General features: G+C 54.9%; 398 protein-coding genes and 39 pseudogenes (2 of these 437 cut by a window edge). 172 read left to right on the top strand and 265 right to left on the bottom strand.

What is annotated here, in order from left to right; translation table 11 throughout:
- The 4 genes in view from ACYJL1_RS24465 to ACYJL1_RS24450 are tightly spaced (at most 15 nt apart) and all read right to left on the bottom strand, a layout consistent with a single transcriptional unit that may run on beyond the window.
- A protein-coding gene (locus ACYJL1_RS24465; protein ID WP_460899688.1) for a UDP-glucose dehydrogenase family protein crosses the window boundary here: on the bottom strand, positions 1–922 show its 5' portion. Its footprint begins 506 nt before the window's first position; only the first 922 of its 1,428 coding nucleotides appear in the window; its start codon is at positions 920–922; the stop codon falls past the left edge of the window.
- A gap of 15 nt (positions 923–937) precedes the next feature.
- Positions 938–2,785, bottom strand: coding sequence for a glycosyltransferase family 2 protein (locus ACYJL1_RS24460; protein ID WP_460899687.1), 1,848 nt, complete (start codon positions 2,783–2,785; stop codon positions 938–940).
- Complete coding sequence (gene galE, locus ACYJL1_RS24455; protein ID WP_460899996.1) at positions 2,782–3,768, bottom strand: UDP-glucose 4-epimerase GalE; 987 nt, start codon at positions 3,766–3,768, stop codon at positions 2,782–2,784. The genes ACYJL1_RS24460 and galE overlap by 4 nt, the downstream gene beginning before the upstream one ends.
- Positions 3,768–4,781, bottom strand: a complete 1,014-nt coding sequence (locus ACYJL1_RS24450; protein WP_460899686.1) for a UDP-glucuronic acid decarboxylase family protein — start codon at positions 4,779–4,781, stop codon at positions 3,768–3,770. Before ACYJL1_RS24450 ends, galE begins: the two co-directional genes overlap by 1 nt.
- A 727-nt stretch (positions 4,782–5,508) precedes the next feature.
- Here ACYJL1_RS24450 and ACYJL1_RS24445 point away from each other — a divergent pair.
- Positions 5,509–6,648 (top strand): helix-turn-helix domain-containing protein, encoded by a 1,140-nt coding sequence (locus ACYJL1_RS24445; RefSeq protein ID WP_460899685.1) that lies wholly within the window; start codon positions 5,509–5,511, stop codon positions 6,646–6,648.
- Positions 6,649–6,844: 196 nt separating this feature from the next.
- On the opposite strand, the pseudogene ACYJL1_RS24440 reads toward ACYJL1_RS24445, so the two are convergent.
- Positions 6,845–6,940 (bottom strand): annotated as a pseudogene (locus ACYJL1_RS24440) (hypothetical protein); the annotation flags it as partial.
- 287 nt (positions 6,941–7,227) lie between these two features.
- Between ACYJL1_RS24440 and ACYJL1_RS24435 the strand changes: the two are divergent.
- Positions 7,228–7,593, top strand: coding sequence for a hypothetical protein (locus tag ACYJL1_RS24435; RefSeq protein WP_460899684.1), 366 nt, complete (start codon positions 7,228–7,230; stop codon positions 7,591–7,593).
- A 13-nt stretch (positions 7,594–7,606) separates the two neighbouring features.
- On the opposite strand, the gene ACYJL1_RS24430 is transcribed toward ACYJL1_RS24435, so the two are convergent.
- Entirely contained in the window at positions 7,607–8,596 is a 990-nt protein-coding gene (locus ACYJL1_RS24430) for a substrate-binding domain-containing protein (RefSeq protein WP_460899683.1), read from the bottom strand.
- A 426-nt stretch (positions 8,597–9,022) separates the two neighbouring features.
- On the opposite strand from ACYJL1_RS24430, the gene ACYJL1_RS24425 reads away from it, so the two are divergent.
- The 8 genes from ACYJL1_RS24425 to ACYJL1_RS24390 all read left to right on the top strand — a co-directional run bounded on the left by ACYJL1_RS24425 (position 9,023) and on the right by ACYJL1_RS24390 (position 17,388).
- Positions 9,023–9,796 carry an ATP-binding cassette domain-containing protein gene (locus tag ACYJL1_RS24425; protein WP_460899995.1) on the top strand — a complete coding sequence of 258 codons (774 nt, stop codon included), beginning with the start codon at positions 9,023–9,025 and terminating at the stop codon, positions 9,794–9,796.
- Between the two features lie 33 nt (positions 9,797–9,829).
- Positions 9,830–10,828 carry an ABC transporter permease gene (locus ACYJL1_RS24420; RefSeq protein WP_460899682.1) on the top strand — a complete coding sequence of 333 codons (999 nt, stop codon included), beginning with the start codon at positions 9,830–9,832 and terminating at the stop codon, positions 10,826–10,828.
- Between the two features lie 11 nt (positions 10,829–10,839).
- Positions 10,840–11,736, top strand: a complete 897-nt coding sequence (locus tag ACYJL1_RS24415; protein WP_460899681.1) for an NAD-dependent epimerase/dehydratase family protein — start codon at positions 10,840–10,842, stop codon at positions 11,734–11,736.
- Positions 11,737–12,348: 612 nt separating this feature from the next.
- On the top strand, positions 12,349–13,176 hold the full coding sequence (locus ACYJL1_RS24410; RefSeq protein WP_460899680.1) for a metallophosphoesterase family protein: 828 nt from the start codon (positions 12,349–12,351) through the stop codon (positions 13,174–13,176).
- Complete coding sequence (locus ACYJL1_RS24405; protein WP_460899679.1) at positions 13,173–14,327, top strand: ABC transporter ATP-binding protein; 1,155 nt, start codon at positions 13,173–13,175, stop codon at positions 14,325–14,327. Before ACYJL1_RS24410 ends, ACYJL1_RS24405 begins: the two co-directional genes overlap by 4 nt.
- The gene (locus tag ACYJL1_RS24400) at positions 14,320–15,264 is read left to right on the top strand and encodes a carbohydrate ABC transporter permease (protein WP_460899678.1); all 945 of its coding nucleotides are present in this window, start codon (positions 14,320–14,322) and stop codon (positions 15,262–15,264) included. The genes ACYJL1_RS24405 and ACYJL1_RS24400 overlap by 8 nt, the downstream gene beginning before the upstream one ends.
- Positions 15,261–16,097 carry a carbohydrate ABC transporter permease gene (locus ACYJL1_RS24395; RefSeq protein WP_460899677.1) on the top strand — a complete coding sequence of 279 codons (837 nt, stop codon included), beginning with the start codon at positions 15,261–15,263 and terminating at the stop codon, positions 16,095–16,097. Before ACYJL1_RS24400 ends, ACYJL1_RS24395 begins: the two co-directional genes overlap by 4 nt.
- 25 nt (positions 16,098–16,122) lie before the next feature.
- Positions 16,123–17,388 (top strand): ABC transporter substrate-binding protein, encoded by a 1,266-nt coding sequence (locus ACYJL1_RS24390; protein WP_460899676.1) that lies wholly within the window; start codon positions 16,123–16,125, stop codon positions 17,386–17,388.
- A 362-nt stretch (positions 17,389–17,750) separates the two neighbouring features.
- Here ACYJL1_RS24390 and ACYJL1_RS24385 read toward each other — a convergent pair whose 3' ends face one another.
- The 7 genes from ACYJL1_RS24385 to ACYJL1_RS24355 all read right to left on the bottom strand — a co-directional run bounded on the left by ACYJL1_RS24385 (position 17,751) and on the right by ACYJL1_RS24355 (position 26,251).
- The gene (locus tag ACYJL1_RS24385; RefSeq protein ID WP_460899675.1) at positions 17,751–18,581 is read right to left on the bottom strand and encodes a carbohydrate ABC transporter permease; all 831 of its coding nucleotides are present in this window, start codon (positions 18,579–18,581) and stop codon (positions 17,751–17,753) included.
- The gene (locus ACYJL1_RS24380) at positions 18,578–19,456 is read right to left on the bottom strand and encodes a carbohydrate ABC transporter permease (protein ID WP_460899994.1); all 879 of its coding nucleotides are present in this window, start codon (positions 19,454–19,456) and stop codon (positions 18,578–18,580) included. The genes ACYJL1_RS24385 and ACYJL1_RS24380 overlap by 4 nt, the downstream gene beginning before the upstream one ends.
- A gap of 67 nt (positions 19,457–19,523) precedes the next feature.
- On the bottom strand, positions 19,524–20,792 hold the full coding sequence (locus ACYJL1_RS24375) for an extracellular solute-binding protein (protein WP_460899674.1): 1,269 nt from the start codon (positions 20,790–20,792) through the stop codon (positions 19,524–19,526).
- A gap of 67 nt (positions 20,793–20,859) precedes the next feature.
- Positions 20,860–21,930: an ABC transporter ATP-binding protein gene (locus tag ACYJL1_RS24370; RefSeq protein WP_460899673.1), complete on the bottom strand. Its 1,071-nt coding sequence runs from the start codon at positions 21,928–21,930 to the stop codon at positions 20,860–20,862.
- Positions 21,931–21,939: 9 nt separating this feature from the next.
- Positions 21,940–23,451, bottom strand: a complete 1,512-nt coding sequence (arfA, locus tag ACYJL1_RS24365; RefSeq protein WP_460899672.1) for an arabinosylfuranosidase ArfA — start codon at positions 23,449–23,451, stop codon at positions 21,940–21,942.
- A gap of 142 nt (positions 23,452–23,593) precedes the next feature.
- On the bottom strand, positions 23,594–24,520 hold the full coding sequence (locus ACYJL1_RS24360; protein WP_460899993.1) for an ArsR/SmtB family transcription factor: 927 nt from the start codon (positions 24,518–24,520) through the stop codon (positions 23,594–23,596).
- A gap of 306 nt (positions 24,521–24,826) precedes the next feature.
- Complete coding sequence (locus ACYJL1_RS24355; protein WP_460899671.1) at positions 24,827–26,251, bottom strand: alanine/glycine:cation symporter family protein; 1,425 nt, start codon at positions 26,249–26,251, stop codon at positions 24,827–24,829.
- A 167-nt stretch (positions 26,252–26,418) separates the two neighbouring features.
- On the opposite strand from ACYJL1_RS24355, the gene mctS reads away from it, so the two are divergent.
- The 6 genes from mctS to ACYJL1_RS24325 all read left to right on the top strand — a co-directional run bounded on the left by mctS (position 26,419) and on the right by ACYJL1_RS24325 (position 32,980).
- The gene (gene mctS, locus ACYJL1_RS24350; RefSeq protein WP_460899670.1) at positions 26,419–27,810 is read left to right on the top strand and encodes a two-component system sensor histidine kinase MctS; all 1,392 of its coding nucleotides are present in this window, start codon (positions 26,419–26,421) and stop codon (positions 27,808–27,810) included.
- Positions 27,807–28,463 carry a two-component system response regulator MctR gene (gene mctR, locus ACYJL1_RS24345; RefSeq protein WP_460899669.1) on the top strand — a complete coding sequence of 219 codons (657 nt, stop codon included), beginning with the start codon at positions 27,807–27,809 and terminating at the stop codon, positions 28,461–28,463. Before mctS ends, mctR begins: the two co-directional genes overlap by 4 nt.
- Before the next feature lie 113 nt (positions 28,464–28,576).
- Positions 28,577–29,125: a TRAP transporter small permease subunit gene (locus ACYJL1_RS24340; RefSeq protein ID WP_460899668.1), complete on the top strand. Its 549-nt coding sequence runs from the start codon at positions 28,577–28,579 to the stop codon at positions 29,123–29,125.
- A gap of 14 nt (positions 29,126–29,139) precedes the next feature.
- On the top strand, positions 29,140–30,717 hold the full coding sequence (locus tag ACYJL1_RS24335; RefSeq protein ID WP_460899667.1) for a TRAP transporter large permease: 1,578 nt from the start codon (positions 29,140–29,142) through the stop codon (positions 30,715–30,717).
- Between the two features lie 47 nt (positions 30,718–30,764).
- Entirely contained in the window at positions 30,765–31,880 is a 1,116-nt protein-coding gene (locus ACYJL1_RS24330) for a TRAP transporter substrate-binding protein (protein WP_460899666.1), read from the top strand.
- Between the two features lie 155 nt (positions 31,881–32,035).
- Positions 32,036–32,980: a bile acid:sodium symporter family protein gene (locus ACYJL1_RS24325; protein WP_460899665.1), complete on the top strand. Its 945-nt coding sequence runs from the start codon at positions 32,036–32,038 to the stop codon at positions 32,978–32,980.
- Between the two features lie 191 nt (positions 32,981–33,171).
- Here ACYJL1_RS24325 and ACYJL1_RS24320 read toward each other — a convergent pair whose 3' ends face one another.
- The 6 genes from ACYJL1_RS24320 to ACYJL1_RS24295 all read right to left on the bottom strand — a co-directional run bounded on the left by ACYJL1_RS24320 (position 33,172) and on the right by ACYJL1_RS24295 (position 41,045).
- A complete protein-coding gene (locus tag ACYJL1_RS24320) occupies positions 33,172–35,235 on the bottom strand; it encodes a TRAP transporter permease (protein ID WP_460899992.1) in 2,064 nt (687 codons plus the stop codon).
- 87 nt (positions 35,236–35,322) lie between these two features.
- Positions 35,323–36,312: a TAXI family TRAP transporter solute-binding subunit gene (locus ACYJL1_RS24315; protein WP_460899664.1), complete on the bottom strand. Its 990-nt coding sequence runs from the start codon at positions 36,310–36,312 to the stop codon at positions 35,323–35,325.
- 276 nt (positions 36,313–36,588) lie between these two features.
- Positions 36,589–37,479, bottom strand: coding sequence for a LysR family transcriptional regulator (locus tag ACYJL1_RS24310; RefSeq protein ID WP_460899663.1), 891 nt, complete (start codon positions 37,477–37,479; stop codon positions 36,589–36,591).
- Between the two features lie 277 nt (positions 37,480–37,756).
- Positions 37,757–38,221 carry a nuclear transport factor 2 family protein gene (locus ACYJL1_RS24305; protein ID WP_460899662.1) on the bottom strand — a complete coding sequence of 155 codons (465 nt, stop codon included), beginning with the start codon at positions 38,219–38,221 and terminating at the stop codon, positions 37,757–37,759.
- A gap of 108 nt (positions 38,222–38,329) precedes the next feature.
- Positions 38,330–40,414, bottom strand: coding sequence for a 2Fe-2S iron-sulfur cluster-binding protein (locus tag ACYJL1_RS24300; protein WP_460899661.1), 2,085 nt, complete (start codon positions 40,412–40,414; stop codon positions 38,330–38,332).
- 19 nt (positions 40,415–40,433) lie between these two features.
- Positions 40,434–41,045 (bottom strand): glutathione S-transferase family protein, encoded by a 612-nt coding sequence (locus tag ACYJL1_RS24295; RefSeq protein ID WP_460899660.1) that lies wholly within the window; start codon positions 41,043–41,045, stop codon positions 40,434–40,436.
- 251 nt (positions 41,046–41,296) lie between these two features.
- Here ACYJL1_RS24295 and ACYJL1_RS24290 point away from each other — a divergent pair, with 251 nt between their 5' ends.
- Positions 41,297–41,542 carry a hypothetical protein gene (locus tag ACYJL1_RS24290; RefSeq protein ID WP_460899659.1) on the top strand — a complete coding sequence of 82 codons (246 nt, stop codon included), beginning with the start codon at positions 41,297–41,299 and terminating at the stop codon, positions 41,540–41,542.
- Between the two features lie 390 nt (positions 41,543–41,932).
- Here the strand turns inward: ACYJL1_RS24290 and ACYJL1_RS24285 are convergent.
- Positions 41,933–42,888: pseudogene (locus tag ACYJL1_RS24285) on the bottom strand (IS481 family transposase).
- 97 nt (positions 42,889–42,985) lie between these two features.
- On the opposite strand from ACYJL1_RS24285, the gene ACYJL1_RS24280 reads away from it, so the two are divergent.
- From ACYJL1_RS24280 to ACYJL1_RS24265, 4 genes are all read left to right on the top strand, one after another.
- Entirely contained in the window at positions 42,986–43,432 is a 447-nt protein-coding gene (locus tag ACYJL1_RS24280) for a YqaA family protein (RefSeq protein ID WP_460899658.1), read from the top strand.
- Between the two features lie 4 nt (positions 43,433–43,436).
- Positions 43,437–43,751: a hypothetical protein gene (locus ACYJL1_RS24275; RefSeq protein WP_460899657.1), complete on the top strand. Its 315-nt coding sequence runs from the start codon at positions 43,437–43,439 to the stop codon at positions 43,749–43,751.
- 453 nt (positions 43,752–44,204) lie between these two features.
- Entirely contained in the window at positions 44,205–45,695 is a 1,491-nt protein-coding gene (locus tag ACYJL1_RS24270; protein WP_460899656.1) for a SulP family inorganic anion transporter, read from the top strand.
- Between the two features lie 10 nt (positions 45,696–45,705).
- Positions 45,706–46,560, top strand: a complete 855-nt coding sequence (locus ACYJL1_RS24265) for a universal stress protein (protein WP_460899655.1) — start codon at positions 45,706–45,708, stop codon at positions 46,558–46,560.
- A 195-nt stretch (positions 46,561–46,755) separates the two neighbouring features.
- Here the strand turns inward: ACYJL1_RS24265 and ACYJL1_RS24260 are convergent, their stop codons facing one another.
- From ACYJL1_RS24260 to araD, 6 genes are all read right to left on the bottom strand, one after another.
- Positions 46,756–47,472 carry a slipin family protein gene (locus ACYJL1_RS24260; protein ID WP_460899991.1) on the bottom strand — a complete coding sequence of 239 codons (717 nt, stop codon included), beginning with the start codon at positions 47,470–47,472 and terminating at the stop codon, positions 46,756–46,758.
- 56 nt (positions 47,473–47,528) lie between these two features.
- Positions 47,529–48,869: an NfeD family protein gene (locus tag ACYJL1_RS24255; protein ID WP_460899654.1), complete on the bottom strand. Its 1,341-nt coding sequence runs from the start codon at positions 48,867–48,869 to the stop codon at positions 47,529–47,531.
- Between the two features lie 249 nt (positions 48,870–49,118).
- Positions 49,119–50,189 (bottom strand): SMP-30/gluconolactonase/LRE family protein, encoded by a 1,071-nt coding sequence (locus ACYJL1_RS24250; protein WP_460899653.1) that lies wholly within the window; start codon positions 50,187–50,189, stop codon positions 49,119–49,121.
- A gap of 93 nt (positions 50,190–50,282) precedes the next feature.
- Complete coding sequence (locus ACYJL1_RS24245) at positions 50,283–51,185, bottom strand: dihydrodipicolinate synthase family protein (RefSeq protein WP_460899652.1); 903 nt, start codon at positions 51,183–51,185, stop codon at positions 50,283–50,285.
- 39 nt (positions 51,186–51,224) lie between these two features.
- Positions 51,225–51,935 carry a ribonuclease activity regulator RraA gene (locus ACYJL1_RS24240; protein WP_460899651.1) on the bottom strand — a complete coding sequence of 237 codons (711 nt, stop codon included), beginning with the start codon at positions 51,933–51,935 and terminating at the stop codon, positions 51,225–51,227.
- Between the two features lie 29 nt (positions 51,936–51,964).
- A complete protein-coding gene (gene araD, locus ACYJL1_RS24235) occupies positions 51,965–53,707 on the bottom strand; it encodes an L-arabinonate dehydratase (protein WP_460899650.1) in 1,743 nt (580 codons plus the stop codon).
- A gap of 316 nt (positions 53,708–54,023) precedes the next feature.
- Here araD and ACYJL1_RS24230 point away from each other — a divergent pair, with 316 nt between their 5' ends.
- From ACYJL1_RS24230 to ACYJL1_RS24215, 4 genes are all read left to right on the top strand, one after another.
- Complete coding sequence (locus tag ACYJL1_RS24230) at positions 54,024–55,061, top strand: type 2 periplasmic-binding domain-containing protein (RefSeq protein WP_460899649.1); 1,038 nt, start codon at positions 54,024–54,026, stop codon at positions 55,059–55,061.
- 90 nt (positions 55,062–55,151) lie between these two features.
- Positions 55,152–55,577 (top strand): tripartite tricarboxylate transporter TctB family protein, encoded by a 426-nt coding sequence (locus ACYJL1_RS24225; RefSeq protein WP_460899648.1) that lies wholly within the window; start codon positions 55,152–55,154, stop codon positions 55,575–55,577.
- Between the two features lie 33 nt (positions 55,578–55,610).
- Entirely contained in the window at positions 55,611–57,110 is a 1,500-nt protein-coding gene (locus tag ACYJL1_RS24220; RefSeq protein ID WP_460899647.1) for a tripartite tricarboxylate transporter permease, read from the top strand.
- Between the two features lie 118 nt (positions 57,111–57,228).
- On the top strand, positions 57,229–58,266 hold the full coding sequence (locus ACYJL1_RS24215) for a LacI family DNA-binding transcriptional regulator (RefSeq protein WP_460899646.1): 1,038 nt from the start codon (positions 57,229–57,231) through the stop codon (positions 58,264–58,266).
- Positions 58,267–58,448: 182 nt separating this feature from the next.
- Here the strand turns inward: ACYJL1_RS24215 and ACYJL1_RS24210 are convergent, their stop codons facing one another.
- The 4 genes from ACYJL1_RS24210 to ACYJL1_RS24195 are packed head-to-tail and all read right to left on the bottom strand — an operon-like array spanning position 58,449 to position 62,665.
- Positions 58,449–58,703, bottom strand: coding sequence for a hypothetical protein (locus ACYJL1_RS24210; RefSeq protein WP_460899645.1), 255 nt, complete (start codon positions 58,701–58,703; stop codon positions 58,449–58,451).
- Positions 58,704–58,706: 3 nt separating this feature from the next.
- On the bottom strand, positions 58,707–60,998 hold the full coding sequence (locus ACYJL1_RS24205) for a xanthine dehydrogenase family protein molybdopterin-binding subunit (RefSeq protein WP_460899644.1): 2,292 nt from the start codon (positions 60,996–60,998) through the stop codon (positions 58,707–58,709).
- A gap of 8 nt (positions 60,999–61,006) precedes the next feature.
- Positions 61,007–61,993 carry an FAD binding domain-containing protein gene (locus tag ACYJL1_RS24200; RefSeq protein WP_460899643.1) on the bottom strand — a complete coding sequence of 329 codons (987 nt, stop codon included), beginning with the start codon at positions 61,991–61,993 and terminating at the stop codon, positions 61,007–61,009.
- A 3-nt stretch (positions 61,994–61,996) separates the two neighbouring features.
- Positions 61,997–62,665 (bottom strand): 2Fe-2S iron-sulfur cluster-binding protein, encoded by a 669-nt coding sequence (locus tag ACYJL1_RS24195; RefSeq protein ID WP_460899642.1) that lies wholly within the window; start codon positions 62,663–62,665, stop codon positions 61,997–61,999.
- A 542-nt stretch (positions 62,666–63,207) separates the two neighbouring features.
- Between ACYJL1_RS24195 and ACYJL1_RS24190 the strand changes: the two genes are divergently transcribed.
- Together ACYJL1_RS24190 and ACYJL1_RS24185 are read left to right on the top strand one after the other, a co-directional pair.
- The gene (locus ACYJL1_RS24190; protein ID WP_460899641.1) at positions 63,208–63,927 is read left to right on the top strand and encodes a response regulator; all 720 of its coding nucleotides are present in this window, start codon (positions 63,208–63,210) and stop codon (positions 63,925–63,927) included.
- A complete protein-coding gene (locus ACYJL1_RS24185) occupies positions 63,924–65,369 on the top strand; it encodes a sensor histidine kinase (protein ID WP_460899640.1) in 1,446 nt (481 codons plus the stop codon). Before ACYJL1_RS24190 ends, ACYJL1_RS24185 begins: the two co-directional genes overlap by 4 nt.
- Positions 65,370–66,022: 653 nt before the next feature.
- On the opposite strand, the gene ACYJL1_RS24180 is transcribed toward ACYJL1_RS24185, so the two are convergent.
- The 5 genes and pseudogenes from ACYJL1_RS24180 to ACYJL1_RS24160 form a co-directional block, all read right to left on the bottom strand.
- Entirely contained in the window at positions 66,023–66,658 is a 636-nt protein-coding gene (locus ACYJL1_RS24180) for an ATP-binding cassette domain-containing protein (protein WP_460899990.1), read from the bottom strand.
- Positions 66,659–66,925: 267 nt separating this feature from the next.
- Positions 66,926–67,447: pseudogene (locus tag ACYJL1_RS24175) on the bottom strand (ATP-binding cassette domain-containing protein); the annotation flags it as partial.
- Entirely contained in the window at positions 67,444–68,265 is an 822-nt protein-coding gene (locus ACYJL1_RS24170) for an ABC transporter permease (protein WP_460899639.1), read from the bottom strand. The pseudogene ACYJL1_RS24175 and the gene ACYJL1_RS24170, both read right to left, overlap by 4 nt.
- Positions 68,262–69,200, bottom strand: a complete 939-nt coding sequence (locus ACYJL1_RS24165) for an ABC transporter permease (protein ID WP_460899989.1) — start codon at positions 69,198–69,200, stop codon at positions 68,262–68,264. Before ACYJL1_RS24165 ends, ACYJL1_RS24170 begins: the two co-directional genes overlap by 4 nt.
- 11 nt (positions 69,201–69,211) lie before the next feature.
- Positions 69,212–70,732 carry an ABC transporter substrate-binding protein gene (locus ACYJL1_RS24160; protein WP_460899638.1) on the bottom strand — a complete coding sequence of 507 codons (1,521 nt, stop codon included), beginning with the start codon at positions 70,730–70,732 and terminating at the stop codon, positions 69,212–69,214.
- Between the two features lie 613 nt (positions 70,733–71,345).
- Between ACYJL1_RS24160 and ACYJL1_RS24155 the strand changes: the two genes are divergently transcribed.
- The 3 genes from ACYJL1_RS24155 to ACYJL1_RS24145 are packed head-to-tail and all read left to right on the top strand — an operon-like array spanning position 71,346 to position 75,022.
- Entirely contained in the window at positions 71,346–72,734 is a 1,389-nt protein-coding gene (locus ACYJL1_RS24155; RefSeq protein WP_460899637.1) for a TackOD1 domain-containing metal-binding protein, read from the top strand.
- A complete protein-coding gene (locus ACYJL1_RS24150; protein ID WP_460899636.1) occupies positions 72,704–74,002 on the top strand; it encodes a glycosyltransferase family 2 protein in 1,299 nt (432 codons plus the stop codon). Before ACYJL1_RS24155 ends, ACYJL1_RS24150 begins: the two co-directional genes overlap by 31 nt.
- 9 nt (positions 74,003–74,011) lie before the next feature.
- Positions 74,012–75,022 carry an HlyD family secretion protein gene (locus ACYJL1_RS24145; RefSeq protein ID WP_460899635.1) on the top strand — a complete coding sequence of 337 codons (1,011 nt, stop codon included), beginning with the start codon at positions 74,012–74,014 and terminating at the stop codon, positions 75,020–75,022.
- 403 nt (positions 75,023–75,425) lie between these two features.
- Here the strand turns inward: ACYJL1_RS24145 and ACYJL1_RS24140 are convergent, their stop codons facing one another.
- The 7 genes from ACYJL1_RS24140 to ACYJL1_RS24110 form a co-directional block, all read right to left on the bottom strand.
- Positions 75,426–76,973, bottom strand: coding sequence for an MFS transporter (locus ACYJL1_RS24140; RefSeq protein WP_460899634.1), 1,548 nt, complete (start codon positions 76,971–76,973; stop codon positions 75,426–75,428).
- A 42-nt stretch (positions 76,974–77,015) separates the two neighbouring features.
- Positions 77,016–77,150, bottom strand: coding sequence for a hypothetical protein (locus tag ACYJL1_RS24135; protein ID WP_460899633.1), 135 nt, complete (start codon positions 77,148–77,150; stop codon positions 77,016–77,018).
- Positions 77,151–77,581: 431 nt separating this feature from the next.
- The gene (locus ACYJL1_RS24130) at positions 77,582–78,424 is read right to left on the bottom strand and encodes an aldo/keto reductase (RefSeq protein ID WP_460899632.1); all 843 of its coding nucleotides are present in this window, start codon (positions 78,422–78,424) and stop codon (positions 77,582–77,584) included.
- A gap of 421 nt (positions 78,425–78,845) precedes the next feature.
- Positions 78,846–79,622, bottom strand: coding sequence for an ABC transporter permease (locus tag ACYJL1_RS24125; RefSeq protein ID WP_460899631.1), 777 nt, complete (start codon positions 79,620–79,622; stop codon positions 78,846–78,848).
- On the bottom strand, positions 79,606–80,436 hold the full coding sequence (locus tag ACYJL1_RS24120; protein ID WP_460899630.1) for an ABC transporter ATP-binding protein: 831 nt from the start codon (positions 80,434–80,436) through the stop codon (positions 79,606–79,608). Before ACYJL1_RS24120 ends, ACYJL1_RS24125 begins: the two co-directional genes overlap by 17 nt.
- A gap of 15 nt (positions 80,437–80,451) precedes the next feature.
- On the bottom strand, positions 80,452–81,453 hold the full coding sequence (locus ACYJL1_RS24115) for an ABC transporter substrate-binding protein (protein WP_460899629.1): 1,002 nt from the start codon (positions 81,451–81,453) through the stop codon (positions 80,452–80,454).
- Between the two features lie 56 nt (positions 81,454–81,509).
- Positions 81,510–82,592: a 4-oxalomesaconate tautomerase gene (locus ACYJL1_RS24110; RefSeq protein ID WP_460899628.1), complete on the bottom strand. Its 1,083-nt coding sequence runs from the start codon at positions 82,590–82,592 to the stop codon at positions 81,510–81,512.
- A 108-nt stretch (positions 82,593–82,700) separates the two neighbouring features.
- On the opposite strand from ACYJL1_RS24110, the gene ACYJL1_RS24105 reads away from it, so the two are divergent.
- Complete coding sequence (locus tag ACYJL1_RS24105; RefSeq protein ID WP_460899627.1) at positions 82,701–83,621, top strand: LysR family transcriptional regulator; 921 nt, start codon at positions 82,701–82,703, stop codon at positions 83,619–83,621.
- A 170-nt stretch (positions 83,622–83,791) separates the two neighbouring features.
- Here the strand turns inward: ACYJL1_RS24105 and ACYJL1_RS24100 are convergent.
- Both ACYJL1_RS24100 and ACYJL1_RS24095 read right to left on the bottom strand, forming a co-directional pair.
- Positions 83,792–86,900 (bottom strand): annotated as a pseudogene (locus ACYJL1_RS24100) (efflux RND transporter permease subunit).
- Positions 86,900–88,012 (bottom strand): efflux RND transporter periplasmic adaptor subunit, encoded by a 1,113-nt coding sequence (locus ACYJL1_RS24095; RefSeq protein ID WP_460899626.1) that lies wholly within the window; start codon positions 88,010–88,012, stop codon positions 86,900–86,902. Before ACYJL1_RS24095 ends, ACYJL1_RS24100 begins: the two are co-directional and overlap by 1 nt.
- Before the next feature lie 98 nt (positions 88,013–88,110).
- Here ACYJL1_RS24095 and ACYJL1_RS24090 point away from each other — a divergent pair, with 98 nt between their 5' ends.
- The 4 genes from ACYJL1_RS24090 (at position 88,111) to ACYJL1_RS24075 (ending at position 92,827) form a co-directional block, all read left to right on the top strand.
- Positions 88,111–88,698 carry a TetR/AcrR family transcriptional regulator gene (locus ACYJL1_RS24090; protein ID WP_460899625.1) on the top strand — a complete coding sequence of 196 codons (588 nt, stop codon included), beginning with the start codon at positions 88,111–88,113 and terminating at the stop codon, positions 88,696–88,698.
- A gap of 610 nt (positions 88,699–89,308) precedes the next feature.
- The gene (locus ACYJL1_RS24085) at positions 89,309–90,277 is read left to right on the top strand and encodes a TAXI family TRAP transporter solute-binding subunit (RefSeq protein ID WP_460899624.1); all 969 of its coding nucleotides are present in this window, start codon (positions 89,309–89,311) and stop codon (positions 90,275–90,277) included.
- A gap of 85 nt (positions 90,278–90,362) precedes the next feature.
- Positions 90,363–92,465 (top strand): TRAP transporter permease, encoded by a 2,103-nt coding sequence (locus ACYJL1_RS24080; RefSeq protein ID WP_460899988.1) that lies wholly within the window; start codon positions 90,363–90,365, stop codon positions 92,463–92,465.
- Entirely contained in the window at positions 92,462–92,827 is a 366-nt protein-coding gene (locus ACYJL1_RS24075; protein WP_460899623.1) for a DUF1850 domain-containing protein, read from the top strand. The genes ACYJL1_RS24080 and ACYJL1_RS24075 overlap by 4 nt, the downstream gene beginning before the upstream one ends.
- Positions 92,828–93,168: 341 nt before the next feature.
- Here ACYJL1_RS24075 and ACYJL1_RS24070 read toward each other — a convergent pair whose 3' ends face one another.
- The 14 genes from ACYJL1_RS24070 to ACYJL1_RS24005 all read right to left on the bottom strand — a co-directional run bounded on the left by ACYJL1_RS24070 (position 93,169) and on the right by ACYJL1_RS24005 (position 106,443).
- Positions 93,169–94,392 carry a cytochrome b/b6 domain-containing protein gene (locus ACYJL1_RS24070; RefSeq protein WP_460899622.1) on the bottom strand — a complete coding sequence of 408 codons (1,224 nt, stop codon included), beginning with the start codon at positions 94,390–94,392 and terminating at the stop codon, positions 93,169–93,171.
- A 70-nt stretch (positions 94,393–94,462) separates the two neighbouring features.
- Positions 94,463–95,071, bottom strand: coding sequence for a YceI family protein (locus ACYJL1_RS24065; RefSeq protein ID WP_460899621.1), 609 nt, complete (start codon positions 95,069–95,071; stop codon positions 94,463–94,465).
- A gap of 317 nt (positions 95,072–95,388) precedes the next feature.
- Entirely contained in the window at positions 95,389–95,979 is a 591-nt protein-coding gene (locus ACYJL1_RS24060) for a hypothetical protein (protein WP_460899620.1), read from the bottom strand.
- 20 nt (positions 95,980–95,999) lie between these two features.
- Entirely contained in the window at positions 96,000–97,166 is a 1,167-nt protein-coding gene (locus tag ACYJL1_RS24055; protein ID WP_460899619.1) for an MFS transporter, read from the bottom strand.
- Positions 97,163–98,515 (bottom strand): HdeD family acid-resistance protein, encoded by a 1,353-nt coding sequence (locus tag ACYJL1_RS24050; RefSeq protein WP_460899618.1) that lies wholly within the window; start codon positions 98,513–98,515, stop codon positions 97,163–97,165. The genes ACYJL1_RS24055 and ACYJL1_RS24050 overlap by 4 nt, the downstream gene beginning before the upstream one ends.
- A 37-nt stretch (positions 98,516–98,552) precedes the next feature.
- Entirely contained in the window at positions 98,553–99,773 is a 1,221-nt protein-coding gene (locus ACYJL1_RS24045) for a transporter substrate-binding domain-containing protein (RefSeq protein WP_460899617.1), read from the bottom strand.
- Between the two features lie 61 nt (positions 99,774–99,834).
- The gene (locus ACYJL1_RS24040; RefSeq protein ID WP_460899616.1) at positions 99,835–100,125 is read right to left on the bottom strand and encodes a hypothetical protein; all 291 of its coding nucleotides are present in this window, start codon (positions 100,123–100,125) and stop codon (positions 99,835–99,837) included.
- 59 nt (positions 100,126–100,184) lie between these two features.
- The gene (locus ACYJL1_RS24035; protein ID WP_460899615.1) at positions 100,185–100,784 is read right to left on the bottom strand and encodes a DUF3011 domain-containing protein; all 600 of its coding nucleotides are present in this window, start codon (positions 100,782–100,784) and stop codon (positions 100,185–100,187) included.
- Positions 100,781–101,212, bottom strand: coding sequence for a DUF4087 domain-containing protein (locus tag ACYJL1_RS24030; RefSeq protein ID WP_460899614.1), 432 nt, complete (start codon positions 101,210–101,212; stop codon positions 100,781–100,783). The genes ACYJL1_RS24035 and ACYJL1_RS24030 overlap by 4 nt, the downstream gene beginning before the upstream one ends.
- Before the next feature lie 51 nt (positions 101,213–101,263).
- Positions 101,264–101,665: a lysozyme inhibitor LprI family protein gene (locus ACYJL1_RS24025; RefSeq protein WP_460899613.1), complete on the bottom strand. Its 402-nt coding sequence runs from the start codon at positions 101,663–101,665 to the stop codon at positions 101,264–101,266.
- Between the two features lie 34 nt (positions 101,666–101,699).
- A complete protein-coding gene (locus ACYJL1_RS24020; protein ID WP_460899612.1) occupies positions 101,700–105,146 on the bottom strand; it encodes an autotransporter outer membrane beta-barrel domain-containing protein in 3,447 nt (1,148 codons plus the stop codon).
- A gap of 77 nt (positions 105,147–105,223) precedes the next feature.
- Positions 105,224–105,667 (bottom strand): hypothetical protein, encoded by a 444-nt coding sequence (locus ACYJL1_RS24015; RefSeq protein ID WP_460899611.1) that lies wholly within the window; start codon positions 105,665–105,667, stop codon positions 105,224–105,226.
- 159 nt (positions 105,668–105,826) lie between these two features.
- Positions 105,827–106,174 carry an EF-hand domain-containing protein gene (locus tag ACYJL1_RS24010; RefSeq protein WP_460899610.1) on the bottom strand — a complete coding sequence of 116 codons (348 nt, stop codon included), beginning with the start codon at positions 106,172–106,174 and terminating at the stop codon, positions 105,827–105,829.
- A gap of 23 nt (positions 106,175–106,197) precedes the next feature.
- Complete coding sequence (locus tag ACYJL1_RS24005; protein ID WP_460899609.1) at positions 106,198–106,443, bottom strand: hypothetical protein; 246 nt, start codon at positions 106,441–106,443, stop codon at positions 106,198–106,200.
- Between the two features lie 391 nt (positions 106,444–106,834).
- On the opposite strand from ACYJL1_RS24005, the gene ACYJL1_RS24000 reads away from it, so the two are divergent.
- A complete protein-coding gene (locus ACYJL1_RS24000; protein WP_460899608.1) occupies positions 106,835–107,719 on the top strand; it encodes a helix-turn-helix domain-containing protein in 885 nt (294 codons plus the stop codon).
- A 457-nt stretch (positions 107,720–108,176) separates the two neighbouring features.
- On the opposite strand, the gene ACYJL1_RS23995 is transcribed toward ACYJL1_RS24000, so the two are convergent.
- The 12 genes from ACYJL1_RS23995 to ACYJL1_RS23940 form a co-directional block, all read right to left on the bottom strand.
- Positions 108,177–108,500, bottom strand: a complete 324-nt coding sequence (locus ACYJL1_RS23995; RefSeq protein WP_460899607.1) for an EthD family reductase — start codon at positions 108,498–108,500, stop codon at positions 108,177–108,179.
- A 28-nt stretch (positions 108,501–108,528) separates the two neighbouring features.
- Positions 108,529–109,467 (bottom strand): 2-hydroxyacid dehydrogenase, encoded by a 939-nt coding sequence (locus ACYJL1_RS23990; protein WP_460899606.1) that lies wholly within the window; start codon positions 109,465–109,467, stop codon positions 108,529–108,531.
- Positions 109,468–109,506: 39 nt separating this feature from the next.
- On the bottom strand, positions 109,507–110,220 hold the full coding sequence (locus ACYJL1_RS23985) for an amino acid ABC transporter ATP-binding protein (protein ID WP_460899987.1): 714 nt from the start codon (positions 110,218–110,220) through the stop codon (positions 109,507–109,509).
- An 83-nt stretch (positions 110,221–110,303) separates the two neighbouring features.
- Positions 110,304–111,104, bottom strand: coding sequence for a transporter substrate-binding domain-containing protein (locus ACYJL1_RS23980; protein ID WP_460899605.1), 801 nt, complete (start codon positions 111,102–111,104; stop codon positions 110,304–110,306).
- Between the two features lie 48 nt (positions 111,105–111,152).
- Complete coding sequence (locus tag ACYJL1_RS23975; protein WP_460899604.1) at positions 111,153–111,809, bottom strand: amino acid ABC transporter permease; 657 nt, start codon at positions 111,807–111,809, stop codon at positions 111,153–111,155.
- A gap of 10 nt (positions 111,810–111,819) precedes the next feature.
- Positions 111,820–112,488 (bottom strand): amino acid ABC transporter permease, encoded by a 669-nt coding sequence (locus ACYJL1_RS23970; protein ID WP_460899603.1) that lies wholly within the window; start codon positions 112,486–112,488, stop codon positions 111,820–111,822.
- Between the two features lie 115 nt (positions 112,489–112,603).
- Entirely contained in the window at positions 112,604–113,644 is a 1,041-nt protein-coding gene (locus ACYJL1_RS23965; protein WP_460899602.1) for a LacI family DNA-binding transcriptional regulator, read from the bottom strand.
- 224 nt (positions 113,645–113,868) lie between these two features.
- The gene (locus ACYJL1_RS23960; RefSeq protein ID WP_460899601.1) at positions 113,869–115,491 is read right to left on the bottom strand and encodes an ABC transporter ATP-binding protein; all 1,623 of its coding nucleotides are present in this window, start codon (positions 115,489–115,491) and stop codon (positions 113,869–113,871) included.
- The gene (locus ACYJL1_RS23955) at positions 115,488–116,327 is read right to left on the bottom strand and encodes an ABC transporter permease (RefSeq protein ID WP_460899600.1); all 840 of its coding nucleotides are present in this window, start codon (positions 116,325–116,327) and stop codon (positions 115,488–115,490) included. The genes ACYJL1_RS23960 and ACYJL1_RS23955 overlap by 4 nt, the downstream gene beginning before the upstream one ends.
- Entirely contained in the window at positions 116,324–117,295 is a 972-nt protein-coding gene (locus ACYJL1_RS23950) for an ABC transporter permease (RefSeq protein ID WP_460899599.1), read from the bottom strand. Before ACYJL1_RS23950 ends, ACYJL1_RS23955 begins: the two co-directional genes overlap by 4 nt.
- A gap of 72 nt (positions 117,296–117,367) precedes the next feature.
- Complete coding sequence (locus ACYJL1_RS23945) at positions 117,368–118,933, bottom strand: ABC transporter substrate-binding protein (protein WP_460899598.1); 1,566 nt, start codon at positions 118,931–118,933, stop codon at positions 117,368–117,370.
- Between the two features lie 109 nt (positions 118,934–119,042).
- Positions 119,043–119,699, bottom strand: a complete 657-nt coding sequence (locus ACYJL1_RS23940) for a GntR family transcriptional regulator (protein ID WP_460899597.1) — start codon at positions 119,697–119,699, stop codon at positions 119,043–119,045.
- 156 nt (positions 119,700–119,855) lie between these two features.
- Here ACYJL1_RS23940 and ACYJL1_RS23935 point away from each other — a divergent pair, with 156 nt between their 5' ends.
- From ACYJL1_RS23935 to ACYJL1_RS23915, 5 genes are read left to right on the top strand one after another with little or no spacing between them, the layout of a single operon-like run.
- On the top strand, positions 119,856–120,884 hold the full coding sequence (locus ACYJL1_RS23935) for a histone deacetylase family protein (RefSeq protein WP_460899596.1): 1,029 nt from the start codon (positions 119,856–119,858) through the stop codon (positions 120,882–120,884).
- The gene (locus ACYJL1_RS23930) at positions 120,881–122,443 is read left to right on the top strand and encodes an acetolactate synthase large subunit (RefSeq protein WP_460899595.1); all 1,563 of its coding nucleotides are present in this window, start codon (positions 120,881–120,883) and stop codon (positions 122,441–122,443) included. Before ACYJL1_RS23935 ends, ACYJL1_RS23930 begins: the two co-directional genes overlap by 4 nt.
- A gap of 24 nt (positions 122,444–122,467) precedes the next feature.
- Positions 122,468–123,757, top strand: coding sequence for an ArgE/DapE family deacylase (locus ACYJL1_RS23925; protein WP_460899594.1), 1,290 nt, complete (start codon positions 122,468–122,470; stop codon positions 123,755–123,757).
- Positions 123,757–124,878, top strand: a complete 1,122-nt coding sequence (locus tag ACYJL1_RS23920) for a phosphotransferase (RefSeq protein ID WP_460899593.1) — start codon at positions 123,757–123,759, stop codon at positions 124,876–124,878. The genes ACYJL1_RS23925 and ACYJL1_RS23920 overlap by 1 nt, the downstream gene beginning before the upstream one ends.
- Before the next feature lie 5 nt (positions 124,879–124,883).
- Positions 124,884–126,203, top strand: coding sequence for an aspartate aminotransferase family protein (locus ACYJL1_RS23915; protein ID WP_460899592.1), 1,320 nt, complete (start codon positions 124,884–124,886; stop codon positions 126,201–126,203).
- Between the two features lie 324 nt (positions 126,204–126,527).
- On the opposite strand, the gene ACYJL1_RS23910 is transcribed toward ACYJL1_RS23915, so the two are convergent.
- Positions 126,528–126,965: a hypothetical protein gene (locus ACYJL1_RS23910; protein WP_460899591.1), complete on the bottom strand. Its 438-nt coding sequence runs from the start codon at positions 126,963–126,965 to the stop codon at positions 126,528–126,530.
- Between the two features lie 1,054 nt (positions 126,966–128,019).
- Between ACYJL1_RS23910 and ACYJL1_RS23905 the strand changes: the two genes are divergently transcribed.
- The 4 genes from ACYJL1_RS23905 to ACYJL1_RS23890 all read left to right on the top strand — a co-directional run bounded on the left by ACYJL1_RS23905 (position 128,020) and on the right by ACYJL1_RS23890 (position 131,044).
- Positions 128,020–128,865, top strand: a complete 846-nt coding sequence (locus ACYJL1_RS23905; protein ID WP_460899590.1) for a transporter substrate-binding domain-containing protein — start codon at positions 128,020–128,022, stop codon at positions 128,863–128,865.
- 68 nt (positions 128,866–128,933) lie between these two features.
- On the top strand, positions 128,934–129,596 hold the full coding sequence (locus ACYJL1_RS23900) for an amino acid ABC transporter permease (RefSeq protein ID WP_460899986.1): 663 nt from the start codon (positions 128,934–128,936) through the stop codon (positions 129,594–129,596).
- Positions 129,597–129,600: 4 nt separating this feature from the next.
- Positions 129,601–130,263, top strand: a complete 663-nt coding sequence (locus ACYJL1_RS23895) for an amino acid ABC transporter permease (protein WP_460899589.1) — start codon at positions 129,601–129,603, stop codon at positions 130,261–130,263.
- A gap of 10 nt (positions 130,264–130,273) precedes the next feature.
- Complete coding sequence (locus tag ACYJL1_RS23890; protein WP_460899588.1) at positions 130,274–131,044, top strand: amino acid ABC transporter ATP-binding protein; 771 nt, start codon at positions 130,274–130,276, stop codon at positions 131,042–131,044.
- Positions 131,045–131,222: 178 nt separating this feature from the next.
- On the opposite strand, the gene ACYJL1_RS23885 is transcribed toward ACYJL1_RS23890, so the two are convergent.
- The 7 genes from ACYJL1_RS23885 to ACYJL1_RS23855 form a co-directional block, all read right to left on the bottom strand.
- A complete protein-coding gene (locus tag ACYJL1_RS23885; RefSeq protein WP_460899587.1) occupies positions 131,223–132,161 on the bottom strand; it encodes a hypothetical protein in 939 nt (312 codons plus the stop codon).
- Complete coding sequence (locus tag ACYJL1_RS23880) at positions 132,158–132,892, bottom strand: TSUP family transporter (protein WP_460899586.1); 735 nt, start codon at positions 132,890–132,892, stop codon at positions 132,158–132,160. The genes ACYJL1_RS23885 and ACYJL1_RS23880 overlap by 4 nt, the downstream gene beginning before the upstream one ends.
- 8 nt (positions 132,893–132,900) lie before the next feature.
- Positions 132,901–134,217 carry a TRAP transporter large permease gene (locus tag ACYJL1_RS23875; RefSeq protein WP_460899585.1) on the bottom strand — a complete coding sequence of 439 codons (1,317 nt, stop codon included), beginning with the start codon at positions 134,215–134,217 and terminating at the stop codon, positions 132,901–132,903.
- Between the two features lie 11 nt (positions 134,218–134,228).
- On the bottom strand, positions 134,229–134,768 hold the full coding sequence (locus ACYJL1_RS23870; protein WP_460899584.1) for a TRAP transporter small permease: 540 nt from the start codon (positions 134,766–134,768) through the stop codon (positions 134,229–134,231).
- 64 nt (positions 134,769–134,832) lie between these two features.
- On the bottom strand, positions 134,833–135,807 hold the full coding sequence (locus ACYJL1_RS23865) for a TRAP transporter substrate-binding protein (protein ID WP_460899583.1): 975 nt from the start codon (positions 135,805–135,807) through the stop codon (positions 134,833–134,835).
- A 26-nt stretch (positions 135,808–135,833) separates the two neighbouring features.
- Positions 135,834–137,087, bottom strand: coding sequence for an NAD(P)/FAD-dependent oxidoreductase (locus tag ACYJL1_RS23860; protein WP_460899582.1), 1,254 nt, complete (start codon positions 137,085–137,087; stop codon positions 135,834–135,836).
- Positions 137,087–138,790, bottom strand: coding sequence for a thiamine pyrophosphate-binding protein (locus tag ACYJL1_RS23855; protein ID WP_460899581.1), 1,704 nt, complete (start codon positions 138,788–138,790; stop codon positions 137,087–137,089). Before ACYJL1_RS23855 ends, ACYJL1_RS23860 begins: the two co-directional genes overlap by 1 nt.
- A 124-nt stretch (positions 138,791–138,914) precedes the next feature.
- On the opposite strand from ACYJL1_RS23855, the gene ACYJL1_RS23850 reads away from it, so the two are divergent.
- Both ACYJL1_RS23850 and ACYJL1_RS23845 read left to right on the top strand, forming a co-directional pair.
- Positions 138,915–139,622 carry a GntR family transcriptional regulator gene (locus ACYJL1_RS23850; protein WP_460899580.1) on the top strand — a complete coding sequence of 236 codons (708 nt, stop codon included), beginning with the start codon at positions 138,915–138,917 and terminating at the stop codon, positions 139,620–139,622.
- Positions 139,619–140,338 carry an aspartate/glutamate racemase family protein gene (locus ACYJL1_RS23845; RefSeq protein ID WP_460899579.1) on the top strand — a complete coding sequence of 240 codons (720 nt, stop codon included), beginning with the start codon at positions 139,619–139,621 and terminating at the stop codon, positions 140,336–140,338. Before ACYJL1_RS23850 ends, ACYJL1_RS23845 begins: the two co-directional genes overlap by 4 nt.
- A gap of 273 nt (positions 140,339–140,611) precedes the next feature.
- Here the strand turns inward: ACYJL1_RS23845 and ACYJL1_RS23840 are convergent, their stop codons facing one another.
- From ACYJL1_RS23840 to ACYJL1_RS23805, 8 genes are all read right to left on the bottom strand, one after another.
- Entirely contained in the window at positions 140,612–142,945 is a 2,334-nt protein-coding gene (locus ACYJL1_RS23840; RefSeq protein WP_460899578.1) for a penicillin acylase family protein, read from the bottom strand.
- 21 nt (positions 142,946–142,966) lie between these two features.
- Positions 142,967–144,100, bottom strand: a complete 1,134-nt coding sequence (locus tag ACYJL1_RS23835) for a M20/M25/M40 family metallo-hydrolase (RefSeq protein ID WP_460899577.1) — start codon at positions 144,098–144,100, stop codon at positions 142,967–142,969.
- On the bottom strand, positions 144,097–145,278 hold the full coding sequence (locus tag ACYJL1_RS23830) for a M20 aminoacylase family protein (protein ID WP_460899576.1): 1,182 nt from the start codon (positions 145,276–145,278) through the stop codon (positions 144,097–144,099). The genes ACYJL1_RS23835 and ACYJL1_RS23830 overlap by 4 nt, the downstream gene beginning before the upstream one ends.
- A 59-nt stretch (positions 145,279–145,337) precedes the next feature.
- Complete coding sequence (locus ACYJL1_RS23825; protein WP_460899575.1) at positions 145,338–146,984, bottom strand: ABC transporter ATP-binding protein; 1,647 nt, start codon at positions 146,982–146,984, stop codon at positions 145,338–145,340.
- 1 nt (position 146,985) lies between these two features.
- The gene (locus tag ACYJL1_RS23820; protein WP_460899574.1) at positions 146,986–147,867 is read right to left on the bottom strand and encodes an ABC transporter permease; all 882 of its coding nucleotides are present in this window, start codon (positions 147,865–147,867) and stop codon (positions 146,986–146,988) included.
- Positions 147,867–148,808 (bottom strand): ABC transporter permease, encoded by a 942-nt coding sequence (locus ACYJL1_RS23815; protein ID WP_460899573.1) that lies wholly within the window; start codon positions 148,806–148,808, stop codon positions 147,867–147,869. Before ACYJL1_RS23815 ends, ACYJL1_RS23820 begins: the two co-directional genes overlap by 1 nt.
- A gap of 91 nt (positions 148,809–148,899) precedes the next feature.
- On the bottom strand, positions 148,900–150,507 hold the full coding sequence (locus ACYJL1_RS23810; protein ID WP_460899572.1) for an ABC transporter substrate-binding protein: 1,608 nt from the start codon (positions 150,505–150,507) through the stop codon (positions 148,900–148,902).
- A gap of 34 nt (positions 150,508–150,541) precedes the next feature.
- Positions 150,542–152,035, bottom strand: coding sequence for a M81 family metallopeptidase (locus tag ACYJL1_RS23805; RefSeq protein ID WP_460899571.1), 1,494 nt, complete (start codon positions 152,033–152,035; stop codon positions 150,542–150,544).
- 132 nt (positions 152,036–152,167) lie between these two features.
- Here ACYJL1_RS23805 and ACYJL1_RS23800 point away from each other — a divergent pair, with 132 nt between their 5' ends.
- Positions 152,168–153,040, top strand: a complete 873-nt coding sequence (locus ACYJL1_RS23800) for an IclR family transcriptional regulator (protein ID WP_460899570.1) — start codon at positions 152,168–152,170, stop codon at positions 153,038–153,040.
- A gap of 237 nt (positions 153,041–153,277) precedes the next feature.
- Positions 153,278–154,876, top strand: coding sequence for a BCCT family transporter (locus ACYJL1_RS23795; RefSeq protein WP_460899569.1), 1,599 nt, complete (start codon positions 153,278–153,280; stop codon positions 154,874–154,876).
- A 741-nt stretch (positions 154,877–155,617) separates the two neighbouring features.
- Here the strand turns inward: ACYJL1_RS23795 and ACYJL1_RS23790 are convergent.
- The 9 genes from ACYJL1_RS23790 to ACYJL1_RS23750 form a co-directional block, all read right to left on the bottom strand.
- The gene (locus ACYJL1_RS23790; protein WP_460899568.1) at positions 155,618–156,520 is read right to left on the bottom strand and encodes a PfkB family carbohydrate kinase; all 903 of its coding nucleotides are present in this window, start codon (positions 156,518–156,520) and stop codon (positions 155,618–155,620) included.
- Positions 156,521–156,538: 18 nt separating this feature from the next.
- Entirely contained in the window at positions 156,539–157,189 is a 651-nt protein-coding gene (locus tag ACYJL1_RS23785; protein ID WP_460899567.1) for a TenA family protein, read from the bottom strand.
- A 4-nt stretch (positions 157,190–157,193) separates the two neighbouring features.
- Entirely contained in the window at positions 157,194–158,036 is an 843-nt protein-coding gene (locus ACYJL1_RS23780; protein WP_460899566.1) for a BtpA/SgcQ family protein, read from the bottom strand.
- A gap of 81 nt (positions 158,037–158,117) precedes the next feature.
- Positions 158,118–158,885 (bottom strand): glutamine amidotransferase, encoded by a 768-nt coding sequence (locus tag ACYJL1_RS23775; RefSeq protein ID WP_460899565.1) that lies wholly within the window; start codon positions 158,883–158,885, stop codon positions 158,118–158,120.
- Positions 158,886–158,924: 39 nt separating this feature from the next.
- The gene (locus tag ACYJL1_RS23770) at positions 158,925–159,992 is read right to left on the bottom strand and encodes a phosphotriesterase family protein (RefSeq protein WP_460899564.1); all 1,068 of its coding nucleotides are present in this window, start codon (positions 159,990–159,992) and stop codon (positions 158,925–158,927) included.
- 5 nt (positions 159,993–159,997) lie between these two features.
- A complete protein-coding gene (locus ACYJL1_RS23765; RefSeq protein WP_460899563.1) occupies positions 159,998–160,996 on the bottom strand; it encodes an ABC transporter permease in 999 nt (332 codons plus the stop codon).
- Positions 160,993–161,808, bottom strand: coding sequence for an ATP-binding cassette domain-containing protein (locus ACYJL1_RS23760; protein ID WP_460899562.1), 816 nt, complete (start codon positions 161,806–161,808; stop codon positions 160,993–160,995). The genes ACYJL1_RS23765 and ACYJL1_RS23760 overlap by 4 nt, the downstream gene beginning before the upstream one ends.
- Complete coding sequence (locus ACYJL1_RS23755; protein WP_460899561.1) at positions 161,805–162,755, bottom strand: ABC transporter substrate-binding protein; 951 nt, start codon at positions 162,753–162,755, stop codon at positions 161,805–161,807. The genes ACYJL1_RS23760 and ACYJL1_RS23755 overlap by 4 nt, the downstream gene beginning before the upstream one ends.
- Before the next feature lie 40 nt (positions 162,756–162,795).
- Complete coding sequence (locus ACYJL1_RS23750; RefSeq protein WP_460899560.1) at positions 162,796–163,803, bottom strand: LacI family DNA-binding transcriptional regulator; 1,008 nt, start codon at positions 163,801–163,803, stop codon at positions 162,796–162,798.
- A gap of 189 nt (positions 163,804–163,992) precedes the next feature.
- Here ACYJL1_RS23750 and ACYJL1_RS23745 point away from each other — a divergent pair, with 189 nt between their 5' ends.
- Both ACYJL1_RS23745 and ACYJL1_RS23740 read left to right on the top strand, forming a co-directional pair.
- Positions 163,993–164,298, top strand: a complete 306-nt coding sequence (locus ACYJL1_RS23745; protein ID WP_460899559.1) for a hypothetical protein — start codon at positions 163,993–163,995, stop codon at positions 164,296–164,298.
- A 101-nt stretch (positions 164,299–164,399) separates the two neighbouring features.
- The gene (locus tag ACYJL1_RS23740) at positions 164,400–164,642 is read left to right on the top strand and encodes a type II toxin-antitoxin system prevent-host-death family antitoxin (RefSeq protein WP_460899558.1); all 243 of its coding nucleotides are present in this window, start codon (positions 164,400–164,402) and stop codon (positions 164,640–164,642) included.
- Positions 164,643–165,450: 808 nt separating this feature from the next.
- Here ACYJL1_RS23740 and ACYJL1_RS23735 read toward each other — a convergent pair.
- The 5 genes from ACYJL1_RS23735 to ACYJL1_RS23715 all read right to left on the bottom strand — a co-directional run bounded on the left by ACYJL1_RS23735 (position 165,451) and on the right by ACYJL1_RS23715 (position 170,357).
- Entirely contained in the window at positions 165,451–166,266 is an 816-nt protein-coding gene (locus ACYJL1_RS23735; RefSeq protein ID WP_460899557.1) for a formylmethanofuran dehydrogenase subunit C, read from the bottom strand.
- Positions 166,263–167,171, bottom strand: a complete 909-nt coding sequence (gene fhcD, locus ACYJL1_RS23730; protein WP_460899556.1) for a formylmethanofuran--tetrahydromethanopterin N-formyltransferase — start codon at positions 167,169–167,171, stop codon at positions 166,263–166,265. Before fhcD ends, ACYJL1_RS23735 begins: the two co-directional genes overlap by 4 nt.
- Positions 167,159–168,793, bottom strand: a complete 1,635-nt coding sequence (locus ACYJL1_RS23725) for a formylmethanofuran dehydrogenase subunit A (protein WP_460899555.1) — start codon at positions 168,791–168,793, stop codon at positions 167,159–167,161. The genes fhcD and ACYJL1_RS23725 overlap by 13 nt, the downstream gene beginning before the upstream one ends.
- Positions 168,787–169,875 carry a tungsten formylmethanofuran dehydrogenase gene (locus ACYJL1_RS23720; RefSeq protein WP_460899554.1) on the bottom strand — a complete coding sequence of 363 codons (1,089 nt, stop codon included), beginning with the start codon at positions 169,873–169,875 and terminating at the stop codon, positions 168,787–168,789. The genes ACYJL1_RS23725 and ACYJL1_RS23720 overlap by 7 nt, the downstream gene beginning before the upstream one ends.
- A gap of 83 nt (positions 169,876–169,958) precedes the next feature.
- A complete protein-coding gene (locus tag ACYJL1_RS23715; RefSeq protein WP_460899553.1) occupies positions 169,959–170,357 on the bottom strand; it encodes a 4a-hydroxytetrahydrobiopterin dehydratase in 399 nt (132 codons plus the stop codon).
- 98 nt (positions 170,358–170,455) lie between these two features.
- Here ACYJL1_RS23715 and ACYJL1_RS23710 point away from each other — a divergent pair, with 98 nt between their 5' ends.
- The 7 genes from ACYJL1_RS23710 to fae all read left to right on the top strand — a co-directional run bounded on the left by ACYJL1_RS23710 (position 170,456) and on the right by fae (position 176,861).
- Positions 170,456–171,418 (top strand): beta-ribofuranosylaminobenzene 5'-phosphate synthase family protein, encoded by a 963-nt coding sequence (locus ACYJL1_RS23710; RefSeq protein ID WP_460899552.1) that lies wholly within the window; start codon positions 170,456–170,458, stop codon positions 171,416–171,418.
- A 52-nt stretch (positions 171,419–171,470) separates the two neighbouring features.
- A complete protein-coding gene (locus ACYJL1_RS23705; protein ID WP_460899551.1) occupies positions 171,471–172,367 on the top strand; it encodes an NAD(P)-dependent methylenetetrahydromethanopterin dehydrogenase in 897 nt (298 codons plus the stop codon).
- The gene (locus ACYJL1_RS23700; RefSeq protein ID WP_460899550.1) at positions 172,333–173,466 is read left to right on the top strand and encodes an ATP-grasp domain-containing protein; all 1,134 of its coding nucleotides are present in this window, start codon (positions 172,333–172,335) and stop codon (positions 173,464–173,466) included. Before ACYJL1_RS23705 ends, ACYJL1_RS23700 begins: the two co-directional genes overlap by 35 nt.
- Complete coding sequence (mch, locus tag ACYJL1_RS23695; RefSeq protein WP_460899549.1) at positions 173,463–174,416, top strand: methenyltetrahydromethanopterin cyclohydrolase; 954 nt, start codon at positions 173,463–173,465, stop codon at positions 174,414–174,416. Before ACYJL1_RS23700 ends, mch begins: the two co-directional genes overlap by 4 nt.
- An 11-nt stretch (positions 174,417–174,427) precedes the next feature.
- Positions 174,428–175,342 carry an ATP-grasp domain-containing protein gene (locus tag ACYJL1_RS23690; RefSeq protein WP_460899548.1) on the top strand — a complete coding sequence of 305 codons (915 nt, stop codon included), beginning with the start codon at positions 174,428–174,430 and terminating at the stop codon, positions 175,340–175,342.
- Positions 175,339–176,202, top strand: a complete 864-nt coding sequence (locus ACYJL1_RS23685; RefSeq protein ID WP_460899547.1) for a triphosphoribosyl-dephospho-CoA synthase — start codon at positions 175,339–175,341, stop codon at positions 176,200–176,202. The genes ACYJL1_RS23690 and ACYJL1_RS23685 overlap by 4 nt, the downstream gene beginning before the upstream one ends.
- Before the next feature lie 152 nt (positions 176,203–176,354).
- The gene (gene fae / locus ACYJL1_RS23680) at positions 176,355–176,861 is read left to right on the top strand and encodes a formaldehyde-activating enzyme (RefSeq protein ID WP_115054086.1); all 507 of its coding nucleotides are present in this window, start codon (positions 176,355–176,357) and stop codon (positions 176,859–176,861) included.
- A 137-nt stretch (positions 176,862–176,998) separates the two neighbouring features.
- Here the strand turns inward: fae and ACYJL1_RS23675 are convergent, their stop codons facing one another.
- A complete protein-coding gene (locus tag ACYJL1_RS23675; protein WP_460899546.1) occupies positions 176,999–177,697 on the bottom strand; it encodes a HisA/HisF-related TIM barrel protein in 699 nt (232 codons plus the stop codon).
- Between the two features lie 27 nt (positions 177,698–177,724).
- Here ACYJL1_RS23675 and ACYJL1_RS23670 point away from each other — a divergent pair, with 27 nt between their 5' ends.
- Positions 177,725–178,789 (top strand): hydantoinase/oxoprolinase family protein, encoded by a 1,065-nt coding sequence (locus ACYJL1_RS23670; protein WP_460899545.1) that lies wholly within the window; start codon positions 177,725–177,727, stop codon positions 178,787–178,789.
- Between the two features lie 13 nt (positions 178,790–178,802).
- Here the strand turns inward: ACYJL1_RS23670 and ACYJL1_RS23665 are convergent, their stop codons facing one another.
- From ACYJL1_RS23665 to ACYJL1_RS23645, 5 genes are read right to left on the bottom strand one after another with little or no spacing between them, the layout of a single operon-like run.
- Entirely contained in the window at positions 178,803–179,366 is a 564-nt protein-coding gene (locus ACYJL1_RS23665) for a DUF447 domain-containing protein (RefSeq protein ID WP_460899544.1), read from the bottom strand.
- Positions 179,363–180,763 carry a DUF6513 domain-containing protein gene (locus ACYJL1_RS23660; RefSeq protein ID WP_460899543.1) on the bottom strand — a complete coding sequence of 467 codons (1,401 nt, stop codon included), beginning with the start codon at positions 180,761–180,763 and terminating at the stop codon, positions 179,363–179,365. Before ACYJL1_RS23660 ends, ACYJL1_RS23665 begins: the two co-directional genes overlap by 4 nt.
- Positions 180,756–181,307 carry a flavoprotein gene (locus tag ACYJL1_RS23655; protein ID WP_460899542.1) on the bottom strand — a complete coding sequence of 184 codons (552 nt, stop codon included), beginning with the start codon at positions 181,305–181,307 and terminating at the stop codon, positions 180,756–180,758. The genes ACYJL1_RS23660 and ACYJL1_RS23655 overlap by 8 nt, the downstream gene beginning before the upstream one ends.
- On the bottom strand, positions 181,304–181,939 hold the full coding sequence (locus tag ACYJL1_RS23650; protein WP_460899541.1) for an amino acid kinase family protein: 636 nt from the start codon (positions 181,937–181,939) through the stop codon (positions 181,304–181,306). The genes ACYJL1_RS23655 and ACYJL1_RS23650 overlap by 4 nt, the downstream gene beginning before the upstream one ends.
- On the bottom strand, positions 181,936–183,105 hold the full coding sequence (locus ACYJL1_RS23645) for a (5-formylfuran-3-yl)methyl phosphate synthase (RefSeq protein ID WP_460899540.1): 1,170 nt from the start codon (positions 183,103–183,105) through the stop codon (positions 181,936–181,938). The genes ACYJL1_RS23650 and ACYJL1_RS23645 overlap by 4 nt, the downstream gene beginning before the upstream one ends.
- A 159-nt stretch (positions 183,106–183,264) precedes the next feature.
- Here ACYJL1_RS23645 and ACYJL1_RS23640 point away from each other — a divergent pair, with 159 nt between their 5' ends.
- From ACYJL1_RS23640 to ACYJL1_RS23615, 6 genes are read left to right on the top strand one after another with little or no spacing between them, the layout of a single operon-like run.
- On the top strand, positions 183,265–184,494 hold the full coding sequence (locus ACYJL1_RS23640; RefSeq protein WP_460899985.1) for an ABC transporter substrate-binding protein: 1,230 nt from the start codon (positions 183,265–183,267) through the stop codon (positions 184,492–184,494).
- 29 nt (positions 184,495–184,523) lie between these two features.
- On the top strand, positions 184,524–185,501 hold the full coding sequence (locus ACYJL1_RS23635; RefSeq protein WP_460899539.1) for a YVTN family beta-propeller repeat protein: 978 nt from the start codon (positions 184,524–184,526) through the stop codon (positions 185,499–185,501).
- A gap of 27 nt (positions 185,502–185,528) precedes the next feature.
- A complete protein-coding gene (locus tag ACYJL1_RS23630) occupies positions 185,529–186,023 on the top strand; it encodes a cupredoxin domain-containing protein (protein WP_460899538.1) in 495 nt (164 codons plus the stop codon).
- A 40-nt stretch (positions 186,024–186,063) separates the two neighbouring features.
- A complete protein-coding gene (locus ACYJL1_RS23625) occupies positions 186,064–186,870 on the top strand; it encodes an ABC transporter ATP-binding protein (protein WP_460899537.1) in 807 nt (268 codons plus the stop codon).
- The gene (locus ACYJL1_RS23620) at positions 186,867–187,718 is read left to right on the top strand and encodes an ABC transporter permease (protein WP_460899536.1); all 852 of its coding nucleotides are present in this window, start codon (positions 186,867–186,869) and stop codon (positions 187,716–187,718) included. The genes ACYJL1_RS23625 and ACYJL1_RS23620 overlap by 4 nt, the downstream gene beginning before the upstream one ends.
- Entirely contained in the window at positions 187,715–188,341 is a 627-nt protein-coding gene (locus tag ACYJL1_RS23615) for a hypothetical protein (RefSeq protein ID WP_460899535.1), read from the top strand. The genes ACYJL1_RS23620 and ACYJL1_RS23615 overlap by 4 nt, the downstream gene beginning before the upstream one ends.
- Here the strand turns inward: ACYJL1_RS23615 and pqqE are convergent.
- The 9 genes from pqqE to xoxF5 form a co-directional block, all read right to left on the bottom strand.
- Positions 188,331–189,443, bottom strand: coding sequence for a pyrroloquinoline quinone biosynthesis protein PqqE (gene pqqE / locus ACYJL1_RS23610; protein ID WP_460899534.1), 1,113 nt, complete (start codon positions 189,441–189,443; stop codon positions 188,331–188,333). The two genes, ACYJL1_RS23615 and pqqE, sit on opposite strands and share 11 nt — an antisense overlap.
- On the bottom strand, positions 189,443–189,739 hold the full coding sequence (gene pqqD, locus ACYJL1_RS23605) for a pyrroloquinoline quinone biosynthesis peptide chaperone PqqD (RefSeq protein ID WP_460899533.1): 297 nt from the start codon (positions 189,737–189,739) through the stop codon (positions 189,443–189,445). Before pqqD ends, pqqE begins: the two co-directional genes overlap by 1 nt.
- Positions 189,736–190,491 (bottom strand): pyrroloquinoline-quinone synthase PqqC, encoded by a 756-nt coding sequence (pqqC, locus tag ACYJL1_RS23600; RefSeq protein ID WP_460899532.1) that lies wholly within the window; start codon positions 190,489–190,491, stop codon positions 189,736–189,738. Before pqqC ends, pqqD begins: the two co-directional genes overlap by 4 nt.
- On the bottom strand, positions 190,488–191,423 hold the full coding sequence (gene pqqB / locus ACYJL1_RS23595; RefSeq protein ID WP_460899531.1) for a pyrroloquinoline quinone biosynthesis protein PqqB: 936 nt from the start codon (positions 191,421–191,423) through the stop codon (positions 190,488–190,490). Before pqqB ends, pqqC begins: the two co-directional genes overlap by 4 nt.
- A gap of 95 nt (positions 191,424–191,518) precedes the next feature.
- Positions 191,519–191,614: a pyrroloquinoline quinone precursor peptide PqqA gene (locus ACYJL1_RS23590; protein ID WP_115053909.1), complete on the bottom strand. Its 96-nt coding sequence runs from the start codon at positions 191,612–191,614 to the stop codon at positions 191,519–191,521.
- Between the two features lie 76 nt (positions 191,615–191,690).
- Positions 191,691–192,233 carry a PQQ-dependent catabolism-associated CXXCW motif protein gene (locus ACYJL1_RS23585; protein WP_460899530.1) on the bottom strand — a complete coding sequence of 181 codons (543 nt, stop codon included), beginning with the start codon at positions 192,231–192,233 and terminating at the stop codon, positions 191,691–191,693.
- Between the two features lie 28 nt (positions 192,234–192,261).
- Positions 192,262–193,125: a quinoprotein dehydrogenase-associated putative ABC transporter substrate-binding protein gene (locus ACYJL1_RS23580; protein WP_460899529.1), complete on the bottom strand. Its 864-nt coding sequence runs from the start codon at positions 193,123–193,125 to the stop codon at positions 192,262–192,264.
- A 1-nt stretch (position 193,126) separates the two neighbouring features.
- Complete coding sequence (locus ACYJL1_RS23575) at positions 193,127–193,651, bottom strand: c-type cytochrome, methanol metabolism-related (RefSeq protein WP_460899528.1); 525 nt, start codon at positions 193,649–193,651, stop codon at positions 193,127–193,129.
- A gap of 164 nt (positions 193,652–193,815) precedes the next feature.
- Entirely contained in the window at positions 193,816–195,597 is a 1,782-nt protein-coding gene (gene xoxF5 / locus ACYJL1_RS23570; protein ID WP_460899984.1) for a lanthanide-dependent methanol dehydrogenase XoxF5, read from the bottom strand.
- 494 nt (positions 195,598–196,091) lie between these two features.
- On the opposite strand from xoxF5, the gene ACYJL1_RS23565 reads away from it, so the two are divergent.
- Positions 196,092–196,448, top strand: coding sequence for a hypothetical protein (locus tag ACYJL1_RS23565; RefSeq protein ID WP_460899527.1), 357 nt, complete (start codon positions 196,092–196,094; stop codon positions 196,446–196,448).
- Between the two features lie 10 nt (positions 196,449–196,458).
- On the opposite strand, the gene ACYJL1_RS23560 is transcribed toward ACYJL1_RS23565, so the two are convergent.
- The 5 genes from ACYJL1_RS23560 to ACYJL1_RS23540 all read right to left on the bottom strand — a co-directional run bounded on the left by ACYJL1_RS23560 (position 196,459) and on the right by ACYJL1_RS23540 (position 200,861).
- On the bottom strand, positions 196,459–197,310 hold the full coding sequence (locus ACYJL1_RS23560) for a quinoprotein dehydrogenase-associated SoxYZ-like carrier (RefSeq protein WP_460899526.1): 852 nt from the start codon (positions 197,308–197,310) through the stop codon (positions 196,459–196,461).
- Between the two features lie 88 nt (positions 197,311–197,398).
- Complete coding sequence (locus ACYJL1_RS23555; RefSeq protein WP_460899525.1) at positions 197,399–198,358, bottom strand: quinoprotein relay system zinc metallohydrolase 2; 960 nt, start codon at positions 198,356–198,358, stop codon at positions 197,399–197,401.
- 1 nt (position 198,359) lies between these two features.
- Positions 198,360–199,112, bottom strand: a complete 753-nt coding sequence (locus ACYJL1_RS23550; RefSeq protein WP_460899524.1) for an ABC transporter ATP-binding protein — start codon at positions 199,110–199,112, stop codon at positions 198,360–198,362.
- Complete coding sequence (locus ACYJL1_RS23545) at positions 199,072–199,806, bottom strand: ABC transporter permease (protein ID WP_460899983.1); 735 nt, start codon at positions 199,804–199,806, stop codon at positions 199,072–199,074. Before ACYJL1_RS23545 ends, ACYJL1_RS23550 begins: the two co-directional genes overlap by 41 nt.
- Before the next feature lie 74 nt (positions 199,807–199,880).
- The gene (locus ACYJL1_RS23540) at positions 199,881–200,861 is read right to left on the bottom strand and encodes an ABC transporter substrate-binding protein (RefSeq protein ID WP_460899523.1); all 981 of its coding nucleotides are present in this window, start codon (positions 200,859–200,861) and stop codon (positions 199,881–199,883) included.
- A gap of 599 nt (positions 200,862–201,460) precedes the next feature.
- Between ACYJL1_RS23540 and ACYJL1_RS23535 the strand changes: the two genes are divergently transcribed.
- A complete protein-coding gene (locus ACYJL1_RS23535) occupies positions 201,461–201,847 on the top strand; it encodes a c-type cytochrome (protein WP_460899522.1) in 387 nt (128 codons plus the stop codon).
- An 81-nt stretch (positions 201,848–201,928) separates the two neighbouring features.
- On the opposite strand, the gene ACYJL1_RS23530 is transcribed toward ACYJL1_RS23535, so the two are convergent.
- From ACYJL1_RS23530 to ACYJL1_RS23490, 9 genes are read right to left on the bottom strand one after another with little or no spacing between them, the layout of a single operon-like run.
- Positions 201,929–202,483, bottom strand: a complete 555-nt coding sequence (locus ACYJL1_RS23530) for a thioredoxin family protein (RefSeq protein ID WP_460899521.1) — start codon at positions 202,481–202,483, stop codon at positions 201,929–201,931.
- 12 nt (positions 202,484–202,495) lie between these two features.
- Positions 202,496–203,185 (bottom strand): ribulose-phosphate 3-epimerase, encoded by a 690-nt coding sequence (gene rpe, locus ACYJL1_RS23525; RefSeq protein WP_460899520.1) that lies wholly within the window; start codon positions 203,183–203,185, stop codon positions 202,496–202,498.
- Entirely contained in the window at positions 203,182–204,120 is a 939-nt protein-coding gene (cbbX, locus tag ACYJL1_RS23520; RefSeq protein ID WP_460899519.1) for a CbbX protein, read from the bottom strand. The genes rpe and cbbX overlap by 4 nt, the downstream gene beginning before the upstream one ends.
- Positions 204,113–204,532 (bottom strand): ribulose bisphosphate carboxylase small subunit, encoded by a 420-nt coding sequence (locus tag ACYJL1_RS23515; RefSeq protein ID WP_460899518.1) that lies wholly within the window; start codon positions 204,530–204,532, stop codon positions 204,113–204,115. Before ACYJL1_RS23515 ends, cbbX begins: the two co-directional genes overlap by 8 nt.
- Positions 204,533–204,541: 9 nt before the next feature.
- Entirely contained in the window at positions 204,542–206,002 is a 1,461-nt protein-coding gene (locus ACYJL1_RS23510; RefSeq protein WP_460899517.1) for a form I ribulose bisphosphate carboxylase large subunit, read from the bottom strand.
- 30 nt (positions 206,003–206,032) lie between these two features.
- The gene (fba, locus tag ACYJL1_RS23505) at positions 206,033–207,112 is read right to left on the bottom strand and encodes a class II fructose-bisphosphate aldolase (protein WP_460899516.1); all 1,080 of its coding nucleotides are present in this window, start codon (positions 207,110–207,112) and stop codon (positions 206,033–206,035) included.
- Positions 207,113–207,126: 14 nt separating this feature from the next.
- Positions 207,127–209,139, bottom strand: a complete 2,013-nt coding sequence (gene tkt, locus ACYJL1_RS23500; RefSeq protein WP_460899515.1) for a transketolase — start codon at positions 209,137–209,139, stop codon at positions 207,127–207,129.
- 11 nt (positions 209,140–209,150) lie between these two features.
- On the bottom strand, positions 209,151–210,023 hold the full coding sequence (locus ACYJL1_RS23495) for a phosphoribulokinase (protein ID WP_460899514.1): 873 nt from the start codon (positions 210,021–210,023) through the stop codon (positions 209,151–209,153).
- A 9-nt stretch (positions 210,024–210,032) separates the two neighbouring features.
- On the bottom strand, positions 210,033–211,082 hold the full coding sequence (locus tag ACYJL1_RS23490; protein ID WP_460899982.1) for a class 1 fructose-bisphosphatase: 1,050 nt from the start codon (positions 211,080–211,082) through the stop codon (positions 210,033–210,035).
- Between the two features lie 113 nt (positions 211,083–211,195).
- Here ACYJL1_RS23490 and ACYJL1_RS23485 point away from each other — a divergent pair, with 113 nt between their 5' ends.
- Positions 211,196–212,164: a LysR substrate-binding domain-containing protein gene (locus tag ACYJL1_RS23485; protein WP_460899513.1), complete on the top strand. Its 969-nt coding sequence runs from the start codon at positions 211,196–211,198 to the stop codon at positions 212,162–212,164.
- A gap of 74 nt (positions 212,165–212,238) precedes the next feature.
- Here the strand turns inward: ACYJL1_RS23485 and ACYJL1_RS23480 are convergent, their stop codons facing one another.
- The 8 genes and pseudogenes from ACYJL1_RS23480 to ACYJL1_RS23445 all read right to left on the bottom strand — a co-directional run.
- Positions 212,239–213,897, bottom strand: coding sequence for an ABC transporter ATP-binding protein (locus ACYJL1_RS23480; RefSeq protein WP_460899512.1), 1,659 nt, complete (start codon positions 213,895–213,897; stop codon positions 212,239–212,241).
- Positions 213,894–214,796: an ABC transporter permease gene (locus ACYJL1_RS23475; RefSeq protein WP_460899981.1), complete on the bottom strand. Its 903-nt coding sequence runs from the start codon at positions 214,794–214,796 to the stop codon at positions 213,894–213,896. Before ACYJL1_RS23475 ends, ACYJL1_RS23480 begins: the two co-directional genes overlap by 4 nt.
- A gap of 25 nt (positions 214,797–214,821) precedes the next feature.
- On the bottom strand, positions 214,822–215,736 hold the full coding sequence (locus ACYJL1_RS23470; protein ID WP_460899980.1) for an ABC transporter permease: 915 nt from the start codon (positions 215,734–215,736) through the stop codon (positions 214,822–214,824).
- A 79-nt stretch (positions 215,737–215,815) separates the two neighbouring features.
- Positions 215,816–217,315 (bottom strand): ABC transporter substrate-binding protein, encoded by a 1,500-nt coding sequence (locus tag ACYJL1_RS23465; RefSeq protein ID WP_460899511.1) that lies wholly within the window; start codon positions 217,313–217,315, stop codon positions 215,816–215,818.
- Positions 217,316–217,390: 75 nt separating this feature from the next.
- Complete coding sequence (gene kdgD, locus ACYJL1_RS23460; protein ID WP_460899510.1) at positions 217,391–218,296, bottom strand: 5-dehydro-4-deoxyglucarate dehydratase; 906 nt, start codon at positions 218,294–218,296, stop codon at positions 217,391–217,393.
- A gap of 61 nt (positions 218,297–218,357) precedes the next feature.
- Complete coding sequence (locus ACYJL1_RS23455) at positions 218,358–219,143, bottom strand: FadR/GntR family transcriptional regulator (protein ID WP_460899979.1); 786 nt, start codon at positions 219,141–219,143, stop codon at positions 218,358–218,360.
- 323 nt (positions 219,144–219,466) lie between these two features.
- Entirely contained in the window at positions 219,467–220,042 is a 576-nt protein-coding gene (locus ACYJL1_RS23450; protein ID WP_460899509.1) for an SMI1/KNR4 family protein, read from the bottom strand.
- Positions 220,043–220,108: 66 nt separating this feature from the next.
- Positions 220,109–220,553: pseudogene (locus tag ACYJL1_RS23445) on the bottom strand (LysR family transcriptional regulator); the annotation flags it as partial.
- Positions 220,554–220,706: 153 nt separating this feature from the next.
- Between ACYJL1_RS23445 and ACYJL1_RS23440 the strand changes: the two are divergent.
- Positions 220,707–221,357, top strand: coding sequence for a hydrolase (locus ACYJL1_RS23440; RefSeq protein ID WP_460899508.1), 651 nt, complete (start codon positions 220,707–220,709; stop codon positions 221,355–221,357).
- A gap of 396 nt (positions 221,358–221,753) precedes the next feature.
- On the opposite strand, the gene ACYJL1_RS23435 is transcribed toward ACYJL1_RS23440, so the two are convergent.
- The 4 genes from ACYJL1_RS23435 to ACYJL1_RS23420 form a co-directional block, all read right to left on the bottom strand.
- On the bottom strand, positions 221,754–222,749 hold the full coding sequence (locus tag ACYJL1_RS23435; protein WP_460899507.1) for a GlxA family transcriptional regulator: 996 nt from the start codon (positions 222,747–222,749) through the stop codon (positions 221,754–221,756).
- 233 nt (positions 222,750–222,982) lie between these two features.
- Positions 222,983–223,969 carry a dipeptidase gene (locus ACYJL1_RS23430; RefSeq protein WP_460899506.1) on the bottom strand — a complete coding sequence of 329 codons (987 nt, stop codon included), beginning with the start codon at positions 223,967–223,969 and terminating at the stop codon, positions 222,983–222,985.
- Positions 223,970–224,065: 96 nt separating this feature from the next.
- Positions 224,066–224,602, bottom strand: a complete 537-nt coding sequence (locus ACYJL1_RS23425; RefSeq protein WP_460899505.1) for a DUF5943 domain-containing protein — start codon at positions 224,600–224,602, stop codon at positions 224,066–224,068.
- A gap of 170 nt (positions 224,603–224,772) precedes the next feature.
- On the bottom strand, positions 224,773–226,104 hold the full coding sequence (locus ACYJL1_RS23420) for an MFS transporter (RefSeq protein ID WP_460899504.1): 1,332 nt from the start codon (positions 226,102–226,104) through the stop codon (positions 224,773–224,775).
- A 329-nt stretch (positions 226,105–226,433) separates the two neighbouring features.
- Between ACYJL1_RS23420 and ACYJL1_RS23415 the strand changes: the two genes are divergently transcribed.
- The 6 genes from ACYJL1_RS23415 (at position 226,434) to ACYJL1_RS23390 (ending at position 232,246) form a co-directional block, all read left to right on the top strand.
- Positions 226,434–227,342, top strand: coding sequence for a LysR family transcriptional regulator (locus tag ACYJL1_RS23415; protein WP_460899503.1), 909 nt, complete (start codon positions 226,434–226,436; stop codon positions 227,340–227,342).
- Between the two features lie 456 nt (positions 227,343–227,798).
- Positions 227,799–228,614 carry a cytochrome c oxidase subunit II gene (gene coxB / locus ACYJL1_RS23410; RefSeq protein ID WP_460899502.1) on the top strand — a complete coding sequence of 272 codons (816 nt, stop codon included), beginning with the start codon at positions 227,799–227,801 and terminating at the stop codon, positions 228,612–228,614.
- Positions 228,615–228,660: 46 nt separating this feature from the next.
- Entirely contained in the window at positions 228,661–230,439 is a 1,779-nt protein-coding gene (gene ctaD / locus ACYJL1_RS23405; protein WP_460899501.1) for a cytochrome c oxidase subunit I, read from the top strand.
- A complete protein-coding gene (locus ACYJL1_RS23400) occupies positions 230,436–231,140 on the top strand; it encodes a cytochrome c oxidase subunit 3 (RefSeq protein ID WP_460899500.1) in 705 nt (234 codons plus the stop codon). Before ctaD ends, ACYJL1_RS23400 begins: the two co-directional genes overlap by 4 nt.
- A 10-nt stretch (positions 231,141–231,150) precedes the next feature.
- Positions 231,151–231,876: a heme-copper oxidase subunit III family protein gene (locus tag ACYJL1_RS23395; RefSeq protein ID WP_460899499.1), complete on the top strand. Its 726-nt coding sequence runs from the start codon at positions 231,151–231,153 to the stop codon at positions 231,874–231,876.
- Positions 231,877–231,886: 10 nt separating this feature from the next.
- Positions 231,887–232,246, top strand: coding sequence for a cytochrome C oxidase subunit IV family protein (locus ACYJL1_RS23390; RefSeq protein WP_460899498.1), 360 nt, complete (start codon positions 231,887–231,889; stop codon positions 232,244–232,246).
- A 67-nt stretch (positions 232,247–232,313) separates the two neighbouring features.
- Here the strand turns inward: ACYJL1_RS23390 and ACYJL1_RS23385 are convergent, their stop codons facing one another.
- The 3 genes from ACYJL1_RS23385 to ACYJL1_RS23375 form a co-directional block, all read right to left on the bottom strand.
- Entirely contained in the window at positions 232,314–233,135 is an 822-nt protein-coding gene (locus tag ACYJL1_RS23385) for a DUF2189 domain-containing protein (protein ID WP_460899497.1), read from the bottom strand.
- Between the two features lie 292 nt (positions 233,136–233,427).
- Positions 233,428–233,676, bottom strand: a complete 249-nt coding sequence (locus ACYJL1_RS23380) for a hypothetical protein (protein ID WP_460899496.1) — start codon at positions 233,674–233,676, stop codon at positions 233,428–233,430.
- Positions 233,677–234,268: 592 nt separating this feature from the next.
- Entirely contained in the window at positions 234,269–234,604 is a 336-nt protein-coding gene (locus ACYJL1_RS23375) for a hypothetical protein (protein WP_460899495.1), read from the bottom strand.
- A gap of 452 nt (positions 234,605–235,056) precedes the next feature.
- On the opposite strand from ACYJL1_RS23375, the gene ACYJL1_RS23370 reads away from it, so the two are divergent.
- Positions 235,057–235,440, top strand: coding sequence for a response regulator (locus ACYJL1_RS23370; protein WP_460899494.1), 384 nt, complete (start codon positions 235,057–235,059; stop codon positions 235,438–235,440).
- 95 nt (positions 235,441–235,535) lie between these two features.
- Here the strand turns inward: ACYJL1_RS23370 and ACYJL1_RS23365 are convergent, their stop codons facing one another.
- The 8 genes and pseudogenes from ACYJL1_RS23365 to ACYJL1_RS23330 all read right to left on the bottom strand — a co-directional run.
- Positions 235,536–235,745: a HipA N-terminal domain-containing protein gene (locus ACYJL1_RS23365; protein ID WP_460899493.1), complete on the bottom strand. Its 210-nt coding sequence runs from the start codon at positions 235,743–235,745 to the stop codon at positions 235,536–235,538.
- Complete coding sequence (locus ACYJL1_RS23360; RefSeq protein WP_460899492.1) at positions 235,745–235,999, bottom strand: helix-turn-helix domain-containing protein; 255 nt, start codon at positions 235,997–235,999, stop codon at positions 235,745–235,747. The genes ACYJL1_RS23365 and ACYJL1_RS23360 overlap by 1 nt, the downstream gene beginning before the upstream one ends.
- A gap of 337 nt (positions 236,000–236,336) precedes the next feature.
- Positions 236,337–241,634, bottom strand: a complete 5,298-nt coding sequence (locus ACYJL1_RS23355) for an autotransporter domain-containing protein (protein WP_460899491.1) — start codon at positions 241,632–241,634, stop codon at positions 236,337–236,339.
- Positions 241,635–242,609: 975 nt separating this feature from the next.
- Positions 242,610–243,305, bottom strand: a complete 696-nt coding sequence (locus tag ACYJL1_RS23350) for a response regulator transcription factor (protein ID WP_460899490.1) — start codon at positions 243,303–243,305, stop codon at positions 242,610–242,612.
- Positions 243,302–244,750, bottom strand: a complete 1,449-nt coding sequence (locus ACYJL1_RS23345) for a sensor histidine kinase (RefSeq protein ID WP_460899489.1) — start codon at positions 244,748–244,750, stop codon at positions 243,302–243,304. The genes ACYJL1_RS23350 and ACYJL1_RS23345 overlap by 4 nt, the downstream gene beginning before the upstream one ends.
- Before the next feature lie 134 nt (positions 244,751–244,884).
- Positions 244,885–245,250, bottom strand: coding sequence for a hypothetical protein (locus ACYJL1_RS23340; protein WP_460899488.1), 366 nt, complete (start codon positions 245,248–245,250; stop codon positions 244,885–244,887).
- A 2-nt stretch (positions 245,251–245,252) separates the two neighbouring features.
- Positions 245,253–245,723, bottom strand: a complete 471-nt coding sequence (locus ACYJL1_RS23335) for a hypothetical protein (RefSeq protein WP_460899487.1) — start codon at positions 245,721–245,723, stop codon at positions 245,253–245,255.
- A gap of 397 nt (positions 245,724–246,120) precedes the next feature.
- Positions 246,121–246,375, bottom strand: a pseudogene (locus ACYJL1_RS23330) (HNH endonuclease); the annotation flags it as partial.
- A gap of 70 nt (positions 246,376–246,445) precedes the next feature.
- Between ACYJL1_RS23330 and ACYJL1_RS23325 the strand changes: the two are divergent.
- The 8 genes from ACYJL1_RS23325 to ngg all read left to right on the top strand — a co-directional run bounded on the left by ACYJL1_RS23325 (position 246,446) and on the right by ngg (position 257,448).
- Positions 246,446–247,597, top strand: coding sequence for an osmoprotectant NAGGN system M42 family peptidase (locus tag ACYJL1_RS23325; RefSeq protein WP_460899486.1), 1,152 nt, complete (start codon positions 246,446–246,448; stop codon positions 247,595–247,597).
- Between the two features lie 213 nt (positions 247,598–247,810).
- A complete protein-coding gene (locus ACYJL1_RS23320; protein ID WP_460899485.1) occupies positions 247,811–249,373 on the top strand; it encodes an ABC transporter substrate-binding protein in 1,563 nt (520 codons plus the stop codon).
- Between the two features lie 52 nt (positions 249,374–249,425).
- The gene (locus ACYJL1_RS23315; protein WP_460899484.1) at positions 249,426–250,373 is read left to right on the top strand and encodes an ABC transporter permease; all 948 of its coding nucleotides are present in this window, start codon (positions 249,426–249,428) and stop codon (positions 250,371–250,373) included.
- Positions 250,370–252,175: an ABC transporter permease subunit gene (locus ACYJL1_RS23310; RefSeq protein ID WP_460899483.1), complete on the top strand. Its 1,806-nt coding sequence runs from the start codon at positions 250,370–250,372 to the stop codon at positions 252,173–252,175. Before ACYJL1_RS23315 ends, ACYJL1_RS23310 begins: the two co-directional genes overlap by 4 nt.
- Positions 252,172–252,966 (top strand): ATP-binding cassette domain-containing protein, encoded by a 795-nt coding sequence (locus tag ACYJL1_RS23305; protein WP_460899482.1) that lies wholly within the window; start codon positions 252,172–252,174, stop codon positions 252,964–252,966. Before ACYJL1_RS23310 ends, ACYJL1_RS23305 begins: the two co-directional genes overlap by 4 nt.
- A gap of 5 nt (positions 252,967–252,971) precedes the next feature.
- On the top strand, positions 252,972–253,766 hold the full coding sequence (locus ACYJL1_RS23300; RefSeq protein WP_460899481.1) for a FadR/GntR family transcriptional regulator: 795 nt from the start codon (positions 252,972–252,974) through the stop codon (positions 253,764–253,766).
- Between the two features lie 123 nt (positions 253,767–253,889).
- The gene (locus tag ACYJL1_RS23295; protein WP_460899978.1) at positions 253,890–255,665 is read left to right on the top strand and encodes an N-acetylglutaminylglutamine amidotransferase; all 1,776 of its coding nucleotides are present in this window, start codon (positions 253,890–253,892) and stop codon (positions 255,663–255,665) included.
- Position 255,666: 1 nt separating this feature from the next.
- Entirely contained in the window at positions 255,667–257,448 is a 1,782-nt protein-coding gene (gene ngg / locus ACYJL1_RS23290; protein WP_460899480.1) for an N-acetylglutaminylglutamine synthetase, read from the top strand.
- A gap of 117 nt (positions 257,449–257,565) precedes the next feature.
- On the opposite strand, the gene ACYJL1_RS23285 is transcribed toward ngg, so the two are convergent.
- Positions 257,566–258,474 (bottom strand): hydroxymethylglutaryl-CoA lyase, encoded by a 909-nt coding sequence (locus ACYJL1_RS23285; protein WP_460899479.1) that lies wholly within the window; start codon positions 258,472–258,474, stop codon positions 257,566–257,568.
- Entirely contained in the window at positions 258,467–259,864 is a 1,398-nt protein-coding gene (locus ACYJL1_RS23280) for an aminotransferase-like domain-containing protein (protein WP_460899478.1), read from the bottom strand. The genes ACYJL1_RS23285 and ACYJL1_RS23280 overlap by 8 nt, the downstream gene beginning before the upstream one ends.
- A 132-nt stretch (positions 259,865–259,996) precedes the next feature.
- Here ACYJL1_RS23280 and ACYJL1_RS23275 point away from each other — a divergent pair, with 132 nt between their 5' ends.
- From ACYJL1_RS23275 to ACYJL1_RS23265, 3 genes are read left to right on the top strand one after another with little or no spacing between them, the layout of a single operon-like run.
- On the top strand, positions 259,997–261,289 hold the full coding sequence (locus tag ACYJL1_RS23275; RefSeq protein WP_460899477.1) for a hydroxymethylglutaryl-CoA reductase, degradative: 1,293 nt from the start codon (positions 259,997–259,999) through the stop codon (positions 261,287–261,289).
- A gap of 59 nt (positions 261,290–261,348) precedes the next feature.
- Positions 261,349–261,807: a hypothetical protein gene (locus ACYJL1_RS23270; protein ID WP_460899476.1), complete on the top strand. Its 459-nt coding sequence runs from the start codon at positions 261,349–261,351 to the stop codon at positions 261,805–261,807.
- A 1-nt stretch (position 261,808) separates the two neighbouring features.
- Positions 261,809–263,191 carry a tripartite tricarboxylate transporter permease gene (locus ACYJL1_RS23265; RefSeq protein ID WP_460899475.1) on the top strand — a complete coding sequence of 461 codons (1,383 nt, stop codon included), beginning with the start codon at positions 261,809–261,811 and terminating at the stop codon, positions 263,189–263,191.
- A 209-nt stretch (positions 263,192–263,400) separates the two neighbouring features.
- Here ACYJL1_RS23265 and ACYJL1_RS23260 read toward each other — a convergent pair.
- Together ACYJL1_RS23260 and ACYJL1_RS23255 are read right to left on the bottom strand one after the other, a co-directional pair.
- A pseudogene (locus ACYJL1_RS23260) lies at positions 263,401–263,630 on the bottom strand (type II toxin-antitoxin system ParD family antitoxin).
- A 127-nt stretch (positions 263,631–263,757) separates the two neighbouring features.
- Positions 263,758–264,675, bottom strand: a complete 918-nt coding sequence (locus tag ACYJL1_RS23255; RefSeq protein WP_460899474.1) for a LysR family transcriptional regulator — start codon at positions 264,673–264,675, stop codon at positions 263,758–263,760.
- A 111-nt stretch (positions 264,676–264,786) separates the two neighbouring features.
- Here ACYJL1_RS23255 and ACYJL1_RS23250 point away from each other — a divergent pair, with 111 nt between their 5' ends.
- The 3 genes from ACYJL1_RS23250 to ACYJL1_RS23240 all read left to right on the top strand — a co-directional run bounded on the left by ACYJL1_RS23250 (position 264,787) and on the right by ACYJL1_RS23240 (position 271,255).
- The gene (locus tag ACYJL1_RS23250) at positions 264,787–265,656 is read left to right on the top strand and encodes an aldo/keto reductase family oxidoreductase (RefSeq protein WP_460899473.1); all 870 of its coding nucleotides are present in this window, start codon (positions 264,787–264,789) and stop codon (positions 265,654–265,656) included.
- 740 nt (positions 265,657–266,396) lie between these two features.
- Entirely contained in the window at positions 266,397–269,912 is a 3,516-nt protein-coding gene (locus ACYJL1_RS23245; RefSeq protein WP_460899472.1) for a hypothetical protein, read from the top strand.
- A 422-nt stretch (positions 269,913–270,334) separates the two neighbouring features.
- Positions 270,335–271,255, top strand: a complete 921-nt coding sequence (locus ACYJL1_RS23240; protein ID WP_460899471.1) for a LysR family transcriptional regulator — start codon at positions 270,335–270,337, stop codon at positions 271,253–271,255.
- A 17-nt stretch (positions 271,256–271,272) separates the two neighbouring features.
- Here ACYJL1_RS23240 and ACYJL1_RS23235 read toward each other — a convergent pair whose 3' ends face one another.
- The 3 genes from ACYJL1_RS23235 to ACYJL1_RS23225 form a co-directional block, all read right to left on the bottom strand.
- A complete protein-coding gene (locus tag ACYJL1_RS23235) occupies positions 271,273–272,226 on the bottom strand; it encodes an NmrA/HSCARG family protein (protein ID WP_460899470.1) in 954 nt (317 codons plus the stop codon).
- Positions 272,227–272,389: 163 nt separating this feature from the next.
- Positions 272,390–272,740 carry a hypothetical protein gene (locus ACYJL1_RS23230; protein ID WP_460899469.1) on the bottom strand — a complete coding sequence of 117 codons (351 nt, stop codon included), beginning with the start codon at positions 272,738–272,740 and terminating at the stop codon, positions 272,390–272,392.
- A 37-nt stretch (positions 272,741–272,777) separates the two neighbouring features.
- On the bottom strand, positions 272,778–273,425 hold the full coding sequence (locus ACYJL1_RS23225) for a GntR family transcriptional regulator (RefSeq protein ID WP_460899468.1): 648 nt from the start codon (positions 273,423–273,425) through the stop codon (positions 272,778–272,780).
- Between the two features lie 201 nt (positions 273,426–273,626).
- Here ACYJL1_RS23225 and ACYJL1_RS23220 point away from each other — a divergent pair, with 201 nt between their 5' ends.
- The 8 genes and pseudogenes from ACYJL1_RS23220 to ACYJL1_RS23185 all read left to right on the top strand — a co-directional run.
- Positions 273,627–274,874: an ABC transporter substrate-binding protein gene (locus ACYJL1_RS23220; RefSeq protein ID WP_460899467.1), complete on the top strand. Its 1,248-nt coding sequence runs from the start codon at positions 273,627–273,629 to the stop codon at positions 274,872–274,874.
- A complete protein-coding gene (locus ACYJL1_RS23215) occupies positions 274,796–275,248 on the top strand; it encodes an ABC transporter substrate-binding protein (protein ID WP_460899466.1) in 453 nt (150 codons plus the stop codon). The genes ACYJL1_RS23220 and ACYJL1_RS23215 overlap by 79 nt, the downstream gene beginning before the upstream one ends.
- Positions 275,248–276,195, top strand: a complete 948-nt coding sequence (locus ACYJL1_RS23210; protein WP_460899465.1) for an ABC transporter permease — start codon at positions 275,248–275,250, stop codon at positions 276,193–276,195. Before ACYJL1_RS23215 ends, ACYJL1_RS23210 begins: the two co-directional genes overlap by 1 nt.
- Positions 276,195–277,088 carry an ABC transporter permease gene (locus ACYJL1_RS23205; RefSeq protein ID WP_460899464.1) on the top strand — a complete coding sequence of 298 codons (894 nt, stop codon included), beginning with the start codon at positions 276,195–276,197 and terminating at the stop codon, positions 277,086–277,088. Before ACYJL1_RS23210 ends, ACYJL1_RS23205 begins: the two co-directional genes overlap by 1 nt.
- The gene (locus ACYJL1_RS23200) at positions 277,085–278,032 is read left to right on the top strand and encodes an ABC transporter ATP-binding protein (RefSeq protein WP_460899463.1); all 948 of its coding nucleotides are present in this window, start codon (positions 277,085–277,087) and stop codon (positions 278,030–278,032) included. The genes ACYJL1_RS23205 and ACYJL1_RS23200 overlap by 4 nt, the downstream gene beginning before the upstream one ends.
- A 5-nt stretch (positions 278,033–278,037) precedes the next feature.
- Positions 278,038–279,045 carry an oligopeptide/dipeptide ABC transporter ATP-binding protein gene (locus ACYJL1_RS23195; protein ID WP_460899462.1) on the top strand — a complete coding sequence of 336 codons (1,008 nt, stop codon included), beginning with the start codon at positions 278,038–278,040 and terminating at the stop codon, positions 279,043–279,045.
- Entirely contained in the window at positions 279,032–280,618 is a 1,587-nt protein-coding gene (locus ACYJL1_RS23190; RefSeq protein WP_460899461.1) for a gamma-glutamyltransferase family protein, read from the top strand. The genes ACYJL1_RS23195 and ACYJL1_RS23190 overlap by 14 nt, the downstream gene beginning before the upstream one ends.
- Before the next feature lie 90 nt (positions 280,619–280,708).
- Positions 280,709–281,656: pseudogene (locus ACYJL1_RS23185) on the top strand (bile acid:sodium symporter family protein); the annotation flags it as partial.
- Between the two features lie 265 nt (positions 281,657–281,921).
- On the opposite strand, the gene ACYJL1_RS23180 reads toward ACYJL1_RS23185, so the two are convergent.
- The 4 genes from ACYJL1_RS23180 to ACYJL1_RS23165 form a co-directional block, all read right to left on the bottom strand.
- Positions 281,922–282,272, bottom strand: a complete 351-nt coding sequence (locus tag ACYJL1_RS23180; RefSeq protein ID WP_460899460.1) for a CAP-Gly domain protein — start codon at positions 282,270–282,272, stop codon at positions 281,922–281,924.
- Positions 282,273–282,945: 673 nt separating this feature from the next.
- Entirely contained in the window at positions 282,946–283,530 is a 585-nt protein-coding gene (locus ACYJL1_RS23175; protein WP_460899459.1) for a GNAT family N-acetyltransferase, read from the bottom strand.
- A 393-nt stretch (positions 283,531–283,923) separates the two neighbouring features.
- The gene (locus ACYJL1_RS23170) at positions 283,924–284,526 is read right to left on the bottom strand and encodes a cysteine hydrolase family protein (RefSeq protein WP_460899458.1); all 603 of its coding nucleotides are present in this window, start codon (positions 284,524–284,526) and stop codon (positions 283,924–283,926) included.
- A gap of 39 nt (positions 284,527–284,565) precedes the next feature.
- A complete protein-coding gene (locus ACYJL1_RS23165) occupies positions 284,566–285,423 on the bottom strand; it encodes an SDR family oxidoreductase (RefSeq protein ID WP_460899457.1) in 858 nt (285 codons plus the stop codon).
- Between the two features lie 298 nt (positions 285,424–285,721).
- Between ACYJL1_RS23165 and ACYJL1_RS23160 the strand changes: the two are divergent.
- Positions 285,722–285,927, top strand: a pseudogene (locus tag ACYJL1_RS23160) (CsbD family protein).
- Between the two features lie 65 nt (positions 285,928–285,992).
- Here ACYJL1_RS23160 and ACYJL1_RS23155 read toward each other — a convergent pair.
- Positions 285,993–286,658, bottom strand: a complete 666-nt coding sequence (locus tag ACYJL1_RS23155; RefSeq protein ID WP_460899456.1) for an outer membrane protein — start codon at positions 286,656–286,658, stop codon at positions 285,993–285,995.
- A gap of 743 nt (positions 286,659–287,401) precedes the next feature.
- Here ACYJL1_RS23155 and ACYJL1_RS23150 point away from each other — a divergent pair.
- The gene (locus ACYJL1_RS23150; RefSeq protein WP_460899455.1) at positions 287,402–287,734 is read left to right on the top strand and encodes a hypothetical protein; all 333 of its coding nucleotides are present in this window, start codon (positions 287,402–287,404) and stop codon (positions 287,732–287,734) included.
- A gap of 288 nt (positions 287,735–288,022) precedes the next feature.
- On the opposite strand, the gene ACYJL1_RS23145 is transcribed toward ACYJL1_RS23150, so the two are convergent.
- Positions 288,023–289,348 carry an NAD(P)/FAD-dependent oxidoreductase gene (locus ACYJL1_RS23145; RefSeq protein ID WP_460899454.1) on the bottom strand — a complete coding sequence of 442 codons (1,326 nt, stop codon included), beginning with the start codon at positions 289,346–289,348 and terminating at the stop codon, positions 288,023–288,025.
- A gap of 235 nt (positions 289,349–289,583) precedes the next feature.
- Between ACYJL1_RS23145 and ACYJL1_RS23140 the strand changes: the two genes are divergently transcribed.
- Positions 289,584–290,060: an Lrp/AsnC family transcriptional regulator gene (locus ACYJL1_RS23140; protein ID WP_460899453.1), complete on the top strand. Its 477-nt coding sequence runs from the start codon at positions 289,584–289,586 to the stop codon at positions 290,058–290,060.
- A 74-nt stretch (positions 290,061–290,134) separates the two neighbouring features.
- Here the strand turns inward: ACYJL1_RS23140 and ACYJL1_RS23135 are convergent, their stop codons facing one another.
- The 6 genes from ACYJL1_RS23135 to ACYJL1_RS23110 form a co-directional block, all read right to left on the bottom strand.
- Positions 290,135–291,796, bottom strand: coding sequence for an ABC transporter ATP-binding protein (locus ACYJL1_RS23135; protein WP_460899452.1), 1,662 nt, complete (start codon positions 291,794–291,796; stop codon positions 290,135–290,137).
- Positions 291,796–292,653, bottom strand: a complete 858-nt coding sequence (locus ACYJL1_RS23130) for an ABC transporter permease (protein WP_460899977.1) — start codon at positions 292,651–292,653, stop codon at positions 291,796–291,798. The genes ACYJL1_RS23135 and ACYJL1_RS23130 overlap by 1 nt, the downstream gene beginning before the upstream one ends.
- A gap of 2 nt (positions 292,654–292,655) precedes the next feature.
- Positions 292,656–293,606 (bottom strand): ABC transporter permease, encoded by a 951-nt coding sequence (locus ACYJL1_RS23125; protein ID WP_460899976.1) that lies wholly within the window; start codon positions 293,604–293,606, stop codon positions 292,656–292,658.
- Between the two features lie 77 nt (positions 293,607–293,683).
- Positions 293,684–295,294, bottom strand: coding sequence for an ABC transporter substrate-binding protein (locus ACYJL1_RS23120; RefSeq protein ID WP_460899451.1), 1,611 nt, complete (start codon positions 295,292–295,294; stop codon positions 293,684–293,686).
- Between the two features lie 299 nt (positions 295,295–295,593).
- Positions 295,594–296,970, bottom strand: coding sequence for an aminotransferase class III-fold pyridoxal phosphate-dependent enzyme (locus ACYJL1_RS23115; protein WP_460899450.1), 1,377 nt, complete (start codon positions 296,968–296,970; stop codon positions 295,594–295,596).
- 33 nt (positions 296,971–297,003) lie between these two features.
- Entirely contained in the window at positions 297,004–297,846 is an 843-nt protein-coding gene (locus tag ACYJL1_RS23110; RefSeq protein WP_460899449.1) for a GNAT family N-acetyltransferase, read from the bottom strand.
- A 325-nt stretch (positions 297,847–298,171) separates the two neighbouring features.
- On the opposite strand from ACYJL1_RS23110, the gene ACYJL1_RS23105 reads away from it, so the two are divergent.
- Positions 298,172–298,840 (top strand): haloacid dehalogenase type II, encoded by a 669-nt coding sequence (locus ACYJL1_RS23105; RefSeq protein WP_460899448.1) that lies wholly within the window; start codon positions 298,172–298,174, stop codon positions 298,838–298,840.
- A gap of 12 nt (positions 298,841–298,852) precedes the next feature.
- Complete coding sequence (locus ACYJL1_RS23100) at positions 298,853–300,130, top strand: NAD(P)/FAD-dependent oxidoreductase (RefSeq protein ID WP_460899447.1); 1,278 nt, start codon at positions 298,853–298,855, stop codon at positions 300,128–300,130.
- A 39-nt stretch (positions 300,131–300,169) separates the two neighbouring features.
- On the opposite strand, the gene ACYJL1_RS23095 is transcribed toward ACYJL1_RS23100, so the two are convergent.
- The 6 genes from ACYJL1_RS23095 to argE form a co-directional block, all read right to left on the bottom strand.
- Positions 300,170–301,624 (bottom strand): NAD-dependent succinate-semialdehyde dehydrogenase, encoded by a 1,455-nt coding sequence (locus ACYJL1_RS23095; protein WP_460899446.1) that lies wholly within the window; start codon positions 301,622–301,624, stop codon positions 300,170–300,172.
- 16 nt (positions 301,625–301,640) lie between these two features.
- Positions 301,641–302,684, bottom strand: a complete 1,044-nt coding sequence (locus ACYJL1_RS23090; protein ID WP_460899445.1) for a tartrate dehydrogenase — start codon at positions 302,682–302,684, stop codon at positions 301,641–301,643.
- 14 nt (positions 302,685–302,698) lie between these two features.
- Positions 302,699–304,162 carry an aldehyde dehydrogenase family protein gene (locus ACYJL1_RS23085; protein WP_460899444.1) on the bottom strand — a complete coding sequence of 488 codons (1,464 nt, stop codon included), beginning with the start codon at positions 304,160–304,162 and terminating at the stop codon, positions 302,699–302,701.
- 152 nt (positions 304,163–304,314) lie between these two features.
- Positions 304,315–304,671, bottom strand: coding sequence for a cupin domain-containing protein (locus ACYJL1_RS23080; protein ID WP_460899443.1), 357 nt, complete (start codon positions 304,669–304,671; stop codon positions 304,315–304,317).
- Between the two features lie 17 nt (positions 304,672–304,688).
- Positions 304,689–305,612: a 2-hydroxyacid dehydrogenase gene (locus ACYJL1_RS23075; RefSeq protein WP_460899442.1), complete on the bottom strand. Its 924-nt coding sequence runs from the start codon at positions 305,610–305,612 to the stop codon at positions 304,689–304,691.
- Between the two features lie 24 nt (positions 305,613–305,636).
- The gene (argE, locus tag ACYJL1_RS23070) at positions 305,637–306,761 is read right to left on the bottom strand and encodes an acetylornithine deacetylase (protein WP_460899441.1); all 1,125 of its coding nucleotides are present in this window, start codon (positions 306,759–306,761) and stop codon (positions 305,637–305,639) included.
- 247 nt (positions 306,762–307,008) lie between these two features.
- Between argE and ACYJL1_RS23065 the strand changes: the two genes are divergently transcribed.
- Positions 307,009–307,887, top strand: a complete 879-nt coding sequence (locus tag ACYJL1_RS23065) for a GNAT family N-acetyltransferase (RefSeq protein ID WP_460899440.1) — start codon at positions 307,009–307,011, stop codon at positions 307,885–307,887.
- Between the two features lie 257 nt (positions 307,888–308,144).
- Here ACYJL1_RS23065 and ACYJL1_RS23060 read toward each other — a convergent pair whose 3' ends face one another.
- Positions 308,145–309,074, bottom strand: coding sequence for a LysR family transcriptional regulator (locus ACYJL1_RS23060; RefSeq protein WP_460899975.1), 930 nt, complete (start codon positions 309,072–309,074; stop codon positions 308,145–308,147).
- Between the two features lie 275 nt (positions 309,075–309,349).
- Between ACYJL1_RS23060 and ACYJL1_RS23055 the strand changes: the two genes are divergently transcribed.
- From ACYJL1_RS23055 to ACYJL1_RS23040, 4 genes and pseudogenes are all read left to right on the top strand, one after another.
- Complete coding sequence (locus tag ACYJL1_RS23055; protein ID WP_460899439.1) at positions 309,350–311,278, top strand: alpha/beta hydrolase domain-containing protein; 1,929 nt, start codon at positions 309,350–309,352, stop codon at positions 311,276–311,278.
- Positions 311,279–311,481: 203 nt separating this feature from the next.
- A pseudogene (locus tag ACYJL1_RS23050) lies at positions 311,482–312,165 on the top strand (IS110 family RNA-guided transposase); the annotation flags it as partial.
- Between the two features lie 545 nt (positions 312,166–312,710).
- Positions 312,711–312,935: pseudogene (locus ACYJL1_RS23045) on the top strand (type II toxin-antitoxin system Phd/YefM family antitoxin).
- Positions 312,925–313,161: pseudogene (locus tag ACYJL1_RS23040) on the top strand (type II toxin-antitoxin system RelE family toxin); the annotation flags it as partial. The pseudogenes ACYJL1_RS23045 and ACYJL1_RS23040, both read left to right, overlap by 11 nt.
- A 176-nt stretch (positions 313,162–313,337) precedes the next feature.
- Here ACYJL1_RS23040 and ACYJL1_RS23035 read toward each other — a convergent pair.
- A complete protein-coding gene (locus tag ACYJL1_RS23035; protein WP_460899438.1) occupies positions 313,338–313,997 on the bottom strand; it encodes a GntR family transcriptional regulator in 660 nt (219 codons plus the stop codon).
- Between the two features lie 158 nt (positions 313,998–314,155).
- Here ACYJL1_RS23035 and dctP point away from each other — a divergent pair, with 158 nt between their 5' ends.
- From dctP to ACYJL1_RS22980, 11 genes are all read left to right on the top strand, one after another.
- Positions 314,156–315,136, top strand: coding sequence for a TRAP transporter substrate-binding protein DctP (gene dctP, locus ACYJL1_RS23030; RefSeq protein WP_460899437.1), 981 nt, complete (start codon positions 314,156–314,158; stop codon positions 315,134–315,136).
- Between the two features lie 68 nt (positions 315,137–315,204).
- Positions 315,205–315,753, top strand: coding sequence for a TRAP transporter small permease subunit (locus ACYJL1_RS23025; RefSeq protein ID WP_460899436.1), 549 nt, complete (start codon positions 315,205–315,207; stop codon positions 315,751–315,753).
- Positions 315,753–317,069 carry a TRAP transporter large permease gene (locus ACYJL1_RS23020; RefSeq protein WP_460899435.1) on the top strand — a complete coding sequence of 439 codons (1,317 nt, stop codon included), beginning with the start codon at positions 315,753–315,755 and terminating at the stop codon, positions 317,067–317,069. The genes ACYJL1_RS23025 and ACYJL1_RS23020 overlap by 1 nt, the downstream gene beginning before the upstream one ends.
- A gap of 62 nt (positions 317,070–317,131) precedes the next feature.
- On the top strand, positions 317,132–318,448 hold the full coding sequence (locus ACYJL1_RS23015) for a malonyl-CoA decarboxylase (RefSeq protein WP_460899434.1): 1,317 nt from the start codon (positions 317,132–317,134) through the stop codon (positions 318,446–318,448).
- A complete protein-coding gene (locus tag ACYJL1_RS23010; RefSeq protein ID WP_460899433.1) occupies positions 318,441–319,955 on the top strand; it encodes a malonate--CoA ligase in 1,515 nt (504 codons plus the stop codon). Before ACYJL1_RS23015 ends, ACYJL1_RS23010 begins: the two co-directional genes overlap by 8 nt.
- A gap of 359 nt (positions 319,956–320,314) precedes the next feature.
- The gene (locus ACYJL1_RS23005; RefSeq protein WP_460899432.1) at positions 320,315–321,451 is read left to right on the top strand and encodes a TRAP transporter substrate-binding protein; all 1,137 of its coding nucleotides are present in this window, start codon (positions 320,315–320,317) and stop codon (positions 321,449–321,451) included.
- A 76-nt stretch (positions 321,452–321,527) separates the two neighbouring features.
- Positions 321,528–322,109 carry a TRAP transporter small permease subunit gene (locus ACYJL1_RS23000; RefSeq protein ID WP_460899431.1) on the top strand — a complete coding sequence of 194 codons (582 nt, stop codon included), beginning with the start codon at positions 321,528–321,530 and terminating at the stop codon, positions 322,107–322,109.
- Positions 322,106–323,524, top strand: coding sequence for a TRAP transporter large permease (locus tag ACYJL1_RS22995; protein WP_460899430.1), 1,419 nt, complete (start codon positions 322,106–322,108; stop codon positions 323,522–323,524). Before ACYJL1_RS23000 ends, ACYJL1_RS22995 begins: the two co-directional genes overlap by 4 nt.
- Positions 323,514–324,854: an amidase gene (locus tag ACYJL1_RS22990; protein ID WP_460899429.1), complete on the top strand. Its 1,341-nt coding sequence runs from the start codon at positions 323,514–323,516 to the stop codon at positions 324,852–324,854. Before ACYJL1_RS22995 ends, ACYJL1_RS22990 begins: the two co-directional genes overlap by 11 nt.
- A 12-nt stretch (positions 324,855–324,866) precedes the next feature.
- Positions 324,867–325,031 (top strand): hypothetical protein, encoded by a 165-nt coding sequence (locus ACYJL1_RS22985; RefSeq protein ID WP_460899428.1) that lies wholly within the window; start codon positions 324,867–324,869, stop codon positions 325,029–325,031.
- Between the two features lie 438 nt (positions 325,032–325,469).
- Positions 325,470–326,870, top strand: a complete 1,401-nt coding sequence (locus ACYJL1_RS22980; RefSeq protein ID WP_460899974.1) for a TrkH family potassium uptake protein — start codon at positions 325,470–325,472, stop codon at positions 326,868–326,870.
- A gap of 158 nt (positions 326,871–327,028) precedes the next feature.
- Here the strand turns inward: ACYJL1_RS22980 and ACYJL1_RS22975 are convergent, their stop codons facing one another.
- Both ACYJL1_RS22975 and ACYJL1_RS22970 read right to left on the bottom strand, forming a co-directional pair.
- Positions 327,029–327,700: a potassium channel family protein gene (locus tag ACYJL1_RS22975; RefSeq protein ID WP_460899427.1), complete on the bottom strand. Its 672-nt coding sequence runs from the start codon at positions 327,698–327,700 to the stop codon at positions 327,029–327,031.
- Entirely contained in the window at positions 327,693–329,030 is a 1,338-nt protein-coding gene (locus ACYJL1_RS22970; RefSeq protein ID WP_460899426.1) for a TrkH family potassium uptake protein, read from the bottom strand. Before ACYJL1_RS22970 ends, ACYJL1_RS22975 begins: the two co-directional genes overlap by 8 nt.
- Before the next feature lie 842 nt (positions 329,031–329,872).
- On the opposite strand from ACYJL1_RS22970, the gene ACYJL1_RS22965 reads away from it, so the two are divergent.
- The 4 genes from ACYJL1_RS22965 (at position 329,873) to ACYJL1_RS22950 (ending at position 332,688) form a co-directional block, all read left to right on the top strand.
- Entirely contained in the window at positions 329,873–330,391 is a 519-nt protein-coding gene (locus ACYJL1_RS22965; protein ID WP_460899425.1) for a MarR family winged helix-turn-helix transcriptional regulator, read from the top strand.
- Positions 330,388–330,984 carry a gamma carbonic anhydrase family protein gene (locus ACYJL1_RS22960; protein ID WP_460899424.1) on the top strand — a complete coding sequence of 199 codons (597 nt, stop codon included), beginning with the start codon at positions 330,388–330,390 and terminating at the stop codon, positions 330,982–330,984. Before ACYJL1_RS22965 ends, ACYJL1_RS22960 begins: the two co-directional genes overlap by 4 nt.
- A gap of 143 nt (positions 330,985–331,127) precedes the next feature.
- Positions 331,128–331,616 (top strand): MerR family transcriptional regulator, encoded by a 489-nt coding sequence (locus ACYJL1_RS22955; RefSeq protein ID WP_460899423.1) that lies wholly within the window; start codon positions 331,128–331,130, stop codon positions 331,614–331,616.
- Complete coding sequence (locus ACYJL1_RS22950; protein WP_460899422.1) at positions 331,525–332,688, top strand: MFS transporter; 1,164 nt, start codon at positions 331,525–331,527, stop codon at positions 332,686–332,688. The genes ACYJL1_RS22955 and ACYJL1_RS22950 overlap by 92 nt, the downstream gene beginning before the upstream one ends.
- 139 nt (positions 332,689–332,827) lie before the next feature.
- On the opposite strand, the gene ACYJL1_RS22945 is transcribed toward ACYJL1_RS22950, so the two are convergent.
- Positions 332,828–332,995 carry a hypothetical protein gene (locus tag ACYJL1_RS22945; RefSeq protein ID WP_460900017.1) on the bottom strand — a complete coding sequence of 56 codons (168 nt, stop codon included), beginning with the start codon at positions 332,993–332,995 and terminating at the stop codon, positions 332,828–332,830.
- A 217-nt stretch (positions 332,996–333,212) separates the two neighbouring features.
- On the opposite strand from ACYJL1_RS22945, the gene ACYJL1_RS22940 reads away from it, so the two are divergent.
- From ACYJL1_RS22940 to ACYJL1_RS22915, 6 genes are all read left to right on the top strand, one after another.
- On the top strand, positions 333,213–333,782 hold the full coding sequence (locus ACYJL1_RS22940; protein ID WP_460899421.1) for a hypothetical protein: 570 nt from the start codon (positions 333,213–333,215) through the stop codon (positions 333,780–333,782).
- Positions 333,763–334,311: a transposase gene (locus ACYJL1_RS22935; RefSeq protein ID WP_460899420.1), complete on the top strand. Its 549-nt coding sequence runs from the start codon at positions 333,763–333,765 to the stop codon at positions 334,309–334,311. Before ACYJL1_RS22940 ends, ACYJL1_RS22935 begins: the two co-directional genes overlap by 20 nt.
- Positions 334,312–334,709: 398 nt before the next feature.
- Positions 334,710–335,543 (top strand): alpha/beta fold hydrolase, encoded by an 834-nt coding sequence (locus tag ACYJL1_RS22930; RefSeq protein WP_460899419.1) that lies wholly within the window; start codon positions 334,710–334,712, stop codon positions 335,541–335,543.
- A gap of 139 nt (positions 335,544–335,682) precedes the next feature.
- The gene (locus tag ACYJL1_RS22925) at positions 335,683–336,393 is read left to right on the top strand and encodes a M81 family metallopeptidase (RefSeq protein ID WP_460899418.1); all 711 of its coding nucleotides are present in this window, start codon (positions 335,683–335,685) and stop codon (positions 336,391–336,393) included.
- Positions 336,311–336,499: a hypothetical protein gene (locus ACYJL1_RS22920; protein WP_460899417.1), complete on the top strand. Its 189-nt coding sequence runs from the start codon at positions 336,311–336,313 to the stop codon at positions 336,497–336,499. The genes ACYJL1_RS22925 and ACYJL1_RS22920 overlap by 83 nt, the downstream gene beginning before the upstream one ends.
- Complete coding sequence (locus tag ACYJL1_RS22915; RefSeq protein WP_460899973.1) at positions 336,423–336,983, top strand: MlrC C-terminal domain-containing protein; 561 nt, start codon at positions 336,423–336,425, stop codon at positions 336,981–336,983. The genes ACYJL1_RS22920 and ACYJL1_RS22915 overlap by 77 nt, the downstream gene beginning before the upstream one ends.
- Here the strand turns inward: ACYJL1_RS22915 and ACYJL1_RS22910 are convergent.
- Positions 336,887–338,188: a PQQ-dependent sugar dehydrogenase gene (locus ACYJL1_RS22910; protein WP_460899416.1), complete on the bottom strand. Its 1,302-nt coding sequence runs from the start codon at positions 338,186–338,188 to the stop codon at positions 336,887–336,889. The genes ACYJL1_RS22915 and ACYJL1_RS22910 overlap by 97 nt on opposite strands.
- 460 nt (positions 338,189–338,648) lie before the next feature.
- Between ACYJL1_RS22910 and ACYJL1_RS22905 the strand changes: the two genes are divergently transcribed.
- Positions 338,649–339,131, top strand: a complete 483-nt coding sequence (locus ACYJL1_RS22905) for a LysR family transcriptional regulator (protein ID WP_460899415.1) — start codon at positions 338,649–338,651, stop codon at positions 339,129–339,131.
- On the opposite strand, the gene ACYJL1_RS22900 is transcribed toward ACYJL1_RS22905, so the two are convergent.
- The 3 genes from ACYJL1_RS22900 to kduI are packed head-to-tail and all read right to left on the bottom strand — an operon-like array spanning position 339,077 to position 340,321.
- Entirely contained in the window at positions 339,077–339,406 is a 330-nt protein-coding gene (locus tag ACYJL1_RS22900) for a cupin domain-containing protein (RefSeq protein WP_460899414.1), read from the bottom strand. The genes ACYJL1_RS22905 and ACYJL1_RS22900 overlap by 55 nt on opposite strands.
- Positions 339,399–339,521: a hypothetical protein gene (locus ACYJL1_RS22895; RefSeq protein ID WP_460899413.1), complete on the bottom strand. Its 123-nt coding sequence runs from the start codon at positions 339,519–339,521 to the stop codon at positions 339,399–339,401. The genes ACYJL1_RS22900 and ACYJL1_RS22895 overlap by 8 nt, the downstream gene beginning before the upstream one ends.
- Positions 339,518–340,321, bottom strand: coding sequence for a 5-dehydro-4-deoxy-D-glucuronate isomerase (gene kduI, locus ACYJL1_RS22890; RefSeq protein WP_460899412.1), 804 nt, complete (start codon positions 340,319–340,321; stop codon positions 339,518–339,520). Before kduI ends, ACYJL1_RS22895 begins: the two co-directional genes overlap by 4 nt.
- 473 nt (positions 340,322–340,794) lie before the next feature.
- Here kduI and ACYJL1_RS22885 point away from each other — a divergent pair.
- A pseudogene (locus tag ACYJL1_RS22885) lies at positions 340,795–341,001 on the top strand (antitoxin Xre/MbcA/ParS toxin-binding domain-containing protein); the annotation flags it as partial.
- An 8-nt stretch (positions 341,002–341,009) separates the two neighbouring features.
- Positions 341,010–341,506: pseudogene (locus ACYJL1_RS22880) on the top strand (RES family NAD+ phosphorylase).
- A gap of 162 nt (positions 341,507–341,668) precedes the next feature.
- Here the strand turns inward: ACYJL1_RS22880 and ACYJL1_RS22875 are convergent.
- Entirely contained in the window at positions 341,669–343,417 is a 1,749-nt protein-coding gene (locus ACYJL1_RS22875; RefSeq protein ID WP_460899411.1) for a calcium-binding protein, read from the bottom strand.
- 336 nt (positions 343,418–343,753) lie between these two features.
- Between ACYJL1_RS22875 and ACYJL1_RS22870 the strand changes: the two genes are divergently transcribed.
- Together ACYJL1_RS22870 and ACYJL1_RS22865 are read left to right on the top strand one after the other, a co-directional pair.
- Positions 343,754–343,996: a DUF982 domain-containing protein gene (locus ACYJL1_RS22870; RefSeq protein ID WP_460899410.1), complete on the top strand. Its 243-nt coding sequence runs from the start codon at positions 343,754–343,756 to the stop codon at positions 343,994–343,996.
- 637 nt (positions 343,997–344,633) lie between these two features.
- On the top strand, positions 344,634–346,541 hold the full coding sequence (locus ACYJL1_RS22865) for a calcium-binding protein (protein WP_460899409.1): 1,908 nt from the start codon (positions 344,634–344,636) through the stop codon (positions 346,539–346,541).
- Between the two features lie 544 nt (positions 346,542–347,085).
- On the opposite strand, the gene ACYJL1_RS22860 is transcribed toward ACYJL1_RS22865, so the two are convergent.
- Complete coding sequence (locus ACYJL1_RS22860) at positions 347,086–348,039, bottom strand: alpha/beta fold hydrolase (protein ID WP_460899408.1); 954 nt, start codon at positions 348,037–348,039, stop codon at positions 347,086–347,088.
- Between the two features lie 132 nt (positions 348,040–348,171).
- Between ACYJL1_RS22860 and ACYJL1_RS22855 the strand changes: the two are divergent.
- Positions 348,172–348,615, top strand: a pseudogene (locus ACYJL1_RS22855) (IS66 family transposase); the annotation flags it as partial.
- Positions 348,616–348,884: 269 nt separating this feature from the next.
- Here the strand turns inward: ACYJL1_RS22855 and ACYJL1_RS22850 are convergent.
- The 6 genes and pseudogenes from ACYJL1_RS22850 to ACYJL1_RS22825 form a co-directional block, all read right to left on the bottom strand.
- Positions 348,885–349,897 (bottom strand): annotated as a pseudogene (locus ACYJL1_RS22850) (IS110 family RNA-guided transposase).
- A gap of 371 nt (positions 349,898–350,268) precedes the next feature.
- Positions 350,269–352,266 carry a BCCT family transporter gene (locus ACYJL1_RS22845; protein WP_460899972.1) on the bottom strand — a complete coding sequence of 666 codons (1,998 nt, stop codon included), beginning with the start codon at positions 352,264–352,266 and terminating at the stop codon, positions 350,269–350,271.
- 27 nt (positions 352,267–352,293) lie between these two features.
- A pseudogene (locus ACYJL1_RS22840) lies at positions 352,294–352,452 on the bottom strand (IS110 family transposase); the annotation flags it as partial.
- A gap of 61 nt (positions 352,453–352,513) precedes the next feature.
- Positions 352,514–352,924, bottom strand: a pseudogene (locus tag ACYJL1_RS22835) (AAA family ATPase); the annotation flags it as partial.
- A 60-nt stretch (positions 352,925–352,984) separates the two neighbouring features.
- On the bottom strand, positions 352,985–353,419 hold the full coding sequence (locus ACYJL1_RS22830; protein ID WP_460899407.1) for a hypothetical protein: 435 nt from the start codon (positions 353,417–353,419) through the stop codon (positions 352,985–352,987).
- A 4-nt stretch (positions 353,420–353,423) separates the two neighbouring features.
- Positions 353,424–353,624, bottom strand: a pseudogene (locus ACYJL1_RS22825) (SDR family NAD(P)-dependent oxidoreductase); the annotation flags it as partial.
- A 225-nt stretch (positions 353,625–353,849) separates the two neighbouring features.
- Here ACYJL1_RS22825 and ACYJL1_RS22820 point away from each other — a divergent pair.
- The 5 genes and pseudogenes from ACYJL1_RS22820 (at position 353,850) to ACYJL1_RS22800 (ending at position 358,027) form a co-directional block, all read left to right on the top strand.
- Positions 353,850–354,743 (top strand): LysR family transcriptional regulator, encoded by an 894-nt coding sequence (locus tag ACYJL1_RS22820; protein ID WP_460899406.1) that lies wholly within the window; start codon positions 353,850–353,852, stop codon positions 354,741–354,743.
- A 257-nt stretch (positions 354,744–355,000) separates the two neighbouring features.
- A pseudogene (locus ACYJL1_RS22815) lies at positions 355,001–355,150 on the top strand (IS6 family transposase); the annotation flags it as partial.
- A gap of 534 nt (positions 355,151–355,684) precedes the next feature.
- Positions 355,685–356,944, top strand: a complete 1,260-nt coding sequence (ltrA, locus tag ACYJL1_RS22810) for a group II intron reverse transcriptase/maturase (protein WP_460899357.1) — start codon at positions 355,685–355,687, stop codon at positions 356,942–356,944.
- Positions 356,945–357,006: 62 nt separating this feature from the next.
- Positions 357,007–357,468: pseudogene (locus ACYJL1_RS22805) on the top strand (IS6 family transposase); the annotation flags it as partial.
- 94 nt (positions 357,469–357,562) lie between these two features.
- Complete coding sequence (locus ACYJL1_RS22800) at positions 357,563–358,027, top strand: Lrp/AsnC ligand binding domain-containing protein (protein ID WP_460899405.1); 465 nt, start codon at positions 357,563–357,565, stop codon at positions 358,025–358,027.
- A 60-nt stretch (positions 358,028–358,087) separates the two neighbouring features.
- Here ACYJL1_RS22800 and ACYJL1_RS22795 read toward each other — a convergent pair.
- The 6 genes and pseudogenes from ACYJL1_RS22795 to ACYJL1_RS22770 all read right to left on the bottom strand — a co-directional run.
- Positions 358,088–358,483, bottom strand: a pseudogene (locus tag ACYJL1_RS22795) (M20 peptidase family dipeptidase); the annotation flags it as partial.
- Positions 358,470–358,973: pseudogene (locus ACYJL1_RS22790) on the bottom strand (IS6 family transposase). The pseudogenes ACYJL1_RS22790 and ACYJL1_RS22795, both read right to left, overlap by 14 nt.
- Positions 358,974–359,321: 348 nt before the next feature.
- Entirely contained in the window at positions 359,322–359,618 is a 297-nt protein-coding gene (locus tag ACYJL1_RS22785; protein ID WP_460899404.1) for a helix-turn-helix domain-containing protein, read from the bottom strand.
- Entirely contained in the window at positions 359,615–359,995 is a 381-nt protein-coding gene (locus tag ACYJL1_RS22780; RefSeq protein ID WP_460899403.1) for a type II toxin-antitoxin system RelE/ParE family toxin, read from the bottom strand. The genes ACYJL1_RS22785 and ACYJL1_RS22780 overlap by 4 nt, the downstream gene beginning before the upstream one ends.
- 127 nt (positions 359,996–360,122) lie before the next feature.
- Positions 360,123–360,689, bottom strand: coding sequence for a recombinase family protein (locus ACYJL1_RS22775; protein ID WP_460899402.1), 567 nt, complete (start codon positions 360,687–360,689; stop codon positions 360,123–360,125).
- A gap of 187 nt (positions 360,690–360,876) precedes the next feature.
- Positions 360,877–361,288, bottom strand: a pseudogene (locus tag ACYJL1_RS22770) (VOC family protein).
- A gap of 552 nt (positions 361,289–361,840) precedes the next feature.
- On the opposite strand from ACYJL1_RS22770, the pseudogene ACYJL1_RS22765 reads away from it, so the two are divergent.
- Positions 361,841–361,954 (top strand): annotated as a pseudogene (locus ACYJL1_RS22765) (IS110 family transposase); the annotation flags it as partial.
- Positions 361,955–362,045: 91 nt separating this feature from the next.
- Here the strand turns inward: ACYJL1_RS22765 and ACYJL1_RS22760 are convergent.
- The 9 genes from ACYJL1_RS22760 to ACYJL1_RS22720 all read right to left on the bottom strand — a co-directional run bounded on the left by ACYJL1_RS22760 (position 362,046) and on the right by ACYJL1_RS22720 (position 372,234).
- Positions 362,046–362,831, bottom strand: a complete 786-nt coding sequence (locus ACYJL1_RS22760) for a TniQ family protein (RefSeq protein ID WP_460899401.1) — start codon at positions 362,829–362,831, stop codon at positions 362,046–362,048.
- Positions 362,832–362,856: 25 nt separating this feature from the next.
- Positions 362,857–363,141 carry a hypothetical protein gene (locus ACYJL1_RS22755; RefSeq protein ID WP_460900016.1) on the bottom strand — a complete coding sequence of 95 codons (285 nt, stop codon included), beginning with the start codon at positions 363,139–363,141 and terminating at the stop codon, positions 362,857–362,859.
- A gap of 61 nt (positions 363,142–363,202) precedes the next feature.
- Positions 363,203–364,456 (bottom strand): DNA-binding domain-containing protein, encoded by a 1,254-nt coding sequence (locus ACYJL1_RS22750; protein ID WP_460899400.1) that lies wholly within the window; start codon positions 364,454–364,456, stop codon positions 363,203–363,205.
- A gap of 397 nt (positions 364,457–364,853) precedes the next feature.
- Positions 364,854–366,296, bottom strand: a complete 1,443-nt coding sequence (locus ACYJL1_RS22745) for a M20 family metallopeptidase (RefSeq protein WP_460899399.1) — start codon at positions 366,294–366,296, stop codon at positions 364,854–364,856.
- A 126-nt stretch (positions 366,297–366,422) separates the two neighbouring features.
- Positions 366,423–367,928, bottom strand: coding sequence for an ABC transporter substrate-binding protein (locus ACYJL1_RS22740; protein ID WP_460899398.1), 1,506 nt, complete (start codon positions 367,926–367,928; stop codon positions 366,423–366,425).
- A gap of 64 nt (positions 367,929–367,992) precedes the next feature.
- Positions 367,993–368,853, bottom strand: coding sequence for a serine hydrolase (locus ACYJL1_RS22735; RefSeq protein ID WP_460899397.1), 861 nt, complete (start codon positions 368,851–368,853; stop codon positions 367,993–367,995).
- Positions 368,850–370,478, bottom strand: coding sequence for an ABC transporter ATP-binding protein (locus ACYJL1_RS22730; protein ID WP_460899396.1), 1,629 nt, complete (start codon positions 370,476–370,478; stop codon positions 368,850–368,852). The genes ACYJL1_RS22735 and ACYJL1_RS22730 overlap by 4 nt, the downstream gene beginning before the upstream one ends.
- A complete protein-coding gene (locus ACYJL1_RS22725; RefSeq protein ID WP_460899395.1) occupies positions 370,475–371,293 on the bottom strand; it encodes an ABC transporter permease in 819 nt (272 codons plus the stop codon). The genes ACYJL1_RS22730 and ACYJL1_RS22725 overlap by 4 nt, the downstream gene beginning before the upstream one ends.
- Complete coding sequence (locus ACYJL1_RS22720) at positions 371,290–372,234, bottom strand: ABC transporter permease (protein WP_460899394.1); 945 nt, start codon at positions 372,232–372,234, stop codon at positions 371,290–371,292. Before ACYJL1_RS22720 ends, ACYJL1_RS22725 begins: the two co-directional genes overlap by 4 nt.
- A gap of 136 nt (positions 372,235–372,370) precedes the next feature.
- Here ACYJL1_RS22720 and ACYJL1_RS22715 point away from each other — a divergent pair.
- A pseudogene (locus ACYJL1_RS22715) lies at positions 372,371–373,264 on the top strand (LysR family transcriptional regulator); the annotation flags it as partial.
- A gap of 358 nt (positions 373,265–373,622) precedes the next feature.
- Here ACYJL1_RS22715 and ACYJL1_RS22710 read toward each other — a convergent pair.
- The 6 genes and pseudogenes from ACYJL1_RS22710 to ACYJL1_RS22685 all read right to left on the bottom strand — a co-directional run bounded on the left by ACYJL1_RS22710 (position 373,623) and on the right by ACYJL1_RS22685 (position 379,494).
- A complete protein-coding gene (locus tag ACYJL1_RS22710; protein ID WP_460899971.1) occupies positions 373,623–374,291 on the bottom strand; it encodes a ZinT family metal-binding protein in 669 nt (222 codons plus the stop codon).
- A 1,198-nt stretch (positions 374,292–375,489) separates the two neighbouring features.
- Positions 375,490–376,368, bottom strand: coding sequence for a zinc ABC transporter substrate-binding protein AztC (aztC, locus tag ACYJL1_RS22705; RefSeq protein ID WP_460899970.1), 879 nt, complete (start codon positions 376,366–376,368; stop codon positions 375,490–375,492).
- Between the two features lie 657 nt (positions 376,369–377,025).
- A complete protein-coding gene (gene phnE, locus ACYJL1_RS22700) occupies positions 377,026–377,820 on the bottom strand; it encodes a phosphonate ABC transporter, permease protein PhnE (RefSeq protein ID WP_460899393.1) in 795 nt (264 codons plus the stop codon).
- Positions 377,813–378,562 (bottom strand): annotated as a pseudogene (locus tag ACYJL1_RS22695) (phosphonate ABC transporter ATP-binding protein). The gene phnE and the pseudogene ACYJL1_RS22695 overlap by 8 nt, the downstream one beginning before the upstream one ends.
- A gap of 81 nt (positions 378,563–378,643) precedes the next feature.
- Entirely contained in the window at positions 378,644–379,015 is a 372-nt protein-coding gene (locus ACYJL1_RS22690; protein ID WP_460899392.1) for a type 2 periplasmic-binding domain-containing protein, read from the bottom strand.
- Complete coding sequence (locus tag ACYJL1_RS22685) at positions 379,012–379,494, bottom strand: PhnD/SsuA/transferrin family substrate-binding protein (protein ID WP_460899391.1); 483 nt, start codon at positions 379,492–379,494, stop codon at positions 379,012–379,014. Before ACYJL1_RS22685 ends, ACYJL1_RS22690 begins: the two co-directional genes overlap by 4 nt.
- A 98-nt stretch (positions 379,495–379,592) precedes the next feature.
- On the opposite strand from ACYJL1_RS22685, the gene ACYJL1_RS22680 reads away from it, so the two are divergent.
- The 4 genes and pseudogenes from ACYJL1_RS22680 to ACYJL1_RS22665 form a co-directional block, all read left to right on the top strand.
- Positions 379,593–380,765, top strand: coding sequence for an alpha-D-ribose 1-methylphosphonate 5-triphosphate diphosphatase (locus tag ACYJL1_RS22680; RefSeq protein ID WP_460899390.1), 1,173 nt, complete (start codon positions 379,593–379,595; stop codon positions 380,763–380,765).
- A 6-nt stretch (positions 380,766–380,771) separates the two neighbouring features.
- Positions 380,772–381,557: a phosphonate metabolism transcriptional regulator PhnF gene (gene phnF, locus ACYJL1_RS22675; RefSeq protein ID WP_460899389.1), complete on the top strand. Its 786-nt coding sequence runs from the start codon at positions 380,772–380,774 to the stop codon at positions 381,555–381,557.
- A 589-nt stretch (positions 381,558–382,146) separates the two neighbouring features.
- Positions 382,147–382,401 carry a hypothetical protein gene (locus tag ACYJL1_RS22670; protein ID WP_460899388.1) on the top strand — a complete coding sequence of 85 codons (255 nt, stop codon included), beginning with the start codon at positions 382,147–382,149 and terminating at the stop codon, positions 382,399–382,401.
- A gap of 15 nt (positions 382,402–382,416) precedes the next feature.
- Positions 382,417–382,626 (top strand): annotated as a pseudogene (locus tag ACYJL1_RS22665) (Fic family protein); the annotation flags it as partial.
- 427 nt (positions 382,627–383,053) lie between these two features.
- On the opposite strand, the gene ACYJL1_RS22660 reads toward ACYJL1_RS22665, so the two are convergent.
- A complete protein-coding gene (locus ACYJL1_RS22660) occupies positions 383,054–383,461 on the bottom strand; it encodes a GNAT family N-acetyltransferase (protein ID WP_460899387.1) in 408 nt (135 codons plus the stop codon).
- 371 nt (positions 383,462–383,832) lie between these two features.
- On the opposite strand from ACYJL1_RS22660, the gene ACYJL1_RS22655 reads away from it, so the two are divergent.
- Positions 383,833–384,402 carry a sigma-70 family RNA polymerase sigma factor gene (locus ACYJL1_RS22655; protein ID WP_460899386.1) on the top strand — a complete coding sequence of 190 codons (570 nt, stop codon included), beginning with the start codon at positions 383,833–383,835 and terminating at the stop codon, positions 384,400–384,402.
- On the opposite strand, the gene fhuB is transcribed toward ACYJL1_RS22655, so the two are convergent.
- From fhuB to ACYJL1_RS22625, 6 genes are all read right to left on the bottom strand, one after another.
- Positions 384,337–386,331, bottom strand: coding sequence for a Fe(3+)-hydroxamate ABC transporter permease FhuB (gene fhuB, locus ACYJL1_RS22650; RefSeq protein ID WP_460899385.1), 1,995 nt, complete (start codon positions 386,329–386,331; stop codon positions 384,337–384,339). The genes ACYJL1_RS22655 and fhuB overlap by 66 nt on opposite strands.
- Positions 386,328–387,188: an ABC transporter substrate-binding protein gene (locus ACYJL1_RS22645; RefSeq protein WP_460899384.1), complete on the bottom strand. Its 861-nt coding sequence runs from the start codon at positions 387,186–387,188 to the stop codon at positions 386,328–386,330. The genes fhuB and ACYJL1_RS22645 overlap by 4 nt, the downstream gene beginning before the upstream one ends.
- Positions 387,189–387,233: 45 nt before the next feature.
- The gene (locus tag ACYJL1_RS22640; protein WP_460899383.1) at positions 387,234–389,417 is read right to left on the bottom strand and encodes a TonB-dependent siderophore receptor; all 2,184 of its coding nucleotides are present in this window, start codon (positions 389,415–389,417) and stop codon (positions 387,234–387,236) included.
- Between the two features lie 149 nt (positions 389,418–389,566).
- Positions 389,567–390,751: a PLP-dependent transferase gene (locus tag ACYJL1_RS22635; RefSeq protein WP_460899382.1), complete on the bottom strand. Its 1,185-nt coding sequence runs from the start codon at positions 390,749–390,751 to the stop codon at positions 389,567–389,569.
- Complete coding sequence (locus ACYJL1_RS22630; RefSeq protein WP_460899381.1) at positions 390,748–392,160, bottom strand: MATE family efflux transporter; 1,413 nt, start codon at positions 392,158–392,160, stop codon at positions 390,748–390,750. Before ACYJL1_RS22630 ends, ACYJL1_RS22635 begins: the two co-directional genes overlap by 4 nt.
- The gene (locus ACYJL1_RS22625) at positions 392,157–393,179 is read right to left on the bottom strand and encodes a GNAT family N-acetyltransferase (protein ID WP_460899380.1); all 1,023 of its coding nucleotides are present in this window, start codon (positions 393,177–393,179) and stop codon (positions 392,157–392,159) included. Before ACYJL1_RS22625 ends, ACYJL1_RS22630 begins: the two co-directional genes overlap by 4 nt.
- Before the next feature lie 171 nt (positions 393,180–393,350).
- Between ACYJL1_RS22625 and ACYJL1_RS22620 the strand changes: the two genes are divergently transcribed.
- The 3 genes from ACYJL1_RS22620 (at position 393,351) to ACYJL1_RS22610 (ending at position 398,966) form a co-directional block, all read left to right on the top strand.
- Positions 393,351–393,557 (top strand): MbtH family NRPS accessory protein, encoded by a 207-nt coding sequence (locus ACYJL1_RS22620; protein WP_460899379.1) that lies wholly within the window; start codon positions 393,351–393,353, stop codon positions 393,555–393,557.
- A gap of 79 nt (positions 393,558–393,636) precedes the next feature.
- Positions 393,637–397,593 (top strand): non-ribosomal peptide synthetase, encoded by a 3,957-nt coding sequence (locus ACYJL1_RS22615; protein ID WP_460899969.1) that lies wholly within the window; start codon positions 393,637–393,639, stop codon positions 397,591–397,593.
- 26 nt (positions 397,594–397,619) lie between these two features.
- The gene (locus ACYJL1_RS22610) at positions 397,620–398,966 is read left to right on the top strand and encodes a lysine N(6)-hydroxylase/L-ornithine N(5)-oxygenase family protein (RefSeq protein ID WP_460899378.1); all 1,347 of its coding nucleotides are present in this window, start codon (positions 397,620–397,622) and stop codon (positions 398,964–398,966) included.
- Between the two features lie 3 nt (positions 398,967–398,969).
- Here ACYJL1_RS22610 and ACYJL1_RS22605 read toward each other — a convergent pair whose 3' ends face one another.
- Together ACYJL1_RS22605 and ACYJL1_RS22600 are read right to left on the bottom strand one after the other, a co-directional pair.
- Entirely contained in the window at positions 398,970–399,731 is a 762-nt protein-coding gene (locus tag ACYJL1_RS22605; protein WP_460899377.1) for a 4'-phosphopantetheinyl transferase family protein, read from the bottom strand.
- A gap of 2 nt (positions 399,732–399,733) precedes the next feature.
- Positions 399,734–400,621 (bottom strand): alpha/beta hydrolase, encoded by an 888-nt coding sequence (locus ACYJL1_RS22600; RefSeq protein WP_460899376.1) that lies wholly within the window; start codon positions 400,619–400,621, stop codon positions 399,734–399,736.
- Between the two features lie 593 nt (positions 400,622–401,214).
- Between ACYJL1_RS22600 and ACYJL1_RS22595 the strand changes: the two genes are divergently transcribed.
- Positions 401,215–402,066, top strand: coding sequence for a type IV toxin-antitoxin system AbiEi family antitoxin domain-containing protein (locus ACYJL1_RS22595; RefSeq protein ID WP_460899375.1), 852 nt, complete (start codon positions 401,215–401,217; stop codon positions 402,064–402,066).
- Positions 402,053–402,982: a nucleotidyl transferase AbiEii/AbiGii toxin family protein gene (locus ACYJL1_RS22590; RefSeq protein ID WP_460899374.1), complete on the top strand. Its 930-nt coding sequence runs from the start codon at positions 402,053–402,055 to the stop codon at positions 402,980–402,982. Before ACYJL1_RS22595 ends, ACYJL1_RS22590 begins: the two co-directional genes overlap by 14 nt.
- A gap of 469 nt (positions 402,983–403,451) precedes the next feature.
- On the opposite strand, the gene ACYJL1_RS22585 is transcribed toward ACYJL1_RS22590, so the two are convergent.
- Complete coding sequence (locus tag ACYJL1_RS22585) at positions 403,452–404,747, bottom strand: ImmA/IrrE family metallo-endopeptidase (RefSeq protein WP_460899373.1); 1,296 nt, start codon at positions 404,745–404,747, stop codon at positions 403,452–403,454.
- 657 nt (positions 404,748–405,404) lie between these two features.
- Here ACYJL1_RS22585 and ACYJL1_RS22580 point away from each other — a divergent pair.
- A complete protein-coding gene (locus ACYJL1_RS22580; protein WP_460899372.1) occupies positions 405,405–408,656 on the top strand; it encodes an autotransporter domain-containing protein in 3,252 nt (1,083 codons plus the stop codon).
- Positions 408,657–408,895: 239 nt separating this feature from the next.
- On the opposite strand, the pseudogene ACYJL1_RS22575 reads toward ACYJL1_RS22580, so the two are convergent.
- From ACYJL1_RS22575 to ACYJL1_RS22535, 9 genes and pseudogenes are all read right to left on the bottom strand, one after another.
- Positions 408,896–409,336: pseudogene (locus ACYJL1_RS22575) on the bottom strand (IS6 family transposase); the annotation flags it as partial.
- A gap of 62 nt (positions 409,337–409,398) precedes the next feature.
- Positions 409,399–410,658 carry a group II intron reverse transcriptase/maturase gene (gene ltrA, locus ACYJL1_RS22570; protein WP_460899357.1) on the bottom strand — a complete coding sequence of 420 codons (1,260 nt, stop codon included), beginning with the start codon at positions 410,656–410,658 and terminating at the stop codon, positions 409,399–409,401.
- Positions 410,659–411,192: 534 nt separating this feature from the next.
- Positions 411,193–411,440, bottom strand: a pseudogene (locus tag ACYJL1_RS22565) (IS6 family transposase); the annotation flags it as partial.
- Positions 411,441–411,640: 200 nt separating this feature from the next.
- A complete protein-coding gene (locus ACYJL1_RS22560; protein ID WP_460899371.1) occupies positions 411,641–412,987 on the bottom strand; it encodes a ComEC/Rec2 family competence protein in 1,347 nt (448 codons plus the stop codon).
- Positions 412,969–414,834 (bottom strand): gluzincin family metallopeptidase, encoded by a 1,866-nt coding sequence (locus tag ACYJL1_RS22555; protein WP_460899370.1) that lies wholly within the window; start codon positions 414,832–414,834, stop codon positions 412,969–412,971. The genes ACYJL1_RS22560 and ACYJL1_RS22555 overlap by 19 nt, the downstream gene beginning before the upstream one ends.
- A 10-nt stretch (positions 414,835–414,844) precedes the next feature.
- Positions 414,845–415,576 carry a S1/P1 nuclease gene (locus ACYJL1_RS22550; RefSeq protein ID WP_460899369.1) on the bottom strand — a complete coding sequence of 244 codons (732 nt, stop codon included), beginning with the start codon at positions 415,574–415,576 and terminating at the stop codon, positions 414,845–414,847.
- Between the two features lie 188 nt (positions 415,577–415,764).
- Complete coding sequence (locus ACYJL1_RS22545) at positions 415,765–416,631, bottom strand: phospholipase effector Tle1 domain-containing protein (RefSeq protein WP_460899368.1); 867 nt, start codon at positions 416,629–416,631, stop codon at positions 415,765–415,767.
- Positions 416,632–416,651: 20 nt separating this feature from the next.
- A pseudogene (locus tag ACYJL1_RS22540) lies at positions 416,652–417,015 on the bottom strand (3'-5' exonuclease family protein); the annotation flags it as partial.
- A gap of 15 nt (positions 417,016–417,030) precedes the next feature.
- Positions 417,031–417,513 (bottom strand): annotated as a pseudogene (locus tag ACYJL1_RS22535) (ImmA/IrrE family metallo-endopeptidase).
- 516 nt (positions 417,514–418,029) lie between these two features.
- Between ACYJL1_RS22535 and ACYJL1_RS22530 the strand changes: the two are divergent.
- Positions 418,030–418,563 (top strand): hypothetical protein, encoded by a 534-nt coding sequence (locus ACYJL1_RS22530; protein ID WP_460899367.1) that lies wholly within the window; start codon positions 418,030–418,032, stop codon positions 418,561–418,563.
- Positions 418,564–418,623: 60 nt separating this feature from the next.
- Here the strand turns inward: ACYJL1_RS22530 and ACYJL1_RS22525 are convergent, their stop codons facing one another.
- From ACYJL1_RS22525 to ACYJL1_RS22505, 5 genes are all read right to left on the bottom strand, one after another.
- Positions 418,624–419,139 (bottom strand): AAA family ATPase, encoded by a 516-nt coding sequence (locus ACYJL1_RS22525; protein WP_460899366.1) that lies wholly within the window; start codon positions 419,137–419,139, stop codon positions 418,624–418,626.
- A gap of 202 nt (positions 419,140–419,341) precedes the next feature.
- Positions 419,342–419,635, bottom strand: a complete 294-nt coding sequence (locus tag ACYJL1_RS22520) for a hypothetical protein (RefSeq protein ID WP_460899365.1) — start codon at positions 419,633–419,635, stop codon at positions 419,342–419,344.
- Between the two features lie 179 nt (positions 419,636–419,814).
- The gene (locus tag ACYJL1_RS22515) at positions 419,815–421,368 is read right to left on the bottom strand and encodes a DUF6212 domain-containing protein (RefSeq protein WP_460899364.1); all 1,554 of its coding nucleotides are present in this window, start codon (positions 421,366–421,368) and stop codon (positions 419,815–419,817) included.
- The gene (locus tag ACYJL1_RS22510; protein ID WP_460899363.1) at positions 421,368–423,383 is read right to left on the bottom strand and encodes a glycosyltransferase family 2 protein; all 2,016 of its coding nucleotides are present in this window, start codon (positions 423,381–423,383) and stop codon (positions 421,368–421,370) included. Before ACYJL1_RS22510 ends, ACYJL1_RS22515 begins: the two co-directional genes overlap by 1 nt.
- Positions 423,384–423,423: 40 nt before the next feature.
- Positions 423,424–424,467 (bottom strand): NAD-dependent epimerase/dehydratase family protein, encoded by a 1,044-nt coding sequence (locus ACYJL1_RS22505; protein WP_460899362.1) that lies wholly within the window; start codon positions 424,465–424,467, stop codon positions 423,424–423,426.
- Between the two features lie 811 nt (positions 424,468–425,278).
- Here ACYJL1_RS22505 and ACYJL1_RS22500 point away from each other — a divergent pair.
- Entirely contained in the window at positions 425,279–425,977 is a 699-nt protein-coding gene (locus ACYJL1_RS22500) for an IS6 family transposase (RefSeq protein ID WP_460899361.1), read from the top strand.
- 317 nt (positions 425,978–426,294) lie between these two features.
- On the opposite strand, the pseudogene ACYJL1_RS22495 reads toward ACYJL1_RS22500, so the two are convergent.
- Positions 426,295–426,666: pseudogene (locus ACYJL1_RS22495) on the bottom strand (transposase); the annotation flags it as partial.
- On the opposite strand from ACYJL1_RS22495, the pseudogene ACYJL1_RS22490 reads away from it, so the two are divergent.
- Positions 426,643–427,590, top strand: a pseudogene (locus tag ACYJL1_RS22490) (IS110 family RNA-guided transposase); the annotation flags it as partial. The pseudogenes ACYJL1_RS22495 and ACYJL1_RS22490 sit on opposite strands and share 24 nt — an antisense overlap.
- Before the next feature lie 159 nt (positions 427,591–427,749).
- Here the strand turns inward: ACYJL1_RS22490 and ACYJL1_RS22485 are convergent.
- Positions 427,750–428,202 carry a hypothetical protein gene (locus ACYJL1_RS22485; protein ID WP_460899360.1) on the bottom strand — a complete coding sequence of 151 codons (453 nt, stop codon included), beginning with the start codon at positions 428,200–428,202 and terminating at the stop codon, positions 427,750–427,752.
- Between the two features lie 95 nt (positions 428,203–428,297).
- Positions 428,298–428,480, bottom strand: a complete 183-nt coding sequence (locus tag ACYJL1_RS22480) for a hypothetical protein (protein ID WP_460899359.1) — start codon at positions 428,478–428,480, stop codon at positions 428,298–428,300.
- Positions 428,481–428,673: 193 nt separating this feature from the next.
- Between ACYJL1_RS22480 and ACYJL1_RS22475 the strand changes: the two genes are divergently transcribed.
- Positions 428,674–428,982, top strand: a complete 309-nt coding sequence (locus ACYJL1_RS22475; protein ID WP_460899358.1) for a putative quinol monooxygenase — start codon at positions 428,674–428,676, stop codon at positions 428,980–428,982.
- A 171-nt stretch (positions 428,983–429,153) separates the two neighbouring features.
- Here ACYJL1_RS22475 and ACYJL1_RS22470 read toward each other — a convergent pair.
- The 4 genes and pseudogenes from ACYJL1_RS22470 to ACYJL1_RS22455 form a co-directional block, all read right to left on the bottom strand.
- A pseudogene (locus ACYJL1_RS22470) lies at positions 429,154–429,597 on the bottom strand (IS6 family transposase); the annotation flags it as partial.
- 80 nt (positions 429,598–429,677) lie between these two features.
- Positions 429,678–430,937 carry a group II intron reverse transcriptase/maturase gene (gene ltrA / locus ACYJL1_RS22465; protein WP_460899357.1) on the bottom strand — a complete coding sequence of 420 codons (1,260 nt, stop codon included), beginning with the start codon at positions 430,935–430,937 and terminating at the stop codon, positions 429,678–429,680.
- A 534-nt stretch (positions 430,938–431,471) separates the two neighbouring features.
- Positions 431,472–431,720, bottom strand: a pseudogene (locus tag ACYJL1_RS22460) (IS6 family transposase); the annotation flags it as partial.
- 142 nt (positions 431,721–431,862) lie between these two features.
- Positions 431,863–431,997 carry a hypothetical protein gene (locus ACYJL1_RS22455; protein WP_460899356.1) on the bottom strand — a complete coding sequence of 45 codons (135 nt, stop codon included), beginning with the start codon at positions 431,995–431,997 and terminating at the stop codon, positions 431,863–431,865.
- 457 nt (positions 431,998–432,454) lie between these two features.
- Between ACYJL1_RS22455 and ACYJL1_RS22450 the strand changes: the two genes are divergently transcribed.
- The 4 genes from ACYJL1_RS22450 to ACYJL1_RS22435 all read left to right on the top strand — a co-directional run bounded on the left by ACYJL1_RS22450 (position 432,455) and on the right by ACYJL1_RS22435 (position 435,704).
- Positions 432,455–433,546, top strand: a complete 1,092-nt coding sequence (locus tag ACYJL1_RS22450; RefSeq protein WP_460899355.1) for a preprotein translocase subunit SecY — start codon at positions 432,455–432,457, stop codon at positions 433,544–433,546.
- Positions 433,543–433,911 (top strand): hypothetical protein, encoded by a 369-nt coding sequence (locus ACYJL1_RS22445; protein WP_460899354.1) that lies wholly within the window; start codon positions 433,543–433,545, stop codon positions 433,909–433,911. Before ACYJL1_RS22450 ends, ACYJL1_RS22445 begins: the two co-directional genes overlap by 4 nt.
- Before the next feature lie 92 nt (positions 433,912–434,003).
- Complete coding sequence (locus ACYJL1_RS22440; protein WP_460899353.1) at positions 434,004–435,203, top strand: hypothetical protein; 1,200 nt, start codon at positions 434,004–434,006, stop codon at positions 435,201–435,203.
- Between the two features lie 96 nt (positions 435,204–435,299).
- Positions 435,300–435,704, top strand: a complete 405-nt coding sequence (locus tag ACYJL1_RS22435; RefSeq protein ID WP_460899352.1) for a hypothetical protein — start codon at positions 435,300–435,302, stop codon at positions 435,702–435,704.
- A gap of 68 nt (positions 435,705–435,772) precedes the next feature.
- On the opposite strand, the pseudogene ACYJL1_RS22430 reads toward ACYJL1_RS22435, so the two are convergent.
- The 7 genes and pseudogenes from ACYJL1_RS22430 to ACYJL1_RS22400 all read right to left on the bottom strand — a co-directional run.
- A pseudogene (locus ACYJL1_RS22430) lies at positions 435,773–435,918 on the bottom strand (penicillin-binding transpeptidase domain-containing protein); the annotation flags it as partial.
- Positions 435,919–436,024: 106 nt separating this feature from the next.
- The gene (locus ACYJL1_RS22425; RefSeq protein ID WP_460899351.1) at positions 436,025–436,498 is read right to left on the bottom strand and encodes a DUF930 domain-containing protein; all 474 of its coding nucleotides are present in this window, start codon (positions 436,496–436,498) and stop codon (positions 436,025–436,027) included.
- Between the two features lie 201 nt (positions 436,499–436,699).
- Positions 436,700–437,707, bottom strand: coding sequence for a serine hydrolase domain-containing protein (locus ACYJL1_RS22420; RefSeq protein ID WP_460899350.1), 1,008 nt, complete (start codon positions 437,705–437,707; stop codon positions 436,700–436,702).
- A gap of 67 nt (positions 437,708–437,774) precedes the next feature.
- Positions 437,775–437,888 (bottom strand): annotated as a pseudogene (locus ACYJL1_RS22415) (4-hydroxybenzoate octaprenyltransferase); the annotation flags it as partial.
- Positions 437,889–437,949: 61 nt separating this feature from the next.
- Positions 437,950–438,318: a VOC family protein gene (locus ACYJL1_RS22410; RefSeq protein ID WP_460899349.1), complete on the bottom strand. Its 369-nt coding sequence runs from the start codon at positions 438,316–438,318 to the stop codon at positions 437,950–437,952.
- Between the two features lie 47 nt (positions 438,319–438,365).
- Complete coding sequence (locus ACYJL1_RS22405; RefSeq protein WP_460899348.1) at positions 438,366–439,352, bottom strand: alpha/beta hydrolase family protein; 987 nt, start codon at positions 439,350–439,352, stop codon at positions 438,366–438,368.
- A gap of 745 nt (positions 439,353–440,097) precedes the next feature.
- The gene (locus ACYJL1_RS22400; protein WP_336441617.1) at positions 440,098–440,307 is read right to left on the bottom strand and encodes a cold-shock protein; all 210 of its coding nucleotides are present in this window, start codon (positions 440,305–440,307) and stop codon (positions 440,098–440,100) included.
- A gap of 481 nt (positions 440,308–440,788) precedes the next feature.
- Here ACYJL1_RS22400 and ACYJL1_RS22395 point away from each other — a divergent pair, with 481 nt between their 5' ends.
- The gene (locus ACYJL1_RS22395) at positions 440,789–441,109 is read left to right on the top strand and encodes a DUF2971 domain-containing protein (RefSeq protein ID WP_460899347.1); all 321 of its coding nucleotides are present in this window, start codon (positions 440,789–440,791) and stop codon (positions 441,107–441,109) included.
- Positions 441,110–441,219: 110 nt separating this feature from the next.
- A complete protein-coding gene (locus ACYJL1_RS22390) occupies positions 441,220–441,717 on the top strand; it encodes a hypothetical protein (protein WP_460899346.1) in 498 nt (165 codons plus the stop codon).
- A gap of 679 nt (positions 441,718–442,396) precedes the next feature.
- Here ACYJL1_RS22390 and ACYJL1_RS22385 read toward each other — a convergent pair.
- Positions 442,397–442,894 (bottom strand): hypothetical protein, encoded by a 498-nt coding sequence (locus tag ACYJL1_RS22385; protein WP_460899345.1) that lies wholly within the window; start codon positions 442,892–442,894, stop codon positions 442,397–442,399.
- A 308-nt stretch (positions 442,895–443,202) separates the two neighbouring features.
- Between ACYJL1_RS22385 and ACYJL1_RS22380 the strand changes: the two are divergent.
- Positions 443,203–443,647 (top strand): annotated as a pseudogene (locus ACYJL1_RS22380) (RraA family protein); the annotation flags it as partial.
- A 189-nt stretch (positions 443,648–443,836) separates the two neighbouring features.
- Here the strand turns inward: ACYJL1_RS22380 and ACYJL1_RS22375 are convergent.
- From ACYJL1_RS22375 to ACYJL1_RS22325, 11 genes are all read right to left on the bottom strand, one after another.
- Complete coding sequence (locus ACYJL1_RS22375) at positions 443,837–444,598, bottom strand: SDR family NAD(P)-dependent oxidoreductase (protein ID WP_460899344.1); 762 nt, start codon at positions 444,596–444,598, stop codon at positions 443,837–443,839.
- 27 nt (positions 444,599–444,625) lie between these two features.
- Complete coding sequence (locus ACYJL1_RS22370) at positions 444,626–445,585, bottom strand: carbohydrate kinase family protein (RefSeq protein ID WP_460899343.1); 960 nt, start codon at positions 445,583–445,585, stop codon at positions 444,626–444,628.
- A 20-nt stretch (positions 445,586–445,605) separates the two neighbouring features.
- Entirely contained in the window at positions 445,606–446,592 is a 987-nt protein-coding gene (locus tag ACYJL1_RS22365; RefSeq protein WP_460899342.1) for an ABC transporter permease, read from the bottom strand.
- A gap of 2 nt (positions 446,593–446,594) precedes the next feature.
- Entirely contained in the window at positions 446,595–447,614 is a 1,020-nt protein-coding gene (locus ACYJL1_RS22360; RefSeq protein ID WP_460899341.1) for an ABC transporter permease, read from the bottom strand.
- 2 nt (positions 447,615–447,616) lie between these two features.
- Positions 447,617–449,140, bottom strand: coding sequence for a sugar ABC transporter ATP-binding protein (locus tag ACYJL1_RS22355; RefSeq protein ID WP_460899340.1), 1,524 nt, complete (start codon positions 449,138–449,140; stop codon positions 447,617–447,619).
- A gap of 70 nt (positions 449,141–449,210) precedes the next feature.
- On the bottom strand, positions 449,211–450,224 hold the full coding sequence (locus ACYJL1_RS22350; protein ID WP_460899339.1) for a sugar ABC transporter substrate-binding protein: 1,014 nt from the start codon (positions 450,222–450,224) through the stop codon (positions 449,211–449,213).
- A 96-nt stretch (positions 450,225–450,320) separates the two neighbouring features.
- Complete coding sequence (locus ACYJL1_RS22345) at positions 450,321–450,968, bottom strand: class II aldolase/adducin family protein (RefSeq protein WP_460899338.1); 648 nt, start codon at positions 450,966–450,968, stop codon at positions 450,321–450,323.
- Positions 450,969–450,988: 20 nt separating this feature from the next.
- Entirely contained in the window at positions 450,989–451,762 is a 774-nt protein-coding gene (locus ACYJL1_RS22340; protein WP_460899337.1) for an SDR family NAD(P)-dependent oxidoreductase, read from the bottom strand.
- A 200-nt stretch (positions 451,763–451,962) separates the two neighbouring features.
- Positions 451,963–452,784: a GntR family transcriptional regulator gene (locus ACYJL1_RS22335; protein WP_460899336.1), complete on the bottom strand. Its 822-nt coding sequence runs from the start codon at positions 452,782–452,784 to the stop codon at positions 451,963–451,965.
- A 391-nt stretch (positions 452,785–453,175) separates the two neighbouring features.
- Positions 453,176–453,835, bottom strand: coding sequence for an RraA family protein (locus ACYJL1_RS22330; RefSeq protein ID WP_460899335.1), 660 nt, complete (start codon positions 453,833–453,835; stop codon positions 453,176–453,178).
- Positions 453,828–454,592: a FadR/GntR family transcriptional regulator gene (locus ACYJL1_RS22325; protein WP_460899334.1), complete on the bottom strand. Its 765-nt coding sequence runs from the start codon at positions 454,590–454,592 to the stop codon at positions 453,828–453,830. The genes ACYJL1_RS22330 and ACYJL1_RS22325 overlap by 8 nt, the downstream gene beginning before the upstream one ends.
- A 289-nt stretch (positions 454,593–454,881) precedes the next feature.
- Here ACYJL1_RS22325 and ACYJL1_RS22320 point away from each other — a divergent pair, with 289 nt between their 5' ends.
- The 8 genes from ACYJL1_RS22320 to ACYJL1_RS22285 all read left to right on the top strand — a co-directional run.
- The gene (locus tag ACYJL1_RS22320; protein WP_460899333.1) at positions 454,882–455,694 is read left to right on the top strand and encodes a transporter substrate-binding domain-containing protein; all 813 of its coding nucleotides are present in this window, start codon (positions 454,882–454,884) and stop codon (positions 455,692–455,694) included.
- Between the two features lie 72 nt (positions 455,695–455,766).
- Positions 455,767–456,486, top strand: coding sequence for an amino acid ABC transporter permease (locus ACYJL1_RS22315; protein ID WP_460899332.1), 720 nt, complete (start codon positions 455,767–455,769; stop codon positions 456,484–456,486).
- Positions 456,483–457,139, top strand: coding sequence for an amino acid ABC transporter permease (locus tag ACYJL1_RS22310; RefSeq protein ID WP_460899331.1), 657 nt, complete (start codon positions 456,483–456,485; stop codon positions 457,137–457,139). The genes ACYJL1_RS22315 and ACYJL1_RS22310 overlap by 4 nt, the downstream gene beginning before the upstream one ends.
- Positions 457,120–457,851, top strand: coding sequence for an amino acid ABC transporter ATP-binding protein (locus ACYJL1_RS22305; RefSeq protein ID WP_460899330.1), 732 nt, complete (start codon positions 457,120–457,122; stop codon positions 457,849–457,851). Before ACYJL1_RS22310 ends, ACYJL1_RS22305 begins: the two co-directional genes overlap by 20 nt.
- A gap of 58 nt (positions 457,852–457,909) precedes the next feature.
- Positions 457,910–458,719, top strand: coding sequence for an HpcH/HpaI aldolase family protein (locus tag ACYJL1_RS22300; RefSeq protein ID WP_460899329.1), 810 nt, complete (start codon positions 457,910–457,912; stop codon positions 458,717–458,719).
- 34 nt (positions 458,720–458,753) lie between these two features.
- Entirely contained in the window at positions 458,754–459,572 is an 819-nt protein-coding gene (locus ACYJL1_RS22295; protein WP_460899328.1) for an SDR family oxidoreductase, read from the top strand.
- A 29-nt stretch (positions 459,573–459,601) separates the two neighbouring features.
- Positions 459,602–461,215: an FGGY-family carbohydrate kinase gene (locus ACYJL1_RS22290; protein ID WP_460899327.1), complete on the top strand. Its 1,614-nt coding sequence runs from the start codon at positions 459,602–459,604 to the stop codon at positions 461,213–461,215.
- A gap of 28 nt (positions 461,216–461,243) precedes the next feature.
- A protein-coding gene (locus tag ACYJL1_RS22285; protein WP_460899326.1) for a fucose isomerase crosses the window boundary here: on the top strand, positions 461,244–461,373 show its beginning. It continues 1,466 nt past the right edge of the window; the window shows 130 of its 1,596 coding nt (coding positions 1–130); the start codon lies at positions 461,244–461,246; the stop codon falls past the right edge of the window.

The following is a 461,373-nucleotide window of genomic DNA, read 5'->3' as shown; positions in this document are numbered from 1 at the left end:
GTGCGTCCACGACTTTCAAAGCCATGCGACGTTTGCGGGCTTCATTGGCAGTTACAGTTTCTTCGACGATGCGTACTGCTACGCCGTAATCCTGCGCTGTGCGCAACAGCGCCATCGTATCTTTCGGAAAACACGAACCACCGTAACCTGGACCGGCATTGAGGAAACTCGTTCCAATGCGCTTGTCCAGCCCCATTCCCAGCGCCAGTTCACTGACATTGCTGCCAACCTGTTCGCAAAGATCGGCAAGCTCATTGATGAATGTGATCTTGGTCGCCAAAAACGCGTTGGCCGCATATTTGATCAGTTCGGACGTCCGGCGCTGGGTAACCACGATGGGTGTCATGCGCTCATCGAGTGGCGCACGATAGAGTTCCGTGAGCACCTTACGCCCACGTTCGTCCTCGACACCGATCACGACGCGATCGGGTTCCAGAAAATCGCGGATAGCGACGCCTTCCCGTAGAAATTCAGGGTTTGACGCAACCGAGAATGAGCCCGTTTCGCGGACTGATCCAATGATCTTCTGCACGACATCCCCAGTGCCCACCGGAACTGTGGATTTCACGACCACAACTGTATCGGCGTCAATGAGCGGAGCCAATTCCCGCGCAGCCATATAAACGAACGACAGGTCGGCATCTCCATGTCCAGCGCGCGGCGGCGTTCCAACAGCGATGAACACGACGGATGCCCCTTTCAACGCTTCGGCCAGATTGCACGTAAAGCTCAAACGGCCCGCCGCTGAGTTGCGTTCCACCAACTCATCCAGACCAGGCTCGTAAATCGGCACGATGCCGCGTTCGAGACCGTCTATTTTCTGAGCGTTCTTATCGACGCAAACAACCTCATGACCCCAGGCGGCGAAGCATGTTCCGCTGACCAGTCCAACATAGCCGGTTCCGATGACTGCAATCTTCATGTTCTTGGTTGCCTTTTACCGCTGATTTGAGTTGTTCGGAGTGTTGGTGCGCCAACGTGGGTTGAATATTGTTTTGTGGACATCCCGGCCGCCGACGCCTGCGCCAGCAACTGCGAAGCGATCGTCAAACAGGGAAAAACTTTGGGTTCCCCATGCGAGAGCCTCAATGCCATCGCGGCCCCGTTCGATGGTTGCAAAGCTCGGCAGAGCAGCAAGAGCAAGAATGCTGGCAGCAAGCGCCGGGCGATAAAGCCGCGTGTGGTAGCGAACCGTATTCTCGCGTGCATGCTGGAGAACGATAACGAACAGAAGCAGCGCATAGATCACGGCATTAACGATGGCAAAGACATAAAATCCACGACTGCTGTCACTGGCGTCAGGGATGAACAGAACTGGCAAAATAGACAGAACAGCCAGGAAACCGTAGGGGGCCAGAACACGGAACGGTAGAGGATCCACTTCAGACGCCCCCTTCGGCGTGACGCGGAAATCCACAAATGAGCCCGTTGACCAATCGCGAAGAGCAGCCAGCGTTCCAGCCAGCGCCCATGGCCAGCGTGCGAACAGAAACAGGGTCATTTCGACGCTCAGTATCTTTGCATCATATGAGCGGAACGTGCCAGACGCGCGCCAGCGATAGGCCAGCACGATCAACATGATCGCTTGGGGTAGAAAATGGTTCAAGAAAGCAGGATAGGTGACGGCGACAAAGCTGTCCCCTGCCATCAGCGCAATGATTGGCAAAACGAACATCAACGCCATGAAGAGGGAAAACAGCGGATACCAGAATTGCGAGAACAAGAACTGGAACTTCAGCCGCGGCGGTAAATTGCCAACAAGCTTGGGTGAATACTGGAGCAGGATCATCATCAGACTGCGTGACCATTGAAACTCCTGTGTGATAAGATCGGCAAAGGTGCGCGGTCCGTCGCCATGTGCGATGGCGTCAAGCGCATGCACGCCACGCCAGCCATGTGCGTTCATCATCAGTGTGGTTGAATGGTCCTCCGCCAACTCCGGCCCAAGACCGCCAATTTCTTTCAATGCCGCGGTGCGAACCGCATAGTGTGACCCGATGCAAAGCGGAGCCAAACCATTGTTGTAACCTGCCTGCAATGATCCATGCATACTGGCTTCAGCATAAAGACGTCCGCGCGCTGACCAGCTTTCATGTGCATTGCGATCGCAAATGCTGGGGGCAGACACATAACCCACAGCTTGATCAGCGAAGGGACGAAGCATCTGAAACAGATAGTCCGAATCCGGCACATGGTCTGCATCCAGTTGCACCACAAAATCGTAAAAGTCATAACCATAATGGTCATAGAAGAACGCGAGATTGCCTTCCTTACAACGTGTACGACGCGGCCATGTCTTGCGATGATACTCCTCGCATCCCTTGCGAGTGGAAACGAAAACATTGTGTTTCCTGCACCAGTCGAGAGTCGTTGGGGATGGATCTTCATCGGCAAGCCATGTGTCGTGCGGCACGTCTTGGGCCAGCATTGCGCGCAAAGTCTCGGCCACCACCTCAAAAGGCTCAGACGGCGCCTTTGTCACTACCATGGCAATGCGGCTTTCTGCCGGAAGATTCAACGGGCCGTTCGGACGAAGTGCACGGAAAAACAGAGCTATGAAATAAGCAGGGAGCAATGTCACCCAAGCCAGAATGGAAGTGATCAAAATGGAGCCTGCAACGTTCACATGGTTAGCAGGCTCAAGCCACCAGCGCCAAAAATAGACGAGCGTGGCTACCCACAATGCTGCCCCGAACAGATATTCCACGCGGCGCCAGCCAGAAAAAACCGGAACCATCAGGGGTTCGCCTTGTCTCGGCTCTTTTATTGGCAGGCGCGTGTTCATGTTCGCACCTCAAGCCCAAAGAAGGGAGCAGCCGTTCGAATGATTGTATCGAGATCGGAATAAAGCGCCCGAAAGCCAAGCTTTTCCGCAGCCAGTGCCGGATCAGCGTAAAGTTCCGGAGGATCGCCCGCGCGGCGAGCGCGTGTCTTGATTGGCACGTTACGGCCTGTTAGGCGGCTGATGGCCTCGAGAATTTCTTTAATCGACGTGCCGTGCCCGGTACCCAGATTGACGGCAAGACTGTTACCGCTATTGACAAGATGCTCAACTGCCAGCACATGTGCCCGCGCCAGGTCAGCCACGTGGATGTAGTCGCGAATGCAGGTGCCGTCCGGCGTATCATAATCGGTGCCATAAACTTCCAGAAAGTCGATGGTGCCAGCAGCAGCCATCATGGCCCTTGGAATAAGATGCGTTTCAGGATCATGGGTTTCGCCAATTTCCCCATCAATATCAGCTCCCGATGCATTGAAATAACGCAACGCCACATATCGCAGGTCATAGGCAACCGCATAGTCTGCGAGCATCTGCTCTGCAATCAGCTTGGTGCGGCCATATGGATTTATGGGCCGCTGCGTCTCGGCTTCACTGATCGGCAGTTGATCTGGAACGCCATAGGTTGCACAGCTCGACGAAAAAATGACATTGCGTGTGCCGGCGAGACGGCAAGCTTCCAACAGCGACTGCGTCCCGCAAACATTATTGCGATAATACTTGGCCGGGTGCTCGACAGATTCACCTACATAGGCGGAAGCGGCGAAGTGGATAACCGCAGCCGGATTGTGATTCTCCAGGGCATCGACAAGCCGCTGCGTGTCGAGAATGTCACCTTCAATGAAAGTCCCCCAGCGAACCGAGGCGAGATGTCCCGTCGAAAGATTATCATAAACCACAGGCTCGTAACCCTGCCTGGACAGAAGCTTCGCGGTATGACTGCCAATGAAGCCCGCGCCGCCAACCACGAGTACTGCCTGCCCGCTCATCATGCCACCTCAGCAAGCTCTCCGCTGGGCCTCACCAGTTGGCGTTCAAAATAGGCTATTGTCGACTTCAAGCCCTCCGTCAAAGCTATGGTTGGGGACCAACCGAGCTCCCGCTCTACCAGAGTAATATCGGGCCGACGTTGGCGCGGGTCGTCTACAGGCAGAGGGTGAAAGACGATTTTGGATGATGAACCTGTCATGGCGACGATCTGCTCTGCGAGTTCACGCACAGTAAACTCACCAGGATTGCCGATATTAACAGGCGTGTGAATGGCCCGGGGGCTGTACATCAGCTTGTGAAACCCGTCGATGAGGTCATCAACGTAACAGAAAGACCGCGTCTGCGACCCGTCGCCGTAAATGGTTATGTCTTTACCTCTAAGCGCCTGCGTGATGAAGTTGGACACGACGCGCCCGTCGTCGGGGCGCATGCGTGGTCCATAGGTGTTGAAAATGCGCACGATACGGATGTCGACGCCATGCTGTTTATGGAAATCATAAAAAAGCGTTTCGGCGCAACGCTTGCCTTCATCATAGCAGGAGCGTGGACCGAAAGAATTGACATTGCCCCAATAGTTTTCTGGCTGAGGATGCACATGGGGATCGCCGTAGACCTCCGAAGTCGAAGCCTGGAAAATCCGCGCCTGATAATGTGTGGCAAGTTGCAGAAGATTGAGTGAACCGATTACGTTCGTCTTCATGGTATGGATCGGATCGGCCTGATAGTGAGGCGGCGATGCGGGGCAAGCGAGATTGTAGATCTCGTCCACCGGAAGATCGATAGGATCAATAATATCGTGACGCACATAACTGAATGTGTCAAAGCGCAACAGGTGACGAATGTTTTCCATCCGTCCGGTGGAAAAGTTGTCCACGCAGACAACGGTGCGACCCTCACGCAGTAAAAGATCGCACAAATGAGATCCCAAAAACCCTGCACCGCCGGCAACAAGAACCCGCCCCTTTGAGGCGCGTTCAGAACGCAAGCTAGACGAATTGAAGACAATACCCACAGATCTCTCCCAACATTTGCGTCAATGTTTCAAAGGTAGGAAGCGTGTGAAAACTACTGACAGTGACAGCGGCTTACAGAATTCCTGCTGAAACAAACGTTATAGTTGTAATATCCCGCGGGTTACGGCGACGCGATATCGAGGAATCCGGAAACTATTCAATACGTCCATTTTTGCGGTTCGCCAGACGCTCGTCTGCAAATAAGCTGGCTAACGGATTAGTGCCAGTTGGGCCCGAGTTGAACAGGCATCGAGACTGACGTTGGCCATCGAAGCTAAACTGTCTCTGGACGCGATGGCCTTGCAGAAGACTTTGAACATAGTCCAAGCAGCTTTCTCAGTGGACAGCGTTGAGAGTAATGCAACTGAGGCTATCGCCCCAATAACAATGGGAACGACCGTTCACTGGCAGTTCAGGATCGAACAAGCAATAAGAGAGCACCGTTGATTTATGCAACACAATTCACTGTTCTAAGCGACGGTGAAGTTTTCGATGTTAACGGTCGGATCGGGGTCTTAAAGTAAAGTGCAATTCAAACAAAGCGGCGGTAGGACATGCTATAATTGAATTTTCTGGCTTTTTACATCGCAGTATTCTTGAATTCGTTTACCTTGGTCTGTTGGTGACCGGTTGAGCTTTCATAATTTCACGGGCTTGGCGCAAGGTTATGCGATGTAAAAATGGTTATACTTGTAAGGAACAACTTTTGGACTTGGCTTAGAGGCAATGATGTCGGAAAACAGTGATGACCACCTCAGTCTGGAACCGGGTTCCGTAGATCGAAGGCGCTGGCCACGGGTGTCGCAGGATCCCATCGTTGAGGATGGGGAGAAAACTGCCTTGATTCCTCTGCGCCTTGAAACGGAGACCCTTCCAAAAGGCAAGCAATTCCTTGCCTGGCAGGAACACATGGCAGTATTGTTCGATACGCGTTTGCCGGACGACGTTGATCCCTTGGACGGTTTTGTCGCCCGGCAGACTGTATGGGATTTGGGCGGCATGCTGTTTCTGCAGCAAACTGTTCCGGCTTTCAGGTACGAACGTTCTTCAAGTATGGTCCGGTTCAGTTCTATTGATCATTGGCAAATTACCTTTCTGCGTGCCGGCCGCACGTGGACCGGCACTGATGGTCGTGTCGCGCAAAACGAACCAGGCATGATTGAGATCCGCACACTCGGCCATCCGTTTAGCGGGCGGGCTTTGGCTACGGATTCTGTCAGTTTGATCGTTCCGGTCGACGTATTTGCCGATCGAGCGGGCCTGACGACGGCAAGCAACAACGTCGTTTTGGGTGGACACAGAGCCAAACTGCTAATTGATCATCTCTTGAGCGTAGAAGCCAATCTTGATCAATTCGCACGTGACGACCTTCCGGGTGTTAACGACCGGTTGCGCGAGATGGTGTTCGACGCAATCACACCTCTCGTTGACCGTGGTGGCGGCAACGATCAGATTTCGCAGATCGGACTAATGACCCGTGCGAGACGTTATATATTGGGCAATCTTGCCTCGCCCGATTTGACGCCGGATGCTCTCGGGAGGGAACTGGCAATCTCGAGAACAAAGCTCTACGAACTTTTCGAGATGTCGGGTGGCGTTGCGAACTACATCCGGCGAAGGCGATTGTCTGCAGCACACGCAATGTTGGCGGATCCGTCAGATACCCGCAAGATCGCCGAAGTCGGTCTCGCAATCGGGTTCGATTCGGCAGCGAATTTTAGTCGCGCTTTCACGCAGCAGTTCGGGTATAGTCCGAGCAATATACACAAGCGGGCGTCCGTCGATCATACACGCCCGGTTTTGCAAATGGATAAAAAGCCAGAGATCACATTTGAAAGCCTGTTGCGAACACTTGGTCTCTTTTGACCTTCATCTCGACCCCGTCAATGTCGCGAATAACGGAGAAACTGTTCTAACCGCCCTGTTCCGCTGTCGCCTTGCACCACTGGTGAACAGGAAGCCGTAGCCAGCAATGTCCAGGACATCGCCATTCCGGCCTGGACACCGAAGACGACATCATTACCGCTGCCATAGGCGAACACAAAATGGTCAGCGCCATCATTCACCTCACCACCGACGGCTTCACCCGGATCAGATCATCTCCGGAACTGCCTGTCAGAATGTCGGCACCGTTAGATCCGACAAGCGTATCGTTGTCGGCTCCCCCGTGAGGGCATCGTTGCCGGCACCACCCGTGAGGGCGAACCCGACGAAAGCATCGGTCGAGCCGCTGGCGTCAAATATGTCACCATTATCACCGGTGTTATCATCGCTCGTATAGGTTACACTGGTGAGACCTTACGTCACCAAAAGAACCGGAAACGGTGACCTGGTCGGCATCGCCTATGCTGCCAACGACATTGATCGTGTCAATGTTGCTGAATAATCTTGTATCCAAATAAATTTTCTATTTGATATTATTGAATATATTTCAAAAGTTGAACTATGTCTGCCATTCTATTTACCGATGCGGAAACGTTTCCATTGCGATTCCGACTGGCAGATTCCAGCTTTCTACCGATTATGCTCGAGTGCGACCCCATCAAGGACGGCTTACTTGCCCAACCAGAGAAGGGGTTTGCTGTTCCAGCTGAAGACAGAACACTTGGTAATAGAATCTCAATGGCGTCCAATAAGCTGGCAGTTTGCAGGCGGTCAAAAATGGTGGTTCAAATTTTTATTCACCGAGGGCGCAAGCTCCCGATCCCTAACAAAAACAAACGTCAATCTTATTTTACTGAAGAGCATCTGGGGAAAGTCAAACGGCGGTTCGGAAAAATTCGAACCGCCGTCTGTTTAGTGGAAGGCTAAACTTCAACGCGCATCATTTTTGAATACATGTCGAAACAGTGTCTTTCGTGCATTCATCAAGGCCAGTAAAGACTGGATCTTCAACCGGTTTTCCCTCGATCAGGTCGATCATAACGGAAGGTGCTTTATACCCCATCTCAAACGGGCGCTGGCCAACCAGAGCTGTAACCAAACCTTCACCTGCAATTGCCACTTCGTCTCCTATGGTATCGGCAGCGGAAATGACAAAGTCATTACTGGCTATTCTATCCTTGAGCGGACGGACCAGATCACGATAAGGCTGCGGCGCACCAAACAAGGGCCAGCCGCCTTCGATCGCAAAAGCATCCAGGTCGGGATTGGCTGCGAGGATATCGGTCATGGCCTGAACACCTTTGGCTCCGTCGTCATTGGTGAAAACGGGGCATCCAGCGACTTCCGTCCAACCACCTTGTCCCTTTAATTCTGTAGCACCTTTCTCGCCAGTCAAAGCATCGCGGGTGCCTTGAGCACGGCGTAAAATATTATCGGCACCGGGATTACCTTGGATGAGACAAATTTTTCCGCCATTCGGCTTTGCCTTCTTGATATATTCGCCGATCTTGAATCCCATAAGATAGTTATCAGTGCCGAGATAAGTCTTTCTCAATGCAGAATCTTCTGCAGCAAGATCTGCATCAAGGGTCATAATGGGTATGGTCGGGTTCGCGGTTCGTAGGGTCTGCGCAATAAGCCTGGCATTTGATGGTGAGATTGCCATTGCCACCGTGTCAGACTTTCCAAGCATGTCCTGTACAATTTGCGCTTCGCCGGCTTCATCGGAAGTCGAGGCCGGTCCAGTGTAAAAACACTCGTACTCCGAGCTGGCATTCTCACTGTTCCATTTCTTGCAACCTTGATTGATTGCCTCAAAAAATGGATTGTCCAAACCTTTCACAACGATAACAAGTTGTTTTTTTGCCAAAGCAGGCCCAGCGCTAAGCGCCAGGACGGTTGCGGCGATAAGAAAAAGTGATTTTTTCATTGGTTCCTCCCTTTTTACTCGATTCAATGGTCAATATTGGGTGATGACAAAGTACCACCAGCTGACGTTCGGTCACCCGTGATTACTGGTCATCGACATGCATTCACAAACCATAGTCCGATGTCAGGCACTTATCTGCTGACACATTATCGATATGGTAGAAAATATCCGTACGCTTACTCAACGGATCAGCGCGAGCTCCCACTCGGCCAAGTTGACTGCAAGTCAACAACAGTCTCCTCCAAAGAACAGCTAATATCTGTCTGTGCAAGGCGTCAATCATTATTTATCATATAAAACGACTTATGAATTAGTTAGCTGATTGACGCTTACCTTAGGGTTTGCATAGATGTCTTTGCGACTTGCCTCGGGAGGAGATCAGGTCCAACGATTGCAGCTTGCGGCAACGACCCGCTTCAACTGGGCATCGCGACTTGCAAAAACGGAGGTGGAGCAGTGGCAGTTCTCAAACTTGCAAATATATCAAAACACTTCGGCGCCATTCAAGCGGTCAACGATGTATCGCTGTCTATCGAAGCAGGTGAAGTTGTGGGCTTGATGGGCGACAATGGCGCGGGCAAGTCGACCTTGGTCAAAATGATTGCAGGCAACTTCCGCCCAAATGAGGGCTCCATGACGATGGACGGTGAAGAACTCATTATGAACCGGCCATTAGATGCACGCCGACACGGTATAGAGATCGTTCACCAGGACCTGGCGCTTTGCGACAATCTCACTGCTGCTGCCAATGTATTTCTCGGCAGGGAAATGAGAAAAGGCATTTGGCCTTTTCGGATACTGGATTATTCCAATATGTATCTCCGTGCCGGTCAGATCTTTTCCGAGCTCAAATCGGAAACGAGACCACGGGATTTGGTCAAGCAGATGTCAGGAGGCCAAAGACAGGCCGTTGCCATTGCACGCACCCGGTTATCCGACGCCAAAATTGTATTACTGGATGAACCAACTGCAGCAATTTCGGTTCGACAAGTCGCAGAGGTTTTGAACTTGATCCGACATCTGCGTGATCAGGGGATAGCGGTCGTCCTCATCAGTCATCGCATGCCGGACGTTTTTACCGTTGCCGACCGTGTGATCGTAATGCGCCGCGGCCGAAAAGTTGCTGACAAGAAAATCGGTGCAAGTTCGCCCGAAGAAGTAACAGGACTTATTACCGGAGCAATAGAACAAGCTGCCTGAAGCGTTGATTAAAAAGCTAGGAAACCAGTCACCATGGCGACCACTCTAGACCAGACAATTGAGCGCAAACAAGAAAATTGGCTTTCGGCTCAATTAAGCAGCCAGACCTTTTGGGTCCTCATTGCGGTCGTTCTCGCTTGTCTTTTTCTTTCATTCGCGACCGATTCATTCGCGACGTCAAAAAACCTTTACAACATTACTCGCAATGTCACATTCGTAGCTATTATCGCGCTGGGCATGACGCTTGTCATCATCACGGGCGGTATAGATTTATCCGTAGGCTCTGTACTGTGCCTTTGCAGCATGGTGTTGGGCGTTGTCATGCATGCCGGTTATAGTCTTGAGATAGGCATTATCGCGTCAATCTGCACAGCGCTGATCATTGGCGCGTTTCACGGCGTTTTGATTGCCTATCTGGGCATGCCGCCCTTTGTCGTTACACTCGGAATGTTGTCGATCGCTCGCAGTCTGGCCATGGTCGCTTCAGGAAACACCGTAGTATTCGAGTTCGGACCTGATCAAGCCAAACTCTTGTCTCTCGGCGGCGGGGCATGGTTCTTCGGGATTGCAAATCCAGTTTTGTACATGATTGTTCTGGCATTAATAACAGGGTTCATTTTGCGGTGGACGCGATTTGGCCGTCATATCTATGCTATTGGCGGAAATGAGCATGCCGCTATTTTGACCGGCGTTCCTGTTCGCCCGATCAAGGTCGCAGTTTACATGATTTCGTCCCTATCTGCCGGTATTGCAGGCATCATTCAAACCGGCTGGCTTGGCGCCATAACGACGAATATCGGGACTGGACTGGAATTGCAGGTGATTGCTGCAGCGGTTATTGGAGGCGCAGCTTTGGCGGGAGGCGTTGGAACCGCTTTTGGTGCCTTGGTGGGCGCGGCATTAATCGAAATTATTCGCAACAGTCTTGGTCTGCTTGGTATCAACGCGTTTTGGCAAGGCTGCTTCATAGGCGGCGCAATTCTGATGGCGGTCCTTTTCGACCGGCTGCGTAAATTTAGGCAAAATCAATAAGGAACCAGGGTATGAACCAGCGGATAGTATTCACCGGAGGCACAGGAAAAGCCGGAAAGCATGTTATAAAATATCTTACTGATAACGGCTATGACGTATTGAATATTGATCTTACTCCTCTGGATCAGCCAGGGGTCAATACGTTGATTGCCGATATCACCGATAGCGGCCAGATGTTCAACGCTTTATCCAGTCATTTTGGATTCAATGGCTATGAAACTGGTAGCGGGCCGGCTCCCATTGACGCTGTCGTTCATTTCGCCGCTGTGCCCCGAGTTCTCATAAAGCCGGACAACGAAACGTTTCAAATCAATACCATTGGTACGTATAACGTTATTGAGGCTGCCGTTAAACTTGGCATAAAGAAAGTCATTATAGCCTCCAGTGAGACCACTTATGGCGTATGCTTTGCTGAAGGGGATAAGGATTTCCATTATTTCCCGCTCGACGAAGACTATGATGTTGATCCAATGGACAGCTATGGTCTGTCAAAACTCGTTAACGAGAAGACTGCGCGAGCATTTGCGATGCGGTATGCTGCCGACATCTACGCGCTGCGGATAGGGAACGTTATCGAACCACATGAATATGACCAGTTTCCCGATTTCCTTGCCAACCCCATGTCGCGTAAGCGTAACGCGTGGAGCTATATTGACGCGCGCGATCTTGGTCAGATCGTTGACTTGGCAATCCGTAAACATGGGTTGGGCTTTCAGGTGTTCAATGCCGTAAACGACACGATCACGGCATTGATGCCGACAAATCAATTTCTTGAAAAATATTGCCCGGGCATACCTTTACGGCGCGAGCTGGGTGAGTTTGAAGCCCCTTTGTCAAATCGGAAAACGCGGGAACTTTTGGGTTTCAAGGAGAAATATAATTGGCGTAATCTAGTGCGGCGATCGTGATACAGAAAATACTTTGCACAGCGGCATCAGTTCTTGTGGGCGTGCCAGTATCGCGCAGCGCGACCATAAACCGATGAATTGAACAATCTGAACAATGGTGCCGGCGTTGTTTCTGTCATAGCTAGACTGTTGGGCATTTCGTCTGGCTGAAGCCATCGTAATTTTGCATGGCCTCTAACCACATGCACCCGCAGCTGGCGGCGGTCTTGGTGATCCGGCGCATGGAAAATTGTGATCGTATTTACGTTTTGATCGTCCAGCCTTCATCAATACCATGGGTACGGTTTAATTGCGGCAACCGGAACCGTAATCGGGTTCCTTGCAATCGCGAGAATACCACCTCTGTCGCCATGACCGGAAATACGTGCCGGACCCCTCAAATCCAATATTTGAAATCCTACACCCATTTTTCGAAATTCGGCGGTTGTGCAATCCAGCGACCGCGTTCTGTGATCATCGGCGGCATTCATCGAACTGTCACTGGCCTGAAACGCAGCTGTCACAGACCAAGCCTATGAAGACCCCGTGTCGGACTGGGGTGCACCAACTGCATCTTATTGTCCTTCGCAATTCATTCGCTACTTCAACTTTTGATTTTAAAGAGAAATATCCGTGCGGATCATCCAGATCAGTGATACTCACCTCAGCCCGTCCAAATCGCATTTCAACGCCAACTGGCCGCCATTGGCACAATGGGTAGCAGACCAAAAACCTGATCTGGTTGTTCATACGGGCGATCTGGCTGTTGATGGGGCTGACATTGAAGACGATCTTGTCTTTTCCGCGAAACTGCTGAACGAACTTTCGGTGCCGATCCTTAGTCTTCCCGGAAACCATGATATTGGCCACATGCCCGGAAGCGCGCAGCCCGTCAATGCGACGAGGATTGGCCGCTGGCTTGAGATGATCGGACCGGACCGCTGGATTCATGACCGCGACAATTGGCGGTTGATCGGGCTGAACAGTCTCATCCTGGGTGCTGACAGTCTGGAAGAAAAAGAGCAATTCGATTGGCTTGAAGATGCCCTTGCTGGCGCTGGAGCCCGCCGCATTGCTGTGTTCGCGCACAAGCCGCTCTTCGTCGATGCCCCCGATGAAGGCGAAACCGGCTATTGGAGCGTTCGTCCCGCACCACGCAAAAAAATTCTGGATTTCCTTGTGAGATACGATGTCGCCCTCCATGCCAGCGGGCATTTGCATCGTGGTTGGCAAGGCACACATAACCATACCAGTCTGGTCTGGGCGCCTGCGTCCTCGTTTATTGTCGGAGATATGGAGCGCGACATGCCCGGCGCGCGTATTCTGGGTGCAGTGATCCACACACTCACGGACACCATAGAAAGCGAGATCATCGAGATCGATGCGCTGTCCCGTTTTGTACTCGATGATGTCGTTGAGGAGGTCTATCCGAGGGCAAAGAAAGTGGAGACGACGGCATGAGCGCGTTCGCCCTCAGAAATATCTCCAAATCCTATGGCGCAAATAATATCCTCCATGATGTCAGCATTGAAGCAGAGGACGGCGAATTTATTGCCCTTGTCGGCCCATCCGGCTGCGGCAAGAGTACCTTGCTGCGCATTGCTGCCGGTCTTGATCATTGCGATACCGGAGGTATTTGGATGGGTGACCGCGAGATCACGGCTGATCATCCTGCTGACCGCAATGTGGCAATGGTTTTCCAGTCCTATGCGCTTTATCCGCACCTGACTGCCGCACAGAATATCGCAGTGCCGCTTGTCATGCGCAACCTCTCCCGTCTACAGCGAATGCCGTTTTTTGGTCGTTTCGCCTCCGGCCGGACCAACGTTCAAGCGGCGATCAAACAACAGGTGCTCACAACAGCAACAAGCCTGCAGATTGAACATCTCCTCGACCGCAAGCCCGGGCAAATGTCCGGTGGTCAACGTCAACGTGTCGCCTTGGCCCGTGCACTCGTTCGGCAACCCGGCGTCTTTTTGATGGACGAACCGCTTTCCAATCTTGACGCCAATTTGCGCGTTCACACACGTGCCGAGATTGTCGATCTGCATCGGCGTGCCGGTGTCCCTACGATATACGTCACCCATGACCAGTCCGAAGCATTGAGCATGGCCGACCGTGTTGCGGTCATGCTGGGTGGCAAGGTGCTGCAGTTCGATTCTCCTGCTCGAATCTATGACGACCCACGCCATATCGAAGTCGCAAAATTTGTTGGTAGCCCGCGGATCAATATCATCAACGCCATCACCTGTGAGAACGGTGCCATTTTTGTCGGCGGCAAGGCTATCCTTGACGGCATTTCAAGGCCGGTGGGAACATCAGTGCATGTCGGGATCAGGTCAGAACGTATAAAATTGCGTTCACCCGGCTCAAAGGGCATTGCGGCGACAGTGTCACGGCTGGAGTTTCTCGGCTCCGAGGTACTGGTAACAGCCGACACGACCGGCGTCGATGAAGGCCTCGTCGTTAAGGCCGCGCCTGCCGATGTCGCCCTCCTTGGCGTAGGCTCGCCGGTTATACTGCAGATCAATAAAGATGCATGTCTTGTATTCGGTCAGGATGGATTGCGCGTTCCCTTGCGGACTCAGGCAAGGGTTTCCGTCGATGCGTGATATAGCGACCACTCTTCCGCTTTCAAGTAACCGCTCCGTTGCGAAGCAGGCAGCAATCCGCGCTGCCAAGCGTGAGGAATGGGTGGCATGGCAGCTGGCTGCCCCGGCAATGCTTCTCATTTTTGTTCTCATTCTGCTGCCGACACTTGCTGTTTTTGTTTTCAGCCTGACAAATTACGAACTGGGCTACGACGATTTCCAGTTTATCGGTTTCGACAACTACATCGAGTTATTCCGCGACCGGACGTTCCTGATCTCGCTCAAGAACACGGCAATCTACACGGCAATTGTCACGCCGTTTTCCGTATTCATCGGCCTTGGGGTCGCCCTATTGATTGAAGGGGAAACACGCGGGCGGGCCTTTTTCCGTACAGTCTACTTTCTACCGGTTGCTTCATTGCTAGTCGCCATGGCAACCGTATTTCAGTATCTGCTCCACCCGACAATCGGGCCGGTCAACGCCATCCTTTCCATGATCGGCATTGCAGGACCAAATTGGCTCGGCAGCAGCAGCACGGTGCTTTTCAGCCTGGCAATCATTGGCATCTGGCAATCGGTCGGTTTCAATATGGTGCTGTTCCTTGCGGGTCTGACGGCAATCCCGCGTGAGCTTTACGCGGCAGCAGAAGTTGATGGCGCCAAAGGCAGCTGGGAGCGTTTTCGCCTGGTCACATGGCCGATGCTGGGGCCAACAACGCTGTTCGTCACCACAATCAGTGTGATCAATGCCGTCAAAGTTTTCGAGACCGTCAAAACGCTGACCGAAGGCGGTCCGAACAAGAGCTCCGAGGTTTTGCTCTTTACGATCTATCAGGAGGGGTTTGTCTTTCTGCGTGTAGGCTATGCCTCCGCGATGACTGTCATTTTCCTGGCCTTCCTGATCGTTCTCATGCTCGTCCAATATCGGGTTTTGGACCGGCGGGTGCATTACACATGAAAAACGTCGCTCTGTTCTCCATACGCAATCTGCGTCTCGGCATCCTGTCAGCTGGAGCCCTACTCTTCCTTGCCCCCTATATCTGGATGATTTCAACCGCAGCCAAATCGCGCGAGGAAATCTTCTCATCCTCGCTGACATTGTTGCCGCAAAATTGGGCTTTGTGGGAAAACCTCGCCAAGGCCTTCACGCGAGTGCCTATGGGGCAGCTTCTGCTTAACGGATTGATCGTCTGTGCGCTGATTTTCTTCTTTCAGGTGGTCATTGCGATACCATGCGCCTACGCCATGGCGAAGCTGAGATTCCGCGCGGCCCAGACCATGATGACCCTCGTCATGCTTGGATTGCTCATTCCCATTCATGCAACCGCGTTACCAATCTACGTCGCATTGAATAAGACTGGCATGCTCAACAGCTACTTCGCCCTGTCAGCACCGTTCTTCATATCAGTCTTCGGCATCTTCCTGTTTCTGCAATTCTTCCGCGCCATGCCCGATGACTTGATCGCGGCTGCCCGCCTCGACGGCATGTCGGAACTGGCTATCGTCAACCGCGTGATCGTTCCCAATGCATGGCCCGCAGTGACCGCCTTTGCGATTTTCTCGGTCGTTGCGCACTGGAACGACCTGTTCTGGCCGCTGATCGTGATCACTGGAACCGAACGGGCAACGCCGCCACTTGGTTTGCTGTTCTTCCGTGCCGCAGAGGCCGGTGACGACTACGGCGCGCTGATGGCCGCAACCCTCATCATTACCCTGCCGCTTGTCGCAGCATTTCTGCTGGCACAACGGCGCTTCATCGAAGGCATAACCCTCACCGGCCTCAAAGGCTGACCATTCCCAAGACCAGGAGATAACAATGAGCTTTTTCCGAAAGACGATTGCGGCTGCTGCGATCGCCACTGTGTTCAGCATACCCGCATTCGCAGAGACAACGCTGAATGTGCATTACCCGATGCCGGGTTTTTTCAAGGATGTTATGGATGTTATCTCCAAGAAATTCATGGAGGAAAACCCTGACATCAAGATCAGTTTCGTCAGCCCTTCGGCCACTTACGAAGAAGGTATCCAGACGATCTTGCGTCAGGCGGGCACTGCTGAAATGCCCGATATCACCTTTATCGGCCTCAACCGGCTTCGCATGGTTGCCGAGCGCGGTGTGAACGTCGACATGACGCCGCTGATCGCCAAAGAGACTGACATGGCGGCCCAGGGCTTCAGCGACAACATCCTTCGCCTCGCCCAGGTTGGCAACCAGCAAGTCGGCCTTGCCTTCGCAACGTCCAACCCAATTATGTACTACAACGCCGATCTTATCCGGCAAGCAGGCGGCGATCCGGACCAACCGCCAAAGACCTGGGATGAGGTGATTGCCCTCGGTGCCAAGGTCAAGGCGCTCGGCGATGGCAATGAAGGCATCGACTTCCGCTGGCAGGGCGATGACTGGATGTTCTCCGCATTGCTTTTCGGCGCTGGCGGCACCATGCTTTCTCCCGATGAAAAGAAAGTTGCCTTCAATGGCCCCGAAGGGGTTGCTGCATTTAACCTCGTCAGCCGTCTGGTCAAGGAAGGTGGAATGCCGGTCCTGACAAAACAGGCCGGCGAACAGGCCTTCGTCGCCGGTAAGATTGGCTTTACATTTCAGACCACAGGCGCCTTGCGCAACACGATCAAGAATGTCGGCAGCAAGTTTGATTTGCGCACCGGTCCATTGCCGCTTCTCAATCCCGAAAAAGGACGCCTCCCGACGGGCGGCAATGCGGTGGTAATCCTGACGAAGGATACGGCAAAGCAGGAAGCTGCGTGGAAGTTTGCAAAGTTTGCCGCCGGGCCTTATGGCGCATCGGTAGTCGTTCCGGGAACGGGTTACGTACCCAACAATGAGCTTGCCGCGAAGTCACCCGAATATCTGGCTGATTTCTACAAGCAGAACCCGCTGTTTCAGGCTGGTCTTAACCAGATGAACCTGATGATACCCTGGTATGCGTTTCCGGGATCAAACGGCGTAAAAGTGACCCAAACGATCGTCGATAATCTGTCGCGCATCGTGGAACAGACAGCAACACCTGATGAGGCATTGAGCGACGCCGCAGACGAGGTACAGAAATTGCTACCACGCCACTAAATCGACCGCTCTTGTGAGATCAGCCATTCGATGTGAATAAGCGTAATGGCTGGTCCAATTTTCTTGGGGGATTTCGCACATCTTCCACGCCCGGCAAGCGATCCTGGATGGGCTGCTTGAATTCATCGGGCGCTCATTCCGCGCAAGGGCAAGTGCGGGTCGATGATTACGCTCGGCTTTGCATCATCGGCACTTCATCGGGCTTATTTACTGCACATTCGACAGCACCTGTCCCATGAAAGAGACATTCAATCCCAACTTCCAACACCAAAGTCGGCTATGTACAACCAGTTCAACCGGTCGATCATTGGCAATTCAGCCATCCGGAAGCAACTGGTTGCTGCGGTGCAACTGCGGGGATGTTACCCTTTCACACCAGACGATATCATGACTGCCTCGGTGACTTTCCTTTGAAAGATCAGATACGCTACCGCAACAGGCATCGCTCCGAGTAGCGCAACCGACATCAACCTTGCGTAGAACACGCCAAACGCGTCCTTGACCTGTGTAATACCAACAGGGATCGTCATCATGTTCTCCGTCGTCACTGCAAGAAAGGGCCAAAGAAACTGGTTCCAGGCCATGATAAAGGTGATGATGGCCAGTGCCGTGGTGATACCCCAGTTTAGTGGCAGGTAGATCTTAAACAGGAGTGTGTAGTCGCCACCTCCATCGAGTACCACAGCCTCGCGCATCTCTTTCGGCACGGCGTCGAAAAACTGCTTGTAGACGATGACCACGACCGGAACGATAAGCTGCGGCAGAATGATGCCAGCCCAAGTGTTGATGAGGCCCATGTCATTGATCAGGATAAATTGGGTTACGACCAGGGCCTGTGAAGGTACCATGAAGCTTGCCAGGACCACCCCATAGAGAATACGTCGCCCGGGAAACCGCATCTGAGAAATGGCATAAGCACACATCATGCCAGACAGGATAACCGTTATCGTAATGATGATGGCGGTTCCGATTGAGTTTATATACCAGTTGACGAGATTGGTGTTCCAGAGGATGTCAACATACGAAGACAGATTGATTTCGTCCGGGATAATACCGGCACCATCTGACACGACGCGTTCCTCTGATCGAATCGAGGTTACAAAAGCCCAATAGAGCGGAAAAATCCACAACGCCGCGGCGAGGAAAGTGCAGAGCGTCAATATCCAGCCTTCGATTTTCCTGATCGATTTCATCGACGTCCTCCTGCACGAAGAAGCTGAAACTGCAGAACCGAGAGCATTGCGATGATGACGAATAGCACGAGCGCTATCGTTGAGGCATAGCCGCCGTGATTCAACTGAAAAGCCTCACGGTAAACCATCAGGAGGAGGACATAAGATGAGTTGAATGGCCCACCACTGCTCAGCAAATAGACCTGATCGAAGATTTTCAACTGCAGTATCAGTTGAAGGGTCAACACCAATCCAGTGACTGGCCAGAGGAGTGGCCAAGTGACCTTTGTGAACAACTGCCGTCGCGTGGCGCCGTCGAGTTGTGCGGCTTCATAGTAGTCCTTTGAAATATTGCGCAAACCGGCGATGAACAGCAGGACATTAAATCCGTTCGTCCACCAGATCGTCACGGCAGCGACCGTCGGCATGACCCAATAGGGGTTTTTGAAAACCGGAACGGGCTTTCCAGTGAAAAATTCTATCACCGGCTGCAATACGCCGAACTGGAAGTCTAACATCCATGTCCATATCTGCGTAACGACAGATACCGGCAGTATGTATGGCAGGAAGAAAATCGCCAGCGCCAACGCCTGCAAAGAACCGCGCAGGCGCGTGATCATCAATGCGAAGCCCAGCGCAAGAGCGGTTGTTGGGACGACCGTCAAGAGCACGAAATAACCGTTGTTCTTCAAAGACGTCAGAAACAGCTTGTCAGATAAAAGCCGGATGAAATTATCAAATCCTACCCATTCTCCCGAGCCGATGAGGGGCGCATTGGTGAAACTCAATTGTACGAGCCGAATTGTCGGGTAAAGAAATACCAGCACAAACGTCAGCACGAATGGTGCAACGAGCGAAGCGGCAACGACCATCTCCTTGCGCCGGTTTGTCAGCATAGCCACGTCAGGAACCTCCCCAGAATTATTGGTGGCCGCGTCCCAACACGCGGCCGCCCGTACATCGCTATTGCAGTTTGTCCTGAAGGTCCTGTTTGATCTGTTCTGCAGCCTGCATTGGCTCAGCATAGCCGTGGATGGCCGGGGAGATCACGTTAATAGCTGCATCGTAGGCGGGTGATGCTACCCCCGCGATTGGCGAACGCGGGTCGTAAGAGGCCGTATTTGCCAGTGCGGCATAGGTGGCGTTCGGTTCCATCGTTTTGAAGGCCGCGCCTTCCGCTACGTCCTTATAGGCCGGGATGTGTCCGGCCTCCGCCCAAGCGAGCGAGTTTTTCTCCATCCAGCCGATTACGGTCATGACGGCCTTGCGTTTTTCGGGCGACATCTTGTTGTTGGCCGGGATCGCGAAGGAGTGGGAATCTGCCCATGTGGTCTGGGTTCCCATCAGATTTGGCACCTGAACCGCTCCCCACTTATAACCAAGCGTTCCTTTCTTTTCCAAATCAATCATGGTGGGTACTTCCCATACACCGTTCAATGAAAACGCGGACTTTCCAGAGGTAAACAACGCCACCGATGCTTCATACTCTGCTTGTTCGGGCTGCCAGCCATTGGTAGCCCAAGTGGTCATGACCTCGATTGCTTTGGCGGCTTTTTGAAGGTTGTCACCGGCGAGCACCTCTTTGCCCGTGATCAATTCGCCACCCTGCTGGCGAAGCAAGGTATAAAAGACCCGGAAAGTTCCCCCATCATCGCCGGTTGCATAAGAAACCGGCGCCGATGCGCCTTTTTCCTTCGCCAGAGCCAAAGCCTCCTCAAAGTCCTTGAGGTTATTGATGCCCGTCAGCTTGCCATCGGCGTCGAGAAATTTCGACCCTTCCAGGTATGACTTGTTATAATACAGGACGATGGAGTGGATATCGAATGGGACTGCGTAGAGCTTGCCTTCATCGGAACTCGCAGCCTTTACTGACGCTGAAAACAAGCTGTCCTTCGTAATGCCGGCGTTCTTAAGATCTTCATCTGTAATTTCATCGAGCACCCCCTCTTCCAGACCAAGCGGCATACGTGAAAGGTGATACGTCATTATGTCCGGCCCCTGCCCCACAGCCACGGCTGTGCGAACCTTGGTATAGAAGGGAATGCCCCACTCGAGGGTCGTGCCGGTAATCTTGATGTCGGGATGTTCTTCATTGAAGCGCGTGATCAACGCCTTCATGCGAACACCATCACCACCGCTCAGGAAATCCCACCAAGTGACGTTTTCCTGGGCCATAGCCGGTATCGCCGTAAAGGCAATCGCCGTTGCAGCAAGCAGAGTTCTATATCGCATAAGAATTCCTCCCTCATCTGATGCCACCCTTCTCCCGTTGGTGGCGGTTGAACCTGGTCACGGGCGTTCAGCGTAACCGACGCCCGTCTTGTGCAAAAACAAAGATATCTTCAGCCGATGCTCCAAGTGACATGGTTTGGCCATCGAGGCTTTTACGACGTTCGCGGGTCTCAACAACAATTGGCTGCCCCCCGGCCAAACGCGCATGCACATAAGATACGCCTCCGAGATCCTCCTCCAGTTCGACTGTTGCCAAAATCCCATTCTCGACCGGCATTAAATGTTCTGGCCGAAGCCCAACTCTGACGCTGGTGCCATCGCCAATGTCTCCTGTTACCTTCGCCAGTAATTCCTTTTCAGCTCCGTCCAGGCCGATCCGTAGCAACCCATCTTGCCGTCCAAGAATCCGGCCAGGCAAAAAGTTCATGGCAGGCGAGCCAATGAAGCCGCCGACAAACTGGTTGTCGGGATTATCATAAAGCTCCAATGGCTTACCCGCCTGTTGGATCACGCCACTCTTCAGAACGAAGATGCGATCGGCCAGCGTCATCGCTTCAACCTGATCGTGCGTGACATATATCATCGTGGCGCCGATCTGCTTATGCAGCTTGGCCAGTTCGAGTCGCATTTGCACGCGCAGCTCGGCATCAAGATTGGACAGAGGCTCATCGAAAAGAAACACTTTTGGTTGTCGGACAATGGCTCGGCCAATAGCGACACGCTGGCGCTGACCGCCTGACAATTGGGCAGGCCGTTTTTGCAAATGTTCCTCAAGATGCAGGATGCGGGCCGCCTCATGCACCATTTCATTGACACGAGATTTTGCGGTCTTCTTCAGCCTCAGCGAAAAGGCCATATTTTCGAATACGGTCAGGTGCGGATATAGTGCATAGGACTGGAACACCATCGCAACTTCGCGCTTGGCCGGCTCGACATTCGTGACATCGTGTCCTTCGATAAAGATCGATCCACCAGTCGTTTCTTCGAGTCCGGCAATCATCCGCAGAAGGGTTGACTTGCCACATCCCGAAGGCCCTACAAAAACTGCAAAGTCTCCCGTAGGAATTTCCATGCTTACATCGTGAACGACGCCGACAGTTCCAAAACTCTTTCTGACATTATGCAAACTGATCCCCATCCTGGCACCTCAATTCGTCTTGAGACGAAAGACATGATAGGAAAGCGGTGCAACAGATCCTTTCAAATTGCCGTCTTCAACACCCACGCCCGCGCCATGCTTGGGAATGACGTGATCCGGGCGATCCGGACCATTCGTTTCGTTGAGACCGTAACCTTCCATTGCATGGTGCTCAAACAGCACCGGCTTGGCGAAGCCGGTAAGGCTGCCGCTCAGCTCGGCTTTCTCAGTCAGGTGCCTGTTAACGACGAACAAGGTCAGAACACCCTCGTTGCGGTCGTAAACTGCGGCAACATCGAGATAGGAAACATCATCGGCAACATGGCAATTATAGGTCGGCGCGTCGACCGCTACATTGAGTGCTTCACCGCGTCCGTAAATCGACGCAAACCGATATGGATGATAGATTGTCTGCCTCCAGGCAGGCCCATTCTTCTCGGCGCGAATTGGTGCGATGACATTCACCAATTGTGCAATGCAGGCAATGCGCACGCGGTCAGAGCGACGAATAAACTCATTGAGAAGACCAGCAACGAACAACGCGTCCTCGAAGTTGTAGGTTTCTTCCAGCAATGCAGGCGCTTCCGGCCAATCCCATGTCCGCCAGCGGTGGCTGTCCTCATCGCGGATGTGGTACCAGACATTCCATTCATCAAAACAGATATGCACATCATTCTTGGCGCGCTTTTTGGATTTTACATAATCAATCGTGCCAGCAATGGTCTGTATATATCGGCCGGTTTCTTCGATTTTGCCAAAATAGTTCAGCGTGTCCTTGCTCTTGTTGCCGAAATATTTGTGCAGTGAAATATAGTCGACGTTCTCGTAACATTCTTCCAGCACTTCCCTCTCCCATTCGGGATAGGTCGCCATGCCGTCATTGGAACTACCGCAAACGATCGCCTCGATGTCCCGGTCAAAAGCCTTAAAGGCCTTGGCCGTCTCATTGGCGAGACGACCATACTCCGTCGCGACCTTGTGACCGATTTGCCAGGGACCGTCCATCTCATTGCCAAGGCACCACATCTTGACCTTGTACGGATCATCCTTGCCATGCGAGCGGCGCAGATCACTCCAGGATGTGCCGGATGGGAAGTTGACATATTCGAGAAAATTGCGCGCCTCTTCAAGTCCACGGGAGCCAAGATTGACGGCCAGCATCATTTCAATGCCTGCCATTCCGGCCCAATCGGCGAACTCATTGACGCCGACCTGATTGGTCTCTTTCGAGCGCCAGGCGAGATCCAGACGAACGGGGCGCTGTTCCTTTGGCCCGATACCGTCTTCCCACCGATAGGCTGAAACAAAATTGCCGCCCGGGTAGCGGATAGCTGGGATTTTCAGGTCTTGAACGAACTTTAACACATCCTTGCGGAAACCCTGAGCATCGGCCTGTGGATGCCCCGGTTCATAGATACCGCCATAGATCGCGCGTCCCATGTGTTCAATAAAGGCAGAATAGAGCCGTTCATCAATGTCACTGATCTTAAAATCTCTATGGACGGCTACGCGTGCCTTCATTCTTTGTCGCTCCCTGCAAACCACATAAAACGATACTAATCGTATTTTTGGATATAGTCAGAGCAGTCCACTACAATTGTCAATGGCTAGAATGTGCTGCAGCGCACAAGAAGAGCTGCAATTTTCTACGAAAAATCGCCCACTACTTTGTTTTCAAACGCAAAATAATATCTTGATCATAGTTGCCGAAACCGCGTCCGAAGATGTTGATACCTCCCGGATGACGGCCCTCCGCTTTGACTTCTACCCGCAACCGTATGGATCGGTGTTCATCCAAAGCGAGTTCATCAGTATTTATATCCGAAATCTTATGACCATCGACGAATGTACCTGCAAGGCCCACCGACCAAGTCTTCAACATTCCATATTGAGACCCTTTGAGCTTCCACCAGTCTGGTGTGTAAGTGCCCCGGCGGTCGCCATAATCACCAGGTGAGGTCCAAACGCCGATTTCCGTACCATTGATGGACAGGACAATATCTGACGGCCAATTGGCCAAAGTGCCCGGGACTTCTGAGCTGACTTCCATAACGATTTCAATTGCTTCTATACTGCTTCCCCGGAGTTTTGCATTGTTGGGAAACTGGTATTCAACAAAACCACTGGTAAACCAAAGCAGGCTCGTCTTCATCCGCTCTGGATCCATGAACGTCTCCGGCACATCCAAAAGACCAATAATTCCATGGACGGAACAAATTCCACAAGGACCCGTCACAGCACTATTGGTGTAGAGTCCGAGTGGCATCGAGACTTCAATGAGATCGGACGACAGGGTGGGTCTGGTCGGATTAAACGTTACGACAAGTTCATCATACACCGCAAAACAGATTTTCTGATTTCCCTTGCGCGCCTTTTGCATCTCGGTACGAATCAATCCCGCCTTTTCAAGCACCTGAAGATGCGCCGATACCGAGGACTGCGGTAACCCCGACATCTTTGCGAGGTCATTTACATTCATCCCAGATTGCTTTGACAACTCTTTCAACAACTTGATCCGAGGCAGCGAGGACACTGCCTTGATTGCGACCAAGTCTTTTTCTGGATCTATAACGAGAAAGTTCGAATCCATTTGCATACCGAATGATCCAAGGTTCTCGCTTCATATCGGAATTATCGATTTAAATAAATGAAATTGTGAAAAACTTTTCTGTTTTCTGGCAGTCAACTACGTTTCCAACCTGTTTCTATTGGGACGATTGATTTCCCATGGTGGAAACCGGAACTGAATGAGATGGCGGCGTGATAAACGTTTGCTTCTTACCAAAGCAGACCAGTGGCTGATCAACCCAAGGATGTCCTCACCCATCCTTAGGTTGATGCTGTCGCATTCAAAACCAAAAGGCATTTCACCAAGAACTTAGGTTTTGGCCGAATATCAACGGCCCCTGTCAGACCATATTTCCTGGTCGATCTGCCCTTTGAGTTCAGGATAGTCGGCAATGTGGAACGTGGGGCGCTTCCCTTCACGTTTCTGCTTGAAATAGTCCTTTGTCAGTTTTGCTACGGTTCCCGAGAGCATGAGAATAGCGATGAGATTTATCGTAGCCATCAATCCCATTGACGCATCTGCAGCATTGAAAACCGTTGCTACGCTTTCATACGCGCCCCAAACAACCATAAGCAAAACGATCGTCCGCAATATCATCAGAGGCCTGCGGCTGCCGAGACCGAGAAATGTCATGGCATTTTCCGCGTAAGAATAGTTGCCAATGATGGAGGTGAAGGCAAAAAAGAAAATTGCAACAGCTATGAAGTATACGCCCACCGACCCGACATGCGCGGACATTGCCGCCTGGGTGAGTTGGGTTCCCGTTACACCCGATTCGGGCACCAGTACGCCTGACAGTAAGATCATTACTGCAGTGGCCGTGCATATCAAAATCGTATCGATAAAGACGCCCAACGATTGCACGAACCCTTGTGAGGAAGGATGATGCGGATTTGGCGTGGCAACAGCTGCAATATTGGGAGCCGACCCCATCCCGGCCTCATTGGAAAACAAACCTCGCTTAACGCCGTTTAGCATAGCGGCCATAACACCGCCCGTTACACCACCAGCGGCCTCTGAAAGACCGAATGCGCTGGAGAAAATCATTGAAATGATATTCGGTACTTGGCTGTAATTTACGATAAGAACGAAAATCGCCACAAGCAGATATGCGATGGCCATAAAGGGAACCACGATTTCCGCAACCCTCGCAATCTGCCTGATCCCTCCAAAAATCACGACGCCGGAAATCGCCGCTACAACAAGCCCGGTGGCAATCTTCGGAAATCCAAACGCGCCCTCCATTGCATCGGCAATCGAATTTGCCTGAACTGCGTTGAAGACAAGCCCAAAAGAAAGGATTAGACAGACAGAAAAAATAGCGCCAGCCCAAGGAGCGCTGAGGCCACGCGCTATATAGAAGGCAGGCCCGCCCCGATATTGTCCATCCTCATTGCGAACCTTGTAAAGCTGCGCAAGTGTACTCTCGGCATATGCGGTTGCCAGACCGACAAGTGCGACCATCCACATCCAGAAAATCGCACCAGGGCCTCCAAGATAAAGAGCCACTGCTACGCCTGCCAGATTGCCGGTACCCACCCGAGAGGCAAGACTGACGGTCAAGGCCTGAAAAGGTGTAATTCCGGATTTATCGGTCGAATCAGAAGCGCCAACGACTCGAAACAGTTCCGGAAAGTGGACAAACTGTACGAAACCCAGACGGACAGTGAAGAATAAACCTACCGCAAGCAGGCCGTATATGAGTACATAGCCCCAAAGTATGTTATTGAGAAAATCTATCGCTGCCGTCATACCTGCCCCCGAGATCTGCGGATTTACGTTAATAGGTGGTACGGTTTCCAAGTTGTGGTCTTGATTGTCAAGGGCTTACGAATTGTGACAGTTTGTTACAGTTTTTCAGCACCACAAAAGCATCATGATTTGATCTGGTTCACTGTCTAGACCGGGAGATACTTACCTTGAACTTAAGGCATCAGATTGTAGCACTGGCAATTGTTCCGCTAGTCTTGGCAATATTATCGGTATCGACATTGTTGACGTTGCAATCCACTAACCTTGTACAGAGCAGTATCAACACGTTTGAACGAAATATGCTCGATGCAAAGAAAACAGAACTGCTAAATCTTACCAACCTGGCTCTCTCAGCAATTCAAAATATCTATCAGGCTGCTGGTCCCAATGATGAAAACGCCAAGGAGCAAGTCCGCGCTATTCTCACGGGTCTGGACTACGGCAAGGACGGCTATTTCTTCGTCTATGATTATGATGGAAATAATGTTGTTCATCCGCGCCAATCATTTCGTCCGGGGCACAACTGGCTCAAGCTGGTAGACCCCAATGGAGATCGGGTGATTGCCAATCTGATTGAGAAAGCAAAACAAGGCGGTGGCTTGCACCAATATAAATGGGAGAAGCCTTCTGCCGGAATCATGGCGGACAAGCTTTCATTCGCAGTTGGCCTCGACAAATGGCAGTGGATGGTTGGCACGGGCGTATATCTGGACGATGTTTTTGCCCAAACGGCAGCCGCCAAAGCTGATCTTCGCAAAAATATCGGCAATACGTTTTGGATAGTTGCACTCATTGCCTTGCCGGCAGTGCTTATCGTTTTTGCCACTTGCATGCTTTTGAACCTTCGTGAACGCCGACTGGCGGACAGCAAGCTCAAACAGCTGACCCAGCGGGTAATCAACGCGCAGGAAGAAGAGCGTTCCAGACTCGCTCGAGAACTGCACGATGGCATTTCGCAAAATCTTGTCGGTGTACGTTATGCGATTGATCTGGCAAGCAGGCGGGTCAATAGTCAAAGTCCCGATGCAGCAACTGCAATCAACCGCGGAGCGGAAGCTCTCAATGGTGCCATCAAAGAAGTCCGGAGACTTTCGCACGATTTACGGCCGCGTGTTCTCGACGACCTTGGTCTGACACCAGCCCTTCAGGCGCTGATTCAAAATTTCACTGAGCGGACAGGTATTGAAGCAAATTTCTCGTCAACCGCCTATAAGAACATGCTTAAATCTGATGCGAATACGGCACTCTACCGAGTTGCCCAGGAGGCGCTCAACAATGTCGAGCGTCATGCCAGCGCAACACGTGTTGACATAATCGTTTCCAACAATACTGGACGTGTACAAATGGTCATTTCAGATAATGGAAACGGCTTCAGCCCGACGCCAGGAAAAGATAAGTCACCACGTCTTGGTGGCTTGGGACTACGCAATATGCAAGAGCGAATGGCACATTTTGGCGGCTTGCTTCTTGTCAAAACCGGTTCGACGGGAACAACACTTACTGCCATGTTGCCGAGATCGGCGATGCTGAAACCCGAACCAATGGCTGATGCAGCATGACACGGGCCGACCCCATCAAGGTGCTGCTTGTAGACAATCATCCTCTTGTGCTGGACGGTTTGAAAGCACTGTTGGAAACTTACCCGCACATCGCTGTTGTCGGTGTCGCACGGCTGGCACGTGAGGGTTTGGAGATATCAAAATCTACGCATCCTGCCGTGGTGTTGATGGATATCAACATGCCGCAGATTAACGGCATCGAGGCGATTGAATTGTTCAAAGAACAATTGCCGGAAACGCGAATTTTAATGCTTTCCATGCATGACAGCCGCGAATACATCTCTACGTCGGTCATGCATGGTGCTTCAGGTTATATTTTAAAGGACGTTTCCACTGACGAAATCGTCTCAGCTATTGAAGCTGTAGCCGATGGAAAAACCTACTTCTCATCTGGCGTTGCCGATGCATTGCTCGAACGCAGAACTACGGAAAACACTCTACCTTTAACAACACGCGAACACGATGTTCTCCTGTTGATTGCAGCAGGAAACAGCAATCGCGACATTGCGCTTGCTCTTGGAATTTCGGCCACAACGGTTGAAACTCACCGCAAGAACGTCAAGAAGAAGCTCAACATCGCCTCTACAGCAGGTCTTACGCGTTACGCTATCGAGAACGGGCTGGTCAGCCAGCCGGACCGGGATACCCACTAATGGGTAGACGCCATCATTCTCTCATTCAAACGGCTTGTCCCGAATAAGATCGCGACATACGAGTTCGCCAAGTTGGAATTCGCCGAGGGAGCGTCCAGCTTGGGAGGATACCAATGTCAGTTTTATTGTCCGTGTCGCGCGCAATTGATGCGATCAACACATTCGTTGGAAAGTCAGTCTCGTGGCTGCTTCTTGCGGCAGTTCTGATCAGTGCGATCAACGCGACGACCCGTAAGCTCTTCAATGTCAGCTCAAATGCCTGGCTGGAAGCGCAGTGGTATCTGTTTTCGGCAGTTTTCCTGCTGGCTGCAGGCTATACGCTTCTCAATAACGAACACGTAAAAGTCGATCTGATATACGGGCAACTGAAGCGAAAATCCCAACTCTGGATAGAGATATTGGGAACGCTTTTCTTTTTATTCCCATTTTGCCTCATTACGATCTATCTCTCCTGGCCCGTGGTCCTTTCAAAAATTGCAAGCGGCGAAGTCTCCAACAACACCGGTGGGCTACTTCTGTGGCCGGTCTGGGCGTTGATACCCGCTGGCTTCGGCCTTCTCGCCCTTCAAGGACTTTCCGAGCTCATAAAGCGTATTGCAATCCTCGGCGGTCATATCCCTGACGCCGTGGCACTTGCCGACGCCGAAGCTGCCGTACTCTAATCCGGGACCATATTATGTTTGCCATTATCGCGGAAAACCTCGCGCCGATCATGTTCCTGTCACTGATCGTTGTGCTCCTGCTCGGCTATCCGGTTGCCTTTGCACTCGCCTTCGTCGGCTTTCTCTTTGGCTTTGTCGGAATTGAAATGGGCCTCCTTCCCATCAACCTTTTTGGTGCCATTCCCGATCGCATATTCGGCCAGATGTCCAACGAAACCTTGCTGGCGATTCCGTTCTTCACTTTCATGGGACTTGTGCTGGAGCGAAGCGGTATGGCCGAAGAGTTGCTGGACACTATTGGCCAGCTTTTCGGTCCAGTGCGCGGCGGACTTGCATTTGCTGTCATTTTCGTAGGCGCAATCCTTGCGGCAACGACAGGTGTTGTTGCTGCTTCGGTTATTTCCATGGGCCTTATTTCCCTGCCCATCATGCTTCGTTATGGATATGATCGCAGAGTGGCTGCCGGTGCTATTGCAGCGTCGGGAACATTGGCCCAAATCATTCCGCCAAGCCTTGTGTTGATTATTCTTGCTGACCAGCTCGGCCGCTCTGTTGGCGATATGTACAAGGGAGCGTTGGTGCCTGGACTAATGCTTGTCGCAGCTTATTCTGCATACATCATTGTCCTGTCATTCATTCATCCGACAAGGGTTCCCGCCTTGCCTGCCGAGGCACGAACATTGCGCGGCTGGAAACTGTTGCAGAAAGTTGTCACGTCTCTTGTCCCTCCGCTCGTGCTGATTTTCCTCGTCCTTGGCACCATATTTATCGGCCTTGCAACGCCAACTGAGGGCGGAGCCATGGGAGCGGTGGGTGCATTGGCACTGGCGGCACTCAATCGACGGCTTGACATGCCCATGGTCACGTCTGCGCTTTACGCGACAGCCAAGCTCTCTTCCTTCGTCATCTTCATTTTGCTCGGTGCACGGGTCTTCTCGCTCACTTTCTATGGTGTAAACGGTCATATATGGGTCGAACACCTAATGACGTCAGTGCCCGGTGGAGCTATCGGGTTCCTGATAATCGCCAATCTTCTGGTGTTCTTCCTGGCATTCTTCCTGGATTACTTCGAACTGGCGTTCATTATCATTCCGCTACTGGCACCAGTTGCTGATGCATTGGGCATTGATCTCATTTGGTTCGGTGTAATGCTAGCGATCAATATGCAGACTTCGTTCATGCATCCGCCATTCGGGTTCTCGCTGTTCTATCTGCGATCGGTAGCACCCACGCGGGCCTATAAGGACCGGGTAACAGGAACGACGATTCAGCCGGTGACGTCAGGACAGATTTACTGGGGAGCACTACCCTTCCTCGGCATTCAGTTGACGATGGTCATCCTTGTGATGGTGTTCCCACAACTTGTGACGCACTACAAATCAAATGCAGTAGTAGTTGATCCGGCAAGTATTCATTTGAACGTGCCCATGCCTGGTGCTGGCTCTGCCAATCCGTTCGGAACCCCATCTCAACCATTTGGCGCACCTTCACCTGCATCTGATGCCCAGACACCCTCGCCAGAAGCTCCACCACCACCGGCGTTTGGTTCGCCTACGCCGAGCTTTGGTCAACCAGCCAAAGCTCCGCAGTAGCGGCTAATGCGTTTGTTAAAATTATCTATAATTCCAGGAGGAACACCATGACAAATAAAATTGATCGCAGAAGCTTCTTGACCAAAACGGCGATTGGCGGTGCGGCTACCGCAGCCGGTGCGACCCTTGCCGCTCCGGCAACCGCACAGGAATTACCGACACTTCGCTGGCGTTTGACCTCGGGCTTCCCGAACAATCTCGACACCATCTATGGCGGCGCCGTTGTTATGGCAGAGGCACTGTCAAAGATCACGGAAGGCAAGTTCCAAATTCAGGTCTTTCAGGCAGGCGAACTGGTCCCTGGTGCGCAGGCATTGGACGCCGTCAAGGGAGGCACGGTCGAGATCGCCCATACATGTGGATACTATTTCACAGGCAAGAACCCGGCATTTGCGATCGGCTCGACAATTCCCTTTGGCTTGAACGCAAGACAACAGAACGCCTGGCTCTATCATGGCGGCGGCAATGAACTTTATGATGAGTTTCTTGCAGATTATGGCGTTGTCGGAAAGCCTGGCGGCGGCACCGGAGCTCAAATGGGCGGTTGGTTTCGCAAGGAAATCAACAGCGTCGCAGATCTCAAAGGTATAAAAATGCGTATTGCCGGCGTGGCTGGCGAAGTCATGTCCCGGCTCGGCGTTGTGCCTCAGCAGCTTCCCGGTGGAGATATCTATCCCGCTTTGGAACGTGGCACCATTGATGCCGCCGAATGGGTTGGCCCTTATGATGATGAGCGTCTGGGCTTTTATCAGATCGCCCCCTATTATTACTATCCGGCTTACTGGGAGGGCGGACTGACCATCCATTTCTACATCAATAAGAGCCAGTACGAAGCGCTTCCCGAGCCGTATAAGGTCGCTCTCGACACCGCTTGCAAAGCTGCCAACATCAACATGCAGGCTTTGTATGATGTGAAAAACACTACGGCTATTCGCTCACTTGTAGGCAAGGGTGTTCAGCTTCGTCCCCTTCCGCGCGATGTGATGGATGCTGCCTACAAAGCGACTTTTGAACTTTATGAGGAGTACAACGCCAATAATCCCGCGTGGGCCAAGATCTATCCGGCATGGAAGAAATTCCGCGATGAATCGTTTGAATGGTTCCGTGTGGCTGAATACAGCTATGACAGCTATGTCTATACAGCCCAGGCCTCGGGCAAGTAGAGCTTGGCGGCGGCTGGCAATTCTTGCCAGCTGCCCCTCCACCTTGGCCTGATCCGCTTTTATCATGCCCGAATATCTTGAATTGCGACCTCGAAGTATTGAACTTGACGTGTTTCCGGGTCTAAACGCCATGGCTCAGACCACGGGAGATTAACTTGAAGATTCTTGCAAATTTTTCGGCATTCGTTGGAAAGACGTTTGCGCTGTGGGTGATAGTGTTTGCCATTTTGGGCTTTCTGCTTCCCGACATTTTCAAACAGCTGACACCCTATATCGTTACCCTGCTCGGGATAATCATGTTTGGCATGGGTCTTACTATTTCCCTGGACGATTTCAAGGAAGTGGGCAAGCGTCCTTTCGAGGTCGCTATTGGCGTGTTTTCCCAATTCGTCATTATGCCATTGCTGGCTGTTTTGTTGACCAGAATTATTCCCATGTCCACTGAGGTTGCGGCCGGTGTCATTCTGGTCGGATGTTGTCCTGGTGGCACGTCAAGCAATGTTATGACCTATCTGAGCAAGGGGGACGTTGCACTCAGCGTTGCCTGCACGAGCGTCACAACATTGGCAGCGCCGATCGTCACACCATTTCTCGTTTGGCTTTTCGCCAGCCAGTACCTGCCTGTAGATGCCACAGCAATGTTCATCAGCATTCTGAAAGTTATTCTGTTGCCATTGGCTTTGGGCTTCCTGTTTCAGAAACTTGTACCGGCCATCGTCAAATCAGCGGTGCCTGCATTGCCTCTCGTAAGTGTAGTCGGCATTGTGTTGATCGTGGCGGCCGTCGTTGGTGCGAGCAAGGGCGCCATTGTTCAATCTGGCCTGATGATCTTTGCAGTCGTTGTCCTGCACAACGGCCTTGGTTACCTACTCGGATTTTCTGCCGCCAAAGCCAGCGGGCTTTCCCTGGCAAAACGCAAGGCAATTGCCATTGAGGTTGGCATGCAGAACAGTGGTTTGGGCGCTGCACTCGCCAGCACCTATTTTTCCCCGGTTGCGGCTGTCCCGAGCGCCATTTTTAGCGTATGGCACAATATATCCGGAGCACTTCTGGCCAACTATTTTGCAAGCCGGGAAGAAGACAAAATACAACTCGATTGACTCTGATGCGCATGGGCACCTGCCAGAAGCCTTTCTTGTTTAAACAGAAAGGCAGTTCTGTTTCACGGATGGCGAGACAATCCATGCGGAAGGTGGCGAGGTCGATGGATAAACATCGGTCTTGCTTAACCCTCTGGACCTTTTCCGCAAATCCCCTTCGCCAGAACGGTTCCAGTTAAGCAAGAAAGGCTCTAGATCGAGACTTGCGCCTGCCGTAAACGCCTCGATTCTCTGACATGCCTTGCAATAACGGGGAATATGAGCAGAGCACCGATAAGGGAAGAATACAGCTCAGGAACCACGAGCAGGATAGCTGCAATGATGAGCATTGCTTGCTCCCATGGTTTTGTTCTGACCAGCATGAATCCGGAGAGTGCAGCACCAAGACATGTTATCCCCATCACGCAGCCGATAAAGGCTGTCAAAAAAGCGCTCCAGGTAAAGTTGGCAGTGACCAGCAGCAGGGATGGCGAAAAGACGAATACAAAGGGCACCAATACCTTACCCATACTAAGTCTGAATGCTGTATTCCCCGTCTTGAAGGGGTCTGCTCCTGCCATGCCAGCTGCCGCATAAGCTGCCAGCGCAACGGGTGGTGTAATGTCGGCCAGCACTCCATAGTAGAAGACGAAAAAATGAGCGACAATCGGCTCGACACCCAACAGCCCGAGTGTTGGCGCGGCAATGGTCGCCATTATTATATAATTGGCGGTGGTGGGAATTCCGCATCCCATGAGAATGCAAACAACACCGGTCATGATTAGTGAGAAGAGCAGTGTTAGCGATTGCGGTGCAAACATCATCGTTGGGAGAAATGTTCCAAACCAACTGGCCATTTCGGCAGCTGTTGATGTGACGATGAACGATATTTTGAAACCGACACCGGTCAGGGTCACCACGCCAACGACGATACCAACCGTGGCCGCGGCAGCACCGACGGCAAGCGCATATTTTGCACCATCGCGCAGGCTTTCCAGCACCTCGGCGAACGACATTCTCCTGCGAGGATTGAAAAGACCCACGAGGATACACAGCGTTATACCCCAGAAAGCCGCCAAATAAGGCGTATATCCAGCCAGAAGTATCCCTATGAGAACGATGAGTGGAATAACCGTAGGCCAGTCGCGCTTGAATGCTTCTTTCAAGTCCGGCATTTCGTCAGCACGCATACCGCGCAGTCCTGTGCGCTTCGCCTCGAAATGCACCTGAATGAGCACGCCGAAGAAGTGCATGAATGCGGGTACAATCGCAGCAAGAATGATCGTCGTGTAAGGTAGATTCAGGAATTCGATCATCAGGAACGCCGCAGCGCCCATAATAGGTGGCGTAATCTGCCCACCTGTAGATGAGGCAGACTCCACAGCCGCCGCAAAATGACGTTTATATCCAAGACGTATCATTGCAGGTATCGTCAGCGAACCCACCGTTACGGTGTTCGCGACGGACGAGCCCGAAATCATCCCGAAAAGCGCCGAACCAAAAATCGAAACCTTTGCCGGTCCACCGGCATAGCGCCCGGCAACCCACGCTGCACAATCCAGAAAAAGCTGTCCGAGGCCGATACGTGTTGCGAACACACCAAAGAGTACGAAGTGAAAGACATAAGTGGCGACGACGCCAAGGGCGATGCCGTAAATACCCTGTGTCGTCAGATATAGATGATCGACAAGCTGCGATACCGTTGCTCCCGGATGTACCAGAATACCGGGCATCGAGGGGCCATAGAGCGCATACGTCATAAACAGAAGCGCTATAATTGGCAGCGGCCAGCCGACAGACCGACGCGTGGCCTCAAGGAGAACCACGATAAGCAGAGCTCCGAGGATAACGTCTGTCCGGGTAGGATTGCCTACTCTGAATGCCAAGTCGTCAAGCGGAATCAGTGGAACATGGACAACCGCGACCACCGCACCAATTGCAAGGAGCCAATCCAGTACCGAGATACCGAACGGTCGCCACAATGAGGCACTTGCCGGTTTGTCGTAACCTTTGCGTGAAAAGGGAAAAACCAAGAACACCAGACCAAGAACAAAGGACAGATGGATTCCCCGGTGTACCATTTCGGAAAGAAGGCCAAATCCTGCTGTATAATAGTGGAATAGTGACAGGGCTACCAGAAGACCACCAACGAGCCGAGCCGCGATCGGAGCAAGTGGACGAAACCGGATTTCAGAATCAAACTGTTCTTCGAGTGCTCGCGCTTTAGCCTCGTCCAGTTCCATTGGAGATGCAGGTGGTCCCTCGGCCGATGACATAGGCATCCGTGCTCCGTCGCATTATCTGTTTGCAGGATATGGCCGTACGGCCATATCGCCTTACGTGCGGTAACTGATAAGCTCGTGCTATTTCAGAACACCCGCTTCCTTGTAAAAGCGTTCGGCACCCGGATGAAGGGGAATGCCCAATCCAGTCGTTGCATTCTTCAAGGTTATCAGTTTTCCTTTTGCGTGGCCTGCATCAAGCGATGCGCGCGTAGCGTCATTCCACATTACCTTGGTAATGTTGTAGACGAGTTCCTCTGGCTGCTTTGTGCTTGTTACCCATTGTGCGGCGACAGAGATTGTCGGTGTCTCAGCGACATCCTTATAGACCCCCGCAGGAACAGTGTCTTTTGCAAAGAAGCTATATTCCGACAAGAGCTTGTCCGCTTCCGGCCCACTGATCGGCACGAGCGAAATTCCGCTCGATGTTGCCAGTTCAGATATCGCTCCGGTGGGATATCCGCCAACGAAGAAATAGGCATCCAGTGCGCCATCACGTAGGCGGTCTCCTGCTGGACCAGGTTTCAGGTACTCGGCCTTGATGTCTTTCTCGGTAATTCCATATGCACCCAGCACAATACGCGCGTCCACAATTGTTCCTGATCCAGGCTCGTCCAGTGAAACCCGCTTGCCCTTCAAATCGGCCACCGATTTGATATCCGCACCTTTTCGCGCAACCAGATGGATTGTTTCGGGATAGAGCGTGGCGATCAATCTCAACTCGTCAACCTTGCTCTTGCCTTCATAAAGGCCAGTGCCGCTATGCGCCCAATAGGCAACATCAGACTGGGTAAAGCCCGACTCCATTGCTCCACCCTGGATTGCATTGATGTTTGCAACAGAACCGTTCGATGAAACGGCAGTCGCAACCAATCCGGGGACTCCCTTGTCACCAGCGCCAGAAATAGCATTCGCGATAAGGCCACCAATCGGATAGTATGTGCCAGCTGTCCCGCCGGTGCCAATACGGAAGAAGGCTGGTGTTTGCGCAACCGCCAATGCCGTGGCGAAACACATTAGGCCAACAACAGCTGCTATCCCTAAGGACCATACATTCTTGAAAAGTTTCATTTGGGTTCCCCTTTGCATTTTTGAACGGCAAAGATCGTAATCCCATGTTGGAATGTCAACTGAACTTTTGAGAATCTTTGCAAGTCGAAAAACTCCTTGGATGATTTCTACAGTCTGCTTGCGTTAAAAAGATGTGAACTGGAGCAGTATGAGCAAATACGGCGCCTGCACGGCTCAAGTTTTGTCGGCAATCGTTTGTGAGGCTGCCCACCAACGGTTGCTGCTTTCATAAGCGGCCATTGAAAATCAAGCTGACGACGATCCTGTTGATTTCGCTTAATTCAACAGTCGATTCTCACGAAGCCGTGTCACAGCCAGATCAACGAAAGCTCTCACCTTTGCCGGGGCGTGGCGCCCCTCTGGATGAAGGACGTGAATCGGCAGTGGTGCCTCCTCATGATCAGCGAGTACGATCTGTAGTTTCTCTTCCAGCAACGCAGGGCCGATCTGGTAATGGAGAACGCGGGTGAGACCGGAACCGGCAATTGCAGTTGCTATCGCTGCCTCATTGGTATTGGACTGCAGCCATGTATGAACGGTTACCCGCTGATCATTGGCGAAGCGCCATTCTGGCGATGCCCAAGCGCTGGTCGAAGCGACAATGCGATGATCTTTGAGATCGGCGGGCGTTGACGGAACACCATGTTCCTCGAAGTAAGTCGGGGCTCCACAAACGACGCGCCGCACGGATCCGACTTTTGTTGCGGAAAAACCTGAATCCGGAAGGTGGCCAATCCGAATTGCAACGTCGATACCCTCTTCTATGATGTTGACCGGCCGATCCACAAAAAGAATACGACCGGTGACCCCGGGGTAGCTGTTGAGATATTCGTGTATTACTGGAAGAACATACATTTGGCCGAACAGCACCGATGCTGTGACCGCCAGCGTCCCCGATGGCTTGGCATAGGAGCCCGCCGCTGCGGCCTCCGCCTCTATGATATCGGATAAAATTCGTCGGCAGTCATCCTGATAGCGATTTCCGGACTCGGTGAGCTTTACTGAACGTGTGGTGCGAACAAAGAGCCGTGCACCGATCATGTCCTCCAGAGCGGCCACAGCGCGTGTTACTGCCGGTGGACTCATGTGCAACTGGCGCGCTGACTCAGCAAAACTCTCCGTCTCCGCCACTTTCACAAATATCCGCATTGCCTGCCACCGGTCCACCGCCCACCTCGTCCTTCGATTAATCATGAAGGATCGTGCAAGAACTACAAGGTCGGTACAAGTATGCGAGGTAGCACTTAATCGAAATAACAGGAATGCTCACAGGAAACAATCTCGTCGCGAGCTTGTCACAGACCGGATCGCCGTGCCCTTACCTCCTACTCAAAACGGTGCCTCGTCCCCAGTGAAAGCCATCAGTGCGAGCTCGATGGGCAACCTTGAGCGTTCGTCACGTGCAAGGAGGGGCATGGTGATTTCTTTGGCTGGCATGACTCGGTCAGAAGCCAAAATGGCTGAGGCCAGGGTGATCATCCGGACGTCTTCCAAGCGGCCAGCGGAACTTGCGTTCAGACTCTGCTATGGGATGCTCGTTGATGCTTGCGTGGCGGTGGCGCATCAGACCATCTTCGGCAAAATCCCAGTTCTCGTTTCCATAGGCACGAAACCACTGGCCGCTGTCGTCACGGTATTCATAAGCATAACGCACTGCGATGCGACTGCCGGCGAAAGCCCACAGCTCCTTGATCAGGCGGTAATCAAGCTCATGATTCCACTTGCGATTGAGGAAGGCTTCGGCTTCCGCACGGCCGTTTGCGAACTCCACTCGATTTCGCCACTTCGTGTCGAGCGTATATGCCAGCGCGACCTTGGCGGCATCGCGACTGTTCCAGCCGTCTTCAGCAAGACGAACCTTCTCGATTGCTGTCTGTTCATTAAAAGGGGGAAGTGGTGGACGGGACATTGGATAAACTCCTTGAGTATGTTGGCGAAAGCGAAGAAAGGCGACCGCATTGCTCCGTAAGAGCACCGGAGGCAGCTGGTTGCGCCATCGACAAGTGAAATGCAGCCTTCAAAGTGCGAGCTGTAATCCATTAGCGCCTTCGTTTCCGACAGATGCCGGATAGGCACTGCATATCAGAACCTCGCCTTCGCTTATTGCCGCTTCCGGTGGCGTTTTGTACGCTACGCTTCCTTTGACGAGTTTTGTGACACATGTTCCGCAGCTCCCACTCCGGCAGCTAAATTCGGGAGACAGGCCCCGGGCCTCGGCAAGTTCCAGCAGCGTTCCGCTGTCAGGGAGCCATCGGGCCTCCTTGGCAGATTCAGTAAAAATGACCGGGACGGAAACCGTAGCAGGAACCGCGCTTTCATTTCCTCCATTTTTATCGGCATCAGGTCGCCTGACAATCGATCCAGGCCCGAAACTTTCGGCGAAAATGCGTTTGTCCTGCACATTCAAGGACCGCAAACCGGTGTAGGTATCCTGCATGAACGCAGGCGGCCCGCACAGATAGAAATCGAAATCGTCAAAGGGTAAAACCTTTTTTAGAAGAGCCATATTGATGCGTCCGGGTTCATCGAAGTCAACACCATGGGTTGCCTCGTCCGGGGTGGAAAGGACCTTAACCAAGCGAACTGCTCCGTTGGCTTGGTTCACCAGATCGGCAAGCTCGGCACTAAAGCCCTGCTCCGCCTTCGAGCGGGCGGAATAGATCATCCAGGTTTTGCGTATTCTCTGTTTTCTGAGACCTTCATAAACAATATGTCCAAGCATGGCCAACATAGGTGTGATACCGACACCTGCCGCCAGCAATACGGCTGGCCTTGGCTCGAACGGATCGATGGTAAAACTGCCCGCAGGCGCGCGGGCCTCTATGATGGATCCGACCGTCAATTGGTGCAGGATCCGGGATACGCGGCCATCCTTTTTCACGCTGATCCGATACGTTCCGTCCGAAGGCGCAACTGAAAGGGTATATGTCCTGATAACCGGGGCGCTTTGTCCATCGATGGATATCCGTACAGGAAGATGCTGACCTGCCTTGTACGGGATCACCCCTGCCCCGTCGTCCGGGGACAGATAGATGGACTTTATGAGCGAACTTTCATCGGCGATCCGATCTACTTTAAAAGGCCGCCATGTCTTGGCGAGCTCAGCAGCCTTCAGACGTTCGGCTGTCTGGTCCCAGTCACCTGTCATCGTCGAAAAGGGACTTACGCCGTCCTCTCGGGTGGCCCAGCGCAGCGCCAGTGCTTCGCGTCTCCTGAAGATACGCTCCGGACGGAAATTCCATAATCGCTCAGCTCCCTGAAAAGCGGCAATTTCGGGAGAATCGAGAATTACCTCAGCTCGCCCGCTCATCTGCAAAACTTCGCCTGTGTGGAAGTTCGCGAAAACCAGTCCCGCGCGACCGTTCAAGACAATGTTGCCCAGCGTGTTGAAGAACAGATTGCCATTAAAATCAGGAATCGTAAGTAGACCATCTGGACCGATACGGACGAAACCGGGTTTTCCGCCCCGATGCGATACATCGACTTGGCGATTGCCATCAACCTCTGCATAAGAGGCAACAAAGAATGTATCTGCCTTCAAGATGAGGTCTTTGGCTTCCTCATAGAGCCCGTCGAGCACTTCCACCATAGTATGGAACTCGATCGCTGGATCGCGAACAAACTGATAATCTCGATACTGGATATAGCGGGGGCAATTCCCGAAACTATGCACAACCTGAAGATCGATTTGCGTGTCTGTGCCATTGCTGACGATACCGTTCAGGCGGTTTCGACGTCGCGTATGAAGCTCTATCCCGAGAATGCCAATTGCATCGCCATCATTCATCCCGCGAACCGCTGGATCATTGGGATCGCGAAGAGCAGCGATGTTGAGCGTGTGTTCATCGATGGCCCTCATGAAGCCTAGCCGCCCCGCCAAAAAAGTAGCCCACGGATCACCATTGTCGTCTACGGTACCGACAACCACGAAGGGCAGCTGCGGATAAAAATTCCGGTGCTGCTCGATCAGGCGGGTTCGGACGAACCGCCGCCCGATATCATCCATCTTCTCAAGAACTCCAACGACGTTCTGGAGTTCCTTTTCACCTTGATGCCATGGCGACACCGCCAGCTCATATAAAACTTTCCCTTTGACCGACATGGCTCTCTCCCTGTCCGGATTAGGTCGCCAGGCCGACTGGTGTCTTAGCGAAATCGACGAAGCCGGGAAGTGCTTCAATCCGTTTCAGCCAAGAGCGGACATTCGGATATGCCGCAAGGTCGACATTTCCCTCTGGCGCGCGGGCGGTATAGCTGTAAATGGCGACGTCAGCGAGCGTAGCATGATCGGTAGCCAGCCATTGCCCGGTCGCAAGTTCCTTTTCGAGAACCGTATAAAGAGCGTGCGCGCGTCCGATGACTTCGTCGGCATTGAACTTTGCACCGAAGACAGTGATCAGCCGGGCCGCAGCAGGGCCGAAGGCGAGCTGTCCAGCCGCAACGGAGAGCCAGCGCTGAACCTTGGCCCCACCAACTGCATCTTCCGGAAGCCAGCCGGTCTTGCCAAATTTCCTGGCGACATAAACCAGAATTGCGTTGGAGTCCGAGATCACCGTTTCGCCATCCACAAGGACAGGAACCTGTCCGAAGCTGTTGAGCGCGAGGAATTCCGGCGTTTTGTGTTCACCCCTGGCGAGGTCAACTTCGATCAGTTCGAACTTTTGACCAACCAGAGAAAGAAAAAGCCGGGCACGGTGCGCGTGGCCGGAGAGGGGATGAAAATAAAGCTTCATGGTGATGTCTCCCGTCTTGAGCGGTTCCGTTGCTGGCCGCTTTCGAGGTACAATCTGCACGAACCGATAAATTCAATGAAGACGGTTTTGAGGAAAGGCAGTGTTCCACAAAATGGAGGCAATCGACGTGGTTCGTTTTGATTGCCCGCGGTAACAATGCTCTTAATTCGTTCAGTGGAGAGGCGAATGAAGGGCTCGCTGCAGGACCCTGATAATTTCGGGTTGTGGCGCTGAATTTCTTATAGCAGGCCATGGGCCAGGATCAGGCTGCGCCGTGGCAATACGAAGGGTGGTGTCATGGGAGAGGTGCTCAACCACGCCAACTTTGGAACCTCCAAGGCTTTGTCATCTTGTTCGACAAGGAAAAGAATGTTTCGACTCAACGCCAGCAGATTTTCCAAATTTATAAAGAGCTTATCACGAAATCCGGATGCGGCAGTGCAACCATCACAAATCGTTTTTCCCCCTCACATGAGGCGGTGACCGTCAGCCGCTGAAAAAATATGGAGTTTATCCTATGTGAGCTGGACGTGAAAAATTGAACCTGGCCTTAGGGGCGACCGTTCACGAAAAAGACCATGGATCAACGTTTGGTCCGGCATCATGGAAATCCGGGTTTCATGTCCCATTGGTTCCACGAGGCTGACCTTTTGTCCGAGGTGTTCCTGCACAGTTTGGGGAAGCGGTATTGCCACATTCGACGTTACCAAGCCTTCCGCACTGGCGATCCGATAAAGCCCGCGACAAACTGATTGACGGGCTCGCTTCTGATCAGCCACATTGGCGGGAGGGGACCGTTGCCGAAGGGAAGCGACATTCCCATCCCTTTGTCATCGACCGCCACCACCATGAATGGCCGCATGTGGATTAGAAAAGCCATACCAGCCCTAGCTGTGGAGCCTCAAGAGGTTGTCCCAGTTTAGACTGAGTCGACTGATGGGTGTTTGTGATTTTAGGCTGCCGTGCGGGCGATGCCAATTGTACATATGCGTCCACTGTGGGAGATGGGCTTTGCGGAGCTCTGACGAAGGATAGGCACGTGCATAGGCCCATTCTCGCAAGGCTGTCTGGATGAAGCGTTCGGCCTTGCCGTTGGTTTGGGGCGTATAGGGTTTGGTTCGGATATGCTTGAGACCGAGCGCCTTGCAGGCCTTTGCAAAGTCCTTGGCTTTGTAGCATGAGCCGTTGTCGGTCATGACGCGTGTGACGGTGACGCCGAGTGCTTGTAGTAGGTGACCGCCGCCTTGAGAAAGGCAATGGCGCTGACGGCCTTCTCGTCGGGCAAGATATCTGTGAAGGCGATGCGGGAGGCGTCGTCGATGCAGACGTGAACGTATTCCCAGCCGACACCACGTGAGTTGCTCTGCCCTTTGCGGTCACCGGTGATGCGGTGACCGACCCGTTCGAAACGGCCTAGCCGCTTGATATCGAGATGGATCAGGCCACCTGGCTCACTATACTGGTAGCGCACCACCGGTTCGGCCGGTTCAATGTCCTTCATCCGCGAGAGCTTTGCGCGCCGCAGGATACGGCTGACGGTAGCGGGCGAGACGCCCGTTTCGAGAGCAATGTGCTTGCCAGTCAGGCGCTGGCGGCGAAGCGTGATGATACGCTGCGCCAGCGCCTGATCTGTCTGCTGTGGACTGTTTTGCGGGCGCGACGAGCGATCGATCATCTGGGCACGCCCACCCTGTTCGAAGCGTTTGACCCAGCGCGACACGATCTTGAGCGAAACGGCATAAACGCGGCCGGCTTCTGCCTTGGTCAGCGCACCGCAAAGAACCGCGACAGCCATTTCCTCTCGACGCAACGGGGTCAGTCGGGCATTTTTAGGAATGTTCATTCGGAGCGATCCTGGAAAACTGAGGTGTGGTAACTCCAGTCTCCTAAATCCGCTCCGAATGGACAACCTCCTGAAAGCTCACACCTAGAGCAACATTATGGGTGATGTTGCCGTCTATGTCGGGCTATTTGCAAGTGCCTTGATCGCCGCGACCATCCTGCCCATGCAGTCCGAGGCGCTTCTGGCAGGACTGTTGCTTGACGGAACATATTCCACAGTGATCCTCATCACGGTGGCGAGCGTCGGCAATATCTTGGGATCGGTCAAAAATTGGCTGCTCGGAGTTGCTATCGAACGGTTTCGGAACCGATATTGGTTTCCCGTCAGCGGAAAATCTTTGGACCGTGCTGCTGGATGGTATAACCGATACGGCAAATGGACCTTGTTGCTGAGCTGGATGCCCATTGTCGGCGATCCACTGACGGTCGTTGCGGGCGCGCTGCGGGAACCGTTATGGAGTTTTCTTCTGCTTGTCGCAATTGCAAAGATTGGCCGTTATCTTGCCGTACTTGCCCTGACGACCGGATGGATGGGTTTGTCATGATCCAATGGGTGATCGACTTCCAACGGGAAATCTATCTCGCTTTGCCGAGTACGTCGACGCTTTTGCAGGTGACAGAAGCTTGGCTGCCTATGGAGCCTTTCTCCCAATGGGTATTTTGTTCGGTGCGGTGCATGCCATGACGCCAGGTCACAGCAAGACGATTCATGCAACCTATCTGCCAGGATCATCCGCCAGTATGGACCGGGGACTTCTGACGTCTATCGCGTTGTCGTTCACGCATGTTCACCTTGACGGTGCTGCTTGCGGCACTGTCCCCGCCACTCGTGCCAGTTGCTCGGTAGCCTCCCGCTTTGCTTGAAGACACCAGTTGCGGACTGAGGCGTGCCGCAGGTGAGCATCTCCTTCGCAGCCCTGATGATGTTAGGCGACATTGCCATCAACCAGACAACTCGTCTCTATGCAGTCGAAAATTTAAAGGAGGCATTTTCGCAGCTTTGTGAATCCTATCAATAAAGTTTGGACTCACAAAAAATGTGGCAGAAAGTTGTTGCCACTTAAAAACTCCGGTTGTAAACAGGAATGGTATGTCGCTCAGCGACATTTCTATCCGAGCATTATTGAAGGCTTCCAAACCAATGTGACTCTGCTGTTCCGCACATAGCATATCAAGACGACGACATAGGTCCGTCCGATTTTGTGCAGAGTGCCGAACAGCCCGTTTTGTCACTTTCAACGCTCGAACTTCGCTCACCCAATCTTTTCAAAGCTTTACGCAATTGTCGCGTGAACTCCCCTTTTTCGGAGAATACAGTTGAATACCGATTTGCTTTTCAAGCTAAAGACCGAGTGGTTCGGAAACATCCGCGCCGATATTCTCGCCGGACTAGTCGTCGCTCTTGCCCTCATCCCGGAAGCTATTGCCTTTTCTATCATCGCTGGTGTTGATCCTAAAATAGGCCTTTATGCTTCCTTTTCCATTGCAGTCATCATCGCCTTTGTAGGCGGTCGGCCCGGCATGATTTCAGCGGCAACGGCAGCGACCGCAGTTCTCATGGTCACCCTCGTCAAAGTGCACGGACTGCAATATTTACTCGCCGCTACAGTATTGGCCGGATTGCTTCAAATAGCTGCTGGATTCCTCAAGCTTGGCTATTTGATGAAATTCGTTTCCCGATCGGTGATGACGGGATTCGTCAATGCATTGGCAATTCTTATCTTTATGGCGCAGCTGCCGGAATTGATCAATGTGCCAATGCTCACCTATCTCATGGTTGCAGGTGGTCTTGCAATAATCTATCTCCTGCCGCGCGTCACGAAAGCAGTTCCATCACCATTGATCTGCATCATCGTCCTGACGGCCATATCGCTTGTCTTGAAGCTTGATCTGCGCACTGTCGGTGATATGGGTGAACTTCCCTCAACCCTACCCATATTTCTAATCCCTCAAATCCCGTTCAACCTCGATACGCTGCTGATCATCCTTCCATATTCAGCAGCTGTTGCCGCAGTTGGGTTGCTCGAGTCTCTGATGACAGCATCGATCGTCGATGAGTTGACTGACACCCCGAGTGACAAGAACCGCGAGTGCATCGGACAAGGCATAGCCAATACGGCAACCGGCTTCATCGGTGGTATGGCGGGCTGCGCCATGATTGGCCAATCCATCATCAATGTTAAATCTGGAGGACGTGGCAGGCTGTCCACATTCTGCGCCGGCGTATTCCTTCTCTTCATGATCGTTGTTCTCGGAGACTGGGTAAAATCCATTCCAATGGCCGCATTGGTCGCCATCATGATCATGGTCTCAATCGGAACGTTCAGTTGGGTATCAATCCGGAACCTGCGCGATCATCCAAGATCCTCAAGTATTGTCATGCTGGCAACAGTGATTGTCGTCGTTGGGACGCATAACCTTGCGATGGGTGTATTGGTTGGCGTGCTCTTGTCGGGCATTTTCTTTGCGTGGAAGATTTCCCAGATTTTCCGGGTGACCTCAACATTGTCTGGCGATGGGGCAACGAGAACCTACAAGGTAGAGGGGCAAGTTTTCTTCGCTTCTGTCGACGATTTTACTGCGGCATTCGATTTCAAGGAGGCGCTGGAGAATGTCATCATTGACGTCAACCATGCTCATATCTGGGATATTTCCAGTGTGGCTGCGCTAGATACGGTCGTCTTGAAGTTCCGCCGCGAAGGCGCTGCTGTTCAAATTCTTGGACTTAATCGAGCAAGCGAAACTATTGTCGACAAACTCGCAATCCATGACAAACCGGGTGCGCTCGAACGCCTGATGGGACACTAGGGAGGAAAGAATGACGAAGATACTGGCACTGATTGACGGCTCCATCTATTCCCGCAGCGTTTGTGACAACGCGGCTTGGATTGCTTCCAAAACTGGCGCGGCAATCGAAATCTTACATGTTCTTGGACGACGCGAAACGACCAGCATTCCGCACGATTTAAGCGGGAGTCTCGATGCCGACGTTCGATCAACACTATTAACTGAATTGACGGCACTCGATGAACAAAGGGCCAAACTGGCGCAACAAAGGGGTCGCATCATTCTCGACCAAGCCAAAAACTGGCTGGCGGAAGAGGGTGTAGCCGAGGTCACCACCAAGCTTCGCAACGGAGATTTGGTTGAGACGGTTCAGCAGTTCGAGACTGATGTAGATATGATCGTCATCGGCAAGCGAGGGGAAGGCGCCGATTTCGCCAAGTTGCATCTTGGTTCCAATCTAGAGCGCATTGTCCGGTCCAGCAAGAAGCCCGTATTGGTTGCGGCTCGCGCGTTTCGCCCAATATCGAAAGCCCTTGTGGCATTCGATGGCGGGCAAAGCTCGGCCAAAGCAATATCCTATATGGCCCAGAGCAAAATATTTGATGATGTGAGTATATCATTGTTACAGGTTGGAACGCCGACCGACGCGATGCGCTCCAGCATGGAACATGCGGCTATCTCGATATCCCGGAGAGGAGATCCTGTTCACACCAATTTCGTAGCAGGCCAACCAGAAGAGCTCATTGCCAAGGCCGTGGAGGCTGACCAGATCGATCTGCTGGTCATGGGGGCCTACGGACATTCCCGCATTCGTAACTTCATTATCGGGAGTACGACTGCCGAGATGATCCGGAGTTGCAAAATACCCATTCTGTTGTTCCGCTAGCAGGAAGTTGCCATGACAGACAAAACAGATGATCATGAGTTTACTCCAATGGGTTTACGCGTTATTCCGGCGACACGCCGCCGTGAACTGAGATAGTGAGCCGTGAGGATTGCCGGTTCGCGATCGGAACGTCAGCCCCCTTTCACGTAGCCCAGAGGCCAAGCACTCCATAGGTGAGCCCGGTTGTGAACACCATTATTTGGATTTGGTCGCCGTGGCCTTGAAGAACTCACCAAGCTCGATCGGGAACGGGAACACTATTGTTGAATTTTTCTCGTTGGCAATGACATTCAGTGTGCTCAGGTAACGCAGCTGCATCGCTTCGGGGCGTTGGCTTAGAATTTGAGCTGCCTCCAGCAATTTTTGAGCGGCCTGCTGTTCGCCCTCAGCGTTAATGACCTTGGCCCGCCGCTCGCGTTCGGCCTCAGCCTGCCGGGCGATGGCGCGTATCATGGTTTCGTTGAGATCGACATGTTTGATCTCGACATTTGCCACTTTGATACCCCAGGAGTCGGTCTGCGCATCAAGAATTTCCTGAATGTCGCTGTTGAGCCTATCGCGCTCGGCCAGCATCTCGTCGAGATCGTGCTTGCCAAGGACGGAGCGCAACGTCGTTTGGGCCAACTGGCTGGTTGCCATCATGAAGTCCTCGACCTGGATCGTTGCCCGCTCCGGATCAATAACCCGGAAATAGAGTACCGCGTTGACGCTCACGGAGACATTGTCCTTCGATATCACGTCCTGGCTCGGCACGTCCAAGACCACCGTCCGCAGATCGACTCGCTGCATCTGTTGGATGAAAGGTATGAGGATGATCAGGCCCGGCCCTTTGACGCCGGTGAAGCGACCGAGTGTGAACACTACACCACGCTCATACTCCCGAAGTATCTTTATCGCAGCAGCCAAGAGCATTAGCAGCACGACGATGATAGGAACAAGAATGGTTATAAACACTGGAAAATCCTCCACTAGCTGTTCTCCGGCTGATCGGGTTCGACTTTGAGGATAATACCCTCAATGCCTGCTACACGGACCTGCTGTCCTTTTTTCAGAGGTGTCTCGGATACTGCGGTCCATCGTTCCCCGTGTGCAAGGACATGCCCGCTGCCTCCACGCCAATCCAGGATCTCGCCATAGGCTCTCAACATCTCCTCGCTTCCTGTTACGACAGGACGTTTGTGCGAAGAATAGGCCAGGCGGATTACAATCAATGAGAGCGCCAGACAGCTTAGTGCGACGCCCGCAATGAGCGGCCAGGAAATGCGCAAGCCAGGAACGTCGCTGTCAATCAATATCGTCGCGCCGGCAATTAAAGCGATGGCACCGCCAATGCCAAGAACACCAAACGATGGCACGAACGCTTCAGAAGTCATCAGTGCAAGACCGAGGATAATGAGGCCAACGCCGGCAAAATTTACGGGAAGCACGGCCAATGCGTACAGGCCGATCAAGAGGCAAATCGCACCAATAGTTCCCGGAAAAAACGATCCCGGAGCCATGAACTCGAAGATAAGTCCGTAGACACCGATGATCATCAAGATCAGCGCCACATTCGGGTTTGTGATCACCATCAGCAGCTTTGTGCGCCAGTCCGGCGTGATCTGTTCTACAGTGAGATTCGTGGTATCGAGTGCAATCTCATTTCCTCCCACTCTGACGACGCGGCCATTGGCTTGGGCAAGAAGATCACCCACATCCGTTGCAAGAATATCGATCACATCTTCTTTGAGCGCTTCGCTGGATGACAGGCTTGCTGCCTCGCGCACTGCCTTTTCAGCCCAGTCTACATTCCGGTTGCGCAGTTCAGCAAGCGAACGGATGTAGGCCGCCGCATCATTTATCGCTTTCGCTTCTTGCGGACTGTGCGATGGCGCGGGGGGCATCACATCATCCCCCTCCTTTTTCGTTTTGGCGTCCTGATCTCTGTCTCTACCACCCCCTGGAAGCGGCAACTCGCCGATCTGGATAGGGGTCGCCGCGCCAATATTGGTTCCGGGAGCCATCGCCGCTATGTGACTGGCGTAAAGAATGTAAGTGCCAGCACTGGCGGCGCGCGCGCCGCTTGGACTGACGTAGGCGGCGACGGGCACTGGCGACCCGAGAATACCACGAATGATGTCACGCATTGAAATGTCCAGACCGCCCGGCGTGTCCATTTGCACAATGACAATAGATGCATTGCGTTCTGCTGCCGTGCGCAGACCGCGCAACATATAGTCGGACAAGGCTGGGCCAACGATCCCTTCAACTTGCAGCAGCAGCGCAGTACGTGTGGTTTGCGCCTCGTTTGGTGATACTGGCCAAAACATGCCCAGTAGTATCAGCAAAACGGAAAGGATGGTCCGACAGCCGAAGCAATCTCCGATGAATTTTCTCATCAGGTCCATAATGTAGTTTACATCACAGCGCCTGTTTTTGCCATACCCGCTGCGGTCGCGCACTCTTGCTTGAACGCTTTGGCAAGCCGCAGTACCGACAATCGTGATGAACACCGGTCACCGACCGGTTAGTTTGTCAATGTTGACGAGCCTTGGTGCATTAAGATCATGGTGATTCCGTCAAACTGCGCCTTGTGTCTCGACATATACCGCATAAAGCGAGTGGCTGCTCGCCATATAAAGACGGTTGCCTTTTGGCCCCCCGAAGGTCAGGTTTGCACAGCGCTCCGGCAGGTAGATGAAACCGATCGGCTTACCCTGAGGATTGAAGACCATCACACCGTCGAGGTGCTCGGGCTGGCCTTTCAGCGTAAAGACCCTTCGCCCTCCAACTTCGGCGGGTTCTTCATTGAGAGCGCCATTGCTGCCATAGCCACACCACAGATTGCCGTCGCGGTCCACTTTGAATCCATCGAGCGCGCCGAAATCATCCGCATCCACCAGTTTCGTCTTATTGGATGCAGCGCCATCGGCTGCAATATCATAGCTCCAGATGCTGCGATTGGGTGTGCCCTTCCATTCCACAACGTAGAGCTTATTTTCATCCGGTGCGAAGGCAAGGCCGTTCGGATTGATAAGATCGGTGATGACGGCGGTGAGCTCGCCATCGGCATCGATGCGGTAAACATTGGTTGTCGCCTGCTCGGGCTCGGCGGGCTCACCCTCATAATTGCCGTTAATGCCAAAGAGCGGATCTGTGAACCATATCGTTCCGTCCGACTTGACCACGACGTCGTTTGGCGCATTGAGCCGCTTGCCTTCGAAAGCATCGGCCAGAATCGTGATTGTGCCATCTTTTTCCGTCCGCACGACGCGACGTGTCACCGAATGTTCACAGGTGATCAACCGGCCCTCATTGTCGCGGGTATTGCCATTGGCAAAATTGGCCGGAGAGCGGAACACAGTAAATGTGTTGTTCACCTCATCATATTTCATGATCCGATTGTTGGGAATGTCGGACACAAGAAGGCAGCGCGCTTCCGGAAGATAGACGGGACCTTCTGCCCAGCGCATTCCCGACGCAAGCTGTTCCACCGTGCTTGCATAGATGCGATATTTGGCAAAGCTCGGGTCCAGTATCTCTACTGCAGGATCTGGATAGCGCTGATTTTGCCCCCAAGCCTTACCCGCCGCGACAGCAACGAGCCCAGCGCTCCCTATGGAAAGAATGTTTCGGCGTGTCATTCCCATGGCAATCTCCTCCTCTGTTTGCCAATAAAAACTATATGGCCAATCCGGGCTATTCGGTCCCTGGCCTCTTTTCGGCTGGCTCTCTCAACAGGTTCAGAACCGCGGTAGATTCTGTTCTGTGACAAAAATGTCGAGCCGCTTCTGCTGTGCGGCGGTCAGCGGCCAGGCTGAGGGTGGGCGTGCATGTCCGCAATCGTGCCCAAGGGCCCTCAGCGCGGCTTTCACGCCAGTCACATTCGTACCATTCAGCTCTTCGGCGCGAATATCCTCGAACACCTTCATGCCCGCGATAAGCAATGCCGCCACTGTGTAATCGCCACGCGCAAGCGCCGCGTGAATGGCAACAGACCGCTCCGGCCAGACATTGATAAGGCCGGAGGTAAATCCCCGGGCACCGACGGCATAAAGTGGTGGTGCCCAGGTCTCGGCAAGTCCACCGACCCAGATTATCGACGGATCGGTCGCATTTATTGCCTCCGCTAACTTGAGAACATTGGGGGTCGCCCATTTGACACCGGCAACGCCTTCAATCGCGCAAAGTTCGGCGATTGCTTTCGTTCCGATCGTATCATTTCGCAAATAGAGCATCAAAGGCAGGCCATCGGCGGCGCCAGCGACACGGCGCACATAGTCGATAAAGCCACGCGGTGCAGAGAATGGATCAGGTGGTTGATGTACCATCAATGCATCGGCACCGGCTTCCTTTGATATTCTGCCCAGGCGGCAGGCGTCGTGGACGCTGCGCCCTACCCCGCCTAAAAGAGGTATGCGGCCATTGATATGCTCTGCGGCGGCATGAACCATCCGCTCGGCCTCATCCATGCTCAACCCATAGAATTCGCCGGTATTGCCGTTAGCCACCAATATGTGGACACCGGCAGAGATGGCGCGATCGACGATGGGGGCCTGCAAGGCAGGTGAGATCCGGTCGTCATTGTCATAAGGCGTGACCAGAATGCCGGAAATTCCGGTGAGGGCTTCGGTAAGTTTCGTCATGGCAATTTCCTTGAGCGATCATTCCACTGGTTCGGACGTTCAACGACCGTTGGCGGTACGCCATTTGGCAAAATCTTGCTTGGAGTCTTCTCGCGTTGCAGGATAAAGGCCGATAATGCTGCGCCCCTTGCCCACCTCTTCCATGACAAAGTCCTCATAGGCGGTCATTTCCATCGCCTCATCGGCAAGTTCATCGGCCAGATGCGCCGGCAGGACGATAACGCCCTCATCGTCACCCACGACGATATCTCCGGGAAAGACTGGAACGTCGCCGCAGCCGATCGCAACATTGAGATCGATGGCTTGATGCAAAGTGAGGTTGGTGGGCGCCGACGGGCGCATATGATAGGTGGGGATCGTCATTTCGGCGATCTCTGGACTGTCGCGAAACCCACCGTCGGTTACAACACCGGCGACACCGCGCACCATCAGCCGCGTCACGAGGATGCCACCCGCAGACGCTGCCCGCGCATCCTTGCGGCTATCCATCACCAGGACGGCACCGGCCGGACATTGTTCAACGCCCGCGCGTTGAGGATGCTCGGGATCGCGAAAAACGTCCAACGTGTTGAGGTCTTCACGAGCAGGAATATAACGCAGTGTAAAGGCCGGGCCGACCATGTTGCGCCCCTTTGGCTTTACCGGACGAACGTCCTGGATGAACTGGTTTCTCAGGCCGCGTTTGAAAAGCGCGGTGCAGAGGGTGGCTGTCGAGACGGTCATCAATTTGGCATGTGTGTCGGGATTCATGGGTTCTGTGGTCCTGTTTCTTTGGCGTCTCAATAGATATCCGGTTCGCCTGCGGATGGACCGAAGGCGGCGGTAAGAAAATCGAAGTCGCAGCCCTTGTCGGCCTGTGTGACGTGGCGGGCAAACATCCACCCATATCCGCGCCTGTAAGGGGGTTCGGGAGCAATCCATGCCCCACGGCGCACCTCAAGCTCGGCCTCGTCAACCAGCATATCGAGCCGCCGATTGGGGATGTCGAGCCGCACGATATCGCCGGTTCGCAACAGGCAGAGGGGACCACCAATATGCGATTCAGGCGCAACATGAAGAACACAGGCTCCGTAGGATGTTCCGGACATTCTGGCATCTGATATCCGAAGCATGTCACGATGGCCTTGCTTGATCAGCGCTTTAGGGATCGGCAGCATGCCCCATTCAGGAAAACCCGGACCGCCCAGCGGACCCGCGTTGCGCAGCACCAGGACATGGTCTGGCGTGACATCGAGATTTTCGTCATCGATCGCTTCTTTCATTTCAGGATAGCTGTCAAATACCAGCGCCGGTCCCTCATGATTCTGGAAACGCCGGTCGCAGGCGGCCGGTTTGATTACGGCGCCATCGGGACATAAATTGCCACGCAGCACCGCCAGCGAACCTTCGTGGTAAACCGGATTCGAAAGTGGCCGGATAACGTCGTCATTGAATATCTCGGCTCCTTCCAGAGTTTCGCCAAGTGACTTCCCCGTCACAGTGGTCGCACTCAACTCCAGCCGTTCGGCAAGCTGCGCCATCAAGGCGCGCAACCCGCCGGCATAGTAAAAATCTTCCATGAGATAGCCGGTTCCGGACGGGCGGACATTGGCGATGAGCGGAGTGACACGGCCCAACGCATCCAGATCATCCAGATCAAGAGCCACCTTGCCGCGTCGCGCCATCGCCAGCAGATGCACCACCGCATTGGTCGAACATCCTGTTGCCATTGCGACGATAGCCGCATTGCGGATCGAGGCATCGGTAACGATTTTATCCGGCGTCAGATCCTCCCACACCATCTCCACAATACGGCGCCCACAGGCTGCCGACATGCGGGTATGATTCGAATCGGCAGCCGGGATGGAGGATGCGCCCGGCAGGCAAAGCCCCATCGCTTCGGCGATCGCCGTCATGGTCGAAGCCGTTCCCATGGTCATGCAGGTGCCATAGGAGCGGGCGATCCCGCTTTCGATACCATGCCACTGCTCGTCGGTAATGTTGCCTGCGCGCCGCTCGTCCCAGTATTTCCATGCATCTGAACCCGACCCGAGTACATTGCCGGCATAGTTACCGCGCAACATCGGTCCGGCAGGCAGATAGATCATCGGGACACCGGCCGACAGGGCACCCATTACCAGACCGGGTGTGCTTTTGTCACATCCCCCCATCAAAACGACCCCATCGAGCGGGTGCGAGCGTATCTGCTCCTCGGTCTCCATCGCCAGCATATTGCGATACAACATTGATGTGGGCTTGGTGAAGCTTTCGTCGACAGAGATGATGGGCAACTCGAACGGGATGCCGCCTGCCTGTAACACACCGCGTTTCACATCCTCCGCCCTGTGGCGGAAGTGAGCATGGCATGGGTTGAGCTCCGACCATGTATTGAGAATGCCGATACAAGGTTTGCCCTGCCAGTCGTCGGGTCCCAGCCCCATCTGCATCAGGCGCGACCGATGACCAAAGCTGCGCAAATCATCGGGAGCAAACCAGCGCGCGCTTCGCAGATCACGAGGGTTCTTTCCCTTTGTGTTACTCATTCCGGTTTGCCTCCCTGTTCGCCAATGGAATTTATGTATGCGCATTCATTACAAAGATCAACCCTTCTCAATAAACAGAAGAAAGCGCCACACAACCCCGCTTTCTGTTCACATTTATCCAGGTAAATACCTTGACATCTCATCCCATGGCGTGCAAACAGGTAATGTATGCGCATTCATTTGTAAAAATGTTTTGATATCTCGACAGGCGGAATGTGCATACATGGCCATCGTTTACCGCGAGCCGGGAGGAGCTCGGCCATGTTTGACAACTATGGCCCGGCGGGCCATCAACATTAAAATCCTGGGAGGGAACATGACCCGATTTATCACCAAGCTCGGCCTCGCAGTGGGCCTTGCACTTGTAACGGCCACTGGCGGCTTGGCACAGGAACTACCGAAAAATCTTCGCGTGGTCATCGGTTCGACATCAACTGGCGGCGATACCTATCAGGCAGCATCTTTTGTTGCCAATGCCATATCAAAGCATTTTGGAATAAACGCCAAAGTGGATGCCGTTGGTCCGACCGAGGCGTTCAAAGCCATTGCTCGCGACCGACGCGGCACGACCATCATGATCCATCATGACCAGTCGTATCTCGGACATTTGTATGGTGTTAAAGGCTATGAGGACATATTCGCCAACTACAAGATCGGCCCTACCCTCACCGTCAATCCCGGCAACGCCTATCTCGTGCCGAAGAAGTCCCCTTACCATTCAATGACCGATATCCTTGAAGCTGCCGGCAAGGGAACGCGTATCAGGGTCGCCATCCAGCCAGGCGGTGTATCCGAAATCGGATTTTCAGCACTGAAGAACGCCGCCAGGATAAATCACCCCGGCAGCGAAGCCAATATCGTCCCGGTCAATACAGGATCCCAGGCCGACAAGGACCAGCTTTTGTTCGATGGCCAGGCCGATATAATCAATGGCTCGGTCCAGTCCAACGAGCAATATACGCGCTTGCCCGAGGACGATCAGAAAGCGATGCGCTTCGTCTGGCTGACCGCAGCGCATGAAACCATGGAGCAGGTGAACGAGAAGGGGCTGGGTGAAACCAGTCGTGAGACCCTCATGCAATATGCCACTCCCAAAGCCAGCGTTACGCTGGATGGTGAGAAGGATTTCACCTTCGACAAGGATTTCTTCGTTATCTACAACAGGGATATTGATCCTGCCATCGTCGAGGCAATAGACGCTGGCTTGAAGGAAATCTATGCCGAAGGCGCCATCGAAAGACCAATGACAGACGCATTCTTCGTACCACATTTCCTTCCTTCCAAGGAGGCTGCAGCTTATCTTGAAAAGAAGAAGGATGATTACAAGAAGGTGATCGAAGCGATCCGCCAGTAGCGGCTGCAAACGGCGCCTGCTTGTTGCGGGCGTCGAGCCTTACGCCGTGCCGCTACGGTCGGCCTCACACAATCTTCCGGCAGAACTCTCATGAACCTCACATCCTTTCCCGGCGTTTCCATCAATTTCGAGACATCACATCTGGTTTTTCCGATGCTTGTCTCGATCCTTCTCGCGATCCTACTGGTAGCGATCCTGGCAACACGCTGGCGGACAATATGGGGCGCATTCACAACAGGCCCCTGCTGGCCAGCGGGCATCGATCATCTGCGCTTCTTTGGAACACTCGCATTGACTGTGCTTTATTTCCTGGCGATGCCGGAAATCGGAAATGTCTTTCCCAATGAAGGCTATGGCTTTCTGATCGCATCAATGCCGTTCCTGTTTCTGATATCGTTGCTTTACCTGCATCAGCGTACACGTAGACAGACTGCGATCGCCGCGATCAACGCCGTGATTGCTCCGGCTGTGGTCTGGTACCTGCTTTCAACGGTGTTCAATCTGACCTTGCCCTGAGGGTATTCCCGACAATTGCATTGGAACAACGACATGGATTTCCTTTCGCTGATAACACCGCTGTTCCTGACCTTGATTTTTTCGGGCACGGTCGTCGGGATCATCTTCGGCGCAATTCCCGGCATGACCGCGACAATGGCGGTAGCTGTCTGTCTGCCGCTGACCTATTCGCTCGGGCTGGAAAACGGGCTTGCTTTGCTTCTCGGTCTTTATGTCGGAGGCATTTCCGGTGGCCTTGTACCGGCGATCCTGCTCAATATCCCGGGAACTCCTTCCTCTATCGCAACCACATTTGACGGCTATCCCATGACCCAGCGGGGCGAAGGCGAAGCGGCACTGAAGATCGCGATTTTCGCATCACTGTTCGGTGGATTGTTCAGTCTGGCAGTTCTTTACCTTTTCGCACCAGCTTTGGCAGATTTTGCCATTCAGTTCTCATATGTCGAAAAGTTCCTGATCATATTTCTGGCCCTTACCGTCATGGCAGCGTTGAGCAGCAGTATGCTGATCGGCATCTTCAGCGGCGTGCTTGGCATCCTCATCAGCCTGATCGGCTCTTATGACGTCTCCGTGGGAGGTAATGGCGAGTACCGGCTGATGCTCGATTTCATGGAGCCCTATTTGAGCAGCGGTTTTTCCTTGCTGCCGGTGTTGATCGGTATTTTCGGCCTCTCCAGCATTTTGATTGAAGCCGCGGCAGGCGTGCCCGAAAACGCGAGTGCTGCAAAGGTTGCACTTGGCAAGGGCAAGAAATTCCGCCTGTCCATCTTCCGCGGCGAGTGGAGTAATCTTTTCCGTTCCGCGTCGATCGGAACCTTTGTCGGCCTGCTGCCTGGGGTGGGCGGCAGCGCCGCCTCGATCATGTCCTATAGTCAGGCCAAAACGTTTTCCAAGGACCCGAGAAAGTTTGGCAAGGGCCACCCCGCAGGCATAATTGCATCGGAAACTTCGAATAATGGTCTAACTGGTGGAGCATTGATCCCGCTCCTTTCTCTGGGCATTCCTGGGGACAGCACCACTGCAATCCTGATCGGCGCCTTTACGCTTCAGGGTATCCAGGTCGGCCCGCTCTTTATCAGCGGCAACCTCGAAATCTGGAATTCCATGATCATCGCAATGATTTTTGCCAATATCTGCATGTTCGTGGTCATGTACTTTGCGATCCGTCACATCGCCAAAATTGTCACGGTGCCGAAATACATACTGCTGCCGGTTATCTTGATGATGTGCGTTGTCGGCTCTTACACCATCAATTACGGTATCATGTTCGATGTCTGGACATTGCTGATTTTCGGTCTGTTCGGATATCTGGCTCATCTCATCCGGCTTGAAATCGCGCCATTCATCATCGGTTTCATCCTCGGCCCGTCGGCAGAGATATACTTCGTGAAAAGCCTGGAATCCTTCGGGACGATTTCGATCTTTTTTACCAAAAGCTGGATCGCCGGCGGACTTTGGCTCTTGATTGCAGTCTCCATTGGCCTTTCCATCTGGATGGCCATGGCGGCCGGACGCCATAATGACGAGACATGATACAGCGCCTGTAAATGGATGCCTATTGCGGGCAAGCCGCGGTTCGTGCCAGAAGAATTAGCGAGGTCGGCACAACTTGCATACGACCTTCCCTGCCATGTTTTGGAAGTAGACAATAGTGCGACGACAGCAGCAGCCCGGTGCTCCGGTTACCGGCACCCAAAAAACAAACTCCATCACCATGGAGATGGTTGCGCGGCTTGCCGGGGTTTCACAGGTCAGTGTTTCTCGTGCCCTGAATCATCCAGACAAGGTCGCTCCCGAAACACTGGCCCGTATCCAAAAAGCAATCAGGGCGACGGGATATGTGCCCAATCTAGTAGCGGGCGCGCTTGCATCACGGCGCAGTGGCATCATCGCTGCCCTTATCCCGTCGATCACCAATCTAACCTACAGCAGCTTCCTTCGACCATTCATCGAAGCAACCCGTCTCGCTGGATATCAGGTCATTCTCGCTGAAACGGGCTTTTCCCCGGAAGACGAGCAAACCATGGTTCAAAGTCTGCTCAGTCGGCAGCCCGAAGGCATGTTGTTAACAGGCGTGCACCACTCATCAGAATGCCGCCGCATGTTGCTCGGCAGCGGGCTGCCCGTCGTCGAGGTTTGGGACGAATCCGAAACGCCGATCGACGTTTGCGTCGGCTTTTCCCATTGGGAGGCGGGCCGTGCGGTCGCGCGATATGTGCAGACAAAGGGATATGCAAGGGCTGCTGTGATCACCGCTGGCGATCCGCGAGCGATTCGGCGTAAGGATGCCTTTGCTGCGGAGTGGATGTCTCTCGGTCATCCCGGCCCGCAGGTGGTTCGTTTTGACACCCCGGCATCAATCGCCAATGGACGTGACGGATTAAAGCAACTGCTCGACAACGGATTTTCCAATGGTGCCATATCGTGCAGTTCCGACCTTCTTGCACATGGGGTGCTGATTGAAGCGCAGGCCCGAGGCTTGACAATTCCGGGCGACATCGCGGTCATCGGCTTCAGCGATCAGGAATTTGCTGCCCACACTTTTCCCACGCTTTCGACGATCAGGGTCGACCGCTTATTGCTGGGGTGCCGAGCCGCCGAAGCGTTGCTCGATCGTATCGCCGGCAAGCCCGCGCAGACAAGACGCGTGGATGTCGGCTTCGAAATTGTCGAGCGTGAAAGCGCCTAAAGACACCGATGAAATAGTCAGTTGGCTTGGCGCGGCATACCTGATCAATGAGTGTCCCGAATATTAAGGGGCCTTGTGCGAGAGGAATGACACCCCACCCTCTCAGGTAGCGGTATGCGCTGAATGTATGACGACAAATCCGCTAACGAATGGATTGCGCCACACTTAAAGCGGTATTCTTCTCATCCACTAAATAAGTTCACGTTGTCTATGGTGCAGATACGAACGGCAGCCCGTTTTAATGAGGATTGATTCACTTCGTGATGGGAAGTCACCGCGTGTGCTTCGATTGGATCCGGGCTGTACACCCCTACGATGTCGACCGACACGACCAAGGCAGCACAGAGCCCGATGCTGACCAGATACTTTGGCCCAAGATTGTCTGTCTCCACAATTCGATCGCGGACATATTCAGGATCGCGTTCAACGTTCAGCATACATCAACTCCGGTTTGCTTTGGAGGTCTGAACCGGTAGCCCGGGCAAAATCTTGTCCAAGGTGATGGGGAATTCGCGAACGCGCACTCCGGTTGCATTGAAGATCGCGTTGGCAACTGCCGCGCCCGCGCCGCAAACGCCCAATTCTCCTATGCCCTTGCTTCCAAAGACATTTGCATGTTGATCAGGCTCCTCCAGAAAAACCACATCAAGGTCAGGGATATCCGCATTTACCGGAACATGGTATTCTGCAAGGTCGTGATTGACGAAGTGGCCGTATCTTGGATCGAGAACGCTTTCTTCCATGAGTGCTGCCCCTATTCCCCAAACCATGCCTCCGATGATTTGGGAGCGCGCGGTTTTGGAGTTGAGGATACGACCAGCACCGATGACGCTCAACATACGTCGTACTCGCAACTCGGCGGTATCAATATCCACCGCGATCTCAATGAAATGCGCACCATAGGCATGCTGAGAATAATTGCGGTAGCTGTCACCCGCCGCCTCCACTGCACCCTCCGCATGCAAACCGTCTGGCGCAATACGGCTGATGAGGTCATCCAGCTTTTCAGAACGGTCCCCTATGCTGATTTCTCCGTTAAAAAAGCCAACCCGTTCACTCTTCATGCCAAAAAATGGAGACTCGGATGCCTCTCGCGCTGCTTCCGCTATCTTCTGCTTTAACGCTTCGCACGCATTGTGGACGGCTGAGCCAGCACTTGCCGCTCCCCAAGACCCGCCGGATCCTGCAGTGCGCGGAAACCGGCTATCACCAAGTTGAACATCAATTGCAGAAAGGGGAAGCCCAAGGCTGATGGCGGCAATCTGTGTCAGGATTGTATAGGTGCCAGTGCCGATGTCGGTCATATCAAGCTCGACATTGACCCGCCCGTTCCCGCCGATCCTTACCCTCGCCGCAGACGCGCCAATATAATTAGGTCGGATTGCAGCTGCCATACCGATACCGATTAGCTTGCGTCCATCCTGAACCGTTGCCGGCTTCGACTGTCGTTGGTCCCAGCCAAAGCGGCGCGCGCCTTCTTGCATGCAGGCAACAAGGTTGCGAGTGGAAAAAGGAACGTTGCGTTCGGGATCCAAGGTGGGTTCATTGCGCATACGTAGTTCGATCGGGTCCATACCGATCTCATGTGCCAGCTCGTCTATCGCGCATTCAAATGCCAGCATGCCGGGCGCTTCGCCCGGGGAGCGCATCCACTCTCCACGATTGGTATCCAATCCAACCAAACGATGCCGCGTCATCCGATTGGGAGCCGCATAAAGCGACCTTGCGAACACGGCTGTCTGCTCGCAGAATTCTTCAAAACGAGACGTTGCCGAACACACATCATGGGCAATGCCGGTCAGCTGACCTTCACTGTCGGCACTCAGCCGGACCGCCTGGATCATTTTCGCCCGGTGGCCCGCATTGGCGAACATCTGCTGTCGCGTCAATGCAATTTTCACTGGACGTTGTAGCTCCCTTGCCGCAAGTGCAGCAAGAATTGTGTCCGGATGCACAATCAATTTCGAGCCAAAACCCCCTCCGACAAACGGACTTATTATCCGCACTTTCTCGGCTGGAATCTGCAATGTACCTGCAATGGCCGCGCGGAAGTTCGCAAGGGTTTGTGCGCTTGTATAAATGGTTAGCTCATCGTCGGACCAGACAGCAAGTGTGGCGTGAGGCTCCATTGGATTGTGATGTTCGTACGGCGTCGTATAAAGCGCATCGATTTTGACATCACTGCTGGCGAATGCCGTCTCAAAGTCCCCGACAAGCGAGTCCGTTTGAAAACCGGCATTGGTGTGCTGCGGTGTATAGGCGTCAGCAAGGTGCCTGCTTAGATCGTATGCTCCGCGCTCACCGGCATATTCCACGTTGATGAGTGCGGCAGCACCTCGTGCCGCCTCAAAAGTTTCTGCCAGGACCAGGGCAACAGGCTCGTCATAGTATCGAACCCGATCTGTTGAGAGCACGGGCCGGGGACGTGTAAAGGCTTCGCGCACCGTTGGTGTGACGGCTGGACCAAAAGCAGGTTGTGCCGGCGCGTTGCGGTACGTCATCACGCGCAAGACGCCCGGTGTGGCCTCGGCCCGCACAGTATTTATTGCAGCGATACGGCCTCGCGCGATGCCGGCTCCTAGAATACAACCATAGGCTACTCGATCATCTGCCGCATGCTCATATGCATACACCGCGGCTCCTGTGACCTTGAGGGCGCCGTCGACACGATCAACTGGCTGTCCTATATAAGATTGTCCGTTGATGGCAGAGTTTGTCTTTGAATTGGACATGGACTTTCTTACCCGCGCTCTGAAGCAGCGGCGAGCACGTACTGTATCGTCCGTTTCGCCAATGGAATTTTGAAGTCATTGCCACCACGACCGACGGCATTTGCGAGGGCTGCGTTGGCTGCTCTTTCGAACATTTCTGGAGAAGCTTTTTGCCCGATCAGGATCGTTTCGACCTCTGGTAAACGCCACGGTTTGGCTGCAACGCCACCAAGGGCGATCCGGACTCCTGCAATTGTATCGTCAGATATGTCAACGATGGCAGCAACCGAAACGAGCGCGAAGGCGTAGGATGCGCGGTCACGGACCTTGCGATAGAGCTGCTTACCCGCTTGGGGCGGCGGCAGGACAACGGCAGTGATCATCTCACCGCGTTGTAGCTGCGTCTCGATATTCGGGGTTGAGCCGGGCAAGCGATACAGTTCGCTGATAGGGATACGTCTTGCCGTCCCATCAAGATTAACCGTCTCGACGGTTGCATTTAAAACAGACATGGCAACCGCCATATCGGAAGGATGGACCGCAATACAGGCCTCGCTCGAACCAAGCACCGCGTGCATACGATTGAAGCCGCGAAGGGCCGCACATCCAGATCCAGGTTGGCGCTTGTTGCAGGGCATATTTCGATCGTAGAAATAGTAGCAGCGTGTCCTTTGCAGCAAATTGCCACCTGTGGACGCTTTGTTGCGAATTTGGGCTGACGCGCCCGATAGCAACGCTTGCGCCAGAACCGGGTAATCTGATCTTATTCGCGGGTCAGCTGCAAGAGAACTGTTCCGCACCTGTGCACCTATGCGCAGCCCGCCGTCGGCTGTTGCACCAATTCCATTAAAGGGCAGACGGCTGATATCAACCAGATGCGCCGGGCGTTCGATCTGCAGCTTCATGAGGTCGAGCAAATTCGTGCCGCCACTGATGAATTTGGCTGTAGGAGCAGCCGCAACACCCGCCAATGCGTCTTGCGGCTCCGTTGCCCGTTGATAGGTGAACGGCACCATGTCTCATACCTCACTGGCTGCGTCGCGGATCGCAGCGACAATGTTGGAATAAGCTGAGCAGCGGCAGATATTTCCGCTCATGCGCTCACGTATCTCGGCGTCGGTCAAAGCGATGTTTGCACCGGAAAGCGTTTCGCTGACGTGGCTGGGCCAACCGTCTGCCACCTCCTTCAGCATGCCGACCGCGGAACAAATCTGCCCTGGCGTGCAGTATCCGCACTGAAAACCGTCATGTGCAATGAACGCAGTTTGCATCGGATGGAGGTTGGCGTCTTTTGCCAGCCCCTCGACCGTCGTGATGGTGTCCCCCTCGTGCATTACAGCGAGCGTCAGGCAGGAATTGATCCGCCGGTCATCCACCAGCACGGTGCATGCTCCGCACTGTCCGTGATCGCATCCTTTTTTGGAGCCCGCCAGGCCAAGATGATTGCGCAAAGCATCGAGTAATGTGGTACGGGGATCGAGGCTGACGACATAATTGCGCAGGTTGATATTGAGGGTCACTTCGATCGAATCTACAGCCTTCGCGTTTCCCGCGTCATCACTATCCAAGACTGTTGGCGTTTGTAGGGCTGTTGCTGGCAAACCCGTTGCTAGCAACAGCCCAGCCGCTGCGCCAGATTCCAGAACAGTTCGGCGTGACGGGCCGGCTTTTCGGGACTGCTCATTCATTACTTCCGCTCCTTGGTTGCAAACGATCAAGAGAAATGCACCAGCGGATGACGATCCCACGGGCACGAGGTCCTTGAACCGAGCGTCTGGAACTAATCCATCAACCTGGCCGCTGGTCTGTCTCGGATGGCAATGATTGCTGCGTTTCGGGAATTTTCTCACTCTGAGTACTGGCTGAGTTGAGCTTTTGGCAAGCGAGCGCACTACCGGCTGAGAGGGCAATGCTCATTGTTGCAATGGCTGCGATAAGATATTTGTTCATGACGACCTCGCTATTTGATTAAATCGACGGGATAGTTGTTCATCAACACCGGTCAGCGTAATAGCGTTTTGTCGCAGAGTTGTGCCATTTTAGGATGTAATTGTCGTAAAGTATGGCAACGTAGCGTGATGGGACATTTCGCTACAAATTGGCGGCATCCATGCTTTGGCCACGCAGCCAACCACTGTGACTTGACAAACTTTGATACAATTTTTGGATACCGGAACATTGCCGCGAGTGATATTTCACGGATGTAAATCAGATATCGTGGGACGCCCCAATGCAATCCTCACCCCATATCGCAGTCGTTGACGATCACCGGGATATCCGCGATCTCGTTGGCAAATATCTTTCTCAGCAAGGATACCGCATCAGCGTAGCCGAGAGTGGAACTGCCTTAAGACGCTTACTTGAGCGCAGTTCCCCGGACCTGATCATTCTCGATATAATGATGCCCGGCGAAGACGGCTTGTCGGTCTGCCGCCAGCTGCGCCGCTCAACAGAATTGCCCATTATTTTTCTAACTGCGATGGCCGATGACACGGATCGCATTATCGGACTGGAGCTTGGAGCCGACGACTATCTCGTCAAACCCTTTAATCCGCGCGAGCTGCTTGCGCGGATCAGGGCAGTGTTAAGGAGAGTCAACCGCTTGCCACCCCAGCGTGAGACACTCAAGGCAAAGACCATCAGCTTTGATCGCTGGAATCTGGATGTCGGGCGCCGGGAAATAACTGCAGGCGACGGTGTGGGCGTCCCACTCAGCACCGCGGAATTTCGATTGCTCAAGGCGTTTCTCGAACATCCCGGAATGGTACTTAGCCGCGATCAGTTAATGGATCTGACAGTTGGCCGCAGTGCCGAAGCCTTTGACCGAAGTATTGACAATCAGGTCAGTCGCTTGCGTAAAAAGGTCGAATCCGACCCTAAAAATCCTGCAATAATAAGGACCCACTGGGGTGGTGGATACAGTATTTGTGCACAAGTGGTGAGGATATGAAACGGTGGTGGAAGCGCAGCCTGGCCGCACAGTTCATAGGCTTGATGCTGCTGGCGCTCGCACTTTCCCAGGCACTCAGTTTCGTGGTGTCGTGGGACGAGCGAGGCAAAGCCTTGCAGGCAGCAGCCAAGGCAGAGTTTTTCAGCCGCACGGCTTCCCTTGCGACACTGCTTGAAACCATACCAACAACATTTCGCAAGGATGTCCTGGAGGCGAGCGGCACTGCTTACAGCCGATTCTGGCTATCCACTCAAGATCCTTTGGACGCGGATGCCTGGCGTCGTGAAGCATGGGAAAAATTGTCGAAACCCATGCCGAATATGAATGCCTTAAAGCACAAAGTGCCTGAATCAGCTACTTCAACTATCGCCTCAGATTCGGCGAGACTTGACCTCTCTCCCTTCAGGGCCCTGGCTGTGCAACGTGATTCCTGGGCCATATTGGGCCCGCATATCTGGTCGACACCGCAACAGGCAAAGTTCCTCTATCTCGGCAATTCGAATGGAATGGGACTATCCGTTGGGCTAAGCAATGGGACTTGGCTGAACACTGCGTACGCGAAACCAGTTCCAAATTCCATTTGGAATGTCGAATCCTTGGCAGCCCTCGGTATTACGGCTGCAATTCTGTCATTGATCGGTGTCATCGTGGCCAGGCGGATCGCAAGTCCGATGCGGCGTCTTGCCATGGCCGCGGAAGCTTTGGGCCGCGGTGAAACCGTGCAGCCCCTCCCGGAAGCCGGACCCGACGACATCCGGCAAACAGCTGAAGCCTTTAATCGCATGCAAAGTCGGCTTCATCGTTTTGTCGAGGATCGAACTCGGATGCTCGCAGCCATCGGCCATGATTTGCGAACGCCTCTTACATCGCTTCGTCTGAGGGCAGAGTTTGTTGCAGACCCTGATGTGCAACAAAAAATGCTTGTAACCATAGATGAGATACAAACCATGACCGAAGCGGCCCTCGCCTTTGCCCGAGAGGAAAGCACGGTCGAAAATACACGTGCCATGAACGTCTCCGCACTCATCGAAAGTATTTGCGACGATATGGAAGAGCTCGGCCAGGACGTTACGTTCCTTGAGAGCGAGACAATCGTCTACCGATGCCGGCCTGATGCATTGCGGCGGGCGTTTCGCAATTTAATTGAAAATGCTGTCCGGTACGGGGAAAGAGCGCGCGTCAGTGTCGGGAAACGGCATGACGGTATTGGCATTACTATAGACGATGATGGGCCTGGCATACCTGAAAGCGCCCTCGAAGATGTGTTCGCCCCGTTCTTCCGACTGGAGCAATCCCGCAACCGGGAAACCGGCGGTGTTGGGCTCGGCCTGTCGATAGCTCGGGCAATCATTCATCATCACGGAGGGGAGATTGCTCTTGATAATAGCGGCAGCGGATTAAGGGTGGTTGTTGTGCTTCCGGAGGCACAGCGCATTTCTTGAAACAACGATCCTCAGAAATACGATAGTAACAAGCTGCGATAGATAGCAGCAATGCGATACAGATACTGAAATTCCGCACGGGTAAGTCACATCAATCAAATGTCCTGCCCATGTGAGCGTGAGGCTAAGCATAGTGGCGATGCATGGGTCATCGCAGACCAACGTCTGTCAGAGCAACGGCGATTCCTTTGTCTCTATTTGCCACAGTTCGTCAAAAAAACCGCTGTTCACACCCTCGGCTGACTTAGTGATCTGTTCCAACGCGTCGGGCAATTGATTTTAGTTTTCGAGACTGGGCTGCGTTGGCAGACCACGCTACGGACGGTGTCCGCTGACAGCCTCTGTTGGCCATTCGTCATTAGTTGTGATGATGTTTTCGACGCCGTGTCCCGCCGTGGTGTGGCCGGTCGCACCGTTCTTTCCCGAGGCGTGCTGACCGGCACCTAGGCGCTAGAGAACCAGAAGATGGCTGCACAAGGATGGACGGCAATCCGCTTACGGTTGCGGGCAGCCACTGTTTTTCCCATGCGGGTCGTCCGCCCCGCGTTCCCTATTATTCCCCTCCACCTTATGGGTAGCACAACGGCCGTGGCCTGTTAACTTGAGAAGCCGGCGGTCGGTCGAGGCCAAACCTGGACCTGCCAGGGACAAATTCAAGGGGATTTCCCAGAATCGCCTCCCAGATCGATGAATCGCGCCGAGACCTTTTCGGCAAGTTCGCGGTCATGAGTAACCAGCAAAACAGCAAGCCCGGTTTTCTCGACGAGCTCCTGTAGGAACATGATAACATCTTGTTGGCTGACAGGATCAAGGCGAGACGTCGCCTCGTCGGCAAAGAGGAATGCAGGATCAAGCAGAAGCGCCCGCAAAAGCGCGAAACGTTGCAATTCGCCGCCAGAAATCTGCCCCGGGAGGCGGTCGAGCAACACGTCCTGCAAACGCAGTCTCCTGCACTTCACCTCGATTTCGGACCAGTCTTTGCCATGCAGACCGGCCAGGTCCTTCAAGCCCCGGCGGATCGTCTGATGCGGCGCGAAGGCAGCAGGTGGGTCCTGGTATAGCTTTTGAAAGCGGAGTGCCGACAGCTCCGCGTCTCTGACAACCGCACCTGCATCGGGTTTGGTCAGGCCAAGCAGAATATTGCCGATCGTCGTCTTGCCGCAGTCGCTCGGACCGACGATGGATACGATTTCTCCTGCGGCAATATCAATATCGAAGCCGGAAAACAGCGTCTTGTCGCCATAGCGCTTTTCCAGTCCCTGGGCTGCGACCACGATCTTGCCGGGCATTGGCCCTGTCCGCCGCTCCCATTGCGAAGGCTCGGCGGCAAGAAGTGCTTTGGTATAAGCATGTTCGGGTGCTTCGAACAGCGTTTCGGCGGGGCCGTACTCAACCAACCGGCCATCCAGCATGACCCCGATCGTACCGCCGATCGCCCTGGCAACAGCGACATCATGGGTGATGGTCAGAAGCAATCGCCCCGCCTCCACCTCGTTCTTGAGCCGTGCCGTCACCGAGTCCCTCAGAGCCGCCTCGAGACCCTTCGTCGGCTCGTCGACGATCAACAATTCGCTGTCGGCAGCATGGGCCATGGCGATTGCCAATCGCTGGCCCATGCCACCGGAAATCTGGAATGGATAGAGAGCCCCGGCTGAGCTTAAGGAAACCTCGGTGAGGTTTTGCTTCGTGGCCTCCAAGCTAGCGATAGCCGACTTGCCCTTGACATAGCGATGAACCTCGGAGATCTGCGGCGCCACGCGCATTGTCGGGTCCAGCGCCAGCCATGGCTCCTACGGCAGGAGGCCGATGCTTCGGCCCCAGCGATTTCTTCGCTCAGCAGCCGTTTCCTCAAGGAGATTCAGCCCCTTGAAGATCACGCGCCCCGTGGCGAGCAGCCCCGCCGGAAGATTGCCCATGATCGCCTGCGCGACCAGCGACTTCCCCGACCCGCTTTCACCAAGCAGGGTCAGTGGCCGACCCTTACCGAGCGAGAATGCGACGTTCGAGACGATCGATCCGTCCGGCGCGTGGATCGACAGATCGTAAACCGCTAGATCATTCGTCAGTTCGATGTTCATGCGCTCTCTCCCTGGGCGAGAAGTTGCAGGCCAAGAACGAGGAAAAAGATCAAAGTGGCGGGAAGCAGCACGTGCACCGGCGCCTCGGCGAAATAGGGCAGAAGTTCAACGATCATGCTGCCTAGTTCCGGCGTTGGTGGCTGCAGCCCGACACTGATTGCACTGAGCGTCGAGACCGCGATAATCGCCGTCGCCATTGCGAAAGCTGCAAGGGTCGCAATCATCGGTGCAATGACCGGCACGACATATCGCGTGAGGATATAACGCGAGCCAAAACCCAGCATTCGCGCTGCTTCGATATGCGGCTGGGACAACACCGTTCTCGTGGTCGCCTTCGTGACCCGGTAAAATTCGACCCAGAGTGTCAGGGCCAGGCCAAGGAAGAGTGGACCGTAGTTGCCCGGCGAAAAGGCGAGCAGCAGCAAGACAAGCATGAGGCCGGGCAATGCCAATACAATGGTTGCCATAAATTCGAGTCCACGTTCCGTCCAACCGCCTTTCCAGGCAGCAAGCAGACCAAGCAGGACGCCGGGTATGGCAGCTGCCAGCATGGTGAGGAAGGCCATTCCGAACGACAGGCGTGCACCATGGGCAAGCCGTGCCAGAAGGCTGCGCCCATAATGGTCCGCGCCAAGGAGGTAGTCGCCGCCGATCGGGGCAAGGCTGGCGCCAAAGTCCTGCGCAGCGGGATCGACCGGAATGACCTGCGGTCCAACCATGGCAAAACCGCCGAGCAGGAGCAGGAGGCCGGCGCCTGCCAGACGGGTGGCTCCCATAACGCTCTTTGGCCGCTGGCATGTCTGATCCATGATGGTCATGTCATTTTCCCCATGCGCGGATCAAGCCAATGCGTTATAAGGTCGACAATCGCGGCGATGGCGACGAACATCAGTCCCATTGCCAGCGCCGTGCCCTGCACCATGGGAACGTCCCGCTCTACAATCGCGTGCACCAGGGCGTGACCAATCCCTGGATAGGCAAATAGTGACTCCACCACCACGACCCCCTCGATCAAATAGATCGCCTGCAGGCCGAGATAAGAGACGATAGGAATGGCTGCATTCCTCAACCCGTGTCGCCGTACGACCACCGCCTCCGGCAGCCCCTTGTAGCGAGCGAAGGCGAAGTAAGGCGCCCGCGCCACCGCTGCCACCGCGTTTCGGGTCACCCGGCTCGACATCGCTGCAAGCCCGAGCGCAAGGGTTAGGGCCGGCATGAGGATTTCCCGAGGAGTACCGAAGCCTGCCGGCGGCAACCAGCCGAGCTGCCGGGAAAACACCAACATCAGGATCAAGCCCAGAACGAAAGGTGGAATGGCGCGGAAGGTGACCGCCGCCATAAGTCCGGCGCGGTCCGCGGCGCCGCCGGGCCTTAAACCGCCGAAGACGCCGACGATCGGGCCGATCAGCAGCGACAGCAGTAGCGCCGCCGCAGCCAACCAGACCGAAGCACCAAGCTGGATTTGCAATTCATGTGCTACCGCGCGGCCCGTCACCAGTGAATGGCCGAGGTCGAAGCGCACGAGGCTATCCATCCATTCGATGAACTGCACGGTAATCGGCCGATCGAATCCGAGTTCCAGGCGTATCTTTTGTGCCGCATCGGCGATCCGCGCGTCCGGACCATAACGGCCAGCGGCAATGCGCATGGCAGCATCGCCCGGCAGCACACGCATCAGGATAAAGCACAAGGCTCCAACCACGATGGCGACAATGCCGGCCTGCAAAAGACGCGCCAGAAGAAAGTTCTTCATCGTGATGCCCATCATTCTGCCCAGCGGATAGAAGAGAGGCCGTAGTTCACCTCAAGCGGATCGACCTCGACACCGGAAATACGCTTGCTGGAAACGATGGCCAGTTCCGACCATGTCACGGGGATGCTTGGCAGTTCCTCTTGCAGGATTTCGACGGCACGGTTCTGGAAAGGCGCGCGGATGGCGGGATCGCTTGTTGCGGCCAACTGATCGACGATTGCCTGCATCTCCTTGTTGTCCCAGCCCGTCGAGCCCCAGTCGCTCCCGCCCGGGCCGTAATCCTGCAGCAATGTACCCACTGGATCGGGCACGATCGAATAGAGCCGCGATATCAGGCCCATCTCCAGCGTGCCGTCCTGGTGGCGCGCGGGAATTTCTGAACTGTTGCCGACGGAAACCTTGACCTCAATGCCGACCTGCCGCAGTTGGGCCTGGAGCGCGGTGGCAATTGGCGGCAGCTCTGGCCAGCTGGCATAGGTAAGCAAGGTCACACTAAAGCGTTTTCCATCTTTCTCCAGAACGCCGTCACTACCCGGCACCCAGCCCGCTGCCTGGAGCAATTCCTTTGCCTTCTCGACGTCTCTCACCAGCGGCCGAACATCAGGAGAATTCCAGCCTTTCATTGCGGGCGGGAAAAGCTGTGTTGCAGCAAGATCTGCATTGCGCAAAATGACCTTGGAAGTGCCGATGCGATCAATAGCAGCACTGATAGCCTGCCGCTCCTCGACTTGATCAAAGAAGGGCGACGCGGCGTTGACCTTTAGGAGCCGGGTGCGTGGGATGGTGGCAATCTGCACATCCAGCTTCGGATTGGCTTTCAGCCGGTCGACCGATACGGGAAGCATGGAAAAGACGAGGTCGGCTTCGCCGCTCTCGGACATTAGGGCGCGGGTTTCTCCTTGGCCTACGGCAAGATAATTCACCTCTGAAATGCCGGGAGCGCCGCCCCACCACGCGCCGGAGCCTTCCAGTTCAAGCCGCGCGGGCGGCGTGAGGGTTTTCACCTTATATGGGCCTGTACCAATAATTTTCGTGACCTTGCCGACTGCATCAAAGGATGACGGCGCCAATACAATGGTGCTGAAATGCACGAGATAGGCAGGCAATGGGGAGAACGGCTTGGTTAGCCGCACCTGGATATCTTTGTCTTCGACTTGGATCTCGCTAACAGGCGCCTGCGACAGGACACCAACACCTGCCAGGGCCCGCTGAAGACTGGCAACGGTAGCTTCGGCTGTTACTGGTGTTCCGTCGTGAAAAGCGGCATTGCCGCGCAGCTTGAACGTCCAGACGAGCCCATCCTTCGAAACCGCCCAGCTTTCGGCAAGACCCGGAACAAGCGCCCCCTGCTTGTCGGTCGTAACAAGCGTTTCAGCGACTTGGAGACGGCTGAAGATATAGCCGGTCTGCGCCGGCTCAATACCGGTGATTTCCCACGGACCAGCTACTTTCAGAGCCTCAGCCTGTGCATATGTTGCCGGCAGCGCTATGCCGAGCATCAGTGATAGGAAAAGCGCTTTCGCAATACGCATGGAATTTTTCTCCGTTTTTTAATGTTGCTGCAAAATTCAACCGGGCACATGGCAAGCAAGGCGCCGAAAGCGGGGGCACCCAAACGTCACTGATCGGTCGCAGATGAACGGCGGTGTAATCTTGATAGCCAAGCGTAAAGCGGCTGAATTCCAGACTGGTGTTGCTCATAGCGTCCTCGGGATTTGTCAGAGGACTGCATAAGTAATGTTATTACGTTCGTCAATCAGAAACGTCACGTAATAACATTCAAATACCGGTCGCGCTGTGGCAATCAGGACGGGTTACTGCCCACGCATTCGGCTTCCCTTTGCGGAAACAAATCGTCAGTGGCTTCCAATGATATGCAACCGTCGCATGTTTGGATTGCCAGCAGGAAATACCGGAAGCATCGCACCATGGTCACTCTGCCCGTGATGTAAGGTAACTAGTCATAGCAATCGGCTAAGTATTAGGTACTATAACCGGTCCACAAATATATTAATCTCTACACAAGTTACTTGACACGGATTTTTACCGAGCGTTCTATTCTAATAATAATAAACTTAGAATAAATTCTTCCGTTGAACGAATTTATACTTATCTCCGGCTCGCCAGAGTCCGAAAAGGTGCATCGTGTCAAACAGCAATGTGTCCCTGCTAGAAAATACTGCTCCGCTTGAAAACCGGGCTTTCATAGATCGCCATCCTGTGGTGGACCAATGTCAGTCTGTTTGGCAGCAGTTTGGCTTGCGCACCCCTCAGGCAGCATTCTACCCAGATACGATCATCCCTCATTCCCGTTACCTTCGCGAAGTGTTTTCGGTTGTCGATAATGACGACATCGATGCGATTTTACTAACAAACGAAAGGGAAGCATTCGGATTGGAAAGGTTCCGAAGCGCCAGAGATTTGTTTCTTGTCCCGGTGGTGAATGTTTCGGGTAAGCCAAGCGTAGCGGCTGATGTGGATTTTAGCCTGAAGAATCCCAAGTCATGGTTGGAAACCGCGAGCTGCATAAGAAAATTTCGAGACCGTCGGGGTCGATTATCGAGTAGATTTTTGTCCCCAACCGCTCCAGCCATGCGCATGATGGCTTATTTGTTTGTTTCCGGGGAAGATCTTACCCTGATCAGGCAGCCGAGTTCGCCGTACTATTTTGCATACAAGGGTTTTCCGAATACAAGTTCTGCAACAATGGTTGCCGAAGCCCTTGCCAACAAGGGTTGGCTTGAACGCAGCTTTTTTGACAGGTACCACAAATGTGCTGGATGCCAATCTCATCGATTGACAGTCAGAGAAGAATGTCCCGCTTGCCAATCGCCGCAACTATCAGAAGCGGCTCTGATCCATCACTACAGCTGCGCCCAATTGAGTCCCGAGGCAGACTTCCGTCGTGGAACGACACTTATATGCCCCAAGTGCAGCATGCAATTGCGTCACTACGGTAAGGACTACGACAAGCCGGGACAGGTTCAAGTGTGTACCCAATGCAAGAATACCACTTCCGAGCCCTCTATTGGTTTTTTATGTCAGGACTGCGGGATGCATGTTGGCGGAGACGCCGTTGGCGTATCGGACGTGTTCTCTTATTCCCTGTCCCATCAGGCCACTGCTCTGCTTGCCAATGATGTCGAGGACGTAAATCGATTTCCGATTGCTCAACTTCGTTATCTTCCCGAAGACCTCCAAAGGAAGCTGCTTTCCTTAAACGGAGCGGCGTCCGATTTCATGCTGGCTGAGGTACAATATGGTAGCCGTGAGCAGATAGTTAAAACGCGAGGTGAAGATAACTTCATTTCAATGCGGAAACTACTTGCGGACAATCTACAGGGTGTTCTTGGAGAAGTGGCATCAGTATATTCGTCTCGTGAGCGGGAATATGTCCTCTTTCTCGGACGGGACGAAACCGGTTTCGCGGCTTATTTACAAGAGGCTCTTGACCAAGCCGAAGCTGTTTTGTCCGACAAACTGACCCCCACGTTGCTCGTTTTGTGGGGCACACGCGAGAAAGCACTGTCGTGAACGACCTTGAGTTCGGCCTGTCGTTCTTGCTGGCCCAAACAGGTTCGAGTTTGGTTACCGTCTTCTGGTATACGCTGATATTCGACGTTCCCAGATACGTTGTGCCGTTTGCAATAGCCGCCTTGAGCTTGCGACATCTGGAGAAGCATAACGACGCTCGTTGCAGATCCAAATCACCAAGCGTCAGCATCGTTCTTATTGGCCATAACGAAGCCGATTCAATTGGTGCATGCATCAACTCCTTGATGGAACAGTCTTTTGTTGATTTCGAGATCATTATAGTTAGCGATGGATCAACGGACGGAATGAACAAAGTTGCCAGAGATATGGTCCAAAAAGGCCTGGGTTCTTGTATCCTTACTACGGGGGTTCGGGGAGGCAAGGCGAGCGGGACCAATCTGGCCTGCAAAATAGCCCGTGGCGACATCATTATTAATATCGACTGCGATTGTTCGTTTGACCGCTTTGCAATTGAACGTCTCCTGGAGCCGTTTGCCGACCAACGGATCGGAGCAGCCTGCGGGGACATCGCACCACGCAACGCCGATGTAAGTCTTGTTACACAGTTTCAGGAAATAGAGTATCTGGAGTCTATTTCTGTCGGAAAGCGGTTCAGCGCAGCGGTCGGCCAAGTGACATGTGCATCGGGCGCTTTCAGCGCATTTCGCAGGACCGCTCTCGATGAGGTCAGCGGGCTTGATGTTGGTGGCGGAGAAGACCTCGATGTGACGCTTAGGTTGCGCCGGGCAGGCTGGCACATCGCATATGTCCCAAATGCTGTGTGCTATACAGACGTACCAGCAACCTTTTACGCCTATATCAGGCAGCGACTGCGTTGGGAGCGCGATGCACTATGGATCCGCTTCAGAAAACACCGGCGGTTACTAAATCCGTTTGATCGCAGATTCAGACCGGCGGAAGCGTTTCATCAGTGGGATTTTCTGGCGTTCAGCGTTGCCGGTGCCATCATTTTCCCGATCTATATATCGTGGCTGGCTATCAATTTCGGCGCGCTTGCCATCCCGGTTCTCCTAGCGATGCAAATCGCATTACTGGTTCTGGACGCCTTTATGCTTGCCTTGGCTTGCTGGACGACAGGCCGGGCAGGCTTCTGGCGTAATCTGTTGTTCCTTCCAGGTTACTCCATCTTCATGTCATATGTTATGCGCTCGGTCCGCTTGCTGGCTTATATCGACGAGTGGTTTTTTCGCGGTTCTCATCGCGACAATTATACGCCGGAAAAAGTGCGCCATGAGCGTGCATGGTGAGATAACAAAATGAAACAGATCCGCAAACGCCCTCGCTTAGACAATCTCGACCGACAACAAAGAAAGGGATCCGGACGCCTGAGCAGGTCGATCTATCTTTTGATACTCGCAGTGCTGGTGCTTTCGCTTGCGAACTATCTTGTCGGCGGCATGTTTATCCTGTCAGCGGACGGCATCGTATTGGCACAGCGGTATATCGTATCAGCCGGCTATCCCGCCACCGTCGACAAGGTGTTGGTCAGTGAAGGTGATAGTGTGACCCAAGGAACACCACTCCTCCAGCTCACCTCGTTCGACATGGTAAAGGAGATCGCAGAACTCTCGGTCCGGACAAGTGAGATTGCGGTGCGCGAGGGCGAATTGCAGGGAAAGGCAGCGACAAACAAGGCACTCTTGCCCTTGGCAGAGCGTTCAGCACATGAAAGCAACGCCGCAATCTTGCGTTTGGACCGGGTATCGACGCGAGGTCTTGTTCTTGCAAACCGAAGGGATGAAGCCTTGACGGCCAACTACCGGGCCGCAGAGCGGTATGCTCAACTTCAGGTTGAGATGCAGGTTGCAGCGAACGAACTTCAAGTCGTTAAAGAGTCGCGACAGGTAGCATCCGATGCGGTTCGAAAAATGAAAACAATTTATGGAGATGGCAAGGTAACTGCAGCGATCGCAGGTGTTGTAGGTTCGAAGGTTCCTGTTCCGGGTCAGGTTGTACGCCTGGGCGATGAAATGCTGCAAATCAATGGAGGGAAGGCCTACCTGTTTGCATATTTGCCAGATGAGTATCTTTTCCCCGTAATCCAAGGCATGAAGCTTCAGGTGCATGGCGGCAGCGAGCGCTCAACGGGGACAGTTGAAAAAGTGTTACCGATCGCCGACGCTCTACCAGCGGAGTTTCAAAATTTGCTGCGGCCGCGCGATCGATCTCGACTGATCCGAATTGCACTGCCTGACGATCATCCCTTTGCCGTAACCCAGAAAGTCGCCATTAGAGGATGCGTGTTTGGTTGGTGTTGGGTGCAATAGAACGTTGAAGGATGGGGCTCGAACGCTTCTTGACCAACAAAAAAGAAACCAAATCAGCGTCTACAGTCTCAACTCGATAGCTGAACTCGGTCATCTCCATCACATGAGCATTGGAAGAAACCAGTCTTGGATTGTCTCACCTGAAATTTGCCCATGCCACAGTCCCGACCGGAACAACCCGATGTCATGCTCTGGGACCCGCTAAACGGTGATCACTATAGGATAATTTGAGAGGTTGCGGCGTCCGACAACAACCTCACCTTTTTGCCGGGGTATTGGCCTGTTTGCCTTGGCACGAGAGGCCATCACGAAAACACTGTGAAACCTAGGCGCATCAACGCCCCGCGGCGGTGACTTGCAATGCACCGACGTTTTTTGCCCGAAAGCAACAGGCTGCCGAAATTCAATGTATCGCCACACTGGACTCGCCTATATGCGCAGTTGCATAGACGTTGCGCGCAATCGCCGCCAGCAAAAGCAATGTGACGGTTGCCAGCGCGCAACAGGCGGCGAAGCCGAGTGAGAATCCGGTACGCGCGGTGTCCAGCCAAACTGGTTCACTTGCGCTGCCCAAGATCTTTGCAACCTCTACTGCGCCGGTCAAGGTCGTTGAAACTGCGCGTGCCTGTAGATCGCTAAGGCCAGTCAGGTCCACACCCTCCATAGATGTGCGATAAACGACGGTGCCTATGCTGCCCAGCAGAGCGACCCCAAGCGCGCCACCAAATTCTGCTCCGGTCTCCGAAATGGCCGAGGCGGAACCTGCCCGCTCCGGCGGAGCGGTACCGACAATAAGACCGGTTGTTGTCAAAATGACAGGTACGAAGCCGAGGCCGATCAGCATGCTTGATCCGAGAACCCCAAGCAGGCTCTCCATATAGGCGGCGATTGTCATGGCGGCTGTCCCCACGGCGTTGACCAGCAAGCCCAGCAGAATGGTTTTAACTTGACCAAAGCGATTGATAACGCGGTGGGACTGAAATGACATGAGCGTGAAAACAAGAGCCGAGGGTATGGACCACAGTGCTGCTTCGAGTGGAGAGAGGCCAAGTACGAGTTGGAGGAAGAGATTTTGGAAAAGGAACACACCAAAAACGAAAAAGACGCCTGCAAGATTTACCATCAACGAAGCAGTGAAAGCCGGGATACGGAAGAGCATCAGATCAATCAGGGGATTGTCGAGCTGTTGCTGCCGGCGGACAAACCACACACCCACAAGGATACCCACGGTGATCGGGACCAGTTGAGCAAGTTCAAATCCGTAGGCGGCCATATGTTTGAAACCGTATATGACCGGAAGTACCGTCCCGAGCGATAGGACAACGCTCAGAAGATCGAGTTTTCCTCCGTCATTGTTCTTGTACTCCGGCAGGAAAAATGGTCCCGCGATGAGAAGTGTTGCCATGATCGGGATATTGATCAGGAATACGGAACCCCAATGAAAATACTGCAACAGACCACCACCTATCAGCGGCCCCACAAGCCCGCCCAATGCGAAGGCCGTGCCCCAAATACCAATGGCACGGGTTCGCTCTGCTTCGTTGTGGAATAGATTGACTACAAGAGACAAGGTAGAAGGAGCAATTGTTGCTCCCGCAATACCCAAGAGTGCCCGGGCAATGATCAATTGCGACGAGGTGCTGGAGAATGCAGCCAATGCCGATGCCACACCAAACGCGAATGCGCCTATCAGCAGAACCCTTCTTCTACCGATCCGATCCCCCAACGTACCCATTGTGATCAGAAAGCCTGAGACCATGAAGCCATAAATATCGTTGATCCACAGGAGCTCCGACGCCGATGGATCAAGATCCGCCATGATCGCCGGCATCGCAAGAAATAGCACCGACAGGTCCATAGAGTAAATCAAGCAGGCAATAGACAGTACGCAGAGGCCGATCCACTCACGACGCCCGGCGAGTTGCCCGCTCTTTGGTAAATTCTCATGCATGAATCGCCTCCCAATTCTAAAAGATGGTTGGTTCAGTGAATTCTATTGCGCCCGTTTATGTGATCGGCGAATGCCAGCTTTCGAAAACCCGGCGCGCTGCATCGACAAGGTGATTTGCTCCTGATCGCCAATTGCGGCAAGGACCTCGATCCGCAAATTCAAAAGTATCTTCGGCACGGCCAACCCTCCCTTGAGCCTTTATTCTGCAACAAGGACGGTGGACGCCGCGCCAATCCTACAAATGCCAGATTTTTTTGAGCTATACGATCCCATATTGCAGCGAGGTCGGGACATCCGACTATATCATCTTGCGCAGGACACCCGGTTCAGTCCCATCGTATGTGAAATCGTCGAGGCTCGCTCTCCCGTTAAATGACGACCAGACGCGAGAAGATTTGCTTGCCCGAAGATCGGCGTTCACAGGTAACCATGCCTTCTACCGCGCAAAAAAATGACGCAAGGGCATGACGAAAAGAACGACGCAATTCACGATCGGCGAATTGCTCGCCAACTGCAGGAATTGTCCCCTCACGACGCAAAGTCGCACAACGATCTGCCCCAAAAACCTGAAAATTATGGCTTCTTCCTCGCCCCCAAATCAAACAACATCACAACATTTCCAGCGGAAGCTTGCAGCTGGGACGCTCGAAGGCTCGATTCAATACTTCCAACTGGCTTGGGTTCAACTCAATATTCGCAGCCTCTCTGTTGCTTCTTATGTGGTCTGGGTTGTTCGACTTTGGTATGGCGATGACACCGTCCTGATTCAAAACCCAAGCAAGCGCTACAACCGCAGCTGTTGTCTCTAACTCACGTGCCATGCCGGTTAACGCCGGATGATTGAGTATTCTTCCCTGCTCGATCGGCGAGTAGGCCGTTACGGGAATATTGCGCGAAAGACACCAAGGCATCAGTGCGATCTCCGGGCCACGCCGGGTTAGATTGTAAAGTATCTGATTTACCGAAACGGCCGCACCACCTGCAATCGCTGCTAATTCCTCCAAGTCATCGACGTCAAAGTTACTTACACCCCAACTGCGAATTTTCCCGGATGCGATCAACGTCTCAAAGGCTGCGACTGTTTCATCCAAGGGATAGTGGCCACGCCAATGCAGTAGGTAAAGATCAATAACATCGGTTTGTAACCTGCGCAGACTTTGTTCACAGGCATTGACAGTACCGCTGCTTGAGGCGTTCGAAGGGAGAATTTTACTGACCACAAATACGCTTTCACGTCGCCCTTTTATTGCTTGTGCAACGACTTCTTCGGCACCGCCGTTCGCATACATTTCTGCCGTGTCGATCAAGCTCATTCCGAGATCAATTCCGAGCCTCAATGCATCTGCCTCCTGATTGCGCTGGCGAGCATCTCCTCCCATATACCAAGTTCCCTGGCCCAAAACAGGTACGGTGGAGCTGGAAGGCAGTCTTATTGTGGGCAAGGCAGTCATAATAATGCTCTAGGAAGTTCATCATATCGTTGATAGGCAGGAAACGCTGCACTCAACGTGCTGTTGGTATGAGGATAGTTGCGACAGACCAGTCTGTTACGAAATTTCACGCATCGATGACTGCTGTTGGAATAACGCTCAACAATGCCATGTCGAGTCAATCCATGGAACCTGCTCAAATTACGGGGACGACATGGATCACTTCTCGAGGGAAATATATACCGGATCAGGTCGGGCAGTCATCAACACCCGACCTAAAAATATCACCATCCATCCCTATAGCTTGTCATTTGAATGCCACAGCTAGCAGCTCTGACACATTGATTTCCGCGTTCGCAAACAGGTTCGGAACCAGGTGTTCCCGGTGGTCGAGCCGAAATCCAATTCGAACCGGTGCTATCAGGCAATGTAGCACACCGCGTTATGCGGGTCTTTCTTCGGCGGCGTTCGGTCGCCATTTGATGAGCTTTCCTTCAACCACATCAAGAATTCTGTCGATAACGAGGACGAAGATTGCCAGAATAATGATACCGGCGAATACGCCAACGGCATCGAAGTTGCCTTCTGCTTGGGCGATAAGATAGCCCAATCCAGCCGATGCACCAAGATATTCCCCGATGATAGCGCCGACCACAGCAAATCCTACCGAAGTCCGCAGTGATGATAAAATCCAGCTGGCCGCAGCTGGAAAATAGACGTGCCTTAACAAATCCGACCGTTTGGCACCGAGGATCTTCGCGTTGGCCAGCACGACGGGATTGACTTCGCGCACACCCTGCATGGCATTGAAAAACGTGATGAAGAAGACCAGCGTGACAGCCAGCGCCACCTTGGACCACAGGCCCAAGCCGAGCCAAAGAACAAAGATCGGCGCGAGGACGACACGCGGAATTGCATTCAAGCCCTTGATAAAGGGATCAAGAATGCGGGCTGCACTGCGGCTGAGACCAAGCCAAACACCGGCAGCTACGCCGAGAGCGGTGCCTATGACATAGCCGAGTACGGTTTCTGTCAAGGTAATGGAGACATGCTTGTAAAAGCTCGGTTGAATAACCCAGGCAACAATCTGGTTAAAGATGTCGAGCGGTGCTGGGAAGAAAAATACGTCGATGACACCGGCGGTCACGCCCAATTGCCAGCCACCAAGAATGAAAACCAGAATACAAAGCTGGATGATGCGTTCAGTCACGACGTTCATAGCTTTTCTCCACTTCGCCGCGCAGGCTTGACCAAATATTTCGGTAAAGATCCATAAAACGTGGATCGAGTTTGATTTCCGCGACATCACGAGGCCGTTCCAGCTCAACCGGGAAGCTTTCCATGACACGTGAACGCGGTCCGGCTGCAAGGATCGCAACACGGTCGCCAAGAGCAATGGCTTCTTCCAAATCATGTGTGATCATCACGACCGCCCGACGCTCTTCTTGCCAAAGCCGTAGAAGTTCGTTCTGCATCAAATGTCGCGTGTGGATGTCGAGCGCGGAAAAGGGCTCGTCCATCAAGATGACCTTTGGCGCTGCAATCAACGCTTGCGCCATCTGCACACGCTTACGCTGGCCGCCCGACAGCTGGTGCGGGTATCGATGCTCGAACCCTTTGAGGCCAACTTTTGCAAGCCAGTTCATCGAGCGCTCGCGGCGTTCCTTGGTTGCAACACCTTTAAACATCAGGCTGAGTTCGACATTCTCGATAGATGTCTTCCATGGAAGCAGCGCGTCTTGCTGGAACAGATAGCCAATATCGTTTTGCACGGTATTGATTGGAGCCCCATCAATACTCACTGTTCCCCTCGTCGGCTTCAGCAGACCGGCAATAGCATTGAGAATGGTGCTCTTGCCGCAGCCTGCAGGCCCAACGATAGCGAGAAACTCGCCATCGGCAACGGTCAAGTTTACATCCTGTACTGCCACATAGGTGCCAAATGACATTTCAACTGAGTCAATCGATACCATCGGCCTCTTATTTGGCTCGCCCGTCTGGACGGGCACGGGTTTTAACATAGCCAATGACATGGCTTCCTCCTCGGATCAGTTAGTGGTCTTGTCAGTCACCTTGTTCACGAAATCATTCGTGTAGGTTTTAGAAAGATCTATGGTTGCATTGGCAACTTTTTCATTGAAGCTTTTGAGGACAGCCAACGGCGTTTGAACGTCCGTATCGTTGAATTTGCCACCAACCGAGAAAATGGGCTTGGCATTCTGGACAGCCTTCACATAGGTTTCCCGATCTCCGGAAATGAACTCCTTGGGTAGTTTTTCAACAATCTCCTCAGCGCTGTGGTTGTTCATCCATTCCAGCGCAGCAACGGTCGCGTTTGTGACCTTCTGGATCGTTTCAGGGTTTTCGTCGATGTAAGACTGCGTCGCATAGAGCACCGATGTGGGATAAATTCCGCCGTAAATTTCCTTCGCGCCTTCATCGCTGCGGGCATCGATCAGGATTTTGCCGACACCTTTGGCTTCAATGAATGTCGCAGCCGGATCATAATTGACCAGTAGATCGACCTTGCCCTGCTCCAGTGCCGCGACAGCAGCCGAACCGGAACCGACGCCGATCAGCGAAACGTCATCCGCCGACAGCTTGTGACGCTGCAAATAGTAGCGAACGAAGAAGTCGGATGATGAGCCTGGGGCGGTGATGCCAATTTTGGCACCTTTGATCGTTTCAGGCTTGGCCGGATCAAACGTGGCGTTCTTTCCTCCAGCAAGAACGAGGCCTGAGTTGCGCGCCAGTAGCACGAACCCGACAACGGCCTTGTTCTGCGACTGCATCTGGATTGTATGATCGTAAAAGCCTACTGCGATATCCGTTGAGCCCGCAACAAGTGCCTGGAGCGTCTTCGATCCACCGGAGGCGAAATTCTCGACAGTGACCTCAAGGCCTTCTTTTTCATATAGTCCCAATCCGGCCGCTACCGGAAAAGGAAGATTGTTGAGATTGTAGGACCCGACACTGATGCGGACGGGTTCAGCGAGAGCCGTTCCTGCAAAAGCCACGGTTGCCGCAAGCGCGAGCACGAGTTTACGCATGATGTTTCCTCCGATTATACCGTTGTTTAGCTACCCTCCCGGTAGCCATTTTTAACTTATGCCGCGCGGACGATGCTGCCGAGCGGTTTAGCAAAGACGTGTCCTTCGAATAGTCTCCGCGCCGTTCTAAGTATTCCTGCTACGACCTTTCCTTCGCGGGAATCCAGTTTTACGTCCAGATGACCACTTGGATGTTCCAAGGTGAGGATCACGGGCGGGGTGTGTTTGCCAATCAGCAATGATGCGACGGTACCTTCACTAATACACGCCGTTGCGATACCAACGGCTCCAGTCGTCGCAAGTGATGGATGACATTCCTCCGGCATGAAATAACGAACATTCAGATGTCCGCCATTTTTAGGTTTGGAAATCAATACCGGTTTTGGCGTCACCTGATTGCTCACATCTCCCATTCCCATAAGCCGGCCAGCTTCGAGCCGCAAATGCTTCAGGCGTCTCAGCAAAGCGTCATTGCTATTGAGATCAACCGCCGTTTCGTATCCGCTGACTCCAACCGCTTCAGTATCAACCAACACCATGGGCATAGCGCAATCAATACAGGTGACATCGACACCATCGATGCTGTCACGCGCGTTTCCAGTGGGAAAAAGTTTTCCCGTGCGAGCACCGGCTGCATCCATAAAGGTCAGCGCAATCGGAGCCGCCAGTCCGGGAACGCCGTCGATTGCCGCATCTCCGAGATAAGCAACCTTGCCATCGGGTGTTGGAACCTCCGCTTCAATCAACTTGCCGGTATTCACGTTGTGAATTCTGACGCGAGTCAAAGGCCCCGTCGCCGTTACGAGGCCAGCTTCAATCGCGAACGGTCCAACAGCTGCCAACATGTTCCCGCAATTTGGTGAGGTATCGACCAACTGCTGATCAATCCGAATCTGTGCAAAAAGGTAATCGATGTCGGCGCCCGCGATGCTGGACGGTCCGACAATGGCCACCTTGCTCGTGACCGGATTGCCGCCACCTATCCCATCGATTTGAAGAGGATGCCCTGAGCCCATAAGGGACAGGAGTATCACATCACGCTCTGCGCTGTTGGAAGGCAGGTCTGACGACAGGAAGAAGGGGCCCTTTGAGGTACCGCCTCGCATGAGAACACAAGGAATGGACATCAAGTCGTTCATTATTGCTTCGCCTACCGATGTGATTTAGGTATCAATTGCTCTATTTGTTTCATTAAACGGTATTATGATTGATATGTGAAATGCGAAAATCCGAAGGAGTGATGCGTTATGAGCATTAATTGCGAGATTCTAGACTTGCGTGCCTTCCTGGCAGTTGTCGAACTTGAGAACTTCCATCGCTCGGCTGAAGCGCTCAACTTGTCTCAGCCCGCATTGAGCCGGCGCATCCAAAAGCTCGAGCAGGCGATTGGGGCACCATTGCTGGAACGCACGACGCGACATGTTTCGACAACTGCACTTGGTGCTGAACTCATTCCGCTTGTGCGCCGGATGTTGGAGGAGTTCGACACATCGCTTTTCGCAGTTCGGGATATGGGATCGCAGCGTAGCGGATTGGTTACGATTGCATGTTTGCCGACAGCCGCTTTTTATTTTCTTCCTACCGTAATCAAGCAATTCAATTCTGAATATCCGCATATTCGTTTTCGAATCCTCGACCTGACCGCCACCGATGGACTGCAGGCCGTCGCGCGGGGAGAAGTTGAGTTTGGAATAAATATTATGGGGTTGTCCGATCCCGATCTAATCTTTGAGCGCCTGATCGAAGACCCATTCGTGCTCGCTGCACGCAACGATCATCCTTTAGCGGCAAAGGCCGAATTGGAGTGGGATGACCTGACACCATACCAGTTAATTACAGTTCACAGGTCCAGCGGCAATCGAACGTTGCTCGATGCGGCCCTTGCCAAATCCAATCTTAAACTTCGCTGGTCCTATGAGGTGACGCACTTGTCGACATCACTCGGGTTGGTCGAAGCTGGGCTTGGGATTTCCGTATTGCCAAAATTGGCGACACCTCAGGAAGAACATCCCTTCTTGGTTACAAGACCAATCCGCAATCCGGAAATATCCCGAACAATAGGAATCGTTCGTCGACGAGGCGGAACGCTGTCGCCAGCCGCTGAGAGGTTTATGACGCTTCTCATCGGTACTTGGGCGGGCAAAAAGTTCATTACAGGTAAGTTATGACGATTGCTGGACGCGGTGTTATCACGTTAACTGAACTTTGGCGCAGCGGGCATGGCGCGATGCGAGGGCTAGCACCGCGGTCGAAGTCGATTGTGTTGGAGATCGCTCGACTCTTGAGGTTCCCACTCCGACGTCTCTAACCAACCGATGCAAGTCTTGCACATGCGCTCCTACTCAGCCGCCATCGCACTCTGTGGAGCCAGAACTTCAATCTCCTCTCCGTGGTGGTCATCTTTCGTCGGCTTGATCCGGAACCACACAGCGTATAGTGCCGGAAGGAAGAGCAGGATCATGACGGTGCCCGCAGCCGTTCCGCCAATCAATGTATAGGCCATCGATCCCCAGAACACCGAATGAGTTAAGGGTATGAAGGCGAGAATGGCAGCCAGTGCTGTGGATGACTGGGCGTGTCCGCTGCACCGTCGCTTCAATAACGGCGTGATAGTCATCAAGACCGGCCGCCTGGTTTTCCTTGATTTGTTCTGTCAGGATCAGCGTGTTGCGCATAAGGATACCTGCCAATCCAATCAAGCCGAGAATGGCGTTGAAGCCGAAAGGCTGATTGAAGAGAAGCAACGTCGGGACCACCCCGGCAAGTCCGAGTGGCGCCGTCAACATGACCATCGTCATCGTCGACAAGCTGCGAACCTGGAGAATGATGACGATCAACATGGCTGCAATCATAACCGGAAAGATCTTGACGAGTGCGACATTGGCTTTGAGGGATTCCTCCATGTTGCCACCCATTTCGATACGGTATCCGACGGGAAGCGATTCAATGAGCGGTTGGAGTGCCCTCATGACCTGCTGTGAGACCTCCGGAGGTTGCGTGGCTTCATTGATATCGGATCTTATCGTGATCACCGGCGTTCGATCGCGGCGTTTGAGGATCGGTTCCTCAAACCGGATCTCGGAATGGCCGATCTGGTCAAGGGGGATCTGACGGCCATCCCTGCTCATGAGCGAGAAATCGCCCAGCCTTGAAGGATCAAGCCGGTTGTCACCAGCACTTCGGGCAACGACCGGCACGTTGCGGATGTTGTCGCGCACCTGTGTGACAGGGATGCCGCTGAGCAGCAACTGCATCTGCTGGGCTGCCTCGGAGGGTGAGAGACCGATCAGGTTGAGCCGCTCCTGGTCGGGAACGAACCGCAGCACCGGCGTCCGGTTGCCCCAGTCCCGGTTGGCCTGTCGGACATCTGGAACACTTTTCATGATTGCAAGAGCCTGCTCGGAAATCTTGTAAAGTTCATCCGGATCCGGTCCCATGATGCGAAACTCGACCGGAAACGGTGTATAGGGCCCGAAGACAAGCTGCGTTACACGCACAGATGCCTCAGGGACGAGACCCTCGGAAATGGCGGTGCGCAGGCGATGCTTCAAATCCTCACGCGCATGGGCATCGGGGGTGAGCACAACAACCTTGGCGAAGGCAGGGTCGGGCAATTCAGGTGCCATGGCAAAGAAGAACCGGGGCGCGCCCTGCCCTACGTAGCTGGTGACAATTTTTGCTTCCGGCTGAGTTTGCAGCCAGCCCTCGACTTTCTCCACTGCGGCTGTCGTGGTTTCGATGCTTGTGCCCTCCGGCATGCGAACTTCGACCAGCACTTCAGGCCGATCCGATGTCGGGAAGAACTGTTGTTTCACGCCTCCCATCCCGACGACCGAGACAGCCATGGTGATACCGACCACGGCGCATACCATGAATTTATGGCGAACCGCGAACTCGATGAGGGAGCGCAGGCGACGATAGTTCGGCGTGTCATAGATGGCGTGATGTCCACCCTCGACCGGTTTGATATCAGGCAGCATCTTGACGCCGAGATAGGGCGTGAAGATGACTGCAACAAACCACGAAACGATCAGCGCGAAGCCCACGACCCAGAAAATATTGCCGGCATATTCACCTGCAGTCGATCTTGCAAAGCCCACGGGCATCAGCCCAATGATTGTGACAAGAGTGCCGGACAGCATTGGCGCAGCCGTATGGCTCCAAGCATAAGCGGCCGCATTGATGCGATCCATGCCCTCCTCCATCTTCACCACCATCACTTCAATGGCAATGATGGCGTCGTCCACGAGAAGGCCAAGCGCAAGGATCAACGCGCCCAGGGTGATACGATCGAAGAACCGACCGGTTTCCAACATGATGAGGAAGACGACGGCAAGCGTGAGCGGCACGGCAAGCGCGACAACGATGCCGACGCGCCAGCCGAGGGCAACCAAGCTCACGAACAGCACGACGCCAAGCGCCATTGCGAACTTGAGCATGAATTCGCCCACCGCCTCTTCGATGTTGACGGCCTGATCGCTGACTTTGGTAAGGGTCATACCCAGCGGCAGAGTCTGCGCGATCGCGGCGGATCGTTCTTCAAGCGCCTTGCCGAGATCAAGACCATTCCAGCCCTGTTGCATCACGGCGCCCAACATGATTGTCGGCTCGCCCTCATGGCGGATGATGTAGGTCGCCGGATCCTCATAACCGCGCCGCACATCGGCTAGATCGGAGAGCCTTAGCGTCCGTCCAGCCGCCACGATCGGCGTATCAGCGATCGCCTGCACGCTGTTATAGGCTCCGTCGAAGCGGATGAAGACCTGTGGCCCACGCGTGTCGATGGAGCCAGCTGGCGTGACTGTGTTTTGTCTTTGCAAAGCGGCGGCGATATCGGTTGCGGATATTCCAAGTGTTGCGAGCTTGACATAGGAAAACTCGACGAAGATCTGTTCGGGACGCTCCCCGATGATGTTGATTTTCTTGACGCCCGGAACATGCAGGAGGTCCTGACGGATGACTTCCGCCTGCCGCACGAGGTCACGCATCGGCATCCCCTTCGCCTTCAGTGCGTAAAGGCCGAAGCTCACATCGGAATATTCGTCGTTGACAAAGGGGCCAATCACGCTGGGCGGTAGATTGCGGGCTTCGTCGCTGAGCTTCTTGCGAGTCTGATAGAACTCTTCTGCGACGGCGGCCGGCGGCATGCTATCCTTCAAAGTCACGGTGAGAAAGGCGTAGCCGGGCCGTGTGGTCGTCTCGACACGGTCATACCAGGTCAGTTCCTGGATGCGCTTCTCAAGTGGTTCAGCGACAAGATCCTGCATTTCACGTGCAGTGGCGCCCGGCCAGACAGACGTGACCGTCAGGGTCTTGATGGTGAAGGAAGGATCCTCGGCGCGTCCCAGGTTGACAAAGGCGTATGCTCCTGCAGCAGCCAGAAGAACGATAAAGAACAGGGTTACTGCGCGTTCGCGAACGGCGAGAGCCGAGAGATTGAAGCTCATTATTTTGTCACCTCTTGCTGCGAGGCAATTCTGACGGCTGCGCCATTTTCCAGAAGATGCGCGCCCAGAGCGACAACCTTCTCACCAATGCCAATACCGGTGATAAATGCCGTCTCCTCACCGATCCGTTTGATCTCGACAGGAGTAAACTTTACCGTCGACGTGGCGCCATTGATGACCCACACACCTGTCCGGCTACCGTCGTCCAAGATGGAACCTACCGGAACAACGACCTCTGACTGCCTGTGTGTCTCCAGAATGTTAATCGTCACCGTCGAACCGAGCGGAGCCGAGGCGGCCGCGCCATCGAGGACGTAACGCGCCTCGTAAGTACGGGTTTGCGGATCGGCGGCATCGGAAATCTGTCGCAAGCGCGCTTTTCCGCTGAGATCGCCGCCGCCATAGACATTGGCCTCAGCTTCGGATCCTATATCGGGCCGCAAAGTCTCAGGTAGCCAGACAACGGCTTCACGAGGGCCAGCCTGCGCGAGTTGAACGACCGTCTGGCCGGCTGCCACGACCTGTCCGGGGTCTCCAAGCGTATCGACGACAGTTCCATCCGAGTCAGCAAGGAGAATGCTATAGGTGGCTGCATTTTCTGCGACCTTGGCGTCAGCTTCAGCTGCGGCAAGCTGGGCCGAGGCCGTATCAAGGGCGGCTTTTGCTTGCTCGTAACGCTGTGGAGTGGCAGCCAATCCACTTTTTACCAGCGCCGCATAGCGTTTCTCATCTGCTTGCACCTGGATGAAGACGGCACGCGCTGCGATGACCGTATTTCGTTTTGCCGTCAGAGCGAGTTGGAGATCTGTTTCATCGATGCGCATCAGGGCCTGGCCTTGTCTCACCTGCTGACCCACATCGACCATCCGCTGGACGATCTTGCCCGGAACCCGGAAACCGAGATTGCTCTGCACCCGCGACGCGACGGTGCCGGTAAACGACCGCTCCGCCGTTCCGGTCTTCCCCGCCTCTGCCACCCTTACCAGTGGTGCAACTGTCCTCGGATCCGCGGCCTCGGCTTTCCGTTCGGTCGATTCTGAAACCAGGAAAAAACCGCCAGCAGCGGCCACTCCCAGGAGACCCACAAAAGTCAGGACATGTTTGCGTTTCATTTTAACTTCTCTTCTTGACCAAAGGTCGGAATAAATTAGATTGCGATCTAACTCTATTTGCTATATAGATGTCAAATGAAATCTAATCGGAGGCCAAAATGAGAGTGAGCCGCGCGCAAGCCGAACAAAATCGCGAGACGGTGATCAATGTCGCAAGCCGTCTGTTTCGAGAGCATGGCTTTGATGGGATTGGCCTGAAGGATCTGATGAAGGGGGCTGGCCTTACGCAAGGCGGGTTCTATAAGCAATTCTCGTCCAAGGACGATCTTGCTGCCCTGGCATCAAGGCGCGCCATGGAAAGCGCCACACGCCTGTGGTCGGCAGCTGCAGCAACAAGCTCCAATCCCCTCGAGGCAGTCATGGAATTCTATCTCTCACCGGGACATCGTGGAGAAAAGGCAGATGGCTGCCCTATTGTAGCGCTGGGATCGGACGCGGCGCGGCAAAGTGAAGAGGTCAGGCGTCCATTTGAGGATGGAATACGAGCTCACTTTGAGATCCTGGATGAACTGATGGACGACGCCAAAAGCTCCCATCCCAGCGGCAAGGCGATGGCGGTACTCTCCCTTATGGTGGGTGCCGTCACGCTCTCGCGGATTATGGAAGACGAGAACCTGTCGCGAGGCATTCTCGACGCAGCCGCTGGCCAAGTCAGGCGAATTGCGCACGGTAATGATGTCGCCTGAGGACTGTTACGGGGTTCGAAGACCGGTAGGTATGTAGGAACGTGCAAGACATCTTTGTTGTTCGATTGAACTACAAGGCGGATCGCTGAGGTCTTCCAGCTTCGTCTTCTCGTAGTGGATGAGGGCGGCATCGATGTGCCCGCGGCCGGATCTCCGCGGTGCATGGTGGGCTTATGCGTTCATGAAACGGGGCCGTAGGAGGCACCTACCGACCCTCGGTTCATTGTCATGAGCGCATCGTCAACCCCGTACTTGCGGGCTTTCTCATCGGCCAGGCGCTCTGTGGAGTTTGGGCTGGCACGATCATCGCTTTCGTCACGATTGCCGCAGCTGCGGCTTGGACAATGCTTCCCACCAACCCCGAGGTAAAGGAGATGGTGGACCAATAAGTACACGCTGCTGTGACGATGCTGAGGTAGGTGAAATCATTCCTCTAAGCTCTGTCAAATCAGCCCCTGATCAGATCGTCCAGTGTATGACTTTTCACAACAGCGCCCGCACAAGTATATTCGGGCAGCTTTTCAGGCAAAAAAACAGTGACTTACAATTGACGCTCCCGACCTGCGTCGCCATGATGCGGCCCTCAAACGACCGATCAGGGAGGATAGTCATGGAGTTCATAAAATCACGCGGGAAATCAGCGGTGCTACTTGCAGGCGCTATGGCCGCGGCATTAGGGTTCGCATCTGTCAGTGCCAAAGCTGACGAATTCATCAACGTTCTGGCCGGCGGCACATCAGGAGTCTACTACCCGCTTGGTGTCGCGCTTTCGAAAATTTACGGCGATGGAATTAAGGATGCGCGCGTACAGGTTCAGGCAACCAAGGCTTCGGTAGAAAACCTGAACCTGCTCCAGGCAGGCAAAGGTGAAATTGCATTCTCGCTTGGCGACAGTGTCAAAATGGCAGCGGAAGGCAATGCCGAAGCCGGCTTCAAGACGCCGCTTGATAAACTGCGTGGCATCGCCGCGATTTATCCGAACTACATTCAGATTGTCTCGTCGAAAGAATCGGGCATCAAGACGCTTGCTGACTTCAAGGGCAAAAGCCTGTCGGTTGGTGCAGCGAAATCCGGCACTGAACTCAATGCAAGGGCAATTTTTACAGCAGCAGGCATGTCTTATGAAGACCTTGGCAAGACCGAGTATCTGCCGTTTGCTGAATCGGTGGAACTGATCAAGAACCGGCAACTCGACGCGACACTCCAATCTGCAGGTCTCGGTGTTGCTTCTTTGAAAGACCTGGCAACTTCAGTGAATATCAATGTTGTTTCGGTTGACAAGGAAATTGCCGAAAAACTCGGTGCACCGTACATTGCGGCAACCATTCCGGCCGGAACCTATCAAGGTCAGGAAGCCGATATGCCAACCGTCGCTGTTGTTAACTTCTTGGTGACCCATGAAGGCGTTTCGGACGAAACGGCATACCAAATGACCAAACTGATGTTTGAAAACCTGCCCGCTATGACGGCGGCACACAAAGCTGCATCTGCCATCAAACTGGAGGATGCGTTGAAGGGTATGCCGATCCCGCTACACCCTGGAGCCGAGCGTTATTACAAAGAAAAAGGAATGCTCTGAATTCTGAGCAAGCCGGGGAACCGTTCAAGAGAGCGATCCCCGGTCATACGATAGTGTGCGGGAGGATAATATGCAGGCAACAGTCATGGGCAAAACTACCAGTTCTTCCGTACCCGGAAACGATAGCAATACTCCGCACGAGGTTGATTTTCCCAAAACATATGAAGGGCTTATATTGTTCTGGATCGCCGTTCTCTTTTCTGCGTTCCAGATCGCTACGGCAGCTCACATTATCGACCTGCCGAGCCAAGTGGTTCGGGCTGTTCATGTCGGCTTCCTGCTGCTCCTCGGCTTTCCGCTCATCACCGCTGCTCGCGGACATAGCTTACCGGTACGTATCATCGCATGGGCAATGGCTGCCGTTGCCATCGCCGTCGCCCTTTATCAGTGGGTCGAGTATAGTGATCTGCTGGTCCGGGCGGGCGATCCACTTCCCATCGACATTTTTGTGGGCGTATTATCGCTTGCGGTTGTCTTCATAGGCGCGTGGATCATAATGGGGCCAGCCTTGCCTATTATCTGCGGTGCTTTTCTCGGTTACTGCCTGTTCGGCGAGTATCTGCCCTCGCCACTTGACCACCGCGGATACGATTTTTCTCAGGTTGTTGAACATATGGCTTATGGCACGGAGGGCATCTATGGCGTGCCGACTTATGTGTCGTCATCTTATATTTTTCTCTTCATTCTGTTCGGCTCTTTTCTCGAAAAGGCCGGAATGATCAAACTTTTTACCGACGTTTCACTCGGGATGGTCGGCCACCGGCAAGGCGGTGCAGCCAAGGTCTCGGTCATCTCGTCGGGCTTGATGGGGACAATTTCCGGTTCCGGTGTCGCCAATGTCGTAACAACCGGACAGTTCACAATTCCGTTGATGATCCGTTTCGGTTATCGCCGCGCGTTTGCTGGCGGTGTCGAGGCCACGGCTTCGATGGGCGGTCAGATTATGCCCCCAGTAATGGGCGCCGTTGCATTTATTATGGCGGAGACGCTAGGCGTCGAATATTCAGAAGTTGTCAAAGCTGCCCTCATCCCGGCCGCGCTCTATTTTCTCTCTGCGTTCTGGATGGTGCACCTTGAGGCGGGTAAATATAGTCTGCTCGGACTACCTAAAGAAGAGCTCCCATCTGCTTTGCAGGCTCTGCGTAACCAATGGTTCCTGATTCTGCCTCTTGCCGTACTGATCTATTTGCTGTTTTCGGGCTACACGCCACTTTTTGCGGGCTCCGTGGGATTGGCGTTAACCGTTGTTCTCATTCTTGGCGGATCGATCGCGCTTGGGCTACCCTCGGCGATCTTGCGAGCAATTTTCTGGATCGGCCTGGGTTTTGTCTGCGCCGCCTTCTTCGGTTACGGTCTCCAGATTATCCTGATCGCAATATTGGCACTGCTGGCTTGGAATGCTTTCTCGGCAGGTGGGCGGGCAACGTTGCGGCTCTGCCTCGACTGTCTGGCGCTTGGCGCCAAGACCGCGCTTCCTGTCGGTATTGCCTGTGCAGTTGTCGGAATTATCGTCGGCACCATGACACTGACGGGTGCAGCCAACACGTTTGGGCAATTTGTTGTTTCGGTCGGTGAACATAGCCTTTTCTTGTCGCTGGTGCTCACAATGATCACTTGCATATTCCTCGGCATGGGCATCCCCACCATCCCCAACTACATCATTACCTCGTCGATTGCAGGCCCGGCTTTGCTTGAACTTGGCGTACCACTGATTGTCAGCCATATGTTTGTCTTTTATTTTGGTATCATGGCGGACCTGACGCCACCGGTAGCTCTTGCATGCTTCGCTGCCTCTCCTATCGCACGCGAAAGCGGGTTCCGCATCTCGCTTGATGCGATCAAAGTTGCGGCCGCCGGGTTTGTCATACCATTTATGGCTGTCTATTCGCCTGCATTGATGATGCAGCCCGGAGGAGCTCTATCAGCGGAGATCGGCTTTCCGTTGGCCGTCTCATACATTGTCTTGAAAACTGTGATCGCCATTTTGCTTTGGGGTGCAGCAGTTATCGGATATCTTGGCCGACGCCTTGCAATTTGGGAAAGGTTGCTGGCAATCGGCTGTTCTTTGTTGCTGGTCACAGCTTTGCCAATTACCGACGAGTTGGGCTTTGCGGCAACCGCTCTTTTTGCCGGGATCATGTGGTTCAAGTCACGCCGTCTGACGACGGTGGAGCGTGGAAAGGCATGAGTCTGTGTATCCTTGCAGGGGGCAAGACGGTCGCTTTGGCTATTTCCGTCTTCACGCTGTCATGGACACACTCGGTCGAAAAAATCGAATGGAAAGAGAATTGGCAAATCCGCCCTGCAGGGCTCGTACTTGAGCTTGCGCAGGTGAAGGGTAGCGGTGCCGGTATGGAGCCTGGAGAAAACGCTACCCTGAAAAACGGTTGGTGGGTGTGGGCTCCTGAGATATCTGCTCTGCCAGATATTCGTCTTGCTGCTTCGGGGAAGACCGGTTCCGGCTGGCGGCTTTGCCATGTGGATGGATGCCAGGAGCTCGGCTCACAGGCAGTAGATCCAATTATTCTGAGGCCTTGCAGCGGGGATTAAAAAGCCGACATACGGCTGCAAGGAACTGGCCTGGAACGATAAAGGTAGTTTGAGCCATCATAGATCGGGGTTTTCGCGGCTGTGTTGTTTGTCCTTGTCTTGTCGGGGCTCGCCGATCCGTCCACCGACGCTATCAGACTCTCCTTTGAGGAGTGCAACCTCCCCGAACGTATCCGATTGCCAAGCACCCGCACGACGAACACCGGAACTGGGAAGCACTGGGGGAACCATCAATGGCTGACCGATTTGTATACGTTTATGCTGTTCTGGGAGGAACCTCCCACCTTGCAAGCCGTCTCTATGCGCATAAAACAAGGGCAAGGTGCCCACTACCGTTCGGCTCAGTTCATCGGCCCGATCTGTGTCGCCTCCAGCTTGAAGGCGACATGGATGATCTTGTCCAGCCATTCGCCCTTTCCGTCATTCTGCTGGCCGAGCCCCAGCGCCAGACGATCGAGTTCCGCCGTGCCGGCAACGATTGCGCGTCCAGTCCCGTCGCGCCGCATCGAGAACGGAACCGACACCGGCACCGTCGCACTGCGGACCAACACGTTGCCCTTACCGACATAGGTGTTGCCCGTCGCTTCGAAACGGTCGAGAACCACTTCCACCAGTGGGTGGGTAAGTGTCTGCAAGCCATCGTCACCGCCGATATTGGGCTTGACGAACGGATTATCAAAGTCGATGGATGCGGCGTCGATGGTGATCCGCGCCCTGGCGGCACCAAGATTATCCGGATTGAAATCGATGGACGCGTCCCATTTTCCGATCGTGCCGGCTGTCGGCGCTCCGGAGAAATTGATCGTATAGGTGAGTGCCGACTTCGCTTTATCGATCACCCAGCTGGACGCCGCCGCTTTAGTCGATCCAAGGTCAGCGGCATTGACAGATGCCGGGGCGCCCGATCTTGAGATCACCAGTCCTCCGCCGATAAAACACAGTGCCAGCATGACGGAGACCACCACGCCAATAGCAGAGGACGGCATCCGGCGGAGCCAGCTGACCGGGATAATCCGCGAAAAGGACGGCATCCGGTCGATCACCGAATGCTTCAGCGCCCCGGCCACATGCAAAACCAGAAGCAGCCCGAAACCATAGGCAAGGATGACGTGTGCATTCTCGGATACTGCTTCAACAGATGCGCGCATCCCGGCCGGAACGAACAGATGCGGCCAGACCAGGTCGTTGGAGAGAAACAGAAGGGTGGGAATCCCCGTGGAGGACGCCGACACTAGCAGCCAACCGGTCAAAGGTACCACCAACATCAGCGCATAGAACAGAACATGGACGATGCTGGCCACGGTATGTTCCGCTCGGCTCATCGGCGCATGCGCTGGCGGCGTGTGGAAAAGGCGCCAAGCGATGCGGGCGATCGTCAAGGTCAGGACTGCGATGCCGAACGTCTTGTGCCACTGGAACATCGCAAACCGCAGCGTATCGGGAACGCTCTCCACGCGGCTCATCAAAAAACCCATTGCAAGCTGGGTCAGGATGAGCGCGGCGATGAGCCAATGCAGGATGATTGCACCCATACTGTAGGCCCGGACCGAATGTGTATCTGACATAGGTGACTTCCAGTCATCGCAAAGAGCGTGCAACCCGACGGGCGTCGGGCTGCATCGGCAACGAGCTTTACTACTGACCGACGAACTCGGTTTCGATCGTCAGCTTGACGTCGTCGCTGACAGGGCCCACCAGCGCTGCGACGCCGAAATCGGAACGCTTGATCACGCCGGTTGCTGAAAAGCCGACAGTCGGCTTTTTGGACATCGGGTGCGGGTTGAGCGCTGCATTCAGGGTGACGTCAAGCGTGACGGGTTTGGTGACGCCGTGGAACGTCAGATCGCCGGTGACGGTTCCGGTCTTGCCGTCCTTGACGTCGATAGCGGTTGAAACGAAGGTGATCTCGCTGAACTTGGCCGCATCGAAGAACATTTCACTGGCAATCTCTGCATTGAAGTCCTTATCACCAGCAGGATAGTTGGTGCTGACCGAAGCCGGATCGATCGTCGCCATCAGTTTCGACTTCGTTACGTCTGCAGGGTCGAGTTCAAGCGTCGCGGAAATCTTATCGAAGCGGCCGATATAGTTGGAAAGGCCGAAATGTACGACGCTCCACAGAACGTTGGTGTGGGTCACATCCGCCTGGTAGGTGCCGGCAGGAACATCGATCGTTTGCGCATATGCAGCAGAGGACGCAAGTGCGAGAGCACCGACAAAGAGGGCGGACTTAATGGAAAACATCGCTTATCCTTAAATTGATTTCATAGCACACTGCGTGCAGTATTTCCCTAGCGGTCGCCCAGCCCTCACGAAATAGCAACGAACTGTTCGCCGTTTGTTGACAATCGACGAGAATGCGACAAGCCTTTGTTATAAAAAACAAATACGCCTTCTCACAGACGAACAATGAAATGTGAGGACGGCGTGATCGCGGTTTTGGGTTCCGTGACAACCATTTCGTCAATGACGCTTATGGGATAACTGGCTTTATTGAGCCGGGAATTTTCGATGTTCAAAGGTCGTTACCTTGACCGTTCGGCGATCTTGCTGCACTAATCTTACTGCAACAGATCATACGTGCGCAAAATCCAACTCACCTGATAAACAATGGCAAATCCAACGAGTGCGAGTTGATAACTCCTGCGCTTAAGAAACATCGCGACGATGGACAGAATGAAAAATATCGCTTGCCGCACTGGATATTCCATTCCCAGCGATTGATAATAATCTCCGCCTTTTACTAACGTATCTACAACGTCGACCAAGAACGTGATGGAGAGAAGGCCGAAAAACCAGCGTTTTCGTGACTCGAAGTAGTCTTCGAACCCCTTGTAGTCCATCATCTGGTCCGGAAACAGCAGTGCGGTAAGGGCTGCGAAAATCATCGCATAGGCAATCAGGAAAAAATATATCGGGAAGGTCCAAGCACGCACAAAAGACAGATGAAATTCGTACCACCAGAAATGCATGATTGAGATCAACAGGAATATCACCCAACCAATGTGCACCGAATATATTGCGAGGCTTCCCGGATGCTGGACAAAACGCGTCAAGCCATTGACGAGACGCGCCAGACTGAGACCAAGCACCATTCCCATGATGATGCGAACGTGAGCAAAATCCTCAGAATGCGGGACGGGAGTTTCCATTTATTCGTTCCTGTTTGCAGTTAAATGTCCGGCCGTGTCTGGATCAGACCTTTGCTTGTCCCTCTTTTTTTGCGCGAACCCGAAAACACTGCAAATCCCGCGCAAATGGCAGCTGCGAATATCGGAAGACCGTGCGGGGAAAGCTCCATTGTCAGACCACCGATCAATGGCCCCAAAAGCGCACCGACGCCCCAAAAGATCGACAGCAAAGCGTAGATGCCGAGAAGCTCGTTGTCTTTGTAGGAGTCCCCAAGCATTGCAATGGTTGTCGTATATATCCCAACGAATGCCCCACCCCACAAAAAGAGCAGCGGGTAAGCCAGCCAGGGGTTGGAAAATGCAATCGGCCACACAAGAGCACCGACGGCGGATATGATGGACAACACGATCAGCACACGCTGGCGAGGCAGCCGGTCAGCAAGCCATCCAATCGGCAATTGCAAAGTGATCGCTCCTATCAACAGGACGGTCAGAAGTAATGTTGCCGAGTCCTCAGTCCAGCCAAGGCGCATTGCATAAAGCGGCAGCAAAGTGAGACCCGCTGCTTCCAGCGCTGCGTTGAGTGCCGAGGAAGCAACTGCTACAGGTACAACCTTCAGATACCGGAACGGATTACCCATTTCCTCCCTGACGGGAGATGTTGCCTTTGGCTTGCCTACAAAGAGAATGATGCAGGCCAAAAGCGCGATCGCAGCGCCGATAAAGAATGCGAGAGACTCTTGCCGACCGACCACGGTCAAGATAGCGGGTCCCAAAGCAGTTCCGCATGAAAGAGCCGTGACGTAGATGGCCATCATTGTGCCGCGGTTTTTCTGCGCGACAAGCTGGTTCAACCATGTTTCCGAGACAACAAACAACGTTTCAGATGCTGCTCCGAGCGCTGCACGCAATGGAAACCAGATCCACAAAAACGGTGCTAGAGGGAACAAGACAAGCAAGCCACTCGATGCCAGCAGCGCACTCTTCGCCAGAGCCGAAAATCCCAATCTTTGTGCAAGACCCGGAAGATACGGCGCTGCCAGAAGAACGCCAATAGCGTACATGGCACCATTGGCTCCGATAAAACCTTCAGAGTAGCCGGCCTCCGCCAGTTCCAGTGCAATCAAGGGTGCGCTGAGGCCATATGTCAGGCCGAAAATCGCTGCTGTGAGAACGACAACAGCGGTGGTGCGTATATATCCACTCATTTCGCTGCGGCCCTGCTCTCATCGCTTTCTGCCACGTGGGCCAGGTCCCGGCTGGCATGAATGGCATCGGAAAGTCTGCTTCGCCAGCGTCGATCGCTGCGCTCAACTGTACTGCGCAACAATCGCGCATAGTCGAGCACCAATCCTGGTGTCCACGTCATTGCCTCGGCACGGCCGCGGACAAGCCGGAGCAGCCAAAACTGCGGATTGCTTATTAGTTTCCATAAGTCCCGCCAAATATGGCCCGTGTAAGAAGCACCCTCGACGGCCGCATCCAGGGCTTGAATGACACTCGTCGAGCAATTGCGCGCTGTCAGATTATAGGTATTGTCCCGGGAATATGCCGCCCAAAAAGCACGCAGCGCCTTGGCATTGTATTTATGGAATGGCACTTTCTGATCCGGGAAGCACCAGTCGGCTGCCTCCTGAACCAGCGATGTATTGAACTTGCCCGGAACATCGTTCTCATGTCCCGCTGAAAGAAGGGCACGGAAATCATCCGGACTGTGATCAATGTCGCTTGCCGGATAGTGACTGACATAAAGATCGGGCTTCAGTTCAAGCGCAGCATGACCGGTAGAAATGACACCTTTCTTGTCCACTGCTGCGATGTAGCGGTCGATTAGAAGTCGGCGCTCCGGATCCTTAATGGAACCGACAGCGGTCCAGACATAGACATTCAAAGCTTGGTCATTCCGGTCCTCCATCCCATCGCCTGCTGAAATAGCCGGACGCGATACTCCTCCTTGCCAATTGCGCGTGGCGTAAAGTGGCAGCGACGTTACGGAGCCACCTTCCGGCAATTGCCGCAAGGGAAGAGCCAACCGCACCAGACCATAGCCGGAAGTCAGCAACAAGAGCGCAAAACAGAACGGAACTGTAAGATGATGCGGCACCGGCCATGACATCAAAATCCCGGTGGCCAGGCCGACTTCAATCAGGCCGGCCACAATTCCGACGCGCCAACGGGGGCTACGGACGACGAAAGCGGTGCCAATCCGTGAGAGCCCGTCAATCAGAAACGCAGCGCCAAACACCATCGCCGCGCCGATATTGTCATCCCAGGGAACGTTGAACACCAGAAACGCAGCAACAAGAAAACTTGCGCCGCGCAGGGCATCGATCGAGTGCTGGCGAAGACCGAGCGAGACAGCTGCCGCGATCTCCACCAATCCCTCGACGATCAGGAATATGGCAAGAGTATCAAGCACGACTGACAGAGCGCCATCGCTGAGGTCAAACAAGATGGCTACGCCCAAGAGAATCCAGACGATGCCTGCCGCTGTCAATAACCGCCAGATAGGTTTAAGTGCCTTTGCTCCAAGCAGAAGAAAAACAAGACGAATCATAAAATATTCCGTTTCAAGCCGGTCGGAACTGGCTGGTTCAATTGATGCTTCCAAAGTATCGGTCGCGTAGCTTCTCGACAGTTCCGTCTTCGATGCGCTTCAGCAGCTGCAACATCACTGGCTGTGCCAGATCACTGTCGGCAGGGAATGCAAAGCCGTATTTATCCGGGTGGAAAATCTTGCCGGTAACGGCAACATCTTCGTATGGTTTGGAATAGGCGTAATACTCCAGAACAGGAGCATCGCCGATGATCGCGTCGATATCTCCGTCGTTCATCGCCGATACAGCTGCATCTATATCCTGGTAAGAACGGGATGCGATCCCTATTGCTGTTACAAATTCCTCAGAAGCGCTTCCCTGGAACACCCCCACCGTCTTTCCTGGCAGGTCAGCTATAGAGTGTATCCCTCTTTGTATGGCGACCGTCGTCATCACGCTGGTGACTGATGAAGTCACGTAGGCAATGATACCAACGCCCACCAGCATCCATACAGCTTGCCAGATGCGGCCAACCCAGCCAAACAGATTTTTTCGACCAGTCGTCTTCCCATTGGTTGCAATCGATATGACGTGATGAAAACTCTCGGCTGCACCTTCATGCCAGCGCTTTGGAAATTCCGGATCGAACTTCCGATCAAAAAGAGTAAATCCTATTGTTGCCGCAGCGATAACAGCCAGAAGCCACCCATAAGCTTGCAAATGACCGGCGTCCGAAAGTCCTGACAAAACGCGATCAAATCCCGACGAACCCACACTCGGGACCATGAGACGCAATCCCGCGTCATACCAAGGCTGAGTGAAGGCAAGAAGTTCGGCACGGGCGCTGGTAATGGTGAGGTTCGTAACAGCCGCATCCACCTCGCCATTGCGCGTCGCATCTACGAGTTCGCGCAGCGTGGGATAGGCCACGTAACGGGTTCCCAGATTTAGATCACCTGCAACCGCTTCCCACAAATCGGTTGCCATACCATCATATGTATTGTTGTCGGTAATGACGAAGGGCGGACTGACATAGACGCCAACGTTAACAAGACGCGCCACCGGGAGTTGGGCTTGCGCGATGGCTGTCATCGTTGTGAATGGGCAGGTGACGAGCCACGCAAACAACAGGACCGCAGCATTGAATGACCGGGACGACAGCCGGCGAACGACAGGAGAAAGTAAGAGACAAACGAAACGAATGCAAAGCATGGTCGCAAAGGCGAATTTAACCTTGCGGCCCGCCTGTTCTTGCAGCCGCTTCCGGTTATTCTTCATACGCACTTTCGGTCGAGTTATCACACTGCCACCGCTCAGATATGTTCATGGACCTGTTCGCTTATTGATCGAAGCCTTTAGCCTTCATGCAATCTGCAATCAGCTCTTTCTGATCGACGGCTTGTTCTATTCCGTCATCGATACCGGCTGCGATTGCACTGCTGAACGATTTGTATCGTTGGCCTTGACCAATTCCGATCGTTGCGGCCTTGGCCTGGTATTTGCATTCAGCAAGTGCCTGATCGGTCTCGGAACGTGCCGAGTCATCCTTGACCCAAGGTTTCTCATTACCCACGCACCCCGCAAGGGCAAACATTGCCGAGAATGCCGTACAAACAAAAATTCTTTTCATCGCGTTTCTTTCCCTCGATAGAAAGTCGTTTGGCCTGGGGTCTATTCGACTACCCGCTGTCATTCCGGATCATCGACAAGACACCCCGCACCGTGGCAGCCCTGGTAGTTGCCATGAGTGTCAAAGTTCGGCTCGCCTTCCTTGTCAAATTGGGGTCTGTCGTCCACATTTTGATCGGGATTATCGACAGCGCAACCTATTCCGTGACAGCCATTATAGCCCTCACGATCACGGTAATTACTTGTGGAATGATGGCGCTTATGTTTGTTGCCCTCAGCCATGCCCTCGATAAGCGCTCCAAGGACTGCACCGGCAATAACGCCTCCGGTATCATGTCCGCGGTGATCGTACGACCGCGCGCCGGGATCAAAGCTATCTCCACGCCCATGATGATAACCGCCAACGTCAGCAAAAACGCCGGCACATCCCTCGGCGACCCAAAGATATTTGCTCTTGGGATTATAGCCCCATGTGCGGTTCAAAATGCACGGACCATTTGATATCTGGTGAATCAACTGCGGTTTGGAGAGTGGCCCGGCAAAGCACTCGTCATATTGATAATTTCTCGAACGACACTCAACGGTCGACTGTGCTTGTGCTTCCGACACTACCGAAAGCCCCGAAAAAGCAATAGCTGCCAAGGTGATATATCGAATCATTGCCTCTCTCCTGCGTCTCTGATTGTCCGTTGTGTAAATGCCGCCAGCACAAATTTCTGGCGTGCTCGTTTCTGGTCGTATTTGTCGTTGTGGCAGCGCGCCAGCGGGAGCGTGTTGCCCACGATCACTCGTGTGATCCTTTTTTCCTTGGGATTGGTCATCGCGGTCATGCATGCGCATCCATAGCCATGACCGGAACCGGGGACGCCAGTCTCGACGAATTCCCGCTCATCAAAGACCGGTGCATTTGCGATGCCTTTGGGGTCTGGCCCTCCCTGCATCTGTATCCACCAGTTCCCCTCTCTATCGGTAAGTATCAGGTTCCCCGGGGTCGGACTGGAATACCAGCCACGTCGACGCTCCGCATCAGCAGCTGCTGTCAAAGACATGACGAACAGGCAGAAGCAGGTGGTGAGCAGCAGGCGCATAGAAATCCCCCCTCTTGATAGGTCCTTTGAGATGAACGCAGCGGCGTGGAGTCAGTTGTCGGCCGGAACCGGGCAGCTCATATCCCCCTCCTCGCATTTCAGATAACCTTCAAAATCTTTGACGCGGGATTGTGTCAAACCGTCCCGGCACATCACGACAAGCATCGGCATTATGCTGCCTCCGGCCGCTCCCGCGGTCTGGAAAGCACATTCGGCATCGCGGAACTTACCCCAGTCGCGCTGTGACTGAACAAGGAGCTTCTTGGTATCCGCGTCGTCTTTCAAGCGGTTCTCTATCTCCTTGTAGAGGTCGTTGAGCTTTTTGTCAGACTTCTTGAACGAAGCATCGGCACACTGGGTCAATGTAGCCTGGTCCTCGGCATCGACGCACTTGTCTGCCGCGAAGGAGAAAACCGGCATTGCCAAAACTCCAGCAGCGGCGAAAATCAACATTCGAAGTTTCATTCTTCAAATCCTCCAATGGTTGTCAGAAGCGTATATTGAGCTTTGCGTTAAAACCGTTCTGTTGGACGCCGGATCCAAATTGGCCCTGATAGGAGACGCCCACAGTTGCTGACTCTGTCATGTTCAAATCGAGCCCTGCTTCTATGACTGCACTGTCCTCGGCGATCGGCACCCCAGCAACTGTGAACGCTTCACCTGCGGCAAAGGAATGAGTTGCTCTTGGTGTGACATCGCCATAGGCATGACGCCATCCGAGCGTACCGCGCGCTACTGACTTCATCGTCCCGAGCGTGAAGTCGCTCGAAACTCTCAGGCCAAGTGTAGTGAACGTGGTTTCAGTCGTTTCACTGTGACCGGAAAGTGCTGCCGCACCCCCACTTTCACGAAATCCGTCGCTTCTCAGATTGACATAGGCAAGGTTCGCAAAAGGCTCGAAGGCTGCAACCGTCGTGTCGATACGGTAACCGAGTTCACCAAATGCCTGGAAGGTGCCCGCGTCGTAGTCGCCACTCAGGCTGTCGGCGAAACCGGGGATAACAACCAAGCGAGATGTCTCGATATCGTGCCAGGAATAAGCCAGACCGGAGCGGAAGCCGACAGCGCCCCACTGCGTGCCGCCATAAAGGCCAAGATGGTAATTGTCGCTCGAGGCTGAGGAACGACCATCTGCGTGAAAGGAAGAATGGCTGTATCCGGCCATCAGACCCAGCCGGATCGATTCGTTTACCAATCCGTCAAATCCGGTAAGAAAGCCGCCGGTAGAAGTATCGAGGGTGGCAGCATTGCCATTGCCGTCAAACGAACCCCACGAACCGAAGGCCGTACCCCAGGCGGCAAGACGATCTGTGGTGGCAGGTGCCAGCACCGGCCCACCTTCGCCATAGGCCAGGACGGGCATTGCTGTTGTACCTACACCCTCAAAGGCTGCACGCAGGCGATCATTGACAGCATCGCGTTCAAAGCGGCTTTCCTCAATCAGTGCTGACTTTGTAGAGGCATGGATCTCACCCGAAAGCAGATCAAAGGCATTGAGGGACTCCTGTCTTGTCAGGGAAAGAATGCTGTCGTGAATAACATTACCTGTCCCCAGCGCCTCACTTGCCGCGGCTGTGGACCGTTGATTTAAACTCTCGGCTACTCCCGCAAAGGTCGTCGCCGTCCGTTCCGTATCGAGAAAGACATTGTTCGCATCATAGATCAGCTCAAAGTCAACGAAAGGCGAATCCGTTGCCAAAGCTCCAGTCAAACCGCCATATGTGCCGTTTACACCGCTCGCTGCCGTCAGCAGGTTGTAACGGGTGTCTATCGAAATCGCACCCTCACGCACGAGTTCAACCTTAGCGCCGGTGTCGATTGAAGCACTTCCTTTAACGTCGATGAGGTCAGAGGACTTTCCAAGTCCTGCTCCATAGATCGAACCCGCCTCTTGGGTAAAATTCCCTTTGACCGTTAACGCTACGATCTGATTGGCAGAATCCGTAGTACTTCCCGGCGCGATCGCGCCTCCATTTGCAATGGCTATGGCACCAAATGTTCCTGCGCCGGTGACGACACCGCTATCCTTGGTGAAAGCCGTTCCGTCGATAACACCATCATTGCCGAACAGCCCTGAAGTCGTCACGTCATGACTTAACGATCCGGTGTCGGTGAGCAGAAGACCCGCACCCTTATTGACTTCGGTCATGCCAGTATAATCGTTCTTGCCGCTCAACGTCTGGACTCCTCCAGCCACAATAACCCCGCCTCCGTAATGCTTTTTTTCGTCCAAATCGGTAATACTACCGGCGAAGGCATCATTCGCAGCGGTCAGTATCAGGTTCTGGTTCCCCAAAGTGAGGACTCCGGAGCTGCCTCCGCTCAGACTTCGAATTCGGGCATCCTTGACGGAATCCGAAATTCCCCAATTTTTGTTGGCGTTCCCGCGCTCTGAAATATCAAGGGAGCCGTCAAGAACTACTTTGGTCGACTTTTCAATGCTACCCTGTCCTGCCAGAGAAAGATTGGCGTCTTTGCTGACAATCGTAGAGCCGGTAAACGTGTTTACATTGGTCAGGCGCACGAATGTTTTGGCGTCAAGTGTAAGGTTGCCGGTTCCCGAAATCACACCTGCGATTCCGAACAAACCGGAATTGCCCATCTGAGCCGTGATTCTGCCGAGATGAGGCTGGTCACCGGATCCCGCATCCGTTGAAAAATTGTCCGCGCTGACAAAAAGAGGGGAATACCCGGTCATCTTGTTTTCAAGGTCGTAGATGACAGAATTCTGCTGAAAAAACGGTAGACCAAGAATGAGCCCGTTTCCCTCGGTTTCCCCAGCCAAACGCGAAACGTCGACATTTTCAAAAGTAAAACCCTGATCGGCTTGCCCTGGCGGCGCGATGGAAAGTGAATCGAGTTTCACTTCACTATTTTCATTTAGGACCAGTCCCTCCGACTGAAGCCTGGAGAGCACACCTTTCTGGTTGAGGTAAACAGAGTTCGACGTTCCCGTATCGAAAAGGGCGGGCCCGTCGATAGTGACCGTCTTGACCGTGCCGTTTACCTTGAATTTGAAGGTGTAGGTATAGTTTCCCTCAAACTGGGTCGAGGCGTTGGCGTTGGAACCTGGAAATGTGGGCTGAAACCCTGTCCGGTCCTGTGTTCCCCACGGTATATAGGTTTCATATTGTGCCCTGAGGTTCTCGTTGAGATTGACAATCGTGCAGGGTGAACAGCCGGGAGTGACTGCCCCATCGAGATTGGCATTGGCGGAGACGATATATCCGCTTTTGGTCAGCCCACCGATTGCGCTGGAATTTGCGCTGTCGGTCATCAGGAAGTCGCCGGCACCAAATGTGCCAAACGTTGTATCGGTTTCTGCCGACACGCCTTCTGCAATTTTTGATCGGGCGTTCAGATCTGCGTAATAGGTCAATCCGTTCGCAACTATCGGGTTGCTCTTGTCGAGATTGAGCTTCTCACCCGGCAGGGGTTTATAGTTGGCCGTGAAAACGTGATCTTCAATCTGAGCGACGACCTGTTTCCTTTGATCATTATAGGCAACTGTTTTTCCGTCGGCGTTGTAGTAAGTCAAATTTTTGATCGAAACAGGCTGCAGTCGGTAACCATATGTCCCATCTCCGTATCCATAAACCGCCTTGGGACCGGCATTTTCGAGCGCATCTTTAGGATAGAACTGGCCATTGAACTGATCGGAACCTGTATCGAACATGTACATCTTGGCAGAGCCACCGTTCGCGCCAATAAGAATTCCGAGCCGTCCCTGATCTTTGAGATGATGTAACGGGATGTTGATGGGGTCCGCCTCGCTTCCGGCAAAAGCTCGAGGATTCGACGCAAAGATCATTCCAATGGCTAAAGCGCCACGCCACCAAGCAGTCGAAGAGGCGGCGCTTGTCGCATGGAGATATCTTTGGCGGCCTTTGTAGCCAGCAGGTACGATTGAGCCTTGGTATGGATACTTGTGCATTTTTCCTCGTCACAGACCTAATCATTTACCACTGCCATGCGATATCCGACTGCCGAATTGCCGTGGGGCGGAAAAACTCAATCTGTAACAATTTGGGCGAAACACCGGGCCAATTTATCAGGCGCTCCGAGCTTCTTTGCCCAGGATATCAGGTCCGGCTTTTCCGATTCATCTGCATATCCGCCCCACACGTCGCGAAATTGTTTCTGGCCGTTTACGTTCTGGAAAAACATCATGCCGTCATCGGCGATGGGTGTGGAAACATAGGCCGCGCTCCAATCGCCACTCTCCAAGATGGCATTGAACTCTACCTTTGCTGGCTTGACTTTGTTATCGACTGCCGCTGCGACCAGTGGGGCATAGGCTTGCTTGCGCGCTTTCGTCAGCTCGAGCTTTACACCCTCGCAAACGCTCCCTGCGCCCAAAGCAGATGGAAGCATAACTGCCAGCCAACCGATGCCAACCACAATAATCTTGGCACGTCTGCGGGCAGTATCACTCAATTTAGACAAGGCTGTCACCTTCTTGCATAAGCTGTTGATCGAATTGTCCAACCGGTAGCCGGTGTCACGGCAGTCCTGGCACTTGCCTTTCGTATCGAATTTGGCGGCGCCCTTCTCGTAGTGGGCCTGTCATCGATGCTTTGATCGCCTCGTCGTATGCGAACAACTGCCCGAACTTTACTGCAGGTGACCATCCCCGCTTTTGTCAGCCGCGGCGAAGTCTTGCATAACCCGATTCATGAATTCACTGCGGCTGACCCGGCCATCCTTGTTTTCGTCGGTCGCGGCAAACTGGCTTGCATTCAGCACATCAGCGGTCTCGGTCTGGCTGAGAGAACCGTTTTTATCAGCATCCAGATTTTTGAAAGCATTCGTCATGAATGACTGATATTCCTGCTGGCTGACCGTGCCATTGTTATTGGTGTCAAGTTGGTCCTTGTGACCTTGATGCATGGCCTGTTGGGCGGCAGCCGCTCCGGCCCAAGCCAAAAACAGGGAAACGGTGGTCGCAATTATCGATTTCATTGTATTGTTCCCTTCTTCACGTCTCAGCCGCAGGCTAGGCGATTGCCTAGGTAGCCGCCGCCACCGATACCGACAGCTTCGGCCAGCACGCGGCCGCTGCCACCACCGATTGCACTGCCAACAAGACCGCCTACGATCGCCCCGCCGACGGTACCCGCGATGCAGCCGAATTCCGCGTTACGTGCTTGTACATTGGGATTCGAACTTGATTGACACCCTGCGATCATGATGGCAGTCGCCGCAACAGCGAGAATCCGTTGTTTAACCATATTCCTCTCCTTCCAAACATTTGAAAATTCCCAATAGGTAATTTTCGTAGCCGGGCCTAAGTCGAATTTGAAAGGAGGAGAGCATAAAAATGACAGCGTATCATCCTCATAGGGTCCGGCGTCGTCAAATAATGGCTATATTGTGATAAATGATCACTTTCTGATAGTTTTCAGATCACAAAACAAGTATATTTATGATATTCCTACATAATTTGTGATGCCCTGTGGTAAATACCTGGGTTAAATTGTCAGAAATGCGTCATAGCCCAGGCATTATGATGTCATCCTCGTGACGTCTTGGTATCAAAGGCATTTTTTGGCGATTCATACTTTTACTGGGCAAGGGAAAGATCAATTATGCTTGTAAACAACAACTCCGAAAGCAGTGAACATGCCGGATCTTGCAAGTGAACTGCTGGACGGTATTCCAGATGAATGGGGACGCAAAGTAGCAGCAGAAAGCGGAGCTGTTACGAAAACACATACCGGGCCTAATTCGATAGAGTTCAAGGCACCGGCACATATGGTTTTGATAATGCTGACGCCACAGCTTGACCGGGTAATGTCTTTGAACTCGGACCGAAAAATGGCTTTTAACGCTCCAATTGGAACGATGGAGATTATTCCTGCCGATGCCGAAATTTTCGCCCGCTGGATAACGGTGAAAGAAAATCTGCTGGTGGCTCTTAAACCTGAAAAATTGAGCAGATTGGCCGGACTGGAATTTCAAACCGAAAGTTTCGAATTCCGACTTCCGTCAGATGGGCATGTGGATGAGAAGGCGCTAATGCTGGCGAACATGATCAAGGATGAACTCCAGTACGGCATATCTAGCAATGATATTTATTTTGATTCTCTCATTACTGTTTTGTCCACATATCTACTTCGCAATTATTCGTCGCTCGCTGATCAATCAGCCCGGCCGCAAAAAGGCGGAATGTCAGCCAAAGCGTGGCGCGACGTCCAGGACTACATTCGAGCCAATCTGGCAGATCAGCTTTCGGTAAACAGGCTGGCTCTGATCGCGGGGTTGTCCCCAAGCCACTTCTTACGCGCATTCCGCCAGACAGCCGGTCACGCACCCCATCAACATGTTTTGGTCACTCGTCTGGAATTTGCAGAAAAGATGATGATGTCAAGTGACATGCCGCTGGCCGCAGTTGCAAAGCTGGCTGGGTTTTCAAGCCACAGTCACATGACCGCGGCTATGCGGCAGTACAAGTCCATCACACCGAGTGCAATTCGTCGTATCCGCGCTTCCGCGAAGCAGACATAAAGACCATTCGCCTTGTTGCTCCTCCCTACAGCGGCAAACAGTCGTTGTCGATTGGTCCTCCGCGTCCCCTGTCGCTCGCCCTTTGTGAGACGATGGCCCGCGGCAGGCGAAGCAGGCTTACTTAGCAGCTATCATGGCGTTACCTGCCGACGACCGGTCTTGGAGATGGCGAAGAACCGCCTGGATCGAGAAGTTATTTCTCATGCCTCCTAAATTGGGCAGCGCGCCGCGAAGCGTTTGCGGATCAGTTAACCGTTGGGCAGCAGATTGTCGAAGGCATAAATAATCGGCGTGCCGGGACGGTTTTTGGCTCGTCCGCGGAATTGTTCAGGAGTTCCGGTTTGTTCAATTGCGACGCGGATCGCTGGAAACGACTGGCAAGTTCACGGTAACCAGATCGCGAAAAACAATACCCGCCACCGGGGTGGTTTTCATTCCCAGATGTAGCGGTGCTGTCTCAACCGTGGGAGATATCGAAAACGTGGTGATGAATCCGCCCTTCAAACATCGCTGTGAGACCCTTGGTTACGTCGCGGCTTTCATAACGCACCGAGGATTCCAGCGCTTTTACCAGCGCATCCTCACTGTCGAACTTCATTGACAATATCATGGCGTAGTTTGGCGCACCCTCATCGCGGGCAACGCCGTGAAGCACCGTGACGTCGCGCACGCCGGGAAATGTCTGCCATAACGGCAACAGCTTCTCGGCCACATAGGCCTTGAACTCATCTTCCCGCCCACTTTGGATACTGCCTTCGAATAAAGCCTGCCGAATGATCAATGCATGCCTCCTGATAGTGATAGTGAAGTTAATTGACGGTTGTTGGCGGCTTCTCTCCAGCGAAATAGGCGGCAAGATTAGTCAATACCAATTCCCCCATCGCCAGACGTGTTTCAACGGTAGCACTGCCCTGATGGGGCATCAGAACTGTATTCGGCAGTGTCGCAAATTCGGGGCGGATGCGAGGCTCCCCGACGAAGACGTCAAGGCCTGCACCGGCGATCACGCCAGTGCTCAAAGATCCGATCAACGCGTCTTCGTCGACCACTGTACCGCGCGCCACATTGACAAGAATGCCGCTTCTGCCCAACGCATCCAGTACGGATTGATCAACAATATTCTGAGTGGCACCGCTTGCAGCGATACAGACCGCCAGCACATCGCTGTCCCTGGCAAGGTCCACCGGCGTGATGCAGGCAGTCCAGTTCACATCCGTTACCGGCGAGCGGTTGTAATAACGAACCTCCATGCCGAATGCCTCGCCGCGTTTTGCCAATGCACGGCCGATTTGCCCGAGACCAAGAATTCCGAGCCGCTTGCCTTTCGGACTGGTGGCAAGCGGGAATCCCTCGCCCCTCGCCCATCCGCCGTTGCGCACCATGCGGTCGCCCTCTGTGACCCGGCGCAGGACGCCAAGCATCAGTGCGATGCCAATATCAGCCACGTCATCGGTCAAAACACCCGGTGTCGTCGTCACATGGATGTTGCGAGACCGTGCAAAAGGCAGATCCACCTTGTCGGTTCCTACACCATTAATCGTGATGACACCCAGTACCGGCATGCTTTCGATCCGGTCATTGGCAAGGCCGGTTCCGCCGCCCGTCACCACAGCACGGATCGAACCGGAAGCCGCCTCGATAGCCTGTTTCTGTGTGGGATCGTAAAGGCGATGAACCGTGTATGTGTCATCAAGTCTGGCTTCGATGAGCGGCATCATCGGTTCGACGAGCAGGATATCTGGTTTCACGTTTGAGGCTCCATATGCGCTGAAAGGACAGTTGATGGATCAGGAAATCTGGCCGAGGAATGTCCGCGTGCGCTCATGTTTGGGATTGTCGAAGAATTCCTGCGGCGTCGCCATTTCGACGATTTCACCGCGATCCATGAAGATGACGCGGTCAGCGACGCTGCGGGCGAAACCCATTTCATGGGTAACGCAAAGCATGGTCATCCCTTCCTTGGCCAGATCGATCATCGTGTCGAGCACTTCCTTGACCATTTCCGGATCGAGCGCCGATGTCGGCTCGTCAAAAAGCATGATCTTCGGGTTCATGCAGAGCGCCCTTGCAATCGCCACGCGCTGCTGCTGTCCGCCGGACAGATGCGCCGGGTACTTTTCCGCCTGCTCGGGAATACGCACACGATCAAGAAACTTGCGTGCCGTCGCTTCAGCTTCTACCTTCGAAAGGCCGCGTACCTTCATGGGCGCCAATATGCAGTTTTCAAGCACTGTCATGTGCGGGAAAAGGTTGAACTGCTGGAACACCATGCCTGTTTCCTGGCGGACAATGTCAACATTTTTGCCGCCAGCTGTCAGATCGCGCCCATCGACGATGATACGGCCGTTCTGGATGGTCTCTAGCTGATTGATGCAGCGGATCAGCGTCGATTTTCCTGAGCCGGAGGGACCGCATATGACAATGCGCTCCCCTTCCGATACGGAAAGATCTATGCTTTTCAACGCCTGGAAATCGCCATACCATTTATTGACGCCTTCCATGCACACGGCAATACTGGACGTCCCGCGCGATTTACTGGTTGCTTTGCTATCGGTGACACGGCTCATCGCGAGGAACTCCGATCTTATTTCGGGGTGCTGACGAAATCCGGCAGGGGTGAACCCAGCCATTTCTCATGAATCTTGCCCAATTCGCCATCCGCCTTGACCTTCTTGAGGAACGTGTTGACGAAGGCGAGAAGTTCCGTAGAGCCGGGCTTCAGTGCTATGCCCTGTACCTGCTGCTGCAGCGGGAATTTTTCGCTGAAACGACCGGGGGCGGCCTGCTCTATCTGGGTGATCACGACGTTGGATACACCAATGCCTTCGACCTGGCCGGAGAGCAATGCCTGGACCGCGCTCGCATCATCGTCGAAACGCTGGATTGTTGCATCCTTCGGGGCGATCTTCGTAACAGCGACGTCCTGGGTGCTGGCGCGTGCGACGCCGATCTTTTTGCCGGACAGTTTTTCCGGCTCGGCCATATCTATGTCCTGCGCGCCATAAACGGAAATCTTGATGCCGGCATAGGGTTCGGAGAATGCAACCTTTTCCGCCCGCTCCGGCGTAATGCCCAGCGAAGCGACGAGGATATCAACCTGGCCGCTCAAGAGGTAAGGAATGCGGTTTGGACCCGTCACCGGAACGATCGAGACCGGCACGCCCAGTTCCTTTGCGAGCAGCTTGGCCACATCGGCATCATAACCGTCGGGCTGATTGCTCTCATTCATGATGCCGAAAGGCGGAAAATCGACCAGCATCCCGATCTTCACCACGCCCTGCGACTTGATCTGTTCGACGGTCTGCGCCGAAGCTGTCGAAAAAACAGCGCTTGCCATCAGGCTCGCGCCGGCCAGAAACATAATTTCACGTCTTGTAATATTCATTTTCCTACCCTTTGTGTTATGCCGGTTTCTCCTCCGGCTTGATACTGATCAACGTGTGGTTGCACGCGAAAAGCGTTTTTCCATGCGCCGTGCCATGATCGACAATGGCCAGCAGAGAATGAAATAGAGAACCGCAACCACGCCAAAGACCAGGAACGGACTGAATGTTGCGTTGTTGATTATCTGTCCGGCCCGCGTCAGTTCGGTAAAGCCGATGATGGCCGCAAGAGACGTGCCTTTGATCAGTTGCACCAGGAACCCGACCGTAGGCGCTACCGCGATACGGGAAGCCTGGGGCAGAATGATATAACGCATGCGACTGACATAACGCAGGCCAAGTGCCGTTGCAGCCTCACGCTGGCCGGAGGGAACCGCCTCTATGCAGCCGCGCCAGATTTCTCCCAGAAAGGCGCTGGCATGAAGCGTGAGCGCAATCGCGGCGGCGATCCATGGATTGATCGGCAGGCCGACAATGGTCATCCCGAAGAAGACAAGGAAGAGCTGCATAAGGAGCGGCGTGCCCTGGAACACGCGGATGAAACCGACAGAGATCAATCGGGGTATGCGCAGGTTCGAGACACGTATCAGCGCGATTGCGAGGCCGCCAATGCCGCCACCGACAAAAGCAATTGCAGAAAGTGCAATTGTCCACTGGATTGCGAAGACGATGAAGAAGAACTCGTTCCAGCCGAAAGGTCTGATCATGCCATTCCTCCTATCGGCTCAAAGGATATTTGAACGCCAGGCGTTCGATTGCGGAAAAGATGGCGGAAAAGCCCGTAGACATGACCAGGTACATGACCGTGATGATGATGTAGACTTCGAAGCTCGCAAAGGTCTGTGACTGAAGATCGTTTCCGGCAGCAGCAAGATCATCGGCAGAGATTGCCGATACTACGCTCGAGGTCAGCATCAGGTAGATAAACTGGCTGGTGAGTGCCGGGTAAACGGTACGCAGTGCTGGCTTGAGAATGATGTAGCGGAATATTTGCAGCCTGGAGAGGCCAAGCGATGTGCCCGCCTCCATCTGCCCCTTCTGGATCGACTCGATCCCCGCGCGGATAATCTCGGTACCATAGGCCCCGAAATTAACCACAAGCGCCACAAGCGCCGCCTCATTGGCAGACATACGCAGCCCGAGAGCCGGCAATCCAAAGAAGATGAAGAATATCTGCACCAGAAACGGCGTATTGCGGATGATCTCGATATAGGCGTCGATCACCCAGCGCAGCGGTGCAACTGCAGAGGTCTTTCCCCAGGCACAGATGATCGAAACAACAAGCCCGATGAGCATTGCTGCGCAGGAAAGCTGGATTGTCAGCCAAGCACCGATCAGCAACTTGTCGAACGAATCCAGCACGGGCATGAAATTGAAGTTGTACAACGGAGCCCTCCCTTTATCCCAGGAACGAAGGCCGTTCTCCTCAACGGTTCCCGCTTTTAGATCGATCTAAAGTGTTTTAGGGCTCCCGTCAATCGGCAATATCGAAGGTAGCCTCCTATGACCGGGTCAGGAAAGTTACCGGCCCGCATGACTGGCGGACGACAAGGCTGGTTTTACTCACCACCCTCTTATACACCCGCTCCGGGTCGGCGAGACGATCGAGCAGCAGCCGTGCAGCATTCTCGCCGATCCCGACGGGACCCGTTGAAATAGAAGTCAGCTTCGGCCTTACCATATCCGCCTCGGCCACATTGTCGAAGCCTATGATCGAAAAATCGAGGCCAACTTTCATGCCGAGATCGTAAAGTCCGCCTGCAAGGCCGATCGCAACCACATCGTTGAAACATATGGCCGCTGTTGGAGGCTCCTCGTGTTCGAACAGCAGGTGTGTGGCCTCTGCCGCCTGCGACAGCTGGGATGGTAGCTCGATTATATTCTCATCGTTGAAGCCATGGGCACGCATGGCAAGCTGAAACCCTTCCATCCTCTCCTGATAGGCGGAATGATAAGCGCCCCCGGCGACGAAAACGATCCGTTCATGACCCAGCGACGCGAGATAATCCACTGCCTGCCGCATACCGCCGGAGTAATCCGCCCCGGCATAGTCACCCTCGTCCGGCGAGACATAGCGCAGTGCCTGAACCAATGGCAAAGCCCACTCCACCGCCCGTTGCAAGATCGTGACATCCGAACCGGCGGCCGGGCAAACGATCAGCCCATCGACGCCATGCTCACGCATACGGACGATGATGTTGTCCTGGCGGTCGAGCATTTCGTGGCTATTGGCAAGAAGCACAACCATATTGGCCGATTCAAGCGTTGATTCGATACCAGCCAGAAGTTCGGCAAAAAATGGATTGGTCAGATTGGGAACAACAACGCCGATCGTGTAGCTACGCTGGGCCCGCATCCGCGCGGCGCCCATATTGTAGACATAGCCCAAATGCTGGATTGCATCCTCGACACGCTTGCGCGTCTGGGCGCTGACCAAAGGACTTTTGCGAATGACAAGCGATGCGGTTGCCCGTGATACATTTGCCTTGCGCGCCACATCAAGAAGTGTCACGCGGTTCTTCCTGCCATCATCGAAGGACATCTTCGCCACCCGCATCAATTATAAAATCAATGTCTGGCGATAGCACGACCATGTTCGGACGTGAAACAGGAAACATCCTAACGTTTGCTACAATCAGTGAGAGCGGCGATTTGGTCGGTATACTTGAAACAGCGGCAGGCTCTGTGGCCTTATGTTTGCGTCCTGGGATAAGACAGCATCGCTCTGTTGAAAACTTTGCAACACATCCCCAATCACTGGCAATGCTAATCGACCTTGGCGAGGGCGCGCTCGTAATCCTGTCCCGGGATCGCATCCAGAAGGCTGCGGGTATAGACCGTGTCGGGGTCGTGCAACACTTTTCCAGTTGGCCCCACCTCAACAATGCGTCCCTTTTGCATGACGATGATGCGGTCACAGATGCGCGCAGCGACGCGCAGGTCATGTGTGATAAACAGCATCGAAAGATTTAGCCGGGTCTTGAGATCCGCCAGAAGGTCAAGCACCTGCGCCTGAATGGAGACATCAAGGGCCGACACTGCTTCGTCCGCAATGATGATCGACGGGTCCAGCGCCAGAGCGCGGGCAATGCCGATACGCTGCCGCTGCCCGCCCGAAAATTCGTGTGGAAAGCGTCCCATAGCCGAGGAGTCGAGACCAACCATTTCCAGCAATGCGCGCGCCTTTGCCATCGCATCGGTCTTTGACGTGTGATGAGCAATCAGCCCTTCGGTAAGGATACGCGATACGCGCGCGCGCGGGTTCAAGGATGAGAAAGGGTCCTGAAAAATCATCTGCAACTTGCGGCGTTGATCGCGGAGCTCAGCCCCCGACATATGCGCGATGTCCGCACCTTCGATCATCACGCGCCCTGCGTCGGGATTGATAAGGCGGACGAGACAGCGCCCCACTGTGGACTTGCCCGATCCGCTTTCGCCCACGATGCCGATCGTCTCGCCTGCAAACAGTTCAAAGCTGACGTCCTGGACGGCCTTGACCACGCGCGGCTTACCGAAAAAGGCGCTGGAGCCGGTCGAAAAGGTCTTGTTCAGACCCTCAACTGTCAGGACGGGTTTGCGCTCTGTGGCGTCCCCCGCCGCGGGGCGCGTGAGGCGGGGGATCGCATCGATCAGGGCTCGGGTATAGGGATGCTGAGGTTTCAGCAGCACTTCGTCCGCTGTGCCCGCTTCCACGATCTCTCCGGTCTGCATGACGATGACGCGGTCTGCGATGTCAGCGACGACGCCGAAATCATGCGTGATGAAGATGACGGCCATGCCGCGTGACCGGCGCAGATCCTCAATCAACTTGAGTATCTGCGCTTGTGTAGTTACATCCAGCGCCGTCGTCGGCTCATCCGCGATCAGGATATCTGGCTCAAGCGCCAGAGCCATGGCGATCATTACTCGCTGGCGTTGTCCTCCTGACAGCTGGAAGGGATAGGCACGAATTGCCGCCTCAGGATCGGGAATACCGACCTCTTCGAGCAGTGTCAGGACCCGCACGCGACGTTCGGGTCTGCTCAGTGCGCCATGAGCTTCGAAAACTTCTGCAATTTGAGCACCCACCCGCATTAGCGGGTTGAGCGCGCTCAGGGGTTCCTGAAATATCATCGATATCCGCCGGCCACGCAGAGCCATCATCTGCTTCTCCGACAGGTTCAAAATCTCCTCTCCGTCAAAAGTGATGGTGCCGCCAACAGCCTTGACGCCCTGCGGCAAAAGCCCCATCACGGCGTTGGCAGACATGGATTTCCCCGACCCGCTTTCGCCCACGATGCAAAGGATCTCGCCTGGGACGAGATCAAAATTGATATCCTTCGCGGCATATCTTCGTTCCGAACCGCCCGGCAAGGCAATGGCAAGGTCGCGGATTCTCAGCAGGCTCATTCGGCTTTCCTCGTCAGACGCGGGTTCAATGCGTCGTTTAGACTCTCACCAATCAGGTTCAATGCCAGCACCGTCAGCAGGATTGCCATGCCCGGCAGGAAGGACAGCCACCATGCCGTACGGATAACGGTGCGCGCTGCACCGATCATGTATCCCCAAGACATGATATTCGGATCGCCAAGGCCAAGGAAGGACAGCGAGCTTTCCAAAAGGATCGCTTGCGCCACCATCAACGATGCAAGCACGATGATCGGTGGCAACGCATTTGGCAAAATGTGCCGCAGGATGATCTGCGTGTTGCCCAGACCCGACAGCGTGGCTGCTTCGACGAATTCGCGCGTGCGCAGACTCAAGACCTCGCCCCGCACCAGGCGGGCAACAGGCGGCCATGATACGACCGCGATGGCGATGATGACGAAGGACAAACTGGGTTGAAAGATCGCCAGCAGTACGATTGCCAGTGCGAAACTGGGAATTGTCTGGAAAAACTCGGTAAAGCGCATCAGGGCATCATCCGTGCGCCCGACAAAATAGCCGGCCAACGCGCCCACTGGCACGCCTATGGCCAGTGCCACGGTGGTCGAGACGAGCCCGACCAGCAGGCTAACATATGCGCCATGTGCCAGACCCGACAGCACGTCGCGCCCCAGCGCATCGGTGCCCAGCAGCAAGCCGTCCTGCGTGAACGGCGGCAGGAAGGGGCGCTGCACCATTTTCCATGGGCTTTGCGGAAAAATGATCGGTGCGGCGATCGCAGTGGCAATCACGATGCCCAGAATGGCCAGCCCGATCAAAGCACCACGGTTGTAGCGGAATCGTTTCCAAAAACCCATCATTCTGTCAGCCTTATGCGCGGGTCAACGATGACATAGATGACATCGGTAAGGAGATTGAATAGCAGCACCATGGCCCCCGAAATATAGAAAACCCCGAGGATCACCGCATAGTCGCGCTGGTTGATCGCCTCGAACATCAGCCGTCCTATGCCCGGCCAGGCGAACACCGTTTCGGTCAAAATCGCGCCGCCGAATATCTGGCCCGCCTGAAGCCCGGCCAGTGTGATAACGGGCAACAGGGCGTTGCGCAGGATGTGTCTGCGTTGGATCACACTGCGCTTGAGGCCTTTGGCGCGGGCAGTTTTGACGAAATCGAGACGACTGACCTCCAACATGGAAGCGCGTGTCATGCGCATGTAGATCGCCATGAAGAAGAGGCCCAGTGTAGAAGCCGGCAGCACCAGATGCTTCGCGACATCCAGTACATGCGCAAAGCCGGTGTAACCTGCCCCGATCGTTTCATAGCCGAAGCCGGGCAGCCACCCCAGCCAGACGGAGAACACAAGCGACGCCATCAGCGCCACCCAGAACAGCGGCGTGGCATAAAACAGCAGTGCCAACGTTGAGATCACGGTATCACCCCATGATCCCTGACGCATTGAAGCCGCGACGCCCGCAATGATGCCAAGCACCAGCGACAGCACGAAGGCTACGCCAGTCAACAGCAAAGTGGCTGGCAGACGGCTGGCGATCAGTTCGGATACCGGCATCTGCTGGCGATAGGAAAAACCCAAATCCAGTTGCACGGCTCCTTTGAGGTAGGTCCAGAGCTGAATGTAAAGCGGCTGATCGAGCCCGAAGCGCATGCGTAGGTCCGCGAGAAACTTCTCGTCCGCCGCGCCCGCTTCGCCCGCCATGACGGCGGCAGGATCACCGGGTGCAGCATGGATCAGCAGAAAGTTGCAAACCAGAATGGCAAGCAGGATAAACACCGCCTTGACCAGCCTGCCCAAAATGAAACGTATCACGCAGTGTGCCCTATTTTGGTTGATCAATTGATCCGAACGGCCGCGGCCGCTCGGATCATCGAGTGATTGCCCTTATTTCTGGTCGATCCATACATCGCGGAAGCCGTCATTGACGCCCAACGCAGTATTGACCGGGTTCTTAATGTTGCAACGGGAGATGGTCGGAAAGCCCAATTCGAGCAGCCAAAGGTTTGGCACGTCAGAGACGATTTGATCCTGGATTTTCTTGTAAGCCGCCATCCGGTCTTCCGGATCAGCCATCAGCGCTGCCTCGTCAAACATCTTGTCCGTCTCGGTGTTCTTGTAATTTGAGACGTTGTTCCAAGGAGAGCCCGGCGTTGCATTGGTGCTCATATAGGTCCGGGACACACCCAAAGCCGGATCGCCGTACTGGTAGAGGTAGGTAAACGCGAGGTCGAAATCGCGGTCGCTAACCTTCTGGTTCCAGCCGGCAACATCCGTGGGGATGATCTCGACGTTCATGCCGATCTCGGTCAAGTTCTGCTTGACCGCTTCAGCCCAGCGTTGCCACGTTTCGCCGTAAGGCAGACCCAGCAGGCGGATCGTTTCGCCATTATAGCTCGATTCCTCGAGCAGCGCCTTGGCCTTTTTCGGGTCGTAGGAGATGTCAGGCGTGTCGGCTGCATGAAAGCGGGTTGATGATGATAGCGGGCCTTTTGCAACCTTGCCTAGGCCGTTCCAGAGCGCGTCCTTCGCGAATTCGCGGTCAAGCGCGTGCATCATGGCCTGACGCACCTTCAAATCATCCATCGGCTTGTTATTCTGGTTTATCCAGATCCATGACAGCGGCCCGAAATATTCCCATCCCTTGTCGGTGATGCAAGTATTTTCCATCTCGCGGATGCGTGGCACGTCGAAATTCTCAACCGAGCCACCCGGTAGCACGTCGACCTTGCCCGTCTCAAAGGCAACCGCCCGCGAGGCCGCGTCCGGGATCACATGGTAGTAGATGTCGTCAACATATGGCTTGCCCTCCATGTAGTATTCTTCGTTCTTGACCAGATGGATATAGCTACCTTTGTTCCACTCATCAAACTTGAAGGGGCCGGTGCCGATTGGCTTGTTGTTCGACGGGTTGTTGGCAAAATCTGTGCCTGCATAGATGTGTTTGGGGATCATCGGCGCCGTGCCCGGCTCGAAGATGCCTATGAAAGGTCCAAAGGGCTGTTTCAGATTGAATACTACTGTAAGCGGGTCTGGCGTATCGATGCTTTCGACATGCTCCATGTATGTGCGCGTGCGCGAATGGGTCTCGCGCAGGAATACGTCCATGGAGAACTTGACGTCCTCGGATGTAAACGGCTTGCCATCATGGAATGTCACCCCGTCGCGCAGCTTAAACGTATAGGTCTTGCCATCCTCGGATATTTCCCACGATTCTGCCAGTTGTGGCTCGGGCTTGAGATCAAAACCGTAGCGCAACAGACTTTCGTAAATATCGCCGGCGACCATCTGTGTCGGTCCGTTCTGGATCAGGCCGATCATCAGTCCCGGTGGTTCAGGCTGGATAACGACATTGAGCGTGCCACCCATTTGCGGCTCATCGCCTTGCGCAGCAAGCGGTCCTACCAACGCAAGGGCTGCTGCAGCGACAGCAATTCTCAGATGTTTTAACATTTAACTTTCCCCATTTTTGATGTCTGTTCAGACTGTTCTTCACAACACCTTAACCAAACGAACTTCGGAATTCACCCCCGGCACACGAACCGGGATACCTACGCATTCTTCAGTCTGCATTGAGCGATGTAATATATGTGGTTATTCCCTCCCTGGCCCCTTGGATATCGGCTTGCATTGCGGCGCGAGCCGATTCGGTATCGCGACGCCCGCAGGCTGAAACGATGGCGTGATGATGCTGCACCATGTCTTCATGCGAGCTGGCATAATAGCCTGCGATCAGCGGTCCCATCCGCAGCCAGAGACGATGCAGGACGTCCAGCAGAACGGGCATATCTGCGATCTCAGCGAGCGCGAAGTGAAACTGCTGGTTCAACTCGGTCGCCAGCGGCCAACGTCCGGCGGCTATCGCCTCCTCATTACGCGTAATGATACGCTGGAGCCGTGCCACATCCCTGCCCTCCGCCACCTCCGCGGCCTTTGCCGCAGCCAGTCCCTCAAGTTCGGCGCGGATACTGGCGATTTCCAGATATTGCCGTACGGTTAGCACCGGCACGCGTACGTCACGCACCGATCGCTGCTCGAGCGCGTTGTCTTGGAGCAGCCGCTGAATCGCGTCGCGCACGGGGGTAGAACTGGTCCCAAGCGTTTCAGCCAGGCCACGGATCGTGACTTTCTGGTTTGAATGCAGCTTTCCGCGCACCAGGTCCTGGCAGACCCGCTCGTATATGACGTGACCAAGCGAGTCTTTGCTGATTTCCTTCATCGCCCCTCCATATCGTCAAACGTATTCTGAAGGTGTGTTATGATGCATGATGCATCATAATTATTGAACCAGCAAACCAAAACTGCAATGATGCCACCGGCCACGTGTTGGTGCCTGCCTGATGCGATCAACCTTACACTTGCGAAAGGTCCGGACATGAAAGCCTTCTTCGATGCCCGCCAGCTGGGTCATGCGCCCACGATCTACTTTCGCCGCGGAGCTGCGATGCCGCACCAGGAGCAACCCCGGCGCGCGGAGATCCTTCGTGATATGCTCGAACGCGAGGGATTCGATATCATAGCTCCCCGCGACCACGGACTGGCACCGATCAAGGCTGTACATAATCCCGACTACGTAGACTTTCTACCGAATGCCTATGCCCGTTTTGTTGAAAGCGCCGGGACTGAGGCGCTGGCCATCCCTACGATGCATCCCGGCGTGCGACGCGGCAAGGAACCCCGCGATATCCACGGGCAGCTTGGCTGGTGGATGACCGACACTTCCACACCGCTAACGCCCGGCAGTTGGGAGGCGGCCTACTGGTCAGCCCAGACCGCCATTGAGACCGCCGAAGAGGTTATGTCCGGCACCCGCGCTGCATATGCCCTCTGCCGCCCGCCGGGGCATCACGCAATGCGCGACTGCGCGAACGGTTTCTGTTTTTTCAACAACGCCTGCATTGTCGCACACCACATTACGTCAAAGTTCAAGAAAGTTGCACTAATCGATATCGATGTACACACCGGCAACGGATCACTTGATATCCTGTATGAACGCGGTGACATCTTCTTCTGCTCCCTTCATCCCGATCCGGCGACATATCCCACCTTCTATCTAGGCCACGCGGAGGAGACTGGCGATGGCGCCGGCGCGGGGAAATCGCTCAATATCCTGTTAAAGCAGGGTGCTGGTGAGGATGACGTGCTGGCAGCGCTCGACAACGCCATTGCCGCAATTCGAGATTTCGGTGCCGAGGCATTGGTGGTGTCGCTGGGTTTCGACATGGCTGCGGACGATCCCTTGGCGGCCGTGTCGGTATATCCTGGCGGCTTTGCGGAAATGGCCCGCCGCCTTGCGGCAATAAACCTCCCTACGGCGCTGGTGCAGGAGGGCGGCTACCTCGGCCCGTCACTGGCCGACAACGCGCGTGCTTTTCTTACGAACTTTCGCGAGGCGACCAGATGACCGACCACCCAAAGGAGATGAACGGTGCCGAGAGTGTCGTGCGCAGCCTGCATACTGCTGGCGTCGACGTGTGCTTTGCCAATCCCGGCACCTCTGAGATGCAGTTCGTTGATGCGCTGGACCGCACCAAGCTGATGCATTGCGTTCTTGGCCTGTTCGAGGGCGTCGTGACCGGTGCTGCAGACGGCTATGCGCGCATGGCTGGCAAACCTGCGGTGACACTTCTACATCTCGCGCCTGGCTTCGCCAACGCGGCGGCGAACCTACACAACGCGCGCAAAGCAAGGGTGCCTATGGTCAATCTCGTCGGAGATCACGCCCTACGCCACCAAAAATACGATGCACCATTATCGGCAGATGTCAAAGGCGCTTGCGCGCCCTTCTCAGACTGGGTGCACTCGGGCCGCGACGCGGGCAGTTTTGCCGCCGATGCGATGGAAGCGTTGCGCATTGCGAAGGGTTCACCCAGGCGCGTTGCAACGCTGATCGCGCCTGCGGACATCGGCTGGGACGAGGGAGGCAGGATCGCCGCCGAGATACCGCCGGACAACCCTGCCCCACTCGACGAAGATGCGCTGAACGCTGCTGTGTGCGCGTTGGAAAGCGGCAGAAAAACCGTTATCATCGCTGGCAATTCGGTGCTTGAGGACGTCGCGGCGATGGCCGTTCTGCAGGGCATCGCAGACAAAACCGGCGCGCAGATTCTCGCCCCTACCTCGAACCGTCGGATCGAGCGCGGTCAGGGACGCGTGCCGATCACGAACATCCCCTACCCCATCAACGCCGCACTGGAATCCCTCGCACCGTACAGCCACGCAATTCTGATCGAATCCGTGCCACCGGTCGCCTTCTTCGCCTATCCCGGCAAGCCGAGCCTTCTGCTGCCCGGGAGCTGTGATACAGTCACGCTTGCTGGGCTTGATGGCAATGGCCCGGTAGCACTGGCAGCACTTGCCGACCGTATTGGCGCCAAACCGGGCAAGGTACGCGACGCCGCCATGCCTGAACGACCACTTGCCGGTACGATCACCTTGAAAAACATTGCAGCGGCTCTCGCCAATGCCCTGCCTGACGATGCCATTGTCATAGATGAAGCTGTCTCCTCGAGCGGCGGAATCTTCCCCGCTGGCAACGCGGCCAAGCCAAATTCATGGCTGGCACTGACAGGTGGGTCCATCGGCATCGGCATTCCGCTTTCGACTGGGGCCGCCATTGCCTGCCCCACCCGGCCAGTAATCACACTGCAGGCGGATGGCTCGGCTATGTATACCCTTCAGGGTCTCTGGACGCAGGCGCGCGAGGGGTCGAACGTGACCACGATCATCTTGGCCAACCAGTCTTATGAAATCCTGAAAGGCGAGTTGCATAACGTCGGTGCGCAGCCAGGGGAGGACGCGCTGAGCATGTTGAACCTCGACCGTCCCGAACTGGATTTTGTCGCGCTGGCACGTGGGATGGGTGTGCCGGGTCGCCGCGTCGATGACGTGCGGGACCTGATGCGCGCCATTGAAGATGCTGCGACGGAGCCCGGGCCGTTCCTGATCGAAGCGATGATTTGATCTGTCCATCGAAAGGGAAATTCCATGTCTCTCAACCCTGATCTGTGCGACCGCATCATGCAATCCGTCTCGGACGGGTTTAACGACCAGATCACATTCACACAAAAGCTGGTGCAGATGCCGTCGCTACGCGGGCGCGAACATCCCATCCAGGACCTACTATTCCGCGAACTCCGGTCCCGAGGCTTCACGATGGACCGTTTCGGGATGGACCGCGCGGCTATCGAGGCGCATCCTGGTGGTTCAAAGTTCTCCGACGATCACTCCGACGCGCCCATCGTTGTCGGGATCCACAGGCCCCGCGATGAAAAGGGCCGCTCGCTGATCTTGCAATCGCATCTCGATGTGGTGCCAGAAGGGTTGCACGACATGTGGCGCGATCCTCCCTTTTCAGCCAAAATTGACGGCGACTGGATGTATGGCCGCGGTGCCGGCGACATGAAGGCGGGGGCAGCGGCGAATATCTTTGCCCTGGATGCGCTGCGACGTATTGGCTTGCAACCTGCTGCCACCGTATATTTGCAATCTGTGGTAGAGGAGGAATCTACTGGCAACGGTGCCTTGCAGACCTTTCTGGAAGGTTACACCGCCGACGCCGTACTGATCCCCGAGCCCGAAGACGAAATGCTGGTGCGTGCGAATACCGGCGTGTTGTGGTTTCAAGTGCAACTTCGCGGCGTACCGGTCCATGTGCGTGAAATGGGAGAGGGTGCCAATGCCATAGATGCTGCCTACCGGGTGGTCAACACACTCCGAAGAATTGAGGCGGATTGGAACGCAGCAAAGGGCGCGCATCCTCATTTCGAGGATGAAATGCATCCCATCAATCTCAACATCGGCAAGATCGAAGGCGGCGACTGGGCCTCTTCGGTGCCAAGCTGGTGTAATATCGACTGTCGTGTTTCAATCTATCCCGGTCAAACCGCGAAAGACGCCGAGCGCGAGATCACAGATCGCGTCGCGGCCTTTGCGCAGCAGGACGCCTTTTTATCCAACAACCCACCGCGCATCGCCTTTAATGGCTTTTACGCCGAAGGCTATGTGCTGGAGCCGGGAACAGAGGCCGAAGAGGTCCTGGGACGCGCGCACAAAATGGCGATCGGTCAGCCACTGAAATCCTTTATGACCGCGGGCTATCTCGATACGCGGGTCTATGCGCTTTATAATAACATCCCTGCTCTGTGCTACGGGCCGATATCGCGCAATATCCACGGCATCGATGAGTGTGTCAGCTTGGCATCGGTGCAAAGGATCACGCAAGCAATGGCGCTTTTCATCGCTGAATGGTGCGGCGTCGAGACGGTGCAAGATTGATGCGCGGCCACAATCCCGTACAGCCCGGCGGGCTGCCCCCGGCTATCGCCTGCACTGATAGCGATGCAGCAAATGAAAAGGCCGATCTTCTTAACCACGAAGCACCCGCGATCACACCCGAACGGGCGTCTGAGCTGGCGCAGGAGTTTTATGGCATCACGGGTACGGTCAGCACACTCAGCGCGGAAAAGGACGCGAACTTCCGGATATCCCTGCCCTCGGGCGAAGAAGTACTACTGAAGATTACCAACGCTGCCGAGGACCGAAACGTCACACACATGCAGACCGCCGCGCTGATACACCTGATGAAGGTCGATCCGGCACTGCCGGTACCGCATGTCTGCCAGACTCTGTCCGGACAAACCTCCCAGACTATCACCGGACCTACGGGCCAGACCCACGTCGTTCGTCTTTTGACCTATCTCAACGGAACGATGCTCAGCTCGGCTGTACAAAGTTCCGGACTGAACCACAGTATCGGCGCCCTTCTGGCGCGGCTGACGCACGGGCTGCGCGGGTTTTTCCATCCGGCGTCCGGTCACCTGCTGCAATGGGACATCAAGCAGGCGCATCATCTGCGTCCGATGCTGGAAGCTGTCACAGATACCGAGTTGCGCTGCCGGCTGACCCATTTGCTGGACCGATTCGACACCGAGATCGCGCCGCTCCTTCCGCATTTGCGCGCGCAGATAGTCCACAATGATTTCAATCCGCACAATTTGCTAGTCGATGGCCCCCGCGCGAGCCGCATCACAGGCATCATCGACTTCGGGGACATGGTGCATACGCCCATTGCCTGCGATCTGGCCGTCGCCTGTTCCTACCAGATTGCTCAAGGACCACGGCCCATGGACTACATCGCCGAGATAATCGGCGGCTTCCATTCGGTCCTCGCGCTTGAGGACAAAGAGCTTGAGCTTCTGCCCGATCTGATGCGCCTGCGCCATGCAACGACCCTGATCATAGGCGCATGGCGTGCACGCCGCTATCCTGGAAATGCAGCCTATATTCTGCGCAACAGGGCCGCGGCGCTGCGCGGGCTGAATACGCTTGACCAACTTGGCACCGCTGCTGCTGTTGAGGCGCTTCATGCCGCGGCGCGCGCAACCCTCAAGGAGTAATCCCTATGACCATGGTCAACGCCTACGACCCGACTCAAAGCGCACAGATTGACGCGGAAGATGCGGCATTGATCACCCGGCGCAGCAACGCGCTGGGTCCTGCCTACCGTCTTTTCTACCAGAAGCCTTTGCATCTGGTACGCGGCGAAGGTGTGTGGCTGTGGGACAAGGGCGGAAAGGCCTATCTCGATTGCTACAACAACGTCGCCTCTATTGGGCATTGCCATCCGAAAGTGGTTGAGGCGATCAGCAGCCAGTTGAGCACTCTCAACACTCATACCCGCTATTTGCACGACGGAGTGGTCAGCTATGCGGAGCGGCTTCTGGCAACCATGCCGGACGCGCTGGGGCATGTTATGTTCACCTGCACCGGGTCTGAGGCCAACGATCTGGCCCTGCGCATCGCGCGCTCCTACACCCGGCGAAAGGGTGTCATCATCACAAATCTCGCGTATCACGGATTGACCGAAGCGGTGGCCGAACTGTCGCCTGCGCTGGGCGACTTCGTGGAACGCGGCGCGCGCGTGCGGACAATTCCGGCACCAAACCCGCTGACCGTGCTGCCCAAGGAACAGGGTTCGCGCCTTGCCGCGGATCTTGGGGATGCGATTGCAGCAATGCGCCGCGACGGGATTGAGCCTGCCGCCTTCATTGTGGACACAGTGTTTTCCAGTGACGGGCTTTACCCCGACCCGGCAGGGTTCCTCAAACCCGCCGTCGATCTGATCCGGGCGGAGGGCGGCATTTTTATCGCCGACGAGGTGCAGTCGGGATTTGCGCGCACCGGTGACAATTTCTGGGGCTTTCAGCGCCATGAATTGGTCCCGGATATGGTCACGATGGGCAAACCGATGGGCAATGGTTTTCCAGTCTCAGGGGTCGCCATGCGTCCCGAGTTAGTTGAAGAGTTTGGCGTCAAGGCCCGCTATTTCAATACCTTCGGCGGCAACCCGGTGGCAGCGGCGGCTGGAATGGCAGTGCTGGACGTCATCACTGACGAAGGACTGCAGGACAACGCCCGGCGCATCGGCACCTTCCTGAAAAACGGGCTGGTCGATATCAGCGTCCGGCACGGCGGCATCGCAGATGTGCGCGGTACCGGGCTTTTCCTGGCCATGGAATGTGTAACCGACTGCGACAGCAACGCCCCCGACGCCGCGCGTGCGGGCTTTGTCGTTAATCATCTGCGACAGAACGGCGTGCTAATCAGCGCCACCGGACCGGGTGCAAACATCCTCAAGATCCGCCCGCCTCTGGTTCTGCACCAATCCGATGCCGAGCGATTTCTCGATGCCGCAGACGTGGCCCTCGCGGAGGCACGGTAACTTTAACAGGTCGGATCCCGCAAGCAGCCTGCGGGGACATCGCATATGTCCCAAATGCCGTGTGCTACACCAATGTGCCAGCAACCTTTCCGTCTATATCAGGCAGCGACTGCGTTGGGAGCGCGATGCATATCAGCCAGCTGTCCAGCCACCGTCGACAAGGTGTTAGTCAGTGAGGGCGAACTGCGAGGAAAGGCTGCCCTACGTCGCCGAATCTATATCGTTACCGACGCAGCGGCAGTCCTTTCTCCAAATGGTGCAACCTAGCTGACGCTTGGTGGAACTTTTTTTGCCGACAGTTCTCATGAACTGCAAACACCTTAATCACTGTTGGGATGAATCCGTCGACGAACCACCAGACTCAACGTTGGAGTTCTTACAGCGGTACGTAAATTTCCATTCTCCTTCAGGCTTGCCAGGGTTCCTGTTATCTTCTTCAAAATGATAGCAAGCGCCCCATCTGATCCCGGCACGCGTGCCGGCATCCAGAAGCTGCAATCCCGAGTTTGCGGCAATCACTGTGGCTGGATACAGCCGATCATCTTGATGCTGTATGATGCTTGAACAATTCACTGCTGTATCAGTCGTCACTTCGAAGCAAATTTCGATGACCACATCGCGATGACAATTGTTGACAAAGAGCCATCCTTTTTCGTTCTCCATTTCAGCTATGCAGTTCTTCACATCGTTGGCAAAGACAGTGGTGATTTGGCCGAACGACATGAGAAATGCCATCACGGCCAGCGTCCCGTGTTTTGCCATTAGGCTCATGTGCCTCACGCGCTCCCAAAATTTGATTTTGACAGCAACCTATGATGACTATCTTGTCTTGGCTATACACCAACTGATCTACTGCAAGAAAACATAATAGAATAACTCAGTACAGATGAAACAAGTTGGCCTGTCTTCCAACCTCCGGACATGGGTCTTCATCAAGTCGCCTTGGATGCATGCAATGAAGCTGGAATATTACCAAATTCTCTAATCATGCCATTGCAGTTTTCCCAGTGCCAAATTTCTGTAGCAGCCTGATGGCACAATCCGGCTTTCCTCAGAATCTCAAGAACCGCACTCATGGGTTCGACGCTTCCTAGAAGCCTCTCGATCTCGATTACCTCGGGTGGCTTTTGCCGCTTCTTGCAGGTAATATTGCCTTCAATCGAGCGGCAGACTTATATTCACGTTTTAGATCGACATGACCTGGTCTGGCGCAGTCAATTGGCCCTTCTGGATTGCGAGGAGGCCATCGAAACTCTCGTTTCTTTTGAACTTTAACCCAACCGCAGCATCCATCCTGCATGCGCCTTGCATCTATACAGCGACTGGCAAACGTGGATCGGTGATACCCCATGCTCTTACGAGACGAGCTTGGGACCAATAATGCCCGACAAGATGAGAGCAATGCAAAGCACCATCACTGGGGCCGCGGAAGCACCCAGAAGCGCAATTCCTGGAACTATAGTCCTGCCGCGCCGATCCCGTTCCACAACACGTAACCTGCTCTCACTGGGGATGCCTGGTGGGGAACGGGGCGACTTCATAACCAAGGCGAAGACAATCTCAAGAATACCGGTGATTAAAGGAGCACCATACCATCTGTGGATTCTTTAACTATCTGGCGCGGTTGGCTACCGCTGAGGTTGATAGTCGGCTTGTCGCTCATGGATTGTAAATAGAACAGTCGAGTTCCTATCGATCAAGGACCCTTGACAAGTCGAAGCTGTTGTCATTCTATTAGAAATCCATTATTAGGTACTATATTCCATAATAATGGATTAACAATGAAAACATTCGCTAGACGAATAGGGGAACGAAGATGACCAACCGACTGCGTGTTGCGGCAGCTGTAGCCGCATTCGCGATGCTGCCTTCATTTACGGCGCTCGCACAGGAAACCAAAAGCAAACTGGATGAAGTTCTGGCCCGGGGTCATTTGGTTCTCGGTACCGGCAGCACCAATGCGCCATGGCATTTCAAGAGCGTTGACGACAAACTTCAGGGTTTTGACGTCGACATGGGTCATATCATCGCCAAGGCTCTGTTTAATGATCCGGAAAAGATCGAATTCGTCAATCAGTCTTCAGATGCTCGCATTCCGAATATCACAACCAACAAGGTCGATATTACTTGCCAGTTCATGACAGTGACAGGAGAACGAGCGCAGCAGGTCGCCTTCACTATTCCTTACTACCGTGAGGGTGTTGGTCTGATGCTCAAGGCCGACGGCAACTATGCCGATTATGCCGCGCTAAAAGCCGCCGGCTCATCGGTCACAATTTCCGTACTGCAAAATGTCTATGCTGAAAGCATGGTCCATGCAGCTCTACCGGAAGCGAAAGTCGACCAGTACGAATCCGTTGACCTTATTTATCAGGCGCTTGAGTCCGGGCGGGCAGACGCAGCCGCAACAGACCAGTCGTCGCTCGCCTGGTACATGACCCAGAACCAGGGCCGCTTCAAGGATGCCGGCTATGGCTGGAATCCGCAGACCTATGCCTGCGGCGTCAAGCGTGGGGATCAGGATTGGTTGAACTTTGTTAACACTGCACTGCACGAAGCAATGACAGGTGTTGAGTTTGATTTCTATGCGAAGTCGTTCAAAACATGGTTCGGCAAGGATTTGATGCCTCCGCAAGTCGGCTTTCCAGTCGAATACAAGTAACGCGGTTATGCTACGGCTTCGGAAGTTTCCGGAGCCGTTTTCTTTTCGTTCCGGACAAAAGGAAGATGATGGGTTATACGCTGAATTTTGCCGCAGTGTGGCGAAGCTTCGATCTTCTACTTGAAGGGCTGGCACTTAGCCTTGCCCTGGCCTTTGGCGCAATCCTGATTGGCGCTGCAATTGGCCTGTTCACTGCATTCTGCTTGATTTCGAAGAACGGCTTTGCGCGACGTCCAGCTGGAATTTACGTCACGATCATCCGCAACACGCCGATTCTCGTGCTTGTTCTGTTCACTTATTTCGCGCTGCCACAGCTGGGCTTCCGGCTAGGCAAGATCGAGAGCTTCATCTTCACGCTCGCGCTTTATTCCGGCGCATATCTTGCTGAGGTTTTCCGTGCAGGCCTGCTATCGATCCCTGTTGGTCTACGAGAAGCGGGTCTCGCCATCGGCCTTACAGAATCGCAGATTCGCACCTCGATAATCGCGCCGCTCATGTTCCGCAATATCTTGCCTTCGTTGAGCAGTACAATCATCTCGCTGTTCAAAGATACTTCACTCGCGGCGGCGATCGCCGTGCCGGAGCTGACGTTCGAGGCCCGCAAGATCAATGTCGAGACCTTCCGGGTTATTGAAACCTGGATTGTTGCCAGTTGTCTGTATGTTATAACTTGCTCGATACTTGCCGCGCTCATGCGTGCCGTTGAGCGTCGCCTGTCAGTGCCGAGGTGATTTGATGGATATCATTCATTTTCTCGATACTCTCTGGCTGGCCCGCATACCGATTCTCAAAGGCTTCGGTTTCACCATTTCGATATCCCTGTTGGCAATTTGCTTCGGCACAGTGCTTGGAATATTTGTCGGTCTTGCTCTAACCTATGGCGCCCGGCCGCTGCGCTGGATTGTCCGTGGCTATACGGATTTCGTTCGTGGTACACCGGTTCTGGTTCTCGTGCTGGCAAGCTACTATGTGCTCAGCACGATTGGTCTGGATCTCAGCCCGTTTCAGGCCGGCGTATTGGCCTTGGCTGTGTTCTGTAGTTCCCATGTCGGAGAGATAGTCCGAGGAGCGCTGCAAGCCATACCAAAGGGCCAGACCGAAGCTGCCAAGGCGATCGGCCTGACATTCCCACAAACCTTTGCCTATGTGCTCGGGCCGCAAGCATTGCGCCAAGTCCTGCCTTCTTGGGTTAATACGGCCGCAGAAATGGTCAAGGCATCGACATTGCTTTCCATCATCGGCGTTGCCGAGCTTCTGCTACGTACCCAGGAAATTATCTCGCGATCGTTTCTCAGCCTCGAATTCTATTTCTTCGCCGGCTTTCTCTATTTCATCATCAATTATGCCATCGAGCGTTTCGGCCGTTATGTCGAACGTAAGACCGCTGTTCCATCCTGAGGCAATACCGATGTCAAATCCTCTTTTAGAAATCCGCAACCTGCACAAGAGCTACGGCGATGTTGAGGTCCTGAAAGGCGTTGATTGCACAATGTCACAAGGCGACGTCATCAGCATCATCGGATCGAGTGGCTCCGGCAAGACGACTATGCTGCGCTGTATCAACATGCTGGAAGAATTTCAGGACGGCACGATCAGCATCGACGGCCAGGAGATCGGCTACGAAATGGTTGGTGGCCAGCGCCGCCGCAAGAAGGAAAATGAGATAGCACGCCAACGGGCGCTTACGGGCATGGCGTTCCAACAGTTCAATCTCTTTCCGCACATGACGGCTGCACGCAACATCATGCTGGGCTTGATGAAAGTAAAAAAACAAACCAAGGAGGAAGCACGATCCACTGCCGAGAAATGGCTGGACCGTGTCGGTCTGCACTCACGTGCGGACCATTTCCCCGGTCAGCTTTCTGGTGGCCAGCAGCAACGCGTGGCGATCGCGCGTGCTATCGCCATGAACCCTCGACTGATGCTCTTCGACGAAGTGACATCAGCGCTCGATCCCGAGCTTGTCAATGAGGTTTTGCAAGTCATCAAGTCGCTGGCTCAAGATGGAATGAGTATGCTGCTCGTCACCCACGAGATGCGTTTTGCTTACGAGGTCTCAAACCGAGTCATCTTTATGAACCAGGGGCGTATAGGCGAGGAAGGCAACCCGCGCGAAATGTTTCACAAGCCGAAGAGCGAACGGCTTTCCGAATTTCTCAAGACATCGAGCTTCGGTTAGCGCTGGCGTCGTTCCAGCCAATCCGGTTGCGCTGGATCCGGTGCACGTGACACGTTTCCAGCCAGGGCGGATAAGATAGCCGTCCGTTACAGAAAGCTCGACTGGAACAAGACCGACGCATAATCCACTTGTATGCACGCCCGCCCGCAAGTCCGCTTTGTCAAGTTCAAGGCCCTTTTTACGACAGATCTCGATCGGTTGCGTAAAGCCTGCCGAGTAGGATGGGCGTCAGGTACATCGGCACCTGATAACAGGCGATAAACAGCAACAGCGGCTCCATTGCAGTGGCCGGAAGAGCGGCCAGAAACAGCATCACGTTGCGGTTGCCGGCAATGATCGCATAAGCCGCGGCCGTCGAGGGCTTGCGTATGCGCATGACGCTGAAAGCCAGTACCTGCAACCCGAAATTCACCGCGAAGGCGGCAAGTAGATTGAGGATGAGCCCCCCCGGGCGGGCGGCGAAAGCCGGACCTATTGCCGACATCAGTCCGATCACGGCGATAGCCATAATCAGCGCGGAAAAGCCGTCGATGGCGGTAATCGTGCGCGCTTCGGGCCGCGGTAACAGGAAATACCGGATAGCAAATGCCAGCGTAGCCGACAGGCCAATAAGACAAACCAGCTTGAAGGATGCGAAGATAACGGTGCCAGCTGCGCCCAATGCCGGCCACAACGCGAATGTCGGCAAGACGGTCAGTGGCAGAAGCGCGGTGCCAGTGATCAGCAAGCGCAGAGCAGGTGCAGGATCGTTGCCTGTCAGGAGTGTGAGATTGGGGCTCCCGGAAATTGGCGAGGCCGCTGTCACCAGAACCACGGCGGTTGCGAGCGGCCCGCTAAAGCCGAGAAGAAGGAAGGCCAGTGCCAGGCAGCAAGGCAGAAGCACTTGGTAAAGTGCCACCATACCGAGAGATGCACGGATTTCACCAAGGCGGCCCAAAGCCTGGGCGGGACCGATCCGGAGCGCTGCGACGAACAACATAATCGCCACCATTTCAGGAATCCATGGTCGCAGCAGGACGGCAAGCGCCGGAAAGGCAACGCCCACCACCAAACCGCCCACCAGAACATAACGGCCATGCAGGGCAAAAAAGTGCAGGGTCCGATAAAGCTGGCTCATAGTATGCCTCGCAGGATCAGGGTCAGCGCGGCGGCCGCTGAAACGGCCAGTAGCGCCGGGCGGAAACGCTTGTCGAAATGGGTGCCGAAATGGCGGGCGATGTAGGTTCCCAGCAACATCGGCGGCACCATCATGCCCGCCAACACTGCGTCCTTCGGCCCGGCCCAGCCGCTTGAATAGAGTCCGCCCAGCGACAGGACGCAGCCGATGGCAAAGAAGGCAGCCAGCGTAGGGCGCGCTTGCCGGGCGCAGCGACCCTGGTAGATGAGCGCCAGCGGCGGCGCGCCGACCGAGGTTATGGTGCCCATCAGTCCGGAAATTCCCGACATTGCCAGGAGGCTGGCATGGTTGAAAGCGAGCTTCCAGCCGATCACCGACAGAATTACCGCTGTGGCAATCATCAATCCGAACAGCAGCATGAAGGCCTGACGATCCGGCAGCATAGCGAGCACGAAGGTTGCCGTGAACACCCCGCAGACACGGCCGACAACCCCGAGTCCGACCTCGCTCCAGACAATGGCGTCGCGCTCGCGCCATGCCCCCCAAGTTGCCGTGAGCATGCCGAGAAACAGTACCGGCGCGGGCACCAGCGCAGGGTCGATCAGCGCCAACAGTGGCGCGGCCGTCAGCCCGAAGCCCATGCCAAGTCCGGCCTGAACGATAGCGGCGGCCACGACGATGGCAAATATTGCCACCAGCAGCAGCGGCGAGGAGAAAAGATCGAAGATCAAAGCTTATCCTAGCCTGCCGGTACTTGGCGCATATTCTCCGGCAGCCAGGTGACAAGATCCGGAAAGGCAATCAGGATGAAGACCATCCCTACCATAATGAGGAACATCGGGAAGGCGGCCCGCGCGATGAAGTTCATCTCATGGCCAGTCATGCCCTGCATGACGAACAGATTGAAGCCGATAGGCGGGGTGATCTGCGCCATTTCTACGACGACGACGATGAAGATGCCGAACCAGATGATGTCTATACCGGCCTGACGGATCATCGGCTCGACCACGGCGATGGTGAGAACAACCGACGAAATGCCGTCGAGAAAGCAGCCGATGATGATGTAAAAAACCAAAAGCGCCATCAACAGTTCAAAGCGGCTGAGCTCCATCGAGGCGATCCATTCAGCCAGTGCCCGCGGCAAGCCGGTAAAGCCCATCGACAACGACAAAAATGAGGCGCCCGCGAGGATCAGCGCAATCATCGCCGATGTCCGTGTGGCGCCCATCAGGCTTTCAGTGAGTGATTTTCGATTCAGCGAGCCTTGCGCTACGGCCAGCAGCAACGAGCCGATGACACCGAAGGCAGCAGCCTCCGTGGCGGTGGCAAAGCCGAGATACATCGAACCAATGACCACGAGGATCAGCGTGATAACGGGTAGCAGGAAGCGCGAATTGACCAGTTTTTGGCCAAAACTCATCTCCGGCTCGGGATCCGGATGATAGTCTTTCGACAGTTTCGACATGATCGCAACATAGCCCATGAACAGCAACGCGAGAACCAGACCAGGCACGATGCCGGCGATGAAAAGCTTGGTGATCGATTCGTTGATGGTGACGCCATAGACAATCAGGGTCAGTGACGGCGGGATCATCAGGCCAAGGGTGGCGGCTCCCGCCAGGGTGCCGATCACCATTTTCTCCGGATAGTTACGACGCCGCAGTTCCGGGATCGACATCTTACCGACAGTGGTCAAGGTCGCAGCCGAGGAACCGGAGACTGCGGCAAAGACGGTGCAGCCGACAACATTGGTATGCAGCAGGCCGCCGGGTAGCTTGGCCATCCACGGCGAGAGGCCCTTGAACATGTCCTCCGAAAGGCGGGTACGAAAGAGTATCTCGCCCATCCAGATGAACAGCGGGAGTGCGGTCAGCGACCATGAGGACGAGGAGCGCCAAAGGATCGTCATCATCGCATCGCCGACAGGACGATTGGTGAAGATTTCCATACCGAACCAGGCAACGCCCAGCAGCGCCAGGCCCACCCAAACACCAGTGCCAAGCAGCAGGAAGAGGATGAAGAGGAAAATGGCGACAGGGGCGAGTTCTGCAATCATGATGGTGCCCCTTATTCGCCGTGGCTTTTTTCGGCCAGATCGGATGCGATATTGTCCCTGCCGGTAATAACCAGGGCAAGAAGATTGTCGGCAAAGCAGATGGCCAGAAGGATGGCACCGACCGCCATCGGCGTTTGCACGATCCACAGCATGGTTTCATCCTGCCCCTGGCTGACGTCGCCAAGTTTACGCGACCAGTAGACGAGCTTGACAGCATACCAGGCAAGATAGGTCGAGGCGGCGGTGCCAATCACCAGACACCAGAGTTCGGCCCAGAACTTGTTCCCGCCCAATGCGGTCAGCAGCAGGTTGACGCGGATATGGGCGCCGTGATTGAGGGTATGGGCAAAGGCGAGGAACGAGGCCGAGGCCATCAGATAGCCGGCATATTCGGCACCACCTGGAAAGGTCAGGCTCGACCAGCGAGCTACCATCTGCACGACGATGACCAGCAGAATGGCGATGAGGCACAGGGCGGAAATAACGCCAGCAGCGTCATACAGGCGGTCGAGAACCAGGCGTAGCGGGTGTTTGCGGATGGATGCGTTCATGATGGCCCCTTGAGCAGAAAAAGGAAAGCCCGGCGATCTCGCCGGACCTTGTCTTGCCCGAGGGTTATTTGGCCTTGTAGGCGTCGACGATCGCCTTGCCATCGGCCCCGGCCTTGGCCAGCCACTCGTCCGTCATCGTCGTGCCATAGCCCTCAAAGTCGCTCTTCAGCTGCGCACCGGGATCGCCGACGACCATGCCGTTTTCGGCGAGTGTCTTGAGGTATTTGGCTGTGAGTTCCCTGGAGGTGGCTTCACCGGTCTCCGCCGCCTTGGCGCCGCAATCCATCAGCGCCTTCCTGGAGGCATCATCGAGGCTATCATAGGCGCTCTTGTTGACGAAGACGACATTGCGCGGCAACCATGCTTGAACATCGTAGAAATATTTCAGGCTTTCCCAAACCTTGGAATCCACGCCTGTCGAGCCAGAGGAGACGAAGCTGTCGGCAATTCCGGTAGCCAGAGCCTGGCTGAGTTCGGCCGCTTCGATCTGCACCGGCACCATGCCGGCAAGCTCGGCGATACGGGCGGTCGCCGCATTATAGGCGCGGAATTTCACACCCTTGAGGTCGGCAGCCGAATTGACTTCTTTCTTCGTATAGAGACCCTGCGGCGGCCACGGAACGGAATAGACATAGACCAGGTCCTGGGCTTCAAGCGCGGCGCCTACTTTGTCGAGCGCCGCGGACCAGAGCTTGTCGGAGGCGTCGAAAGAGCTGGCCAGGAAAGGGATCGAATCGACTGCAAACAGCGGATTCTCATTGGCATGCGCCGAAAGCAGGCGCTCGCCGATGGGCGCTTGCCCGGTTTGTACCGCACGCTTGATGTCATTGCCGGAAAACAGCGAGCCGTTGGCATGGAGGACTATCTCGAGACCACCCTTGGTGCTATCAGCCACGCATTTGGTGAAGGCCACTGCATTCTCCGTATGGAAGTTGCTGGACGGATAGGCAACCGGCATGTCCCACTTTTCCGCGAAGGCCGAGGTCGCGAATGCCAGGCCGAGGGCGGTTCCAGCGAGAAGCGAAGTTATTTCTTTCATTCCAAGTTCCCCTTTTTGTTTGTGCCTTATTGAAATCGGATCGGCGCGTAAGGTGCAAGATCGAAATTGATTTTCTGGCCGCAGATCATCTGCGCGAGCAGCTTTCCGGTCTTGGGTCCGCCGGTCAAGCCGATATGATGATGACCGAAGCCAAGCCATGCGCCGGATATCTTCGGGACTGCACCGATAACCGGAATGGAATCGGCCGGTGCCGGTCTGTGTCCCATCCATTCGCGCGTGTCCTTCCAGGTCAGCGTTGGCATCGCCGCCTTGATATTACGCATTAGAAGGTCTAACGGCGCACGTGAGGCAGTCGCTTTCAGCCCACCGAATTCAACTACGCCAGCGAGACGTATGCGGTTCTCCATCGGAGTCACGACGAGTTTTCCAGATGCAACCATCACGGGCGAACGTGGCATGATGTTGGGTTCCAGTAACTCGATATGATAGCCGCCCTCGCTTTCGAGCGGAACGTCAAGGCCCAGATTTCGAGCAAGCGGCTTCGACCAGACGCCGGTGGCGATCACCACGTCGTCGCAGGCCAGTGTATCGCCGCCGATGCGAACACCCCTGACTTTGCCTTCCGCGTGAACGATATCGCTGACATCGCCCCGGTGGAAGACAGAACCGCCAGCCTGGGCATGGGCGGCGAGTGTCTTCACATAGGCGCCTGGATCCGAGATCAGTCCATGGTCGCTGAGCCGCGCGCCGAAACCAAGCGCCGACGCAAAGGCGGGATCATAGGCCTGGAAGGCGCCTCCTTCCAGTTCGTCCCAGGCAAAACCATGGGCCTTGCGGATCGCCCAACCGAAGGCATCCCTTTCAAAATGAGCGCGATCATTGTAGGCGAATACATAATCCGAGGGGAGCAGGTACTGCTCCGCCCCCGTTCCGGCCGACAGTGCCTGATGGTCGGAAAGACTGTCTCCAACGATGCCGTGGATGGCCTTGGCGATGCGTTCGACGTCCCTCGGATTGCAGTGGCTGAGATAGCGGATCAGCCACGGTGCCAGCGTCGGCAGATAGGGCCAGCGCAAGAAGAGTGGCTGGTTTCGATCGAACAGCATGCGCGGTGCCTTGCGCATCAGCCCCGGCACGGTCACCGGCACGATGGAGCAGGACGCCAGCACACCGCCATTGCCGTAGCTGGTGCCCTCGGCCACTCCCAGCCGATCAATGATGGTCACCCGATGGCCGGCGCGCTGCAGCCAGACGGCGGTCGAAACGCCGACGATGCCTGCCCCGACAATGACGACATGTTTGGGTTCGGCTATTGTCATCAGGCGACCCATTCGCTGACAGGCGCGGCCGCTTCGTGCAACGGCTGGGAAATGATGTCGACGAGCGTTGGGCCATCATGCGCCAGGGCTTCTCTCAATACGGGGATCAGCATCTCGGGGTTCTCCACCCGAAACGACTTGACGCCGAAGGCGCTGGCGACTGCGGCATGGTCGGTGCGGTTGAAATCGACATTGTAAAACCGCTTGCCAAAGCCGGTGTTCTGGCCGGCCTTGATCCAGCCATAGGTCGCATTGGAAAAAACGATCGCGGTAATCGGCATCTTTTCGCGAACGATTGTTTCAAATTCGCCGCAGCAGAAGCCGAAAGAGCCGTCACCCATGACAGCGACGGTCTTGACGTCGGGACGACCGACATGAGCGCCCATCGAGGCGGCGAGTGCATAACCGAGCGCGCCGTGGGCGCGGTTGGTTATGAAGTGGCGCCCGGATTTGCGCCATCGGTAATGGGCGGAGAAATATGGGCAAGGCGTGCCGGGATCGGCAACAATGATTGCATCGTCATCGAGCAGCGAACTGAGCGCCGCGACCACCCTCTCCGGTTTGATTGGGCGCTCGAGGGATGAGGCAAGCGGTGTGAAGGCAGCAAGTTTCAGGTCCCAGGCCCGTTTTGCGCGTACAGCTCCGTTCTGGGAGACGGCGGGGTTACGGCTCTCGAGTTCCTCGCATAGGGCCGCCAGCGCCAGCCTGGCGTCGGCGCAGATGGCCACTTCCGTCTGGTAGTTGGCGCCGATGACCAGCGGATCGCTGTCGATATGGACGATCCGGGTTTGCTTCTTCGGCGAGCGCCAGCGTTCCGTAGTGACCGAGCCTGCCCGGCAGCCAATGAAAAGTACAAGATCAGCCTCATCGACGACGGCGCGGGTGGAGGGCACTCCGCCATTGGATCCGACAACACCTACCGCCAGGGGATCGGTCTCGGCAATGGAACCTTGGCCGGAGACGGTGGTGGCGACCGGCAGATCAAGGAGGCGTGCCAGTCGCAACAGTTCGGCTTCTGCACCTGCAATTACCGGCCCGCCGCCACAGATAGCGACCGCCGCTTTCGCCGAAAGCAGCGCGTCGGCGGCATCGCGGATGGCCTGCGGATCGGGTGCGGCACGCTCCGTCGGATAGACCTGATGATGGGGGTCGGCCCAGATTTCGTCCGGATCGGTCGTGCCCTTTTGTGTATCAAACGGAAGGGCGATATGGGCCGATCCGGGCCTGCCGGTGGTCATCGCCCGAAAGGCAGTGCGTACCATGGCTGGCAATCTCGAGGGATCATCGATCGAGGCGTTCCATTTCGTCAGCGGTCGCATCAGCGCCACCTGATCCAGCTCGGTCAACGGATAACGGCCACGCGAATTGGTGGAGACATCACTGGTAATGGCCAGGATCGGAATCGAGCTTTCATTGGCCTCGACCAAGCTGGGCAGGATATAGGTTGCACCACCCCCGGAGGGACCTTCACAAACGCCAGGTTTTCCGGTGACGCGCGCATAACCGTCGGCCATATAGCCGGCATGGCGCTCGTCGCGCGTGAGAATGTGGGTAATGCCGTGATCGATAGTCGCCAGCGCATCGTAAAATGGCAAGGTTGTGTCTCCACACAGGCCGAATATGTGAGAGACTCCGTAGGCTTCGAGCATGTGCACCATCGCTTGGGCTGCTGTCAGCGTATTGGAGCGGCTTTGGTCTGTCATTAAGGAAGAGGTCCTTGCGAAATTGTCACTGGAATGCGTGCATGCTGCTCTGTATACAGGTCTGCATGTTGAGTAGTGTCATCGCCTGTGTCAAGAAGGTGGGACTATATATCCGGAGGCAGGAATGAGCGAGGGACGGGTCGAGACTCTTTACGCGCAGCTAAAGGAAATGGCGGTGAACTTCCGCATTCGGCCGGGCGAGCGTCTTAACGAGGTCATGCTGGCGCGCGAACTCGATGCCAGCCGGACGCCGCTGCGGGAGGCGCTGAACCGGCTGGTTGCAGAACAATTGATCGATTTTCAGTCTGGCAAGGGCTTTTTTTGCCGCGAGCTTGATGTCCGCTCTATCTTCGAGCTCTACGAGATTCGTGCGGTTCTGGAAGAAACGGCGGTCCGCCTGTTGTGCGAGCGCGCCGGAGACGCCGATATTTCCACTCTCTTTGACAACGAATATCAGGATGGCCTGCTTTATGCAGGACGTACGATCCGAGAGGCCAGTGCGGCGGACGAGGCATTCCACCTGGCGATCGCCCGACTTTCCGGCAATCGCGAACTCTGCCGTCAATTGGCGCTGGTTAACGAGCGTATCCGCTTCATCCGCTGGGTCGATATGGCCGCTGCTGTCATCCGCACCAAGGATGAGCACAGCCGCATCATGGATGCCATTCTCAGGCGGGACGCGCAAGCAGCGGTTCTGTTGATGCGCGGTCATATCGTCAAACGCATGGACCAGATCGTCGCTTCGGTCCGTGAGGGTTATTCGAATATCTATGTCGCCGGACCCGAGGAACTGTTTGAGCGCCGGCTCGTAAACGAGGAAGAGATTGGATGAAAGTTCAGGGCGGTAAGGCGGTTAACGGAGCATCGGTGGGCATACTGATGCTGGAGGCGCAATTTCCACGCATACCTGGCGATATGGGCAATGCCACCACCTGGCCCTTTCCGGTGCACTACAAGGTGGTACGTGGTGCTTCGCCCGACCGGGTGGTGCGCAAGGGCGCTGAAGGCCTACTGAAAACCTTCATCGCAGCGGCCTGCGAGCTTGTTGAGGATGGGGTCGACGGTGTCACCACCAATTGCGGATTCCTTTCGCTGTTCCAGGAAGAGCTCGCTGCTGCCCTACCGGTGCCGGTGGCGACCTCCTCGCTGATGCAAGTGGCCATGGTCAACCGCTTGCTTTCGCCGGACCGCCGGGCCGGCATTCTGACGATCTCCGCCTCGACCCTTACGCCAGCGCATCTCGAGAAGGCAGGTGTGCCAGAGGGCACCCCGATCGGCACGACTGAAGGCGGGCGTGAGTTCACCCGTGCCATTCTCGGCAATGCGATGGAACTGGACGTAGCAGCGGCGCGGGTCGACAATATCGACGCCGCCCGAGCGCTGGTGGCGGCAAATCCCGATCTGGGTGCGCTGGTGCTGGAATGCACGAATATGGTTCCTTATGCCGCCGACATCCGCGACGCGACCGGACTTCCGACATTTTCGATCGAAACTTTCGTGCGCTGGTTTCAGGCAGCGCTCGTGCCCCGTCGCTACGGTGTGAACTGAATTCCTGCCTGAGACCGGTTGGAGGCCTGAAACTGGCGATCACGTGACAAGGCAACTGCGCCACAACAATGTTCCAGTATTCAGGTCCCTATCCAACCGGTTGGCCGCCAGGCTGATGTCACGGTGGCCGCAGCTGACATTATGCCCGGTTCGCCAAGGATGGCAGACTCGCTCGCCCCCCTCACCCGGACGCAAGATAAGCAACCGGATGACGGGTTTCGCCAGCCGTGCTCGATCAAGTTCAGTGACCGGGACGGCGTTCCGCAAACCGCATCAAGCACTCAACGATATTGTCGTTGTCGTCACTCTGCTTATTTGTTCTGCCGAATACAGTAATGGAACAGAGTGTCCCTCATGCCAATATTTCTTGAGATCCGTATAATGTGGAGAATCCGGTAATCCTGATTGTCCCGGATTGTTTACAAAAAAACTGTTGTCCCATGCCCCGACGTCAATAACCATCCGAACCGATGGCCCTGAGATGACTGAGAAGTCACTCAATCGATAATTGGCATAGTTAAGCGTAGAACTGCTCCCTCCCAAGGCGATTGGGCCTGTTGACCAATCTTTATCCGTGAGCCCCTGAAGAGGATGGCGCAGGTGGAGTTTATGGATGCAGCCCCACGACCGGTTCGTGGTGCCTGCTTTCCCCGATGAAGTATATTCCGCCCAAGCATCTACGAGGCTTCGGCGAATGCGTTGGACAATCTCGGCACTATCGGCCGCTTTTTCCAGCCATGAAGCAATGCTTGGTGCGTCGAATGGCATTAGTAACGGAATTAATTCCGGTGCGGCCCCTTCCAGCCGAGCGACAAGAGGGCCGAGATGCTTGCTGAGCCATATCTCAAAAATTGCTGCCGGCGCGGAATGTGCAGCCAGATCGCCGTTCCAATTCTGGAGCAGCCGCCATGCCTGTTCATTGTTGTCATGGCCAAGTAGCACTCTCATTCGGTTCAGCACGCGGACAGCAATCGGTGAGACAGTTGAACGCTGCAGGGCCACGCAATCTTCAAGGGAAATCGGCTCGCTGCGGGAAAGCTCGTGGTGGAGCGTGTCATGCCTGCTACTGTCGAGCCACTCATAGCCGATAGCCGGATTGGTTGCCGTCCAATCAACCGGCACATTCATGGCGTTGGCGGTCGCTATAAAACCGCGCGAGGGATTAACTTCCGAGGGGCCCGACTGCGGTGACAAATACCCGTTCCATTCAAAACGCCCGTCCCCGGGAACCGGAAGCAAGCCATCCCAATTGTTACGAACTGGCGTAGCACCGGACGGGTTCCATGCAATCGTGTTGGCCGTATCAGCATAAATATGATTGACGGAAGGGCAGCCCCAGCCTTGCAGCGCACTTGAATATTCACCATAGTTCGTCGCTTTCATCACGCAAAGGCTGGCCATATAGGGCGCCATGCCGGCGTCCATCCACACAGTTCGCAAGCCAAAAGCGCGATGGTTTTCCTCATCCTGGTAGATGATGGGACCATGGCGGGTAAACTTTAGTTCGACTTTTTGATCGGGGTATCCCTTGACGGGAATTGTTTCGGTGATGGTTTCGACCTGTTCCCAACCGTCTGCGTAGACGTATTGATCAGGATCATCTTCCTTCATCCGATAGACATAAATATCCTCTTGGTCTGCGCCGAAAATTGTAAGGCCGAAAGCGATAGTGCCATTGTGACCCATCGATATTCCAGGAACCATCGGCTCGCCTGCACCGATCACATCGAGACCCGGCATGGTCAGATGAACGACATATCGTATTGATGGCAAAGTATGTGTGCGATGCGGATCGAGAGCGAGTATAGGGCGACCGGTTGTGGTTTTCTCTGCCGATATGGCCCAGTTGTTGGAGCCCTCTTCAAAGGAAGCGCGAACAATATCGCCAGACGGAGCCACTGTCGTCCAAAGGGCAGCCTCATCCAATGTGGCAGCGAGCCGCTCATTTGAAAATGTTGCGGGGCTGATGGCAAGGTTAAAATCACGCAGCACCCGGTCCGTCATAATTGCCGGGTCAAAGCCTTCGACCGGCTTGGGCACGATGCCGTGGGACAAATCCTTGCGAAGCATATCGAGCTTCGCGCCCAGTTCCACGCCCGCCGCAGCCATGACTTTGGAGCGCAACAGCTCGGAGGATGCGTTGCGCGTCAGCGAGTGGGTACGCACCCGCACGACATCTTCCGGCTTCCAGCGTTCTGGCCGATGACCAAGCAATACAAACTCTGGCGGAAGCGATATCGAGCCCGCATTGCAGGCATCGACGTAAGCATTGATACCGCTTGCAAATGCGGTGCAGATTTCTTCGGAATCCGGCCCGTAAGCTCGCCACTCAGCCGCCATGTCTCCGCGGTAGAGCAACAGCCGCGCGGCCCTGTCCTGCTCCAAATAGCCAGGGCCAAAATCACGTGCCAGCAGACCCAGCCCGCGTTTGCGGGCCGTGTCGATCTGCCAGAGACGATCACGCGCAGCATTCCAGCCTTGCGCAAAAAAGAGATCGTGAAGGTTGCTGGCCCTAATATGGGCCACCCCCCACTGATCCACATTGATCGTAACATCATCCTTCAGGCCCGGAATACGGGCTTCGGTCAATCGGCTTGCATTGGACATATGGCTGCACCTGTTGCGCTTTTATTCCAGCCGCAAGAACAAGCCTGCGTGAAGACGCGCGCGCTCGATCAGACTGTCTTCGAAGATATGCTCGCCTAAAGTATGCAGACCATCACCACGCACGCCGATGGAATCAAGCGTCGGCACGCCGAGCGCGCCGGTAAAATTTCCATCGGAACCGCCACCGGAGCTTTGGGCCGTCATAGTGAATCCGATCTCTTTGGCGATATCATTGGCGAAATCGAAGAGTTTCATATCTTGCGGCTGCCCCGGCTCCCAAACAGGCCGCGTCACGCCGCGCGTGACGATGAGCTCCACATCGTCTTTCGCGCCTGCAAGGGCCATGATGCTTGAAACGCCGTCTTCCAGATCCTTTTGGGTTTTCGCCATGCTGAGCGCCTCGGCCTTGCAGCTTGACGAAACGCAATTGACCCATTGTCCAGCCTGAATAACACCGACAGAGAATGTACAATCTTCTGTTGTGAGCGCTTCAATCTCTATGATTTTTTCCGCCATGCGGCGGATGGCTGAGCGTCCTTCCTTGAGCAACCAGCCGGCATGGCTCGGCCTGCCAATAGTCTCCAGATTGTAACGTGCAATCGCATAGCGTCCCACGACTGCGCCGCCGTCACGCCGCGCGGGTTCCGGCACCAGAACATATTTGTTCTTGAGCGCTTCCTGTTCAATCAGATCGCGCGTGGAAGGGGTTCCCACCTCTTCATCGGGCGTCAAAAGGAAGGTAACAGGAAGTTTGGTTGCAAGTCCGCTTCTCGCAATCTGACGCATGGCCTCAAGCGCAATGAAATTGCCACCCTTCATATCCTGGATGCCGGGGCCGTAAATCTTGCCCTCGTCTCGGCGGAACGGATTTACATCAATGACGCCAACCGGATGGACGGTATCGAGATGCCCGGAAACCAGAATGCCGGGCTTGCCTTGATGCTCGTGCGGAAACCGTGCACGCAAAGAACCGCCAAAGCCCATTCGCCCCGGAATGAATTCAATGTCCGCACCTGCAGCTGCGAAGTCGTAGGCGGCAGTATCCACCATCCTGTTGACAGACGCTGCATCGAAAGTCGGGCTTTCAGTTTCGATCCAGGGACGCAGACGCCCAATCATGTCATCTAGGTCGAATGGAAGTTCAAACGCGCTCATGCGGCCAATTCCTTGTTAACAGACAAGCGGGTTTCCACGATCCGAGCATAGATGGACGCGCCAATCGGAAGCACTTCCGGTTCGAGCGTAAATGCCGGATTGTGCAAAGCGGCCTTGCCGCCATGCTGCACATTAATGTAAGCGCCAGGTACGCGCGCGAGCATATCGGCGAAATCCTCGCTTCCCATAAAAGCCGGGCAGTCGTCGCTGACGTTTTCCTCGCCGAGCACATCGCGCGCAACAGCGATATAGGCTTCAGAAAGCTCGTCATCATTACGCAAAACATCAAAGACATTGCGGATGTCGACATCAATAGTGACGCCGTAACCAGCTGCCACGCCTGCGCAAATTTCTCGCAGACGGCTTTCCGCCAAGTCGCAGACGTGGCGTTCAAAATAGCGGATCGTACCGGTGATCGTGGCGACTTCCGGCACGATATTATAGGCGCTGCCGGTGTGGAATTGGGTGCACGAAACCACACAGGCTTCAGTCGCCGGGATGTTACGGGAAACGATGGTCTGTATCTGCCCTACAAGATCGGCACCGATCACCAACACGTCCCGTGAATTATGCGGTTGGGCCGCATGACTGCCCTTTCCCGTCAGTTTGATGTCGAAGAAGCTGGCTCCGGCCATGGCGGCGCCCTTGCGTATCTGCGCTTTGCCGAGTGTGCCTAAAGGCTGATTATGCATCCCGTAGATTTCGTCGCAGGGGAAGCGTTCGAACAGGCCCTCGGCGATCATGGCACGCGCACCACCAAGACCTTCCTCAGCTGGCTGAAATACGAAAACCGCCGTGCCTTCGAAATTGCGGGTAGCGGCCAGATATTGGGCTGCACTGAGCAACATCGTCATGTGACCATCGTGGCCGCAGGCGTGCATACGGCCTGGGTTTTGCGACGTATAAGAAACTCCCGAAATCTCGTCGATTGGCAGTGCATCCATATCTGCTCGAAGGCCGATCCGGCGATTGCCAGGATTATGACCTTTCAGAATGCCGACGACGCCGGTCTTGGCGATATCGGTGTGAACTTCATCGAAACCCCATTTCTTCAAAAGACTCGCGACAACGCTGGAAGCGTGGTTCTCCTCAAAGCCAATTTCGGGATGACGATGAAGATCTTCGAAAACCGCGCGCATCTCGCCGGCCTTCTCCTCAATAAACGGTATGATGGGCATAATTTCGTTCCTGTTTGAAGCATTGAAGATAATCGGGGCCGCAAGCAGCGGCCCTTCGATCAGGCGGCGGGACGTCCAGCCGCGAAATCCCAGAAGCGGCCGGGAGCCGCCTCAATCAATGAGCGCGTATATTCATGCAACGGATTGCCAAGCACATCAGCCGCATTTCCATGTTCGACAACCTCTCCGCGTTTCATTACCAGCACGTCATCGCATATCTGTGCTGCGACGCGCAGATCGTGCGTTATGAAAATAATGGCGATGCCGGTATCGTTCTGAAGCTGTGCGAGAAGATCAAGAACCTGCGCCTGTATCGAGACATCCAGCGCGGAGACCGCCTCGTCCGCCACCAGAATGTCGGGCCTGAGGGCCACAGCCCGCGCAATGGCAATACGTTGGCGCTGACCGCCCGAAAATTGATGCGGATAACGTTTCAAAGCATCCTGTGGCAGCGAGACAATCTTCAGCAAACGTTTCGCCTCTGCCACAGCTTCCTCGTAAGGTACACCGTAGTTAAGCGGTCCTTCCGTCAGACTTTGCTCAATAGTCCAGCGCGGGTTAAGCGATCGGAACGGGTCCTGAAACACTACCTGGAGTTTCTTGCGAAACGGCTTCATTTCGCGTTTGCCAAGATGTGCAATGTCGCGTCCACCAACAAATATCTCGCCTTCGGTGGGCTCAATCAACCGCATGATCGAACGAGCGACAGTGGTTTTACCGGAGCCGGATTCGCCGACGATCCCGAGTGTGCGTCCTGGTGGAAGCTCGAAAGTCACGTTGCGTGACGCTTGGACACCGGGCTTGGTGATGAAAATACCGCGGCTTCGATAAGTCATGCCCAGGTCGCGCACGCGGATCACAGCTTCGCCGCCTTGCGATTCACGCGCCAATCGAGGGATGAGACTGGGCACCGAACCCAGCAAGTCTTTTGTATATTGTTGTTGTGGTGAAGCCAGGATTTGCCGAATCATCCCCTGTTCTACGATTTCGCCGTTGTGCATAACGCAGACGCGGTCGGCAATTTCGGCAACCACTCCCATGTCATGCGTGATGAACAGAACCGCCGTGCCATGTTTTGCCTGCATTTCGGCAATCAATGACAGAATTTGCTTCTGCGTCGTCACATCGAGCGCAGTGGTCGGCTCGTCTGCGATCAAAACTACGGGCTCGAGTATGAGCGCCATGGCAATCATGATGCGCTGACGCTGACCGCCCGAGAGTTGGTGCGGAAAGCTTTGATAGATGCGCTCGACGTCGGGCAGATGCACCTGCTCCATAATATTGATGACTTTGACGCGTTTCGCCTCGGCTGATAAATTGGTGTGAATATCCAGAACTTCCATGATCTGCTCACCAACCCGCATGACCGGATTGAGGGCCGTCATTGGCTCTTGAAAGATCATCGAAATACGCGTGGCGCGCATTTTTTTCATATCGGCGGGGGATAATTTCAGCAGGTCAACGCCACCAAGCCGGATTGCACCTGCCTTTACAAGCAAAGCATTCTTGGGGAGAAGCCCCATTGCCGTTAACGACGTCACCGACTTGCCCGAACCCGATTCGCCAACGAGGCAAACCGTTTCGCCTTTGCGAATATCAAGGCTGACGCTGCGAAGCACCTGCGTGCCACTGGGTAGCGCCACGACGAGATTGTCAACTTCGAGCACGACAGGTTCTGTCGTGAAATCACGATTACGCAGTTCCATTTCAGCCCTCCCGCTTTTTCAGGCGCGGATCGAGCGTATCGCGTGCCGCATCGCCCAGAAGATTGATTGACAGGACGCAGAGCGTCAGTAGAAGTCCTGGCCAAAGCACAATGGACGGTTTGATGCGGAAAAACTGGCGGCCCTCGGCCATTATGTTTCCCCATGTCGGGATCTCGGTACTTATGCCTGCCCCGAGAAACGATAGGATTGCTTCGGTTAGAATTGCCGATGCGACGATATAGGTGCCCTGCACGATAAGCGGAGCCATCGTATTGGGCAGGAGATGCTGGAAAAGGATTTTTGGCGTACTCGAACCGAGGGCCAGCGCAGCTTCCACGTATGATTCCTCGCGAGCACTCAAGATTACGGAGCGCACCAGACGCACGACGCGCGGAATTTCCGGGATGGTGATTGCTACGATCACCGAGCCAATGGATGGCCCATTCAGCGCGACCAACGCGATCGCGATCAAAATGGAAGGCATTGCCATTAGCGCATCCATCATGCGCATGATGATTGCGTCGGCGGTGCGGAAAAAGCCGGCGACCAAGCCGATGAGAACACCCACTCCAATTGAAGCTCCGGCAGCAAGAAGGCCTATCAACAGGGAAATACGCCCACCAAGAACCATGCGTGAGAAGAGATCACGACCGTAATTGTCAGTGCCAAGCAGATGGTCATCCGAAGGTGGCTTGAGCCGCATCAATGGATTCATGGCTAGCGGATCATGCGGAGCGATCCACGGGGAAGCGAGGGTTAGAATGAGGATTGCGGCAAGGAGAACGCCAGCAATCATCGGTCCGATACCAACGCGTTTAACGCGCGGCAGCGAGAACAGGCGCAGCAACCAATGCATGCCCGTCGATGTCGGTTCAAAGCCCATCAATAGCGGATCCTTGGGTCAAACAATGTGTAGGAAAGATCGATCAGCAGATTGACGAAGACGTAGAGCGCGCTCGTCAAAAGGATCATGGCCTGAATGACCGGATAGTCGCGCGCCAAAACCGCATCAACCGTCAGACGTCCGATACCGGGTATATTGAATATGCTTTCCGTGACCACGACACCTGAGATTAGCAGTGCGAACCCAGTGCCAATAATGGTGACGACCGGCACGGCAGCATTCTTCAGAGCATGTACGAACAGGAGCCGGCGATCACTGACACCTTTTGCGCGTGCGGTACGAATATAATCTTCGCCCAGAACATCCAACATCGCTGCACGGGTCATGCGGGCGATGAGCGCGATATAGATCGAAGCCAGCGTCAGTGCAGGCAATATCGCTCGTTCCATGAAACTGCCAAAGCCCGATGAAATTGGCTTGAAGCCCTGCACCGGAAGCCAGCCCAGATTGACCGAAAAAATGAGCAGCAGCACATAGCCAACCAGAAAGACTGGAACGGAAAAGCCCAGAACAGAAAAACTCATGACTAGATAATCAATCCACGAACGATGCCGCCAGGCTGCGATCACACCCATTGGAATTGCGGCGAGAACAGCAATAATGATGGTGAGAACCGCTATGGATATCGTCGGACCGATACGCTGAGAAACCAGATCGAGTACCGGAACGCCCGATATCAGTGAAACGCCAAGATCACCCTGTAATATACTGCCCATCCAGACGAAATATTGCGTCAAGATAGGTTTGTTGAGACCCATGGCCTCGCGAATGCGTTCCAATTGTTCAGTCGTGGCGGCGTCGCCTGCCAGAATTGCCGCCGGATCGCCCGGCGTAAGCCGAAGAAGGAGGAATACAAAGATCGATACCAGCAGCAACACTGGCACAAGAGCAAACGTACGTTTCAAAAAGTAGATAGCCATATGCGCATCCCGCGAGAAGCGGAACCGATGCTGAACCGGTTCCGCATTGAATTTGGGAGCTATCACGCTGGGCGCGATAGCGGCGGGCAGATTATTCTTCGGTCTTTTTCACGTTCCAGAACACCGGAACGGGAGAGCCTAGCATATCGACGACATTGGACCGGCGACCCTGCGGCGGATTGTATTCACCAAGCGGAATATAGAGTACGTTCTCCAGCGTATGGGCCTGAATCTTCTCAATAACGGCTTTCTGCTCTTCAGGCGTTTTTCCAGCAATATATTCCTTCTTCAACGCTTCGATCTTGTCATCCTGCGGCCAACCGAACCAGCCCTGATCGCCGCGACCATTGAGCATGACGGAGTTGAGCGGGGTGGCGATTTCCGGAATCTGCCAGTTTGTAAAGAAGATATTCCAGCCACCCTTTGACGGCTCATCCTTTGAAGCGCGGCGACCGACAAGCGTCTGCCAGTCCATTGGCTGCATGTCGACAACGAATCCTGCTGCGCGTAGCTGCTGTGCTGCCACAACCGGCTGTGGAGACAGGCTGGAAACGTCTGTTGGCTGCATCAAAACAACCGGCTTTCCATCATAACCGGCCTTTTTAAGCAGTTCTTTTGCTTCTTCAATATTGCCCTTCCCAACTATGCTTTCAGCGCCGACATTTGTGGCATTGGGCGTGCCGCATCCAAAAATCGCACCGCAAACCTTGTAATATTCGGGGTCAGCCATGAGCGCAGCAAGTATCGGTTCCTGTGACATGGCAAGAAAAGCTGCACGGCGAATATCGGGATTGTCAAAAGGAGGATGCTTGAAGTTGAGACGCCCCATGGTCTGATAGCCGAGCGGATCGCGCCGTTCGAGAACCACCGTGTCATCGCCTTCAAACAGGGCTACCAAGTCGACGGGGACCTGTTCCATATAGTCGACTTCACCGCTTGCCAGAGCGTTAACTGCCGTCTGCGCATCGGTCATCGTGACCCAGCGCACCTTATCCACATTTACGACTTTACCGCCTGCCATCCAGTTAGCAGGTTCATTACGCGGTATATACTCCTCGTTTTTGACATAGCTCACGCCAACGCCGGGTTGGAACTCTGCCGACACAAACTTGAAAGGGCCAGAGCCAATATGCTCTGTAATGGCAGTATCAGCTGGCGTTGCAGCGATGCGCGCGGGCATGATGAACGGAGGCAGAGCTGCCTGCTTGGAAAGTGTGTCAAGGAAGGGGGCAAATGGCTCTTTGAGCGTCCAGACAAGCGTTTTATCATCGGTCGCCTTCAGGGATTCCGTGATATCCATGATAAGCTGGCCACCGGCATCACGCTTAGCCCAGCGTTCAAGCGAGGCCACTGCATCAGCAGCCGTTACCGGCGCACCGTCGTGGAATTTGAGACCATCGCGCAGTGTGAATGTATAGATTTTACGATCATCCGAAACAGTCCATTCCGCCATCTGAGGCTGCGGCTTGAAATTTTCATCAACAGCGATCAGCACGTCATAAATCATGTAAGCATGATCACGGGTGATATGTGCGGTGGTGATGATCGGATCGAGGATGCGCAGGTCCGAATGCATGACGGCGGTAAGCGTTGTTTCCGCCCATGCAGTGCCGGTACCAAGCGCGATCAAAGACGCTGCAATTCCGTATTTTAGTCTGCGAAGAGTCGAGCTAGGTTGGTGAAAACTGATAAACTTCATCTGCTTAGGTCCTCTGAAGGTTGTTCTTGTTCTTCTAGTTAAATTCCTGTCCGAGCGGCTCAAGCCTTATGCCCGAGCGCAAACGCTTCCATGGTAATTGTGCGGGGCTGAGTGGCATCGCACCGGGGGCAATGCAAACCAGAAGCTTTTCCGCGATTGGCGCGAAGTCGGCTCGAAAATGGACCGAACTTTTGTTAACGAGAATAGCTTCCTGTTCCGGTTGGATACCAACCATGCGATAAAGTTCACGATCTGCCATTTGTGCAAGATTGGTCGTAACAACGACGCGCGTTCCACCAAGACGAAGGCAGGCAGAAGGGCCCATATTCAGCCATGTGCCGCCATAGTAGGGACCTGTTGCATGGATCTTCCCGTCGGAAAGTTTCTCAACTGTGAACCGGGCCTTAAACGGCTCGTCGTTCTCGATTCCCGACTTGCCGCCAAGCGAAATCTCGATCTGCGCCCCTTCACCTGCCTGATGCGCAGTCCTTGCGGCTTGCGGATCGTGGATACATCCAATGGCCGCACGTTCGGCACCACAGGCAACAAGTGCACGAAGCATCCCGGTCGTATCCGAACTGCCACCGGCACCGGGATTGTCTTGAGTATCAGCAATGATAACGGGGCGGGTGGCACCCCGTGCCAGTTCGATCGCCTTTTCAACCCCTTCCTTTGGTTGATAGGCGGTGCCGACGAAAGAGGCTTCGGCTGCCGAAAGAGCCATCGTAATATTATCGGCGCAAGCATCAACCGCCTTCTGATCCCAACCATAGGCAAAGATCGAAGATCCGCATTCGGCAAAGTCAGCAGCGGGGAAACCCATAAAGAGCGAGGCTGTTAGCACATTTTCTGGCAGATCGACCGTCATGCCATACAGGCTCTTTGCTGGCTCCTCCTGCGTGCACTGCCATGCAATCGGGATCAGATAGTCGCCCTGTCGCATCGCCTTGTGCCAGCCGTTAGGCCTGTCCATCAACGCCTGCAAAGCCTCTGCCGACCGATAACCGGTTTCGGCCATATCAACATGAGGATAGGTACGAAAACCGACCATAACATCCGAAAATTCGAACATACGCCGTGTGACATTGCCGTGCAGGTCTAACGCGACAGCAATCGGCTCTGATGGGCGGACGGAACGGACCCGTTCGAGAAGTTCGCCTTCACCATCATCCACGTGCTCAGCAACCATTGCACCATGCATGTCGATAAAAATGCCATCGAGAGGCCCGCAATTCTCAAGCCCCTCAACAATCTCTGAAACGATTGTTTCATAGGCGTCCCTGGTGACCGGCGCGGAAGGGATGGCCCCTGCCCACAGGATAGGCACGACTTCCCATCCGGCCTCTTGGGCAAATTTTAATGCCCCGGCGATACCGAGATTGACACTCTGCGCATTCTCGAAAATTGCGCCTCCACGTGACATCGGGATGTATCCGCCACCCTGAACAAACGCTGCCATGGTCGCTGGAGCGGCGGCAAATGTATTCGTTTCATGCAAAAAGCCAGCTACAGCCACGCGTTTTGACACGAGCGCACTCCCATTTTCTGATTGCCCCCTCGGGCTGTTGCGTGTATCTCTCAGCGATACATCTATATTGTTTTTATGATAGGAACCATCTTCGATGCTTGTCAATCCTCCAATGTCGATTAGAGATTTTTCATGACCACATTTCGAGATTTGCGCGGTATTTCCAGTTTCGATCCTGATGAAGAAGAAGCTTACAAGGACGATCCATTGTTTCTGCGCTCGGTCGCAAGAACAGTCGCGGTCATGTCGGCGTTTCAAAGTGCGCGTCATCCGTTGTCGCTCAGTCAGGTCGCGGCAGCTGCTGGCATTGATCGGAGCGCTGCGCAACGTATCGTTCATTCACTCCTAAAGCTGGGTATGCTAACCCGAGACCCTGAGAACCGCGGCTACCTGCCGGGCCTGCGCATTCTCGACATGACCCATGATTTGCTGCGGCTCAACCCAATGCTCCAGCGTGCAAACCCTGTCATGCTGGAGCTACGCCGCCGTGTTCGTGAGCGTGTCGATCTTTCGCTCTTTGATGACGTGCGGGTCGTCTATGCCTTGCGCATGCCATCAAAGCATGAAATTTTTAGTGCAACCATTGTTGGACACGCGGTTCCGACCTATTGCACGGCAGGCGGTGTTGCAATCTTGTCGCTTCTTCCTGATGAGAAGATCGCCGACATCGTTAAACGCTCGGATTTGACGCCTTTTACCACCCAGACTATCCGCACTCTTGAAGAAGTCATGGCTCATGTCCGTGCCACTCGTGAGCGCGGGCATTCAGTATTATGCAGACAGCTGTTAAATCATGAAGTGGCAATCGGGGCTCCAATTCTAGATTCGAGCCGTGCCCCGGTCGGTGCAATTCATGTCGCCGGAAGTCTGCAAGAGTGGACAGCCGAGAGTTTTAGCGACAGCTTCGGGCCGCTGGTGCAAAACGCGGCCCAAACAATTTCGGAAAAGTCCCCCGCCGGCTTGGCCAGCCGTGTTATCTCATCGATGAACGGAAATCCTGCTTGACAAGGAACGCGAACGCTTCGGCGGTATGGATAAGCGAGACACTCCGCTTGGACCGCCGCTTTCGACGTACACCCCTGAATTTTGCTGGCCAATCAGCCTCCAATGTCTTGAACTCGGGCCGGAAGGTCGCATTCAGACAATTGACCTTGTCGCTTTTGCGCCACCCTTCGCTGAAAGGTGGAGATTGTCTCTCGCAGGCACTCCGTCTTGTGTGGGCTGGCACAGAGGGAGGGAACTATGTCGGACATTCAAGGAGAATTCGCCGCAACTGATTTGATGGATCATGGGCTTGAGGCCGGGCAGGACAATGTACGTATCCTTGGACTCGACGTTCACAATCCGGTCTTCTTCATTTCAGCAGTGACGATCGTGGCCTTTGTCATCGTCACCTTGATCTTCAGGGAATCGGTAGGGCCGGCGCTGGAAAGCCTGCGAACATGGCTGACCTCTACTTTCGACTGGCTATTTATGATCGCGGCCAATCTGTTCGTGCTGTTCTGCCTGATGATTGTCGTATCACCGCTTGGAAAAGTGCGCATCGGCGGACTGGAGGCGACGCCCGATTACTCCTACGCCGGTTGGCTTTCGATGCTTTTTGCTGCAGGGATGGGCATCGGACTGATGTTTTTCGGCGTTCTGGAACCGATGTACCACTTCAACAATCCCCCGCTTGGCATCGCCCCGCCGGTCGTCGACGGCGCACTGGTGGAAAGCGCGGTCGGGCGAGCCCGTGAAATGGGAATGGCGGCGACCATCTATCATTGGGGTCTGCATCCTTGGGCCATTTATGCGGTTGTCGCGCTTTCGCTGGCGCTGGCCACTTACAACCGGGGCATGCCCTTTTCTATCCGTTCCGCATTCTATCCTATCTTCGGCGAGCGTATCCGCGGCTGGACCGGCCACGTGATCGACATCATGGCGGTCTTTGCGACGCTGTTCGGTCTAGCGACATCGCTCGGCTTTGGCGCATCGCAAGCACTAGCCGGGCTGAACGAGTTGTACGGCGTGCCCAACACCGACACGATGAAAGTGCTACTGATCATAGGCGTAACAGCCCTCGCCCTTGGCTCGGTTGTTGCAGGTCTGGATGCAGGCGTGAAACGACTGTCGGAACTCAACATGGTTCTGGCGGTGCTGTTGCTGCTGTTCGTCATCGTGCTGGGGCCCACGCTCGCCATCGTCACCGGCTTCTTCACCAACACGCTCGACTACGTCAAGAATCTCCCGGCACTCGCCAATTGGATCGGCCGCGGTGACGATGCTTTCGTCCACGGCTGGACGACTTTCTACTGGGCTTGGTGGATTTCCTGGTCGCCATTCGTCGGCATGTTCATCGCCCGTGTTTCGCGCGGTCGCACGGTGCGCGAATTCATTGTCTGCGTGCTGATCATTCCGACGCTGGCGTCGATCCTGTGGATGACGACGTTCGGCGGCACCGCCATGAACCAGTTCCTGGCCGAAGGCTACACGGGCGTGCAGCAGACCGTAGTCGATTACGTGCCGGAGCTGTCGCTGTTCGCCATGCTGGCCGACCTGCCGCTCGCATCTGTGACGTCGTTGATCGGCATCGTTCTGGTGATCGTATTCTTCGTCACGTCGTCGGACTCGGGTTCGCTGGTCATCGACTCCATCACGGCCGGCGGCAAGGTTGACGCGCCGGTTGCCCAGCGGGTTTTCTGGGCAATTTTCGAAGGCCTGGTCGCCATCACATTGTTGCTCGGCGGCGGTCTTGCGGCACTTCAGGCCGGAGCAATCGCGACCGGTTTTCCGTTCGCGATCCTGCTCCTGCTGATGATGTACGCGACATGGAAAGTGCTGCGGACGGAGCCACGTTAAGGGCGAAGCGACACCGGTGAGCCACCCTAGAGTGTTCACCGGTACCTGCACTGCCGGATCGAACGAGGGCGCATGAATGCCTGCCCGCAACAGTTTGACTTGGCGCCATCGGCGGCATGACGCGAAAGGCGTCACGATCAGCTCATGGTCCTGCGTGGTGATGCCGACACGTTTGTCCCGCTGCGGTACGCCGCGTATGATGAGCCTGGCGCAGCTTTGCTATTGGAGGATTCGGGGCTATGTGCCTCCGGATCGGCTGCATTGACGTAACGTGGCTGCCGCTCGCCTGGATGATTTCACATCTACCCGGTCTCTTGCGTCAAGCAATCGTAACTGAAAGATACTCTTACGGGCTCGCCCCATTGGAATGGAGGACTAAATGCAGGGATCCCGTTGAAAAGGTAAGCACAAGCGAGGGGCCGTTCCTATTTCAACATGATCTAAAGATGGAGGCTGAGTCATAATGGGTTTTCAATAAATTGAATTCTCGCTCGCCTGTCTGGTTATTTACCCAGAACCAGAACATGCACGAACGAACACATGTACGGTACATCATCATCCACGTTGACGCCGCTTACATGCAGATCAATCTTATATTCCAACCAATACTCGCGTTCCGAAACGAAACTACTTTTGTCATAGCTGTAAAACATTCTGAACAAATTCCATCACTGTGCTGACCGAGGGTTTTCGAGAATGACGATCCTCTCCTAATCGGCAAGGGACCAATTCAGGCTATCATTACCAGACGTCACCCAGAATTTGATCGAGTTCAGAAGCTGTCGGGAAAGCCGAGCGTGTGCCAATTTTCGATACGGTGATTGCTGCTGCCCGCGCCGCATGTTCGAGAGCTATACCATCCAGCCGTGTCCCGCGTTTCAGGCACGATGCCAAAGCAACAGACATGAAGGTGTCACCAGCGCCGGTTGTGTCAATGACCGCACTGGCCGATGCAGCAACCGAGACAATTTCACGGCTGTTGACCATCATCGCACCCTGGTTTCCCAGTGTCAGAACAACGTTCTGAATACCCTTTTGAAGCAGGTATCGGGCTGCGGCTTCGTCTTGTGCGCCGGTCATGGCCTGCGCTTCTCCGCGATTGAAAAACACGACATCGACAAGGGGCCAGAAATCGGCGAAAAACGATCGCTGCGGCGACGGATTGAAAGCTGTGGTCATGCCAAGCGATTTGGCCAATTTTAGAATCCCGAGAGTTGCCTGATGAGAAAGATTCCCCTGCAGGATCGCAAGATCACCCGGCTCGGCACTTTGCAAAACAGGTGCAACGTGGGAAGCATGCAAATGGCTGGCGGAATCCGACGTCGTAACGATCGCGTTTTCACCATCTGGCAAGCGGAAAATAAGCGAGATGTCGCTTGATATCCCCTTGATCCCGATAAGCTCACTGGTGAGGGGTTCGCCCGAAAGGTGCTGGCGGATCATATCCGCTCTTGAGTCCTGACCCACCGGGGCTACCAATATTGTGGGAATGCCGCAGCGCGCCATTACAATAGCCTGATTGGTCCCCTTCCCTCCCAGATCGTGCCCGCCAACATGCCCGAGGATCGAAGCTCCGGATATCGGAAGTTCATCGACAATAATCGTTTCATCCATGGCAATATTGCCAATTACATAGGCACGCATGCAGTCACATCCTTGAAGTCAGAGATACGGAGCGTCGTGAAAATCAATCTCAAGCTGCATCGCACAACCAAAAGCACTGCTTAGCCGGGCGCAGAATTCTTCCGGAAGTCCCCGTTCGCCGGCCATGTCGAGCTGGTCTTTGAGCCACGTGACCTGATCGGCAAATGTCTGATCCGCATGCATGGCAACCCAGTCCTTCAAAAACGGATCGCTGATGTGACAGGCGGATGCTTCCTTCGACCATGTCCAGTACATCCACTCTGCCGCAAACATTGCTGCGACAATATCGAGAAACTCACCTTCACGGGCGACAGTCAGCATGCCCGAACAGAAGTCTTTTACAGCCGGAATGCCGGTATCAAACGATGCGGGATCAATACCGCGGCTGGCGAAGGTGCGTTCGAAATAGGCCATCTGATCGTTTGCCAGTGCGTCAAGAACAGCGATCAGCCAGCGTTTCTGCGCAAGATTTTGAGCTTTGGCCGCAGCGAATGCAAAAATCGAGATCGCCGTATCGACAAACGTTCCTTCATAGATAAGGTACCGGTCGAATACCGTGTTGCTCAGCGTGTCGTTCTTGATATCTTTGACAAACCGATGATTGACCATCGCCTGCAAGACGCTTGCGTTTTCACGAAGAATACGACCGGACAGACTTTCGAGGGCCATTGTGTCAGCTCTCCAACCCTGCTTGGGCAGCAGACCGGAATGCCTTTACACGGTCTATGTCTACCGGATTCCACCAGACACCGTCATGCTTGAGCGAAGAGGCAACAATGACGCCGTTGGTGCGCCCCAGAATTTCTGCGATATTGTCCTTGGTCACGCCTGAGCCGACGAGCAAAGGAAGGTGGGTGGAGGAACCGATTTTTTCAATTTCCTCCATGGTTGCGCTGTTGCCTGTCCTTTGGCCTGTGGCGATGACACCATCGGCATCGAAAAATGCCAGATCGCGCGTCAGCTCTTCGATTGTACGATCGGCTACAATCGCGTGGCTGCCATGCTTGACGTGGCTGTCGGCAAAGACCTTGATATGCTCGGCCCGCAGCATCGATCGGTACCGCATTGCTTCGGCCGCGCGCCCCTCCATGAAGCCTTCATTTGCCACATATGCGTTGGCCCATTGATTGACCCTGATGAATTTTGCACCGCCCGCCATGGCAATGGCAAATGCTGGAATTGGTGCATTGGCCAGAACATTGATACCAAGAGGCACACCGGCGCTCCGCGCAATACGGTCAGTAACTACGGACATGAATCCTGTTGTTTCAGGCCCGATATCATCGGGTTTGGAAAATGGTATATCGCCATGGTTCTCGATAACCAGCCCGTGCAGACCGCCCTCGATACAGGCTTCGGCATCGCGCATGCAGGCATCATATATCGTGTTCATATCAGCTCCCCTGTATCTGGGAGAGCCGGGAAAGGCCGGGCAATGGATCATTCCGATGAGCACTTTATCGGTACCGAATATTTCCTGCACAGCGTTGGATTCGCGATCCGATATTGCTTGCATGTCATTTTCCTTCCAGATGATTTCAGCGGCATGCATACGGTTGATCCATGCCTTTGTAGCCAGCTTTGATCAGACGCTTCTTCAGCTGCGGGTCATCCAGCCAAGGATGTTCTTCCAAAGCCGGCCATAGCCGTCCCATTCGCAGAATGCAGGTGACAGCCAGTGCGGGCCGATGTCTGATGTCCATGCAGCTGTTCTGCCCTTGCCGAAGCTGCCCAGAACCAGAAGCGGATGTCCGCCCTGATCGTCGGGCAGGCGTGCGATCACTTCAACATCGTCACCTTTGCGAAGTTCAACCTCATTGACACCGAGAAGCACGGGCCATTGGCCACCAAGACCAGACATGACGGGATGATCTGGCAGCTCAATCTTCGGCGTCGTACCTTCCGGTATTTCAATGCGGTCATCGTAGGGAAGGCAGGTGACCGGAAGAACGTCCTCCACCGCGGTACGCCGCCAGCGCGCTTTTCCATCAATCCCCTGGAACGAGAAATACCCACCAACCATCAGGAGTGACCCGCCTTTTTCCACCCATGCCTTGATCAGCTTGAGGCGGTTGGGGACAGTGCGCGAGTGAAGCCAGACATCCGGAGGCAAAAGCAGCGAGTTCGCTCCTATGTCAGACAGAATGATAACGTCGTAGGCATCCAATCCTTCCATTTCAAAGGGGAACTTCTCGACTGCTTCATGTGCTGGCATGTAGGTCAATTCGAATTGGCTATGTGCCAGTGCTTTCACCAGCGGCTCTGCTCCAAGATGAAACGTGACGCTGCCGAACTGATCAAACCCTTTGTAATGTGTTGCAGAACTTACCCAGCTCTCACCAACCAACAGAACTTTCTTTGTCATAGCTTCTCATTCTTTCCTAAAAACGCTGGCAGGATCCACTCAGGATCCTGCGTAAAAAACTGAGCGGGGATTGACTCGCATCATTTGATCGAGAGCCGCTTTATCCAATCCATGGCGTTGCAGCCGTGGAAGAAAATGACGCAGCACATAGGCATAGCCATTGCCGCCATAGTGGCTCAGCATCATCTTCAGGAAGACATCGTGCGAAAGCAGCACCCGGTCGAGATGACCGGCATGTGCCAGGCGAACAATGGCCCGCGCCGCCTCTTCATCGCTTGGGCACTGGACTTGCTGGTCGGCATAAAAATAATCCATGCCGATCATATCGTATTCCAGGAAGGCACCTCGCACAGCGAGTTCGCTCTGATAGGCGAAATCACTATGAGAAGGGTTCATATGGCACAGAACCGTATGCCGCAGATCTGCTCCCTCCTCCTCCACGATATCCAGAACCCGATGGCCCAGCCTGAACCAGCCAGGCAGATGAACCATCAGTGGCAAACCGGTTCGCACCTGTGCCTGGGCAGCGCCGCGAAGTGATTTCTCCTCTTCGGCGGTAAAATCGGACGAAACGCCGATTTCACCAATCAGCCCAATCCTGACATCAGTGCCATCAACTCCCTGTATTGCCTCGCGGACAATTTCCGTCGCTATATCCTCGACGCTCATCGTGGACACTGCGACCGGGTGTGACGAGCCGAGATAGTATCCAGCTCCCATCACGACGTTGAGGCCGGATGCCTTGGCAATACGCCTCAGAGCAAGCGGGTTCCGTCCAATGCCTCGGCAGGTCGGTTCCACCACCGTTTGCCCGCCCTCCATGGCAAAGGCTTTCAACTCCGTTACCGCCAGCGGTTCATCGTCCAGCGTGATGTTGTGCTTGTTGACAAATGGGTCCTGCTTGAGCTCGCCCAGCATTTCCATACAGACAAAACCGCCGGCGAGGTATTGGCGCTCCGGCGTCTTGGGCGCATGCCACCAGCAGCGGCAATCATTCAGAATATGCTCATGCATCAACGTGATGCCAAGCTGATCTGATGCGATCGGTCCATTGACGCTCATTACTTTGCCGGAGCGGACATGAGCTTCCGAGAGTTCATTCTCCATGGAGTTCACCCTTTCCTGCCGAAGCGGAAATTTGCGGTGAATATCCGGGTGTTCAGCCAGATGGCGACCAGGATGATGGCACCGGTAACGATCTGCGTGAAAAATGGCGAGATATGCATCAGGATCAGTCCATTGCCGATGACTGCAATGGTAAGCGTACCAAGCACTGTCCCGACGATTGTTCCACGTCCTCCCATAAGAGAGGTACCACCCAGCACCACAGCGGCGATAACTTGAAGCTCAAAGCCGACAGCTGCATTGGATGATCCAGAACCCAACCGTGCCGCGATAAGCAAACCCGCCAGAGCACATGCCACCCCGGAAATGATATAAACGGACGCGATGATCCATTTGGCAGGCATGCCAACCCGGCGTGCAGCTTCCATATTCGAACCGACAGCGACAACCTGACGTCCATATTTTGTCGATCTTATTGCCACATATCCCAGCAAGGACACGATCACGGCAATAATTGCAGGGACTGGAAAGCCTGCGACGACACCGCGTCCCAAGGCAAAGAAACCCGGTGCGTCCTGGATGGGGATCGAATAGCCTTGCGTGAGATAAAGCGCAAAACCCCGAAGGATGGACAGGCCCGCCAGTGTAACGATAAAGGCCGGGATACCCTGATAGGCAATGAACCAGCCTTGCGCAAAGCCGAGTCCGCCGCCCAGAATGATCATCGCAACCACCACGAATGGCCAGGGAAACCCCATCGCCATCACAACAGCTGCAACCGCATTGATCAGCGCAACCTGAGAACCGACAGAAAGATCAATCCCGCCCGTGATAATCACGAAGGTCATGGCAATGGCAACAATCAGGATCGGTGCGGCCTGCCGGACGATATTGAGGATGTTCCCGGAAGTGAGGAAGGTCTCGCTGCCGATTGAAAAGAATATCATGCAGACGGCGAAGAAAATGGTGATCGAAAGAACCTGTGCATGTTCGCCGAAGAAATCTGCAATGCGCGATCCCTGGCCGCGCTCGGTATAAACAGTCATTGTCTGGCTCCCTCACCGACAATCAGCCTCACGAGATCTTCAAGGTTGGTGCCGCCAATCTGCCGCTCGGCGACCTTCGTGCCTTCGTACATGACGGCAATCCGGTCACAGACCCGGAAGAGGTCCTGAAGGCGATGCGTAATGAGAACAACCGAGACACCTTGAGCTTTGACCCGGTTGATCAATGCCAGCACAGCTTCCACCTCTGCAACGGCAAGTGCTGATGTGGGCTCATCCATTATCAGGACTTTTGGCTTGAACGAAGCGGCGCGGGCAATGGCAATAGCCTGACGCTGGCCACCCGACAGTTGGGCAACTTTACCTGTAAGTTTCGGAATTCTGATTTCCAGCGAATCCAGCATTGCACGCGCTTCGGTCAGCATCTTTTTACTGTCCAGAAACATGCCCTTACTGAGTTCACGGCCCAGAAAAAGATTGCCGACAACATCGATCTGATCACAAAGGCTCAGATCCTGAAACACCATTTCGATATGTCTGTTTCGGGCATCGGCGGGGCCCGACAGGCGCACCTCCTCGCCTTCTATTACCATCGTCCCACCGTCGGGAATGTAGGTTCCAGAGATGATTTTAGTCAGTGTGGATTTGCCTGCAGCGTTGTCACCCACCAAGCCCAGACATTCACCGGGAAAGATGTCGAGGTCCACACCGCGAAGGGCTTGATGCGAGCCGAAGGATTTGCGAATTCCACGCAGGGAGATACGCGGTTTCGTTCTGCCTTGTTTGTCATCTCCGGGGGAAGTTATCCCCCCGGAATGCGTTGCAGCAGATAGTTGCTGGCCGTTCTGGTTCATTTGAAAACGGCCCGGTAGGGGTCGACATTGGCTTTTGTCACGATGGTGATCGGCACTGAAATGTTCTGATCAACAGCCTGACCTGCAGCCACTTTCTGCAAAGCGTCCACGGCGGCCGCCCCCATGGCCGACGGGTCCTGCTGGATGACGGCAGCTACAAATCCTGCATCAATGCCTGCAATGGCCTCCGCAGTCAGATCCCAACCGAAAACCTTGATCGTGTCCTGTTTGCCCTGACTTTGAACAGCAGCGATCGCACCCATCAGCGCTGGTTCCCCGGTCGCATAGATTGCTGTCAGGTCAGGATTGCCGGTAATAAGATTTTCAGCAGCAGAAAGCGCGTTATCCTGAACATTCTGGCCGTCAACGACGCCTGCAAGTTCAATGCCATCCACGCCTTTGATCGTCTTTTCAAAGCCCTCCTGGCGGACATTTTGAATGTAGGAGTTCAAAGCACCGACGACACCGATCTTCGCCTTTCCGCCCATATTTGTTTTGACGTAGTCGAGAAAGAATTTGCCCATATCGGCGCCAGCCGTCGCATTGTCTACGCCGATCTGGGCTTTTTGCGGCCCCGCTGGCAGGATGGCATCGATAGCGACAACCGGTATACCGGCATCCGCCGCCTGCTTGACCGCCGGCATCAGCCCGTTCACGTCAATTGCAACAACGGCCAGACCTGAAACCTTTTCCTGAATATAGGTTTCAATGGCGCTGTTTTGGGCCGTAGGCTCATTGTTGGAATTGAAAATCACCAGCTTCACACCAGCAGCATCAGCCGCTTTCTGAGCACCCTCGTTCATCTGGTTGAAGAAAAGCGCCTGCTGGTTGATTTGAACCAGAGCGATTGTCTTTTTTTCCTGCGCCACCGCGGTTGAATGGCCACAGCTCAACGCGGTGAAACCAGCCAGTACGATCATCATTCTTCTAGTTAGATTCAAAGTCATGTTCTCATCCTCTGTTTGTTTTCTTACCGTCGCTTGGTGTTTATTTCGCTGGCGGAGCAACGGAGTTCCGCACCACGATTTCGACAGGCAAAAGTTCCTCCGAAGCAGAGGAGTTCCACTCTTGCCAGTTGGTTTCCAGAAGTAGTTCAAGTGCCCGACTGCCAAGTCGCCGGACAGGCTGGCGGATGACCGTCAGTGGAGGTGCGAAAAGATGTAAAGGCCCGACATCATCGAACCCGATCATCGACACATCATCAGGAACCGAGACCCCCTTGTCCTTGAAGACCTCAAGCATACCGATGGCGATTTCATCGGAGCTGGCAAAAATCGCCGTGGCTTCATGGCGTTCTTCAAGGAACCGCAGAGCAGCCTGCCGTCCATAATTGATTGTGTATTCGCCGGCATAACGATCAACACGGGTCAACCCGGCACTGTGCTCACGAAGAGCCTGCACCACCCCATCATAACGGCGGCGTGCACTGATCATGCGCTCATCTCCCCCGACAAACAGAACATGCCGATGCCCATGGCCAGCCAGATGCAGACCGGCAAGATATCCACCATGAACGTTGTCACAAAAAAGTTTTGGCACTTTCGAGCCCGGGACGTCTTCGTCGACGACGATGACTTTGCCGGAGCGATTGATCAGATTGGCAAGCGCCCCGTCGTCGGGATGGTTTGTAATGAAAATCAGGCCATCGACGTGGTTGCGCTCGATGAGCTGGAGATACTCAACTTCGCGTCCTGCCCGGTTGAGCGTTGCGTGCAGTGAGACAGCCAGTTTTTTCTCGTCAGCCGCCTGCTCGACCGCGGTAACCAGTGTCGAGAAGAAGGGATTGGCGATTTCCGGGACGACCAGGCCAATCGTGTCCGAGCGTCCCATGCTCAACCGGCGCGCATGAGGATTGGGAATATATTTGAGCGTGGCAATCGCATCTTCGATACGCTTCTTGGTGTTATAGGGCAGATCAAGGCTGCCGTTCACGAAGCGTGAGATGGTTGTCACCGATACGCCCGCAGCGGCGGCCACATCTTTCAAACCTGGCATCGCTCTTTTGACCAAAGTTCAACCCCGTTTTTGTAAAGCGGTTTAGTAAACCGATTTACAAAAACAATATTACTTTCTGCCAAATGTCAATTGCGCAATTTTATAACCGCAGATTGTGAAAAAGTCTGGGTTGACGGCTTCTAACGGTGAGGCAACACTTAAGCTCCGTAGCAATACAAGAGGAAAACGATGGACGAGCCAAACCGCTGGCGCCAAATGGCGAGCGCGCCGAAAGACGGCAGTCGAATCCTTGTAACGATCCGCCCATCCGAACAGGGGCCGGCAGAAGTTGATCTTGCTTATTGGTCTAATGGCGACCAGTTCGGTGCCGAAGGCTGGCGCGCCTCTGATTCCTCACCCGGCCGCATCATCGAATATGCCGAGCCGGAGTTGAAGTGCTGGATGCCGATGCCATCGGCTAATTTGGACCGCACTTCCATGCCGCAACCCTGGGAAGGCGACGACGCCAGGCAGCTCGACGGTTCAGGAATTTAGGAACTCGTGTCGTTGTGAAAACGCGTTACCGCAAGACGGCCACCATGCAGAATATTAAGAATTTCTGTATATTCTTGTTATTCTAAGCGATGGAGGATGCGATGCGAGAGTTCGCAGCAGGAGACTTCACCCGGAATACAGGCGATCTATTCGAGGCTGCAACCGTCGCTCCGGTTGCCATAACCAAGCATCGCAAGCTTCGTTATATCATCATGTCGATGGAGCGCTACGAGGCGCTTACCGGAAGTGCAAATCATCAGATTGCTATTGATGTAGCTGAGATGCCAGAGGAACTTGGCAAGCTCTGGGATAAGGGGGCAGAGGACTATTTCCGTGACCGCTGATTTCCCGAAGGCTGGTCAAGTCATTGAATACCACTATCTCTGGCGGTGGCAGGCTGACCGCGGTGAAACGGAAGGCCCTGCTGGTGGTGAAAGACCATGCCGGAAGCCATGTACTGTTTCTTGCGCCGATCACGAGCAAAGAGCCTGCGAAGATTGATCGAGAATTTTGAATTGGCGAAGGGCGGCATCGTTGCCCGTCCTGATCATTGCACGCCTCTTTTTCCGGAACTCCTTGATAAATGAGGCATTCTTATAGCGCCTGTGCAAAACCGGCAGTTATGAGAAAATGTTCCTTTGAAAATGCTAACAATAGGTTGATTTTCCACCGAATCCGATTGGTTCCTGGAACGCTACAATCTCTGATCTTCAAGAACTCAAGAGTTCGTTCTACTCATTTGGATCCTTCGTCAGATATGAGATCGAATTCGAGCAAATGGATCTCCAGGGATGTCAAAAACCGCATGGAAGCACGGGCCGCACCTGTCTCTACGGCAACGTTGACGCAACAATGATGCGACGTCACCCATTCACTAGTACAAGGAATTTGCTTCCCCGTCAGGACCAACAGAAATAGGCATCCAATGGGTGATTTTCCCATGCCCTTTCGAGCGCTTATGAAGCTCCCCACCCGACTTTTGATCGTCGTACATCGGTATTACCCATATATCGCAATATATTGAATCGGTTGCGCGGAATCCCGTGCCATCATCGCGCATAATCCAAAGATCGACGGCAGTTCCATCAGTCGGCGCCGTCTCTATAGGTCTCCATTGACTCATACCCCCATCCTTCGCTCCTCTGCAGTGCCCTAAAGTTTCCTGCGGAACAGAATCTCGCCCTTGCCCAAAACCGCGTTGTCGCCGCCATATTTGCCCGGTCTATCCCCCAGCAATGGCTGATTCATAATTTTCTCACTCATGAGAAACCGGTCAAACAGGCTGGAGAAGGCAATGTCCGGTTCTCCGCATGGCACGAAGGTCGGCGAAAGCTCCGTCGGGTGGCGGTCGAACAGAAGAGAACCGCGTTTCATCAAATAGCCAGGAGCAGCCCCGACACGTCCGGCAATGGCAATTGTTCCGGCAATCATACGGCATCCGGCATAGCCACCGCAGCCTTTACCTATTGCGATGATACCGCGCCGCAGACGGTCACCCGCGTAATCCGATGCCTTGCCGCGCACGATCAGCAATCCGCCACTCATTCCGATCATTTCGCCTGCAAGGGGTCCACCCAGATAGCTTCCCGTATTCCCCTTGATCTCAATGCGGCCATCAATCATGCCTGAACCTGCATGGTCGTCAGTACTACCCTGGACGATCAGTGAGCCTCCCAACATTCTCCTGCCCACCTGCGTGCCGACATTACCATCAACATGGATCGATCCTCCTGTCAGCCCCGCTCCAACCCGATCGAAACGTTTGGTGCTTCCTTCAAAGACAATCGAATGTAAATCAGCGCCTGAAACCTTGAATACATCGCCGACCGTAACGGGGTGAGAGCTGGTTCCAATTCGCAGTCGCGCAATTTGAACCTGTGAAAGTCCGGCAAGCCTTGCCGGTGTGAGGGGTGAAAGGTCAAGACGCTCTTCCGGTTCGCAGAGCATCGAGAAGGTAAGCGCTTTCATGGCAGCAAATCCTTCAGATGATAATGAAATTTCCCAAGCTTGCCGCCGTAATTTCCAGCACTGATCCGAACAGCGCCCTTTTTCGGGCCAAGGGAAATGACGGCTTTTATGCCGGCCCGCATAGCGGCCGCAACAGTCTCATCCGTTTCACCGTCGATAACGACTTCCAGAACCGAATTGATCCCGGGCGTGAGTGCACTGTCGACGACACCGCGCAATGTCGGGGCAAAGGCTTCATTGGTCGAGGCCATCACACCCTTATACTTACCACCAACCTTGGAGCCGGATCGGACAACGCCGCCTGGAAATGGCATGATCACCCCGGGGATTTTCGCAATAGCTGCCACGGCATGTTCGGCCGCATTCAGCGCCTTGTCGCTGTCGGCAGCCAGAAACAGTAAATTACCACCCCCGACTGCAAGCTTGCTGAGACCTGTTGTGGCTTCGCAGAGAAACTCTCCATCCATGACCGGCACACGCCAATAGTGTTTTCCGCCAAATTTCTTCGATATCTGCCAACCATCACCGAAATACCGCAACGCATTGCCGAGATTGAGCGACGCCGTGCCTTCAAGATCGGCGAAACAGGCGCTGCCAGGTGAGGTCAGCACGCATTGGCCGAGACGGTTTTTCAACTGTCTTTGCAATTCATCCGTTCCCATGGCGAAAATCATCACCCGGCAGCCGGGGCGGCCGTCAGGCGTTTGCGACGCTGGCAACTCCACATCGATGGCTGCCTCGCAACCGCACCCGATTACCGAAGTTGCAAAGCCGGTCATGGTGATGGCCGCCTGCCGTGCCCATTTCAGCGAGGGCGCGGTAATGATGATGGCGGTGGCACGCATGCTGAAGGCTTCGGCAAATGTATCGTCAATCAGAACACCGTTGCGGATCAGCTGTTGCATGGAACCTCTCCGAATGGTTCGTCCCTCTGGATGGAGGAGTCAGGAAAAGTGAACCAATCAAGCGGCAGGCCATAGCGCTCCTCGTGGTAAGCCTTCATGCGTTTCACGATTGCCTTATCCGGCGGGGGATTGAGCCGCAGAGTCTTGCCCCAACGATAATTTGTTACTTTTCCGTTCTTGACCACAAGGTCGCCGTTCTTGAACACCAGTGCTGCTTCCCGGAACATTTTGGCGACGTCCCTGCCCTTGCGGTAGACGGCGATATCTGCGATCGCGCCGGCGCCAAGATGACCTCGATCTTTCAGGCCCAGCAGTTTGGCTGGTGCAGCGCGTGTCATTATGGCAATCTCATCGAATGTGTATTCCCGCCGGATTGTTGCGAGTGTCGTTAATTCCAGCGCGCTTGCATTCAGCTTTGAGGATTGCTCATCACGGGCTGCACTGCTCATCAGTAGCTCGAACAGTTCCGGATAGGCTGTGAAGGGAGCACCGTTTGGATGGTCCGTGGTAAAAAATACCCGCCAAGGGTCATTGATCAGCAGAAAGAGTTCAAGACCGATGGCCCATTGCAACGAGCCGTAATAATCCTGCTTGTAGCGATAGGGAACAATTCCACCACCGCCATTGCCATCCCCATCGAAAATGACGAACTTCTTCGGGCTCGCATTGCCAATGGCTGAAAACTGCCGCATGACATCGGACGATATGGTGACGGTCTGCCCGAACATGACCTGCCCAATGTCAATTGTAACGTCGCGATTGCCATTGACGGCCGCGGCCAGGCGTGACGCTTCCGATGAAAATTTCCGCTTCCCTTCGGTCCCGTAGCTGTAGAATTGCAAATGGGCCAGATGAAGCGGCACGCCTTCGCTGGCTTCAATGGTCGCTGCCGCCGTATCGGCACTCCCCGCAATGCCCAGATTATTGGCGTGCACATGCAGCGGATGGGGAATGCCCAGACGCGTTACCGAAGCTTGGAGCGATTTGACAATCTTGCGTGAAGTCACACCATATTCGGGGACCTCATCGTCCAGGGAAAACGATCTGACATTCTCCTTGAAGGCCGCGGCGGCTCCGGCATTTATGACCTTTACCCCCAGAGCGCGGCTGGAGCCGACAACCCAGGCCACATAATCATCCAGCATTGCCGATGATGTGCTGTCCCGGAGCAGTGAAAGACTGAAATCATCATTTCCGAGTATTGCCAGTGTCGCCTTGTCTATGATGGGAATATCGGCGAGCTCAAGATGCGTATGCAGCGCTGAAGAAGGTGCCATCGCAGGCTCAACGACCGTCGTAAATCCCATCTGCGCATAAAGGCAGCCAGTTCGAAACGTCGACCATCCGGCATTGGAAAGCGGCGTGTTGGCCGGCCGCCTCTGATGTGCGGCGTGATGTTCTGGCAAAAGCAGCCGGGCAGTATTCACATTGCCGCCACCGATATGCGAATGAATGTCTATGGCTCCCGCCATGACAATGCATTGCGAGACATCGTGCGTTTGATCTGCAGCTTCACCCAGCGGCGCATCGATCAACAGCCCGTCCCTGATCCAGATATCCCGTTTGCGGGTTTGTCCGTTTACGGGATCGATAACTTCCCCACCTGCCAGTTTAATCAGCATACAAGAGCCTTTCGCCCTGGCAGAGCCACAGCCAATTGTCTGACAACACTGGACAGGCTGGGCAATTGCGATGGCTCAGCGGCTTGCACCGCGCGGAACGTGCCGATCCTGCTGGAATAACAAACTCCGTCATGATCGAGTCCGGCCTGACCAACAGCGATTGTCACCGCTGTACCCTGCACCGGGACCGCCGTTCTCTCCAGTGAGATCAAAGGCAATCGCGAGCCTTTGGAAGGCGGTTGACCACCTCTCGTGGACATCCAGACATGAAGATCGGGCTCCTTGTCCCGGATCATGCGCTGAATGTCCCATCTTACGGGGTCATAGCTTGGGAGGCTATCGGTGAAGCCTGTTCTGGGTGGAAATCCCGTCATCCATAATGATGTCAACGCCGTTCCCCAGGCAGCATCATCAGCGGGCAGAAACACACTGCCGGCACGGCCTTTCCTGTTCAGGTCTGCAATCATATCCTGCAGCATGATCAGGTCAGGTATCTGCCCCGATGCACCAGAGAAAACGAAAACCGGGAACCGGGCTGCCGAAAGACTTTTCAGCAGCCGGTCAATGTTCGTCAGGGAGGAGAGTGTCTGTCGTCCCTGCAGGGTCGCGCGCAAAACACCAAGGACATTACCCAGAGAAAGGCCATCTCCGCTGACCTGCACTGGCTTCACCGCCAGTTTCGGCCCGCCGGAATATTCACGGCCGCGAATGTGAAACCAGCCGCGTTTTTTTGGTTTATCCGAACGGGGTTGCGAACTTGCCCAATCCAGCAAAAGCCCGCCATGGTGCGGAGGAATATCGCCCACGAGCACGATAACGTCCGAACGGTTGCGCGCCTCGCCTGCCGTGGTAAACATGCCACCGTGATCCGTGAACAGAGCAATTTCCCTTGACAGGGTCTGGCCCAGAGGATGGTCATAGGGAGCGCCGACACGCTCGGCCAGCGCAATTGCGCTGCGTGTGCCGTGTACATCAGCATCAATGGTAAAAACCGGACAGCGGCTGGCTTTCAGAAGACCGCCAGCCTTCTGAACAGCATCCATCAATGATACCGGCTGGCTGCCAATCCATGCAACCGACATGTTCCGCTACTTTCTGGTGCCTAGCTAAAACCTTATCTGGTTTTTTGCGAATGTGAACCCTGCCTGTACAGAAAATCTGCGAATTAGTCGTACTTGACATAGGCAAAGCGCTGATCGGCAGGAGGCGTGCCTTCAAGGGCTCCCCCTTCCTTGCCTGGTTGCCATTGCACAACCGCCTCGATCTTCATCGCAAGTTCAAAATCCTTGTCGGTGATGCCCTTGGCCTCGTGATTTTGTAAAAGCACTTCAACCCAGGCATAGGACGCCTTCAGATCGGGGTGATGCCAGGCGGCTTCTGCAAGATGGCCAACTGCATTGATCACCATGAGCGTGGATTTCCAGCTATGAGTCTTATACTTTCTGCGTATCCAACCGTTCTCGTAACGCCAGCGCGGCAGATCCCTTGCAAGGCGCGCCATAATCTCGCTTTCGGAATAAACTGTTTCCCTGGGCCCTAGACTGTCTGTTTCTTTCGCCATCATCGATCCTCCCGATTGTTCGTTCAACACTCTTGCGCCTTGTTGGAAAGACGATATCATATATTGCAGGGCCCGATTTTGAGATTGTGTAAATTAAGCAAATGTCGGAATCCGTCACGATCAAAGTCCCTGCCCGTCTTCATCTCGGCTTCCTCGATATTCCGCGCGCGAGCGGGGACCGCTTTGGCAGTGTTGGCTTGCCTATAGAGGATATCGCCACCGTTGTGACCATTGCGCGGGCGTCAAAGCCGGAAATCCATGGTGCCGAGGCGATCCGGGTGGCACAGCACATGACAACGTTTTGCAATCATCTTGGCATAGCTGCGCATCATCATGTGACAGTCCATCGTACGATCCCCAGTCATATCGGGTTGGGGTCAGGCACCCAAATTGCACTTGCCATTTCGGCTGCACTGCGCAGGTTGCACCATTTCGAACCCGATATCGTCAACGATGCAATACTGCTTGGGCGCGGTTCACGTTCGGGAATAGGAATTGCTGCTTTCGATGAAGGGGGCGTCATCATCGACGCAGGCAAGGGACATGGAAGCGCCGCGCCAACAGTCATCTCCCGTATTGCCTTCCCCGAAACATGGCGGATCATTCTCGTATTCGACACCTCGACGCAGGGCATCCACGGCGAGGAGGAAATCGAAGCATTCAAGACGCTGCCACCGTTTCCCGTCGATATATCAGCTTTAATCTGTCGCCATGTCGTCTTGAGCTTAATGCCCGCGTTGATGGAAAGGAACCTTCCACTTTTCGGACAGGCCGTTCAGGCCATTCAGGATGAAATCGGAAGATATTTCGCTCCTGCGCAGGGCGGCATCTTTACCAGCAGAAGCGTTGAAGCCACAATTCACCGGCTGGCACAGGCGGGTGCAACCGGGATTGGTCAAAGCTCGTGGGGGCCGACAGGTTTTGCCTTTGCCGCTTCGCAGACGCAAGCAGAGCATATCGTAAACAGCATCACTCCCGACCCCGGGACAAGAATCCAGATCGTGGCGGGCAGAAATGCGGGTGCCGAGATAACCCATACTCTCTTGAACCTCGCCAGAGCCTAAGATGTAACCTGACCCTGAACCATGGGCACCACCATTGTTAAGGAACGGAAAATTGAGCCGCAAGACGATTCTCCACATGCTGACACCTCTCCGGCAAATGAGCCCATTTGACGTCAATATGGCGCTCGACGCAGGTTATGACTCGGTGATGGCCTATACCGATGTTGCTCTTGCTGATGTCGGAAATCTTGTTCAGGATGCCATCTTCTCCCGCCCTCCCGATGCGGGCGTCGCGACAGGCATATTTTTGGCCGGCAAAGATGCGCCAGTCGCGCTCGACATGCTCAACGCGGCAAGAAAAGCAATGGTTCCGCCCTTTGCCATCTCGGTGTTTGCCGATCCGGCAGGGTCCTTTACCACCGCTGCAGCTATGGTTGCCAAGGTTGAAAAAGCCCTCGCGAAATATCATGACCGCAATATGAAAGACACAAGAATTGCGATCTTTGGTGCAACTGGTGTCGTCGGATACTGTACAGCCGTCATCGCGGCGGAACACGGTGCAAAGGTCACGATCGTCGGGCACGATGGAATGGAACGCGTGAAGACGCTCGCCGCCTCCATGAAAGCCAGGTTCAATGTAACAGTGGATCCAGTGGACGGTTCGACGGAGCCCCGCAAGAAATCAATCCTGCAGGAGGCGCAAGTCATCCTGGCGGCGGCGAAAGCCGGTGTGCAGGTCCTATCAACGGCGCAGTTGGAGGCAGCAACCGCGCTTCTTGTGGCGGCAGATGTAAATGCTGTCCCCCCGGCAGGCATTGAGGGCCTTGAGGTCAACGCAAATGGCGAACCGCTCAATGCGACCAATGCCGTCGGCATTGGTGCACTCGCGATCGGCAACATCAAATACAAGACTCAAGCTGGTTTGTTCGAACAGATGATCAAGGCGAAGAAACCTGTCATCTATGATTTCCGGGATGCGTTTACCCTTGCTCGCGATCTTGCCAAATAGCGCGGTTCTGATTGCCGCTGTTTCGGGACGTGCTCTGGCGGCAGCAGCGCGGCGAGCAGGGCTGCGCCCCTTGGTGGCCGATCTCTTTAACGACAGCGATACGCTGGCTCTTGCCGAGCGGGCGATCAAGCTCTCTGGAAGCCTGCAGGATGGAATCGGGGAAATTGCGCTTCTTGAAGCGTTGGAAGAACTGGCGGGCGACGAAAAGCCGACAGCACTCATCTACGGTTCCGGATTTGAGGCTAATCCGGGCATGATCGATGCAGTATCGAGCAGATTTGCCGTTGCCGGCAACAGTACGCAGACCGTCCGAGCGGTAAAAGATCCGGTCAATCTGCAACGGTTGTGCCGCCAAATTGGCATTCCGCATCCGGCAACCGCTTTTGAAGCTCCCAGCGATTTAGAAAATTGGCTCGTAAAGCGCTCAGGCGCCGCAGGCGGCTCTCACGTCAGGCAGGCGCGCGACAGCTCCGTCGGTCGGCAGCATTACTATCAGCGATTTGTATCCGGCAGAAACCTTTCGGCATTGTTTCTGGCTGATCGTAAAAGGGCCAACATGATCGGTTTCAGTCGCCAATGGGTTTCTCCAACCAACCAAACTCCCTTCCGTTATGGCGGTGCGGTCCGGCTCGGCCGTTACGACAGAAAAAAAGCGGCGCTGATTGAAGCCTGGCTCAGTGCCTTGGTTGAGACAACCGGTCTCGTTGGATTGTGCAGCGCCGACTTCATCGATGATCGGGACTTGCATCTCATTGAAATCAATCCGCGCCCGGGAGCAACGCTTGACATTTTCGACTGTGAAGAGACGCCGCTCCTTTTGGAGCATATGCGCGCGACAATTGGATCGGATATTCGGATTCCGTCCTATGCGGGTTCCACTGCATCGGGGATCGCCTATGCCGACAAGGCGCTAGGCTCGTTTCCCGATGTCAACTGGCCAGTTTTTACTGCCGATCATCAAATATCGGGGACCGCACTACAGGCTGGAGATCCCATTTGTACAGTCTTTGCCACGGCTCCCTCCGCTTCTGCAGCGATGAAAGCCGTGAAGGACCGCATCAAACAGATCGCGGTTAACTGGAGGGAGGATTATCGATGAAAAATGGCCACGCCTGTTTGAATCAAAGCGCGCAACAACTGACCAGCAGGATGATTGAGGACGCTTCCAGGCTGGGTATTTTGCACAGCCGCGGCAGTCTCGGCGAACAGCTGATAGATGCAGGGGCAAACTGCCAAGGTGGTATTGAGGCCGGGCTGCGCATTGTCGAAATCTGTTTGGGCGGGCTCGGCACGGTATCAATGGTGATGAACAATGACCCGTGGCCCTGCGCCATTACAGTCCGCTCGTCACAACCCGTCCTTGCATGCCTTGCGAGCCAGTATGCGGGGTGGAATCTCTCGCATGAAGAATATTTCGCCATGGGTTCCGGTCCGGCACGTGCACTGGCGCGTGTCGAGCCACTATTCCAGGAAATCGATTATCGCGAACCCGATGCAAGAGCTTCGGTTGTCATCCTGGAGACGGCAACCCCCCCACCCCCTGCCGTCGTCGACAAAGTTTCCAAGGCAACTGGCATTGCCCCCGATGGGCTGACGTTCATCTATGCTCCAACGCAAAGCCTCACGGGGGCCGTGCAGATCGTTGGCCGTGTGCTCGAAGTTGCCATGCACAAAGCGCATGATCTGGGGTTTGCCTTGAATGATATTGTCGACGGTATTGGCACAGCCCCCATTCCCGCCCCGCATCCGGATTTCCTGACGGCCATGGGCAGGACGAATGATGCGATTATCTATGGCGGAACTGTCCAATTGTTCGTGAAGGGCGATTCGAACGCTGCCCACCGACTGGCCGAACAGCTGCCCAGCCATACCTCACACGATCACGGCCAGCCATTCGCCGATACATTCAAGAAGTTCAAGGGGGACTTTTATGCCATAGATCCGCGTCTTTTCAGTCCTGCCCGGGTCATTGTCACGGCGATTGAAACGGGCGATACCTTCCGTAACGGCAGCATCCACCAAAAAATGCTTGAGCGATCACTGGGTTAGGGCAGCAGATCATGGCAGAAACGATACTCATTCTTTCCGACCGGATCGACCGGCAGGTCAGGGAACTCCGGACAGCACTGCGTAAGCGTGGCGTGACCGTTTTGACCTATCCGCTTTCGGATATCGGCTTTGACAGTCGCTACCCCTCCGGCATTGCGATCCCGGGCATGAATGGCGTTCTGCCGGCTGCTTTTATCGTGCGTTCGATTTCTTCAGGAACATTTGAAGCCATCACCCGCAGACTTGGCGTTTTGCATGCGCTGGCTCATCTCGGCGTGCCCGTGTGGAATTCGGCGAAAGCCGTCGAGCGATGCGTCGACAAATCCACGACCACATTCTTTCTTACACAGGCTGGCCTGCCGACTCCTGAAACCTTTGCCGTGGAAAGCCTCGCCAATGCCAAAGCAGTGGCCGAACGCGAACTGACCAGGGGACCACTGGTTCTCAAACCGCTTTTCGGCTCGCAGGGGCGCGGTATCCGGCTTATCCATAACATTGACGATCTGCCCGATCCGGAAGAAATCGACGATGTCTATTATCTGCAGCGTTTCGTGGCACGATCGGGTGCACCTTACTGCGATTACCGGGTTTTCACTTGTGCCGGTAAGGTGCTCGGCATGATGGAACGCCGCGCCGAAGGCTGGATAACCAATATCGCCAAGGGCGCCAAGGGGCAGACGGTCGTCGGACCATTGCGGGCGGAGTTGGAAAAGCTGGCTCTTGCCGCATCTGCCGCCATCGGGACCGACTTTGCCGGAGTTGATATTATTCCAGCATCGGATGGCAGGCTTCTCATTCTCGAGGTGAACAGCATGCCCGCCTGGACCGGGTTGCAGTCTGTCGTTCCCATACGGATCGCGGAAAGCATTGCGGATGCCCTTGTCTCCATGATTGCGCCAGGATTATCCGAAAGACCTGCAGCGTGACTTTGACGAGGCAACAGGTCAGGCAAGCCTACATCTATGCCTGCTATCAGGAAATCGAGGCTCTGAAGCCGGGCAATGTGCATCGTTTTGCCGATGGCCACCGTATGACTGCCCGGCAGTTCCTGGCCAGTGCACAAGTGTCTGCAGCCCCGATATCCAATCGCGCCCTTTCCGTTGGAGAGCGGGTTCTGGATGCCGTCAAGGCGACATCGCTCAAGGTCGGTACGAACACCAATCTTGGAATTCTTCTCCTTTGTGCGCCTTTGGCGAAAACTGCTGAAATGCCGGCGGGCGACCTTGAAACCGGGATAAAGGCGACCCTTCAAAACCTGGGTACAGACGACGCCCGCAATATATTTGCCGCCATTGTGCATGCGCGCCCCGGCGGGCTTGGTTCGGTGCCCGAGCACGATGTCAACGATGCGCCCGACGTATCACTGCTGGAAGCAATGGGAGCTGCCGCGGATCGCGACATGATCGCTCGGCAATATGTGACCGATTTTTCCGATATTCTTGATGGAGGCCTTCGGGCACATATGGCTGCAATGGACTGCGGTGAGCAGGGCATGTGGCCGACCGTTTTCGTCTACCTTCATTTCCTTTCAAACTTTGTGGACAGTCACATCGTTCGCAAGCACAATGTCGCAATCGCTGAACAGACCAGAAATGAAGCACAGCAAATCCTGGATAAAGTCCGGGTCGTTCAAGATGGCAGGGAGCGTGAAAAACTGCTCCTTTCCTTTGATGCCAGGCTAAAGGCTGCAAACGTCAATCCTGGAACATCGGCAGACCTGACCGTGGCATGCCTTTTTGCATTCAAGCTCAACTGGCTCTTGCATAATGGCCATGTAAATGCTTGAATTTAAGCAGCGGATTTCATCTGCTGCTATCTGGCCAACCGACCCCATCCAAGGGTGCTGTGAACAAGGATAGCTGTCCATCGAGAGTCGTGTCTCGAGGTACGGCGTCTTTGGACATACCTTTTGGAAACGGTTTAGGGAGGAATTTGGCCGTGGCAAAAATCAATAAAGTTATGGTTGGCGAATCGCTGATTGGCGATGGGAATGAAGTTGCGCATATCGATCTGTTGATCGGACCGCGTGGCAGCGCAGTTGAAACAGCATTCTGTAATGCTCTGACCAACAATAAGGACGGGTTTACGTCTCTTCTTGCGGTCATAGCGCCCAATATGGCCTGCAAACCGAACACGATCCTGTTCAACAAGGTGACCATCAAGGGAGCAAAGCAGGCTGTCCAGATGTTCGGTCCCGCACAGCATGCTGTGGCGAAGGCCGTTCAGGACAGTGTTGCCGATGGCACGATCCCGGCTGACGAAGCCGATGATGTCTTTATCTGCGTTGGTGTGTTCATTCACTGGGAAGCTGAGGATGATGCCAAAATCCAGGACTTCAACTATCGCGCGACCAAGGAAGCCATCGAAAGGGCGGTGACCGGAAAGCCTACAGCGGCAGAAGCAACTGCCGCGCGCGATTCAGTCAAGCATCCATTCAGCGCCTAGACACGAGACAACCCCGCACAGAGTTCGCCCTCTTCCGAATCCGATGGCCTGTTGCGCCGGTTGGCAAAACGTCTGGGTTTTTGAACTGAAGATCGGGGGGAAATGGCAATTTCTTCCCAATCCTTGTCTGACCGCAATTACGTGAGGAGACCGGCAATCGTCTGCCGGTTCAATGTTCCATTGTGCAGTGATGTCGCCACGAGCGCGCCGGAAATGCCCATCTCCTCCAGGCGCTCGAGATCGTCGATATTTCGGATACCACCCGCAGCCATGACAATGCGCCCGTCGGCTCTTTGTTTGATTGCTTTTAGCCGGTCGAAATCCGGCCCGAGACCGGCTCCAATGCGCCGAAGGGTCATAACGATAATGCGCGCGGGCCAGTCTGCATTGCTTTCAAGAATGGATGAAGGTCCGATAAACTCATCACCGCGAAAATCCAGCGACAGAATCAACTGTGCGTGGCCGCGCAAAGCTCGAAGCAGTGATGCATCTTGCTGAGATTCAGACCCAAGAACGGGACAGATTCCCCTCTTGGCCAAAATTGCCTCAAACTGATGCAACTGCGAAAAACCGGCATCGAGCCATATTTTGTAGCTGTGGAGGAGAGGCTCAATCCTGGCCAATACGGTTTCTGTTGAGTCACGGTGCAAAATTGCGTCGAGGTCGGCAATATAAAATGCTTCGAATGGATAGACTGTCCGCAAGCCGTTGGCGACATCCAGCAGCCCGGCCGTTTGACTCAAAGGTGTCTCAATGGGGCGATAGCAATCGCGTTCACCCATGCGAGCACGAACAACAAACCCATCTTTAATGTCGAGTACCGGAATGATATGCACGTTAAGAATCCAAGGAATAGTCTGTCCATGAAATCCCGATTTGCCAACGAAAGAAAGCCCCTGATCAATGGTTGGGATATTGGTGGTGCACATCTCAAGATGGCGCGCTGCGAAAACGGCATGATCGTTTCGGCTGAAATTTTCAAAACACCTCTGTGGCTGGGATTGGATCAAACGCGCAATGCCCTGCGTGCAATCCAACCTGCACCGCAAAAAGATGTGTTCAATATCTTTACCATGACCGGTGAACTTTCCGATACGTTTGCTTCGCGGGATGCGGGCATCGCAGCCCTGCTTGATTTTATCGAAGAAGAGTTTGGCAGCAAAAACACACTGATTTACGCTGGCCGCGCGGATTTCTGCACAATTGACGTCGCGCGCAAACTGGGCGGCGACATTGCTTCGGCCAATTGGCACGCCACGTCCTCGCTCACCGCGAAGTTGGCCGGCAATGGCCTGTTTGTTGATATGGGCTCGACGACAACGGATATTCTGGCATTTAAGAATTCTGAACTGGCCAATATCGGCTATACGGATGCCGAGAGACTGCTCAGCGGCGAGCTGGTCTACACCGGGTTTTCCCGTTCGGCACTCATCGGCATAGCAGCACTGGTTCCGGTGCGCGGTGCCATGACGCCCCTGATGAATGAATATTTCGCCAACACCGCCGACATTGGCCGCATCCTGGGCACGCTTGAAGAGACGGATGACAAATATCCGGCCGCCGACCGCCGGCCGAAAACTCTGGCGGACTCCATGGAGCGCATAGCCAGAATGGTTGGACGCGATCGCAGCGATCTCGATGATCAAGAATGGATGGAGATTGCACGTTGGTTCAGCGAGCACCAGTTGCGCATGATCCACGACGGCGCTTTTCGTGTTGCACAAATACTTGGACCTGATCGCTCCGCCCCCGTGGTGGGTGCAGGGATCGGCCGTCCGCAGGTCGCTGCATTGGCCAGGCGATTAAACCGGCCCTATCTTGATTTTGGCACATTGATACCGGTAAGCGACAATGCCCGTGAGGCCGCCACTAAAGCGGCTCCGGCCGCGGCAGTCGCCGTTCTCGGCTCACTTCACCTGGAGTCGTGATTTCACTTCGCCATCAACCTGCTTCTTGCTGATCCGTGACTTTTTGCATGAGCCATGACCATGCCTCAAGCTCGTCCGGACCTGCGGTTTTTTCGACAGCGATTTTCAGATAGTCTATCTCTGCCGCAACCTTTTCGGACGGCAGCATTTGCAGGCGGCTGACCAGAATGGCAAGCTCCAGAACCGCTGCCTTGGCCCGGTTCAGCCCCGTGTAGGGAGCATGTATCGCCTCCGATACAACCTTGCAGACATGCCGGGGCCGCAATTCATCATTTTCAACGGAAACCACTTCGAGGACAGAGTGGCTAAGGGCTGATTTGAGTCTGGGAACGGGACAATCATCTACCGGGACCGTCGGCCAGTCCTTGCGGCCGGTAAGGCAACCGGCGAAAATTCGCATGTCATCGGTGTAATTGGCTATGGCAAAAGGCACGGTCGCCAGGTTTTCCAGGGTTCTTGAGGGCCGGAACGGTGCTATTATCCAGCCTTGATCGTGCTGGATAATGCCCAGCGGCGCAATGTGGACAACGCCCTCGCCACTCATGGTCGTGACGATTGTTTCCCTGATATAGGTCAAGTCGTCTTATCCTTTTTTCCACGAAGCGTATGTCCCGCTTTCGCCAGCCTGAGGCGATCTTGTGGTTTGCCCGGTGTACCCACACCCCATTCAAGTGGTTCGTCCTGACTATAGCGCTTGCCAAGTTTCCATGCGATCTCGGCCTTTGTTAATTCCGCGCCCAGATAAAACGCATGCGCGCCATCTGCCTCAACACGCAGAGCGGGGAAAAACTCGAATGCATCCTGTTCCACGCTGTGCCCCCTGGAATTGAACACATGCACGCCATCAGGCGCCGTCATGATCCGGAAGTTGGCATCACGCACATCAGCGGCCAGGCCGGCAATGTCCTGTACACTGCTGGGATAGGGTTTGCGGTCATGCACCTGCAGCAGCCCGGCATCATAACCGCGAGGCAGGGAATGATCCTGTTTGGCCGCAAACATGATACGGCGGGCGCGATCATGCTCCTCGACGGTACGCACGGTGTGCGGACTGACATTGACCACCAGTACATTGCCGATCGAAAGCTCCGAACAAATGCCTGCAAGCAGAGCGGTGACACCGGATGAATCGGCATCGGTAAGTTCGGTAAGATTGCCTGTACCCATCATCATCGGAATGGCGGGCCAGCGGCGGCGTGCCTCCAAAAACCGCCCGATCGACTGGCTGAAACCGAAGTGAATTGGGTCCAGCACGGGATCAGCAATGAAGCTGATCTTTGCGGCCTGCGCAGCCGTGATTGCCCTGCCAAGGGAGTCAAGATCACCGGCATCGGCGGGAATGAGAACCGGCGTAACCGGATATCTGGTGGCCAGTGGCAGGGTGTGTTCGGTCAGGCTGAGAAGAAAATCAGCACCGGCCGCCGCGCCCGTCTCCAGTTCTTCGACATTGGCTGAATCAACACTGACGGACAGGCCCTTGTTCTTCAGGCTGCGCACGGCACCGGCAAGATGCGGAAAGGGTGTTTCAGGCAGGCACCCCAGATCAATCACATCGGCGCCGGCTTCGGCCAACTGCATTGCCCGCCGCATAAGTTCATCCAGGGAAAGCGATGATGCATCGACAATTTCAGCAAATATCCGCATATCGTGGCCGGATAAATCCACCGGCTTTCCTGCCCGCCCGAGAAAGGCCGGCAGATCAGCGACTTCATCGGGACCGCGCATGAACGCAATACCGTAGTGCTGGCTCAAACTGTTAAGTTTGCCGCGATAGCGGCCCGGAAGAATGATGCGGTCGGCTTTGATTGGTATTTTCAGGCGCCTCACGATGATATCTTCGGTCATCAGGGCGGCAACCTTGACCCCTATGTCTACAATCTCATAAGTGAAGGCAGACGTTTCGATGCCCGCAAGAATGCGCTCCAGCCGCGCATGGGCCAGATGTCCGGTAATGAAAATCAGGTGTTCACTCATCACCACCAAGCTCGCTTTGACGGCGTTCGATCACCTCCACCAGCTCGGCCAGGGATTCGACAACCAGCGTCCGTTCGTAGTGCTTGAGTTTTTCCGTATTCTCAAGATCAATCGGTCTCGGATAGACCTTTACCATGCCGCCGGGGGCCATCGTTTCAAGTTCCGGCGCAGTATCACAGGCGAAAACGATACTTGGTATCCGGCATTTTCCCGCTTGCGCGTATACGTTGGTCGGCAGCGAATCCGATATACCGGCCACGCACTTTGCCACTGTGTTCGAGGTAGCCGGGGCAATGACCGTCGTATGATACACACCCGAATAAAACCCGCCCACGGGGACGGAACTTGCGGTCTTGTCATGGAGAATGCGCGTCGTGGCGGGAAAGTCCAGTTCAAGTTTATACATACGCAACACTTCATTGGCCGCCTTTGAGACAAAGACATCGCAATGCCTGAGCGTACGGATCAGTTCGAAACTCTCGATAAAGAAATGTCCTGAGCCTGTCAGCGCCCAAGCCCAGCGCGGTGTATGCAGTCGGGTCATCGCACGCTCATCGCTTCGATTTGTCTGTCCTGCAGGATTAAACTGCTCGGTATCCTCGTCAACGGCAAATCGAGCCAATTCAGGATTTGCGGCCCGGCAATATGAACGCGTATATCGCCGGTGAGCATTGCCGTCAGCATACCATCGACAATGCCGGCCGCTGCAAGCTCCTCGACCGTTGAATAATGCTGGTACTCATCCGTCTGCTTGACGAGAAGCATATCGTCAGCGCTCAAGACACCAGCCAGCCAGGCAGACAGACTATCCGAGGTGATGTCCCACGAACAGGGAATATCGGCGGCACCGATCGTCATCGCCGAGGGAAGCCACACCGGCGTGTGCCCCCTATCGAGCAATGCCTTGATTTCGTGAACCGTGCGCGCCATACGCAGGTCAGGATGACGTTCCGCAATGGCAATGCCAAATTGGTCCATGGCAAGGATCGCCATGGCATGGGCCGCCTGATCGGAGTAATCGAGCCGGCGCTGCGATATCCGCACCTGGTCTGCAAATGGTCCGCCACCTGGCACGATAACAACCGGAAATGCCGCATTCGCGATGGCATCGATCCAGTGTTGCATCTGCGTTTCTCCGGCCGTGCTCCCCCCGAGTTTCACGATGACAGGTTTCATGGCGATTTGCGCCCGATCTGGACAGGAGCGCCCCTCGGCTTGACCAATGGAGCTTTTATCTCATTTTTGCGCTCGATTTCCACGCCGACACCCCCGGCGCCAAGTTCAAGTTTTTCCGCCCGCACCGTAACGTGGGTAACCCGCGGATTTTCAAGAATGAAGGAAGCGATCTGCTCCGCAAGCGTTTCTACCAGTTCCACGTGTCCACGCGCCACAATAGCGCGAATACCGTCCATGATCAGATCATAGGATACAACATGACGCATATCTTCGGGGTTGCGGGTTACACGCAAAACATCAGCCGTGACATCAAAACTGACATTTTGGGATTTCCCGTGCTCGAAGCTGTATGCCCCGATCTGCACAGACAGGACAAAGGCACGAACAAATATTTTATCGGTGCCAAGTCCGGCCTTTGCCGGATCGGGATAATATCCGCGGGCAGCCAGCAGCTTGTAGTCGACCTTGGCTGGCCCATTCTCCTGCACGGCCGGAATGAGGCCGCGTATTTTTATTGCGGCTTTGAGATCGATGGCTGCAGTACGATCCCGCCCTGAACAGAGCGCACCGCGAAAACCGAGATAGTCCGGACTATAAGCCAGAAGCCGGGGAACGTCCGGAGCTTCGAGCGATCCCGCCACTCCGACCATTAATCCGCGCGCCTGGCCTTCCTTGATAAAACTGCCGATTTGATCGGGCGCCATATGATCCAGCAAACGTCCCCTGGACTTGTCTGCGGTATCAATCATTACACCGTGGAAGCCATTTGCCTTCAGCCGGTCAAACAGATCACTGCCATATCTGTCCTTGTAGTCGGCAAACAATACGCCGATCAATTTATTGTGCGCAGCAAGAGATCTCAGTGCCTCTATGCAACCATTCAACTCCGGAGACGGAAAAAAGCCGATCTTGATATAGTCGGCTCCGGTGGCAGCAAAACGCTCGGTCACCATCCTGATGATTTCAGGGTCCATCGGAAGGTCGCCGCAGGCGGCACTGACCGCGCACCTCCCGTCAACAAAATCAATAACTTCCAATACTTTGGCGGGATCAACGGCACCAAGCGCCCCATTTGCCGGATCCTTCAGGTCGATGATATCCGCACCGCTCTGAAAGACGAGTTCGGCTTCCTCGCGGTTCTGAACACTGGCCAACATTGTCGCCATCACAGCACACCCCGGGCACGACGAAATCCGTCTGTTTCGAAAGAAAAGCTGACACCAAGGGTTGAGATTATAGCTGGGTTGTTTACAACCATTTTTGGGCACCTCTGTTCTTGATCAACCGCCACCGCATGAATGGCGGCATGTATGAATGGTATGGTTATGAAGAGTACGGTGCCAAGCACTCTCACATTTTTATTCGGCTTTTTTTTGCTGTTCGTCAACGTCTGTGAGCCATACGCTCAAAGTTCCTTGACAAACAAGGCGGCAAAGCCCGTCGTGGAAACTCGGATTGGCTATCTGCGCGCTTATGAGCCGCAACTGGCGCTTTCGGTATTGAATGTTCCACCACGTGACGAAGGGGTTGCTGGCGCGAATGTCGCTGTCAACGACAACAACACGACGGGAAAATTCCTTGGCCAAAGCTTTGTGCTGGACGTCCTGGAGACAAAGTTCGATGCGGATGTGATTCCCGCATTCAGGCAGATGGTGAGCCGGGGCGACCGTTTCATCCTGACCGACATTTCCGCAAAGCAGTTATTGTCCGTTGCGGAAATTGCAAAGGAAGCGGGTGTCGTCCTGTTCAATGTCGGCGCAACGGACGATATTCTGCGCGAGGAGGAATGCCGCGCCGATATTTTTCACACAGCGCCCACACGGACAATGCTGGCCGATGGACTGGCGCAATATCTGGTCTGGAAACAATGGCGCAAATGGGTTCTGTTGTATGGCTCCCATGAACGGGACGGGCTTTATGCGCAAGCAGTGCGACGGGCAGCCACGCGATTTGGCGCAACCATCGTTGAAGAGCGCATATACGAAGATAAGGGTACTGCCCGTAGAACCGACAGTGGCGTCGTTCAGGTGCAAAAGCAGATGCCAGTCTTCACCCAGAACCTACCGGAGCATGATGTCGTCATCGTCGCAGACGAAAGCGAAGTTTTCGGCAGCTACGTTCCCTATCGTACATGGACACCCCGACCCGTCGCCGGAACGGCCGGTTTGATCGCGTCCAGCTGGCATCCGGCCAGCGAACAATGGGGTGGAACCCAGATCCAGAACCGCTTCAACAAAACAATCGGCCGCCGGATGCTTTCCAAGGACATGCAGGCCTGGACCGCTGTACGCATTCTCGGCGAGGCAACAACGCGCGTCAAATCCAACGACCCAAAACAGGTAGAGGATTACCTTAAATCCGAGGATTTTTCGATTGCAGCCTTCAAAGGACAAAAACTCACCTTCCGCGACTGGAACTGGCAGCTGAGACAGCCAATCCTGATTGGCGACGCGGACGGAGTTGTCTCAACATCGCCGCAGGAAGGGTTTCTGCATCAGTTTTCGGAACTCGACACGCTGGGAGTGGATCGGCCCGAGACAAAATGCCGGCTTTGATCAGAACGCAATTTCAAGGGGAGGACAAAATGCACCGACACATGTGCCTGCTTGCTGCGGCCGCAGCAGCAATGCCGTTTCTTATACAGCCCGCCAGGGCAAACATGGTCTACGTGTCTAACGAAAAGGACAATACGGTCACCGTCGTTGATTCCAAAACCATGGAGGTGGTCAAGACGATCAATGTCGGACAAAGGCCGCGCGGTATTACAATTTCTCACGACGGAAAGCTCATTTACGTTTGCGCCAGCGACGACGACACGGTCGAGATAATAGATGCTGCCACCAACGAGATTGTTGGTTCGTTGCCGTCAGGGCCGGATCCCGAACTTTTCGTCCTGTCACCCGATGGCAAGACGCTTTACGTTGCCAATGAGGATGACAATCTGGTGACCGCGATCGACATTGAAGGAAAAAACGTCATCGCCGAGATCCCGGTGGGGGTGGAGCCTGAAGGAATGGGGGTCAGTCCCGACGGAAAAACCATTGTGAACACCTCTGAAACCACCAACATGGCTCATTTCATCGACACCACGACCCATGAAATCACCGACAATGTCCTGGTGGATTCCCGCCCGCGCTTTGCCGAATTCAAACCGGACGGATCTGAGGTCTGGGTCTCGGCGGAAATCGGTGGTACCGTCTCGGTGATCGATAACAACACGCGTGAAGTCAAACACAAAATCACCTTTGAAGTGCAGGGCCTGCGCTCCGAGCAAATCCAGCCCGTAGGCATACGCATCACAGCGGACGGCAAAAAAGCCTATGTGGCACTGGGCCCTGCCAATCGTGTTGCTGTGATCAACACGGAAACCTACGAGGTGGAAAAATATGTGCTGGTGGGCCAGCGTGTCTGGCAGCTCGCCTTCCTGCCTGATGGCAAAACGGTCATCAGCACAAATGGCCTGTCGAATGACATTACCTTCATCGACACTGCGACTGACGAACCGATCAAATCCGTCACGGTCGGACAATTGCCGTGGGGCGTTGCCGTATCACCGAACTGACATGAGCTTTCAAGGGAGGATAGACAAATGACCAACTACAAGACACTGGCATTGGCGGCACTTTTTGGTGTTCTAATCGCTCAACCGCCGGCATTCGCACAGGCCGATGATGATGACGATGACGCGCAGGCTGCCCCGAAGACGGAGACACAGGCCAATGCGCCGGCCGTGACCCGCGCCAGCAAAAACTTGCCGGAGCTCATCCTTGGCTCAAAAGATGACGAGTTTACGGTAAACCGGAAGGATTTCGAGCTGGTGTCAGGACAGGGCTACCGTTGGAAGATCACGTCCGCGGCAGGGTTGGAATATAAGTTTGCAACCGATCTGTTCAGGAATGTCTGGATGAACCAGATCGTCATCAATGATCTTGAAGTCCATATGAACGGCGCCCCGGCCTGGCTGGAATTTGATGCGCCTGGCACCATCAATGTTCAGTTCACCGCCGTGCGTCCGGGCAAGTATACATGGTCGGTGCCCGACCTTGCCGACAAAGGCATGAAGGGTACAATAACCATAAAATAGCTGCCCTGACAGGCGATTGCACACGACCAGGGGGAACTTGATGGTTACGAATGCCGGACTGAAAGACATTCCCGGCAAACCCTTGCCTGAAACCGGTGTCCCGGCGCTCGAGCTGGTCTCGGTGAGTTATTTCTATGGCAAACGCCAGGCACTTGACGATGTCACTTTTTCGATAGCGCCTGGTACTTTTGCCGTACTTCTGGGATTGAACGGTGCCGGAAAGACCACACTTTTCTCACTTGTCAGCCACCTTTACGCAACGCGTCATGGCCACATCCGCGTGTTCGGCCATGACATAGACCGCAGACCCGGCAATGCATTACGACAATTGGGCATTGTGTTTCAGGCCCGCACGCTCGATCTTGATCTTTCCATATACCAAAACCTGTCTTACCACGCTTCGCTTCATGGCATAGGAAAGCGGGATGCAGACCGGCGCATCCACGAGTTCATGCAGTCCATTGATATGAGCGACAGGCTGCATGAAAAGACCCGCAGTCTTTCAGGCGGTCAGATAAGGCGGGTGGAAATCATTCGTGCATTGATTCACCGACCTTTCCTGCTTCTACTCGATGAAGCAACAGTCGGCCTGGATATCAAATCCCGCGCAACGATCCTTGCCGACATCCGCAAGCTCGTCCGGGAAAAGAACATAAGCGTGCTGTGGGCTACGCATCTCATCGATGAGGTCAGCCACGCCGATCAGGTCATCGTGCTCAACCAGGGCAGGCTCGTCGCGAACGGACCAGTGGGCGACGTCGTAAAGGATGCGGGAGCGGCGACGATCAATGAGGCCTTTTCCCGGCTGACAGGCGTTCTGGCGCTCGATACGGGGAGGCAATTATGAGTCACGCCACAACAGGCAATGTTCTGCACAACCGTTTTAGCGCCATGCAATATCTTACATGCCTGAAGGGCATTCTTGTCCGCGAGGGCTTGCGCTATCTCAATCAGCGCGAGCGATTTGTTTCCTCGCTGGTGCGGCCCTTGTTGTGGCTGTTCATATTTGCAGCCGGGTTTCGCCAGGTGCTGGGTGTCTCAATCATTCCACCCTATCAGACCTACGTACTTTATGAAGTTTATATCACACCGGGATTGTGCGGGATGATCCTGTTGTTCAGCGGAATGCAGTCATCGCTCTCCATGGTTTATGACCGTGAAATGGGCAATATGCGTACCCTGCTCGTCAGCCCGTTTCCCCGCTGGTTCCTTCTGGTTTCCAAATTGCTTGCCGGCGTCGCGGTTTCAATCATCCAGGTTTACGCTTTCCTTTTTGTGGCCTGGCTCTGGGATGTGAAAGCGCCGGTACAGGGTTACTTTTTGATCTTGCCTACCTTGTTCCTCTCGGGAATGATGCTGGGTGCTCTCGGCATGCTGCTTTCCTCCTTGGTCAAGCAGCTGGAAAATTTTGCAGGCATCATGAATTTCGTGATCTTCCCGATGTATTTCGCTTCATCCGCACTTTACCCGCTCTGGCGCGTACAGGAATCGAGCCCCCTTCTTTACAAGATATGCCTGCTCAACCCTTTCTCCTACGGTGTAGAATTAATCCGCTTTGCATTTTACGGGCAAATCGAATGGCTGTCTCTGGCTGTCGTTTGCGGTTTTATAGTCCTCTTCCTCGCTGGCGCAATTATTGCCTACGACCCCTCAAGAGGCATTGTTGTCAAAAAACAGGAAGGAGGCAACACATGACCCGGATTGCCCTGGGAGCCATGGTCGTCCTTTGCGCCAGTGCGTGCATATTTCCAGCTTTTGCTGCAGCCAATAACGATCCAAGCTGGCCCTGCATTCAACGCAAGGTTCCGGCTCTTTCGACTGGTCAGGTCTGGGATGGTCCCGATATCCCCGAAGCGGCCACAAAATGGAATACAGATTCCCAAATCCTGGGTCTGGTCAGCGAGCTCGCGGCACGGCGTTTACCACTCGAGGATGCGCAGAAACGGATCACTGAATTTGCCGGCAGTCTCCCGCAGGAGCAGGTCAACAGCAAGATGTTTCTGCTGTTCCAGGGACTGTTCGATACGCTTAACAGTGAGCGCGTCCAAGTTATGGCGGGGATTTCCCGTTATGCGGCAAAGCAGAGGGATATGGCGGCTGATCTGCGCCAGGAAGCCTCCAGGGTTGATGCGCTGCGCGCCAAGCCCGATACGGATCCAGAAGAACTTGATCGACTGGATCAGCGATTGACGTGGGAAACACGCATCTATGACGAGCGAGTGCATTCGCTGACTTATGTCTGCGAAGTGCCCATCATCATCGAACAGCGTCTTTATGGACTGTCGAAGACGATTACCCGAGCCCTGATCAGACCATAGGCTCGGTCATGCGCCCTATTCGGCGATAGGCAAATGTGCCGTCGGATGATTTGGTACCGGTGGCCTGGTCGATCAACACTCCCATCCGATCATGGAACGGCGACTTGATGCATGCGGGATCGCTCGCAACGGCATCACCGGCAATGGCCATAGCCTGACAGCGGCACCCTCCCCAATCAATCTCCTTGCGCTCACAGCTTCTGCAGGGCTCCTGCATCCAGTCTGTACCGCGAAACGCTTTGAACGCTGGAGAATCGTGCCATATCTGGCCCAGTGTCCTGTCTCCAAAGCGCTCGAACTGCAAGGTCTTGATTGTAGCGGCAGCATGGCATGGCAAGACGGTTCCATCCGGAGCAACCATGAAAGCATCCCGTGCCCAGCCACCCATGCAGGGTTTAGGGTAGATGGCGAAGTAATCGGGTGTGACAAAATCAATGGCCATTATGCCACGCAACCGCTCCTGTGCTTCTTCAACGATCTGCACCTGACGCTCTACCGCAGCCCTTTGCGGCATGAGAGCATCGCGATTAAGCAGCGCCCAGCCCGCATATTGTACATTGGCGATCTCCAGCCGTTCTGCTCCAAGATCAAGCGCAAGATCAATAAAATCCGGCACCTCGTCCATGTTATGACGGTGGATGGGGGCGTTTATTGTCAACGGCAGCCCTGTCGCCGTTACCCGCCGGGCAGTTTCAATTTTCTTCTCATGAGCCCCGCGAGCGTTTCCGATTTTTTCCGTCGTGGGAGCAAACGCGCCCTGGAAGCTGAGCTGTATATGATCGAGCCCGGCTTCGGCCAGCGCCTCAATGCGCCCTTCGGCGATTCCGACACCGGCGGTAATGAGGTTGGTGTATACACCCCGCCGGGCAAGGCAACGGACAAGTTCCACAAGATCGGTCCGCAATGTCGGCTCCCCGCCCGAAAGGTGCACCTGCAGCACACCGAGATCCGCAGCCTGCTCGAATAGTGAAATCCAGCCACCGGTATTCATTTCGCGGTTGGCCTTGAGAAGCTCAACAGGATTGGAGCAATATGCACATTGCAACGGGCACCGATGGGTCAGTTCCGCCAGCATGCCTATGGGGGGAAGCACAGGTTCCATTACAACTCCACCAAAAATTTGTCGGACCATTCCTGCAGGAAGCCGGTTACATCCAAAGTGATCTCTGTTTCGTCCGCTCCATACTGGTCTGCAAGGATGGCAATCATTTGCGTAACCTCATTGCGGCCGTTGCAAAGCCGCAAAATGTCAAGGCTGACTTCATTGGGCCAGAATATCCGCTCTGGTGACAGCAAAGCCCATGCACCGCGCACCTTATCATACTGCAGCCTTGCATGCCTTTTCAGGGCCGGACGCGACTGCGGCAATACGATCGCACGGACACGGGTCTCACTCATGATGCCTCCGGAACGAAAGCGCCGGGCGGAATATTGCCCTTTTGTCCATACGCATGGGACAGCGCATCAAGCATGGCCCACAATACATCACACTTGAATACAAGGGCGTTGATCACCGCCTGCTGTTTTTCGGGAGTATTGGCATGCTCCATCACGTAAGCCAGCGCGAAATCCGAATCGCGGGAAGCGAGTGCCGGACGCTTGTCGAAATAGGCCAGGATGTCTTTTGTTATATAGTCATATCTTGCCAGCATCGCCGGCACGCGTTCGGTTATGATGACGGGTGAAAACAATTCGGTGAGCGATGAGGCGACCGCCTCCAGCATCGTTTTGTTGCTGCAGTAGGAAAGATATGCGCCAACGGCAAATCGTGTAGCCGGCAAAACTTTCCTTTCACTCTTGACCATGTCTCCATCCAGGCCCAGTCCCGTCGCCAGCTTGAGCCAGCGCGCAATTCCGCCATTCCAGCCGTCATCACCGTCATGATCTTCGATACGCTTGCGCCATTGTGCCCGGAATTCCGGATCTTCGGAGCGCATGAGGATTGCTGCATCCTTGCGCGGAATAACCGACTGATAGGAGTAACGATTGAGCGCCCACGCCTGCATCTGCCCCTTGGTGAGGGCTCCGCTTGTCATCTGATGGTGAAACGGGTGCTTGTTGTGGTAACGGGCAGCGCCAACCTCCCGGAGAACGGCTTCCAGTTCACGGGGTGACAACCCATTGCGTGCCGCATCATCAAATTCGTTCAAAGCCGGATCTCCATACCGTCGAATGCCACCTTCCAACCTGCCCGCACCACAGCAGCATGCTCCGGCGAAGCGGCATCAAGGATCGGGTTTGTATTGTTGATGTGCACATATATCCGTTTCCTGATCCCAAGCGCACCGATCGCAGCCATGGAACCATCGTCTCCGGCGATATGGATATGACCCATACGTGCTCCGGTTTTTCCACCGACACCTGCACGGATCATCTCGTCATCCATATAGACCGTACCATCGAACAACAGACATTGCGCATTGGTCAGCCTCGCTTTCAGACTCTCGTCTATGCGGGCACAGCCGGGAATGTAAAACGCCGCAGCGCCGTCGGGTGATGAGATCTTCAGACCGACCGCGTCGCCGTCCTGCGTGCCAAAATTATTGTCGACCAATGCCGGATCTTCAAGAAACAGCGCTACTTTCCCGGGCACCGGAAAGGTCTCGACAGTGATTCCCGTCGTCATTTCATCGGTGCCGACAATCGTGGTCTGCCTGTTCAGGACAAGCTCCCGCCTTTCCACCATCGACCGGTCAAGAACATTGAAAATCGAATTACTGTCGAGAACATCAAGAACGCGGCGCGAAGCATAAAGCACAAACGGCTCACGCTCACGCATGCTCAGCAGCCCGGCAATGTGATCGACATCAGCATTTGTCAATACGACAGCGCTTATGGGAGTCGAGCGCAGCGGGCCGTCAGGCTTTGGTTGCAGCTCCGGCGTTGCAGCAATTTGCTGGCGAATATCCGGAGAAGCATTGAACAAGACCCAATCATTCCCGTTCGCACTTACGGCAAGGCTCGATTGGGTCCGGGCGCGAACATTGGCTTGGCCATTCCATGCGGCACGGCTCAATCCGTAATTGCAGTTCCATTGCGGAAAACCGCCACCTGCTGCGGAACCAATGATCTTTAATCGCATCAGGCTGTATTTCCTCATCGCCAGGATTTATCCGGCCTTGCATTCAATCTGAAGTCGTCGCCCCGCGCGAATATCTTGCGCGGGGCGGCCGGTTGCTACTTCTTTGCCTTCAATTCTGCGGGCAAATAGCGTGTCAATTCCATGCCGGCAGCAACCTGGCACATTTCAGGTTTTTTCCATGTCTTCTTCATGCTTTCCTCCTTCTGTACAAAGACCAAAGATTGATCTTTCTCCGCTACCATACGCCTTCTTGGCGCAGGATTGAAATTAATAGGGTTCATTTTTCCGTGTCGGCTGCTTTGCTGCAACCCAGCCATCGGTACCCAAGGGATACCAGAGAACCGACTCATATCCCCACTCCACCGCCCGCTTGGCTGCATTCCATGACATCCAGCAATTCTCCATGCAGTAAAACAGAATCTTTCGCCGCCTGTCGTCTCCAAGCCGGGACATCAGCCCCTTGCGGAAATAGGCCTCGGTCTCGTTGTTGATCACGCCATAGCCCACATTTGCGAGCCAGATGCTGCCGGGAATATCCTCTCTTACCTTTTCCTTCCACACCGTACCCTGCGGAAGACCTGCCGGCTTTGGATCGTGGGGCAGCACATCGACAAAGACAGCTGCCTTGCTCTTCCACAATGCGATGGCCTCCTCAGTGGTGACAACCTGCGCGCCCTTCAAGGTTGCAGGCACTGGCGCCTTATAGTTTTCCAGCCTGTAGTTTGCGGGCTCGGGAACGGTATCAACCGCAAGGGCAGCCGTTTGAGACAACCCCGACAAAACCACCCAAAAAACAAACCATCTCCACACCGGATTTTGCCCTCCTGACGAATGGTGGTTATTGCGTAATAGGCCTGTCTTTTTCATCGATCAGCGGCACCTGGAAACCCAATAATATCGTGTTGATCTCCTGCTGGTTTTCCCTGATCACCTTGTTCAAGGTGCGTTTCCACTCCTGATCGGAAGGACGAACGCCCATGGTAATGCGATATGCCATATGCCGTGATTTCTCTTTCACCAAGGGGATCACCACCAGATCAGGATCGATTTCCTTTGCATAATAACCCGCCATCGGGCCCCACAGCACTGCGGCCTCAATCACGCCGTTCTTCAAGTCCTTGATCATCACCTCTGCCATTGACGGCGCCAGACGCGTATCGACCATAAGCGGATAAGGCTGCACATTGCGCATGTAACCGGCCTTGGCAAGATTGGCTGCCGGGGGTGTGCCGGCAACAACACCAATCCTCTTGCCGGCAAGCTTTTGGTCTTCAATGGTTTCCACACCATCAAGACCGGTATTTTTCTTGTAGATCAGCATATAAGTCGATCGGTAATAGGCATTGGTGTTCTGCACCAGCTCATCACCTTGAGCGTAACCCATGATGATGTCACAGCGATTGGAACGCAGCGTATTTCTGACAAAACCGGTTGCCATTGGATACCACGTATAAGCAACTGATTTCCGCCCGGTCTTGGCTGCAACGAGCTCTGCAAGCTTGTTCTCGAAACCTTTGCCTTTATCATCGGAAAATGGCAGGTTTGAAGGGTCAGAACAAACCCGCAAAACATCGGGGTCCACCAGCTCACCTGCCGAACCCAGGCCAGATTCCTGGGCAGACGCCTTGAGGGGCAGGCTGATCGCTGCACATGTGGCGAAAGCCATAATGATTTTTGCAAGTTGCGCCCGGTTCACCTGCATTCTAACCACCCATACAGGAGGTTTCGGCCTCTTTTGCGGCCTCCGGTTTATCTTCTTTCTTTGCCGGACGGCCGCGCGGGAGATCGCCGACAGCGCGTGCGCGCAAATAGACATAAAGATCATCCATGTAGCAGTAGACGTTCTTGTTCTCGCCGAACGCGGGCATGACTTTTTCGTTCCCGGCGCTCAGGTTCTTTCGGCCTACCGCGACGATCGACAGAAAATCGGCATATGTCATTGTCTTGAGAGAATTTGCCAGGGCGGGAGCGAAAGAGGAGCCTGCGCCGTCTGCACCATGGCACACGTTGCATTCGGAATTGAAGCGACGATATCCACTATAGGTGTACCAATCCACCGTTCCATCTTCCTGTATCTTGAATGTAGGGTTTCCTTCCTTGTCGGCATATTTACCATTGTCCTGCGACGCGACCGCAGCGGCGGCTTTGTCGTCGGCATAGGTACTGACCATGCTCGCCAAGAGAGCAAAGCTGGCAGTTACGGCAAGAATCATTAATCGGATCGGCATCAAGAAACCTCTCATTGCAACCTCGCCAGCGCTCTGGGAAGCCGGGTCAACAGTCGCGATTGATCATTTGTTTGTCGGAGCCGCAAAGAACCCGGCCGGCATGGCCGGGTTCTGCTTTAGCGACCGCCTCAACGTGGCTAACGGTATGCAAGTACCGTCCTTTGTCACTCAGGAACGGCAAAGACCGTCAATTGGCCACCAAGAGCCGTATAGTCCGAAAGGCCGGCATATCCACCGACAGCGCCCAGACCATCCGTGCCCTTGGTCAGCCCGGCAGCAAGACCGATACCAGCCCAACCGCCCACGCCCGACAGAACGGCAACATATTGTTTGCCCTTGTGTTCGTAGGTGGTGACATTGCCGATAATACCGGAAGGTGTTTTGAACTTGTAGAGTTCTTTACCGTCCTTATCGACCGCCTTGAGGTAGCCTTCGAGCGTTCCATAAAAGACCACGTCGCCATCGGTTGCCAATGCACCAGACCAGACCGAGAACTGTTCGGATTTAGACCAGACGATCTCGCCCTTTGCAGCATCCCAGGCAACAAAGTTACCCATGCCACCATGGCTGTTGGGAGCCGGGTACATGGAAAGCGTCGCACCTATATAAGGTTGACCGGCAGTGTAGCTGACCTTGTAGGGCTCATAGTCCATGCAAACATGGTTTGTCGGCACGTAGAAGAGCTTGGTCTTTGGAGAATACGCTGCTGGCTGCTGATCCTTTGTGCCAAGAGCCGCTGGACAGATACCGGTTGTATTGACATCCTCACCCTGTGCCTGTGTCGAATACTTGTCGACAACCTTTGGACGGCCATAGGTTTTGCTGTCCTTGTCCATGTCGACTTCGGTAGCCCAGTTTACCGCGGGATCGTATTTTTTGGCGACGAGAAGTTCGCCGTTGGCACGATCCATCGTGTAAGCAAAGCCGTTTCTGTCAAAATGTACGAGAACGTCACGTGGCTTTCCGTCTATCTCGATGCCGTCGGCAAGGATCATTTCATTGACGCCATCATAATCCCACTCATCATGTGGGGTCATCTGATAAAGCCATTTGGCCATGCCGGTGTCGGCATCACGAGCCATGATTGTCATTGACCACCGATTGTCGCCCGGACGCTGACTTGGGTTCCAGGTCGATGGATTGCCAGTGCCATAATAGATGAGGTTCAGCTTGGGATCGTATGAATACCAACCCCATGTTGTACCGCCACCGACTTTCCACTGATCGCCTTCCCAGGTGTTCGTACCGGAATCGGCACCCACAGGTTTGCCAAGTTGGGTTGTCTTTTCGGGATCGATCAGTGTTTCCTCGTCCGATCCCATAGACCAGGCCCGCCAGGCCTGCTTGCCATCCTTGATGTTGTAGGCTGTGAGTGCTCCGCGCACACCGAACTCGCCACCGGATATACCAACAATGACTTTGTCCTTCACCACCATTGGTGCGGACGTGCCGGATTCGCCTTTGCTGCCGTCCGTCGCCTCACCATTTTTCACCGACCAGGCGACTTCACCTGTCTTGGCATCAAGTGCAACGAGCGTTGTATCGGCCTGATACAGGAATATCTTGCCATCGCCGTAGGCGACGCCGCGATTGACCGTATCGCAGCACATGATTGGAATGACGTTGGAATCCTGTTTGGGCTCATATTTCCACAGGATCTTGCCATCATTGTTCAAATCAAGTGCAAAGACCGTATTCGGATAAGGCGCGTGCACATACATCACGTCACCGATAATGAGCGGACCACCTTCATGGCCACGCAGCACGCCCGTTGAAAATGTCCAGGAAACCTGGAGGTTCTTCACATTATCCTTGGTAATCTGGTTGAGTTTTGAGTAACGGGTATTGGCATAGTCGCCAGTCTGGATAGCCCAGTTCTTGGAATCCGAGATCAAGCCCTGAAGATCGTCATTGGCCAAAGCTCCACCCGCCAACGAGAACGTCATGGCTGTCGTAGCCAATGCAATTCCTATTAAATTTCTGTGTACACGCATTTAGTCCTCCCAAAGTTCACATTTATGAACTATCGGCGAAAACCGAGTAAACGTACGGGTCCGCACCACTAGCTCAGGCAAATGGGGAAGTATTTCCGGCAGCGTGTCACGACAAAGCCAGGCGCGCAGAGGGCACCGTTACTGCCCACCTCGCTTGGCCTACGAAGACTGTCACCACTCCCTTGACGGTAACGTCCTTGAAGCCGGAAACAATTTGACGATAGGAGAAAGAATTTCATTAGGCAAGCATGATTATCAATTTATATTTGCTGCGTTGCAATATAATGCTACCGCAGCGCATAAAAAAGTCCAGTATTTCTGAGTTATTCTGGCGATTTGCCCCATGGCAAATTTTGATACTTTCAACTAAATTATACTTGCACTCGTATATTCTCTTTTATTAACAGCCTGGAAAATGTATATTTGGCATTACCGAGTGCAGGAGTATGAAAATGCCTGGAGTGAGAACCATTAAGCCGATTTTGTTAGCATGCGCAGCAATCGCATTTCCAATGCTGGCACATGCTGCGTCAGATTATCCGACGCCGGCGGTCGCGGAGTATGTTTACGGTTGCATGAAGGCGAACGGAGAAAATCGCGATACCCTCCAGCGCTGCTCCTGTTCAATCGATGTTATCGCCTCGGTTGTGACCTATGAGCGCTATGAAGCAGCCGAAACCTACAAACAAATGGGGCTGGTTCCGGGTGAGAACGGTGTTCTTTTTCGCGAAAGCGCACCGGCAAAAGCTGCCATCAGCGAACTCAAGCGTGCTCAGGCGGAGGCAGACATCCGCTGTTTTTAGAATTTACGGCTCAAAGGCTTGAGGATTCGAGCGGCCATTCACCCTGGAATTTTTTGCCTTCGGTATCCAGGGCTTCAACTTTGAGCTCCTCTCCGGTCCTCGCATCGAACGCGAACCGAAAATTGGGGTCTTCTGAGATCGATATACCACCTTGCATCGACAGGATCAGCTGATTGCCCTGGGAGACGGTGAGCCCCTGGATAAAATGGGCAGGGATATAATATCGCGTCAACTGGTCCATCTGCAATCCGGAATTGTTGGGATGGCGGATCATCAGCTGCATCTCCGTGGCCCGAGTCAGGGGCACCAAGCCAGGCGCATTGGAGGCAAACACCCGCAGCTTCATTTTGCCGAGCGATGCCATTGCTTCGTCCTGATTCTTCATCGCAGGTGCCGAGCATCCCCCGGAAGCCTTCACAAAGACTTCCGTCATGTGCAGCTTATCATCTTCCGTTTCAGCAATAGCCCGCACGTAGGAATAGGCATTAACCCGCAAGCGCGTTGCCAGATGGGTGACGCCAGCGTTCTGCCCGAATGTAAAGACCGCTGCGACAGGCGCCGGGTTCTCGTCAACGATCAAGGTCACGGTCTTGATGCGTCCCGTCGTGCTGTCTGTTTTAAAGTGCATATCAATAGGAACAACAGCCGCGTCTTCGGCTCGCTTGGGCGCTTCAATTCTGACGATCCCCTCGCCCTGTTCTATTGGGCGGCTCCCGAAAACATCGTTCTTCAGGCTCTTCCATGTTGCCGCCTCCGGCGCGCTGACATTCTGGCTTTCCGCTGTCACGGGACTGACAGCCCAAAGTAATCCCGCCACAATCAAAGCAGCACAACCATTGGTTCGCTTCATATTCAAAGTCATGTTCGCCTCCACCAAATTTCGTTGGCGGTGCCCGGCCAGTTATTATTATACCACTTGGCACGATGATCTGGCAAACACCAACAAACAGCTATTCCCACTCAAGTTCGGCATAGGCAGCAGTTGCATTGCGCTCATTGTACTGGTTGAAAAGATGCCATTTGCCGCGTTCACTTTGGGCGGCGGTCCGGATTGCATCCGTTATGGAGTGGCCATTGGCAAGCGCCATGCGAATGTCCCTGGTGAGCACGTCGAAATAACGACTTTCATCGTCGAGTGCCTTTGGCCAGGGGACCGGAACAGTTCCGTGCCCGGGAACGGCCATGTCGGCATCAATCTCCCTTAAATCCTTCAGCTGCCTGATCCAGCCAAGCAGCGACCCGTCGATTGTGGGGATATGCTGGGTAAAGCACAGGTCACCGGTGAACAGAATCCGTGTCCGTTGATCGAACACAGACAGGTCATTGTCGGTATGTGCCGGTTTCCAGGCTTTCAATGTCAGCTTGCGGTTGCCCAGATCAAGCTCCTGCTCGCCGGCAACATTTATCGCAGGCGGAATTATCCTGATGCTGGACATGAGTTCGGGACCGAGGATCGCACGATAACTTTGCAGATAGTAATCGCCGCGATTGGCCAATGCCCGTCCCAGATTGTGGTGACCCACTATAACGGCTCCAGTGCCTTCAAAAGCCGAGTTTCCAAAAATGTGGTCGGGATGCATATGAGTATTGATGAGATACCGAATCGGCTTGTCCGTTTTGGCTCGAATTGCCGCCACGAGCCTTCTGCCCTCCGCCGCGCTGCCGCCGCTGTCGATGGCGGCAACACCCTTATTACCGACAATGAAGCCAATATTGCATATTTCGCCTTCATTGGCGGTACTCATCATGTCCGGCGCGCCGGTGAATGCAAAGATGCCTTCCGCTATTTCCTTGACGGGAAGCGCCTCATCTCCGGCCACCTTTGCGCTGGCAAATCGTGCATGGGACATACAGCAGCCGGCAAGCAGCAATCCGGTACCCAGAAAGGTTCGGCGTGAATGTCCGGCCATGTCAGGCTCCTCCATCCGGAAATCTGTCGTGGAATGACCTGAGAATGTCCCGCATTGCCTGTTCGGTTCTGCTTTGGCGGGGCAATTTGATGTCGAAGGTTCCGATAACATGTGCGGGACGATCCGACAAAACGATAATCCGATCGGACAACAGGATGGCTTCCCTGATATTATGCGTGACCATGAGAGCCGTTGTCGGTCGCTCCGCCCACACGCCCATCAGCAGGTGACGAAGCTGCCGGGCCGTGGGTTCGTCAAGAGAAACAAAAGGCTCATCCAGCACCAGAATATCAGGTTCAATGGCCAGGGCCCGTGCAATTGATGCTCTGCGTGCCAACCCGAGCGAAAGCTCTCCCGGGTAGAACGTTCTCATCCGGGACAAGCCCAATGTGCTGAAAAGCGCATCGAGATTTGTGTCCTTGAGGTGATCGGGCAGCGCGAGACGCACATTTTGCTCAACCGAGCGCCATGGAAGCAGGAGCGGCTCCTGAAACACCACTCCTATGCGAGGCTGGGCCAGTCCGGAGAGCTGCATTGTACCGCGATAATCGGTGTCGAGCCCCAGCAATATGCGCAGTGTCGTCGTCTTGCCGCATCCGGACGGCCCCACAATGCAAGCAAACTCGTTTTGCGCCACCTCAAAATGCAAATTCTCAAGCACGGTGACAGCTTCGCCATTCGATGACCGGAATGACTTCTCTTCTATGTCGACCTTAAGCTTCGTGGCGGCGCCACCGTGTGGATGTTTGTTCAAGAGGCTGCACCAATACGAGTTCTATAAACAGCATCACCGCAACGAATGCCAAAGTGTAGGCAAGGATTGCAGCGACATCGAATAGCTGGAAAAACAGATTGATCTGGAAGCCGACACCGTTGGCTCTGCCCAGCAGTTCCACGACAAGCACTATTTTCCAGATGAGGGAAATGCCGGATCTGGATGCTGCGGCTATGAAGGGCTGCAGTTGCGGCAACAGGATATGACGCAGCCGGTCTATTCGGCCAAAGCGGTAAATTTTAGCCATCTCGCCATAGCGCACATCCAAAGCCCGTGCGCCCTCGCGCATCGTGACAACAACATTGGGAATCTTGTTAAGCGCGACTGCTCCGATAGCCGCTGCCTCGTTGAGACCAAACCAGATATAGGCGAGCACAATGATCACCAGAGCGGGAATGTTCAGGAACAGTATAACCCAGGGATTGAAAAACCGATCAGCGCCCCTGTGCCTTCCGAGCGCAACGCCGATGGCAGAGCCGATCAGCATGGCCAGAAAGAACGAGGCTGCGACCCGCCAAAGCGTCATGCCCAGGTGATAGGCCATGTCGCCGCTGGCTGTCTCACGCAAAAAGGCCTGCAAGACGAGAAGGGGCGCGGGAAAGGATCGGCTTGGCCAAAGCGAAGCTCCGATATGCCAGGCGATGAGCAAAACTGCAAAGGACATGCATCCCATCGTGACCGACGACCAATACTGCCGTGAACTCCCGCCTTTTCCTGTCCGGAAGTTGGAGAGCAGGGCCGGGTCCGTCACTCCGTCCTCCAAAACGTTCCGGGAGCCAATGTTTTGCCAGGTCCGACCAGTCGCTCACCACCAAGTTCGGCAAGAATTGCATAGAGTTTTGCGGCATCCTCCTCTTCTTCTTCGACGGAACGGCGGGGAATGCCTTCGCGATAGCGGTCGCGCAGCACCTGCAGCTCGCGCCCCTCCGTCTTGATGACAGGAGAGAGCCGTTGCCATTCCTCATCGGAACTGGCGAGCAGTTTCTTCGCATCACGGCTGGCTTTGAGAAACGCTTCAATAAGCTCAAGATGGTCACGGGCCCATTTCTCGCGAAATATAAATCCGATCGCCGAGACGGCACCTGTGGCGCCCAGATCTCTTGCAGCATCGCTCGTGCTGATCAGACGATGAAAGCCCCGCGCCTCAAGCCGTGCACAAAAATTCCAGAAATTCAAAACGGCATCCAGTTCGCCCTGTTCCGCCTTTTCTGCAAGCAGTGGCGGCGCGCCGAAAACAATCTCGTTTTGTGCAGGCAGATCAAGCGCTTGTTTCTTTGCGAGCGCTTGTATGAGCAGCCAGCTTTTATCGAGCGGACCGCCAGCAATGCCAATCTTCTTGCCGTTCAGATCGGCAAGTTTTTTAATAGGCGAGCCATCGCGTACCATCAATGCTCCAACGGAGCTGGAATACGCAGCAAAGCTTATATCCTCACCGGATGTACGTTGACGTGACACCCACAGCCAATCGGCAACGATGATATCAACGTCCCCGGCCATCATTGCCACATTGGTGGCATCCTCGCTGGCAAAAAAACGCACATCAAGATCAATATTGTACTTGTTGTCGATCCCATGATGCCTGATGGCGTCCAGCTCCCAGTTGACGGTCCCGAATCGCAATACGCCCACGCGAACCTTCTCAACGGCTCCGGCCATTTGACTGAAGAACAGGCCAAGCAGCAACGCCAGCAGGAAGGTGGCACGGCCCGGTAGTCGATATGATCCCACACTGTCCTCCCAGACCGGTTGGCTGTCCCGCAGTTTACAATCCTATAACGTCGTCTCGCCGGTGGGATATGCGCATTTCCACCGGACAACACGAAGCTTGGGATGCTCCTCACTCCATTTTGCAATTTCGGTAGGTGCCAGAAACAGGCAATTGGTGATCCCGCCCCTGTCTTCAAAATGCAATCGCTCTTCCCGGCAGCTTGACGGGTCCGACACGAGGCAAATGGTTAAAATGAGGTCGATAACGTCCATTCAACACCCTCAATCCTACCCCCGCCCGCAAACGTCCCAATAAGAGCCAATGCAAAGCAAGGTTACAGCCGGAATCTCAAGGTGCCCGATGAGAAATATCCAGATCAAGTTACGGTTCCTGTAAGCCGGCGTCAATCATGCAGCCACATAAAACCTGGATGTGAGATTGCGGCGTTATTACCTGCCCGAGGTGATTGACTTATGCCAAGCCACAGGTAACGTTTTGGAATGGCTGCGATCAATTGGACATTCAATTGCAATATCCAGCTGAAAATGGTGGTGACGGTGCATGGAAACTGGCACCAGTACTCGTCTGAGGGCACCCTTGGCGAATATGAGGAAATGCCATGCGATATTTTGTTATGCTGACAGCTTTGTCGGTTGCTATTGTTTATGCTGGGGGAGCCACGGCTCAGGAGGGGGATGCGACGGCCGGAGCAACGGTTTTCAAGAAATGTACGGCCTGTCACGTAGCCGACAGCGACAAAAACAAGGTCGGACCTTCGCTGAACGGCCTGTTTGGAAGGACAGCAGGAACACATCCTGGCTTTAATTATTCGCCGGCCATGAAGGCTGCAGGCGCTGCCGGTCTGGTATGGGATAGTGCCAGCTTACGCGAGTATCTCCATGATCCCAAGGCGAAGGTCAAAGGCACCAAAATGGCCTTTGCGGGTCTCAAGGATGAAACCGACATTACAAATCTTGAGGCATATCTCAAACAATATTCCAAATAAGCCCGCCGATCCTTGATGCCGGCAGCATTTCCACCACCCGAGCCTTACCTATTCAAATGAACGTAAAGGCTCGGGTGTATTTTACTCATCACGCCACTTGATGGAGCAGCCAACCGAGGCGAACTGTTCGCGCGGCCCGGACCCCGTTTGGGCAATTTCCACCATTGCCTCAAACAGGTCACGGCGCAAATCAGCACTGGCCACCTGTTTGCGCGACTCATCCAGACGCCCGCGATATTGCAGTTTTCCTGCCGCGTTGAATCCAAAAAAATCGGGCGTACAGACGGCTTTGTAGAGACGCGCGGTACTCTGATCCGCATCGTGCAAATAAGGAAAAGGCAGGCCATTCTCGCGACTGAATGTCCGCATTCCTTCATAGGAGTCGGATGGGTAAGCGATGGGATCATTGGCATTGATCGCAACAAAACCGATGCCAAGCTGTTTCAAATCGCGGGCATCGCGGACAATGCGCTGAATGACCGCCTTCACATAGGGACAATGATTGCAGATGAATGCAACGACCAGACCGCGGTTTCCCGCCTGCGACAGGATCGAATACCGTTTTCCATCCACACCAAGGAGTGTTGCGTCCACGGCCTGCCAGCCAAAATCGCATAAAGGTGCTATTGCAGCCATATTTTTCTCCGTTCAGGCAGCCCGGTGTTGAATAGCGTGTTTGGCGGCCTCGCGGATAGCGGAAATATTACCCGCATAGGCGAGCTTTCCGCCGTCCGTGAAGATTGCCGAACCAGCCACAAGGACATTTGCGCCCGCAGCGGCGACAAGAGGCGCTGTCAGCGGCGTAACACCACCGTCAATTTCAATCCGGATCGGCCGTTTGCCAATGAGTGCCTTCAAACGTTTGATCTTTTCAACGACCGCCGGAATAAACGCCTGCCCGCCAAATCCGGGATTGACCGTCATCAGCAGCACCAGGTCCAGCCGGTCCAGCACATACTCGATAACGCTTTCGGGCGTAGAGGGATTGAGCGACACACCAGCCTTTTTCCCAAGGCTGCGAATGGCCTGCAGGGAACGGTCAAGATGCGGCCCGGCTTCTGCATGGACAGTTATGAAATCGCAACCGGCATCGGCAAAGGCAGCCAGATAGTTGTCGGCCGGTGCAATCATGAGGTGACAGTCGAATATGGCCCTGGTCCTGTTGCGGATGGATTTTATGACCTGCGGACCGAAGGTGATGTTCGGCACGAAATGCCCGTCCATGACATCCAGATGCACCCAGTCAGCGCCGGCGGCCATCACGTCTTCCACCTCCTCGCCAAGACGAGAAAAATCCGCTGACAGGACAGATGGTGCGATCAATATCTCGTGGCTCATGGCGCTTTTTCCTTCCCGGTCGATTGAGCAAAAACACGGCTGCCCCTGATATCTTCTGCCGTAATTGTGGACAGGGCCGTTGAATCGGTTGGCCCGTTCGATGCCTCGAACAACCGGTTGGCATGTCTCAGGCGCGCCCTGTCTAATGCATTGCGGATCGAGCGGGCATTGGCAAAATGCGGCTGCTGGCGGCGGTGTTCTATATAATTGGCCATGATCACGCGGCCTGGCTCATCGAAATTATAGTTCTGCTTGGCCAGCATGGTTTCTGCAATGCTGAGCAGTTCATCGGAACTGTAGTCCGGAAAGTCGATATGATGGGCTATGCGCGAGCGGAACCCCGGATTGCTCTCAAAAAACTTGTCCATGCGGTCGCCATAACCCGCGAGAATAACGACGAGATCGTCACGCTGGTTTTCCATGACCTGCAGCAGAATTTCGATGGCCTCCTGCCCGTAATCGCGCTCGTTCTCCTGCCTGTGCAGATAATAGGCCTCGTCTATAAACAGGACACCGCCCATGGCCTTCTTGAGTATCTCCTTGGTTTTAGGTGCGGTATGACCAATATACTGGCCAACCAGATCATCGCGGGTGACCGACACGAGATGCCCTTTGCGAATATAGCCGAGACGATGCAGGAGGTTTGCCATACGCAGCGCCACAGTCGTCTTGCCAGTGCCCGGATTGCCGCTGAAACTCATGTGCAGCGTCGGCGTCTCGTGCGCAAGTCCGAGGCTGCGGCGCGCGCGTTCCACCAGCAGCAGGGCCGCCGTTTCCCTTATGCGCTGCTTCACCGGTTTCAGGCCGATCAATTCGCAATCAAGTTCGTCAAGCACGCCCTTGACCCCGGACTCGACATACTGCGCGCGCAGGTCGACTACTCCAGGGGGGCCGCCCGCGGTGTCGGCGGACAGCGTCATGGTTGCATCAGCCATAGCGCTGCCCCGCCGGTCTGTCGGTTGCATAGGAGCTGGTCGTGTAGCGGACCACGCGGCCTTCTCCCTCCTGACGGGCCAAGTGGAACCCTGGTTCTTCGGCAGGCCGGTTGACGAGGAATGAGAGCTTTACTGATTCCCACCCATGGGAATTATCAAATGCCACCAGCCGAATATACCTGTCGCCATAGACCTTGCGGCATTCCCGCAATTCCATCATCAATGCGGCAGCGTCCGGATTGTCGAACACCGGATGAGCCCACATGTCCCAATAGGTATTACGCGGGTGTGGGTCGTCCGTAAATTCGAGGCTTACCGCCCAGCCATTGTCGATGCAGTACTGTACTTGTTTGGTAATCTGGTCGTCCGTGAGGTCGGGCAGGAATGAGAATGCTCCCTGAGTAATTCGCATCTTTGTCTCCTATTCGGCTGCTGTTGCGGTTGGAACGAAGTCCGGTGAATCGGTTGAGGTGTAATTGAAGGACACGTCCTTCCAGATCTCGAGCGCCTGCTGCAGCGGCTGGCAGTTGCGCGCGGCCATCCGCAGAATATCGAGACCTTCACGCAAGATATCGCGTCCTTCATTGCGGGCGAGCACCATGCATTCGAGCGCGACCCGATTGGCTGTTGCCCCGGCAGCGATGCCGAGCGGATGGCCGATAGTGCCTCCGCCGAACTGCAGGACGACGTCCTCGCCCAGAAGATCGAGGAGCTGGTGCATCTGGCCCGCATGTATCCCGCCTGAAGCCACGGGCATCATCTTGTTGAGTGAAGCCCAGTGCTGATCGAAGAACACGCCATTTTCCAATTGCATCGGATTGAAGTCCTCGCGGCAGATATCGTAGTATCCACGTGTGGTTGCCGGGTCGCCTTCAAGCTTGCCGACGACCGTTCCGGCATGGATGTGATCGACACCCGCAAGCCGCATCCACTTGGCAATCACGCGGAAGGAAACGCCGTGCGACTTTTGCCTTGTATAGGTCGAATGGCCAGCGCGGTGCAGATGCAGGATCATGTCATTGCGCCGTGCCCATTTCGCCATGGACTGGATGGCCGTGTAGCCGATCACCAGATCGATCATGACGATATTCGAGCCCAGCTCCTTGGCAAAATCGGCCCGCTCATACATATCCTCCATGGTCGCCGCAGTGACATTGAGGTAGCTGCCCTTGATCTCGCCCGTTGTAGCCTGAGCCTTGTTGACCGCTTCCATGCAATAGAGGAAGCGCTCGCGCCAATGCATGAATGGCTGCGAATTGATGTTCTCGTCATCCTTGGTGAAATCCAGCCCGCCTTTAAGCCCCTCGTAGACCACGCGGCCATAATTGCGGCCGGAAAGACCAAGCTTTGGCTTGACCGTTGCGCCAAGCAATGGACGTCCGAACTTGTCGAGACGTTCGCGCTCGACGACAATTCCCGTTGGCGGCCCCTGGAATGTTTTAACATAGGCGACCGGCAGCCGCATGTCTTCGAGACGTAGCGCCTTGAGCGGCTTGAACCCGAAAACATTGCCAATAATGGATGCTGTCAGGTTCGAAATCGACCCCGGCTCGAACAGGTCCAAATCATAGGCAATATAAGCGAAATACTGGCCTTCCCCATTGGGAACAGGATCAACGCGATAGGCCTTGGCGCGGTATTTTTCCGTTGCCGTCAGCCGGTCGGTCCAAACCACGGTCCAGGTGGCAGTTGACGATTCACCCGCGACAGCGGCCGCAGCTTCTATCGGATCGACCCCGTCCTGCGGCGTGATGCGGAAGAGTGCGATTATATCCGTATCCTTCGGCTCATAATCGGGCTCCCAGTAGCCCATCTTCTTGTATTCCATGACGCCCGACCTGTAGCGCTCTTTCCCGGTGACCGTTTCCGAATTGCTCGACATGTTGTGGTCCTTTCCTTGAATGTTTTTGCTTTATGCAGCTCTGGCGGAAGCGATTTGAGGATCGAGCAGGCCCGCTGCATAACGTCTGGCCATTTCGTCAAGCTCAACAACCTTGATCTTCGATGCGTGACCGGCCGTTCCGAACCGCTCGAAACGGTCGCGGCAAAGATCGCGCATGGCATCCATGGCGGGTTTGAGAAATTTGCGCGGATCGAACTCGGATGGGCTTTCCGTGGCGATCCTGCGGAATTGCCCGCTCATTGCCATTCGGCAGTCCGTGTCAATGTTGACTTTGCGCACGCCATGCTTGATGCCCCGTTCGATCTCCTCGACCGGCACTCCATAGGTCTGCGGCATTTCTCCGCCGAAGCGGTTGATGACGTCCTGCAGGGCTTGAGGTACGGAGGACGAGCCATGCATTACAAGATGCGTGTTCGGGAGTTTCCGGTGGATCTGCTCGATAACATCCATTGCCAGAATGTCGCCATCCGGGGCCCGGGTAAACTTGTAGGCGCCGTGCGACGTGCCACAGGCAATGGCCAGCGCATCAACCTTGGTGCGCAGTACGAAATCGACGGCCTGATCCGGATCGGTCAGAAGCTGGCTGTGGCTGAGCACACCGGTTGCACCGTGTCCATCTTCGGCTTCGGCTTCACCGCTCTCCAGCGAGCCGAGCACACCAAGCTCACCCTCGACGGAAACCCCCAGCCAATGAGCGATTGATGTGACGCGGCGGGTGATACCCACATTGTACTCATAGGATGCAGGCGTTGCAGCATCTGCTTCAAGCGACCCGTCCATCATCACTGAAGTGAACCCATGGCGGATTGCCGTCATGCATGTGGCTTCATCGTTACCGTGATCCTGATGCAGGCAGATGGGAATGCCGGGGTACAGTTCCACAAGCGCGTCGATCATCCGCGCCAGCATCACGTCCTTTGCATAGGACCGTGCGCCGCGAGACGCCTGAAGGATGACAGGCGCCTTGCAGACCGCAGCGGCTTCCATGACGGCAAGCCCCTGCTCCATATTGTTTATGTTGAAGGCTGGCACGCCATAGCTGTGTTCGGCTGCATGATCAAGCAATTGTCGCAAGGTAATCCGGGCCATAGTCGATACTCCTCCTAGCTCATGAGCTTGCGTGTGGTGGCAATGATGTTTTCTGGTGTGATGCCGAAATGCCTGTAGAGATCGGGTGCAGGGGCGCTGGCACCAAAACCCTGCATGCCGATGAATGCACCCTTTTCACCGATCCACCGGTCCCAGCCCAGTCTCGCTGCCGCTTCGATGGCAATGCGCGGAGCTGCGGCAAGGACAGACCGGCGATAGGCCGGGGTCTGCATCGCGAACAATTCCCATGAAGGCATTGAAACGACTGCGGCAGGGATTTTGTACTGGCCCCGCAGCATGTCGGCGGCGGTGCAGGCAATCTCTACTTCCGAGCCGCTTGCAAGAAGCGTGATAGCGCGCGGCTCCGCCGGCTCCCGCAGGACATAAGCACCGCGGCTCGAACGGTTTTCCTCGCTGTCGGCCGGACGAAGCATCGACAGGTTCTGGCGGGAGAGGACGATGACACTGGGACGGTCCTTGTGTCGAAGTGCAAGTTCCCAGCATTCGGCCGTTTCAATGATGTCGGCCGGGCGGAAGACATTCAGGCCCGGCGTGGCCCTCAGCATCGCCAGATGTTCGATCGGCTGATGGGTCGGTCCATCCTCGCCAAGACCTATCGAGTCATGCGTCATGACATAAATGACCTGCTGACCCATCAATGCCGACAGGCGCATGGCGCCGCGCGCATAGTCTGAAAATGCCAGAAACGTACCGCCATAGGGAACAAACCCGCCATGCAGGGCCAGGCCGTTCATCGCAGCTGCCATTCCATGTTCGCGAATGCCGTAATGAATATAGCGTCCGGAAAAATCACTTGCCGAAATGTGCTTCATGCCGGGTGTAATCGTCAGATTCGAATGGGTCAGATCGGCAGAGCCGCCTATGGTCAGATCGGTGGCATTATTGATGATGCCCAGCACCATTTCAGACGCTTTGCGGGTGGCAACTTTGGTGGCTTTTTCCACATGCAGGCGACGAAAAGCCCGCAAATCCTTGAAAACCGTTTCAGGTATTTCTTTCTTCACCGCTTGCCTGAGCTCATCACCAAAAGGCGACGCCGCTGTTTTCACACACCATTCGCGCCGTTCATCTGCCCCCCTGCGTGCGACTTCGCGCCATGCTTCAAGTATGTCTTCAGGGACATGGAAAGGCGCATGCGCCCAGCCCATGGCCTGGCGTGCTGCTGCGATTTCCGCGTCTCCTAAAGGAGCGCCATGGGTTTTTTCAGTTCCCTGCATATTCGGCGCCCCTTTGCCGATCAATGTGCGGCAGGAAATCAGCGATGGCTGCCTGGAAATTTTCGCCTGTGCAATCGCCTGCGCGATCGCTTCATGATCGTGGCCATCTATGTCCTGCACGTGAAATCCTGCAGCTCTGAATCGCGCAAGTTGATCCAAGGATGTCGATAACGATGTCGGCCCGTCGATTGAAATGGAGTTGTTGTCCCAAAACACGATCAGCTTTGAAAGCTTCAGGTGACCGGCGAGATCTATTGCCTCGTGGCTGATGCCTTCCTGCAGGCACCCGTCTCCGGCAATTACATAGGTATGGTGATCAACGATATCCTCACCGAAACGTGCCGCGAGCATACGCTCGGCCAGCGCCATCCCCACGGCGGTAGCAATGCCCTGACCCAGCGGGCCTGTTGTTAGCTCGATACCTTGCGCATGGCCATACTCCGGGTGTCCTGCCGTCCTTGCGCCAAGCTGGCGAAAACGCTGCAATTCCTCTATGGGCATATCCGGATATCCGATGAGATAGTGCAAGGCGTATTGCAGCATCGAGCCATGCCCGGCTGACAGGATAAACCGATCACGATCCGGCCATAGCGGATGCAGAGGGTCGAGTTTGATGAAGCGGTTGAACAAAACCGTAGCCACATCGGCCATGCCCATCGGCATGCCAGGATGCCCGGAATTGGCTTTTTGCACACTGTCCATGACCAAGGCGCGGATTGCGCTGGTCATATCCCGTTCACGAACATTGGCAGCTTCACGATTTTCTTGCCTCAAAAGATAGGTACTCATCAGTGTCTCCCTCACGATGCCCGGTTTTTGCGTTCGATCAGTTGCATGATCAGCGGTGTCAGGATGAGTTGCATGGCCAGATCAAGTTTGTTGCCGGGGACGACAATTGAATTGGCCCTCGACATGAAAGAATTATTGATCATCGAAAGCAGATAGGGGAAATCGATACCCCGTGGTCTGGCAAAGCGGATAACGAGCATTGATTCATCGGGCGTGGGTATCCACCGCGCAATGAACGGGTTCGATGTGTCGACAATCGGCACGCGCTGGAAATTGATGTCAGTCAGGGTAAACTGTGGAGTAATGTACCGGACATAATCGGGCATACGCCGCAGGATGACATCCATGACCGCTTCCGTGGAATAGCCGCGGGTGGCACGGTCCCGATGGATTTTCTGTATCCATTCAAGATTGATGACGGGAACAACTCCAATCTTCAGGTCCGCATGCCGGGCCAGATTGATATCTTCGGTTACCGCGCAACCGTGCAGCCCCTCGTAGAAAAGCAGATCGCTGGGATCAAAGCCGCGCCATTCGGTAAAGGTTCCTGCCGGTGTGCCATAGAGCTCCGCTTCCGCATCGTCATGGATGTAGGTGCGGGTTTTGCCGGTCCCCTTGCGACCATATTCTTCGAATGTCTCATCGAGCTTTTGCAGTTCATTGGCACTGGAATTGAAATGCGTGAAGTTTGGATTGCCCTTGTTTTCCTCTTCCGCGACCTTGGCCTTCATCGCGTTGCGGTCGTACTTGTGGAAGGCATCGCCTTCGATGAAAGCGGCCTCAATGTTCTCGCGGCGGAATATCTGCTCGAAAATCCGCTTGACGGAGGTGGTTCCGGCGCCTGAGGATCCGGTAATTGAGATGATGGGATGCTTTGCAGACATGTTTCCTCCTCAGACCCGGAACAGGCCGCGCTTGCTGAACAGGGGCGCGCGTTCGCCAATATTGCTGGGTTCCGAATGATACCGACCGATGCGGGCGACTTCTCTGGATGAGCCGAAGACAAGGGGGACGCGCTGATGCATGGACTTGGGGATCAGATCGAGAATGCGTGTCGCCGTATCGGTTGCCGATCCACCGGCTTGCTCAACCAGAAAGGCGATGGGATTGGCCTCATAAATCAGCCTGATGCGACCATCCCCGTAGCCCTTGCGGTTGTCGCCGGGATAGAGGAAGACGCCGCTGCGCATGAGAATGCGATAGGTTTCAGCGACCAGCGATGCAATCCAGCGCATGTTGAAATCTCTTTCGCGCGGACCTTCCGTTCCCTTGAGACAATCGTCAATATAGAGCCGCACAGCTTCATCCCAATAACGATAGTTGGCAGCATTGATCGCAAATTCATGCGACCTGTCGGCAATGACGACACTGTCATAAGCCTGGACAAAAGTACCCAGGCGTGAGGAGAATACGAAGATGTGCGTTCCGCTTCCCAGTGTCAGAGCCAGTGCGAGTTGCGGCCCATAAATGAAGAAACCGGCAGCGAGCTGGCGTTCGCCTTTCTGAAAGAAAGAAGCGCCAGGCTCGCTGTCGGGCTGGCCAACCACCGGGAGGATGGAAAAGATAGTCCCTATCGAGACATTGGTATCAATATTGGAAGACCCATCGAGCGGATCAATGGCAAGTGCCAGAGGGGCGTCAGGATCGAGCAGCGCCGGATGCGCCAGCTCCTCTGAACCATAAAGGGCAACCGGCGCCTGCCGCATGGACTCCAAAAACATGTCGTCGGCCAGAATATCGAGCGCCTTCTGGGCATCGCCATCGGCATTCTTGCTGCCACTATTGTGTGAAAACGCCTTGCCCAGCACGCCCTGATTGATTGTATTTCTGATCTCAACAGCCGTGATCGCCAAGCGGCGCACCACTTTGGAAACCGGGATGTGAATGGTGTCGTCGCCGTCGGCAAAGGTTGCGAGAAAGGCCTCCAGTGTCGCTGTCATGATATTCCTCCCCGCCTGATCATGGTCGGGTCAGGCCAGGGTTATCGAAACAGGGAACTTGCACTAAGTAAAATTTATTATATTTACTATCTCAATAAAATAAATTAAACATAGCCATGCGCAACCTGACTTTAAAGCAATTGCGAGCAATACAGGCAATCAGACTGCATGGCACAATCGCCGGTGCCGCGAACGCGCTTGGCCTGACGCCCCCTGCGGTCACGATTCAGCTCAAGCTTGTTGAAGAAGAGGCGGCACTTATCTTGTTTGACCGGACAAATGACGGCCTTCGTCCGACACTGGCCGGGCTAGCCTTCCTTGACGCAGCACAGATGCTGGAAGAGCGTCTGCGACTGCTTGAGGACGAAATCGATGCGATCAAGGGACTGCGCGTTGGCAGCCTGATACTGGGCGTGGTTTCAACTGCAAAATATTTCGCACCACAGCTAATGGCGATTTTTCGCAAACAACATCCGAATATCGCCATAAAGCTGGCCATCGGCAATCGCGCCGAGACGATTGCTGCCCTTAAAAGCCATGCGGTCGACATGGCGCTGATGGGGCGCCCGCCCAAGGATATTCCGCTTCGTTCAACCGTGTTCGGGGATCATCCGCTCGTGATGATCGCCGCACCGGATCATCCGCTTGCCAAATCCCGCGACATTACCAAGGAGCGTATCGCCCAGGAGCACTTCCTCGTCCGTGAGCCGGGCTCCGGAACACGGATATCTTTGGAGATTTTCTTAAGTGAACTGCCCGGTCGGCTCGACGATCTTGGCACTGAGATGTCATCCAATGAAACGATCAAGCAGGCCGTAATGGCAGGATTGGGTATAGGTTTCATCTCTGCACACACGATTGCGCTCGAACTGGAATTCGGCAAGCTGGCGATCCTCGACGTCATTGGCATGCCCATACGCCGCCAATGGTTTTCGGTTATAAGAACAGACCGCACGCTGTCACCCGCCATGAAGGCTTTTCAGGACTTCCTGACCCGTAAAGGGGCTCAATTTCTCCCGTCTATTGACCGGCTTTATCCTGCTTCAAGCGTCTGCAGCCCTGCCAAGGACATCGAGACCCAATGATGGCCGTCCGTAAATCGAATATCGCCTCTGATGGCATCCAGATCGGGATCATTTTGCGGCAGAACGCTCATTATTCAGGTAACGGCTGGTGCCACTGGTCGATTGGCAATCCATTTCGGTTTCGGCACCGCACTGAGCAGCGCTTGCGTGTACGGGTGGCGGGGGGACGCGAACAACGCTTCGGTCTCATTTTCCTCCACGATCTTTCCCTTCTGCATAACAATCACACGGTCTGCAAATTCGCGCACGATCGGCAGATCATGGGTAATAAAGAGGTAGGAAAGGCCGAGGCGCTGCCTCAGCTCACTCAGCAACTCTATCACCTGCATCTGGATGGAGACATCAAGAGCCGATACGGCCTCATCACACACGATCAGCTCGGGATCACTGGCGAGTGCCCTTGCTATGGCGATACGTTGCCTCTGGCCGCCGGAAAACTGGTGAGGATGACGGTCGGCGTGCTCCGCTTTCAACCCAACAAGCTCCAGCAACTCAACCACACGATCGTTCCAGCGCCAACGCGGCAGGATATCCCGGTGGATCGCCAGCGGCTCGCAGATGATTGCCCGTACATTCATCCGCGGGTTCATGGAGCCGAAGGGGTCCTGGAACACCATCTGGACTCGCCTGCGAAAACCATTGAGTGCCTTGCCCTCGAGCTGGAAAATATCCTTTCCGGCAAACAGTGCCCTGCCCGATGTCGGATTGTTCAGTCGTAGAAGCATGCGTGCGATGCTGGATTTTCCCGATCCGGATTCGCCGACAATTCCAATCGTTTCTCCACGATGCAGGACAAACCTGACATCGTCCACCGCCCTGAATTCTCGCTTGGGCAAGAAGAGGCCGGAGGTCAGCATATAGTGCTTGCTCAGGTTTTCTACCTGTAAAAGGACGTCGCTCTCGACCGCCCGACGCGCGCTCTGTCTTTCCGAGCTTCGTTGCGGCACGGCCGCCATCAGCCGACGGGTATAGGCGTGGCCCGGACTGGTAAAGACCTCCTCGGCCTTGCCGCTTTCCACAACCTTGCCGCCATTCATGACGATGATACGATCCGCCATGGCAGCTGCAACCTCAAGATCGTGGGTGATCATGATCAAGGCCATGCCGGTTTCCCGCTGAAGCTCACGCAGCAGGTCGAGAATCTGTGCCTGGACACTGACGTCGAGCGCCGTCGTCGGTTCGTCCGCGATTAGAATGTCCGGTTTAAGGGCAATCGCCATGGCAATCATCACGCGCTGGCGCTGTCCGCCGGAAAACTGATGCGGGTAATAGTCGATCCGCTTTTCTGCTTCAGGGATGCCAACCCGTTGCAGGAGCTGGACGACTTTGTCGCGCACAGCACCCCTTTCACCTTCGCCGTGACTCTCGAATACCTCGGCGATCTGCCGTCCGACGGTGTAGACCGGATTGAGATAGGCAAGCGGATCCTGAAAGATCATGGCGATACGCCGGCCGTTCAACGCGCGCTGTCCTTCCTCATCAAGGTGCGAAAGGTCAATACCATCGAACACCAGCGAACCGGAGACGACATCGCCCGGTGGGCAGTCGATCAGCCCCATGGCCGCTCCGGTGCTGACGCTCTTGCCCGATCCACTCTCGCCAAGGATGACCAGTGTCTCACCCGGGCAGACATAGAAGGAGACGTCATCGACAGCGCGTACAGGGTCAGCCTCCGACAGGAAGTCCACCGTCAGATTGTCGATCCGGAGAATGGGTTTGTCCGTCCCGGTCATCGGCTGGACTTTCGCAGTGATTGCAACCGCCAGCGCTGAAGCGGATCGGCAACGGTCCGGGCCCAGCTGGCGAGGATGTTCAGGGAAAGGGTCGTCAGAAGAATTGCCAGTCCAGGCCAGAAGGCGATCCACCATGCCGATGCCAGATACCCACGCCCGTTGGCCACCATCGCGCCCCAGGTAAAATCTGGAGGCTGAATGCCAAGGCCGAGGAAACTCAATGAGGATTCGGCCAGGATCACAGTTGCAAAGTCGATAGCCGCGATCGTTACCAGCGTTGGAAGGACCAGAGGTGCGATATGCCGAAACAGGATGCGGCGGGAGCTTGCGCCCATGGACAACGCAGCACTCACGAACATGCGCTCGCGTAGTTCGAGCACTTCTGCCCGCGCCGTTCGGATGAATATTGGCATGCGCGTGATCGCCAGAACGATGACAAGATTCATCATGCTGGGGCCGAGTGTATAAAGCACGATCAGCGCGAGCAGCAATGAGGGAAAACTCATGATGACGTCCGCAAGACGCAGGATGGCATGGCAATACCAGCGTTCCGAATAACCGGCAATGAGGCCAAGTGTGCCGCCAACGAACATCGAAAAAAATACGGCTGCAGCCGCGATGCCGAGCGTGTTCTGCGCGCCGACGATTAGACGTGCCAATATCGGTCGGCCAAGTGTATCTGCACCGAGAAAATAGATAAATCCCTGCTCGAGCGAAAAGGGTGGCAGATTTCGCTGCCTCAGACCCAGCCTGCTCGCTGCTTCGCCGACAAGCAGAGGCCCAAAAACCACGCAGGCAATAAGCAGGATCAGGAAGAGCGCTGCGCACAATGCAAGCCTGTCACGCCTGAGGTAAATTGCGAGCTGGTGTAGATTTCCAGGCAGTTTCGGCAAGGGCATCGTCCCGTCGACCATATCGAGTTCCTCAGTAGCGAATGCGCGGATCGAGAGCGACGTAGAGAAGGTCGATCGCGATATTGACGATGAAGATGGCGATAGCCGTTACCAGGATTGTCGATTGCACGACGGCGAAGTCGCGCTGAATGATCGAGTCAATCATCAGCTTGCCGATGCCAGGCCAGCCGAAAATCGTTTCTACAACTACCGCGCCATTGATGAGACCAGTGGAAAGATCGCCGGCAACGGTAATGACCGGCAGCAGGGAATTGCGCAACGCGTGTCCAAAGATGATCCGGCTGCGCTTCATACCCTTCGCGTGAGCCGTCTTGATGTAGGGGGCGGCAAGCGCCGAGATCATTGTACCACGGACCACCTGAACCAGAAGACCGAATGGACGAAGCATGAGCACGACGATCGGCATGATCCAGTGCAGGGCAGTACCTGTGCCGGAGGTGGGCAGCATGCCCAGTCCGACGGCAAAAACGAGGATTCCGACAATCGCGATCCAGAAATCGGGCATGCTGGCACCGGTGAGCGAAACCAGGCCGGCGACGCGATCGAACAGGCTTCCGGGGCGCGCTGCGGCCAGCGCGCCAACGATCACAGCAAGAACCGTAGAGAGCGTCATGGCAAAGGCGGCGAGTTTCAGGGTGGCTGGGAACGCCTCGAGCGCTACCTCTATCGCCGAGCGGTTCTGGCGCAGGGATTGGCCGAAATCCAGAAAAAGGAGGTTTCGCAGATAGTGCAGGAACTGTGTATGGATCGGCTGGTCCAGACCATTCAGGCGCGCGAACGCCTCGCGCGCTTCGACGCTCGAGTCCAGAGGCAAGTAGAGCGCAGACGGGTCACCGGTCAAACGCGTGAGGAAGAAGACAAGCGTTAGCAGACCGATCACCGAGATGGTGCTGTGATACGCCCGTCGGCCGATATAGCCTAACATCATACGGAGCCTTTGGATTCATCTGGAGTGCGAACGAACGCGAAAAACAGCTTCCGCGTTGTTCCGGAATCGGAATGATTCAGTTCCTCAGACCTATATTGGCAAGCGGTATTTCGCTGTTGGTGGTGATGTCCGGCTTCCAGTTCAGCCTTGTTCCCACTCTTGTATAGCCGATCATGTGGAACATCGGAATGTCCACCGCCAGTTCGCCGTGAACCTTGGAAAAGATCGCCTTGAACCTTGCCGAACGGTCCTCGCCGGTCGCAGCCATAGCATCGGCCACATCCTTGTCGAGCTCGGTATTGCTCACGGTCGAATAGCTACCGGCCGAGGTGTAGAAGATCGGAATGGTAAAAGCGGCGTCACCCTTGTTGTTATCGTGCATCATTTGCAAGAGGTTGGGGCCGCGCCCTTCCGGGAAGGGCTTTTGCAGATAACGCAACCAGTCGTTCACATCGAGCATTGTGAGTTTCACGTTCAGGCCGACATCCTGCCACATCGCCATCATGGCTTCCATGGCTTCCGAGCCGTTCGGATAGATACCGTTGCGCCCGATCAGCTCGATTTCGGTATCGACCGGAACACCGGCTGCCCTGGCTTCGGCAATCAGTTCGCGTGCCTGCGCTGCATTGAAGGTCCAGGCAGCCAACGCATCATCGTGACCATTGATACCCTTGACGACCATTTGCGAAGCACGCTGCGCATCCTTGCCGAAGAGCTGGGAAAGGCCTTCCCAGTCGATGGCAAGGTTCAGCGCCTTGCGGATACGAACATCATCAAGCGGGGCGAACCCTGCATCAATGCGGATCGCAGTGGTCTCCGAGTTCAGATAGGCGAAATCCGTTTCCGGATTTGTTGCATCCTGGATTGCAATCGACGGCGTCAGGTCGGCTTCGCCGGTTTGGACCATCGCCGCTCGGATCGCGGATTCGGGACGCCAGACATAACTGGCTTTCGCAATGGCCGGTTTCTTGCCCCAGTAGCCATCGAATGATTCCAGTACAACGGTTTGGGATGTAAAGCTTGAGAGCTTGAAGGGTCCGGTGCCCACGGGGTCGTTTACGGCCTTGTCTGCCGGCGTATTTGGAGAGACCACCATGATCACGCTTAGCAGGGTCGGCAAAATGGGTTGAGGCGTGTCGGACTTGATTTCAACTGTAAGGTCGTCGATTGCGGTGACGGTGAGCCTGGCGTCACCGAACTTGGCAATATTGCTGCACGTTACCTTGCCGCCCGTCATCCGTTCGATGGAAAACTTGACGGCCCCGGCGTTGAATGGGGCACCGTCCTGAAACTTCACGCCCTCGCGCAGCTTGAACCTCCATGTATTGGGGTCGATCTGCGTCCATTCAGTTGCCAGACCGGCTACCGGCTGACCGCTGGCCGGATCGATATTGGTCAGCGGCTCGACGACGTTACGGCTCAATATCTGGCCGACATTGGTGATAATTGTACCACATGGTTCCAGGGTTGCCGGCTGCTCCGGCAGAACGATGTTGATTTCCGCAGTATTCTGCGCAGCGGCCGAGCCGGTCCAGCCAGCAATTGCCATAGCGATAATGCGAGACGTCGTTTTCATTACATTCCTCCCAGATGAAACGGTGAGTATATCAAGGACAGGCGTTATCCTCCCGGCACCGACCCAACCTGCCGGTCAGCCGCCCCCGGCGGCAATCAGTTCGCGCAGTATTTCCCGTTCCTCGCCATCGAGATCCGTCAGTGGCGGGCGCACGGGACCGGGCCCATATCCGACGAGGTCGACACCCGCTTTGATGATGGAAACCGGGTACCCAGCCTTGCGGTCGCGCAAAGCTGCAAACGGAAAAAAGAATGTGCCAAGTATCTCTTCCATGACGGTTTTGTTCCCGGTGCGCATTGCGCGATAAAAGCGCTGCGCCAGTTTCGGGACGAAATTGAAAACCGCGGACGAGTAGGTCGTTACGCCGACCCCGTTGAAACCTTCCGCGAAGAGCTCGTGAGTCGGCATGCCGCCAATGTAGCAGAGCCGATCACCAAGCTTGGCCGTGACATGTCGCACGAGGTCTACCTTGCCCGTCCCATCCTTGAACCCGACCAGATTGGGGCAGGCATCTGCCAGGCGCGCCACTGTATCTGCGTTGGCCACCGAATTGGCGCGGTTGTAGAGAATGACGCCAAGGCCAGTTGCATCGCAGATTGCTTTTACATGGGCAAAAATACCCTCCTGCGGCGCTTCGGTCAGATAGTGCGGCAGGAGAAGAATACCATCTGCGCCTGCGTCTTCGACGATCCTTGCTGTCTCGCGGGCAAGTGACATGCCATAGCCGCACCCGGCTATGATCGGAACTTCGCCCGATACGTCCTTCGCCGCACGAGTGACCTGTCCGACTTCAGCGGGCGACAGCGAGAAAAACTCGCCGGTACCTCCGGCGGCAAACAGGGCAGCTGCTCCGAAGCCCGACAGCCATTCAACGTGCCGGCGGTAACTGTCCAGATTGAGCTGGTAGTCCGGTGTGAAGTGCGTGACCGGGAAAGACAAGAGCCCTGAACCGACACGCGACTTGATTTCTTCAGGCGACAATACATTTCCTCCCCGACAGATGCTTTCTGTCGGGGATTCATATGATGACTTTCAAGATGAGTCAACCAGACTCATCATCTTTTTGATTGTATAGCCATGATGTCAGCGAACGATAGCGCTTGATACCGGTGACGAGATGGCGGCGCATGGCCTCTCGCGCCCGATCCGGATCCCGCGCCATGATTGCCTCGGCGATTTCGCGATGTTCGCCAAGAATAGATTCATCCCTGCTGGGCAGCGGGTCTACCCCGCCCATGACCGTACGAAACTTCACGCGAGGAATCATGCGTCGGCCTATGTGCTCAAGAAACATGCGAAAGCGCGCATTGTTCGTAGCCGCGGCGATCGCCATATGGAACTGGAAGTCTGCCTCGTCCGTCGGCCTGCCTTCTGCGACAAGACCTGCGAAAAGATTGACTTGCGACTGAATTTCCGCCTCTTGCGCCGGAGAACTGCGGACTGCGGCGAGCGCAGCAGCCTCCACTTCGATACCGATCCGAAGCTCCAGTTCCTCGATAATGTCGGAAATCCTGTTCGTTTCCTCTGTAAACAGCCGCAGGCCCGGGTCACTTTGGCGCGGCCCGATCACGAACACGCCCGAGCCATGCCGGGAGTCTACCAGGCCGTCGGTACGCAGCACGGCGATAGCCTCACGCACCACAGTGCGGCTGAAACCGAACTTGTCGATCAACGCAGGCTCGGTTGGCAACTTATCACCCGGCGCATAATAGCCCGCCTCTATTTGCCCACGTATGGCATCGGCGACTTGAGAGGATAATGACGGGCGCCCGCCTGATTTCTTCTTGTTTGACGTGCGCCCACCCGCACCAGATTTTACTAAGTTCATCATATGACCTCGACCAATACTTACACCATCATCTTATGGGAACGGTTGACGGCGGTACAGGGGTACAATTGGAAAAAGCTGTGACGGCTGTCGGCGTCAGCCGCAGCGGTGCCCGCACTTGAATTTCGTGTGTACTCCTCGACCAAATGTGCGGCGGAGGTCTGAGCGAAGCCCTGCCCGATGAACGCGCACCTCCTGGCATCGATGTCACGATCGGTCGCACTGACTTTCGAATTCTTCGATCTCGTGCGGCGGAACCGGCTTTTCCGGACGGCCCATGGGATCGGGCTTCTCCAGGAGTTGTTGCAAGCTCAAGCCCATAATCATGCTTTCTTTGGCGCTCCGAGGGCCTTGGTCAGGCCTTTCTTGCTGTTGATCTGACTGACGAACTCAGTGAAGTTATCGGCCAACGTCGCAACTTGGTCCCAACCATATCCATCGCTGCCGAAGGGCTTGGTCTTGACCTGGAGATACCGAATCTTGCCGAAATTATCCTTCGACAGATCGAGCATGGCGTGGCCGTAGCCGCTATCGAAAGTCAGCGGCGCAAAATTCTCCGGAATACGCGCACCGCTTCCTGCGCCAAGATAGGATTGCCGGGACTCCAGCACCCCCGCCGGGCCCACGATTTTGCCAATTTCGGCGTTTGCGCTTTTTCCCGTTTCCCATATCGCCCGGGCATAGAGCTTTTCGAAATCGTCGGTCCAGATCGTGAACTCGCCAAAATTTCCGACGAACTCCAGATAGTCGGCCGGTAGATCCAAGCCCGTCTTTGACTTGAATTGCTCCGCCTCTTCGGCGCCGACTTCTTTCCAGCGCGCACCGAATTCATCCGGCGGATAAGCCTTGGCCTGTTCATAGCTTGCGAAAAGCGTGGGGTTGAGCGACTTCAAGTCCATTTTCTATCCTTCAGAACAATTCGGAATTGACGAGAGAATTGCCACCGACATGGGAGACGCCGCCCTGGAGTCCTGAAGGTAGCCGACCCGGATCGCGCAGTCGAAACCTTCTGCAATGAGGTCGACGAAGCGATCGCTGTAGGAGGTATGGATCTGGAGCAGAGGGTGCTGATGCGCCATTTCCGCAAGCACGGGGGCGAAGTGGGTCGGGCCAAAAGAAAGCGGCATGGCAACTCTCATGCGTGCGCGCAGATCACCGGTTGGGAGGATTGTTTCCCTGGCCGTGTCGATCTCGGCGCTGGCTCGGGCGGCATGATCGGAACGTGATCCCCGCTTCTGTAAGCGCGGCACCACGGTTCGTTCGTGCCAGAAGCTGAACGCCGAGTTCTGCTTCGATCCGGAAAAGCCGCCGACTGACGATTGACTTGGAGACGCCGAGTCGGCGTGCGGCAGCCGATACGCCACCGGCATCGGCCACTGCAACGAATGTCTGTAGATCTTCTATGTCCAATTCAGCGTTCCTTATTTCGCGACACAGCTTGCCTGACTATGGCACTACCGCATCACCAAAAGAACAGCAAATTGCGTCCAGGCACCGCCGCCCACTGGCGTATGTCTTTCGTGAACCCATTGCCGTCCAAAGCGGCAGAGAAAGGAAGTCTTGATGATCCCTCGTAACGGCCTTGATTCGCTTCTTCGACCCGAAGACTCGGTCCTCGTTCTGATCGACCACCAGCCCTACCAGCTGGCGAACCTGAACAGCCACGACCCGCAAGCTGTGGTCAACAGCACGACTGCGTTGGCGAAGCTGGCGAAAGCCTTCGATGTTCCGACGATTCTCACCAGCGTGATCGCGGGGCGCGGCGGACTTCTCTTCAAGCAGATCACCGACGTATTTCCGGACCAGGAGGTCATCGACCGCACCTGGGTGAACACCTGGCAGGACGAGAATGTGGTGAACGTCGTCAAGGCGACCGGCCGCAAGCAGCTGATCATCGCCGGCCTGTGGACCGAGGTCTGCGTCGCAATGCCTGTGATCCAGGCCGCCGGCGAAGGCTGGGACGTGACCGTGATCACCGACGCGTCGGGCGGGATTTCCAAGGAATCTCACGAAGTTGCCGTCCAGCGGATGATCGCTGCCGGTGCGAACCCGATGACCGTGATGGCGCTCGCTGGCGAATGGCAACGCGATTGGGCGCGCACCGGGCATGTCGAGCAGCTGACCGAGATACTCATCCAGCACTTCGCCGGCAGCGGCATCGCGTATCTTTGGGAGCAGCAGTTGCTCAACACGCCTGCGCCAAGCGAAGGCTGATTTCTGCCGGGGATGACCAGGGTCTCGATCTACTTGACCGCTCGTCGACCGACGTCATCCCTTCCAGCACGCCCAAGGACCAGGAGAGCGACGTCACCTATCCGAACTTCCAGATTAGTCTTGGTCCCGCGGCGTAGTTGTCAATGCCAATGCCCCCTTTGTTCTTAGACGCTCGGGTCACGATATGGACGATGTCGCAAAACTTGCTGAGTGGAGGTAACTACAAACGATATGATCTTCATTGTCCGTTTTGGAGGCCATAGCGGTCATGGAAACGAGACGAATGGATTCGAACAACACGCGCCACAAGTTCACCACCAGAACTCTTGCCACTGGCTCCTGATATGTGACGCCCTGTACAGATGCCGATAATGGCCTATTGTAGCCGCCACAACGTCATGCGATTCCTCTTCCTCTTGCCGTGGCCCTAACCTGCGAAGGTGTCTGTCCATGAACACGTTTAAAAGATCTAGTGAAATGCGAATGATCGTCAAAACCCACATCAAGGGCGATTTCAATCATTGGCGACTTCGTTTGTATCAGTAAGTTTTTTGCCCGTTCCATCCTGATCTTTATATATGCCTGCCCTGGCGACATCCCCACCTTTTCACTAAAAAGGCGTTCGAGCTGGCGACGTGACAGGCCAACGGAACCCGCCAGACCATCCAACGATAGTCCGCGATCGAGTTTCTGCTCCATCATGATGAGAGCGGCATTCACTCTGTTGTCATCGCTTTCGTGGTGGAGCGGTCGCCTTGGTTGAATGTCATATCCTGAACGCACATTCTGGATTTGAAGGACCTCGAGCGCATTACGCTCGGCATCTTTTCCTATGTACTGCCTCACTATCGATGCGGCGAGGTCAGCGCTGCTGGTTCCCCCCGCACAGGAACCCCTTGATTTAGCCAGCGCGAAGATAATGTCGGATCGTGCACTGTGATCCGGAAACCGGTCATGGAATGCCTGAAAATGCAGCCAACTGACGCATGTTTCATGATCTTTCATAAGCCCTGCTTCGGCGAGGATGAATGAGCCCGTACAAAGTCCAATCAAACAAACGTTCTTTGTGTCGGCATCTTTCAGAAAGGCGACCGTTCTTGAGTCTATCGGCTCTTCAACAGATAGCAGCCCACCAACCACGACAATGCAATCAAACTCGGCAGGATCAGAAAGACCTGAGGTTGGGGCAACCTGAATTCCACAACTTGCCGTGATGAGATGCTGCGTGCTTGCCAAGACCTGCCAGTCTGCCGAAACGCGGCCCGACCGGTCGAGTTCATCGCTCGCCAACCGAAGTGTATCGGTAAATAATGCAAAGGCAGACAGCGTGAATGATCTTGCAAGGATGAAGCCAATTTTCAGTCTCTTGCCTTTGATAGTTGAACGCTGCATTCAATTCCCGCCCCAAACAGAAGACCAAGCCCCAAGCCTTTCGAGAGCGGTCTGATTTCCGGCAGGGGCTAGATTTCTACCGGACACCGCGATTAAAATCAGTATGTACATTTCACACAATACTGCAGCAGCGGTGCTCTGGCCCGGCGCTGTCAACCTCCGGTCCAATCACAGTCCCCCATTGCGCAACAACGCAAAGCCTGTCGGCAGACAACTTACCAATACCAGCAGACCTAGACAGCCCATACCCGATCGAGCAATCGCATCCAGTTTAATCCAATAACATTCTCGATCTTCCTGGCGCTCCAGCCCGCACGCTCCATTGCCGTGGCGAGATTTGGAAAATCGCTGATCTTTTGAATTCCTTTCGGATTGATTATCTCGCCAAATTTTGTCAATTGCCGCCCAAACCCCTTGTCATGGGTAATCCAGCTGAAAAACTCATCATCATATCCTTGTGTGAAGTCCGTCCCAATCCCCACAGACTCCTCGCCAACCAGATTGATAACATAGTCCATTGCCGAGATGTAATCATCGATACTGGAGTTTGTGCCTTTGGCAAGAAAAGGCGGAAACATGGTAACTCCGACAAATCCGCCTTTTTCGGCGATGTAGCGAAGTTCCTCATCGGTTTTGTTGCGTTTGTGTTCTTTTAAGCCGGCTGGAAGGCAATGAGAGTAAGCGACCGGCCTTGTTGAGGTATCGATAACATCCCGCGATGTCTCAGGTCCAACATGGCTGAGATCGCAGAGCATACCTACCCGGTTCATTTCAGCTACGATCTCGCGTCCGAAATCGGAAAGTCCGCCATCCCGACTCTCGTAACAACCGCTGCCGACCCAGTTTTGGGTGTTGTAGGTCATTTGAGCGATGCCAACGCCCAACTGTTTGAGGATCTCGACATAACCGATCTGATCTTCAAAAGCAGAGGTATTCTGCATCCCGAGAATGATTGCAGTCTTCCCGGCGCTTTTGGCCGCGTGGATATCGCCGACGCTCGTGGCTTTCACGATATGGTTCTGAAACTCGCGAAACCAGCCGTTCCACTTCGCCAAGTTCTTGATCGTTTCATCGAAGTTTTCCCAGACACTGCACGTGCAATTTGCCGCTGTGAGGCCGGCGGAGTGCATTTCCTGGAACACATCTTCGCCCCATCTGGAAATGATCAGTCCATCGACAACGATAGACTTCTTATAAATCTCGTTTGCAGGAATTTGCATGATACCTCTCTATGTTTTTGAGATTTTCGCAGCAGAGAAAGCCCGGTGGCGTGCTACGCTGTTTGATAACAAGTGTGCTTTTTGTCCAATGACCGTTTATGAGCCTGCTCTGTTGGCCTTGAGCTCGAACCTGCAGTGATCAAAGCCCATAGCCTGACATTGCACCTCCCGGCATTCTATGGCGCTCCAGTTCAGTCCATCATGCTCGGCGAGGTATTTTGCTCCACCAATGAAGAACCCTTCAAACATATAGCAGACCGGACGCTGCGCATTTGCGGCGCCTTCAAGAACATAGACTGAGTTTTCGAGAGTGATTGTCGCAGTGCCTGATTCAGGATTGATTTCATCAAGTTTGAACTGTCCCCACCCTCGCACTGTCAAGCGTTCCAGATAGTGCTCAAACACTTGAAGGCCAGCGATTTTTCCAGAATCGGCTTGCTTCTTGCACCAATAAAATGCCGCCTTGGCACCTGCTTCTTTCAGAACGTCGCGATAAGCAGCAAGGCCAAGGGCTTGTTCAACCGCGTCATGGACGTTGATCATGAAATGCCGCGGAATATATAGCATCGGAAGGCCGTCTGTCTCCCATACGCCGGTCGCTTCGTTCACATCAATCTTCACGTTAGGTTGCATATTATTCACTCCAGTTGTTTGTTTCGGCTCACATAGATTGTCGCCGAAGCGACTGTGATCCCGCTTGATACCCGCGAGAATTGTGGTGGGCCAAGGACTTGCCATTGTGTCGAAGCGGTCTTGCGGGACACGAGAAAAGTCCGGCATGCGAGACGTCGTACTCAAGCCGACTAAGCGTGCTCCAGTGCTCTGCTGACGGGCCCCTTGCCAAGCAATGAAATTCGATGCGTTTCTGGAAGTGCCAATCCCCCGATCATGGCGAGCAGAGCTATCGCGATGAGATAAATGGCTGGAGCCAGATTATTGCCCGTGATGTCGATCAGCCATGTTGCCATGAGAGGTGCTGTACCGCCAAAAATCGTGTACGAAACGTTGTAGGTAAACGCTGATGCTGTGTATCGCGTTCGTGTAGGAAAGATCTCCGACATCAACGCTGCTGTTACGACCCCGGTTACCAGAGCGCCTACCGCGAGTAGAAGCACTCCACAGATTGCGAATGCCAACGAACCGGAGCTGGCAAGCCAAAAGGCCGGAAGCACTGTCAGGATCACCCAAGCGCATATAAAGCCAACCGTTTTACGCCGGCCTACCTTATCAGAAAATGCCCCGGCGAGCGGGCAAGCCAACGCTGCAAAAATGATCGCGACAGTTGATACCAACAGCGCCTGTGGCCGGCTGAGATTTCCAACGACCTGTAGGTAAGTGGCGAAATAGGTTGTAAACATGTAAAAGGAGAGTGCGGTGAGCGAAATGAATGCACCCAGCCGTAGAATTGCATGGCTCTGATTTCGAAGAGTTTCCCTGAATGGTGAATGACTATGCAAACTCGCTTCGGATGAGATAGCTTGAAAAGCTGGCGTTTCCTCCATCCGCCACCTCAAGTACAAACCGACAATTCCTAATGGAGCCGCTACCAAAAAGGGGATTCGCCAGCCCCAGCCCGCCATGGCCTCGGCTGACAGACTATTTTCCAAGGCAAAAACCAGCAGTGCCGCCGATGCGAATGCGGTAAAAGTAGAGACAGGAACAAAACTTCCATACCATCCGCGACGATGCCTGGGTGCGTGTTCCATTACATAAGCTACGGATCCGGCATACTCCCCGCCTGCGGAAAAGCCCTGCACACAACGTAAGATCGTCAGAAGAACAGGTGCCAGAACACCAATACTTGCGTAGGATGGAAGCAACCCCATAAGCGTAGTAGCGCTTGCCATCATGAGAATAGTCAGTGAAAGAATACTTTTTCGCCCCAGTCTATCCCCCAATGTGCCGAAAAAGATTCCGCCCAATGGGCGCATTGCGAATGCAACCGCAAAGACGCCGAATGTCTTGAGCAGAGCTGAAGTCAGACTCGAGCTTGGGAAAAACTCATTGGCGATAGTGGTGGCAAGAAACCCATAAACTGCGAAGTCAAACCATTCCACGAAATTTCCGATTGCGGCGGCCCCAATCACTTTGCGGAGCGAGCCCGTTGAAACCTGGTTATCAGTCTGTGAATCCATAGTCATGTTCTCCTCTTTTGACGTTTTGGGATGGCATTTCGTATTCTCATCATCTCGGTGCAGTGGCCCTGCCCGCAGCCCGCCCGAGCGACTTGCATGATCCCCTGGCGTTGCCCGCTCCGAAATTACTTCGATTGACGGAATCCCGACTACAGCCTCAAATTGGTTGGGCAAGGAAAAGGTGGTCCGTCATTTGGGAGCTCTCAGGCTTTCGTTCCCGACACGCTTGGTGGTGCCTTGACTTGCAAGAATGAAATGCCAAATGAAGTTTGTAAAATATCAATTAGTGTCATATTGATAGCTGCAGAGAATTAATGGAAAGCTGTTGCATGAGCTTGGATATGCGGCATTTACGGGCATTTTCGGCCCTCGGCAAAGAACTGCACTTCGGTCGCGCCGCAGACAGCCTTCACATCGCTCAACCTGCCCTAACGAAAACCATCCAGCAGCTTGAGGCCGAAATTGGCGCTCCGCTTCTGGTACGATCCACTCGCCGGGTGGAGCTGACCGAAGCAGGTAAGGTTTTCTTATTGGAGACGGCGGGAATAGCCGGGCAAATCAATCAAGCGATTGCACGGACCCGCAAAGCCGCCCGCGGGCTTCGGGGCGAATTGCGGGTTGGCTATACAGATTTTGCGATCAACGGACGATTGCCTGACTTCCTGCGAGATTTCAATCAGGCTCATCCTGATATCGATCTCAATCTCGTGTTTATGCCAACAGTTCACCAGCATGTCGCGATCCTGCAGCAGACGATAGACATTGGATTTCTTTACGGTGAATTCCGGCATCGGGCCACAAAAAGCCTGACCTTCGACAAAAATGAATATGTAGCCGTTTTGCCCTCCAACCACCCTCTTGCGGTGAAGGAAACCTTGACCCTGGCCGAGCTTAAAGGCCAGAAATTTGTCTTCGGCACCGGCGACAGTTGGGTCGTCTTTCGCAAGGAAGTATTTGCGGAATGCAGGGCGCGAGGGTTTTTTCCAGATATTGCGCTCGAGGCTACAAACAGTGACGGTATCTTTGGGCTTGTCATTGCCGGCGCTGGTGTCGCGATCTATTCCAGTTGCATCGGGACCGCTCCCAGGCGTGGAGTAGCAGTCCGCCCGCTCAGCGATCTTTCGGCAAAACTGCCGATCACAGCGGTTTGGGAACGTAGCAACGGATCCAGGGTACTGGACACTTTCCTGAGGTTCCTGCGTCGGTCAATTCGCGAATCCGCCGGATCAGCGGGATAAAATTACTTCCTTTCGCACGCAGGTTGCGGGTAACGCAGCGGCAAAGCAAAGTGGTTCCACCATAGATAAGCTCCCACCGAGATTTCAGCTGCTAAACCTCTGACAGAGGATCCGTAGCCCCAGCGGGCATTTGGTACTGGAGACTTGCAAAAAAAGGCAAATACCTGGCAGCGCCAGGAGACTGAAAAGATATTGCCCTGGCGTCGGCTTTGGGTTGGATCCAGGCGTTTGGCCAAAAGTATATGGCAATCCAGCACCGCAGCTCGACAATCTCACAGCTCTGCTTTGTCCTGTTCTCACAGCCAAATCACCATATGATCTAAATAGTCGGACAGATCCCCTTCTTTTGTTGTGAGGCCAGATTTTCTGTATTTCTTCCGCATGAAATGCTATTCTGGGAATGCTACGCGTTGCGAATTCATGTCCACAGCCAATCACGGCAGGGAGGGGCAAGAAATGGCGGTCGTATTCGTTCTGGTTGGCATTGCGGTTGGTTCAGTTCTTTTTCATTTGTTGAGTCCCTGGTGGTGGACGCCCATAGCGTCCAACTGGAACTACATCGACAATACAATCATCATTACATTCTGGATTACCGGTTTCGTATTTGTCGCAGTCGTGCTGTTCGTTGCCTATTGCGTTTTCCGCTTTCGGCACAAGCCGGGAAATCAGGCACACTACGAACCCGAAAACAAAAAACTGGAATTTTGGTTAGCTACAGTTACCACCATTGGGGTTGTTGCCATGCTGGCTCCGGGCCTGTTTGTCTGGAACCAGTTTGTGACCGTTCCGCAGGACGCCACCAATGTCGAGGTTGTCGGCCAGCAGTGGCAATGGAGCTTCCGCCTTCCTGGCGCCAATGGTCAACTAGGAACATCGGACACGCGTGAGATCAGTGCTGACAATCCCCTGGGCCTGAAAAAGAATGATGCGAACGGGCTGGATGATATCATCATCGAAGGCGGCGAGTTACATGTGCCTGTGGGAAAGCCGGTCAAGATGCTCCTGCGTTCAACCGATGTCCTGCATAATTTCTTCGTTCCAGAGTTCCGGGCCAAGATGGACATGGTTCCGGGCATGGTCACCTATTTCTGGTTTACACCATCACGGACCGGCACTTTCGAAGTCCTGTGCGCCGAACTGTGCGGCGTCGGGCATCCTCAAATGCGCGGTACCGTCGTGGTCGACACTGAGACCGACTATCAGACGTGGCTGCAGGAACAACAGACATTCACACAGCTGATGGCGGCGGGAGAAGTACAGAAGGCACAGTGAGACAGCGGGGCTCTTCAGGGCGAAAGCAAAAATAGGGAGGTATTCGATGGTCAATATCCCATCCAGTATTGACGACACCATTCCGGCAGCGGAAGTCGAAGATGTCGAGCTTTACCACCCGCACAGCTGGTGGACGACTTATGTCTTCAGCCAGGATGCCAAAGTCATAGCCATCCAATACTCGCTGACCGCCATATCGATCGGTTTTGTAGCGCTGGTTCTTTCGTGGTTGATGCGGTTGCAACTGGCCTTCCCTGGCTATTTCACTTTCATCGATGCCGAGCACTATTACCAGTTCATCACCATGCACGGCATGATCATGGTAATTTATCTTCTGACCGCGCTTTTCCTGGGCGGTTTCGGCAATTACCTGATCCCGTTGATGCTGGGTGCCCGGGATATGGTATTCCCCTACGCAAATATGCTGAGCTTCTGGCTTTATCTGCTCGCCGTTCTTGTTCTGGCGGCGGGATTTTTTGCACCTGGTGGTCCGACCGGTGCCGGCTGGACCCTCTATCCGCCTCAGGCTGTACTTTCCGGCACTCCGGGTGGGAATGATTGGGGCATCATAGTGATGCTAGTCTCATTGATCCTTTTCATCATCGGTTTTACCATGGGTGGATTGAACTATGTGGTGACCGTTCTGCAGGGCCGCGCGCGCGGTATGACGCTGATGCGCATGCCCCTGACAATTTGGGGCATTTTCACCGCAACGGTCATGGCATTACTGGCCTTCCCCGCCCTCTTCGTCGCTTCGGTCATGATGCTGTTCGACCGCATTCTTGGGACCAGTTTCTTCATGCCGGCAATTGTTGCAATGGGGGAGCAGCTCAAGCATGGGGGCGGAAGCCCGATTCTCTTCCAGCACCTGTTCTGGTTCTTCGGCCATCCGGAAGTCTATATCGTGGCGCTTCCGGCCTTTGGTATTGTCTCGGATCTGATCAGCACCCACGCCCGCAAGAATATATTCGGCTACCGCATGATGGTTTGGGCTATCGTGGTAATCGGTGCCCTGAGCTTTGTCGTTTGGGCACATCATATGTATGTCAGCGGCATGAACCCTAACTTCGGATTCTTCTTTGCCACGACCACGCTGATCATTGCGGTACCGACCGCGATCAAGGTCTATAACTGGGTGCTCACTCTTTGGCGCGGCGATATCCATTTGACCATACCGATGCTATTTGCTCTCGGTTTCATCGTAACGTTTGTGAATGGCGGCCTGACGGGATTGTTTCTCGGCAATGTTGTCGTGGATGTTCCGCTTTCCGATACGATGTTTGTGGTCGCCCATTTTCACATGGTGATGGGCGTTGCGCCGATCATGGTGATTTTCGGTGCGATCTACCACTGGTATCCCAAGATCACCGGGCGAATGATGGACGAGACCATGGGCAGGATACACTTCTGGGTAACGTTCCTGGGAGCCTATCTGATCTTCTTCCCCATGCACTATCTCGGCTTGCTCGGCGCTCCGCGCCGCTATTACGAACTGGGAGAAACAGTGGTCAATCCAACGTCCGCGCATGATTTGAATATATTCATCACACTGATGGCATGGACGGTTGGTGCCGCTCAGATACTGTTTCTGTTCAATGCGGTCTGGAGTCTTCGCCGGGGCAAAGAATCCGGCGGCAATCCCTGGCGGGCGACAACACTCGAATGGCAAACACCCACAACCCCGCCTCCGCACGGCAACTGGGGCAAGGACTTGCCGGTCGTCTATCGCTGGGCTTACGACTACAGTGTTCCCGGTGCACAGGAAGATTTCATTCCGCAAAATCAACCGGATCCTGAAAGACTGTCAAAAGAGCATTCGACATGAGCGCCGTCCTGATCTTCCTCGCGTTGCTTGGGTCCATCGTTATTTGGTGGATGGCCCAACAGCGCCTGACATCAAAGCCCTGGCTCGAAGCCGAGCGGGTCAGCAGCTTTTCCCACTTCACCCGTTCGTCGATAGCGACAGAAAAGATCGGCCTTGGTGTATTTCTCGCTGTCGTGGGTGCTTTATTCACCCTCTTCATCAGCGCTTATTTCATACGTATGGGCGGTAATGATTGGTGGGCTATCCCGATACCAGAGGTGCTCTGGGTCAACACAGCCGTACTCGTGACAAGCAGCATTACTTTGGAAGTGGCAAAATCGCGGGCACAACAAGATGATGACGAGACGATGAAATTCGCCCTTCTGGCGAGTTTTGTGACAGGTATCGGCTTTCTTGTCGGACAGGTCTTCGCCTGGCGGGAACTCCTATCCGCCGGCTATCTCCTTGCCGATAATCCTGCCAACAGCTTCTTTTATATGATCACCGGCATGCACGGTTTGCACATTCTTGGCGGACTGCTGGTGCTTGGGCGCACGATCGTCAAGGTATTGACGGGCAAGACAGCGCCGCAGGTCCATCTTAGCATCGAACTCTGCGTAATGTACTGGCATTTTATGTTGTTGGTCTGGCTGGTTCTTTTTGTCCTGTTCGCGGGCTGGGCGAATGATTTTGTCGATATCTGCCGGCAATTGCTGACATAGGAGATCCATCATGTCTCAAGCCATACAGAAGAGTGAAACTGAAGCACCCCTTCCAATGCCAAGTGGCATGCGCGGCTTTGCTTCTGACTGGGCTTCGGACCAGAGAACGTTCAAGAACGTTTCCTGGGGCAAGGCCATGATGTGGATATTTTTACTGAGCGACATCTTCGTCTTCGGCTGCTTTCTGCTTGCCTATATGTCAGCACGTATGTCTACAATCGTTCCCTGGCCCAACTCCAGCGAAGTCTTTGCTTTGAACATCGGCGGGCAGGAAATTCCGCTCATTCTGATTGCCATCATGACCTTTGTGCTTATCAGCAGCAGCGGGACAATGGCGATGGCCGTCAATTATGGCTACCGGCGCGATCGGCGTAAAACGGCGATCCTGCTGCTAATGACAGCGCTGTGCGGGATTATATTTGTTGGAATGCAGGCTTTCGAATGGACCAAACTCATTACGGAGGGAGTGCGCCCTTGGGATAATCCCTGGGGTGCAGCACAGTTCGGATCGACCTTTTTCATGATTACGGGATTTCACGGAACCCACGTTACCATCGGCGTCATCTTTCTCGTTATCATCGCCCGCAAGGTCTGGCGCGGAGATTTCGACACTGAAAAACGCGGCTTTTTCACCAGCAGGAAAGGCCATTATGAGATCGTCGAAATCACCGGACTCTACTGGCATTTCGTTGATCTGGTCTGGGTGTTTATCTTTGCTTTTTTCTATCTGTGGTGAGGTCAACGCAATGACACAGCCTTCAGTCAATACAACAGGACCAGCAATGCAAAACGAGACACATCAGGAGCATCCGATCAAGCTCTATCTCGTGGTATGGGGGTTCCTTTTTATCTTGAGCATCTGCTCCTATATGATCGACTATATCGGTATTCACGGCTACCTGAGATGGTCCCTGATCCTGCTTTTCATGGCCCTGAAAGCTGGACTCATTGTTGCAATTTTCATGCACATGGTGTGGGAGCGTCTGGCTCTTGTCTATGCCGTACTGCTTCCGCCCCTGCTGGTACTGGTCTTTGTTGCCATGATGGTCTCGGAATCGCATTACGTGCTTTGGAGCCGTTTGACGTTCTTCGGTCCCACCCCCTAGATAAAGAACGCGGCACCTGGTGCCGCGTTCTTGTCATTCTGACCAGCCCATTTACGAGACTGCTTTTTTACCGCATCTCAACTTTTGCGATGGGTGGTGAGACCACGACCTTGCGATAAAGATGCCAGGTCGCATGTCCCAGGACCGGTATGAAGATTGCAAGTCCAACGAAGAGGGTCAGGAAGCCGACTAAAAGAAGTGCGGAGACAATTATACCCCACAGGGCCATCTGAACGGGATTGACCAATACCGCCTTTACCGACGTTACTATCGCCGATAGTGCACCAACGTCGCGGTCCAGCAGAAGCGGAAAGGCGATTACACTTGTGCAAAGAACTACGACCGCAAAGACAAACCCGATTGCGTTGCCAAACAGGATCAGCCGCATGCCTTCAGGCGTTTCAAAAACCTGATGGAAAAATGCGCTGACCGACTCCGGTTCTTCCGGGCCGAAGAGACTTACATATAATGCCTGTGCTGCGAGGATCCATGCAATAAAGAGTACAAGGAGCAGAACACCCATTGCAATTATTGATGGTATCGCCGGGGACCGCCTCACCTCCAAAGCATGCCACCATGATGTGTCGAGATGAAGCTCGCGCCGCCTGCTGATCTCGTAGAGACCAAGGGCCGCAAAAGGTCCGATCAAGGCAAAGCCAGACATCAACGGGAAAAGCAATGGAAGTAAGTTGGCTCCTGAGGTCCACCGTATGAGAACCAATCCGCTAATCGGGTAGATCAGGCAAAGAAAAACATAATGGGAAGGTTTTTCCCAAAAATCAGCGAGCCCTTCGCGAAACGAAGCGAAGACGTCTGCCACACTTATTCGACGCACGTCAGGATAGACGTTCGTCTCGCTTGCGCCAGCTATCACATGAAATTGCGTCATGAAGAAATCTCCCAATCTCGTTAGAGCGGGAAGGCACCAGTGGCGCCATGCAAATGAACTGGACCATGGGGCCTATACCTGCACGGGAAAATCATACGCCGTTTATTGGCACATTGCCAGAAATCTTCCTTTCATCATAGATCACTGTGTCCAAGACTACTTAAGCCTGAAGGAAATATGCATTCGTCAGTCAATGTGAATCATGTGCCGATGGGATAGACTTATAGTGTGCGGAGGATCGCAGCGAGCTCAATAATATTCAATCAAGCTTTATGTGCAAATGAGGTCAGTCTCATGGCGTCACCATTGTATTCATGCGCCAGACTTCGAATAATGGCCCAGCATCATAAAGCTTCATCTTGATCGACCAGCCCCAGTGCTTAACGGGGGCTAAGCTTGTCTGGTTTCTAAAACCTGCTCCAGACCCAAACACGTCTACGATAGCAGCGGACGCGCCTCCGGCCGTGCCGCCAATACCGGTGGCAGACCCTTCTCCAGACGCGCCGGCGATGGCGGCGGCGGCGGTATTGAACCGATTCAAACATTGTTTGCGGGTCACCATCCTCAAAGACATCTGTAGCTGGCGCGCCCAATTCATCAAGGATATCGTCCCTGGCGTTTGGAACAGCGGCCAGCGCAGCGTTTGGCCGACCCATGCCTGCAAGGGCGGCTGACGCTGCGATACCAAGCGCCCCGGTCAGAAATAATCGCCTATCCATTGAACCCTCCCGATCTGTTGTGACCAACAGGATGAGTTCACCATGAAGTCGTGCTGGAGTCGATTTAAAACGTTGGCGCAAAAACCGGAGCCAACGAATGTTTCGGTTACCCGATTAATCCAAGTTGTCCAGATTATGGCCTTTCAAAAGCATTTGCCTCCAGACAAAGCAGTTGGCAAAGTGACTATGGACCGCACGAACCGGAAAGCCCGTGGTGTTGTTTTACGCAATAAAATGCGCGTCAATGAGAGAGACCGGATCAAGCGGAAACTTCAGGACCCAGCGTCATGACATGCGCACGCAAGACCGGAGATATGACTGCAGCTTGAACGCCCACGCCCACGACGGCCGCAGCCTTGGCCTTACACCTGGTAAGCTGCCGCACTGAGAGGACGGTTGCGTCAGACCCGAGGGTTATTCGGTCATCTTTCGCTCGTCTTCGCCAGGAGGAAATTCGATTGGGGCCAGACCTTGCATGACCCGAAGCTTGTTTGCAGTCGTCACGGAAAGATTCGTCCACATATCGGCGATGGTTTCGGCCGCGTCAGTGAGATCATCGTCAAGATTGTGCTCTTCCATTTCGTCGATGATGCGATCAAAGGTCTGTGCACCTTGCTCAACCACGTGGTAGAGGCGAGAAGCTTGAATCGATGTTAGCGCCGGTAACGCCAAGGTTTGGTTCACGTCTTCGGCGATCTGAGTAACGAATTCCGCCTGCTCCTGCAGCGTTGATATCCAGTCCGTGGCCATGATTTCCCCCTGGGACAAATTTGCAGAGCGCGCGGCTGGCGTCAACAGCTGAACAAGAGCAACATGTCCTGTGCGAGTTCAAGCAAGGCGGCCCGAAATTGTAGCGGGATCTGGATGCAAAAGCCGCTTTCAATACCGGCGCTGCTGGGCCGAAAATGCTTTGGCCGATGCGGCTCTCCGTCTTGCAGCGCTTCCATCCGGACGTCTACGTTTGTGGTTCATTCGCAGTTGGCTTTGACGCACAACCATTTATATTGAAACGTCACCGTGCTCTTGCCCTATTTTCATTAGACTCAGTTGTTCACGGGCGCCGATATTCTTTTCGATTAATTCAACCTGTTTCAGGGTGTTCAACTTGTTCGTTCCATTTACGCCCAATCATTTGCCCGCTGACCAATGCGCTGATGAAGTGGTGATCGATTTACTTAATAACGCCGTGACAGGATCCTGACATGCCCGATCAAATCCCTCAAGCATTCCGGTCCTCTATACTTGTCTGCGAGGATGAGCCTGTGACTTTATCAGATGTGGCGGAGGTTCTTCGCATGAATGGCCACACTGTGACGGAGGCCATGACCGTCACCGATGCAGCCGCCTACCTCGATATTATTCCGGTTGACATCCTCATTGCAGATGTTTCGCTGCCCGACATGTCAGGAATCGAGCTTGCCCAGATAGCCCGTAGGATCAACCCCCGTATTGGAGTGATCTTCGCCACGGCTCACGTCACTGTACCTGGTATCTCGGAAATTGATTCAGCGGTTATGCTCTCCAAGCCCTATGGAGAACAGGGGCTTCTTCGGGCCGTTGCCAAGCTGGAAACCGGATGTGAATGACGTTTCGATAGAGGGCGTTCAACGTCCGATACGAAATGCGCCACGCGCACTTTCTATCCCTCAACATTTGGTCAGATACCGCAACAAAGTATGTTCTATGGCGTCCGGCTGTGAAGCGTTGGCTCAGTCGGATCCATCCTTCCAGTGAAAGGTGTGCAGAGTGACACCGGGAATGTGCCGTGCCAATCCAGCCAGCCGGGTCCGTACCGGAAGTCGATTGCACCTGTGGCCTCGCGACGCAGCACACCGACATGACGGCTGTTCAGAAAAACGTTGAGAGGTACGTGCGCCCGCCTTCTTGCCATCAGAACAAGTCCTCAATGTCGGCGGCGCTGCCCAGGCTGCGTGATCGAACGACCAGTTCCAGATTGAGGGCTGAAAGGGCTTCCATCAGGGTGTGCAGCTGGACGGCCGGCTTCCCGGCTTCAAGGCGCGAAACCGTGCCCTGCCGCATATGGATTTGTTCGCCAAGCGCGCCTTGGCTCAAGTGCATCTGTTTGCGGGCACGGCGCAGGATGGCGCCAAGTTGTTGTTCTGTGCGGGCGATCTGTTCGTTCATGGTGGCCTCTGATCAACAGTATACGCGGCAACGTATAGAAATTCAGTATACGCGAAGGCGATTAAAATAGCGATATACGCGAAAGCGTTTGAAAAACTGTTATACGCGAAGGCTAATACTGAGCGTCTCGACGAGCATGAGCTTGCACACCGTGGGGGTCGAATTGCAGAAACGAATGCCGATGTGGCCGCCTATGCCCGTGGTTGAGTACCGAAAGTCATCTCCGCCGCAAGTGAGCGAAAGCCAGATCTGATTGCTGCGATCTTGAAAATGGTCGAAGACTGCCCCCGTGCTGCAACGTACCGTCTCACTGTTTCAGTGACGCAGTGCAGCCTTTTCAGAAATTCATCGTAAGATCGGCCTTGAAACCATGCTCTCTGGCGTTGTTTGCAACCTGACCTGAATAGGACACACCAAGCTTGGCGTTGAGCGAAACGGCAAGATCAATACCAGCCTCCAGAATGGCCGCATCCTTGGCGATCGGCATACCGTCGATTACAAAAGTTTCACCGCCAGCAAAAGCGTTTGCAGAAAATGGTGTCGTTTCGCCGAAAGCATGACGCCAACCCAGCATTCCACGCGCCGAAGCGTTCATCGTTGCTATCGTGAAGCTGGTCGAGGTACGCAAACCGATCGTCGTAAATGTCGCGTCGATGTCGGAACTTTGGCTTGTCAGCGCCGCGGCACCACCCTTTTCCGTGAAGCTGTCGGTATTCAGGTTCACATAGGCAAGGCTTGCGATCGGCTCGAAATCGAAACTGCCCTGTTCGATCTTGCAACCGAGTTCGCCGAAGATCTGTGTGGTGCCGGCGTCATAATCGGCGAGCGATCGGTCGGCAAAACCCGTGAGGGAGACAGATCGGTCGGTTTCAATCCTGTGCCAGGTGTAGGCAGCACCAGTTCTGAGACCCAAAGCGCCCCATTGGGTGCCGCCATAAATGCCGAGATGATAATTGTCACTGGATCCAGACGAAACGCGCTCGTCGACGTCAAAGGACGAGTGACTATAGCCTGCAAGGGCACCAATACGCCAATTGCCGATCGGCGCATCGGCACCGATAAGAAACCCACCGGTATCGTGGCCGAGAGAAGCTGCATTGCTATCTCCGTCGATTTCACCCCATGAGCCGAAGCCATGAGCCCACAGGGCAAAACGATCCACATTGCTCGGAGCAAGAGCAAAAGCACGTGCATCTTTGCCTTCTCCCGCCGTTGCCTCTCCTTCGGGGCGATATACAAAAACCGGTAGCGACTGGGACGCGGGACCCTCAAAGGCAGCGCGGATGCGTGCCGTGGCTGCCTCGCGCGGGAAGCGGCTGTCCTCCAGCATAGCACCCTTTACGGAAGCATGAATCTCGCCGGAGAGCTGATCAAAGGCAGCGCGCGCGCGCTCCCCGTCCGGCAGGCCGGCAATAGTATGATAAACTGGGTTATTGGGCCCCAAGCTTTCTGCGCCGTTACCGGTTGCACACTGGTTGCCGGTCGCTGCAACATCACAGAAAGAGGCAGCGTTGCGCGTAACGTCCAGATAGACAGCAGCGGCATCATAGGTGAGCGTCAGGTTGACAAAGGGCGCATTCTGGTCGAGCGCGTCATAGGTGCCGGTCACCTCGGCAGCGGTCAGAACAGTATAGCGTGTTCCCGCATCATACCCTCCCGGCGCCTTCAGGGCGAAGAGCGTGCCTCCTTCGATTTTTGCTGCGCCGTTAACATCGATCAGGTCCGACTTCCCGGTTGGATCGATTTCCACCTCATAACTGGAACCGGCGAGCTGCGTATAATCGCCAGTAACTGTGAGTGTGCCGATCGAATTGCCCGGCGCAATAGTACCGGAGAGGATCGTCGTGCCGACCGTTCCCGTACCCTGAAGACGTCCGTTGGCCAGCACATCAAGGGTACCGTTGAGTGTACCGTTCACGGCAAGGACACCGGAGGCGAGGGTTGTCGTGCCGGTAAAAGCTGTAGAGTCGCCGGAGAGCACCAGTCCGGCTGTACCGTTCTTGACCAAATTACCTGAGCCTGAGACGATGCCCGCATAGGTGGCATTGACGCCCTGATCGAAGATGAGGCCGCTGCCCGCGTCGATCGAGACATTGCCACCAAACCGCTCGGCCGCGCTGCTCAGATGGCCTTTCTCGATCTTCCAGTCCAGCGAGCTGTGCCCGCCAAGCAGTAATGTGCCGTTGCCATCCTTCACCATATTGCCCGATCCGCCTATATTCCCAGCAAAGGCGGCATTGTCGGCTTGGCTGAATATAACGGTTCCATCACTACCGATATTGCCACGGATCGAGCTGACATTGCCAATAAGCGTGCCAGTTTCAACCAAGGTATTTCCCGTATAGCTGTTGGCGCCTGTGAGCGTCAGCGTGGCGCTTCCCGTCTTGGTGAGACTGCCGGTACCGGAAATTGGCCCGCTCACAGCAAGATCCTCGTTGGTCTGGAAGGTTCCTCCCCCCGTCCCGAGGGTGACGGCTCTTCCTGTCTGGAATGCAGACGTGTTTTGTATCGTCCCGCCATCAAGGGCCAGACCACCGGCCGCGTTACCAAGTTTGGCATCGGATGAGACCGAGAGAGTGCCCCCATTGATTGCCGTCCCACCCGTATAGCTGTTGGTGCCGGACAGGATCAACGTTCCTGAATCATGTTTCACCAGCCCGCCACTTCCCGCGATTGCCGCTGAAATCGTAGCCCGGACGCCCGCATCGGTGCGGATGATCGTATCTGCCGTATTTGTCGTAAGCGTGCCGCCGCCGATCTCATAGCCATCTGTCATGAACTGCATGCCGGTGAAGAAGACATCGCCGGCCGTGTTGTCCACTCGCACCGTGCCTGCCACGCCACCGAAGATCGCGAAATTCTGATTCCAGGATCCATTGAGGGTACCATCAATATTCGCCCAGCTGCGGTCGGCCGCATTCCACACACCATCGCCGCCGTCATTCACACCGTTGTCATGCATGGCCATATTGCTCCCGTCCCAAAAATTCGGAACTGCACCGGCACTGCTGATCAGGTTGACCTGACCGTCTATGTTCGTCTGGACGAAAAGGTCGGAAGCGCTGACGCCCATTGGCAACCCACCGAGCGTCAGTCCACGGTCGATGAGGGCACCACCGTAATTCATCAGGCGGTATACCCCCGCGCCAAAGCCACCGATGTCGGTGACATTCAGCAGGCCGTCAAGAGTAAGGTCACCGGTGATTTCAATCAAATCATTAGTGCCACCACCCACAATGTTGGCCTGGCCAAGCTCATAATCGAGGAATGAACTGCCGCCAAGCTGGAGCGAGCCAAGCGCTATCGTGCCAGCGCTGGAACCGGGTGCGATCACGCCGCCATCGGCGATGATCACGCCGCTGGCGATTGAGCCTGAGCCACCGAGCGTCGCACCGCTGGCTACACTCGTTGCTGTATTACCAAGCGAACCTTCGATCTTGAGCGTGCCATTCGATACTGTTGTGCCCCCTGTGTAGGTACTGTTGCCGCTGAGCGTCTGCGTGCCACTGCCCTGCTTGACGAGAGATCCCGTGCCGGCGAAGTTTCCGGCAAACGTACCATCGCTGGCTGTGCCGAATGTAAGCGACTTGCTACCCAGCGCCACCGCTCCCGCACCGGTAAGGTCACCAATGGTCGTTCCCGCTGGTGCAAGGCCACCAATGTTGAAAACCGCGCCGGCATTCACTGTCATTGCGCCTGCGGGAACGAGCGTTCCGGCGCCTACAAGTTCAAGGGTCCCGCTCGCAATAGTGGTGCCACCGGTGTAATTCTGTGGGTTGAAATACCTGACAGCACCGCCGGGTGCCGCGATGATGACGCCGCCGCCACTGCCACCGCCAATGCCGCCGTCCGTAATGGTACCGCTCCAATCGCTGAAGGAGTTACCGAAGCCAAGCACAAGCGTTTTGGAACCGAGGTTGATAGTGCTGCTGGCGGTGCCGCTAAGCTGGATAACACGTGTACTCGCATCAACCTGGGAAATGTCGAACACTGTCCCTGCGTCGATAATGACATTGCCTGCACCGATCGTCCCAGCCCCGCTGAGAGCAAGCGTTCCCGAATTGATAACGGTGCGGTTGGAATATGTATTGGCGCCGCTCAAGGTCAATGTGCCGGCACCTAACTTGTTGAGGAAGTTACCGCTGCTGTTGTTCGCACCATCGGCAACCACTCCACTGAGAGTCAGATCGAAGCCATTGGTGTCGATGTTATTCGAGGCCGGGCTGCCGACCCGAAGTCCATGAGCCGACGAAAAGGAAGCGCCGGCCTGCAGGGTGCCCCCGGCCAAATCGACCACGCCGGCACTGTCTCCGAGTGTTGCGTCGGAAAAGATGTTCAGCGTTCCCTCCTTGATTGTCCAGGACGTGAGCGCAGTTGTCGTCCCGGTCAGTTCCCAGGTGCTCGCCCCCGTCTTTTCGAATGTCTCAAAGCCGCGATATTGCGCGCTGTCGCCAATCGCAGAAACGTCGAAGACAGTTGTCACGCCACCTCCGAGGGCAAATGTGTCGTCAGTTCCGGCGGTAGCGTCAACATTGCCGGTGATCTCCGAACCATTGCGCAGTTCCAGCCGGTTCGCACCCCCAGCGAACCCGATTGCATTGGCACGGCTGGTTGTGTCGCCGCTCATACCTCCCGAAACCGAACCGGAATTGATGATGGTTACACTATTCCTGATGGCATGGATGCCCGTGCCACCCGGACCATTGCTGCGGATACCGATACCGCCAGTGCCGCCGCTGATATGGCCCGCCTGAACCAGGTTCCCGGCATCGAGGATTAAGCCGATGCCGCCATCGCCACCATTGGCGCGGCTGGTGGTGTTTCCTGAAGCCCCTCCCACCCCGCCATTGAGGTTCCCCTCGACAGTCAGGGACGAGCCTTGATAGGCTAATCCGGCCCCACCATCGCCGCCATCGCCGGCTTGATATCTCGCATCACCGCCCGTTCCGCCCTGTCCTCCGTTCAGGCTGTCACCTGCCAATACATTGCCCGTTCCGCCGCCGGTTACAACTGCACCGTAGCCGCCAGCCCCACCGCCTCCACCATCGCCGCCTGTATTGACAACACCGGTTCCTGTTGCGCTTCCGCCTCTGCCACCATCTCCGCCGATGAACGTACCCGTCGGGATCGTTGCACCTACATATCCATGTGCACCCCCGCCACCACCGCCGCCACCGGCAAAAGTAGCATCGGTCACATCGCCGCCCGCGCTCCCATTGGCGCCCGCTACAGTTCCAGCGTTGCCGCCCACCCCGGCACTTCCCGATCCGAATCCGTAGCTGCCATCGCCACCATTTGCTCCCGGCCCACCACCGCCGCCGCCAGCCGCCGAGCCTTGGCCATCCTGTCCCGGTTGCCCCACATGACTGGCATCAATGCCGCCGCCCGCTCCGCCAGAGGAGCCACCACCGTCACCGCCCCCCGCAAATGCAGAACCGGAAACGAGCAAGAGAGCGAGAACAGAGCCTGTTGCCAGGGTGGAGGCAAAGGCGTTTCCTGGCCGAAAAGCAGAATGTTTGTCAGTATCAATCGCAGACAGCGCAGTCGTAGCGTCAAGAATACCTTTCAGTGTGCCGGGATAAGAACCTAGAATTCCGCCCATATCGCGATGCGCACGCCCCAATCGTCCCGCCATTCTCAATTCCCCCTACAACCACGACAGCGCCATAGTGCGCTATCAAACTGGCCGCTTTTCATAAACTTCCCCGAATGAACAGTAAGACCCCATGCCCTTGATATGCAGTATGCCAGAGCATGTGCAACTGATTTAATGCAACCGAAAGCAGTATTGCCACAACCATAGCCAGTAAAATCAGAAGTATTGGTACATGCAATGGCAATATTGGGTTCACCCATGATCAGTATCGATCCGATATCGAGAAGAAAGCCCAATAGCTCTGTATGCCATTAAGAGTATTCATACGCTGCATGAGGAATAAGCCAATTCTTCAATTCCCGCTCAGCGTACCGGTAGGTATTTGAGAGATTGAACTGACGCCTGCCTTCGCTTGGCGCGAGTTAAGAAGTCGTCAAGTTTGTAATTTATCATCAACCAGTTCCTCAAGTTCAATGTAATCGGGCCAGACACACACCCCTCTCAGAAACATCCATCGTATAGGAATAGATTCTTTAGGTGATGAATAATATTACCTAACTTCTTATGATTATTAAGAAAATTCTGCATGTCAACATTTGAATTATTGTATTTTATTACCAATTCTTACAAATTCTTTCATTTTTACTTTTCCACCCATAGCGATACATCTTTAGGCGGGTAATGACGATAATCTCGGTATAAATCGAGCGGTATTATCTTCAACCACCTTCCCTCTGCCGGCTTTTTCGCGCAGTTTGACCCAGCACGAAAAGATGGTGCTTGCCATACGCGGTCTGGACTTCGAATTAGTTCAGTTGGAAACAGTGACGATGGTGATAGGAAGTGCCAACAACAGTCACAGTGCATGGACACTAAGCAGATTACCTGGAAGTCACACGGTCGGCGTTCTTCTTCGTCATCGTCTGGGCAGCGAGTAGAGCACATTGCATCAATCAAAAATCACGCCTGTACAGAATGGCAACCGAGAAAGCCACGCAGCCATTGAACAGCCCGTTATTGTACTATAGCAGAAGCGGTGAAGGTGTAGCCAACACCATAGACAACCTTGATCGGAGCTGGCAAGTTGGTGTGCTCCTCCAGCTTTCGGCGTAGCCGGCTAACGACGGCGTCGAGATGTCTGTTGTCGAAGCTCGACCTGGGGCGGGCCAGGACTCCCAACAAATCCTCACGCAGGCAGATCTCGCCAAAACGGTTGCACAACACGCTCATGAAGGCGAACTCTGTTGCAGTTAGTTTGAGCGAGCGATGATTGGGCGCGATCAGCATCCAGTTCGTGCCGTCCAGCGCCCACTGATCACTCTTACCATTGGCAGAGTTCGGAAGAGCTCCCGACCGTCGCAGCAGGCTGCGAATTGCGGCTTCAATCTCACGCAATGTGCTGTGCTTGACCAGGTAGATGTCCGCGCCGCTCTCAAAACCCCGGATACGATCGTCACTGTCGCCGAGCGCCGTCAGCATGATGATGTTACAGCCATGCAACTTTCGGATTTCGGTTGCCAGTTCGAATCCATTTCCATCGGGCAACCCGACATCAAGGATGATGACGGCGGGTAAATTTCCGCTTGCAAGTGCCTGGCGCAATTCCCCTGCCGTCGCGACTGCTTTGGCAGTAAAGCCAGCCAGCTCCAGGAAATCAGCCAGATCCTTGCGTAGCCGTGGCTCGTCCTCAACAATGAGAATATATGTCATGCCATTAATTCCTCCAGCGAAGTTTGATCTGCCGCTTCGCTCGACAGAGGTAGTTTCACGATTGCCGTCATGCCGTGCTCGTCGTTGACGAGGAATTGCAGTTTGCCACCATGATAGATGAGCAGTTTGTGTGAAGAGTAGAGACCGAGCCCGGTTCCGGTTCCGGCCATTGTATTGGAGGCCCGAAAAAAACGCCGGCCGATCTTGTGAAGCTCGGCTGGCGGAATACCGATACCCTGGTCGCGGATCCGAATACTCACATCTCGACCGTCCTTGCGTACATCGATATTGACCCGTTGGTTATCCAGAGAGTATTTGAGCGCATTATCAATAAGGTTGATTAGGACTGTCGCCAGCATTTCGGGATCGGCGAGAAGCGAAAGTCCATCGTCATCGGTCGTAAAGACCAAACGCTCGCCACGACCGGTCATCTCGAAATGCAGCCGTACATCCGCGATCAACGAACCGACACGTATCAGATCAGGTCGGAAGCCGCTGTCACGATCGTTGGCCATGAAACGGTCGATAAGGGAAAACAGGCGAGCCAGCGCCTCACCGATACCGACGATCCGCTCCTTCGTCTCTTCAGGTGACCTGTTACCGACAAGATCGATCATATCGACCGCATTGCGGATAATGGCAAGTGGGGTACGGAACTCATGACTGACGATACGCATGAAGTCTGCCTGCTCGTCTCGAAGAGCACGCTCGGCCTCCAGACTTGCGTTCAACTGGCCTTCAAGCTGCCGCCGTTCCTGCACCTCCCGCAACAAGGCGCTGTTTTTCTCGCGCAGATCTGCGGACAAACGTGAGCTGACCATGAAGAGCAGGCACGCGAAAAATGCGATCAGGAACAGTGTGCCTTGCAGCAAATACCAAGCGTTGCGGTCAGCCAAAACCGGGGCGCTTTGGAAATCGGACGGCAGCCGGACCTCGATAACACTCTGGATAATGCTGGCCGCCATATACTCGGCAAGCATACCGATCGTGATCCAGCGCAGGAGTGGGCGTTGCGTCCGGTCCCGCATGAGCCCAAAGCACATCACTGACATGATCACCACTGTAAAGATAGTCGAAGTATGAATGCGGATGGCGAGGTTGCCCGGATCAACTGCGACAGCGGCGCTCCAGGCCACAATCTGGAAGATCAGCAGAGAAATACCAATCCAGGTATAGCGTGGCTGCCCCAGAAAGCGCGCAAGCCCCTCGGCCAGAAGCACAAGGCCCAGCTTGATAATCGTGTTGTGGAGCACGATCGCCCAGGACGCTGGCTGTTCACCGCGCAGGAGTATAAGCAGCACTCCGGCCGCAATAGCGATGAAACCGGCTGCAAGAAACTTCAGTTCGTAAAGATGGCGCCACGCCAGCCAAACAAAGAACCAGATAACGGCCTGCAGGCTTGCGGTTGCAAATGTGACAACCAGAACGGTCTTGAGATCAAGCATTCCTGAGTATTCGTACGGAGTTCCCCTACCGTACCTCCCGCCATATCGATTGTTGAACTTTGCAGGAGTTGCTCGGCGAAGCAAGTGTGGGGCCAGCTCCGCAAGAATTGATCAGAATTCCATAGAATGCTGCATTACAATGCAGCGATAAGTGCCTCACCTACAATTTCAAGGCATTCATCGAGGAATGTATATACAGTTCCTTCAACCGTAAAAATTTCTTCCGTATTGAAGAGCAACCTTCCCGTCGTTGAATACAGCGAGTCAAATGCTTCTTCGCTAGTAAGATTGCCAAGCTCGATAAATCTCTCCATTGAACCTGCGATCGACTGCGCTTCGACCATCATTGCGGTGGACAACTCCTGGAGCGTTGCAAGCTGCTCTTCAATTGTATCGCCAACCACACGAAATCGATACGCAGGCGGCGCACCGGTATTAAAAGCGTAATACGCCCTTTGGGCACCGCCGACTATCATCTGCCCGATTGCCATCGTTTCCATGTTTAATTCTCCGCGAAACTAACATTCACATCGACCACCAGCGAAGTGTGCTGGGACATCGGTGTGCACGAGACGGTTAATTTGGGAGCAATCGGGAAGCTGAAAGGATATGCGGGATCGTCAACTGGCTGGACCCAATTTGGCTCTGTTGAGGTGCCATATGCGATTTCATAATATGGACGCGGGCCCATATGAATGATCTGGGCGGGCATGAAGATCTTCACGCCCCACCTTTGATTGTTCGCCTCATCCCACCAGCCGCAGGCGATCGAGCACAAGCCGCTGGTGACATTTGCGATTGCATTTTCATCCATTGACATGGTGGTGCCGCCACCTTGACCATTTAGGGTATCAGTTGGCATTTGGGAGATTGTACTGACGCCAACCTCGTGGTCATAGTGAGTGTACGAGTCGTCAAGTTTGTAATCTATCAGCGACCAGTTCATGAAATTTATAGTAATGGGCCCAGGCATAAAGTCCTCCTTCAGGAATATTCTCTAAAGATAATTCTATGCACCATGTAAATATTATTTATATTTACATACATAATATTGTTTATAACAGCAGAGAGTGTCAACAATTGAATTACTTTCTTTACTTACCAATTCTTACCAATTCTATTACTGCCGGTTACTGAGGGATTGCAAATTAAAGTGACGATTGAGGAAGATAGATTCTTCATTTCGATCCGCTGAAACTGGCAACGAATCTTTGCGATACGCTCGGCCGCAATGCTGGAAGGTGCATAATGCGTACCTGGCACAACATCAGTTCCTAAACGCGTCGCCTTGATTGGATTCGAGCTGCAGATTCCACATACCAATGCATGAAGCGATTCCCGCGATGCAAGCCGGGGAAATAAGGCTGTGGTCACTCTACTGCCCGCAAGGGTACGATCGCTCTGCCGGTTTTGTTGATCAAACCTCGAATGCTATCGGGATCATTGACCTGTCTGGAGACAAGAATGTCAAAGCCGTCTGAAAAGTTTATAGGACCTCTGTCAAACATCCAGTGAGCCGTTCCCGAAAGTGCAATCCCATTGGTGATAATGTCAGGTCCGTTTGCCGCAACCTGCCGAATGTGTGCAGCATCCACTTCGGCTCGACCACCACCATTGATGAGCCGCCGGACACAACGCGAATTCGTGACGCTCCAGACGGTTGACGTCAGCCTTGCACATTGCGACAAATGACTCATGTCAACCGCAATCACCATCAATCCGGACTATCTTGTCACGCAACTGAAATCGTTGCTGGCGATACCAAGCCCCACGGGTTTCACCGACGAAGCCGTCCGCTTTACCGCCCGCGAATTGCAAAGGCTGGGTCTGGAGGTCGTTCTGACGCGGCGCGGTGCCATTCGCGCGCGCAGGCCCGGCGAGGGAAGAAGGCCCGCCCGAGGTATCGTCTCCCATCTCGACACGCTCGGCGCGCAGGTCAAGCTGCTCAAGGAAAACGGCAGGCTGGAACTCGTTTCGATCGGCCATTGGTCGGCGCGTTTCGCTGAGGGCGCGCGGGCCTCGATCTTTTCCACCAAGGGCATCTATCGTGGCACCATTCTTCCGTTGAAGGCCTCCGGCCACACCTTCAACGACGAGGTGGATTCACAGCCAACCGGGTGGCCCTTCGTCGAGCTGCGTGTCGATGCATTGGCGCGTAACAAGGATGATCTCACGCAGCTTGGTATCGATGTGGGTGATATCATTGCCGTTGATCCGGCGCCGGAATTTCTGGAAAATGGCTTCATCGTATCGCGCCATCTGGACGACAAGGCCGGCGTGGCGGTCATGCTTGCGGCACTCGAGGCTCTGCAAAGAGACAATCTGTCAACGCCGGTTGACACCTATTGGCTTTTCACCATTGGCGAGGAGGTTGGCGTCGGAGCCTCGGCGGCGCTTGTGCCGGATATTGCCTCGCTCGTGGCCATTGACAATGGCACGACCGCACCGGGACAGAATTCAAATGAATTCGGCGTGACCCTTGCCATGGCCGATCAGACCGGCCCATTCGATTATCATTTGAGCAAGAAACTTTTCGAACTGTGCGGTGAGCATGGCATAAGGGTGCAGAAAGATGTTTTCCGCTATTACCGCTCGGATGCAGCTTCGGCGGTCGAAGCCGGCCACGATGTGCGCACCGCTTTGCTTGCCTTTGGTGTGGATGCCTCGCATGGTCACGAACGCATCCATCTGAATGCCCTGATTTCCCTGGCCAAACTCGTCGTGCATTATGCGGCCAGCGAGGTTCAGATCGAACGGGATGCGGAGGAAACCGCAGTTGGTCTCAAGGGTTTCACACGTCAAACCGTATCCGAAGCCGAGCAGGACCTCAAACCCAGCCGATCCTGATGAGACTCTCACCGGAGAGAATCAGCTATCTTGTTGAAATTCCATAGTCTTATCATGAGTAACTGCCCCGTGAGCTTTCTCTTGCGGCCGGCGCGGTACGTTCAAACTCAATGTTTTGCTGATATTTTATTATGATAAATTATTGCCAACGACACATTTATCCGTATAAATTGCAGGTTGTATAGATTGAGCCAAATCGAAAGGATACTTCCCATGAAGAGGCTAATTCGGAAGGTGATGGCAACGGCCGGACTGGTCATCGCACTGGCTGCATCTCCCGCCTGGGCGCAGACGCCGCCCAATGTTCTCGTCGTGGGGCAGATCGCCGAGCCGCAGTCGCTCGATCCGCACACCGTGACGGCAACCAACGACTTTAGAATCCTGGTGAATGTCTATGACGGCCTGGTGCGCTACAAGGACCAGACGCTGGAAGTGGAACCGGCGCTTGCGGAAAGCTGGACGACTTCCGAAGATGGCAAGACCTACACGTTCAAACTGCGGCAGGGCGTGAAATTTCACGATGGATCGCTTTTCAACGCCGAAGCGGTTACGTTCAATTTCGAGCGCATGCTCAAGGAAGACCATCCCTTTTACAATACGGGTCCGTTTCCGCTTTCCTTCAACTTCTCCTCCATCGAATCTGTCAATGCTCTTGACGAGCATACGGTAGAGTTCAAGCTGAAGGAGCCATTTGCGCCCTTCCTTTCCAATCTCGCCTACCCAACAGGGTTGATCGTTTCGCCCGCTGCCGTCAAACAATATGGCAAGGAGTTTGGCCGCCATCCGTCCGGAACGGGTCCGTTCAAGTTTGTTGAATGGCAGTCGAGCCAGCGGGTCGTCGTTGAGCGCAATCCGGATTATTGGGGTGGTGCGCCTGCGCTCGAAGCGGTTGTCTTCCGGCCTATAACAGATGCCAATACGCGCGTCGCCGAAATGATGGCCGGCGGTATCGATGTCATGATGGAGGTGCCGCCGGACAATATTGCAACCTTCAAATCCGATGCGAACTTTGCCGTGTCGGAACAGGTCGGTCCCCATGTCTGGTTCGCGATCCTCAACACCAGGGAAGGCCCCTTTGCTGACAAGCGTGTCCGTCAGGCGGCAAATTACGCGGTAAACAAGGAAACGCTCGTCAATGACGTGTTGCAGGGTACTGCGACCGTTTCGGCCGGACCTATTCCCCCGGCGTTCAACTGGGTGAAGAGTTCGGTCCAGGCATATCCTTACGATCCCGAGAAGGCGAAGGCACTGCTGAATGACGCGGGAGCCAAGAGCCCGCAACTGACCTTCTACGTTGCGGAAGGCGGGTCCGGCATGCTCGATCCGACCACGATGGGCGCAGCCATCCAGGCCGATCTCCAGGCCGTCGGCTTCAAGGTGAAGATAGAGACCTATGAGTGGAACACTTTCCTTGGCCGCGTCAATCCGGGCCTGGAGAAAAAGGCAGATATGGCCGAAATGGCTTGGATGACCAATGACCCGGACACGCTCCCCTATCTAACGCTGAGAAGCGATGCCATGCCGGACAAGGGCGGGTTCAATTCCGGCTATTACTCAAACCCGAAAGTGGACGAGCTTCTGGAAAAGGCGCGGCTTTCGACGGATCAGGCGGAACGCGGCAAGCTCTATGCCGAAGTTCAGGAGATCGTGCACGAGGAAGCGCCCTGGCTGTTCGTGGCCAATTGGAAGCAGAATGCGGTGACGAGTGCGGCTGTTCATGGCTTTAAGCTGCAACCCTCCTTCCTGTTGCAACTTGCTGGTGTCAGCAAGCAGTGACTGATGGTTCACAAGGTGCCGGGAGGTCTTCGATGGCTGCGAGGGATGAGCCATGCTGACCTATATGCTGAAAAGGCTTCTCGCCGTCATTCCGGTCATATTCGGTCTGTCGGTCATTGTGTTCCTGGTGATGGCGCTGATTCCCGGAGATACCGCCACCGCCATTCTCGGCTCCTATGCGACGCCCGAGAATGTGGAGCGCATCAATCGCGACCTCGGCCTGGACAAGCCACTCCTGCAGCAATATGCCATATGGATCGGCAATGTTCTGCGTGGTGACTTTGGCCGGTCCTTTGCGCTCAACCGGCCAGTAATCGACGAGGTACTGGAGCGGTTCCAGGCAACGCTCATTCTCGCCGGGGTTTCGCTGGTGCTTTGCTCGGTCATCGGATTGTTTGCCGGGATTGTTTCTGCCGTACGCCAGTTCGGTTGGGTAGACCGGGTAATCACATTTTTTGTACTTGCCGGCATCTCCATGCCGTCATTCTGGCTTGGACTGCTGCTGATCCTGTTTTTTGCGGTGAAATGGCGCATACTGCCCGCGAGCGGCATGTATTCCGTCTATGGCGGCGGCGATCTCAAGGATCTCCTCCTCCATCTCATCCTGCCCGCCCTGACGCTGGCCATCGTTGCTGCCGGCGTGATCGCGCGGCTGACGCGTGGCGCCATGCTCGAAGTGCTGCGGCAGGATTATATTCGTACCGCCCGGGCGAAAGGGCTGTCTGAACGCCGGGTGATCTATGGCCATGCTTTTCGGGCCGCGCTCGTCAGCGTTATCCCCGTCATCGGCATCCAGGCAGGGTTCGTTCTTGGTGGGGCCGTTTATATAGAAACCGTATTCCAGTGGCCCGGCATAGGCGCGATGCTGGTCAAAGCAATCTCGACGCGTGACATCCTGCTGGTCCAGGGCGGGGTTCTGGTCGTGGCGACAAGCTATGTGCTCTTCAACCTCGTCGCGGACATGCTGCAGAGCATGCTCGACCCGAGGATCAGGACATGAGTGGCGGCCTCGCCACGCAGGCGGCACCGGCCCCCATCGTCGGCCGGGTTTCCGCCTGGAAGCTGTTGATGAACAACCGGCTGGCGGCCGCAGGGTTTTTCCTCCTTCTGGTCATCGGCGTGCTTGTCGTGCTCGCGCCCGTCCTGCCCTTGCCCGAACCCGATGCAACCGCACCGGCGCAGCGCCTTAAACCCGTCCTGACCGCAGGGCATATGCTTGGCACGGACCAGCTTGGCCGTGATATATTGAGCAGGCTTGTCTGGGGCGGCAGGGTGTCCATCGCCGTTGGCTTCACCGCTACGCTCATTGCCGCCGTAATCGGTTCGACCATCGGTATCGTCGCTGGCTATGTGGGCGGGCGCACCGACAATGTGATGATGCGTTTCATAGATACGTTGATGGCCTTTCCCTATATTTTGCTCGCCCTGGCGATCGTCGCCGCGCTCGGTCCGGGATTGATGAACGCACTTTATGCGATCGCCGTCGTCAACATACCCTTCTTTGCACGCAATGTTCGGGGTATCCCGCTCGGCCTCTCCCGCAGGGAATTTGTCGATGCCGCGCGGCTTTCCGGCAAAGGGCATCTCGCCATTCTGACGACAGAGATCTTGCCCAATGTGCTACCGATCATCGTCATAACCATGTCGACCACTGCCGGGTGGATGATCCTGGAAACGGCTGGTCTGAGCTTCCTCGGACTTGGCGCGCAGCCGCCGCAGGCGGATCTCGGCTCCATGCTCGGCGAGGGACGAGCCCAGCTCTTCACTGCGCCGCATGTTTCGATCGTCCCCGGCGTGATGATCTTCCTGATCGTCATCAGCCTCAATGTGCTTGGCGATGGCATTCGCGACATACTCGATCCCCGTTTGAAATCCGGGGCCCTTGCACGACCCGGTCCAGTTACGCAAATCAACAAAGCGCGGAAGAGGCCGCAGAACGGTGCTCCGAACGCGATATTGTCCATCGAGGGGCTCGAAACCACATTCCACCAGAACGACAAAGGCGGGGCAGCCGTCAAGAATGTTTCGCTTCATCTGGAGCCCGGCGAATGTCTCGGTCTCATCGGGGAAAGCGGATCAGGCAAGAGCGTTACGGCCCTTTCCGTCATGGGGCTGGTTGCATCCCCTCCCGGCATCATCCGCAATGGTGCTATCTATCTACAGGGCGAGGATGTGCTGGGGCTGCCGGAAACGAAGCTGATTGCCTGTCGTGGCAGGAAAGTCGCCTATATTTTCCAGGATCCGTTGACGACGCTCCACCCCATGTATCCGATTGGCCGGCAGGTGGAAGAGGCCATTTCCGCGCATCAGCGACTTGGCAGAGCGGGTCTTCGCGAAAAGGCAATTGAATTGCTGGAGCAAGTGGGCATCACGGACGCCCGGGCACGTTCCGCACACTACGCCCATCAATTTTCCGGTGGCCAGCGGCAGAGAATCGGAATCGCCATGGCACTTGCCAATGATCCGGAGATCATCATCGCCGACGAACCCACGACGGCGCTCGATGTAACGGTGCAGGCCCATATCCTCGAACTGCTCAGAGAACTGCAGCGCACCCGCGGCATGGCGATACTCTTCATTACGCATGATTTCGCAGTTGTGTCCGAGCTTTGCGACCGGGTAGCCGTGATGAAGGACGGGGAGATTGTCGAAACAGGCAGCACCAAACTGATACTCGCGGATCCTCAACATAGCTATACGAAACAGTTGATCGCCTGTGTACCGGAATTGGGCGAAGGAAAGGATTTCCTTGGTCGGGTTAGAACTCTTTTTGCAGCTCGCAAAGCCGGGAGGGCAATATGAGCAGCGATGCCATCCGGATCACCGGTCTTGCCAAGAGGTTCGGAGGCGGTTCGTTTCTTGGCAAGGCGGGTCATGAGGTCCTGGCGGTCAAGAACGTTTCCCTTGCCATGCGCCGTGGTGAGACGCTTGCCGTCGTCGGCGAAAGCGGCTCCGGCAAAAGCACCCTGGCGCGCATGCTGGTCGGGCTCGAACAGCCGACGCAGGGACGCATGGAGATCGCCGGGCGCGATGCTGCCGAGCTTCGACGCGCCGGTCCCCGCGCCTTCGGAAAGACGATCCAGTATGTTTTCCAGGATCCCGTTGCGTCGCTCAATCCGCGCAAGACCATCAGGCAGATACTAGAAACACCGCTGAAGCTTCTTTGCGGCTATCATGGCGCGGAAAGGCTGGCGCGTATACGCGATTTGCTCGAAGCGGTGCAAATGCCCGAGGCTACGCTTTCACGCTATCCGCACGAGTTTTCCGGAGGGCAGGCACAGCGTATCGCGATAGCCAGGGCCCTGGCGGCAGAGGCCGAAATCCTGGTTCTGGACGAGCCTGTCAGCGCTCTGGACGTCTCGGTCCAAGCGCAGATTCTCCTGCTGCTGGCGGATTTGAAACAGCGCTTCAATCTCTCCTACCTCTTTATCAGCCATGATCTGGCTGTGGTCGAGGCAATCTCTGATCGCGTCGCGGTCATGTATCGCGGAGAAATCGTCGAGACTGCACCTGCTGCGCGTCTGTTTGCTGAGCCCGAACATTCCTATACACGCCAGCTCATCTCCAGCGCGCCCCGGATCAGGAAAGAGTAAGTCGCATGGCAGCAAACCCCACAAACAAGGACCGAGAGGACGAGAGCCTCCTCTATATTCCAGTACAGCGCGCCCGCAGACGCCCCGAGGCCATTGCCGAGCAGATCAAGGATTTCATTCGCGATGAGAAACTCCAGCCAGGCGCCCGCCTGCCGCAGGAAAAGGAACTGATCGGCCAGTTCAAGGCTGCCAAGGGAACAATCCGCGAAGCGATGAAGGCGCTGGAAACGCAGGGGCTGATCTACACGCGTAGCGGGCCGGGCGGCGGCGCTTTCGTGGGGCAACTGTCGGCACAGCACGCGCTGGAATTGTTGGGCAATTTCTTCTTTTTCGACCAACCTGGCCTGGCCGACATCTATACCATCCGCAAGGCACTGGAACCGGAGGTAGCGGCTCTTCTGGCTGGAAAGATCGGTCCGGAAGAACTCGCCCGTCTCGAAAGTACGATCCGGATATATGATCACGCCCCGACCGATCTGGACGAGCAGTATGATCAGCGTGTTGCGGAGCTCGATTTTCATTCTTTCCTCGCCCAGCTATGCCCCAATCCGCTGCTCGGCTTCATCTGCGGTCTTATGCATAACATGCTGCGCAACCTTCAAATTGCACGCCTGATCTACGCGGATCCCGCGCCTGCCTCTCGAGAACAGGGCATACTGTTCCAATACCGGCTGATCGAGGCACTCAAGACGGCCCGGGCGGAAGAGGCGCGGCAGATCGCTTACGATCATATGGTGACAGCCGAGCGCTATATGCTCGCCAGGGCGAACCTGATCGGGGGCAAGGCGCAAAAGGGATGAGATTCTATGATGGAACCATCCGCACGCCGATGCATTTAGATTTGAGCGACGTCAGGATTGTGGAAGGTTTCCGCAGGCCTGACGTTTTGTTTTGTACTGACAACGGAGGTTTTGACCCAGTCTATGTGTGGAATTTGTGGTGAAGTCAGGTTCGATGGCAGTATGCCGTCGGTTTCGGCGGTCTCGGTCATGGCCGATGTACTCGCTCCCCGGGGGCCAGATGCATGTGGTGTAGTGGTACGCGGTGCCATTGGTATGGGACACCGGCGATTGCAGATTCTCGACCTTTCCGACAAATCTCAGCAACCCATGCTGGACGCCGACCTTGGCCTCTCGATCGTCTTCAACGGCTGCATCTACAATTTCCGCGAGTTGCGCGCCGAGCTGGAGGAGAAAGGCTACGGCTTTTTCTCTGACGGCGATACGGAAGTCATCCTCAAGGCATGGCATGCCTGGGGCGAGAATTGTGTTTCACGATTCCATGGCATGTTCGCCTTCGTTCTGCATGAGCGCGATACGGGCCGCGTCGTCATGGCGCGCGACCGGTTCGGCATCAAGCCGCTCTATCTGGCAGAAGTCGACGGCGCGCTGCGATTTGCCTCGTCGCTGCCAGCACTTGTCAAAGCCGGCGGCATCGACACGTCGATCGACCGTGCTGCACTACATAACTACATGAGCTTCCATGCGGTGGTGCCGCCGCCCCGCACCATTTTGAACGGAGTGAAAAAACTGCCGCCAGCAACCCTTCGTGTCTATGGATCCGATGGTGCCATGCGGGAGCACCGGTATTGGGATCCGCCCTATGAGCGGCAGCCTGGAGATAGCACCGTCAGCCGTGAGGAATGGCAGGAGCGCCTGCTGTCCGCCCTGCGGCTTGCAATCAAGCGGCGGATGGTTGCCGATGTTCCCGTCGGCGTGCTTCTCTCCGGCGGCGTCGATTCCAGCCTCATTGTTGGTCTTCTTGCCGAGGCCGGGCAAACCGATCTGATGAGTTTCTCGGTGGGCTTCGAAGAGGCCAATGGCGAGAAGGGTGACGAGTTCATCTATTCCGATCTGATTGCGAAGCATTTCGGCACGGATCACCATAAGATCTTTATCCCTTCCAATGAGCTGATGGAAGCACTGCCGGGGACGATCGCAGCCATGTCGGAACCGATGGTGTCTTATGACAATGTTGGGTTTTATCTTCTGTCCAAGGAAGTATCGAAACACATCAAGGTCGTGCAGTCAGGTCAGGGTGCCGATGAGGTCTTTGGCGGCTATCACTGGTATCCGCCCCTGGTGAACTCCAACAATGTTGTCGAGACCTATGCCAAGGCTTTTTGCGATCGCTCGCACCAGGTCATGGCGACCCAATTGAGCGCAGAGTGGATGCCGGAGTACGATTACAGCCTTGATCTGCTGCGCACGCATCTGTCACGTGCGCATGCCGATACATCCGTTGACCAAGCCTTGCGTCTGGACAGCAATGTCATGTTGGTCGACGATCCGGTCAAGCGTGTCGACAACATGACCATGGCCTGGGGTCTTGAAGCGCGAGTGCCATTTCTTGATCACGAGCTCGTGGAACTGGCTGCACGAATTCCACCCGAGGAAAAGCTGCGTGACAATGGCAAGGGTATTTTGAAGGATGTGGCCCGGAAAATCATCCCAAGTGAGGTGATTGATCGGAAAAAGGGCTATTTTCCAGTTCCGCAACTCAAGTATATCGACGGCCCCTATCTAGACATGCTGCGCGATGCGCTGTCCTCCAGAGCGGCGCTGGAACGCGGACTGTTCCGGCAGGACTATCTCGACCGGCTTTTCACCAAGCCATCGGATTATATTACTCCCTTGCGGGGGTCCGAACTTTGGCAAGTGGGACTTCTCGAACTCTGGCTGCAGACCCAGGGAGCGTGATATGAAGAAGACTGGTCCAGCGCAGACGCCACGACAGCGTTCCAAGGGGACACATGCCGTTACCCACAGACTGAAGCGTCTGCGCACGCAGACCCAGCCCGGCTTGCAGGGCGATCATCACAGTGCGTCCGAGCCTATCAGGCAAAATGTGGTTCTCGATTGCGGATGGGGACGGTTGCTCTTTGCGCAGACTTTCGAGGACAATGAAACCTTATTGGATGAATTGCGGGACGAGGCGCCCTTGAGTCGGGACATAGCCTTTTATGTTCGCGATCCGCATGTCCTGCTTTCACTTGCACCCCAGGAGATATTTCTCGATCCGTCTCATACCTTTCGGCTGGACCTTCCCACTTATCGGGGCGGCGGGGGGCGGACGCGCGGCGTCACCATCAGACGCCTGTCGTCCGATGCGGACGCAGAGGGGGTCAACAATGTCTATGCCAGCTGCGGCATGGTCCAGATACGTTCAGACTTCTTTTCATCGGACAGGGATAACCGGTCGGTAACCTATTTCGTGGCGCAAGATGACACGAGTGGCGAGATCATCGGTACCGTAACGGGCATCGACCACCGGCGGCTTTTTAACGATCCAGACAGGGGCGCATCCCTCTGGTGCCTGGCTGTCCATCCGCAAGCCCGCCAACCGGGGATCGGCGAAAGGCTGGTGCGCAAGCTTGCTGAGCATTTCCAGGCGCGGGGGCTGAGCTATATCGACCTTTCTGTGATGCACGACAATGATTCGGCGATCGGGCTTTACGAAAAACTGGGCTTCCGCCGGATGCCGCTTTTTGCAATCAAGTGCAAGAATGCCATCAATGAGAAGTTCTTCGCCATGCCGCATCAATCCTATGACGCTTTGAACCCCTATGCACGGCTCATCGTCGACGAAGCAACGCGGCGTGGTATTCATGTGGAGATCACGGATGCCGAAGGCGGCTTCTTCAGATTGTCACATGGCGGGCGATCGATCCATTGCCGTGAGAGCCTTTCGGAACTGACGTCGGGTGTGGCCATGTCGATCTGCGATGACAAGGCCATCACGCGCCGTGTGGTGGCAGCGGCTGGCCTTATTGTGCCGGACCAAATTGAAGCAGTGACCGATCGGAAAACGCACGAGGCATTTCTCGCCAAGCATGGCAAGCTCGTCATCAAGCCTGCACGCGGCGAACAGGGGCGCGGCATATCCGTTGGCGTTGCCACCATGGAAGAACTGGATGCCGCCATCGAGCGGGCGAGAGGCGTTGACGATCGTGTCCTGCTTGAAGCTTTTTTCGACGGAGAAGACCTTCGGCTGGTGATTATCGACTACAAGCTTGTCGCTGCAGCCGTGCGGAGGCCTCCACGGATCATCGGCGATGGCCACAGTTCCATAAGGACCTTGATCGATACCCAATCCCGGCGACGGGCTGCTGCGACCGGGGGAGAAAGCACTATTCCCCTTGACAAGGAAACGCACCGCTGCCTTTCGGAGCAAGGGCTGGACCTCGGTTCGGTAATCGAGACCGGACGTGAGATAACCGTGAGGAAGGCCGCCAACCTGCACACTGGCGGATCAATACATGATGTTACCGGGTCGGTTCATCCCACACTGGTTGCTGCTGCCTGTCGTGCCGCCAAGGCGATCAACATTCCCGTCATCGGGATCGATTTCATGGTTCTTGATCCATCGAAACCGGAGTATGTCTTCATCGAGGGCAATGAGCGTCCGGGACTGGCCAATCATGAACCGCAACCTACAGCGGAACGCTTCATCGAGCTTTTGTTTCCTGGAAGCCGCGAATGAGAGCCGGATTCCAGAACCGCGCGGCCTCGCCGGTCGGTCACGGCCGTGCTTCCTGCGCGCTGGATCGGGCAGCCTCACGCTGGATCAGCGCGGCGGTGAATTGCTCACTCTGGAACGTCAGACCATCGCCGCCTCCGTCGGACAAGCCAGAAGTTTCGAGATCGGTGAAGCAGGATCTCGGCCGAGTTGCGTAGCGGTCCGAACCGCCACATTGCAGAGCTTCGGCAAGTCTACACCGGTGCGGACGCCCATACCTTCGAGCATGAACACCACCTCTTCCGTCGCCACGTTGCCGGTTGCTCCCTTCGCATATGGGCAACCTCCGAGCCCGCCCACCGAGGAATCGAACACCGTCACCCCCTCTTCCAGACAAGCAAGAATGTTGGCCAGCGCCTGGCCGTAGGTATTATGCTCGTGAAGCGCGATCCCGGTCATCGGCACCTCCGTGGCAACCGCCCTTACCATCGCTGCAGCAGCTCTCGGCGTCCCAATGCCAATCGTATCGCCCAGTGAGACTTCATAACATCCCATGTTGTGCAGACGGCGAGCAGCACTGACGACCGATGAGAGCGACACCTTTCCCTCATAGGGGCAACCCAGAACGCAGGAAACGTAGCCGCGCGCACGCATACCAAGGTCGCGAGCCTCCTCCAGAACCGGTAAAAAGCGCTCGAAGCTTTCATCAATCGAGCAATTGATGTTCCGCTGCGAGAAACTTTCCGATGCCGACGCAAAGATGGCGATCTCCTCAGCGCCGGCCTCGCGAGCGGCTTCGAAGCCTTTCAAATTAGGGACGAGCATGGGGAAACTAACGCCCTCGCGCCGCCCGATCAATCTCAAAACTTCCGCGGATCCCGCCATCTGGGGAACCCATTTTGGCGAGACAAAGCTACCCGCTTCTATTGTTCGAAGGCCCGCGTCGATCAAACCCTTGATCATTTGTACGCGGTCAGCAAGGCTGAGCGGATAAGCCTCATTTTGCAACCCGTCACGCGGTCCGACCTCAACGAGCCGAATATCATCCATTGGTTTTTTCACTTTTCTTACTGTCTCTTATTTCTTCGCGCAGAAAGGCGCAAAAGCGCGGGTCGGCGCCGTAAGCTACGTTTACTCTCATGGCCGGTTGGACAGACGCCTGCCGGTCAACGTAAAAAACGCTCCCGGGCGCTATGAAAATATTACTGTTGGCTGCCCGACGGCAGAACGCGGCCTCGTCCAGATTTTGCGGGAGCGGGACCCAAATATAAAAACCCTGCACCTTGGGAAGTTTTACGTCGAGCCCCACATCCGAAAGAGCTTGCGCGGTCGCTTTGGCGCCGGCTTCGATCCAACCCCGCAGGCGTCTCAGATTCTTGAGATACTGCCCGCTTTCGATCATCTCAAGAACAACGCGCTCTACGTGCAGTGAGGTGGCGACTATCGTAATCATCTTCAGATCGACCAGGCTGCGGATCGTGTCGGACGCCCCGGCAATATAGCCGCAGCGCAGGCTCGCGGATAGCGTTTTGGAGAACGAACCGACATAGAGAACGCGCTGCTGTTGGCCGAAAGCTGCAAGGCGCGGCAAACTCGGAGCGATCAGGTCCGCAAAGATATCGTCTTCGACCAAACGAAAATCATGAACCTCCGCCATCTGCAGCAGCGTGAATGCGTGGGCAGGAGACAAGGTGCCTCCGGTCGGGTTGTGCGCCTGACTCTGTGTGAAAAACAGCTTCGGACGGTGGATGACCAGTTCCCGGCGCAGTTCGTCGAGGTCGGGGCCGTCCTGCAACCGGCTAATAGAAACGACGTTCACCTTTGCCAGCCGAAGCTTCGCATAAAGGGGATAGTATCCCGGGCTGTCGACGAAGACGGTGTCGCCGGGTTCCAGAAAATGGCGGATGATCAGGTCCAAACCGTGATTGACGCCACTGGTTAGCATCACTCCATCGGGCTCGGTGGTGATCGAGCGTTCGGCGAGCGAAACCCGGAGCCACTCCCGCAATGCACTCAGGCCCCAAGAACTCCCGTATCCGAAATCCACCTCTGCGGTTGCACTGCGGCTAGTACGCAATATCCGGCGCATGTCCGCATCTTCGGTCCAGCTTGCTGGTGGACGCCCGTCACCAGGCCGCGTCAAGTAGTTCTGATCAAGTTGCTCGCGAAGCAAGGACATGATGCTTGTGGCTTCCGTGACATCTGGCCTTACCTGCGGCACCGGAGCCGGGCGGTTTTCCGAAACGTAGTACCCTGACCCCTGTCGCGCGATGAGGAGCCCGCGTGCAACCAGTCGGTCATAAGCCTCCGCCATTGTGTTTTTTGAGACGGCGAACTGCCCGGCACCGCCTCTGACAGACGGCAATCTTTGACCGGGCCGGTATAGGCCGGACACAATCTGCCCACTGATTTGAGCGACAATATTGTCAATCACCTTCATTAATCGTCCCACCTGTGTAGTGGGACAGTGCCTGCAACAAACCGGCAAACTGTCCCTTGCTTAGCAACCATACTCTAGGACACTTTGGGAATGACGCAAGCTTAGAAATATTTGGTTTGGGAGTGAGAGCCATTGAATAAAAGGACCGCGACGTCGCGTATCAAGAATATGCGCAATCTGTCTCCTGCCAAGCGTTTGGAACAGATCGCGCAAGCCGCGCAGTTGGATGAGCAAACGCGATCTGTCCTTGCGGCGCCGGACGCTTTACCCGTCGAGCGCGCCAATGGCATGATCGAAAACGTCATCGGCACCTTCCAGCTTCCGCTCGGTGTGGCAACGAATTTTCTCATTAACGGCCAGGATTATCTGGTGCCCATGGCCGTGGAAGAACCGTCGGTTGTTGCGGCTGCCTCTTATATGGCCCGCATCGTGCGCGGCTGCGGCGGCTTCCAAACATCCTCGACAGCACCGATTATGCGTGCACAGGTGCAGGTGCTTGGAACGTCCGACCCTCATGGTGCAAGGCTGGCCATCTTGGGTGCGCGCGACGAGATCATATCAGCCGCCAATTCCAAGGATACAGTTTTGGTGAAGTTCGGCGGCGGATGCCGTGATATCGAAGTTCATGTATTCCCTTCGACACGCCGGGGGCCGATGGTGGTCCTTCACCTCCTGGTTGATGTGCGCGACGCGATGGGTGCCAATACTGTCAACACGATGGCGGAAGCGGTCTCACCAATTGTCGAACGGATAACCGGCGGTGAGGTCCGGCTACGAATTCTCTCCAACCTCGCTGATCTGCGGTTGGCACGGGCTCGTATTGAAGTGACCGAGGAAGCCCTTGCCACGAAGGAGTTTTCAGGACATCGAATGATCGAAGGCATCGTCGATGCTTATGAATTCGCAGCAGTCGATCCCTACCGCGCTGCCACACACAACAAAGGGATTATGAACGGCGTCGATCCGGTCGTGGTGGCAACCGGGAACGACTGGCGGGCAATCGAAGCGGGCGCTCACGCCTACGCCGCACGCTCAGGACGCTATACATCACTATCGACTTGGGAGGTTAGCGCTAAAGGCACACTTGTCGGAACCATTGAAATGCCGATGGCGCTCGGTCTGGTTGGTGGCGCGACCAAAACCCATCCCGCAGCGCAGGCAGCTTTACAAATCTTGAATGTCGAAACGGCGATCGAGCTTGCCGAAGTGACTGTTGCGGTCGGACTGGCACAGAACATGGCGGCCCTTCGGGCACTTGCCACAGAGGGCATTCAGCGCGGCCACATGGCGCTTCATGCGCGCAATATTGCAATCGGCGCCGGTGCCTTGGGCGGAGAGATTGACAAGGTCGCCCGCAGGCTCGCCCAAGATCACGATGTGCGATCGGCCCGCGCCGAGGAGATATTGGCGCAACTGCGTAAATAACGAAATTTGGGACCGGTCAACGAGGAGATTGCCGGTTCTTGAGTTAATGGGAGGACAATATGGTGGATTCAAATGCAGTGCGCCCGATGGGCGCGCACGGCCAGCTTGCCGAGATTTGGGGAGACGTTGTCTCGCGTCCCCAACTCGGAAAGGCAATGATTATTGGCGCCGTGGTAAGCATCGCGGTGTATTTTTTCGCGCTTCAAACGATTGCACCGTTGGCTTCCACCCCGGCTGTCGGCAGGGCAATTGCCATGCTGGCGGGGATTTTAGGGTCCGTCGTTAGCGGAGCGATTTGCGCTCGCATGTTCCCACCGAAACGAACAGTCGTCGAGCAGGCACAAACAGGAACCGCCTGGCAGACCGAGGTTCTCGAGCAGTTGGAACAGGAAGGCGGCCCTATCGGTCGGGTAGAGGACCTTCCGCCTGTCGTCGCGCAGGAAATGCGTGAGGTCGGGCTCTACGATCTCTTCAAAAACTACGAAAATCGCAGCGGCGCAAGCAGACAGGGGGAATAACATGGACGGTCTGCTTTACGACATAATTCTTGCTCTTTCCCTCGGATTACTGGGTGCGATCCTGTTTTCGGCCATAGGCCTGATCTCGGGAACTGACGAGACCACGACCATTGCTCCGGTGACATTGCTGGTCGTTCTTCTTGGAGCGCCGCCGGCTGGAGTGTTCACCTTCTGGATGTGTGCAGCAATTTCCAAACATATGACGCACGCGGTCCCAACGGCACTATTGGGAATCCCCGGGGATACAATGGCACTGCCACTACTCCAGCAGGCCACAGCGCTACGTAATCTCGGGGCACCACATGTGGCACTGCGAAAAATGCTGGCCGGCTCTGTCATATCTGCCTTCATAGCTGTGCCGCTTGCTGTGCTGTTCGCTGTTATTCTGGCACCATTTGGAACTTACATTACGGCGTCCGCTCCATGGCTGTTCATCGGAGCCGCAATCATCATCGCCTATTTCTCCGCCGGCCGCTGGGCTTCCGTCATCGCATTGATCCCTTTCACGCTGCTGATTATCGCATTGCAAGGCTTCACAGCTGTGCATGACGTCAAGCTTGGTGTTAGCTATTTCCTTGGGATCGCAATCGGTCCTCTTGTTGCGGAACTGTTTTCGGCGATATCACCGCTTGAGCAAAAACGGATGAACCGCGGCGAGCTGCGACAGACGACGCTGGCGCCTGATGTAAAGAGCTGGGGTGGATACTTCCCAAACCCGTTCCGCGTGCTCGACAGGAGCCAAGTCACCACGACGGCAGCCGCTGCTGCGATCACCAGTGCTACATTCGTGTTCAGTCCCGTTGCCGTAACCGTTATTGCAGGTGAAATCGTCGGAGCACGCATCAAGCAGGCCTATCATCGGCTGACCTCAGTACTGGCGGTGCGTAACGGTGTTACGGAATCCACCTATATCGCTGAAGCCTTGATTCCGCTTATTGCTTTCGGCCTGCCGCTCAGCCCGGTTGCTGCAGGTCCGGCTGCACCGCTGTTCAATGCACCGCCACGCTTCACTGTCGACACAGGGACCGGGGTAGTCAACAACCTGCACACAATGATGTCGGTTTCTGAGTTCCTGATCTGGGGTATGATCTCGGTGGTGATCGCCGCCGCCATCGCCTACCCCTTCGCGATGAACCACGCGCGTAGTGCGGCAGCGTTTGTGGCGAAATACATCAGCCATGAAGCTATTATAGCCACCTTCGTTGGCCTCATCCTCGTGATTGGCCTTTGGGAGGGTGGCCTCCTCGCACTGCTGGTCATCATGACTGTGGGGCTTGTGGGTGGCCTGCTCTACCGCGTACTCGGTATGAATACCGGTGTGCAGTTCATGGGCTATTACGCTGCGATCCTCAGCGTGCCCGCAATAATGAAGCTCTTTGGCTAGCCGATCGCGACCTGAATGCAGAACTGGGAGGATCGCATGGACAGGGTAATATTGCCCTGTCCCTAACTTAGGGGTTGGTTTTTACAGATGACGACCAGCCCGCGCGATGCGGCGCCGATATCAGAATACTACGGCCCCCCCGAAGTTATGCCACGTGTAAGCCGTGAACAATATGTCCGTGGACTTTGCTTCAGTCGTGAAGCGGACCTTCATTCGTCCTGCCCTGGCGTCATCGCTTGGCAACGCGCCCGGAGCTCGCTGAAGACGTCTTCTGCGGCATGTGTGCGGCCTGTCAGCATCGGCTATGCCACGCATGATTGATGCATCCAGCGCGGCCCGTTTTGTTTCTTGATCCTGAATCAGCCGCACGCCTTCCCGCAGAATCTCTGCTTTTCGAGTCGTAGCGGCCATTAAAAATGGAAATACAGCCACACCGCATGCGCGATGATCTCTCATGGAAAGCGGTGGCGGTGGTAAAGGGGATTACGGTGCCGCTGGGTCATGCCGGATTGTGTCCGGTCTTCCCATAAATTCCCGGTTAAGTTTACCGTGTCAGTTTCGGGAATTCATTTATCACCCGGCATCGCCTTAACGAAATCGATAAAGGCGCGAAGCGGTGCCGGCACCAACCGGCGGCCAGGATAGTAAAGGAATGGGCCAGAAAAACTCATCCACCAGGACTCCAGCACAGGTTCCAGCGCGCCGCTTTCGAAATGCGGCTTCAGCCAATCCTCAAAGAGCGACACGATGCCCGTCCCTGCAATCGCGGCGGCAACACCAAGGTCGGTGCCGCCCCCCGCCTGCACCACGAGCTGACCCGATGGATCGACTTTCACGACGTCGCCCTCTCGCTCGAACTCCCACGCCGATACTGCCCGGCCTGCAAATCGGCCCCGGATACATGCATGCGAGAGCAGGTCGCGAGGATGTTCCGGCCGACCATATGCTGCAAGATATTCAGGCGAAGCGGCGCTGGCAAAGCGCTGGATACGCGATCCAATCGGCACGGCAATCATGTCTTGTTCCAGCCGTTCATCATAGCGGATGCCGGCATCACAACCGACGGCAATGATGTCGACGAAACTTTCATCTGTGACGATCTCAAGCCTTATATCGGGATAGGTTGCAAGAAATGGCGGTACGATGCGTGGCAGAACCAGTCGCGCAGCACTGACGGGAACATTTAGCTTCAGCGTCCCTGCTGGCCGATCACGAAAGCCGCGCGCATTCTCAAGCGCAGCAATAATTTCACCGAAGGCAGGACCGAGACGCTCCATCAGCCCCCTGCCCGCTTCGGTTGGTACGACACTTCGGGTGGTACGGTTCAAAAGCCGAACGCCGAGCTCCGCCTCAAGACGTCGAACACCATCACTAAGCGCCGATGAACTTGTTTTGCCTGCTCGTGCCGCCTGGCGAAAACCTCCGGCCCTCGCGACTGCAAGGAATGCGCTGACATCCCCCATTCCTGAATTGCCCTGTTTCATATGTATCAACCTTTCTTATTGTCCATAATTCCGAACAAGCTGTCCAGATTGTAGCTAATTGTCACGCCAATGATACAGACCTATTTTCATCACTCAATTGGAGATGAACTTATGTCTGAAGTCGAAAAATCTGGAACATTCAAACTGGGCGACCGCACGGTGAAGCGGCTTGGTTATGGAGCGATGCAGCTTGCTGGCAAGGGCGTTTTCGGGCCTCCAAGGGATCGCGCGGAAGCAGTCGCGGTTCTGCGCGAAGCGGTAGAAACCGGCGTCAATCACATCGACACGAGCGACTTCTACGGCCCTCATGTCACCAACCAGATTATCAGGGAAGCACTCTATCCATACTTAGACGATCTCGTCCTTGTCACCAAAGTGGGTGCGACACGCGGCGCGGACGGATCCTGGGATCCAGCTTTCTCAAAGATTGAACTGACAAAGGCGGTCCATGACAATCTCAAGAACCTTGGGCTTGACGTGATCGAAGTCGTCAACCTGCGTGCCATGTTCGACGTTCATGGACCTGCCGAGGGTTCCCTTGATAAACCACTTTCGGCTTTGGCCGACCTGCAGCGACAGGGGTTGATCAAGCATATAGGTCTGTCGAATGTGACTGCCAAACAGATTGAGGACGGCAGGAAGATCACCGACATCGTCTGCGTGCAGAACCAATACAATCTAGCTAATCGCACGGATGACGCTCTGATTGATCGGCTTGCCGCGAACGGCACGGCCTATGTGCCGTTCTTCCCTCTTGGTGGATTTTCACCACTGCAGTCATCAACGCTGTCTGATGTCGCAGCCCGACTTGGGGCGACGCCGATGCAGGTGGCGCTTGCATGGCTTCTCAAAAGATCTCCGAACATTCTGCTTATCCCGGGAACATCGTCGCGCGCCCACCTTGGGGAAAATCTTGCCGCCGCCGAGATTGTTCTGTCGGCCGAGGTGATGGCAGAACTCGACGGTGTAGCGGCCGATTGAGAAGCCGAGTTGGGCGCGCATGTGTCATACCCGAAATGGGGACTTCCACGCGAACACCCCGCACTTGCAGTCGTTGAATCACTACCACTCAGTGACAGCGCATTGGGTGAACCAGATATCCAGTTGCGAGTGATCTCGCCGTTCGAGCTACGCCCGGAACGAAAACAGCCGATTTAAGAGCATTCGATCTGAGGGCATGATGCGCAACAAGTGCTCACTCTCGGGTCGCTGGCAACCATATCACTGAGTTTAAAGACGAGCCTTTCTTTGCACAATCGGGACGAAACGAATATGCGTTTGCAGCACGTCCAAAGGTTAGAAGGTGAGCAACTGCACGTGCAAAATCGGTCGTCACGCCCGCCTTATCGTTGCAACAATAGCATGAGGCACCACCAAGCCTCATGCTATGGCAAGGCTAAAACTTATAACTGATGCCCAGCTTTACAGCATGAGATTACAGGTCGACATTGTAGTCCGCGCCGTCACAACTGAAGTCCTGATCACCAAAATCGGCATATCTATACTCACCGCGCATGGTCCAGTTGTCGGCAATTGCGTATTCAGGCCCAGCGCCCGCGGTTCCTCCGAAATATTACAAACGGAAATTTATTGTGTTGTGCACAATCGTCGGAAGTACTTAATTCTGTCATTTGGACTCAATGGATGACCAGCTCGCGGAGAGTTGGTTATTACATCGATGAAGCGGTGATGTTGGTCGGGTAGTATTGCGAGGGGAAACAATGCCTGCGATTACCAGAATTAATAACAAATGGACGCCGCTTGTTAACAAGGATCAGAATTCATCCATCATCTGGAATAGGATCGTTGAGCAAAATCGTTCAAGGAAATCCGAAGCAGCATCGGCGAATAATTCAACTGGTTCTGCCGGGAATGATCGACCAACCGCCGAAAATGCCATCCACACCAACGGGTTTGACCATTATCAGAGCGCACCTTTTGTCTTCGCTTATCATTCGCCGCTGAGGAACGGAAATGAGCCGCTCAATGTGGCACCGGTCTATAACGTCGCTCCGACGCAGGAACCGAGAACCGAGCTCGACGGCAGCAATCCCGCAAATGACAGCCCCATGGGACAAATCACCTACAAGGCACAGGAGAACGATTCGCTCATCGAGATCGCGCGGCAACTCGGTTACGACCAGAGCCTCGACCCGGACGTGGCGGAAAGGCTCGGTTTCGACCCCGACAAGGATTATGCCGAGCAATATGCGGAGCTTTTGACACAAATCAATCCGGAAATGCGCTCGGATCCTGACGGCCTGCCGGAAACGCATGTAATCACGGTCCTCAGCGATGAGCGCATGCAGGATATCCATGGAATGTTCGAGATTCTCGACGAGGTGGGCTCCATCGGCGATTTATCGAACGCCCAGAAAACGGAGCTGCAAGGGCTTGTGGACGCTGAACTCATCTCCGCCGCCGGCATAATGGACGGTGAAGCATTCGAAGCTGAGCTGAATGGGATCAGAGACCATTTGCAAGCCATTCTGCCGCAAACCGAGGGATTGTCGGATCTGATCGGCTCCCGGGCAGAGTCATTCAGAATGAACATGAACGGGCTGTTTTCGAGCCTGCGGGAAAGCGGGGCGGCCGCGGTTGAGAGCGGAGACTGGAGCGCTTTCCAGGAGGATCTGGAGGACGTCTTGCGCCAAAGGATCAACCCGCCCTATCCGACCTCGTCCGATTTCGACAGCGATCAGGTTGTGAACGACCTCATAGCGGAGCTGGCCTTTTACGGCCCGATCGATGCTGAAACGCTGAAGGTGGATCAGGGCTACCTCGACGCGCTGGGGGCTGCACAGCATCAGGTGAGGGTCACCGATGTTGCCGAGAGGATCACCGATGGCGAATCGCTCGAACTTCAATTGTTGGGTGTTCCCGCCGATCGGGCCGACAAGATCCTAGTCGAGCTATCGAAGATGCCGCCGACCGGAACCTATGAAGGCGAGGACAGTCCGCCGACCTCGCGGCTGGCCGAGATAGTGTATCCGCTGCAGGAGACTTCAGCGGATGGGGATGGCACAATCTCCGACGAAGAAGCAGAGCTGCTCAGCGATTTGAGCGTAGTTGCCACCCAGGCCAGCGCATCTGCGGAACTTGATGAAAACGGGCGGATGCAGATTCCCGAAGGCGTCTCTCGCCTGGCAGAACTGTTGGTAGAGGCAGATAGCGGCGATCTAAACCCTGAAGCGGGAACGGCTGGTGACCGGATGCTGCGATGGGGGATTGCAGAAAGCATCGGCAACGGAGACGGGGCGACCCTGGCGATCGCCATGGCCGACCAATACGCGAAAAAAGGCTGGGAAGGAGCAGCCGACACCATGCTGCATATGGTCTCCGTCGGCGTCAACAAACTGAGGCAAGACGCGGACCAGACCACACAAGATTATGTTCGCCTCTTCGGTGATCCCCAGTATGCAGGAAGCCATCTGGGAGGGCTTGTTCCCGAGGAGAACCGTCAGCAAGCGATCGAGGCCACCGAACAGGGCAACCTTGAGGAAAACCCTGAAACCGTCAGGGATTTTGAGCGTCTTTTCGCCGGCGCGGTTGCAACGAACGCGGCCTTGGAAGCCTTGCCGGAGTCATTGCGCAACCTTGAGGGAACTGGCCTCGATGGCTACGAGCGTTTGACCGGCGAGCACGGAGACCTGAAAACAACGCTTCTCGGCGACGAGGGCGACGAAAACTCAATCTCGATGATTGGGGCGTCCGGCCTGGGCATGCCACAGGAGCCGCTTCCCGCTTTGACGCTGGAGCAGGTCGAGACCACGCTCGAAAATTCCGAACTGTTTCAGGAGTATGTTTCCCTCTACGAGAATGTCTCCGACCAGGAGTTTAACACCGTCTTCGGCGATGCTCTGGATGTCTATGAAAAAATAGAAGACCAGCTCGAAAATCCGGATTCCGACATTATCGAACTGCCTCCGGGAATGGCGGAACTACCAGGACCGGTGCGGGAGGTTCTGGATAGTCTGGAGGGCAATAGCCGCGAGGAGGCCCTTGAGGCCTTGCGCGATCAACCCGTCCACGGCGCGGCGCTCCTGATGACACTTGAGGCGTTGGAGACTGGCCAGCCCAATGGTCCGAGCGGCGGTTTTCTCTCGCGCGAAATCAAGAATTCGAGCCTGCAGATTTCAACGGCATTGGTAAATCCATCGCCCATTGCGGAAAACATCACCAGTCGCTGGAATACGGCGACAGGCGGCCAAAATTTCGCACCACAAGAAGGTCTGCGTGGCCAGCGAGCCGCAGCGATTCCATTCAGCTCCATCAGCGGTGCCCTGAACATCTGGGGCGCCAACGAATTCATAACTTCCGATCGTCTCGATGACAAAGCCTGGGCGATGGTCTTCGGCGCCTTGGCCGGGGTAGATATGTCGCGCGTGGCGGCAGCCGGTGTCCAGAACTTCTTCATACCACAGGGCAGGCACGTCAGACCATCAACGGGAATGGGTAGCATCTTCAATCAGGGCGGACGCCTTGACCGATTTACCCGCACCGGATTCGTGAATGGTCCTGGCGCTGTCAGGGTTCTCGGACATACGATTGCGGCGGTGACGAGCCCGATCGCCTTCTGGACCGCTGGCACCGAATTTTCCAACGGCAACACGCTGGGCGGTGTCGTTTGGACCTCCATGGGTGCTGTTAGCACGGCTCATGCCATTGCGATATTTGCCGGATCCTCCTGGGCAGGGCCATTGGGGTGGATTTCAGCGGCGGTTTGGCTGGGCGGCGCAGCAATCTTGCAGTGGAAATCAAATGAGAACCAGCGCACCTACTTCGAAGCAGACATGAAGTCCATTCTGGCCAATCTGGAACCGCCCGTGAACGAAGAGCGCGCGGCGATCCTGGCAGAAGGCAGAGACGATTTCGGTGCTTCCGATGAGGCGGTCGGTCGGCCGCTCTTCCCGCTCCTGGAACAACTGGCCGAGTATCGCGGTTATGACACGCCTGAAGAGAAGCAGGAGTTCTTCGACTATATTCTATACAATGAGGAGGCGTTGCCCAATGACATGCTTAAAGAGCTGTCCGAAGCCTCGAAAGGCCTGATCGTCGATCTTCAATCTGAGGACGACGGATACCTCATGGAATCACGGGGTGACGAGCGGGGCTATTATCCTCAGCCGCTTACGATCGAGCAGTTGAACAATTGGATAGAGGGCACGATCCCAGAAGAACAGATGATAGGCATGCTGAACAATCCTGGTATCGTACTGCCGCAGATGAGGAACTAGAACCTTCCTTGGACAGAGGAGGGAAATCCGGCCTCAGATCGCGTGCTGACAAAAGTGGAATACCGGCACGAGGGCGCATGGCGAAAGAAAGTGGTCATAAGCAAGCAGCGCTTCGATCAGCGGCTGTTTGGGCGACTACAGAACCGTTTGATGCCAGTCGCTCTGCAAGAGTGGATCGTGCAAGTGCCCGTCGCTGTCCGGTGGTGACTTTTTTGGAACCTACTGTTGCCATTCCTCATCTTGCCAATCTCGGCTTGTGTGGATCACGTGCAATATGACTATTATCCCGGCCCGCTATCTGCCGTATCTCATAGGCGATGATGTACGGCAGGCAACGGATGGACTTCTCATAGTACTAGTCACTCGTCCGGGGCGGCCGATAGTTCTTCATATGAAGATAATGAGTATGATTGTGCTGGAAAATGAATAGAGAAGGCTTCTCTCTTGAAAGAATGCGGACCTTTGTCCGCGTTGCCGAACGCGGCAATCTGTCGACAGTCGCACGGGAACTTGGAGTCGGTCAATCGACAGTGACACGGCATATCAATGAACTTGAGGAGGCTCTTGGCGTGCCTCTTCTTAGCCGCACCACGCGCCGCGTCATGCTCACAGACGAAGGTAGTCGCTACTATGCAAATTGCCTTCAAATCCTGCGCCTAGTCGAACAGTCCGCCGAAGAAGCCCGAAATGCGCGACAGGCTCCCGCAGGAGCCATTCGGCTTTCCTGCACAGCAGCGCTCGGAATTATGCACGTCACGGGCCTTATTTTCAAATTTCAGGACGAGCACCCGGATATTAGGGTCGACCTCAATCTCACTGACGAGCGAATTGACCTTATCCGCGAAGGTGTGGACGTAGCACTGCGACTTGGCCCCATAGCTGATAGCTCGATCAAGCTTCATGCTATCGGCGAAAGTCGTCGCGTGCTGGTGGGCTCACCCGATTATCTGTCCGCTCATGGATGGCCGGAGCATCCGACCGATTTGTCACAGCACGAAAGCGTCATAATGTCCAATGTAGCGGGAAGCGACCGGATTGTTTTCTCAGCCGCCGATGGGACCAGCCTGATGGTGCCGGTCAGCGGGACATTGCGTGTCGACCACGGACTTGCCGCCCGTGCCGCCTTCGCCGCCGGACGCGGCATCGGCCCCGCCCACCTTTGGCTGGTACACGATCTCCTGGATAACGGCGAGCTCGAAGTCCTTCTTGGCGGCTATCTCCTGTCCAGCGTTCCCTTGAGCCTGCTTATCGTACCTGAGCGCGCGGGTATCGCCCGCGTACGGCTTCTCATTGATTTTCTCGTGGCCGAACTTTCAAAACTGCCTGGTATTGGCGCGTCTTGATTGAGCTTGCCGAGCTCTCAGAGTCCGAAGGATCGCTTATCGCCGCGCCATCCCGTCGAGCGCAGATATACCTCCCAATTGAGTGTGTCGGGGTTCTGGCGGCGGCTCCAATCCAGATCGTGCTCTTTGCCATAATAACCGTATTCGACCGTATATTCGACCATTCCCAGAAGTTCCCGGACAAGCAGCTCATTAGCGGCAAACTCCGGAAAATAGTGCAACAGGCCATCTCGCGTAAAAGCGTTTCGATACTCCGCCTTAATGCCGGTCACCCGCTGGAAAACTTCGACCATTTCGCGCGGTGAGATGACATCGCCAACGATCGGAAGAGTTTTTCCGTTGTAGAGTGCGGGGTTCGAGAATATCTCAAGAACAACCGGCCCGGTCGCGGTCAGTGGATCAACGAAAGGTGCGCGGAAATCTTCAGGAAGGTAGATCGGCAGCAGGAGGGTATCGCCCTCAAAGCGCGGCACATAATATTCCAGCAGATTTGTGTAAAAGAATGCCAGCATGATAAAGGAATGGGAGACAGTAAGGCCACGAATATAATCTGCAACATGCGCCTTGTCGGTGAAGTGCGGCGCATATTTCATCCCTTTAGAGACCTTGTCGACATTTTCAAGGGTGCTGAAAACGATATGTCCAACGCCAGCATCAACGGCAGCATCGGCTAGCTGCCGGCCTAAAGGCGCTTCGATCGTCTCCGGCGGCGCGATGGGAGGCGTCATCAGGAATGTGCCATCCGCGCCCTTCAACGCTGCGACAAGTTCCCTTTGATGGCCGAGTTCGGGTGGCACCGTTACGATTTCTGCTCCAAGCGCTTCGAGCTGCCGAGCTGCCGGAGAGTCCTTCTTCCGGGTGAGAGCCCGAACACGGAAGCGCCGACTTTCCAGAAGTGCCGTGGCAACGCTGCGACCTTGTTTACTAGTTGCACCTACAATCGCGATCAGCGGCTGGTTAATTGTGGACATTGTGATCAGTTCCTTCTTCTACGACTAGCATTACTGCGCAGCCAAGCGTCCTGCCGGACGAGTTCTCGCCGTTGCAGTCAAATTGCGCTGCGGCATCTGGTTTCGATACGGATGCGGCTCTGGAACGGGTGACCGAACAATGAGCATTCTAGCCGCTAAAATTTCATCGCTCTACGGAGGCGGAATGGATAACATTATCCCGTTTTATGGATAAGTATGACAACCATGGATGTGCAATTCCCCATGGAATGAAACGAGCCGAGCGACCAAATCGGGACGAAGGTTCGAAGGCGTGGGCCGGTACGGCAGATTTGGCATCAACAAGGGTCGGATAGTTGTCACGACCGCACTCTAGTGTCTGCGATGACGCAGGTTTGCCAGCAGCATCGCCAATGGTCTGCTCATGCTGACCCACACCAAGGCTGCGTAACGGCGTCTTCGAAGCAACAGCCACGCCAATATAAAAGTCAAGGTTATGATGCCGAAGCTGCACTGATGGCTGGCGCAACTTCACGGATCCACCCGCGGCCCGATCCAGTCAACGCCACCGTTTACGAGACGCTGCCGGTTTTGCCGGCAATCTCGACCAGTCCCATGAAGGAAGCAGCCATATGGGCGCGCATCCGTCGTGCCGCCCCCTCTCCGTCATGGATGAGGATCGCTTCCATGATGGCTCGATGCTCGATGCGCGAACTTTGCACCCGGGTCATGCGGGCGCGAAGTTGCGCAACGCGCCAGGGCAGCGTCCGCAGATTGAGGTTCTTCAGCGTCGCCGACAGAACCTGATTATGTGCTCCGGTATGAATGGCATCGTGGAAGCGGACATTGGTCAGGGCATAGTCGATATTGTCGCTCTCGCCTTCGGTCACGATCCGCACGAGCGCCTGACGTTCCAGTTCTGTCATCCTAAGCGACGCCATGCGCGCGACCAGTCCTTCCAGCTCGCCGACCGCCTCGAACAGATCCTGCATTGCGCCCATGTCCATTTGCCTCACGACGAACGCCCGCCGGCTACCCCGTTCCGCCAGTCCGTCGGCGCTCAGCCGCTGCAATGCCTCGCGCACGGGTGTGCGTGATACGCTAAATTCATCGGCCAGCGGCAGCTCATTCAGCAGGTCGCCGGGTTTCAGCTCGCCGGAAACAATTTTTTGGATAAGGGCCGAATGGATATGATCGGCCCAGCGTTCGGTTGTTTGCATGTTTTTTTCTCTAGCAGAACATTTTATGCTTGCAAATGTATACATATCGTTCGTACAGTCCACATTAGGCGATCGGCAAAAGGGGAATGCCCATAGACCCACCAACGGGCGGGGCAGAAGAGAAGAGCCGACATCTCCATCACGTTCCACGTGATCAGTTTCACCTCGGGAGGAGGCAGAAACAACAGGAGCTGTCCAGAAATGACGAATGAACTGCCTGCACGCATTGATCATCGCAAAATTCTCGAAAAACGCATTTCCGCACAGATCGGACGCCGTACCCTTCTTAAGGGGATCGGTGCGGGAATCCTGACGACAGGAGCCGCCAGCATGATGCCGGATTTGGCGTACGCCAAGCAAAACGGCCATATCCGCATTGCAGCGATAAAGCATATCGACACGCTTGATCCACACTTCACCTTCTTCCTTTCTGCGGTGCAGATCATCAACAATATCCACAACGGCCTTCTGAAGGTGACCTATGACGGAAAGGTGGTGCGTTTTGAGCCTGACCTTGCCGAGACATGGAAGCTCGAAGACGACCGGACTCACCTTTTCAAGCTGCATGCAGGTGTGAAATTCCACGATGGCACACCCTGCGACGCAGAAGCGGTAAAGTTCTCGCTGATGCGGGTGAAGTCCGGCACGCCGGCCTCGCCCCATGCGTGGAAGCTGGCGTTGCTGAATGAGGTCGAGATCATCGATCCGCTGACCGTTCGTCTACATTTTTCCGAGCCCTATGCTTTCCTGCCGGTCGCGCTGACCGGGTCGACGGGACGCGCCGGCACCATCGTCAGCCCGACGGCGGTCGCGAAATACGGTATGGATTATGGCCGCAATCCCGTCGGCACCGGTCCGTTCAAATTCGTAAGCTGGCGCAACAACGACGCGATCGAGATGGAGGCTAACCCGGATTATTTTGAGCCCGGCATGCCGAAGTTGCAGCGCGCCTCCTTTGTCTTGATCGACGACCCGAGTACAGCTGTCGCTGCACTCGTCTCCGGCCAGATCGACGGCATGACCGATTGCCCTATGCAACTGGTTGCCCAGGTCAAGAACATTCCGAATGTCACGCTTTATGGAGAGATTGAGGGCAACTACACCTATGTCGGCATGAACAACAGGTCGGAGCCTTTCAACGATGTTAACCTACGTCGCGCTGTGGCCTTCGCAATCGATCGCGAAGCGCTGCTGAAACAGGCCTATTTCGGGCTGGCCCAGCAGGCCTACAGTCCGATTTCTCCGCCGATGACCGGCTATTACGATCCAAACATTGCCAATACGGACCGCGGCCATCGTTTCGATCTTGCCAGGGCCAGGAAGTCCGCGCAAAAGCCGCCAACCAAGACGAGATCGAGGTTACCTATATCATGGCCGAGCGCGGCCCGGTCGGCACGCGTGTCGCTCAGACGATCGCGCCGATGCTTGCCGAAATCGGCATCAAGGTAAAGCTCGAACTCCTGGAGCCTGCTGCCTGGGTACAGCGCATGAAGGATGGAACGTTCCAGATGCTCGACTTCGACTGGGTGGCCGATCTCGATCCCGAGGAGACGATGTTCCCGGAATTCAAGTCCGGCGGTTCGTGGAACTACTGGGGCTGGTCCAATCCCGAGTTCGACCAGTTGTGCACCAAGGCGCAGACAGTAATCGACGTGCCAGCTCGTGCCAGCCTGTACCATAAGGCAGAGGATATTGTGATGGATGAAGCGCCGGTCGCGATGCTGGCGCATATGCCAATCTACAAGGTGTTCTCGAAAAAAGTGCAGGGCTTCAACTATATTCCCTGTGACCTCATGAACCTTCACGGTGTGAGCCTGGGCTGATGATTTCGCAGTCCTTCGGTAAGATTGTTCAGAGCGCGGTCGTCCTGCTGATCGTCTCGGTGGCCAGTTTCAGCCTGCTGAAGCTGGCGCCGGGAGATCCGGTTATGCTGATGCTGGGTGCCGAATTCTCACAGGAGAGTTACGACACGCTACAGCGTGAACTCGGCCTCGACCAGCCGGTTGTCGTGCAATACCTGACCTGGCTCAGGGATTTTGTCGCCGGTGACTGGGGCACGTCCTATGTCGCCCGCGCCGACATCTTTCAGTTCGTCGTATATGAGGCGCTGCCCGTCACGCTGACGCTGACAGTCTGCTCCATCCTTCTCGCGATCGCGGTGGGTGTTCCCTTGGGGGTCCTTTCGGCGGTCAAGCGGGATTCAATCTGGGACGCCGGCATTGCGGTCTTTGCCCTGACCGGAACGGCGTTCCCCTCATTCTTTCTGGGCATCGTCCTGATCTGGTTGCTGGCGGTCAAGGCCGGCGCGTTTCCTGTCATGGGTTTCGTCGCGCCTTGGGACGAGTTCTGGAACGGCATGTATCACATAGCGCTCCCGGCGCTGACGCTGTCGACCTATTTCATTGGAATGATCGTGCGGGTCACACGCGCTTCGCTGGTCGAGGTGCTGGACCAGCCCTACATCGTCGCCGCCCGTGCACGGGGCGAACCTGCTTGGCGAGTCGTCTGGATCCACGGAGTTCGCAACATAGCCATGCCGGTGGTGACGATGATCGGCCTGCAACTTGGTGGCATTCTTCAAGGAGCGGTGCTGACCGAAACGGTCTTCTCGCTGCCGGGAATCGGCCAGATGCTGACCGACGCGGTGCTTGGCCGCGAATACACCCTGGTCCAGGCGGGGGTGATGCTGACGGCGATACTCTTCATCCTCGTGAATCTCATCGTTGATCTTTCCTATCCCCTGCTTGATCCGAGATTGAGGCCGCGCTGATGACATCCACCGATACAACTGTCGCTGACAGGGCACTTCCGGCCGCTCCCGCCCGGCCGGGTCGCCCGAAGAGCATGTTCGTGCGCAGGCCCTTCTTCACGCTGGCGCTTTTGGTAACGTTGAGCTTCGTGCTGTGCGCGATCTTCGCGCCGCAGCTTGCTCCCTATGACCCCACAGCTCAATCGATAGACGCGATGATGGCACCGCCGGACAGCGTACATCTCCTTGGAACGGACAGCTATGGACAGGATATCCTCAGCCGCATTATATATGGTGCGCGCTACGCCCTGTTGATTGGCATCGTTTCGGTGGCCATGGGCGCTGCCGGTGGTCTTGTGCTGGGTGTTGCAGCTGGCCTCGCAACCGGCGGGACGGAATGGGTGCTGATGCGGGTGATCGACTCGATCCTCGCACTTCCCTCGCTCATCCTCGCCGTGGCTTTCATCGCGATACTTGGACCCGGCGTCGACAAGGTCATCATCGCTGTCAGCCTGTCGCTGATCGGTCCATTCGCGCGCACCATCAGGTCAGATGTGTTGCAGGTCAAGGCCCAGCTCTTCGTCGAGGCAGCGGAATTAATGAGTATTCCGCGCATGACCGTGATCCGGCGTCATATCCTACCGAATGTGATCTTTCCGCTTTTCGTGCAGGTGACGATCCGCGTCTCGGAGGCCATCCTCGTCTCTTCCTCCCTTTCCTTCCTCGGTATAGGGGTCACGCCTCCCACTCCCGACTGGGGCCTCATGATCGCAGAAGGTCGTGGGTTCGTCAGCTTCGCCGCCTGGATGTCGGGTATGCCAGGACTTGCGCTGGCATTGCTGCTGATTGCGCTATCCATCGTCGGCGACGGCGTACGAGAGGAATTCGATCCCAAGCTGAGGATGAGCCGATGAATGCGCCCCTTCTCCATGTGCAAGGTCTCAGCCTGCATCGCGGTACAAAGCGCATTCTCGACGACGTATCCCTGACACTCGGCCGGGGCGAAACATTGGCTCTGGTCGGCGAAAGTGGCGCCGGAAAATCGACGATCGCCATGGCGCTCCTGGGCCTGACAGCCTCCGGAGAGGTCCGTATCGAAGGCCGGGCCAGTTTCGATGATGTGGCAGATCTCATCGCACTCGATGAAAAGGGTTGGTCGAAGCTGCGTGGCCGGCGACTTTCGATGGTGTTTCAGGATGCCGGTTCCGCGCTCAACCCCTGTTACACAGTGGGCAGCCAGCTCGCTTCAGTGCTCCGCCGCAATTTTGGCCTGTCGCGGGTCGCTGCCCGGCACCGCGCGGAGGAGCTTTTGGAAAGCGTCGGCATCAATGATGCGGCAGCGCGGCTGTCGGCCTATCCGCATCAATTGTCAGGCGGCATGCAACAAAGGGTGATGGTGGCGATAGCGCTGGCCTGCAATCCCGATCTCCTGTTCGCCGACGAACCGACGTCGGCGCTTGACGTAACCATTCAGGCACAGATCGTCCGACTCATTTTGGACCAGACGCGCGCGCGGGGGGCGAGTTGCATCTTTGTGTTGCACGATCTGGCGCTGGCCAGCCAGTGCTGCGACCGGATCGTCGTGCTTTATGCAGGGCAGGTGATGGAATCGGGGCCTTGCGACGTCGTACTGGAGCATCCCATGCATCCCTACACGCGGCTTCTGAAATCCTGCGTTCTCGAAATTGGAGCGAAGGAACTGTATCCGCCCGAAGGCGGCGTGCCCGGTTATGACTCCATGCCGGCGGGTTGCCGTTTCTCTACCCGCTGCCCGAGCGCGACGGCCAGATGCGCAAGCGAGCGTCCGCCTCTTACCGAGATCGAAGGGAGGGCACTGGCGTGCTGGCATCCGGAGTGAACGCGATGGCGGACGATCAACCGCTGTTCGAGCTTCTCGACGTAGAGAAAATCTATCAGGTGACGCGCCAGGAGGGATTCCTCAAACGCCGGAAACAGGGGCTGGCGGCGCTGGACGGCGTGCGGCTGCGGATACGGCGTGGCGTCAGCATCGCGCTGGTGGGCGAAAGCGGTTCGGGCAAATCGACGCTGCTGCGGGTACTTCTCGGCCTGACTGAACCCACCCAGGGGCTTGCCCTCTATCGGGGCCGGCCCGTGACCAGTGTGCGCGCGGACGGGATCGGCTTCGCCCGCGAAATGGCGATGGTCTATCAGGATGCCCGCGGTTCGCTGAACCCGCGCATGACCGTCAGAGCGCTGATTTCCGAGCCGGTACGCCATTTCAATGTTTGTGGCGAAAGCGAGATACCGGAACGTGTCGCGTCGCTACTTTCCCGTGTGGGTCTTGCCGCCGAAATCGCGAACCGCTATCCGGCGGCCTTGTCCGGAGGGCAGGTCCGCCGGGTAGCGATTGCGCGGGCGCTGGCGTCCAATCCGTCGGTGCTCGTGGCGGACGAGGCGGTCTCGGGGCTCGACGTATCGACGCAGGCACAGCTTCTGAATCTTCTGCGACGTCTCCAGCGCGAGATGGGGCTCACGCTCGTTTTCATCACCCACGACCTTGGCGTGGCAAGCTATCTGTGCGAGGAGATCGCGGTCATGTATCTGGGCCGGATTGTAGAAACCGGGCCGACAAATGCCGTTCTCGAAGCGCCGGCCCACCCCTATTCCCTTGCACTGCGCCGTGCCGCGCCGGAATTCTTCCAACCCATCACCGATCCGTTACCGGGCGAGATACCAAGCCCGCTCGATCTGCCTATGGGGTGTCGTTTCGCCGGGCGCTGCGCCTTCGCACAGTCCAATTGTCTGACAGCCGACCCCGCCCTGATGCGGCATGCCCCGGACCGGGCAGCCGCCTGCTTTCATCCACTACCATCCTCAGACGTCTCAAAGGCCCAGCATGTCGAAGTTTGATTTTTTTTCCGCCCGCCGTCCCTCCGCCTATGCGCCCCGGGCGATGATAGCCACCTCACATCCGCTGTCCACGGCCGCCGGTCTTGAAGTGCTCCAGGCCGGAGGCAACGCCGTGGATGCTGCAATCGCGGCCGTGGCCGTGCAATGCGTCGTCGATCCGCTGATGACGGGTATCGGCGGCGACTGCTTCGCCCTTTATGCTCCGGCAGGCGGCGCGGTCAAAGCGTTGAACGGTTCAGGCCGCGCACCTGCCGCAGCGACGGTGGCGGCGCTCCGGGACGCCGGCCTGACTAGCGAAATTCCGCAGACGAGCCCACATGCTGTGACCGTGCCGGGCGCGATTTCGGCGTGGTGCCGGCTGCACAGCGATCACGGATCGATGCCGATGGCGAGGCTTTTCCGACGCGCAATCGGCTATGCGCGCGACGGCTATCCCGTCACGCCGCGCGTCGCCATGGACTGGGCGAACAACGCCGCGATTGTCGCGGGGGATGCACATGCGGCGGCGCTGTTCCTAAAGGGTGGAAATGCGCCTGAAGCCGGCGCGCGCCATGCACAGCCACTGCTGGCCGACCGGCTGGAGGACATTGCCGCGAAGGGGGCGTCCGCTTTTTACGAAGGTGAGGTGGCAGTCAGGATGGTTTCTCATCTGCGATCGCTCGGAGGCCTGCATACGGTCGAGGATTTCGCCGCCGGCAGGGATGGCGCGAACTGGGTTATGCCGATCTCCGCGCGCTATCGCGGTTATGACATCCACGAATGCCCGCCGAACGGTCAGGGGCTGGCAGCACTTCTGATCCTGCGAATCCTCGACGGTTTCGATCTGGCGGGGGCAAGCGAGGCTGATCGCATTCACCTTCACGCGGAGGCGACGAAGCTCGCCTATCACCATCGCGATGCGCTGATCGCCGATGCCGACAACTGCCCCGACGTCGCCGATAGGCTGCTGTCCGAGGAGGTGGTGGCAACACTGCGCTCCCGGATCGACATGAAGCACGCCCGGCCGCCCGTTCTCTGGGATGAACCGGAGCACAAGGACACGATCTATCTCTGCGTGGTCGATGCGGAGGGCAATGCGCTTTCCTTCATCAACTCGATCTTCCACGGTTTCGGTTCGACAAGGCTCGACCCGGCGACCGGCGTGCTGTTCCACAGCCGCGGCGCCTCGTTCCGTCTGATCGAGGGGCATCCCAATGCCATCGGCCCGCGCAAACGGCCCATGCACACGATCATTCCCGGAATGGTGACGCAGGCAGGCCGTGTGGTGATGCCCTTTGGCGTCATGGGCGGCCATTATCAGGCGGCCGGACACGCCGCCTTTCTGTCGGCGGTGATCGATCGCGAATTGGATCTCCAGGCCGCGATGGACGAGCCGCGCAGCTTCGCCTTTTCCGGAGAGCTGGAACTGGAGCCCAGTATCGGTGCCGAAACGCGCCAGGATCTGGCTGCTCGCGGTCACGTCCTGAAGATAGCAAACAGCCCCATAGGTGGCAGCCAGGCGATCCACATCGGCGAGAGCCTGCTTGAAGGCGGATCGGACAGCCGCAAGGACGGCATGGCACTAGGCTTTTGAGGGCCCGATGTCACCCGAACAGCCGATGTCCGATGGCGGCGGCCGTTCAGCGTTCAATCAAACGGCTAGTACCGACAGATCGAGACCAATATGCGCCGCTTTCTTCCTGACACCATGACCCTGATGCTGATTTGCGTCGTCATCATTGCATCGCTTTTTCCCGCACGGGGAACCTACGCAAACGGCTTTTCGATCGCAGCTGACATCGCCATCGGTCTCCTTTTCTTCCTGCACGGCGCGAGGCTTTCACGCGATGTGGCTATTGCAGGCCTCCTTCACTGGAGGCTGCATCTGGTGATCCTGACGGTGACCTTCGCCATTTTCCCCCTGCTCGGCATGGCCGTAGGCCTGCTTCCGGAAACCGTTTTGCCCCGACCGCTCTATTTCGGCATCCTCTTTCTCTGCCTCCTCCCGTCAACCGTGCAATCGTCGATCGCCTTCACGTCGATGGCGGGCGGCAACGTCTCTGCGGCCATCTGTGCGGCAACGGTTTCGAACATCCTAGGCATGTTCCTGACACCATTGCTTGTCGGCCTGCTGTTTGCTGTAAACGGTCATGGGGGCTTCTCCCTGGATGCGCTGTTCAAGATACTGCTTCAGTTGCTGGTGCCATTCATCGCGGGTCTGGCTCTGCAGCCGTGGCTCGGCGATTGGATCCGGGCCAGGAAGAAACTCCTGGCACCGATCGATCGCGGTTCTATTCTGATGGTAGTCTATCTTGCTTTCAGCCACGCCGTCGTGGACGGCATCTGGACCAGCTTCTACGTCGCTGACGTCGTGGTCGTCCTGGCGGTGGACGCGGGGCTCCTGTTCTTCGTCCTGTGCCTGACAATGTTTGGCAGCCGTCTGCTGGGATTTGGCAAGGAAGACGAGATTTCGATCACCTTCTGCGGCTCCAAGAAAAGTCTCGCAAGTGGCGTGCCGATAGCAAACGTGATCTTTGCTGGTCAACCCCTCGGCACGATCGTCCTGCCGCTCATGCTGTTCCACCAGATCCAGTTGATGACGTGCGCAATTATCGCTCAAAGATATGCAGCTCGCCGAAGACTTCCGGAGGTTGCGGATTCGGGAACAACTCTCCCCCGCAATTTCCAGCCCGACCGGCCGGCGAGAAAGCAATCGCAACAGGCCGGCCAAGGCGCAGGCAAATAAATCTGACGCTGGGATCTGTCGCCTTGAGGAACATCGAACCCAGACCCCCACTAAAATTCTGTCGATCCCGGCTCTAGCGGTCTTGATGATGCGGATAGCCGCATATTGACATAAGCGGTGTGGATAAACAGTTCGGCAATCTCAAATGCATTCATACCTTCACATCCTTCCTTGCCGGGGTTTTCTTCTTCGAGTCTGCTGGTGCATCCGGGCTGGGGTTAAGTAAGCCCCGCAGCATCCCGATCTTGTCTTTGACCAGCGGACGGAAGCGAGTTGCTCGATAAGGCATGTCAGCGGCACAATAGCCTTCAGGTCCATCATCATTGCCGCGATGTATTTCTTCAAGCTTTATACCTACGAATTCACCATCAACGTAATGCTGATACAAGCCGATCCACCGGACGGTATAGATTTCGCCCTTTCGGATTATCTGGTCAATGCTGACGTTTTTAAATTTGTCGTCGATGCATACAACTTTCTGGCCAATGTAAAAGTCGTTCATGATGCTTTCCTAGCTCGATCATCGAAAAGGTCCGGTTTGGCGGCATTTGACCGAAGGCTTTGACTATTCTCTCACATAGCACTCTAGACAGTGCATGTCGCTGATGGGTTATCCTCGACAAATCCCGAGCAATGAACTGCAGTTTCCCTATTGGAGTCGCATCAAGCATTCCAGCCAGCGCATAGAGTTTACATCTTTCCCGAGCGCGTTGCGCTCTTGGGGAGTTCGGCTGATTCAGCGGCACACACGCTGTGGGTGCGATCTGGCCTAAAGCAGGGCTTTGGCGTAGACATAGTTCTCATCATCGCCCGGCGCGGCGCGCCAAATACCGCCGATTGCCCTCCATAGTACACACGCTAGAGCCATCGAACACACGCCAGTGCGTGGAGAAGCGTAGAAAATGACGGCGTTCAGTGGTGAAAAAGTTCGAATCTCTGAGGGTTGATTTGGCAACTATCCTGCCAGAAATCCGGGTAGAGACCTTTTAACTACAATTATGCGCCCTCATATCGGGTCGTAAAAGCTGCATTGTCTGACTTATAAAGCAGACAATGCCCGTGAACCGATTAAGTGCCCGCCGGCAAACGGCCTGGCCGGCCCCGCTCCATCTTTGTTTCGCCGCTGAGCCGTGCAGGACGCCCTGGGACAAAACTGTGCGATTCAAAATTGAAGCTCAGCGCGCCCGCCGCAGCATCGGGGCGAGCGTCGGCGATGAACCGACCTGGATCGCGCCGAGCGGTTCGAAGCCGTAGCGTCGGTAGAACGGTATGTTGCGCGGGTTCGAGGATTCCAAATAGGCTGGCGCGTGATCGAGATCGCACCGAGCGAGTGCGTACGCCATCAAGGCGTCACCGTGACCTTCGCCTTGATGCGCCGGGTCTACGCCGATCAGGGGCAGGTACCAGTGTGGTTCGGTCGGGTGGAACGTGGCCATTTGCTCGAATATGGCCGTTGTTTCGGGAGCAAGAGAGCGCGCAACTGTGCTCTCGAGCACCGCACCAAGCCCTTCCTCGTCGGAATGCACGTCGGGTGGTAGCCACAGCGCCGTTCCGGCGTAGCCGTCAGTGCAAAACGCAGTCCCGTTAGAGAACGCGCTGTTCCCGAACGCCCGGATCATTCGCGGCATCGCCGCAACGTATTGGTGTGCATGCGGCCAAGTCCATCGCGCCATGGGGTCTGCTGCAAACGCAAGCACGACCGTTTCGACCGCCGGATCTTCCTCGGCCTCGGCCATAACTTTCACGGTTTGCAATTTCACATTGCCCTCCTGAGCAGGTGGTTCGACGGAGCGTCCGCGCCCGTTCTCAGCTATGCATCGTAACCCGGATGACGGAGGAGCGATACCAGTTGCTGCTGGTTCACAGGTAATGCAACCGAATATGCAGAATAGGCTTGGCCAAGTCCTCAACGCAGGCCGAAAAATCCGAGTATAACGAGGACTATAACAACTGCACCCACAAGCCAGATCAGGTTATTCATAAGACGCTCCTATCAAATCTAACGTTTGATAGAAATAAACGCATTGTGCCTTCTTTTGTTCCCAGGGCGGCTGTGCTTCGGTTGGATGAACATTGACCCCTCCTAATCGAATGGTAAGAAAATGCGTGCTATATACTGTCACGGCGCAAATCGTTGCGTGGCCCGTTGTTCTTTACCAATTGGCCAGGATTTCCGACGTCGCCGCCGTCTCGACCTGAAGCGACAAGCGTGTTGCATAAAATTCCTGCATGGCGTCGTGTGCCGCATCCGAAGAACTGCAAACTGCATCGGTTACGATAATCGTCCTAAAGCCGATATCGACCGCGCCAAGAACCGTGGCCAGCACGCAAACGTCAGTTTCGCCCCCGGAAATCAACAAGGCGTCGACGCCAGCACTGTTCAAACAGTCATGCAAATCGCCTGAGTGCCACGGAGAATAAACTTGCTTGTCGACAACGACCGCGGGTGGAACATGGCGTTTCAATTGAGGAACCAGGTCGAGCGTTTCGACGGAAATGTTATCCAGTGTCATAGAGGCCCATCGCGCATAGTATCTGGCCCAAGAACCGCCAGCTTCTCGGGATGTTCGCGCCGGAATAAACCGCGTGAATACAGTCCGTGCCGGCTGATGCTCCACCAGAGAGCAAATGTTCGGAAGAACGCGCTCGAACCAAGGCATCGACCACGGGCTGTCGCCACTGAATATACCCTGCATGTCAACGCACAGATGGGCAGCGTTTTGTCCAAGTGGTCCGAATCTCAATCCGAGCGCCATCTCCTGCACCTTTCAACGCAATCGTTTGAGCCCCGAAGTTTAAAGTATTGGCTTGCCGCCTGTCACTGCGATCGTCGCACCGGAGACATAGCTCGAAAGAGGATCAGCAAGCATCACATACGCCGTTGCCAGTTCGGCAGGCTGCCCCGGTCGCTTCATCGGCACTTGCTTCCCGAAATTCTCCACCTTTTCCTTTGACATGGTGGATGGGATAAGCGGCGTCCAGATCGGTCCCGGGGCAACGGCATTGGCTCGAATTCCCTTCTCGGCGAGAAGCTGGGCCAGCCCAGCGGTGAAATTTTGGATTGCACCTTTGGTGGTGGCATAGGCAAGCAACGACGGATTTGGCGTATCTGCGTTTATCGAGGCCGTGTTGATAATGGCACTGCCCGACCGCATATGCGGCACAGCCGCCTTGGTCAGATAGAACATGGCATGAATATTCACCTTGAAGGTCAATTCCCATTCCTCATCCGATATCTCGCCGATATCGTCGAACGTCGCCTGATGGGCTGCATTGTTGACGAGTATATCGATACCGCCCAGTTCACTGACCGCTTTCCCGATGATCGCTCGGCAATGCTCGGCCGATTGAATATCGCCGGATACGAGCACAGCCTTGCCTCCCGCCTCTTCCACCACCCGCTTGGTGTCTTCGGCATCTTCCTCCTCGTTTAAATAGGAAATGAGAACCTCTGCTCCCTCACGTGCGAAGGCAATTGCGACAGCGCGTCCGATACCGCTGTCACCACCGGTGATGACAGCTTTCTTGCCCTGCAATCGGCCCGATCCCTTATAGGATTTTTCGCCGTGATCCGGAATGGGATCCATTGCGCTGGTAACGCCCGGAATGGGCTGTGGTCGGTAGGCAAAGGGTGGCGTGGGATGATTAGTCATTAGCAAGACCTCCTACAATTGATGAGTCAGCAACTCCTTGCGTTGTGCGAAGTTCCGGAACTGTGAACCGAAACGCCGAAAGAATTCATTCGCCGGCTCGACCGCGCCAAGTGCGACGCCGGCACCACACAGCCTGTTGCATCCACTAATAATATAGGACTCCGCGACCGGTGAGCACTCAGCCACGAGACCTGTCCTTTAACGGATATGGCGTCGAAACAGGGAGCAAAGGAAGCGACCCGCAGGGAACACATATCGTTGGCCCCGCATTGTACTCCATCAATCACAGGAGAAAATCATGGACTGGAATCGAGTTGAAGGAAATTGGAAACAGGTCAAAGGCAAGGTGAAGGAACAGTGGGGTGAACTGACAGATGATGATTGGATGTCATCGCCGGAAAAAGAGAGCAGCTCGAAGGTAAAATCCAGGAGCGGTATGGGAAGGCGAAAGACGACGCCAAACGCGATGTCGACGACTGGTACAATCGCCAGACTTGGGAATAGTGCAGGCTGAACAAAAAAATCCGACGTTTAAAAAACGTCGGATTTTTATAGAATCAGATCGCGGTCTAAAACTTGTAGCTGATGCCCAATTTCACTGCGTGGGTCTTCAGGTCGACATTGTAATCCGCCCCTTCGAAACTGAAGTCCTGGTCCCCAAAATCGGTATATCGATACTCACCACGCATGGTCCAATTGTCGGTAATGGCGTATTCAAGACCAGCCCCTGCAGTCCACCCGACGTAAGTGTCATCGTCTCTGAAGGAGACGATGCCGTCCGATATCCTGTGCTCATATTTGCCGAACGCGACGCCCCCCGTAATATAGGGCAACACGCGATCGTAGGCGTATCCAAGCCGGGCGCGTACGGATCCCTGCCAGTCAAGCTCACTCGAACCGGAAAAGCCGGGAACGCTGAAATCATCAGCGCCGTTCATATCACTATAGTCGATGTCCGCCTCGATCCCGAGGACGACATTGTTACTGAACTGGTAATTATAGCCGGCATGGACACCACCAAGAAATCCATCCGGATCGAAAGATGCCGAACCGAAGTCCGAGTCCAAGTCCGACTGGCCCCATCCGTAGCCAATCTGTCCACCGACATATGCGCCTGTCCAACTGAAGATCACGGGCTCTTCTACTATCGGCGCTTCCGACACGACGTCGGCGGCAATGGCAGAGCTTGATACAAGAAGTGATGCCGCAAAGATCGCGAGAGATTTTCTGATCATTGAATTTCCTCCAAGTAATCTAAAGGCGGGACTTTACTCCTATTTTTGCGGACAAGGTGTGGCTAACATGCAACAAGGATTCGTTTAATGACGCCTCTAGTCGCAAATGGGCTAAAAAACAGCTGTTTCCCAAAAGCTGTAGCTGTCGTTTGTCTTGATCCATTTGCATGGGAACGAACTATTGGTCCTGTCGTCCGAATGAAATCAACGGTATCCTGGTTGATTGAGCTGACTAAGTTTAAATGAATTACTCTTTCAATGCTGCAGGCAGTTTTCAACCACTTTGTGCAGCAGCAAAGTAATTGGAAGAGCTTTTCTGGGACAGAACAAAGACTATGGCTCGAGGGCACGGCTTTTTATCGCAAATCGGGGGCAAGTGACTGCATCATGGTGTTTCCGGAACCACAGGGATTCTGGTCGGCATCGAAATTTTCGAAGGTTTGGAAAAGGAATCGCGCTGGACAACGATCGAGATGGCGAGCCGGAACCTCATGCGACGTGGTTCTATTAACATATGTAGCGTTGGCTGGTGCGGGACCAAAACCTGCCTATAGGCCCTATTGCAGCTTGGCGTATAAGTGCCAAAACTCACGATGCATTCTAGTCCTCATCGACAGACACTCTTCTGCGCGAAGAAGCGGTCAAAGTGTAAAATTTTCGCAATAGGCGTATTGCCCACTTGTACGGGGAACGCATAAAGCCGTACGGATTGGTTCATTATTCTCTCTGACCCATGGTGCAAAATGACCCTCTCCGGTTCGCTGCAGCTTGCAACATCAACCGTAATATTTTTGATCGCGGCCACCTCGGCCAAAAGCTGGGCGCTCAGTCCCGGACTTGGAAAGCTCGTTTTGACGCTTGCGCTTTATTCAGTCGGTAATCTTATTATGTTGCGTCTTGTTCGGGAAATTGGAATGGGTGCTGCTTTCAGTCTGTCGGCAATAATACAGCTCATTGCGATCAACGTTATCGCCTTGGTTTTTTTCGGCGAACGCATGCATATACTGCAGACGGTGGGTATCACGCTGGCCATTGTGGCAGTCGGACTGATCACGCTCGTTTCCCCGGGAGATTAAGCTTGGACCAGACGGGTGCGCTTATAAAAACTGACTATCCAGATTCATGGCCCTCATATAGTATGCTGATAAACCTTCGTTTGAAAATGCCGATATTGGCGGATTTTTCACCGCATCCGATTGGTTCCTGGAACTCTACAGCTCTTCTTTAAATCTTGCGGACTGAGTTCTTACCGATGCGCACTTTCGGACGCAACGATGCTGCAGACTGGCTTCGGTGTTTCTCTTCTCTCTGAACATCTGCCCTGACGCATAAAAACGCGACAGGAATTTTAATTCTCACGGCATCTAGAAATCAGCAACGTTCCCCCATGCGCTGCGGTTCAGGCGCTCAGGCTTGTAGGGGTCTGGATCGACGAGAGGTGAGCGGCCTGTGATCACGTCAGCAATCATATGACCGGCGCCGGGACCGATGCCAAAACCATGGCCGCTGAACCCGGCAGCAAGAATAAAGCCCGGCACGGTCTCTATTTCTCCGATCGCCGGAACGCCATCCGGCGTGCTGTCAATGTATCCAGCCCAGCGCTTTGCAATGGGAATCTTGGCTAATTCCGGTAACAAATCCTGTGCCCTTTGATAGGTGAGGCGAACCTGTCCTTCGTCGGGCTTCGGATCGAGAATACGGTTCTTCTCCATTGGCGTGACATCATCAAGCGACCACTTCTTCAGTGTTTCATGCCCCTGACACCAGCCACCAAGGCCGCCGGGCGCAAGGCTGCGCCAGCGGCGCATGAACATGGGAATGAATTCGCGGCTGAAACGCAATTGTTGGGGTGTTGTATCAACGCGCGCGCGTCCGCTTATTGCAAGGGTGTATCCTCCGCCCATGCGGCGGGTAATCGACACTTGCGACGTATGCAACGCATCCGGCAAGTCCGCCGCTCCCGGCGCAACAGACAGAATGGAGGCGCGAACTGCTGCCTGCGGAAAGCGAATGCCCAGCTGGTTGCAGAAGGATGATGCCCACGCACCACCGGCCATCACCACAGTGGCGGTGCGGATTGTACCAGCTTCCGTCACGACGCCGCTCACACGGCCCGCACTCAGCTCCAGACCGCGTGCCGCACAATTCTGATGCACGGTGCTGCCGGCAGCAATAATGGCGCGCGCGACAACCGGGACGGCTCTTGATGGATCAGCGGTCCCATCAGTTGGCGAAAAAACACCGCCCTTCCATACGCGTGCCGTTGCTTTGCCCCGTTCGGCAGCCTCAGCCGCATTGAGCATATAAGTTGCCACGCCTGCGGTTCTTGCAAAATCACGCCATTTTTCCCAGGCGGAGATTTCGGCTTCGTCCTGCGAAAGATAAAGAAGTCCACATCTGCGAAAGCCCGTATCCTCTCCGGTTTCCTCCGCGATCCTGTCCCAAAGCTCCAGGCTTTTTGTCGCCATAGGCAACTCACGCGCGTCACGGTTCTGCTGACGGCACCAACCCCAGTTGCGGCTTGATTGCTCTGCGGCAATACGTCCTTTTTCAACAAGGGCAACTTTCACACCGCTGCGTGCGAGATAATAGGCTGTAAACACACCGACAACTCCGCCACCTATGATAACCACGTCGGCCTCTTTGGGCAAAATTGGACTGGTTTCAATATGCAATAGCGGCGCAGACATCAATAAAACTCCGGTGTTTGTCGCATCCTAATGCGGCACGTGCAAAGGAGTGCTTCGGAGTTTGCATTTATACAGAATTTCGTATGGTTTCCCGTACCTCTGACAGGTGATTATTGCGTGGGAACAAAGCCTGCTGCGCGCATAAACTGAATGTGCGAAACCACGCATAGTGCGATTGCAGCTTCGACTGAAACAGATACTATCTACATCGAGAGCACTCGATAGCTGGTTTATTATGAAACTCGACAAAATCGACATCAAAATTCTATCCCAGATGCAGAAGAATGGGCGAATAACCAATGTCGAGCTTGCCGAACTCGTCAACCTGTCGCCCAGCCCCTGCCTGATGCGGGTGAAGAGACTCCAGTCGGAAGGCTACATTACAGGTTACTCGGCCCAGATTGACGTCTCCAAGCTTGGCCAGACACTGACTGTCTTTACTGAAATCACGCTCAAGAACCATCGTCAGATTGATTTTGCACGGTTTTTGACGACCGTCGGGAGAATCGATTCCGTGATAGAATGCCATCTGGTTTCCGGTGGCTATGATTATCTGATGAAATTCGTCACCGCCGGTATTGTAGAATACCAGACGATCATGGAGCGCCTGATCGACATGGATGTAGGCATTGACAAATATTTCAGTTTCGTCGTGCTCAAATCTCCCATTGTGAAAACTCATCTTCCTCTGGATGTGATGTTCAACGAGTAGATTGATCAAGGGCATAGAAAAAGGCGGCTATTTTACAGCAATCGCTTTCCCTGAGTGGAATCCCGTGGATTATATCACTTTCTGGTAAATTCGCGCACCAGTTCCGGGTCCTGCTCCAGGCCGTCCAGCCAGCCCGTATTGAGCTGTGGCACGGAAGAAAACAGCAGCCGCGAGTAAGGATGACTAGCCGTGCTGCCCATCATCTCGGGGCTCATCTGTTCGACTTTCTTACCAGCATACATGACTACCACCTCATCACAAATCGCCCTCACCGTTGACAGGTCATGGCTAATGAAGAGGTAGGATAATGAAAGCTCGCGCTGCAATTCCTTCAGGAGATCGATGATCGCGGCAGCAACAACCGTGTCGAGTGCAGATGTGATTTCATCGCAGAGGATCAGTTTCGGGTCGGCCGCCAGTGCTCGTGCCAAATTAACGCGTTGCTTTTGTCCGCCCGATAATTCGCCCGGACGGCGATAACGCATTGCGCGCGGCAGGCGCACCATATCGAGAAGCTGGTTAATGCGCGCTTCTCGGCTATTGTGATCCATCCCATGATAGAATGTCAGCGGGCGGGCCAGAACGTCAGCAATGGATTTGGCCGGATTGAGGGCTGTGTCAGCGGATTGAAAAACAATCTGCAATTCGCGCAACTGATTGCGGGTACGCATGCGCAGATCGCTCTCAACCGTAGTGCCTTCAAAGAGAATCCGGCCGCGCGCAGCGGGCAAGATACCCGCAATGACGCGTGCAAGCGTGGACTTCCCGCAGCCCGATTCGCCAATAATGCCGAGGTTCTGTCCGCGCGCAAGCTGCAGGCTGACGCCATCGACCGCGATCATGGCCGGCTCCCCGGACTTCCCGACCATACCATAACCGGCAACCACATTATCAACCACAAGAAGTGGCGCTGATTTCTTTATCCTGGCAACCTCAGGACTCGCATACAAAGCCGGTTCAAATGCCGCCACGAGTTCCTTGGTATAAGGGTGCTGCGGGCTATGCAGAATATCCTGCGTAGTTCCAGCTTCCTGCACTTCTCCATTTTTCAGAACGACAATGCGATCGGCTATCTGCGCAACGACCGCCAGATCGTGGGATACATAGACACCGGCGATGCGGTTCTTTTTCATAACCGATTTGAATGCGCGCAGAACTTCAATCTGGGTCGTCACGTCAAGGGCAGTCGTTGGTTCGTCAAAGATTACAAGCCTCGGATCGCCGATCAGCGCCATCGCAGCTGAAAGCCTCTGCAATTGCCCGCCTGATACCTGATGCGGGTAGCGGTCACCAATCGTTTCGGGATTAGGCAATGCAAGCGCCTTGAACAGGACTATTGCCTTCTTGCGCGCTTCCTTCATCGGCATGAGGCAATGAATCTTCGCCACTTCGATGACTTGGTCTATGATCCGGTGCGCCGGATTGAAGGACGCTGCTGCACTTTGTGGAACGTAGGAAACTTCGGTGCCGCGCTTGCGCGCCCGTTTCCGCTCGGAAAGATTTACGATATCCTGTTTGCCTACGACAATGTTGCCGCTCACAATACGGCAGCCGGGCCGCGTGTAGCCCATCAGGGCGAGCGCAATCGTCGTCTTGCCAGAACCACTCTCACCAATGAGGGCTACGATTTCCCCTTCCGCAATATTGAAACCGACATTCCTGATAATTTCCACCTTGCGGCCGGAGTCAGTCTTGGCATCCACACGAAGATCGCTGATCTCGACAATATTGGCCATTACTCGCTCCGATCGCGAATCTTTTGGGGGAGATTATCGATCAGCAGATTGACGCTGATTGTGAGGCTCGCAATTGCGATGGAGGGGAACACGACCGCAGGTGCTGCAAAGGAGAGCCCACCGATATTCTCTTTGACCAGGGCACCCCAATCAGCAAAGGGAGGCTGCACACCCAGTCCCAGGAATGACATGCTCGACAGAAGCAGGACGATGAAGACAAAGCGCAAACCAAAATCGGCAAGCACCGGACCAATAATTCCTGGCAGAATTTCCGAACGAATGAGATAGCCGATCTTTTCACCGCGCGCCCGCGCAACGGCAACATAATCCATCGCGTTGATGTTGATCGACAGCGCGCGGGCAAAACGATAACTGCCAGGCGTGTAAATGACAGCCATCGTCGCGATTAAAATCGGAATGGACGAGCCGACGCCCGCAACGATCACCAAAGCCAGGATCTTGCTTGGGATCGACGTCAGCGCATCCAGAACGCGGCTGAGGGCTGAATCGAACCAGCCACCGATGACGGCTGCTGTCATGCCCAGCACCACGCCAAAAAAGCAGGCCAAAAAAACAGCAGCAAGCGAAATCCCGACCGTAAAACGCGCACCATAAAGAATGCGCGAGAGCATGTCTCGCCCGAGATAGTCAGTACCAAGCGGGAACTGCGCGCTCATGGGACCGAAGAAGTCAAAATCGACAATATCGCCAACCGGGTGCGGCGCAATCAATGGAGCGAATATGGCCACAAGGGCCCAGAACAGAATGATCACGAAAGCAAGTGTGCCAACGAGATTGATCCGATATCCGAAGCGTGGAGACTTTGCCTTTTGCTGATTTGATACGGATGCAGACATCATTATCGTAACCTCGGGTTGGATACGATAGCAATTAGATCCGCTATCGTGATGAGCAGGAGATAGCCAAAGCAAAAGATCATCGCGCAGGTCTGGATCAAGGGCAGATCGCGCGTTGCTACCGCATCAAGCATCAGCTTGGCTATGCCGGGGTAATTGAAGATAGTTTCAACAATGATGACGCCGCCGAGCAGATAGGAAAGCGAAAGCGCCACGGCGTTGACGATCGGCCCCAGCGCATTGGGGAGCGCATGGATAATCACAATCCGGCTTTGCGACGCGCCTTTCAGCAAGGCCATTTCGATATAGGGCGTCTTGAGCGTTTCAATAACGGCGGCGCGCGTCATGCGGATCATCTGTGCCGAGATCACAAAACTCAATGTAATGACCGGCATGGCGAACGCCTTCACAAGGTCGGCAAGTGACGTCACTTCATTGGCCATGGAGAGTGCTGGCAGCCAACCGAGATAAACAGCGAAAACGATCACTGCGATCGTCGCAACCATGAATTCCGGGACCGATATCACCGAAATTGTCATGATGGAGACGGTGCGGTCGTAGAAAGTGCCGCGCATGATCGCGGCCGTGATTCCGAGAAACAGTGCAATGGGAACCGAAATGACCGCTGTGATACCAGCCAGCTTGAGCGAGTTTACCAGTCTGTTGCCGATCAGATCGGCGATAGGAACATTGTTGACATAGGATACGCCCAGATCGCCGCTGAGCAGATTACCGAGCCAGTAGATGAAGCGAAAGAATGCAGGCTGATCGAGATTCATCGCCTGACGAAGGCCAGCAACCGCTTCTGGTGTCGCTGCCTGCCCCAGAAGAATTTCCGCTACATCACCCGGCAACATTTCGGTTGCGAAGAAAATCGTGAAGGCAACGATGAGAAGCGTCACGACTGCGATGACCAATCGTTTGGCAATAATATTTAGCAAAGGGGACTTCATGATCATGCACGGCCCACTGTTTCAGGAAAAGTACCGGCCAGGACAAGGTAATTTGCCTGTGCCGGCGAGAGAAATGATCAGGCTTCCAGCCAGGCATGCTCGGCAAACGTATAGCCCATCATACCGCCGAGTGGATTGGGTTCAAGTCCGTGCAATTTTGGCGATATTGCATCAACATTCGACATGAACACAGGAATGACTGTTCCTGCTTCATTTGCAACCATGGCCTGCATTTCGCCATAGATTTCCTTCCGCTTTGCTTCATCCAACATGCCGCGCGCTTCCAGCAGTCTGGAATCGAACTTTTCAGATTTGTACTGGCTTTCATTCCATGGCGCGTCGGACTTGTAGAGCAGCGAGAAAAGAATGTCGGGCGTCGGACGCGCATTGATATTGCCGTAATGCACGGCGTCTTTTAGCCAGTGGTTTGACCAATATCCGTCAGAAGGCACGCGATCTATAACCACCTTCTGGCCGATGGACGAGGCTGCTTGCTGCAGCACCATCGCATAATCAAGGGATGACGATGCAGCTTCTGCTGCGGTGACATGAATTTCCTGACCGAGCACACCGGCTTTTTCAAGCAATGACTTGGCGCGTTCGGGGTCGTACTCGCGCTGTTTAAGCTCGGCGTTGAAGTATCTGTTCGTGTCCGGAATGGGATGATCATTTGCGATTTCCGCCAATCCACGCAGCACCGATTTTTGAATAACTTCGCGGTTGGTGAGGTATTTAAAGGCCTCCGCCACACCAGCCTTGTTACCGGGCGCTAGATCAAGGCGTACGTTCAGATTGGTATAGGTGCCCAGCTTGGAAATGAATAGTTTTGCAGCCGGATTGTTCTCCAGAACGCGCAACGAGCGCGGATTGAGGTTGGCTGCCAATTGAATGTCGCCCGACAGGAGCGCGTTCATGCGGGCGGATTCGTCCGATATTGCAAAGAATTCAAAGGAATCAAGATTAGGGCCGGTGTTCTTCCAATAGTTCTCATTTCGGGATGCAATCGAACGAACGCCGGGCTGAAACTCTTTGCAGATGAACGGGCCCGTGCCATTTCCCTTGGCAAAATCGGTCGTCCCGTTGGCAACGATCATGAAATGATGCATCGCGAGAATGGTCGGAAGGTCTGCATTTGCGCTTTCCAACGTGATTTCGACCGTCGTGTCATTTACCTTCTTTGCGCCTGTGATCTGCTTGGCCAGCGCATTGACTTTCGATCCGACAGCCGGATCGAGGTGGCGCTGTATCGAAAAGATAACGTCATCGGCAGTGAGTGACTTGCCGTCATGGAACGTCACACCCTTGCGCAGCTTGACAAGCCATACTTTGGCGTCATCGCTCTCGATACTCTCGGCGAGTTCCATCTGGGTCTGGCCCTGGCCATCAAGGAAAGTCAGGCGGTTGTAAAATGCGCAGCAGCGAACGTAGTCCGTTGCATTTGATGCCTTGGCGGGATCAAGCGTATCTGCAGTTGATGTGCTGAAGCCTGCGGCCTTGATAAAACCGCCCTTGACAGGGGTTGCTGCCAGAGCGGCCGTGGCCTGCGCAAAAACAGAAGCGCCGGCTGTTGTCGCCACACCGCCCATTATCATCATTTGAAGCAATTCGCGACGGTTCGCTCCGCGGCGGATTGCGTTTTCAATCATCCGGTGGTCCGAAGAAGTCCAGTTGGTTATCTTCTCGTTCATTACGGTTCCCCTTGTTGATGGTTGCATCGCGTGCGCCGGTTTATAGCCACCGGCTTCACCAATTTTCACAAACTCAGTAGTTACAACACCTCATTGCAGTGTCGGCCAAAAGCAGTCTGGGATGCAAAGGAGCGACCCGCACCAGTAAACCGGCGTTTCGTCCACTTTGGCAGCCATGACAGCATGTTATAAAGATGTGCATTGATTGCGCCGAATTGGTGCAGAACAGCAGCATAAAATTGCGAATTTTGGAGATTCACGAAATTCTTCTGATCCTTTTCTGCTGCTGTTGGCGATGTTCATTCCTTCATTGCCGCGCGGACATCCTGATCTGCAAGCGTCTGATCCAACGTCAGGTGCGTGCGCTCTATAATTGCATCAATGTCTTCATCTGTGCAGCAAAGTGGCGGCGCATAACCTAGCACGCCATTGGCAAAGGCGCGGATGACAAGACCATTGTTCCAAGCACGGTCGAAAATGCGGCGCGCCGGATCGGCTGCTACCGGAAGCGGCGTCTTGCGCTCCTTGTCGGTCACCAACTCTATTGCAGCCAGCATGCCCCGACCACGTACATCGCCAACCAGCGGATGATCGGCGAGTGATTGAAGTCCGGCCATCAGACGTTTTCCTGCCTTGCGGCCATTTTCGAGCACACCACCTTCATAAAGGCGCAGACATTCGAGACCAACCGCAGCACTGACAGGATGTGCGGAATAGGTATAGCCGTGGCCGACGGCCACTTTACCGGCACCATCGGCAATCGTGTTGTAGACATGCTCTGACATGAAGACAGCACCCATCGGCACATAGCCAGAGGTCAAACCCTTGGCAGTGGTAATGAAATCCGGCACGATATCGTCTTCTTCACAGGCAAAAAGCGGACCCGTACGGCCAAAGCCGGTGATGACCTCATCGGCGATGAAAAGCACATCATGCTCCTTGCACACTGCATGCATGGCCTTGAGCCAGCCGGTCGGCGGGACGAGAACACCGCCCGAACCCTGAATGGGTTCAACATAGAATGCAGCAACACGTTCGGTGCCAAGTTCTTCGATTTTCGCGCGCAGCGCCGCGACAGAGGCATCGATAACTGCCTGCGGATCGGAGCCAACCGGATTGCGATAGGAATAATGAGAGGGAATTTTATGCTGCCAGTCATAAGGCACTCCAAAGCCCGCATGGAATGCCGGAAGAGCTGTCAGGCCAGAACCTGCCGTCGATGAACCGTGATAGCCATATTCAACCGAGATGAACTGGTCTTTCTGCGGCATGCCCTTGGTATGATAGTAGTAGCGAATAAAGCGGATCGTGCTGTCGATCGCATCAGAACCGCCCAGCGTGAAATAGACATGGTTGAGATCGCCCGGTGCGCGATCAGCCAGTTCCGCAGCAAGACGAATGGCAGGTTCTGACCCAAGACCGAAATAGCCGGTCGCATAGGGAAGCTCTCGCAACTGCTTGGTGGCAGCTTCGACAATGCTGTCCTGACCATAACCGAGATTGACGCACCAGAGGCCAGCAAAACCATCGAGCAGGCGGTGGCCGGAAGCATCAGTGACAGTGGCACCCTTGCCCGACTTCAGAACACGCACACCCGCAACTTCGTGGCTGCGATAGGATGAGACCGGATGCACCAGATGGGCCCGGTCAAGTTCGATCAACGAATTGCTTAGCATGATATTCTCCAAATCAATCTGGTCTTTGTCGGCTCAACCCAGGGCCTGATTTACAAGCGCAAAAGTTCGATATGGTGCAGTCTTGTTCTGTTGCTGTGTGCTTGCCGCACGGCGCATCGATATTCCACCGCTAACATGGGCGAGCCCGCGTTGAGTCAGCCATTCCGCCAGATTTGTTGAGGTGTCCGTGTCCACACGGACAAACTTACCCATGTGCTGCGAAAGCAAGAAATCGACCAGTGCACGGGCCTCTGCATCATCTCTGGCGACAACCGGGCCGATAACCAGACCACGCCCAAATGCACGGATTGCCGCAAAAGCCTCCACCTGATTCTCAATGCGAATAACTGCAAATTTCGCGCGATCGGCGAGCAGTTGCATCAACCTGGAACGGTCACGTCCGGTTGCCAGCTGATCCAGAATAATGAAGCGATCATGGTCTTGGGGCTTTGCCCACGACACATTGTCCGGTGCATACACTTCTGATACCACACCCTGATGCTGCACGATCTCGCCCGTCGGAACAAAGCCGAGCTTTTCATAAAGAGGCAGACCATCCTGCGTTGCGACCAGAAGGCAGATGCGCTTATCGGCAGCATCAAGAGCCGCCTGCATCAGCTTGCGACCCAGCCCGCGACCGCGCATATTTTCATCGACAATGACCATATTGATGGTGGCTGTATTATCGCCGAATGGCGTCGTCATCGCTGTTCCAACCACATGTCCGTCTTCAAGCGCAACCACGCCATTGCTCAGAGCCAGCATCAAAACCCAGTCTTCACGACGATGCGGCCAACCTGCCTGTACAGACAAGGCAACCGCATCATCAAGATGGTTCTGCGTCATCGGTCTAAGGATAATATGTGGTGCGGTCATAACTGTTCCCGAACAGAATTCTTCGTCGCTTCAAATTAAAATGGTCTGAGCAGCAGTTCATCCCGACCAGCATGTTTAAGCAGCGCGTTTTCACCGTCCTTTTGTACTGTTGCCGCATCTTATGCCGTGAGCGTGATCAAACGGTCAGGTAACGGAGCAAAACAACATCCGGCTATCAGCCCGGCGCAACACTCTGCCAAAGCTTCCACTGGATACGGAACAATCTGCTTTATGCCGGCATGAATGCAGTGAGACGTCCGTTCGTTGTCCTTTATGATGTTAGTGAATGGCACGGCCGTGCCTTAAGGCTTGGAAGGATCAAATCATGACCCAGTTTAGACCGAAATACATCACCTTCGATTGCTACGGCACGCTAACCAATTTTCAGATGGCTGAAGCCGCACGGGAACTTTATACCGATCAACTCGATGAAGAACGCATGCGGCAATTCATCAAGGATTTTGCCGCCTACCGCCTCGACGAAATCCTCGGCGACTGGAAACCTTATAATGAAGTCGTTCACAATGCGGTTGAGCGCACCTGCAAGAAGAACAACGTCACCTTTCATGGACCAGACGCGCTCAGGGTCTATGAAAAGGTTCCGACCTGGGGTCCGCACCCGGATGTCCCAAGCGGACTTGCCAAAGTTGCCAAGGAGATCCCGCTGGTGATTCTCTCGAATGCAATGAATGAGCAGATCTTCCTGAATGTGGAAAAGCTCGGCGTGCCATTCCATGCCGTTTATACCGCACAGCAGGCACAGGCTTACAAGCCGCGCTTCAAGGCATTTGAATATATGCTGGATCAGCTTAACGCCAATCCAGAAGACATTCTCCACGTTTCATCATCATTCCGTTATGACCTGATGTCCGCACATGATCTGGGTATCCGGAATAAGATCTGGGTCAATCGCGGCCACGAACCTGCAAATCCTTACTACGGCTACACCGAAATCAAGGACATATCCGGTCTGGCCGGCGCCATCGGGCTTTAAGAGAACAGGCGGATGCAATTTAAACCCTACTGGCACGATACGACGGCCCCTTTCACCAAAGCGGAACATAGCCCGCCGGAGGGGCATTATGATGTCGCCATTATCGGAGGTGGCTTCACCGGTCTTTCCGCTGCATTGCACCTTGCCAAGGCAGGCATCCGTGTAGCCGTCTTTGAGGCAGGCCTCGTAGGGTCTGGTGCATCGGGTCGCAATGGCGGCCATCTCAACAACGGCCTTGCACACAGTTTCATTGCGGCAAAACAACACCTTGGCGCAGAGCGCGCCAAGACACTCTACAAGGCTTTTGACGACTCGATCGATACAATTGAGCGGATTGTAGGGGAAGAGAATATCGATTGTTCTTTCCGCCGCGCAGGCAAGCTGAAACTTGCTTCAAAGCCGGCCCATTTCGACGGTCTGGCACGCAATTTCGAGGCCATTCATGCAGAGGTCGACCCCGATACCGCCTTGCTGCGCCGCGATGAGCTTGCTGGTGAAATCGGGGCCACGGATTTCCATGGCGGGATGCTTTCCACGAAAAGTGCCATGATGCATATGGGCCGCTATATTGCCGGCCTTGCGACAGCGGCCGTACACCACGGCGCAGAGATCTTTGAAACCACACCGGTTAGCGAACGCAAGAAGGTCAACGGTGTCAATCAACTCGTCACATCTCGCGGCACGATTACGGCTGACAGCATCATCCTCGCAACCGGCGCCTACACCACCGATAGTTTCACCTATTTTCGCAAGCGCATTATTCCGGTCGGCAGCTTCATCATCGCGACGCGACCACTGACCGACAGCGAAATCGGTGCCACCCTACCGGGCAACCGCACCTATGTCACATCAATGAATATCGGCAATTACTTCCGGCTGGCACCGGACAACCGCATGATCTTTGGTGGCCGCGCACGCTTTTCAGCGACATCCGACCAGCGCTCCGATGCCAAGAGCGGGGCGATCCTCCGCGCAAATCTTGTCAGGATTTTCCCGCACCTCGCCAATGTTGAAATCGATTATTGCTGGGGTGGTCTCGTCGATATGACGCAAGACCGTTATCCGCGTGCAGGCTTTGCCGACGGTGTCTGGTATGCAATGGGGTATTCAGGCCACGGCGCCCAGATATCGACGCAGATGGGTATCTTTCTGGCTGAGGCCATCCTTGGACGCGACGACCGCAATCCGGTAGCCGGTCTCGAGTGGCCGGCCATTCCGGGCTATTCCGGCAAGCCCTGGTTCCTGCCGTTTGTGGGCCTTTACTACAAGATGCTCGATACGATCCAGTGATCTAAACAATGAAAAGGCGGCAAACCCGCCCTTTCAATTTTACAATCCACCAACATGCAGCGTTTTGACTTCAAGATATTCATCAATACCCAGCTTCGATCCTTCGCGGCCAAGGCCTGACTGCTTGACGCCGCCGAAGGGTGCAACTTCCGTCGATACGAGACCGGTATTCAGACCAACCATACCGAATTCCAGCGCCTCGGCAATTCGCCACGACCTTTTGAGATTCTCGGTAAAGAAATAAGCGGCGAGACCGAATGGTGTGCTATTGGCAAGTTCGATGGCCTCTTCTTCTGTTTCAAAGCGGAAAAGCGGCGCCACCGGGCCAAAGGTTTCTTCGGAAGCAAGCAACATCTCGGTTGTCGCATCACCCAAAACGATCGGGCGAACAAATTGACGGCCTTCCGGCATCTTTTCGCTTTGTGCGAGGATTTTTGCGCCGCGTGCCAAAGCATCACTCACATGGCGCTCGATCTTCTCGATGGCCGCGTGATTGATCATCGGGCCAACCGCGACACCCTCCTCGGTCCCTGCGCCCACTTTCATCGTGGAAACACGGCTGGCAAGCTTGACCGCAAATTCGTCATAAATTCCGGACTGCACAAGAATGCGGTTGGAGCAGACACATGTCTGGCCGCCATTGCGAAACTTCGATACAATCGCGCCTTCAACCGCCTGATCGATATCGGCATCGTCAAAGACGATGAATGGCGCATTGCCTCCCAGCTCAAGGCTGAGCCGCTTGATGCTGTCTGCAGCGCCTTTCATCAGTAGCGAGCCGACACGGGTGGAGCCAGTGAAAGAAATCTTGCGCACTGTCTCATTTGCCATAAATTCCTTGCCGATTTCTGTCGGCATTCCGGTCACAATGTTAATGACGCCAGCCGGAATCCCCGCCTGTTCGGCAAGAACACCCAGGGCAAGTGCAGAAAATGGCGTGAATTCCGATGGCTTGATCACAACCGTGCAACCTGCCGCCAGGGCAGGTGCTACTTTGCGCGTGATCATCGCATTCGGAAAGTTCCAGGGCGTGATGATCGCGCAAACACCCACCGCTTCCTTGAGAACAAGAATGCGACGATCGGCCGATGGCGAGGGAATGGTACCGCCGTCAATGCGGCGTGCCTCTTCAGCAAACCATTTGACGAACGAAGCACCATAGCGGATTTCACCCAGCGCTTCGTTCAAAGGCTTGCCCTGCTCCAGTGTCAAAAGAAGGGCCAGATCCTGCTCGTGTTTGCCCATGAGCGCAAACCAACGTTCAAGAAGTACTGCGCGCTCGGCGTGGGTCTTCTTTTTCCAGCTTTTGAAAGCTTTCGCCGCCGCATCAATGGCCGCCTGCGCTTCCTTGACTCCCATATCGGGAACCGTGCCCAGCGTAGCGAGGCTTGCCGGATTGGTGACGTCAACGACTGCGCCTGTGGCTGCATTCTGCCAGACACCGCCAATAAGGCCCTGCTGCCTGAAAAGCGCCGGATCTTTTAATGCGTGCATGTTGTCCTCTTTCTGTTTACGTCAGAGCTGCGAGCACGGCCTGCGTGATCGCGTCCGTCTTGTCCTTGCCAGCGATCGTACCGATACCCTGCACAGTGACTGCCTCAATTGCCGACATCACATCTCTTGATGCCTGATGTTCGCCCAAGTGTTCCAGCATCATCGCGCCGGACCAGATCGCTGCAATCGGATTGGCAATGCCCAGATGGGCGATATCGGGCGCCGAGCCATGAACTGGCTCGAACATGGAAGGTGCACTGCGGTCGGGGTTGATATTGGCCGAAGCGGCATAACCCAAACCGCCCTGAATAGCCGCACCAAGATCAGTGAGAATGTCGCCAAACAGATTTGAGGCGACAATAACGTCAAGACTTTCGGGTGCCATTACCATGCGCGCCGCCATGGCATCGATATGGTAGTGCGAAACCTCTACATCAGGATATTCCCTGGCAACTTCGCGCGTGACCTCGTCCCAGAACACCATGGAGTATTTCTGTGCGTTTGACTTCGTCACCGAGGCAAGTTTCTTGCGGCGCGACCTGGCCCGCTCGAAGGCAAAGCGTATAATGCGTTCAACGCCTGTACGTGTGAAAATTGCGGTCTCCACCGCGACTTCATCCTTGGTGCCGGAATGCACGCGCCCGCCGGCCCCTGAATATTCCCCTTCGGTGTTTTCACGGATGCACAGAATATCGAACCCTGCGGATCGCAACGGCCCTGTTACCCCAGGCAGGAGGCGATGCGGCCGGATGTTGGCATATTGCACGAAAGCCTTGCGAATTGGCAGAAGCAAGCCGTGCAGTGACACCGAATCCGGGACCTCTGCAGGCCAGCCCACAGCCCCCAGATAGATCGCGTCGAATCCGCGCAATATCTCTATGCCCTCCGCGGGCATCATAGTGCCAGTCTCGTGATAGTATGCGCAGGACCACGGGAAACGCGTGTCCTCAAGGCCAAATCCCCTGCGCTTGGCAACAGCCTGCAAGACCTGTAATGCCGCATCCGTCACATTCTTGCCGATACCGTCCCCCGGGATCAAGGCAATTGTATAGCTTTTCACGACGAGAGCTCCCCTCAAAGATCAATGAGTACGCTTTTTGATTTACGGTTTGCCAGGTATGCGTCCCGGCCAAGATCTTTGCCAATTCCCGAGCTTTTGTAGCCGCCGGTTGGCAGAATATGATCGCGCGAGCGACCATAACGGTTTACCCAGACTGTGCCTGCCTGCAATGCCTTCGTCACTCGGATTGCGCGTGACAAGTCGCGGGTAAATAGCCCTGCAGCCAGTCCATAGGTCGGGTGACTGGCAAGCGCGAGGGCCTCCGCTTCTTCTTTGAACGTCTGGATCGTCAGCACGGGACCAAAAATTTCCTCGGTTACAGCTGGTGAAGTTTCGTCGACACCGCGCAGGAGTGTTGGCTCATAGAAATACCCTTCAACATCCATTGGCTTCCCTCCAACAAGGCAGTCCGCGCCCAAGCTGACAGCCCTCTTTACTATTTCATCGATACGGGAGAGTTGCCGCTCGGAAATAATCGGCGAGTACTGCGTATTCTCATCCCAAGTGGCACCGGGTTTGATGTCGGCCATGTGGTGCGCAATGGCCTCGATCAAAGGCTCTGCTATCTCTTCGGCTACAATGAGGCGCGACCCCGCGACGCATACCTGCCCGGCATTGGCCAGAATACCGCACGTGATCGCCGCTGCTGCCAGATTGAGATCGGCATCGGCAAATACGACCTGCGGGCTTTTGCCGCCAAGCTCGAGTGTCATAGGCTTGATGCCGGTGCGGGCAATATTTTCCATAATGGCAGCACCTGCCACAGTCGAGCCCGTAAAGCTCACTTTGGAAATATACGGGTGACCGGTGATGGCATTTCCGGTCGTTGGTCCGTCTCCAAGGACAATATTGATCAATCCCGCAGGAATACCGGCTTTCACGGCGAGCTCAGCCATATAGAGAGTGGAAAAAGGGGTAGTTTCGGATGGTTTGAGAACGACGGCATTGCCTGCGGCGAGTGCCGGCCCGAGTTTCCATCCAGCCATGGATATAGGGAAGTTCCACGGGGTTATTGCTCCGACAATGCCGTAAGGTTCGCTCAGCGTCATGCCAAATGTGTTGGCGCTCGTGGGAACGACATTACTGCCTTCCTTGTCGGCAAACTCAGCGAAAAAACGTATCTGCTCGGCAGTCGCTGAAATATCGCCTTCAACGAGCTGGGCTATCGGACGTGTCGATGAGATGGCTTCGAGGCGGGCCAGAACCAACGCCTCTTGCTCGATAAGATCGGCCCACCGGTGCATGGCATTGAGCCGTTCACGCGGGCGCACATCCGCCCAACCACTCGAATTCAATGCGGCTCTGGCAGCCTGCACCGCCCGATCTACCAGCTCACCATTTGCAACAGGGCAGTCGCCATAGGCCTTTCCATCAGAAGGTCTACGCATTTCCAGGCCACCTGATGCGTATATGCGTTCTCCACCAATGAAGTGATAAAGTGGGAGCTGAATCGTTTCCGGGTCAAAGCTTAATGTCATAAAGATCTCGCACTGTTCTTCATTCAAACAGTAGTCCCGGATGCGCCGCATTTTTCGTTGAGAATAGCCTCCTTGGCGGCTTTGAATCCTGCCAAAGAGGCTGTGAGCGGTCGATTGTACTGGATGGGGACCGGCATGAAATGCCTGATTTTCTATTCATAAACGCAAACATAGATCTTGCGGACTGTTTCGATCGTGCGCCAGACACCGACAAAGCCAGGTTTCATCACAAAGCTGTCGCCAGCACGATATGTCTTTGCTTCGCCATCCTTTTCCTCGATCTCAACCAGGCCGGAAAGGATATGACAGAACTCAAAAGTCGTACCTTTGATCGAATGGGTTTCGCCGGGTGTTGCTTCCCATATGCCTGTCAACACCTTTTCGCCCTTCGAGGCATCCTGCGCCCAGGTCTTGAAAGCCGGATTGCCGGAAATGAGCCGTTCGGGAGTCGGCAACGCCTCTTTCGGTGCAAAACCGGGATTTGTGTCTATGGTAACCAGCAGTGACATATGATTTTCCTTCTGGGTCAGTAGCCTCGAGTTTGGTCGATCAGGCCGATCAGTTCTTTTCCCGCGCGATGACGCTGGATGTTATCGATGACGGATTTTGCGGCTGTTTCCGGTTGGGTTACCGAAGCGATATGCGGGGTAATCAGTACTTTGGGATGGGTCCACAGCGGATGCCCGGCGGACAGTGGTTCGGGATCGGTTACATCCAGCATTGCAGCAGCCAGGTGGCCGCAATCCAGTGCTTCAATGAGCGCTGGCTGATCAAGTTGCGGCCCACGACCGAGGTGCAACAGTCGTGCGCCTCTAGGCAAAAGGGCGAACAAGCGAGCATCGAGTATGCTACGCGTTTCATTGGTGAGCGGCAAAAGGCAAACAAGAATATCTGTTTGCCGCAGAAAGTTGGCGAACTGGTCTTCACCATAAAAACACCCGACGCCTTCAATCTCCTTCCGGCTTCGGCTCCAGCCAGCAATAGGAAATTGAAACGGTTTAAGGCGTTCGATCGCCGCCAGCGCCAGCATCCCCAGTCCCAAAAAGCCGACACGGCGCGCGGTAGCTTGAGGAACAGCAAGTGCTCGCCATTCCTCGCTTTTCTGATGTTCGCGGTAGGCAATCGCCTCGCGATGAAGTGTCAACACGCCAAGCGCCACAAATTCCTGCATCATGTGAATAATGCCATCTTCGATCATGCGCACGAGCTTCACATATTCCGGTACGCTGCCGGCTTTGAACTGATCAACGCCCGCGCCTATGGAAAAGAGTACTTCCAGATTGCGGTAACGCGCGATATCATCGGGCGTCACCCAGCTGATCAGATAGCGTATTTTGTCAGCATCAACGTCTTCGCCGGCCTGAAAGAATTGAAGATCGGGAAGCTCGCGCGCAAAAGCCTCGCGAAAGATTGCGCCACGTGCTGCATCGGAATTGAAGAGGAATGCCATCGTAATCCGCCGTCTGCTTTGGTGTTATGCTGTAAGACGTGCGCCGAGGTCATCGATCATTTTCTGGCACGCGTTGAGTTCATTGATCTCGATATATTCATTTGGACGATGCGCACGGCTGATATCGCCAGGGCCGCAAATAATCGCATCGATGCCAGCCCGCTGAAAAAGTCCGGCCTCAGTGCCGTAACTCACGGCAGCGAGTGTTTCCTGTCCCGTGAGCTCAACCATCAGCTTTGCGAGCGCATTTTCTCTCGGCAGTGATAATGCCGGATACCCGCTCAATTCGCGCCAAAATACCTCATAGCCCCGCCCGCACAAGGCAAGTAACTGCTCTTTTACCGGCTCAAGCAATGCTGCTGGGGAGACACCGGAAATGGCACGTACTTCAATATCTGCAGTGCAACGATCGGGTATGATATTGACCACCTGGCCACCGGAAATGACGCCAACCTGCAAGGATGAATAGGGCGGCTGGAAATTATCGTCAAAAGGACCGCACTCCAGAGACTGGCCGTAAGCCATCGCCTGTGTGATGATATCGGCCATGGCATGAACGGCATTCAGCCCCAGATCAGGCCGTGACGAGTGCCCGGAACGGCCAATCACTTCAAGCCTTGCTGCTGCCTTGCCCTTATGTGCACGCACGGCCTGCATTCGGCTTGGCTCACCGATAATCGCGCCCAGAGGCTTTGCGCAAAGATCGGGCAAGGCGGCGAGCAGATGTGGCACGCCACGGCAACCAGCCTCTTCGTCATAGGAAAAAGCAAGATGGAGAGGACGCTGCAGATTGCTGGAGACGAGTTTTGGCAAAGTCGCCAGTGCGCAGGCCAGGAAGCCCTTCATATCGGTTGTTCCACGACCGTAATATCTGTTTCCATCTTGCCGGAGCTGGAAGGAATCCGTTTTCCACTCTGCCTCGTCGGCCGGAACAACGTCCATGTGACCTGAAAGAATATAGCCAGGCACATTGTGCGGCCCAGCGGTTATAAACAGATTGGCCCTGTCGCCCTCCGGTCCCGGCAGCACAGTTACTTTCGCGCCAGCAGCTCGCGCATAGGCGCCGATCCAGTCGACGATCGCATCATTCGGTTTTCCCACAACAGAGGGAAACCCTATCAGCACCTCGAGAATTTCTTCGACCTTCATAAGCACCACGCCGTAAGAGCAGACTTTCGAACGGTTATCAGTATATTCGCCTTGAGAAGTGTTCCGTGCCGAACAATGCTGTACTTCAAACAAAGATTGTGAATTAGCCTTGCCAAGAAGCAAAAACTGCCGGCATTACCCTGCGATGATGCAGCAAATATGCCTGGAATGTGGTTGCATTCCTCGACACGATAAAGCAACTGCATGCCCCAAGCTCGGCACCGGTGAAGAAAACGGATAGGCTGAAATGCAAAACGCAATGCGATTGAAATCGTTTGAACTGGTAGCGCGTGATATCGCAGAGGTGGATGTCAGCTTGCTTCATGCCCTATCGCTGGGCGTTGGCTGGCCGCACCGATCAACTGATTGGGAAATCCTGTTGCAGAGCGGACATGGCCTTGTTGCCGTGGACGGCATCGGACGCGTTTTCGGAACTGCAATGTGGTTTCCACATGGCGAAGATTTCGCCACTATCGGTATGGTGATTACTTCTCCCAGAACACAGGCGCAGGGGAACGGCCGCTGGCTGATGGATCAGGTTTTTGAGCGATGCGCTGGCAGAAGCCTCAGTCTGAATGCAACCCATGCTGCCCATAGTCTTTATGTTTCACTCGGTTTCCTGGACGAAGCAACTGTCTACCAGTGCCAAGGCGAAGTTGCGCTCACACTCCCGCCCCTCCCTACACTTGAAGGAGCGTTGGTCACTGTCAGCGCACATGAATTGGATACCATTGCAAACCTAGATGCTCAGGCATTCAGGATCAATCGTGCCAGTCTGCTCGAACTGATAGCTACAAAGGCCACAATTTATGGTCTCAGACGCAATGGCCAGCTTGTTGGCTATTCTTTTTGCCGCGACTTCGGTCGCGGCAAGGTCATTGGTCCTGTCATTGCCACCAACGATCATGATGCGATCCACTTAACCGCTGTTCACCTGCAATCTCTCAAGGGAGCGTTCGCGCGCGTTGATACGCGTGAGAAGGACGGCGCCTATGCCGATTTCCTCGCACAATCCAGGCTCGACATTTTCGGCACAGTCACGACGATGTCGAAGGGTAGGCGATTCTTAGGTCGGAAGCCGGACGAGCCTTGGGTTTACGGTCTGGCGGCACATGGATGGAGCTGAGGCTTTGCAGGCATCGTAAATACACTGACGCCGCTCACGCCGGAGACGGCCCTTCGAGCCTTTTCGACCCGGTTAACACATGAAACGTATGTCATGCCTTCAATTTCTATTTGGTGATCGGGAAGAATTTGAACGTTTGGCATACTTATTGAGAGACGTTGTTTGATCCTGTTCCCAGGAAGACAGGACTTCCAATCGTGGTAGGTCCAAGCCTACAAATACTTCCAATTGATTGCATTGACGATCGAACAGCAGTGTCAATTTTTCTGACCCGCCACACCTTTACTATCGATCAAAGCCTCTAGTCCCAGTGCGGGATATTGCTTGTCGAGATCGAGAATGTCTTCAAGCAATTCAGCGATGACCCAGTCGCGGATGAGCGACACAACAGGCCGGCGCGGCTTGTCCCGCATACGAACGAGATGACAGAGTCGTCCCGTCACCATCAAATCCTGCCGGGCCGGTACTAGGGCCCGGGTGCGCAGCCAATGGGCGACAACATTCAGCCAGCCCAACGCCACACCTTGGCCGAGTAACGCCGCTTGTACAACAATCGCATAATCGGAAAAGATCAGTGAATTGACGGTCTCGCCCGCCTGTCGCGGCAAGAACAACCCGGACCAGTCCGGCTGGGCGCTATCCAAATTGACGATTGTGTAGACCGGCGCCTCGACGCCATCTTGCCCGGTCGCGTACTGTTCATAATAGGACGGGCTGCAAATTGGCATCAGGATTTCCGGCATGATCAGCACCGCCTCATGCCGTTCATCCGAGCCGTCGACAAAACGCATTCCAAGGTCGACATCGGCGACCGAGCCGCCAAGTGCACCTATTACGAGCTGAAAACGCAGGTCGACATTCGGGAATTCCGTCTTGAACTTGCTCATCCGGGGCATCAACCAATGTGTGGTAAATCCGGTCGAAACCGAGAGGGAAACCGTTTCGAGACCTGTCTGCCTATCCTCGATTTCACGCAGCGCATTCTCAATTCCCGAAAAGCCTTTGGTTATGCTGTCGAATAGAATAGTCCCCGCCTCTGTCAGTGACGATCCAGTCGGAATGCGAACGAAAAGCTGTGTGCCAAGATGATCTTCCAAGCGTGCGATCATACGGCTGACGGCAGCCGGAGTAACATTCAGCTCATTCGCAGCTTTGGAAAAATTACCGCAACGCGCCGCCGCCATCATCTTCGAACCGCGACTTATCCTGATGGATGAACCGCTCTCGACTGGCGCTCGTTGAACGTTCCCTACAAAAGATTGATTGGTACCGGCGCCATCAATCTTGGTTTGCGCCTTTGGCAGCATGTTGGAATAACGCGCAACACCAGCCGGGGGCCTTGCATTCATTCAAAACAGCCTTCAATTCGCAGGCGATCGTGTGCCGGTGCGCCCGTAAACGGCAACCGACGCACTAATATCGATCACAGCCATCCTCCAAGACGATCAATCAGGAGCTTATCATGTTGAAACGAATAGCCTTTGTATCCACCATGCTGGCAGCCGTGCTGACATCAGGAACAGCTCTGGCCCGTGTAACCAGTTTTGAGATTAAGTCCTCGGCAGTTGCCTTCGAAGGCAAGTCTTTTGGCGAAGTCGGAGCCTATGAGCGTATCGATGCTGTTGCTACTTACGCCGTCCATCCCAAATCGCCGCGTCTTGCTGACATTGTCGATATAGGTATGGCCCCGGTGAATTCTGCTGGCGAAGTCGTTTTCAGCACGGAGGTATCAATCCTTAGGCCCGCCAAGGTGGAAAAACGCTCGCCTTTCCTGTTCTACGAGGTACCCAATCGCGGTCGGAACTTGAGTTTCACATTGCTTAATCGCGGCGTATCAACCGAGGTTCCGTCCAAGGCAGAGGATGCCGGTGACGGTTTTCTGATGAACAGAGGCGACACCATTGTCTGGAGCGGGTGGCAAACCGATCTGCCTGACAATTTTCTCAACCTGAAACTGCCCACGCTGACGAACGTAACGGGGCAGTCACGTGAGCAGTTCATATTCGATAGGATCGGTGGCGACAGCACAGGGAAGCTTACATACCCGGCAGCCGACCTTGATCCTGCCAGAGCCACCCTTACCGTACGTGCGCGGGAAGCGGATCAGCCAAAGACTGTCGATGGATTAAGTTTCAAGTATCTGAGCCCCATGCAGATCGAGATCACGCGGCCGGTTGGCATGGATGCTGGCGCGATCTATGAGTTCATTTACCCAGCGAAAGATTCGGTTCCTGCAGGTCTTGCCTTTGTTGCTACCAGTGATCTCATTTCGTTCCTCCGCAGCAACCAAGGGCATGACGTGCAAAACCCGCTTGCAAATGTCAAATATACAATCGGTCTCGGCATCTCGCAATCAGGGCGCTTCCTGCGCGACTTGATCTATCAGGGTTTCAATATGGATGAGAAGGGCAACCGTGTCTTTGATGGTGCCATGGCGCACATTGCCGGTTCGCGTAAAACTTTCACCAATTACCGTTTTGCGCAGACCGGCCGTTATTCCCGCCAGCACGAGGATCATGACTATCCAGGCGATCAGTTTCCGTTTACCTATGCCGAAACCAGCGATCCGGTGAGTGGCCGAAGCGGAAGCATTCTCACCGCCTGTACTGCGACCGGTACCTGTCCGAAGATCATGCATACTGATACTTCAACAGAGTTCTGGCAGGCGCGTGCTTCACTCATATCAATAGGACCGGATGGTACGCCACTGAATATTCCCGACAATGTGCGGCTTTATTTCATTGCGGGAGCGCCGCATTTCAACGGCTGGTCGACGAAATCAGGAGAAGAGGCCGCATGCACCTATCCGACCAATCCATTGAGTGCGGCACCGGTTATGCGGGCACTCTATGTGGCAATGGAAGATTGGATCTCGAAGGATCAGGCACCACCTGCCAGCCGCTATCCAAGCCTGAACGACGGTACATTGGTGGATTTGACAGCGTTGAAGCTGCCCCGGATCAACGGTGAGGTTGCGAAGCCAGTCCTCAACGAACTGAGGGTAATGGATTATTCTTCACAACCACCGAGTCGCGGGAAAGCCTATTCCCTCTACGTTCCAGCGCTTGATGATGATGGCAACCCGCTTGGAGGGATCAACATGGCCTATTTGAAAGCGCCGCTTGGAACCTATGCGGGCTGGAATCTTCGCAAACCCGGGTTTGCAGCAGGCGAGCTTTGCAGTCTGACCGGCACATTCGTTCCTTTCCCGAGGCGTCCGAGTGAGAATGACAGCCGCAGCCCCCTAAGCGAACGTTATGCTGACAGCGACGCTTATGTTGCTGCAGTAGAAACTGCTTCGGAGGCATTGATAGCCGATCGGTTCCTGCTGGCGGAAGATATCGGATACGTGCTCGATCGTGCTCGCGGCGACAGCAAAATCCTGCATTGATGCTGTTTCCCATCACAATCCTTCAGTTCGAGTCTGTGAAAATGAGAACAAGCTCCGCTGCATCGAAAGGAATGTACTGGAGCGGTCCTGGCCCTTTGGTCGTTTTGTCATACCGGATTCTGTGAGATGCTGATCCAGATCCGGTCAGTTCCGAGCGGAAATCAACATTCGGGGTGCTGACCGGCTGGCTGACCCCGGCCGCCCAGCAAGCTGCAGGTATGGTGCTCAAAACACGTGAATTACTTATCCGGCAGCGTAGCCAGACTGCAAATGCGATACGCGCTCACATGGCAGAGTTGGGAATTATTGCGTGTAGCGGCATGACAAGCATCACCAAACTCATTTGCATGCTGCGCAACGACAAGGATGACAGAATTCCTGAAGTGGCAAGGACGGCCCTTTTGGAAATGGCTGAACAGATAGAGATGCTAAACACACGCATCGAGAAGCTCGATAGAAAGATCGTCGCGACAGTAAAAGCAGATGAGGCGGCCCGGCGTTTGACCAGTATTCCCGGAGTCGGCCCCATCATTGCAGCAACCGTTCAGGCGACCATTCAAGATCCTGCGGCATTCAGAACCGGTCGTGATCTCTCCGCCTGGATTGGTATTACGCCCCGAGCAAACTCCAGTGGTTAGGAGCGCCTCGGCCGAATATCCAAACAGGGGAATAAGCTGTTGCGAACGCTGCTCATTGTTGGCGCAACGTCTATTCTCAAGCAAGCGCGGCGTGGTGTGCCGATGCCAAAGTGGGTCGTCGCATTGATGGCACGCCGCCCCTATAAGGTTGCAGCCGTTGCACTAGCAAACAAGATCGCGCGCACGATCTGGGCGCTTCTGGTGAAAGGTGGTACCTATCAGGCCCCGGACATCATGATGAAAGTATAAAGACAGAAAAAGCAGGGCTTCCAGCTAAAGCAGCTGGATTGCATGGCAAGGTGCCAAGCGTGATGAACCAACTGGGCGAAATCCAGATACCGATCAGACCGACTGTTGCAATGTATATTTAGAGTACGCAAATTTGATTAGGCGATCGGCATTGCGGATATCATCGTGGCCAGCGGGAATAAAGCCGCAATTAACAGGCCGGACATATGACTGCACCGTCCCATCGGTCATCAACGCAGAAAAACCTTGCTATCAGGGCCGTTCCACATATGCAACAGAACCGGAACGAGCGTAGTGAAGGGCTCTGGATGCCCTGTACGTTGGATGGTTTGACGGACAAGTTACGATAGCCCCTCGATCGGCGAATGCGATTAGTTCTCGGGTCTGTCGCTCGCAAGATTTATCGACCTTCGAGACACGGCAATAAATGGCAATGCGCTGTCCCAATTGAACGCTCGCGAATTTTTAGAGGCGCAAGCCTTGATTTACATGGGACGATTGTTGTCCAAAACAGACTATAGTGCAATTGGCACGGCGACGCTTCCATTGCCGTAAGCGTTTCCGATCTGAAAAAGAGTCCAACAGCGGTGATGGACGGAGCGCATGGCGAAGCCGTGGCTGTGCTTAATCACAACCGGATTATGGCTTACATGGTTCCAGCCGATGTCTAAGAGGCCATGCTTGAGCAGCTGGATGACCTCTATCTCGCCCAGCTTGTGAAAGAGCGAGCAGGCGAGAAGGGCGAGCTGGTTGAAAATGATGTCCTATAGTCTCGAGTTTTTGCCGTCTGCTTGAAAGGAATGGGACAAGCCAGGCGTGACGATCCGACAGCAGCTCGTCAAGAAGCTGCGAGAGCGGTTGGAGCATCCTCGTATGCCGAGCGCTGCGCTGCATCGGATGGCCGACCACTACAAAATCAAGCTGAAACAGCTTGGCTACCGCCTCGTTTACCGGGTTGATGACCAGACGATCACTGTGTTGGTCGTGGCTGTAGGAACCTCGCACGTGCGCGCAAGCAATAGCATCCTAAAAGGCTGTAATATCCCGCCAGGGTGTCAATTCGCCCTCAGTCGGGCTCCAGTCACACATCCTGAGGCGCATGGTTTCGACCGGACGTCGACCTCACCATGTGTGACGGGTTTAGCAAGATGCCGTCGACACACGACGATCTACTATCCTTTTTTGGAAGCGCGCCGGTAGTTGACGATAAGGTCATTAAATGTTCCGCCTTGCACAGCCACATGCCCACGCAAGGCTTCAGAAGCGATTTCTGCATCGCCACCGATCAGCGCGTCGAGAATTGTACGGTGCTCCGACAGCGATTGCGTCATACGCCCACGCACCTTTAGCTGCAAGCGGCGAAACGGTTTCAGACGTCGATGCAGCTTCGCTGCCTCTGCCGCAAGAAAGGTATTTCCGGAAGCCTCATAAACCAGATGATGGAAGGTTTCATTAGCACGATAATAGACATCGATATCGTCTGCTGCGACTGCTTCTTCACAGTCAATTACAGTTTGCTTCAATTTCAGGATAAACTCGGCCGTCATACGACGGCTGGCCAGCTGGCCACAGAACGCTTCGAGTTCTGCCATGACTTCGAACATTTCGACCAATTCTTCAAATGCCGGATGCCGAACGAATGCGCCGCGCCGCGGTTGCAGGTCCAGCAGTCCCGAGGCTGCAAGTGCTTGAAAGGCCTCGCGAAGGGGGGTTCGCGATACATTGAAACGTTGGGACAGTCTGATCTCGTCCAGCCGCTCGCCATTGCTGAAAATGCCCTCGACGATCATCTGCTCCAGCTTCTCGCGAACCATATCCGACCGACTGCTCATGAGTATTTCCTGTTACGTTGAATGAGAACAATAAACCAATTCTTGCATACAAGAGGGTTGACATAAAATGCAATGAATTTAATCATTGTGATCTGGATCGGTGGAGGCCGCATTCTAAAAGAGACTACTATCCAAATGATCTCTGGGAGGAGACAGTAATGTTTAAGTGTTTCACGGCTATAGCCGCCTTGTCCGTATTTGCCTGTGCGACGGCTGGTGCAACCGAGTTGCGGCTTTCGCATCAATTTGCGCCCAATGATATACGCCACAAGATCGCGCAGATGGTTGCCGAAGATGTTGCCGCTGCCAATGTAGACCTATCGATCAAGATTTTCCCGTCAAGCTCATTGTTCAAGGCAAATGAGCAATACATCCCTCTCACCCGCGGCCAGCTCGACATGACTGTGCTACCGCTTTCTTATGCTGGGGGGCAGCGTCCTGAATACAATCTCACTCTGATGCCGGGACTCATCAAGGATCATGATCATGCCGCACGGATGAACACCAGCCCGTTTATGAAAGCTCTTGAAGACATCATGGCCGAAGACGACGTCATGGTTCTCGTTCACGGTTATCTCGCGGGCGGCTTCGCCTCAAAGGACAAATGCATAACCAAGCCGGATGACGTAAAGGGCCTGACGGTTCGTGCTGCGGGCAAAGCTTTCGAGCAGATGCTGGAGGGCGCAGGTGCTTCCATTTCCTCTATGCCGTCGTCCGAAGCTTACAACGGTATGCAGCAGGGCATTCTGCAAGCTATGAATACATCGTCCTCTTCATTCGTTTCATTCAGGCTGTACGAGCAGGTGAAGTGCTATACGCCAGCGTCTGATGTCGCTCTTTGGTTTATGTATCAGCCGATGCTTGTCAACAAAATGACTTTCGACGGGCTCACGATCGAGCAGCAGAATGCATTGCGGGAAGCCTCGAAGAAGGCAGAGGCGTTCTATTTCGAGGAGGCCAAGAAAGAAGATGTCCAATCGATCGAGCCGTTCAAAAAGGCCGGCGTCGAAATCGCTAAAATGACACCGGAAGATTTCGACGCCTGGAAAAAACTCGCCGAAGAGACCTCCTACAAGGCCTTCCTGAGTGAGGTGCCAAACGGCCAGAAACTGCTCGACATGGCATTCGAAGTAGAATGACCGAAGCGGGGTTGGGCGCGTCCCTGAGATGCGCCCTCGGGACTGAATCCTGTCTTTAGGAATGCACCATGGAAAATCAGATTGCGGTTGCGGAAGTTCAAAGGACATCACACCCACTCGTCACGTTTGTCGGCAACCTCTCAAATCTGTGTGGATGGGTTGCTGCGTCGTTTATCATCGCTTCAATTTTCGTTACCTGTCACATGGTATTTGTGCGTTTTGTGCTCGGCCAATCGACTATTTGGCAGACCGAGGCGGTCATCTACATGATGATTGCAACAACGACGATCGGGCTTCCATATGTGCAGAGGCTCCGTGGCCACGTCAATGTCGATCTGGTTCCGTCCATGTTGCCGATAGGCGCAAGACGAATCCTCGCATACACGGTTCTTATCCTGACCATAATTCTGGTTGCAACGATCACCTGGTACTCAATGCATACTTGGTACGAGGCTTTCACGCGAAACTGGAAATCAAGTACAATCTGGGGCGTAAGGCTTTGGATTCCGTGGCTGGCATTGCCGATCGGCTTCGGCCTCTATTTGCTGCAGCTTTTGGCGGATTTTGTAGCTCTTTATCTGCGCATCGATAAACCTTTCGGTCTGGAGCAACGTTGATGGATCCCTTGACGCTTGGCCTGATTGTGGCGCTTGCAACGATCATCATTCTGTTTTCCGGTGCATCGGTCGCCGTTGGCCTTCTGCTCGTTTCCGCTTTCTTCTTGCTGGTTTTTGACGGCACCCGCTCACTTTCAATGCTTCCTGAAGTTTACTTTGCGGACCTCAATAGTTTCACCATGCTATCCATCCCGATGTTCATACTCATGGGAGCGGCCATTGCCTCGACACGAGCGGGCGGCGATCTCTTTGAAGCGCTTGAGCGATGGATGACCCGCGTTCCGGGTGGTCTGGTCGTCTCCAACCTTGGTGCCTGTGCATTGTTTTCGGCAATGTCCGGCTCCAGTCCGGCTACCTGTGCGGCGATCGGCAAGATGGGTATACCTGAAATGCGTAAGCGCGGTTACTCGGACGAAGTTGCCGCAGGTTCGATTGCAGCGGGTGGAACACTGGGCATTCTCATTCCGCCGTCGGTTACGATGATTGTTTACGGTATTGCAACCGAGACATCAATCGGCCGGCTTTTTCTAGCGGGTGTTCTGCCGGGCATTTTGCTGGTCAGTCTCTTTATGATGTGGACCATCTACAGCACCTGGAGAAGCGGAGCTTTCCATCTTTTGTCTCCGCGACGCTATTCTCTTGCAGAGCGACTGGAGGTTCTGCCGCGTGTCGTGCCTTTCATCCTCGTCATCCTCGGGGTACTTTATGCCATGTACGGTGGTGTGGCGACGCCTTCCGAAACAGCCGCTATCGGTGCACTTCTCTGTTTCGTAATGGCCATCATCATCTACAAGATGTGGCAGCCGGCCGCAATTTGGGCGGTGCTGCGCGATTCCACCAAGGAAGCCGTGATGATCATGTTCATCATCGCGGCTGCGGGCGTCTTCGCTTACATGATGTCGTCGCTTTTCATCACGCAGGCAATCGCGCAGTGGATCGCAGAACTTGACGTAAACCGCTGGGTCTTGATGGCTGTCATCAATGTCTTTCTGCTGCTTGCCGGATTCTTTCTGCCGCCCGTCGCCGTTATTCTTATGACGGCACCGATCCTGATGCCGATCCTCACGGCTGCCCAGTTCGACCCCTACTGGTTTGCCGTCATTCTGACGATCAATCTGGAGATCGGATTGATTACCCCGCCGGTTGGCCTGAACCTTTATGTGATCAACTCCATCGCCCCCACCATCCCTTTGAAGACGATCCTCAAGGGTTCGATGCCATATGTCCTTTGTATGGTAGTGGCAATTCTCATCCTGTGCTTCTTACCGGGGATCGCCACGTGGCTTCCGGATGCGGTGATGGGCCCGGCGATCTAAATAGAAGAAGTTGCCGCGGCGGCATGCATCATCCACAACGATCTTTGGAATAAGGAAAAGAGATGAAAGCATCCAGCTTTTTCGGCGATCTGCTCGCCACCTTGTTCGAGCGCACGCCCTGGACTGAGTGGCCTGCGCCTGAACGTCCAGTTGAGCAAATGTGCGAAGCGCTTATGTCCGGTCATGGCGAAATATCCGGCATGCGCATCGCCCGGTCTATTCTCGCGCGCTATCGCATTATGAGCGAGAGCGACAAGGTCGCTTTCTTTCAGTACCTGACCGAGCGGCTCGACGTGGATGCAGCAGCCATCGAAAAAGCGGCCAAGGATTACGCCGAATACCCCGATGGTCCAAGGCTCGATATACTGAACCGGGCTGCGGAGCCGCCTCGCCAGGAACTTCTACGCCGTCTCAATCAAGCACCTGGTGCGACTGGCGAACTGGTCCGGATGCGCCTCGATCTTCTTGGCATGATGAAAGCCAATCCGCAGTTCGCCCGCACCGATCTCGACTTCGTTCATCTGTTCAAGTCCTGGTTCAATCGGGGATTCCTGGTGTTGCGGCATATCGATTGGGGTACACCGGCCAACATTTTGGAGAAGATTATCGAATATGAAGCTGTTCATGCGATCAGCAATTGGGATGAACTGCGTAGGCGTCTCTTGCCGTCTGATCGGCGGTGTTTTGCCTTTTTTCACCCGTCGATGCCGGACGAGCCACTCATTTTTGTCGAAGTGGCGCTGGTCGATGGCATTCCCACGTCGATCCAGTGCGTGTTGGCAGAAACGCGCAATCATCTTGAACCGAGCCTTGCAGGCACAGCAGTTTTCTATTCAATTTCCAACTGTCAGGAAGGGCTGCGCGGCATATCCTTCGGCAATTCGCTTATCAAACAAGTTGTAGAGGAACTCAGTCAAGAAATGCCGCATCTGGAAAATTTTGTCACATTATCACCGATCCCCGGCCTGTCGCGTTGGCTGAAAGCACGCGCCGACGAGAGTAACGAGCAGGCCGGTTATATTCTTGCTGCCTCAGAAAAGGGCATCGAGGCTTTGGATGAAACCAGGCAAGAGTTGCGTGAGCAGGCTGCACTCTACCTGATTGAAAGCAAGCGTAAGGATGGGCTGCCGATCGATCCAGTTGCACGCTTTCATCTCGGTAATGGCGCATTGGTGCATGATGTGCATGCTGCTGCCGATCACTCGGCCAACGGGCTGAGACAGTCTTGCGGTGCAATGGTCAATTATCTCTATGATCTGAAGACTGTTGAGCAAAACCATGAGAATTTCGTCACTCGTAAGAGCGTGCCGACATCGCGTGGAATGAAGTCGCTGTTGAAATCAGCACTGGCGGCGAAGGGAAGAAGAGCAAATGCCTAATATGCTCTATCAAGCGCTGTTCTCACCACTGGCCAGCCGCACGACGCCATTCCTTTATGCCGTCGACGGCACGCAAACGACCGGTATAGAAATCCATGACTTGGTCATGCGCTACGCATCGACTTTGCAAAGCCTTGGTCTTGTGCCCGGTGACAGGATGGCCGTTCAGGTGATGAAATCAATGGAAGCCTTTGCGCTTTATGGTGCAGCCGTTGCAGCAGGCATCGTCTTTCTCCCACTTAACACCGCCTACACCGCGTCCGAGGTCGCCTATTTCGTTGAAAACTCCGGTGCCAATCTTCTGATCGGCGACAGCGCGAATGCTGGCCAGCTTGAAGATGTCGCGGGCAAACTTGGTGCTCGGTTTTTGACGATGAACTCCGACGGTTCAGGCTCATTCGCAGATCATGCCGAAAACCAGGCGCCATCATTCACGCCTGTCGATCGTGGACCGGACGATCTGGCCGCTTTTCTTTACACATCTGGCACGACCGGACGCTCCAAGGGCGCGATGCTGTCGCATCGCAATCTCCTTTCCAATGCGGAGGTACTCGTCGATCAATGGCTTTTCACTGAAAAGGATATTTTGCTTCACGCCTTGCCAATTTTCCATACACACGGCCTGTTTGTGGCATCGAACGTTATCCTGCGCGCAGGGGCATCCATGATTTTCATGCCATCGTTCAATACCGATGCGGTTGTGGAATTCATCCCGAAAGCTACAGCGATGATGGGTGTGCCGACCTTTTACACGAGGCTGCTGGATGACCCGCGCTTCAATCGGGAACTGACGCAGCACATGCGGCTTTTCACCTCTGGTTCCGCACCGCTGCTTACCGAAACGCATATAGCATTCGAACAGCGTACCGGCCACAAGATACTTGAACGTTATGGCATGACCGAAACGAATATGAACACGTCCAATCCGTACGACGGAGAGCGTCGGGCTGGCACGGTGGGCTTTCCGCTGCCAGGTGTAGAACTCAAAATCACTGATCCTTCCACCGGCGAAACCAGGCCGGAAGGCGAGCCCGGTATGATCGAGGTTCGCGGACCCAACGTATTTCAGGGGTATTGGCAGATGCCAGAAAAGACAAAGGAGGAGCTTCGCGACGATGGCTTCTTCATAACAGGCGACATCGGGCAGATCGATGCCGATGGCTATGTCAGCATCGTTGGTCGGCAGAAGGATTTGATTATCACCGGCGGCTACAATGTCTATCCAAAGGAGATCGAGCTGGTTTTCGACGAGGAGCCTGGAGTCCTGGAATCTGCCGTTATAGGTCTGCCTCATCCTGACTTTGGGGAGGCCGTGGCCTGCGTTGTCGTACCGGAAAAAGGCGTACTACTCGACATACAAATGCTGACAGCGGCAGTCCAGAACCGCCTCGCGCGCTTTAAACAGCCCAAGGCGATATTCGTGGTCGATTCACTGCCTCGCAACACGATGGGGAAGATACAGAAAAACGTTCTCCGCGATACTTATAGCGGAAAGTTCGTACGCTGAACAACTCAAGAGGCGCTATCACATTAACTTTGGCTCAATGAGCTTGGCGTAGCTAGCAGGCATGAATGAATGTGCCATCAACTAAAAGCGCCACCGTTTTCCGCCCCAAGCAGGAAACCGGTGGCGCTTGTAGCCAATGAAAGGAACATTCATCCTGCGGCGATTACATCCCAAATCAATGACGAAACGTTAACCTGACATCACCAGCAATCGCGCTCCAAGATCTGAATCCGCGATCTTCTCTATATTAGCTTTCTAAGGACGAGCTCGTTTTAATATTGCCATCGCATATGGGATACTAGAAGATACTCTCCAGGATAAGGACATAGGGAGTGTCTACCTGAACTGGGAGGAAGAAAATGCAGCAATTAGAGAATGCATCAATCTCGCGCCGTTCGTTTCTCACTAAAGGAGCCTTGGTAACCGGTGTCGCGGCCGCAGGCACACTAGCAGCGCCGGCCGTTTTGGCGCAGGCGCCGAAAGTAATGAAGATGCAGACGTCCTGGCCGGCATCCGACATTTGGATGGATTTTGCCCGCGAGTACACTGCGCGTGTTGAAGCGATGTCTGGTGGACGGCTCAAAGTCGACCTTTTGCCGGCTGGAGCGGTGGTCGGTGCTTTCCAGGTTCTGGATGGTTGCAATGACGGCATCATTGATGCTGCTCACTCCGTTCCCGTCTATTGGTACGGAAAATCAAAAGCGGCATCGCTTTTCGGTACAGGGCCTGTTTTCGGTGGCTCGGCTACGACGATGCTTGCTTGGTTCAACGGCGGTGGTGGTGCTGAGTTCTATCGGGAACTCACCCAGGACATACTCGGCCTGAACGTGGTCGGTTTTCTGGGCTTCCCGATGTTCGCCCAACCTTTCGGCTGGTTCAAGAAGGAGGTCAATACCGTTGCAGAAATCCAGGGCCTCAAATACCGGACGGTCGGGCTTGCGGCCGATCTCATGCAGGCCATGGGCATGTCTGTGTCGCAGCTTCCGGGCGGTGAAATCGTCCCTGCCATGGAACGGGGAGTGATCGACGCCTTCGAATTCAACAATCCTTCATCCGACATGCGTTTCGGTGCGCAGGATGTTGCCAAGAACTATTATCTATCATCCTATCATCAAGCCTCCGAAAGTTTTGAGTTCCTGTTCAACAAGGATTTCTACGATGATCTGGAGCCTGATCTGCAAGCGATTTTGAAATATGGAGTGGAAGCTGCATCCACGGCCAATACAGCAAGTGCCATGTCTAACTATTCAGCCGATCTGCTGAAGCTTGAGAATGACAACGGGGTGAATGTTCGCCGAACGTCGAAGGAAATCCTCGATGCGCAGATTAAAGCCTGGGATGCATTAATTGCGGAGCTCGAGAAGGACGCCTTCATGAAGAAGGTGTTGGACAGTCAGCGAACCTGGGTCGAGCGTGTTACCTATTATGAGCTGATGAACTCACCTGACTATACGTTAGCTTATGAACATTATTTTCCAGGCAAGCTAAAGCTCTAAGCCGACGCTCCTACACAAATCATAAACCAGCGGGGAAGTTCCGCTGGTTTCCTCCGCTAGCAGAGAAATCGCTTCCATGGTTTCCTTCATCCGTTTCGCAGATGCACTCTCGGCGTGGTTTGGCAAAGCTTTTGCTTGGCTTATCATACTGATGGCCTTTGGCACCGGCTACGAAGTGTTCGTCCGCTACGTACTCAACACCCCGACACCTTGGGCGCTCGACGTTTCCTTTATCATGTATGGAACGCTGTTCATGATGGGCGGCGCCTATACATTATCCCGTGGCGGCCATGTCCGCGGCGATTTTCTCTACAGACTATGGGCGCCGCGCACCCAGGCAAGAGTGGACTTCGTCCTTTACCTGTTCTTCTTTTTCCCCGGGGTCACCGCACTGGTTCTGTCCGGCTGGAAGTATGCAGAACGCTCTTGGCGCTATGGCGAGGTCAGTGTCAATAGTCCTGCGGGCATTCCGATTTACCAGTTCAAGACTGTAATCGTAGCTGCTGGACTACTGCTGTTCATTCAGGGCATCGCTCAGTTGATGCGGTGCATCCTTTGTATGCGCACCGGTGTCTGGCTAGAGGCGGAACAGGACGTCGAAGAAACGGAGTCCGTCCTTATCAAGGAACATATGCAAGGACAGGAGCCACCCAAATGACCGACCCGCAAGTGGCCTTGATCATGTTGGGTATATTTATCTTCATCGTCTTTCTCGGGTTCCCGATCGCATTCAACCTGATGGCTCTTGGTATAGGCTTCGGCTATTACGCCTATTACGATTCGAGCCGCATGTGGCGCTCATATAATCGCCTGGATGAGACTGCAGGCTGGTGGGACAGTATTTCTTTGTGGATCGACGGACTGCTTAATAGCAGGATCTTTGACCTTCTGGTCAATCAGACCTATACCGTGATGTCGAACGAGGTACTGACGGCTGTGCCGTTGTTTCTCTTCATGGGTTACATTGTTGAACGCGCCAACATAGTCGACCGGCTTTTTACCACGTTGAATATCGCATCTAAGAATTTGCCCGGTTCCATGGGGGTCGCAGCGCTCATCACGTGCGCGCTCTTTGCAACTGCAACTGGTATCGTTGGTGCGGTGGTTACTCTAATGGGACTGCTGGCGCTACCGGCGATGCTGAAGGCGCGCTATGAGCCGTCATTTGCGTCGGGCATTATCTGTGCGGGAGGTACATTGGGAATTCTTATACCCCCGTCGATCATGCTGATCGTCTATGCCGCCAGTTCTGGGGTGTCTATCGTAAAGCTCTACGCAGGTGCACTGCTGCCAGGCTTCACACTTGTCGGACTCTACCTGATCTATGTCATTGGACGTTCAATACTTCAGCCTTCCGTTGCGCCGCGTCCGACCGCAGATGAAGTGCCCGATGTCCCGTTGGGACAGCTCTTCGTGATGATCCTTTCGTCGTTCTTTCCGCTCGCTTTTCTTATTCTGGCCGTGCTCGGATCGATCCTTTTCGGCTTGGCCACTCCAACTGAAGCTGCCTCAATTGGAGCAATTGGTGGCATTTTTCTTGCCATTGCCTATAGGGCGATGACATGGCAGCGCATGCGCGAGAGCGTCTATCTGACCGTCCGCACGACAGCAATGGTCTGTTGGCTTTTTGTTGGGTCCTATACTTTCTCGTCAGTGTTTTCGTATCTCGGCGGTGAGCAAATCATCTCTGAATTCGTACGCAGTCTTGATCTAACTCCATTCCAGTTCCTCATCCTTGCGCAACTCATCATCTTCCTACTGGGGTGGCCGCTCGAATGGTCAGAGATTATTATCATCTTTGTGCCGATCTTCCTGCCGCTGCTGACGTTGTTTAATATCGATCCGCTCTTTTTCGGCATCCTCGTGGCCCTGAACCTTCAAACATCGTTCCTAACGCCTCCGATGGCAATGTCCGCCTACTATCTGAAGGGCATAGCACCACCGGAGGTCCGCCTGACGCAGATATTTGCGGGCGTCATGCCGTTTCTGGTTATGGTCTTCATCACAATGATCCTGATGTATGTCTTCCCTCAAATTGTCTTTTACTTACCAGAGGTGTTCTATGGGCGCTGACACAGCGATAACACACCTCAGTGCTATCGAGTTGAGCAAGCAGCTGGCGGCTGGGGCCTTGACCGTCCTAGAGAGTGCCGAAGCTTTTCTTGCCGAAGCGGAAGCTAGAGAAGATGAGGTCAGGGCCTGGGCATTTCTCGATCGTGATCACGTGCTCCAGCAGGCCAAGATGCTCGATGCGTACCGGGGGACCGGATGTCCCCTTGGACCCCTCCATGGTATCCCGGTGGGGCTCAAGGATATTATTGACACCGCAAAAGTTCCGACCGGGAATGGCGCTGTGCAGGATCGCGGCCGGGTTCCGACGGAAGATGCGACGATCGTTAGACAGCTTAAGGGCGCAGGTGCGATCATAATGGGGAAGACTACAACCACCGAGCTCGCCTATTTGCATCCCAGTAATACCCGCAATCCACGAAATACCGCTCATACACCCGGAGGTTCCTCCGCGGGCTCTGCAGCAGCCGTCTCGGCGGGCATGGTGCCGCTCGCCATAGGGACGCAGACCGGTGGTTCCGTAATCCGCCCCGCATCCTACTGCGGTGTCGTTGGTTATAAGCCAACCTTCGGAGCGATCCCGCGCACAGGCATCCTGACACAGTCGCCTTCGCTTGATACGGTTGGTGTCTTCGCACGAAGCGTCGAGGATGCAGCATTCCTTGCCGATACCTTATTCCAAAACGACCCAAGAGACAGGGCAACCGCCCCGGCACCACACCCTCGCTTGTGTATTACGGCCCTATCGGATGTTCCTGTCAAACCAACTTTCGCGCTCGTCCGCACTCCGTTCTGGCCGCAAGCGGAAAGCCAAATGCGATATGCAATGGAAGAGCTGGCGGCGTTACTCGGGCAGCAGTGTTTTGACGCAGAACTTCCGGCCCCTTTCGAGCACGCACAAAAGATCAGGGAGACCATCAACCATGCGGAAATGTCCAAGTATTACTATCGCTATGGGAGTAGGAGCACCGACAGCATATCCGACACATTAGCGCGCGCAATGGCGTTGGGTGGTGCGATACCGGCCCGCGACTATATATCGGCGCTTGACTGGCCGGATGTGCTTAATGTCGGTCTTGAGGAAATTTTTGATCGTTGCGATGCTATCCTCACGCCGTCCGCTCCCGGACCGGCTCCCTGTGGGTTGGAAAGTACAGGAGATTCGATTTTCAATGGTCTTTGGACGCTTTGCGGCACCCCCGCCGTGAGTCTCCCGATTTTCAAGAGCGAGAGCGGAATGCCAATGGGTGTGCAGGTTGTCGGGCGGAGGGGTAATGACGCTCGGCTGCTGCGCACTGCCAGATGGCTCGCCAGCTTTGTAACCAACCATTAGGGGAGAATCAGAATGCGAAGCCGCTTCCTTGCTTTTTTGGGTTTCGCCACTTTGGCGGCCTTTCTGGCTATCCTCATTTGGCGGGTTCCCCGGCTGGATTTGGGGCTTGTTACCAGCTTTACTGTGGCAATGGCGTTCTATGATTTCTTTCTATTCCGGCGCAAAAAGAACTCTTGACGTCTGCCAAACTCCTTATAGCCGACGCAATCTCCTGACCATGACATCAGGTGCGCAAACACATCCCGCTTGCAGCTGAACGTGAACGAAGCCCTCTGCCCTCAAGCGGGGATCAAAAGCGTTTGCTGTTTTACGTAGCTTTGCGATGCGGTTTCGCGGTATTTTTCGTAGCGGAGTTTCGAGGAAACTCGAAGAATGGATCGGTGATGCCAGCCATTCGACAAATTTCACGGCAACCCGCCAGCTCCAGTGGCCCCAAGCTAGCCCATCCGCCATCTCAGTCTCCTCATCCCCTTCATGGCATATTTCGGCGGTGTTGACCTTCCAATCACTTGCCACCATAAATGCTCAGGGGTGTAAATGCCGAGTTCGTTGGAAAGCAGTTGGGAGTCCACTTTCAAGTTCGTCATAGGAGCATGTGCGAGGTTTGGCATGTTCATGGCGGTTTCCATGTTGCTCCCGGCAACAGTCGATCTACGCGACGGAGATCAAACCTGGACCGTATTTATCGTCTCGGCGATTCTCACCGTGGTGATTTGCGGTCTTGTGACTTTGGCAACCCCTGGTGCGGTTCCGCGCTTTTCCACCAGATTGGGCTTTTTGTTGACCTCCGCCCTGTGGTTGACTGCTGCTTTGGTGGGCTCGATACCAATCTACCTGTCGTCACTCGAACTTTCATTTGCAGCTGCCTTCTTCGAGTCAATGTCAGGAATCACAACTACAGGTTCGACTGTCATCTCGGGATTGGATGACCTTTCCCGAAGCCTGCTGCTGTGGCGATCAATGCTGCAATGGATCGGCGGCGTCGGCTTCGTCGGGCTCGGCCTCCTGATCCTCCCGTCACTCCGTGTCGGCGGCATCCAGCTCTTTCATCTGGAATCGTCAGAAAAATCCGACAAGATTCTTCCGCGTGTTACGCAGATAGCTGCCGGCATCATCATTGCCTATGTCGTGTTGACGATATTATGCATGGCCAGCTACCTGTTGTCCGGTATGACTACGTTCGATGCAGTCAACCATGCGATGACAACCCTCGCCACGGGAGGCTATTCCACCCATGACGCTTCAATGGGCTTCTACAGCGAAAACATGAACGTCCTTTTGGTGTCAACCGTCTTCATGTTTTTCGCCGCGCTGCCATTTATCGTATACGTGAAGATGGTTGTGGGTAATCTCAGGCTATCTCTGGCAGACCCCCAGATTTTTCTTTTCTTCACATTGGTGGCCGCTATGAGTTTCGCACTGGCGATATCATTGTCGGTAACGAGAGATCTTAATTTTGGCGAGGCATTGATACGTTCGGCGTTCAATCTGGTGTCGATCATCACGACCACCGGCTATGCATCGGAAGACTATAGTCTTTGGGGTGCTGCTGCCGTTGGAATTTTTTTCGTTGCGACTTTTCTTGGTGGCTGCGCCGGATCAACGGCTGGTGGCCTCAAGACGAATAGACTGATACTTCTTTGGCAATTCGCGCGCGTTCGATTCAGTCGGTTGGTAACCCCGAATGCCGTGACAAAAGTGAAATATGGTCAAGCCAGTATTGCCGACAAAACAGCAGAGACGGCCGTTCTTTTCTTTGGCTTGTTCATGGCTTCATTGTTTATCGGAACCGCCGTCCTTTTAGCCCTGGGGCTGGACTTGGTGACGGCGATTACGGGAGCGCTAACTGCTCTAACCAATGTCGGACCGGGTTTCGGGGATATTATAGGTCCGGCTGGCAATTTTTCCGCAATCTCGGAAGGTGCTCTTTGGGTACTGAGCTTTTTGATGCTTCTTGGAAGACTTGAAATTATAACAGTATTGATGCTGTTTACCACCAGTTTTTGGTCACGTTAGGGTCTGGTAAGCATCAAGTCTCAGATCAGCCTGACCCGACTCGATCGATAAACGTTTGCTGCTTGCGGCTGAACCTGAAGTGCTTGTCTGAAGGTCTCATCGCTCGACCACAGAAGTTATCTCCGTTGAATCCGGACAGTTTCGCCCCCGTACACCTCTTAGGTAATAGCGGCAAACTTTTCTACCAGTTTCGTCGGACCCGACACGATGAGCAGATCTCCGCGTTCAACAATGGTTTCGGCCGTAGCGTAGGTAAAATCCATACGTCGCCGTTTAACACCCACAATCGTTATACCGTACTTGCTGCGAATGCCCGACTCTGCCAACGTCTTGCCTATGGCATCCCGGGGGGCTCTGGTCTTGACAATGGCAAAGTCATCATCGAATTCGATGAAATCTATCATCTTGCCCGCAACAAGGTGAGCTACCCGTTCGCCCATAGCAGCCTCTGGATAGACAACATGATGCGCCCCGGTACGCTCCAGAATGCGCCCGTGGTTCGGATTGACAGCCTTTGCCCAAATATCCGGCACACCGAGTTCGGACAGGGCCAGAACGGTCAGAACACTCGCTTCGATGTCCGTTCCGATACCAACAACGGCGTGAGGAAAATCCTGCACGCCAAGACGGCGTAGAGCATCGATATTGCTGCTGTCAGCCTCCACCACATGTGTCAGGCGGGTTGCCCACGTCTGAACAAGCTCCGCGTTCTCGTCAATGCCAAGAACATCGTAATCCAGACTGATAAGTGATTGGGCAACGGCACTGCCAAAACGGCCGAGACCAATGACGGCGATACCATTGCCATGAGCGGTGTTCCTGTTAGCCAACGATTGGGCGCTCCTCTGGATAGCGGAAAGGTATATGGCGTTCATTCAGCGCCAAAGCGCTTGCGATGGTGATCGTGCCGACCCTCCCGACAAACATCAGTACGATGATGACCAGCTGTCCGGTGGGTGGCAAATCTGCGGTAATCCCCGTGGATAGGCCAACGGTCCCAAATGCCGATATGACTTCAAACAACACATCATGAAGTGGAAAGCTCGTGACACTGAGAAGCACCAGAACCCCGGCGCCAATCACACTTCCAGCCAACAGGACAACCGTCAAAGCCTGGCGCTGGACATGAGAGCCGATACGACGCCGAAACGCTGTGGCATCTCTTTGGCCGCGAATCTCGGCCCAGATCACGAAACCAAGCAGGAAGAACGTGGTAACTTTGATCCCGCCTGCCGTGCCGGCACTGCCGCCGCCGATCAGCATCAGTGCATAGCTGACCGCCAAGGTTTCAACGCGCATTCCACCAATGTCGACACTGTTGAAGCCCGCGGTCCGCAGCATAACCGACGACACAGCGGCATTCAGCACCTTTTCGGGCCATTGGAAAACGCCGAGCGTTGCTGGATTGGTCCATTCATATGCAGCGACTGCCACCAGACCTGTGATCAGCAGAAAGGCGGTCCCAAAAAGGGTGATCTTTGTATGAATGGACCAGCTGGAAGTGCGCCGCCGGTCATACCAAAGTTCATATATCACGGGGAAACCCAAACCTCCAATCACAACGGCTGTCATAATCGGAACGAGTATCAATGGATCAAGTGCAAAGCCCATAAGGCTGTCAGAATAGGTGGAAAATCCCGCATTGTTAAACGCAGAAACTGCCTGGAAAAGACCATGCCAAAGCGCATCGCTCCAAGGGGTATTATACGTATAGTGCAGGCGCAATGCGAGCACACCAGCCGTCAGCAGCTCTATCGTCACCGTAACCAATAGAATGAGCCGAAGGACATCTGCCACTTCGCCCAGCCTGATACTTTTTGTCTCCGCAAGGGCTATCAGGCGACTGCTAAGCTTTAGCCTTCGGGATACCAGGAGCCCCAGCAGTGTAGCGCTCGTCATGATCCCAAAGCCGCCAATTTGAAACAGAGCAAGTATTACGCTCTGACCGAACCAGGACCAGTAGATTGATGTGTCCTGGACAATCAACCCGGTAACGCAAACGGCCGAAGTGGCCGTAAAAAATGCTGTCAGGAATGATGCGCTTCCAGGCTCTGCTCGAGCGATAGGCAACATCAGCAATACCGTGCCGGTAAGGACCGCGACAAGAAACGCCAAGGGCACCAGACGAACAGGATGCTGAATCGGATGTCGTACCGCCAATTTACATCTTTCTTGAATTACGCCGTGATGTGCTTGCTTTCACCCGTCTACAGGACAAACAGAAACTGGTCCAGCGTGCGGCGAGCCAGATTCAACTGGATACAAAATCTCGTCCGGCCGGTTTCCATCGCAATCGGGGCCTCGATGGCCACGTGCGGCAGGTTGCTTGTCTTCAAAAACGGGGACCGATATTTGCAGTTCTACCCTGTCAGCGTTATTATTAGACACGTGACTCAACCGGCAACCACAAATGGGCTCACACGCATTGCGAGCCCATTTGTCTGAATGTTCCTACGAATTTTAAGAACAATACCTTAATCCTTTGCATTGTCTGCCGCAGGCTGCCGGCACCTGATCCGAATCCAGTACGACCTCGGCAATAGGGATCAAAAGCAAGCCGTGAAAGGAAAGATGAATGGATAGTCATCTGCTACTTGGTCTGATCGTGGTGATTGCCGTGATTATAACCGGCATTCTTGTGCTTCTCCTTAAAAAGATGGAACGAGACGACAAGAAATTCCGTTAATCGAACAGTGCGCGGCTCGGCGTGTGCCTCAAACGCTGGCAAATCAGCATACAGCCGGAAGACCGAGGTCGCTGCCGCAAAGAGGTTGCCACCTCACCCCGCGGTACTGGTTTGCTACGGTGGATTCTGTCGGCTGTGAAAATCAGGGCTCCAAAATCCAAGCATTGTACGACATTTCTGCGCCCCACAAATCTTGCCTGCCTCTATCTGGAGTCGGCTGCAATAGCTCGTATACCGTAACATTTGATAGGCTGGGTTCCTGTTTCATCGGCCAGTCTCATATTGACAGTTTTGGGAAAATATATATGCATAGGCTATGCAATTATTTGATGCTAACAAGCTTGGTGCATTCGGCACTCTGATACGCGACCAGATCGAGGGGGCATTAGGTAATTTTTCACCCAGTGCCGCGGCCGTCCTGTCGATGCTCCATTTCAAGCCGGGACTGACGACAAGCGAACTCGCCATAGTCGTTGGCGTCAGCCAGCCGACCGCAGTGCGGTTGATTGATGGATTAGAACGGCAGGCCCTTGTTGAGCGGGGGGCGCATGAGGGTCGGGTCACGCCCTTGAGATTGACGGAAGCCGGCCACCTCGCGGCGAAAGCATTGCAGGCGCGCCGACTTGCCGTTCTCGATGGATTGCTGGGTGCGTTGCAACCGGACGAGCATCAGCTCTTCGTGTCCCTGCTTGATGTAGTGCTGGCCGGTGCAACGACATCGCGCGCCTTCGCAAGAACGACGTGTCGGCTTTGCGAACATGATCTTTGTGGTGCCAATATTTGTCCGATTGGCCGTCGAGCAACCGAAATCGAGGCAGGAGAGAATAAACCTTGATTATTTCATACGAAGAACAATCACCCTCGATCGATCCGGATGCCTGGGTCGCGCAGGACGCGACGGTCTGTGGGGATGTTGTCATCGGTGCGGGCAGCAGGATAATGCATGGTGCTCGGTTAGTGGCGGAGGCCGGCGCTTCCATCCGCATCGGACGGAACTGTATCGTGCTCGAAAACGCGGTGATCCGGGCGACCGGTCGCCACGATTGCAAGTTGGGTGACCACTGCGTAATTGGTCCTAATAGCCATGTGGTTGGCGCACAAATAAGCGACGAGGTTTTCATAGCCACCGGAGCTGCCGTGTTTCACGGCGCGCATATAGGACTTGGATCGGAAGTTCGCATCCACGGTACCGTCCATCTACGCACCCGGCTTGAACCGGGTACAACCGTGCCGATCGGTTGGGTCGCGGTCGGTGACCCAGCGGAAATTCTGCCCCCAGATCACCATGAGAAAATTTGGGCTCTTCAAAAAACGCTCGATTTTCCTGGGTTTGTGTACGGGGTTGATAGAGATCAGCCTGACGTCATGAAAAACATTACAGTGCGCTTGTCTAAAGCTCTCGGAGTATATCAAGCAAAAGATGGTTGAGATGAGAGGTGTCGCGAAATTCCCGAGTTGTTCGCCTATTGAATCACAAACTTTTGCAGTGTTCGAAAATTAGGATATCCGCGACAATGGCGTCCCTTGAAATTAGCGCTTGACCTTGACACTAATGTCAAGGTGCTAAGGCGATGTGGAAAGGGATCGAGATGCAGATCAAGGAAGCAGCCGAGAGGCTTGGGATCACGCAACGTATGCTGCGCCATTACGAGAAGGCCGGTCTTATGGACGCCCGCCGCTCGGAGAACGGCTATCGCAGCTATAGCGAGGTCGACCTGCGCCGCGCGGCGCGCATCCGCGATCTGATCGCGACAGGCTTTTCCACACGCGAGGTTCGTGCCATGGCGGCGTGCCTTGCGGACGAAGGAGCGGGGCCGTGCGAAGGCGGCATTCCGCAACTATTGGAGAAGCTTGAGCACATCGACCGGCTGAGAGCCGATCTCGATGAACGGCGCGGAGCGGTGCTCAGCCGCCTGGCCATGTTCCGGGAGTCCCTTTCGACCCACCACGAAAGGAACACCCCCCACCATGCTACGCCTGATATTTCTCTTCCTGATCGCCTTCCTCGTGGGGGCCGACGAATTTTTGTTGGGGCCAATCCTCACGCCGATCGGGGCTGACCTTTCCGTCTCGCCCGAACGCATCGCTCTATTCATCACGGCCTACAGCCTTCCGCTGGCGATCATGGCTCCGATCCTCGGCGCTGTTTCGGACCGATATGGGCGCATCGCCATTCTGGTGCCCTCAACGCTTGTGTTCGGCCTGGCTTCTATTGCAACATCCTTCGTTCCTACGTTCGAGACAGGCATTGCAACCCGCATCCTGACCGGGGCAGCCAGCGGTGGAATGCTTGGCATCGCCATGGCGATGGCGGGCGATCTCGGGGAGAAGGCCGCCCCCAAGGCTATTGCCTTCGTCACCTCTGGTCTGACACTCGGCATCATCCTGAGTCCCGGCATCGGCGCGCTATCGGCGGAGATGTGGTCATGGCGCTTCGCCTTTGCGGCGCTTGGCGGACTGGCGCTGATCGTGGTTCTCGTCGGCCTTCCATCGCTACGCGGAAAGACAGCGCCCGATAAGCGACCGCACGCGGACGGTGGCAACGTGGCGGGACCGCTTTTCGTGCCGGGCGCATGGGGAAGCCTTATCGCCATGGCCTTCGGACTTGGCGGCGCGATCGGATGCTTCGCTCTGGTGGGCGAGCGGCTTCGGGCCCTTTTCGAGTGGGACACGGCGACGGTCGGTGTGGTCTATGCCGCTTTCGGCATTCTCACGCTGGTCGGCAACTTCACCATGCCGTGGGCCTTGGTCCGTGTCGGAAGCGGCCGCGCCCTGATGCGGCTCGCGCTTGTCTCCGTGCTTGCAGCGATTGTTGTCACCTATGCTTTTGATGCCCTCGGCCCAGTCCTCATTGTACTTGCACTCGCGGTCTGGGCTGTGCTTGGTGGAATGGGTGCTCCGGGCCTGCAAACCCATATCGCGCAGCTCTCCCCATCCCGTAGGGGTCTCTTGATGGCACTGGCAGGAAGCAGCATGAATCTCGGTGTTGCGGGTGCTTCAGCGCTTGCAGCGACCGTCTATCCGGCTGGTGCGGCGTGGGTCGCCGCCGCAGGTGTCGGGCTGATCGCCATTGCTATTGTGGCGTTGCGTCCGGTGCGCACGGGCAAGCCCGAAATGGTCTCGGCGGGGTAAGCTCAACTTATCGCGAAAATCCCACTAAAGATGGGCTTTAGCGACAGTCTATTGCATCAGCATTTTGCGCCTGATCTGTTCATACCGCCAACCGTCCCAAATCGATCCGGCTGGGCGACGACAAGAGCTGTTCCAAAAACTAAGCGACCTTTTGTTCGTACTCAATCCGGTTGATCAGATCGAGCACAAACTTTCCATACGGATTGGCGTGTGAATAGATCAGCGGCGTCAGACCGCGATAATCGTCCGGTGCCAACAGATCGGCCCATTTCGGTTCGATCAATACAGATTGCAGCATCCGGTTCACTGTTTTTCCTTCCCAAAAAAGCTGACTCAGTTCGGATTCGTGAGGATAAAATACTGTGAATCTCAACCAGCAGACCATATTCCGTGCAAGCCACCTATTGGAGGCGATGTCTCTATAGTCTTCTGTAAGGCCACCCTTGTCGATTTGTATGGAATGGCAGGCACTGTTCACATAGATTGCATGACATGTCGAAGACAAAAGCATCGAGCGTCGGCCTATGACAGCAAGGCTGAAAACCCTGTTACGCGTCACTGCCGCGTCAGTGGCGCTATTGAGCCTCTTCCTCTTTGCCTTGTCGGTTATCGGCGTGAGCGAGGGCAAAGCGGAAGACGATTATGTGGCGATGACACCCACACAGCTCAAAAGTAGTATCGCCTCCAGCCATCCTTCCGCCTACTACATCCTTGCCTCCAAGCTGTTTGCTGCCGGTCAGCGCGATGAAGCAGTCGTCTGGTTCTATGCGGGCCAGTTGCGCTATCGCTTTCATCTCACCGCCCATCCGGGCCTGTCGGCAGATGGCGATCCAGCGCTTTTCGCCTCGCTGTCCGAGGTGGTCGGCCGCCCAATCAATGAGTATGCCGCCGGGAACGTCGAGGATTGGAGCAATGCGATGCAGCAAGCACTCAACTGGGACGAGCAACATGAAAATGGCTTCACTTCCAAAACCGTCTACGCGGAGCAATGGCAGCAACAGCGCGCAGGCCTTGTCAAGCTCCGCAATCGTGTACGCGGCCAGGCAGACGAAATTCGCGACCAGCGTCTGAAGAATGGACTTCAAAATCGCTGAGCTTTCGGAAATCCGCCAGCAGCATGAGCCATGGCAGCGGGAGGCTTCGGCCTCATTCGCCACCCATCAGACGGCCGAGGGAAGGCATCTTCAGCGCGTTGGCGGGACCAGGAGATGCGCCGGATCGGCTGTTCATCGACAGCAGTTGCATCAAGGTCCACCGCTGCTCAGGCGGCGGAAAGGGGGCTTGGCTCATGGCATAGGCCGCACGAAAGGCAGACGAAACACCAAACTCCACGCCGTCTGCGGTGAGAAGGGGCGCCCCTGCGTCCTGCTCCTGACGCCCGGAAACGTGAATGATTGCAGGGTTGCCAAGCTTTGCATCGAAGCGATGCCACCGTCTGCCGAACTTGTCGCTGACAAGGGCTATGATAGCCAGGCGTTGCGAGAGTGGCTGGTTGAGCGTGACACCCAGTCGGTTATCCGCCCCGCAAGAACCGCAAAGGTCCAATACCATTACAACCGCGCCATCTGCAAGCAGCGCAACGTTGTCGAGCGCATGTGGGTGCAGCGGTCGTATCGGGTGTGAATGCGACGCCAGTCCTTGAGCTTTCCGAACATGTCGTCCACTCGCAGAACACCGCGTGACAATGGGAAGTATGGTTCTAGGCGGCGCATCTGTTAAATCATTCATGACAGCGCCTCCTTGCGCAACCATTGAGCCAACCCGTCGATAATGCCGCAAGTCGCAAATCACGCCGCCGCCCTCCTATTGGCGTATACCGAACGGTGGAGGCTCTTCCGCTGATGGCCCAAAGCTGCCATTCTGTAAATCGCCTCGAAAGTCCACATTGGGCAGAAAGCGGGAGCCCCAACAGAACCTGTACGGGCAGCGCCTGAGATTGGGGCTAGCGGTCTTCAACTATATGGTTGCTGCGAACCAATTCGTATCGACAACGCCTTCCAGAATACCAAGGAGAATATTTGATGCCGTGGAAACTCGATGAAACCGTCGAAACATCTGCCGGCACCGTAGCGGCGGGTCGAACTGGTAGCGGGCCTGCACTCGTGCTTGCCCACGGCTGGCCGTGGTCTTCGTTCTCATGGCATCGAATAATCCCGCATCTTGCAAAGCGTCATCATATTCACTGGTACGATATGCCAGGATATGGGCGATCCGACAAAGGCGCGGAGCGGCGCACCTCGCTCGACGTGCAGGGACAGGTCTTCGCCGAGATGCTTGCGCATTGGGGCCTCAAGCAGCCGATCGTCGTTGCCCATGATATGGGCGGTGCGACGACGTTGCGAGCGCATTTGCTGCATGGTTGCGATTTCGACAGGTATGTCCTTATGAACGTCGTCGCAATGCGTCCTTGGGGTTCGGAATTCTTCGATCATGTTGGTCGCCATGTGGATGCATTTTTGGGGCTGCCGCCGCACATCCACCAGGCAGTCGTGGAGGCTTACATCCAAGGGGCGATCGTCAATAAGATCGATTCCGGTGATTTCGAGAAACTTGTCGAACCGTGGCTTTCCGAAGAGGGGCGAAGAAGCTTCTATGGGCAATTCGCGCAAGCCGACGAAAAATATACCGCAGACGTCGAGCCGATGTTAGGGGATATTCGGTGTCCGGTAAAGATCATCTGGGGCGAGGACGATCCATGGATCCCGCTGGAGCGAGGCAAAGCGCTTCATACGCTGATCCCGCATGCCTCGTTTGAAACACTGCATGGCGTCGGCCACTTAGCCCAGCTCGAAGCCCCGCATCTCGTTCTGCAGCAGTTGAACTCATTTCTGTCATGCGAAGGCGAAGATAGATGACGCGATCGAGCGCCGGGTGGGGCGAATATTCTCTACTTGCTTTTCTCAATGTCCGCAACGGATCTGCATCTGGCCATTTTTTGAACCTGCCGCGCTCATAGGCGCGCACGAGCTGATCGATGGCCGCTTCGCCGATGCCGTGACAGACCAGAGTGTAGCCCAACGCGGCATAGCGATCGACCAGTTCGAACAACTGGGCGTCAGGCAGCATCTGAAGATTCTTCTCTCCTACAAGACCTATCCGCATGTGGACATGCGGAAGACCGGTGCGCATGCCGCCCAGATACTGGATCGCGCCATGAGGGATGAAATCGCACCGCGAACCGTCAGGGCGCATGCGCCTATGCTGGACGAAGCGAATTCCGGCCGCACCGACACTCCCGAAACGCTGGCGCTCTATGAACGTGCACGCGAGGCAGAGGGTTTGCTCGCGGTTTCCGTCAATTCGGGTTTCACGGGAGCGGATGTGGTCTGCGTTGGACCAACGGTGCTTACGACCTATGACAGCCATAATCCAGAAGCCGAGGTGGCCGCCCGGCATAGGGCAGAGGAACTTGCAGACCAGATTTGGCAAGGTCGGACCAAGAAGCGCACTATTTTCATCGACGTCGATGAGGCCGCCTCCGATGCGCTTGCCTGGCGCGGCACCCAACCGCTTGTTATCGCCGATTATGCCGACAATCCGGGCGCCGGCTCCTATGGCGACTCCACCGCGTTGTTGAAGGGCTTTACTCGATGCGGGGGTCAAAGGTGCGGTGTTCGCCCCGATGATCGACGCCAAGGCAGCGGCAGAACTGCACTGTCACAGGCAAGGCGAAACCGTGAAGGTGACGTTGGGCGGCAAGGGTGACGCCAATTTCAGCGGTCGCCCGCTTGACAGTGACGGGTGGGCTATCCAGGCTTTCGGACGGCGTATATGTCGGCGACGGGCCTATACAGGGCGGGCTTGGCCATAGTTTCGGGCCCACCGCTGTAATCGATGTTGACGGGATCGAAATCCTGGTCGTTTCAGAAGCGCAACAGATGGTTGATCTTCAACAATTGCGCGCTTTCGGGATAGAACCAACGGATCGCCGCGTGTTAGTTCTGAAGTCGATGCAGCATTTCCGAGCGGCATTCGGGCCGATTGCGGGAAGGATCATCGTCTGCGATGCGGGGCTGGCAACGCCGCGAGCGGAACGCCGTCCCAATACCCACGTGCCGCGCCCACTTTGGCCGCTCGACAAAGATTTCGAGCGCGTCATTCGTCCGTTCTCCTGCCCCCTTGCAGCGCGGCACACTGAACGGATCCATGGGCAGGTTCGGGATACATGCTGCACGGGAAAGTTTCGTCGTCACCTGTCTCACGTGCCGGTGACGCGCCAGATGACGTCGCCCACATCGTCTGCCATCAACACAGCGCCGTCGGCCGCCAGCGCCACTCCGACCGGGCGGCCATAGGAATATTTCTCGTCCGGCGACAGGAAACCGGTGAGAATTTCACGCGGCATTCCCACAGGCTTGCCCTTCTCGAAGGCGACAAATGCCAGCTTGTAGCCCGAGAGCTTGGAGCGGTTCCACGACCCGTGCTGGCCGATGGCCATGCCCGACGGGAAGCCCGGCAGTGTGCCCTCGGGCAGCCAGCAAAGTCCCAGCGAGGCCGTGTGCCCACCCAGCGCATAATCGGGTCGCAGCGCCGAGGCCACTTTGGCGTGGTCCTGTGGCACCCGCTCATCCACAACCTGATTCCAATAGCAATAGGGCCAGCCGTAGAACCCGCCATCGCTGACCGAGGTCAGATAGTCAGGCGGCGTCTCATCGCCCAGCCCGTCGCGCTCATTGACCACAGTCCAAAGCATTCCTTCCTCGGGCTCCCAGGCCATGCCCACAGGATTGCGCAGGCCGCCGGCAAAAATGCGAGACTGCCCCGATTTAAGGTCATACTCGTGAATGCAGGCGCGGTTTTCTTCGGCAGCCATGCCCGCGTCACCGATATTGCTCAGCGACCCCACGGCCACGTAAAGCTTGGTGCCATCCTTGCTGGCGATCAGATTACGCGTCCAATGCCCGCCGGGCACCAGATCCATTAGCTTTCTGGGCGGTTTGGAGATTCGGGTCGCGCTCGTCTCGTAGGGATAGGCCAAAAGCGCGTCGCTGGATCCGACATAAAGCGTCTCTCCCACAAGCACAATGCCGAAGGGCTGCCGCACATTTTCGATATAGGCGTGACTTTCCTCGGCCACCCCATCGCCGTCGGCATCGCGCAACAGCGTCACGCGGTTGGGGCTGTCACCGGAAGCGCGCGCCCTCCGCATCGTGGCCGACATGGCATGGTCGAACAAGGTACGTGGCTTTCCCGCTTCGCCCATTGATTCAGCCACCAGCACATCGCCGTTGGGCAACACATATATGTTGCGAGGATGCACAAGCCCCCGCGCGAAGGCATTAACCTTCAGCCCGGCGGCCACTGTCGGCTTGTGCCCGCCCTCCCAGCCCTTGGCCGTCGGCATCTTCAACGTCGGTATCTTGCCTTGCGGTTTGGCCTCCGGAATGACCGGCACCGTGCCATAGACAGGCGCTCGCGCGCTATCACCCGAATGACGAATGGCCGCAACACCTTTGCTGACAAAGGCAATAAATTGAGCGAATGGGGAAGACTCGGCCATGGGTTGCCTCTAGCAAGGAGGGAAATAAGGAGAGCCCGACGCTAAAGCCTTTGCGCGACCAGCACTAGAGGGCGAAAAATAAAAAGTGAGAGAACGGGTGACGCTTTGCCTTTCATTCGGTTCTTCCTCAATCTGTTTGATCGATGGCTGGGAGAGCGGCAATGTCCGTAGCAGAAGTCAGATCCTGGCCACCGGAGAAAAATCCTCTGTCAACCAAGAGCCCAGCGTCAACAATTCGCCTTCGGTTCGGGAAATCACCTATTCAGTTTGATTATAAGCCCATAACAACTTGCCCATCAGTCAATTAAGCGAGCATCACACAAATTGAGGAAGCCCCCCTCATATGATGAGTTACAGGTCAATAGATGGTGTCTATGGTTTGCATACGGTGGCGATTGCTTCGGGCAACAGCGCTTGGCGGTCTGAAATCAATGCCTGAGGAAGCGACAAAGGAAGAACAATGGAACTCAATCAGATTCGATATTTCCTGAACCTGGCGGACTCTCTCAACTTCACCGATGCCGCCATGCGCAGCGGAGTGTCGCAGCCCACGCTCACCCGCGCGATACAGCAGCTCGAACAAGAGCTGGGAGGACCCTTGGTTTGTCGCGATGGAAAAGACAGTCGACTAACAGCGCTTGGCCGCGACATACGATCCGAATTCGCCGCAATCGCGGACCGTGAGCAGCGGGTGCGGGCGATCTCCCTCAATCGGGTTCGCGACCGCCGCGAGACCTTGACGCTGGGCATCGTGAACACCATTGCACCAGCACTGATTACGGGATTCCTGAATCACGCTCTTCGACAGATGCCGATGCTTGAATTGGTTCTTCAGCCGATCACGCGTGAAGAGGGAATGGAGCTGCTCCTCAGCGGCCTGAGTACATGTCAAAGAAATTCGTCGCGTCTTGGCGTGAACGTGTCGATCAGCAACCCTTCTTGAAGTGCCACTACTCCGTGAATGAGATTGGGGGCGACGATAAAACTGCTGCCAGACGCCAACGTGGTGGTGACACCCTCGATTGTAACTTCAAACACACCTTTGGCCACATAACTAACCTGCGTATGCGGGTGCGAATGAAGTGCGCCCGTCGCGCCCTTGTCAAAGCTGAAGGCGACAAGCATCAACTCGGGGCGATGCGAAAGAACGGCGCGGCGATTTCCGGGCGATGTTACCGTCCAGCTCAAATCATCAGGCAGTGTGCAGCAGTCAGACACCTGTCGCTTCCTTTTTATGCCGGTCTTCTGCCACTGACAGGAAAGACCATGTTGCAAACACGCGAACGGGCGAAACTGACAATGCCCGCGCACGGCTAGAATTGGTTGAGTTCATCTCAAGCTTTCCATCGGCACCTTATCCATGTCGGTAAAGCTCATATTGTCTCCAGCCATTGCCCAAATGAAAGAATATCGCCCAGTGCCGGCACCGGAATGGATTGACCAGCCCGGGGACAGAACCGCATCATGGCTTTTGAGCACAAGATGCCGGGTTTCATGCGGCTCTCCCATAAAATGAAAGATACGCGTCGCTTCTGCCATCCCGAAATAGAGATAGACCTCCATTCGTCTGTCATGCAGATGCGCCGGCATGGTGTTCCACACAGAGCCAGCCTCGAACATTGTCAGTCCCACCAATAGCTGGCAGCTTTCACAGACATCCGGGTGTACATACTGGTTGATCGTTCGGGCATTGGCTTCCTCGGCCGAGCCCATACGTACTTTCTTTGCCATATCAAGCGTAATAAGGACTGTCGGACAATTACGGTGTGCGGGCGAGCTTAAAAGATAGAACTCGGCTGGATTGTCTGGGTCGTCACTCAGGAAAGACATTGCACCCTGCCCCATACCGACATAGAGCGCATCGCGAAATGCCAGCGGGTATTCAGCATTTGCAACGATGACTTTACCGCCGCCTCCAATGTTGAGAATAGCTGCTTCGCGTCGCTCCAGGAACTGGCTGGTGCCCGTTTCCTTGACGTGATCAATCACAAGGGTTTCGCTCGTTGGAACGATACCGCAGACGATCATTCTATCATGTAACTCACGGCTGATCTTCTTCATCGACCAGCCCTGAACATGGAAGGCCCGGCGAACCCGCGCAATCGTATCCACTGTCTTCAACTCCCGCTCCATCCGCTGCCAAAAGCCGGATGGTCAGATTAAATTTAAGGGGGGTCAAAATTGGATGCCGATTACCCTGTAAACAGGGTCAATTTTGCATGCCGAAACACACCTTTCTCGACATGTCCCTTGTATTTCGCGTCCAGGAGCATCCCTGGACTTGCGCCATTGGCCTCAATCACACAATCAGGAAATACTGATACTCTGCTCATGACTCCCGTACTCATCTTGGTTTTGATACCCAGTGGGAAGCCCTTTTGAGGAACCACGGCCGAGCGCCCAAAGCCCAGTCGGATTGCTACCGTCAATAGATCTTCCCATACCCGCCAAGTTGAAACGAGGTAACCAGGAGCGCGAGCTTGACCCTGCGTGTAATTGATACCAAGACCGCCAAGCACATCGACGGAAAGCTCGTGCAACGGTCTCCAATCCTTATGCCGTGCTGGGATGGTCTTACGGACATTGGAGGGTCCGTTTTGCGGTGAAAGACACAACGGCGCCTGAGAGAGATGGTTGAAATCATCAACAAGGTCGAGCCGCGCTTCGGGTCTGGTCTGATGGCTTATGCCTGGTATCGTTCAGAGCCGCTTTCCGGTTTTTCCGGTCAGACCGCAATGCAGCTCGTGAGAAACGGGCGGGCGGATGACGTACTCGATTATATTGACGCGGTTGATGCGGGCATTCACGCCTGATCGGGATGATGCACTATCGGGGGAAATTATACCGCGCGCTCAACCCCATCTACGCCAGTGAGCCGTTGTCAGGACGTGGTGCAGAGCTCTACGGTGGGCGATTCAATCCCAAGACCGTGCCCGCACTCTATCTGTCACTTTCAGTGATGACGGCTTTGCGGGAGGCTAACCAGGTGGGTAATCTTCAACCGACCACATTGGTTTCTTATGAGGCTGAAATTGAGGGAATCTTTGATTGCAGGGACATTGCAACCCTCGCGTCTCGGAACATGGACACTGTAATGCTGGAAGACCCATCATGGCGCGATCAGATGAAGGCAGCGGGTGAAGCCAAGACCCGACCTTCGCCAGAGATTTGATTGCGGCCGGTTATAACGGGCTTCTCGTGCGAAGCTTTGCTCCTGGCGCGTCTAAAGACGATTTCAATCTCGTGCTCTGGAAATGGAGTGATACTGATCCCTCTCGGCTTAGCCCGATTGACGATGAAAACCGGCTATCAAGATAGTGTCTTCGCAGAAACCCGAAGATCAGCTCTTATAGCAAGCATGTCTTCCATCGCACGAAGGCTGAGCAGGAAGCGACGACGGCGATAGAATAGATCACCCTGCTTGCCCGGAATCGATATCGCCCCGGCACCTTTCCGTGCAGGGCCGATCGAGACAAGCTATCACAACAGGAAATCGCCCTCGTCGAGTGTCGGAGTGATGACGTCATCCACCCAGAGGTTGAAATCCGCCGAACCATCCCCGTTCTCATCGATCATGACACGGGTCATGCCAGGTTCTGCAACAAGACCAACCTCACCAGCTTTGCCAGTGAGGTTATTGTAACCAACAAATGTCAGGTCGAGGGGCTCGTCATTGGCATAATCTCCGTAAAAGCCGCTGAGATCGATCTTGTCGCCCTCAGCCGAATCAAAATCCCGAATTGAACTAACGCTCTTCCAACTATAAGCGAAGACAAAGGTATCGGCTCCATCGCCACCGTAAAGCTCGTCGCCGCCATCGGGATCTTCCAGGGTGTCATCGCCTGCAAGCCCCGTCAGCTTATCACGGCCGCTCTGACCGGAGAGATGATTGGCACCCTCTGAGCCCACCAGACTGTCGCCATCATAAGGGCTGCCGATCGCATTCTCGATGCCAATCAATATGTCTCCCGTCGCATCTGCACCTTGTGTGATGCCGCCATTGAGATTGACCACTACGCCCCGCTCATTATAGGGGTCGCCGGAATATTCGACGGTATCCATGCCCGCGCCGCCGTCTATGTAATCGCCGCCCTCTCCGCCCAAGAACGTATTGTCACTGGCATTGCCGATCAGCGTATCAGCATACTCGGTTGCATTGACGTTTTCGACGTTGCTGATCGTTTTCTCGAGGAAATCACCGCGCAGGACGGTGCCCGCGTCAAGGTCGACCGTTACGCCTCCATGTTGCATGGTCTCATCTCCGGGAAACGCGTAAAATCCCCGAAACGTGATGGTATCGCTACCGCTGCCGCCATCAATCCGGTCGCTTCCGACATTGGGATTGAGATGGTCGTCACCCGCCCCGCCTTCGAGGACATCGTCTCCGTAACCGCCATATAGGCCATCATCGCCAGCTCCACCGCGGATGAGGTCGTTGCCATCTGCGCCATCCAGAACGACGCCCTTGTCGTTGCCGATCAGTGTGTCAGCGAAATCAGTGCCCAGCACCCGTTCAATGTTGCGCAGTGTGTCGCCCTCGGCCTCACCTCCGTGGCCCGTTCCGTTTTTCAAGTCAATCTGTATGCCCGCCAGCGAATTCTCATAGGTGGCGCGATCATTATCGCCCTCGCCGCCATCAAGCACATCGGCGCCAGAACCACCTTCCAGGATATCATACCCGGCACCGCCAAGCAGAATGTCATCATCATCCCCGCCGTACAGCCTGTCATCAACGGCAGTTCCGATGAGCAGATCGTTGCCTTCTTCACCGCGTAGAGAACTGCCTTGCTCGTTGCCTGGGAGATAACCACCGGTCAGAGCCGTCTGTCCACTGATCAGGATGTCGTCTCCAGCGCCACCGTACAGGCTGCCATAGCCCACGATAAGCGTGTCGTCGCCGTCGCCGCCGTCGAGCAAGTCACGCTCGCCCTCGTTGTTGCGGCCACCGGTGAGCCAGTCGTTTCCCTCTCCGCCATAAAGGCCGTCACCTCCCGCGCCGCCATCCAGGAAGTCGTCACCACCCAAACCATTGATGGTGTCCTCATCCGCAGTGCCAATCAGATAGTCTGCTCCCTCAGTGCCATCGATAACCGCTGCCGGAATGACCTTGTCTGCCGTTGCGAGGTTGGATGACTGCCTTAAGTAAGCTTCCCACCAACGATCATCAATCGGATCGGAGTCAGGCAAATAGAATTTTGTCGATTGGGAATTTCTCAACAAAGCGGCCATTACTTATGCTCCTTGGTCAAAACGTTGGGGGTTACGTCGATGGGGGAGTTGCGATGCGATGTGTGTTGATTGTTCAAACTAGCACGTATGTCGCGATTGTAAATGTGCGGCTTTCCCGCATTAACTGCTATTTGCTTGTGATTTGATAGTGAACTACAAATTAATTGTCGCGCCAAATGAATTTTTTATTTCTGGACTCTGGTAATCTACTTCAAAAATTGAAGTAGATTACTTTCGAGTGGGAACTAAGGATGGATTAACACAGTGGGGAACCCTGCCGATTCTGGTGTCATTCACTGAACCATGGAAGATTGCCCATTCGAAGAAGTGTCCATCATGACCAGCCAAGCCGCCCGGATGCAGGTCGTCACTTCAACAATGCAGGCTGCAGACTGTATTCTGGACAGTTGGCCCATCAACGCCGGCCCTAAGCTGTCAATTGCCAAGCACGCCCTACTGAAGCGTCTTGAAGGGAAAATGTCCCAGGCGTTGCGCTTATGGCCTTCGTCGAAGCAGCCAACAGCCAAGGAAGAAGATATTTGGAGAGACTTGGAAGGCTTGGGGCAGCAGAAAAGCTGAAATGGGGAAGAAATAAGAATTCTCGGCGACGGGCATAAAAGGATAGAAAATGACTTACGACAAATCAAACCGCGGGTCCCGCGACCGCACCACTGTATCGAGCGAAGAAAGGTATGAGGTGGAACACTTAATGGAAGGCATGCTGACCCGGCGATTGGGTTGGATGGATCATCTGTTTCATATCACTACGGAAGGCAGACCGGATCTCCGCCAAGTGGAAATCCACACTCTATAACTATCAGCTTGGGCGAAAACTGATTTATTTGACAAATTGAAGACTTTGGATCGCGAGCAGCACAAAGCAGAACGGCATACCGCATTTCGGCTGATCAATGAGGATGTCGTCGCCAGTATCTTTGTCGCGCACCGAGACATGCTGATACTTCACACAAGAGATAATTTCGAATTATATTACAAATACTTTTCGAACAATATCCATCTAAAAATATTGTTTGGCTGATTCTGATTTTTGTAGTTCACTACATTTGGATAACTACACCGCTTTTCAAAAGCGCCGCCAATCTCTGTTGGATAAGACGGTAGGGATACTATGAACCGCGCTGGTGCGAAAGCAGGCGAGCCGCTTTGTCGTCGCGAGAAACGATTTTGACTTAATCCGATCTGGGAGGAGGATTTTATGGCCAAGATAGAACTCAACCTGTCGTCAACTTCCGATAGGCCGGGGTGGGTACCCGACGAACCTTCAGAACATAGTGCATATTGGAAGGATTTCGCCACCCGTTACACTTATACGACGGCTGTCAATCCGGACCCGGTTCAATCCGAAGAAGGCAGTTTCGATTCCGACTTTGGCGACACCGAGATCAATCTCGTCGAGTTTTCTGAAACCCGGGTCGGCGAAGATTCCGACACGGGCGTGTCGGCGATCAGTATCGATTGGCAGGATGACGACAGCGTCGATATTGCGCTGAACCGGGCCTGGAATACCATCAAGAACATCGAGATTTCGGAGTTCACAGGCTCGGCGCTCAGGGTCTCGAACTTCGTCGATGCATGGGTGCACCTTCGCGGCGATGCCGACCGCGATATCGAGATCGACGGAGTGAAGCGGGCCGAAGTGACGACTGGCGGCGGCGATGACTACATCAGGCTCGGCATTGATAGCAACACGGGTGATTGGAGCAACGAGATACGCATCAACACCGGGGCGGGCGACGACTTCATCAATATCGGACACGCCAACCGGGACTATACCGGTGACGGCGAAGCCACTCCCGGATGGGCAAACGGCCAAATTTCCCTGGGAGCGGGTGATGATGCCATCAACACCAATACCGGCGCCAGCTATGGCGACTTCACGATTGATGGCGGTGACGGTTCGGACAGCATCAATGGCGGGTTCGGCGATGACATAATTCTGGGCGGCAACGACACGCTGAACGGTAACGATGGCGAGCCTCACCACAATTATCTGAGGGGTGGTGGTGGCGACGACACATTGATCGGCGGCAGATGGGCCACCAATCAGTTCGCCTTGGGTGACTACGGGGTCGGCGACCACATCATCGGCGGCGAATTGACCGACTCATTGTACGAAAGCCATCAATCCACGGCGTACGACATTGCGGCGGACGGTAGCAGAGCCACCATCAATGGCGCCACCGTGCAGGGAGTCGAAACTGTCGGCCTCGACTTCCTCGAGATGGCCCGGGTGACGATCAATGGCGACTTCTCTTCCGGCGACCTGGGGACCATCTCGGTCACCACCTACAGCGGCAATGCTCCCCATACAACCGCCTTCGACGTCGATGCCCGTGGCTCTGTCGGTGTCAATGTCGAACTCGGTATTGCGAATGGTCACGGCACCTTCCTCGGCGGTGGCGGAGACGACCGGATCAGTCTAGCGCCAATCGACAGCAGGGATGTGCTTGACGGCGGTGGCGGCACCGATGATTTGCACTTTCAAAGCATTTATGCCCTCAATACCATCATCGAGGGAAAGGGTTCCTGGATCGATATCGACGGCGCCCATGCCAGCAACTTCGAGAGCATCAGCATCGACGGCAGGGCTCCAGGCGGCGACCACATCACCGTCTCCGGTGACTTGGCCGAAACTGGCCTTCGCAGCGTCAATTACACAGACCGGGGTTGGGACGGCTCCATATTCGATGCCGGCGCCTCAACGGATGCCGGCATCAGCTTCAACCTCACCGGTTCGAAAGGCAATGACACCCTCACCGGGGGAGCCGGCAATGATAGTCTCGTCGGATCGAACGGCGCCGACATTCTGACAGGCGGGGGCGGCGACGACACGATCAACGGCAATGGCGGTGATGATCTCACGGGTGGCGCCGACCACTTCGTCTTCGCTTCCGGCAGCGGCAACGATAGTGTCTTCGGCTTCCAGGCGGGAAGTGGCGACGTCCTCGACATCGCCGGTTACGGATTTTCAAGCTTTGCACAGCTCGAGGAGGAAGGCAGGATTACCGTCACCGATGACTACACCCAGATTGCCTTGAGCGACGATGATTTGATTCAGGTTCATGAGACGGGACTTACGGCTGACGACTTCCTCTTTGCCTGAGGCGAGTTCGCTAGAAAGTCATCTACGGGTTTGATGTTCGCTCATACGCCAGCGGGCATCCATCCCGCGTCCGCGCTAAATTCTGCTATTTCAAACTGTTCGTCGAGAACAGACCACACGCAGAATGACGAGCATACGCCGAGGACTTGATTTTGACCGGTGCGTTGTCGAGATTTCATACCCGCATCTCCCGCACAACGCTTACCCCAGGTGTGGAGGTCCAGCAGCAGAACCGGCCTGTCGGCAAGACGAACGGCAGCGGCCGGATATTCCATACCAGATCTCAACTCACACGAGCCGAATACGGTTTCCGTCGCTCCTAAGAACCTTCCATCGGCGAACGCCGGTGGCCGCTCTTGTGTCCATAAGCCGCCATCCACGATCTCGCTTGAAGTCTCCATGGAGATGGAGGCCGTCGAAAGACTGCCTTGGTATTGCTCAAACCTGAGTCCAGCCCGTACGAATTACTAGACGTTCCACATGTTCAAACCAGAGCATCACCCGGCTTGGGCTGCCGGAGGCGGTTTCTCTAATGCCGCCTCTGTCACAATGACCGCAGTGATTCCAGCAGGATATCGTGGAAGCGATCGGGATCCTGGATTTGAGGTGAATGGCCAAGATCCTCAAACTCCACAAGCTTGGCGTCGGGGATGGCGTCCGCAGCCTTTTTCCCAAGTCGCGTATAGTCGCCAAGTGCGGCGGCAATATCGTCTGGCGCGCGGTTGGCGCCTGGCGCCGTCTTGTCGGTCGTGCCGATCATCAACAGGGTCGGAACCTTGACCCGCTCGAGTTCATACACCACAGGCTGCGTGAACACCATGTCCGATGTCAGGGCTTGGCTCCATGCCACTATGTCTCTGCCATCGCCTTGATACATGCCGGCGCTCATAGCCACCCACCGGTCATATTCGGGTTTCCATTGACCGGAGTAGTAGAACTTCTCCTGGTAAGATTTTATGCTGTCGAAGGTGGTCTTCTTTTCTGCTTCAAAGGCTGCGTCGATTGGCTGGTACGGTACGCCCCGGGCTTTCCAGTCCTCGAGTCCAATGGGATTGACCAGCACCATCTTATCGGTCAATTCCGGATACATCAGAGCGAAACGCGTCGCCAGCATGCCGCCCATCGAATGGCCAATCACGGTGGCCTTCGCAATTCCGCGCTGATCCAGCAGCGCCTTGGTGTTTTCCGCCAGCTGCTGAAAGCTGAACTGATAGCTTTTCGGTTTGCTCGACTTACAAAAGCCGATTTGGTCCGGCACGATGACGCGGTACCCGGCACTGTTTAGTTTTCCGATCGTGGTCTCCCAGGTCGCGCCACAAAAATTCTTGCCGTGCAGCAACACCACTGTTTCGCCGTTCGGCTTTTTGGCAGCGATATCCATGAAGACCATCTCAAGCTGCTGTCCCTGTCCGGTGAAGCGAAACGCATCCGTCTTGAAAGGATACTCAAAGCCTTCCAACCGCGGTCCATAGGTTTGCCGTTCCTGAGCAAACGCCATGGTCGGGGCGCAGAGCGCGGCTATGCATGTAAGGGCAAGCAGTCTTGTTGTCGACATGAGTCGTCCTTAGTCAGATATGGATGGTTGTCGGTCACCAACGCAGATAGGCAGTAGCAAGGGCTGACGCAACGTCAGATTGCCTATTGCTGGGCTCACGCTCGTCGCAAGCTGGTCGAGATTACGCGCACGGGCGCAGCGTCGATAGCAGAAGAAGGCGTCAAGCGGATCGGTGAGCTCTATAAAATCGAAGCCGAGCTGCGTGGGCTCAACCCGGAAGCGCGACTGGCGGCACGTCAGGAGCGATCAAAGCCGCTGATTATCGATTTGGAAACTTGGCTCGCTCATCACCGTGCCCGGGTATCGGCAAAGGCACCACTGAGCGAGGCTTTGAAATACGTTGCCAAATACTGGGGTGGTCTGTGTCTGTTCCTGTCTGACGGTCGCATTGAGCTTGATAACAATAGCGTCGAAAGAACGATCCGGCCAATTGCACTCAATCGCAAGAATGCACTCTTTGCAGGTCATGAAGCAGGCGCACAAAACTGGGGAATTATCGCCTCGCTGATTGAGACCTGCATGTGTGGATGGCTCCCGTGATGCAAGAGGCTTATTTGACTGATGCGCGAAAGTCGGCGGCTTGCATGTGTCCGGCCTACGTAAAGGCGGCATATTCAGCCGCCGGCCCAGATGAGGTTCGCGGATCGGGTCCATAACAAACTGACGCGCTCGAAGCGCCTACAGGTCACTGGGTGTCCCGATCTCGTCTATCAACTGTCGCGTCATCTTTCCATTCAGCGCCGTTGCACCACAACCGCCAGGACCCGGCTGATCTTGGCGATCGATACTTATGCCGGTCGGTAGGTCTCCTCGCGCGTCATCACCGCCCAAATGATCCTTGCCATTTTGTTTGCCAAGGCAACGGCCGCGAGTTTGATCGGCTTGCGAGCGATAATGCGCCCGAGCCAACTTTGAACGAAGTTCTGCTTACTCCTCGACCAGTGTATCGTAGACATCGCGCCGATGACCAGGAGATGTCGGATGGTGCGATCACCCATCTTGGTAATACGGCCCAATCGCTCCTTGCCACCGCTCGAGTTCTGACGTGGCACAAGGCCAAGCCACGCGGCGAAGTCGCGACCCGATCGAAAACCGCGGATGTTCGGCACTCCAGCCAATATGGCGCTGACGGTGATTGGGCCGACGCCGGGAATGCTGAGCAACCTGGCTGATTCAGGCTCTTCGCGGCAACTCTTCCGCATCTGAGCTTCAAAAGCGTTGATCCGCGCGTTCAAGGCGACGTACTCATCGACCAGGATACCTAGCGGTGCTCGAACCGCATCTGGGATCGGCGTCTTCGGATCAGATATCCGCTCGATCAGCGAATCAACGTGCTGAGGGCCTGCTGGCGCGATCACACCGAACTCAGCCATATGACTTCGGATTGCATTGATCAACGAAACACGCTGCCGCGAAAGAAGTTCATGCGTGCGATGCAGGACACGCGACGCCTGTTGCGTCAGCGACTTGATCGGAGCTGTGCGAACTGCCGGACGCGTCACTGCTTCGCAGATGGCCGCTGCGTCCGCTGCGTCGTTCTTTTGACGCGCGTCATAGGGCTTCACATACGACGCAGGGATCATCCGGGCGTCATGGCCAAGGGCGCGAATCTCGCGTGCCAAGTGATGCGACGAGGCGCATGCCTCCATTCCGACAACACAAGGCGGCAGTTTGGCGAAGAAGCTGAGCACCTCCTCGCGGCGAAGCTTCTTCTGAAGGATGGGACGGCCCATTGCATCCGCCCCATGAACCTGAAAACCCTCTTGGCCAGATCGAGGCCGATCGTCATTACTTCGTTCATGGATGATATCTCCCAGTTAAAGCGATCATCGTGACCGCTCTTTCACTATGGCGCCGGAAGAGGGAGCCATCCACCTCATCAAACTCAATGCCGTCGATCCGCTAACCAAAATCATCAATGGGCATAAACAGCACCACATACATCAACTGTTGCCCTGGAATTATCCCGACAAGGTGTGATTGAGACATCGCTTACTATCCACCTTCATCGTCTGAAAGTAATGGCGGAGTGGAAAGCCTTCACCTTGATCGCTTAAGTTTGACAAGATGGTCTCATCGCACACATCAACAGATAATGTGACATCGCCGTTTAGTTGTATTAGGACAATCCCTTGGAATGAACTCCCGGCTGTCCGGCGGCACCAACGTCCGTCAGCGCCCTTCTGCCGAATGTTCTGGTGCACCTTGCACCAGTTGAGATTCGGAAGATTGAGTCAGGTTCAAATACCGATCAAACTGGACAAGAATATCCGCGATCAATTGGTCGCGGGTCATGCCCATGACGTCATATCCGCGCGCGCCACTGGAGAAGTAAGTTTTCGCCTCATATCGGAATTGTGGCTTGCCGGCTCGAAGTCCTGATATTGATGGCAGTCGGTGTTCGTTTGGATTGACACCGTAGATGAAGTCGCGAACTGCATCGGCATGTGAGCGGAGCGCAACTGCCCCGTTCTCCTCCTCTTGCACAACCGTTTTGCGGCCACGATCGGATAGCTCCTTGGCCACCTGGTCGAGCGCCGGCCGCACCTCGCTGGCGATGAAACGTCCAACGTCCTTCTGACTTGGTGCCTGGAGCATCAGCGCGAGCCGGCGCTGCCAGGTCAAACCCGCAGCCGGCTGCGCAGGCGGCGTTTGGGGTGAGGTTGCGTTTGCATGCTGCTGTGCAAGGTCGGCGCGCATACCCTGAACCAATGCCCAGACCAGGGCGAGTATGACGAAGGTAAACGGCAACGCACTGGCGATCGTCGCCGACTGCAAGGCTGCCAATCCACCCGCCAGCAACAGGCTTGCGGCAACCAGCCCCTCAAGAACACACCAGAAAACACGTTGTCCGGTTGTCGTTTCTGTTTCTCCGCCGGCTGCAATGGAATCGATCACCAGGGATCCCGAATCCGACGAGGTAATGAAAAAGACCGTGACCAGGATTACCGCCAGTGTCGAAGTCAACGCCGACATCGGCAGATACTGGAAGAACTGAAAGAGCCCTACGGACACATCATCGGCAATTGCCGCCCCCAGCTCGCCCGCCGCGACGCTCGTATCTATGAAAATCGCCGTGTTGCCGAAAACGGTCATCCAGAAGAAGGTAAACCCTGCGGGGATGAACAAAACCGCAACGATGAATTCACGGACCGTCCGGCCACGCGAGATGCGCGCGATGAACATGCCGACGAACGGAGACCAAGAGATCCACCAGGCCCAATAGAAAAGCGTCCAGCGGTCGACCCAGGGCGTCGGCTCGTAGGCGTAGATGTTGAAAGTGCGCAGCACCAGGGTGTCGAGATAGAGGCCGATATTCTGGATAAAATCGCGAAAGAGGCTCGCCGTCGGTCCCACCACCAGCACAAAAAGCATCAATAGAACGGCAACGATGAGATTGATCTCGGAGAGGATACGAATCCCCTTGTCGAGACCTGTCACAACCGAAATCGCCGCTAATGCCGTGACGAAAGCAATCAAGGGCAGTTGAATTTGAGGCCCTATTGGCAATCCGATCAGATAGTTGAGGCCCGCATTGATCTGACTGACGCCCAATCCAAGCGAGGTGGCAATCCCGAACATGGTGCCGACGATGGCGAAAATGTCGACCGCATGCCCAATGGGTCCGTTGATGCGCTCCTTCAGCAGCGGATAAAGTCCCGAGCGGATCGTCAGCGGCAGGTTATAACGGTAGCCGAAATAGGCGAGCGACAGCCCCACCACGGCATAGATCGCCCAGGCATGAATGCCCCAATGAAAAAAGGTCACCGACATCGCCTCGCGTGTTGCCGCTATTGAGCGAGGTTCTGCAGTGGGCGGCAGCATGAAATGGGTCATCGGCTCGCCAACCGCGTAGAACATCAAGCCGATCCCCATGCCGGCAGCGAACAGCATGGCAATCCATGAGATGAATCGGAAGTCCGGAGTGGCGTCGTCGGGCCCCAGCTTGAGCCGGCCGTAGTTTCCCAGGCACAGGAGGAGAACTGTTGTCAGAAAAATACCGACCGCCAGCAGATAAAGCCACCCGAAGCCAGCCAAGACCGCCGATTGGAGCGCACCGAAGAGCGCACCTGCCTGCTCTGGCACAACAATACCAACCGCGAGGAAAAGGCCGATGATCAGGATCGAACCGAAGAAGACCGGCGGATTGATAACAAATGACTTGAACACGGTTCGATTATTCCCTTTGGATTTCCTAATGGTTTCAGCGTCGTTTCGATCGTTCCTGTTGGACTTTACATTCGGCGTTACGAATTGTGGGCTGATGAGCCGCACTTCATGACCCAGATCAGTTAATATTTGTGCCCAGTAGTGCGCACCATTCGAAGCTTCCATTCCAACCACACATGCTGGCAAATGTCACCAACATAGCGCCACTGCGCGGTTTCATCGATCCCTACGGATGGCGTCATCGCTTTTCATAATCTCGGCCCATAACTTCTTCCCAGCTGGGCTTTCTCAAGCCTTGAACATCGGTTTTACGCGTTTCCACCCGTCGGCGATGCTCGTCCTTGTCGGAACAGATAATCTCTATTTCAACGGCTGGCACTGCTGATCGCCTTGCAACCGCCAGCCAGGTATCCCGGGTTACCTTCAAGCAATTTACAGAGTCGGCAATGACCGTGTTGCCGAGCGTCAGATTGTCTTCGGCCATCCCGTAGGCAACCATGTATCCAGCAGCGCCGATGTCCGATTTCAACACTGCAGAAGCCCGGATATTTTGCTCGATGGTGTCAAGGCGCACATGAACCGCCCCCAGCTGCTTCGCCAACGCACGTGCGATTGTCGTTTTACCAGTGCCTGGCAAACCGCCAAAAATAATGAGCATGAAGAATTGCCTTCCCTATTGATGAGGTATCGAAACGCATTCAACTCCACCACGAAGCGATCATTGTCGTGGCGCACCGTCCCAAAGTCTGGCCATTGCCAATGTTGATATTGAAAGCTTGTTTGCATTGTCCAGAATCATAGGGGCCAAATATGGACGTTGCGCGAGTGCATGATCGAGAGAAGCGATTGGCTCGCCGCTCGCTAATGCCTCAAGCATGGCACTGCGGCCAATATCGAGTTCGCCGACTGCCAAGGCGTCAGCCAGTTTCAACGCATCGGCTAGGGTAGTATCCGACAGCACGCCTGTCCGGTGATCGTGCGACTGAATCGCCAGGAGGGCCACCGGGGGCAGATCTTGTTCCAGCCATTCTGCCGCCAACATGCCATGGCGGCGACGGTCTGCTTTGGTTTGGTCAAAATCCAGATCATGACAAATGCCGGTGATCTCCCAGAGAACGCTATCCTCGTTAAGGATGTTAGCAAGCTGCTTCATCAGATAACCGACAAAGATCGAATGGCGGGCTCGAATGCCATCTCCCAAGCTTGTCGAGGTCGGCCACAGCGGCGTCGAGCGCTTCCTGCCGGCGGCCGAAGATGAAGACGAAACCGCCCTCCTCGATGAAGCGCTTTGCAGCGGCGAGGCCGATGCCGGTGGCACCACCGGTGATCACGGCGGTCTTTCCATTCAATCTGGTCATATCGTGTATCCTTCGTTTCGCTAGCGGGTCTTCGCTGTACGGGAGGTCTTCCCGAGAAGCTCAATATGGCCCTGTCGAAGTCAGCCAGGCAGTGAGCAATCGCGCATATCGGTGGTGCGAAAACGATCCATATCGATAATCAAACGCCGCAATGTTCGCGCCAACTCCGGCTCTGTATGTTAGAACGAACTTCGAAGGCCGCATCGCGCGGCGCGGAGATGCACCATGATCGACTGGGATGACGTTCGTTACTTTCTCGCCGCCGCGCAAGGAGGCTCAGTGCGGACGGCCGCCAAACGTCTCGGGGTGAACCACGCGACCGTGCTGCGACGCATCGCTCAACTCGAGGACCGCCTCGGGGCGCAGATGTTCGAAAAGCTGCCTTCGGGCTACCGCCTGACAGCTGCGGGCGAGGAGGTCCTCGAGTTCGCGGACCAGATGCAAGCGTCATCGCACCAGCTGGAAACGCGTGTCTTGGGGCGCGATCAAAGCGTGCGGGGGCTTCTGCGGGTGACGCTGCCGGCGCCCCTCGCAGCACACCTGCTAATGCCGGACTTCGCGGATTTCGTACGTCTGCATCCTGGCATCGAAATGGAAATCCTGTCGTCCGGGGAGCTCGCAAATCTGACCAACCGAGAGGCCGACGTGGCGATCCGCGTCGTGTACGACCGCAAAACCCTGCCGCTCAATCTTCACGGTCTGAAGGGAGCGGAGGTGTTCGGCGGCTTCTACATGTCCGGTGATCGGTTGGCCGCGTGGCGCGCGGGCGCGCCGGATCTCAGGTGGATCGCCATAAGTGGTCATGGAGTACCGGACTGGGCCCGCGAGGGAGAGCTTCTCACGGCTGGAACTCCGTTCCGGACTATGGATTTCGAAGCGCAGATCGCGGCGGTACGGCAAGGGATCGGCATCACGGCGCTGCCGTGTTTCGTCGGAGATGCCGATCCCCTACTGGTAAGGGTGCCAGATACCAACCTATACCTGTATGGAACGGTTTGGCTTCTCACCCAAGGGGAGACACGCAAGACGAAGCGCGTGCGGCTCTTCACCGACTTCGTATCTCGCAGGCTCGCCGCATATGCTCCGCTTCTCGCGGGACTGTCTGTATCGCGCGACTAATGCGCATCAGGTCGCCCGGCGACGGTTGCAGCGGACAGGTGCTGCGAGCGGGCATGCCGGGATTTCAAAGCGCATTGGGTGATGCTCCGGCCGGCTCCGGACCGCCGAACCCTTGCCGCGTTCCGGCACGGCGTGCGGAGGCGTTCAAGACCCTGTTCCCAACGTCCCATCGTCGAGCTTGGTACCGGACAGAATTCACTTAAGCCGTGTGTACTCGTCTTCCACCCCGCCGAAGGAACCTATACACTTACGCTGGCCTTATCGAGGAAATGCTGCTCGAACGCGGGATACTGGTGTCCTACGAAACCATCCGACGCTGGGGACTCAAGTTCGGACCTGCCTATACCCGCCGGTTGCACCGCAAGCCGCCCTCCGGGAACAATGTCTGGCACCTCGATGAAAGTGTGCCGCGAGGCACCCACAGCAATGTGGGAGCCGAGCTGCACGGAAGATGAGGGTATGGCCCCTCGAAACCGACCGTCAGGGGTAGGTTTCAAACCACTGCAAGCTGTGACGGTAAAGAGCCGTGGTGGTGAGCGTTGTAGAAAAGGCGGACGTTATAGTCCGTCAGGTGAGGTTTAGAGAGACGAGCGCAAGCGAACCGCTGATGACGTGTCGAAAAGTGCAAGATGATGTCGAAACCGGGAGGAATTCGTTAGCCCGGGACGAGTCTGGGGGGCGACCTGATTTCTGCCCAGGCGGCATCCGGCATAAAGGCGGCGTGACTCTTAACCAGGCTTTCGTGTGGAACGCGGGAACCTGTCGCTCCGATGTTAAGGGAGAAACCCAAGCAGGCGGTCCCTGCGAGGGTGAGATTACCAAAGCGGAGCACAGGGGCGGAGCAGCCCGTAGTAGTGCTGAAGGTCCTGTAATGGGGCTGGAGCGAAGGGGTTGCGTTGTTCAGCTCTGGAGCAAGGACAACCGGCGACGGGAGGATCCTCGTGGATAGAGCAAAGCCGTATACGATTCCGAAAAGGGAGGTGTGGGAAGCATATAAGAGGGTTAGAGCCAACCAAGGAGCGGCTGGTATTGACGGCCAGACGATTGCGGACTTTGAGGCTGATCTTACGAACAACCTGTACAAGCTCTGGAATCGGCTGGCGTCGGGCAGCTACTTTCCGCCGCCGGTGCGGCGGGTCGACATACCCAAGAGCGATGGGAAGACGCGCCCGCTGGGCATACCTACGGTCGCCGATCGCATTGCGCAGATGGTGGTCAAACGCCATCTGGAACCAGAGGTGGAACCTAAATTCCACCCGGATTCCTATGGGTATCGGCCCGGCAAATCGGCGCTCGATGCGATCGACGTGGCCCGGCAGCGATGCTGGCGTTACAACTGGGTTCTTGATCTTGATATCAAGGCTTTCTTTGATAGCATCGAACCGGATCTGCTGATGCGGGCCGTGCGCAAGCACACCGATTGCCCGTGGGTGCTTTTATACATCGAACGATGGCTAGAAGCGCCAGTGCAGATGCCGGACGGAAGTCTCGTCGCCAGAGAACGGGGAACGCCACAGGGCGGGGTGATCAGCCCCCTCTTGGCAAACCTCTTTCTTCACTATGCGTTTGACATGTGGATGTGTCGGAATTTCCCGGACATTCCGTTTGAACGGTATGCTGACGACGCGATCTGTCATTGTCGGACCGAGGATCAGGCGATGGCGCTTCAGAAAGCTCTGGACGCGCGGTTTACTGACTGCGGGCTGACGCTTCATCCTGACAAGACTAAAATCGTCTACTGCAGGGATGAAAGTCGGCGAGGTACTCACCCGGTCTACAAGTTCGACTTTCTCGGCTACACTTTCCGGCCGAGACTTGTGAGCAAGAAGGCCGGGGGCATGGGTGTTTCATTCGGTCCTGCGGCCAGTCCGACGGCGCTCAAGGCGATACGGGGCACCATCCGTAGTTGGTCCTTGCATCTTCGCAGTGACAAGGCTCTCGATGATCTGGCACGGATGTTCAACTCGTATATCCGCGGCTGGATCAATTACTATGGTCGGTTCTGTCCTTCAGCTCTCCAACCTACGCTCTGGAGCATCGAACGATACTTGGCTCGATGGGCTTCGGGAAAGTACAAGTCCTTACGTAGACACAAGCGGCGATCCCGACATTGGCTTTTGCGCATCGCGCAGCGCCAACCTCGGCTGTTCGCCCATTGGCCTCTGCTTCATGGATACGGCAGAACAATGGGAGCCGGATGATGCGAGAGTATCACGTCCGGTTCTGAGAGAGCGTGGGGGTGAAACTCCCCCGCGCCACTCGCCTGGTGATCGCCATCGCGGGTAAGAAGCACCATCTGTGGCGAGCTGTCGACCAAGATGGCTATGTTCTCGACGAAATCGTTCAGAACCGTCGTAATACCAAGGCTGCCAGGCGATTGCTGCTGCGTCTGCTAAAGAAACAGGGCCTTGCGCCCAGACGCATCATCACAGACAAGCTTCGTTCCTATGGAGCAGCAAGAACGTCAGATCATGCCGACCATCGAGCATCGCTCGCACAAGGGGCTCAATAATCGCGCCGAGAATTCCAACGTTCCGTTACGAAAACGGGAATGGTCAATGCAGGGTTTCCGATCTTCCGGAGGCCTTCAACGCTCGTTTCGATCTTCTCCGCGCTGCGCAATCTGTTCGTTCCATCCCACCATGATCGCTCCGCTTCCCGCATTCATCTGCACCGGCTTCGTGCTATTGCAGAGTGGAAAATTGTAACCTACGCCCTCAACTGAAATCAACGCAAAGCGCATCGCTCCGCCAAAGTTCAGTTAACGTGATAAGGCCGTTAAAATCTCTAATATTGATCCAATTCTGAAAGATTCTTTCATGTCAGTAGAGCTAGACCGAATTGATCTAAAAATGCTGCGCTTGCTCCAGAAGAATGGCCGGCTGACCAACGCTGAACTGGCATCCTTCGCCGGCGTTAGTCCCGCGACTTGCCATCGCCGCACCCAGCGCCTCTTCGACGATGGTTATATCAAAACCGTCCGGGCAATGGTGCAACCGCAAATGGTGGATCGGGCTGCGTTGGTGATGGTCGGCGTGGTCCTGGACCGCTCGACACCGGAAAGCTTTGCCCAGTTCGAACAGGCGGTCTCCAAGCTCAGTTTCATCCTCGATTGCAATCTGGTTGCTGGAGATTTCGACTATTTCCTGAAGATCAGGGTCCGGGACATGGCGGACTTCAATCGCATTCACGGCAGCCAGCTAATTGGCCTGCCGGGTGTTCGCCAGACCAGAACCTTTTTCGTGATGAAAGAGGTCGTCGACAACGCGCCCCTTGATTTCTGATCACAATCGTTCCGTCTAACGCGGCATTGCCAGACCCAGCCCTAAGGCTGACGAACGTCGCTATCGTGCCGGGATGCTCGGCTCTCCAAGATCCCAGTAGAGACCCGCCATGATCGCCAATCCTTCCCGAGCAATTTCCAAGGGCAGATGCTCGTTTGGCGCATGCTGTGAACAGCCTGGGTAGGAATGCGGCACCCAGATTGTGCGCATTCCTAGAATGTCGGAGAATGTATCGTTCGGCAGCGATCCGCCGAGATTCGGGAGAAGCGCAGGTTTCTTTCCAGTGGTATGGGCAATCGAGGCGATAGCCCAATTCACCCATGGATCTTCCGGATCGAGGCGTGTGGCGTTGAAAATTTCATCGCGTGACAGGCCGGTTTCTACCATGGCGAAGCCATGTCGATCGAGGTGGCGGCGTACGGCTGGAAGCACAGCGCGCGGATCAACCCCGACAACTCTGGTGCCATTTTCCATGGCAATTGCTCGAAGCTCGCGATGATTGCTGGATGGCATGTCGTGGCTGGGAATATGAAAGAGATTGGCGATCGGGTCGTGGATGGAAACGAAGCGTTGAAGGTGCCTCGCTGACTTGAAGCGTTTCATGATCTTCTCACGCCGTCGGATCGGCTGATGAGAATTCTCGGCACGATTGTTCAGGCCCTTGTGCGAGCGATGCTCGACGCCGGGCATGATATCGCGTTTTGCGGCGCCATAGACCGAAGTTTGTCGGTCAATCGCTTCCGGATATCATTGGCAAAGTGCCTGCCGAATTTCTCAGCCCAGAGCCTCACGGTCTGGTGAGAGACAAGGACCCATGGGCTGCCAGCATATCCTCGACCATGCGCAGACTGAGCGGAAACCGGTAATAGAGCCAAACGGCATGGGCAATCACGTCGGCTGGAAATCGGTGGCGACGATAAAGAGGAGCACGGGCAAGTCTGGTCATGCCGCCAGATCCCGTATTTTTCTCGACGCCCGGTTAACGTTACAGTGCCTCTTTTTACACTGTCTCATAGCCGCGCGTATCCATTCCATCCCTCAGAGATGACGCCGACAAAAACTATCTATCTCGTTTTGAGAGATGAATTAGAGGATTGCCAATGAGAAGTATTACAACTTGCAAAAATGTGATGTTTCTATGGGACTTTCTTATGTTTAGCCGACAGAAGCGACAGCCATTCATTGTTCCCTGAAGCTAAGCAAGGCACAAACTTGCTCTATTCTTGTATCGATGCTCAAGCGTCGATCCGCATTCAGGATGGGGTGGCGAGGGGCCGTTCCTGCCCCTCGCCGATCATGCCGCATTCAAGGCCCGTTCAATTGCTTCGGGCTCCTTCTCGATAACTGTCAGCAGGATGCGCGAGGGTGCATCCACCGCACTCCTGCCCTGCTCCCAATCACGAACCCGGCCAATCGAAAACCCATACCTTGCAGCAAATGCGGCTTGCGATAAGCCGGTTTTAGTTCGGATTGCATGAACATCAATCGTTGCGGGAATGTGGATGCGGTAATCATCTGCGTTAGCCTCGCCTTTAGCGATAGCCAATGCTTCATGTGCACCCTGTAATATTCTGCTTCCGGCCTTGCTCATTTCTTCTTCCTCTCGCGGTCTGATCTGGCTTTCGCGTTCTCGCGCCAGATTCGAGGCAGTGCATTTAAAATTTTCTTCAATTCGTTCAGTTCAGTCTTCGATAAGTTGCCCTGTGATGACTTGCTGTAAACATCAAGCAAAAACACAGGAATATCCTCATCAGCATAATAGGTTATTATGCGATATCCGCCGCTTTTCCCCTTGCCTCTGGCTGCATATCTGACTTTCCGTGCGCCACCACTGCCAGCCATCACATCGCCGCCCGTTGGATTCTCAGCAATAAACGCAACAATATCAGCGCGCTCCAAATCACTGATGCCTTCATCGTATGCGGATGCCAAGAACGCGGGTGTTTCAATAACTGTTTGCATAATCATGTATACGATAGTTCCGTACCTCCGTCCATGGAAAAGTACGGAATTACCGTACTATTGGGGACGGCAACAAGATTTGTGCGTAATCATACGGCAAGCTAGAATGGACCGCGAACAACCCAGATGAAGCTCAATCTGGGCTGGAGATTGAGCTGCGAAGTACGCGGTAAATGGTTGAGGAATGCACATTGAGGGCCTGGGCGACGTCACGCGGGGAGTTACCTTCATGGAGCAGCTTCTGTCCAAGCGCAATTTGCTCGGCCTTGAGTGCAGGTGGCCGACCGAAACGGATACCTTTCTGCTTGGCAATAGATCGTCCGGCGCTTGTCCGTTGGTGAATAAGCGCCCGTTCAAATTCGGCGATGCCGCCAAAAACCGTCAGAACCATGCGCCCGGCCGGCGACGTTGTATCTGCCCATGGCTCAGCGATTGATCGCAATCCAGCGCCGAGTACGTTCAGTCGCTCGGCGATGTCAAGGAGATCCCGCGTTGAGCGTGCCAATCGGTCCAAGCGGGTGATCACCACCACGTCGGTATCACGCAAATGATCGAGCATGCGTTCGAGCTGTACCCGGTCGCGTTTTGCACCGGAGACTTTCTCCTCATAGATTTTCTTGCAGCCGACCTCAGTGAGAGCAGCTCTTTGCTGTTCAAGGTTCTGATCGTCGGTGGAAACACGAGCATATCCAAGAAGCATATCAAATCCGTTGCAAAAATCGTTCGCATAATTTTACTTTTGCGTCTGACTTTTGCAACATAAAAATCGCAATACTTTCAATGGATGAACGAAGTGTTCCAAAATTTAGGATTCGCGCGACAGCCGCCAAGAACCCTTGGTGTCACTGGCCTCTGCTGAGAAGCCAGTGACACCGCGCATGATAATATCAGTCGTTGGCAGGTAGCATCTGAGGATTCCAGACGATTTCCCAGAGGTGTCCGTTGGGATCACGGAAATACCCGGCGTAACCACCGTAGAACGTGTCCTGCGGAGCCTTGATGATCTCCGCACCCGCGCGCTGCGCCGAATCCATCCTTCCGGTGCAGGACGTTGTGTCCGATCGTGAAGGCGGTGGAAGAGACGCGATGTTTCGGCAGACCGGTGTCGTAGGAAATATCATCTTGCGCCCAAATCGCGAGTTTCAGCCCGCCCGACAGGTCGAAGAAGGCAACCGCACCATGTTCGAACTCGCGGCCGACGATGCCCTCGGTCGGAAGGCCAAGACCGTCACGATAGAAAGCAAGCGATTGTTCGAGATCGGCAACGCCGAGTGTGACAACAGAAATTCGAGGCTTCATGTCCATACTCTTTGCTATCGACGCACGCACCATGCATGCGCCCTGATAGTCTTGGGCCGCTACCCGGGGTAGCGGAAGGACCCGCTCGAACGGGGGCCGGGCCAACCTTCCCGACCTAACCTGTTTTAGACAGCCTATGGCTACCCCTCTGAGCGCCGAGCGTCAATGACTACTCCCCCCATCGCACGTTTATTTGTCGCAATAATCCCAAGTTTTGTTTCGGTTTCGCTCCCGTTTTTTGTTCCGTCGCATAATAGGGATTTCCGCGACGGAGTGCACGGAGTAGATTCCGAGCAGCCCTTCAGGAACGGAAATCGCCTTGCTTATCGGATATGCCCCCGTTTCAACCGACGACCAAACCTTGGACCAGCAGCGCGAGGCGCTGAAGGCGAATGGGTGTAAACGCATTTATGGCCCCTGAACATTAAAGATAGGGTATTCGGCTTGAGCCTCATCTCCAACGATTGCGGATTGTGGTGCTGCGCTTCGAGCTGATGATAAAACGTGGTCATGTTTTGAAACAGCCACAAGCATCAGAAGAGGAAGCGCAGCGTGAAGCACTATACGGGATTGGACATTTCGGTGAAAGAGACGTCAATTTGCATTGTTGACGAAACGGGCAAGATTTGCCGAGAAGTGAAGGTGGCCAGTCATCCTGATGATCTGATTGCAGTCCTAGAGGATCCGCAATGGTGTCGCTTTGCCTTTAATTCCGAGATTTGTCGCGTTTGGCGTCGACGAAGGTTCTTCTTTGCCCTTAAATGCGAGATGGCGACCAGGTTCGTTCGATGGCTTTCGATGTCGAGGCATGACGTCGGTTCTCAATCTGGCGAGCGATCCGATTGACGGTTACGAGCAAGCGGTCCTCCTTTTGATAAGTACGGAGCAAGGCGACTCTGGCGAAGTCATCAATATCAGTGGCAAACAACGCCGCTTTGAGCAGCGGACGCTTCTGGACCACTGCAATCGCGGCGAGACAGACAAGACGGATGTCCGGATTGAAGCTCTGCAGTGCCGAAGCTGGAGCTCCGCAGACATTCTTTAGTGCCATCGCAAAGGTAACGCCGCGCATTGCCCGTCGGATTTGGCGGATGCTGTTCTGCATTGCCGCTTGCTCGAGCAGAACCGACCCAGTTCGTGCGTGCTGAAGCAATTTCTGAGTCACGACGGCCCTACCCAACTTGGGCAATGTCGATGTTAGCATCGCGCCACAGATTTGACAGTCGAATGCCCAAGCTCGTCGCCAATGCTTGAGTGCCACGCTGCGCAACGTACAGTTCGGACAGGCCTGGAAGGGAAATAGCGCGGTCAGCGCAGCTTCGGTATCGTTCAATGCGGGAAAGGCCAGGGACTGGATAAGCTCGGGAGTAACACGCGTAGCCAGGGCGATCTTTTCGGCTGCGCCTGCTTCGAGCCCGAAACCGAGGGAAACTGCATACCGATAATCCACGCCGATATGCGCCAGAAGATCGACGAACTCGCAGTAGTTGGCAGTCGCAAGCCGTGTGAGCCAGCCAGAAAGCAACTCATCTTGGAAAGGCATGACAGTCTTTGGCAGCGGGCGCAGTTTATGAGCCCGCCTGCTCCAGCCACCGTTGCGCAGACGCATGACGCGACCAGACGGGAGACCATCTGACGACCGCGCCATCGGTGATGCATTCCTCGCCCGAGTGGATGGCATCGATGGAAAGATCCTTGACCAAAGAGAAGATGCGCGATGTCACTCCACCGGTCAGCGCCAATATCTGCTTGAGGGGTTTTATATTCAGATTGGATTTCTTCGCGAGTGGCATCGCCGCGATAAGGGACTGGATCATATCAGAGAATTCGGCATCGTCACGCCAGTTTGGCAAATGATGCTCATCGAGCCGCCGGGCCAGTTGAACATCGCCGCGGATGGCATCGACTGCCTCACTAACCCCGAAGCAGACCAGCGAGGATGTGTAGATAGAATCGCCGCTCGTCAGGAGCCGGCGGTGCCTGCAACAGCAGAAGTGGTGTTGGCAGGAAGCTGACCCGAAACGCATCCATGTCGAAGAAAATGTCGCCCGACATCTCCGCGGCCAAAGCCTCCCATTTGGCAACGGGCGTACAGCCGAGGCTCGAGTGAATGCTGTTGTTGTAGCGGCAGATTTCCAGGGCGAACCAGCTATCGAATTCACTCAGAGTCATCGCCGCCTTGGCTTCGGCCTTATAGCTGCCTTTGGCGGCAACGGACGATTGCGTGGTTCCAGGCAACAGGTGGACCGCACCCATCATCGTGCCAATTAGCCGCTCGATGTGCCCGCCGAAGTGTGGGCTCCCTCGGGGCCTGTACTCAAGGTCAATTCCCCATTCCGCACAGGCCGCCTGAAACGCCTTGGATCGGAAATCACGGCCGTTGTCTACGTGGATGCTGCGCGGTTTGCCCTGTGCGGGCCAAGGTGCAGTGCAGTCGATCTCGGAGAGTAATTCTGCCTTCGGCGCCACCGCCCGCGTAAGGCAAAGCGCCACCGAAAGGCGCGAGGGCGCATCGAAGCTGACGTAGTAGCCGTTGACGATCCGCGTTGCGATGTCGATCGCAAGCGTCACCCAGGGACGTCCGATGGGTTTGCGTTCAAAACTGTCGACAAGAATGATGTCTGCAGGCGTATGGTCGATCTGAATGACATCCAGAGGTAGTTCGGCCCTGTTCTTACCTGTTACGGGCGCAAACCTTTGACGTGCTGCCTTTGCGCCCTCTCTCGCCTTCATGACTTCACGCTCATCCATCGCATCAAGACGTCGCTGAATTGTTCGCCGTGTCGGCGCTTGTAGCCCGAGTTCACCACAGGCGATCTGGATCTCCAACACCACCCGTGACAGGCTCGATCGTTCCCGCCGCAAGTAGTAGCGGCGAAGATACTCTTCGATGAGCGCCTCAACCTCGCTGGATATGACCGTTGCGCCTGCACGGCGTCCGCGCTTCCCCGGCACCAACGCACTGGTCCGCCCGCCGTCATCGGCAAGGCGCCGTATCCAGCGCCAGACCGTCGCCCTGCTTACGCCCAGCTCCCAGATCGCATCATGAATACCGCTTTCCAAACTGCCCGTGCCAGAAACATATTCCTGAACAAGTGGCCGCAAGACGGCCGCTTTCCGCGCGGCTTCAGCACCAATCGCCCCGGCGTGGTCCCCTTCCCTATCCATAGCAGCCAGCCATACGCTTCTGTTAACCCTGTCTCAAATTTAAAGGCAAAATATCACATTTAGAGACAAAGGAACGACTTTGATTTTGTTGAATTCCTCATCTCGCCTTTAAGAGCAAAGTGACAGCCAGTGTCGCATTTCTAACTGGCTGGCGACGTTGCACCTCTAACAAGCTTTGACATGTGTGTAGCCGGGCACATTCTATTTTAAAGTGCAACATGCCAATAAATTCATGTGGTTAGCTGGTTGGCGGCAGCTGGAACGGCTGCTTCATCGAAATATTCAACAGCGACTGGTGGCCTGTGCGTGCGCGCAGGCCACCAGTCGGAATAGTTTATCGACAGGACAAGCGAAGTCCGGTCGCCCTGATGAAATATCCGCCAGCTCTCGTCGCGTATCAGTGGCTGTGTCCGGGATGTACGTCCGGCGGAATCGGGCAAATGTAAGCCTTTCCATCGGTCTTTTCTAGCCATTCCATCTTGGCCGCGACCAGCAGTTCCGGCGAGGTCATCAATGACAATCCGGTCGTAGCAAGGGCCTTTGCGGCATGTGCCATCGCCTTGTGGGCCGCCGGGCTCTTGCCCTGCGCCACAACCTGCCAGGTATGCGGATTGGTGCCGATTGCCCAGGCCGGCGTCCAGCACTGCGCCGTTGGAGTGACCCAGCTGACATCGCCGACATCCGTCGAGCCCGCACGGAAATGCGACTGTCCGTCAAAGGCGCGCAGGCCGAGGTGCAGCGGCGGCGAGCCGTCCACCTTCGTGTTTGAAAACACGTCGCCCATGATCTGATAAAGCTTGATGCTGCTCTTTATTGCCTCTTCTGTGAACGTCTCCTGGATCGATTTCGCAAATGCGATATCGGCTTCATCGAAAGCGACCGGTCCCAACGCCACCATGTTCTCGTGGATAGCTGTTTCGAGCGTGATGTTCGGCAAGAGGTTGGTGGAAGCGGTGTCGAAGATAATCTCGACCTCGGTTTCGGTCATCATCGCCGCACCCCGCGCAACCTTGTCGACGCGCGTCGCAAGATCGAGGGCTTGCAGCATTTCAGGAGCACGAACCAGATAGAGCACCTCCGCCTGCGCCTGCACGACATTGGCGGCCTTGCCGCCTGTGTCGGTAATGGCGTAATGCAACCGGCAGTCCTGCGGCATGTGTTCGCGCAGGAAATTGACGCCGACATTCATCAATTCAACTGCGTCGAGCGCTGAACGGCCGAGATGCGCCGAGTTGGCTGCATGAGCAGCCTGCCCCTTGAAACGGTAGAAGTATTCCAGCACGGCCAGATTATTGGTCGATCGGACACCGTTGAACGGCGCCGGGTGCCAGGTCAGTGCGGTATCAACGTCGTCGAACAAACCCGCCCGAACCATAAAGGTCTTGCCCGAACCGCCTTCCTCGCCGGGGCAACCGTAATAGCGCACGGTGCCGGAAAGATTGTTTTCTTCAAGATGCCGTGCAAGCGCAACCGCCGCCATCAGCGAACCCACACCCAACAGATTGTGGCCACAGCCATGTCCGGCGGCGCCTGATGTGATCGGCTTCGGCTTGGCGATGCCGGCGGACTGGCTCATTCCCGCCAAAGCGTCGAACTCCCCGAGAAAAGCGATCACCGGCTTGCCGTTACCGAACTCGCCGACAAAGGCGGTGTCCATGCCCGCCACGCCACGCTGCATCGCAAAGCCGTTTTTCTGAAGCGTTTGCGCGATCAGATCCGATGAGCCTTTTTCCTCGAATTTGAGCTCTGCGAAATCCCATATCATGTCGCTGAGTCTGGCGTATTCAGGCTTCATCGCGTCGATGGCTGCCGATAGCGAGGTAATAGCTTGCTGGTTCATGGCCTGTGCTCGTTCTGTCTGTTGCACCGGATGAAGGGCGCAATTTTTCAATCGGAAAATTGCCGATAATCATAAGGTATGGAAGGGATGTCATGCCGGGTCCGCCACCGGCGCGACATTTGTGGCTCAGTTTTCGATCGACACTTCCCAGAGCCTTGCGTTGGACTGCCAGACGGGCGTTCCCTTGAGCTTCTTCGTCGCGCCCCAGACATCGACCATGTCGTAGAGGAAGATGCCCGGCATTTCCTGCCGCATCAGCTCGTGGAATTTGTCGAAGATCACCTGACGCTTGGCCTGGTCGCCTTCGACATAGGCCTGGTTCATCAGATCGATTGCTTCAGGATTGTCCCACATCAGCGACGCGTCCTCGGACTTGTCGCCGACGTAAAAGCTATAGGCGAACACAGGGTCGAAGCGCGGTGCGACCGACTGCGAGATGACCTGGTAGTTGCCGGAGCGACGGCGCTCTACCTGGGTCGCGTAGTCGAGCACTTCGATCTGGATGTTCAGGCCGACCTGTTGCATCATCGCCTGGGCGATGACCGCTGCCGGATAGCTCGGCACATCGCCGCGCTTGTTGGCGATGATGGTGATCGGTTCGGCATTATAGCCAGCGTCCGCGAGTTCCTTCTTCGCCATTTCCAGATCGTAGGGAATGCGCTTCTTCTGTATGTCGCTGTAGTAGACTGAATTGGAGGCGACCAGTGAGCCGTTGGCGCTGCCGGTACCGTTCGATGCGGCTGCCACAAGTTCGTCGAGATCCAGCGCTGCGGCCATTGCCCTGCGTACGCGAGGATTGCTCAGGACCTTGTCTTTGGTCTGCATGTAGAACAGGTTCTTGCCGTTATTGGGAGCAACGATCAGTTGCAGGTTCTTGCTATCGCGGAATTCCGGAATGGCATCCGGCGGAATGTCGGAGGCATGCAAGACACCAGATTCGAGGCCGGCCTTCACGGTTGCACCGTCCGGAATGATCATCATCTTGATGCGATCGACTAGAGGGCGCTTGGAGCCGACAAGACCGTCTGGCTTGCCGTCATTGGCTGGCGAGATGTAGTCGTCGAATTTGATTAGCGTCAGATATTCGCTCTTCTTCCACTCGCCCCATTTGAAGGGACCGGTGCCGATCGGCGCAACGAAGCTCCCATTGGCAGCCACTGATGCCTTGGACATGATTCCCGAATAGCCGCATTCGGGCCGCGAAAGATTACCAAGAAAGGCACCACTCGGCGAGACAATCTTGATGGCGACTGTGATCGCGTCGATCGCTTTGACAGACTCGATCTTGGTCTTCTTGCTGCCATTGAAATCCGTCAGGCAGCTCCACTTTGTAGCGGGATCCAGATAGCGCGTGAAGGTCCATACGACCTGTTCAGCAGTCAGCGGATCGCCGTTGTGGAACTTGACGTCCTCGCGGAGCTTGAAGGTGTAGGTCAGGCCGTCACTGGATGTCTCAAAGCTCTTGGCGAGCAGCGGCTTGATCTCGCCGTTGTCGGCCTGGCCGACCAGCCCTTCGACGATGTGACGGATGACGCCATCGGTATTGCCGTCGCGGTTGACCCCCGGATTGTTGCTCCGGAGGTCAGAATTCAATGCGACGACGATTTCGGAGCCGAGTACCGGTGCCGTCATCCCGATCAACATGCAGCTTGTGAGTATTGCATTTCTCATCTTGTTTCCCTTGCTTGTATGATTGTCAGAAGCGATCCCAGCAGGTACGTGCCAACCTACCTATTGTCTCGAGAGACATCGTGTAACCGGGTGTGCCATCGGAAAGGACCTGTGGCACTTCGTCGGTGTATGCGGTGATGATAAAGAATGGAGCGCCGTTCTTGTAGACGATACCGGCATCCATGCGTCCACGCTTGCCGCGCCCGCTTTTGCTGGCGACGACCGTTTCGAACGGCAGGCGCGAGTGGATGCCATATCGCAGGACCTGGCTGCGCAAGGTCTGCAGAGCCCATGCGCAAAGTTCCGGGCTGCAACCCAACTTTGCCTGCGCTTCTGTGGACGTCTGGGCATCGAGAATGAGCTGCAGCAGGAGAACCTGATCAGCGGCCGAGGTCGTTGTCACTGTGTCGAGCGGATGATCCTGGGCGAGGAGGAGGGGCGGAATGAGGAAGCGGTGGTGAGTGTTGACCATGCCCAGTGACTTGCAGTAGCCGTCGACCTCTTCGAGTGTCAGCCGTTCCAACACCATCTTGGTGCAGACATTGTCGCTCAGTACCATCATGCCGGTGACCGCGTCCCGCAGCGGGATGACGATGCCCGGGGTCATATAGCGGAACATGCCGCTGGCGACTTCCTCAGCGAGGCGCTTCTCGTAGACGACCTTCTCGTCGAGGTTGATGCGGCCTTCAGATGCTGCCTTGAGAGCGGCCATCATGATCGAGGTCTTGCGGGTGCTACCCGACGGGGTTTCTTCGTCTTCGCCGCGTCCGACAGTCTCGCCAGTCAAGATGTTCTTCGCCTGGAACCGGGTAATGAAGGGCTGTGCCTCGCAGATCTCGTTGAGACCCTGCGCAAGAGTACCCGAATTGCTTGTGTCCAACTTCATGCCTCCAGACGCCATTTGAGTGTTACGCCGCCCCTGTCGTTCTGGTCGAGGGCGGGAATGGCCGAAAGAAGCCGGCGCGTATAGGCCTCCCTCGGATGATCGAAAATCGTGTCGCGGTCACCCTGCTCGATGACCCGTCCGTTCTGCATGACGACGACGCGGTCGGCGACCTGCTCTACGACGCCCAGATCGTGGCTAATGAACAAGCAGGAGAAGCCGTAACGCTTCTGCAGGTCGGAGAAGAGATCTAGCACCTGCGCCCGCACGGTCACGTCGAGCGCCGAAACCGGCTCGTCGGCGATCAGAAATCGTGGGCGACGGGCAACGGCTCGGGCGATTGCCACACGCTGGCGCTGGCCGCCTGAAAGTTCATGCGGATAGCAGTTGAGGTAGTCGGGACCAAGCCCGACCTCTTCCAGGGTCTCCACGGCCCGCTTGTGTTTTGCCGGACCGTCGAGACCGGGAACCAGACGCAGCGCCTCCTCGACCAGCGCGATGATGGTCATGCGCGGGTCCAGCGACGAATAAGGATCCTGGAACACCATCTGGCAGTTTAGGCGATAATCCTGCCAGTCGTGGTCTCGGGCTTGTCCCTGGAACTGGATGACGCCCCGGCTTTCCTTGACAAGGCCGGCAATGGTGCGGCCGAGCGTGGTCTTGCCCGATCCGGAGCCGCCGACCAACGCCACGACCTCACCTTCATGGATGTCGATGCTGACGCCATGCAGCGCCCGCTTCGGCTCTGCCTTCTTCAGGAGAGACTTACGGCCGGGATAATCGACGACGATGTCTCGAGCCGAGACCATCGGTGCATTCGACGCGTCGATCACCCGCGCTGCGCTACGCAGCGGCAACGAGGACAGGAGCTTTTTCGTATAGGCATGCTGCGGCGCATCGAGCAGAGCCTCGGTGCTTCCATACTCGACGATCTCGCCCTTCTCCATCACAACGATTCGATTGGTGTAGCGCGCCACCATCGGCAGGTCGTGGCTGATCAAAAGCACAGCAGTGCCCTCGGCGGTCGTCAGTTCCACCATCAGTTCCATGACATCGCGCTGGATGACGGCGTCGAGTGCGGTGGTCGGCTCATCGGCGATCAGCAGTGCCGGCTTCAGTAGCATTACCGAGGCGAGCATGATCCGCTGACGCATGCCGCCGGAGAACTCGTGCGGATAGGAGGTCAGCGCGCCTTCCGGATCTCCGATACCGACCCGGCGCAGCATCTCGAGGATCGCCGCACGCCGTTCTTCCGGTGTCAGCTTGGTGTGAAGGACAAGCCCCTCCTCGAGCTGGCGGCCGATCAGCATCGATGGATTGAGCGATGTCATCGGCTCCTGGAATACCACGCCGATTTCTGCGCCGCGCAGCTGTCGCAGTTCGTTCTCGCTCATGCCTAAGACATCGCGGCCCTTGTAGGAGATCGCCCCGCCGGACACTTTGATGGCTGGTGGCAAAAGAGAAATCAGCGAACGGGTGGCAAGTGTCTTGCCCGAGCCGCTTTCGCCGACGATGCCGAAAATCTCGCCGGGCGCGATCTCGAAGGAGATTTTATTGACCACCTGGTGGTTGGTCCTGTCGACCTCGAGCGAGAGGTCGCGAACGCTGATCAGTGTGTCCGGGATCATTTAAGGCCTCGCATGCGGGGGTCAAGCTTGTCGCGAAGCGCATCGCCCAGGAGATTGATGCCCAGCAGCGTCATGGCAATGCACAGACCCGGGAAAAGGCCGAGCCAGACAGCCTGCTGGATGAACGGTCGGCCGGCGGCCAGCATGTTGCCCCAGGTCGGAGCCGGCGGCGGTACGCCGAGACCGAGGAAGGACAGTGCGCTTTCCGACAGGATGGCCCAGCCGAACATCGACGTCGCCAGCACTGTGATCGGCGCCAGGCAATTGGGCATGACATGGCGGAACAGGGTGTAGAGTTCGCTATTGCCCATCACCCTAGATGCCTCGACGAACTCGCGTTCGCGCAGGGACAGGACGGCGCCGCGCACGACGCGGGCCATCGAAGGCGTGTAGGCGATGCCGAGCGCAAAGATGATGCCGTATTGATTGGCACCGAACACGGCGAGCAGTCCGAGTGCCAGCAGGATGCCCGGAAAGGCGAGAAGCGCATTGTTGACGGCCATGATGATGCCGTCCACCCAACCGCGGGCATATCCGCTGACCAGACCGATCAGGGTGCCGCAGATCGTCGCGAAGCTGACGGTCAGAAAACCGATCCAGACGCTGGCCCGCGCACCGACCATCAGCCGGCTAAGGACATCGCGTCCGAACTCGTCGGTGCCGAGCCAGTGGGCACCCCCCGGCGCGGCGAGCTTTGCCGTGAACGACAGCTTCATCGGATCGAACGGCGTCCAGAAGAGGCCTATGGCGGCACAGATAAGAAGGGCGGCGGTCAGGATGCCGCCGATGAGACCGTTGAAGGTGAGCTTTTTCATTCGGCGACAACACGCGGATCAAAGAGGGGGTAGAGCAGGTCTACGAACAGGTTGACCAGAACATAGGAGAGCGCGATGACCAGCAAGCAGCCCTGAATGACCGGGTAGTCGCGCTGGAAGATGCTGTCGACCATCAGCCGGCCGAGACCCGGCACCGTGAAGACGGTCTCAATGACGGCGATGCCGCCGAGCAGATTCCCGAGGATCAGCCCGATCATCGTCCATGTCGGACCAAAGGCGTTCTTGAAGGCATGGCGCCAGAGCACGGCGCTTTCTGATAGGCCCTTTGCGCGCGCATGGGTGATGTAGTCGAGCCGCAAAACTTCAAGGGTCGAGGCCCGCGCCATACGGATTAACACGCCCGCCTCGTGGATCACCAGCGTCATTACCGGCAGCACAAGGTAGAGCATACCGCCGACAAGGTCGTCTCTGATGGAAACATAGCCGAGAACGGGCAGCCAACTGAGCTTGAGGCCGAAGAACAGCAAAAGTAGCAGACCGAGCCAGAAGGTCGGGATGGAGAGAAGCACCGTCGCCGTGCCGACGAGCATCACATCCGTCGGGCTGTTCTGCCGCCATGCTGCAATCACACCGGCCGGCACCGCGATCAGGCTGGCGAGCAAAACCGCGACGACGACGATCTGCGCGCTGACCATGAAGCGGGACATCACCAGCGGCAAGATCGGCTCGCCATTGATGATCGACACACCGAAGTCGCCGTGAAGAACGTTGCCAGCCCAGATCAGGAATTGCTGCAGCATCGGCTGGTCGAGACCAAGTTCAACGCGCATGGCAGCGATCTGGTCGGGTTGCGCTTGGTCGCCCAGCATCAACGCGGCAGGATCGCCGGGAATGAAGCGGATCAAGGCGAATACGGCTATCGAAACGAGAGCGATAGTGGGCAGCGCCATCAATAGCCGGCCTAAAATGAAACGTGTCATAGAGTTCCCTCGCTGTCTACGGATTGCCCGCACAGCATTATTGATTAGACTATGACGAATTGTGCCGATAGGTGCAATATTATGAATATCTTCATACCTTAACCCTCAACCTCATTCTAGTTTGGTAAGGAAACTCATGAATCTTAATCAGCTTGAAATTCTCAGGGCGCTGATGATGACGGGCTCAACGATCGCCACGGCAAAAGCGACTGGGCTCAGTCAATCAGGCGTCAGCCGTTTGCTGCAGCAGCTTGAGGCGGATGTTTCGATGACGTTATTCCTTCGCGAAAAGGGCCGCCTGGTTCCGACGCCGGAAGCCGCCATATTGGCAAAGGACGCGCAGGAGATCCTGCTCGGGCTGGAGCGGATGTCGGCACGGGCCGAAGATCTGCGAAAAGGAAATACAGGGTCCGAAATCGTCCGAGTTGCTCTGCCGATCAGCATGTGGGAACATTTCGCGCCGGCCATGCTCTCGGAGTTCACACAAAAATATCCGGGCGTCAGGATTGAGACCTTTTTCGATACCGCAAGTGCGATATCGAGGCTCGTAGAGCATCGCTTGGTCGATTTCGGACTCACGCGCATCGAGGGAGACTGTGGTCCCGGGATCATTGTGGACGAAGTTGCAACCGGCGAGAATGTATGCGTCATTCCTGTCGGACATCCTTTGAGTGCTCATAAGCAAGTGACGCCGGCCGATCTTGCCAACGTTCCGCTCATTCTCATCGGCCGGCAGAGACCAAATCGTGTGGCGCTCGACCAGATGTTCGTCCAACGCGGCGTCCGGCCGTTCGTCAAGATTGAAACCCACACCAGCAGTTCGGCCTGCTCGTATGTCGCCTGCGGACTGGGTGTGGCGATCATCAGCAGCTTCTACGCCAATCTCTTCCGCGATTTGCCGATCGTGCAGCGTCCATTTGTGCCACGCTCGACGCAGCGTTTTGGACTGGCGCGACTGGAGGCGATGCCGCTGTCAATCGCAGCCCTCGGCCTGCGCGATGCACTGAAAAAGCAGATCGAACGGTCACAGAATCCTGATGTCGAACCCTACAGTTTTGCCGAGCTTAGAAGCTTGCCATTCTCGGAAGAGCACAAGGGCGGTAAGTGACGTGCCGCCATCGGTGGCAATACCCTGTGCGACAAGGGGCGATATGGCTAGTGCCGTGCCCTACACCATGGGCAACGTCCCGCTTGGCGATGGCATGCGCCATGACCAATGCCCGGATCGACAACAGCGCCCACACGACCACGACTCCTCGAGTAGTTAGATGGCCTATAGACCGAGAAAGACGCACGGAAAAGTCGATTACATGGAGAGGCTAAACCCTCCCCGAGCAATTGCATCCGACCAAAGGTAGCCGGATGCGTGAGGTAATTGCGAGATCCAATCAGTGAGCCATCATCTCGCTGACGATCTGCTTCGCACTCAACGAGGAAGGATAGTAAGTGGGCCAGTTGGTCACTTCTTCCAAAAGAGCCGCGCGATCGTTGCCCCAGTACAGGTGGTAATGGTCGGCTTTATTCGGAGCAATTCCATGGTCGCTGAACTGAATAAACTGCGGAGCATCGGCATCGCCTTCAGTCTTCCTGAAGATGAAACGCACACCGCGATTGCCCTTCTTGTAGGTCAGGATCTCTTTGCCGTCATAGGCGTAGGTGCCCTTCGACGGCTGGCCGCCCTTGTAGAAAGTAACGACGTCATCATCGATAGTTATGCGGTCAACGTCTGTTTTATATCCGACTTCGTACTCGGCACGAATTTCCTCTACAGTTGAGGCCCCCTTTTCGGCCTTATGCTTCCATACCGGATCAAGGGTGCCATCCTTCAGGTAAGGGTAGACCGACTGCCAGTCACCGGCATAGTCAGCCAGCGGACGATCCTTGACCTGGCTGTCTTCGAAATAGCCGGCATAAATTTTGGGATCGCCGTGGCTGTGGGCGTGAGTTTCACCGTCAGCGTGCTCATGGACCTTTCCGCTGCCACCAGCAACCGCGATGTTGTACGGCTTACCTTCGACCTTGATCGTGCCGACTTCCTTGAGTTCGGTTTTGGAGATGCGACGCACCAGTCCGGCATTCGGATCGCTCATGACAATTTCGTCGCCAGCCATTGCGATACGAGGGCGTGGATCGTTCCAGTGACCGTCCATGGAATAGGGCTCGGTTACCTTGGCGCTCTTGGAAAGTTTGCCATCCAGAACATCCACCTGATGCAGCGTCCCATCTTCCGTCAACGCATAACCGAAGCGAGCGTTGGCGGGATCCAGCGCAAAGTCGATACGGCGGAAGGGAAGCTCGATGTAGCGGAAGTTCGGCTCGTCCACGGGATCAACGACGACAAGGCCCTTGGCACCATAGTTGCCAAGAAACACCTGCATGCTCTTGGCGCCCAGCAAGGTACCCGTTGTTTGACCACTCGGAAGGTCAGCCGGATAGTTCAGCATCTTGGTTACTACGCCATCTTTCCCAGAGGTGACAGTCAGGACTCCTTCCTTGCAGCCTGCTGCGAGATAAGCGCCAGAAAAGGCCTCACCGTGGATGCCTGTGCAGGTCGCCACGTCACCAACTGGGGTGCCGTCAGCCTTGACCGCTCGCAGACCAGCACGTGTCGGAGCCGCATCGCCTTCGACAGGAGCGTCCGAGGCAACAGTCGTTACCCAACCATTGCCGACCGGGGCCGCAAAGCCATGATGCGCCCGCTCCTGCGTCAGTCGTGTCGATTCAATCTCGCCATCCGAAAGTTCGTGCGCATCGACGATCTCATTGTAGCCGCCCTTGTCGAAGTTGATGACGATCTTGCCGTCATGGTCGATGACGTGAAAGGGCCTGGGACCTTTGAGGGTGTCTTTTACTGCAACCGGATCGGCGATCTCAATATCCGAATGGTCACCATGGGAATGCAAAGAAATTCCGCTGTTGATGAAGTGAACCGTGTCATTTTCAGACTGAACGGCGACAACGCCGGCACCTTCATTGACGCTGTAGAGCTTGTTTTGACCTTCCGTGTCAAAAGTCCAGCGGTTCTCCGGCTTGTTGAGATCAAAAGCCGTTACCTTCGCATCTACATGATCTCCGACGAAAACGCGGTAGAGTGTCACATTTTCTTCTTCGTCTTGTGCAAACGCAGCCGACCCAAACAGGGTAACTGATAGCGCCAGCGCAGATACGCCCTGGATTAAATGTCTCATTCATCTCTCCTTTTAATGGTATTACATAACGCCAAGCGACGGTTTTTCCCGTCACTCGGACGGTGTTTCAGTCGCGTTTGATCGCAGATGCCAGTGTCTTGACGTTGTAGCGCATCATCTCGATATAGCTCGATGCAGGCCCGTCAGCATTCGACAGGGCATCTGAATACAAGGTGCCGCCGAGCGTTAATTCCGCCTCTGAGGCGATCTGCTCAACAAGGCGTGCATTTGAGATATTTTCTGCAAAGACTGCCGCGGCACGCTTTTCGCGGATTTCCCGGATGAGTGAGGCAACATCTGCGGCGGATGCCTCAGAATCTGTCGAGACGCCCTGCGGAGCCAAAAAAGTGACGCCATAGTCTCGCTCGAAGTAGCGAAAAGCATTGTGTGCGACGACGGCGACACGTTTGTCTTTCGGTATCCCACTGACAGCAGCGCCAATTTCCTTATCGAGAGCCGTGAGTTGTTCTGTGTAGGCGGTGGCATTTTCTTCGTAAGTTGCGCAGCCCTGTGCATCCGCTGCACAAAACGCCTTGGCAATGTTCTGGACATAAACCTTCGCGTTACCGACCGATTGCCATGCATGTGGATCGTTTGGCGTTGCATGGAAGATCGCCTCGCCATTGACATAGTGATAGTGACCACCTGCAGGATCGTTCAAAATGTCCGCGCCATCGGTCAAAACGATCACTTCCGCTTTGGCCTCGCTGGCCTGGATCAAGCGCTCCATAAAGCCTTCGAAAAGCAATCCGTTCACCAAAATGACATCTGCTCGCGCCAGAGCCATTGCATCGGCCGGCTTTGGTTCATAGACGTGTGCATCGCCGTCTGGCCCGACCAGTGTCCGAAGATCAATTCGGTCGCCCCCGACGACTTTGGCAGAATCGCCAATGATGGAGAAGCTGGCCACTATGGAGATTTTCTCTACCTGTGCAAAAGCCGGCATGCTAAACAAGATAGTCGTCAGAACGGTCAGACCGGTAAGAAGTTTTGGCAGGTTCTTCACGTTTTTTCCTATTGTAACTGTGGTTTCAATCAGCCCGTGCGATGCGCCGAACTCAGCATTCGTGAGAGAAGCAAGCCGCGGGGACCTGCAACGACCGAAATGAAACTCGTAATCGACACGCAGGATGCCGGTTGTGACCTGGCAGGTCGTCGCAAGTCGGGCTTGCTTCAGTCACAACGACGGTTTATCTCGCTTGTTGCGCAGTACCCACTGGGCACCGCTTATGTAATGTTATTACGTTTAAGAAATATACACTTCAAGTGCAACCCCTACGCGCCGAATTCAAAAAATTTTCTGCAAAACTACAACACACTATTCCAACACTGATCGCGCCTGCAGATCGTGAGATTGGACGTGGCTTGTGAAAGAATCATTCCTGGTTTACCCGCGCTGCAGTTTTCATGGTGGGATGGTCCTCCTGCTACGGACATTGCCGCTCTCCCAGCTCATCGATCACACAAGCCGCTTTGCGGGCGCGCTCTACTCGCCACGCTCGCGAAGCCTGTGTCTCTGCCCATTCGGGACACGATCGCTCTGCGCAGTGATCGATGGTCGAGCATAAATTTTCATCGATTTGTTTCAACCGCTGCCGACGGGCTATTGGACTTTCGAGCGCAAGCGATCCGTAACGAACTCCATAACCACGACGATGGCGAAGATGACCAGAATAATGGTCGAAGCGTTCCGGTACTGGAATAGGTCGAAAGCGACCTTGAGTTCCTGACCGATGCCGCCCGCTCCGACGAGGCCAAGCACCACGGAGGAACGCACGGCCTTTTTAAGTGCAAAGAGCGTGGTGTTGATCAAGGAGGGCATAGCGTCGGGGAGCACAGCCCAGCAAAGCACCGAGAACTTTTTGGCGCCAATAGCGAACAGCGCCTCTTGTGGCTTTTTGTCGGCATCCTCCATCGCCTCGGCGAAGAACCGTCCGCAGAATCCAATCGTATCGACGACGATGGTCATGGTTCCTGCAACTGCACCGAGACCAACGGCGGACACGAAAAGCAGCGCCCAGACGAGGTCCGGAACGGTTCGGAACAGAGAGACCAGCATCCTGGAAATATACCGAAATGGGCCAATCGGGGTTATATCCCTAGCCGAGAGCCAGGCAAACGGCAAGCTTAGCACTACACCGACGACTGTTCCCACAAGTGCTATCTGGAAGGTTTCGGCCATCCGCCAAAAGACCCGTAACAGGAAATCCGGTTCGAGATTGGGTGGCATCATGCGGCCGACGAGATTGGCCATGCGGGGTATCCCGCCAGCCAGTTGTTGAGGTGAAGGCGCTACCTGCACGGCGGAGACAATCACAAGAGCGGCAAGAGCGACTGCAAGGCTGAAGGTGATAGGCGAGATCGCTGGCAGCCGACGCAGCATTAGGCGATCATGCATCGAAGACGTCTCTGAGATCAGCGCGTGTCACGTTGGCGGTCGACCGGTCGAAAAGAACCTTGCCAGCTTTGAGCGCAATAATGCGATCGGAATAGTCAAGCGCATGCTCCATGTCATGGGTGGTGTAGACGAGGGTAATGCCGTGTTCCAGGGCGAGATCGGAAAAGATCCGCATCACATCACGTCCGGCCGCCGGATCAAGACTTGCCGCAGGTTCATCCGCGATCAGGAGCTTCGGGCGCCGGATCAACGCCCGGGCAATCGCCACCCGTTGCGCCTGCCCGCCGGAAAGCGCATCGGCACGGGCTGCGGCCTTGTCGAGAAGCCGCACATTGGCGAGTGCCTGCATTGCCTCCTCGCGCCAATGCGGTTTTGCGATGGAATGATGCCAGGCGCGCCAACCGCCGGGAAGTCCGAGCTTGCCCTGCAAAACATTTGTAAGAACAGATTGGCGATTCACCAAACCGTGATGCTGGAAGACAAATCCGATCTGTCTGCGTATGCGCTGCAACTAAGCCACGGATGGCGTCGAGCGGAAACTTTCGCCCAAGGTGACGATCTCGCCGTCACTGGACGGCAAAAGGCCGATCAGGCACTTGAGCAGCGTGGATTTTCCGGCGCCGTTTGAACCTACCAACGCAACGCGCTCGCGTGCTGCTATATTCAGGCCGATATTGGAGAATACGGCCTTTCCGTTCGGATAGTTCTTTGCAAGATCGCGTGCAAGAATGATTGCTGTCATTGTGTCCCGTAGCCTTTCGGCCCTCGGCCGGTTGCCGAGGTAACCAGTCCTTTACGCGGAAGGAAAAGGACAAACCTCAGTTTACAAAGCCGGTAAAGCTCTCGATCCCGATTGTCCGAACATCGAGCGGACATAGTCATAGTCCGAATCTTTGACCTCGGTCAGGAAGAAACCACCCTTGAATTTCTGGTTGTGCTTGCCGTTCAAAACTGCATTCATCAGTTCGGTGCCCTTTTCAGCAAATGCGTCGCGAACCTTGACGAACACATCGTCTGCAATGTCCTTTCGCGCCAAGAGGATATCATTGGGCAGATCGCGGCCCCGGGCTACAACCGAGAAAGCGATATCCGGGAATGCTTTGCGTACCGAGTCAAGGTGACCGAAATTCAGGCCGATAGCGGCGATATCGCCACGGATGAGGGCTTCGGCGGCGATATTTCGCGATATGATCACCGGTTCGTAATCGTTGGATATTTCAAATTGAAATCAGCAAGCGCCTGTGCGGGCCCGAGATGCTGTGAGGTGGAGCCGACCGAGCCGAATGCGACTTTCTTGCCCTTCAGGTCTTCAACGGAGCGAATTGGTCCATTTGCCAATACGGCGATCTGGGCGAAATAGTCAGGGCGCTGCCAGGCAACAACGATTTTCGGCTGACTCAATTCCTTCATGACCACATATTCAGCAGGTCCCGTCAGGACAAGATCAACCTGCCCGGCGTTCATGGCTTCAACGGCTGTGGTCCGCGAGCTGACGGGATAGAGCTCGATATCAAGGCCGGTCGCTTCTTCGAGAGCGGTCTGAAAGGCACCGAATTCCTGCTGCAAGGCCTCCAGTCCCTCCATATCAGTGACCGCGAATTTGACAGGTTCAGCCAGAACCGAAGCCATTGAAGCAAGCGTGATTGCCAGTGCGGTTGCGAGGGTACGGATCATCTTTTTCCTTTGCTGTATAGACAGGAAGCGGTTGTCCGCTTATTCCTATACGCATCACATGACGTGTTCGTGACGGCAGCCCCTGTTTGGAGAATTCAATGGACTGGCACATTCAGGGAGGGCGCATTCTTGCCGACCAGAAGCTTGCATCACGGGATCTGAGTATCACGGCCGGTATCCTGACCGAGGTTCCCGCTCGGGATGTATCCGTGATCGATGCCTCTGGCCTGCTTGTGCTTCCGGGAATAGTCGATATTCATGGCGATAGCTTCGAGCGACAAATCATGCCTCGCCCAGGTGTTCACTTTAACATCGCTTTGGCGCTGAGGGGCACCGACCGTCAACTTGTCGCCAATGGTATAACCACAGCCTTTCATGGTATCACGGTGTCGTGGGAACCCGGACTGCGTTCAGTCGAAGCGGCCGAAGAGCTGATCAGCGTGCTAGTCGGTATCCGCGATAATCTTGCATGCGACACGCGTGTACATCTGCGCTGGGAAACTTTTGCACTTGATCAAATGGCAAAAGTCATGAAGTGGCTGTCGCTCACCCCGCGACCGATCCTCGCTTTCAACGATCATACCATCGGTTCGGTGCTGAAGGGCACAATCGCCCGTAAGATCGGACAGATGGCCGAACGGTCCGGCCTGAACCGGAACGACTATATGTCATTACTCGACCAGGTTTGGTCCCGCCGGGACGATGTGCCTATGGCAATCGAGGCACTGGCCTCGGCCGCGCGGGCAAACGGAAATGTTCTGCTTGCCCATGACGATGCATCGCCAGAAGACCGGGAGTATTTTCGTGCGCTGGGTGCAAAGGCCTCGGAATTTCCGCTGACTGTCGAAACAGCGAAAATTGCCCGGCAAAAGAGCGAGGACGTGATCCTTGGCGCGCCCAATGTCGTGCGCGGCGGCAGCCACAATGGTGCACTCAATGCCGCCGAAGCCATCAGGGCCGGGCTCTGCACGGTGCTGACCAGCGATTACCATTATCCCTCGCCATTGCACGCAGCCTTCAAGCTCTCTTCTCCGAGCGCAGGCGATTTTCCCTTGGTTTGGAACCTGGTCTCGGCAAACCCAGCCCGCGTGGCAGGGCTCGATGATCGTGGATCGCTCGATGCCGGGCACCGGGCTGATCTGATTCTTGTCAACGCAGAAGATCCGGCCCATCCGCATGTGGTTGCAACAATAGTTAATGGAGAGATTGTCTATTCCTCCCGGCTTCTCCGAGTCAGATCGGCGCTCGGTGTATCGATTGCCGCGGAATAAGACGTCATGACCCAGAAAATTATAAATCCGGCACAACTTGAGCGCCGCGGCGATAATCTTTCAGCCTTTGACGGACTGGTCTTCCGGCCACGCAGTGACGCTCCGATCTGGCAGCAGATATACGACCACGTCCTTGGGTTGATCGAGGACGGCTTTCTACAACCAGGCAGCCAGCTTCCTGGTGAGACACATCTGGCGGAGAAACTCGCAGTTACGCGCATTACGCTTCGTCAGGCGCTGCAACAATTGCAACAGGAAGGTCACCTCACTGCTCGCAAGGGCGTGGGGATCTTCGTGCGCAACTTGCCCTCCACCTTCACGGTTCGGGACGGGCGGCGTTTTCTCGATAGTTTCGAAACCCACGGCGAGGTGGTCGATACCCAGACACTGCTGATTATCCGCGAGCCAGCCGGACCGGCCGTGGCTGCGCGGCTCCGTCTTGCACCGGAGACCACCATTATCCGGCTATGCCGGACAAGGACTTCCGGCAAGCAGCCGGTTTACGTCAATACCAAAGTCTTTCCGGCAGAGCTCTTTCCCGATTTCGAACAGATATACGGCGTGCGCCAGTCGGTTACCGATGTTTTCCGCGCCCACGGTATCGAAAATTACCGGCGGATCGAGACGCGGATCAGCGGCGGCTTCGCCTCCTCTGATGAAGCGCAAATCCTTCAGCTGACGCCCGGAACGCCGGTGTTCCACGTCAACGCGATCAATGAAGACGGCGGTGGCGTGCCCATCGAATGGACGCGCGGCAGTTGGCCGCTGACCTCCGTCGAATTCATATTCTGATTGTCTTTCATCTAAGCCGCCTGGCCCGGCACGGGCGGAGCAAACTTACCCTGAACTCTGGCAAGGATGGTCAACATTCAGCGGTTGGTCGGAAAGGTCATTCTGATGGTGAGCCATTTAATCTTGGATGAGGCACAGAACGCGCCGCAACTCCTAAGGGAGACTTGCCAGGCCCCCGTTTGCCCAACTTGTTCAATCTCAAAAACTGCCAGCAACCCTTCCTTTGAAAATGCCGATAATAGCGGATTCTCGAACGTTTTTGATTGGTTCCTCAAAGTCTACAATGTCTCTAAGCGAGCCAGCAAGGCTTCCTTGACGAGCGAAGTCGCCTTGAAAGTTCCTATTGCTCAGGTTCCGCGGGCTGTAGTAGACTTCGCCTCATGAAAAACCACAGTCTTCATCATCCAGCCCGTGGAACTACTAAAAGTAGTTGGACGCTTACCAGTACGCGCGGCGAAAGAATAAGTGCCGTCGAGGGTATGAAACTGGCGCCACGGATGGCAACGGCGTTAGCTGAGTCTCGAGGTAAAACCGGCGACGAACGTCGTGCTTTAGTCAAAGAGCAGCTGGCAAAAACCAAGCGCAAATAGTGGTCTATACCGCCGAATCCGACCCGCTCTGTTACCCAGGCACAACGGTCCTGTGCAACAAACTTGGTTTACAAAATCAAGACGATTTAGACGAAGCAGAGCTGGCACTGTTCCTAATCCGTGCGGACGAAGACTTTCCATACGGCCGGCTCGACTACCCGCACTATATGGCGCTCCACCACCATCTGTTTCAGGACGTCTATGAATGGGCAGGTCAACCGCGAACCATTCGCATTGGTAAGGGCGGCAACTGATTCTGCTATCCCGAATACATCGACAATCAGATGAAAGCTGTATTTGCATTTCTTGAACGACTGAATTTCCTTATGGATATGCTACCGCCGGCATTTGCCTCGAATGCCGCTCACATTCTCGCGGAAATCAACGCGATCCACCCGTTCCGAGAAGGCAATGGCCGAACTCAGCTGACGTTCTTATCCCTGTTGACGGATAATGCCGGGTTGCCGTTCGGCGCCTAGGAACTTGTAAGGGAGCGTGTTCTGGACGCTATGATCCAAAGCTTCGACGGCAACGAGCAACCGTTGGCGGACTTAATCATGGATATCATTTCGTCCACCCAGTAAGCATGCACGCCGAGACCGTTGCTTCTTTATAGGGACTGGCCACCCAGTTGGGGTGGTTTGCAGGAAATTCGTAACGAAACTTGCAACGCCTTGAAAGGAAATGAACCTAAGGCCCAGTCAACACGGATTTTCTAAGGTATGTTTTCAGAGGAGCCATTATGCGATTTTCGACCGTAACCGGGGCACATTCCATTTTCAGTTGCGACAGATACTGACGTCTGTCCATTGAATAAACCGCCGCAACCTGCAGCGCGTTATCAATGGAAGCAGGGACCGTTGCAGTCGACCACCAAGCCAAGCGATCTGAAAACCTGCTCGCTGATTACAAGGGCTTGACCAGAAAGAGGCAGGGATGCCCCTCGGCCCATAGCGTCTGGAATGTCTCGGCGGGCAAGAAACCGTTACTCCGATAAAACGCACGTGTCTTGTCCAAATGAGATTCGTCTCGACCGCGGGATGCAAGCGTTTTCACGGTAAACAGGCGGCACTGTTTGCAAAGGGCATAAGCTTCAGCCGCTTGCAACAATGCGCGTCCCATTCCCTGGCCGTGAAATTTCTTGCGCACAGCGATTACAAAAAGCTCCATCGCCACAGGGGGATGGCTCTTAAGTGCAACGAAGGCTGCCATTTGCCCATTAACGGATGCTGCGAACATAGGCATGACTTTGACTGCCTCCGAACAGGCGACAATCCCTTCCATAGCTTCGAACCATTCTGGCAGCTCGCTCATGACTTCTCTGCAAAGGCTGCTTTTGTCTTCGGCAAGTTGAATTTCACATATCATTTCATTTTCCCATCGCTGACACTGGACTGACAGGCACGGCCGGAATTCCGCACCGGGCTTTCAGGTATATAGACGAAGAAATCTCTGGAAATTTATTGAGCGGCCTTCCAATAAGTGTCGCTGCAATCTTTGCCAATCCGCGCCTCTCACTAGCCTTATGATGATTCAAATCTAATAACTTGACTCAGTTTGTCATGTTAAAGTATAAATATTGGCAGGCCGACAATTTTTGGAATTACTTACAATTTCGAATTAAATTAAACGAGAAGCGGTAACTTTGCTCTCATCATGAAGAAGAAGGCAAAAATATACCTAAAATGGAAACAGAACAAAATCCTTACGATGGCAATGTTCTTGTCAGAACACTCATTCAGTCTAAGCCGAAACTTGTAAAAATTGCAGAGAGAGTCCTGCGCTCCCATGTACAGTCAGAAGATATATTTCATGACGCCGTCGTCAAGGCATGCAGTGTGCAATCCAACTGTATTCATTGTCCGGTCGGATATGCCTGTCGTATGGTTTACAATCTCGCCCTTGATGCTGCCCGTAAACAATCTCATGAAAAGCTCCACACGATACCCGCAGGAGGGATAGACTCTGTTCCTGCGCGAAGCGTCAGCGCGCTTGATTGCATGCTGTCCGCAGAGGCTCTGGATGAAGTGCTTTACGCGCTGGAAAATTTGCCAAAACGCACACGTGACGCCTTTGTCCGGCATCGTATCGATGGCGTTTCGCAAAAGGATATTGCCAAGGAATTGGGAGTATCGAGGACGCTGGTCAACTTCATGATCAAGGATGCACACCGTACCTGCCAGCAAATCTCAATGGAGGACGACGTGACGCCGTCCATGAACAAGCAGTGCCGCAAAAACCGGACCGCCGAGTAAAGTCGCGACCAGGCCCGTCGGCAATTGCCACGGGAAATAGATTGTCCGTCCAATAAAGTCGGCAGTTGCCATCAACAACGCCCCGAAGAATGCTGAGCCGATCAAATGGTGCCATCCGCGGGCAAGCCCCAGACGCTGCGCAAGATGCGGCGCCATCAAACCCACAAAGCTCAAAGGTCCTACGATTAGGGTGGCAACGGCCGTCAGCAAAGCGGAAAAGCCAAGGATTGCCGGCCGGAACCTGGCAATGTCAACGCCACGTGAGCGGGCCGATACATCACCGAGCGACAGCTGCTGTAGCGGGCGAACGATCAATGCGGATACAATGACACCAACGGTCGAGAAACCCAATGCTATGGAGGCTGCAGAACTGTCAATTCCATATGTTGAGCCTGCCATCCAGCTGATTAGCGACAGTGCACGCGGATCGCCGGAGGCAAGAACCGCAGAAATCAATGCCGTCAGAAACGCACCCAGTGCCACGCCGAGAATAAGAAACTGATTGCCGGATTGCGCCTTTCGTCCGATGATAAAGAGAAAGACGAGCACCGCCGCCGCACCAGAGAAACCGCCTATCAGCCTGTGGCCAAAGGATGGTTCGACGACTGCGAACAACACGCAAAGCAATCCGAACGCCGTACCGGCACTCACGCCGAGAACCTCAGGGCTTGCCATGGCGTTGCCCGTCAAACGCTGCAGAAGGCTTCCCGCCAGTGCCAGCATGATACCCGCGGAACTTGCGGCTACAAGCCGCGGCAGGCGCCACGGCAGCAGTGAATTGAGTGTCGCACCGGTTTGAGTTGCCCAGGATCCATCCACATCCCGCCCGACGAAAACTGCGATTAATGCGATCGTCATGAGTAGAGTTGCGAGCGATGTGATCAGCAGTATGGGCCGCCGACCTACAACAATAACTGCCGGGTCTTGAACGGCGGCCTGCAAGGAGCTACCGCGTTTCATCATCACAATCAGCAACACCGGCACGCCAATCAGAGCCGTAATCGCGCCGGTAGGCAGAGAATGCCCTGATTTTGCAGCATAAATTTGCAGCAATTGATCGATGATAACCAGTAATGCCGCTCCAACAAGCGGCGCCAAAACGAGCCGGGTCTTGATCCGCCGGGCACCCATTGCGCGTGCGACTGCGGGGGCCGCTAGGCCGAGGAACCCGATGATGCCAACCGCGCTGACAGTGAACGTAGTCAGGAGAATTGCGGCGAACAGTGCCACGGCACGGACTGAGTGCAGCTTAATGCCAAGATTTTGCGCCGCGTCACCCAATGTCAGTACATTCAACTGACGTATGAGGAGCAATGCCAACATGAAGCAGCCGAGTACTTTGGGGAGAAGCCCTGCAACCTGGCGCCAGTCATTCTGGTTTAATACCCCTCCCCCCCAGATGAAGAGGCCTGAGAGATAATGATTTTTGGTCAGTGTGAGCAGGGTTACGATGGCCGTGCAATACAAACCCATAACCAATCCGGTCAGGATTACCACAACGGGCTGGAATTTGAATCGCCAGGCGACCGCAAAGACAATGGCCATGACAGAAAACCCACCGAACGCCGCTGCCGTGTCGCGGCTCCAGCCGAGAATTGCCGGAAACCATAACATCACAATACCGAGCGCAAGCTGCGCACCTGCCTCCACGCCCAGGGTTGAGGGAGACGCAAGCGGATTGCGAAGAACGTGCTGGAACAGCATACCCGACAATCCCAAGGCAAAGCCGCAAATCGCCGATATGGCCAACCGTGGGAGCAGGCTATAATACATGAGCACTGCCCGACTGTCGTCCGGGCGGGGGGGCGAGAACGCCGCATTGAAGCCTATATCCTTGATCAGCGGCCCGAGATTGAACACGATGGCACCAAGAGCGAGACACCATAATGCGCTAAGCCAAAACCAAGGATAAGAGATCTGTTTTTTCATGTGCGAGTTTCGGCGAGCAGTCTGGCAAAACGTGTGATTGCGGGCAGCGTGCCGAACATAAGGACGCTCGCCATGCGTTGAGTACGCTGTTTTTTCACAAACGGCATACTCTGCCAGAGCGGGCTGCCGTCCAGGGTTGCAAGCACATCCGGCGGAACCGGATCCATATAAAAAAGCCGGCTGTCGCCAATACGGATCAGATCGGCCATCCCGACGTCGTTAAAGCCCCATTCGTTGGTCCGTTCTGTCCAGCCGTTTTGCAAATCAAGGCGGTCGAGCACATCCTGAAAAATACCACCCGGGCCATAAATGCGGACATTCCGTGCATCTATGAAAGTGACGATCGCCAGTCTGCCCAAATGCCGTGTTGCAGCTTTCGCGGCGCTCAATTGGTTCTCCGTACGCTCTATCAACGCTTCGGCTTGTCCGTGGCGGTCAAGCATGCGACCGAGTTCCCGCGTCGCATCAATGATGTGCGGATATGGAGACGAACCGAGCGCGTGGATCGGAAACGACTTGACCGGCGCGATCTGTTCAAGTTGCGGTCTGACCCACTCGAGATAGGGGGTTGAGATAATCAGATCCGGTTTCAGCAGGTGCAGCAGCTCCATATTAATTTCATGGGACGATCCAATATTGGCTGTGCTTGCCGGCAGCGGCGGTTCTACGGTCCAATCTGCCCATCCTGGTGTGTCGATCAGGCCGACGGGAGGAACGCTAAGCTCAATCAGTGTCTGTGCCAGACCGTAATCCAGCGATACGATCCTTGGCGCCGATGCCCTGCCCTGTCCAGGCATCAGCCACGAAACAAGCGACGCCGAGCCGGCAAGAAAATCGCGCCTCCGCATGACGGTCATAAACCTGGTCTGCGCGGGAAGTACATTCCGGTCACCGAACAGCACCTAGAACTTGGCCGAAAGCGTAGCTTTTAAAACGCGGCCCTCACCATAGATGCACATCGGACTACCGTCACCGTCGCTGCTGCAGGTCGAATAATAGTCCTTGTCAAAGACGTTGCTTGCTTTGAGCGATCCCTTCCAGCCGTTCTTTTCATAGCTGATCGCCGCATCGACAAGCGTGTAATCTGCGACCTTGATCCGATTGGCATTGTCGCCGAACGAGCTCCCGACATAGCGCACGCCGGAACCGATATTCAGCCCTTCAAGCACACCGGATTCGAAGGTATACTTGGCCCAGAGGGCCGCCTGATGTTCAGGCACAATCGCTGGCCGTTTGCCAACCTCACCTCCAATATTGCTCGACGTTATCTCAGCATCAACATAAGTATAGCTGCCGGTCAGACTTATGCCATGGAACAGATCCGCTGTGGCCTCCAACTCGAACCCGCGATGGCGGACCTCTCCCGTCTGCACCTGATAGATCGCACCGTCCGGTGTGAGAACATTGGTCTTGGCGATTTCGAAGATTGATGCTGTCATCGATCCCGGGAAAAAGTCCGGTTCATATTTCACACCTGCTTCATACTGCTTGCCTTCCGAGGGCTTGAATGACTGCTGATTGCGGCCTTTACCAAGGACCGGTACGAAGGATTCGGAATAGCTGACATAGGGTGTCAGGCCATTATCGAACAGATATCCAAGTCCAATTTTGCCGGAAAAGGCATTATCGGATTGTTCCGTGACGGTTTCGCTCAGATGGTCTTTGGTTTTATCCTCTACCCATGACTGGCGGCCACCGAGTGTCAGCAACCATTGATCATCAAGTTTCGTCTGGGTTTGAACGTATAATCCGAGCTGATCGATTGTTTGCTTGCGATCAAGATATATAGGCGGTTCGGGAACATCGATACCGTAAACAGGACTGTCGATGTTAAGATCGGGTCCGCTGGCAAACCCGTTGCGCCCATCGACGGTCTGACGGGTGTAGTCCAGGCCCAGCAGCAACGTGTTCTTTATGCGGGAACTTTCGTAATCATACTGGACGTTGTTATCGACGCTGAAGATCGTGGCTGTCTCATCGACGGTGAACGCCGTGCGATTCATGGTATGATCGTCGCTCATGGTGGAATAATAGAGATGCCTGTAGTCGGTATCCTGTTGCGAGTAACGAAGCTTCTGCCGGATTGTCCATGCTTCGTTGAAGCTGTGTTCGAAGTCATAGCCAATCGAACCATGGTTGGCATCGAATCTATCAAAATTCGGGTCGGAAGTAGTGAAGCTGCGTGAGAATCGTTTCAGATCAGGCCGCATCGGATCGGCTATCGGCACGAAGGTATTGGGGGTGAGTTCATCCCATTGATAATTGGCAAGAATCGTCAGTGATGTATCTGCACTCGGAGACCAGGTAATTGCAGGCGCAATGAAAACACGGTTGTTCTTGGAAAAATCCTTCTCCTTTTCTCCGTCGCGGAACATTCCGGTCAGCCGATAGGTCCATATGCCTTCCCTGTCGAGCGGGCCGCCCGCATCGATGCCCACCTCATAGGTGTTAAAAGATCCATATCCGGCATAGGCGCTGTAAAGCGCATCGCTCGTTGGCCGTTTTGTCACGAGATTGACGAGACCGCCCGGCTCATTTTGGCCATAGAGAACCGATGCCGGTCCCTTGAGGACTTCAACCCGTTCAAGCCCATAGGGTTCAGCCTTGAATCCGGAAAAATCCAGGGCTTTTTGCGGCAGTCCATCGCGAAAAACTGCATAGGGCCCGATATCAAATCCCCGGATCAAAAACTGGTCAAAGCGATCATCCACCCCCCAGGGCGATGCGGTCACCCCGGCTGTATAGGCAATCGTATCCTCAACAGTGCCCGACATCCGGTCGTCCATCTGCTGACGCGTAATCACCGATACGGACTGCGGAATTTCGCGCAAGGGTGTATTGGTTTTCGTGCCGGTAGAGGTGTTCCTGGCTATATAGCCCTTGTCCGGTCCAATGGGGCTTGCATCACCGTCAATCACGATCGTGTCCAACTGGATCGTGGACGCGTCCTGGGCAAGCGCGACATTGACCGCCATCAATCCGGCAATCGATGTCGTCAACAGCAAACATGTGCGGTGCTTATATCCTACTGAACCGATCACATTCCGCGCCGTCGTCCCGTATCCCCGCACAACTATACCCCTCATAAATCGTTAACCCTGCATATCATTATATGAGCGTTAAACTCATATTTAAATGTGACTACATTTATCATATTATGAAAGTCAAGATGGGATCCGGAAAACGCCGGCTTTTTTCCAGCGTTCCGCAAATCCTTTGCAGCAGTGCCTAAAAGCTATAGCCGTGCATAATGCAATGCCTGCTGGATATCGCTCCAGATCACTTCCGGTTCCTCTAGTCCCACTGCAAAACGGATGGTCTGAGGATTGACACCAAAGCGCACAAAGGATGTCATGCGGTCAGGAATTTGTAAGGCAGCCTTGGCTGGAACCAAAAGCGTCTCCGGTCCGCCCCAGCTGACGCCGAGCCTGATATGGCGCAGGGCATTGACGAACCGCGCAACGTCGATGTCCGGATTGAGGTCGAATGCAAACAGGCCGGAAAAACCGGTCAGCGTTTTCTTGCCCGGATGACCAGAGAAAGCGGGATGACGGACAAGCGCAATGTCAGGATGCTGTTGAAGATGCTTGGCGAGCACGAGCCCGTTATGCATATGTTCCTTCAGCCGCACCTTCAATGTCCGCATACCGCGTAGCAGTAACCAGGCTTCGAAGGGTGAGAGCTTTGCGCCGATGTACGGGTAGGTCGAACTGTTGATCTTGGCGATCAAATCACGCGGACCCACGACGACGCCAGCAACAGTATCGCTGTGTCCACCCAGATACTTTGATGCTGCGTGGATGACAATATCGACGCCATGCTGAATGGGTTTCTGGAACAGCGGTGTCGCCCAGGAGTTGTCGATGACGGTCGTCACTCCATATTCCTTCGCCAAGGCTGCCAGAGCCTCAATGTCCTGCAGTTCGAAAACCATTGACGTCGGGTTTTCCAGATAGAGCAATTTCGCGCCCGGCAGAGCAGCACGGACCTCGTCATGGTTGGACGGATCGACGAAGTCCACTGTGACACCAAAACGGGCAAGAAGTTTGACGAACAGCCGGTAAATATCGTTGTAGAGATGTTGCACCGCGACGACCCGATCGCCAGTTTCGACAAGGCTCAAGATCGTAGCTGTAATAGCTGCCGTACCACTCGAGAAACCCCGCCCGTCCTCGGCACCTTCCAGCCGGGCGGTCAGCAGTTCGAACTCCCGTACCGTAGGATTATCGCCGCGCGAATAGATATAGTTGCGGGACCGGCCGGCAAAGACATCTTCCATGGCTTCATAGGTGTCATAGGCAAACAGGGAAGTCTGGAATATCGGCGGTGACACCGCGTTGAAAGCTGCTGTATCGACCGGCGTGAATAGATCGTCCGGCATTCCGGGATTGAAATCTTGCGGTGGCATGGCTTTGTTCATGAGACCCTCTCAGACACGGTGCTGTTGAAACTGGTGATCGGATTGGATGACGATTGGTCACGGAGCTGACAAAGGATCGTGACGAGGATGCCCACGGACATGAGCGCAGTTAGAGCCGGCGCAAGAAAAAGGCTGGCCAGGACGCCGTCGAATTCAAACCGGTTTGGCAAGATAAAGAGAAGCGGCAGCAGAAAATAGCCGTTCTGCGCAACGCTGATGAATCCCGCCAGACGCGCCCGGCCCTGCGCTTGCAGCAGTACCAGCAGGATCTGCCTAGCACCGAAGAAAACAAACGGAATGTGCGTGAGAACGAGCGTTTGCGCGGCAATATCTGCGATCTCGACGTCATTCGTGAAAATCGCGGCGACAGGATAGCGCAGCACTATGGCAGCAAGACCGTATATAAAAGCAAATGCGGACGTGAGAACGAGCAGCGTTCCAGACGCCCCGAGCAGGCGCCGTGAATTGTTGGCGCCCCAAGCGAAACTCAGTACCGCCTGCCCACCCAGGGAAAGGCCGACAATCGGCAGCATGCCGAGGTTAAGGACGCGCATTGCAATGCCGACCCCGGCAATCCCGTCGTCCCCGCGATAGAATCCGGCGAAAGTGAAGAGCACAGCCAAGCTGATACTGCTCAACATGCTTGTGAGCGTTACCGGCAATCCGATGAGCAGGACCGGCTTGAGAACATCAGTGCGAAAGGCCATGAACCGCGCTGCTACATGCAAGGTGCCTATCCGCCTGCGGAAGTAGATGAAATAGGCACCGAGAGCTGCAATCTGCGAGATGATGGTTGCGATTGCTGCACCCGCCAGCCCGAAATCGAACCAGAAGATCATGATCGGATCGAGTGCGATGTTGAGGGCGAAACAGCTCATTAGCGTCCACATGCTGAAGCGCGTGTTGCCCTCTGAAATGGCGATAAAATCCGAAAGTATCTGCAGCATGGTCAGCGTGACCGAAAAGGCGACGATCGCAAGATAGTGTTCGGCCAATGGCAAGATGGCTTCGCTGGCGCCAAAGAGGATAAGCAACTCACGCTTGAAGAGGAGAATTGCAACCGTCAGCACGAGCCCAAGCGGTATCGCCAGCATGACGAGCGTTGACGCCGCGATGCTGGCACGCTGCGGATCACCAGCACCGAGGGCCCGGCCGACGGCCGTGGCGACACCAACGCCGAGCCCCTCGCCAATCGCGCCGACCATCATCAGGATTGGCAGGACAACGGTGATCGCCGCGATCTCATGACTTCCGATCATGCCGACAAAGACCATATTGATCGTGTGATGCACGGCGTTAATCGACAGGCCCGCTACCGCAGGCATGCCAAGCCGGAAAATCAGACGCGTCAGTGCCGGATCGTTCAGATCATCCGGTGCAAAATATGCCCGCTTTGGCTTGGCCGTCATGCTGCGGGAACCCATAAACGATCGTCAAAGAAACGCTCCCGCGTCAACATCACCAGCAATGCCCGTTTATGCGGGAAGTCAAAGTGCTTGACCTTGGCAAATCCCGAGCGGTCGAGATTGCGGATCTGTTGCTCATGGCTGGCGCGCGGCTCGCCGACAATGCGCTGCGTGCGCGGATCATCGAGAAAGATGAAATGCATCAGCGATGGCAGCCAGGCAGTAATCCACTGTTTGCCTCGATAGGCCGGCTCGCCAATGGCAACATGCCAGCCACGATCATAATCCTGCGCGTCATAATAGGGCCCGAGGCGGTTCTCCTTGGCCCAGTAGACCTCGAAATAACCGAATGGCACACCATCGAAACAGCCGATCAGCGCGAGCATGTGCGGATCAATCAGGCGCTCCTCGAGAATAGCCGCGTGCTTCTGCCTGTCGCCGCCATCCTCCCAGATCACATTGACCTGTTCGTCGTTCATCCAGCGATGGAAATGCTCGAGATCGGCCACGGGGTCGGCGATCCGAAAAGACAGGCTCTGGTCGAGCCATGGAATATACCGATCATAGACAATGCCCGACGGCTTTCGCGGCCGCTTCGGATGATATTGTCCGTTGCTCAAGACATGCACCTGCGGATTTGGATAAGCCGGCTTTGCAACCCATGGTGCTGGCCATTGCCAGAACGCTCGCGGATCAACCGTCAAGCGATCTCCATCGAATGAACCAGGCGCAAATTCCAGCTCCGGGACATTTTCAATCTCAACGATACGGGCCTCACGCGACTGGGTTGACAGAAATTCGACAGCGGAGGAGAGAACCGGGACAGCGTCCGCCGGCGCGAGATCCGGCAAACCCAGTTTCAAACCGGCCGGTGCGGTCATCACCGAGAGAGTGTAGGTGCCACTTGCGGTTGAAACCTGCAATTGCTCCGGCGCAAGCAGCATAGCTGTTTTCAGGAACCGAGATCGGGCAGGAAACGGTTCAACACGCGCCTCCTTTGCAAAATTGGATATGATAGTCATGGCATACTCCGCAGCACCAGCGCTACAATCGTTCAAATGGTTTTGTAAAAGAGACGCGGTGAGCGGTTTCTGATTTAGGCCAATGTTTGAAAATTTTTTCTCCCTTTTCGCTTAAATCTAATGCAGGCATGTTCGTCTCTTGATCATGTTTGTCTTGTTCAGGGAGCCTGCATGATGTCCGCAGCAGAAATAATGCCAGAGAGCTGGAGTATCGTTCGCGACCGGGAAGATCGCTATTCCGTCTGGCCCGATGGCAGGACACTGCCTGTCGGCTGGGACAGGGAACCGTTCTGTGGAACGCGCGATGAATGTCTGCACAAGATCAAGGAAATCTGGGTTGATCCGCGGCCGCTTGGCCTGCGGCAGGCGATGGCCTGAGCACACTCAACCTCTATCCAGATATCAGACGGGTGAAGACATGAACAAGCTATTTGCACCGGACACGACAACCAACCTCATGGCTGTAAACAGTCAAAGCCACGCCAACTCCGACAGCTTTCCTCTTACCCTGGCACAAAAGCGCATCTGGTCACTCGAGCAGATCGGCAATAACACGGTTTTTCCGCCCCAGGTTCTGTCTATGCATTGGAACATAACTGTCTCTCTCGACCAGATGCAGCAGGCATTGGCGAAACTGGCCGAGCGCCACAGCGCCTTGCGGATGCGCTTTCGCCGTTTCGCAGGCGGGCGCATCGAGCAATTCTCTGCCGCAGGCGACGTGCCTCCGATAGAAACCCTTGGCAGCGACAGCAATCCTCTCCCCGCAGCCGAAGGAGAAGCAGAGCGTAACGGCTTTCTGTCTCGTCCCTTCGATCTGCTTGATGGGGTTTCTTCCCGCTGTCAGCTGATAGTATCGAAAGGCGCACTCATATCCACAATCGCCTTACATCCAATTGTCTGCGACGAAGCTGCACTGGCGATCCTGCAAAGAGACTTGATTGCCCTTGTTGAGGGTGAAGCGCTCGTTCCTGCCAGTGATGATGATCTGAAACATGGACTTCGCGAAGAAGAATGGCTTGAGACAGCAGACTTCACGTCGGCTCTTGCCCATTGGCATGGACTGATGGGCGAAGAGTATAATGCAACGACCTTGCCAACGCGTTTCAACGCCAGTGGCTATGCGAGCGCGCGGCGCCGCCGCTTCCCCTTCCAGCTGGATGCAGCACTGTGGAACAACATCTGCGTTTATGCGAAGCACCATGGTGTGAAGGCAGATGTAGTCCTGGCGGCAGCCTTCGCGGTCTTGCTTGGTCGCTACAGCGGCACCCATGGGCTGCAGTACGGCGTCCTGCTGACCGGCTGCCACGGCGAAGATGACAGCCGGCAAACTCTTTGCCGCACCGAGCAGATTCTGCTGCTGAAGCTTGAACTTACCTCCAGCATGCACATGCACAACGTTTGCCACGCAGTGACCGCTGCTATCACAACAGGCACACAGCACCTCATTCCTTACGAACGACTTGTGCAAGAAATCCAGACGCATGAGGAACGCGAACAGGATGCAATCGTCAAATCCCTGTTCGAATTTCGCGAGCCTCGTGCCCAATCGGCTCTCCTTTCAGGGCTATTCTCTGCTCTCGCACCCCGTTCCGATGCCGAACTTGCGCTTGTGGTTTCTCCCAATCCAACCGACGGGCTCGATGGGCTTTTCGACTATGCCGAGGATATCTATGAACCGGCACTGATTGAACGCGCGGCTACCCACTTCGGCCGTATTCTGTGGCAATCTGTAATCGGAAGAGGCGTCCGCATTCGGGATATCGAACTCCTCACCGAGGACGAGCTCGACATCCTCTCCGCTCCCTACGAGGATGATGGTGTCAATGATGACCGGCCTGTGCATGAACATATCTCCGTCCATGCGGCGCGGACACCGGACAAGACCGCCATCATCTTTGCTGACGAGGTCTGGAGCCATGCGAGGCTTGATAAAAGCGCCAACAGGCTTGCACACCGGCTGATTAAACTCGGTGTCGGCGCGGATGTAAGTGTCGCCATTGCTGTAAAGCGATCGCCTGAAGCTATTGTCGGCATCCTCGCAACACTGAAGGCAGGCGGTGCCTACATTCCCGTCGAACCTGATCATCCAACAAAGCGCAATCACCACATCCTGCGGGATGGCGGTGTAAAGGTAATTCTGACTAACAGCTGGCTGCTTGAACGTATTCCGGAAGGGCTCGATGCCATCATTCTGGAGCTGGACAAACAGGACCTGAGCAACGAACCCGACACAGCCCCTGATGTGCAGGTTCACAAGGACCAGCTCGCCTATATTATGTATACGTCCGGTTCGACCGGGCTTCCAAAGGGAGTGGCCGTCGAACACGGTCCCTTGACCCATCACATGCAGAACACCTCTCGCGTCTACGGTATGAGTGAAGTGTCGCGCGAACTGCCGTTTTTGCCCTTCAGTTCCGATGGCGGGCACGAACGCTGGATGAACCCGCTCATGGAAGGCGGCAGTATCATCCTTCCCGACCAGCCACTCTGGACGCCGCAAGAAACGCTGACGGCCATGCGCAGGCATGGGGCGAACAATGCCAGCATTCCCACCACCTATCTGCAGCAACTGGCTGAATGGGCTGATCTTACCGACAGTGCGCCGCCGATGCGGCTTTATTCGTTCGGCGGTGAAGGTCTTGCCCAGCAGACTTTCGATCTTTTGTCCAAAGCGTTGAAGTCTGAGTGGCTGATTAATGGCTATGGGCCCACCGAAACCATCATGACGCCGATGGTCTGGAAAGTGCGAGCTGGTCAGAAATTCGAAGGGACTTACGCGCCGATCGGTCGCGCGGTTGGCAATCGCCGCGTCTATGTGCTTGATCCTGATTTGAACCCCTGCCCTGTCGGAGTGACAGGTGAACTCTATATCGCCGGCGAAGGCATGGCCCGCGGTTATATCGGCAAGCCTGACATTACCGCCGACCGTTTCATCCCCGACCCGTTTTCAAAAGAAGGTGGACGCCTTTACCGTTCCGGTGATCTGACTCGCTGGCGCGAGGATGGCACTGTGGAATTTGTCGGCCGCGTCGACCATCAGGTGAAACTGCGAGGCTATCGCATCGAGCTCGGCGAGATCGAAGCTGCACTGCTGCAACAGGATGGGGTTGGCGAAGCACTCGTTGTTCTGCGTGACGATGAAGCCACCAAACAGAAGATGCTCGTCGCCTATGTCGTGCCAAAACAGGGAAGGGAACTGGAGATCGCCGATATTCATTCGGCGCTCGAGCGTGCTTTGCCCGCCTATATGGTTCCCTCAGCGATCGTTGCGCTCGCGAGCATGCCGATCAATCCGAACAGCAAGCTCGATCGCTTCGCACTCCCTGCGCCGACACCCCTCAAGCGAACGATCATCGAGCCACAGGACGCGGTGGAGGCGGAAGTTCTCGATATCTGGCAACAGATCCTGAATGTCAGTCCAATCAGCGTCGAGGACAATTTCTTTGCCATTGGCGGCAATTCGCTTGGCGCTATCCGGATTCTTTCCGCATTACGTCAGCGCAAGCCGCAGAACCGCACGACAATTGCCGATCTCTTCAACAATCCGACAATTCGCTCCTTCGCCAAAATCATCGAGGCTGGCAACGAACAGGCGGGAAGTGAGGTGATCGTGCTGCGCGCCTCGGGCACGAAGCCCATGCTCTATTGCTTCCCCGGATTGCTTGTCAGCACGCGCGAATATGTCAAGCTGGTTGACTATCTCGGAGCTGACCAGCCGGCGACCGGCTTCATCTGTTACTCGCTCTCCGAACAAAAGCGGATCGGCGCCTCCGTCGATGAGATCATCGAGAGCTATGTTGATTACATCCGGAACCACAGCAAAGGCCAGCCCTGCTATTTCCTCGGCTGGTCCTGGGGCGGATTGCTTGCCTATGAGGCGGCGCGCAGGCTCGGCGACGAGATCGATCTGCGTCTGATCACCATGGTCGACGTTTGTGACCTTGGAACTGAATTCGCCATTGGCTCAACGCCTCGATTCAAGCCCGGTGAGCGCGACCAGTTGCACCTGATGGTGCAGGAGTGGCTATCGCAGACCGCGATGCGCGCGGAATGGGACAGGCTGCTTGATGTCATGGACGAAGATACCTATGACCAGTTTTTGCGTTTCGTCGGCGATGAGAAGGATGAACTCCCGACAGATGGTCCCGATATCAGCAGTCGCGAACACACGTTCTGGATCCTGATCGACAACGCCCTGATCTTCCGGCGTCATCAACTGCAGCCTCACAATGTACCCATCCATTCCTGGGCGGCCGACGACAGTCTGAACCGGGGCCTCAACCTCATCGACTGGCGCCGCTATTCCCCTCGAGCCACCCCTGCGGAAATCATCTCCGGTACCAACCATCTGCACGTGATCGGCTCCCAGGCGTTTCACAGCCGGCTGGCACACCGGCTGAATGAAGTTCTTTGATCAACGCGTCACCGAAAGGAATTCTGATGACTGCGATGTTTGCAAACAATGATCGAACCGGTCCCGCCAGCGACACCCTGGATTTGGCCGGTATCGGTATCGGACCTTCGAATCTCAGCCTGGCATCGCTCCTTGACGGCGTCGGGAATGTCCGCGCGCACTTCTACGAAAGCCGCGCAAGTTTCGATTGGCATCCAGGCATGATGCTACCGGATGTCGAACTGCAGTCTTCCTATCTAAAGGACCTTGTCACTCCGGTCATGCCGACCAGCCCATGGTCGTTCATTTCCTACCTCGTTGCCCATAAGCGGCTCTATGCCTTTCTCAACGCCCAGTACGATGCGGTGCCGCGTCGTGAATTTGCGCGATATCTGGAGTGGGTAGCCAGCCGGCTAAAAAGCCTCAGTTTCGACTCTACTGTGAGGGAGGTTAAATTCAATAAGGACAAATTCGTCGTCCGGCTCGATAACGGTGCAGTAACCGCCAGAAATCTCGTGCTCGGTACGGGTACAACGCCGTCCGTACCGTCCTGGGCCACACCCTTCCTCGGTGAACGATGTTTCCACAATTCGGAGGCAAAGCACCGCCTGCCTGGCCTCAATGCATCGCGTATCGCAGTCATTGGCGGTGGACAGAGTGGAGGCGAAGTCGTGGAAGCGCTGCTGAACTCAAAGTCGACGCTGAAGGAACTCAACTGGTTCAGCCGCCGGCATAATTTCGAGCCGATCAACGATACGGCGTTTTCCAATCAGGTCTTCTCGCCGGAATATGTCTACGCCTATCTCCATCTCAACAGCGACCAGAAGCTGGATGCACTGAAAGCTTCGATCCTGACCAGTGACGGGCTGTCCATTTCGACGATCAACGCCATTTACCGGCGGCTTTACAGCCTGCGCTATCTGGAAAACCAGACCATTGATGCCAAGCTTTCGCCCAACCGCGACGTCATCCAGATGGAAGCCGATAAGGATGGCTACCGCCTGATCGTACGCAACCGTTTTGATGGCGGTGTCGAAGTAGCCCATGCCGATGCAATTGTTTTAGCGACAGGCTATCAGTTCAAACTCCCCGATGCGTTTGGCGGATTACAGGACAGTGTCCAGATCGACCGCCATAACAGGCCGGTGCTGAGCGATGATTATTGCCTGAACTGGAATGGCCCGAAACAGAACCGGATTTTTGCACAAAATGCCGGACGGTACAGTCACGGGATTGCGGACTCGCAATTGAGCCTCATGGCGTGGCGCAGCGCACACATCATCAATTCGCTGTTGGGCCGGCCGCACTTCGATCTGGAGCCGCACGACTCGCAGGTGAACTGGCTGTCGAGCGGACACGACACGTTGGGTCAGAACATCGCCGTCGACTATTGAGTATCAGGCAGGGTGAACCAATTCGCGTTGATGAAAGAGCAGTTTCTCTCCTTCCGACTGTGCTGAAACAGCAATCAAATGACCGGAAGGTGTGAAAAAAAGGCGGTGATGCCATAAAGCGTCATCGCCGCTTGGCACTTTATCCATGCGGATAGCGTTCGTCTCGCGATCCAGCCGGATGTTCAGTTGTTCCGGCGCTACCGTCAGGCCGGTGCCCGTCGCCTTGAGGTAACTCTCCTTCAAGGTCCAATAGCTCAGAAGCCGCGATTGACGCGCCGGGCCGCGCAGCACCGAGAGCATCTCGGACTCGGGCGCCGAGCAGAACAATGAAGCTGTCTCGGGTTCAATCACCGTAGTCAGAGCTTCGACGTCGATACCCAGCGCCACAGCGTTTCGGCTGATCGCGAAAGTCGCGAACCCTTCCGTATTGGACAGGTTGAAGGCAATTCCGTCGGACTGCCCGGCAAGAGCTGGTTTGCCATGCAATCCGGCGACTATGTTCAGGTCGGCAATTGGTACGGCCGTATAAAACGACAGGACCGAGCGCTGCAGGTAGCGCCTTGCCATGAAGGCCTGGGCATCTTTCTCAAAATGGAAGTTCGCAGCTCGCGCCCGCTCGTCGGGGACCAATGCAACATTTACTCTATTCCAGTCCGTGTCAGGCTCATAGGCCCACCACCAGATATCAACCCCGGATTCCACTTGTTCGACGCGCAAGATTGGAACATCCGGCAAATCCGACAGGGGATCGCACGGCAGCGTCATGATCACAGCCTTCTGACGGCGAATGCATTCTGGATCGCACGATTGACGGCAACCGGCAGCAGCGACATGTGATTCTCACCGGGATGGATTTCAAATTGCGCCCGTATTGGCCGGCCCGGCAGGCTGTTCAACCGCTCCACCAGTTCCATGGCATTCACATCGTTCAGCGTGACCTTCTTCTGATCGAGCCTCTCCGCCTCGTCGGCCGCACCTAGCTGAAACGGCGCCAGCCTGTCGGTTTCATACTCGCCGCAGGAGAGGAATAGTCTTGCGTTCTCCCTCGTCTGAGGAGCGGCAGCAAACGCCGGATAGAACTGATCGATGACACGATCTTCCCAATAGATCGAGGGACTGGCGGCAATCCAGGTCGTAAAGGCTGAAGGCCGGATGAAAAGGCTGTAGAGCACGAATAGGCCGCCAAAGGAGTGGCCGAAGAGCGCTTGGCGGCTCCGGTCAATTGGATGCGTTGCCTCGACGATCGGCTTTAGCTGTTGCTCGATAAACCCCAGGAATTCGTCCCCGCCGCCGGTTTTCACTACCGGACTGTTTTCGTAGAATGGCGGATAGGTCCGACCGGGCGGCGGGCTAAGATCCCACGAACGACGCAGAGGATCATATGCAGCGTCGAGAGGATAGCCGATGGTCACGACGACACCGTATCCGACATTTGTACCGCTCGGATAGCTCGCCTGCGCCCGCATGACGTCGACCGCCGTGCCGATGACCGCGTTTCCGTCGGTCATATAGAGGACTGGCCAACCATCGGCTGGCGCTTCGCCACCGGGACGATAGATGAATATACGGTAGGTTGGACCATTCCGTTCAGAAGTGACATCGTGAAATGTTGTATTACCAAGCAGCACGGGACGTGAATTGAGGAAACCTGTCATAAGTCCATCTTGTTAAATGTGTCTCAGTAGGGAGTTATTAAACATGATAATAATGGTCAATATTTAAATTCATGTATCCTAAACATAGCCTCACAAGACGGTCAGGCGCTGGCTGGGAGCCTGTTCTTGGTCGAGAGTTGCTTGAGGAGATCAGGTACTCTCGGTGACACGACAGTGTTGAGTTTCGCGTGAATTTGAACCAATTTTCCATTTCGCTTGGGCCTACTGAAAGACCGAAGCCGAGGTGCTTTCAAGAACTTAAGTTCGAGCAACTGGATCACGGTCAAGCGGAAACTGGATTAATCGGTGCCGCAAATCAACACCCCCTGCCTTGAAAGGATCCGAACCGCAGACCCACTCAATGCGATTTCTTAAGTATGTATCCGGATGAGACATACGCGACTTTGGAAGCACATAACCGGAAAGCCCTCGTAGGTTCCGGCTTGCAATACCTGTGGGCCTGTCGGCGCCAGATGGAACAAAAAACTCCGGGCATGGTGGTTTGAGTAAGAAGCCTATTGTAGCCTGTGGGTTTATAAATCAGCATAAGTCCAAACTTGATTTTGGTTTAGAGAATGCCTATAATATAAACTATGAGTGAAGAATTCTCCGGAAAGCTAAACCAGCTCCAACGGGAACTGCCCGAGGGGCTGGTCGTGGACTCGGCATGGCTGAAGGCGCGCGGATACTCCGCGCAGCTCTGCCGCAAATACGTCACCAACGGCTGGCTGGAACGCCTGACCCATGGCGTGTACCGCAGGCCCGGCGGTAAACTGCTGTGGGAGCATGTCGTCATATCCCTGCAGACCCTGCTTATGAAACCCTTGCTGGTCGGCGGCGGCACGGCGCTGTCGCTTCACGGCTTCTCGCACTATCTCAGACGCGAGGAGAAGGAAGTTCATCTCTACGGTCCCCAAGAAGCGCCCACCTGGCTAAACAAGCTGCCGCTGTCGGTCGCGTTCGTCTCTCACAACAGCGCGGCGCTGTTCCGAAACGAGCCGATACATTTCGGGCTGACAAGCCTTGGTTGGAACCTGAAAGACGGCAGCCATATCAATGATGACAATATCCCCGGCAACTCTTTCCGCGTCCTCCCGTGGGGACAATGGGATTGGCCGCTGACGCTCTCGACACCCGAGCGCGCCATCCTTGAAATGCTGGACGGGCTGCCCACCCATGAGAGCTTTGATCAGGCCGATAAGATAATGGAAGGGCTCACCACCCTCAGCCCCCGGCGGCTGCAAAAGCTGCTGGTCGATTGCAAGAGCATCAAGGTCAAGCGCCTGTTCTTCTTCTTCGCTGACCGCCACAACCATCCGTGGCGCAAGCACCTGAACAAGGAGGCTGTCAATCTGGGCACCGGCAAGCGGATGCTCGTGCCGGGCGGTCGCCTTGACCCCACCTACCTGATCACCGTGCCGGAGGAATTATATGCCGGTCAGTGAACGGTATCGGGCGCAAGTCACCCTGTTGGTGCAGACGATCCCCGCCGTGGCGGAAGAAAAAAGCTTTGCACTCAAGGGCGGTACCGCCATCAATCTGTTTGTTCGCGATATGCCGCGCCTGTCGGTCGATATCGATCTGACATTCCTACCGGTCATGCCGCGCGATGATTCGCTGGCCGCCATCGAGGCTGCCCTCCTGCGGATCAAGCAACGGATAGAAGAAACGATCAGGGATATCCGAGTCTTTGAAAGCCGCCAAAACGATGGCAGCCTGACGCGCCTTGTCGTTCAGGACAGGAACAAAACGCAGATCAAGATTGAAGTAACGCCGGTTCTCCGCGGGTGCGTCTTTGCCCCCGAAACGAGATCCGTATCCGCTCCCGTGGAAGACGCGTTCGGCTTTGCGGAGATTCAGGTCGTGTCATTCGCGGATTTATATGCGGGCAAGATCATGGCCGCCCTCGACCGGCAGCATCCGCGCGATCTTTTCGATATCAGGGATTTGCTGGCCAACGAAGGGATCAGCGAAGAGCTGCGTCAGGGCTTCATTGTCTATCTGATCAGTCACGGTCGCCCCATCGCTGAGGTAATCGCCTCTGGCCAAAAGGACATTGCGGCCGAGTATGAGAAGAACTTTGCCGGGATGACCGACGATGACGTACCGCTTGCCGATCTTCAGGCTGCAAGGGCACAGCTCAGTGAACTCCTGATCGGTGGAATGCCGCAGACGCACCGCGAGTTTCTGGTTGGATTCAAGAAGGGAGAGCCTGATTGGGAGAAGCTGGGAGTCGCTGGGGCGGCGGAGTTGCCGGCGGTGAAGTTCAAGCAGATCAACCTTGATAAGCTCAAGAAAGACGTCCGCGCGCAGCTCGTTGCAAACCTTGCGGAAAAGCTGGGGATGGGTGGGCAATCGTGAACCAATAAGCGAACACACGGGGACTCCTGTGATCGACGAATCAGATGCGGAAAAGTCGGAGGCGATTGTACGTTGCCGCCGATCATCCGCTCCCGCCGGATAAACTCTACTTGAAAGCAATCACCGAGAAGGCCTGGCACTTGGCGAATTGTCTGACAGATCACCACAACGCTTCAAAGACTGCAGCCTGTGGAGAGTGGAAGGAACCGGCATTTGTTCAATTTCAGAACGTGCCAGCAACCCTTCCTTTGAAAATACCGATAAGAGGTTGAATTTTCACCGATTTCGATTGTAGCGCAGATGTCTACAATCCATGCTAAAGTGCTAGTTTTCAACGATAAAAAAGGAAATCAACGGTCGGCCATGGTGTGCGGAGAGCGTTGTCTCAACTATGCCAGAAGCGGTCATTGTGCACTTTGATCGCGCTCTACAGATAGGCATTTAAAGTCGCTCGCGGTGATAAACAGGGCTATATAGATGACGTAAAATTTCCTAGTAGGCGCCCAACAGGGGAAGCTTGGTTCCTCGTTCTTTGATCATTAAGTAATCCCATCTTCTTTAATTTTATTTCAATCGCCTGCTTTGACACGTCAAAGTATTGCGACAAGCTGGATAGTAACTGATCATAAGGCTGGAAATTGCAAGGTTGGTCATCAACGAATATATCGCCAAATCCCTTATTTCTAATGTCAAGCTTACTCCGGCCCACATTAGTTGCCGCCCGAAACATTTCATCAGGCAGAAGCAGGTCAGAGGAGAACGCATTCGCCTGATACTCAAGGCGCTCATAGTTGAAACGATTGTGTGGTTCGCTATCTATGAGTAGGTCTTGCTCCACAATAGTCTCTGATCGGAGATACTGTTTGTGCTTCAAACAGAAATGGCCGATTTCATGCCCGATGGTAAACCGTTCACGATTACTGTCCGCGTGGGCATTTATTTGAATTGTGTTGCGATCGAAGTTTGCTGATCCAAGTATGAGTGTACCATCCTCATCCTTCACGACCTGCTTGCTATAACGCAAATCTATAGACAGCGCCGAACAAATCTTCCCAAGATCGACCGGGCCATATTTGTAACCGATCTGTTCCAAGATGTCCTTAGCAGATTGTTTTATAACGTCAGCAGAAAGATACGGGACAGATATCAGGGAATTGCGATTTTCAATTTCATTACTAACAGATAGCTGCGGCTCCAAGCTGCTTAGAAATTGGCTGATGGTGCCGAAGAATTTTCCGTCATGATAAGCTGAGAATTTTAAAGCCTTTCCGGAGAGTTGATTTCGAAAGATTTGTGATTTTACAAAACCATTCTCTAAACAATAACGCCCGCTGCGATCGGCTACGACTTCAAGTCCATTCTCATCATATTTAACGATCCCCATTGATCTGCTTCGAGCGACGTTCTCCGCACCTGATTGCAGACGTGAAGATACGACAAGAACCCCTTTGACGGCGTGCTTGAATATCCGCCCGAGTTTATCCGAAAAATCCGTTACACATGTCTCTGGAATACTACCTTCATAGTTCTTGCACTCGAAAATAACGTAGAGTGATGGGGTTGAGCTTCCTAGCCGGTATATCTCTATAACGACGTCAAATTGAATGTCAGCCGCACGCTCCTTGCAGTAGTACCCTTTTTTCTTGAAAATCTTGCAGTTGTCCGGTGGATGCAAACCATAAACAAGTTCCCCATGACGTTGCTGGTCGAGAAGGTATTGGTAGAAGGCATCTTCTAGATTATTGCCCTTTTGGGTGGAATTCACGAAACGTCCTCAAGTGAGACAACCGGAAAATTATTATCTAATTCTTTTCGCTAATTTGCTATTTCTAAGTTATTGGAGCGCCTCTAAGCTCGGCACTTAGGTCTGAAACTGCTTTGGGCTAACTGCAGATCTACCAGTCGAGCATCCTCGGAGTGCCGGTTTGGCTATTATGAGATTATGGAAATTAAGCGGTCAAACTAATGACGGCTGCTTTGGGGCCCGAACGCGCGGTTGCGAAAATTTTTCACCGCTTCTCAAAACAGGACTTCGTCGCGGCCAAGCTCAAGGTCGCCGGCCCCTCATGAAAACCTAAAAAGCTCGTCATGGGCAGGTTACGCTCCGACATCTAATCTGTAGAAGGTACGGTTGGCAACATAGGAAAGCCCTTGCGCGTGATTGCCTGTAGTGCACCGGCGGCATCGCCGGATGCGCGCGGGAAGCGATCGGCAAACACGGATCCGCAACATGCCGGCAATTGCAGTCAAGTCTCGCGACCAGAAGAATGTCAAGCCTAACCGAAACGAGCCAAAGACTGCCCGGTCGTCACAAATCCCTGCAGTATCACGGCGGAATTAAGGCATGTCATACGCTTGTTAATTTTGACCCATAACCAGCGGTCGCGTTCTGGATGACGCAGAACAATAAGGGATTGTAAAATTGTCCGTACTTGAAAAGCTACGCTTTTCGACAGCAATCGGCTTGGTCTTTGCCGTCTGCCCTGCTGTCGCAATTGCACAGGAAGCCTATTTAAATAACAATGTTCCGGCGTTTAGCGACACCGGGGCAACGAACCAACGAGGTGATGCGCGTTTCGCAACGAAGGAAACCAATGCGGCTGTCCGGTTGCTTAGCGGGTTCCTGGACGTTTGGCAGCCCCGAACGCCGTTTGTGGATGCTGGCGTTGCGGCCCCCCCGCGGGATGGCTTTCCTGCTGTTCTCCAAACGGACTGGAGCGGCATTCCCGGCAGTGCAACGGATGGAGTGATCCTCAATCAGGCTGTACACGACCACAATATTCAGTACGTGATTGAGGCCACGCGCAATCGCACGTCCCAGCAAGCTATCGATGCATATCTCGATGACCGGCGTAACAAGGCGATCAGTGTGCTGGATGGTCTCGGCCCGTTTCAAAACGCCTGGATCAAGGGCACCAAACAGTTCACCACCATCCTTGATGTTCCGAGCGATGCGACGAGCGTCAAATATGATGATAAAGGCAATGATAAGGGTATTGACAGCGTCAACAACACCGATCTTGGACTTGCCGTCGATCTCCTCGGCCGCGTCGGTTACGATGCCTCGACCGAGCCAGCCAAACGCTACTTTAAGTATGCCCGTCCGTATCGCTGGTCGAGTGACGTTGTGGTTCTCCCGACGCTGGAGCCCGCCAAGAGCGGTTCACCCGCGACCGATGGTGGTTTTCCCAGCGGCCACACGGCCGAGGGTTGGCGCAATGCTCTGACCATGGCCTATCTTGTGCCCCAGCGTTTTCAGGAACTCGTTACGCGCGCCGTCGTGATGGGTGACAGCCGCATCGTCGCTGGTATGCACTCGCCGCTTGATGTCATTGGTGGTCGCATGTTGGGCACCGCAGCCGTTGTCTACAATCTCAACCGGCAAAACGGCGATGGTGGTTTCAACTGGCAGGACCTGAAGAACGAGGCTTTCCAGCAAACCCAGGAATGGTTGAAGAAAGAAACGAATTCGACAACCGCGACCGACCTCTTCATTGCGGCACACGCGGATGACCTGTCTATAGATCGCTTTGCAAGCCGCGAAGCCAATGCGGCCTATGTTTCCCAGCGCCTTACCTATGGCTTTGCGCCCATCGGACCAACAGACCGACAGATCTTTGTGCCCAAGGGCGCGGAGGTCCTTTTGGAAACGCGGATGCCTTACCTCACTGCAGACCAGCGTCGCGCTGTTTTGGCCACGACCGCCCTGCCTTCGGGCTACCCGGTCACGGACGATGCGGAAGGGTATGGTCGCCTCAACCTTTTTGCGGCCGCTGATGGCTACGGCGCTTTCTGGCAAGACGTTACCGTCAATATGGACAAAAGCCTCGACGGATTTAATGCCTTCGATGCTTGGCGCAATGACATCAGCGGCAGCGGCACGCTGACCAAGCAGGGTACCGGCACGCTGATGCTAACGGGCCTCAATACTTATTCGGGTGGCACCCTCATTAGTGGCGGCATGTTGGTAGGTACCAACGGCAGCGCCTTCGGTACCGGCAATATCCAGATCGATGCGGCTGGCGAGATGACGGTGAACACGCTCGTCAACAGCACTCTGGCCAATGACGTCTCTGGTACCGGTATGTTTGAGAAACGCGGAACGGGTAACCTTCTGTACACCGGTAATGGTTCGCATTTCACCGGCATAACTCGCATTAGCAGCGGCCGTTTTGCCGTTAACGGCTCTTGGGGCAGCGCGCTTGAGGTGGAAAGCGACGCGACCCTTGGCGGCAACGGCACCATCGCAAGCGTGACGCTGAAAAGTGGCAGCCGCCTTTCGCCCGGCAACTCAATCGGTACGCTCAACGTCAATGGCAATTTGATCCTCGCATCTGGTTCCACCTATGACTTGGAAATTGCCAATAATGGCCGGTCCGACCGCACGATCGTCAGCGACACAACTGCAATCAATGGCGCCAACCTGAATGTCGTCGCATTGGATCCGACCGTCAGCTATGCTTCAGGCCAGTCCTATTCCTTCCTGACGGCGGGCAACGTAACGGGACAGTTCGGCCATCTGTTGATCGACTCCGCATTCATCAACTCGCAACTCTTCTACACACCGACCGACGTGACCTTGCAGCTTTCGAGCTGGGGAGGACGTGCCTTCACCACCGCCGCACAAACCGCAAACCAGCGTGCAGCGGCTTCGGCTCTCGATGGGCTCGACCAGACAGCTGGCTCAAGCAGTCTGCCGCTTTACAATGCCGTTCTTTTCATGAATGCGGAAGACACACGCAGAGCCTTCGATCAGGTTTCGGGTGAAGAACATGCCAGCGTTCAGTCGGCGCTTCTGGCCAATTCCCGCATGGCGAGCGATACGGTATTTGACCGTCTGAACTCCGCTGATACCGGTGCCTGGACTACCGGTTACGGTGTACGCAGCCACTTCGGCAGCGATGGCAATGCCTCCTCCTATGACCTGTCGGGTGGTGGCGTATTCATCGGTGGTGACGGCTTCGTGACAGAGAATTTGCGCCTCGGCATCATGACCGGCTGGGGTCGTTCTGAGCTGAACAGCGCCCGGACCCGCGGCTCGGCGGATATCGACAGTTACCACATCGGCGTCTATGGCGGCACCGATATCGGCCAACTGTCGCTGAAGGCGGGTGCGGACTATAGCCTGAGCCAGATCGAGACGAAGCGTTCGTTGACGCTTGGCAGTTTTTCCGACAAGCTGAGGGCTGACTATAACGCAGGTCTGGTACAGTTCTTCGGTGAAGCGAGCTATGCTTTCAAACTTGGCGAGCAGGTCAAGCTGGCACCGTTTGCCAACCTGTCCCACTCCATCCTTTCAACCGACGGCTTTTCCGAAGCCGGCGGTGCGGCTGCTCTTTCCTCCACCGACAGTGATGCCCAGGCGACCTTCAGCACAGTGGGCCTGAGAGCATCCGGTGACTTGGGTCTTGATGAGGCCGGGATGTCTTGGGATGCGATGGCCAGTTGGCAGCATGTCTTTGGTGATACGACGCCGGAGAGCCGGATGTCCCTTGCCAAGGGTGGCAGCTTCTCCGTTTCGGGTGCACCAATTGGCCGCGACACTGCGAAGCTTTCCGCAGGTATCGGGATGAAGATCAGCCAGAGCGTGGATGTCAGCGTTTCCTACCATGGCGAATTCTCCGAGGAGAATACCCAAAACAGCGTCCGGACGGACTTCAAACTCCGCTTCTAGCGCACCGAACCAACCAGGGGCAGCAGCCGAGTTTGAGTAATGGGGTTATGAGCAAAAAGATATAGCACCGTGAACCGTAGTAGGTCCACGGTGCTATATCCAGATCGTCGGACCCGGGGTTCTTTTCTGATTTACCCGGTGGGATGGTGCCGGTGAAGAAGAGCCAGAGGTGCCGTCACATTGTTTGAATTAAGGCGCGGAAGACCCCACTCCGGTTCTCGGGAGAATTGATGCGCTGCTGCATTCCACTCAGCCATAGCCTTGCGACGACGGGTGCGAATTTGTGAAGCGGATCGGTTTGCACGGGTTGGGATGAAGAGGTTGCGGACTGCGGAGAAGATTGACAGGAATTGCTGTAAGGACCCGATGGATCGAAACCCTTGCCGTGTCCGCTCCCGTTTTCGAAACGGCAGATGAGAATTCTCTGCACGGTTGTTAAGCCCCTTATGAGACCGATGCTCGACATGTGGCATGACCTAGCGCTTTGCCGCTCCATATGAGCGCAGCTTGTCAGTGATCCTGCGCTTGGGAGCCATGCCCTGCTTCTTCAACAGACGGATTAACAGGCGCCTGGCAGCCTTGGTATTTCTGCGGTTCTGCACGATTTCATCCAGAACGTATCCATCCTGATCAACGGCGCGCCACAGATAATGTTTCTTGCCCGAAATGGAGATTACCAGGCGAGTGGCGCGGGGGAGTTTCACCCCCACGCTCTCTCAGAACCGGACGTGATACTCTCGCATCATCCGGCTCCCATTGTTCTGCCGTATCCATGAAGCAGAGGCCAATGGGCGAACAGCCGAGGTTGGCGCTGCGCGATGCGCAAAAGCCAATGTCGGGATCGCCGCTTGTGTCTACGTAAGGACTTGTACTTTCCCGAAGCCCATCGAGCCAAGTATCGTTCGATGCTCCAGAGCGTAGGTTGGAGAGCTGAAGGACAGAACCGACCATAGTAATTGATCCAGCCGCGGATATACGAGTTGAACATCCGTGCCAGATCATCGAGAGCCTTGTCACTGCGAAGATGCAAGGACCAACTACGGATGGTGCCCCGTATCGCCTTGAGCGCCGTCGGACTGGCCGCAGGACCGAATGAAACACCCATGCCCCCGGCCTTCTTGCTCACAAGTCTCGGCCGGAAAGTGTAGCCGAGAAAGTCGAACTTGTAGACCGGGTGAGTACCTCGCCGACTTTCATCCCTGCAGTAGACGATTTTAGTCTTGTCAGGATGAAGCGTCAGCCCGCAGTCAGTAAACCGCGCGTCCAGAGCTTTCTGAAGCGCCATCGCCTGATCCTCGGTCCGACAATGACAGATCGCGTCGTCAGCATACCGTTCAAACGGAATGTCCGGGAAATTCCGACACATCCACATGTCAAACGCATAGTGAAGAAAGAGGTTTGCCAAGAGGGGGCTGATCACCCCGCCCTGTGGCGTTCCCCGTTCTCTGGCGACGAGACTTCCGTCCGGCATCTGCACTGGCGCTTCTAGCCATCGTTCGATGTATAAAAGCACCCACGGGCAATCGGTGTGCTTGCGCACGGCCCGCATCAGCAGATCCGGTTCGATGCTATCAAAGAAAGCCTTGATATCAAGATCAAGAACCCAGTTGTAACGCCAGCATCGCTGCCGGGCCACGTCGATCGCATCGAGCGCCGATTTGCCGGGCCGATACCCATAGGAATCCGGGTGGAATTTAGGTTCCACCTCTGGTTCCAGATGGCGTTTGACCACCATCTGCGCAATGCGATCGGCGACCGTAGGTATGCCCAGCGGGCGCGTCTTCCCATCGCTCTTGGGTATGTCGACCCGCCGCACCGGCGGCGGAAAGTAGCTGCCCGACGCCAGCCGATTCCAGAGCTTGTACAGGTTGTTCGTAAGATCAGCCTCAAAGTCCGCAATCGTCTGGCCGTCAATACCAGCCGCTCCTTGGTTGGCTCTAACCCTCTTATATGCTTCCCACACCTCCCTTTTCGGAATCGTATACGGCTTTGCTCTATCCACGAGGATCCTCCCGTCGCCGGTTGTCCTTGCTCCAGAGCTGAACAACGCAACCCCTTCGCTCCAGCCCCATTACAGGACCTTCAGCACTACTACGGGCTGCTCCGCCCCTGTGCTCCGCTTTGGTAATCTCACCCTCGCAGGGACCGCCTGCTTGGGTTTCTCCCTTAACATCGGAGCGACAGGTTCCCGCGTTCCACACGAAAGCCTGGTTAAGAGTCACGCCGCCTTTATGCCGGATGCCGCCTGGGCAGAAATCAGGTCGCCCCCCAGACTCGTCCCGGGCTAACGAATTCCTCCCGGTTTCGACATCATCTTGCACTTTTCGACACGTCATCAGCGGTTCGCTTGCGCTCGTCTCTCTAAACCTCACCTGACGGACTATAACGTCCGCCTTTTCTACAACGCTCACCACCACGGCTCTTTACCGTCACAGCTTGCAGTGGTTTGAAACCTACCCCTGACGGTCGGTTTCGAGGGGCCATACCCTCATCTTCCGTGCAGCTCGGCTCCCACATTGCTGTGGGTGCCTCGCGGCACACTTTCATCAAGGTGCCAGACATCGTTCTGCGACGCCCGCTTGCGATGCAGTCGATGGGCATAGTCCGGACCGAACTTGATCCCCAGCGGCGGATGGTTTCATAAGTTACCAGTATCCCACGCTCCAAGAGCATTTCCTCGACCAGGCGCAAGCTTAACGGGAACCGGTAATACAGCCACACCGCATGAGCGATGATCTGGGGTGGAAAACGGTGACGTTTATAGCTGATGGCAGGCTGGGTCATGCCGTGCCTTTTAGCTCAGAAATACTGAAACCACGTTTATGTGACATCGCCCTTATGATTAGTAACTCTCTTGGGTGATGGTGTAAAACGCATCCGCAAACCACTATGGGTGCACAAGACCTCGGAGCGATCATCAGACGTCCAACACCCTTCGACAGTATGTGCCGCCCGATACTTGAGGTCCGCAGCGTTGTACAAAACTATCCTGAAATCTCGATATCAACGAATCCCCGATTGCGTAGCATATCCTCCAGATCGGTACGCAATGGCTGAGGAGAGGCAAACCAGGGTTGCTCGAACTCATTAAATTTGTTGATCAGCGACGTGTCGAGATCAGCGCTTTTGAACGCCTTGGTGTAGTCACGCCTGGTCGCAACCCTGCTGCCAAGTTCCACGAGTAGTTCCGAGCTCGGGATGGTTTGATATTGCCCTCGCCGCGTGGAAACGCCGGCAGATGCGGTTGGCGTACTATTCTTCGGCAGGATGGCATTGAGAATGTCGAGCGGTTCGTTCGGCTTGCCCGGATCGCGCAGCGGATTGTCATCCCATGGGGTGGCGTTTTCGCTGCCATGATGGCCGATCTTGAGAAAATCGAGCGGCTTTGCCAATAGGGATTGTCGCTTGTTCCACATGACATTCCACGAACCGTTTCCGCTATCGTCGTCATAGCGTGCATCCCATTCGGCATCGCCGACAAACAACAACCGCTTGCCCTGCCATTCGATCAGCAAAACGACGCTTGTGTTGTTCATCACCTTGCCGTCAAGATCAGCGAAGGCGAGCGCAGTCGAGAGCATTCTTGACTGCAACTTACGGAAATCGGCAACCGCAATGTTGGTCGGAAGCGGTGCTGATTTCGATGGCGCTGCGCTGGGCAGTCTGGATTTAGCAACGGCGTCCATTAGAGACATGAACCCGCGCAGGGAAGGGTTCTCGGGCTTGCCGAGATAGTAATGATCGATGTCGTTCTCCGGGCCGATAATCCGCAGCACGACGTCCTTCAATGGCAACTTGAGCTTATCGTCCGTGTCCATCCCGGCATGAACATAGACAGGCTTGATCGCATTCTTCGACGGAATGGTCTTCTGTAGCGTCTCCATCGCCACATCGTTCTTCGCGGCATAGGCTGAAAAGAGTCCTTCCAGTTTCGGGCTAAAGTCCAGCCGCTGCACCCGCTCGATCATTGCGCCGGCAAAATCATGAAGCTGCCGGGCGTTTTTAGCTTCCGGATGGTCGGGATCCATCGCCGCACTCATCCACAATGCACCAACCGAAAAGTCCTCCCACAGATCCGGCGTGAAGCCGAGGATGTGGTCCTTGTGCTGATGCGTGACAATGAGCAGATCAAGCCGCTTCTTGTCTCCCTCATCTGGCAACATAGTTTTCAGTTTCTCAAGCGCGGCTCTGAGATAATCCATGCCGCTTAGCGATCCGCAATCGATGAGAATGTGGAAATCGCGACCGTTGTCGTGTCCATCCGGAATCCGGCAGTAGATGCAGTCGCCAAGACCGACATCGAACATGCGTATCAGGAGCTTACTTGCCATTGCCGGCCTCCAATGTCGTCGTCCTCGATGTCGTCGTGAATGGCAAAGTGCGGCGAACGCTGAAAGCGCACTTCGCCGTCGACACGGTTAAAGCTGAATGGCGGAATGGCCCGGGCCAAGAGGCCGAGCTCGCCGCCGCCGGCCTCACCGATCATGCCAGAACTGATGCGTGCGGCCAGCGCATCGAGAAGCGCTTGGCGGCGCTTGCGGCCGGCATTGCGTTCGGCACGTTGCTCCGCGGTTGTACCAAGCTCCTCACTTCCCGGTTTTCTTGCCCAGTGAATCTGGTTACCATTCTGATCAAGGACAAGCGTTGCCCCGCACAGCATGCTGGTTCGCTCACCGGCAAAGCGACCGAAGCGCTCGCCTTCGAGTGCAACATCTTCGCGCCAGATGTACTGCACGACGATCTGATCTGGTAGCTGCCGTGATTCCGTTGTCAACTTCCTGGCGCGCACGATCTCGGTGATGATCAGATCGGCATTGAGGGGGATGAACAGGTTGACTCGATTGTCATCGAGAAAGCGGTAGGCGCTGCCGCGCGACGCACCGATGGAGTCGATATCATGGTAAATGGTAAGTTCCGGACGATCGAATATCGCGCCGGTTTCCAGCAGAGAGGCGCGTTCGTCCTCATCGAGGATCCCGCGCTCAACGAACACATTGAACATCAGTTCGCGGTAGCCATCAGGATCGGTCGGATTGGATACTTCTTCGGCCCGCAATACCGCCAGTGCGTAGTCGCGGAACTCGACCTCGCACGGCGGGAGAAAATCCAGTGGCTGTATTGCCATCATCTGCATGCGCTGAATCGTGTACCAGAAGGCATTTGGCAATGACGGTTTCTTCTTCGGATTATTTTTAAAGCGTTGCTCCATTCGGTCTTTGTACTTGCCGAAGAGCCTGACCATAATGTCGAAACAGGCCCCCGTTAGCACCTGCGAAATGCGATGCGGCTGGAGATCCCCCTTTATGTCATTCATCGTCAGTGTATTGGCTGCCGTGCGCAGGTAGGGTTGGCCGATGACCGCGTTGCCAAACTCCTGTGCCAAGGACGACAACAATGTTCCCGTTGCAAGTTCCGCGCTTTCCTTGATCATTGCCTTGCGGAAGTCATTGTTTCGGAAGGCCATGAGAATGGCGGTCAAATCGCCAACGAATTCGTGGAATCCTGCGGTCTGTGGCAAGACAGACCCGTAATAGCAGGGCCTCAATCCGTCCAGAACGGCATGACCGAACTCATGATTGACAATGTCACTCGACTGGCAGGTAAAAATGCGGCCATCTTCGCCGTCGAACCAGTAGAATTGCAGCGATTTGCTCTGGCGATCGTAATAGGCGTTTTTGCCATAGCCGGCATGCGGCACCACGATCAGCCGGTTGCCTTCGAACCCCCAGGTGATGCGGCGGCCAAGGGCAAATCCGCTTTCGAAAAAGTCGAGCGTATGCTGCACGGTCGCCCAGACGCTGAGCTGGCGAAACTGCGGTAGCTTTTTGGCATTTTCATCGAGAGTACGTCCATTCGGTGCAACAAAGGTATTGGCCTTATTATCCCAGACGGCAGGCGGTGTCAGCGTGCCGGTCGTGGCATCAAAATCGACCACGGCAAACCGGGCGCTGGTTGGCCCGTCGCGCAAGCCAGGCTCCCATGGCACATAGAAGTTCTGATCGATTGCCGCGGCGGGATTGTTCTTTGCTACAAGCGGGTCTTTGAAATAGACATCGATCTGCAACCGAAGGTCGGTTTCCTTCTGAACCTCGAGCGGCAGGAGGCGCCGCGCGCCATAGAGCCGCCTCCGGGTTTCCGGGGTAAGATTGCGTTTTTTCTCGGGCGTCTTGCTTGCCATTACATTTCCCCTATTCCTGCTCGGCTGGACAGTTCTCGCTAGCGAAGGCCTCATTCAAGGTTCTGGCTAGGTGTAAACCGGCACGACTGAGTTGCGCATCAAGAACAGGAAGATGAGACCGCCGGTATTCATCGTCGATGACAGCATTCACCGGGACCGAACGCATGATATTGACGGCGAGCTGGTGGCTTTCATTGGCCCAGACGATTGTCGTTCCAGCACTGACTTCATTGGCGTCCGCGGTTTTCAACCAGCCATTCTCAAGGCGCTCAACGTAAGTGCCCCATGACCATACGGTCTTGTCGATGAGAGTGGCATCCCAGACCACATGCAGATTGGTATTGAAAGGCACATTGCCGTTAACGCCTTCCTTAGTGACCACCGTGACTTTGACGCCATTGCCGCCCTCTTCACCAATCGCGTGCAAAGGCTGATGCAGGTCGCCATCAGCCGCATCGAGAGCACAGTCGCGCATTGGATCGTAGCCGGGTGTCATGCGCGGAATATCGACAAAGTGCCATCTCGTTGTCGCGGGGTCACGAACGCGCTCGTCATCGGCCCAACTGGCAATAGAAGCCAACGAGGCACCGCTGCCAAGCAGATCGGCGACATTCTGCAAGGTCAAAGGAGCAAGCCGCCTTTGTGCGATTTCGGCTATAATGGCATGACCCGAAGATCCCCAGGCGAAGGCAGCATTCATCGCAGCGAGCAGAAGGGCGACTGTCAGTGCAATGCCACGCATTCCCGAATGCCTCCCTCAATTATGCTCTACAATACTCCACCAAATGGTTGTCATGATCAAGCGGTCTGCAACCTTGGGCAACGAGTTTCTAAGCATCTCATCGCTCGGTATAGGAAGAGTGTAGTCGGCAAAATTTATCTCACGCGGGACTTATCTTGAAATGCCACCAGGATCGTGTGGCAGAACATTTAATTCCCCAAATGCTGCTTGAGGCGATCGCTGTAGGGCTCGTCGTCGAAGTGATGAGGCAAATTCTCCGGGTCATAGGAAAGCAACGCACTCTTCCGGTCGACAACAGACTGATGGATGATCGGCGTCTTTATGTCATTGTCGATCTTGCGCGGCTCGGCCCGAGGTAAGTAAAATCCACCCAATGACGGACGCGGCCATTCCTGCCACTTGCTTGACTTCGGTATCCATTCCAGCGGCCGCCAACCCCAGGTCATCGAGTCATGCGCTTTCCCCGTTGGATCCGGCGAAACGAATTCTTTGATCGCACCTCCTTCCTTGCCTCCGAACACCAACCGTTCTCGCATGGCACCGTTGATCTTCAGCTCATACGCTGCTGCTTCGTCAATCATCCAGTCGAGCGGAAATTTGGAAAGAGCGCTTTGGCTTTCGGCGTACCCTCCCCCGATGTCCGAATGGCAGCCTGTGAACCAGACTTGTTTGATATCCTGTTGCTTGTCCGGTGCAGAGGTGTCAAAGGGATCGGCGACGAAGGGTTGCGGTTCTATCCAGCGATTGAGGCGAAACATGCGCCTGTGTTCATCGATCGCCATCGCGTGCCGGAAGATTTCAACACTCGGATTGGTTCGCGTATACGGCAGCATCAGCAGCTGAGGCAGGACGCGATCCTTCCGTGGCACCAGCACCGACGCAACTGTATCCCAGACACCCAGAAACTTGATAGGAACATCGCGTGCGCCCGACACTTTGGAAAAATGCCAAGCAACGCTGAGGTCACGCTCGTCGCTAGCCTGCTTATAGGAACGCAGAGCATGGCCGCCGAGATTGAGCTGATCTGGCGCAAGTAAACCGATCATGTGGATCATGCCCGCAACGGCCCGCACAGTGTAAGCGCCGCGGCAGCCATCACCAAACCCAAAGCATCGGCACGACAATTGCCGTGACTGCTTGTGATATCGGCCGAATGAAGATTCTGAAAAAGAGCGTGCCTGAGCATCTCCTCATCGAAACGAATGGAATTATAGCCGACGAATATCGAGGGAGACCACGATAACAGCTTCTGTCGAATGGACGAGACCATCTCATAGTACGAAGGCAGTGCCTCATCAGTGAGCCGCACAATGGGCAGGCTGTTTGTGAGCAAAGTGTTCGGATGAGGAACGACATGTGGAAGCAGGCGCGAACGCGCCTCGAACCGATCGATCTCATTGAGATCCCGTCGTCTCTGTGTCGAAGAAGACGAAACCCATCAACCCACCCCCGGATTAGAAACGCCCGCTCAAACGAAATCGCATGGCCGAAGCGCTAACTCGGAATTTCCGCGCAAGCGCTTCAATTCCAGCGTCATCCTCTATGTCCAGTCCGCCCGCATCAAGCGCACTTGCGCGGCATCAGCAGCTCAGATGCAAATGCGTTGGCTGGGGATCCACACCTTGCGAGGAAACATCGTCTCGCAGCAGCACGCGAAATCCCTTGTCGACGTGAACCGCCTTCCTAATCTCATGAGCGTGTAGTTCATGGTGCGCGAGTTCGTGCGCAGCCGAAAATCGTTGGCGATTGGGATGATGCAACGCGTTGACGCCCATGATGCCTACACCGTCCTTTATGAACGCCATTCCAGACAAATCGTCTTCCAACGGCGCATATTGAAGCACGATGTTTCTCGCCTTGATAATACGTTCGACCGGGACGGGCGCCCCCTTCACTCCGAACTCCTGCAAGATGTTGCGCGCAGCCCCCCGAGCCAGGCTGGTTTAGAGGCTCGGGGATATCTGTAGTAGGAATCAGGTTGAACCGGGCCTCGCTTTGCCGATGGGCGCTATTACCTAACCGCATTGAAGTACGGTCATTGACTTGGACCTGTCACACAAGTTCAGTTTAATAACCTTGTCAGCACCCCTGAGCTGGCTGATCGCAGCGTCAACTCAACAAGCCCGGTTGGCGCTGCGATCGTTTCGGGCTTGGAACTTCGATGTCATGCTCTCTTCCAGCGCCTGATATCAATTTCCTAATTGCGCTTGGAACAAAAACATTCCTGCTAGTTTTTTGCAGGCTGGCACTGTCACTCGACCCCCCCGGTAATGGCCAGAACGAAGTTTGAATTCTCGTTGAGAATGCCAGCAACCCGCAGACTCTACGTGATCACCGGCGATGTTTGAGCTGGAGCAAGAACCGTCATCAGAGTTTTACACAATTGTTATATGTCTTGAAGGCGATTCTAACGTTGGTCCGGGCAGGCCATTGATTGAACTAACCAAGGAAGCATGAACGAGCAATTAGAGGAAACTGATCTGGTTGTGGAACTGGTGTCCGCTTGGCGGGATCGCATCGGGCTAATACGCAGGCAGATTTCTTTCGCACGGGCGAAGGAACTCATTTATCGCATTTTCGATGATGTCGGCGTTCCCAGACCTTTTGTGAAGTGCACCCCTGCAAACAACCAAATGCAGGGTTTTGTCACGGCAGAACACGAGATCTTCATTCCGGAACTGCCCAGCAACGCGACCGTGGTCGAGGCCTGTGCAGAACTCCTGCTCGGCCTGAGCGACAGCATCCCAGTCCAACAGAACATCAGCCAAAATTCGTTGTACTTCCGGAACTGTATGGCACTGGCAGACCGTTACGTCGACAATCTGGCTCACGCAGACGCCCGGCACGAAACCTGCCTGACTATCGGCAACGTCCATTCCAAATGGGCGGGCATCAAAAAGGGTGATCCTCTTTATAAAACTGCAGTCGGTGCAGGATGCCGCATTTTTAGACGCGACGGAGAACCCGAACCGCTGCGTGATCCGTAAAAAGGAGCGGTTAAGGCGGTGTATTTTGCACAACATCCGGGTATTGCAGCGGGTCACAAGCTACCAGTTCTTCAGTATTGCTTCGAGCACATTTTCAACTGTCATTTTTGAGGTGTCCAGCCATAGCCCTTCTCTGGGCGTTTCTAACTGTAGCGCCTTAACCAGAACATTTGGATGAAAGTGATCGCCATAGCCAGTCTTGTGCCGATCGGCATCGCGCTGGGCAAGGGTTTCGGCAGTGGGATTGAGCACCACGATACGTGGCGCGAGATCGGCTAACCCTTGGGTGACACGAATAAAGTCTCTTCCGACAAGGATGTCCTGATAGACCGTGACAAACCCTGCTCCCACAAATCTTCGGACTGCGTCCATGGCAATATCCTGTCGCAGATGAAGCTGCGAGATAGCTTCGCGGTCGAGCACGGGACCCGGAGTGACACCGCCCTTCGCAATCATTCGCCGAAACGTGTCACCGCCTACATGAACGGATTTCTCGAAGCGCAGCACAAGCTCTCTTGCGATAGTCGACTTGCCGGCAGCCATCGCGCCGGTGATAATATAGAGTGGAACAGTCATTGATCTACCTCTTTCCTTGGCCGAACAACATGAGCTTTCTTCGACTATTTAATAGCCAGGACTCGATGTCCGCAGACCGCGCCAGTTGAATTGCCGGAGACCAGGAAATCAGATTCTCCAACGAGCTCATCGCTAGCCCTATTTAAACGGTTGTTGGAAACGAACTAGACCACTTTTGATAGCAATGCGCGGAACCGTTTACCTAGTCCAAGGGGGAAATGGTAGCCGGTATCGCTGCCAGCAGGGCCAGATCTGCAACTTTTCTTGCAACCTTGAATGCGGATTCTCTTAACTCGCATCCTATCTCGTATTCCTGTTTATTTACCGACACAGTTACGCAAAACGTGTCCGTTTCCCTGTCGTCAGTGCGATTAATCAAGCGGAGATAGACTCCGTTAATTTGTTCGGGCCGGACAACAACAGATTGGCGATGTTGATCCTTGACGACCGTTATTTCAACGAAATGGACAGGGTCATGTTTTGGTTTCTTGGACATCTTATCGCTCTATCGACATTGCCGGCTTCTCAATGGCAGTTGGTTGAAATTGTCCCTCAAACTTTTTCGGAACAGAACGGAGTTCGGAGGTTCGTTTGGCCGATCATGGGTGGGCTAGACCGCCATTAATGTATCTTGGTGTAACCAAGAAAGTCCCCAATGCTTCATCGCACCATAATTCATGGGCTTTCACTCTTCACTTCTACTCGTGACTCGCGCAGCATGATCGGGGGCATGTCCCAAGCTGAGCCAGCATGAACTTCTGTTACAAACTGCTTGAATACAATGCGTCCATACGGTGGCACGGTCCCTGGTTTCGGCAAACGCGTAAAAAGATGCATGTCGACCGGCTCGTTTTGCACGTCCGTAAATCGTACCATCAGCTTTGATACCGTTAGCGGTTCGTTCAACTCAGTCCAGTCTGTAGCTGCAAGGACCCCTTCACCCTTTTCAGCTTGATCCGCTGATATCCCTTTGGAAGTTACCACGATGCGAGCACCCAAACCGCGCGTTTCGCAGCGTCGATCATCGATGAAGGCTTCACAAGAGATCTCGACAAGGCCGCGGATTGCAGGCAGCCTTATCACGGCTGCCGAAGGGAGTGCCTTAAGGGGGCGCAGGAGCACCTTTCCGTGCTCCATGTAACCGAAAACGGGGTAAGGTGCCGCTAACTCACGCGTTAATGTAACGGATTTGAGAAGCGAATCTGGCACCGGCATTGCAAACGCAGCCAACGGTTGATTGAGGAGTTCTCCACTCAACGTGAAAATCTCTATGCCAGGCAGCCCGCCCCATAGTCGCAACGCCAGCATCTGAGGACCTTTGGAGCTTCCTGCCACTTCTGCTGTGTGGTTAAGACCGAACTTCGACAACAAGCCTGGTGAAACGACCCCGATCTGCGGCGGTGTTGCTCCGCTTTCGCTCTCCGTCCAAACATGAAGCTCCACTGCATGCGATGCAGCAGCAGACGCGCTCTGCAACCGAAATGGAAGCCAGCCGGGACAAAGGGTATCAAACGGTATTTGCCCTTTTGCCAAAACCGCGCCTGTGTCACGCGCCAGTAACTGCGTAAATAAAATCCCTTGTCCAGTCCCTACATTGGTCACATTCAGGTCAAATCCGAGCAGCCCACGTGCGCCCACTGGTAGTGACTGGGTGATACATGACGGGTCAAATGGCCCGACCGATATCGCCCTGTCATTCGAAGCTTCAGAGTTGTTGAAGATCAACCGCGGCGAGGCAAGGCGCAAATTCGTAAGGAGTTCCTGAACCGCTGCCGGGATCCGGACGTGGCTTACCCAGCTCTCACGCAGGGCTGCGAGGTCTCGCATCAAGGCAACGTTGGCGTTTGCCAACTTTTGCACTTCTTGCCGCGACCGAGCGAGCAGCCCCTCCACAAGTGCGTCCCGTCCTCCTTTTATGATGGGAGCGTCAAAATCTTTGCTCCCGGTATCCGAGCACCATGTCTTCAATTGTTCGAGCGATGTGTCGCTGATTGAACCAGGAACCCAAAACGCCCATACATTTGACGGCGGCAGATCGAGGGACAAAACGCCCGCTCCAGAAGGGTCTTCATTTTCTTGCAGAGCAAAGTGACCGCCTTCGGTCAGTTGAAATACATAGTGATCCAGCAAATCCCCAGCACTGATTTGGATTGAATCAGTAGCCAGAATTATGACCTTTGGATTGCCATCATAGAGTTTTGACAACATGTACGAGGGCGCACGCAGCATCAGGCAATTTCCTCTGGAGCGAAATCATCGGCCGAATTAAGAACGTCCTTCCAGAGGCGCAATCTTGTATCTGGAATCCCAAAGGCCCGGCACAGATGTGCCGCGACGCTATCGGGAACAATAATGGCATTGTATGCCTGTTCGAAGGCCGAGCAGGAATTGATCTCTTCACTTTCAACGGCACCAGTTCCCCTTCCGAGCAACGCCCATGTCTCCACCTTCAATCGCTTGAGTGATCCCATCAATGAGTGTGCCAACCCACCATCCATGCTGACCACCAGATCGTACGTTGCCAAGGCGCCCACGGCATCATTCATGTGCACTGGCTCAAGCCGCGCTATTGAGCCAGCCTGATAGGTATCCGATTTCACTCCGGAGAGTAGGTGCGGTAGCGGCATCACGATAATTTGCGAAAACACGGACCTTGGAACAAGATCAGGACAAACGGTGCCAAAAATGAAAAGATGAACAGCGAGCCCGTCGAAATGAAGGCTTTGCGCGAGTTCTTCGGCGGCGCTCAATTTCTTCGCATCCATCGAGTTCAGAATGAGCGCAGCACGTCTTCCATCCTGCTCTCCGTCTGCAGGAAGAACAGAAGGGAGATTGAACAGCTCCGGATAAACATGACGCGGCAGTGCCGGATGAGCACGGTAACGATCCAAAGGAAGAGCATTCCAGAGCATGTGCTGCTCCAGCTCTGCCACTTCGGCAATTTCCTGGCACAATGTCTGTAAACCATTGCGGCCCGGGCGGGAATGAACTGCCATGGCGGCGCCAGAATATTCAAGGCGCAGTGGCACATGGCCATGCTGCTTTCCGCTCTGGATCTCGCCGCGGCGGATGTCCGTCGTCCCAGTGAGGGCATGACGAACAAGAACCGTGCACTCTATAGCCAATATTATTTCGGGCCAGAGGTCGATCGGTTGATCCATGTCTGCTCCCAGCCCCTTCGTCCAGGTAAAGGAGAGACCCGTCGCGGCGCGATGCCGGATCAGGCAGCTAACAAAGGTGGAACGGGAGAGCGCGCATTCAAGTGCCCACAGGACGCCCAGAAGCACTCCGTCCAGGTGAAATGTGTCAAAGAGCGATTGGTTCATGATAATCAACTGACCCGGACATGTGCCATAGGCGGGTTGCTGGCCAGCTCGTAGCAGACGTAGAATAAATTCCTGCTTGGAAAGCTTCTCCACGTCATCGGCCACCGTCAGGCAGCTGACCATATCCGTATCGGGATGAAAGATCGCATAGCGCGAGCGCGAGCGCGCCTCCAATTTTAGAATATTGCGTGGGTTATAAAGTTGTGGGTGACGATGGCGAATGTAGCGTTTGATGGACGCAAAGTCCCGCTCTGCTGCGACAAGCATACTTTCACCACGCCTGCGATAGCCAAAGCCCGTGTCTGCGACATGGACCCCGCGAAATCCTTTTTCCATGCCTTGCAGCCAAAATTCCCAGTCCTCTACACCTTGGCGCATTTCGATATCGAAACGTATTCCGGCATCAAGCATTCTGCGGGAAACCATACTGCCGGCCTCACAGATATTGCGAAACAAATGCTCCAGTGGCGAATATGGGCCGGATGTATCCGCTTGTTCGGCAAAACCGAACTTCCCGACATCCGGATAAGCCCAACCAACTTGCGGCCCAGAAGAACGCAATGCATTCAGAAGACGCTGAAGAAGATGAGGACCGATCCGGTTGTCGCAGTCGAGGAAATAAACCGCTTCCAGCTGCGGAAATGCAGCGAGCGCAAACTCGATTCCGCTGTTGCGTGCAGCACTCAATCCCCCATTTCGTTTTGCCAGATAGAAGATGCGCCCCGGAAAAGAGGCCGCAAACGTTTGGCAAACCTCGTGCGTTTCACTTGTCGGGCATCCATCATTGATGATTACGATGGCATAGCTGAAATCGACTATCTGATTCAACGCGGTATGCAACGTTTCGCAGGTAAGCCAAGGCTGACCGTAAGCTGGAATGATGACAGCCGCTTTCGTGTCGGCAACATCCTGTTTCAACTCATGAACTCCGATCTAACCAGTTGACCGTTGGTCATGTCTAAGCTTCAAATTCTTGCACTGTTGCTGGCTTGCCCGATGCCATTATCGGAAGCTTCAGAACCTGCTCCGAATATTCATGCGCGGTGTTTGGATCTGATGCAACAATGCCTCCTCGCATCCAGTTGACGCTTTTACGCAGACCTTCGTGCCAACTGACCATCGGACGCCATGGGGTTTCAGATTGAATTAAAGATGTATCGAGGATATTGGCCGGAACATCCACCGTACGGCCCGGATGATATAATTTCTCAATCACGCCGTCGTCCAACATCAACTCGATGTCACGAACGACCTGGTTTACAGTCAGTCCCATTCCGGACCCAACATTCATGACTCTATGGATGCCGCTATAAAAGCAACCATAAAGCATCGCCGCAACAACGTCGTCGACGTAGACAAAATCACGTATAACCTCGCCATCCCCCCATATTTCGACAGGTTCTTTCAGCAGGGCGCGACGCATTGTGGCCGCAACGAGGCCTTGCTGCCGGTTTCCCTGCTGGAAAGGCCCGTAAATATTCGAGATTCGGCAGATGTGATAATCCAGACCGTGCAGTCGATGAAAGAGGGCCAGATACTTCTCAATTGCGAGTTTGCTGACGCCATATCCGGAAATCGGTTCAGTTGGCGATGATTCCGGAATCGGAACGCTGTCGGGAACACCATAGACGGTCCCGCCCGATGACGGGAAAATGATCTTCCTGATACCTTCCCTGCAACAAACCTCAAGCAATCGCACCGTGGACAGAACGTTTGTCACCAGATCAGCTGCCGGGTCGCGATTGGAAGCCTCCGGAATCGTGCCGCTAATCAAATGAAAAACAAACTCCTGACCCTTTACGGCGCGTGTCAGCGACCGAACATCGTCGAATTGGCCCGATATCCATTTCACGTCCTGATGCAGTGCGCCCTGGAGCGGTGAGGTGCGTCCAAAAGCTGTCACCGTTGCCCCGCAAGCAACCAGCATATTGCAAAGATTTATTCCAAGAACGCCGCTTGCTCCAAGGACAAGGCACCGCTCTTGAAGGTGCAAATGTGTCATGGCCCTGCCTTTTCCGTCCCTATGGAATCATAGTCCACGACTGATCACCGGGAATTAGGCATTTTTGGCACTTGGATGCGGTTCCCGCTGCTCACTTTTTGTCAATGAAGGTTACGGTTCTCAAGTGAAGTTAAAATGACGCTGTTCAAACGGTCGCCAATGTTCTTAGTCTCTTCAGCAGACTATCGAAGGAGCTTCGCGCAGAGGCATAAGAAATCACCAGCCATAAGCTTCCTCCACAGTATTCGTTATTGTGAGCATCCCAGGGTGTCTTCGCGACCTGGTTCATCCAAGTCGGCCACCACCGTTGACCAGCAAGCTTGGGGCGGAATGGGCAAGCAGAAATCGGTCGACATACTTTTTAAAGAAACTTGATTCAGATGGCCGGAGGCCTGAAGTTCACCCCTTCGGCATGTTTGCAATCCATCATGCTTCTGAGTCTTGTGCACTTTGCTGTCTATGTAGAAAGCAAACGGATGGACTGTTGTACCGATGCGATACTACCGACTCGCCATACACAGCTGCAACAGGCAACGAAAAGCTTGACCGCAACCGCGGAATGCATAGATTGTAGGCAAGCGTAATTTACCTTGGCAATCGACATGTAACTTTGTCGAGTGACACGCAATTTACCCTTTTGGCCACGAAGTTGCCTTTGGGTCAGGATCGCTGTCTTTTCTTAACGATTTCAGCCGCATCCGATCGAACGTGTCGCCCGCCTCAGCCCAAGCAGCGTACGGTTCCGTTGCAAACTTTCCGTCAATGATATTCGTGCGATTGACAAGGTTCAATGTCGAACCGGGAAATCGCGATGTTCAAGGGCCGCCATTTTGATCGATCTGTAATCCTGCTTTGTGTACGATGGTATCTGGCCTACAATCTTAGCCTTCGAGACCTGAAGGAGATGATGGCTGAACGTGGCATCGAGCTCGATCATTCGACGATCCATCGCTGGGCCATTTATTTCAGCCCTCGACTACTTGAGCGCTTCAATCGCAGAAAGCGCACCGTTACCCGTAAATGGAATTTCGACGAGACTTATATACGGGTAAAGGGAGAATGGATGTACCTCTACCGCGCCATTGACGGCAACGGGGATACCGTCGAGTTCTACTTCAGCAAAGATCGTGATCTGAAGGCGGCGAAACGCTTTATTTGCAAGGCTTTGGCCCGACATGGACGACCGGATTGTATCACGATTGATGGCAGTCAGACCAATCGGACGGCGATCGTTCAATGTGATACTGAGGGCCAATTAAAGGGCCAGGGAATAGAGCGCGGCAGACGCATTGCCATCCGCTCGAGCAAATATCTGAACAATGGCATTGAGCAGGATCATCGCCGTGTCAAAAGACGCATCCGGTCCATGCTGGGTTTCAAGTCAGAAGCTTCAGCCAGCATCACCCTGGCAGGGGTTGAACTGGTTCACATGATGCGCAAACAGCAAGGCCTGTTTGCCTACAGCCGCGTACTTACTCTCAAAGAGCAGTTCGAGGCAGTCGTCGCCTGAAATGTATCATGAGGTAAGGTACTCTCTAGCCAGTTTCAAAACTTTGCAACATGTATGGACGCCCCGATGGGGGCAAGAAGAATCTTTTAGAAGAGATATTGCGTGTAGTCGGGTGCTGACATGTATCCGGCCTCCTGATGCAGCGTTCAACATGCCGCGGGCCTATATGGGAGTTCGCAGACCGGGTCCAATTCACAACCGCGTGCTCAAGGCACTTTGTTGCAATCTGGTTTTCCCGATCTCGTCTCGTCGACCGTTACGCCATATCCTCCATCTGACCTTCCTACACCTCCGACAGCCTCACGATCGTTGCAGGGTTACTCTGCCGCGATCTGAGCTCGATAAATTCCACCTTTGGCCATCAAAGCCCAGACGATACGAGCCATCTTGTTGGCAAGGGCAAACCTCACCAGCATGGGCGGTTTGCGTTTGAGCATACTCGCCAGCCACGATCCTGCCACGGCTCCCTTTCGTGCTGCCCACCGTACAACGGCACTCGCTCCGATGATGAGCAAGCGGCGCAAGGTTCGTTCCCCCATCTTCGATGTTCTGCCAAGTCGCTGTTTACCTCCTGTGGAATGTTGCAGTGGTGTGAGCCCGAGCCACGCCGCAAAATCACGTCCGCGTTTGAACGTCTCGGCTGCCGGTGCCAACGCCGTCAGCGCCGTGTGAAGTGCGCCTCTGATCCCGCCGTCATTGCCGAACTTATCCGCAAGCGGGCACCAACGGTAAAACGGGTAGTTTTCGAAACAGGGCCTTTGTCGATATGGTTCTATCATGCACTACACGCCGAGAGGCTGCCGGCCATTTGCATCGATGCCCGTCACGCCAAAGCAGCACTCGATATGGCGGTGAACAAGACAGATGCAAATGATGCCGATGGTTTGGCACACCTGGCAGAAGTTGGATTCTTTCGTGAAGTGCGGGTGAAAGGTTTCGACAGCATGTTAGCCCGCACGCTTGTCGCGGCACGCACCCGGTTGGTCCGAATGACCACTGAGCTTTCCAACCAAATCCGTGGCATCATGAAGACTTTCGGTCTGGTCGTTCCCGCAGGTAAGGGAAGCACGTTTGAGAAGAACGTTCGCAGCCTTCTTATCAATCATAAGGATCTTGCTGATATCGTGCTGCCGATGCTGGATGCCTGGCTGGGCCTTCGTACTCGTGCCGCAGAGCTCGGTCGCCAACTGCTCGCGGACGCCCGTCAGAGCCAAGCCTGCCGTATACTCATGTCCATCCCCGGCGTGGGCGCGATCACTGCAACCTCCTTCGCTACTGCCATCGAAGATCCCGGCAATTTTAGGAAGTCCCGAGCTGTAGGCGCGTGGATAGGCCTCACGACGCGCCGTTACCAATCCGGCGAAGTCGATTACGATGGCCATATATCCAGACGCGGCGACCGCCATTTACGTGGGCTTCTCTACGAAGCGGCGTCGGTCATTCTGACACGTAGCTCAAAGGAGAGTTACTTGCGGACATGGGGGCTTCAGCTCCGGGAACGGATAGGCTTCAAAAGAGCCGCCGTGGCTGTGGCGCGCAAACTTTCGGTGATCATGCACACAATGCTGAAGACTGGTGAGTTCTTTAATCCGAATGCGGGAGCCGCAACCTAAATCCGTATAGCGTTCAACGTCTGAACGCCGAAACGTCCCTGCCGGGACGTGAGTCGAGCCATCCCGGATCGGACATCTCTTACTGGACCAAACGGCCTGGAAAGTCATAAGACAAGACAACCCCATCACAACCCAATTATCCGCGCGTTGAACTGCATGTCAGCTCGCACAGAGCGGTTTGAACGCTTCGATGTGCCGCTTGACGTTTGCCAAAGAGAACGAGGCCGATACATTCTCGGGTCCTGTGACTGTCACTTCATCGGCCTCCAGAATGGCACGAAAAGTGTCGTTGCCTTCTTCTCCAGGAAGGATAAGAAAATGTTGGTTGGTCATCATTTCGCGGCCAATCGATAGGCCATCCAGGGTGAATGTAACTTCCTCACCGACCGGGTCCCACTTCGCACCGGCGCCCAAATCGACAAGCCCCGTGATGCGTTCCGGCTCGGAAGACCGGCACGATGCCATCAGCATCACTTCGCGGCCGTCTGGCATCGAGTTCATGAGCAGGATTTGACTGCGCCCCTCGACGTCTTTCTGAAGGACCGCTGTTGTCTCGGCCGCCGCCGGGGCGGAGAAAGCGAGAATCGCCACCAATGTGGGATGGAGTTTCAAGGCGACAATCCCCCTATGTCATCATTTCATCTAGATCACTGGTCGATGATCAACATTGTATTGCCGTTCGGGTTTTGGCAACTCTTGCATAAGTTTCAGCGTCGAGCCGCGCGGTCGGATAGAGCAATGACGCTGTTGTCTTGCTCGCCATGGATGTGCTCGCAGAAGGCGGCCGTATAGACCATATCATCAAGCACCTTTTGGTTCCAGGAAACCCAGAAGAAATTGTGCGGGATCGGTGCGATGCCGGAATCCCACAGGTCGTTTGCGAAGGACATGAACGTTTCGAGTGTGTCGCCGGAGCCATCGACGTCCAGGAACTCGAAGCTGAACTCTATGGTCTCGTCAGCATGCTTTCGGATGTAGCGCGCAGCCTAAGCGTGCTATGCAGGTTTTGTTGCCAAGGTGTCACATCTCCTGCTTCGGGATCGTGATGTCTCCGAGAGCGCTAGTGAAAAATGGAGATACGACATGAGCAAGCAAGCACTCTTCCTTCAGCACCGCACCAAGCCCGGCGCGCGCGAGGAAGTTCAGAAGGTATGGCAGAAACATATGCAGCCGGCGATCGACGCCAACGCAGGGCATGAGGTCTATGTATATTCGTTCGGAAGCGATCCCGACCGGATCTGCGCCTTCCAGGTTTACAACAGCGTTGAGGAAGCAAACGCCTTCCTGAAATCGCAGGCCTATACAGATTACGAGCAGGAAGTCAGTCCACTGCTCGAAGGGCCGCCGCAAGTGGAAGTGCTCCAGCCGCAGTGGATCAAGGGGATCCGTTGACCTCCGAGCGATGACGCGATCTCGCATCCGTCCAAGATGCGAGATCGGCGCTCCTCGGCATGGCGTATCGCATGCTGGGGTCGCGCAGCGATCCCGAAGACGTATCTTCTGGCTCAATGGTGTTGTCACCTTGTTTGAATGACAAGCGCGTCAAGTCCCGTGCTGACTGTTTCAGACGATCTGGCCGCTGGCGGCTTTCCATTGAGCCATGGCTTGCTGTCGGTGATTGCGAATTTGATTGGCTGAAGGTTTTGTGTGATCTGGGACGAAGAGATTGCGGACGGCGGAAAACAGCGAAACGAAATGCTGTAAACTTCCGATTGAACGAAAGCCCTGGCGCATTCACTCCCGTTTTCGAAACGGCAGATGCGAGTTCTCGGCTCGATTGTTCAAGCCCTTGTGCGAGCGATGCTCGACGCCTGGAATGAACTGACGCCTTGCCGCACCGTATGAGCGCAACTTGTCCGTGATCATCCGCTTCGGCAACATACCCTGCTTCTTCAGCAGGCGCATCAGCAAACGTCTGGCAGCCTTGGTGTTGCGGCGGTTCTGCACGATCTCGTCAAGAACACAACCATCTTGATCGACAGCCCGCCACAACCAGCATCGCTTGCCATTGATGCGCACCGCAAGGCGAGTGGCGCGGGGGAGTTTCACCCCCACGCTCTCTCAGAACCGGACGTGATACTCTCGCATCATCCGGCTCCCATTGTTCTGCCGTATCCATGAAGCAGAGGCCAATGGGCGAACAGCCGAGGTTGGCGCTGCGCGATGCGCAAAAGCCAATGTCGGGATCGCCGCTTGTGTCTACGTAAGGACTTGTACTTTCCCGAAGCCCATCGAGCCAAGTATCGTTCGATGCTCCAGAGCGTAGGTTGGAGAGCTGAAGGACAGAACCGACCATAGTAATTGATCCAGCCGCGGATATACGAGTTGAACATCCGTGCCAGATCATCGAGAGCCTTGTCACTGCGAAGATGCAAGGACCAACTACGGATGGTGCCCCGTATCGCCTTGAGCGCCGTCGGACTGGCCGCAGGACCGAATGAAACACCCATGCCCCCGGCCTTCTTGCTCACAAGTCTCGGCCGGAAAGTGTAGCCGAGAAAGTCGAACTTGTAGACCGGGTGAGTACCTCGCCGACTTTCATCCCTGCAGTAGACGATTTTAGTCTTGTCAGGATGAAGCGTCAGCCCGCAGTCAGTAAACCGCGCGTCCAGAGCTTTCTGAAGCGCCATCGCCTGATCCTCGGTCCGACAATGACAGATCGCGTCGTCAGCATACCGTTCAAACGGAATGTCCGGGAAATTCCGACACATCCACATGTCAAACGCATAGTGAAGAAAGAGGTTTGCCAAGAGGGGGCTGATCACCCCGCCCTGTGGCGTTCCCCGTTCTCTGGCGACGAGACTTCCGTCCGGCATCTGCACTGGCGCTTCTAGCCATCGTTCGATGTATAAAAGCACCCACGGGCAATCGGTGTGCTTGCGCACGGCCCGCATCAGCAGATCCGGTTCGATGCTATCAAAGAAAGCCTTGATATCAAGATCAAGAACCCAGTTGTAACGCCAGCATCGCTGCCGGGCCACGTCGATCGCATCGAGCGCCGATTTGCCGGGCCGATACCCATAGGAATCCGGGTGGAATTTAGGTTCCACCTCTGGTTCCAGATGGCGTTTGACCACCATCTGCGCAATGCGATCGGCGACCGTAGGTATGCCCAGCGGGCGCGTCTTCCCATCGCTCTTGGGTATGTCGACCCGCCGCACCGGCGGCGGAAAGTAGCTGCCCGACGCCAGCCGATTCCAGAGCTTGTACAGGTTGTTCGTAAGATCAGCCTCAAAGTCCGCAATCGTCTGGCCGTCAATACCAGCCGCTCCTTGGTTGGCTCTAACCCTCTTATATGCTTCCCACACCTCCCTTTTCGGAATCGTATACGGCTTTGCTCTATCCACGAGGATCCTCCCGTCGCCGGTTGTCCTTGCTCCAGAGCTGAACAACGCAACCCCTTCGCTCCAGCCCCATTACAGGACCTTCAGCACTACTACGGGCTGCTCCGCCCCTGTGCTCCGCTTTGGTAATCTCACCCTCGCAGGGACCGCCTGCTTGGGTTTCTCCCTTAACATCGGAGCGACAGGTTCCCGCGTTCCACACGAAAGCCTGGTTAAGAGTCACGCCGCCTTTATGCCGGATGCCGCCTGGGCAGAAATCAGGTCGCCCCCCAGACTCGTCCCGGGCTAACGAATTCCTCCCGGTTTCGACATCATCTTGCACTTTTCGACACGTCATCAGCGGTTCGCTTGCGCTCGTCTCTCTAAACCTCACCTGACGGACTATAACGTCCGCCTTTTCTACAACGCTCACCACCACGGCTCTTTACCGTCACAGCTTGCAGTGGTTTGAAACCTACCCCTGACGGTCGGTTTCGAGGGGCCATACCCTCATCTTCCGTGCAGCTCGGCTCCCACATTGCTGTGGGTGCCTCGCGGCACACGCTCATCGAGATGCCAGACGTCATTCTGTGAAGCTGGCTTGTGGTGTAAGCGGCGTATGTAGTCAGCACCGTGTTTGCGACACCATCTCCGGATTGTCTCATAAGAAACGACAATGCCGCGCTCAAGCATCAGCTCTTCGACTTCGCGCAGACTGACATTGAAACGATAGTAGAGCCAGATCGTCCGGGCGACAACTTCGATGGGGAAGCGATGGTTCTTGTACGTCGGGGATGTCTGGGTCATCCGGGATAACTACCACCCTTCCGTTTACGGAAGATCAATGTGACAGTACCTTGAAGATGCATCTCGCCCTAATCTGAAGTTTGATGTAACGTTGCTTCATCGACAGACAGGTTTTGTTCTGACCCCTGCCAGACAAGCTAGTTCACGCGCGGTTCCAGCGACCCGCAACCGGGAAATAGATGACCATGCGCAGATGCCGGTGCTCGTCCACAGTCATCATTTCGTGCTCGAAGGTCACTGGGGTGTCGCCATCCAGAACCGAGCCGACGCCTCGCATGTATTCGCCTGACGAAGGCTCCTGCCACCAGCGGCTGTCGCTTTGCCTTTAATTCCGAGATTTGTCGCGTTTGGCGTCGACAAACGCCATTCTTTGCCCTTAAATACGAGACGACAATCAAGTTCGTTCGATGGTATTTGATGTCGAGGCGTGACGTCGGTTCTCAATCTGTCGAGCGATCCGGTCGACGGTCACAAGCAAGCGGTCGCCTGAACAAGTGGGGCGCAAGGTCACCGCTCTCCGCGCTGCTTCAGCACCAATCGCCCCGGCGTGGTCCCCTTCCCTATCCATCGCAGCCAGCCGCAAACGCCCCTGTGAACCCTGTCTCAGGTTTAGGGGCAAGAATCTCGAATTTAAAGGCAAAATATCAGATTTAGGGACAAAGGACGCCTTTGATTTTGTTAAATTCCTCATCTCGCCTATAAAGGCAAAGTGACAATCGAATAAGATCATTCTTATGAATTTTGATTCTCTTTCGCACGCCAAGCCAGCGAACTCGCTATGGCAAGCAGTTACTCCGCTCGTGTTGGCGGTCGTCGTTGTTCTTGTCGGCTCGCGAATTCCATTGCCCGGCATCGATGCCGCTGCTCTGGTCGAGCAGTTGGCCTACTCATCCAACGGTGCGATGGCGCGGTTCTCGATCTTTGCCCTTGGGATCATTCCATTTTTCACGGTGCTCGCCTATGCGGAGATCGCGAAACTGGTCTTTCCCCCTTTAGCGCGCTGGCAGGCGGTCTCTTCGGGCAATACCTTCCGAATGAGCGTGGTCATCAAGTCCATCGTCCTCCTTCTCACCGCCATACAGGGTTACGGCATCTTGAGCGCGCTTGCGGCCATGGAGCTCGTGGATGGCTCTCCCAGGGTAATGGTCGCTGGGATCGCATCGTTCGTGGGTGCCTCTGTGGTGATGATCTGGCTGGCCGACATGGTGCGCTTACCCAACTTGGGGAATGGCGTCTGGTTGCTCTTGGCGATTCCTCTGCTCGGGGCACTGCCAGGCGAATTCGTTGCCTCGTTCGAGCTGACTCGCTTCGGTGCGGTCTCTGTCGTGGACTGGCTGATTACCGTCATTGCCATCGTTCTTGCGATTGCAATGATTGTTGTCGCTAACAGGCTGCTATCCCGAAAGCATGGTGAAGCGGGCCCGACCCTTTCGCTGGCGGTTCTGCTCTGGCCGCCATTTCTCGCCAATACCCTTGCGGGCTATCTGATTGCCGTTCCTTTTGTCCTTCTCCCCGAACTGCTGTCCGGCGCCCCATGGCTACTGAACGTAGTAGCTCTGGCGTTATCCGCTACTCTCATTCCACTTTTCGTCTACGCCTATCATCGGCTCATTTCGATCGTCCGGCCTGATATCGCCCGCGGTGATATCAGATCGATCCTGATGGTGGTGGCCGGTATTCAGATCCTGGTATGCGCAGGACTTGGCATGCTGAAACTGGCTACATCTTTTTCGTTCGTCCCCAGTGGCGGGATGCTTATCGTTTGCGTCACGGTCCTGCTGGCTCTCGAATGGTCACCAGACGGGCACTCCGGGGTAGGGTCGTGATAGGTGGTGCAAGGATTATCGCCGGTTTTGCTTTGTCACCACTGGCGTCCGGCGTGTTGCAAGTCCTCCTCATGGGAGGATTCCGTGGCTTTCCGATTATTATGTTCAGCTACCCAGTCGCATTAATCCTTGGAATACCCGCATTCTTCGTCGCCCGATATCTCGGGTGGCTGAGTTTGAAGGCTGTGGTTCTGGGCGGCGCCGGGCTTGGATTATTCGTGTGCTGTGTGATGGTCGCGTTTGATAGAGGATATCACGAAGCCCCGGCGTTCATTATTCTTGGTGTTGCAGCGATGGCGGCTCATGGCGCCGTTGTCGCGGGACTATTCTGGGTCATCGCCTTGTGGCACCGCAATGACCGTTAAGTTCGATAACTTGGACCATAGAAATGATCGCAGAGATTTTCGCTACACATCACCGCTCTCGGAAAATTCAAATTCAGGAACGCCCACATACTATGAAACCCCCCTTTTTACCCGCCTGTCTGGTTGCCGTATTTCTATCCACGAGCCTTCCCTCCTGGGCTGACACCGTTGAAACGTCTGTTCAGAACGCTTTTGATGCGATGGCGTCTGCCCAAAGCGAAGAAACATATTTAGCTGCAACGCGCAGTATTATTGCTCTTGGCCGCGATGCTCTGCCGGCTCTGACAAAACGCCTTGCTACAGCGAAGGATGACGATGAGCGCATCGAGCTCACCTATCTCCTCGCCAGTATTGTTGGTCCGATGAAATTCAAACGTGAAGCAATCGAGTTGCCGCCTGAGCTGGTCTCTCTCACGGGAAAACTGCTTTTTGAGACCAGAAATCCGCAACTTGAAGCCAATCTTGCCAATTTCAGCGTTTTAGCTCCCCACCCGGCCGAATTCGGCCCGGGATTGCTTGCCCTGCTGGAGCGAACGGAAAACGAGGCCTTGCGTGCCACGACATCCGCAGCGGTCGTTTATCAGGGAAAAGAGGCGCTACCACTCGTTCTAAATGCCTTCTACAGCAGTACCAATGACAGGTTCAGTGGCGATCTGGCGCATTTGCTCGCCGATACGGAACTCAACGAACGCTCGATTGCAAAATTGCAGGATTTGCTTAAATCCGACAATGAAGGCGCCCGCCAGTCGGCTGCGCGAACACTCGACAGGGCCGGCATAAAAAGCGACGATTTGCTGGAATCTGCCTTGAAAGACCTCGCTTCCGCGCGAACAGAAGTCGAATTGAGTTTCGCTGCCGGTAAAGTGAGGAAACAGACCGACGGCAGCGAGCGCGTTGCCGCCGCTCTTGCCAGCGCATTCGAGCGGGCTCACAGGGGAGAGGAACGAGGTGAGCTTGTGTCCGCACTGTTAGCAACCGGTGAACCTGGGGGAAAACAACTTTTTGCCGTGCTCCAGGCCTCCAACGATGCGGATGAGATCACTGATTTGATGAGGAGAATAAACAACCGCTTTCAGAACGATCCGCGGTTGTCATCCGCTTACATAGCCATCCTGAAGAGAACTGATGATGAAAAGGTCAGTGAGGCAGCAATCTTTGGCCTCGTGATGATGCGAAAGACCGGGCAGAAAGCCATAAAAGCCGCGTTGAACGAGACATCGACCGATGATCGTTTACATCGAAGGCTCACAAAAGCGGCAAGATCGTTTCCCTCGGATACGACTTCAGACTGACGGGCGGTTGTTTGGATAAGGTGAGCTTTCTTTCAAAAAAACCGGACCATAACGAGTGCCGACCGGGAGATAAAAATAATTGCAATGGATTATGCTATGACAAAAGCGCGCTTCCGCATTCTGATACTTTGCTACATTGCGACGCTCGCCGCCACAGCCGTTGACGCCGTTTACTTCCCTGCACAAGTTTCGGAGGAACTTGCAGCAGCGTATGCCACGGAGGCTTTGCCTCCTTTTGCTGTAAATCCAGTGATTTTTTTACCCCTTGCAGCAGCATCATTGGCTGCGATCGTTGTTCCGCCAGTGGCTCTGTTCTTTTTCAGGAAATGGGGACGATGGTTTGGAGCCTGTATGACCATCATTATATTCGTCGCTCTACCATTCCTCGGCCCTTCGCTCTCGTCCGGTTTCGGAACGGCCTTGTTGCAACTGTCGGCAACATTGTGGGGTGCGATTCTGGCCCTGGCATACTTCTCACCCCTGAGCCGCGATTTTAGCTGACCTCTTACCTTTCCAGACGATTTGGGTTGATTGAATTGCAAGCGTCGGGATTGACCGCATTGCGGGACACGACCCTGACGTTCCGCCCAGCCAACGAACCATCCCGCAGGCTTATTCCGTTGGACTTTCCGCTAGCGCTGCGAAGCCAGCCACTTCCGGTTTTCCCATGAACAACCCAACCGGACTGCGTTCTGAAGGTAGGGATGATCACCCTTGCGCAAGCTTTTCAAACTTCATGAGTTTTGCCACCATTAAGATTCGTCCGATTTATCGGTGCCGCATTTGGATGAGGAATCGCTGTTCTCCACTCGTGATCGATCTCAATCAAGCGACCCGTCCTCATCGGGAAGGTTGTACTCGGTCCAGTCCTCCTTCGGGATGGGGTCGCCTACCAGGAATTCAAAGGCCGCCACCTTCTTGTGATCAGGCGTCAATTCGCATTTGAAGCGGAGCCTGTACGATTCCCGTTTGCTGTGCAGCGCCGCCCCTTCCGCTGAAAACGTGCTTGCTGTCAGGTTGGGGTTTGCCAATGCATAGGCGATGACGCGCTCAGGCCGAAATTCTTTGCTCCATGCCCCGACCTGCGCCATGGCTTCGAGATTACAGAGCTGCTCAATTTGATCGCCGGATGCAAGGGTCGCCAGTTCTCTCCGGGACTTCCGGCTCCGCGGATCGGCAAGTATCTTTTCGGACAACATATGAGATGGCTTCACCATCGCCCGCGTTTCATCATGAGGCTGGGGCTCTTGCGGTACTGTGGGTGTAGCCGCGTTCTCCTCAAGCTTGTCCGGCACGACCTCTGTCCTCTCGGGAAGCGAAAGCTGTCGCGGCAGTTCCGCCTGAACACCTTCTTCTTCCTGCTGGGAAGATATTTTTGGAGGAGCGAACAAGTGCAATAGGAGGACGCATAAACCTATGTGAAGCAGCGTTGATGCAGCAATGCTCCACCCATTGAACCAATCTTCCGTCCGCGCCAATCCTCCCATATCTGCGTGTTAGGGTGCTGCAACGGCAAGGCGCTGCAAAAGCTTGATGAAATGGCTTGTCCGCATACCCTTGGCGTTCTGCGCGGTATCTACTATCTGCACGACGACCAGACGCTTTGACGGCACGATGGCGATAGCTTGACCACCATAGCCCGATGCGAGCGCTGCACCGGGGCCGAACACTTTCGGGTTCAGCGTCCACCAGAGATAGCCATACCCCATGCTGCCCCGTTCCGTGCGCGAATAGGCTGTCGTCGACTCCTTTACCCACGCAGCGGGAATGACCTGCTTGCCATTCCATCGGCCGTCATTGAGAAAAAGCTGGCCGAAACGCGCGGCATCTCTGGCGCTGAGGCTGAACGGATACGCGGAATGCTCCGACTGGCGTTCGGCTACGTAGCGGCCGTCTGCTGGAGAAAAATCCTCCATGCCAATCGGCGCGGCAATGCGTTGCGCAAAACTCTGAAAAATATCCTCGCCGGTTTGCTGCCGGTAGATTGTTCCGAGAGCATTGAAGTCCCAGTTGTTGTACCACCAGAACGAACCGGGCTGCTTGCTGCCGCGCTCGGGCCTGTTGCGCCGCATGTCGCCGGTCTCATAGGCGGCTGGATGGTAGATTCCGGATCGCGCCATGAGCAGATCGCGCACCGTGGCATGCTTCTCCGCATCGGTGAGTGACGGTGGCCTGTCGTCAATGCCGAGCTCAGCAAGTGTGGTTCCGAGGTTTATCCGCCTCTCAGAAATAGCGATCCCAAAAAGAGCACTCAACAAGCTTTTTCGGATCGATGCGACATTCACCTTGCGGGAAACATCGCCCCAAGCGGCAATCACCTTACCGTCTTGCACCACCATGGCTGCCGTTGGTTTCAGGCTGGCGGTATAGGTCTGAGCCTGTTTTAAACCTTCAACAGACCAGCCGGTAGACGCCGGATCAGCACTTTCCCAAGGCTGTGCGCGCAGATTTCCTCCATAGAGGATGGTAAGGAGAACAACCGAGAAACTTAATATTATACGCATCAGCAACCTTGGACGAATGTGAGGACTATAACAGCTTCGCGTTGGCGTTCTGCTTGAATGGATATATTCACAAAGTTCCTATGAGGGCCGCACCTGCCAGCAGCATTCCGGTTAAGATGTTCGCCAGGAACAGACGGTAATTTAATTCCGGACGAGCAAGGTCAATCTTCCAAATCTGCCATCGACGCATCAATAAATCACCAGGGAATTCGTGGCATCCGTGATGAAACTCTGCCGCTCATCTAGGCCGCTGCGATCTGCATGAGTTCGATACGATTGCCGAAAGGATCGCTTACATACTTTCGCAAATATCCCTCCAGTGGTTCATCTGAAATAGTCGGGAAGCCCGCTTTCTCCAAAGTTGCGCATATACTGGAAAGTTCATCGACGACGAAACCCGGATGGGCTTTCCTGGCTGGCGCGAAATTCGCCTCTACGCCAAGGTGTACTCTGACACCACCGTTTTCGAACCAGCATCCTCCGCGGGCAGCAAGGTTTGACGGCTTGGTTACTTCGTTCAAACCCAGCAATCCTTCGTAAAAGGCTCTGGCAGCGTTTTCTTGTCCAGCTGGCATCGCGAGTTGAACGTGGTGAATTGCCTTGATCGTCATTTTTTTCGGCTCCAATATCCGGAGATCTCATTTCATGCCGTGGTGGTTCACAAGAAAAACGCCGCGGCCTGCTCGGCGACCTGATCGTGGATCGCTTTTCGCCTCAATTCCTCGCGATCGAGAAAGAGTTCTGGTGCGGCCCCGCGGCCGATTTCTGATCCTTCTCCAAGGAAGGTATAGTGGCCAACGCCACCACCAAGAATTTCACAATCACAGCCGGGGATGTTTTCGTACAGCCAGCGGCAGCATTCATTCGGCGGTGCGACAGTGTCCTTGTCACCAGCCAGAACCAGAACGGGTTCTTTTATGGCTTGCAGGCTGCTTTGTGAGAAACCGCGAAGGGACCGGCCCGGAGCAATTGCGATTGCGCGCCCGATCCTGCTGTCAGAAAAATCGTTTTGTCTTCGCTCCCAAGATGTCCGGAATACCGGATTCTGATCAAGCTTCGGCAGCTCGTCAGCTAGGTTGGGAAACTCGCGGGGTCCACGGATCGGGCTCCTCACCGGATTGTCTGGTTCGAACTGTGAAAATGTGATACGTGCACCCAAAAGCAAAAGAGCCGTATATGCTCCTGCCGAAAAACCTGCGACGAAGGCCTTGTCAGCGATCTCGACTTTGAGCTCACTTCGCCAGGAAGGGTCATCAAGGATGGCAGAAAGATCCCCTGCTCGCTCCCACAAACATATGAAGCCTTCGGCGCGGTAGGGTTCCGAACCTGTGTTGCCATGGTGGTTCACCGCAAGGGCAACGAAACCTTGCCTGGCCAACCGGTGGGCGAGCCATCCCAATGCGTCTGCTGTAGCGCCGGTTCCGTGCGACAGAAGAACAAGAGGCAGGGCATGATCGGAACGCCATGCAGGTGCGTTAGCTGCAACAGGCTCTTTGCTAAACCACGATCCATCGGCGGGGACAGCAGTAGTCGATCCTTCATTTGCCGGGTACCAGGCTGTCCAAACCAAAGGGCGATATCCGGTACCGTCCCAATTGGACCGCGTCACATCAAGGCTGACACCTGTTCTGAACCCCACCTGCATAAAAAACCTTTACCAAGCTTGCAGTGAATGAGTGGAAGGTTACCAGTGAAGTACCACCATAGACAGAGGTCATCCAAGTTCTCGACCGGTTGAGCACCTGAAAATCCAGCTCGGCCGTTACCTTTCAGACGACAGTTGATCCAGGCAGGTTCATGCGCCTATTCGAAATTATCATTGCGATACCAGCCGTTTCCCTTTTTCCGACAGGAACGCTCAATCATCTCGACAACAACTCACCATGGCTACGCCGCTTGGCCGGACACTGGTCGAGAGCCTTGGAGATTTCGAAGGCAGCTTGTCCGGCCGTCTTGATCTGGTAGCAAAGCTTTGAGGGTGGAACAGCGACCCACGTTGTTCATCAAGACATTGAGAATAAAGAAGATTTTGCGCAATCTGGCTTGAAACCCTCAAGCAGCATTCCTACATTGCAATCAGTCGACGCGGTCGTCCTCCCAATTTTCCGCGTCGGCTGTTCCCCCTCTGGAGGTTTTTAACCTTCACAATTAAAGCCGGGCTTTTCAGTCCGGCTCTTTTTTGTCTTAACTTTGCATAATGGTGGCCAGCCAGCGCACTTCGATAAGATTCCGCCAAAGAACTCAGATCGAAGGGACGTCTCCTTGATATGGGGATTGGCGTTTTTATTTTGGCGGATCGCTTCTACCCCCTTTCCCATCACCATCAGAACTGAAAGCGACATGAGCGCGGAAAATGCAATCCAGTTGGACAGGACGGCGAACGATGGCGATTAGTCGACGCTCAATTGATCGGCCGACATCTTTCCCGATTTCTTGTCATTCACCATCTCGTAATTGATCTTTTGACCATCATCCAGACCGCGCAGCCCAGCGCGCTCTACAGCCGAAATGTGCACGAACACATCCGCACCACCGTTGTCTGGCTGAATGAAGCCAAAGCCTTTTGTCGAATTGAACCACTTCACTGTGCCTGTTGCCACGATAAATCCTCCCGATAACAATCAAAGAATGACATGGTTACAGTGTGACGCAAACAGGATCAAGCATTGTGATTGGACGACCCCTTCCAGCTGTACGCTGGGCCCTGTTGACACCCTTCAACACTGCTTTGAGGATGCGATTATGTTCAGGGTGGGAGACTACGGATAAACCTTCCTTTGAAAATGCCGATAACAGGCGATTTTTCGCCTTTTTTAATTGTAGCCTGAAGATCTACAATCCCAATTAAAAGCCTGTTGTGTCGTGTCTATTCAATGGTCGCCTTGAAAGGATAGGGGCAGTGAGCACACTGGTTTTCCTCGTACCGAATAGTTGTATGGTTGGCAAAAACAGGAACGAAGCGACCAAACCAACGACGACTGCTTTGCGCCGGAAGCGGACTCAGTGATCGATTTGCTGCCTCTTCTTCGGAAGTGTTGCTTGCAGTATAACCACTCTGAAAAATGAGGTCGGCACTATCTAATGAAAATAATTTTTAAATACTTCTCAGAGGGATCTCTTGAGCACGTTTTCGTTCGCGATGGTCATGTGGGCATCAAGTGCTCGTTGCCAGAAGATTATAACGATCCATTTGAACTATTTCTCGGAATCGACATCAATCAAGGATCTGAATTATTGGCGACATATAGCGATGTTGTCCAAGAGATCCCGTCGCTACTCACTACCTGCTTTTCCAAGTCGCCGGTCGTATCCCCGATGTGGGCGCACTACGGAAACAACCACAGAGGATTTGTGATCGGGTTTGATGTTTCGCACTTCCAAGAGCTGTTTCCGGAGTTCTGATTCACGACATTTCATACGCGGATCGTCCGAATGAGGCGCTGGTCCGATTTACTGAAATGGCCGCGTACCGCAAGAAGCCTAGAGACGCCGAACATTTGCGGAGGGCCGTTATGTTCCACGGCTATTTCACGAAATATTTGGAGTGGAGTTATGAGCAAGAGGTGCGAGCTGTCAACTTTGAGAATTATACCGAGGACGTGAATGGCAATAAAATTCTCTATGTTTCGAAAAAATGTATCGCGACGATAGTCTCTGGAGCTAAGTCTTCCGAGCAGACGAGGCAATCTCTTCAGGAAGCAGCAACCGACCTCGATTCCGAATTCTACCTCGAAAAAATTGGGCGCAGCTACCCAACGCCTTACCTGATAACTGATACCGAAAATTCTCGTGTGTTTGCGAAAGGAGAGATAGCGGTTCCGGATGGGGTATGTGGAGAATGCTATGAGCCATTAAGAACGAAGGGGGATCTGTGTCCGTGGTGTTCAATCGATGAAACGGACAAGATGACAGCCGCCGCAAATAACCCCTTTAGAATACTTGATAATTACGGATTGCTTGAGCAGTACATGAAGAAATTTCCAAATAGGCCACGGAATCCTTACAAATAGACCGATCACAGGTCCTATCTGAGAAGGCCAAAATAATTGCCAGACGCGAGCTCATGCAGCACGAAGGACAGCAATGGGCCGAATGCCGCCATAACGCAAGTTGCCGCAACCACTCGAAACCAAAGGCATGGTTTTGGACACAGGGAGCTCTCATTTTGGAAAAGACAGCGATCCTGACCCAAAGGCAACTTGTGAACGGAAATTGGGCTGGCGGCTTTGTGCGCTATCGACAGTTGGAAAGCGGTCGGTCACGACCGACGCCACGGATAAATTGTTCGAAATCGAGGCTCGGTCGCACCGAGTGAGCCGCTACATAGTGTACATATCCGCTTGGCCAACGCCACCCCTCCAATTCATATTCGAGGCTGCCATTTCTGCAATTGCACAAACGGCACTGAAACCAACCGCGATACGCAATTGCTTCGGCTCGGGCTTCCGCGCGAACGAGATCAGCGAGAAATGACGTGGCACCACTCCAGTTAACGTCGCTCAGTGGCCATGGCAAATCTGACGCTTCTTTCATGCTCCGCCGCCAAAACCCCTCTCGTCTAAAAGCAGTTGGCAATGTCAGTTCCTCTGCGAAGTTTGCATTAACAAGCCCTGACCTGCCTTTCAGGCTGTAGGCTCGCAGTTCCAAGCATTGTCGGAACCACTGTTAGACAACAGGGCGGCCGTCTCATTAACCAGGCCCGATATTGATGACGGCGGACGAGCCTGTCTGAGCAAAGGAATACAGGAGCGCATCTCGCTTCCATGAGGCTGTTATACTTTCTATGGCGTCATTCTTCTCGAGACTGTCCGGCGCACCGAGCCGTTCCGACAAAGCATCCAGAAATCCGGCAGGTCTCGTCGTGGAATATGCACATGCTTTGTGTCCGTTTGGCCCCACAGCAATCCAAAACGACAGTGAACCCGCCTCGCTAACCTCCTCCCGCTTCCAACCCACAAGTTCTACCGAACCGCCGTTATAGGCGACAAAATGAGTACGCCATTCCTCTGTTTCCGCATCGGTCAGGCGCATCCACCCCAGTTCGTCGCCCTTGTCCGCCGCTGCCCGCAAAGTGGGCGCTTTACAAATATCGAGAAGGCGGTCCACGGTCATGTCCACGGGCATCGCTTTGGCTGCTCCAATACTTAAAACTGCAGCGCAAATGCCGCTGATAACCGCTACTCGCATGCACATTAGGCCTTTCGATTTGAAAATATATCAGTCTTTCTGTATCGCCGCAAAAGATCCAGAAGACCTGACAGGTTCTGTCCAGTGTGTCTCTTTCGCGGCAACCAATCAAGACAATGCATGGCTTGGAGGGTCGAAAGTTATCGCCCGACCAATCACAATCAGCGCCAGCCGTACGGTGATTGCGATAGAAGCAGATAGTCTGTCCACGACCCCATATCGGTCATTCGAAGGAGGCTTTCGGCGGGAAAGTGCCAACAACGAACATTGCAGCGATGCGATGAGGTATCCTGATGACACCAGTCCTAGGCGACATCGTCGTTGTCGATGCCGGCGGCGATCTCAGCAATGCCATCATCGGCGAGTTGATGGTTGCCCATGCCGAACAACGCGGCCTCGGCGGGCATCGTGATTTTTGGTGCCATCCGCGACAGCGAAGAGCTCCGCGCTGGAGCCTTCCCCGTGTTTGCCGCGGGCGTAACCCACCGTGGCCCGTAAAAGGACGGCCCGGGCGAAGTAAACGTCCCCATCGCCATCAACGGCATAGTTATCGAACCCGGTGACGACCTCATTTGCGGTGTTGTCGACGGTCTGCTCTCCGTCCCGCTTGCCTCGGTCGAAACCGTCTTCGAAGCGGCATCCAAGAAGCACGCTGCAGAAACAAAACAGATGGAAAACATCAAGCTTGGCAAAAATGACCGCGCCTGGGTTGATGCCTCTCTCGCGCGACTTGGCTGCGTCATCGAAGCTTAAAGAATATGAGGCGTGGTTATGCCTCGCCTCAGTCAGACCGATCTCTTAGGCCGTGGTTAGCGTCAAACCCAGGACATAAATTACTGATGCGTACAAATAGGAAAGTGCTCAGCAACCCTTCCTTGGAAAAGGCGGACAGGAGCCGATTTTTCGCGCATTCTAATTGTAGCTCCCCGTGTCTACAATTCCTCAATGGAAATAAATCCCGCCGCAGACATTGAGCGCCTGGCCGGTGACAAAATCCGACTGATTGGACGCGAAGAAACGCACGGGGCCGATGATGTCCTCCGGGTAGCCGAGCCGTTTCAGTGAGGCGATCGTCTCCCAGTGGCGGATTGCTTCCTCGCTGCCGAGATTGTTTTTGCCCATCTCGGTAAGGATAATGCCGGGACAAATGGCGTTGACGGTGATACCGTCCATACCAACTTCCTGGGCCAGCACACGTGTCAGCGTGATAACCGTGGACTTGGTTGCTGCATAATGGCCTTGTGTGGCGACACCCTGGCGTCCTGCGATGGACGCGATGTTGATAATGCGACCGCTTCTTTTGCCACGCATATGCGGCAGGACTGCCTGGCACATCAGCAGGACGCCCTTGGCGTTAACATCGAAATGAGCGTCCCAATCCTTCTCCGACAAATCTTCCAGCGTTGAGGGCTTGAGAATGCCGGCATTGTTGACCAGCACATCGATCCCGCCAGCTTCAGCGAGGATCTTCGCGATGGTGGCCTCAATTCCTGGCTTGGAGGTCACGTCGACCTCGTGGATATAAGCCTTTCTTCCGGTCGCCCTGACCGCTGCCGCAGTCTCCTCGACCATGGCCCGTTGCGATGGTAGATCAAGGATTGCAACGTCGAAGCCGAACTCGGCCAAACCGACGGAAATTGCCCGCCCGATGCCCCTGCTCGCGCCCGTCACTACAGCGACAGATCCGGTTGGCAGTATTTCCATGATGTTTGCTCCTGAATGCTGATTTTGTTAGGCGGCAACCTGCGGCTTGACGGGCAGGTTGTTCATCGCCTCAATTGTGTCGTCAAACGATACAAGCTTGCCGTCAGAACCAAGCCCCATGGCAACCTTGGCTGCCACCGCCGAAGCGAAGCGCGCAGAGTGTTCGAGAGCCCAACCCTTGACGATACCGACAATGATTCCAGCGGTGAAGCTGTCGCCGCAGCCGGTGGTGTCGGAAACCTTGATGTCGAATGCGGGGAGCTGGAAGTCGGTGCCATTCTCGGGCGAGACATAAACACCGTTCGCCCCCATGGTGAGGACTGCATTCTTCACGCCCCGCGACTTGTAGAACCGGGCAGCGGCCGCTGGATCCTGCATGCCCGCCATCTCGCCTGCTTCTTCGATGCTCGGCACGAAATAGTCGATATAGGGCAGGCAGGGCTCCACCAGGGCAAACGTTTCCGGATTTGCCTGGATAAGATCAAAGGTGGTGATGCGGCCGAGGCTTTTCGCTTTCTTCAGCAGGTTTACGGTGGGTTCTCCGTCGAAGGATTTCAGTAGACCCGTACCGCCTACGTGAACGACGGTCGCGTCAAGAGCAGCGTCGATGTCCGCTTCGGCCACTTTGAATATTGCTGCCGTACCTGGTACGTGAAGCGCGGGACGCTCGCCACTCGGGCGCACCGGCAACATGGTTGCTGAGGTCTGTGTTTCACTGCTGCGCCTGACAAGCCTGCAGTCGACGCCAAACTTTTCCATCTTGGAATGGAGGAAATCGCCCATCTCATCGTCGCCGACGGTGGTGACTGCTTGTGTGGAAAGCCCGAGAATAGCGCAATCAACTGCCGTGGCGCCGGCCGTACCGGCGACGGTCATGCGGATTTCCTCGATATAATCGGCCCGGCCGCCCTCCGGAATACGCGTAACTGGCCTTCCAAGGATATCAAGGACGTAAAAGCCGATCGAACTCACATCAAAACGTGCCATGAATGATAGTCTCCAAAAGATTAGTGATTGCGGCCCCGCAAGCCGAAGCTCAGGGCAAGGATAAGGAAGACCAGCACGCCAATGCCGACCTGCTGCCAATAGAAGTTCCAGCCGACCAGCAGCAGACCATTTTTCACAATGGCAAGGAGCGCCACACCCAGCAGCGTACCGATCACGCTTGGACGCCGTTCCGCGCTGATCGTGGTGCCGATGAAGGTGGCGCCGATCGCATCAAGGAGGAAAGCATTGCCCGAAAGCGGGACGTAGGAACGCACTGTCGAGGACAGTAAAATTCCCGTAACGCCGCAAAGCAGAGCGCATGCCATATAGACGACTGACATATTGAAGGGCACGCGGATACCGGAATACCAGGCGACACCGGGCTGCGCCCCGAAGGCGCGGACGTACCTGCCGAAAACGGAATGATGCAGCGTCGCATAGACCGCGGCGATACAGGCGATGAGCACGATCAACGTCATGGGGATGCCGAGGACTTGCGTGCGCACAATAGCGTTGAAGATGGTCGCAAAACCGCCTGTCACCAGATAGATGGGCTGACCGCCCCCGGTGGCAATCTGCTGCACGCTCTGCCCGATAAAGAGCACTCCGAGTGTTGCCAGGAAAGGGCTGATCTTAAGCCGGGTAACGAGAATGCCGTTAAGAATTCCGACGGCAACCGCCGCACACAGCCCGACAGCGATCCCGAAGGGCGCACCATATCCCGCCGCGAGCAGCATGACGAAGACCATACTTGCCATGTCAACCGAAACGCCGACCGATAGGTCGATGCCGCCAGCCGTGATTACAAACGTCATGCCAAGCGCGACAATCGCCAGAAGCACGACATTATTTACCAGCACGTTGAAGAGATTGGCTGTAGTGAAGAAAGTCGGGCTGGCGATCGAAAAGGCGATGATGAGGGCAATGAATGCGAGCACTATAGTGTATCGCGACATGTTCTCTGCCGTCAGGATATTTGAGGATAAGGATTTGGTCTGCGCGGTCATGATCAGCGCTCCGAAGGTTTTGCGAAGGAGGTGGCAGCGACAACCAGAAGGATAAGCGTGCCCTGTACGCCGTTCACCCAGTAGCTCGATACGTTAAGGAGCTGGAAGCCGTTGGCGAGGAAGCCGATGAACAAGGTGCTGAGGATTGTGCCGCCAGCCGTTGGAACGAAGCGGCGCGAGAACACCGTTCCGAGCAATGCGGCTGCGATAACCGACAGCAGAAGTTCACCCGTGCCGGGACTGCTCGCACTGAGGCGCGAAACCAGAAGAATACTCGCCAGTCCTGCGCAGAGACCAGCGAAGACATAGGTTCCGCCCACATATGCGCCGACGTTGAGACCAGCAGCGCGGGCCGCTTCAGGATGGCCACCGACGGCGTAGAGTCGCAGTCCCGTTCCCGTGAAATGCAGCACCGTCATCATGACAAGGGTGAACACGATGAGGCACCAGGCGAGAACCGAAACTCCGAACAGGGAACCAACCGCGATTGTGCCCATAAGATCGGAGGTCATCGAGACGACCGCATTTTGTGTCAGGATCAGCTCCGCGCCAGCGACAATATTCATGGCCGCCAGGGTGGCGAGCAAGGGCAAAATGTTCAGCCAGACCACGGCGACAGCGTTGATCGCTCCAACCAGTACGCCCGTTCCGATGGTCAGCGCAAGCGCTGCCGACATCGGAAATCCCGCGGCCGTCGAGACGGCAAGGACTGCTGCGCAAAGACCGGTATTTGCGGCAAGTGAAAGATCGATTCCACCTGTCTGGACATCGCTGCCGCCGCCGATAACAACGACCGACATGCCGAAGGCAAGCACGCCGAGAATTGCCGATTGCTCTATAACATTGAGCACATTGTAGAAATTCACAAAACCTGGTGCCATTAAGGCGAAGTAAACCAGGATAAGGGCGAAAGCTCCGATCGCGCCCAGACGAACAATCATGGCACCATAAGCCTTGCGGCGCCCGCCTGCGGGATAGTCGGCACTACCGGTCACCGAAAAACCCTCGTTTGCTGATGCCATCGTCATGCCACCACCCCCGCAGACACAGCGCGGGCGCCGGAAGCGGCAGCAAGAAGCACATCGCTGTCCAGTTGCTCGCTTTGATATTCATTGGTCAGTTCGCCGCGATAGATGACCAGGACGCGATCGCAGATACCGACAAGTTCGAGCAGGTCGGAGGACATGAACAGAACGGCGGCGCCCTCGGCAGTCAGTCGGTTGAGCAAAGTATAGATTTCAACTTTCGCGCCGACATCGACGGCAACGGTCGGTTCGTCAAGGAGATAGACCTTCGATTGGCAGCTCAGCCATTTGGCAAGGGCGACCTTCTGCTGATTGCCGCCCGAAAGTGTCTTCACAAGCGCATCGCGGTCAGGTGTCTTGATTGAGAGTTCCTTGATGAACCCGTCGATCGCGGCATTCTCCCGTGACCGGGAAACGAAGCCGGCCTTCTCGTAGCGCGACAGGCTGGCAAGTGAGATGTTTTCACGCACCGACAGGCCCATCGCAACGCCGTGGGCGCGCCGGTCCTCGGGTACCAACGCCACCTCATTTGCGACAGCTGATACGGGTGATGGAAATTTTACAGCCTTGTCATCGATCGTTATCGATCCACTGTCAGGCCGGTCAAGCCCGAACAGGCACTGGATGAGTTCCTTGACGCCCGAGCCCAAAAGGCCTGTCAGTCCAACGACTTCACCTGCCTTTACATCGAACGACACGTTGCGGAAATGTGGCGCCAGGCATAGATCGGAGACTTCAAGAACCCGATTGCCGATGGCTGCATTTCGCTTCGGAAACATCTCATCCACGTTGCGGTTGATCATCATCGCAACGATCTCATCGATGGAGGTAACCTTCGGGTCGACCACACCGACATTCGTACCGTTGCGCATGACGGTCACGGTATCGCAGATCGCCTCGATCTCCTGCATGTAGTGGGAGATAAATATGACGGCGATACCTTCCTGCTTGAGACGGCGCAACACACCAAACAGGCTGTCTGCTTCCTTTTTCACCAATGCGGCCGTGGGTTCATCGAGGACAAGTACGGATGCTTTTTGCGCAAGAGCGCGCGTGATTTGAACGATCTTCTGTTGTGCCGTCGTAAGGTCTTGAACCAGAGTGCCGGGCGCAATGTTGAGATCGAAATATTGCTTCAATAACGCGCTGGTGCGCGTCGCCATGGCGCGATGATTGATAAACGGACCAATCTTCGGCTCGTGGTTCAGAAAAATAGCTTCGGCAACCGTCGCAGTCGGGACAAGAAGCCGATCCTGATGGATGAAGTGCACTCCCATCTGTTCGACGCTTGCGGGCGTGAGTTTCGTGACCGTTTTGCCGTTGATTGAGATCGTTCCAGCATTGGGCTTCATAATACCTGCGAGCACTTTGATAATTGTTGATTTGCCAGCCCCGTTCTGGCCGACAAGACCGTGAATTGAGCCTCTGGCAACCTGCAGGTCGGCATCGACGAGCGCTTTGACTGGACCAAAACTCTTCACGATACCGCGCATGTCGACAGCGAGGTTTTCCTGCGAGCCCATTTTGTCCTCCGGTGCTTCTTTTGCGTGGCGTGCCGCTCGTTGAGCGGCACGGTATTTTGAGCGCGGTGGCCTATTTCTTTGGTAGGAACGGGCCAGCCGTATCCTTGGCATTGTCTTTTGTGACCAGAACTGCCGGAATGAAGGTGAAGGGCGCAACCTTCTGCCCCGCCAGATAGCGGGCAGCATTGCGGGCAGCTGATTTGCCGATCTCGTAAGGCTGCTGCGCTCCGACTGCACCGGCGGCCGACTCGGGATTTGCGACCATCTCGACCACTTCGGGGCTACCGTCGATCGCGTAAGTCTTGATGCCCTTCCGACCCGCCGCTTCGATGGCTTGCGTCGCACCGATCTGTGGAATGTCCCAGCAAGCCCAGACAGCAGAAATATCACCGTCATTCGGATATTTGGTCAGCATGTCGGTAACATTTGAATAGGCGCTCTGGACTGTATTCGGAATGACATCACGCAGTTCAGGCTCGATGATTTTCACATCGGGATAACTCTGCAGGACATATTTCAGCTGATCATAACGGATCTTGCAGACCGGAACGCCGTAGAACCCGTTAAAGACCAGGACATTTCCCTTACCGCCAATATCGGCAACCATCTGGAGCGCGATCTCGGAGGCCAGAGCGTAATTGTTTGATGTACTATTGTTGATCGAATGCGGAGTTGCTGTGTCGACCGTAAAGAGCGGGATGTCGGCGTCACGGATACGCTTCAACCAAGGGTTGAGAACGTCCAGATTGCCAAGCATCTCGATAATTGCGTCCGGCTTCTGGGCGATCAGGGTCTGCAACTGGGAGACCTGCGTCTGATCATTACGCTTGGCATCGAGCGCGATCGGTTCGCCGCCAAGCGCCTTCACCTCATCGATGATACCTTGATAGGCCATCAGATCCCAATGATGGTCGGTTCCGACGGCGGAGATACCCACGCGTTTGCCCTGAAGCGATAATTTTTCTTCTTTCCCGGCGTCCTGTGCAAAGGCAGAGCTATATCCGCCTGCCAGAATGGCTGTGACGACGAATGCGGCGGTCGTCTTGAAGATTTTACGGCGATTTGTTTTTGTTTCGACTGACATGGACGTTCTCCTCCCGAGTTATTGTCCGACATTGCCGGTCTCCCGGCATCTTGCCTTATGCGGCAATTCCACTTCCTCGCCTTGTCTGGCGCAGCATCAATCCTTGTGTCCGTAGCTACCCATCTTTGCCAGAACCCGCGCAATCTCGTCTTTCGGAAGCAGCGGCGGCGTGCCCAGCTGCATGGCGCCATGGAACTGGCGTGCGAGCGTTTCGACCTCGACCGAAAGCCATAATGCCTTGGAAAGGGTGGTTCCGACGGCGATTATGCCGTGATGTTCCAGCAGACAAGCCTTACGGCCCGTGAGTGCTTCCACTGCATTTTCGGAAAGCTCCTGACTTCCGAACGTCGCATACGGAGCGCATTTTATGTCATCGCCACCGGCCACAGCTATCATGTAGTGGATGGCTGGAATATCCTGCCCCATGATGGCTATGATTGTTGAATAGATCGGGTGGGCGTGCACAATCGCATTCACGTCCGGTCTGGCGACCATGATGTCGCGGTGAAACCGCCATTCGCTCGATGCCTGAAGCCCGCCCTTCGAGGTGCCATCCATCTCCAGCCGAACGATACTTTCCGGGGTCAGCTGATCGTAAGGCGTGCTTGTGGGGGTGATGAGGATGTAATCGTCATGGCGAACGCTGATGTTTCCCGACGTACCCTGATTGATGCCGAGACGGTTCATCTCGATACAGGCGTCGATTATGGATTGCCGTTTCTGGTGTTCGCTGCTGCTTGACATGATCTGATCCATCATAGGTTTCATAGTGCGGTGTAGCCGCCATCTACGGACAGGATCGATCCTGTGACATAGGAAGAGGCGGGAGATGCGAGAAAGAGGATTGCGGAGGCGATTTCCGAAGGTTCGCCACAACGTTTCATCGGCGTCATGTTCATCCAGACGTCGAACAGCTCCGGCTGCTCCCGCATCTTGAGGGTCATTTCCGTCCCGACATAACCCGGTGCAACGGCGTTGACGCGAACACCATGATCTACCCATTCGACCGCCAGGGCCTTGGTAAGCATGTGAACGGCACCCTTGCTGGCCATATAGGAAGCTGCAAATTGTGGGCGGTTGATAATAAGTCCTGACATGGAGCCGAGATTGACGATGCTGCCTTCGCGGCGTTCAATCATGTATTTTCCGAAGGCGCGCGATACCCAGAACGTCCCGTTGACGTTAACATCCATAACCAAACGCCAATCTTCGTCAGATACGTCGACAGCAGAATGCAGTTTGGCGATGCCAGCGCTGTTGACGAGAATCGTGACCTTTCCGTGCGCCTGGATGACCTCTGCGGCAACGGCGGTCACACAGTCCGGATCGGTGACGTCCGCAACGTGTACGGAGACTTTGGAGCCGGACGTGGCGATATCGTCCGCCGCCTTCTTCAAGTTGTCGAGATTGAGGTCGATAAGAGCGATACTGGCACCGCAGGCGCAAAGGGCTTTTGCAGTTTCAAGGCCTATTCCACTTGCGCCCCCGGTGACGGTTGCGACCTGCCCTTCCAGATTGAATTGATCCCGATAATCCAACTGTCTTCCTCCCTGCATTCCATGACGGGCAAAGAAATAGCAATCGCTGAATCGTGCAATTCAGCGCCTTCCTCACAAACTCGCCATGTAAAACATTCTTCAGGTGCTCCTCACACCTGTCGAAGAAAAAGATACGGCTGCAATTCCGCATTGTCAATCTGGTTATCACCAGAAATACAAAATCATATACCGATCGGCCGTTACGTGTCGATGCGAATATGGATGCGGGCGACGGCGGAATTATAGAACGCCCGATAGTACTCCAAGGCGGCCCCGTCATGATCGTAAGCAATGGACTCGATAGCGATCAAAGGTGCGGTGGCCGGAACCCCCATTCGTTCTCTGGCCTCGTCGTCAGGCATTTCGGCCGTAAACCATCGTTCTGCACGCTGGACTGTCAAACCATACTGCTCGTTGATGGTTGCGAATATCGAGCGGTTGTCGATATCAAGCTTTTCCATACCGGGAACTTTATGGCCGGGCAGCGAAATATGGGTGAGCGTTATCGGGCGACCGTCACAATAATAGACACGGGTGATCCGTATGACACTGCCCTCGTCCGGTATTCCGAAAACGCGACGTTCGTCGTCATTGGGGCTGGCACGATAGAATTCAAAGGTCTTTGTAGAGACCGCGTGGCCCTTGGCGGTCAAATCTCCGAAGACACCGAGGTTGGATGTCATGAAGTCAACATCCTGCCTGGGCTGGGCCACGAACATTCCCTTGCGCGGCATCTTGATCACATGGCCTTCACCGGCAAGCGCCCCGAGCGCCGCACGCACGACAGGTTTCGAAACGTCAAATATCTCGCAGAGAGCTGTCTCCGACGGCATGCGGGAATTGGGCCGGAGTTTCTCGGACGCGATCGCATCCTGAATGCGGTTCTTGAGCTGTACCCAGAGCGGAGCAGATTCGCTGCGATCAAGCGGCTCTCGAGCTATCATCTCGAAGGCTTCGTTGGCGGTGCCATCAACATCATCGTAGCGTGGGCGACCGCGGGTGCGGGGTTTCAAAGTGTCCATGAAGTGCATTTCTGATTACATCTAGAAAACACCATCACTTGCTTTGGCATTCACGTCAAGCGACTGAAGGTATAAGTCTCGTCGGCCCTTGGTTATTCAATTGCAGCACCTGCCGCAAACTCTTGCTTTGAGAATGCCGATAAGAGCTGTCTTTTGTTGAATCCGATTGGTGCCTCAAGCTCCACGATCGATATTGGCAATCGCAGTTTATTGATCCAGATTAGAAATTGGGCGATCAGGTTTACCTTCTCTCCTCCCGGACAAGTTAAGTTGATGAGAAGAGCAGAATCGTGTTCATGATCGTTTATCTATCGCAGTCGGGCCCTGTCACGGTCAAAAATGACGCCAGTGCCCAGGCACCCGGCGTCATCTGATTTATAGTTTTCTAACTTTAGGCCGGCCATACCGACTGCAGTTTTTCGCCTGCTAGAATTCTGTCGCGGGCAGCGGCTTCGTTCTTGCCAAGATCATCTGCAGCGTCCGCGACATCGCGAAGTCGTGCTTTTGGAATGGCGACCACTCCGTCGATATCTCCGAAAATGATATCGCCGGGATTGATCGTGACTTTGCCAATCTTGATCGGGACCTGAGACTGTTTCGGTTCTTTCTTACCCGTCACGCCGACCGGGCTGGCCGATGTTCCAAAGAGCGGATAGCCAAGTGCCCGAACCTGCGCGAGATCGCGTACGGTGCCATTGACAATAGTCGCTGCTGCTCCGCGAGTCTTGGCTCCACTACTCATGAGTTCACCTGAGCAAGAGCCGGCTGCACACGACGCATCGCAAACAATAATTCCGCCCTCAGGAGCGTTGTCGATTGCGTTGTGATAAACGTCCTGTGGTTCTCCTTTGCGGTCTGATAGCTCGAAGAGCACAGTAACCGCAGGTCCGCACACGACCTCGCCGGAGTCTAACGCACCCAGCAATGAAATTCCTTCAAGATGGCCCCAAAGCCCAAGATGTTCCATGCTGTCATGCACATCGCCCGAATACCATTTTTTCAGGCGGGAGATGGAGTCCCAGTCAGTGTCGGAATAATTGAAGTCAGGCATTCTCATTGTCCTTACGTTTGGTATTTTCTATGGCTACACGAAGATAGGCGGCGCTATTGTCGATCTGGGCACGCATCAGCGCTTTCGCACCCGCCTCGTCACGATTCTGGATCATCTTGAAGATGTCGGCATGTTCGGCATAAGCTGCGTCCAGAGACTTGCTGGGTACGCGGCTGGTGACCCGGATCACCTCAGTGATCAGACCGTATAGATTGTCGTAGAATACGGACAGAATTTCATTGCCTGTTGAATGTACCAGCGCCAAATGAAACGCCGCATCCGCCTCGGTAAATCCAGCAAAGTCACCCGTATCCCTTGCAAGGCGCATGGCATCCAGCGCTGCCTCCACCTCCGGATGAATGGGCTCGTCTTTGGCTGTGAGCAGACCCAGCACTTCAGTCTCGATCATGCGGCGAACCACCATAAGCTGGATCAGATACTGAGGGTCAGTAGCGAATAGCTGTTTGACTGTGACCGCTAGAGTACCAAGATATTCGCCTACGTCATCGCGTACAACTGTTGTGCGTTCGCCGTGGCGCCGACGGACAAGCCCTTTGGTTTCGAGTATCTGGATCGCCTCGCGGACGGAGCGAGTAGAGACGCCAAAATCGCGCGCTATCTCTCCTTCTGACGGAAGGCGCGCGCCTATTGGCAACTCGCCGGACATAATCTGGGCTTCCAGCGAACTGGCGACGGAAGAATGTAATCTGTCGCGCGCTCTCAATGGTTCCGCTCCGCCTTGATCGTTTGGTCGCATGTCAAATTTCTCCCCAGTTTCAGATAGTCCCACCCGGAGCTGGCATCTCCATTTGCAAGCAGGTCGGTAAATTTTCCAGCCCGCTCCTTGGAACTGCATCGAAATAATTATCACTGCATACTTGACTCATACTTATGTCATAAGTCATATGTCAAGAGCAAATTCCCAGTCGTTCACCGGCGCATCACGTTCGACTTGAGCCGGGGTTCACCATACGGGCAAATTTGCATCACTGTTCGCGCTATCAGCAGATCGCGGGCAAACGATAAGTCATGGGAGGAGAGAGAAAATGATCGGTAACTTTGCACGCCGCACAGCGGCAGCTTTGGGGTTGGCCGCGCTCGTTGCACTATCGGCGACAGCAGCAAACGCGCAAACAACAGCAGAAATTGAAAAGAAGGGTAGTGTAACCGTTGGTGTCCTGACGGGTATTCCGCCCTATGACACAGTAGACGCATCGGGCAACCCCGACGGGTTTATTGTGGATCTTGCAAAAGAAGCGGCAGCAGCCCTTGGAGTTAAGCTGGAGGTCGTACCAGTCAACAATGCATCACGCGCCGCAGCGCTGGAATCCGGACGAGTGGACTTTCTGATCGCTCACATGACCGCAACGCCACAGCGCGCCAAAACATTCCTCATGACCAATCCCTATGGTGCCTATGAGATGCGCTTCGTGGCGGCCAAGGACATGAAGCTCACCAGCCTCGATGATCTCAAAGGCAAACGCGTCTCCGTCCCCAAGGGCAGCACACAGGATATTGCCATTAGCGGCTATGGTGTTGAGGGTCTTGAAGTTGTGCGCTTCGATGATGACGCGCTCGCGATGCAGGCGCTGATTTCGGGTCAGGTTGACGCGACTGCTGCAGTCGCAGCAGTGGCAAATGATGTGATCGTCAAGCGCAAGCTCGACACACTTGAGGTGAAGAAGGACGTGCCCTTGTTCACACTCTACTGGTCCATGGCCACACGCAAGGATGCTACCGAACTGCATCAATGGCTGAATAACTTCATCTACTACACGGAAGTTACCGGCAAGCTTGATCAACTGCACCAGAAATGGATCGGAACTCCGACCCCGGGCGGCAAATTGCCAACGTTCTGATAATCCTCCGGAACATCGTGTCCCGCATGTCCTGGGCCGGCACCTGGCCCAGGAGCATCAGGAGAGACCTTTATGGCATATGAAATGAACTTCACGCCGGTGTTTGCGCGTGCGCCCGAACTGGTCAGTGGTACCATTGACACCATCATTCTATCCGGCCAATCAATCTCGATAGGACTTGTGATCGGTCTTGCGGTCGCGCTGCTCAGGGTTGATGGCCCAAAATGGTGCAGCGTCGCCAGCTCGACCTATGTGGAAGCATTCCGCAACACACCGCTCCTGGTACAGCTCTTCCTCCTTTTCTTCGGGCTTCCTTACATTGGCATCCGTCTTAGCGCCAATCATGCGGCTATCCTCGCCATATCTATGAACCTCGGCGCTTATTCCGCAGAGATTTTCCGTGCAGGTCTTCTGGCGATACCGAAAACTCAGATTGAAGCCGGCCTTGCACTTGGACTTTCCCGCCTGCAGGTGATGCGCTACGTCATTATTGTTCCTGCGCTTCGCGTAATTTACCCGGCATTGACGGGTCAGCTCACCCTGACGCTTCTTGGCACTTCGATTGCCTCGGCCATTTCGGCAACGGAACTGACCCTCGCAGGCGCGAAGATCGAGTCACAGACTTTCCGCAGCCTCGAAACTTTTCTGGTTCTCGCCGCCCTCTACATCAGCGTCACATTCGTGTTCCGCTTTATTTACTGGTTGATCGGTGTCTGGCTGTTCCGCAGGCGCGCACCCAACACAAGTTCTGTGACTGCGACACTTACACTGCCGAGCGAGGTCAAGTCATGATCCAGTCATTCGGATGGCCGAGCGTACAATTTCTGTTTCACGGGCTGATCTGGACGGTTGGTCTTTCACTCTGCACGTTCATATGCGGTGGTGTTTTCGGCCTTATCTTCGCCCTTGCCCGTTCACTTGGACCGCGTTGGCTTCAGCTTATCGTTGCCGGCTACATCCAGCTGGTACAGGCTACGCCGTTGCTGATCCTGATCTTCCTATCTTTCTACGGGCTCAGCTTTGCCGGCTTTTACTTTCCACCGCTGGCGGCTGCAGCGATATCGCTGAGCATCTACGCAACAGCATTTCTGGCTGATATCTGGAGAGGTTGCATTGAGGCAATTCCTACCACGCAATGGGAAGCAGCCGATGCACTTGCGCTAAGCCGCACCCAACGCCTGCGCTATGTCATCCTGCCGCAAGCCTTTCGCATCGCCCTTGGTCCAACCGTCGGCTTTATGGTCCAGATCGTCAAAAACACGTCGGTGACCGCGCTCATTGGTTTTGTTGAGCTGACCCGTGCCGGGCAATTGCTGAACAACATGACGTTCCAACCCTTCCACGTCTTCCTGACGGTCGCCGCGATGTACTTCGGTGTCTGTTATCCGCTGTCGTGGTGGAGCGAGAAACTCAAGGAGAGAAAAAATGCTGGCCCTGCGAATTGAAAATCTGAAGAAATCCTATGGCACGGTACCAGTTCTGAAAGGCATTGATCTGTCAGTTGAAAACGGCGACGTCGTCGCAGTTATCGGCCGCTCCGGCTCAGGCAAGAGCACCATGCTTCGCTGCATAAACGGGTTGGAACCGTTTCAGGAAGGCTCAATCGACGTTGCAGGGCATCGCCTGGATCAATCGAGAGCCAACTTGCGTGAGTTGCGCAAGGAAGTTGGGATGGTCTTTCAGAGCTACAATCTCTTCCCGCACCTGACGGTGGCCGAGAACATCACTCTGGCTCCCCATGTTGTCAAAGGTTTGCCCAAGAGTGAGGGCCGGGCTCTGGTGCAGGACGTTCTCAAGCGAGTGGGTCTGGCAGAAAAAGCTGACGCGTATCCTGATGAGCTTTCGGGTGGCCAGCAGCAGCGCGTTGCCATAGCGCGGTCGTTGGCAATGAAGCCCAAGGTTATGCTCTTTGACGAAGTCACGTCGGCGCTGGATCCCGAACTCACCGGGGAAGTCCTCAAGACCATCGCTCAACTGGCGGAGGCAGGCATGACCATGGTTCTCGTCACCCATGAAATGGGCTTTGCCAAACGCGTCGCCACACGAACCGTCTTTATGCATGAAGGCCTGGTTTGGGAAGAAGGCCTGTCGGAAGAACTGTTCTCCAATCCCAAAACCGCCGAGCTGCAAGGCTTCATCGCACCCGATCTGAAGTAACCAACCATCATCAATATCTAACCGGAGCGAAACCCGCTCCGCCACAAGGAGAATAAGAATGCCCGGACCTGAAAACACAAAACTCGCCGAGAAGCTCAAGCGCGGCGAACCCACTTTTGGCGCAACATTCTATACGGGGTCTACTGTCGCAATCGAGGCAGCTGGAAACTGGGGGCTGGACTTTGCCTTCATCGACGCAGAGCACACACCCGTCAACGTAGACGCACATTTGGAAAAGCTGGTGCTTTCCGCGCTTCTAGCGGGCATCGCACCTTTGGTGCGCGTACGGGGAACCAATGAATGGGACATTCGCAAATCACTTGAATTTGGAGCAACTGGCGTCATCGTTCCTCAAGTGGGCACAGCTGATCAGGCACGCGCTATTGTCCGTGCTGCAAAGTTCCCTCCTTTCGGCCGCCGCGGCGGCGATGCCAGCTGCCGCGCTGCAGGGTTCGGCGGACCTGGCTTTCAATGGTCCGCTTACATGGAACACGAGAACGAGACACGTCTGGTCATTCCAATGGCCGAGAGCTTCGAGTTCTTCGATAATATCGACGAAATTCTCGATGTGGAAGGGATCGATGTCATCAATTTCGGCCCGGCGGATTACTCGATTTCACGCCGCATATCGATTGATTATTCGATGGCTCATCCGGAAGTCGAAGAGAAGCTGGCCGAGTTGATCGAGAAATCGCACGCGCGCGGCATCAAGGTCATGGCACCCTGCATTCCGCCTGTTGCCGAGAATGTAACGGCCCTCAAGAAGAAGGGCGTCGATATGATCATCATGGGCAATGACGTTCTGTTCCTCAATGAGGGTTGCCGCCGGGCTCGCGAAGCAATCGACACTTCAGCGAAATCTGCCTGAAGCCAGAACGACCATTACAGTAAGGAAAGCTATTATGAGCGATGCATTCGATATTACCGGCCGCGTTGCCGTGGTTACGGGCGGGCTGGGCCAGCTCGGCACCCAGTTCACAAAATCTCTCGCTGAAGCCGGCGCAAAAGTTGCGATCTTTAGCCGGCGTCCATTCAGCGCCGAGAAACTTGAAGAAAAGTTTCCTGGTCTGACTGATCGTATTAAAGTGTACGAAGCAAGTGTAACCGACAAGGCTGCGCTGGAAACAGCTACCGAGCAGCTTGTAGCTGAATGGGGCGTGCCACACATCCTCGTCAATAATGCCGGTATAGATTCAAAGCCCGATGGTTCAGCCGAACAGAACGCACCATTCGAGAACTATCCGCAGAAATACTGGGATGAGATCATCGATACCAACCTGACTGGTGTCATGCTGACGAGCCAGGTTGTAGGAAGCAGGATGGCTCAGGAAGGCCGCGGATCAATCATCAATGTTGGTTCTATTTACGGGCTTGTGTCACCAAATCAGGCTCTATACGCCTACCGCGAAAAACGCGACGGCGTGCCGTTCATCAAGGCAATATCCTACGCTGCATCCAAGTCGGCCCTGATCAATCTCACACGCTATCTCGGCACCTACTGGGGTACCAAGAAAGTTCGCGTGAATCTGGTTTCCTTTGGTGGCGTTAAAACCGCAAGCTTCGACAAGGAATTCATCGACGCCTTCCTCGAACGGGTGCCTATGGGCCGTCAGGCTGAAATCAACGAGTATAATGGCGTCGTCCGTTTTCTCGCGTCTGATGCTTCATCCTACATGACAGGATCGAATGTCGTCGTCGACGGTGGCTTCACCGCCTGGTAGTATAAGTCCATTCAAACAGTCGGAATCTAATGAAAAACTTCATCGGTATCGATGTGGGTACGGGTAGCGCACGCGCTGGCGTATTCGACAGCAGTGGAGAATTGCTCGGTACAGGAGTGTCGCAAATTGCGACACTCCGGCCTCGTCGCGATTATGCCCAGCAGAGCTCATCCGGCATTTGGGCCGCCGTCTGCAATGCGGTACGGCAAGCATTGATGGATGCCCGGATCGACCCGGTTTCCATCGCCGGTATCGGTTTCGATGCTACCTGTTCATTGGTGGTATCCGACGCGAAGGGCACACCGGTAACGGTATGTCCGCTCGGCACGCCCGACAGTGACGTGATCCTATGGATGGATCATCGTGCTATCAGTGACGCCGAAGAAATTACTGTACTCGGAGGCGACGTGCTGTCCTATGTCGGAGGACGGATATCGCCAGAGATGGAAATGCCGAAGCTTCGGTGGTTGAAACGCGAGCTTCCTGACAGCTGGATCCGGGCAAAGTTTTTTTGGGATCTTCCGGATTGGCTCGTGCACCGCGCCACGGGAACCGCGACACGTTCGCTTTGTTCTCCGGTGTGCAAATGGACCTATCTTGGCCATGAGGGCACACAAGGCGAAGGTTGGGACGACGCCTTTCTGACCAAGATCGGGTTGGAAGACCTGACGCGGGGCAATCACCGCGCTATCGGCAACAGTTTCGCGGAACCGGGCATCGCAGCTGGAACTCTGACCGAAGACACAGCCAAGGACCTGGGTCTTGTCCCGGGCATTGCAGTCGCCAGTGGAATGATCGACGCCTATGCCGGAGCGCTCGGTACGCTTGGTATTGAAGTTAATGGCAATTCAGATGTGACAGGTCGGCTTGCATTAATCGCTGGCACATCAACCTGCCATATTGCTCTCACCAAGGAACCGACTTTTGTATCAGGCGTTTGGGGTCCTTATTTTTCCGTGTTGTTGCCGGGACTTTGGGCCAATGAAGGTGGCCAGTCTGCAGCAGGCGCGCTGATTGATGATGTCGTGGCACGCCATTCGGCCAGCGCCGGACTGGCCCAAACAATGCGCGTTGCCGATCAGTTGAATGATCATCTCTGCGCGATGGCTGATGAGACCGCGACCTTGACGGCGCACCGTCATGTCCAGCCCGATTTTCATGGCAACAGATCGCCCCTCGCTGATCCATCCCGAAAAGGCGCGATCAGCGGACTGGCTCTCGAACATGGAGTTGACGATCTGGCTTTGAACTATCTCGCCACCGTACAGGCGCTGGCATATGGGACGCGGCATATCATTGAGGAGATGCAGGACAACGGTGTTGTCATTGATGCTCTGGTCGTCAGTGGCGGGCTTGCGCGGAACCCGCTTTATCTGCGCGAACATGCAGATGCCACGGGGCGCCGCATCATTGTTCCGGCCCAGAAAGAACCTGTCCTTCTCGGCGCTGCAATGCTTGGCGCAGTCGCGGCCGGTGCGTTTGATAATCTGCCTGAAGCGATGGGGAAAATGAGCGGCATCGCCGAAATCATTCTTCCCCGCAGTTCTGAAATTCGAGCCTATCACGACGCGAAATATAACGTCTTCCGCAGGATGCAGGTGGACTTCGCCGCCTATGCGGAACTCATGCAAACAACATCATGAATTATGCTTCGGCATATGGAGGAAAACGATGACAAAGATTTTGCTGGTGGCCAGTGGTGACCTTCGTGAAAGCGCCAACGTGAAATGCTGGCCTGCACAAGCCGCGATGGAAGAAAAACTGGCGGAAGTGCTTGCCGGGATGGGTCATGAAATAGTCC

The organism is Phyllobacterium sp. K27, from assembly GCF_054796155.1.
The sequence above is the reverse complement of the archived record's forward strand: the minus strand, read 5'-3'. Positions and strand labels throughout refer to the sequence as shown.

Coding starts and splice junctions, on each gene's coding strand:
- ACYJL1_RS23340 (WP_460899488.1), bottom strand. CDS start 245,250: ATGGAAACGATGGCAATCGGGCAGATGATAGTCGGCGGTGCCCAAAGG.
- ACYJL1_RS23810 (WP_460899572.1), bottom strand. CDS start 150,507: ATGAAGTTTATCAGTTTTCACCAACCTAGCTCGACTCTTCGCAGACTA.
- ACYJL1_RS23720 (WP_460899554.1), bottom strand. CDS start 169,875: ATGTCGGTTGCATGGATTGGCAGCCAGCCGGTATCATTGATGGATGCT.
- ACYJL1_RS23060 (WP_460899975.1), bottom strand. CDS start 309,074: ATGATGGCGGCGGCGCGTTGCGGTAATTTTTCCAAAGCTGCGAATGAG.
- ACYJL1_RS23425 (WP_460899505.1), bottom strand. CDS start 224,602: ATGCAACCTAACGTGAAGATTGATGTGAACGAAGCGACCGGCGTATGG.
- ACYJL1_RS24035 (WP_460899615.1), bottom strand. CDS start 100,784: ATGATTCGATATATCACCTTGGCAGCTATTGCTTTTTCGGGGCTTTCG.
- ACYJL1_RS22440 (WP_460899353.1), top strand. CDS start 434,004: ATGAAACCCCCCTTTTTACCCGCCTGTCTGGTTGCCGTATTTCTATCC.
- ACYJL1_RS22630 (WP_460899381.1), bottom strand. CDS start 392,160: ATGACGGCCAAGCCAAAGCGGGCATATTTTGCACCGGATGATCTGAAC.
- ACYJL1_RS24390 (WP_460899676.1), top strand. CDS start 16,123: ATGAGCTTTTTCCGAAAGACGATTGCGGCTGCTGCGATCGCCACTGTG.
- ACYJL1_RS23455 (WP_460899979.1), bottom strand. CDS start 219,143: ATGAACTTAGTAAAATCTGGTGCGGGTGGGCGCACGTCAAACAAGAAG.
- ACYJL1_RS23240 (WP_460899471.1), top strand. CDS start 270,335: ATGAATAGAGAAGGCTTCTCTCTTGAAAGAATGCGGACCTTTGTCCGC.
- ACYJL1_RS22305 (WP_460899330.1), top strand. CDS start 457,120: ATGCTGGCCCTGCGAATTGAAAATCTGAAGAAATCCTATGGCACGGTA.
- ACYJL1_RS23830 (WP_460899576.1), bottom strand. CDS start 145,278: ATGCCCATCATACCGTTTATTGAGGAGAAGGCCGGCGAGATGCGCGCG.
- ACYJL1_RS24320 (WP_460899992.1), bottom strand. CDS start 35,235: ATGTCATCGGCCGAGGGACCACCTGCATCTCCAATGGAACTGGACGAG.
- ACYJL1_RS24130 (WP_460899632.1), bottom strand. CDS start 78,424: ATGACTGCCTTGCCCACAATAAGACTGCCTTCCAGCTCCACCGTACCT.
- ACYJL1_RS24370 (WP_460899673.1), bottom strand. CDS start 21,930: ATGGGGATCAGTTTGCATAATGTCAGAAAGAGTTTTGGAACTGTCGGC.
- ACYJL1_RS23710 (WP_460899552.1), top strand. CDS start 170,456: ATGTCGGAATCCGTCACGATCAAAGTCCCTGCCCGTCTTCATCTCGGC.
- ACYJL1_RS24380 (WP_460899994.1), bottom strand. CDS start 19,456: ATGCTGACAAACCGGCGCAAGGAGATGGTCGTTGCCGCTTCGCTCGTT.
- ACYJL1_RS24220 (WP_460899647.1), top strand. CDS start 55,611: ATGGATTTCCTTTCGCTGATAACACCGCTGTTCCTGACCTTGATTTTT.
- ACYJL1_RS22595 (WP_460899375.1), top strand. CDS start 401,215: ATGAGTGAAGAATTCTCCGGAAAGCTAAACCAGCTCCAACGGGAACTG.
- ACYJL1_RS22625 (WP_460899380.1), bottom strand. CDS start 393,179: ATGACTATCATATCCAATTTTGCAAAGGAGGCGCGTGTTGAACCGTTT.
- arfA (WP_460899672.1), bottom strand. CDS start 23,451: ATGAAGGCACGCGTAGCCGTCCATAGAGATTTTAAGATCAGTGACATT.
- ACYJL1_RS23005 (WP_460899432.1), top strand. CDS start 320,315: ATGCAGCAATTAGAGAATGCATCAATCTCGCGCCGTTCGTTTCTCACT.
- ACYJL1_RS23200 (WP_460899463.1), top strand. CDS start 277,085: ATGAATGCGCCCCTTCTCCATGTGCAAGGTCTCAGCCTGCATCGCGGT.
- ACYJL1_RS24420 (WP_460899682.1), top strand. CDS start 9,830: ATGGCGACCACTCTAGACCAGACAATTGAGCGCAAACAAGAAAATTGG.
- ACYJL1_RS23835 (WP_460899577.1), bottom strand. CDS start 144,100: ATGAGCGCGTTTGAACTTCCATTCGACCTAGATGACATGATTGGGCGT.
- ACYJL1_RS22520 (WP_460899365.1), bottom strand. CDS start 419,635: ATGTCCAAGAAACCAAAACATGACCCTGTCCATTTCGTTGAAATAACG.
- cbbX (WP_460899519.1), bottom strand. CDS start 204,120: ATGGCTGATGCAACCATGACGCTGTCCGCCGACACCGCGGGCGGCCCC.
- ACYJL1_RS24160 (WP_460899638.1), bottom strand. CDS start 70,732: ATGCGTATTGCGAAAGCGCTTTTCCTATCACTGATGCTCGGCATAGCG.
- ACYJL1_RS24375 (WP_460899674.1), bottom strand. CDS start 20,792: ATGCGATATAGAACTCTGCTTGCTGCAACGGCGATTGCCTTTACGGCG.
- ACYJL1_RS23650 (WP_460899541.1), bottom strand. CDS start 181,939: ATGAAACCTGTCATCGTGAAACTCGGGGGGAGCACGGCCGGAGAAACG.
- ACYJL1_RS23945 (WP_460899598.1), bottom strand. CDS start 118,933: ATGTTAAAACATCTGAGAATTGCTGTCGCTGCAGCAGCCCTTGCGTTG.
- ACYJL1_RS23815 (WP_460899573.1), bottom strand. CDS start 148,808: ATGGCTATCTACTTTTTGAAACGTACGTTTGCTCTTGTGCCAGTGTTG.
- dctP (WP_460899437.1), top strand. CDS start 314,156: ATGTTTAAGTGTTTCACGGCTATAGCCGCCTTGTCCGTATTTGCCTGT.
- ACYJL1_RS22980 (WP_460899974.1), top strand. CDS start 325,470: ATGGCGGTTTCCATGTTGCTCCCGGCAACAGTCGATCTACGCGACGGA.
- ACYJL1_RS23785 (WP_460899567.1), bottom strand. CDS start 157,189: ATGGCCCTCGAAAGTCTGTCCGGTCGTATTCTTCGTGAAAACGCAAGC.
- ACYJL1_RS23150 (WP_460899455.1), top strand. CDS start 287,402: ATGACCCTCTCCGGTTCGCTGCAGCTTGCAACATCAACCGTAATATTT.
- ACYJL1_RS23480 (WP_460899512.1), bottom strand. CDS start 213,897: ATGACCGGGACGGACAAACCCATTCTCCGGATCGACAATCTGACGGTG.
- ACYJL1_RS22350 (WP_460899339.1), bottom strand. CDS start 450,224: ATGTCAGTCGAAACAAAAACAAATCGCCGTAAAATCTTCAAGACGACC.
- ACYJL1_RS23935 (WP_460899596.1), top strand. CDS start 119,856: ATGAAAGCCTTCTTCGATGCCCGCCAGCTGGGTCATGCGCCCACGATC.
- ACYJL1_RS22820 (WP_460899406.1), top strand. CDS start 353,850: ATGATCGACTGGGATGACGTTCGTTACTTTCTCGCCGCCGCGCAAGGA.
- ACYJL1_RS23125 (WP_460899976.1), bottom strand. CDS start 293,606: ATGAAGTCCCCTTTGCTAAATATTATTGCCAAACGATTGGTCATCGCA.
- ACYJL1_RS23420 (WP_460899504.1), bottom strand. CDS start 226,104: ATGGATTCACAGACTGATAACCAGGTTTCAACGGGCTCGCTCCGCAAA.
- ACYJL1_RS23165 (WP_460899457.1), bottom strand. CDS start 285,423: ATGACTAATCATCCCACGCCACCCTTTGCCTACCGACCACAGCCCATT.
- ACYJL1_RS23035 (WP_460899438.1), bottom strand. CDS start 313,997: ATGAGCAGTCGGTCGGATATGGTTCGCGAGAAGCTGGAGCAGATGATC.
- ACYJL1_RS24185 (WP_460899640.1), top strand. CDS start 63,924: ATGAAACGGTGGTGGAAGCGCAGCCTGGCCGCACAGTTCATAGGCTTG.
- ACYJL1_RS24090 (WP_460899625.1), top strand. CDS start 88,111: ATGAGAGTGAGCCGCGCGCAAGCCGAACAAAATCGCGAGACGGTGATC.
- ACYJL1_RS23485 (WP_460899513.1), top strand. CDS start 211,196: ATGCGCAACCTGACTTTAAAGCAATTGCGAGCAATACAGGCAATCAGA.
- ACYJL1_RS23580 (WP_460899529.1), bottom strand. CDS start 193,125: ATGCAGGTGAACCGGGCGCAACTTGCAAAAATCATTATGGCTTTCGCC.
- ACYJL1_RS24170 (WP_460899639.1), bottom strand. CDS start 68,265: ATGACCATCATGGATCAGACATGCCAGCGGCCAAAGAGCGTTATGGGA.
- ACYJL1_RS22290 (WP_460899327.1), top strand. CDS start 459,602: ATGAAAAACTTCATCGGTATCGATGTGGGTACGGGTAGCGCACGCGCT.
- ACYJL1_RS22475 (WP_460899358.1), top strand. CDS start 428,674: ATGAGCAAGCAAGCACTCTTCCTTCAGCACCGCACCAAGCCCGGCGCG.
- ACYJL1_RS22370 (WP_460899343.1), bottom strand. CDS start 445,585: ATGGCACGTTTTGATGTGAGTTCGATCGGCTTTTACGTCCTTGATATC.
- ACYJL1_RS23640 (WP_460899985.1), top strand. CDS start 183,265: ATGAAGAGTACGGTGCCAAGCACTCTCACATTTTTATTCGGCTTTTTT.
- ACYJL1_RS23900 (WP_460899986.1), top strand. CDS start 128,934: ATGGGTTATACGCTGAATTTTGCCGCAGTGTGGCGAAGCTTCGATCTT.
- ACYJL1_RS22505 (WP_460899362.1), bottom strand. CDS start 424,467: ATGACACATTTGCACCTTCAAGAGCGGTGCCTTGTCCTTGGAGCAAGC.
- ACYJL1_RS23930 (WP_460899595.1), top strand. CDS start 120,881: ATGACCGACCACCCAAAGGAGATGAACGGTGCCGAGAGTGTCGTGCGC.
- ACYJL1_RS23190 (WP_460899461.1), top strand. CDS start 279,032: ATGTCGAAGTTTGATTTTTTTTCCGCCCGCCGTCCCTCCGCCTATGCG.
- ACYJL1_RS24095 (WP_460899626.1), bottom strand. CDS start 88,012: ATGAAACGCAAACATGTCCTGACTTTTGTGGGTCTCCTGGGAGTGGCC.
- ACYJL1_RS23515 (WP_460899518.1), bottom strand. CDS start 204,532: ATGCGAATTACTCAGGGAGCATTCTCATTCCTGCCCGACCTCACGGAC.
- ACYJL1_RS23000 (WP_460899431.1), top strand. CDS start 321,528: ATGGTTTCCTTCATCCGTTTCGCAGATGCACTCTCGGCGTGGTTTGGC.
- ACYJL1_RS23210 (WP_460899465.1), top strand. CDS start 275,248: ATGATTTCGCAGTCCTTCGGTAAGATTGTTCAGAGCGCGGTCGTCCTG.
- ACYJL1_RS23440 (WP_460899508.1), top strand. CDS start 220,707: ATGATCCCTCGTAACGGCCTTGATTCGCTTCTTCGACCCGAAGACTCG.
- ACYJL1_RS23770 (WP_460899564.1), bottom strand. CDS start 159,992: ATGGAGAATGAACTCTCGGAAGCTCATGTCCGCTCCGGCAAAGTAATG.
- ACYJL1_RS24405 (WP_460899679.1), top strand. CDS start 13,173: ATGAGCGCGTTCGCCCTCAGAAATATCTCCAAATCCTATGGCGCAAAT.
- ACYJL1_RS23470 (WP_460899980.1), bottom strand. CDS start 215,736: ATGTTAGGCTATATCGGCCGACGGGCGTATCACAGCACCATCTCGGTG.
- ACYJL1_RS22745 (WP_460899399.1), bottom strand. CDS start 366,296: ATGAACCAGCAAGCTATTACCTCGCTATCGGCAGCCATCGACGCGATG.
- ACYJL1_RS23545 (WP_460899983.1), bottom strand. CDS start 199,806: ATGGGATGCATGTCCTTTGCAGTTTTGCTCATCGCCTGGCATATCGGA.
- ACYJL1_RS23825 (WP_460899575.1), bottom strand. CDS start 146,984: ATGGAACTGCGTAATCGTGATTTCACGACAGAACCTGTCGTGCTCGAA.
- ACYJL1_RS23245 (WP_460899472.1), top strand. CDS start 266,397: ATGCCTGCGATTACCAGAATTAATAACAAATGGACGCCGCTTGTTAAC.
- ACYJL1_RS22605 (WP_460899377.1), bottom strand. CDS start 399,731: ATGACGCTGCCGTGCGATCCCCTGTCGGATTTGCCGGATGTTCCAATC.
- ACYJL1_RS22375 (WP_460899344.1), bottom strand. CDS start 444,598: ATGGAAATACTGCCAACCGGATCTGTCGCTGTAGTGACGGGCGCGAGC.
- ACYJL1_RS22725 (WP_460899395.1), bottom strand. CDS start 371,293: ATGAAAAAGCTCACCTTCAACGGTCTCATCGGCGGCATCCTGACCGCC.
- ACYJL1_RS24245 (WP_460899652.1), bottom strand. CDS start 51,185: ATGACGAAACTTACCGAAGCCCTCACCGGAATTTCCGGCATTCTGGTC.
- ACYJL1_RS23725 (WP_460899555.1), bottom strand. CDS start 168,793: ATGCTGATTAAACTGGCAGGTGGGGAAGTTATCGATCCCGTAAACGGA.
- ACYJL1_RS24115 (WP_460899629.1), bottom strand. CDS start 81,453: ATGCGTAAACTCGTGCTCGCGCTTGCGGCAACCGTGGCTTTTGCAGGA.
- ACYJL1_RS22330 (WP_460899335.1), bottom strand. CDS start 453,835: ATGCCTGACTTCAATTATTCCGACACTGACTGGGACTCCATCTCCCGC.
- ACYJL1_RS24415 (WP_460899681.1), top strand. CDS start 10,840: ATGAACCAGCGGATAGTATTCACCGGAGGCACAGGAAAAGCCGGAAAG.
- ACYJL1_RS23300 (WP_460899481.1), top strand. CDS start 252,972: ATGGCAGCAAACCCCACAAACAAGGACCGAGAGGACGAGAGCCTCCTC.
- ACYJL1_RS22525 (WP_460899366.1), bottom strand. CDS start 419,139: ATGACTGTTCCACTCTATATTATCACCGGCGCGATGGCTGCCGGCAAG.
- ACYJL1_RS22955 (WP_460899423.1), top strand. CDS start 331,128: ATGTGGAAAGGGATCGAGATGCAGATCAAGGAAGCAGCCGAGAGGCTT.
- ACYJL1_RS22455 (WP_460899356.1), bottom strand. CDS start 431,997: ATGCGAGGCGTCGGCTCGGTTCTGGATGGCGACACCCCAGTGACCTTC.
- ACYJL1_RS23130 (WP_460899977.1), bottom strand. CDS start 292,653: ATGTCTGCATCCGTATCAAATCAGCAAAAGGCAAAGTCTCCACGCTTC.
- ACYJL1_RS24030 (WP_460899614.1), bottom strand. CDS start 101,212: ATGCGCCTGCTGCTCACCACCTGCTTCTGCCTGTTCGTCATGTCTTTG.
- ACYJL1_RS24055 (WP_460899619.1), bottom strand. CDS start 97,166: ATGAGTGGATATATACGCACCACCGCTGTTGTCGTTCTCACAGCAGCG.
- ACYJL1_RS23400 (WP_460899500.1), top strand. CDS start 230,436: ATGAGCGCCGTCCTGATCTTCCTCGCGTTGCTTGGGTCCATCGTTATT.
- ACYJL1_RS22600 (WP_460899376.1), bottom strand. CDS start 400,621: ATGACAGGTTTCCTCAATTCACGTCCCGTGCTGCTTGGTAATACAACA.
- ACYJL1_RS22300 (WP_460899329.1), top strand. CDS start 457,910: ATGCCCGGACCTGAAAACACAAAACTCGCCGAGAAGCTCAAGCGCGGC.
- ACYJL1_RS22990 (WP_460899429.1), top strand. CDS start 323,514: ATGGGCGCTGACACAGCGATAACACACCTCAGTGCTATCGAGTTGAGC.
- ACYJL1_RS23960 (WP_460899601.1), bottom strand. CDS start 115,491: ATGAGCCTGCTGAGAATCCGCGACCTTGCCATTGCCTTGCCGGGCGGT.
- ACYJL1_RS23010 (WP_460899433.1), top strand. CDS start 318,441: ATGCCTAATATGCTCTATCAAGCGCTGTTCTCACCACTGGCCAGCCGC.
- ACYJL1_RS22335 (WP_460899336.1), bottom strand. CDS start 452,784: ATGGACACTTTGAAACCCCGCACCCGCGGTCGCCCACGCTACGATGAT.
- ACYJL1_RS23910 (WP_460899591.1), bottom strand. CDS start 126,965: ATGGCAAAACACGGGACGCTGGCCGTGATGGCATTTCTCATGTCGTTC.
- ACYJL1_RS24040 (WP_460899616.1), bottom strand. CDS start 100,125: ATGAAAAGAATTTTTGTTTGTACGGCATTCTCGGCAATGTTTGCCCTT.
- argE (WP_460899441.1), bottom strand. CDS start 306,761: ATGAAGGTCGAAGAAATTCTCGAGGTGCTGATAGGGTTTCCCTCTGTT.
- xoxF5 (WP_460899984.1), bottom strand. CDS start 195,597: ATGACGTTCTCGTTGGCGGGTGGAGCTTTGGCCAATGACGATCTTCAG.
- ACYJL1_RS23885 (WP_460899587.1), bottom strand. CDS start 132,161: ATGAGCCAGCTTTATCGGACCCTGCACTTTTTTGCCCTGCATGGCCGT.
- ACYJL1_RS22500 (WP_460899361.1), top strand. CDS start 425,279: ATGTTCAAGGGCCGCCATTTTGATCGATCTGTAATCCTGCTTTGTGTA.
- ACYJL1_RS23740 (WP_460899558.1), top strand. CDS start 164,400: ATGCGAGAGTTCGCAGCAGGAGACTTCACCCGGAATACAGGCGATCTA.
- ACYJL1_RS24400 (WP_460899678.1), top strand. CDS start 14,320: ATGCGTGATATAGCGACCACTCTTCCGCTTTCAAGTAACCGCTCCGTT.
- ACYJL1_RS22355 (WP_460899340.1), bottom strand. CDS start 449,140: ATGGGCTCGCAGGAAAACCTCGCTGTCGACATGCGCGGTATCGTGAAG.
- ACYJL1_RS24230 (WP_460899649.1), top strand. CDS start 54,024: ATGACCCGATTTATCACCAAGCTCGGCCTCGCAGTGGGCCTTGCACTT.
- ACYJL1_RS23560 (WP_460899526.1), bottom strand. CDS start 197,310: ATGACTTTGAATATGAAGCGAACCAATGGTTGTGCTGCTTTGATTGTG.
- ACYJL1_RS22450 (WP_460899355.1), top strand. CDS start 432,455: ATGAATTTTGATTCTCTTTCGCACGCCAAGCCAGCGAACTCGCTATGG.
- ACYJL1_RS24225 (WP_460899648.1), top strand. CDS start 55,152: ATGAACCTCACATCCTTTCCCGGCGTTTCCATCAATTTCGAGACATCA.
- ACYJL1_RS22390 (WP_460899346.1), top strand. CDS start 441,220: ATGTTCCACGGCTATTTCACGAAATATTTGGAGTGGAGTTATGAGCAA.
- ACYJL1_RS22645 (WP_460899384.1), bottom strand. CDS start 387,188: ATGACCGTCATGCGGAGGCGCGATTTTCTTGCCGGCTCGGCGTCGCTT.
- ACYJL1_RS22940 (WP_460899421.1), top strand. CDS start 333,213: ATGACAGCAAGGCTGAAAACCCTGTTACGCGTCACTGCCGCGTCAGTG.
- ACYJL1_RS23700 (WP_460899550.1), top strand. CDS start 172,333: ATGCGTTTACCCTTGCTCGCGATCTTGCCAAATAGCGCGGTTCTGATT.
- ACYJL1_RS24395 (WP_460899677.1), top strand. CDS start 15,261: ATGAAAAACGTCGCTCTGTTCTCCATACGCAATCTGCGTCTCGGCATC.
- ACYJL1_RS24120 (WP_460899630.1), bottom strand. CDS start 80,436: ATGTCATTGGCTATGTTAAAACCCGTGCCCGTCCAGACGGGCGAGCCA.
- ACYJL1_RS23735 (WP_460899557.1), bottom strand. CDS start 166,266: ATGAAAGCGCTTACCTTCTCGATGCTCTGCGAACCGGAAGAGCGTCTT.
- ACYJL1_RS22720 (WP_460899394.1), bottom strand. CDS start 372,234: ATGACACGTTTCATTTTAGGCCGGCTATTGATGGCGCTGCCCACTATC.
- ACYJL1_RS22530 (WP_460899367.1), top strand. CDS start 418,030: ATGAACGAGCAATTAGAGGAAACTGATCTGGTTGTGGAACTGGTGTCC.
- ACYJL1_RS23925 (WP_460899594.1), top strand. CDS start 122,468: ATGTCTCTCAACCCTGATCTGTGCGACCGCATCATGCAATCCGTCTCG.
- ACYJL1_RS23670 (WP_460899545.1), top strand. CDS start 177,725: ATGAAATCCCGATTTGCCAACGAAAGAAAGCCCCTGATCAATGGTTGG.
- ACYJL1_RS23820 (WP_460899574.1), bottom strand. CDS start 147,867: ATGGGCTTTGAACCGACATCGACGGGCATGCATTGGTTGCTGCGCCTG.
- ACYJL1_RS24315 (WP_460899664.1), bottom strand. CDS start 36,312: ATGAAACTTTTCAAGAATGTATGGTCCTTAGGGATAGCAGCTGTTGTT.
- ACYJL1_RS24460 (WP_460899687.1), bottom strand. CDS start 2,785: ATGAACACGCGCCTGCCAATAAAAGAGCCGAGACAAGGCGAACCCCTG.
- ACYJL1_RS23110 (WP_460899449.1), bottom strand. CDS start 297,846: ATGACCGCACCACATATTATCCTTAGACCGATGACGCAGAACCATCTT.
- ACYJL1_RS23765 (WP_460899563.1), bottom strand. CDS start 160,996: ATGACTGTTTATACCGAGCGCGGCCAGGGATCGCGCATTGCAGATTTC.
- ACYJL1_RS23115 (WP_460899450.1), bottom strand. CDS start 296,970: ATGCTAAGCAATTCGTTGATCGAACTTGACCGGGCCCATCTGGTGCAT.
- ACYJL1_RS23985 (WP_460899987.1), bottom strand. CDS start 110,220: ATGGAAGGCGTCAATAAATGGTATGGCGATTTCCAGGCGTTGAAAAGC.
- ACYJL1_RS23875 (WP_460899585.1), bottom strand. CDS start 134,217: ATGATTGCAGAACTCGCCCCTGTCGCCATTTTCCTCTTCATCCTCTTC.
- ACYJL1_RS23095 (WP_460899446.1), bottom strand. CDS start 301,624: ATGCACGCATTAAAAGATCCGGCGCTTTTCAGGCAGCAGGGCCTTATT.
- ACYJL1_RS23430 (WP_460899506.1), bottom strand. CDS start 223,969: ATGCAAATTCCTGCAAACGAGATTTATAAGAAGTCTATCGTTGTCGAT.
- ACYJL1_RS23840 (WP_460899578.1), bottom strand. CDS start 142,945: ATGTCCAATGCAAGCCGATTGACCGAAGCCCGTATTCCGGGCCTGAAG.
- ACYJL1_RS23155 (WP_460899456.1), bottom strand. CDS start 286,658: ATGATCAGAAAATCTCTCGCGATCTTTGCGGCATCACTTCTTGTATCA.
- ACYJL1_RS22995 (WP_460899430.1), top strand. CDS start 322,106: ATGACCGACCCGCAAGTGGCCTTGATCATGTTGGGTATATTTATCTTC.
- ACYJL1_RS23615 (WP_460899535.1), top strand. CDS start 187,715: ATGACCCGGATTGCCCTGGGAGCCATGGTCGTCCTTTGCGCCAGTGCG.
- ACYJL1_RS24205 (WP_460899644.1), bottom strand. CDS start 60,998: ATGTCCAATTCAAAGACAAACTCTGCCATCAACGGACAATCTTATATA.
- ACYJL1_RS22935 (WP_460899420.1), top strand. CDS start 333,763: ATGGACTTCAAAATCGCTGAGCTTTCGGAAATCCGCCAGCAGCATGAG.
- ACYJL1_RS23535 (WP_460899522.1), top strand. CDS start 201,461: ATGCGATATTTTGTTATGCTGACAGCTTTGTCGGTTGCTATTGTTTAT.
- ACYJL1_RS24070 (WP_460899622.1), bottom strand. CDS start 94,392: ATGTCAGATACACATTCGGTCCGGGCCTACAGTATGGGTGCAATCATC.
- ACYJL1_RS22865 (WP_460899409.1), top strand. CDS start 344,634: ATGGCCAAGATAGAACTCAACCTGTCGTCAACTTCCGATAGGCCGGGG.
- ACYJL1_RS24290 (WP_460899659.1), top strand. CDS start 41,297: ATGGGCCAGGATCAGGCTGCGCCGTGGCAATACGAAGGGTGGTGTCAT.
- ACYJL1_RS22435 (WP_460899352.1), top strand. CDS start 435,300: ATGACAAAAGCGCGCTTCCGCATTCTGATACTTTGCTACATTGCGACG.
- ACYJL1_RS22860 (WP_460899408.1), bottom strand. CDS start 348,039: ATGGCGTTTGCTCAGGAACGGCAAACCTATGGACCGCGGTTGGAAGGC.
- ACYJL1_RS23450 (WP_460899509.1), bottom strand. CDS start 220,042: ATGGACTTGAAGTCGCTCAACCCCACGCTTTTCGCAAGCTATGAACAG.
- phnF (WP_460899389.1), top strand. CDS start 380,772: ATGACCCAGAAAATTATAAATCCGGCACAACTTGAGCGCCGCGGCGAT.
- ACYJL1_RS22895 (WP_460899413.1), bottom strand. CDS start 339,521: ATGAACTCAACCAATTCTAGCCGTGCGCGGGCATTGTCAGTTTCGCCC.
- ACYJL1_RS23235 (WP_460899470.1), bottom strand. CDS start 272,226: ATGTCCACAATTAACCAGCCGCTGATCGCGATTGTAGGTGCAACTAGT.
- ACYJL1_RS24045 (WP_460899617.1), bottom strand. CDS start 99,773: ATGAAGAATAACCGGAAGCGGCTGCAAGAACAGGCGGGCCGCAAGGTT.
- ACYJL1_RS22545 (WP_460899368.1), bottom strand. CDS start 416,631: ATGATCCACATGATCGGTTTACTTGCGCCAGATCAGCTCAATCTCGGC.
- ACYJL1_RS23135 (WP_460899452.1), bottom strand. CDS start 291,796: ATGGCCAATATTGTCGAGATCAGCGATCTTCGTGTGGATGCCAAGACT.
- ACYJL1_RS24110 (WP_460899628.1), bottom strand. CDS start 82,592: ATGAACGACTTGATGTCCATTCCTTGTGTTCTCATGCGAGGCGGTACC.
- aztC (WP_460899970.1), bottom strand. CDS start 376,368: ATGCCGGCTTTTGCACAGGTAGAGAAAATCTCCATAGTGGCCAGCTTC.
- ACYJL1_RS24435 (WP_460899684.1), top strand. CDS start 7,228: ATGTCTGCCATTCTATTTACCGATGCGGAAACGTTTCCATTGCGATTC.
- ACYJL1_RS24145 (WP_460899635.1), top strand. CDS start 74,012: ATGAAACAGATCCGCAAACGCCCTCGCTTAGACAATCTCGACCGACAA.
- ACYJL1_RS22680 (WP_460899390.1), top strand. CDS start 379,593: ATGGACTGGCACATTCAGGGAGGGCGCATTCTTGCCGACCAGAAGCTT.
- ACYJL1_RS23620 (WP_460899536.1), top strand. CDS start 186,867: ATGAGTCACGCCACAACAGGCAATGTTCTGCACAACCGTTTTAGCGCC.
- ACYJL1_RS22315 (WP_460899332.1), top strand. CDS start 455,767: ATGGCATATGAAATGAACTTCACGCCGGTGTTTGCGCGTGCGCCCGAA.
- ACYJL1_RS22640 (WP_460899383.1), bottom strand. CDS start 389,417: ATGAGGGGTATAGTTGTGCGGGGATACGGGACGACGGCGCGGAATGTG.
- ACYJL1_RS23335 (WP_460899487.1), bottom strand. CDS start 245,723: ATGCCTGGGCCCATTACTATAAATTTCATGAACTGGTCGCTGATAGAT.
- ACYJL1_RS23435 (WP_460899507.1), bottom strand. CDS start 222,749: ATGCAGCGTTCAACTATCAAAGGCAAGAGACTGAAAATTGGCTTCATC.
- ACYJL1_RS22590 (WP_460899374.1), top strand. CDS start 402,053: ATGCCGGTCAGTGAACGGTATCGGGCGCAAGTCACCCTGTTGGTGCAG.
- ACYJL1_RS23280 (WP_460899478.1), bottom strand. CDS start 259,864: ATGAAGGTGATTGACAATATTGTCGCTCAAATCAGTGGGCAGATTGTG.
- ACYJL1_RS23590 (WP_115053909.1), bottom strand. CDS start 191,614: ATGAAGAAGACATGGAAAAAACCTGAAATGTGCCAGGTTGCTGCCGGC.
- ACYJL1_RS24430 (WP_460899683.1), bottom strand. CDS start 8,596: ATGAAAAAATCACTTTTTCTTATCGCCGCAACCGTCCTGGCGCTTAGC.
- ACYJL1_RS23355 (WP_460899491.1), bottom strand. CDS start 241,634: ATGGCGGGACGATTGGGGCGTGCGCATCGCGATATGGGCGGAATTCTA.
- ACYJL1_RS23530 (WP_460899521.1), bottom strand. CDS start 202,483: ATGGCTGCAATAGCACCTTTATGCGATTTTGGCTGGCAGGCCGTGGAC.
- ACYJL1_RS23080 (WP_460899443.1), bottom strand. CDS start 304,671: ATGTCACTGCTGGTTACCATAGACACAAATCCCGGTTTTGCACCGAAA.
- ACYJL1_RS22560 (WP_460899371.1), bottom strand. CDS start 412,987: ATGGCAAGTAAGCTCCTGATACGCATGTTCGATGTCGGTCTTGGCGAC.
- ACYJL1_RS22965 (WP_460899425.1), top strand. CDS start 329,873: ATGCAATTATTTGATGCTAACAAGCTTGGTGCATTCGGCACTCTGATA.
- ACYJL1_RS24240 (WP_460899651.1), bottom strand. CDS start 51,935: ATGAATCCCGACACACATGCCAAATTGATGACCGTCTCGACAGCCACC.
- ACYJL1_RS23310 (WP_460899483.1), top strand. CDS start 250,370: ATGAGTGGCGGCCTCGCCACGCAGGCGGCACCGGCCCCCATCGTCGGC.
- ACYJL1_RS23120 (WP_460899451.1), bottom strand. CDS start 295,294: ATGAACGAGAAGATAACCAACTGGACTTCTTCGGACCACCGGATGATT.
- ACYJL1_RS24085 (WP_460899624.1), top strand. CDS start 89,309: ATGGAGTTCATAAAATCACGCGGGAAATCAGCGGTGCTACTTGCAGGC.
- ACYJL1_RS23655 (WP_460899542.1), bottom strand. CDS start 181,307: ATGACCCGACTGCATACACCGCGCTGGGCTTGGGCGCTGACAGGCTCA.
- ACYJL1_RS24060 (WP_460899620.1), bottom strand. CDS start 95,979: ATGGAAACTCCCGTCCCGCATTCTGAGGATTTTGCTCACGTTCGCATC.
- ACYJL1_RS24280 (WP_460899658.1), top strand. CDS start 42,986: ATGGGTGATGTTGCCGTCTATGTCGGGCTATTTGCAAGTGCCTTGATC.
- ACYJL1_RS23100 (WP_460899447.1), top strand. CDS start 298,853: ATGCAATTTAAACCCTACTGGCACGATACGACGGCCCCTTTCACCAAA.
- ACYJL1_RS23660 (WP_460899543.1), bottom strand. CDS start 180,763: ATGAGTGAACACCTGATTTTCATTACCGGACATCTGGCCCATGCGCGG.
- ACYJL1_RS22785 (WP_460899404.1), bottom strand. CDS start 359,618: ATGAGCAAGGCCGGAAGCAGAATATTACAGGGTGCACATGAAGCATTG.
- ACYJL1_RS23905 (WP_460899590.1), top strand. CDS start 128,020: ATGACCAACCGACTGCGTGTTGCGGCAGCTGTAGCCGCATTCGCGATG.
- ACYJL1_RS23140 (WP_460899453.1), top strand. CDS start 289,584: ATGAAACTCGACAAAATCGACATCAAAATTCTATCCCAGATGCAGAAG.
- ACYJL1_RS23750 (WP_460899560.1), bottom strand. CDS start 163,803: ATGCCAGGTTTGAAAGATGTGGCCGCCGCTGCGGGCGTATCGGTGACA.
- pqqD (WP_460899533.1), bottom strand. CDS start 189,739: ATGAGTGAGACCCGTGTCCGTGCGATCGTATTGCCGCAGTCGCGTCCG.
- ACYJL1_RS23915 (WP_460899592.1), top strand. CDS start 124,884: ATGACCATGGTCAACGCCTACGACCCGACTCAAAGCGCACAGATTGAC.
- ACYJL1_RS23205 (WP_460899464.1), top strand. CDS start 276,195: ATGACATCCACCGATACAACTGTCGCTGACAGGGCACTTCCGGCCGCT.
- ACYJL1_RS23015 (WP_460899434.1), top strand. CDS start 317,132: ATGAAAGCATCCAGCTTTTTCGGCGATCTGCTCGCCACCTTGTTCGAG.
- ACYJL1_RS23850 (WP_460899580.1), top strand. CDS start 138,915: ATGAGCGAGGGACGGGTCGAGACTCTTTACGCGCAGCTAAAGGAAATG.
- galE (WP_460899996.1), bottom strand. CDS start 3,768: ATGAGCGGGCAGGCAGTACTCGTGGTTGGCGGCGCGGGCTTCATTGGC.
- ACYJL1_RS23395 (WP_460899499.1), top strand. CDS start 231,151: ATGTCTCAAGCCATACAGAAGAGTGAAACTGAAGCACCCCTTCCAATG.
- ACYJL1_RS22325 (WP_460899334.1), bottom strand. CDS start 454,592: ATGCGACCAAACGATCAAGGCGGAGCGGAACCATTGAGAGCGCGCGAC.
- ACYJL1_RS23195 (WP_460899462.1), top strand. CDS start 278,038: ATGGCGGACGATCAACCGCTGTTCGAGCTTCTCGACGTAGAGAAAATC.
- ACYJL1_RS24355 (WP_460899671.1), bottom strand. CDS start 26,251: ATGACGGCAGCGATAGATTTTCTCAATAACATACTTTGGGGCTATGTA.
- ACYJL1_RS22410 (WP_460899349.1), bottom strand. CDS start 438,318: ATGACGATCAAGGCAATTCACCACGTTCAACTCGCGATGCCAGCTGGA.
- phnE (WP_460899393.1), bottom strand. CDS start 377,820: ATGCATGATCGCCTAATGCTGCGTCGGCTGCCAGCGATCTCGCCTATC.
- ACYJL1_RS23225 (WP_460899468.1), bottom strand. CDS start 273,425: ATGCAAACAACCGAACGCTGGGCCGATCATATCCATTCGGCCCTTATC.
- ACYJL1_RS24140 (WP_460899634.1), bottom strand. CDS start 76,973: ATGCATGAGAATTTACCAAAGAGCGGGCAACTCGCCGGGCGTCGTGAG.
- ACYJL1_RS24010 (WP_460899610.1), bottom strand. CDS start 106,174: ATGAAATCGATAATTGCGACCACCGTTTCCCTGTTTTTGGCTTGGGCC.
- ACYJL1_RS23630 (WP_460899538.1), top strand. CDS start 185,529: ATGACCAACTACAAGACACTGGCATTGGCGGCACTTTTTGGTGTTCTA.
- ACYJL1_RS24210 (WP_460899645.1), bottom strand. CDS start 58,703: ATGCTGAACGTTGAACGCGATCCTGAATATGTCCGCGATCGAATTGTG.
- ACYJL1_RS23390 (WP_460899498.1), top strand. CDS start 231,887: ATGACACAGCCTTCAGTCAATACAACAGGACCAGCAATGCAAAACGAG.
- ACYJL1_RS23855 (WP_460899581.1), bottom strand. CDS start 138,790: ATGACAGACCAAAGCCGCTCCAATACGCTGACAGCAGCCCAAGCGATG.
- ACYJL1_RS22365 (WP_460899342.1), bottom strand. CDS start 446,592: ATGACCGCGCAGACCAAATCCTTATCCTCAAATATCCTGACGGCAGAG.
- fba (WP_460899516.1), bottom strand. CDS start 207,112: ATGGCCCGGATTACCTTGCGACAATTGCTTGATCATGCAGCCGAACAC.
- ACYJL1_RS22800 (WP_460899405.1), top strand. CDS start 357,563: ATGTCAGTAGAGCTAGACCGAATTGATCTAAAAATGCTGCGCTTGCTC.
- ACYJL1_RS22950 (WP_460899422.1), top strand. CDS start 331,525: ATGCTACGCCTGATATTTCTCTTCCTGATCGCCTTCCTCGTGGGGGCC.
- fhcD (WP_460899556.1), bottom strand. CDS start 167,171: ATGCAACAGCTGATCCGCAACGGTGTTCTGATTGACGATACATTTGCC.
- ACYJL1_RS24250 (WP_460899653.1), bottom strand. CDS start 50,189: ATGGGAATGACACGCCGAAACATTCTTTCCATAGGGAGCGCTGGGCTC.
- ACYJL1_RS23845 (WP_460899579.1), top strand. CDS start 139,619: ATGAAAGTTCAGGGCGGTAAGGCGGTTAACGGAGCATCGGTGGGCATA.
- rpe (WP_460899520.1), bottom strand. CDS start 203,185: ATGAGCCACGAGATATTGATCGCACCATCTGTCCTGTCAGCGGATTTT.
- ACYJL1_RS23555 (WP_460899525.1), bottom strand. CDS start 198,358: ATGGCCGGACATTCACGCCGAACCTTTCTGGGTACCGGATTGCTGCTT.
- ACYJL1_RS24305 (WP_460899662.1), bottom strand. CDS start 38,221: ATGTCCCGTCCACCACTTCCCCCTTTTAATGAACAGACAGCAATCGAG.
- ACYJL1_RS23170 (WP_460899458.1), bottom strand. CDS start 284,526: ATGGCGCTCGGATTGAGATTCGGACCACTTGGACAAAACGCTGCCCAT.
- ACYJL1_RS22985 (WP_460899428.1), top strand. CDS start 324,867: ATGCGAAGCCGCTTCCTTGCTTTTTTGGGTTTCGCCACTTTGGCGGCC.
- ACYJL1_RS24075 (WP_460899623.1), top strand. CDS start 92,462: ATGAGTCTGTGTATCCTTGCAGGGGGCAAGACGGTCGCTTTGGCTATT.
- ACYJL1_RS23320 (WP_460899485.1), top strand. CDS start 247,811: ATGAAGAGGCTAATTCGGAAGGTGATGGCAACGGCCGGACTGGTCATC.
- ACYJL1_RS24445 (WP_460899685.1), top strand. CDS start 5,509: ATGATGTCGGAAAACAGTGATGACCACCTCAGTCTGGAACCGGGTTCC.
- ACYJL1_RS23220 (WP_460899467.1), top strand. CDS start 273,627: ATGACGAATGAACTGCCTGCACGCATTGATCATCGCAAAATTCTCGAA.
- ACYJL1_RS24190 (WP_460899641.1), top strand. CDS start 63,208: ATGCAATCCTCACCCCATATCGCAGTCGTTGACGATCACCGGGATATC.
- ACYJL1_RS22295 (WP_460899328.1), top strand. CDS start 458,754: ATGAGCGATGCATTCGATATTACCGGCCGCGTTGCCGTGGTTACGGGC.
- ACYJL1_RS22550 (WP_460899369.1), bottom strand. CDS start 415,576: ATGCGTGGCATTGCACTGACAGTCGCCCTTCTGCTCGCTGCGATGAAT.
- ACYJL1_RS23760 (WP_460899562.1), bottom strand. CDS start 161,808: ATGAACCAGAACGGCCAGCAACTATCTGCTGCAACGCATTCCGGGGGG.
- ACYJL1_RS22405 (WP_460899348.1), bottom strand. CDS start 439,352: ATGCAGGTGGGGTTCAGAACAGGTGTCAGCCTTGATGTGACGCGGTCC.
- ACYJL1_RS23285 (WP_460899479.1), bottom strand. CDS start 258,474: ATGGATGATATTCGGCTCGTTGAGGTCGGACCGCGTGACGGGTTGCAA.
- ACYJL1_RS23790 (WP_460899568.1), bottom strand. CDS start 156,520: ATGCGTGCCTATGTAATTGGCAATATTGCCATGGATGAAACGATTATT.
- ACYJL1_RS24340 (WP_460899668.1), top strand. CDS start 28,577: ATGTCAGTTTTATTGTCCGTGTCGCGCGCAATTGATGCGATCAACACA.
- ACYJL1_RS23870 (WP_460899584.1), bottom strand. CDS start 134,768: ATGAACGCATCCATCCGCAAACACCCGCTACGCCTGGTTCTCGACCGC.
- ACYJL1_RS23475 (WP_460899981.1), bottom strand. CDS start 214,796: ATGCCCTTGCCGAAACTGCCTGGAAATCTACACCAGCTCGCAATTTAC.
- ACYJL1_RS24255 (WP_460899654.1), bottom strand. CDS start 48,869: ATGTTTTGGCCAGTATCACCAAACGAGGCGCAAACCACACGTACTGCG.
- ACYJL1_RS24165 (WP_460899989.1), bottom strand. CDS start 69,200: ATGAAGAACTTTCTTCTGGCGCGTCTTTTGCAGGCCGGCATTGTCGCC.
- ACYJL1_RS23315 (WP_460899484.1), top strand. CDS start 249,426: ATGCTGACCTATATGCTGAAAAGGCTTCTCGCCGTCATTCCGGTCATA.
- ACYJL1_RS24005 (WP_460899609.1), bottom strand. CDS start 106,443: ATGGTTAAACAACGGATTCTCGCTGTTGCGGCGACTGCCATCATGATC.
- ACYJL1_RS24180 (WP_460899990.1), bottom strand. CDS start 66,658: ATGCCCGGCAAGATCGTGGTCGCAGCCCAGGGACTGGAAAAGCGCTAT.
- ACYJL1_RS23345 (WP_460899489.1), bottom strand. CDS start 244,750: ATGCTTGATCTCAAGACCGTTCTGGTTGTCACATTTGCAACCGCAAGC.
- ACYJL1_RS23360 (WP_460899492.1), bottom strand. CDS start 235,999: ATGAACGAACAGATCGCCCGCACAGAACAACAACTTGGCGCCATCCTG.
- ACYJL1_RS23215 (WP_460899466.1), top strand. CDS start 274,796: ATGGCCGAGCGCGGCCCGGTCGGCACGCGTGTCGCTCAGACGATCGCG.
- ACYJL1_RS24330 (WP_460899666.1), top strand. CDS start 30,765: ATGACAAATAAAATTGATCGCAGAAGCTTCTTGACCAAAACGGCGATT.
- ACYJL1_RS22655 (WP_460899386.1), top strand. CDS start 383,833: ATGGAAACAGAACAAAATCCTTACGATGGCAATGTTCTTGTCAGAACA.
- ACYJL1_RS23965 (WP_460899602.1), bottom strand. CDS start 113,644: ATGTCCTTCGATGATGGCAGGAAGAACCGCGTGACACTTCTTGATGTG.
- ACYJL1_RS23565 (WP_460899527.1), top strand. CDS start 196,092: ATGAAAATGCCTGGAGTGAGAACCATTAAGCCGATTTTGTTAGCATGC.
- ACYJL1_RS22480 (WP_460899359.1), bottom strand. CDS start 428,480: ATGTCCTTCGCAAACGACCTGTGGGATTCCGGCATCGCACCGATCCCG.
- ACYJL1_RS23975 (WP_460899604.1), bottom strand. CDS start 111,809: ATGATCAGACCTTTCGGCTGGAACGAGTTCTTCTTCATCGTCTTCGCA.
- ACYJL1_RS23415 (WP_460899503.1), top strand. CDS start 226,434: ATGAGCTTGGATATGCGGCATTTACGGGCATTTTCGGCCCTCGGCAAA.
- ACYJL1_RS23865 (WP_460899583.1), bottom strand. CDS start 135,807: ATGAAAGAAATAACTTCGCTTCTCGCTGGAACCGCCCTCGGCCTGGCA.
- ACYJL1_RS23635 (WP_460899539.1), top strand. CDS start 184,524: ATGCACCGACACATGTGCCTGCTTGCTGCGGCCGCAGCAGCAATGCCG.
- ACYJL1_RS22420 (WP_460899350.1), bottom strand. CDS start 437,707: ATGCGTATAATATTAAGTTTCTCGGTTGTTCTCCTTACCATCCTCTAT.
- ACYJL1_RS22870 (WP_460899410.1), top strand. CDS start 343,754: ATGACCAGCCAAGCCGCCCGGATGCAGGTCGTCACTTCAACAATGCAG.
- mctR (WP_460899669.1), top strand. CDS start 27,807: ATGACACGGGCCGACCCCATCAAGGTGCTGCTTGTAGACAATCATCCT.
- ACYJL1_RS24080 (WP_460899988.1), top strand. CDS start 90,363: ATGGGCAAAACTACCAGTTCTTCCGTACCCGGAAACGATAGCAATACT.
- ACYJL1_RS23625 (WP_460899537.1), top strand. CDS start 186,064: ATGGTTACGAATGCCGGACTGAAAGACATTCCCGGCAAACCCTTGCCT.
- pqqE (WP_460899534.1), bottom strand. CDS start 189,443: ATGGAACCTGTGCTTCCCCCCATAGGCATGCTGGCGGAACTGACCCAT.
- ACYJL1_RS22610 (WP_460899378.1), top strand. CDS start 397,620: ATGACTGCGATGTTTGCAAACAATGATCGAACCGGTCCCGCCAGCGAC.
- ACYJL1_RS23375 (WP_460899495.1), bottom strand. CDS start 234,604: ATGGCCACGGACTGGATATCAACGCTGCAGGAGCAGGCGGAATTCGTT.
- ACYJL1_RS24065 (WP_460899621.1), bottom strand. CDS start 95,071: ATGTTTTCCATTAAGTCCGCCCTCTTTGTCGGTGCTCTCGCACTTGCG.
- ACYJL1_RS24000 (WP_460899608.1), top strand. CDS start 106,835: ATGCCGGATCTTGCAAGTGAACTGCTGGACGGTATTCCAGATGAATGG.
- ACYJL1_RS23860 (WP_460899582.1), bottom strand. CDS start 137,087: ATGACAATAGCCGAACCCAAACATGTCGTCATTGTCGGGGCAGGCATC.
- kduI (WP_460899412.1), bottom strand. CDS start 340,321: ATGGAGCGGGAGTTGAAGACAGTGGATACGATTGCGCGGGTTCGCCGG.
- ACYJL1_RS23895 (WP_460899589.1), top strand. CDS start 129,601: ATGGATATCATTCATTTTCTCGATACTCTCTGGCTGGCCCGCATACCG.
- ACYJL1_RS22930 (WP_460899419.1), top strand. CDS start 334,710: ATGCCGTGGAAACTCGATGAAACCGTCGAAACATCTGCCGGCACCGTA.
- ACYJL1_RS22310 (WP_460899331.1), top strand. CDS start 456,483: ATGATCCAGTCATTCGGATGGCCGAGCGTACAATTTCTGTTTCACGGG.
- ACYJL1_RS24200 (WP_460899643.1), bottom strand. CDS start 61,993: ATGGTGCCGTTCACCTATCAACGGGCAACGGAGCCGCAAGACGCATTG.
- coxB (WP_460899502.1), top strand. CDS start 227,799: ATGGCGGTCGTATTCGTTCTGGTTGGCATTGCGGTTGGTTCAGTTCTT.
- ACYJL1_RS22395 (WP_460899347.1), top strand. CDS start 440,789: ATGAAAATAATTTTTAAATACTTCTCAGAGGGATCTCTTGAGCACGTT.
- ACYJL1_RS23065 (WP_460899440.1), top strand. CDS start 307,009: ATGCAAAACGCAATGCGATTGAAATCGTTTGAACTGGTAGCGCGTGAT.
- ACYJL1_RS22735 (WP_460899397.1), bottom strand. CDS start 368,853: ATGAAGTTGGACACAAGCAATTCGGGTACTCTTGCGCAGGGTCTCAAC.
- ACYJL1_RS23085 (WP_460899444.1), bottom strand. CDS start 304,162: ATGACATTAAGCTTTGACCCGGAAACGATTCAGCTCCCACTTTATCAC.
- ACYJL1_RS24385 (WP_460899675.1), bottom strand. CDS start 18,581: ATGAAATCGATCAGGAAAATCGAAGGCTGGATATTGACGCTCTGCACT.
- ACYJL1_RS23575 (WP_460899528.1), bottom strand. CDS start 193,651: ATGCCGATCCGATTAATGATTCTTGCCGTAACTGCCAGCTTTGCTCTC.
- ACYJL1_RS23250 (WP_460899473.1), top strand. CDS start 264,787: ATGTCTGAAGTCGAAAAATCTGGAACATTCAAACTGGGCGACCGCACG.
- ACYJL1_RS24300 (WP_460899661.1), bottom strand. CDS start 40,414: ATGTCGGTCAAAGGGAAAGTTTTATATGAGCTGGCGGTGTCGCCATGG.
- ACYJL1_RS24360 (WP_460899993.1), bottom strand. CDS start 24,520: ATGGATTCGAACTTTCTCGTTATAGATCCAGAAAAAGACTTGGTCGCA.
- ngg (WP_460899480.1), top strand. CDS start 255,667: ATGAAGAAGACTGGTCCAGCGCAGACGCCACGACAGCGTTCCAAGGGG.
- pqqB (WP_460899531.1), bottom strand. CDS start 191,423: ATGCGATTAAAGATCATTGGTTCCGCAGCAGGTGGCGGTTTTCCGCAA.
- ACYJL1_RS22345 (WP_460899338.1), bottom strand. CDS start 450,968: ATGTCAAGCAGCAGCGAACACCAGAAACGGCAATCCATAATCGACGCC.
- ACYJL1_RS22875 (WP_460899411.1), bottom strand. CDS start 343,417: ATGGCCGCTTTGTTGAGAAATTCCCAATCGACAAAATTCTATTTGCCT.
- ACYJL1_RS23645 (WP_460899540.1), bottom strand. CDS start 183,105: ATGGCGACAATGTTGGCCAGTGTTCAGAACCGCGAGGAAGCCGAACTC.
- ACYJL1_RS24335 (WP_460899667.1), top strand. CDS start 29,140: ATGTTTGCCATTATCGCGGAAAACCTCGCGCCGATCATGTTCCTGTCA.
- ACYJL1_RS24020 (WP_460899612.1), bottom strand. CDS start 105,146: ATGCACAAGTATCCATACCAAGGCTCAATCGTACCTGCTGGCTACAAA.
- ACYJL1_RS23495 (WP_460899514.1), bottom strand. CDS start 210,023: ATGTCTGCAAAGCATCCCATCATCTCAATTACCGGATCCTCAGGCGCC.
- tkt (WP_460899515.1), bottom strand. CDS start 209,139: ATGAGTACCTATCTTTTGAGGCAAGAAAATCGTGAAGCTGCCAATGTT.
- ACYJL1_RS23055 (WP_460899439.1), top strand. CDS start 309,350: ATGTTGAAACGAATAGCCTTTGTATCCACCATGCTGGCAGCCGTGCTG.
- ACYJL1_RS22760 (WP_460899401.1), bottom strand. CDS start 362,831: ATGCCTTTCCAAGATGAGTTGCTTTCTGGCTGGCTCACACGGCTTGCG.
- ACYJL1_RS24025 (WP_460899613.1), bottom strand. CDS start 101,665: ATGTTGATTTTCGCCGCTGCTGGAGTTTTGGCAATGCCGGTTTTCTCC.
- ACYJL1_RS22780 (WP_460899403.1), bottom strand. CDS start 359,995: ATGATTATGCAAACAGTTATTGAAACACCCGCGTTCTTGGCATCCGCA.
- ACYJL1_RS22920 (WP_460899417.1), top strand. CDS start 336,311: ATGATCGACGCCAAGGCAGCGGCAGAACTGCACTGTCACAGGCAAGGC.
- ACYJL1_RS22385 (WP_460899345.1), bottom strand. CDS start 442,894: ATGCGAGTAGCGGTTATCAGCGGCATTTGCGCTGCAGTTTTAAGTATT.
- ACYJL1_RS23350 (WP_460899490.1), bottom strand. CDS start 243,305: ATGACATATATTCTCATTGTTGAGGACGAGCCACGGCTACGCAAGGAT.
- ACYJL1_RS23940 (WP_460899597.1), bottom strand. CDS start 119,699: ATGAAGGAAATCAGCAAAGACTCGCTTGGTCACGTCATATACGAGCGG.
- mch (WP_460899549.1), top strand. CDS start 173,463: ATGAAAAATGGCCACGCCTGTTTGAATCAAAGCGCGCAACAACTGACC.
- ACYJL1_RS23325 (WP_460899486.1), top strand. CDS start 246,446: ATGTCAACCGCAATCACCATCAATCCGGACTATCTTGTCACGCAACTG.
- ACYJL1_RS23465 (WP_460899511.1), bottom strand. CDS start 217,315: ATGAAAACGACGTCTCGCATTATCGCTATGGCAATTGCTGGCTGGACC.
- ACYJL1_RS22660 (WP_460899387.1), bottom strand. CDS start 383,461: ATGAGCGAGCTGCCAGAATGGTTCGAAGCTATGGAAGGGATTGTCGCC.
- ACYJL1_RS22635 (WP_460899382.1), bottom strand. CDS start 390,751: ATGAACAAAGCCATGCCACCGCAAGATTTCAATCCCGGAATGCCGGAC.
- ACYJL1_RS23295 (WP_460899978.1), top strand. CDS start 253,890: ATGTGTGGAATTTGTGGTGAAGTCAGGTTCGATGGCAGTATGCCGTCG.
- ACYJL1_RS22730 (WP_460899396.1), bottom strand. CDS start 370,478: ATGATCCCGGACACACTGATCAGCGTTCGCGACCTCTCGCTCGAGGTC.
- ACYJL1_RS24295 (WP_460899660.1), bottom strand. CDS start 41,045: ATGAAGCTTTATTTTCATCCCCTCTCCGGCCACGCGCACCGTGCCCGG.
- ACYJL1_RS24050 (WP_460899618.1), bottom strand. CDS start 98,515: ATGATTCGTCTTGTTTTTCTTCTGCTTGGAGCAAAGGCACTTAAACCT.
- ACYJL1_RS23780 (WP_460899566.1), bottom strand. CDS start 158,036: ATGCAAGCAATATCGGATCGCGAATCCAACGCTGTGCAGGAAATATTC.
- ACYJL1_RS23305 (WP_460899482.1), top strand. CDS start 252,172: ATGAGCAGCGATGCCATCCGGATCACCGGTCTTGCCAAGAGGTTCGGA.
- ACYJL1_RS24195 (WP_460899642.1), bottom strand. CDS start 62,665: ATGAATGAGCAGTCCCGAAAAGCCGGCCCGTCACGCCGAACTGTTCTG.
- ACYJL1_RS22615 (WP_460899969.1), top strand. CDS start 393,637: ATGGCTGTAAACAGTCAAAGCCACGCCAACTCCGACAGCTTTCCTCTT.
- ACYJL1_RS22555 (WP_460899370.1), bottom strand. CDS start 414,834: ATGGCAAGCAAGACGCCCGAGAAAAAACGCAATCTTACCCCGGAAACC.
- ACYJL1_RS23025 (WP_460899436.1), top strand. CDS start 315,205: ATGGAAAATCAGATTGCGGTTGCGGAAGTTCAAAGGACATCACACCCA.
- ACYJL1_RS23510 (WP_460899517.1), bottom strand. CDS start 206,002: ATGTCGAGCAATTCGGAAACGGTCACCGGGAAAGAGCGCTACAGGTCG.
- ACYJL1_RS23145 (WP_460899454.1), bottom strand. CDS start 289,348: ATGTCTGCGCCGCTATTGCATATTGAAACCAGTCCAATTTTGCCCAAA.
- ACYJL1_RS22910 (WP_460899416.1), bottom strand. CDS start 338,188: ATGGCCGAGTCTTCCCCATTCGCTCAATTTATTGCCTTTGTCAGCAAA.
- ACYJL1_RS24105 (WP_460899627.1), top strand. CDS start 82,701: ATGAGCATTAATTGCGAGATTCTAGACTTGCGTGCCTTCCTGGCAGTT.
- ACYJL1_RS23265 (WP_460899475.1), top strand. CDS start 261,809: ATGGACGGTCTGCTTTACGACATAATTCTTGCTCTTTCCCTCGGATTA.
- ACYJL1_RS23795 (WP_460899569.1), top strand. CDS start 153,278: ATGTCGGACATTCAAGGAGAATTCGCCGCAACTGATTTGATGGATCAT.
- ACYJL1_RS24275 (WP_460899657.1), top strand. CDS start 43,437: ATGGGTGATCGACTTCCAACGGGAAATCTATCTCGCTTTGCCGAGTAC.
- ACYJL1_RS22775 (WP_460899402.1), bottom strand. CDS start 360,689: ATGCTTCTTGGATATGCTCGTGTTTCCACCGACGATCAGAACCTTGAA.
- ACYJL1_RS23755 (WP_460899561.1), bottom strand. CDS start 162,755: ATGACTTTGAATCTAACTAGAAGAATGATGATCGTACTGGCTGGTTTC.
- ACYJL1_RS23800 (WP_460899570.1), top strand. CDS start 152,168: ATGACCACATTTCGAGATTTGCGCGGTATTTCCAGTTTCGATCCTGAT.
- ACYJL1_RS22620 (WP_460899379.1), top strand. CDS start 393,351: ATGATGTCCGCAGCAGAAATAATGCCAGAGAGCTGGAGTATCGTTCGC.
- ACYJL1_RS23270 (WP_460899476.1), top strand. CDS start 261,349: ATGGTGGATTCAAATGCAGTGCGCCCGATGGGCGCGCACGGCCAGCTT.
- ACYJL1_RS23075 (WP_460899442.1), bottom strand. CDS start 305,612: ATGGCATTCCTCTTCAATTCCGATGCAGCACGTGGCGCAATCTTTCGC.
- ACYJL1_RS24260 (WP_460899991.1), bottom strand. CDS start 47,472: ATGCTCTTGGCTGCTGCGATAAAGATACTTCGGGAGTATGAGCGTGGT.
- ACYJL1_RS23745 (WP_460899559.1), top strand. CDS start 163,993: ATGGACGAGCCAAACCGCTGGCGCCAAATGGCGAGCGCGCCGAAAGAC.
- ACYJL1_RS24125 (WP_460899631.1), bottom strand. CDS start 79,622: ATGAACGTCGTGACTGAACGCATCATCCAGCTTTGTATTCTGGTTTTC.
- araD (WP_460899650.1), bottom strand. CDS start 53,707: ATGAGTAACACAAAGGGAAAGAACCCTCGTGATCTGCGAAGCGCGCGC.
- fhuB (WP_460899385.1), bottom strand. CDS start 386,331: ATGAAAAAACAGATCTCTTATCCTTGGTTTTGGCTTAGCGCATTATGG.
- ACYJL1_RS23890 (WP_460899588.1), top strand. CDS start 130,274: ATGTCAAATCCTCTTTTAGAAATCCGCAACCTGCACAAGAGCTACGGC.
- ACYJL1_RS22685 (WP_460899391.1), bottom strand. CDS start 379,494: ATGATCCGTACCCTCGCAACCGCACTGGCAATCACGCTTGCTTCAATG.
- ACYJL1_RS23370 (WP_460899494.1), top strand. CDS start 235,057: ATGCCCGATCAAATCCCTCAAGCATTCCGGTCCTCTATACTTGTCTGC.
- ACYJL1_RS23020 (WP_460899435.1), top strand. CDS start 315,753: ATGGATCCCTTGACGCTTGGCCTGATTGTGGCGCTTGCAACGATCATC.
- ACYJL1_RS23980 (WP_460899605.1), bottom strand. CDS start 111,104: ATGAATATTACAAGACGTGAAATTATGTTTCTGGCCGGCGCGAGCCTG.
- ACYJL1_RS23105 (WP_460899448.1), top strand. CDS start 298,172: ATGACCCAGTTTAGACCGAAATACATCACCTTCGATTGCTACGGCACG.
- ACYJL1_RS23180 (WP_460899460.1), bottom strand. CDS start 282,272: ATGAACGACTTTTACATTGGCCAGAAAGTTGTATGCATCGACGACAAA.
- ACYJL1_RS22740 (WP_460899398.1), bottom strand. CDS start 367,928: ATGACGGCACCGGTACTCGGCTCCGAAATCGTCGTCGCATTGAATTCT.
- ACYJL1_RS22750 (WP_460899400.1), bottom strand. CDS start 364,456: ATGGATAGGGAAGGGGACCACGCCGGGGCGATTGGTGCTGAAGCCGCG.
- ACYJL1_RS22360 (WP_460899341.1), bottom strand. CDS start 447,614: ATGGCATCAGCAAACGAGGGTTTTTCGGTGACCGGTAGTGCCGACTAT.
- ACYJL1_RS23385 (WP_460899497.1), bottom strand. CDS start 233,135: ATGACGCAATTTCATGTGATAGCTGGCGCAAGCGAGACGAACGTCTAT.
- ACYJL1_RS22905 (WP_460899415.1), top strand. CDS start 338,649: ATGGAACTCAATCAGATTCGATATTTCCTGAACCTGGCGGACTCTCTC.
- ACYJL1_RS23690 (WP_460899548.1), top strand. CDS start 174,428: ATGGCAGAAACGATACTCATTCTTTCCGACCGGATCGACCGGCAGGTC.
- ACYJL1_RS23955 (WP_460899600.1), bottom strand. CDS start 116,327: ATGATGGGTTTTTGGAAACGATTCCGCTACAACCGTGGTGCTTTGATC.
- ACYJL1_RS23255 (WP_460899474.1), bottom strand. CDS start 264,675: ATGAAACAGGGCAATTCAGGAATGGGGGATGTCAGCGCATTCCTTGCA.
- ACYJL1_RS22320 (WP_460899333.1), top strand. CDS start 454,882: ATGATCGGTAACTTTGCACGCCGCACAGCGGCAGCTTTGGGGTTGGCC.
- ACYJL1_RS22515 (WP_460899364.1), bottom strand. CDS start 421,368: ATGCTGCGTGCGCCCTCGTACATGTTGTCAAAACTCTATGATGGCAAT.
- ACYJL1_RS23715 (WP_460899553.1), bottom strand. CDS start 170,357: ATGATGGCGAAAGAAACAGACAGTCTAGGGCCCAGGGAAACAGTTTAT.
- ACYJL1_RS23775 (WP_460899565.1), bottom strand. CDS start 158,885: ATGACAAAGAAAGTTCTGTTGGTTGGTGAGAGCTGGGTAAGTTCTGCA.
- ACYJL1_RS23365 (WP_460899493.1), bottom strand. CDS start 235,745: ATGGCAAGAAGGCGGGCGCACGTACCTCTCAACGTTTTTCTGAACAGC.
- ctaD (WP_460899501.1), top strand. CDS start 228,661: ATGGTCAATATCCCATCCAGTATTGACGACACCATTCCGGCAGCGGAA.
- ACYJL1_RS23920 (WP_460899593.1), top strand. CDS start 123,757: ATGCGCGGCCACAATCCCGTACAGCCCGGCGGGCTGCCCCCGGCTATC.
- ACYJL1_RS24265 (WP_460899655.1), top strand. CDS start 45,706: ATGACGAAGATACTGGCACTGATTGACGGCTCCATCTATTCCCGCAGC.
- ACYJL1_RS22830 (WP_460899407.1), bottom strand. CDS start 353,419: ATGAAGCAGCTTGCTAACATCCTTAACGAGGATAGCGTTCTCTGGGAG.